The organism is Streptacidiphilus rugosus AM-16 (assembly GCF_000744655.1).
In the GTDB taxonomy this organism is placed as follows: Bacteria; Actinomycetota; Actinomycetes; order Streptomycetales; family Streptomycetaceae; genus Streptacidiphilus; species Streptacidiphilus rugosus.
On record NZ_JQMJ01000004.1, the window covers coordinates 2,366,471 to 2,827,843 of the forward strand.

Sequence of the window (461,373 nt, forward strand, 5' to 3'; positions counted from 1 at the left end):
TGGTTCCAGGTCCAGGCGGCGAACTGGCTCTGCGCCGGAGCCATGTACGAGGTGACGTCCATGAGCGCGCCGGCGGCGGCGAAGCTGGGCATGGTCTCGTAGCCGACCATGCCGAGGCACGGCGCGTTGCCGGCCTGCGCGGCGGTCAGCATCTTGGTGTAGCCGCCCTTGGAGCCCGAGGGGGTCTTGTCGAAGGTGACCTGGATGTCCGGGTGCGCCTTGTTCCACAGCGCGACGGACTGGTCGTAACCCGGCGCCCAGCCCCAGAAGTCGAGCTTGACCGGTCCGGCCGCGGCGGCCGGACTCTGCGCGGCGCCGGTGCTGCCCGAGCTGCAGCCGGTCAGCACCGCGACGAAGGCGACGGCGGCGGTCATGGCCACGGTGCGTATCTGACGACTTCTCACGTGGAATCTCCTGAGGGATTCTGAGGGGGCGGAGAGACGTTCCTTGGGGGCTTGCGTTCTGTTCGGTCGTATTAGTTAAAGTAGGATCAGAACTAACTGGCCGGAAGTCAACACCCTGACGCGAACTTCGGTGAACGACAGGGCGCCCGTGGTAGGGAGTGAGCGTGAAGGCAGACCTCCGCGGCAACGCGGCGCACGAGGTGGCGATCGCCGGCCCGTCCAAGCCGAGCGACCGGGCCTCGATCCGGCGCACCAACCTTGGCCTGGTGCTGCGGTTGCTGCGCGACTCGGGGCCGCGCTCGCGGGCCAGGATCGCCGCGGACACCGGGCTGCCGCGCCCGACGATCACCAACCTGATCGCCGAACTGGTCGAGCTGGGGCTGGTCCGCGAGGGCCGCTCCGAGCGGGACGGCTCGGTCGGCCGACCGGGGCTCTCGGTCGAGATCGACGGACGGTCGATCTGCGGCGTCGGCCTGGAGATCAACGTCGACTACCTGGCCGCCGTCGCCCTCTCGCTCCGCGGTGACGTGGCCTTCGAGCGGCGGATCCCGCTGGACGTGCGCGCCGCCGGGCCCGAGGCGGTGCTGGACGCGGTGGCGGCGCTGGTCCGCGAGGCGGAGGCGGCGGTCGCGGCGAGTGACGCGCGCCTGGTGGGCGCGGCGCTCGCGGCCCCGGGCAACGTCGACATCACCACCGGCCGCGTCGCCTACGCGCCCAACATCGGCTGGCGCGAGGTCGCCGCGGTCGACGAACTGCGGCGCAGGCTGGGCAGGAACGCCCCGCCGCTGCACCTGGAGAACGACGCGAAGCTCGGCGCGATCGCCGAGTACCTGGTCGCCTCCGCGGCCGACATCCATGACCTGATCTACGTCACCGGCGAGACCGGCGTCGGCGGCGGCATCATCACCGGCGGTCAACTCATGCGCGGTGCCCGGGGGTTCGCGGGCGAGATCGGCCACATGCCGCTGGACCCGGGCGGACGTCCGTGCAACTGCGGCCGGGTGGGCTGCTGGGAGACGATGGTCGGCCTGGGCGCGCTGCTGCGCCACGCGGCGGACCCGGACGACCCGGTCCACGACCCTTCCCTCGACGTCGAGTCCCGCCTGGCCGACCTGCGCCGCCGCGCGGACGCGGGCGACGTGCGCACGCTGGCCGCGCTGGACCGGATCGCCGACGACCTGGGCCTCGGCGTCGCGCTGCTGGTCGACATCCTCAACCCTCGCGCGGTGGTGCTGGGCGGCTGGTTCGCCGTCTTCGCGGACTACCTCCTCGACCGCGTCCGCGAGGGCGTCGCCCGACGGGTGATGGCCGCGGACTCCGGCGGCTGCGAGGTGCTCCCCTCCACTCTCGGCTTCACCGCCCCGGCCCGCGGCGGCGCCTACCTCGCCCTGGACGCCGTCTACCAGGACCCGAGCGCGACGGCGCGCTGACGCCTGCGCCGAACACGCTTCGCCAGGCGGGGACGGACTCGACGGGACCGGTGCGCAGGTCCTGCAACGGGCGCGGCGCTGCCGGGCCTTCGACCGAGGCGGCCGGGCGGCGCGGCAAAAGCGCGCGCCCCGCCGCAGCGGCGAACACGCTGCGGCGGGGCGTGGGACGGCACGAGCAAGGGCTGTCCAGGCGGCTCACCGGCCGCGCCGCGTGCGGAGCCGGGTACGGCAACGGCCGAAGGACGGATCGGCCGGCGTTCCGGAGCCCGCGCAGGCGTAGCCCTGCTGACCGCTCAGACGTCCCGCTTGCGCACGACCCAGACGGCGAGGGCCAGGGAGACCAGCGGCCAGAGGAGGTAGACCGTCCAGGAGCCGGGGACCGTGGCGCGAAGGAAGCCGGCGCGGAAGTCGCCGTCGTCCCAGGGCTGGACCAGTCGCTGGAAGGCGGGGAGCACGAACGCGTGGTTGATGTCGGCCGACCAGTGCTTGTTCTGGGAGAAGAAGGCCGGAAGCATCAGCAGGCCGAAGGCGGAGAGCCCGACGGACGCCGCGCCGTGGCGGACCAGCGTGCCGACGCCCAGGCCGATCAGCGCGCAGACCGGGGCCACCAGCGCCGCGGCCACCAGCGCGCGCAGCGCGTGTTCCTCGCCGAGGGTCACCGAGGCGTGGCGGCCGCTCAGCACCGACTGGGCGATGACGAAGCCGCCGCTCGCCGCGACGCAGCCGAGGACGGTCCAGATCACCGTCTGCACCACCGCCTTCGCCAGTACCAGCGGCCCCCTGGACGGCACCGCGATCGTCGTGGTGCGGATCAGGCCGGTGCCGTACTCGTTGGCCATCGCCAGCGCGCCGAGCGCGGCCGCCGCGATCATCACCGTCATCCAGCCGGCCTGCGGCACCGAGTCGCTGACGGCGAACGCCGGATGCGGGGCCAGGTCCTTGTAGCCGGGAATGTTGTCGTAGTCCGCCTTCGCCGCCGCGAAGGCGGAGCCCCAGGCGACCAGCAGGGTCACCCCCAGCGTCCACCAGGTGGAGCGCAGCGACCACGCCTTGATCCATTCGGAGACGACCAGGTCGGAGAAGCGCGCCCGCGGTTCCACGGCGGGCACGAACCCGGCTGTGCGCGGGACGGAGCCGAGGACGGTCATCGGGTCCGCCCTGCCAGGTACTCGACACGGTCGGCGGTCAGTTCCATGAAGGCCTCCTCCAGGGTGGCGGTGCGGGTGGCGAGTTCGTGGAGCATGATGCGGTGGTCGAAGGCCAGCGCGCCGATCCGCTCGGCCGGCAGGCCGGTGACGGTCAGCGCCTCCGCGCGGGCCGAGCCCTCCGGCCGGACCCCGGCGCCCGCGGCGGTCAGCAGGTCGGTCAGCTCGGCCGCCTGCGGGGTCCGCACCAGCACGGTCAGCCGCTTGCTGCGGGCCGCGAAGGCGCGCACCGGCTCGGCGGCGATGAGCTCGCCGCGGCCGATCACGACCAGCTGGTCGGCGGTGTTCTCCATCTCCGTCATCAGGTGGCTGGAGAGGAACACCGTGCGGCCCTCGTCCGCGAGGCGGCGGAACAGCCTGCGCACCCAGAGCACGCCCTCCGGGTCCATCCCGTTGATCGGCTCGTCGAACATCAGCACCGGCGGATCGCCCAGCAGCGCGGTCGCTATGCCCAGACGTTGTTTCATGCCGAGCGAGTAGCCGCCGACCCGGCGCCGGGCGACCTCGGTCAGGCCGACCTCCTCCAGCACCTGTCCGACCCGCCGCGGCGCGATGCCGTTGCTGCGGGCCAGCGCCCACAGATGGGCCTCGGCGGTGCGGCCGCCGTGCACGTGGGTGGCGTCCAGCAGCGCCCCGACGTGGCGCAGGCCGCGCGGGTGGTCGGCGAAACGGACGCCGCCGACGGTGGCCGAACCGCCGGTCGGCGTGTCCAGGCCGAGGACCAGTCGCAGCGTGGTGGTCTTCCCGGCGCCGTTGGGGCCGAGGAACCCGGTGACCTGTCCGGGCCTGACCTCGAAGGTCAGCCCGTTGACGGCCGTCCTGTCTCCGTACCGCTTGGTGAGTTCGTTGACTTCGATCACGTTCACCACGGTGTCGCCGGCGCTCGTGCACCCGCATCGGGCCGGCGGCGGCAAGGGTGGCGGCGGCACCCGCCCACGGGCGTAGTCCCGCAGGTCGATGACCCGTCCCCGGCCCGCGGATAGTCTCGACGTATGAACGCCACACCGCGCCCTCCGCTGCTCAGCCGGGTCCCCTCGCGCGTGTGGACGGCCTTGTGGTGGTCGGTGCTGACCGTGTTGGTGATCATCTTCTCGGTGCAGACGATCCCGTCGCCGATGGGCTTCCAGGACGGCGTCGAACGGTCCGGTCCGCTCGGGGTGACGGCGGTCGTCGTGCTCGGCTCGGCGCTGCTGCCGCGCTTCCCCCTCACGGCGCTGGCGCTGCTGCTGGCGAACGCCCTGCGCATCGCCTATGTGCTGCCCTACCACGCCCAACTGACGCTGTCCGAGACGATCCCTGCCATCCTGGCGCTGTGCTGGATCTCGGCGACCCGGGGCCGCCAGGTCACCACGCCCGCCGCGGTCATGTGCCTGGCCACGATGGCCGGTTACAGCATCGGGCGGATCCTCGCCGGCCAGGACCCCACCCGGGGCCAGGAGCAGGTGCCGGTCGCGCTGGTCTTCCTGCTGGCCTGGATGATCGGCAACTCGGTCCGCACCCGGCGCAGCTTCACCGCGGCGACGCGCGCGCAGGCGACCGAGCAGGCGATCACCGAGGAGCGGCTGCGGATCGCCCGCGAGCTGCACGACATGGTCGCGCACAGCATCGGCATCATCGCCATCCAGGCCGGGGTGGGCAGCCGGGTCATCGACTCGCAGCCGGCCGAGGCGCGGGCCGCGCTGCAGGCGATCGAGGCGACCAGCAGGGAGACCCTGTCGGGGCTGCGCCGCACCCTGGTGGCACTGCGCCAGGCCGACCCCACGCCGGGCTCCCAGCTCGCGCCGCTGGCCCCCGCCCCCGGTCTGTCCGACGTCGAGCGCCTGGCCGGGACGACGGCGCAGGCGGGCATCAGGGTCGAGCTCAGCTGGCGCGGCGAGCGCCGCCCGCTGCCCGGCGACATAGACCTGTCGGCCTACCGCATCGTGCAGGAGGCCGTCACCAACGTGGTGCGCCACGCGGGGACCGGGAGCTGCCGGGTCTCCATCGACTACGGAGCGGAGGAGCTTTTCTTGGAGGTCGTCGACGACGGACGCGGCATCGCGCCCGCGCACGGGACGCAGGGCGGGAACGGCCCGCACCCGGCGCAGGCGGGGGCCGGGTTCGGCATCACCGGCATGCGCGAGCGGGTCAGTCTGCTGCACGGCGAGTTCAGCGCCGGTCCCCGCCCCGAGGGCGGGTTCCGCGTCGCGGCCCGCCTCCCGCTGCCGCCCGCCGTGGCGGTCGGCTCCCCCGACAACGGCCGGGAGACCGCCGCGGCCGCGGAGGAGGCGGTGGCGCGATGACCGCCGAGCAGATCCGCGTCGTCCTCGCCGACGACCAGCCGCTGGTCCGCTCAGGACTGCGGGTCCTGATCAACGACAACCCCGATCTGCGGGTCGTGGGCGAGGCCGGATCCGGCGACGAGGCGATCCGCCTGGTGGACGAACTGAAGCCGGACGTCGTGGTGATGGACATCCGGATGCCCGGCATGGACGGCATCGAGGCCGCCCGCAGGATCACCGGCGGCCCCGAGACGGCCAGGATCCTGATGCTGACCACCTTCGACGACGACCACTACGTCTACGGCGCGCTGCGCGCCGGGGCCAGCGGCTTCCTGGTCAAGGACATGGCCCTGGAGGAGATCCTCTCCGCGATCCGCGTCGTCGCCGCGGGCGAGGCGCTGATCGCGCCGAGCGTGACCCGGCGTCTGATCGCCGAGTTCGCCAACCGGCCCGACCTGCCCGCCGCCGCGCCGCGCCGCAAGCTGACCGGGGTGACCGACCGGGAGATCGAGGTGCTGACCCTGGTGGGCCGCGGGCTGAGCAACAGCGAGATCGCCGAGGAGCTGTTCATCTCGGTGGCCACGGCCAAGTCCCATGTCGCGCGGATCCTGTCCAAGCTGGACGCGCGGGACCGGGTGCAGCTGGTCATCCTCGCCTACGAGGCGGGCCTGGTCTCCGCCCCGCAGTAGTCGCGTACGCAGCGGCGCGGTGGTCGACGCACAGGCTTCGGCCGCCCCCGCGAGGCCGACGCCGCGTCAGAACGTGGGCCGGTCCGGCGGGGTGATCTCGCGCAGGCCCTTCCAGACCGGCTGGCGCAGCATCCCGCCGGCGGTGAGTTCCTGGTACTCGACCTCGGCGGCCAGCGCCGGCGTCGCCCAGTGCACGGTGGAGTCGGGCCGGCCGAGGTCGGCCGGGGTGCCGAGGAAGGGTGAGCGTGCGGTTTCCAGGCTGCGCAGCAGCTCGGCCAGGTCGCGGCCCTCGTTGACGCCGATGCCCGAGCCGACCGCCCCCAGATAGCGCAGGCCGAGCGACTCGGGGACCCCGGCCAGCACGCTGCGCAGCGCGCCGCGTTCGTCCGCGAGCCAGCCGCCGATCCGCACGTCGAGGGTCTGCCGGTGCTTGTGCTTGATCCAGGCGCGCGTGCGGTGGCCCGGTTCGTAGAGGGAGTCCAGGCGCTTGGCGACGATGCCCTCGATGCCGTAGGCCTCGGTCCACTCCACCGCCGAGCGCAGGTCCCCGGTCCAGGACGGCGGCGTGCGCACGGGCCCCCGGTCGCGGTCCAGGTCGAGCTCCTGCAGCAACGTGCGGCGCGCGGTGTAGGGCAGCCGGGTGAGGTCGCGCCCGTCTCGGTGGAGCAGGTCGAAGACCATCAGCGTCACCGGCGTCGCATGCCTGGCCACCTGGATCTGCGCGGGGCGGCGCAGGCTCATCCGCTCCTGGAGCGCGCCGAAGCTGGGTGTGCCGTCCAGACCCAGGGCGACCACCTCACCGTCCAGCACCACCTCGTGGCTGCCGAGGAGGTCGCCGAGCGCGACGAGCTCCGGGTAGCGCTCGCTCGCGTCGCCGCCGGTCCGCGAGCGGATCCGGACGCTGCCGTCGCCGGGCACGTAGACCAGGACGCGCATGCCGTCCCACTTCACCTCGGCCGCCCAGTGCGACTCGTCGCGCGGCAGTGGGGCGGTGGTCGCCAGCATCGGCGAGTAGAGGGGGAGCGCGGTCGGCGTGCGGGTCCGGGACATGGCGTGCACCTCAGGACGCGCGCCGGGGCGCGGCCTTCTTCGCGGGCGCGGCGGTCTTCTTGGCCGTCTTCTTGGCGGCGGTCTTCTTCGCGGGGGCCGCCTTGCGCGGCTTCGCGACGCGCGGCTCGGCCTCCGCCTCCTCGTGGGCGGCCTCCCCGCGCTGCGCCTTCGCGGCCGCGACGCTCGACTTCAGCGCCGCCATCAGGTCGATCACCTCCGCGCCGCCCTCGGCGACCGGCACCGGGGCCGGGGCGGCGCCCTCCGCCTTGGCCTGGATCAGCGCCTCGAGCGCGACGGCGTAGTTGTCCCGCTCCTCGTCCAGGTCGAAGCCCTCGGTGAGGGTCTCCATCAGCGAGCGGGCCATCGCCAGCTCCTGCGGACGCAGTTCGGGCGCCTCGTCCGGAGCCAGCCCCTCCGAGGAGCGGATCTCGTCCGGCCAGCGCATCGTCTGGAGCACCAGCAGGTCGTCCTGGACGCGCAGCACCGCGAGCGACTCGCGCGAGCGCATGGTGATCTTGGTGACGGCGACCTGACCCGACTCCCGCAGCGCCTCGCGCAGCAGCGCGTAGGGCTTGGCGGGGGCCTTGTCGCCCAGGCCGACGTAGTAGGGGCTGTCCCAGCGCAGCGGGTCGATCCGGTCGGCGGGGAGGAAGGCCACCACGTCGATGATCTTCTTGCTCGGCACCGGCAGCGTGGCCAGGTCCTCGTCGGTGAGGACCACGACCCGGCCGTCGCCCGACTCCCAGCCCTTGGCGATCTCGCCGTACTCGACCTCGCGGTTCTCCGCCTCGCAGTACCGCTTCATCCGAATGCGTGAACCGTCCTCCCGGTGGACCTGGTGGAGGACGGGACCGGAGTGGGCGTCGGTGGCCGGGTACAGCTTGACCGGCACGGCGACCAGACCGAACGTGATGCTGCCCGTCCAGACGCTGCGAGGAGGCATGACCTGAACCTTTCGCGGGGTATTCACACGTTATGCCCGGAAAAGTACCCGTGCAGGTCGACGGGCGCGCGCTCACTCTGACCCATCTGGACAAGGTGCTCTGGCCCGCGTGGTCCAAGGCCGAGATGATCGACTACTACGCCCGCGTGGCCGACGCGATGGTGCCGCACCTGCGCGACCGACCCGCCTCCTTCCTGCGCGGCCCCGAGGGGATGAGCGGCCCGCTCTTCGTGGCCAAGAACCCGCCGCCGCGCACGCCAGGCTGGATGCGGATCGAGGAGATCGCGGCGAAGGAGGGCCCGCGCCCGCACCTGGTCCTCGACGACACCCCGAGCCTGATCGCGGCCGCGAACCTCTACTGCCTGGAGATCCACGTCCCGCAGTGGACCGTCACCGGCGGCCGCGACGGGCACGACCGCTTGGTCGTCGACCTCGACCCCGGCGAGGGCACCGGTCTGGTCGAGTGCTGCGCGGTCGCGCTGCTGGTCCGCGAGGCGCTGGCCGCCGACGGCCTGCCCTGCTGGGCGGTCACCTCCGGCAGCAAGGGCCTGCACCTGTACGCCCCGCTGCGGCCCACTCCCGAGGCGGCTGTCGTCGCCTACGCCAAGGCGCTCGCGGAGCGGCTGGCGGCCGCGCATCCGCAGGTGCTCGTGGCCCGGATGACCAGGTCGCTGCGCGCGGGCCGGGTCTTTCTCGACTGGTCGCAGAACTCCACCTCCAAGACCACCTCCGCCCCCTACACCCTGCGCGCCACCCGGACCGACGTGCCCGGCGTCTCCGCGCCGCTGACCTGGGCGGAGGTCGAGTCCTGCGGCTCCCCCGCCGACCTCGCGCTGACCCCGCCCGAGGTCGCCGCGCGCGTCGCGGCCGACGGCGACCACGCGGCCGGGCTGTGCGACCCGGCCGAGGCCAGGGAGCTGCCGGGGCGCTGACCGCGGTGACCTCTGGCGCCCGGGGCCCTGGGTGCACCAGGCTGTCCGCCATGGATCTTTACCGGCAGTTCGCACTGCCCCAGGGACTCGGCGGCCGGGCGATCGGCGCGCTGATGGCCGTGATGAACGCCGCGCAGATCAGGGAGACGGTCCGTGCGGTCGCGCCGCAGGCCGGGGAGCACGTCCTGGAGATCGGCTTCGGCCCCGGCGTCGGCCTGGTCGCCCTCGCGAACGCGGCGCCGGGGGTGCGGGTGGCCGGCGCGGACCCCTCCGCCGAGATGGTCGCGGCCGCCGGGCGCCGCACCCGGCGCCTCGGCGACCGGGTCGGGCTGCACGAGGGCACGGCGGCGGCGCTCCCCTGGGAGGACGCGACCTTCGACGCGGTCTGCGCCACCAACAGCGTGCAGCTGTGGCAGCCGCGCGGCGCCTCCCTGGCCGAGGTGCTGCGCGTGCTGAAGCCCGGCGGGCGCCTGGTGCTGAGCGTGCTCGAACGTGCCGTCCTCCCCGACGGCGGCAGCGCCGGGCCCCACTTCGACGACGAGCTCCGCCCCGATCTGGCCCAGGCGGGCTTCGGCGACGCACGGCTGGAGTGGCGGGAGTCGAAGCTCGGCCGGGCGCTGCTGGTCACGGCGACCCGTCCGGCCTGAGCACCTGACCACCTGAGTGCCCGGGCGGCTAGGGCCTGGGCCCGGCGACGCGGTCGGGTCGGGCGGCTCATGAGACCGGGATGCCGGAACCCGGAGCGTGGCAGGCGGAAGTGATGCCTGCCCATGTCCGGGGGTGTACCCCATGTCCGATGTCACCGTACCGGCTCGAACGGCCGGAGAGGCCGGATCCGGCGACCCGGTCGAGCCCGCCGTGCTCGACCGGGCGGTGCAGGTCGGGGCGTTCCGCTATCCGGTGCTCGTCCGCGTCGGGACGGCGGCGTCCGGCGCGCTGACGGAGCACGTCAGGGGCCTGGCCGCGGACAGGCGGTGCGCGCTGGTCGCGGGGCCGGGGGTGTCGGCGCGTCAGCTGGGCGAGGTGACGGCGGCTTTGGAGCCGCTCGCGCCCGGCGGACCGGCGGGCGGGGTGCTCGTCGCCGTCGGCGGCCGGGCGACCCTGCGACGGGCCCTGGCCACCGCCGGAACGGCTCCGGTGGTCCTGGTGCCGACGACGCTCGGGGCCATGTGCGGCGCGTCGGTCCTGGTGCGGGGTGACGCGGCGACCGGACGACCGCGCGCGCCCGCGCTGGTCTGGTGTCGGCCCGACCTGCTGGACGGTCCGCAGCACGGCGGGCTGTTCCCGGTGCTGCGCGACGTCCTGGCGATCTGCCCGTACTTCTACGACTCGGTGGCCGCCCGGCTGCGCCCCGACGGGCGCTACGACCCCGCCACCCTCGCCGCCTTCGTGGCGCTCTGCGTCGAGGCGCAGAGCGGGGTGCTCGGGTACGACCCGCTGGGGCGGGGACCCGGCGCGGTGCTGCGTTACGGCGCAGGCCGGGCTGCGGGCCTGCTGCTCGCCGCCCGGGTGGCGCGGCGCCTGGGACTGCTCGGCGAGGCGGACGCGGACGCCCACAGGCGTCTGGTCGCCGCGGCCGGGCTGTCCACCGCCGAGCAGGTGTGGCCGGACCGGGCCGGGACCTTGGTGCTGCTGGAGGCGCTGGGCCGGCCGCACGTCTGCGCCGGGTCCCTGCTGACCCCGGTCGGCCCGTTCGGGTCCGGCCCCGGGACCGGAACGGGACCGGCCCACGACACCGCTCCCGTGCCCCTGGGACACCAGGACGCCGACCGTGGGAGGCACGAGACCGCAGCAGCGGCCCGCTGACCCGTCGACGACAGGGAGCTCTTCGTGTCCCCCCAGCACCGGATACCTCCGCAGCCCGACACCCACCGGCCCGGCCTCTTCACCACCGGCGCACCGGTCACCTCCTGGACGGTGAGCACCGCTCTCCCGGTCCGCTACGACGTACGCTTCGTCCCCGACGTCCTCTCCCCCGACAATCCGGCGCTGGCGGAGGCGGGCGCCCGCCGCGCCGACGGCGGCCGACGCCGACGGCTGCTCGTGGTCGAGGCCACCGTGCACGACCTCTACGGACAGCGCATCCACGCCTACTGCGCCGCGCAGGGCCTCGACTACCGGCTGCACGTCCTGCCCGCTCACGAGCGGGTCAAGACGATGGACCCGGTCTTCGAGGTCGCCGGGCAGATGGACCGCTTCGGCCTCTCCCGGCGCGGCGAACCCGTCCTCGCGATCGGCGGTGGCGTGCTCACCGACGTGGTCGGCCTGGCCTGCAGCCTCTACCGCCGCAGCACCCCCTTCGTCCGGGTGCCCACCACCTTGATCGGGCTGGTGGACGCGGGCGTCGGGGCGAAGACGGGCGTCAACTTCGGCCGCCACAAGAACCGGCTCGGCACCTACCATCCGGCCGCCGAGACCCTGCTCGACCCCTCGTTCCTGGCCACCCTGGACACCCGGCACATCGGCAACGGACTGGCCGAGATCCTCAAGATCGGCCTGATCAAGGACCGCGGCCTGTTCGAACTGCTGGACCAGGTCGGCGAGCGCCTGCTCACCACCCGGTTCCAGCACCCGGCCGCCGCCGAGGTCCTGGCGCGTTCCGTGCAGGGCATGCTCGAGGAGCTCCAGCCGAACCTCTGGGAGCACACCCTGGAGCGGTCCATGGACTACGGCCACTCCTTCAGCCCGACGCTGGAGATGCGGGCCCTGCCGGAGCTGCTGCACGGCGAGGCGGTCTGCGTCGACATGGCCCTCACCACGCTGCTCGCGCGGCGTCGCGGCCTGCTCGACGCCGACCAGGCGGCGCGCGTGCTCGCGGTCATGCGACGGCTGGGGCTCCCGGTCTGGCACCGGCTCCTCGAACCGGACCTGCTGCGCGACGCGCTGACGGACACCGTCCGCCACCGCGACGGCCGCCAACGGCTGCCGCTGCCCGCGGGCATCGGCGCGGGCGTGTTCGTCGACGACCTCACGCCACGCGAGCTGGCGCAGGCCTCGCGCGAGCTGCGCGCGGCCGCAGGAGTTCTGACGCCCGCCCAGCAGGCCGCCTGAGCGGCGCGGAAGGGGACCGTCATGAACCCAGGACTCATCGTGGCGTCCACCGCGGCACCCGCCGACGTCCACGGCGTCCACGGCGCCGCAGGGCTGACGCACTGGACCTGCCTCGCCCGCCGGACCGGGCTCGACGGTGACTGGGAGGCCGTCGAGTGGGCCTGCCTGCCGCCCGGCGGCGTCAGTGGGGAGCACCTGCACACCCGAACCGAGGAGGTCTACCTCCTCCTCTCCGGCCGGGGCGAGATCAGCCTCGACGGCCGGGCCCGGCCCGTCGCCGCCGGCGACCTGGTGCTGACCGGCCTCGGGACCCGCCACGGCCTGCGCAACACCGGAACCGAACCCCTGGAATGGCTGGTGATCGAGATGACCGCCGTACCGACCCGGACCCCGCACACCGACCCGATCGGCAGCGCCGTCGTCGAAGACCTGCGCCGCAACGGTCCGCTCGACCCGCGGAAGGTCCTGACCGGGCCGCTGCGCCGCATCGAGGTGGCCCGGCTGGGGGCGGGCCACCACTCCGAGCTGGTCGCGGACGGCGTCGAGCACACGGTCTTCGTGACCGAGGGCGACGGCCTGGCCGTGGCGGAGGCGGCCCGGGTCCCGCTGGCGCCGGGGACGGCGCTGACGCTGCCGCTCGGGAGCGACGCCTGCCTGGTCGCGGGACGGGACGGGCTGGAGTACGTCCACGCCGTGCTGGCGGTGCCCGCCGTGGTGCCGTCCCAGGAGCGAGGAGCGCAACCGTGATCGTCACGACCACCGCCGGGCCCACGACCCTGGTGGGCCCCGGCCGACAGCGCATCCGCATCCGCTGCCTGGCCCGCCGGGGCATGCTGCACAGCGAGACCGAGGCCGTCGACCACGTCCGCCTCGGTCCCGGAGCCGCGTTCGACCTGTCCGGCCGCGAGGGAACCGAGGCCGCCTGGTACGTGCTGCGCGGCCCGGTCACCCTCGCACTCGGCGAACCGGCGGCAGGGCGACAGGCCCTGGACCGGGGGGACCTGGTCCTCGCGCCCCACGGGGAGCGGGTGCGGCTCCTGGCCGGCCCGCTCGGGGCCGAGCTGCTGTGCCTGTCCGTCACCCCTCGTGCGGTGAGCGAGCAACTCCCGCCGCGCCGACCCGATCTGGGAGTCCCGTCATGAACGAGCCGATCACCGCCGTCCATCATGTCGCCTACACGGTGCCCGACCTGGACCAGGCGATCGCCTTCTTCGGCGACGCCCTGGGGGCCGAACTCCGCTACCGGGTCGGCCCGCTGAGTGATCCTGGGGACTGGATGTCCCGCCGACTGGGCGTGCACCCGCGCGCGGTCGTGCGGATCGCGATGCTGCGGCTGGGACCGGCGCTGCAGTTGGAGCTCTTCGAGTACGAGGTTCCGGGGCAGCGCAGGGTCCTGCCGGTCAACAGCGACCTGGGCGGGCACCATCTCGCCTTCCGCACCGACGACATCGACGCGGCCGTGAAGCGGCTGGCCGAGCGGCCCGGCGTGCGGATCCTCGGCGAGGTCGACACCGTCGGCGAGGGCCCCATCGAGGGCACCCGCTGGGTCTACCTCACCGCCCCCTGGGGCATGCAGCTCGAGTTGGTCGAGCCGCCGCCCGACCCGGTCCGGCCGGTCGATCCGGACGGAGCGGGACGGTGAACGCCGGGATCTGGGCCCCCGGCAGCCCGCCGGTGGTCGCGGCGGATCTGGAGCGGTACGAGGCCGACATCGTCATCATCGGCTCGGGCGCGGGCGGCGCCACCACCGCCTGGGCCCTGGCCGGACGCGGCGCGCGGGTCCTGGTCCTGGAGCGCGGCGGCTTCCTGCCGCGCGAGCCGGAGAACTGGTCGCCGCGGGCGGTCTTCGGCGAACAGCGCTACCACAACGCCGAACCCTGGCGGACGGCGGACGGACGGCGCTTCACCTCGGCCGCGCACTACTACGTCGGCGGCACCACCAAGGTCTACGGGGCGAGCCTGCCCCGGATGCGGGTGGACGACTTCGAGGCGGTCGAGCATCCCGAAGGGACCTCCCCGGCCTGGCCGTTCGGCTACCGGGAGCTGGAACCCTTCTACGCCGAGGCGGAGCGCCTGTTCCGGGTGCACGGCGCGCAGGACGAGGGCGCAGGTGATCCGACGGGGCCGCCGCGCTCGGGCGCGTTCCCGCACCCGCCCGTGCCGCACGAGCCCTACGTCGCCGAACTCGAACGGCGACTGCGTGCCCAGGGCCTGCACCCCTTCCCGCTGGAGCTCGGCGTCGACCTCGGGCCGGACCGGCCCTGTCTGCGCTGCGGCACCTGCGACGCCTTTCCCTGCCGGGTCGGCGCGAAGAACGACGCCGAGACGCGCGCCCTGCGGCCGGCCCTGCGCCGCGGCGGCGTCCGGCTGCTCACGGACACCTACGTCACCCGTCTGGAGACCGACGCCGGCGGGCGTCGGGTGACCCGCGCGCACGCGCTGCGCGGCGGCCGTCAGGTCACGATCGGCGCGGGACGCTTCGTGGTGAGCGCGGGTGCGGTCAACTCCGCGGCGCTGCTGCTGCGTTCCGCCGACACTGGGCGTGGTCACCCGGCCGGTCTGGCCAACGGGTCCGGTCTGGTCGGCCGGAACCTGATGCTGCACAACAACAGCGTGGTGTTGGCCGTCGATCCGCGCCGCAGGAACCCCGTCGTCTTCCAGAAGACCCTGGCCGTCAACGACTTCTACCGCGCGGACCCGCACAGCGGACGTCCGCCGCTCGGCAACCTGCAGCTCATGGGCAAGGTCCAGGCGGAGATGCTGCCGACGGGGTACCCCTACCGGCTCCGCGCCGCCGTCGCCGCGCACAGCCTGGACTGGTGGGTGATGTCCGAGGACCTGCCGGACGCCCGCAACCGGGTGGCACTGACCCCGGACGGCGGGATCGTGCTCGCGCGCACCCCCACCAACCTGCGCGCCCATCGCGACCTGCTGCGCGCCGCCCGCCGGATGCTGCGGCGGGCCGGCTACCCGCTGGTGCTCGCCCACCGGATGGGGCCGGACGCCACCGGCCACCAGTGCGGCACCGTCGTGGCCGGGCGCGACGGGGCGAGCTCGGTGCTCGACCCGTACTGCCGCAGCCACCAGGTGCAGAACCTCCACGTCGTCGACGGCGGCTTCTTCCCCTCCTCCGCCGCCGTCAATCCGACCCTCACCATCGTCGCCCAGGCGCTGCGCGTCGCCCGCCACGGCGGGCTGCTGGACTGACGGACCGCCACGCACCCCCCTCCGGAGCAACCATGCACACCGCCACCTCCGTCACCGCCGCCGTCGCCCGCGCCCCCGGCCGGCCCTTCGTGCTCGAACGCGTCCGCGTCGACGCCCCGCGCCCGCACGAGGTGCTGCTGCGGACCGAGGCGGCCGGGATCTGCCACACCGACCTCAGCGTCCGGGCCGGGCACACGCCCTTCCCACTGCCGGGCGTGCTCGGACACGAAGGCGTCGGCACCGTCGTCGCGGTCGGATCGGCGGTGACCGCGACCGCGCCCGGCGAGCGGGTGCTGGCCACCTTCGACTCCTGCGGCGACTGTCCCGCCTGCCGCGTGGGACGTCCGGTCCGGTGTGCGCACTGGCCGGCGCTCAACCTCTTCGGCGGCTCCCGCCTGGACGGCTCACCGACGCTGTGGGACACGGCAGGGACGCCGCTGCACGGCAAGTTCTTCGGCCAGTCCTCCTTCGCCGAGCTCGCCCTGGCCTCGGACCGCAATGTCGTCCCGGTGCCCGAGGACCTGCCCGCGGCCGTGCTCGCGCCGTTCGGCTGCGGGGTGCAGACCGGGGCCGGGGCCGTGCTGAACGTGCTGCGCCCCGAGCCGGGCGACAGCCTCGCGGTCTTCGGCGCGGGCGCGGTGGGCCTGTCGGCCGTCCTCGCGGCACGGCTCACCGCCGCCACCAGGATCATCGCCGTCGACCTCCACCCCGCGCGCCTGGCGCTGGCCCGTCGCCTGGGCGCGACCGACGTCGTCGAGGCCGGGAGCAACGACGCGGCGGACGCGATCGCCGAACTGACGGGCCGGCGGGGCGTCGACCGCGCGCTGGAGACCAGCGGGGACGTCAGGGCGCTGCGCCAGGCCGTCGCCTCGCTCGCGATCGGCGGCATGCTCGGCGTCGTCGGTGCGCCGCCGCAGGGGACGGAGGTCGGGCTCGACGTCCCGCAACTGCTCGACCGGGGCACGCGGATCGTCGGGATCAACCAGGGCGCGAGCCTGCCGCAGCGCTTTCTCCCGGCGCTGGTCGATCTCTTCCGGTCGGGTCGGCTGCCGGTCGACGAGCTGGTGCGGTGCTACCCCTTCGAGCAGATCGAGCGGGCGGCCCAGGACGCCCTGACCGGGCAGGTCGTCAAGCCGGTCCTGCTGATGACCTGACCGAAGCCGTCAATCGAGTGAACGTTCAGTCACCCAATGACTACTGATAGTGTCCGAGCCGTGGAAGAGGTGGCAGCAGAGGCTGCGGAGCAGCGCGGGAACGGCGTCGTACGGGTCCTGCTCGTGGACGACCATCCGCTCTTCCGTGCGGGCCTGCGCGCGGCGCTGGAGAGCGACGCCGGGGTGACGGTGGTCGGCGAGGCCGAGCTCGCCGGCCAGGTGCCGGCCGCGGTCGAGCAGCACGACCCCGACCTCGTCGTCATGGATCTCACCCTGCCCGACGCCTCGGGCCTCGACGCCACCCGGCAGCTGGCCGCACGCCGGCCGCAGCTGCCGGTGCTGATGCTGACGATGGCCGACGACGACGGCAGCCTGCTCGCCGCGCTGCAGGCCGGCGCGCGCGGCTACCTGGTCAAGGGCGCGGGCCGGGAGGAGGTGCTGCACGCGGTGCGCACCGTCGCCGCGGGCGGCGCGGTCTTCGGCGCGGACATCGCCGCGCGCATCACCGCGCTGCTGGCCGGCAGCCGACTGCGCGACGCGGGCCGGCTCTTCCCCGCCCTGACCGCCCGCGAGGCCGAAGTCCTGGACCTGGTCGCCCGCGGCCTGGACAACCACAGGATCGCCCGTGAGCTCTTCGTGGCCGAGAAGACCGTGCGCAACCACGTGACGCACATCTTCGAGAAGTTGAACGTGGCCACGCGCGCCGAGGCCGTCGCCCGCGCCCGCGACATGGGACTGGGCGACACCGGCGGCTGAATCCCCGGGCGGGGACGGGACCGGGGCCTCATGCGGTCGGGACGGGCGCCCGCCGAGCATGGCCGCACAGGGCACAGGGCCACCCCGAGGAGGGCCGGATGCGAACAGCGCGCACAGCGACCACGACGACCGCAGCCGCCGACGACCCGGCCACGTCCGCCGACGCCGCCACGGCGCTCACCGCCCCGGGCGGCGCCGCGCCAGGCGGAGCCTACGGCGTCTGCGGGCTCACCCTGCTCTGCGGAGCGGGCTGGGTGCTGCTGGCCCTCACCCACCTCGACGACCCGGTCCGCAACCCCGACATCCCGCTCGACTGGCCCTCCCTGCTGCTGGGCTTCGGCCTGGCCCTGTCCGGGCTCTTCATCCTGGCCCACCGGGCCGGGCAGGGGCTCGGCCGGCTCCTGCTGGCCTCCGGCTTCCTGCTCACGGCGGACCTGTTCCTGCACCTCGTGCTCTCCGTCGCCGGGGCAACCGCCCCGTGGTCCGGTCTCGGCGCCGCCGTCGAGCTGGTCACCACCGCGGTCTTCGTCTTCACCATGTACGCCGTGCCGCTCTGGTTCCCGCAGGGACGCCTGCCGGGTCGGTGGGGGCGCGCCGCGGCGGCCGTTCTGGCGCTCTGGTCCGCCACGCAGGCCTACCTCGACGTGGCGGGCACCGACGGCTGGTACGGCGTGGACAACCCGCTGCGGCACGGCTGGTGGGGCCGGCTCCACGCCGCGGTCTCCGACGCCCTCGGCCCGCGCGTCGTCTGGCTCGCTCCGGCGATCGTCCTGGTCAACGTCGCGTTCGCCGCCGTCCGCTGGTGGCGGACCCCTGAGCGCCGACCGCGCCAGTGGACGGTGCCGGCCCCCTACGCGTTCTGGATGGTCCTCAGTCTGGTCGGCTACCACCTGCCCTGGCGGGGCACCGGGTACGACGTCTTCTACGCGGTCGTCTCGGCGGCCTGGCCGCTCGCGATCGGCTACGCCTTCGCCCGCGACCGCTCCTGGCAACCTGACCGGGCGAGCCGACGCGCCCTGACCGGCTTCACCCTCGTCGGCGCGCTGGTCATCGGCTACTTCGCGCTCGCCGTCACGCTGCCGAAGCTGCTGCCCGGCGCGGACAGCGGCGGCGCGCAGCTGATGTCCCTGTGCGCGCTCGCCGTCGGCATGCTGCTGCAACCGACCGCCCGCGCGGTCAGCCGGGCGGTGGAACGGTTCTACTACGGCGACCGCGCGCGCCCCTACCAGGTGGCCCGCGACCTCGCGGAGCGCCTCAGCCGCGCGCCAGGCCCGGCGGAGGCGCCGCCGCTGCTCTGCGCGACGGTCGTCCGCGCGCTCGGCCTGCCAGGGGCGCGGGTCCTGGTGACGACCCGCGGCGGGCCGCGCGAGCTGGCCGCACAGGGCGAGGTCGGGGCGGCCGCCGAGGTCTTCCCGATCAGCTCGGAGGGCGCGGTGATCGGCGAACTCCACGCCCCGCCCCGCTCCGGCCAGGCCGCGCTGGACCGGCAGGACCGCACCGTGCTGCGGTTCCTCGCCGACCAGTCCGGGCCCGCGCTCGCCCAGCTGCGGCTGAACGAGGAGCTCCAGGCGAGCCGGAAGCAGCTGGTGCTGGCCCGCGAGGAGGAACGCAAGCGGCTGCGGCACGATCTCCACGACGGCCTCGGCCCGACCCTCTCCGGGCTGCGCCTGCTGGTCGACACGGCGCGCAGCGACCTGCCCGAGGACTCCGCGTCCGCGGCATCGCTGCGGGCCGCTTCGACCGGCATCGGCACCGCGATCGACGAGCTGCGCCGGATCACCGACGGCCTCGCCCCGGCCGAGCTGGGCCGGGTCGGCCTGACCTGCGCCCTGCGCGAACTGGGCAGCCGCCTGGACGACCGCCGGCTGCGCATCACCGTCGATCTCGACCCCGACCCGCTGCCTCCGCTGCCCGCCGCGGTGGAGGTGGCCCTCTACCGGATCAGCGGCGAGGCCCTGCACAACGTGCTGCGGCACTCGGGGGCGACCAGGGCCAGGCTGTCCCTGCGGGTTGCCGCGGACCAGGTCTCCGTCGAGGCCAGCGACGACGGTGCGGGCTTCCCCTCCCACAGCTCCCCGGCCGGCGTCGGCCTCCGCTCCATGGCCGAACGCGCCGAGGAACTCGGCGGCACCTTCTCCGCCACGAACGACCCGCACGGCGCCGTCGTCCGCGCAACGCTCCCCCGAACCTGCTGACCCGCCGGTCGCCTCCAGGGGGCGCGGTCGCATCAGCCGGGGGTGCCCCCTGCGACGAACTGCAAGGCCTCACCGAACAGCGCCTCCCCACGGTGTGGTCTCTCGCGCCCGCGCGGTGCATCGGCCGGGCCTCGCGCCCCTCGGGGCGGACGGACCGCCCCGGCAGAGCGGTCCCGGCCCGATCCGGGACCACGGGCTCATGACGACGGGACGCGTCCGCGGCGATAGTCGAACCAGTCCCACGGTCCGTTCCCCGTTCCTGAAGGAGGACCTCCCATGTCGGTCCCGACCGAGCCCGTCCACCCGTCCCGTTCGCAGTCCGAGGAGCCGGAGCACGAGACTCCGCGGCCCGAGGAGCCCCGCGAGCCGCGTGAACCGCATCCCGACGAGGACACCTGGCCCAACCGGCCGCACCACTGATCCGCACGCGCCGAAGCCGGCCGCCGCAGTCGTCCCTGCGGCGGCCGGCTTCCTGGTGCGCTCACATCGGCATCGGCATTCCGCCGCCCTGGAGGTCGAGGACCGGGCCGGGCGAGACCGTGAACGGGCGCATCATGCCGTCGTCCTCGTGCTCCAACAGGTGGCAGTGGTACATGTACCGGCCGGTCGATCCGCTGAACTGACCGCCGATCCTGACCAGTTGGCCCGGCGGCACCTGGATCACGTCCTTCCAGCCCTGGTCGCTCGGCGCGACCTCCAGCGTCGAGCGGTACCCGACCGGCGCGCCGGGCGCCGTCCCCCCGACGGACTGCCGGAAGCCGGAGACGTCCCAGCTCTCCCTCGCGAGAGCCTGGAAGCGGATCAGGTGCAGGTGCACCGGATGCAGCGCGACACTCAGGTTGAGGATCGTCCACACCTCCCAGCCGTCCTGCCGGACATGCCAGTTGAGCGTCTCGTCGAACTCCTGCGACAGCCGCCGGTAGGTGCGCAGCACGCCGTCCGCGCCCAGCGTCTGCACGACTCCGTCCGTCGCGGCGGCCAGCGCGCTGTGCGGCACCTCCTCCATCTCCCAGAGCCGGAAGCTGCCCTGCCTGTTCGGCGCGAGCACCAGCATCCGGTGCATGTGCGGTTCCGGCAGGCGGTCGTGGTGCAGCCGGGCGTAGGACGCCGCCAGTCGCGGCGGCAGCGTGAACGTCGAGGCGGGCGGCTCGTCGGCCACGCGGAACTGCAGCACGTCGGGCTCCGGCAGCCGCTGGTCCGGCCGGGGAACCCCGACCGGCGCACCCGCCGCGAGCGGGACGGCCGCGTAGGGCTCGGGCGCGGAGTCGACCAGCCGCAGCGTGCGCGCGCCCAGCGCGCCGAAGTCGACCAGCAGGTCGGCCCGTTCGGCCGGGGCCAGGGCGAGTCCGCCGTCCGGGAGCGGGATCGGCGCGCCCAGCAGCCCGGCGTCGGTGCCGATCTGCCACACGGCGTCCGGCACCCGCTCGCCGGTCCCTTCGTCCACCAGGTGCAGCCGGTAGGTCCTGGCGTTCGAGGCGTTCAGCACGCGGAACCTGTACCAGCGGGCCCGGACCTCCAGATACGGCCAGATGACCCCGTTGACCAGCGTGTACGGGCCGAAGAACGGCAGCGGCCCTGCCGTCTTGTGCAGCAGTTCGCCGGTGAAGGCGCCGTCGTCGCCGAGCGCGAGATTGCGGTCGCACAGCACCAGCGGGATCTCGTACGCGCCGCCGGGCAGCCCGAGCGCGTCCTCCTCCTCGTCGCGGACCAGGTACATCCCGGCGAGGCCCGCCTGGACGTTCAGGCGGGTGATGCCCATCGCGTGGTCGTGGTACCAGAGGGCGGTGGCGGGTTGGTCGTTCGGATACTCCGAGAGCTGCGACTCCCCCGGCAGCACCGCGTTCTCGGTCCAGCCGTCGTTGCCGCCGCCGGTCCGCGCGCCGTGCAGGTGCGTGACCGTCCAGGCGGGCAGGCCGGCCGCGGCCTTGTCGACGCCGCCGGGATCGATGCCCGGCTCGTTCTCGGCGGGCGGCGCGCTCTCGGGGACGTTCCCTTCGACGACGGGGAACGGGGTGTCGATCTCGTTGGTCCAGGTGACGCGGAGCCGCCGGCCACGGCGCAGCTCCAGCGTCGGACCGGGGAACTCGCCCCCGTAGGTCCACAGCGGCGTGGGCGGCAGTTGCGCGTGCAGCCGCTGCCGGGCGGAGGTCAGCCGGACGGTCAGCTGCGGGCGGGTGTCGCCCGGGCGCGGCCGGAGCACGGTCGGGATGCGGAGCGGGTCGAGGAACTTCGTGAGCCTGGGCGGGGTGGGGCCGGTCGGTGCGGGCATGGCGAGCCTCCTGAGGATCGGGACAGCGCCGATCCTGCGGCGCCCCCTGTCCCGCCCGCATGGGCCACCGGTCCCTTCCGGTCCCGCTTCGCCTCAGCCGATCCTGCCGCGGAGCAGTGCCACACCCTCGCCGGTGAGGTCGTCCAGATGCGGCTTCCGCCCCGTCATCACCATGATCAGCGACAGCAGCGGCCCGCTCGCCTCGGGTCCGTCGCCGTGCGTCCAGGAGGCGTCGGCGGCCGTCAGCCGTACCCCGGCGATCCTGTTCTTGGCGCCGATCAGCAGGTTCGACCCCTTGAAGAAGTCGGCGACCCGCACCAGCGCCTCCTCCGGGTAGGCGCGCCGCAGGCCGAGGGGTCGCCGGATGTCCTCGGGGTGCACGACGGCCTCGCCCAGCATCGCCTCCACCGGCCCCGGCGGGGCGCTGGTCCGGTCCAGGGCCGCCCGGAACGCGGCGAGCGTCTGCGCCGGATCGTCGGCGGTGTGCGCGGCGACGCCGGCGGCGGAGAAGTCGTTGAACTTGAACCTTGCCGAGGCGAACTCGCGGAGGAACCGCGTCGGGGTCATCATCGCGGTCGACAGCATGTGCCCGAGCACCTGGTGCACGCTCCACTCGGTGCACAGCGACCGTGTCCGCCACAGCTCCGGGTCCGACCCCGCCGCCTCCAGATCACCGAGCAGAGCCCGGCGCTCCCCGTGGATCAACGGCCACGGACTGCCTCCGGCACCGGCCATCGTCGTCACCCCGTTCCTGCTTCGGTGGGTGCACAGCCTTCACCTCAGCAGTAACACCACCACGCCAGGAGCGCGACTCGATCCGCCGGTCAGCGGCCCGCGAGCCGACTCGCCCGCGGGCCCGCGTCCTCGCGCAGGACGTGACCGGGCAGCCGGACCGGATCGCCGAGCACGACCACGACCTCGCGCTCGCCCTCGTACGGGTCCCTGCTGTGCGCCGTGCGCAGGTTGTCCACCAGCAGCAGGTCCCCCGCCCGCCAGGGCTCCCGGCGGGCCGCCCGCGCATAGGTGGCGTTGATCGTCTCCACCACGTCCTCGGGAATCGGTCGAAGCGAGCGGCGGCGGGCGTCCCGCTCGGGCACACGCTCCGGCTGCCGTACTGCGGCTTCGGCGACGGCGTCTCCGGGCTCTCCCTGCTGGAGCACTACCTCCGCGACAGCGGCAGCGGCGTCGAGCTGCCCGCGGCGGTGATCGTCGAGACGGTCCAGGCGGAGGGCGGCCTGCTCGTGGCCACCACGGCCTGGCTGCAGGAGCTCGCCGAGCTCTGCGCCCGCTGGGGCATCCTGCTCATCGTCGACGACATCCAGGTGGGCTGCGGCCGCACCGGCGGCTTCTTCAGCTTCGAGGAGGCGGGCATCGTCCCCGACCTCGTCGTGCTGTCGAAGTCCATCAGCGGGTACGGCCTGCCGATGGCGCTGACCCTGCTCCGCCCCGACCTCGACGTCTGGCAGCCGGGCGAGCACAACGGCACCTTCCGCGGCAACTGCCTGGCCTTCGCGACGGCCACCGCGGCCCTGCAGAGCTACTGGCCGGACCGCGACCTGGAGAAGCAGACGGTGGCCCGCGGCGAACACGTCCGCCTGCGCCTCGGCACGCTCGGTCTCCCCGTCCGCGGCCGGGGTCTGATCAACGGTCTGGTCCTGCCCGACCCGGCCCAGGCCCGCGCGGTCTGCGACGAGTCGTTCCGGAGGGGCCTGATCGTGGAGACCTCGGGCTCCTCGGGCGAGGTGGTCAAACTGCTGCCGCCGCTGACGATCCCCGACGCCGACCTGGACGCCGGCCTGGACACCCTCTGCGTGGCCGTACGGGCGGTGCAGGCCGCCTGACGACGGCTCAGGCTCGGGGCGGGAACGTGACCGACCCCGGGCCCGTTATCACGATCGCCTGGCCCAGAAAGGCGCTGCTGCCGTCGCACGGCCTGCCCGCGCCCGCCCTGTCGACCTCGTCGAGCGTCAGTGTGAGGGTGAACGAGCCGCTGACGTTCCGGTACGCGCCGGTGCCCGAGCCGGACACGACCGGCACCCGCTCCGTGACCGCGACGCTGCCCGAGCAGGTGGTGCGGTTCGTGGGGAAGCGCTCCGCCATGGCGGCGACGAAGGCCCTGTCCATCGCGGCGATGTCCAGCCGAAAGGCCCCGTGCCCGAGCCGGAGGCTCAGCTGGCCGGAGTGGTCCGGGTCGACACTGCCGTCGGGGTGGACGCTCACCGCCTGCCCGTAGTCGCCGATCGCCCCGGTCAGGACCACCGCCTCGGTGGGCCCGTCGTTGTCGCTGTACGCCGTCAGATGGACGGCGGAACCGGCCGCGGCGGAGGCCGAGGCCTTCGTCGGCGCACCGGCGGCCGACGAGCAGCCGGCCACGGCGAGCACGCCCAGCAAGAGCGCCGCCGCCGCGACGGCCGCGGCCGGACCTCGTACACGCGGACCCATGGTGATGCCGCCCCCTCAGGTCGGACCCTGCCCTGCCCTCCCCACTCTTCTCCTGCGCAGGCGGCCGGGGAATCAGGGAAGCCCCCGGTCCGTCCCTGATCGACCCCTGATCGAGCCCTGAGCCGAGCCCTGACGAGGGGCCCTGCGCCGAGCCCCCGCCCCCGCCGCCTCCGGCCCGCGGCATCCGATCCGACTTTCTCCGCGCCGGGATGCAACCAAAACGGCGGTCGCGGCATCAAGTCTGCGAACCAGGAGGTGAGGCATGGCAGTTCGAGCCAGGGAACGACGCGACGAGGAGTTCGCGGAGTTCGTGGCCACCAGATCGACGTGGCTGCGCAAGCTGGCGTATCTGATGGCCGGTGACTGGCACCGGGCGGACGACCTGACGCAGGTGACCGTGACCAAGCTCTACATGCGCCGGCACCGGCTCGGCGGGGTGGAGAACCTGGACGGGTACGCCCGCACCACGCTGGTCAACACGTTCCTGGCCGAGCGCCGCTCACCCTGGTCCCGGGTGCTCCTCGGCCGCGCCGAGGAGGAGACGGCGAACGCCGCGCCGGTCCAGTCCTCGGATCTCGACGCGTCGCTCGACCTGCGCGCCGCGCTGGGCCTGCTGCCGGACCGGCAACGGGCCGTCGTGGTGCTGCGGTACTTCTGCGACCTGAGCGTCGAGCAGACGGCCGAGGCGCTCAACTGTGCCTCCGGCACCGTCAAGAGCCAGGCCGCCCGCGGCCTGGACTCCCTGCGCCGCGCCCTCGACGGCGAACCCGACGTCGGGCACGACACCCCGGGCCCGACCCACCCCACCGGCAACTCCGTTGCCGAACACGCAGGATGGAGGCCGTGATGCTCGGGCAGGACACCACCGACTGGGAGGCGCGGCTCGCGGACCGCCTCCACCGACTGGCCGACGCGCCGGCGCCGCCCAGCACCTTCGACGCCGAGCTCGCCCGCCGCCGGGGCCTGCGCGGGCTGCGGGTGCGCAGGGCGGTGGCGGTGTCCGGCGCGGCCGCCCTGGTGGGCGCGGCGGCGCTGGCCGGTGCGGCGGCGCTCGGCGGGCGGTCGGCCGCCCCGCGGGTTGAGATCCCGCAGCCGGCCGACCGGCCGGTGCACAAGGACGATCCGATGAAGACGCAGCTGTCGTTCGGTTGGCTGCCGTCCGGGGCGACCAGCGTCGAGCGCGAGACCGACGGGTACTCCTACACCGCCACCGCGCTCAGCCCCGGCGACCACGACCTGCACGTGACCGCCACCGTCATGGCGGCCGACGGCGCTGCGCCGAGCTTCGACATCTCGTCGTCGCCGCCCCCGGGCGGCACCCAGGTCCACCCCGTCATGACCCCGGGTCCGACCATCGGCGGACAACCGAGCACCTGGGTCAAGCTCAAGCCGACCACCGTGTACACCACTCTCAGCTGGCAACTCGCCGACGGTCGCAGCGTCTGGATCCAGGCCACGGAGACCCCGGTCGTCGACCTGAAGTCCCTCGTCACCCAGATCGCCACGCACCTCTCGCTGGGGGCCGCGCCGCAGGCCGTCCCGATGCCGTTCACCGTCGCCGGGCTGCCCGCCGGGGCGCAGCTGGTCGACATCGGCCTCACGGACCCGGACCCCGGCCCGGACGGGCGCGGCTGGCGGGTCACGGCGAGCTTCACCACGGGGAAGCCGGCCGACTCGGAGATCGAGTGGCAGATCGCCCCGCGCATCGAGGGAGCCGCTCCCCTCGCGTCCGGCGCGGGCCACCGCTGCGTGACCAAGGTCGGCCTCGACCTCTGCGTCAGCGGTCGCGGCGCCGCCCTCGCCGCCGTCGGCGGCCTGGACGGCCTCCTCGACCGGATCACCCTCCTGGGCCCGGACCGCCTGGCCTGGACCACCGACGTGCTCCGCTGACCGCCGCCGGACCGCCCCGGCCGCGCGAAGGCGCTACCGGGACGCTCCCGGCACCCCGCCCCGGCCGGGGCCGGCCTCCACGTGGGGAGGGGCCGGCCCCGGCCGCTCCCCACGGACGACAAACCGTTCGTTACCGCCGCCGCTCCCCGGCTACCGTGATCGACGCCGAACCCGAGTCGACAGGCGCGCGTCCGACTCGTAGGCCGATCCCGCCCCACCGAACCCCGATCCAGCCCCACCGATCCCCGATCCAACCCGGAAGCGAGCGCACTCGATGTCCCACGAGTTCCGGCCCGCGTCGTGAACGCGCCCGTCCTGCTCACCGCCGGGCAGCCGACCGGCACCAGCACCCTGCTCGCCGAGACCGCGGCCCGCCGTGGCCTCGGCCACGCCGTGGTGACCCCGGAGACCGCCGCGAGGCTGGCAGGGCGCACCCTGCACTGGTACGGCGGCCCCCTCGCCGCGGACCGGTTCCTCGCCTCCGCGCCCGGCTGCGACCTGGCCCTGCTCGAACCGCACGACGCCTGGCTCGCGGAGCTGCCACGGGAGTTCACCGGTCGTCGGGTCGAGCTGACCACCCTGTCCGACGCCTGGGGCTCGACCCGCCCGCAGTTCGTCAAACCCCCGAGCGACAAGCAGTTCCCCGCTGCCGTCTACGCCGACGGCAGCCGGCTGCCCACCGGCGGCGAGCGCATCGACCCCGACACGCCGGTCCTCGTCTCCGAGGTCGTCACCTTCGCCTGGGAGTACCGGCTCTTCGTACTGGACGGTGCGCTCGTCACCGCGAGCCGCTACGCCCGCTTCGGCCGCCTCGACGTCGCCGCGCTCGGCGCCGACCCTCACGAGCCGGAGGTCCGCGCCTTCGCCGCCTCCTTCCTCGCCGCCTGTGCCGGCTCGCTTCCCAGCGCCACCGTCGTGGACGTCGGCCTCGTCCAGGACCCGGACAGCGGCGTGGACCGCTGGGCCGTCGTGGAGGCGAACATGCCCTGGTTCGCCCACAGCTACGCCGCCGACCCCGACTCCGTCCTCGACGTCGTCCTGCGTGCCACCGGCCCGCTCGGATCGGTCTCCGCCCACGACCGCGGCTTCCTGCGATCCCGGTCCGGCCCCGATGGCACCGCCGCTCGACCGGTGGCAGGCTGATACACGTCAGCCACACTCCCGCAAGTCGAGGAAGGCGGCGATCGCCATGGCTGAACACCCGCACGCCGCGTTGATCCGTCGCGGTTACCAGGCATTCTCCGAGGGCGACATGGAAACCCTCGGCACACTCATGACCGCGGACGTGACGCATCACGTCCCGGGAACCCACCACCTGTCCGGCGACCACAAGGGCCTGTCGGCGGTGCTGAACTACTACGGGCAGTTGGCCGCCGAGTCGAACGGGACCGTCCACGTGGAGCTGATGCACGTGTTCGTCGACGGGCGCGGACACGCGATGTCCGTCAGCCGCCTCTCCGCCGAGCGGGCCGGGAAGAAGATCGAGCAGATGGGCGGGATCGTCTTCCGCATCATCGGCGACAAGGTCACCGACCTCGACGAGTGCCTGGAGGACGTCGAGGCCTCGAACGAGTTCTGGGGCTGAGCAGGGAAACCCCGCAGCACCCTGACTCTTACCGGCTATTTACTACAACTGGGCGATATCCGGCGGAAACTGCGACCGGACCAAGGGGCCGTCTTACACAGTTCACCGAACGCTTACCCACCGTCCCGGAGTTGTTGATCAGTGGCGGGCAGTCTCGCGCAGGCCTGATTGTCGATCGCCCCCACCAACTCCAGGGACGGACACACCGTGACCGAAGCGCGCACCCCACTGTGGCGCCGCACCTTCCGCCTGCCCCTCGCCGTCGTCGCCGGCTCCCTGCTCGCCGCCGGCGTCTTCGTCGCGAACCCGGCCCACGCGGCCGCGACCGACGACATCCGGATCAACGAGGTCGTGACCACCGGAAGCATCAACGACTCGATCGAGCTGTACAACAAGGGCACCGCCGCCGTCGACGTCTCGGGGTGGATCCTGAAGGACAACAACAACAGCTCCAAGTACAAGATCGCATCGGGCACCACGCTCGCCGCCAACGGCTACGTGGCCTTCGACGTGCACAGCTCCTTCGGCCTCGGCTCCAGCGACTCGGCGCGTCTCTACCTGGCCGACGGCACCACCCTGGTCGACAGCTTCACCTGGACCAGCCACTCCAACCCGTCCTGGTCCCGCTGCGCCGACGGCACCGGCGCCTTCGTCCAGGCCACCGCGATCACCCTCGGCGGCCCCAACGCCTGTGGCAGCGGCTCCGGTTCGGGCGGCGGCATCACCGCCGCAGCCTGGCCGGGCAGCAATACCGTCTCCACCGCGGACGCGTCCAACGTCTTCGGCCAGGACCTGAGCGGCCTCTACCAGGAGGGCTCGGTCATGTGGGGCGCACAGAACTCCGGCAAGCTGTGGCGGCTGGTCCGCGACGGCTCCGGCGGCTGGACCCCGGACACCACCAACGGCTGGACCACCGGCAAGACGCTGCACTTCCCCGGCGGCACCGGCACCCCCGACGACGAGGGCGTCACGCTGACCGGCGCGGGCTCGGCCGGCGGCGTCTACGTCTCCTCCGAGCGCAACGCCGACTCGTCCGGCACCAGCCGCCTCTCCGTGCTGCGCTACGACGTCAGCGGCACCGGCACCACGCTGAACGCCACCCAGGAGTGGAACCTCACCTCTGACCTGCCGGCGACCGGCGCCAACCTCGGCCTCGAGGGCGTCACCTGGGTCCCGGACAGCTACCTGACCGGCGCGGGTTTCAAGGACCAGTCCACCGGCGCGGCCTACGACCCGACCCGCTACGCCTCGCACTCCGCCGGCGTCTTCTTCGTCGGCGTCGAGGGCAGCGGCATGGTCTACGGCTACGTCCTCCAGGACTCCGGCGCGTTCACCAAGGTCGCCACCATCTCCAGCGGCATGGCGGGCGTCATGGAGCTGCAGTGGGAGCCGCAGGCCTCCCGGCTCTGGGTCGTCTGCGACGACACCTGCAACGGCGAGCACCGCACCGTGCAGGTCGACGCGACCGGCGCCTTCGCGCTGACCGCGATCTACAACCGCCCCAGCGGCATGCCCGACTACAACAACGAGGGCTTCTTCCCGGCCCCGGCCGACGAGTGCGTGTCCGGCTCCAAGCCGGTCTACTGGTCGGACGACTCCAACGACGGCGGCCACGCGATCCGCAAGGGCACCATCACCTGCTGATCCCGCGTCCCCGGCCCTGCTCCCGGCCTGCCCCGGTCGCCGTTCCGGCTCCGGGCCCGGCCTGAGACGAGCGGCGGGCCGCTCCCCCGGCGAGTTCCGAGGGAGCGGCCCGCCTCCGTCGTTCCGCCGCCCGGTCGTGGCACTCTCGTGTCGTGAGCAGCAGCCCTGTACACAAGCCGGAGCGCGACGAGGCCGACCCCGCACTGCTGCTCCTGGGCTTCCTCGACTTCCACCGCGCCGCGGTCGAGCGGAAGATCCGCGGGCTGGGCGAGGACGAGCTGCGCACCAGCCGCCTGCCCTCGGGCTGGTCGCCCCTGCAACTCCTCAAGCACCTCGTGTTCATGGAGCGGCGCTGGCTGGTCTGGGGCTTCCTGGCCGAGCCGCTCCCCGATCCGCACGGCGACGAGAACGCCGAGGGGAACTGGCGCGTGCTACCCGAGGACACGGCCGACACGCTGCTCGCCGCACTGCACGAGGGCGGCGCCAGGACCCGGGCCATCGCCCGCCGCAGCGCCCTCGGCGACGTCGCCCGCACCGGCGGCCGCTTCCGGCCCGGCGACCCGAAGCCGCCGCCCACCCTGGCCTGGATCCTCTGCTACGTCCTGCAGGAATACGCCCGCCACTGCGGCCATCTGGACGTCGCCCGCGAGCTCGCCGACGGCGACACCGGCGAGTAGCGGCAGCCTGCGCCCGTGGCACCGGGCGGCCATCAGGCGGCTGAACTGGACCTTCGCCTGCCCGTCGTCCGGCCGGGCGGCTCCGACGGGCTGATGCGGTGTCACGTTCCTGTCACTGCACGCATCTTCCCTCACTCCCAGTGGTGGCAACAGAATCCGCATGTCCAGTGTGTCGGGACACCGACACCACCGGTACCGCTTCGCATGTCAGGAGAAGACATGTCCGTACTGGCTCGAACAGGACCAAGGATTCTCGGCGCAGCCCTCTCAGCAGCACTGGCGTTAGCCACGCCTGCCTTCGTCGCCGACGCCCAGGCGGCCGCCCACCCGCACGCGCCGCAGGTCGCGCCCAGCATGACCAAGATCAGTACCGATCCGTACTCCGACGCCCAGGCGCAGCACGCCACCGAGGTCGAGCCGGACACCTTCAGCTACGGCAGCACCGTCGTCTCCGCCTTCCAGGTCGGCCGCGTCTCGGGCGGCGGCGCGTCCAACATCGGCTGGACGACCTCGACCGACGGCGGCCAGACCTGGACCAACGGCTTCCTGCCCGCCACCACCGCCAACACCGGCGGCCCGTACGGGCAGGTCAGCGACGCCTCGGTGGCCTACGACGTCAAGGACAACGTCTGGATGGTGTCCTGGCTCGGCATCGCCCCCAGCGGCAACGTTGACGTGGAGCTGAGCCGCTCCACCGACGGCGGCCACACCTGGGGCAACCCGGTCACGATCTCCACCGGCACGTTCGACGACAAGAACTGGACCGTCTGCGACAACCACTCGGCCAGCCCCTACTACGGCCACTGCTACACCGAATACGACGACGCCAACGCCGGCGACGCCGAGCACATGCGCACCTCGACCAACGGCGGCGCGTCCTGGGGTTCCCAGCTGAGCCCGGCCGACAGCCCCAGCGGCCTCGGCGGTCAGCCCGTCGTCCAGCCCAACGGCACCGTCGTAGTGCCGTTCTCCTCGGCCAGCTCGAACGCCGAACGCTCCTTCACCTCGACCAACGGCGGCAGCAGCTGGGGCTCCAGCGTGCTGATCGCCACCGTCTCCCACCACACCGTGGCCGGTCTCGAGGACGCCGCCAACGACATCGCCACGCTGTCACCGCGCGACACCCTGCGCGAGAGCCCGCTGCCGTCGGCCGAGATCGACTCCTCGGGCAAGGTCTACGCGGTCTGGTCCGACTGCCGCTTCCGCAGCGGCTGCCCGAGCAACGACATCATCATGTCGACCTCCACCAACGGCACCACGTGGAGCACCCCGGCCCGCGTGCCGATCGACGCCGTCACCAGCACGGCCGACCACTTCACGGCCGGCATCGGCGTCGACCCGAACAGCTCCGGCAGCACCGCCAGGATCGGGCTGACGTACTACTACTACCCGAACGCCTCCTGCACGGACACGACCTGCCAGCTCGACGCGGGCTACGTCTCCTCCACCGACGGCGGCGCCACCTGGACGCCCGCCGTCCAGCTGGCCGGCCCGATGACCCTGGCCTGGCTGCCGAACACCTCCCAGGGACGGATGTTCGGCGACTACATCTCCACCTCCGTCCTCGCGGGCGGCAACGCGGTCACGGTGATCCCGATCGCCCACGCCCCCAGCGGCAGCACCTTCGACGTGGGGATGTACGCGGCGTCCGGCGGCCTCCCGGTCGGCAGCGGCTCGACGGGCAACACCGTGACCGTCACCAACCCGGGCAACCAGACCGGCACCGTCGGCACGGCCGCCTCCCTGCAGCTGAGCGGCACCGACTCGGGCGGCCTGACCTTGACCTACTCGGCCACCGGCCTCCCGGTGGGCCTCTCCGTCTCCTCCTCCGGCCTGATCTCCGGCACGCCCACGACGGCGGGCAGCTCCACCGTCACCGTCACCGCCTCCGACAGCACCGGCGCCTCCGGCTCCACGTCCTTCACCTGGACCGTCAACCCGGTCGGTGGCGGCAACGGCGTCCTCAACGGCGGCTTCGAGACCGGCAGCTTCTCCAACTGGACCACCACCGGCAACGCCGCGGTGACGGCCGGCGCGGCGCACAGCGGCAGCTACGGCGCGATGCTGGGCCTGACCACCCCGTCCAACACCTCCACCGCGGCGCAGACCTTCACCGCCCCGGCCGGCACCACCAAGCTGTCCTTCTACTACAACGTGACCTGCCCGGACACCGTCACCTACGACTGGGCCACCGCCACGCTGAAGGACAACACCTCGGGCACCACCACCACCGTCCTGGCCAAGACCTGCGTCTCCAGCTCCGGCTGGGTACTGAAGACCGCCACCATCACGGCGGGCCACAGCTACACGCTGACCCTGACCAACAAGGACGACAACTACCCCGGCGACCCGACGTACACCTACTACGACGACATCACCACCTCCTGATCGCACCCTGATCCCCTGATCGAGCGGCGGGTCCCCTGTCATCCCGTATCCCGGGGGGACCCGCCCCTCGGACGACGACCGAGCGGCTGTCAGGACGGCCTTGATCAGAATGTCGTGGGCCCTGCCCACCATGAGCAGTTTGGGCAGCTTTCCCAGGTAGCGGACGGCGACCAGGATCAGCAGGGCCCCGATCACGATGGTGAACAGCGGACCGAGGGTGCTGCTGACGTGCGTGGTCGCGTGGATCACCTCGTGCTCCACCGGTCTGGTGGCCCGGATGAAGTTGAAGTGGGCCGGATTGGGGATCCAGCCGGTGCCGTACAGCGCATTGGCCAGCGCCCCGCTGACGTGTTTCAGCGGATGCCAGATCGGCTCGATCGGGAGGAAGATCAGCAGCGCGAGCCAGTTGTAGAGGTCATGGACCGTCGGGGCGCCCAGGCTCGTCGTCACCGTGGTTCCGACGTTCGCACCCAGAATGATGGGGATCGCGCCCTGGATGGACGCGCCCGAGCCCACGGCGGTGACGGTGATGGCCGACGTCGTGGTCGACGACGGGATCAGGACCGTGTGACCGCCGAGCCGCCGGAAGCGGTTCGGCCGTCGACGTGACGCCGGGGCGACCATCCGCGGGCTCAGCTCACCGCGGCCCGCGGCCCCCGGGCGCCTGTCCCTACGCCTTGGCCTTCTCCTTGGTCTCGCGACTCACGGGGGTCGCCTTTGCGCTCTGGAGGGCCCGTTCGGAGATCACCAGCGCCACGCTGCTGTATACGGCCAGAAGGATCAGCACTCCGCCGGTCACGATGTCCGCGACGGCCGCCTGGCCGGCTTCGGAGTAGTGGGAGTAACCCACGGCGAAAGGCGCGATCACCAGCCAGGCGCCCGCCAGACCGATGATGACGTCGCTGACTCTGGTGGGCTCACGCAGCAGGCGGCCCATTCCGTTGAGGACGGCCACGATGCCCACCATGACCTCGTTGAGGTGGGCCTCCTGAGCCTGGTACGTCGTCGGGTAGTCGAGCACCGCGATCGTCGTGAACAACCACACGCCGATCAGGATCAGCGGATAGCCCAGAGACTCCCGCTGGTCCGCCCACCACAGGTGACGCGGTGGCTTGACCCTCTCCAGACCGACGATCTCAGGTGCGCGGGTTGTAGTCACAAGCGCCATGACAGCCCCTCTGGCTCGGACGACAGGGCACCGCTCGCCGCAGCCCTTCCGGCCCGCGGCGGGCGATCCTTCGTACTTGGATTGTCACCCGCTACTGATCACCACGCCCGACGAGCGCTGCCCACCCCCGCTCCGCCGCCGCCCACGTCAGGCCGCCCGACACCATGCTCGCCGTGGGCCTTTTCGCTGGTGGGAGTGGCATTCGAACCACCACCTCGGACCGCGAGCCTGCACGCCTGCGGCGAGTCCACACCACGTAGGCTGCTCGCAGGAGGGGACGCCGGGCATCCTCGTCCCGGTCGTCCCACCGCGAGAGCGTCGTCGGCGCACCCGCTTCTGCGTTCGGCTCGCTCGCCTCCCCGAGGTCCCTCAGACGCTCCCCTTCGCACGAACCCCTCGGCGCGTCGAGAACGTACTCAGTGGGCGGCCAGGCCCGAATGCCAGGCCCCACCGAGAACCGTCAGCCGGAGAAAGCACGGCAGCAGCCATGAACGGCGGTTGGGTGTCGATCTGGGTCCCAGTTGCTTCCTGGGGGCGCCGGCTAGTCGACCGGCCGTTCGAAGGTAACGAAGATCCTCAAGTTATTGAGACCACTGCCTCCGGCCCTGGTCAGGAACTTCAACTGCCAACCCTGAGCCGCGTGTTCATTCAGGACTTTCTCCAACTTGTCGCCAGAGAGCCTGCGGCCGGCGTACTTCTCCCGTAGCTCGAGCGCCTTGTACTCATACCTCGCAGCCATGTGATCATTGTCCGGCAGGCACAGAAGGGCATCAACCGGACGAGCAGGCCAGCGCGCCGACATCTCCTTTGCAAGTCTTCCCGGGGCGGATCCCGCCTGAGCGGCGACGCCGCCACCAGCAAGGGAGCCGCATTCGTCCCCTCGATTGCCCGCGACTCCCCGTATGCGCCGCTGTCTCCTGGCACGTGGTGGCACGACCGGAGGAGTGGAGCATGGCTTGATGCGACTGGAGTGTGGAACCGCCCAGCTGCGGACCGAAGACAGGCAGCTGCTCGGGCATCACCATGAACCGCTGCTGACGCCCGACGCCAAGCGCGTGATCAGGCGACTGGGCGCGTGGCACCCCTATGCTCGCGCACGTGGAGGACTCGACGCCCTATCACCTCTGGCTGGCGGCAATCGACACACCAGTACCCGAGGCCGAGATGCGATGGCACTGGAGGATCAAGGACGACCCCACTCCCGTCCTCGACGCCGCGCTGACGAAGGCCGTCTACTTCTACCTCGGAACATGGACATTCGCCCACGACTCCGAACAGCCCCAGAGCGCGAGATGCCCCGCCCTTCGGATCGCCGACTGGCTGTTCTGGCGCGGAACCACACCCGAATACACGCTGCCGACGCTCGACCTGCGACTCTCGGCTGAGCTGACCGAGCGCTTCCAGCCCCGCGCCGATGACCTGCCGGCGGTGGCCGGAAACCCAACCGACTTCACAGCATTTCTCGCCGGTCACCATGGCCATGGCGTCCTGTCGATCGACGCGGACTCTGTACCCCAGGAATACCAGCGACGAGCCGACCTTGATTCCTGCCACCTGCGCGATCTGTCGCCCATTCCCCGCCAGTCCCCGGAGTGCCCCGCGCTTCCCCAATCGATCTGGCACGAATGTGGCACGGCGTTGCTACGGCTCGGCGCAGGCAGGCATTGTCGGCGGACTTGGTCAGAGCTCAGCCGTCCAGACCCCAACAGGGTGCTCGCCGGGCGGCAGCCATAGCTGAGGCTGCGATTCCCGATGCCCCCGCTCGACTTCTTGTTCCCAGTGAAAGCGGTCGTTCACATCCGGCCATGCCACCTGCAGGACCGGGAGGGGTGGCCGTCGGTAGAACCCTATTGCCCACCCAAAGAAGATCCGATACCAGCGAGGGTCGGCGTGCTTGAGTGCCACAAGCCGGTCGCGAACGACGCCCCGGTGCTCCTGTCCGTCAGCCAGGACCGTGCCTGACGCGACCTTCTCACCGAGCGCGTCGAGCATGCGGTACATCTCGTGGATGTCGAGCCCAAACATCGCGAGCTCAGGCGCGCCGTGCGCGTGAGCCAGGCCGATCGTGTAGGCGAACCCAGGGCCGATCTCATCCTCGGGAACCATCACGACGTGCCATCCGTGCTCCTGCACATGAGCGATGATCGTCCGATCGACCTGGTCTGCATCGTCCCGGTCACCGTAGTCATGGCACAGGATGCATCGGCACAGGAATGGATCGCTGGTCATGCGTGGAGAGTACGAGGTGGGCATTCGAGTCAGGCAGGCAGGCCCCGCATTCTGGCTCTGGCCTGAGTGGGGTGGTCCCTCCTCGATCGGGCAGCTCCGCCGAACCGGGGCCCGCGAGGAGCGGCTTTACAGACCGCTTGATTCTCCGGCTGGACTCCGTCCCTGACCAGCACCGATCGCACATTGCCCACGTCCGCTTCGGCTCCTGGCCCGCAGCTGGTCCGGATCATGGACTTCGCGCGCCTTGATCAACTTTGAACGAGAATCTCTGCCCCGCCGCACACGGAATCGGGGTCGTATGCCGCGCAGACTCCAGCAGAGCCGTCGGGTAGCTTCACCAGGTCCATCACGTCGGCCGGGGACACCACGTCAGGTAGTGGGCCGAACGTCAAGACTGCTTCTCCTGATTGGACGTTCCAGGTGCCCGCGTAGTCGCGGTAGGTCCAACCGTGTACATCCGGAACGGACGTTGGCCAATGCCGAGCCGTGAAAGTTCCGTCTGCGCCGAAAAGGATCGCGGTTCCGTCCGAGCCATGCCAGGCCCCGAGGATCTGGGCTGGGGTTGCGGTCTCACGCGCTGGCAGTGAGTCGGACGTCGCTATCAGGCGAAGCAGCAAGCCAAGGGCGCCCACGAGTGCGGCGGCAACGCCCCCCACCAATAGCAAGGTCCGTCGGGCAGGTTGACGTCGCCCTGGCGGGCGCCATGCCTCCCGCGAATCCCATCCATCGTCGGGTTCGTCGTTGCCTTTGCCCACAATCCCCCCAAGTGCCCCCGTCGCGGCCAAGCCCGCACCGCACCTGCACGACGTGCAGCTACGGCCATAATGGATCTCTGTTTGAACATGTTCAACTCCTGTGCGGATCTACGAGTCCGCGACTCCGGCATGAGCCGCAAATGCGCTGGCGGACTCGGCCCGGGTCCCGCCGTCGCAACGCCAAGGGGCGAGCTGGTCGGTTCCTCCTCGATCGGGCAGCTCTGCCGAACCGGGGTTCTCCCAGGGCCGCCGGGCTCACCGCGTGACCCTTGGGCTTGGCCTGGCGGCCCTGGGAGGTTCCCGGTACGCCTCCGGGGCTCGATCGGGGAGAAGCCACCCCGCGCCCCCACCCCACCACCTACCCGCGCTTTCGCCGCTGGCTGGCTCCTTGAGAGGGCCGGGGTTTGGGGCGGAGCCCCATGGCGCCCTCCATGCTGGTGGTGATGGTTGCCTCTGAGAAGACGGTGTCATGTTCGGGGAGCAGGGTCCTATGGTCGCTGCGTGCCTCCTGCTGAGGCTGCCCCCGGGCCCGCCGGTCACGTCCGCTGGCGTGGTGTATCGACGGCCAGTCGGTGATCTCTTTGCAGATTAGGCGGTGAGGGCGGTCGGGTTGGTGTCGTCGGTGGGTTCTCCCTCGATCGGGTGGAGGCGGCAGCGGCCGAGGATCTCGGACCCGATGTAGCGCCGTTGCTCGGCCCATTCGTCGCTCTGCTCGGCCAGGACAGCGCCGACCAGCCTGATGACGGAGGCTCGGTCGGGGAAGATCCCGACGACGTCGGTGCGGCGGCGGATCTCCTTGTTCAGCCGTTCCTGCGGGTTGTTGCTCCAGATGCTCTTCCAGACCGTGCGTGGGAAGGCGGCGAACGCCAGCAGGTCCTCGCGGGCGTTCTCCAGGTGCTCGGCCGCGGCGGGGAACTTCTCGTGCAGCGAGCCGATCACCTGACCCATCTGCTGATGGACCGCGTCGGCGTCGGGCTGCTCGAACACGGTCCGCAGCAGTGTGGCGACCCACGGCTGGGCCGATTTGGGGACCTGAGTCAGGAGGTTGCGGGCGTAGTGGGTGCGGCAGCGCTGCCAGCTCGCGCCGGGCAGGACCCCGGCGACGGCGTCGACCAGGCCTGTGTGGGCGTCGGAGACAACCAGCTTCACCCCGGCCAGGCCGCGGGCGACCAGGGACCGCAGGAATGCGGTCCAGCCGGCTCCGTCCTCGACGGTGGCGACGTCCAGGCCCAGGACTTCGCGCTGGCCCTCGTTGTTGACGCCGACGGCGACCAGGCATGCGATGTTGACCACGCGGCCGCCCTCGCGGACCTTCTGGGTCAGCGCGTCGAGCCAGACGAAGGTGTAGGGCCCCTGGTCCAGGGGGCGGTTGCGGAACTCCGCGACCCGCCCGTCCAGGTGCTTGGCCATCTCGCTGACCTGGGACTTCGACAGCTGGGTGACGCCCAGGGTCTCGGCGAGCTTCTCGACACGGCGGGTGGAGACGCCGAGCAGGTAGGCGGTGGCGACGACCGAGATCAGGGCCTGCTCGGCCCGGCGTCGGCGTTCCAGCAGCCAGGTGGGGAAGTAGGAGCCCGACCGCAGTTTGGGGATGGCCAGCTCGACGGTGCCGGCGCGGGTGTCCCACTCGCGCGGGCGGTAGCCGTTGCGGTGGTTGACGCGTTCGTCGCTGACCTGCCCGTATTCGGCGTTGCAGAGAGCGTCGGCCTCCGCGGACATGAGCGCGTCGGCGAACGTCTTGACCATCGCGCGCAGCAGATCGGGACTCGCCGAGGCCAAGTTCGCCTCAATCGTGGCGTGCAGGGGCAGACTGTCAGGTGCGGTCATCGTGCTGGTCTCCTTCGGGCTTAGACACCTCGAAGATCAGCCGATGGCCGTTCAACTATGCGGGCACCCAACCGATTCAGGAGCAAACCCCCGGATCAGGTGGAAACCCGTACACCATTTCCCAGGACGCAACCGGCCCGCCCCGGTCCGACCGGCGCCCTGCACGCACCCCGTACCCGTTCCGGCGGTGGGTGCTTGAAGCAAATCGTTGGTGAGCTCAGCCATGCAGTCCCAGACTGTTGATCCCCCTTGTCTCTTTCCTGTCCGAGGGGGAGGCCACCGCTGGCGTGCGCCCGCCCGTACTTAAGGCCTGAGGGCGGGCGGGCGTCGGCGGATGGCCGACGCCCGCGTAGCAGTGTGAATGTCCAGACCCGTCGGGTCGCCGATCAGTTATTCGCTCTGCCCGTGTGTCCGTGGTGGCTGCTGCGGGACTCGTCCCGCGTCGATCTTTGCTCTTCCATCCCCTGCGGTTGGTGGAGCGCGGACGTGCGGGAGCGACCGGGGAGAGGGTGCCGATCGGGCCGGGGCGAGACCGGGCCAGCCATCCGCGGGGAGGCCGGCACGGACGGCAGGCCGGGCCGCGCGAGCGGAGCGAGCGCCTTGATTCAGTAGAGAAAGTCATCACAGCGATCGACGAGGGGGCCATCTCCTCACCGGCGCTGTCGGCAATGCGTGGTGAGTCGTCGTGTTCGAGCTGTTCGGCACTGCGGACGACAGACCACCAGGTCCAGGTGACACGTTAAAAGGCAAACGGAGCCTCACGCCGATCCTGGCGTGGGCTCCGTTGCTGATCAAACTTGGTGGGCACAGACGGATTCGAACCGCCGACATCTGCTTTGTAAGTTCGACAACGCGTTCGATTAATGTCCAGCGGAGCCTCTCCTCATGGGACGCGACCGCCACAGGCGTCCCCGGGCATCCTCGCGCGTCCCCAGACGTTGCCGTCAAAGCGTGCCGTCAGATTGCCGTCCGGCTTTGGGCTGAAACAGCCGCGCCGCTGTTTCAGCCCTTCACGCCACAGAACTGCCGGAAAGACTGTCCCAGGCCCCGCCCCGGGCAAACGCTGAGCTAGGAGTATTGCTGGGACACAGGGACACCTGGGACAGTCCGGACAGGTCAGCCCAGGACGCGGCGCCGTCCCGGCTGGAGGTGTAGTACCTCCTGTAGGGACAGCCCATCCTCAGCCCAGAGCCGTAAGCGCTCGCGGTCGAGCCAGTACACGGCATTCAGATCGCCCCACGCCCGAGCATCCCGAGTCACCTGTCCGTTGGTCACCAGTACCCCGAATGCGGCGCCGTGCACTGGTCCGGCCGTCCCCTTGATCTGATACATGACGGATGAGCCGACACGACCACCAACCGTGGTGTGCTTGCACTGAGCGACATAGACCCGGCCCCATCGGTCCCGACCGATGGCATCCGCAGCCTGGTCGCCACGCTGTCCGACATGGCGGGTACTGATTCCGTCCCGGATCATCAGATCCCGCACCGCGAGTTCGAACTCCCGTGGGTCCATCGCATCCAGTGCTATCAATGGCAGCCTGAGCAGCGCCAGGCGCGCAGCCCTCGCGCTCTCGCTGGCGCGTCTCGCAAGCAGGCGCAGCGCGGCAGCCGCCACGCCAATCACGGCCACAATCGGGGCAAGCCACCAGAGACGCGCCCCGATGGCGAGGCTGACTCCAGCGAACCGCCACACTGCGAGAACCACAACGCAGCCCACGACGCCAGCCGCGGTCCATTCCCGACGACCACGAGGGACGCCAGGAAGGGTCGCCTTGAGCCGGTCCAGGTTCCGACTCACCGGGCAGCGCTCGCGCTTGCCTTGGCGGTCGCCTTGCTGCTCGACGGGGTTCCGGAGGATGATCCGCTGAAGCAGCTGTGCAGTGCCGCGTACGCGAGGACTGCGACGACAGCCCACATGATCCACTTGCTGCTGGCCTTAGCCTTCGGCGTCGGGTTCTTCGCCCAACCGCCGCGGCGGTAGTGGTAGCCAGGACGTCCAGCCATGCCTGCCCCCTCGAATCTGACGCCATCTCATGTGACGTGTTCCTCTCAGGTGAGCACGCGGCACCGACAGGTCGACAGGACGCCTCTACGGCTATGGCGAGATCCGGCCAGGTGGTGTGACTCGACACCGGCAGCTCGCCCGGACCTCACGCGCCTGGCTCCGGGACACTGTCGCACGTGGGCCCTGAGCTCAGTCCTCGACGAAGGGGGCCGCCGGCCCGGGCTCTCGTGCCCGAACAGCTAGGTTGGTGCCAAGTGGCCTCGCAGGGATGAGACTTGGTGCGATAGTGGACGAGTGGCGCGAAACTACGAGGATCTCTCACCGCACGACTTCGAGGTGCTTGTGCGCGACCTCTTCCAGGCCCAGTACGGGGTTCGTCTAGACACGTTTCCCGCCGGACGAGATGGCGGTGTGGACGTCCGCCTGCACCAGGGTGGCCGAGAGCTATTCGTGGTCCAGTGCAAGCACACTCCCGGGAAGAAGTTTTCCCAGATCAGAGCACAACTTCTAGGCGAAGCCAAGAAAATCGGCTCGCGATTCAGTGGGCAGCGGTATTTCCTCGCAACCTCGGCTTCTCTTACGCGTGCGAATAAGCAAGAGATCGCCGTCATGTTTTCCAGGGCAAAGCTGTCAGAGGGGGATATCCTCGGCCTGGACGACATCGAAAATCTGTTGGTCCTCCACCCACGCGTTGAGATTGCCAACTTCAAGCTCTGGATCACCTCCACCGCAGTCCTGGACCGGTTGCTCAGCTCTGACCTCTACACCCGCAATGCAGCACTTGTCGACCGGATCGTTGCTCGCCGCCGTCTCTACGTTCATAGCGAGGCATTCCCGCAAGCGCTGGACATGCTGAATGCTTCTCATGTATGCGTGATTTCTGGCGAACCCGGGATCGGCAAAACTACCCTGGCGCAAACGCTACTGCTTCAACTCCTCGCTGACGGCTGGAGTCTGCATGTCGCCTCGGAAGATGTATCCGATATTGAGCGGGCATGGAAGCCGGACGTTCGCCAGGCTTTCTTTTACGATGATTTCCTTGGACAAAACTCCGTCTTGGAAAGCCTGTCAAAGAACGAGGACAGTCGGCTCGCGCAGGTAATTGCCCAGGTTGAGAAGAGTGCCGACAAGCGTCTTATTATGACGACTCGCGAGTATATCCTTCGTCAGGCCACACAAGTATATGAACCCCTGAGTCGGATTGATGCCCTGGACGATGTCACTGACGGCGCTAGGGTGCTCCTGAACCTCGGGCACTACACCAGGGAGCAAAGGGCGCAGATTTTCTACAACCATATCCACTTCTCGGACCTGCCGGCTTCGGCGCGCAGGGCGGTCGTTCTGGGGGGCTCATATCGTGCCATCGTGGGCCATCCAAATTTCAACCCCCGGCTAATTGAGCTCATCACTTCAAATTTTGGTCGATCGAAGGCGCCCGGGGCAGATTTTCCTGACTATGCGGCAAAGTCGCTCGATAATCCCCAGGGGCTGTGGGGCAGGATTTTTGAGAACCAGCTCACCGGAACGGAGCGACTGGTTCTCCTTCTGCTTGCCACTGCCCGATCGCACATCGAGCTCAGCGACCTTCTGGCGGCCGTTCGACGGTATGAAGAAGCACTCCACGGCCGGACATCTACCGATGCAAACGCTTTGTATCGGTCTCTCAAGAAGCTTCAGGGAACGTTCGTGGCCTTGGATTCTCAGAATCGGCTGTACGATCCACGGTCGGGAATCCATCCTCAGAAGAAATCGACGCTTATCAGTCTCAAAAATCCGTCATTCGCTGACTATATCTGCGAATATCTTGCATCACGGCCGACGGAGATTGCGCAGATCGCGAGCGGCTGCGCATTCTTCGAGCAGGCTGAAACGTTGGTACATTGGGAGCTTGCGGGCGAGCCGCTCCTCGAATCCCTTGCGGCTGCTGGCCCCAGATTCCAGCGCGCCCGCCGTCTTTCCCCCGGGCAGCAACATTCCTTGATGGACGCCCTTCTGCGGTTGGAAAAGGCAGAGAGCTGTCAGTGGGAGGCTCGAAGCTCCTGGGCGTGGGTGAGGCGCCGCCCCGTTCCGGCATCCCGGCATCTTTTCATTCTGCTGCTGGACCAGAAATACGGCAGGTCCCTCGCTGGGGAGTCAACCGTCCGGCTAATCACTGAGGCTCTTAGGCAGAGGTTCAGTGAGGGCCAGCAGCTCCAGGGTTTGGATCTGGAGCTGCTTCGACTTCTGAGTGCTTATGATGGACTTCGCCCCGTGACCACGTGCATTCGAGATGATGCCCTGGAAAGTTCGATGATGAGTTTGGAGCATCCTCGGGACTTCGTGGAGGCCCTCTCCTTGATTGTCGAAATAGATATTCCGCAATCTGAGAGATCCAGGCAGGTGGAGGCTGTCTTGAGGTCAACGTACGCTGACTTCGCGAGAGCCTGGGATCGCGAGCAAGCGTCGGTTACCAACGGGATCACCGAATGTGAGGATGCACTCGAAGCTCTGCGCAGTGCGTCCAGCATGTTCGGAGTCGAGTTCAGTCATGAAACGTCCGAACTGGGCAGCCGGCTGGAGCTGCTGCGCGAGGAAGCTTTCGAGTACTACGACCCATCGGACAATGAAGAACGAGACTACGGTGACTGGGCCCAACGCCCGCGTCGGAATACCGATATCCGCCCAGAAATCCGGAGCCCCGCCGTTGACGAAGTCGACTCACTTTTCGCGACGCTGATCGAATAAATTCTTCGAATGCCGCTTCCTGGGCAGTACCAAATCCAGTTCTCTCGCTACGAGACCTGGATGAGCGCATGCGTGCCTGCGGTCCGCCACGTGGTCCCCGATGCCTCCAGCGCGGCCAGTGTGCCCGGCTCCAGCCCGACCGCGACGTCCGATTTCAGCGTGCGCAGAGCTGCAACGGCACCGGGGAAGTAGCTGGTCACCTCGCCGAACGGAACGGTCGGATCCCACCAGCGATCGCCCACAAGCCGCCGGTAGTTGAGATCGCCCTTGAGGATCGTTGCGGATGCTGACGCGAGTTGTGCCCGCAGGTTGTCCGGCATGGCGGTGAAGTCGAACGGTGCACAGAAGAACGGATCCGTACGCACGTGGAGTCGCTCGTTCGCTGCGGCTTCGCGTAGCCGCTCGCCCACACCTCGGGCTGCGCCGTCAACGGTCAGCAGCTTGCGCAGGCAGTCGCCGACATCGGCGACCATCGCGTCCGAGACGTAGTAAGGGGCTGGCTTCACATAGAGGACCACTTCGCCGACCGTGCCAGCGGTGAGCAGGTGATCGATCAGGGCTAGATCGGCGATCAGCTCGCTGCCAGCATTGTCCGCGACGATCGCCAGGGTGCCACCGCGGGCGGCTTCAAGCAGCTTCCACAGTTGGTCACTGTCGTCAGCAACCAAGCCCGAGTTCTCCGAGCTGCGACCGGCTTGGATCTGAAAGCTGAGGTCCGCGCGGTTGCCCCAGAGACTCGACAGCAGCAGTGCCTGTCCCCGATCGTCTTTGGCGAGATCCGCAACGTCGTCCAACGCCTCAACCTCAGCTGCGACAACCTCCCCGGCTAGTTCCGCCTGCTTGAACGGCGCAAAGAGGTCGAGCCCCTGCCAGACTCCTTCGCCGAAGTAGCCCACGGCATTCAGCAGCCGACGATAGAAGAAGGACTCGGCCCACAAGAATGGCGCAGCTGTCCAGGGTTTGCCGTAGTAGTCGCGCCCCCACGCCCGCCACTGATCTGCATCCGGTGCGCTGGCGGGCAGGGGTTCCATGAACCCACTCACGTTCTCCTCTGCCAGTTTCCTCAGCGCATGGTGCTGTTCCGGGCCGAGCGGCCAGGCCCCGAGGATCCGTTCGATGAGCGCGGGGTGGCGCTTGACGAACACGTCCGTGGCGAACGGCGAGTCGGTCGAAATGATCGCCGGGGCCTGGTCGGTCATGTGGTTATCCCTCTCGGAAGGGGGTCAGGTCGAGGGCGACGACGCCGGCGGCGCTGCCGACGAGGATGCGGCCCTGGACAGGATCGTAGGCGGCACAGTTGAGACTGCCGTCGACGCGGACCTCGGCAAGTTGCTGCTGCTCGGAGAGCGACCAGAGCCGCACGGTGCCGTCGGCAGCCGCAGAGACTAGTTGATCCGGGTTCCCTGTGAACGCCACCATCAGGATTCGCCCCGAGTGGCCGCTCAATTGGGCGGTGAATCGGTCGCTGGTCAGGTCACGGACAGCGATGTCGCCGGTCCCGGCGCCCACAGCGGCACGGGTGCCTCGGTCGTCCAGCGTGACGGATCGCGCCCACCCGTTCGGGCAGGTGAAGCGACTGACGAACTCGCCGCTCGCGGCCTGCCAGACGCGGACAGAGCCGTCGCCGCCGCATGCGGCGAGCACCTGGCCGTCACCGTTGAACGCGATCGAGCGGAGTCGGCCCGCGTGCACATCCTGCGACCACAGCAGCTCGCCGCTCGGCAGGTCCCAACAGCGGATGTGGCCGTCGCCCGTGCTGGCCGCCAGACGCGGCGCGGTGCGCGCCATGGCGACCGCCCACGATCGGTTCGTGTCCTCGTTGAGAGTCAGCTCCCACGCGTCGTCCGTGAGGGACCAGACCCGCACGGCACCGTCACCGCAGGCTCCGGCCACCAGGTCCGCGCCCGAGGCAAGCGACCAGACGCGCCCGTACCCAGCGGGAAGCGTCCGCAGCGTGGCAGAGTCAACGGCGTTCGCCACGTCGATCGTCCCGGCGCCGTCGCCGATCAGCCCCGCCCCTCCGGTCTGCGAGTACGCCGTCGACCACGTTGTGTTCGACCCGCTCGCGAGCGTCTCCAGTTGGCCACCGTGGGCGGGCCACAGCCGCACCGCGCCGTCCTCGCAGCCTGCAACGATGGTGCCGTCGCTGCTGCGCGCCAGAGATCGCACCCAGTCGACGCCAGGCGGAAGCGCAGTCATCCCCGCGTCACCATCGACGGTCAGCACGTGAATCGTTGGCTTCTCCGTTGCGGCGATCACCAGAGCGCCGTCCGCCGAGGCGATGACGCTGCGGACCCGGCCCGGAAGCTCCGTCGCGCGCCGAACCGGCGTGAGCGCGCCGCCCTTGGTCGTCCACACCACGACCGAGCCGTCCCCAGATCCGGAGGCCAAAAGCCCCGAGTCGGCAGCAAAGGCCACCGAGCGCACCCAGTCACGATGCTGCGCCTTCTCATCGAGCAACCGCCCAGAAGCGATATCAAACAGCCGTACGAACTCGTCCTCGCCGCTGGTCGCCACGACGGGTTCTTCGCCGCCCGAGACGGCAACCGACCAGACCGGAGTGCCCGTGGTCTGCATCCGGCGGACCAACAGCAGTCGCTCGGCATCCCACAGGCACACGGCGCCGTCTTCTGCACCCGAGACGAGCAGCCGCCCATCAGCCGCGAACGCGAGCGCGCGGATTCGGCGCGAGTGTCCCGCAAGCACGCCCACCGGTGCGCCGGAATCAGTTCGCCACAACCGAATCAGACCGTCTTCGCCGGCGGAAGCCACCAGATCCCCCGCCGGGGACAGCGCCGTCGCGTAGACCCAACCGGTGTGCGCTCGGAAGACCCGGAGCGCCCGGCGGGTCGCGATGTCCCACAGCCGGACCGTGCCGTCCTCACCGCCCGAGGCAACGACTCCTGCCGCCGTTGCCACGCTGACCACGGCACCGACGTGGCCGGCGTCCTTGGCATCCAACGCGGGATTGCGCCGCACCCAGCCTGCGCGGAAGGCCGCGCCGAGCGAGGTTACCTCGGTGAGCACCGCAGGTGGCATCGTTGCCGATGACCGGCGCAGCGCGATCGACAACGTGGCAGCTACGTCGGCCGGCTCCGAAAGTCCGGTGAGCAGGTAGCCGGACCCTGCCATGACCCGCGCGGCAGTCCAGGAATCAGCTCGGCGCCCATGTGGCAGTGCGTCGAGCACGGCCGCGTCGGCTGCCAAGGACTGGTCGCCCACCAGCACGACCTTGCGCACCACGTAGGCCGGGGAGGACAGCAGGGAGACCAACTCGTCTTCCAGTCCGGCTTCGCGCAGGTGGTGCGGAAGGTGGCGCCACAGGTAGCCGTGCTCGGGATCGAGTTCCGCCCACAGCCCCGCGATGTCCTCGCGGTAGCTGTCGAGCAACGACGTGTGCAGCTGCTTCCAGTCGTCCGCCGCCAAGTGCCGCAGGTAGGACCGGAAGACGTCGTGCAGCGTGATCGTTTCGGTGTCCGCTCGATAGCTGCTGACCAACGAGCGGTCTGCGAGGACGCGGCAGAACTGGCGGACGGCCTGCGGGGACCAGCCGAAGGCGGTCTTCCACCAGTGCACGAGCACGGGCACGGGAATCGCGGTCGCCGGAGGGAACACCGCCAGGGACAGGTAGCGGGCACGCAGGTCTGAGGCGCCGTGCAGGGTGATGCTCTCTTCCAAACCGTCGAGGCTGGAAGCGATCGCCTGGCCGATGGCGCTGCGGCGTTGATCGGCGTCTAGGACGTCGAACGCCTGCGGTCCGTACTCGCGGATGGTCTCCGACGCTTCGGCCACTACGCGGCCCGACAGGGCGCCCGCGGCCACGTCTTGTCCCACGTTGGAGCCGACAATCTGCGCGAGCAGCGGCCAGCCGCCGAGCGACTCCGCGAGTTGTTGGGCCTCGCTGCGGTCCAGCGACGCCACATTGCGCGTGAGCATCTCGCTGATCTCGCTCGCGGTCATGGGTCCAAGTCGCACCACCCGCGCGTTCGACGGGCACACCCGGACGTTGCGCGTCGTGACGAGGCGGACGCATTCCTCACCACCGAGCAGGAATGGGCTCAGGTCGGCGGCGCTCCAGACGTTGTCGACCACCAGCAGGGCGCGTCGATCCTGAAGGAGCCGTGCCAGGTGGAATCCGGCCTGCTCTGGGTCTGTGAGGGCAGGGCGCGAGCCGCTGAGGTGGACGCAGATGTCGGAGATCAGTTCCACGACCCGGGCTGGGGTGCATCCCTCGCCGGTCTCTACCCAGAGAATCTCGGGGTAGAGGTCGCGGATCCGTTCGTCGTGGACCAGCTGCGTTGCGATGGTGGTCTTGCCGAAGCCGCCTGGACCCGCGACCGCTACCGTCGCGATCCCCTCGGCATCCCGGGCTTCCTCCAGGACGGAGATCAGGCCCTCAAAGTCGTTGTCCCTGTGCACCAGACTGGCCTCCGCGTTCGGAATGGGGAGGAAGCTGCCTGGCAGCGACTCGGGCCGTCCAGGGTCCATCGGTGCTTCGCCGAGGGCTTCCCAGAACCGCTCTTGCTCTGCCGGGCTGCATCGCTCCAAGGTCGTGTCCAGTGCCTCCTGGATTGCCTTGCTGATCGCCTTCGGCTTTGAAGGCGACTCCCAGTCAGACACCGTTCGGCTTCCGACTCCCACGTGAGCGGCGAATGCCCGCACCGACAGGCGCTTGGCCTCGCGTAATGCGCGCGATTCCCTTCCCGTCCAGCGCTGCACTGTGCCCACCGAGACCCCCTCGACCGACTCTCCGACGCTAACAACGAGTGACTGTGCCACGGGTGGACGGACACGTACTCCGCAGCAAGCCCGCAGCATCACCGCCACACCCAGGCGAGGCGTGGCTTCGAGCGCGCAATAGATCTTGCCTCTTATGCCCCCGCGTCCGCAGCACCACCGCAGCATCCGACCAGCCACAGCACCAGGAAATCCGGGCACTGTTTTCGTCAACGGCAGTGCGCAGCTCAGGCACTGCCCGAACGTGAGATCTCTTCGAGCGCCGCCACCCGGGCGGCAAGCTCCTGGATCGCGGAGTGGATTTCCTTGATTTCCTCGCGCAAGCCCCGAGTTGGACCAGGCGCAGCGGAGCCCGCCGGCACGGCGTTGGTGATGAAGTACCCGCGGTTGCCTGCGGAGAAGACGAGTCCCTCGTCCACGAGGATGCGTAGCCCGTTGCGCACGGTCTGGGTCGCGATACCGAAGTCGGCCGCGAGCTGCCGCGTGCTTGGCAGCCGACCGTCCGGGTAGCCACTGGCGTTGATCTTCTGTCGGATCTGGTCGGCCACCTGCTCCGACGGCAGCTTCGGATCGTTCACAGCGAGGCTCATGCTGCGAGCGTAACTGGCGATCAACCCGCACTGCCACGCACTACCCCATGGGACTTGTGGAGTAGCGCGCGCTAGTGCAAGCTACTTCATGAGCGGTTCGACCCGACCGAGGGTGCGAACCGGAGCACTTCACCCTGTCCCGATGCCTAGATCAGGAGAGGCGATGCGCACCTTCGTCGCTGGTCACGAGCCCGTGACCGCCACCGAGTTCGCCAGTCTGGCGCTCGGTTTTGATGTGGAGCTGTTCGCTGGGGTGCCCGGCGAGTCGTCCACCGAGCGCGCGGCCCGACTGGACGCCGCGGCCGCACTGCTTGCGGAGCTGGAGCAGGAAGACCCGATTGCGGCGGCTTATGCGGCCGAGCTGCTGGGCACCTCACCCATGAACCTCCGCCGTGTCGTGATTCCCCGCTCCAGCATCCGGGCGGAGGTGGCGGCATGAGGCGTCAGGTGATCTACGTCGAGAGCGGGCGCGGACGCCGCGGCGGCTCGGGTGACCGCGAGGGCGCCAAGTGGGCGGCCGGGATTGCGGCCGGCGTGGTGTTGTGGAACTGCTGGCACTTCGGGATGTGGGGGTTCGTCGCCACGGCGGCGACCTACCTGGTGGTCCTGGTCGTGCTGAAGGCGTGGCTCGGGGGGAGGGCCGAGCCGTGAGGCGTTCCGCGAAGGCGGCGCTGGTCGCCGGTCTGCTGGCCGTGGTCCTGATGGCGTTCCGGGTGTCGTGGAACGCGCTGCGGGATGTGGCCCACACGATCGGCGCGGACCACACGGCCGCCGTGGTCTACCCGCTGGTGGTCGACGGTCTGATGGCCCTGGCGCTGGTGGCGACGCTGGTCCTGCCGGACGAGCCGGGCGAGGGCGGGAAGGCGTCGCCCCGCCGGTTCGCGCTGCGGGTCCTCGCGTCCTACACGCTCGCGTCGCTGGTGCTGAACTACGTGCACGGGCTGACCGCCCCCGACGGCGCGCGTATCCGTCTGGCCGACTGGCCTCCCGCCAACTGGGCGCTGGTCCTGCTGGGCACCTCGTTGCCGGTCGGCTCCATCTTCTTCGGCTCGGACCTGGTGGCGAAGGTGCTGCACCACCGCCCCGACTCCGGCAAATCAAGATCTTTCAGCGCAGATCAGTCGATAGCTGACCTGCCCGAACCGGCCCCCGCGTCCGTCTCGGAGCCCGTGGAACCGCCTGCGTACGTCACCCCGACGGACGTTCCTACGGCCCCGCTCCCTGCCCCGGCCGGGACTGCGCCGAAGCCCGCGCGTCGGCCCCGACCCGCCACCGGCCCCCTGCCGACGACTGCCCGCACCCCGCGCCCGACTCGCACGCCCGCCGATCTGCTCACCGAGGCGCGCGAGTTGACCGCCGACTGGCCCAATGAGCACCTGTCCGCCGAGCGCATCCGCAAGGCCGCGCACACCTCTGCCGCGAACGCGCGGATGCTCCGGGATCTGCTGCTGCGGGAGCGCCAGGGAGATCGTCCCGAGCTGCACGCCGTTCCCGACCTCGCCACCGCGTCCATGTCCAACTGACCAGCGAAGGAGACATCTGCCATGAGCACCAAGCCGTTCAGCCCCCTCTCCGAGCAGGACAACACCGTGCGAGCCCTGCTCGCGCTCGTGACTCAGTTCCCCGACCTGCCGACCGCCTCGTTCCAGGTCAACCCCTACATCCCCGAGTTGACCATCAACGTCCACAACGACCCGGCGGGCTTCGAGCAGTGGCGCGAGTCGCTGGGCCTGGACCCGCAGACGTCCACCGAGAAGGACTACCGCACCTTCTACGCGGTTGAGGTCCCGGGCGAGTTCGCCGGCGTCGGCGTCGAGTTGGTCGGCTACATGCCGATCCCGATCGAGCACGACGCCCCCGCCGCCGCGGCCTGACCACCCAACCATCCGAAGGGAACCGGAACGATGCTCGCGAGCTTCAACCTGCACCCGTCCGAGATCGGCCGCATCGACGTGGAGATGGACGACTGGGGCCCCTCGCTGGTGATGACCTGCGACGACGTGATCCTGCGGGTCATGCTGCCGGTCACCGACACCCCCGCCGAGGCGCTCCCGTTCGTCCGCGCCCTGCACGCCGCGGCCTGCGAGTTCCTCGCCGTCTCTGAGCAGTACGCCATCGCGCACCTGGACCCCGAGACGGGCCCGGACCCGCTCGCCGCCTAGCTCAGCCGCCGGGGCACGTCACCGCCTGCCAGCAAACGCCGTGCCCCGGCTCCCGTCCCGCCCCACCTGTGATCACTCACCTGAGAGAAGGACAGTTCAGTGAACCACGAGGAAGAGGAGCTGTTCCGCCGGCTTGAGGCGGACCTCACCACCGACCCGACCACCCCGACCGGGACGCCGGTCGACGCCACCCCGGCGCGCTTCACCGAGCCGCTGGATGTCGTCGCCAACCCCGACCAGGACGACGCCGAGCCGACCGGCGCGGGTCCGGCCGCGCTGCTCGCGTCGGCCGACGACGAGGACGAGGAGCCCGAGCAGTCGGTCTACGTCGACTCGGCGACCTCCGGGATCGTGCCCGCCGACCCGGACCGCGCGGTGCGCCGCCCGGTGATCCCGGCGTGGGCCCGGTCGAAGTCCTCGCTGCTGGCTGCGGCGAAGCGGGCTGGCGCGCAGGTCGGCTACAGCGTCGCGTTCCACCTGGTGCGCACCCCCTGGTACGCGACCCGGTTGTGGGCGTACGCGCCGCGGGGCCTGTACCGGCTGCTCGCCGGGCTGACCGCGTGGGCCACCGACGCGGAGGGCGCCCCGATGCGCGCCTATTCGGTGCGCCGCGAGGACGCCGAGCTGTACCTGAAGCTGACCCGCAAGCGCGACGACCGCGTGCGCCTGCGCACCCTGGTCCTCGCGCTGGGCACCATCGCCGCCCTGGTCGGCGCGCTGGTGGCGTACGTACTGCTCGGCAGCGCCGAACTGCTCACCCTCACGGGCGGGTTGCTGCTGGCACTGGGCGCGCACGGCCGCCCGGCCGGCGAGCCGCTGATCCGGCGCGCGGTCAACAAGCGCGTCATGCCGCGCCTGACCTCCGACCACGTGGAGAAGGCCCTGCTCGTGCTCGGGATCGGCGGTATGGGCAAGGGCGAGATCGGGTTCCCCGACCCGATCCACCGCGACGGCCCCGGCTGGCGCGCCGTGGTCGACCTCCCGCCCGGCATCACCGCCACCGACGTGATGGAGCGGCGCCGCCGCCTCGCCTCCGGCCTGCGTCGTCCACTGGGGACGGTGTGGCCCGAGGGCGACCCGAACGAGCACGAGGGCCGCCTGGTGCTGTGGGTCGGGGACAAGGACCTGGCCAAGACCGACAAGGTGGCGTGGCCGCTGGCCAAGACCGGCAGGCACGATCTGTTCAAGCCCGTGCCGTTCGGCGTGGACCCGCGCGGACGCGTGATCGCGCTGCCGATCATCCAGCACAACTACCTCTTCGGCTCCGCTCCGGGACAGGGAAAGACCAGCTCGGTGCGCGTGATGGTCTCCGGCGCCGCCCTGGACACCTCGTGCGAGCTGTGGCTGCACGAGAACAAGGGCACCGGCGACCTGGACGCCTTCGAGCAGATCGCGCACCGCTTCGTGTCCGGCATCGACGATGACGCGATCGCCTACGCCGCCGAGTCGCTCGCCCTGCTGCGCGAGGAGGTCCAGCGCCGCGCCGCCATCCTCAAGGGCCTGCCGCTGGACATCTGCCCCGACAAGCGCACCACCCGCCAGATCGCCGACAAGAACATCGGCCTGCACCCCCTGCTCGCCGTCTTCGACGAGGTACAGAACGTCTTCGCGCACAAGAAGTACGGCAAGAAGGCGGGCGAGGACGCCGAGTTCGTCATCAAGCTCGGCCGCGCCCTCGGAGTGGTGCTGGTGCTGGCCACCCAGCGCCCCGACAAGGAATCCCTGCCCACCGGGGTGTCCGGCAACGTCACCATCCGGTTCTGCCTCAAGGTCGCCGGACAGGTCGAGAACGACATGATCCTCGGCACCTCCGCCTACAAGAACGGCATCCGCGCCACCACCTTCCGCCCCGAGATCGACGCCGGTATCGGCTACCTGGTCGGCGCCACCGCCCTGCCCACCGTGGTCAAGACCGCCTACCTGGACGGACCCGCCGCCCAGGCCATCGCCGACCGCGCCCACGCGATGCGGCTCGCGGCCGGAAAGATCACCGGCCACGCCGCCGGCGAGCGCTCCGCCACCGAGGAGGAGCGCGGCGGAAGCGTCCTGGACGACCTGCTCGCGATCTGGCCCGCGAACGAGCCGAAGGTCTGGTCCGAGACCCTGGTCGCCGCCCTGGCGGCGCTGCGCCCGGACGCCTACACCGGCTGGGGCCCGGACCAGCTCTCCGCCGTGCTCAAGCCGCGCGGCATCCCGACCGTCCAGATCGGCCGACGCGTCGGCGAGGGCGGGAAGCTCGTCAACCGCCGCGGCGTGGAGCACGCCCGCATCCTCGCCACCGTCGCGGAGCGTGACCGAAACCGGGCCGAGTAGGCCCGCCCGGGGCTGCTGTCGACAGCACGCAGGCCGCTAGCGATAGCAGCCCCCGTTAGCCACCCATATAGCGCGTGATCAGGACGCTAGACGCTAGCGCCCCTACCTGGACTTTGCCCGAAACCGACCGGAAGAGGCCACCCATGACCCCCGTAGGGACCGCTGTCGTCCTCGCCCTGCTCATCACGCTCGGTTACAGCCTGCTGTGTGCGGTCAGCCCGTGGGCGCGCTGCCGCAAGTGCCAGGGACTCGGCTTCGCCACCCGCCAGACCCGCCGCGGCACCTGGAAGCGCGGCCGGGACTGCCGCCGCTGCAAGGCCACCGGGATGCGCATCCGGTACGGGCGCCACCTGTTCAACCGCTACGCCGACGTCCGCCGCCGCGGCACCCGCTGACCCCGCCCCCACCTCACCGACCCGACGCACCGAAGGGACCTGGACCGTGTTGTTCGCCACCGTCTCCGTCGCCGCCCTGCTCGGCATCGCCGCATTCGCGGTCCTCAAGTCCGGGCGCGTCGGCCTCGGCTTCGGCCTGCTGCTGTGGCTGTCCGGCTTCACCGCCGCCTCCACCGGCATCGCCCCCTACGTGAACCACGCCATCGCCGCCGCCGTCCGCGCCGTCGCCCACATCCACTGACCTGCCGTCAGGAGACCTGCCGTGAATCAGCAGCCCGTCCACAGCATCCCGGCGCCGGTCGTCACCGTCGCGTACGACGCGGACGGCCGCCCCTACTACCTCCCCGCCACCACCCCGGCCGCCCCGCTCATGCCCTACCAGGCCTCCGGACAGGCCGCCGTCCCGGCGACGGTCTACCAGCCCGCCCCGCTCCCGGCGCAGCCCACCAACGGTGGCTACAGCCCGCTGCGCGACCCGATCGTCATGCGGCTGCTCGCCGGCGGCATTGGGCTCGGAGCGACGGGCGTTGGCCTCAGCTTCCTGTTCACCGCCCTCGCCGCCGCCACCACCGCGATCGGCCTACTGCTCGGCGTCCTCGCCCTTGTCTTCCTGCTCGCCCACAGCGGCGGGGGCAGGGGCGCCGTCAACGTCCGCGTCGACAACCGCTTCACCAACCGCAACCGCTGAATCGGAGGAGATCGCCATGGCCCGCCCCTACGAGCAGGAGCGCAGCGTCATCACTGCCGCGCTGCGCCTGGTCGAAGCCGACAACTACGCCCGCGAGAGCGACCCGAACGCGGACGCCGAGAGCTGGTACGCCGCCGAACAGCTCGCCCTCGCCTCCCGCGCCCTGACCCGCGCCACTGAGGCCCTGCCCACCGACGACCAGCCCATCGGCTGGAACGCCTCGACCACCGTAGAGGAGACCGCCGTGTCCAGCTCCATCACGTTCGAGTCCCTGTTCGCCCGCCACGCCCAGCCGCTCGCCACCGTGCTCGCGGCCACCGTACCCGGCGACTTCGACCCCGACAGCCTCACCCCGGACACCTTCGCCGACCACCTCGACACCGCCAGCAGCCACGTGACCGACTTCAACGGCGCCGTGGGTGAGCTCTCCGACGACATCGCCGCCGCCCTGATCTACCTCACCGACGCCGACCAGACCGACGACCCCACCATCCGCGCCGCGCTGCTCCACATGGCCAGCAGGCACCTGGAGTCCCTGGACTTCGCCGCCTCCGAGCTCGCCTGCTGGTGACCCCGCACCGGTCTGCCTGACCGGCCGTGCTGCCCCGACGCCCGGCGCGCCGGGGTGGTGCGGGGGACCGGACAGAGCCGCGCCCCGCGCAACACCCCTCATGTACTGCCGAGTTGTGGAGGCACCCCATGTCCGTGGGAGAAACGCAGATCACGATCGTCGGCAACCTGACCGACGACCCCGAGGTGAGGTTCACCCAGGGCGGCGCCCAGATGGCCCGCTTCACCGTCGCCAGCACCCCGCGCACCTACGACAAGAACACCGGCCAGTGGGCCGACGGCACCGGCATGTTCCTGCGCTGCACCGCATGGCGCGACCTCGCCGACCACACCGCCGAGACCCTCTCCAAGGGCATGCGCGTCATCGTCACCGGCCGCCTGCGCCAGCACAACTGGAAGACCGACCAGGGCGAGAACCGCTCCATCCTCGCCGTGGAGGTCGACGAGATCGGCCCGAGCCTCCGCTTCGCCACCGCCAAGGTCACCAAGACCCAGCGCAACGGCACCGCCGCCCCGTCGGCCGCCGACGACCCGTGGAACACCGCCCGCCCCGCCTCCGCCGGATCCACCTCCGGCTACAGCGGGGGCGAGGAGCCCCCGTTCTAGACCGCACCAAGCAGCACGCGGCGGCCGGTGATCCTGCCAAGAAGCCCGGCCGCCGCCCCCAGCACCGATCCCAACGATTCGGGTGGAGGACTCCAGAATGCACCGCAACGCGTTAGTCGCACAGCACCTCCCGGTGCTCGCGGCGGCACTCCCGCTCGCCGGATGGGCCGTGCACTCCGGCGTACTGACGGCGCGCCTGCGCGCCGCGCGCCGCGACCCCCTGACCGGCGTCCTGACCCGCGACGGCTTCACCCGCGCCGCCACCCGCACCCTCGCCCACCCGAACGGCCTCCTGGTGTTCGTGGACCTGGACCGCTTCAAGCAGGTCAACGACACCCACGGCCACGCCGCCGGCGACGCCGTACTCACCCGCACCGCCACCGCCCTCTCCGTGTGGGCCGGTCCCCGCGGCGTGGTCGGGCGGTTCGGCGGCGACGAGTTCACCGCCGCCCTGACCGTGCGTCCTGAGCGGATCGCCGACCGGCTCAGCGCCCTCGCCGCCGCCCTCGCTGCCCCGACGTGGGACGGCGTCGCGCTGGACTGCTCGGCGTCCGTCGGCGCCTCCCGTGCCGCCGAGCTGCCCGTGCCGTCCCTGTCGGCCGCGCTCGCCGCCGCCGACGCGGCGATGTACGACGCCAAGCAGCACGGCGGCAACCTCTGGGCCCTCGCCCACGCCGACCACATGCACCCCGCCGCGCAGCGGCGCTGGGACCGCAACCGCCCCGCCACGACCGAGAGGAGCGCGGCATGAGCGCGCCCACGTCCGGGCACCTGTTCTGCGGCGCCGGCGGCGACTCCAAGGGCTTCGCGCTGGCCGGGTTCGACGTGCGGCTCGGCGCGAACCACTGGGACCGCGCCGTGGAGACCCACGCCGCGAACTTCCCCGACGCCGAGCACCTGTGCGCCAACCTCGACCACTACGACATGCGCCGCCTCCCGCGCACGGACGTGCTCGTGGCGTCGCCGATCTGCACCGAGTCCAGCCCCGCCGACGGCGTCGCTCGCCCCAAGAAGGCGCCGACGCCCGGCCAGTTGGACCTGCTGGAGCAGGGCCCCGTCGCCGACGCGGCGTGGGAGCGCACCAGGGCGACCGCCTACGACATCCTGCGCGCGGTCGAGATCCACGACTACCTCGCCGTGGTCTGCGAGAACGTGCCCCGCTTCGCCACCGCCTGGCCGCTGTTCCACTGGTGGCTGTCCGGCATGGAGGTGCTCGGCTACCGCCACCAGGTCGTCTCCGTGTCCGCCGCCCACGTTGGCGACATGGGCAACGACCCGGCCGCGCAGTGGCGCGACCGCATCATCATCGTGTTCACCAAGACCAGCCTGCCCAAGCCCGACCTGGAGCTTCGCCCCCGCGCCTGGTGCCCCACATGCGGCACCGACGTGGACGCGGTGCAGGCGTGGCGCAACGGCAACAAGATCGGCCGGTACCGGCAGCAGTACGACTACCGCTGCCCGAACAACGCCTGCCGCCACCAGGTCGTCGAGCCCTACGTCGCCCCCGCCGCGTCCATCTTGGACTGGACCGACCTAGGCATCCGGATCGGAGACCGGCCCGAGAAGCGCATGCGGCCGCTCGCGGCTTCGACGCTGCGGAAGATCCGGCTCGGGCTGGAGAAGCACCGCGTCCCCTCGATCATCACCGCCAACCACACCGACCCCGGCGACGGCCGCGCCGCACCCGCCCACCTCTCCCCGCTGGGGACGCGGACGCTGCGGATCGGCGACGGCCTCGCCGTCCCGCCGCTGCTCGTGCCGACGGGCGGGTCGTGGAACACCGACGCCTACCCCGTCGCCGTTCCCATGCGCACCCGGATGACGCGCGAGAGCGAGGGCGTTCTCATCCCCGCGCCGTTCATCACCGAACACCGCGGCGGCGGCTCCACCACCCGCGCCGTCCTCGACCCCCTCGCCACCATCACCGCCGGCGGGAACCACCACGGCTTGGTCATCCCCTACCGACGCGGCAGCGCCAAGACCACCGCCGAACCCGTCCACACCATCGCCACCCGCGAGAGCGCCGCCCTGGTCCTCGGCGCCGACACCACCGCCGCCGAGATCGCGATCGAGGACTGCTGGTTCCGCATGCTCTCCCCGCGCGAGCACCTGCGCGCCCAACGCTTCACCGACGACTACACCGTGCTCGGCAACGTCGGCGAGCAGACCGCCCAGGCCGGCAACGCCGTCCCCTGCAACGTCGCCCAGTGGATCGCCACCAAGCTGCTGGAGGTCCTGTGACCACGCCGCCGCTCGCGCCGCTCCCGCTGTGGGAGCAGGTCATCCACCGCGCCGACGGGCGCTGCCAGTGCACCGGCCAGTGCGGCAGCAAGCACGCCGCCGGACACGGCCGCTGCGAACACGAGAACGGCGGCTACCTGAGCAAGCACCACGGCCCGGTCCGACTCATCGCCGCCCCCGCCGACCCCGCCGCGCTCACACTCCCCGCCCACCAGGCCGCCCGCCTGCCCCTCTCGGCGCTCGCCGCCTGGTGCCCGCCCTGCCACGACCACGCCCACACCCGCGCCCGCCACGCCCACCGGCAGACCCTCGCCGACCAGCACACCAACGACGCCGCCCTGTTCGACCTGTGAGGAGACACCCGATGCCCACCAGCACCGTCACCATCACCGGCTTCGCGCAGCTCATCGCCCGCACCTGGCCCCACGCCTACCGCGACGACACCCTCCCGTCCATCAACGGCGTCCGCGTCGAGAGCGACGGCCGCCGCCTGTACGCCGTCGCATCCGACCGCTTCACCATCGCCATCGCCCGTCACGACCTGGACGCCGACAGCGCCACCGAGCCGTGGAACGCGTTCCTGACCGCCTCCGACCTGCGCGCCGTCAAGGCCATCACCCCGCCCCGCCACCACGCCAAGCTCACCACCCTGACCTGGAACCCGGGGCGGCACGTTCTCGCGGTGACCGTCGGCGAGCACACGCTGACCCTGCCCGACCGCACCGAGCAGGACGCCAAGTTCCCCAAGTGGCGCCCCATCGCCCGCGACGCCCTCGCCGCCACGCCCGCAATGACCGATGACCTCGCCGTCAGCGCCCACCACCTGGCCAAGTTCACCAAGGACCCGGCCGTGCGCGATCACACCCCGCTCACCGTCTGGGGAGACGACCCGCACAAGCCCATCGTCATCGCCCAGGGCACCGACTTCCTCGGCCTGCTCATGCCCATCCGCCGCAACCCCGATGGCGACTGGTTCTCCGGCCACCAGGCCATCCGCGCCGCCTGGACCGACACCCTCGCCGACGCCACGACGGCAGCGTCGCTCGCCGCCTGACACCGCCAGCCCGGCCGGACGGGCGTGACACCGCCTCCGCCCGCCCGGCCGCACCACCCGAAAGGACCGCCGTGCCCGACCTGCTCGCCTACGCCCTCGCCGCCGCCCGCCGCGGCTGGCACGTCTTCCCGCTCATCCCCGGCAACAAGCCCCCCGCGATCCGCGCGTGGGAGCAGCACGCCACCACCGACCCCGTCACCATCGCCCGTTGGTGGAGCCAGCAGCCCTACAACATCGGGATCGCCTGCGGCCCCTCTGGGCTGGTGGTCGTGGACTTGGACATCTCCAAGATGCCCAACGACGTTCCGCCCGCCCCATGGAACCTGCCCAATGTCGCCTGTGGCGCCGATGTCTTCGGCCTGCTCGCCGACCAGAACGGCCACCCCATCATTGAGGCCACGTTCACCGTCCGCACACCCTCCGGCGGAATCCACCGCTACTACGCGAACCCCGCGACCGGCCCGGAGCCACGGAACACGACCGGAGCGCTCGGCTGGAAGATCGACACCCGCGCCCACGGCGGCTACGTCGTCGCCCCTGGCAGCAGCGGCCCCGGCGGGCGCTACGAGGTCGTCAGCAAGGCCCCCATTGCCCCGCTCCCCGCATGGCTCGCCATGCTCCTCGCCCCCACCCCGCTCCCCGAGCAGCGGCCCGTCACGGCCCTGCTCACCACATCGGACCGACGCGGCCGGTACCTGCGCGCGGCCATCGACGGCCAGGTGAAGCGCGTCCTGGACTCAGCCGAGGACCGGCACAACATCGCCCTCTACCTGTCCGCCGTCGCGCTCGGACAGCTGGTCGCCGGAGGCGAGCTGACCGAGCGGGAGGTCACCGAGCCGCTGATGGCCGCCGGGCTGCGCGTTGGCCAGGGCGAGAGCGAGGCCGGGCGCACCATCCGGTCCGGCCTGCGGGCCGGCCGGTTGCGCCCGCGCACGTTGGCCGCCTGACCTCCGTCCGCCGCTCACCCATTGAGGGAGGGTCCGTGTCCGTCCCGCCGCCCCACCTGCGCGTAGTCGACCCCGACGACTTCCCGCCCGACCTTGAACCCCCGGACGAGACCGGCGAGCAGCCCAAGCCCAAAGCGCCCAGCTTCCGCAGCCTGTGGACAGCCGACGCGCTGATGTCGGCCGTCTTCCCCGAGCCGAAATGGGCCGTCCCCGGCATCCTCGCGGAAGGCGTCTCCCTGCTCGCCGGACCGCCGAAGGTCGGAAAGTCGTGGCTGTCGCTCGGACTCGGCTTGCAGGTGGCCGACGGCGGGACGGCGCTCGGCTCCATCCCCGTCACCGCCGGACCCGTCCTGTACCTCGCCCTGGAGGACACCCCGCGGCGCCTCCAGCACCGCATGGGCAAGCTGCTCGCGGGAAAGCCCGCCCCCGCCGGGCTGCACCTGGAGACCGCCTGCCCGCCCCTCCCGCAGGGCGGCGAACTCGCTATCGCCGCATGGCTCACCGAGCACCCCGACGCCCGCATGGTCGTGATCGACGTGTTCGCCAAGGTCCGCGGCAATGCCGCGCCTGGCGCATCCGCTTACGACGCCGACTACGCCGCGGTCGGCCGCGCCAAGCGGCTCGCCGACCACTTCGGCGTGGCCCTGGTCCTGGTCCACCACGTCCGCAAGGCCGGATCTGACGACTTCCTCGCAGAGGTCTCCGGCACCAACGGCCTCGCCGGCGCGGCAGACACGACCATCGTGCTCAAGCGCTCGCGCGGCAAGGCAGACGGCGTCCTGCACATCACCGGCCGCGACGTGGACGAAGCCGAGCACGCGATGTCCTTCCAGCCCGAAACCGGCGCCTGGCACCTGCTCGACGGCCCCGCCGCAGACCACACCATCGGCGACACCCGCGCCACCATCCTGCGCTACGTCCGCGACCACCCCGGCAGCCGACCCGTCGACATCTCCGACGGCACCGGCCTGGACCGCGAGAACACCCGCCGCACCTGCTCCCGCATGGCTGCCGACGGCCAACTCACCGCCAACCACGGCACCTACACCGCACCCACAGGACAGACCGACCACCCCTGAGCTGTCCCACCTGTCCGGTTGTCCCACCTGTTGCCCTGACCAGCCCGATCGCGCTGGGACCGCCCTGGGACAGCACCTGTCCGCCGCCTGCCTCGACCTGGGGGAAGCCCGCATGACCACCGCCATGGAGGCCCTGACCGTGCCCGAGGTCATGGCCGCACTCCGACTCAGCCGCAACAAGGTCTACGACCTGATCCGCTCCCGCCAGCTCGCCAGCTTCACCGAGGGACGCGCACGCCGCATCCCCGCCGACAGCCTCGCCGACTACCTGCGCCGCAAGATCGAGGAGAGCAACTGATGCCCCGCAAGAAGAACCCCAACGGCGCCGGGAGCATCTGGCGCCGCAAGGACGGACGCTACGAAGCTCGCGTCTACGTCCCGCAGCCCGACGGCACCCGCAAGCGCAAGACCGTCTACGGCGCTACCTGGGAGGAGTGCGACGAGAAGCGACAGGAGCTGGTGTCGCGGGACCGCAAGGGCCTGCCCACGCCCACCCGTTCCAACAAACTCGCCGAATGGCTGCCCTATTGGCTGGAGGAGTTCATCAGGCCCCAGCGGAAGAAGACGACATACGCCAAGTACGAGACCCACGTCCGCCGATACCTGATTCCGCACCTCGGAACGAAGCGCTTGGAATCGCTGAGCGTCCCTGACGTGCGCCGATTCGTCGTCGCAGTCACCCGGGAGGCGTCCGCCGCCACTGCGAAGGAGTCCCACCGAGTGCTCCGCACCGCCCTCGCGGCAGCCTGCCGTGAGGAGCTGATCAGCCGAAACGTGGCGACCCTGGTTCCGGCCCCGCGCGTGGAGGTGCGAGAGATGAAGACCTGGACGGCTAATCAGACCGTCGCCTTTCTGGAAGCCGCACGTCCCGACCCCCTCTACACCGCGTTTGTGCTGGCCGTCGCGCTGGGACTGCGCCGCGGCGAGATTCTGGGCCTGCGGTGGAGCGACATCGACTTTGACGCCCGGACGCTCACTGTGCGGAACCAACTCCAGCGGGTACAGAAGGAGTTGTATGCCGACAGCACGAAGAACCGCCGAACCCGAGTGATCCCCTTGCCCTTGATGTGCATCGCTCCCCTTCGGTGGCGGCGCATCCAACAGGCCGCCCAGCGGGCCGCCGCTGGCGCACGGTGGGAGGAGGCCGACTACGTATTTACCAGCCGTACCGGCCGGCCGATCGAGCCGCGCAACCTGAGTCGGTCGTTCGAGCGGGTAGCGGCAGGTGCGAGCCTCCCGCGGATCCGGCTCCACGACGCGCGCCACGGCTGCGCTACGTTCCTTTTCGCCGCCGGGGTGGCCCCACGGGTGGTCATGGAGATCCTGGGGCACTCGCAAATCGCCGTGACCATGAACGTCTACACCCACATTTCCGAGGAGACTCGCCGGGAGGCCATAAACAATATGGATCGGGTGCTCAAGCGGAGTCGTCCAGCTCGCTAACGAAACATTGCTGCTGTAATTCATTAAACACCGATGCGATGATCAAAGAAGCGGTTCCTCATCAGGGAACGCCTTCAATCTCATCCTCTCAAAGGGCTTCTTCCATAGCCCGTTCAGCCTGCTTGAGCGTTCAGGGAAGAGTCCGAGCTCGATCGAGATATAGTCGCGTACTGGCATCCTGGCGAGCCCGGCCTGAGGCTTCCCGCGGAGGACCTTCGCGAATGTTGAGATTCCCTTCTCCTCCAGGGCTTCAATCAACTCCAGTTCTGTGGTATCCATGATCTGAAGAGGGTCGATATCCTGATCCTGGAGGACCCCTTCGTTCCGTAGGGCATCTTCGATCATCGAAGTGGTAAACGGACTCACAGGGAATCCCTCGCTGGCGATAACGACTGGAATGAAGCGGCGATTTGGGATACCGTCGTGACCAGTCAGGGCGGATTCGTTGTCGCGCAGGCAATTGATCGTTGACTGGATTTGGTGTGCCTTTTTCACTGCAAGCGCGTCGAGGTCCTTCTTGACGTCCTCGGCTGAGGTAGCCGCAACCGAACCGCGCATCAATTGCCGCGTCGATATGTCGATGACGATCCAGCAGTCGCCGTAGTCAAGAGCGGCATCAGCCACCTTGAGGTTACTGCCGTACGCCGCACGTAGGTCATCTTCTGTATAGAAGCGCTTCCCCAAGGCTTGCGGCGCGATGGAGGATATAACCTCCGTGGCGTACTTCTCGCTTATTCGACCAGCATAGTCGCGGAATTGCCCCTTTTGCTTTTTGGCCAGGGTTGAGTACACGTCGAAGAAGGGCAGCCAGCCGAACACTCTCGAAATCAGGAGCTTGGGATCCGTGATCACAATGGCGTCCTCGGCCCATATGACCGGGAACCGTTCAAAGGCGCTGATTGACCAGGCAAATCCGCCTCCCAGTTCGTTGAAGTCGGCGACAATGGCCTCTCGGAGCTTGGGCAGGCTGCAGGAAATGACATTTAGGGCGGCCAGGGCCCGGCCCTTGGGTAGTCCAATTCCGCCGAAGAAGTCTTCGGAGAAGAATGACGGAGCGCCGCCTAGCATGCATGAATAGATCGCGATCGCCACAATCTCTAGCTCGTCGAATGTCACCCCGACTGCTGCGGTGAAGAGATCCTCCATGGAGCCTAGGTCCGCATGGGGTGACTCGTTGGGGATTTCTCTCCATCTCCGCGTAAACCGCCCAAGGGCCGAGGCTACGTCGATCCGCTGATTGAAGTGCTGATTGCTAATTAGTTCTTGAGTCAAGCTCGCTGGTATTCCGTTGACGTGAACTTCGCCAACTTCGTCTTGGCGATTCTCATTGCCAAGTAGCTCCCCGATTCCCAGGGGGAGGAGGGCCAAGGTCTCATCTGGAATTCTGTCCGCGTCGCCGGGGCAGAGCAGAAGAGCGAGTTTGCAGAGAACGTGTAGCATCTGAGGGGCGACGATCACTCGACCGTCTCTCATGAGGGATGAGGCAGATCGCTGCCGTGCTCCCCGGAAATTCGTTTCAATATAGGACGAGTCTACTTGACTTTGCTCTTCGAAAGTCCACTTGGCCAGCCACTTGGAAGTAAATTCGAGCACCTGTCCTAGGTTTGTGGCCTTGAGGATGGTGGCAATGTCTGGCCACGTGCAGTCCGTGCCCGTAAGTTCCTGATAGGTGATGTACGTAGCAACCAAATCGATCGGAGCCGGTCCGGAAGCTAGCGACTGTGGAACGAATAGGCCAGACGGCCTCTGGCTGTATGGGATTCCTAGGGCTTGAACTGCGGACCCTGTCAACAGGCTTTTCTCTTTTGCCGGTTGCACGAGGTAATCGCCCCCCACAGCCGAAGCTGGATCGCCGGCCAGGAGGCGCCTCAAGCCCTCCAGCTCTCGCTGCAGATCCTTACCTGAGTCCACGGCGTCCGCCCCTTTGAGACAGGCATTGAGTCCTTCAGCCTATGCCCATTTGAGGGGCGAAGCAGGAGAGTCGGAGCCGACGGGAGCATCGTTGCCGTCACTCACTGCCGTCAAAGGCCCCGCAGCGCGATCGCTGCGGGGCCTTTGGGCTGGTGGGCACAGACGGATTCGAACCGCCGACATCTGCTTTGTAAGAGCAGCGCTCTACCGCTGAGCTATGCGCCCCCGTGGTCCGCTGGAGCCCGGAGGCCCGTTAGGCGGCGTCCCCCGGAGTCCCGGCGGGACCGGAACAACGGCTAAGACTACCTGGTCCCGGGACGGGGATGCGCCCCGGTTGGTGCGGGGGTGGTGGGGTGGGTGGGAGGATGGCGGGGTCGTGGCCAGCGGGTCGCGGCGTGGGTCGGGTGGCGGGCTGGTTGGGAGCGGAGAGACGTGGCGGGCGGTTCGGCGCGGAGGTGGCGGGGAGAGGCCGGGCGGGCTGAGGCGCAGGCGGCGCGGGAAGCTGCGTCGCAGGCGTTCTACGAGGTGGACACGTTGCAGCGCGACGTGCGGATCAACGTGGAGACAGTCGCCGCGTCCGACAGCTCCCCGGGCGCACAGCGGGCGGTGGCCGACTTCGCCGCCATCGGGGGGCGGATCGACCAGGTCAGCACCGCGTACATCAACGCGCTCGACGCCGTCGACCTCGACGCCGTGGACCTCGCTCCCGGCGCCGCCGCGCAGGCGCGGCAGCAGCTGGAGCACAGCCGGCAGCAGCTCCTGCAGGCCAAGGCCGAGCTGGAGCGCTTCTCCGGGTACCTGGAGCCGCTGCTGACGGCCGCTGCCGCGCAGCTGGCGCAGGTGGCGCCCGCCGTGGAGCGGGCGAAGCAGGCGTGGCTGGCGGCCAGCAACGCGCTCGACGCGGCGAAGGCCGCTCGTCTCGGTACGGAGGCGCAGTCGCGTGCGCTCGCGGAGCTGGGGCCGCAGATGCGGGTGCTGACCGAGGGCGCGGGGAAGCACGGCGTGCAGTCCGTGCTGCGGACCGCCGCGGACGTGCAGCGCGCCGCCGAGGCGATCCGTGCCGAGGCCGAGCGGCTGCCGCAGCAGGCCGCCGAGATCGACAAGGCGCTGGCGTCGCTGCGCACCCGTACCCAGGCGCTGGAAACGCGCGCACAGCAGGTCGGGCCGGTCCTGAGCGAGCTGCGCCGTCGCTTCAGCGAGGCCTGCTGGCGCGATCTGCAGCAGGTGCCGGACCAGGCGCAGGAGTCCGCCCGGCAGGCGCTCACCCGCCTGAACGAGGCGGAGAAGGCGCGGAACGAGCAGCGTTTCGCCGACGGGCTGGCGATCATCGCCCAGACGCGCACCTTGCTGACCACGGCGGACGGCTCGGTCGCGCTCGCGAACGACCGACTGCACTCGCTGAACGAGGCGCAGCGCAACCCGCAGGCGGAGATCGAGAAGGCCCGCTTCGCCATCAGGGACGCCCAGCGGCTGGCCATGGCCGGCCGGAACTCCCCCGATCCCCGCCACGCGCAGCCGCTGGACGCGGCGCTGGAGCGGCTGGCGCGGGCGGAGGCCGGGCTGACCGGTGTGCACCCGGACTACTGGCACTTCCTGACCGAGACCGCCGCCGTGCGCGAGACCGCGGCCGCGGTGGTGCAGGCGATCCGCACGGAACAGGGGATGCCGCGCCGCTGAGGCCCGAGGACAGACCCGGCACGCCGAGTCTGTCCTGTCAGGGAGCACGGATGAGAGGATGGGCGGCATGCCTCGCTATGACTACCGCTGCCGTTCCTGCGGCGCCACGTTCGAGCTCAACCGCCCCATGTCGCAGGCCAACGCGCCCGCGGTCTGCCCGGCCGGGCACGAGGACGTGACGAAGCTGATGTCGATGGTCGCCGTGACCGGGACCGGCTCGGCCGGCGCGGCCCCGCAGGCGGGCGGCGGAGGCGGGGGTTGCTGCGGCGGCGGTTGCTGCGGCTGACCGAGCCCTGACGTGGGCCGCCGACGTCCACCGCAGGGCTGGGCCCCTGACGTACGCCGCAGGTCTGCGCCTCTGACGTGGGCCGCCGACGTGCGCCGCAGGCCTGCGCCACACGTGCGCCGCAGGACTGGGCCGCAGGCCTGACCTCCGGCCCCGGGCCTCCGACGTGCGCCGCAGGCCTGAGCGCGCCGGTCCGGGTGCCGGGTACCTCGTACCCGGCACCCGGCACCCGGCACCCGGCACCCGGCACCCGGCACCCGGACGACTGTTGCATGCCGCCTGGACGGGTCGGACGATGGGTATCCGGACTGCCGTCACCAGCCCCACACCCAGGGAGGCGGCAATGCAACTGCAGGACCATCTTCCGGTGGACCACAGGCTCGGCCAGGTCTACCGCTACAGCGCGGGCGCGATCGGGCTGTTCCTGATCGTCTTCGGCATTCTCGGCTTCACCGACAACGTCGGCTTCTTCTCGACCAACGGCGACCACGTGCTCGGCATGACCAGCAACGGGACACTGAGCCTGCTCTCGGTGCTGTTCGGCGCGCTGCTGATCTACGGGGCGGTGCGGGGCGGGAACTTCGCGTCCACGCTGAACATCTCCGTCGGCGTCCTCTTCATCCTCAGCGGATTCGTGAACCTGGGGCTGCTCGACGGGGACCACAACTTCCTGGCGTTCCACATGAGGAACGTGATCTTCAGTTTCCTGGTCGGCCTGGCGCTGATGACCTTCGGGATGTACGGCAGGGTCACCACCCACCTGCCGTACGACAACCCCTACTGGCGCAGCCGCCATCCCGAGGCGGCGAGGGTCAACCCGTTGCCGCCACGCGCCCTGCCGCACTGACGCGGCCGGACGCACCACCGGCACCATCCGCGCCCGCGTCGCCCGAGTCCCCGCCGACCGCCGCCAGCAGCCGGCGCACCAGCTCCTCCCCCGCCGCGACGCCGGTCTCGGCGAGGGCGGTGACGCCGGGGGCGGTCCAGCCGCTCTCCGCGAGCTCGCCGTGGCCCGGGCGGAAGCCCGCGTCCGCGGCGAGCAGCATCTCCGTGTCGAGCAGCGAGTCGCCCGCCGCGAGGATCGTCGCGGCGCCGGTGCGGCGTTCCACCTCCGCCAGGGCGGCGGACTTGGTCAGCGGCTGCGGGACCAGGTAGATCTTGCGTCCCTGCAGCGACACCCCCCAGCCGCGCTCGCCAGCCCAGCCGGTCAGCTCGTCCACCCAGCCCTCCGGCAGCATCTGCCGGTCGACGACCAGGTACGCGAAGAGGTCCTCGGCGACGCGGCGCTTGCGCGTCCACTCAGGGTCGGCCTCCATGGCCAGGTGCTGCACGATCTCGTCCAGCGGCGCGCAGTGCTCGGCGAGGGTCGCGAGCATGGCCTTGTGCCAGTCGCGGTCGGTGTGCCCGTCCACGAGCAGGTGACCGCCGTTGGCGCAGATCGCGTAGCGGGGGGTCCAGTCGGGGACCGGTCCCGGCAGGTGGATCCTGCGGTACTGGGCGCGGGTGCGGGTGGTCGCCGGGACGAACTCGGCGGCCACGATCAGCTCGGCGAGCAGCTGGGCGGCCTGCTCGGTCATGAAGGAGAGCGGCTCCCCCTTGTGCACCTCGACCGCGAGCAGCCTCGGGGCCTCCTCGTCGGGGACGGTGAGGCCGAGGGCACGGGGCGAGTAGACCAGCGTCCGGTCCAGGTCGCACGCGATCAGGTGCCTGGGGCGGGCGGGGGCGGGTGTCACAGAGCGGTTCCTTCCGAGCCGATGGCCGCACGGGTGAAGTGCGGATGGATCAGGCCGACACAGCTGTAGGGGAGGTCGTCGACCTCCTCGACGGGCACGGAGCGCTGCTCGGCGAGCAGCCGCACGTGGTCGAGGTCGGCCCCCACTCCGCGCCGGACCAGGACCCGCCACGGCACGCGTCGCAGCAGCACCCGGGTGGTCTCGCCGACGCCCGGCTTGACCAGGTTCACGCTGCCGATGCCGTACTCGCCGCTGATCCGCTCGACGGCCGCCCAGCCGGACCAGTCCGGCGCGCGCTCCGCGGCGACGGCCGGGTCCGCGGAGGTCATCCGGGCCGCGTCGGCGAGTGCGGCGTCGCGCACGGCGTCGAAGTGGGCGGCGACCTCGTCCAGGAAGGCGCCTGAGACGTCCGCGCCGGCGAGTTCGCGGTAGAACTTGGCGCCGTGGAACTCGTCCGGACCGATCAGGCCCTCGCGCAGCACGGTGCGTGAGATCAGGCCGGAGACGGTGGAGTTGAGGCAGGCGGAGGGGATCAGGAAGTCCTCGCGGGTTCCGAAGGTCCGCACACAGCGGCCAGGGTCGGCGAGCACGGCGAGGGACGGGTCGAAGTCGGTGCCGTCGAGCGCGGCCGCGAGCTCGTGGGTGATCGCGCCCTTGCCGGTCCAGCCGTCGACGAAGACGACGTCGGACGCGTGGTGACGCCGGGCCAGGTACCGCAGCGCGGTCGGGTCGATGCCGCGGCCGCGCACGATGGAGACGGCGTAGTGCGGCAGGTCCAGGCCGTGGACCTGGGCGGCCCAGCGCCGCATCAGCACGCCGACGGGCGTTCCGGCGCGGGCGAGCGAGGCCAGGACCGCGCCGCTGCCGCGCTCGGCGAGGACGGTCTCGGTGACGACGCCGACGGCGTGGGCGACGCGGGCGGCGGAGGCTGTCAGGGCCTGCTGGTACAACGCCTGGTAGGCGTCGCTGGGCTGGTACTCGACGGGCAGCGACTCCGCGTAGTGCGCGCCGCCCTGCTGGATCGCCTCCTCGCGCTCCTCGGTCGGCGCCTCGAGGGCGACCGAGGAGAGGTCCTTGAGCAGCCAGGAGACCTCGTCGGCGCGGTAGGAGGAGAAGGCAGGGCCGTGCAGCGGGGCCGGCAGCGGCCGGTGGCTGGGGACGACGGCGAGCAGGACGCGGTCGGTGACGGCGCGGTCGCGGAGCACGTCGAGAAGGCCGCCGGGGAGGGTGAGCCGCGGTCCGTCGGCGTCGGAGTCGACGAGCAGCACGACGGCGTCGAAGCGCCGGGCCGGGTCCGTGCCGGGGGCCACGTTGTAGGCGTACCTGAGGCCCTCGTCGTCGGCGGGGGCGGGGAACTCCAGCCGGGTGCGGATCGCATAGCCGGGGTCGTCGACGGCGAGGACGGGCGAGCGGGTGGTGCTGGAGAAGCGGACCTCGGCGGCGTCGCCGAGCGTCTGCTCCAGCGCGGCGGCGAGGCGCAGCGGCGCGTACATCAGTTCTTCGCAGCCGAGCACCAGCACGCGCGGCGGCGTGAGGGTCACGCCCGCCGTGCCGGACCTGTCAGACCTGTCGAATGTGCCGGACCGGTCGGACGGGCCGGACGGGCCGGACGGGCCGGACGTGTCGAGCACCGGGGCGAGCCCGGCGGCGAGGCGCGCGGCCATCGACGGCAGTGCCGCGTCCAGGCGCGCCCGGTCGGCGACGGTGAAGCCGTGGCGCCCGCCGTCGGGCAGTCCGAGCGGCCACCCGAGCTCGATCCGCTCCAGCGGCGCCGACCCCCGCGACGCCGACTCCCGCACCACGCCAGCCGACGCCGCGGACGGCTCCCCGACCGGCGCGGCCTCCGCCCCTGCCTCCGCCTCCGCCGCGGCGACGAGCGCCGCGCCGCGGGTGAGGACGTCCGGGGGGAGGGCGACGCGGGCCGTGGCCGCCGCGACGACGTCGATGCGGGTGCCGAGGTCTGCGGCGAGCTTCACCAGGCGGTCGCGGTCGTCCTCGTCCCTCAGGTCGACCAGGGTGACGACGACGTAGCGCTGCCGGGCGTGGACCGTGTGCAGCGCCGTGAGCGTGTTGGCGATGGTGCGGCCGGTGGAGAACTCGTCGTCGACCAGGACCAGCGGTCCGTCGCCCTCGGTCAGCAGCGAGGCGTGCTCGGGCAGCAGCAGGTGGGAAGTGGCGTGCGAGTGCTCCTCCTCGAAGCCGCCGACCGGGACCACGCCCGCGACCGGCCGCCGGGTGGAGTGCAGGTAGGGCGCGCCGCCGAGGCCGTCGGCGACGCACTGGCCCAGCGCCGTCGCCGTCTCCGCGTAGCCGAGGACGACGGCCCGCGACGCCGTCGCGTCGTCGCCGAGCAGCGCGCGCACGCGTTCGCCCAGCGCGACACCGGCGCCGTGGACCAGGGACGGCAGCTGCGGGACGTGCTTGCCGAGCACGGTGGAGACGAGCAGGTGCGCCCGGCGCGGGTTGCGCCGCAGGGCCAGGCCGACCAGCTCGCGGACCTCGCCGTCCGGCAGGCGCACGTCGAGCTCCCGCTCGACCCACTCCCCCGCCCAGACGACGCCCCGCTCGACCGACTCGGTCCGCTCGGCCGGCTCCGCGCTCGTCGACGCCTCGCTCGGCGCGCCCGACATCGTCATCTCAGTGCTCACGTTCCTTGTTTCGTTCGTGACGGAAGCCCACCACGGCCAGATGGCCGACAGGTGGACCCTACGTGGCGGCCCGGCCGCCTCAGCAGCACAGGCAGGCGCCCAGCAGCTCCGCGAAGGTGACGTCCTCCCGGGCGACGCCGAAGGCCGCGGCCCGTGCCATCACCCGCCGCGCCCAGGCGCGGTGCGGCTTCACCTCGTTCATCTTGTTCGTGTAGGCCGAGCGCAGCACGCCGCCGCCGGCCCGGTCCTCCTGGAGGACGTCGCAGGCGTCGGACCACTCCTCGTGGGTGGCCACCGACATGGCGTGCACGGCGGGCACGTGGCTCGGGTGGATGCAGGTCTTGCCCAGCAGGCCGTTGGCGCGGTCGAGTTCGATCTCGCGGATGAGGCCGTCCAGTCCGTGGTCGATCAGTCTGCGGCGGACCTGGTCGGTCGGCGGCTCGGTCTCCGCGAACGGGCTCTGCCGCAGCTGCGGCTTGAACTTCCGCTCCTGGACCGGGAAGTACTCCCAGACGGGTCCGGTCACGGTGTAGCCGGTGCCGTCGGCGCGGCCCAGCGTGTTGACCACGTCGCCGATCACCGAGGCGACGATCTGCACGTCGTACGCCGTCAGGTCCGGCGGGCGGCGCAGTCCGTACGCGGAGCACAGGTCGGTCACTCCGAGACGGACGGCGAGCACCGACTCCCGGTACTTGCCAAGGACCTGGGCGACGTCGAGGAGCATCTCGGCGCGGGTCTCCAGATACGCCAGCTCCGGCGACTCCAGCACGGGCATCACGTACAGCGGCAGGCCGCTGGAGGTACGCAGCTCGGCCAGCGCCTCCAGGAAGGGCAGCCCGCTGTCCCTGGTGAACTTGGGCACCACGAAACCGGAGAGCAGCGCCAGCGCGTCCTGGCCCAGTCGGCGGGCGAGGTCGGGGATCTGCTCGGCCCTGCGGACCCGGACGAAGAGCAGCGGCAGCGACAACGGGGTCCCGCCCTGGCGGCGCAGGTTCGCGAGTTCGCGGACCTGGGCGACGAGATTGGCCTCCGCCGCCGGGACGTCGGCGTCGTCGATGGCGTCCTCCAGGCACAGCACCATGGACACCACGCCCCGCGCGGCCTGGCGGCGCACGTCGTCGGCGAGGGTGGACCGGGTGGCCGGAGAATAAAGGGTCGCACCCAAAGCGGCGGCCAGCAGAGCGGGATCGCTGTCTCGCTGGAAGGAGGCGGGCTCGTGCAGGAAGAGACGCTGCCGGGTCTGCGCGTCGAGCTGGCCGAAGTGGCGCATGGTCCCCTCTCGGGATGGGTTGAGGCGGCTCATCGTACGTAAGAAACAGGCAAAAGCCAGCGCTGAAACCGTCTCTTCTTGTGTATGTGCGCGGGACGAAACACAACGGACATCCGGGACTCCCCTGCTCCGGACCGCGCCACGCCCCGCCGCGGTTCCCCGGCACCGTCCCGGCGCTGTCCCGACCTTGTCCCGGCCCTGTCCCGACGCCGATCGCCGGCCGCTCCCCCGACGGCCGCTCCCGACGACCGAACCCTCCGCCGCGCCGACGCGGACGACGCATCCGACGCCGGTGGGCACCGCGCTTACCACCGCGCTCGTGCGTGCGGCAGGATGAACCCATGACCAAGGTCATGCCGAAGGGCTCGAACACGACACTCCCCGCCGACGTGGCGGCGGTGCGCGCCGTGCTGCGCTGGCAGCAGCGGCCGGGAACGCCGGACGTCGACGCGTCGGCGCTGCTGCTCACCGCCCAGGGCCGGGTCCGCGAGGACACGGACTTCGTGTTCTACAACCAGCCCCGGCATCCGAGCGGTCTGGTCAGGCACCGCTCGAAGGCGCGGCGCGGTGAGGAGATCACCGACACCCTGGACATCGACCTGCACCGGCTGCCGGACTGGGTGGACCGGGTGGTGCTGGGCGCCTCGATGGCGGAGGAGCGGGGCTTCGGCGAGGTGTCCGGCCTGCAGCTGCTGCTCTTCGACATCGCCGGCGGCCCGGGTGCCCAGGCCCTGGCGCGCTTCGACATCGTGGACGCGCGCGGCGTCGCCGCCCTGCTCTGCGGTGAGCTCTACCGCCGCTCCGGCGGCTGGAAGTTCCGCGCCATCGGACAGGGCTACGCCTCGGGCCTGGTCGGCCTGGCCCTGGACTTCGGCGTGACGGTCGACGACGAACCCGCCGAGCAGGCGGTCGCCGCGGAGCCGACACCCGTCCCCGAGGCCGAGGCGGCCCCGACGCCGCCGCCCCCGGCACATCCCTTCACCCCGTCGGTGACGCCGTCGCAGGAGACGCACGTCCAGTCCCACGCACCGGCCCCCGCCCCGTCACCGGCCCCCGTCCCGGATCCGGATCCGGTTCCGGTTCCGGCTCCTGCCCCGGTCGTGGTCGAACAGCTGCTCCCGCCCCCGGCGGGCTTCTCCCTCCCGCCCCAGGGACCGCAGTTCCAGCCCGGCAGGGCGAAGTGACCCCCGGGGACGTGACCCGCAGGACGTGCCAGGCGGGACGTGCCGGGCGGGACGTACCAGGCGAGACGTACCAGGCGGGTCGTGACGGGCGGGGGCCGGCGGTGGGACCGCTCAGCCGCCGACCGGCTTGAAGCCCCGCTGCCACTGGAGCCCCCAGCCGTAGAGGCGGTCAAGCTCCGCCTGGAAGCCGTAGACGTACCGCAGCTCGCGGCTGACCAGGAACTCGCCGTTGCCCCTGTTCTCGATCAGCAGCACCGCGCACGACCGCGCCTCGGCCGCGCGCTCCTCCAGCCGCACCTCGATCCGGGGGCCGGCCGTCGGGAAGAGCGTCACCACCGCGTGGGTGCGGTCGAAGGCGGGGGTCTCGTCGTAGATGTAGACGAAGATGAGCAGGCGCTTGAACTGGTCCCGCTTGTCCATGTCGATGTACATCATCTCGCCGGTCGGCGCGCCTGACCGGTCGTCACGGCTGAGCTTGATGTACGGCGGGTGCTGCAGATCGCCCATGTACGAACCGAGTGGCTGGATGACGCCCTTCGTGCCGTCCGTCAGCTCGTACATGCAGCCCAGGTCCAGGTCGACCGCGACCGGTTCGGTGGCGCTCTGACCGAGCGTCACCGGGCGGAACGGGTTCGGGTTGAACAGGGCGCGCAGCTGTTCGCCCGCGGTACGCCGGGGGCGTTCCGGTTCGCGGGTGGTCCAGTGCAGGTTGACCTGCATGGTTCCGCTGAGCGCGCCCTGCTCGGTGAGCGAGATGCTTCGCTGCCGCTTGTCGAGGGTCACCCGCTCGATGCCGAAGTCCAGGCCGCGGTCGGCCTTGCGCAACAGGTCCCGCAGCCCGGCCATGCCGACGCCCCCTCGTGTCCCGCGGGCCCTGTGGCCCGCAGTTCCGTCTCCCCCTGGGACCCGCGCCCGCCGATCCGGCACAAATCCGCTCAACTCCGGTTTACCCACTGGCCGGGACACCATGCCGCACCTGCCCCGCACGGGGGTTGGCACGGGGTTGTCGCGACCCGGTCGATAACACAGGTTGCTCACGCGTACGATACGGAGTCTCCTGCCACACTCCCAAGCCGAGGCGCGCCCGTATGAACCTATCCTCCATACAACTGGTCTGGCTGGTCGTCGGCTGCGCGGCAGCGCTCGTCGTCGCCGTCGTCATGAGTCTGCTGCGCACGAAGAAGCCCCGGCACGCGGCCGCCGAGGACTCCTGGGAACGCAGCGAGGAGCGCCGCCGCCGCAAGGAGGCGCTGTACGGATCCGCCTCCTACGTGCTGCTCTTCGCCTGCGCGTCGGTCGCCGCCGCGCTCTCCTTCCACGGTCTGGTCGGCTTCGGCCGGGAGAACCTGGGCCTGTCCGGCGGCTGGGAGTACCTGGTCCCCTTCGGTCTCGACGGTGCGGCCATGTTCTGCTCGGTCCTCGCGGTCCGCGAGGCCAGCCACGGTGACGCCGCGACCGGTTCCCGTCTGCTGGTCTGGCTCTTCGCCGGCGCCTCCGCCTGGTTCAACTTCGTGCACGCGCCGCGCGGCGGCGACCACAACGGCGCCCCGCAGTTCTTCGCCGGCATGTCCCTCTCCGCCGCGGTCCTCTTCGACCGCGCGCTGAAGCAGACCCGCCGTGCCGCGCTGCGCGAGCAGGGCCTGGTGCCGCGCCCGCTGCCGCAGATCCGCATGGTCCGCTGGCTGCGCGCACCCGTCGAGACCTACAAGGCCTGGTCGTTGATGCTGCTGGAGAACGTGCGCAGCCTGGACGAGGCGGTCGACGAGGTCCGCGAGGAGAAGCGCCAGAAGGAGCTGAACGCGGCGCGGCAGCGCAGCGAGGAGCGGCGCGAGCGGGCCGAGCTCAAGGCGATCGCGCGTTCCGCGCCGGTCAAGGAGCTCACCACACTGGACGCCTCCGACACGGCCGGCGGCGTCGCCGCCCTCGAGCCCGCCGCCCCGCGCGGCGTTCTGCCGCGTCGCCGGAGCGCGAGCGCGCTGCCGTCCCACGCGGCGTCCTCCCCGATGGTGGACGAGGAGGAGGACAGCACGATGTCCCGCCTCGACTCGCTGGACCGCAAACTCAAGGATCTTGAACAGCAGTTCGGCTGACCTGCGGTCATGCTCTGTCCGGAGGGCCCGGCACGGGTCCGGGGCGGGCCCTAGAGTGTGACCATGCCTGCCAAGCCCGCCACCTCCGCCACGCTCAGGGAGATCAATCTCCGCACGGTCTTCGACGTGATCCGCGCGCAGTCCCCGATCTCCCGGGCGGAGGTGGCCCGGGAGACGGGCATCTCCAAACCGACGGTGTCGGCGCTGCTGCAGGATCTGCTCGACCTCGGACTGGTCGCGGAGGCCGGGCAGGCGAACCGTCAGGAGCTGGGCCCCACCTACGGCGCGCTGTTCTTCGCGCCGCGCCCGCAGGCCGCGCACGTGCTTGCGCTGGACGTCGGCGCCCGGCGGCTGCGCGGCGCGGTCGCCGACCTCGAGGGCCAGCTCCTGGCCCGGCAGGACGTCGACGTCACCGGTCAGGACGCGTCGCAGATGGTCGAGGCCGCCGCGACGCTGGCCGACCGCCTGGCCCGCGCCTCGGGCATCGCCCCGAGCGAGCTCCAGCACGCCGCCATAGGCGTCCCCGGCGTGGTGGACCTGCGCGAGGGCCGCATCTGGCAGGCGCTCAACGTGCCCGCACTGGACGGCTTTCCCGCGCAGGACGCGTTCGCGCGGGCGCTCGGCCTGCCGGTGACCCTGGAGAACGACATCCACCTGGCCGCGCTCGGTGAGCGCCGGGCCGGGCGGGGACAGGACGCCGAGAGTTTCTGCTTCCTCTCGGTCGGCACCGGCGTCGGGGCAGGCCTGGTGCTCAGGGGCGAGCTGCACCGCGGCTTCGCCGGAGCGGCGGGTGAGTTGGACAGCGTCTTCACCGAGCCCGAGCTCGACGCCAACGACCCGTGCGCGGCGGCGCTGCTGCAGTACGCGGCGACGCTCTTCCCCGAGGGCCGGGTGCCCGCGTCGACGGAGGAGCTGTTCGCCCTGGCCCGCGCCGGTGACGACGGTGCGCTGGCGGCGGTGGACGAGGAGGCCCGCAGGATCGCCGGCTACCTGACCCCGGTGGCGGCCGTCGTGGACGTCGAACTCGCGGTCCTCGGCGGTGGCATCGGCCTCAACGGCGACCTGCTGCTGGACCGCGTCGCCGCCCGGCTCGCCACCCGCATCCCCTACCCGCCCCGCCTCGAGGTCTCCGCACTCGGCGACGGCGCGGTGCTGGCCGGCGCGGTGGCGGTGGCGACGCGGGAGGCGCTGGAGCAGATCCTTGCGGCCCGCTTCACCTCCGGCCACCGCAGGCCCTGAAGAAGCAGCAGGCCCTGAGACGACGCCACCCCGGCAGCCTCCGGCTGCCGGGGTGGCGTCGTTCGCGTGCAGGACCGGCCCGGCCGGTCCGGCGGGGGCTACAGCCTGGCCACTCCCGAGGGCGCGTCCAGTTCGGCCGGGTCGTCCCCGTCGCCGCCTTCGCGGCGGTTGCGGAGGATCGAGCTGACCAGCGCGAGGCCGATGAAGGTCACGCCGATCAGGCCGGTGACGACCTCCGGGATCGAGTACTTGATCGAGACCATCAGGATGAAGGCCAGCGCGCCGATCGCGTAGTGCGCGCCGTGCTCCAGGTAGACGTAGTCGTCCAGGGTGCCCTGGCGGACCAGGTAGACGGTCAGCGAGCGGATGTACATCGCGCCGATGCCGAGGCCCAGGGTGATCTGGAAGATGTCCTGCGTGATCGCGAACGCGCCCACCACGCCGTCGAAGGAGAACGACGCGTCGAGGACCTCCAGGTACATGAAGAGGAAGAACGCGGCCTTGCCGGCGACCTGCACGGCCGACTTCGCCGGGCGGCCCGACGCCTGGCTCTCGGCCTCCTCCTCGGCCTCCTCGTCGCCCTCGGCCTCGAAGAGGCTGGAGAGTCCGCTGACGGCCAGATAGGTCGTCAGGCCGGCGACGCCGGCCAGCAGCACGGTCTCGGCGTGGTCACCGGCGAAGAAGCGGGCCGAGAGCATCAGCACGGTCAGCGCGACGACGACGGAGAGCTGGTCCAGCTTGCCGATCTTCTCGAGCGGCCGCTCCAGTGGCTCGAGCCAGCGGATCTCCTTCTCCCCGAAGATGAAGTCCAGGAAGATCATCAGCAGGAACGTTCCGCCGAAGGCCGCGATCGCCGGGTGGGCGGCTTCCAGGTGCTGGGCGTAGGTCAGCCCGTTGTACGTCTTGGACGAGTCCAGCGCCAGCGAGACGACCGTCTGCGGGCCGATGTGGGCGGTCAGCGCGACGACCAGCAGCGGGAAGATCAGCCGCATGCCGAAGACGGCGATGAGCACGCCGACGGTGAGGAAGATCCGCTGCCAGAACGGATTCATCCGCTTCAGCACGGTCGCGTTGATGACCGCGTTGTCGAAGGAGAGCGAGATCTCCAGGATCGAGAGGATGAGGACGATGCCGAACCCGTCCGCCCCCCAGAAATACGCTGCGGCGGCTAGTCCGAGCAAGGTGATCCCGAAGGACCATCCGAAGGTGCGGAGCAACACGGGATGCCTACCCTTTCGATTCGCCGAGGGGCGGACGGATGACTCACCCGAATCGGTGAAGCCCCGTCCGCCCCTCAGCTCATGACTTCTTCTTACGAAACGTTCACCCCGAAGTCTAGGGCGATACCCCGCAGCCCTGACGCGTACCCCTGGCCAACAGCCCGGAACTTCCACTCGCCGCTGTAGCGGTAGAGCTCGCCGAAGATCATCGCGGTCTCGCCCGAGGCGTCCTCGGAGAGGTCGTACCGGGCGAGCTCGACCCCGTCGGCCTGGTTGACGACGCGGATGAACGCGTCCCTGACCTGGCCGAAGTTCTGCAGCCTGGACTCGGCGTCGTAGATCGAGACCGGGAAGACGATCTTGTCGACCTGGGCGGGCACGAGCGCGAGGTTCACCTTGATGACCTCGTCGTCCTGCGCCCCGGTGCCGCCGACCAGCTCGTCGCCCATGTGCTCGACCGAGCCCTCAGGGCTCTTGAGGTTGTTGTAGAACACGAAGTACTCGTCGCCGAGCACCCGCCCGCCGGAGCAGAGCAACGCGCTGGCATCGAGGTCGAAGGCGGCACCGGTCGTCGCCCTCGCCTGCCAGCCCAACCCGATCTGCACCGCCGTCAGGTTCGGCGCGGCCTTGGACAGTGAGACATTTCCGCCCTTGGCGAGCGTGACACCCATGCTGCTTCTTCCTAATCCGTGGCTTGACCCGGTCAGACGTTGACGCCGTAGTCCTGGGCGATGCCGCGCAGGCCGGAGGCGTAGCCCTGGCCGATGGCACGGAACTTCCACTCGGCGCCGTTGCGGTAGAGCTCGCCGAAGACCATCGCGGTCTCGGTCGAGGCGTCCTCGGAGAGGTCGTAGCGGGCGATCTCGGCGCCGCCGGCCTGGTTCACGACGCGGATGTAGGCGTTGCGCACCTGGCCGAAGTTCTGCTGGCGGTTCTCGGCGTCGTAGATGGACACCGGGAAGACGATCTTCTCGACCGAGGCCGGCACGGCGGCGAGGTTGACCTTGACCACCTCGTCGTCGCCCTCGCCCTCACCGGTGAGGTTGTCACCGGTGTGCTCGACGGAGCCGTCGTCGCTCTTGAGGTTGTTGTAGAAGACGAAGTCCTTGTCGGAGGTGACCTTGCCGCTCGCCGCGAGCAGGATGGCGCTCGCGTCGAGGTCGAAGTCGGCTCCGGTGGTGGTGCGCGTGTCCCAGCCCAGACCCACGAGGACGGCGGTCAGACCCGGCGCCTCCTTGGTGAGCGAGACGTTGCCACCCTTGCTGAGGCTGACACCCACGAGTCCTCCTGGAGTTCAGAGGGCACCCACGTGCCCCCGTTGGTGCGGTTACGGTCACTGTCAAGCCAACGGCTCGATCGTAGTGGCGGGTTCCCGCGCAGCGCAGCCGCAGCGCACCAACGGTTACGCGACCGTCGAACTCCAGGGAGGAACCGTCGGGACTCAGATGCCCTGAAGGGCCTTCAGGTACTCCTGCTGGTCACGAGCGTCCGGCAGACCGTTGACGACGGTCCAGCGGACGACGCCCTGCTTGTCGATGACGAAGGTGCCGCGCACGGCGCAGCCCTTCTCCTCGTCGAACACGCCGTAGGCGCGGGAGACCTCGCCGTGCGGCCAGAAGTCCGACAGCAGCGGGTACTCCAGACCCTCCTTCTCCGCGAAGACGCGGAGGGTGAACGGCGAGTCGTTGGAGACGGCGAGGATCTGCACGTCGTCGTTCTGGAACGACGGGAGCTCGCGCTCCAGCGAGCAGAGCTCGCCGGTGCAGACGCCGGTGAAGGCGAACGGGTAGAAGACCAGGACCACGTTCTTCTCGCCGCGGAAGTCGGAGAGCTTGACCAGCTCTCCGTGCTGGTTCTTGAGCTCGAACTCAGGAGCCGGGGAACCGACCTCGATAGCCATGCGAAAAACCCCTCATCGTCGTGGGCCGTGCCGGTGACATCCTGCCATCCCCTCCGGGGGCCACCTGTCGGCGCGGGGTCGGTTGCACTCACCCCACGGGCCCGGGCGCCTCGCGACGGCGGGCCCGTTGCACTCACCCCAGGGGCGCGGGACTCTGCCGATCTGCGCCTCCGGCGCATGGGCGCGCGAGAAGCCACCGGCGTGCGGAGGGCCCTGCGCGTTCGGTGCTCTGCCTGCGTGGGTGGCTTGTCGCGCAGTTCCTCGCGCCCCCGAGGTGCAGGGCGCCTCGTCTGCGGCTCAGCGGAAGCCAGGGAGGCGGCTCAGGGCCGAGACCGCGCCGACCGCGCGGCGGAGGAGGGAGCCGCCGGGGAGGTTGGGGACCTGGTCCACCAGCGGCGCCAGAGCCAGCAGGCCGCCCACGCGGCGCAGCCGGATCTCGCCGCGGGCGAGCATGGAGGGGACCGAGCCCGTGCTCACCAGGAGGCTGGACGCCGCGCCCTCCACGCCGGGGACGTCGTCCGACGTCTCCCGCGGCCGCGTGCGCCAGCCGTCCGCGTCCGCCGCGAAGACCCAGCCGAGGCCGCCGTCCGGCTCCCACAGGCCCGCCGTCGTCGGCAGGCCCTGCCGCCAGGCCAACGCGCCGACCACGTCGACCATCGCGGCCAGACCCGCGTCGGCCAGCGCGGGCGGCACCTCGGGGCCGGCCGCCTGTGCGAGCTCGTGGCCCATGGCGTGGATCTGCGTCAGCACCGGCAGGGGGCCGAGCGGGGAGTCCACCACCCGCCGCCCCAGCTCGGGTGCGGCCAGGACCTCTTCCAGCGCCGCGGCGACCCGCTCCCTGGCCTCCGCCAGCGCCGACAGGATCTCCTCGCGGTCCGGATCGAAGGGCTTGGGCCGTCTGGGTGGCGGCTCGAGCCCGTGCGCCGCCGCCATCACGCCGCCGAGGACCGGTCGTCCCGGCCAGGAGCCCAGCGCGGCGAGCGGCCGCAGATCCGCGTCCTCCGTGCCGGGGGCCAGCGCGAGGACCGCGTCCCATCCGCCCAGAACCCGCGCGCGGAGCGAGTCCGGGGCCTCCTCGGCCACGCCGCGCGGGCCGTGCAGGACCGGATGGTGATCTTCTGCCATGCCGCCATTCTGCCGCCGGGCCCGGCGGACCGGCATTCCGGCTATTTCGCCCGAAGCGAAAGTCGCGAAAGTGAAGCCGTTGGGGGCAGCGCGTGGACGCCGAAGGGGCCCGGACGGATGATCCGTCCGGGCCCCTCCTGTTCCGGCTCAGTCGCCTCGGGCGCAGGCGCTCAGCGCTTGCCCGCCTTGGCGGTCTTCGGGGTCGCCAGTCGCACCGCCGACCACTCCTTGCTCACCGCGGCCGTGCTGGTCTGCGACAGGCCGGCGGTCTGCGCGGCGTCCGCGATGTCATGGGCCTCGACGTGGCCGTCGCGCCCGGTCTTCGGAGTCAGCAGCCAGACCAGGCCGCCCTCCACCAGGTACTCCTGGGCATCGACGAGGGAGTCGGTGAGATCTCCGTCTTCGCTGTCCTCGCGGAACCACATCAGCACGACGTCAGCGACGTCGTCGTAGTCCTCGTCGACGAGCTCGGTGCCGGTGAGTTCCTCGACGGCCTCACGCAGCTCCTGATCGACGTCGTCGTCGTAACCGAGCTCCTGGACCACCTGTCCGGGCTCAAGGCCCAACCGACGTGCCGGGTTGGTCCTGTCCTCCGCGGGGTCCGCGGTCGCGCTCACGGGAATTGCCTCCTATATCCGACCCTGTCTCCTGGTACCAGGGCTGTGGGCGTAGTCCACACGGGCGGCGCGCGGAGCGCAAGTACCCGATCGTCGATCCCACCCTGGCTTCGGTGCGTCGCAGCGCGACACGCCGTCGGGAGTGACACGGATCACTCCCATTTGCCCCAGTATCACCGGCAAACAGCGTTCCGCGCAGCGGATTGCCGTTCCACTTACCCGCTGTAGGCGTCGCTCACTCCTGGTAGACCGTCGGTCGACGTTGCGTCTCATCCCTCGGCCGTGTGACCGAACACTCCTTGACCGGGCGTAGAGTCTTCCCTTGGCCCTCCCCAGCCTGCCCACTCCACAACGTTGTGGGGAAAGGTCGGGTCACCTCGTCGTAGCCAACCGCGCACAAGGCGAGAACCGCTTCGCAGACGCCCACGCGGCGCCTGCCCCCAAGGGACTGCTCCCAAAAGGGCACGAATCGGTTACTCATGGGTAGAGATGACGATTCTCCCCCTGCGGTCCACGATGGAGGCGGCGCGACACCACCTCCAGACGTACCGACAGTGAAGGAACAGCGTGGCTTCCGGATCCGATCGCAACCCGATCATCATTGGCGGCCTGCCCAGCCAGGTCCCGGACTTCGATCCCGAGGAGACCAGCGAGTGGCTGGACTCCCTCGACGCCGCCATCGACGAGCGGGGCCGTGAGCGCGCCCGCTACCTCATGCTGCGGCTGATCGAGCGCGCCCGCGAGAAGCGCGTCGCCGTGCCGGAGATGCGCAGCACGGACTACGTCAACACGATCGCCACCAAGGACGAGCCGTTCTTCCCCGGCAACGAGGAGATCGAGCGCAAGGTCCTCAACGCCACCCGCTGGAACGCCGCGGTGATGGTCTCCCGCGCGCAGCGGCCCGGCATCGGCGTCGGCGGCCACATCGCCACCTTCGCCTCCTCCGCGTCGCTCTACGACGTCGGCTTCAACTACTTCTTCAAGGGCAAGGACGCGGACGGCGCCTCCGGCGACCAGATCTACTTCCAGGGCCACGCCTCCCCCGGCATCTACGCCCGCGCCTACCTGCTGGACCGCCTCAGCGAGCAGCAGCTCGACAGCTTCCGCCAGGAGCACTCGGGCGCGCCCTACGGTCTCTCCAGCTACCCGCACCCGCGCAACATGCCGGACTTCTGGGAGTTCCCGACCGTCTCCATGGGCCTCGGCCCCCTGGGCGCCATCTACCAGGCGCGGATGAACCGCTACCTGGAGAACCACGGCATCAAGGACACCTCGGACTCCCGCGTCTGGGCCTTCCTCGGCGACGGCGAGATGGACGAGGTCGAGTCGCTCGGCCAGCTGTCCATCGCCGCCCGCGAGGGCCTGGACAACCTGACGTTCGTGGTCAACTGCAACCTGCAGCGCCTCGACGGCCCGGTCCGCGGCAACGGCAAGATCATCCAGGAGCTGGAGTCGATCTTCCGGGGCAACGGCTGGAACGTCATCAAGCTCATCTGGGACCGCACCTGGGACCCGCTGCTCGCGCAGGACCGCGACGGCGCCCTGGTCAACAAGATGAACGTGACCCCGGACGGCCAGTTCCAGACCTACGCCACCGAGTCGGGCGCGTACATCCGCGACCACTTCTTCGGCGGAGACCTGCGCCTGCGCGCGATGGTCGAGAACATGACCGACGAGCAGATCCAGCACCTGGGCCGTGGCGGCCACGACCACAAGAAGGTCTACGCCGCGTTCAAGGCCGCGACCGAGCACAAGGGCCAGCCGACCGTCATCCTGGCCCAGACCGTCAAGGGCTGGACGCTGGGCCCGAACTTCGAGGGCCGCAACGCGACCCACCAGATGAAGAAGCTGACGGTCGACGACCTCAAGCGCTTCCGCGACCGGCTGCACCTGCCGATCACGGACAAGCAGCTCGACGAGGGCTACCCGCCCTACTACCACCCGGGCAAGGACTCGGAGGAGATCCAGTACATGCACGACCGCCGGCGCGAGCTCGGCGGTTACATGCCGACCCGCAAGGTGCGGCCGCGCCAGCTGGAGCTCCCGGGCGACGACGCCTACAAGGTCCTCAAGAAGGGCTCGGGCCAGCAGTCGATCGCCACCACGATGGCCTTCGTCCGCCTGCTCAAGGACCTGATGCGGGACAAGAACATCGGCAAGCGCTTCGTGACGATCGCGCCGGACGAGTACCGCACCTTCGGCATGGACTCGCTCTTCCCCTCGGCGAAGATCTACGACCCGATGGGCCAGACCTACGAGTCGGTCGACCGCGAGCTGCTGCTGGCGTACAAGACCTCGCCGCAGGGCCAGATGATCCAGGACGGCATCACCGAGGCCGGCTCCACCGCCTCGCTGATCGCCGCGGGTTCGTCCTACGCCACCCACGGCGAGCCGCTGATCCCCGTCTACGTCTTCTACTCGATGTTCGGGTTCCAGCGCACGGGTGACCAGTTCTGGCAGATGGCCGACCAGCTGGCGCGCGGCTTCGTGCTCGGCGCGACGGCCGGCCGCACCACGCTGACCGGCGAGGGCCTGCAGCACGCCGACGGTCACAGCCAGCTGCTGGCCTCGACCAACCCGGCCGTCGTCAGCTACGACCCGGCCTACGGCTACGAGATCGCCCACATCGTGCAGGACGGTCTGCGCCGGATGTACGGCAGCAGCGCCGAGCACCCGCACGGCGAGGACGTCTTCTACTACCTCACCGTGTACAACGAGCCGATCCAGATGCCGGCCGAGCCCGAGAACGTGGACGTCGAGGGCATCCTCAAGGGCGTCCACAAGCTCTCGGTCGGCCAGGGCGGCCAGATCCCGGCGCAGATCCTCGCCTCGGGCGTCTCCGTTCCGTGGGCGCTGGAGGCCCAGCGGATCCTCGCCGAGGAGTGGAACGTCAAGGCCGACGTCTGGTCGGTGACCTCCTGGAACGAGCTGCGTCGCGACGCGATCGAGGTCGAGGAGTTCAACCTGCTCAACCCGGACGAGGAGCAGCGCTACCCGTACGTGCAGCGCAAGCTCTCCGGCGCCGAGGGCCCGTTCGTCGCCGTGTCCGACTGGATGCGCGCGGTGCCGGACCAGATCGCGCGCTGGGTGCCGGGCCAGTACCAGTCGCTGGGCGCCGACGGCTTCGGCTTCGCGGACACCCGCGGCGCGGCCCGTCGCTACTTCCACATCGACGCGCAGTCGATCGTGCTGGGCGTGCTGACCGAGCTGGCCAAGCAGGGCAAGGTCGACCGCACCGCGCTGAAGGCGGCGATCGACCGCTACCAGCTGCTCGACGTGAAGGCCGCGCACCCGGGCAACGCCGGCGGCGACGCCTGACCGGCACGCGCCTGAACGCGTAAGCGAACAGGGTCCGATGACAGTTTGTCATCGGACCCTGTTTCATTTCTGAGTTGTTTCTGTGCGTTGAGGCAAACCACTCCCCCGAGTGGTGACAGGTGGCTACCTTTGGCGGAACGCCGACAACCGGATCGGCGCCCGCGCGATAAGGAGCACCATGTCGACGATCCGTCGCAGCACCGCTCTGTCCGCAGCCCTGCTCGCCCTCCTCGGGGCGGCCGCACCCGCCGTGGCCACCGCCGCCCCGGCCGTGGTGAACGGAACCGTGCACAACCTCCAGCTCCACCTGCGCAACAGCTCCAGTTCGAACTGGGCCGGCTACGCGGCCACCGGCGGCCCCTTCACCAGCGTCTCCGCCAGCTGGGTGCAGCCCGCCGTCAGCTGCGGCAGCGCCACCACCTACTCGAGCTTCTGGGTCGGCCTCGACGGAGACGGCAGCAACAGCGTCGAGCAGACCGGCACCGAGGCCGACTGCTCGGGCGGGCGGGCCGTCTACTCGTCCTGGTACGAGATGTACCCGAAGTACCCGGTCAACTACTCGAACGCGGTCCACCCCGGCGACCACTTCACCGCCTCGGTCACCTTCAACGGCTCAGGCTCGTTCACGATGAAGATCACCGACTCGACCGCCGGCTGGTCCAAGTCGACGACCAAGTCCTACACCCCGGCCCAGCGGTACTCCGCCGAGGTGATAGCCGAGGCGCCGTCCAGCTCCACCGGGGTGCTGCCGCTCAGCAACTTCGGCACGGTGAACTTCACCAGCTCGCTCGCCAACGGTCAGGCGATCGGCAACTACAGCCCCGACTCGATCAACATGGTCTCCGGCTCGACCACCAAGGCGACCACCTCCGGCCTGTCCGGCGGCTCGGCCTTCTCGGTGACCTTCAAGCACAGCTGATCACCGGCTGACGACAGCCGGACGACGGTGGGTGACGCGCGACGCGTCACCCACCGTCTCCTTGTGAACGGCTCGTAAGAATCCACGGGGAATCAGCGGCAAATCGGTGGCGATTGACGGCCAATGTGATGGTTGTCGCAGTTTGCGCCTCCTTCGTACAGCGTACGCAGCCGGACCGTGCCCTTACGCTTGCGCAGAACGGCTCGATGGCGAGACCTCCTCGCCCGGGCGTTCCGAGCATCCGCAAGACCTCCGGGCAGCGCCCGTACGACGGTCGCCGGCAGCCCCGAGGAGACACCCGCATGCGGTTCAAGCGCACCCTGGTGGCAGCACTGGTCTCCTTCACCTGCCTGGCGGGGACGGGCGCGGCAGCCGCCGGTGCGGCGGTCTCGGACGAGCAGATCGCGGTCACCACGCCGCCCGCAGGGAGCAAGGCCTGGACCAAGGACGCCTCCCTCGGCGTCGCCTTCCCGAACCCCGCGACCGCGACCGCGAGCCAGGTCGCCGCGTTCTTCGCCGGGCTGACCCCGGCCGAGCAGCAGAAGCTCGTGGCCGAGTACCCGCTGGTCGTCGGCAACTTCGACGGCGCCCCGCTCGCGCTGCGCTACCAGGCCAACCGCCTCGCCATGCAGCAGGAGCTGGACCGCCTCCGGCAGGACGACCCGAAGGCCGTCGGCCAGATCGCGATGCTGACCACCCTGCTGGAGCCCGGCCACCAGGTCCTCGCCTTCGACCCGCGCAGCCGCGGCCTGGTCGCGGAGGTCTTCGGCGACCTGGCCACGGCGGAGAAGATCGCCGTCCTGGTCCCCGGCTCGGACATGGACCTCTCCCACTTCGGCAAGGCCCAGACCGCGGCGCAGGCCCTGCGGTCCGAGGAGGCCTCGGTCTCCCCCGGCACCACGACGGCGACCATAGCCTGGGCCGACTACGTCACCCCGGTCGGCCTCGGCGCGGACGCGGCGACCGGCCGCCTGGCGGACGCGGCGGCCCCGCGGCTGACCAGCCTGCTGGCGGGCCTGGCCCTCACCACGAGGCCGAACGCGGCGCCGAGCCTCTTCTGCCACTCCTACGGCTCGGTGGTCTGCGGCAAAGCCGCTCCGTCGCTGACGACCGGCGTGACCGACATGGTGGTGCTGGGCAGCCCGGGCATGGACGTGGACAGCGCGGCAGGTCTCGGTGCGGGGGTCCGGCTCTGGGCGACGGTGCGCAACGGTTCCGACTGGATCGGCAACGTCCCCTACCTGGAGATCGGCGGCCTCGGCCACGGCCCCGACCCGACGGGCCCGACCTTCGGCTCCCACCTGATCTCCTCGACGGGCGCCCAGGGCCACAACGGCTACTTCGCCCCGGGCACGGCCAGCCTCCGCAACTTCGCCGACATCGCGCTCGGCGCCTACGACGACGTCACCACCTGACCATTGCGCCCAGAGCCCGTTGCCACCACATAGGGCGCGACGCTCGTGCGCGCGAGAAACCACGCAGTGCCCCAGGGGCGCGGGGAACTGCGCGACAAGCCACTCGCGTGCGGAGGGTCCTCAATGCGCAGGGCCATCCGCGCAGGGTGGTTTCTCGCGCAGTTCCCCGCGCCCCTGAGGTGGTGCAACTCGCCCTCTCCGGCAGGTGCTCAGCTGGAGATGGTGCTCATGTCGGCGTAGCGGTCGCCGGCGACCTGGGAGGCGATGGGCTCCAGCGTGGCGAGTTCGGCCGGGGTGAGCGTCAGGGCGGTGGCCGCCGTGTTCTCCTCCAGGCGGCTGCGCCGCCTCGTGCCGGGGATCGGGATGACCGGGAGGCCATGGACCTCCGACCGCTGCTGGACCCAGGCCAGGGCCACCTGCCCCACCGTCGCGCCGCGGTCCGCGGCGATCTTGTGGACCGGGGCCAGCAGCGCCGCGTTCCGCGCGGCGTTGTCGCCGGTGAAGCGCGGCTGGTGGTTGCGGAAGTCGTTCGCCGCCAGCTCGTTCGCGTTGCTGAAGGAGCCCGTCAGGAAGCCGCGTCCCAGCGGCGAGTACGGCACGAAGGCCACGCCCAGCTCCGCCGCCGCCGGCACCGCCGAGCGTTCGACGTCCCGCGAGAAGAGGGACCACTCCGACTGCAGCGCCGCGATCGGGTGCACGGCGTGCGCCTCCCGGAGCTCCGCGCCGTTCACCTCGGAGAGCCCCAGGTACCGCACCTTGCCCGCCGCGACCAGCTCGCCCATCGCGCCGACCGACTCCGCCAGCGGCACCTCGGGGTTGCGGCGGTGCATGTAGTACAGGTCGATGTGGTCCACGCCCAGGCGCCGCAGGCTCGCGTCGACGGCCTGCCGGATGTAGGCCGCGTCGTTGCGGACCGCCCGGTACGTGGGGTCGTCCTCGCGGCGCTCGATGGCGAACTTCGTCGCGATCAGCACCTGGTCCCGGTGGGCCTGGACGAACGGACCGACCAGTTCCTCGTTGCGGCCGTAGCCGTACATGTCCGCGGTGTCGAAGAGGGTGACGCCCAGTTCCAGCGCGCGCTCCAGCGTCGCACGGGACTCGGCCTCGCCGGTGTCGCCGAACTGGTCGCTGTAGAAGTCGCTCATGCCCATGCAGCCGAGGCCCTGGACGCCGACGGCGGGTCCGTTGCTGCCGAGGGTGGTGCTCGGGATGGTGGTCATCTCAGTCCTGCCTCTTCCCGTAAAGATCGATCTTGTAGTCCAGGGCCAGAAGGTTCGCCTGCAGGTCGCGAATGCGCGCAAGCACCTCCTCGCGGTGCTCGACCAGCAGTGCGCGCCGCTGCTCGCGGGTGCCGTTCCCGGCGCGGACCAGTTCCGCGTAGCGGAGCATCCCGGCGACCGGCATGCCGGTCGCGCGCAGGTTGCCGAGGAACGCCAGCCAGCCCAGGTCCGCCTCGCAGAAGCGGCGCTGGCCGTGGTGCGAGCGGGCCGGGCGGTCGAGCAGGCCGATCCGCTCGTACCAGCGCAGCGTGTGTGCGCTGAGGCCGGTGCGCTCGACGACCTCGCCGATGGTGTAGCGAGGCTGCAACTCCTCGCTCAGTGCCGCGGCTTCCGACATCCTCGGCCCCCTTCCGATCACTTCGGGAACGACGCTACTGACTTGGAGTGCACTCCAAGCAAGCGACACACCTAGACTCGCCTTCCATGGACAGCCTGCGCCTCATCGAACAGTGGCCCGTCACCACCGCCGCCGCGGTCGTCGTCCGCCGGGACGGCTCCGTGCTCGGCGGTCACGGCCCGCAGCGGCACCCGTTCCGGCTGGCCTCGGTGACCAAGCCGCTCACCGCGTACGCCGTCCTGGTGGCGGTCGAGGAGGGCGCGCTGGAGCTGGACGACCCGGCGGGACCGGACGGTTCGACGGTGCGGCATCTGCTGGCCCACACCTCGGGACTGGCCTTCGACGAGGACCGCACGATGGCCCCGCCAGGGACCCGGCGGCTCTACTCGAACGCGGGCTTCGACGTGCTGGCCGAAACGGTCACCAAGGCGACCGGCATCCCCTTCCCGCAGTACGCGGCCGAGGCGGTGTTCACCCCGCTGGGCATGGCGGACACCTGGCTCGACGCGGAGGGCCGCAGCCCGGCCGGCGCGGGCGGCGTCTCCACCGCCGCCGACCTGGCGCTGTTCGCCGCCGAGCTGCAGGCGCCGCGCATCCTGGACGCCGGCACGGTCGCCGAGGCGACCCGCGTGGCCTTCCCCGGCCTGAACGGCGTGCTGCCCGGTTACGGGCACCAGAAGCCCAACGACTGGGGCCTCGGCTTCGACGTGCGCGACCACAAGTCCCCGCACTGGACCGGCCTGACCAGCTCCCCGGCGACCTTCGGGCACTTCGGCCAGTCCGGCACCTTCCTCTGGGTCGACCCGGAGGCCGGCGCGGCCTGCGTCGCGCTGACGGACCGCGACTTCGGCCCGTGGGCGGCCGAGGCGTGGACCCCCTTCACGGACGCCGTGCTCGCCGAGCTGCGCGCTCACCCGTAGCTGACAGCCGACTCCATCGCCCAGACCAGCAGCTCCGCGCCGTCGGGACCTGCGGTGGGGTCGACGGGCGCGTCGCCCTCGGTGATCCGCAGGGCGTCCCCCGCGGCCAGCTCGCGCCCCCGCCCGCGCGGTCCTCCGCGTTCCCTGAAGCCCAGCGCACCGCGGCTGACCTGCGCGTAGACGAACGCCGCCGACGGCAGCCCCGGCAGCGGCGCGTACGGCTGGGCGCGCAGCAGCCACAGCGCCGCGTCCTCCCTGCGCAGCAGACCCGGCGGGGTGAGCCTGACCTGCGCCGCCTCCGGGTCGACGTCGGTCAGCGCATAGGCCGGCTCGGTGCCGAAGCTGCCGGGCTGGAGCCAGAACTGCAGGAACCGCACCGGGCCCGCGGCGTCCGGGACGTTGGCCTCGCCGTGGGTCGCCCCCGCGCCGGAGCTCAGGTACTGCAGTTGTCCGGGACGGACGACGACGCGGTGTCCCCGGTCGTCCTGGTGGGCGAGTGCGCCCTCCAGCACCCAGGTGAGGATCTCGGTGTCCCTGTGCTTGTGCGGGGCGAAGCCCGCGCCGGGGGCGAGGGTCTCCTCGTTGCAGGCGAGCAGCGCGCCGAAGTGCGTGTTGGCCGGGTCGTAGTGCCCCGCGAAGGAGAACGCGTGCGCGGTGGCGATCCCCGGCTCGGGCTCCGAGCGGTAACGGTGTCCGGCGCGGCGGATGCTGAGCGGCATGACGCCCACTGTAGGGCCCGCGCCCTCGCCCGCACGCTTTGATTGGTCCAGACCATTTACGGGAGCGCCCCCGCTCCACTAGCGTCGACTCGCGTCGCGGTTCTTCGGGTGAGGGGGAAACGGTGCGCTTCGGGCTGCTCGGACCGGTGCTGGTACACGACGGCGAGGCCCTGCGGCCCATCGGCGCGCGTCGCCAACGCAGCATCCTCGCCGTCCTGTTGCTGCGCCCCAACCAGGTCGTCTCCGGGGACGCGCTGGCCGACGCGGTCTGGGGCGGGGCTCCGCCCGAGGCCGCCGTCGCCACCCTGCACAGCTACGTCATGCGGCTGCGCCGCACCCTGGGCCCGCAGGCGGGCGGGCGGCTGCGCACCGCCGCCCCCGGCTACCTGATCGAGGTCGGCCCCGAGGAGCTGGACGTGGACCGCTTCCGCCGCCACGCGGGGACCGGACGCGAGGCCGCGACCCGCGGCGACCACGCCCGCGCCGCCCGCGACCTCAGCGCCGCGCTCGACGAGTGGCGCGGCGACGCACTGCTGGACGTGCAGGGTCCCCCGGCGCTGGACGCGCACGCGGGCGTGTTGACCGAGGAGTGGCTGCAGGTCCGCGAGGCGCGCATCGACGCCGAGCTGGAGCTCGGACGGCACCGCGAGGCGCTCCCCGAGATCCGGCAGCTCGCCTCGGCGCACCCGCTGCGCGAGCACCTGACCGCCCAGTTGCTGACCGCGCTGTTCCGGGCCGACCGGCAGGCCGAGGCGCTGGCCGTCTACCAGCGCGCCCGCACGCTGCTCGTGGAGCACGTGGGCGTGGAGCCGGGGCCCGAGCTGCAGCGGATCCACCGCCGGATCCTGAGCCAGGAGCTCGCCGCCCCCGGACCCGAACCCGCGTCCGCGGCCGTCGGCGCGACCGCGGTCGTGACCCCGCGCCGCCCGCGTCCCGCGCAGCTCCCGCCCGAGCTGGCCGACTTCGCCGGACGCGAGGAGCAGTTCGCCGCCTTCGACCGGCTGCTGCCGCCCGCCGCGACCGCTCCGCTGCTGGCCAAGCTGACCGGCGGTGGCGGTCTCGGCAAGACCGCGCTCGCGGTCCGGCTGGCCCGGCGGGCCGCCGACCGCTATCCCGACGGCCAGATCTTCCTGGAACTGCACGGCATGGCGCCGAGCCGGACGCTGCGCCCCGCCGACGCCCACGCGCGGCTGCTGCGCGATCTCGGCCTGGCTCCGCAGGAGGTGCCGCACGACCCCGACGAGCGGGCCTCGCTCTTCCGCACGCTCTGTGCGGAGCGGCGGCTGCTCTTCGTGCTCGACGACGCCAGGGACATGGCCCAGTTGCGCCCGCTGCTGCCCGCGGGGCCCGGCTGCGGCGCCATCGTCACCAGCAGGAACCGGCTCAGTTCGCTGCCCGGCGCCCACGACCTGCGGCTCACCGCCCTCCCCCGGGCGCAGGCGCGCAGCCTCTTCCTCCAGGTGGCCGGGATCGGACCGGAGCAGACGGAGCCCGAGGCGGTCGAGGCGATCCTGGACTGCTGCGCCGGGCTGCCGCTGGCGCTGCGGATCGCCGCCGCCCGCGCGACCGTCGGCCCGACCCGCTCGCTGCGCGCACTGGCCGACCGGCTCTCCGACCGGCGCCACGGCCTCGCCGAGCTGACCGTCGACGACCTCGCCGTGCAGACCTCGTACCAGACCACGGTCGACTGCCTCAGCACGCCGACAGCCTCCGCCCTGCCCGCGCTGGGCTGCTGGCCGGGCACCGATCTGCCGCACGCGGCCGTCGCCGCGCTGTGGGACCTGCCGGAGCGGGCCTCGGACACCGCGCTGGCCGAACTGACCGCCCTGCACCTGGTCGAACCCGAAGGACCCGACCGGCTGCGGACGCACGACCTGATCCGCCGCTGCCTGGAGGGGACCGCCGCCGAGCAGCTCACCGAGCCAGAGCGCCGGGCGGCCCGGGGCCGGGTGCTGGCCTGGTACCTCGACCGCACCGCGGACGCCGCCGCTGCGCTGGCCGACTCCGACGCCTCCCGGCACGGCCCGGCCCTCGACTGGTGCGAGCAGGAGCTGCCCAACCTCCTGGTGGCGGCGGGGATCGCCGAGGAGGCCGGCCGGCCCACCGCGGCCGCCGAGCTGGCGCGCTCGCTGTGGGCGTTCTTCGACGTCCGCAAGCACTGGCCCGCCTGGCTCGAACTGCAGCAGCTCGGCCTCGCCGCCGCCGAGCGGAGCGGCGACGAGGAGGCCCGCGCGTCCCTGCTGAACGGGCGCGCCGCGGCCCTGTGGGGCCTCGGCCGCTTCCAGGAGGCCGGCGCCGACTGGGAGCTGGCCGCCGAGCTGTACCTCGGGTCCGCGGAGCCCGAACGCGCGGCGGACATGTTCGGGAACCTGTCCGGCGCGCTGGCCCGCCAGGAGCTCTTCGAACGGGCGGTCGAGGTGGGCGAGCGCGCCGTGGCGATCCACCGCGGCCAGTCGCCGCGCCCGCAGCACGCCGGGACGCTGAACAACCTGGGCATGGTCTACTTCGCGGCCGGCCGCAGGGACGAGGCCCGGCGCTGCTACCAGGACGCCGTGGAGCTGAGCCGGACCCTGGAGCACCGCCACTTCGAGGCCGCGGCCCTGAGTAACCTGGCCGAGCTCGCGACCGCCTGCGGCGACCCGCTCGCGGGCATCGAGTACTGCACCCTGGCCCTGGCGCTCTGCGAGGAGATCGGCAGCCGCTACGGCCGCGCCCTGACGCTGAACCACCTCGGCCGGGCCAGGGAGGCGACCGGTGAGACCGACCTGGCCCGCCAGGCGTGGGCCGCGGCCCTGGAGATCCTGGAGGACCTGGGCGATCCGCACGCCGAGTCGGCCCGCGCCGCCCTGGCGCGGACCGCACCCGTATCCCGGTGTGAGGAGGTCCGGCCTAGTACGGCGTGAAGCAGGTGGCGCCGTCGGCCGCGGCGCCCGTGGCGGCGTTCAGCATCTGCACGCAGACGTAGTCCTTGTCGCCAGGACCGTCACCGGCCCACGAGCTGGTGTAGCCGACGGCCGCGCCGTTGGTCGAGTACTCGGTGGAGCCGTTCTTCACCAGCCAGACGTGGCAGGTCGCGCCGCCGCCGGTCACCTTGGTCACCACGTAGCGCTGGTGGTCGAAGCCGCTGAAGTTGGACAGGTACTCGTCCGCGCCGCAGCCGCCTGAGCTGGAGTACTCGTAGTTGTCGCCGTAGTGCGGCAGACCCGCCGCGAACGCCTGTCCCGCGCCGACCGCGACCATCGCCACCGCACCGGCGGCCACGAGCGCGTTCCTCGCCATGCGCCTCATCCATGCTCCTCGGGTTCGTCCCCGTGCCGGCCCGTCCGGCACGATTGGTCTGGACCTCTCAGAGTCTTCCGACCGTGTCTGGCGCCCCTCTGGCGTCCCCCTGGCGTCCCCGGAAAGGCCGCGGCGACCGCCCGTTGTGACCGGGACCACGCACCCGCCGGTGCCTCCGCTGCGCGGAACCGGACACGAATGGTGCACGCTTAGTCCTGTGCCTGCCCCAGTCGCCAAGAAGACCGCGAAGAAGCCCGCCGACAAGGCGACGGCGGACCCAGCCGACTCCCCCGCGAGCGAATCGCCCCGGCGCGGGTCCAAGCGCGGGACCGCGTTCGAGCGGCGTACCGTCACCGCGACCAGCGACATGCACGCGGCGACGCTGAAGAACCTGGAGCGCGCCGCGGGCAAGATGGCCACCGCCGCCATCGCCCGGATGGACGAGAACCTGTCCTGGTACCGCAACATGCCCCCGGAGCACCGCTCCTGGATCGGCCTGGTCGCGCAGGCAGGCATCGCCGCCTTCACCGAGTGGTTCCGCCACCCCGACGCCCCGCAGGCGATCAGCGCCGACGTCTTCGGCACCGCCCCGCGCGAGCTGACCAGGGCGGTCACCCTGCGCCAGACGGTCGAGATGATCCGGACCACCACCGAGGTCGTCGAGGAGGCCATCGAGGAGGTCGCCGCGCCCGGCGCCGAGGAGGCGCTGCGCGAGGCCGTGCTGGTCTACGCCCGCGAGATCGCCTTCGCCACCGCCCAGGTCTACGCCCAGGCCGCCGAGGCCCGCGGCGCCTGGGACGCCCGCCTGGAGGCGCTGGTGGTCAACTCGCTGCTCTCCGGCGACGCGGACGAGGGCGTGCTCTCCCGCGCCGCCGCGCTCGGCTGGGGCGCACCGGACCGGATCATGGTCGTGATGGGCAGCGCTCCGGCCGGCGACAGCGAGCTGGTGGTCGAGGCGATCCGCCGGGCCGCCCGGCACGCCAAGCTGCACGTGCTGACCGGGGTGCTCGGCGCCCGGCTGGTCGTGGTGGTCGGCGAGAAGAAGCCGCGCAACGGCGAACGGCTCTGGGACCCGGTCGTGGCCGCCAGGGCACTGCTCGGCCAGTTCGCCCCCGGTCCGGTCGTCATCGGCCCGACCGTCTCCGACCTGCTCTCCGCCACCCGCTCCGCGCAGGCCGCCGCGGCCGGGCTGCGCGCCTGCTCCGCCTGGCCGGACGCGCCGCGCCCGGTCCTCGCCGACGACCTGCTGCCCGAGCGCGCGCTCGCCGGGGATCCGCAGGCCAGGGCGCAGCTGGTGGAGGAGATCTATGCACCGCTCGACGAGGCCGGTTCAGCGCTGCTCGACACGCTCTCGGTCTATCTGGAGCAGGCTTCCTCTCTGGAGGGGGCGGCGCGCATGCTGTTCGTGCACCCCAACACGGTCCGGTACCGGCTGCGCCGTGTGACCGACGTCACGGGCTACGCCCCCTCGGACGTGCGATCCGCGTTCACCCTGCGTATCGCCCTGGCGCTGGGACGACTCCAGCCGTGATGACCTGGGATGATGCACGGCTGTAGGGAGTCCACAACTCGACCGGTGGTTCTTCGTCGCGGTCCTCACCCGCGCCGCACCGGCCGGACAAGAGAAGGTTGATGACGTGCTCGTACTCGTTGCTCCCGGACAAGGCGCCCAGTCGCCCGGATTCCTCGCCCCCTGGCTGGAGGTGCCCGGCGTCGCCGACCGCCTGAACTGGTGGTCCGCGGTGGCAGGCCTGGATCTGGTGCACTACGGAACCGAGGCCGACGCGGACGCCATCAAGGACACCGCCGTCGCCCAGCCGCTGCTGGTCGCCTCCGGCCTGGCCGCCTTCGGCGCGCTCGGCCTGGCACCCGAGCGGCTCGGAGCCGTGGCCGGCCACAGCGTCGGCGAGATCACCGCCGCCGCGATCGCGGGCACCCTGTCCGCGGAGTCCGCCCTGGCCTTCGTGCGCCAGCGCGGCCTGGCCATGGCCGAGGCCGCCGCGCAGACCGCCACCGGCATGGCCGCCGTCCTCGGCGGCGACCCGGACGAGGTCGCGGCCGTCATCGAGAAGCACGGGCTCACCGCGGCCAACAACAACGGCGGCGGCCAGATCGTCGCCGCGGGAACGCTCGAGCAGCTGGAGGCCTTCAAGGCCGACCCGCCCGAGAAGGCCAAGGTCATCTCGCTGGCCGTGGCCGGCGCCTTCCACACCCACCACATGGCCCCCGGCGTGACCCGGCTGCAGAAGATCGCCCCCGGTGTCCCGGTCGCCGACCCGCGCGTCGCCTACGTCTCCAACGCCGACGGCAAGACCATCGAGGGCGGCGCCGAGGTCGTGGCCCGCCTGGTCAGCCAGGTCTCCAATCCGGTCCGCTGGGACCTGTGCATGGAGGCGCTGGAGCGCCTGGGCGCCACCTGCGTCATCGAGGTCCCGCCGGCCGGCACGCTGACCAACCTGGTCAAGCGGAACCTGAAGGGCGTGGCCCACCTCGCTCTGAAGACCCCGGCCGACCTGGACAAGGCACGGGAACTCATCGCCGAGCACGCACCCCAGGGGGCCTGAGACATGACAGCAGAGCACACCGAGACCCCGCCGCCGAGTCCGCCGCCCGCCCGCAGATCAGGCCGGCCACCGGCGCCCAGCACGCGCGCATCCACGGGGTCGGCGGCTACCGTCCGACCCGGGTCATCCCCAACTCCGAGGTCCTGAACTGGATCGAGTCCTCGGACGAGTGGATCCGGACCCGCAGCGGCATCACCGAGCGCCGCTGGGCCGGCCCGGAGGAGACCGTCGCGGAGATGTCGGTCCAGGCCGCCAGCAAGGCGCTCGCCATGGCCGGGATCTCCGCCGACCAGGTCGGCGGCGTCATCGTCGCGACGGTGTCCCACCTGAAGCAGACGCCCGCCATCGCCACCGAGATCGCCGACCGGCTGGGCTGCGGCACCGCGCCCGCCTTCGACATCTCGGCCGCCTGCGCCGGCTTCGGCTACGGCCTGTCGCTGGCCGACGGCATGATCCGCGGCGGCAGCGCCGAGTACGTGATCGTGATCGGCGTCGAGCGCCTCTCCGACCTCACCGACATCCACGACCGCTCCACCGCCTTCATCTTCGGCGACGGCGCGGGCGCGGCCGTGGTGGGCCCCTCCGACTCCCCGGGCATCGGCAAGGTGATCTGGGGCTCGGACGGCTCGCAGGCGGACGTCATCAGCCAGACCGCCGCGTGGGACACCGCGTTCGCCAAGCCCGACGCCGTCAACGGCGCGGGCGAGGAGACCAAGTGGCCGGCGCTCCGGATGGAGGGCCAGACGGTCTTCCGCTGGGCCGTCTGGGACATGGCGAAGGCCGCCCAGCAGGCCCTGGACGCCGCCGGGATCACCGCCGACCAGCTCGGCGCGTTCATCCCGCACCAGGCGAACATGCGCATCATCGATGCCATGATCAAGGCGTTGAAGCTGCCCGAGTCGGTCCCGGTGGCCCGCGACATCGCGGAGACCGGGAACACCTCGGCGGCCTCCATCCCGCTGGCCATGGAGCGCATGCTCCAGTCCGGCGAGGCGAAGAGCGGGGATCTCGCGCTCATCATCGGCTTCGGGGCGGGTCTCGTCTACGCAGCCGCAGTCGTTACCCTCCCGTAGGTACAACCGTTCATCACTAGAAGGAGCCATCATGGCCACCAAGGACGAGGTCCTCTCCGGTCTCGCAGAGATCGTCAACGAGATCGCCGGGATCCCGGCCGAGGACGTCGAGCTCGACAAGTCGTTCACCGATGACCTGGACGTCGACTCGCTGTCCATGGTCGAGGTCGTCGTCGCCGCCGAGGAGCGCTTCGACGTGAAGATCCCCGACGACGAGGTCAAGAACCTCAAGACGGTCGGCGACGCGGTGGACTACATCCTCGCCAACTCCTGAGCCTGCCGGCTCACTTCGGGGGGTGCCGCCGCAGGCGGCGGCACCCTTCGGCGCCTCAAGGCGCCTCTCTCGGCGCCCAGCACTTCTGAACCACCGGACTTCCCCCTTCCAGGAGACAGAGCAGTGACCAGCGACAACCGCACCGTGGTCGTCACCGGGATCGGCGCCTTCACGCCGCTCGGCGCCGACGCCACCTCCACCTGGGAGGGCCTGATCGCGGGCCGCTCCGGCGTCTCGCAGCTCGAGGACGAGTGGGCCACGGACCTTCCGGTCCGTATCGCCGCCCGCACCGCCGTCGACCCCGGCGAGGTCCTCCCCCGTCCGCTCGCCCGCAAGCTCGACCGCTCGGCGCAGTTCGCCGTGATCGCGGCGCGCGAGGCGTGGGCCGACGCGGGCTTCACCACCCCGGCCACCGAGGAGGGTTCCGCGGTCGCCCCCGAGCGTCTGGGCGCGGTCGTCGCCTCCGGCATCGGCGGCGTGACCACCCTGCTCGACCAGTACGACGTGCTGAAGGAGAAGGGCGTCCGCCGCGTCTCCCCGCACACCGTGCCGATGCTCATGCCGAACAGCCCCGCCGCCAACGTCGGCCTGGAGGTCGGCGCGCGGGCGGGCGTGCACACCCCCGTCAGCGCGTGCGCGTCGGGCGCGGAGGCCATCGGCTACGCGATCGAGATGATCCGCACCGGCCGCGCCGACGTCGTCGTCGCCGGCGGCACGGAGGCGGCGATCCACCCGCTGCCGATCGTCGCCTTCGCGAACATGATGGCGATGTCCAAGAACAACGACCACCCGCAGGAGGCCTCGCGCCCCTACGACAAGGCGCGTGACGGCTTCGTCCTCGGCGAGGGCGCGGGCGTCGTGGTGCTGGAGTCCGCGGAGCACGCCGCCGCGCGCGGGGCGAAGGTCTACTGCGAGGCGGTCGGCCAGGGGCTCTCCTCCGACGCCCACCACATCGCCCAGCCGGAGCCGACGGGCGCGGGCGTGGCCCGCGCGATCCAGCACCTGCTGGACGCGACGGAGCTGGACCCGGCCGAGGTCGTGCACGTCAACGCGCACGCGACGTCGACCCCGCAGGGCGACACGGCCGAGGTCAAGGCGCTGCGCCGAGTCCTGGGCGACCACCTGGACCACATCGCGATCTCGGCGACCAAGTCCATGACCGGCCACCTGCTGGGCGGCGCGGGCGGCATCGAGACCGTGGCGACGGTCCTCGCCCTGCACCACCGGCTGGCGCCGCCGACGATCAACGTCGACGACCTCGACCCGGAGATCGACGCCGACATCGTCACCGGCGACGCCCGCGCCCTCCCCGAGGGCCGCATCGCCGCCCTGAACAACTCCTTCGGCTTCGGCGGCCACAACGTCGTCCTGGCCTTCCGCACCGTCTAGCAGCCCGCTTCGCGACGGCGACGTAGTTGCAACGCAGAAGGGGCGCGGGGCTCCGCCGATATGCGCCTCCGGCGCGTGGGCTCCGCCGATATGCGCCTCCGGCGCGTGGGCTCCGCCGATATGCGCCTCCGGCGCGTGGGCTCCGCCGATATGCGCCTCCGGCGCGTGGGCGCGACAAGCCAAGCTGCGCTTCCCGACGGCGAGGTAGTTGCAACTTCTAGGGGCGCGGGGCTCCGCCGATATGCGCCTCCGGCGCGTGGGCGCGACGAGCCAAGCTGCGCTTCCCGACGGCGAGGTAGTTGCAACTTCTAGGGGCGCGGGGAACTGAGCGACAAGCCACCCTGTGTGGTGAGTCGCCCAGCGAGCAGGGCCATCCGCACAGGGTGGTCGCTCGCGCAGTTCCCCGCGCCCCTTGGGCATTGCAGCTGAGCCGCCGTCAGCATATTCTCGGTTTTGAGCGAGTGCTTAAAACCAGGGGACGGCGGGGGATGGCCACAGCCGAGACGCGGGAAGCCCTGATCGAGGGTGCGATCAGCACCCTGCGGGAGAAGGGGCATGCGCATGCCAGCGCGCGGGAGATCGCGGGGCGGGCGGGGTGCAATCAGGCGCTGATCTTCTATCACTTCGGTTCCGTCGAGCGTCTGCTGCTCGCCGCCCTCGACCGCGTCGCCGAGTCCCGGCGGGAGCGGTACCAGGCGCTGGTCGACGGGAGCCGGAGTCTCAAGGAGCTCGTCACCACCGCGCGGGCCGTCTTCGAGGAGGATCTCGACCACGGGCACGTAGCCGTGCTGGTGGAGATGATCGCCGCCGCGCAGAGCGACAGCGAACTGCGGCCCGAGGTGGCCGCACGGCTGCGGCCCTGGCGCGGGTTCGCCGCGGACGCGCTGCGGGGGACGCCGGCCGCACGGCTCGGCCCGCCGGACGAGCTGGCGCACGGCGTCGTCGCGCTCTACCTCGGGCTCGAACTGCTCGCCAATCTCGACGAGGACCGCGCGCCCGCGCTCGCGCTCTTCGACCGCGCCGCATCGATCGCCAGGCTGCTCGACTTCTTCAAGCCACGGAGGACGTCATGAACGCACCGGAGAACACGCGCAGTTGGCCGTGGTTCCTGGCCTGGGCCGCCGTCGGGGCGGGCGGGGCCACCGCGCTGCTGACCGTGCTGACGATCGGGGTCTACGTCGGCCTGCTGACGCTCGCCGCCCTCGCTCTGCTGGGCCGGACCCCGCGGTCGCACCCCGGCATACCCGGCGTGTTCGCCGGGGGCGGGCTCCTGCCGCTGGTGATCGCCTGGCTGAACCGCGGCGGGCCGGGGAACGTCTGCGACGCGCACGGCTGCACGGAGGAGTGGAGCCCCTGGCCCTGGCTCGCCGTCGGCGCCGTCCTGATCGTCGCCGGAACGACGATCTGGGTCCGGTGGGGAAGGAACTCCCCCACCGGGCCCAGTCGGAACTGATCCCTACCTCGGCGCCTCAGCGCCTCGGCGCGTCAGTGCTTCTTGGCGAAACCCGCCCAGTCGCCCCACAGGAACGAGTCCAGGTAGGCGGCGGTCGGCGAGCCGACACCCGTGGCGTTGTCGAAGCCGGGGGTGGCCTGCAGCGAGGTGTCCTCGCCGAAGGCGATCAGGCGGACCCGCAGGGAGCCGCCGATCACACCGAAGTCCGCGACGTTGCTCAGCGGGGCCTGGTGGCGCATCGCCTGCTTGTTGACGACGTCGCGGAAGAGGCCGAGCTGCGAGCGCAGGTAGATCTCCGGGTTCGCGAAGCCGATCGCGGAGCCCTGGGCCTGGATCGCGTCCGCCTGGACCGCGGAGAACTCCGGCGCCGAGACGCTGGTGCCGCCCACGCCGCCCTCGCTGTACACGCCGCCGCTGGTCTGGCCGACCAGGACAGAGGTGTACAGGTCGCCGTTCATGGCGACGTCGGGGGTGACGCGCTGCGCGGTCTTGCTGTGCGCGCCGGTCATCAGCGTGTGCGACAGCGAGCCAGGGACGGTGCCCATCTGGTACCACGGCTGGGCGAAGTCCTCGCTGGTGCCGCCGCCGCCGCCGAAGTAGAAGTAGCCCGGGTTCGGGTTCCAGGACGTGCCGTCGGCCGAGAGGGCCGAGCGGAGGTTGCCCATGGAGGTCTCGAAGCCGTACCGGCCCTTCGCGTCGGCCAGGCCGAGGGCCGTGCCGCCGACGTCGGTGACGTACGGGTCGGAGGACGGGTACCCGGTCTGCGCACGCGAGGTGTCCGACTGGCAGTTGACGCCCGTCGCCGCGGCGGCCGGCGACTCGTCGCCGCAGTCGCCGGAGGAGAAGTCGAAGCCGATGCCCTCGGCCGCACCCTGCAGGAAGATCTGCTCGTAGGCCTGGATCTGCGTCTGCGTCATGTCACCGGCGTCCGTGGTGTGCATGATCTCGCTCCAGGAGTTGGAGACGACATCCGCCAGGTGCTGGTCGACGATGGTGGACAGCGAGGCCATCAGGTCCGCGTCGTTGCAGGAGTTCGCGCCGACGTAGACGACCTTGGCGTCGGGGGCGAGCCCGTGCACCATCTCGACGTCCAGCGACTCCTCGCCCGCCCAGCCGTCCGCGCCGCCGCAGGCGTCCTGCGCCGTCCACTTGGACGGGTCGACGAGCTCGCTGTACTGGCCGGGGCGGAACGCCTTGTCACCGTGGGCGGTGGCGAAGGTGTTCGCGTCCGAGAGCATGGTCGGCGAGCCGTAGGCGTCGACGATGGCGACGGTCGCGCCCTTGCCGGTGAGGCCCGAGGCGGTGATGCCGTAGGCCTTGCGCAGCTGGGAAGGGACGAAGGAGCACTGGTCGAAGGGGACCGCGCCAGGGACGTAACCGGCCGGAGCGCCGGTCGCCGTCTTCTCGCCCCAGTAGTTGGAGCAGGTCGCGACCTGCGGCAGGCCGTCGCCCGGCTTGGTGCCGGTGCCCGTCGCGGTGTTGCGGACCTTGACCGACTGCGGGCGGGCGCCCTGGCCGATCGTGGAGGTGACGCCGGTGACGCCGATGACCGAGCTCGCCACGGAGGCGGGGACGACCAGGTTGCCGGCCGGGGCGTGCACCAGCTTGCCGCCGACGCGGTACTGGTGGACGGTCGTGCCGAAGGCGTGCCCGATCGCGGCGCTGGTGCCCCGGACCGTGACGGCGTGCTGGGTGGTGCTGACGACGGTCAGACCGGCGCCGCGCAGCCACGCCTGGACACCGGCGATCTGCGCGTCCGTCGCGCCGAAGCGGGCGCGGAACTGGGCCGGGGTGAGGAACTTGCGGTACTCCGGGCTGGTCCGGTCGGAGACGGCCTTGGCGTAGGCGGCGAGTCCGGCCGGGTCCTGGCCCTGCAGGTAGACAGTGGCCGAGAGCTGCGTCGCCGCGGCGAGGCTGCCCTGGTCGGCGTTGTTCGTCGCCCAGGCCGGGTGGCTGCCTGCGACAGCCTTGGCGGCGGGGGCGGGCGCGTGGGCCTGAGAGGGCGCGGCCAGGGCCAGCGAGCCGGAGGCCAGCGCCAGCGAGGCCGCGGCGACAGTGGCTATCCGGCCGCGGCGGGCGCGGGAGGTGTGGTTCGTGATGACGACTCCAAGGTGAAGGTCCGTCAGGGCAGAGGGAGCGGCAACAGACGACAGCTGTTCGAGCGCTCTGGGTCTGATGTGTACACGGGCTGCGTTTTGTGGCGCAAGGGTCGTCAGGGGGAAGATTCGGCGGCTGACACCACCAGGAGTGGATACAGCGTCAGTTTTCAGAAGGCGCTTTCTGATTGTCCGACAAATGAACAATCTGCTACAGATACCGGACGCAAGCGGACGCACGACGACAGGACATCCGAGGCATACCCGGACAAGAGAACCCTCATGACGGGGCCGGAATCAGGCGCAGTTGAGCGGCGCAACCAAGTGCGCTCGCGCCCCCCGATCGGGGGCCCCCGACCGGTGGGAATTTCCCTTCGTGCCCGAAGCCAGGGCGGAATCGACCGTTCAGACCACCTGGTGCAGCCAGCGCACCGGCGCGCCGTCGCCGGCATGGCGGAAGGGCTCGAGCTCGTCGTCCCACGGCTTGCCGAGCAGGCGGCAGATCTCCGACTCCAGCTCGCCCTCGCCCAGGCGCGCGCGCAGCAGCGCGGCGCGGAGCCGGTCCTCGGGAATCATGATGTCGCCGTGGACGCCCGTCACGGCGTGGAAGATGCCGAGCTCCGGCGTGCTGCTGAAACGCTCGCCCTCGGCGCCGGTGATCGGCTCGGCGGTCACCTCGAAGCGCAGCAGATGCCAGCCGCGCAGTCCGGACGCGAGCCGCGAGGCGGTGTCGGGCGCGCCCTGCCAGGAGAGCTCGGCACGCCAGGTGCCGGGCGCGATGGGCTGACGGATCCAGTCCAGGCTCACGCGCTGGCCGAGCACGCCGGCCACGGCCCACTCGACGTGCGGGCAGAGTGCGCGCGGCGCGGAGTGCACATACAGAACTCCACGAGTCGTCACCGGACCTCCATTGTGGGCGAGGGACGCCTTCCCCAGCGGTCTCGTGCCACGTCCTGCAGGTACGTCTGATGACGGTATGTCCGGTATTTCTGTTATGGGCTGACGACTACCCATATCGCCTTGCGATAAACCACGGTGGGCCGCCTCGCACCGGACCGGTCGCCCACCACCGGGCGTGACCCCGGGGAGAAACGGTACCGCCGAACCCGGCCGCATGGGCCCGAGTCCGGCGGAACCACCCGGACGGCACAAGCCGGCCCGCCCGGGTGGTGATTGTCATGCTGACCGACAGTCGGACCAGCCGACCGCCCGTCCCGCTCAGCCGATGCGGACCAGCATCTTTCCGGTGTTCGCACCGCGCAGCATGCCGAGGAACGCGTCCACCGCGTGGTCGAAGCCGTCGACCACGGTCTCCTCGAAGCGGAGCCGGCCGTCCCGCAGCCAGCCGCCGACCTCGGCGACGAACTCCGGCTGCAGGTCGTAGTGGTCGGCGACCAGCATGCCGGTCAGGCTGAGCCGCTTGCCGATCGTCATCGCCAGGTTGCGCGGGGCCGCCGGCGGGGTGGTGTCGTTGTACTGGGCGATGGCGCCGCAGAGCACCGCGCGGCCGTGCAGCCGAAGCGCGCCGATCGCGGCCTCCAGGTGCTCGCCGCCGACGTTGTCGAAGTAGACGTCGATGCCCTCGGGCGCGGCCTTGGCCAGCTGCCCCGCGATGTCGCCGTTCTTGTAGTTGAAGGCGGCGTCGTAGCCGAACTCCTCGACCAGCCGACGGACCTTCTCGTCCGAGCCGGCGCTGCCGACGACCAGCGAGGCGCCGCGCAGCTTGGCCACCTGTCCGACGACGCTGCCCACCGCGCCGGCCGCGCCGGAGACGAAGACGACGTCGCCCTCCTGGAACCGGCCGACCCGCAGCAGGCCCGCATAGGCGGTCAGACCCGGCATGCCGAGGACGCCGAGGTAGGCCTGGAGCGGCGCGACCGAGCCGTCGACCTTGACCGCGTGCTGGGCCGGGACGTCGGCGTACTCGCGCCAGCCGAGCCCGTGCAGGACCGCGTCGCCGACCTCGAAGCCCTCGGCGGCGGAGGCGACGACCCGGCCGACCGCGCCGCCCTCCATGGCCCGGCCCAGCTGGAACGGCGGAGCATAGGACTTCACGTCGTTCATGCGCCCCCTCATGTAGGGGTCCACGCTCAGGTACTCGTTGCGGACCAGGATCCGGCCAGGCGCGGGGGCGCCGACGGGGGTCTCGACCAGTGCGAAGTCGGCGGCGGTGGGCCAGCCCTGCGGGCGGGCGGCCAGCTGCCACTCGCGGCCGGTGGCGGGGAGGGTCGGGGTCGGCTCAGTCATGGCGATTCTCTTTCGGCCTGAAACGTTGACTACCTCAAGCAACGGTGCGGGAAAAGGTTCAGCATGTCAAATATTCAGGTACCCTCGAAGCATGCACCCGCACACCCAGCCGTCCGAAACCGCCACCGACGCCGCCACCGTCGACCCGGTAGACCCCGCCGAGGACGGCGGAGACCCGCTCACCCAGGAGGTCGTCGAGCTGATGGCCGCCCTGGTCGGGGTCTTCCACAAGGAGTACGACGTGGCCGCCGCGGCACGTTCGCTCACCGGCGCCCAGGCCAAGGTGCTGGCCCTGCTCCGGCGCGGCCCGCTGCCCATGCGGCAGATCGCCCAGACGCTCGCCTGCGAGCCCTCCAACATCACCGGCATCGTCGACCGGCTGGAGGGACGCGGTCTGGTCGAGCGCCAGGCCGACCCCGAGGACCGCAGGGTCAAGCTCGTCGTCGCCACCGAGCCGGGCCGATCGGCCGCCGCCGAGCTGCGCGCGTCGCTGGGCTTCGCCCGTGAGCCGCTGGCCGCCCTCGACTCCGAGGAGCGGGCCCAGCTCCGCGATCTACTGCGGCGCATGCTGGTTCAGGCCCGGCATCAGGACTGATCACACTCCTGAAGGATGGAACCCCGCGCGCACGGGCAGCGTCTCACCAGCTATGCTGCGGCGAGCGGCCCAAATACAGGGCCGCTCGTGCTGATGTACGACTGGCGCGTCACAACGGGGCTGTAGCTCAGCCGGTTAGAGCAGGGGACTCATAATCCCTTGGTCGTGGGTTCGAGTCCCACCGGCCCCACTGAGTTCGACCTGGCAGTACGTTAGCGAAAAGGCTCCGCGGTGCATGCACCGCGGAGCCTTTTTCACCCAAAAGGAGCCGGCTCGCTCGAACGACGACGAGCGGCACCGAACGGTGCGTCACCTCAGCCGCGCAGCGCCGCCTCCACCCTGGCCATGGCGTCCTCCGCCGCCTCGGGGTCGGTGCGCAGGAACCCGTGGCCGCAGCCCGGATAGGCGACGAACACGTGCCGGTCACCGGCCTCGGCCAGCGCCGCGGCGATCTGCCGCTGCTCCCCGGGCCGGATGACGTGGTCCTCCTCCCCGACCAGGTAGAGCACCCGACCGGTGATCTTCGAGGTGCGCTCCAGGGTGGGCTCGGGACGGCTGAACGGCATCTCGGTGCCGGTGAGCCAGCCACCGTAGAAGACCGCCGCCACGGGCAGGTCGTAGGCGGTGGCGGCCAGGTAGGTGAAGTGGCCGCCGACGCTCAGTCCGAGCATTCCGGCCGGGCGCACGCCGAGTCCGCGCAGCCGCTCCAGAGCCGCGCCGGCGTCGGCGAGGACCCCCTCGCGGGTGAGCTGTGCCAGCAGTTCGAAGGCGTGGGTCCGCCCCTCGTCGTCGCGCGGGCACTCCGCGCCCGGCTCGATCCGGTGGTAGAAGTCCGGAGCCAGCGCGGTGAACCCGCGTGCCGCGAGGTCCTCGCAGACCTCCCGCACGTGGCCGTCGACCCCGAACAGCTCCATGGCGACGATCACGCCGGGGTGGTCGCCCGGCCCTTCGGGCCGGGCCAGGTACCCGCCCATCGGCGGGCCGTCGGGGACCGGGATCTCGATGCGCTCGGTGGTGATCATGTCTCGACGGTAGACCGCGGCCGGACCGGCGGACCAGACGGCGCCCATCCCGGTATCCCGAGCACCAGGCTGCCCGAACCGGGCACAGGCTCCGGGCGCTACCATGCAGCACGATTGTCCCACCAGACGACTGACACGAACTCAGAGCCCCTGGCGGGCAGACAGCTTGGGAACGAACGGGGGATTCCGACATGGCGGACCACACGGGGAGAGCCGACCGGCCGGCGGACCGGCAGCCGTCGCTGAACCTGCGCACCGACGTACCCCACTCGGCCCGGATGTACGACTACTACCTGGGCGGCAAGGACAACTTCCCGGCCGACCGGGCCGCCGCCGAACACGTGGTGAAGCTGCTCCCGACGGCCCCCGCCGGGGCGCGGGCCAACCGCAGGTTCCTCGGCAGGGCCGTCCGCTTCGCCGCCCGGGAGCTGGGCATCCGTCAGTTCCTCGACATCGGCACCGGCATCCCCTCGGCGAACAACACCCACGAGGTCGCCCAGTCGGTCGCGCCGGACGCCAGGGTGGTCTACGTCGACAACGACCCCATCGTGCTCACCCACGCCCGCGCCCTGCTGCGCGGCACGCAGGAGGGGCGCACCGCCTACCTCGACGCCGACTTCCGCGACCCGGAGAAGATCCTCGCCGCCGACGAGACCCGCGAACTGCTCGACTTCGGCAAGCCGGTCGCGCTTCTGACCGTCGCACTGCTGCACTTCGTCCCCGACAGCGACCAGCCGGGCCGCGTCCTGGCCCGGCTCGCCTCGGAACTCGCCCCGGGCAGCGTGCTGGTGCTCTCCCACATCACCGGCGACCTGCTCCCGCAGCAGGACCGCGCGGCGGGCGGCGACAGCGTGGTCCCGACCTACCGCAGTGCCGGGGTGCAGCTGGTGCCGCGCAGCCGCGCGCAGGTCGAGGCCTTCTTCAGCGGCTTCGATCTCTGCGAGCCCGGCATCGTGCCGGTCCACGAGTGGCGTCCGGACGGCGACCCGGAGGACGCGGCGCTCCCCCGGGCCCACGCGCACGCGTACGGAGCGGTCGGGCTCAAGCGCTGAGGGTCAGGCGCTGAGCGGTCCGCCCGGCACGCCTACATGCCGGGCGGAATCGACTTCGCCCGGCTGCGGACCTGGAGCCCTGTCACGATCTCGACCACGCCCATCACCAGCAGCCAGATCCCGGCGAAGACGGTCAGCACCGCGATCGAGGCGAACGGCGCGACCAGCACGACCACGCCGCCGATCGCGCTGACGACGCCCGCGAAGATCTGCCAGCCCCTGGCCGGCATGAACGGGTCGGAGATCGCCGCCATGGTGTGGGTGATGCCGCGGAAGAGCCAGCCGATGCCGATCCAGAGGGCCAGCAGCAGGATCGACTCCAGCTTGCCCCGGAAACAGAAAAGGCCCAGCAGGATCGAGAGCGTGCCGCTGATGAAGGCCATCACGCGCAGCGCGGTCGAGATATGCGTACCGAACGCCGCGACCAGCTGGAAAACGCCCGCGATCAGCAGGTAGACGCCGAACAGCACGCCCACGACGGTCAGCGTCACATGGGGCCAGACCAGCACGAAGACGCCCAGTGCCAGCGTGAGGACGCCCAGGACCAGCACGATCTGCCACGCACTGCGGGCGATCTGCTGAAGCGGGCCGGGCAGGGCTTCCCCGAGCGGGGGTTCCGAGGAGGGGTCCATGACCACCATCGTCGGAGAGAAGCGCCGCGGGCGCGCGGCGGAGAACGGCGGATGGCGCCGCGAGGAGAGGCTCCCCCAATTGGACTCGAACCAATAACCTGCCGATTAACAGTCGGCTGCTCTGCCAATTGAGCTATGGGGGATCGAACTTCGGTACTGCGGGGATCGTGCGTGGTACTGCGCTCCCCCAATTGGACTCGAACCAATAACCTGCCGATTAACAGTCGGCTGCTCTGCCAATTGAGCTATGGGGGATCGTTCGCCGCGGCCGCCCCGCCCCGGTGGACCGCGGCGGCGCTTGCTGCGGGTCATACATTAGCGCACGTGGGGGGGTGCTCCGCCAATCCATTGCGGTTCGGGGCCACGGGCCCGGGGTAGGCGCATGTGACGGGGCTCTCGCCGGCCCCCGGCGGCGTGCCGAGGAGGCGGCCCCCAGCGGCCCCGCCTAGGCTCCAGGTGAACAGCTGACGGGCAGCAGAGCCACGTAGGCAGAAGGGCGGAGGGTATGCGCAAGCTCACTTTCATCGCGGGCCTGGCCATCGGTTATGTGCTGGGCACGCGTGCGGGGCGGGAGCGGTACGAGCAACTGCGCAAGACGGCGCGCGACCTCTCGCAGACCTCCGCGGTGCAGTCCGCGACCCGGGGCGCGAAGCAGGCGGCGGGGAGCGCGGCCAACAAGGCCGGCCAGGCGGTGGCGGACCGGGTCGGCGACCGGCTGCCGAACTCGGTCACCGACCGCATCCCCTACCTGAGCAACCGGGGCGGGACGCTGGACGACTGGGACAGCCAGGGCTGACGTCCCGGCCGGACCCACCGGCGCGAACACACGCGTGGTGGTGGGTGGATGAGGCATGATCTCGGCATGGCCATCGCCGCGGGAATCGACTGCTCCGCCCAGTTCACGAAGATCGCCGTCTGCGACACCGACACCGGCGCGGTGCTGCGCGAGAGCCGCGCGCCGCACCCCGGCGTCCCCGCCGGTTCCGCACCGGCCGAGATCGATCCCCAGGCGTGGCTGCGCTCGCTCGGCGCGGCGGCCGAGGGCGGCGTACTGGAAGGCATCTCCGGCATCGGCGTCTCGGCCCAGCAGCAGGGCCTGATCGGCCTGGACGCCGGCGGCGTGCTGGTCAGGCCGGCGATGCTGCGCAACGACCCCCGCGCCGCGACCTCGGCGATCGCCCTGGTCGAGGAGCTGGGCGGCCCCGCTGCCTGGTCCCACGCGGTCGGCGCGGTCCCGCTGGCCTCCGCCACGGTCGCCAAGCTGCGCTGGCTCGCCGACCACGAGCCGCAGTCGGCGAAGCGGCTCGCCGAGGTGCTTCTCCCGCACGACTGGCTGGTGTGGCAACTGCTGGGCCAGTCCGCGCGCCGCACCACGGACCGCGGCGACGCCTCCGGCACCGGCTACTGGTCGACGGTCGAGGAGCGCTACCGCCCCGACCTCGCGGCCCTGGCCCTGGGCCACGAACTGCAGCAGTTCCCCACCGTCCTCGGTCCGGCCGAGGCCGCCGGGCACAGCCCGGAGGGCCTGCTGATCTCCGCGGGCACCGGCTCCACGATGGCCACGACGCTCGGCCTCGGCCTGGCGCCGGGCGACGCGATGGTCGCCCTCGGCAGCTCGGCGACGATCCACGCGGTGCACGAGGAGTCCCTGACGGACCCCTCGGTCGCCACCTACGCGGACGGCACCGGCCGCTACCTGGCCCAGATCGTCACCCTGAACGCCGCGCGGGTGCTCCGCGCGACGGCCCTGATGCTGGGCACGGACCTGCCCGGTCTGAGCGAGCTGGCCCTGAGGTCCACGCCCGGCGCGTACGGGCTGGTCCTGCTGCCGTTCCTGGAGGGCGAGCGCACGCCGCCGCTGCCGCACGCCGCGGGCACGTTGTCAGGGCTCCGGGTGGAGTCGATGAAGCCGGAGCACATGGCCCGCGCGGCCGTCGAGGGCATGCTGTGCGGCCTCGCCGACGCGCTGGACGCGCTGCGCGCGGCGGGCGTCCCGGTCCGCCGGGTCTTCCTCACCGGCCTGGCCGGCCGGCTCCCCGCTGTGCAGGCGGCTGCGCCGGGCATCTTCGGGGTCCCCGTCGTGGTCCCCGCCCAGGCCGAGTACGCGGCGATCGGCGCCGCCCGCCAGGTCGCCTGGGCGCTGGCGGGCACGCCCGAACCCCCGGCCTGGGAGCCTCCCACCCCGCACACCCTCCTCGACCCCACCGACGACGCCGCGGTCGGCGGCGCGGTCCGCGCCCAGTACCAGGCCACGCTGAAGCAGACCCACCCCGAACTCACCGCCTGACGCCAGCGCTGACGGCACATTGCAACCCCCAGGGGCGCGAGGAACTGCGCGACAAGCCACTGATGAGCAGGTGGTCCTCAACGTGCAGGGCCATCCGCGCAGGGTGGCTTGTCGCGCCCACGCGCCGGAGGCGCACATCGGCAGAGCCCCGCGCCCCCAGCGTGCCGCCACTGGGCCAATCAGTCCAGGTAGCCGCGGAGTTGGTCGGCGAAGGCGTGGTCGCGGAGTTTGTTCAGCGTCTTCGACTCGATCTGGCGGATGCGTTCCCGGGTGACGCCGAAGAGTCGGCCGATCTCCTCCAGCGTGCGCGGGCGGCCGTCCGCCAGGCCGTAGCGGAGCTGGACGACCTTGCGTTCGCGTTCGCCCAGCGTGTTGAGGACCGCCTCGAGATGCTCGCGCAATAGCAGGAAGGCCGCCGACTCCACCGGGGAGGCCGCGTCGCCGTCCTCGATGAGATCCCCCAGCGCGACGTCGTCCTCCTCCCCCACCGGCGCGTGCAGCGAGACCGGTTCCTGGGCCAGTCGCAGGACCTCCAGCACACGCTCCGGCGGCAGATCGAGAACCGCCGCCACATCGGCCGTGCTCGGCTCCGCGCCGCGTTCCTGGAGGAGCCGCCGCTGGACCCTGACCACCCGGTTGATCAGCTCGACCACGTGCACCGGCACCCTGATGGTGCGGGCCTGGTCCGCCAGCGCGCGGCTCATCGCCTGGCGGATCCACCACGTCGCGTACGTCGAGAACTTGTAGCCCCGCGCGTAGTCGAACTTCTCCACCGCGCGGATCAGCCCGAGATTGCCCTCCTGGACCAGGTCCAGCATGGTGAGGCCGCGGCCGACGTAGCGCTTGGCCACCGAGACGACCAGCCGCAGGTTGGCCTCGATCAGGCGGCGCTTGGCCATCCTGCCGCGCAGGATCAGCTGGTCGAGCTCGTCGGCGAGCTGGTCGTCGACGGTGTCGTGACGGAGCGCCAGGTACTCCTCGGCGAACAGGCCGGCCTCGACCCGGCGGGCGAGTTCGACCTCGTCCGCCGCCGTCAGCAGCGGAATGCGGCCGATCTCGCGCAGGTACTGGCGGAACAGGTCCGCCGAGGGTCCGCCGCTGTCGTCCAGCGAGGGCAGCGGCTCCTCCTCGACGGCTCGCAGGTCCTCACTGGTGGGGCCCTCGGGGGTGGGACCCTCGGCCGGAGGCGTCGGCGCCGGGTCCGCGTCGGCGGCGGGTGGGGAGGGGTCGCCCGCGGGGACCGGCTCCAGGGTGGGCGGTCGTGGAACGGGAACGGTCGAGGGGTAGAGGGCCGTGGCAACGTCCACGTCCATCCCTTCCGGCGCCGGAGGACGCCCCGGAGGAGGGGCCGACGCCTGCTGGGGAGCGGCGATCGGGACACGCGGCATCGGGACGCGGGGCGGTTCGTCGCCCTCCGTCCGGGAAGCCTGGGGCGCGGCGCCGCCGGGGTCGACGGGCCGCGACTGAGAGGAATCGGGCACCGAGAACCAGTGTGCGGCAGGGGCGGGGCCGCAGCAGAGACCCGTGCGGAGAGTTTCTGTGAAGGAGCGGTCACCCAGGGTGAAGAACGGCGGCCGTCAACCCTGCCGCGGACGCCCCGTCAGAGCGCTTCCGCGCCACGGGACCGCAGCGTCTGGCCGTACTGCTGCAGCATCCACAGCTCGCCCTGGACGGCCGCCAGCTGCTCGGGATCCGCGTTCGCACCCAGCCGCTGCAGCTGCCCGCGGCAGGCGGCCACCCGCCGCTCCACCGCCTGGAGCCGCAGCTTGACCAGGAACTCCCCGGCGTAGAGCGCGTCGGGGGCCCGCCGGGTGCGCACCGGCTCGACCGCGAGCTCGGTGATCAGGCCGCGCACGGCGTCGTCGGGCGCGACCTCGCGCAGCACGTCGACCCAGACGTCCGCGGCCAGCGCCCCCGCGGTGACGCCGCCGCCCGCCGTGATGGCGGCGCGCACGGCGGCGTAGGGCGGGGTGGGGAACTCCTCGGGCGCGAACGCGTCCAGCACCGGCGCGACCAGGGCGGGGAACTGCAGGGCCAGCTTGAGCAGTTCGCGTTCGACGAACTGGCCGGGGTTGCGCGGGTCGAGCCGGAACGCGGGCCGCTGCGGCGTGGCCGGCTGCGGCGCCTGCTCCTGCCGTCGCTGCTGCCCGGGGCCGCCCGACGCCTCGCGACGCGCCTCCCAGCGGGCGAGCTGGCCGACGCGACGCACCACGAACGGCTCGTCGAGGATGCCGAGCAGCCCGGCCAGCCGGACCGCGTACTCGTGCTGGATCGAGCGGTCCCTGATCCGGGCCACGATCGGCGCGGACTGCTCCAGCGCGGCGGCGCGCCCCTCGGCCGTGTCGAGGTTGTGGCTGCCGACGGCCGCCTTGATGGCGAACTCGAAGAGCGGGACCGGGTGTTCGATCAGGTTGCGGACCGCTTCGTCGCCCTCGGCGATGCGCAGCTCGCACGGGTCCATGCCGCCGGGGCTGACCGCGATGGAGGTCCGCGCGGCGAACTTCTGGTCGTCCTCGAAGGCCCGCAGCGCGGCCTTCTGGCCGGCCGCGTCGCCGTCGAAGGTGAAGACCACCTCGCCCTTCCAGGCCGAGGTGTCCATCAGCAGCCGGCGCAGGATCTTGATGTGGTCCTCGCCGAAGGCGGTGCCGCAGGTGGCCACCGCCGAGGTGACCCCGGCCAGATGACAGGCCATCACATCCGTGTAGCCCTCGACCACCACGGCCCGGCCGGACTTGGCGATCTCCTTCTTGGCAAGCTCGATCCCGTACAGCACGTGGGACTTCTTGTAGAGCGGGGTCTCCGGGGTGTTGAGGTACTTGGGCCCGTTGTCGTCCTCGCGCAGTCGACGCGCGCCGAAGCCGACGACCTCGCCGGTCAGATCCCTGATCGGCCAGATCAGCCGGGCGCGGAAGCGGTCCATCGGGCCGCGCCTGCCCTCCGAGCAGATGCCGGACAGCAGCAGTTCACGGTCGGTGTAGCCCTTGCCGCGCAGCAGCCGGGTGAGGTTCTCGAAGCCCGCGGGCGCGTAGCCGACGCCGAAGTGGGCGGCGGCCTCGCGCTCGAAGCCGCGCTCCTTGAGGAAGCGCCGGCCGATCTCGGCCTCGGGGCTGTTCAGCTGTTCCTGGAACCAGGCGGCGGCCAGCTTGTTGATCTCCAGCAGGCGCGTGCGCTCGCCCTGCTGGCGGCCGGGGACGTAGGAGCCGCCCTCGTACCGCAGCGTGATGCCGACCGAGGGGGCGAGCCGCTCCACCGTCTCCACGAAGGAGAGGTGTTCGATCTTCATCACGAAGCCGATGGTGTCGCCGCTCTCCTGGCAGCCGAAGCAGTTGTAGACGCCCTTGCTGGGGTTCACGTAGAAGGAGGCGGACTTCTCGTCGTGGAACGGGCACAGCCCCTTGAGCTGACCGCCGCCGCCGTTGGCGAGCTGGACGTACTCGCCGACGACAGCGTCGATCCGCAGCGCGGTCTTCACCGCCTGCACGTCCTCGTCCTTGATGCGTCCCGCCACGACCAGCAGTCTACGGTGGCACCAGGACAATCAGCGGACGCGTGAACCTGCCGCGGGGACTACTCCTCCAGCAGCCGCTCCAGCGGGACCGAGGGGTCGGCCAGCCGCTCGGGGTCGACCGGTCGGCGGGAGCGGACCAGGGCCTGGATCGGCGCCGTGACGTCCCACACGTTCACGTTCATGCCCGCAAGCACCCGGCCGTCGCTCGCCTGCCAGAAGGCCAGGAACTCGCGCTTGCCCGCGTCACCCCTGACCACCACCCGCTCGTAGCCGCCGGGCGCGGCGAAGCCCGAGTACTCCATGCCCAGGTCGTACTGGTCGGAGTAGAAGTAGGGCACGCGGTCGTAGACGACCTCCTGGCCCAGCATCGAGCGCGCCGCCGCCGGTCCGCCGTTCAGCGCGTTCGCCCAGTGCTCCACCCGCAGGCGGCGCTCGAAGAGCGGATGCCAGGCGCCTGCGACGTCGCCGGCCGCGAAGACGGCCGGGTCGGAGCTGCGCAGCGCCGCGTCGACGGCGATGCCGCCGCCCTCCTCGCGCGGCGCCAGCTCCAGACCGGCCTGCTCGGCCAGGGCCGTCTCCGGGGCCGCGCCGATGCCGATGAGCACCGCGTGCGCGGGGTGCTCCTGACCGTCGTCGGTGTGGGCCGCCAGCACCATGCCGTCCCGGCCCTCGATCTCGGTGACCGTGGCGCCGAAGTGGAACTTCACCCCCCGCTCCTGGTGCAGCTCGGCGAAGAACGTGCCCAGCTCAGGGCCGAGCGCGGCCTGCAACGGCGTCGACTGCGGCTCCACGACGGTGACCTCGGCCCCGTAGGCGCGCGCGGCGGCCGCCGCCTCCAGACCGATCCAGCCCGCGCCGACCACCACCAGGGTGCCGTTCTCCCTGCCCAGCGTCTGCAGCGTCGCCCGCAGCCGCTCGGAGTCCGCCACCCGGCGCAGGTAGTGGACGCCGCCCAGGTCCGCTCCGGGGATGTCCAGCTGCCGGGGCGCGGAGCCGGTCGCCAGCAGCAGCCGGTCGTAACCGATCACGCCGCCGTCCCCGCCGAGCCTGAGCTCGCGCGTGCCCCGGTCCAGGCCGACCACCGGCGAGCCGAGGTGCAGTTCCACGTCGTGGGCCGCGTACCAGGCGGAGTCGTGCACGAAGAGCTCGGACCGCTCGGTGCTCCCGGCCAGGTAGCCCTTGGAGAGCGGCGGACGCTCGTAGGGCTGGTCGCGCTCGGCGCCGAGCAGTATCACCCGCCCGGTGAAGCCCTCCGCACGCAAGGTCTCCGCCGCTTTTGCGCCGGCCAGTCCGGCCCCGACGATCGCCATCGTCGCGTGCGCGTCCGCCATGTCCTGTTCTCCTCTGTCGGCTCGCTCGGTGCTCGTCCCACTGACCCGCCGTACCGCTCGTCCCGCCGTACGCCGGACTCGCCCGCCCCGTGCCCGGGTACTCCGTGCACGGGTGCTCCTGCGAGCCTCCCGCATGGCCACCCCGAGGTGAAGAGGGCGTCGCTGATCATTCGTCACAACGAGTGCCGGGACCTCGTGAAGTGACGGATCTCAGGCGGGCCTGCCGAGGGCCCGGTATCGTGCGAGCGCCGAGGCGTCGGTCAAGGTGGCGATCTGGTCGATGACGGCGCGCAGCCGGCCCGCGTCGTCCGAGGCCTCCTCGTAGAGGGTGCGGAAGACCGGGTCGAGCCCCTCCGGCGCCGAGGCGACCAGGGCCTCGGCCAGCTCGCCGATCACCACGCGCTGCCGACGGCGCAGCAGCTCCTGGTCGTCGCGCTGCATGACGTAGCGGTCGGCCACCGCCTTGAGCACCGCGCACTCCAGCCGCACCTCGCGGGGCACGATCAGGTCCGCGCGGTAACGGGTCAGCGGACCAGGGCCGTACGCGGCGCGCGTGGCCGTCTCGGCGGCCGTGCAGAAGCGCCCGATCAGCTGGCTGGTCATGTCCTTGAGCCCGGCCCGGTCCCTGGCGGAGCCGTCGTAGCGGTGCGGCCACCACTCCTCGGCCCGCAGCCGGTCCAGCGCGTCGGCGAACTCGTCCGGCTCCGCCCCGCGCGCGTACCGGGCGGCGACCTCGCACAGCTCGGCCCGCTCGGCGCCGGAGGCCAGCGCGGTCGGGTCGAGATGGCCGGCGTGCAGGCCGTCCTCCACGTCGTGCACCGAGTAGGCGACGTCGTCGGACCAGTCCATCACCTGGGCCTCGAAACAGCGCCGGTGCGGCGGCGCGCCCTGCCGCAGCCAGGCGAAGACGGCGTGGTCGTCCTCGTAGACGCCGTACTTGTTGGGCAGTTCCGGGTGCTCGCCGCGTTGCCAGGGGTACTTGGTGGCGGCGTCCAGCGCCGCCCGGGTGAGGTTCAGACCGACGCTGATGGGCCGGCCGCCCTCCTCCACGTGCGGCACGAAGCGCTTGGGCTCCAGCCGGGTGAGGATGCGCAGGCTCTGCGCGTTGCCCTCGAAGCCGCCGCAGGCCTCCGCGGCCACGTCGAGCGCCTCCTCGCCGTTGTGGCCGAAGGGCGGGTGGCCGATGTCGTGCGCCAGGCAGGCCGTCTCGACGAGATCGGGATCGCAGCCGAAGGCCGCGCCCAGCTCCCGCCCGACCTGGGCGCACTCGAGCGAATGGGTGAGCCTGGTCCGCGGGAAGTCGCTCTCCAGCGGGGCGACGACCTGCGTCGTCCCGGCCAGCCTGCGCAGCGCGGCCGAGTGCAGCACCCGCGCCCGGTCGCGCTGGAACGCGGTGCGACCGGGACGCTTGTCGGGCTCCTCCACCCAACGCGCCTGCGCGGCGGGGCTGTAGCTGGTGACCTGCGCGGTTTCGTCCATTCCCGCCACGGTAACGCCAGGGACCGACACGACGGGGCAGGCTCGCAGTCAGCGGCTCATCCGCGGGTCGAACGGACCCGCAGCAGCCGCCGCCAGCGCGGCAGCTCGGTGCCGCAGCAGACCAGCGCGAGGAGGGTGAGCAGCACCGCGGCCCAGCGCGGGAAGAGCAGCCAGGCGGCGGCGACCGCGCCGCCGAGCTCGGCCAGGACCATGAGCACGGTGACCCATCCGGGCACCGCGACGACGGTCCCCGGCTTGTCCCCCGGCGTCTGCAGCACGGCGGGGACGCCGATCAGCAGCACGTCCACGCCGACGGCGAGGAGGATCGAGTGCGGCCAGAGCGCGATCGGCAGACCGACCCAGCCGACCAGCTCCAGCCCGGCCCGCAACGCGGACGCGTACCGCGGTTCCGCGTGGGACGCACCGCTCCCGACGCCACTGACACCGACGCCACTGCCCCCGACGGCGCCGCTCTCCGCGGTGCTGCTCTCCGCCATGCTGACTCCCCCTCGATCACGGCACTGCGTGGATGCTAGGGGCGGCTTCGGACGTCTGTCGACGGAGCGGGCGCCTGCCGCTCCTTCGGGCGCCGCCGTCAGGGTGAGGCGGTCGCCGAGGACGAGGCCGAGGGCGGCGCGGACGACGTCGCGGGGGCCGAGGGCGATCCCGCGCTCACCGCCCGGAGGTAGAGCGCCTGGGCCCGCGGGCCGAAGGCGGCCGCGTAGGAGACGTCGTCGGAGTCGCCGCCCTCCTGGTAGCCGCCTATCACTCCGAGCAGGGTTCCCAGGCCGCTCACCGGGTCGATGTCGCGCAGCAGCGGGCCGCCGCTGGTGCCGTCGGTGAAGCCGGTGCAGTCGAACTCCGACTGCGTCGCCGAATAGGCCGTCAGGGTGTTGAGGCAGGAGATCGGCCGGTCCGTGCCGCCCGGGTAGCCGATCACTCCCACGGTCACCGGTCGCGTCGCGTCGAAGGCGATCCGCTCCGCGCCGACGACGTCCTCGATCCGCGCCGCAGCGTCGCCGTCCTTGTGCACGACCAGGAAGGCGAAGTCGGAGTCAGGGTCGCTGTTCGCGGCCCAGTGCGGGTCGATCAGGATCGAGGAGGACCGCCAGACCCCGAAGGGCTGCTGTCCGTCGTGGTAGCCGGGCACGAAGAGGACCGGGGCGGCCGTGGGCGAGCCCTGGGCGGGGTCGCTCAGGCAGTGCGCCGCGGTGGCGATCACGTCGCCGCCGGGGGAGTCGACCACGCTCGCGGTGCAGTAGTGGTGGCCGAGGCCCGAGCCCTCGGGAACGAAGAGCGTGCCGATCGCCGGCAGGCCGAGGAACTCGGCGCTGTGGCCGAGAGGCACCGCGTGCTTTCCTGCCAGTGACGTCGGGACAGCGGCGGAAGGACCTGGGATACTCCGTCGTGCACCGGTTGACCCGCTTGCCCCGCTTTTGCCCGTTCCGTCGGGTCGGCCCTCGGCCACCGAGGGGCCCGCGCCCGACGCGCCCGTCCCTCCGTGAACCAGTACGAGCAGAAAACAGGCAAGGAAGGCCAGCGCTCCCACAGAGCGCGATGCTCGTCGCAGCTGTGCTCCGTTCACCCGACGGATCATAGGCAGAGCCCACCGGGACCTGTCGAGCGGCGCGACGCGCCCGACTCGGGGTTCTTCGACAGTTCTGTCACGAACGTCCAGGTAAGAGCCTCACCACACCAAGCGTCGCTAGCCTGCAAATAGCATGAAGCCGCCTGCGACGCCCACCGCCGGCGGACATCCCTGAACAGCGGGCTGTCCGTAATCCCGAAAGCGAAGAAACAAGAGATCCAGACGTGAGCCTCACCGGAACAGCGTTCTTCTATCTGCTCATCGCGGCGACGGTGGTCGCGGTGGCAGGCACCATGCTCCTGTGGGGGCTGGTCCGTGGGCCGCAGTGGCTTCGCTGGCTCAGCCGTCTGCTCATGATCGGGTTCTGCCAGCTGACCGCGATCGCGGTGGTCGCGGTCTGGATCAACAACGCCAACGGCCTCTACACCTCGTGGGCCGACCTGTTCGGCCAGCAGCAGCCCGACACCATCCCGGTCGCGAGCGCCGACGGCAAGCACGGTCTCACCTTCATCAACGACCGGGCCGGGTTCCGGCGCACCGGCTTCCACGGCGCGGCGTCCGGCATGTCCGGCGAGATGCTCGTCTGGACCCCGCCCCAGTACGACGACCCGCAGTACCGCGGCTACGACTTCCCGGTGATCATGCTGATTCCCGGCTACCCGGGCAGCCCCTGGTCCTGGATCGGCGGCGGCGACATGCCGGGCGCGCTGGAGAAGATGATGGCGAACGGCACGCTCAAGCCGTCCATAGTGGTCATCCCGAGCATCACCCCCGGCGGAGTGAACACGGACTGCACCGACGTCGGTAAGAACAAGAACGGCACCTGGGTGGGCGTCGACGTGCCCAACATGATCAAGAGCCAGTTCCGGGCCCTCAAGAACCCGCACGCCTGGGGCGTGGTCGGTTACTCCACCGGGGGCTACTGCGCGCCGAAGCTCGCGCTGGAGTACCCGGGCACCTTCGCCTCCGCCGTGGGCCTCAGCCCCGACGACTTCCGCGGCGACCCCGGCACCATCCGCGACCCGAAGGTGCGGGCCCTGGAGAACCCGCTGGCCCTCGCCCAGCGGGCGAAGAACGCCGACGTGCAGATCCTGCTGGCCACGTCCAAGAGCGACAAGTTCAGCACCCCGGCGAACTCGGAGTCGCTCCGCAAGGCCGTGAAGTGGCCGGTGCAGATGCCGCCGCCGATCGTGCTGAAGGACGGCGGCCACAACTGGAACACCTGGATGGGGCTCTATCCGGTGATCTTCCCCTGGCTGAACGACCAGCTCATGTCCCCGCAGACGGCGCCGGCCCCGACCGGCTCCCCCAGCCCCTCCACGCCCTCCCCGGTCGTGAAGGCGGCCACCACCGCCGTCGGCCTGGGCATCGAGACCACGGCCGAGAGGCGCGGCTGACGCGGGTGCGCGGGGCGCGGGGGCGCCGCACCGCGGCTACTCGTCGCGGTCGCCGTGCTCGGCCAGGAACTCCTCGAAGGCGCGGCCGAGCTCGTCGGCGGACGGCAGATCGACCGGCTCTGCCAGCAGGTTCTCCCGATCCGCCGCGCCGGCGACGGCGTCGTACTGCTGCTCCAGGCCCAGGATCGCGCCGCGCAGCTCCGCGTCGCCCTCGGAGATCTGCTGGTCGATGTCGGCGCGCACCTCGTCCATCCGCTCACGCAGGCCCGTGCCCGGCAGCATCAGCCCGGTGGCGGACTGCACCGCCTCCAGCGCGGCCACGGCCGCCTGCGGGTAGGGCGTCCGCGCCAGGTAGTGCGGGACGTGCGCGGCGAAACCGATGACGCCGTGCCCGGCCTCGTCCAGGCGGTACTCCAGCATCGCCCCGGCGCTGGCGGGCACCTGGACCTTCTCGAACCAGCGCGGGTGCGTGCCGAGCAGCTCCTTGCGGTTGCCGTGCGGCGTCAGGCCGACCGGGCGGGTGTGCGGGACGCCCATGGGGACGCCGTGGAAGGTCACGGACAGCCGCACGCCGAGGCGCTCCACGACGTCCCTGACGGCCGCGGCGAAGCGCTCCCACTCCACGTCGGGCTCGGGGCCGGTCAGCAGCAGGAAGGGGGCTCCCACGGCGTCGTGGACCAGGTGCAGGTCGATCGTCGGGGCCTGGTAGGACGCCCAGTGGTCGTGGTCGAAGACCATCGCCGGCCGACGCGCCCGGTAGTCCACCAGACGGTCCGCGTCGAAGCGCGCGACGAGCCTGCGCTCCGGGTCCTCCAGCAGCTCGGCGACGATCTGCTCACCGGTCTCCCCGGCGTCCATGAAGCCCTCGAAGAAGTGCAGCAGGATCGAGGCGTCCGCAGCCAGCTCCTCGGCGTCCGGCTCGAATGCGTACAGCCCCTGCGGTTCCAGCACCTGCGCTCCACTCCATGGTCTGTGGCCTGTGAGAACGGGCCCTGTCGGAAGCCGTGGGAAACAGCTTCTTCTACCCTGCTTCCAGCATCCCGGAACGTGCGTTCATTCCCCAACTCGGTGCGCGAACGGCGCCCGCGCGCCCCTCGAACACGCCGTGCACGACGGAAACGCGCGGCTGGGGTGACTTAGCCCCCCGCGCCGGGTATGGTCCTCTCGCTGCACTCCACTCTCGAGAACCCGTACGCTTCGTGGAGACGCCGCACAACCCTCGCTTCGCACCTTGCCTTCACCTGGCCGCCCGCTGTCCTTCGCGCTCTCGTTTCCTCCTCGGCCATCTTTCGGACACACACTGTCCCCTCGCTCCCATGCGCCGCACGGCGAACGCGATCCGTCGCCGTGCCCAAAAGCGCCGGGGTGCACATCTCCCGACCCCACCCGCCGAAGGACCTTAGGCCAAGTGCCCGTACCCGTCTTCCTCTGCGGCCGCACTGTGCGGCTGGAGCCGCTCGCCGAGCGGCACATCGATGCTTTGGTCGCGGCTGCGGCCGAGGACCGCAGCAGCTATGCCTTCACGCCGGTTCCCCACGGCGTCGAGGCGACGGAACGTTACGTCAACGATGCGCTGGCCGCCCAGGCGGCGGGCCGGGCGCTTCCCTTCGCCACCGTGAGAGCCGCCGACGGAGTGGTGGTCGGCTCTACCCGGTTCCTCGAGCTCGACTACTGGCAGGGCCCGGTCATCTGGCCGCCGGCCCCGCGCGGCCCGGTGGGAGATCCGCTGACGGCGATCCCGGACGCGACGGAGATCGGCGCGACCTGGCTCTCCGCGCGGGCGCAGGGCACGGGCATCAACACCGAGGCCAAGCTGCTGATGCTGCGTCACGCGTTCGAGACGTGGGGCGTGCGCCGGGTCTCCATGCGCGCCGACGCCCGCAACGTGCGCTCGCGCGCGGCGATCGAACGCCTCGGCGCGGTCCTGGAGGGCGTGCACCGGATGCACACCCGCGGCCTGGACGGCATGGTCCGCGGGACGGCGTTCTACAGCATCCTCGACGAGGAGTGGCCGACCGCTCGCGCCTCCCTCGAACGCCGCGTCCTGGCCGGCCCGACCCCCGTCCTCAACTCCCGCCCGCTCATCTCGGCATAGCCGAACCTCTCAGCAGAGGCACGGTTGCACTGTCAGCGGGTTCGCCGCCCGAGGCGGTGCAACTAGCCCTCGACGACCACGGTGACCGTCCAGGTCGCCGCGCCGGAGGCGGTCGCGCTGCTGAGGGTGGCCGTGCCGTCCGTCGCGCCGACGAACATGGCCGGGGTGACGCCCAGGGGCGCGGTCATCACACCGGTGTTCGCCGGGGCCAGCACGCCGCCCGCTCCGGAGGCGTGGACCGGTCGCCACTGGCTGCCCTTCGTCGCGGTCAGGAACACGTCCAGCCGCTGCCCCCTCGGCAGGCAGTAGGCCCCGGTCTGTTGCTCCGTCAACATCCCTGCCGAGTGCGGCAGCGAGCCCTCCGGCAGCTTCTCGCACGCCGGTGCCGGGGCAGCGGCAACCGTCGTCGAGGACGCCTGGCGGGGCGGCGCCGCGCTGTCACAACCCGCCAGGGCGGCAAGCAGAGCGGCCGCTGCCGCCGCACGCAGGGCTCCGGCCTTGGCTCGGGTCACCGTGGGGTTCCTCTCCTCGGGAATGGCCAGAGGCCGAGCCCGGCCCGGGGAGGGTGTCGGGGTCGGCCTCTGGAGCACCTGGATCTCAGTGCTGGTTGCTCGCGCTGGTGTAGGAGATCACACAGCCGCCCGCACCGCCGTTGAAGTTGTTGCTCCACAGCGACTGCACCGCGAAGTTCGCGCCGTTCAGGCTGACGATGCTCGACGCACCCTGGCCGCTGGAGATCCAGGCGCACTTGTCGCCGTTCTCCGCGCCCGAGCTGTCCACCCAGCCGCTGCTCGGCGCGGGGTCGCTCACGGTCTCCGCGTACTCGTGGCCGCCCACGATGGTGACGCCCTCGGTCGCGCCGTTCACGCCGGAGGAGCCGGTGGCGACGAAGTTCGCTCCGCAGCTCGCGCCCGCATCGCTCTGGTAGGGCAGGTTGGTGAACGGCAGGTCCGCGCCGCTGCTGGTCGTGGTGTGGTCGTGCCAGGCGCACCACTGCGTCTTGAAGCCCGAGGGCGAGACGCCGTGCGGCAGGTCGACGACGACCTGGACGTTGTCGCCGGAGATGCCGAAGTGGGCCGCGGCCTTCTTCGCCTCCGCGGCGATCGCCGAGCTGCTCGGCCTGCTCGGCGTCTTGGCCGAGCTGTCCAGCCAGGTTCCGCCCAGCATGTTCGAGGAGGCGTGGCCCACCGGCGTGCCCGCGCCGTTGCACTGGGTCGTGCCGACGGCCACTCCCTGGCAGTACTGGGTCGTGGAGGTGGACCAGGTGTCACCGCTGCCGTAGAGGTGCTGGAAGAAGCTCGACTGCAGGGGCACCTCGCCCGAGGGGTCGTTGGTGACCGAGGAGGTCCCCCACTGGTTGCCCCAGTAGACGATGTAGACGTGCGGGCTGGCGACGATGTTGCCGCCCCCGTACGCCAGGTTGTTCCCCGCGGCCGCCGCGGCCGCGGCCTTGTGGGCGTTCATGTGGTGGGGCGCGATCTCGCTCGCGCCGGCCGGCGCGGAGGCGAGGAGGCCTGCGGCGGCGAGCGCGGTGGCGCAGCCTGCGACAAGAGCGGAACGAAGCACGGTGGTGCCCTTCTCGATGGGGGAACGGGAGGGCTGTGCGACGCCGCGGGCCAGGCGGCTGAGTGGTGACACCACGTCGAAGGGTTGCTCTGGTGCTCCGAGACGTTAGTGATCTGACACCGGACGTTCAAGAGCACGTCGACCGGCTCAGAGCGAACTCTGAGCCGGTGGTAACAAAGTGTCAGCAATCCGAAACATACGACGTCACCGCACGAAGCCGGGGCGGGAACGGACGCCGTTGTCCGTTCCCGCCCCGGCGGGAGTCCGCTGCGGCTACTCTGCGCCGAGCTCCGCAGCGGACGTGTGGTGCGGGCAGCGCCCCCTCCGTCCTTGCATCAACACATCCTTGGTCGGGGACGGTGACGTTCGAAGGGGGGTTCCCTCGCGCTGGCACCCGGTGAGGGACCGGGTGAGGGTATGTCAGCGCGAGTCGCTGCCCGCCGTCTCGATGGCGGCGCGGCCTGCCTCCAGGCGCGCCACCGGGATCCGGAAGGGAGAGCAGGACACGTAGTCCAGCCCGACCTCGTGGAAGAAGTGGACCGAGTCCGGGTCCCCGCCGTGCTCGCCGCAGACGCCGAGCTTCAGTTCGGGGCGGGTCTTCCTGCCCTCCACCGCGGCGTGCCTGACCAGCGAGCCGACGCCGTCGCGGTCGATGGTCTCGAACGGGGAGACCCCGAAGATGCCCTTCTCCAGGTAGGCGGTGAAGAAGCTGGCCTCGACGTCGTCGCGGCTGAAGCCCCAGACCGTCTGGGTCAGGTCGTTGGTGCCGAAGCTGAAGAACTCGGCGGCCTCGGCGATCTGACCGGCGGTGACCGCGGCACGCGGCAGCTCGATCATCGTGCCGAGCGAGATCTTCAGGTCGACCCCGGTCGCGGCCTGGACCTCGGCGAGGACCTTCTCCGCGTCCTCACGCACTATCTCCAGCTCCTGGACCGTGCCCACGAGCGGGATCATGATCTCGGCACGGGGGTCGCCGCCGCTGAGCTTGCGCTCGGCCGCGGCCTCGGCGATCGCCCGGACCTGCATCGAGAAGAGGCCGGGGATGACCAGACCGAGGCGGACGCCGCGCAGACCCAGCATCGGGTTCTGCTCGTGCAGCCGGTGCACGGCCTGGAGCAGACGCAGGTCGTTCTCGTTCGGGTCCTTGCGGGCCTCGGCGAGCGCGACGCGCACGGAGAGCTCGGTGATGTCGGGCAGGAACTCGTGCAGCGGCGGGTCCAGCAGGCGGACCGTCACCGGCAGGCCGTCCATCGCGGTGAAGAGCTCGACGAAGTCGGTCTTCTGCAGCGGCAGCAGGACGGAGAGCGCGGCCTCGCGGTCGGCGTCGTTGTCGGCCAGGATCAGCCGCTCGACGGACTTGCGGCGCTCCTCGCCGAGGAACATGTGCTCGGTGCGGCACAGGCCGATGCCCTGGGCGCCGTAGCGGCGGGCGCGGTTCGCGTCCTCGGCGTTGTCGGCGTTGGCGCGGACCCGCAGGCGGCGGACCGAGTCGGCGTGCGACATGAGGCGGTGGACCGCGCGCACCAGGCCGCCCTCCTCGTCGGCGCCGGCGTGCAGGGTGCCCTCGAAGTACTCGACGACCGGGCTCGGTACGACGGGTACCTCGCCGAGGTAGACCTTGCCGGTGGAACCGTCGATGGAGATCAGGTCGCCCTCCTCGACGACCCGCCCGTCGGCGGTGGTGAAGCGGCGCTTCTTGGTGTCGACCTCGAGCTCCTCGGCGCCGCAGACACAGGTCTTGCCCATGCCGCGGGCGACGACGGCGGCGTGCGAGGTCTTGCCGCCGCGCGAGGTGAGGATGCCGTTGGCGGCGATCATGCCGTCCAGGTCGTCCGGGTTGGTCTCGCGGCGGACCAGGATGACCTGCTCGCCGGAGCGGGACCACTTGACCGCGGTGTACGAGTCGAAGACGGCCTTGCCGACGGCGGCGCCCGGCGAGGCGGCGATGCCCCAGCCGATCCGCTCGGTCTTCGCCTGGTCGTCGAAGCGCGGGAACATCAGCTGCGCCAACTGCGCGCCGTTGACCCGGTGCAGCGCCTCGTCCAGGTCGATCAGGCCCTGGTCGACCAGCTGGATCGCGATGCGGAACGCGGCGGCGGCGGTGCGCTTGCCGACGCGGGTCTGCAGCATCCAGAGCTTGCCGCGCTCGATGGTGAACTCGATGTCGCAGAGGTCGCGGTAGTGGTTCTCGAGCGTGGCCATGATCGCCATCAGCTCGTCGTAGGACTTCTTGTCGAGCTGCTCGAGCTCGGCCAGCGGCACCGTGTTGCGGATGCCGGCGACGACGTCCTCGCCCTGGGCGTTGGACAGGTAGTCGCCGTAGACGCCCTGGTGGCCCGAGGCGGGGTCGCGGGTGAAGGCGACGCCGGTGCCGGAGTCCTCGCCGAGGTTCCCGAAGACCATGGAGCAGATGTTGACCGCGGTGGCCAGGTCGTGCGGGATGCGCTCCTGGCGGCGGTAGAGCTTGGCCCGGTCGCTGTTCCAGGAGTCGAAGACCGCGTGGACGGCGAGGTCCATCTGCTCGCGCGGGTCCTGCGGGAAGTCGCGCCCGGTGTGGTCCTTGACGATCTTCTTGAAGGTGACGACCAGGGCCTTGAGGTCCTTGGCGTCCAGATCGAGGTCGTTCGCGGTGCCCTTGGCCCGCTTGACCTCGTCCAGGGCCTCCTCGAAGAGCTCGCCCTCGACACCGAGCACGGTCTTGCCGAACATCTGCACGAGGCGCCGGTAGGAGTCCCAGGCGAACCGCTCGTTGCCGCTCTGCTGCACCAGGCCGACCACCGAGGCGTCGGAGAGGCCGATGTTGAGCACCGTGTCCATCATGCCGGGCATGGAGAACTTGGCCCCGGACCGGACCGAGACGAGAAGCGGGTCGGCGGCGTCGCCGAGCTTCTTGCCCATGGCCTCCTCCAGCGCGACGAGGTGCGCACTCACCTCGTCACGCAGCGAGTCCGGCTCGGAGCCGGTCTCGAGGTAGACCTTGCAGGCCTCCGTGGTGATGGTGAACCCCGGAGGGACGGGGAGCCCGAGGTTGGTCATCTCGGCGAGGTTGGCGCCCTTACCGCCGAGAAGATCCTTGAGATCTTTGTTGCCCTCGGTGAAGTCGAAGACGAACTTTTCCAACTTGCCCTGAGTGGCCACGAGCCGGTCTCCTGCCGCACGGTTGCCCTGACGCCGGAGAACATACCCAGATCAAAGGCGGTTGGCTGCCCCCACTAGGCCGTCAGTGGCTGGTACCGACGGGTAACCAGCGAGATCGAAAGCTCGGATTCGGGCTTCGCCTGCGAAAGTAAAATCGTCGCCCTGACGCTAGCGCGTGTTCAGAGGTTGAACGCGGGGAAACCAGAAGATCACAGAAACCCGCCGCGCACCACACGTACTGCGACGAACGGGTTGCCTTGACTTGATGCATTGGAGGCAAGCCGGGCGCGAGACCGGCGCACTCGTTCGGGAAGCGTTTCACACCCCACGCCACCTGCAGTTTTACGTCCTTCTGACGTAAAGTGACGGCGAATGTGGCCGGAGTCACGCCCGTTTTGGACGCCCGTCTCACCCCTCGTACGTACCGGGTCTCACCATCCGTCGCCCTGCGTCCACCCCGTGTTCCCGCCGGGGCGGTTCGCCTTCGTTTCCACGGCGGCCCGATCGGGCACCCTGACGTAAACCCCCGTTCACCACACCTGTCGGCAGCGCCGCCAACAACAGGTCCTCACCTGTAGTCGCGCAAGCGAGGACGGAGTCGTGCAATGCGAGGTCTACGCGCGTCGATCACCCTGATCCTGCCGCTGGTCGGCGCGGTCCTGCTCTGTGTGGCCCTGACCTGGGTTCTGGTCAGCCTCCCCTTCGGGCTGCTCCAGCACAGTGCACAGGCCAACGCCGGCAACGCCTTCAACGGCGCGGCCGCCGTCGGCAGCACCCTGGTGCTCTTCTTCATGGTCCGCACCCTGCGACTGCAGGAGCTCGAACAACGCGCGCAGCGCGAGGAGCTGCGGCTCCAGCGCGCCGTGCTCCAGGAACAGTGCGCGAAGACCGAAGCCACCAACAGCGAACTGCGGCGCACCTCGGAGGCCCTGCTGCGGGGCCTGCACATGGGTCTGATGCGGCTCGCCATGGAGGACGAGGAGATCGCCACGCTCTGGCCCAGTTGCTCCGCCGACGCCCCGCCGGGCCGCAACAAGCAGTACCTCTACATCAACCAGGTGATCTCGCTGCAGTACCTCGCGCTGGAGAGCGGCTACCCGCCCGCGATGATCGAGGCGAACCTGGCCGCCTTCTTCACCCAGCCCGTCTGGCGGGCGTTCTGGGAGGACACCCAGCCCGAACGGGCGACCCGCACCCCGCCCGGCACCCTGGAGGCCGACTTCTTCGTCATCGTCGAGCGGGCCTACCAGGCGGGAGCCGGCTCCGTGCCGCTCCACGGCCGCCGCGGCGAGCCCTCAGCCGACGGGCAGGTCCCGTCCGGCATGGACCAGCGTCTCGCGTGACACGACGACGATCCGTTCGTCCGCACCGCAGCCCGCGTCGTCGGGCAGCAGCCCGCGCAGCTGCTCCGTCATGTCCCGGCCGATCACCGCGAAGTCACCGTCGGCGAGCTCGAAGACATCGGGGCAGGTCGCCTCGGAGAGGCAACGCTCCTTCGGGGAACTGCCCAAGCGCCGAACGATCTCCACACTGTGCCTCTCCGCAGGAACTGTCTGCGCAGACGATGGCAGATCCCAGCCGGAACAGCGGCCCCAGGAGCCCCGACTCCCCCTAATGCGTGGATTAAATCAGCCGCCTGACGTATCCAGCTCCGCGTCGGCTGACGGAACGGCGCAGTCGTACGGGTCGTCCAGCCAGCCCTCGGGGAGCACCACACGGGCCGCGCCCGAGGTGCGGCCGCGGGGGCCGTCGGCGCTGTCCGGCCAGTGCTGGGCGGCGTCGATCCTGGAGAGGTGGTCCTCCAGCTCGGCCAGCGAGGAGACGGTGGCGAGGGCGTTGCGCAGCTCCGAGCCGACCGAGAAGCCCTTGGTGTACCAGGCCACGTGCTTGCGGAAGTCGACGACGCCGCGCTTCTCGTCGCCGATCCACTCCCCCAGCAGCTCGGCGTGGCGCACCATGGTGCGGGCCACGTAGCCGAAGTCGGGGCGGGCGTAGTCGACCTCGCCCTCGAAGACGCTGACCAGCTCCTTGAACAGCCACGGCCGCCCCAGGCAGCCGCGGCCGACGACCACGCCGTCGCAGCCGGTCTCGCGGACCATGCGGGCCGCGTCGTCGGCCGACCAGATGTCGCCGTTGCCGAGCACAGGGACGTGGGCGGGGACGATCTCGCGCAGGCGGGCGATCGCCGACCAGTCGGCCTCGCCGCTGTAGTGCTGGATCGCGGTGCGGCCGTGCAGGGCGATCGCGGCGACGCCCTCCTCCGCGCCGATCCGGCCGGCGTCGAGGTAGGTGATGTGGTCGTCGTCGATGCCCATCCGCATCTTCATGGTGACCGGCAGGTCGCCCGCGTTGCGGACGGCCTCGCGGAGGATCTCGCGGAGCAGGTTCCGCTTGTAGGGCAGGGCGGAGCCGCCGCCCTTGCGGGTGACCTTGGGGACCGGGCAGCCGAAGTTGAGGTCGATGTGGTCGGCCAGGTCCTCCTCGGCGATCATCTTCGCCGCGCGGCCGACGGTCTCCGGGTCCACGCCGTACAGCTGGACCGAGCGCGGCTGCTCGCTCGGGTCGAAGTGGATCAGCTGCATGGTCTTGGCGTTCCGCTCGACCAGGGCCCTGGTCGTGATCATCTCCGAGACGAACAGCCCCTTGCCCCCGCTCTGCTCGCGGCAGAGGGTGCGGAACGGCGCGTTGGTGATCCCCGCCATCGGCGCGAGCACGACGGGCGGCCACACCTCCAGCGCGCCGAGGCGCAACGGAGCTGCGGTGACGGTGTCCGTGATGCTCATCCGGGAAGATCCTCAGCGACGGGGGCGGGCCAGGGCGGCGCCCGGCGCGGACCGGGCAGAACCTCTATTGTCCCATCGCCGCCAGACGCTCCACGCGCTCCCTGGTCTGGGGGTCCGCCGGAACATAGGTGATCATGCGGTAACCGGGCCGCGGACCCAGCCACAGGTTGGTGTACTCGAAGTTCAGCAGACCCACCTCGGCGTTCAGGAAGCGCTTGGTGCCCTCCGAGGTGCCGGTCACGTCGTGGTGCTCCCAGTGCTCGACGAACTCGGGCGAGGCCAGTTGCAGCCGCTTGAGCAGCGACTTGTACTTCGGCTCCGCCACGTGCTCGGCGAGCGCGACCCGGAACTTGGCCACCATGTGCGGCACCGCCTGCTCCCAGTCGACCAGCAGCTCCCGCCAGCTCGGCTCGGTGAAGGCCAGCCAGAGGATGTTGCGCTCCTCGGGCGCGAAGCGCTCGAGACCGCCGCAGAGCCGGGAGTAGACGTCGTTGCAGCCGATCACGTCGAAGCGCGCGTTCAGCACCATCGCGGGCATCGGCGCGAGCTGGTCGAGGATCGCGCGGACCGTCGGGGTGACCACCGGGCACTCGCGCGGCGCGCCCGCCGGGTCCGCGGCGCCGGCCAGGGCGAACAGGTGCTGCCGCTCGACCTGGTCCAGCAGCAGCCCGCGCGCGATGGCGTCGAGGACCTGCCCGGACACCTGGATGTCCCGGGCCTGCTCCAGCCACGTGTACCAGGTGACCCCTACCGCGGCGAGCTGCGCGACCTCCTCGCGGCGCAGCCCCGGCGTCCGGCGGCGGCCGCCGCTGGGCAGGCCGACCTGCTCCGGCGAGATCCGCTCGCGGCGGCTGCGCAGGAACGCGGCCAGCTCGCGGCGGCGCAGGTCGCCGCGCCGCTCGGCGGTGGGGGCCGAGTGGACGAGTTCGAGGGGCGGAGTGGACGCGGCGGCTGTGGTCATGTATCCCAGGATGCGTCATCTCGCATCCCGTTGCCAGGTACTCCCGGTACCAGGATAACCAGACACTGGTACCAGGCTACGGCGCGGCGGACAGTAGTCCTCGTGAGCATCCAGAGCACACCTCCGCAGACCGCCGGGACACCCACCCGGGCCAACGTCCTGCCCCGCGTCATCCGCGTGGGCGACACCGCCCCCTCCGCCGCCGGCGCCACCTCCTCCGCCGCCAGGACCGCTCCCGCCCAGCCCCGGCTGAGCACCCTGGGCCTGGTCACCGTCCTGCTCGGCGCCTTCCTGCCGATGCTGGACTTCTTCATCGTCAACGTCGCGCTGCCGACCATCGACCGCGACCTCTCCGCCGGTCCGGCCACCCTGGAACTCTTCGTCGCCGGCTACGGCATCGCCTACGCGGTGCTGCTGGTCCTCGGCGGCCGCCTCGGCGACCTGTACGGGCGCAAGAAGCTCTTCGTCGCCGGCGCGCTCCTCTTCGGACTCACCTCGCTGGCCTGCGGGCTCGCGCCGACCGCCCTGGCGCTCGTCGTCGCCAGGGTCGCGCAGGGCGCGTCCGCCGCGCTGATGCTGCCGCAGGCGCTGGCCACCATCCAGGCCGCCACCGACGGCGAGCGCAAGGCCAAGGCCATGGGCATCTACGGCGCCGTGGGCGGGATCTCCGTCGTGATCGGCCAGGTGCTGGGCGGCGTACTGCTCTCCGCGAACCTGTTCGGCACCGGCTGGCGGTTCATCTTCCTGGTCAACGTGCCGGTCGCGCTGGCCGCCGTGCTGCTCGCCAGCCGCGCCGTCCCCGAGACCCGCTCGGCCAACCCGGCGCGCGTCGACGTCCCCGGCACCGTGCTCCTCGGCGCGGCCCTGCTCGCGCTGCTGGTCCCGCTGATGGAGGGCCGCTCACTGGGCTGGCCCGCCTGGACCTGGGTGCTGCTGGCCGCCTCGCCCTTCCTCTTCGGGGCCTTCGTGTCGGTCGAGCGCCGCGGCGAGCGGGCCGGTCAGGTTCCGCTGGTCCCGCTGTCGCTGCTGAAGCTGCGCGGGCTGCGGGTCGGCCTGACCATGGCGGTGCCGTTCTTCGCCGGCTTCGGCGGCTTCATGATGGTGATGGCCGTGGCGCTGCAGGTCGGCCTGCACGAGGGCCCGATCGCCTCCGGTCTGGCGATGGTCCCGATGGCGACCGGCTTCTTCGCCGCCTCGCTGGCCGGTCCCCGGCTGCTGAGCCGCTTCGGCTCCCGCGTCATCGTGACCGGCGCGGTGATCCAGGCCATCGGCCTGGGCGTGCTGACCCTGACGGTGCTGACCGACTGGTCCGGCCTGAGCCCGTGGGTGCTGCTGCCCGGCATGGCGATCGCCGGCACCGGCCAGGGTCTGGTCATGCCGCCGCTCATCCGGCTGGTGCTGGGTCAGGTTCCGGTCGAGCGGGCGGGCGTGGGCGGCGGGATCCTCGCCACCACCCAGCAGTCCTCGCTGGCCCTCGGCGTCGCGACCCTGGGCACGCTGTTCCTCTCCCTCTCCCCCACCATGGGCATGCACCACGCCCTGGCGCTGGTCCTGGCCCTGCAGTTCGCGGCGACCTTCGCGGTCATCGCCCTGGCGACGCGCCTGCCGCGCTCGGTCGGGTGAGCCCTGTGGATAACCCGTCGCTCGCTGTCACACCCCCGTGCGAGCATCCCTCCCATGAACGCGCACGAGATCGACACCCACACCCACCCGGCGGCAGCCCGTAGCCGGGAGCAGCTCGCGGCCCTGACGGCAGCCGGCGCCCGCCCGAAGTGGCTGATGTTCTGGGGGCATCAGCCACAGAGGGACGGCAGCGTCGGCTCCGGCGCGCTGAGCCAGTGGTGGCCGTGCCGCTTCGAGGTCGACGGCGTCGAGTACCGCAGCGCCGAGCACTGGATGATGGCCGCCAAGGCTCGCCTCTTCGACGACGAGGCCGCCGTGGCCCCGATCCTCGCGGCCCGCACGCCGGCCGAGGCCAAGGCGCTGGGCCGGCTGGTGTCGGGCTTCGAGGAGTCCCGCTGGGCGGCGGAACGCTTCGAGCTCGTGGTGCGGGGCAATGTCGCCAAGTTCGGCCAGGACCAGGCGCTCCGCGCCTACCTCCTGGGCACCGCCCAGCGGGTCCTGGTCGAGGCCAGCCCCCGCGACCGTATCTGGGGCATAGGCCTCGGCGCGGCCAACCCCGCCGCCACCGACCCCGCCCGCTGGCGCGGCCTCAACCTCCTCGGCTTCGCCCTGATGGAGGCCCGGGAGCGCCTCGCCGCCGCCCAGTGATCCCGGGCCGGTTCCGGCGTCGGCGGTCGGGTCAGCGGTAGCTGATCGAGATCGCGCCGCTGGTGGCCGTGGCCGTGATGAGGCCCGGGGCCGAGTCGCTGGCCAGGCCGTCGTCCACGGAGGCCGCACCCGCACCCGAGCCGACGGACGCGGTCACGTGGTACCGGCTGCCACGCGGCAGGGCGAGGCTGAGTGCGCCGGAGGTCACCGACGTGGTCACCTTCGACGGCGGGTGGGCGAAGTCCAGGTCGACCGAGCCCGAGCCGGCCGTCGCCGAGACCGTGGTCGAGGTCAGCCCCGAGGCTTCGATCGCGCCGCTCGACGCCTGCGCGTCCACGTCGCCGGAAAGGTTGTTCAAGGTGATGGCCCCCGAGGAGGCCCGTGCCTGGACCGGGCCGGTCAGGGCGGTGACCGTGATCGCGCCCGAGCTGGTCCGGGCGTCGACCGAGGCGGCGGGGGGCACCTGGATGTCGACGTCCGCGCTGCACGTGCCGAATCCGGCCAGGAACTTCCCCTGGCTGTCGCAGCTCACCTTGACCGACAGGACGCCCTGGGCGTCCAGTTGCACGTCGACCAGCGGTTTCGAGGTGACCCAGGTGAGTTTCGCCGTCACCGAGGCGGACCGGTCGGGGCCGGAGACGATCCGGACCCCGGCGTCGGGCGCGAAGACCTGGACGGCCCTGACGTCCCGGTCCGTGTACCCCGTCGTCTGCTGCGCGTGCTGCTCCAGCAGCCAGGTCACCACGGTTCCCCCGGAGACCAGGGTCACGACCACGACCACCACCGCGGCGAGCGAGTACCAGAGGCCGCGGCGGCGGGCCGGCTCGGCCGTCATGACGACTCCTCCGATTCGAGGAAGCGCAGCACGGCCATGACCCGCCGGTGCTCGCCGTCGGTCGGGCTGAGGCCGAGCTTCATGAAGATGTTGTTGATGTGCTTGGCCACCGCGCTCTCGCTGACCACCAGGCCCTGCGCGATCGCCGCGTTCGAGCGCCCCTCCGCCATCAGGGCCAGGACCTCCCGCTCGCGCGGGGTCAGCAGGTCCAGCGGGCCGCTCTGGCGGCGCAGCAGCAGCTGCGAGACGACCTCGGGGTCCAACGCCGTGCCGCCCGCCGCGACCCGTTCCAGCGCGTCGAGGAAGTCGTCGACGTTGCCGACCCGCTCCTTCAGCAGGTAGCCGACGCCGCGGTTGTTGCCGGTCAGCAGGTCGGCGGCGTACCGCTCCTCGACGTACTGGGAGAGCAGCAGCACCGCGATCTCCGGATACTGACGCCGGATCAGCAGGGCGGCCCGAACGCCCTCGTCGGTCAGTCCCGGCGGCATCCGCACATCGGTGACGACCACGTCGGGCCGGTGCTCCTCGACGGCCGCCAGCAGCTGCTCCGCGTCGTTGACCGCGGCCAGGACCGTGTAGCCCACGGCCTCCAGCACCTTGACCAGGCCCGCCCGCAGCAGGACCGAGTCCTCGGCGATTACAGCACGCACGGCAGCTCCGCTCGAAGAGTCGTCGGGCCCCCGAGGGGGCTGGTGATCTGCAGGGTCCCGTCCACGGAGGCGGCACGCTGCCGCAGCCCGACGAGTCCGGTGCCCTTGACCGGGTCGGCTCCGCCGACGCCGTCGTCGAACACGGTGATGAACAGGCGGGAGCCATTCTCCCGGACGGAGATCTCCGCACGGGAGGCCCGCGCGTGCTTGGCGATGTTCGCCAGGGCCTCTGACACCACGAAGTACGCCACCGCCTCCACCGCGGGCGCGGCCCGGCGCGCCATCGTGACGTCCAGCTTGACCGGCAGCGGCGCCCGCGCGGCGACCCCGGACAGCGCGGCGTCCAGGCCGCGGTCCTCCAGCACCACCGGGTGCAGACCGCGTACCAGGTCCCGCAGTTCGGCGATGGCGGCCTGCGCCTCGGTGTGCGCCTCCTCGATGACCGTCATCGCGCGCGTCGCCTGCTCCTCGACGGGCAGGTTCTTCAGCATCCGGCGGGCCAGGCCCAGGTTCATCGCCAGCGAGACCAGCCGCTGCTGGGCGCCGTCGTGCAGGTCGCGCTCGATCCGGCGGCGCTCCGCGTCCGCGGCGTCGACGACCTCGGCCCGGCTCTCCGCCAGGTTCTCGACCCTGCGGACGAGTTCACGCGTGCGGCTCGGCCCGAGCAGGCCGGCCGCGGCGCGGGTGTCCAGCCACCGCCCGAGCCACGCCAGCCACGGGGCCGCCACCAGCAGGACCGCGCCGAGCGTGGTCATCCACATCAGGCTGTGGTGGTTGACCCGCACGTCGGCGGAGTCGGGCAGCGCGAAGTACCAGGACGGCAGGCTGGCCAGCACCACCCCGGCCGCCATCACGAAGAGCACGCCGGCGCCGTAGAGCGCCACCGCCGCGTTGACCAGCAGGTGGTAGAGGTACTGCCGCCAGGTCGCCTCCGTCGTCAGCAGCCGCCACGGCGGGCCGGGACTGGGCACGGCGGGAATATCCAGACCCAACTGCGTGAGGAAACGGCTGCGCTGGATGCGCGTCAGCAACGGCAGCAGCAGAAGCGTGAGCAGCGGCACGAGGGAGAGGCTGACCGCGCTCGGCGAGCTGACGAAGACGATCGCCGGCAGCAGGGCGGGCGGCACCGCCGTGGCGAGGAAGGCGACGTCGCGCAGACCCTGACGCCCGTACGGCGCCAGAACCCGGCGGATCGCCCTGACTATTGGCATGCGCCCAGGCTAGACGCTGATGATCACCCGCGTCGCTGAACCCTGAGCCCCCTTAAGGGTGTACCTGGCACCACCCCGAGAACGGCGTCGGAGACCACTGAAATTCACAGAGAAGTGGGGAAGTCTGTACCGGGCAGACGAACCGAACGCCGGGAGGGCATCATGAGCGACACCGAACTCAGCACGCTTGACCTGGAGTTCCGTGGCCTTCCGCTGCTGGACTCGCCCTGGTCGGTCCGCTTCGCGCAGGGAACCCGCGGCCGCCGGGCCCTGGAGATCTACAACAACGGCCTGCTGCTCGACGTGATGGTGGAGTCCACCCTCGCCCCCCATCTGCTGCGCGGTGCGCGCCGCGGCTCACGGGAGGGACGCCACTCCGTGCTCGCCTGGGGCCATGTCCCGCTGGCCGAGGCGCCACCCAGGGTCTTCCTCGGCCGGACGGGCACGGAGGTCGAGGCGATCGCCGCGGCGGGCGGCTTCTGGCTGGCGCTGGCGGAGGGCGACGCGGACCGGGTCACCGCACACGGCGCGGACGGCGCGGCCGAGCACCTGCGCGTCCGCGCCGGCTGGTCGCGCTGACAGCCGGTTGCAGCACACCAAGGGGCGCGGGGAACTGCGCGACAAGCCACCGAAGTGGTGTGTCGCCGAACGAGCGGGCCGTCCGAGGTGGACGGTCGCTCGCGCAGTTCCCCGCGCCCCTGGTCGTGCAGCGCGCTCACCTGCCCGGAGCGGAGCTCCTAGCAGCCGAGCAGCTTCGGGGCCAGGAAGTTCTGGACCTGGTCCAGCGAGACGCGGGTCTGCTGCATGGTGTCGCGCTCGCGGATCGTCACCGCGTTGTCGTCCAGGGTGTCGAAGTCGACCGTGATGCAGAACGGCGTGCCGATCTCGTCCTGGCGACGGTAGCGACGGCCGATCGCCCCGGCGTCGTCGAACTCGACGTTCCAGTTCTTGCGCAGGTCCGCGGCCAGGCCGCGGGCCTTCGGGGAGAGGTCGGCGTTGCGCGACAGCGGCAGCACCGCGACCTTGACCGGCGCGAGACGCGGGTCGAGACGCATCACGACGCGCTTCTCCATGACACCCTTGGCGTTCGGCGCCTCGTCCTCGCGGTAGGCGTCGATCATGAAGGCGAGCATGGCGCGGTTGACGCCGGCCGCCGGCTCGATGACGTAGGGGTACCAGCGCTCGTTGGACTCCTGGTCGAAGTACTTGAGGTCCACGCCGGACGCCTCGCTGTGCGAGCGCAGGTCGTAGTCGGTGCGGTTGGCGATGCCCTCCAGCTCACCGAACTCGTTGCCGCCGAAGTTGAAGCGGTACTCGATGTCCACGGTGCGCTTGGCGTAGTGGGAGAGCTTCTCCTTCGCGTGCTCGTAGAAGCGGATGTTCTCCTCGCGGATGCCGAGGTTCGTGTACCAGTCCCAGCGCTCCTGCAGCCAGTACTCGTGCCACTTCTCGTCCTCGCCCGGCTTGACGAAGAACTCCATCTCCATCTGCTCGAACTCGCGGGTGCGGAAGATGAAGTTGCCGGGCGTGATCTCGTTGCGGAAGCTCTTGCCGGTCTGGGCGATGCCGAACGGCGGCTTCTTGCGCGAGGTGGTCTGCACCGCGGCGAAGTTGATGAAGATGCCCTGGGCGGTCTCCGGGCGCAGGTAGGCCAGGCCGGAGGCGTCCTCGGTCACGCCGAGGTGGGTCTTCAGCATGCCGGAGAACTGCTTGGGCTCGGTGAACTGGCCCTTGGTGCCGCAGTTGGGGCAGTTGACGTCGGCGAGGCCGTTCGCGGGGAGCTTGTGGTGCTTGGCCTCGTACGCCTCCTCCAGGTGGTCGGCGCGGTAGCGCTTGTGGCAGGAGGTGCACTCGGTGAGCGGGTCGTTGAAGGTGGCGACGTGGCCGGAGGCCTCCCAGACCTCACGGGCCAGGATCACCGAGGAGTCGAGACCCACCACGTCCTCGCGCCCGGTGACCATCGCCCGCCACCACTGGCGCTTGATGTTCTCCTTCAGCTCCACGCCCAGCGGCCCGTAGTCCCAGGCGGCACGCTGGCCGCCGTAGATCTCACTGCACGGGTACACGAAGCCACGGCGCTTGCTCAGGCTGACGATGGTGTCGATCTTGTCGGCGGCCACAGTGCTCTCTTCAGGTACGACGAAGGCGGTCAAGGATGGATTTCCATGCACGCGGATATCACAGGCTACCGGGCAGCGCGGGGGGCGTTTCAAATCCATGGCCCGCAGCGAGATGATTTGACAATCGTTTTCATATAAAGTGAACATGATTTCCATGAACGCGCGCTCGAGGACCCCGGCGCCGAGGAGGAGCGAAGGGGTGCGATCGTGGCGCGGGCGATGGCGGTGTTCGCGGTTCTGGCCGCCGCCGGAGCGGCCGGAGGGATCCTCGGCCGCCCCGCATCCGCCCAATCGGCGTCCGGTCGGTCTCGAACTGGCACAATGGCGGCTGAAGAGTCGTCTGAGTACGCGTTCGGCGAGTTCGAACACCGCGAGGACCTCGAAGACCGAGAAGACCTCGAACCGTCAGCCCGAGAGCCGCAGGAGAGCCGGTGACCCCCGCGAACCAGTCGTCCCCCGCCAGGTCGACCCGTCAGCGCACCGCCGTCGCCTCGCTGCTCGCGGAGGTGGACGACTTCCGCAGCGCGCAGGAGCTGCACGACCTGCTCAAGCACCGGGGCGACTCGGTGGGCCTGACCACGGTCTACCGCACGCTGCAGTCGCTCGCCGACGCGGGTGAGATCGACGTGCTGCGCACCGACGACGGCGAGGCCGTCTACCGACGCTGCAGCAGCGGACACCACCACCACCTGGTCTGCCGCTCCTGCGGCCGGACCGTCGAGGTGGAAGGTCCGGCCGTGGAGCGCTGGGCCGACGGCGTGGCACGCGAGCACGGCTTCGTCGACGTCGCGCACACCCTGGAGATCTTCGGCACCTGCGCCGTCTGCGCGGCCGCCCAGGCGGCCCCGGCGGCGCAGGCCGAGTAACCCGCTCAGCTCTCCTCGGACTCGCCGAGCTGCGCGGGGACCGTCGCCTCGTTCGGCAGCGCCCCGCCGTAGCGGCGGTCGCGCATCGCGAACTCCTCGCACGCCCGCCACAGGTCGCGGCGGTCGAAGTCCGGCCAGAGCACGTCCTGGAACACCATCTCGGCGTAGGCGGACTGCCACAGCAGGAAGTTGGACGTGCGCTGCTCACCGCTCGGGCGGATGAACAGGTCCACGTCCGGCATGTCGCGGTGGTACATGTACTTCGCGAAGGTCTTCTCGTTGACCTTGCCAGGGTCGAGCCTGCCCTCGGCGACGTCCTTGGCGAGCGCCGCCGCCGCGTCGGCGATCTCGGCGCGCCCGCCGTAGTTGACGCACATGTAGAGGGTCATCGCGTCGTTGTCGCGGGTCATCTCCTCCGCGACCTGGAGCTCCTGCACGACGGACTTCCACAGCTTGGGCATGCGGCCGGCCCAGCGGATCCGGATGCCCATGTCGTTCATCTCGTCGCGGCGGCGGTGGATGACGTCACGGTTGAAGTTCATCAGGAAGCGGACCTCGTCGGGCGAGCGCTTCCAGTTCTCGGTCGAGAAGGCGTAGAGCGAGAGGTTCTTCACGCCCAGCTCGATGCAGCCCTTGAGCACGTCGAGGACGACGCCCTCGCCGACCTTGTGGCCCTCCGTGCGCGGCAGCCCCCGCTCCTTCGCCCAGCGGCCGTTGCCGTCCATGACGATGGCGACGTGCTCGGGGACCAGCTCGCCCGGGATCTTGGGCGGCTGCGCGCCGCTCGGGTGCGGGGTGGGCGGGAGGTACTCCCTGCTCCGCCTGCTGCCGAAGAGTCCGCGCCGTGCCGTAGCCATGTGCCTCTGCTTCTTCTCTCGATCAGTGTGCGACGTACTTGAGGGAACGCAGCCCCCGCTCCAGGTGCCACTGGACGTAGGCGGCGACCAGGCCGCTCCCCTCCCGGCGGTGCCGGGGCTCGCAGGCGTCCGCGGTCTCCCAGTCGCCGGACAACAGCGCGCCCAGCAGCTCCAGTGTCTCAGGGGAGGGTACGACACTCCCCGGCACCCGGCAGTCGCTGCACAGGGATCCACCGGTCTGCACCGAGAAGAACCGATTCGGCCCGGGAAGACCGCATTTGGCGCAGGCGTCGAAGGAGGGCGCGTAGCCGTTGACCGCGAGCGAGCGCAGCAGGAAGGCGTCCAGGACCAGATGCGGTTCGTGCTCCGCGCCGGCCAGCGTCCGCAGCGCGCCGATCAGCAGCAGGTACTGCTGGACGGCCGGCTCGCCCTCGTTGTCGGTGAAACGCTCGGCGGTCTCCAGCATCGCCGTGGCGGCGGTGTAGCGGTCGTAGTCGTTCGCCATCCGGCTGCCGTACGGGGCGATCGTCTCGACCTGCGTGCAGAGCGCCAGATGCCGCCCGACCAGCTCGTCGCCCCGGCAGAAGAACTGCACGTCGACGTGGCTGCACGGCTCCAGCCGCGCGCCGAACTTGGACTTCGTCTTGCGCACCCCGCGCGCCACAGCCCTGACCCGGCCGTGCTCCCGGGTGAGGATGGTGATGATCCGATCCGCCTCCCCCAGCTTCTGGGTGCGCAGCACCACGCCGTCATCGCGGATCAGACTCATGCGCCCATTGTCCCCCCTCGGCGAGCCGGGCAGGGACGGCGGGGCAAACGAGCAGCGGGGCAAACGAGCGGCCGGGCGAGCGGACGGCGGACGGCCGCGCTCAGGACCTGGGGGTGCGGGCCGCGGCCGCCAGTGTGGCGTCCGTCTCCTCACGACTCAGCCCCAGGCACTGTCCGACGACGCGCAGCACCGACCGCTCGGCCGGCCGGTAGGGCCCGTCGGCGAGGGCGATCAGCGCGCCCTGGGTCAGCAGCCGGCCGAGCCCCGGGCCCAGCAGGTGCGGCGCGAGCGGTTCGATGGCCGTGTGCAGCTCGACCACGAGCGCGGCCCCGCAGCCGCAGATGTCGGCGTGCGCGCCCTCGGGACTCCCCTGATCGTCCGGCTCGTCCTCGCCCACACCGACCGCGGCGAGCTCGGCCAGCAGCGCGGACGCGTCGAGATCGCCGTAGCCGGCCTCGCGCAGCACGCTCACCGCCGAGTCCCGCACGGCGGGCCCTGCCGACGGACCGCCGCTCGCCGCGAGAACGGCGAGCGCGATGGCGTGGTGCGCGTTGCGCAGCATGGCCAGCAGCTGGCTGGAGGTCGGATGCGCGAGCGCGTCCATCCCGTAGCGGGCCCGGCAGGAGGTGCACTGCAGGGTGGCCGCGGTGCGCCGCAGCGGCAGCAGCGGGATCGCCGCCAGGCGGAGCCAGTTGCGGCCGCGCTGTCTGCGGTAGTTGCGGTCGCCGCCGCAGGCGAGGCAGTAGAACTCCCCAAGCAGCTCGGTGTGCCACCGGGCTGAGACAGCGACCACGTGCGTCACGGCGCGCTCCCGACTGCGTCGGCCGGAGCGGCCCCGTCGCTGCTGCCGGCTGGCAACGATGCTGCCACGCAGATGACGTCGTGTCAGCACCCCCGACGGGCCGTTGCCGTGCGGGACGAGGGAAGCCGCACGGCCCAGGGGCGCGAGGAACTGCGCGACAAGCCACCGGCGTGCGGGTGGTCCTCACTGAACAGGGCCGTCCGCACCGGGTGGTCGCTCGAGCAGTTCCTCGCGCCCCTTACGGGGCTACTACCGCTGCGCGCGGTTGACGGCGGAGACGATGGCCTTGATCGAGGCGCGAACGATGCTCGTGTCGATGCCGACCCCCCAGACGACCTTGCCGTCCACCGCGCACTCCCAGTACGCCGCCGCCTGCGCGGCCGAGCCCTGGCTCAGCGTGTGCTCCGCGTAGTCCAGCACCCGTACGTCCACGTCGATCTGCGCCAGCGCCGCGACGAACGCGTCGGCCGGGCCGTTGCCGGTGCCGCGCAGGGTGACGTCCGCGCCGTCCACCGTCGCGTCGACCGTGATCGTGTCGGTGCCGTCCGCCGTGGAGGACGCCTGGTGCGAACGCAGCTGCACGCGGCCCCAGGGGGCGTCCGGCGTCGGCAGGTACTCGTCCTCGAAGACCGCCCAGATCTGCTTGGGCGTGACCTCGCCGCCCTCCGCGTCCGTCTTGGCCTGGATGGTCCGGGAGAACTCGATCTGCATCCGGCGCGGCAGGTCCAGGTTGTGGTCGTTCTTCAGGACGTAGGAGACGCCGCCCTTGCCCGACTGGCTGTTGACCCGGATGACCGCCTCGTACGAGCGGCCCACGTCCTTCGGGTCGATCGGCAGGTAGGGGACGCCCCAGGTCTGCTCGCCGACGGGGATGCCCGCCGCCTTCGCGTCGGCCTCCAGAGCGTCGAAGCCCTTCTTGATCGCGTCCTGGTGCGAGCCGGAGAACGACGTGTAGACCAGGTCGCCCACGTAGGGGTGGCGCTCCGGGATCGTCATCTGGTTGCAGTACTCCCAGGTGCGCCGGATCTCGTCGATGTTGGACAGGTCGACCTCGGGGTCGACGCCCTGCGAGAACAGGTTCAGCGCGACGTTGACCAGGTCCAGGTTGCCGGTCCGCTCGCCCTGCCCGAACAGGCAGCCCTCGACGCGGTCCGCGCCCGCCATCACGGCCAGCTCGGCCGAGGCCACGCCGGTGCCGCGGTCGTTGTGCGGGTGCGTGGACAGCGCCACGAACTCGCGGCGGGACAGGTTCCGCGACATCCACTCGATCTTGTCGGCGTAGACGTTCGGCGTGGAGCGCTCGACCGTGGTCGGCAGGTTCAGGATGATCTCGCGGCCCTCGCCCGGCTGCCAGACGTCCATGACGGCCTCGCAGACCTCCAGGGCGTAGTCCAGCTCGGTGTCGATGAAGACCTCGGGCGAGTACTGGTAGCCGAAGACGGTGTCCTCGCCCAGGATCTTCTCGGCGTACTCCATCACCAGGCGGGTGCCGTCGACCGCGATCTGCTTGATCTCGTCCTTGGAGGCGTGGAACACCACCCGGCGGAACAGCGGCGCGGTCGCGTTGTACAGGTGGACCGTCGCGCGCGGGGCGCCGCGCAGGGACTCCACGGTGCGCTCGATCAGCTCCTCGCGCGCCTGGGTCAGCACCGAGATGGTGACGTCCTCGGGGATCGCGCCCTCTTCGATGATGGAGCGCACGAAGTCGAAGTCGGTCGCGCCGGAGGAGGGGAAGCCGACCTCGATCTCCTTGTAGCCCAGCTTGACCAGCAGGTCGAACATGGCGCGCTTGCGGGCCGGCGACATCGGGTCGATCAGGGCCTGGTTGCCGTCGCGCAGGTCCGTGGACAGCCAGCGCGGGGCCTTGCTGATGACCTTGCTCGGCCAGGTGCGATCAGGCAGGTCGACGGCGCCGAAGGGTACGTAGCGCTGGAACGGCATGCCCGAAGGCTGTTGGCGCACGCTCGCCGCGGTGATCGGGGTGGGGCGCTCGATGAAGGGCTGCTGGCTCATGGTGGGTATGTCTCCTGCGAGTCGTCGCTCCGAGAGGCGGCCGACGGCTGCGGAAATCATGCGGATTCATGAAACGCACGCAGCACCCACCCCCGCGGCGAGGGAGTCGGCCTCGATTAACTCGGGCCCTCGCCGCGGCAGCTAAGAAGAAGCAGCCCGTAACGCATGATGCTGCCCAGAGTAACCCAACCGTCCGCGAGGACTAAGCGGATCCCACAGGCGTTCCGCTCTGTGAGACGGCCACCGGCTCCGCCCCGGGCGCTGAGAGCCACTTCACAGCCGGGCCTGTCGCGCGCCCAGAGTCAAGACCCTCAGGCCCTCCTCTTTCGTCGCTCCTCGGAGCACACTGATTACTATGCGCATCATGGTCACCCGTACGGGCGGGTTCACCGCGATCGAGGACCGGGCCGTGCTGGACACCGAGGGACGTCCGGACGCCCCCCACATCCATGCCATGGTGCGCGAGGCCCTGGGCGCCTGCGGGCGCAGCCCCTCGCTCGGCGTGGCCGAGGGCTTCCACTACTCGATCACCGTGGACGGACGGCCGACGGGCTACTGCGCGGATCCGCAACTGACCGCGAGCCAGCGCTCGGTGATCGCCCTCGTGCTCAGCCACGCGGGCACCGTCTGACGGCGCGCTGCCCCGGACCAGGCACGGTCCGGGGCAGAACGGGCGTCAGCGCGGGAGAGGCACCTCGAGCGCGACGCTCAACGGCAGGTCCGCAGCACTGCGGCCCGCCCGTACCTGGTGGTCGCCCTCGCGACCGGTCCAGCCCTCCGCGCCCCAACGCTGGAAGGCGCGCAGCGGCAGCCCGATCCGCGCCTCGGCCAGCTCGCCGGGCGCCGCGGTGACCGCCGCGAAGCCGGCCAGCGCACTGCCGGGCGTGGCGGCGTCGGCCCGGTCCGGGCACAGGTACACCTGGACGACCTCGCGCCCGGCCCGCGCGCCGGTGTTGCGCACCCGGACCACGGCCTCGGCCACCGGCGCGTACGGGTCGGCGCCGCCGGTCTCCGGCGTGAGCAGGCGCAGCTCCAGCCCCTCGTAGGACCAGTCGGTGTAGCCCAGCCCGTGCCCGAACCAGTAGGCGGGCGCCGCGCCGTCCCTGCGCTGCCAGGCCCGGTAGCCGACGAACAGGCCCTCGCGGTACTCCAGTCGGCCGTCCGTCGTCTCGACCTCCCAGACCGGCACGTCCGCCTCGGTGGCCGGCCAGGTGGTGGGCAGCCGCCCGCCCGGCTCGACCGCGCCGGTGAGCACGTCGGCCAGGGCCGCGCCCGCCTCCTGGCCGGGGAACCAGGCCAGGAGCACCGCGGCGACGTCGTCGCGCCACGGCATCAGCACCGGCGCGCCCGCGTTGACGACGACCACGGTGCGGGGGTTGACCGCCGCGACCCGCGCCACCAGCTCGTCCTGGCGTCCGGGCAGGGCCAGCGAGGCACGGTCGACGCCCTCGCTCTCGACCTCCTCGGTGGTGCCGACGACCACGACCGCGACGTCGGCGGCGGCCGCCACGGCCACGGCCTCGTCGAGCAGTTCGTCCGCCGTGCCGGTGGGCTCCCCGTGCCCGAGGACGAAGGACACCAGGCCGAATCCGGCGAAGCCGCTGTTCTCGGGAAGCACGTGGCGCAGCTTCAGCGCCACCGTCCGCGCCCCGTCGAGCTCCAGCTCGAAGACCTGCTCCGGCGGGTTGAGGAAGGCCGCGGCGGGATCGGTGCCCACGGGCACCACGACGTCGTCGAAGAGGACCGCGCCGTCCGCCTCCAGCACGAACCTGCCCACGCCGCGGATGCCGACGCGGTGCAGGCCCTCGCTCCGGGCGGCGAGGACGCCGGTGAGCTCGACCTCGGCCAGGTCGGCGAAGGAGATGCCGGCGGGCAGCTGCCCGATCCAGCGCGCGGTGCCGTCGGGCAGCGCGACGCGGCCCAGCTCGGAGCCGTCACGGCCGAGGAAGCGCGCCTCGGTCCTGGCGGCCAGCGGACGCAGATCGACGTTCGGGTCCGCGCCGACGGCGAAGCCGATCGCGGTCTCCTGCGGCAGTGCGGTCCGCAGGCCCTCCAGCGGGGCGATCACGCGGGTCGGGAAGACCTGCGCCGACCCGCCGCCGCCGATCCGCGCCTCGACGGCGGCCGCGCCGATCAGTGCGACCGAGCCCAGGGAGTCGGAGAGGGGCAGCACGCCGTCGTTGGAGACGAGCGTCATGCCGGCGGCCGCGACCTCGCGCGCCAACGCCTCGCCGTCGATCGCCGCCGGCAGCTCCTCGGCCGGCACGGCGGCCGGGGCGTCGGCCAGCAGGCCGACGCGGGCGGCCAGCCGCAGCACCCGGCGGGCCAGCTCGTCGACGGTCTCCTCGGGCACCAGCCCTTCGCGGACGGCCTTGACCAGGTGCTCGCCGTAGACCGTGACCGGGCCCGGCATGGCGATGTCCAGCCCGGCCAGCGCGTCGCGGACGGTGTCGCGGGCGCCGGTCCAGTCCGAGACCAGGATCCCGTCGAAGCCCCACTCCTCGCGCAGCACGCCGTTGTTGAGCTCCTGGTTCGCGCTCATGCTGACGCCGTTGACCTGGTTGTAGGAGGCCATCAGGCCCCACGGCGTGGCCTTGCGCACGATCGCCTCGAAGGGCGCCAGGTAGAGCTCACGCAGGGTCCGCTCGTCGACCCTGACGTCGACGGTGTAGCGCTCGGTCTCCGAGTCGTTGGCGACCCAGTGCTTCGGCGTGGTCGCGACACCGCCGGACTGGACGCCGGAGACGAAGGCCGCGCCGATCTCGCCGGAGAGCAGCGGGTCCTCGGAGTAGGCCTCGAAGTGGCGGCCGCCGCGCGGGCTGCGGTGCAGGTTGACGGTCGGGGCGAGCACCACGTGCGCGCCCTTGCGGCGGGCCTCCTGGGCCAGCAACTGCCCGGTGCGGTGGGCCAGCTCCCGGCTCCAGGCGGCGGCCAGCGCGGTGGGCGAGGGCACGGAGACGGACGGGTCGTCCGCCGTCCAGTGCTCGCCGCGCACTCCGGCCGGTCCGTCCGACATCACCAGCCGTCCGAGGCCGATCTCCTGGTTCGCGGGCAGCGACCACATGTCCGCTCCGGCGAGCAGGGCCACCTTCGCGGCCAGGTCGAGCTTGCCGAGCGCCGCCTCGACGGCGGTCTCCCGCTGCTGATCGGGTGTCATCTCTCCAACGTCCTTTCCACTCCCCCGCCTGATTGCCGAATGTGCGTCAGTTCCGGTGCCGGGCCGGGCGGATCAGATCCAGCCGTCGAGCGAGGCCATGAAGCCGGCGAAGTCGTCCCGATGGATCGTGTGCCCCGCGCCTTCGACGGTACGCACCTCGAAGCCCCGCCCACGGAGCGTCTCCTTGTCCTCCGCCGAGAGCAGGAAGCTCGGGTCCGCCACCTGCACCAGCGACGGCACGACGGGCTTCTGCGGCAGCACGGCCGCCTCGGTCAGCGAGGACAGCGCCAGCGCGGTGGCGCCGTCCCAGACGGCGAGGGTCTCCAGCTCGACCTGGACGTCCTCCTCGGCCCAGCGCGGGTTCGTCGCCGCGATCGACTCGCGCGTGGCGTGGGCCGCGAACTCGACGAACATGGCCGGGTCGAAGCCCTGCTCGGGCTGGACGAGGCGCCAGGCCGGGTCGGAGAAGACGGCCCGCTCCGGCTTCAGCCGGTCCACGGCCAGCGAGAGCGTCAGACCGCCCAGCGAGTGGCCGATGGCGAGGGCCGCCCCACCGGGAAGCGTCTCGACCAGGTCGTCCGCGTAGTTCTCCGGGGTGTACTCGCCGCGCCCCGAGGCGCCGTGGCCGCGCTGGTCGACGGCGATGACGCGGTAGCCGCGCTCGGCGAGCGCCGGGCCGACCAGCCGCCAGGTGCGCGAGTCGGACATGATCCCGTGGACCAGCAGGGCGACCTTGTCGCCGCTGCCCCACTCGCGGGTGTTGAGCCTCATGTGCTGTGCCTTTCAGGCTTCCCGGATTTCTACCGGACGGAACGGATCGGCCGGACGGCCAGCGCGCCGAGCACGCTGAGCAGACCGCCGAGCAGGAAGAGGAGGTCGTAGCCGGCCAGGCCGACCACGACGGAGGCGATGAAGGGCGCCACGATCTGCGGCCCGGCGTTGGCGATGTTCAGCACGCCCATGTCGCGGGCGGCGTCCTCGGCCCTGGGCAGCACCAGGGTGACCAGGGCGGTGTCGACGGCCATGAAGCAGCCGAAGGCGAGACCGTTGACCACGGAGAAGACCAGCATTCCGGCGAAGGTGGGCGCCACCACGGGAATCAGCGCGCAGGCGCCGGAGGCCGCGGCCGACAGGCCGACGAAGCGCTTGCGGGCGTCCATCCGGTCCGAGAGCGGGCCGCAGACCGCGATCGAGACGACCATGGCGAGGCTGGAGACCGGCGTCAGCACGGCGGCGGCCGCGGTGGCGCTCATCCCGTGCGGCAGCGCGATGTGGTCCTGGAGGACGTAGAGCTGGTAGCCGCTGATCGCGAAGTAGCCCAGCACCAGCAGGGCCCGGCCGATGAAGGCCCAGCGGAAGTCGTGGGTCCGCAGGCTGTCCGCGAAGACCCGCGCCTGCTCGCCGAGGGAGGCGGGCGCCTTGGCGGGCCGGCGCTGCTCCTTGCCGATCCCGGAGACCAGCAGCGCGGCGACGGCGACGAGGACGCCGAGGACCAGGTAGCCGGTGCGGAAGCCGCCGGAGAAGCCGTTGCCGACGAGGACGCCGATCACGCTGCCGATCGGCAGGCCGAGGCCGACGGCGGCGGAGGCGGTGCCGCGCTTCGCCTCGGGGACGCGGTCGGGGACGATCGAGGTGATCGCGGCCTGGTAGACGTTCATGACGGCCTGGCCCAGACACCAGGCGAGGGCGACCAGCAGGATCGAGTTCACCGCGCCCAGCAGCACCATGGCGGGCACCGCGAGCAGGCCGCCGGCCAGGATCCAGGGATTGCGGCGGCCGGACCGGTCCGACAGCGCGCCGGCGACCGGGTTGAAGACGGCGGCGAAGATCGCGCTGATCCCGGACACCAGGCCCAGCATGGCGACCTTGTCGTGCGGCGCGATGTGCTCGACCTGGAGCGGCAGCAGGATGGCCCCGACGCCGACATAGAGCGCGTACATGGCCGCGTTGCCGGTGAACAGCAGCGGCAGCAGGCCTCTGGACGCCTGCGCGGGCGCCGCAGGGGCAGCGGGCGGAGCGGGGACCGGGGCGGGGACCGGGGTGGGGACCGGGGCGGGGGTCGATTCGGAAAGGGCCACGTCGCCCTCCTGTTTCGTGAGGTGGCGCTGAAGTAGGTGGGAGCGCCCCGGCGGGTGAGGGGACCCGCAGGGGCCGGGGTCTCGCAACCCCGCGCCGCTACTCGTGCTGGTGTATGGTGACACGTGTCATGATGACTCGTGTAACCACATGTTTAGCACCCGTTCCACCGACGCACCAGCCCCCGCTTCTGGAAAGATGTGGAGGGCAATGACTCAGCCATCACCCACGGCAGCCTCCGCCGCGCCCACCAGCAGCGCAGCCACCGGCAGCGCTCCCACCAGCGCCGATGTCGCGCGCCTGGCCGGCGTCTCGCGCGCCACGGTCTCCTATGTGCTCAACGACACCGTCGGCGGGCGCGTCAGCGAGCAGACCAGGCTCCGGGTCCGCGCCGCCGCCGACGAGCTCGGCTATGTCCCGCACGCCGCCGCCCGCTCGCTGCGGGCGGGCCACTCCGGCCTGGTGCTGCTGGCGACGCCCGAGATCACCTTCGGACCGCTCTTCAACGAGTTCTTCACCGAGCTCCGGGCCGGCCTGCGCGACCACGGCTACACCGCCGTCCTCTACGGCAACCGCTCCGACCTCGGCGAACGCGACATCGCCCGGGCCTGGGCGGAGCTGCGGCCCACGGCCGTGCTGGCCGGGGCCGGCGACGAGCTGACCCCCGAAGGCGTCGAGATCCTCAAGCGCTCCGGCACCCGGGCCGTGCTGACACTCGGCGCCCGTCCGATCCCCGGCGCGCACGCGCTGGTGCTGGACCAGCGAGAGATCGGCGTGAGCGCCGGCACGCACCTGCTGGCGGGCGGCCACGAGGCGATCGGCGTGCTGATGCCCACGGACCGGACCCTGCTCCCGTTCACCGAGCCGCGCCTGGCGGGCGTCCGCGCGGCGGCGGCCGCCTCGGTGAACCCCGGGCGTGTACGCGTGGAGCCGCTGCCGCTGGACTACACCGAGGAGGCCGCCGCCGCCCTCGCGGCCCGCTGGCGGTCGCTCGGGCTCACGGCGCTCTACGGCTACAACGACGAGTACGCGGCCCTGGTCCTGGCCGCCTTCCAGGACGCGGGCATCGCCGTCCCCGCCGAGGCGGCGGTCGTCGGCTCCGACGACACCATGCTGGCCAGGGTGCTGCGCCCGCGGCTCACCTCGGTCCAGGTAGCACTGCCGACCGGGCAGGTGCTCGCAGATCTGATCGACCGTCTGATCCGCGAGCCCGACAGCCCGGTGGAGACGCACCAGCTCGGCAGCAGCCGCATCGTCCCCCGCGACAGCGGCTGAGCCCGCCTCCCGCCCGGGTCAGAACCCGAGCTTGCGCAGCTGCTTGGGGTCGCGCTGCCAGTCCTTGGCGACCTTGACGTGCAGGTCGAGGTAGACGGGCGTGCCGAGCAGGGCCTCGATCTGCTTGCGGGCGACGGTGCCGACGTGCTTGAGGCGGGAGCCCTTGGCACCGATGACGATCGCCTTCTGGCTCTGCCGCTCGATGTAGACGTTGGCGTGGATGTCGAGCAGCGGCCGGTCGGCCGGGCGGCCCTCGCGCGGCAGCATCTCCTCGACGACGACGGCCAGCGAGTGCGGCAGCTCGTCGCGGACGCCCTCCAGCGCGGCCTCGCGGATCAGCTCGGCGATCATGATCTGCTCGGGCTCGTCGGTGAGGTCGCCCTCGGGGTAGAGCTGCGGGCCCTCGGGCAGCAGCGGCACCAGCAGGTCCACCAGCAGGTCGACCTGCTTGCCCTCCTTGGCGGAGACCGGAATGATCTCGGCCCACTCGATCCCCAGCTCCGCGCCCATCTTGGCGACGTCGAGCAGTTGCTCGGCCAGGCGCTTGGAGTCGACCAGGTCGGTCTTGGTGACGATCGCGACCTTCGGGCGGCGCTTGATCCCGGCGATCTCCTTGGCGATGAACTTGTCGCCGGGGCCGATCTTCTGGTCGGCGGGCAGGCAGAAGCCGATGACGTCCACCTCGGCCCAGGTCGTGCGCACGACGTCGTTGAGCCGCTCGCCGAGGAGCGTGCGGGGCTTGTGGAGACCGGGCGTGTCGACGAGCACGAGCTGTGCCTCGGGGCGGTGCACGATGCCGCGCACGGTGTGCCGCGTGGTCTGCGGACGGTCGGAGGTGATCGCAACCTTGGTGCCGACGAGCGCGTTGGTGAGCGTGGACTTGCCGGCGTTGGGGCGCCCGACGAAACAGGCGAAACCCGAGCGGTGCTGCTGGGCGGGGCGGGAACTCATGCCGCCATTCTCCCTTACCCGGGGAGCGCGCGAGGTCAGAGCCAGCGCTGTGGGTCGCCGAGATCGATGTCGATCGGGAACGGCAGGTCGAGGGTCAGCCGACCGCGGTGGATCCCCGCGGGCTGGTAGGCGCCGGTGGCCACGTCGCGTTCGTAGACGTAGACCGCGAGCTCGCCCTTCTCGTTCTCGACCCGCCAGTAGTGCCGGACGCCCGCACCCGCGTACTTGCGCGGCTTCACCTCGCGGTCGCGCTCCACCGAGTCCGGGGAGACAACCTCCACAGCGAGGAGGACGTCCTTCGGCTGGTAGTCGGACTGCTGATCATCGATGACGGCAGCTCTGGGCACGACCATGAGATCCGGCTCCGGCCGGTCACGCTTGCCCAGCGTGACGGTCATTTCCCCGATGACAGCGAGATCCACGGGTCGTGTTGCGAGCAGGCCGCACTGCAGCAAATTGATCGCGTAGTTGTGGAAGTTTCGCTGCGGACTCCTGAAGACGAGGTTCCCGTCGAGAAGCTCCGTGTGCGGAGGCAGGTCGGGGAGCCGGTCGAGGTCGGCCGAGGTCCAGCCACCCGGTGGCGGTACAGGCCACGTCGGGGTGTTCGTCGGTGCGACGGTCCTCGTTGCTCCCATGGGCGAGATCCTCGTCGTCCTGACCAGCGTACCCAGAGGCTTTCGCTGATCACTCACCCGAACGTGGGAGCGCCCAGCCGACGCACGCGCCGCGCGGTTACTTCCCGCGCTTGAAGAGCGACCCCAGGCCACCGATGACGGTGAACAGCGCCACGATGATGGAGGCGGCCAGCCAGCCCGGGTTCTGGTCCTGCTGCCAGTGGCCCATGCCCATGAGCACGAACAGCACGCCCGCGATGAACGCGATGCCCTTCATCCCCCACCCCCGCCCCACGGCGCCTCACCGACGGGCACCGCCCCGACGATAGCGGTCACGGGGCGGTTGGCAAGACGGCCGACGGGTCAGTCCAGGACGACCGTCTGGCGGACGACCGCGTCGGTGCCGGCCAGGAAAACGGAGGTGCCGGCGCCGCCCAGGTCACGGGCCGCGTCGAGGTCCGCGTCCACCAGGTGGTTGGCGTCGCCGACCACCGCGGCCGCCTCCAGGCCCTTGGCGCCGCTGGCGACGGCCATGGCGACGGCCGTCTGCAGGGCGCTGAGGTGGAGGGACGGCAGGGACACCGTGCCGGCGACGTAGGTGCGACCGGTCTCGTCCCGCACCGCCGCGCCCTCGGCGACGCCGTTGCGCGCGCGGACCGAACGGGCCAAGGTGATGATCTTCTGGTCTTCCGCGTCAAGCTCGACGGACTGCTGCTCGCTCATGGCAAGAGAATACGGTCTCCTGAGCCCACGTGATCAGATAGCTTCGCCGCCATGACTGATCCTCGTATCGGCGTGATGTTCGACCGCTCCTGGGACCCGGCCGGGTTGCCCGCCTTCGCGCGGGAGACGGAGCGGCTCGGGGCGGACGACCTCTGGGTGGTCGAGGACCTGGGCTGGAACGGCGGGATCTCGGCCGCGGCGGTCGCCCTCGGGGCGACCGAACGGCTCCGGGTGGGTCTCGGCATCGCGCCCGCGCCGCTGCGCAGTCCGGCGCTGCTGGCGATGGAGGTCGCCACTCTGGCGCGGGTCCACCCCGGGCGCTTCGTGGCCGGGATCGGGCACGGGGTGCGGGAGTGGATGCAGCAGCTCGGCGTCGCGCCGCGTTCGCCGCTGGCGCTCCTGGAGGAGACCTTGACCGCAGTGCGGGCGCTGCTGCGCGGCGAGGAGGTGAGTCTGGACGGGCGCGAGCTGCGCCTGGACGGCGTGCGGCTGGTGCACCCGCCCGCGCCGGAGGCGGTGCCGCCGGTGATCGCGGGCGTGGTCTCGCCGAAATCGCTGGAGCTGGCCGGACGCGCGGCACAGGGCACCCTCGTCGCCGAGGGCCACGGCCCGGACGACCTGCGGAACGTCCGCGCGGCGGCGGAGCGCGGCGGCGCGGCCTCCGACCACGCGCTCACCGTCTTCGCCTTCCTCGGCGTCGGCGAGGCCGCAGCGCCCGCACTGCGCGAGGCCGTCGCCGGCCACGCCGACTGGCTCGGCCGGTGCCACAAGGACACCTTCTCCGTCTCCGGCTCCGCCGCCGAGGCCTCGGCGTCCGTCGACGCGCTGGCCGCGGCCGGGGCGGGGACCGTCGTCCTGCGTCCGTGCGGCCCCGACCCGCTCGCGCAGGTCGAGGCCGTCCTCTCGGCCAGGCGGGCCGGCTAGGCGGTGGCCTCCCGCTCCAGCCGGGCGATCGCCAGTCGGGCCAGCAGGGCCGCGCCGTCCGCGAGCACGGAGTCGTCGAAGAAGGCCTCAGGGGAGTGGTTGTAGGCGGCGGTGGTGTGGTCCCGGTCGGGCGGGCAGGCGCCGAGGAAGAAGTAGGCGGAGGGCACCTGCTCGCAGACGTAGGAGAAGTCCTCCGCACCGGTGAGCGGCTGCTCCATCGGGCGGAACCGGTCCTCGCCCAGCAGCTCGCGGACGGTCCGTGCGGCGAACTCCGCCTCCGTCGCGTCGTTGACCGTCACCGGGTAGAGCCGCTCGTAGCGGGCGTCGACCTCCAGACCGTGCGCGGCGGCGACTCCGTGGACGACCCGCAGCGTCTCCTCCTCGGCGCGCGCCCGCGCCTCGGGCGAGAAGGTGCGGACGGTCGCCTCGAAGCAGGCGTCGTCGGGGATCACGTTGTTGATGGTGCCGCCGTGCAGGTGGCCCACCGTCAGCACGACCGGGTCGAAGGCGTCGAAGCGGCGGGTCACCATCGTCTGCAGCGCCGTCACCGCCTCGCAGAGCGCGGGGATCGGATCGAGCGCGGCGTGCGGCGCGGAGCCGTGGCCGCCGCGTCCGCGCATGGTGACGTAGAGGGTGTCCGCCGCCGCCATCGCCGCGCCCGGACGGCCGGAGACCACGCCGCCGGGCAGCAGTCCGGCCACGACGTGCAGTCCGTACGCCGCGACCACCTGCGCACCCGCGGCGTCCAGCAGGCCCTCGTCCAGCATGATCTTCGCGCCGCCGCGGCCCTCCTCGCCGGGCTGGAACATGAAGACGACCGACCCGGCCAGCTCCTCCCGCCGCTCCGCCAGCAGCTTCGCCGCGCCGACCAGACCCGCCACATGCAGGTCGTGCCCACAGGCGTGCATCGCCCCGTCGATGCCCGACGCGAACGGCAACCCGCTCGTCTCCTGCACCGGCAACGCGTCCATGTCGCCACGCAACAGCACCGCAGGACCGGGCCGCCCACCCCGCAACACAGCGACGACACTGCTCAGCTTCTCCCCCAGCGCCACCTCGAGACCCAGACCGTCCAGCGCCGCCACCACCCGCGCCTGCGTCAACGGCAGATCCAGACCGATCTCCGGCTCCCGGTGCAGCTCTCGTCGCAGGGCGGCCAGCTCCGGCCGGAGCAGCGCGGCGGATTCCAGCAGCGTGGGTGTGGTCATGGACGGTCCTCCCCGACGTGTTGATCACACTGGTTGCTCCGAGGCTAGCCGCCCGGAGGCCGCCGCGGCAGAGGCCCCGCGCAGCGCCAGCGCCACCGGCACCCCGAGCGCGCAGAGCAGCGCGCAGGCCGCCCAGATCGCGACATAGGCTCCCTGGCTCGACACGCCGGGACGCAGCAGCAGCGTGTCCAGCACGGCCGCCCCGCCCGCGCCCGCCGCCGCGCCGGCCAGCGTCTTGAGGGTGTTGTAGACGCCCGTGCCGATGCCGGTCTGGTCGGCGGGCAGACGGCGCATCAACAGGCCGGGCAGCAGGCTGAGTCCGAGGCCCGCGCCGAAGCCGGCGAAGGCGCTGGGCGCGACGAAGGCGGCGGCGCTGCCGTGGTTCAGCGCGATCACCGCATAGCCGACCGCGCTCAGCGCGAAGCCGCAGGCCAGCACGGCGCGCGCGCCGAAACGGCGTCCGAGCCGGTCGGCGACCAGCGCGCCCGTCAGCGCGCCGAGCACCGCGGGGAGCGAGAGCAGTCCGAGAAGCTGCGAGTCCGCGCCGAGGCCGTAACCGGTCTTCACGGGGTCGGCCGCCTGGAAGGACAGGGTCGGCGACTGGGCGCCGTAGAGGGCGCAGCCGAGCAGGAAGCTGAGCCCGAAGACCGGCGCCGTCGCCCGCCGGGCGAGCATCCGCACGTCCACGGTCGGGGCGGGAACGCGCAGCTGCCTGCGGACGAAGAGGACCAGCAGCGCCGCCGCGCCCAGCAGCAGACCCCCCGTCAGCAGCACTCCGGTCGACTTGCCGACACTGCTGAAGCTGCCGAAGAGCAGCCCGAGCCCGACGAAGAGCAGCAGCGCGCCGAGCCAGTCCATCCGCCCGACGGCGCGGGTCGCCGACTCCGGCACCCACAGCAGCACGACGACCAGCGACACGGCGGGAAGCGCCGCCATCACCCAGAGACCCGGACGGGTGACCGCGCCGACGATCGTGCCCAGCGTGAGCGAGCCGACCAGCAGCCCGACGGCGCGGCCTCCGCGCTCCTCGCCGAGCCGGTCGCGCAGCAGCGCGAACTCCAGCGGCAGCCAGCAGCTGAGCAGGCCCGCGAGCGCCTGCCCGACCAGCAGCAGCGCCAGGCCGGTGGCGGCGGCGGAGAGCACGTAGCCGACGCAGGTCAGCGCCAGAGTCGCCAGCAGCAGCCTGCGATGGCCGAAGAGGTCGCCGAGCCGGGAGCTGAGCGGCACCGTCACCCCCGCGACCAGGAAGTTCACCCCGAGCACCAGGGCTTGGTCGCCGGCGCCGAAGCCGAGGGACCTGGCCAGGTCGGGCAGCAGGATCGGGAAGGCGCCCTGGAGCGCCCCGCTGAAGAACTCCACCAGCACGAGCAGCCCGATGAGTGGTGCGCGGGAAAGGCGAGGCATGGGCACATCCGGATGTCGGCGCGCGAAGCGGCGCGGGGCGTCGGGTGGGCGAAAGGATGGCTAATCTGGGTGGCCCGGAGCCGCCGCCGCACGAATCGGCAGCCGGCTGCCCCCGCGCGCAAGGATCAGCCATTCCGCCATGATCGACGAACTCGACCTCTCCCTCGTCGACGCGCTGCGCGTCGACCCGCGGGCGTCCTGGTCCCGGCTGGCCGGACCGCTCGGCGTCGATCCCGCCACCCTGTCCCGGCGCTGGGCCCGGCTCTCCGGCGACGGAGACGCCTGGGTGACCTGCTACCCCTCGGCCGAGCGGATGGGGATCGGGCTGACCGCCCTGGTCCTGGTCGAGTGTCGGGCCGACTCCGTCCCCTCGGTCGCGGCGACGCTGGCCGAGGACCCGCAGACCCCGACGGTCGAGGTGATCAGCGGCGAGGCGGACCTGATGCTGACGGTCGCCGCGCTGGAGCCCGAGCAGATCACCGGCTACGTGCTGGACCGGGTCGGCCGGGTGCCCGGCGTGCTGCGCACCCGCACCGCCTTCGTGGAGCGCACCCTGCGCGAGGGCAGTCGTTGGCGCGAGGGCGCGCTGGACCCGGCGCAGCGCGAGGCGATCGGCGGCGCCGGTGCCACCGTGCAGGCGGCACCGGCGGAGCAGGCCCTGCGGGCCACCCTGGCCCGGCGCGCGCTCGCCGACCGCACACTGATGCAGGCGCTGGGCGCGGACGGCCGGATGTCCTTCGCCGGACTCGCCGAACGCACCGGCCTGCCCGCCACCACCGTGCGCCGCAGGCTCGGCGAGCTGCGCGAGTCCGGACGTCTGGTGCTGCGCTGCGACGCGAGCCCGCGGCTCGGCGGGCACGTGGTCGGCACGATGCTCTGGCTGGACGTCCCGGCGCGTGAGCTGGACGCCGCGACGGGCTGGCTGGGCGAGCTGCCCGCCACCAGGATGTGCGGCCTGGTGGCGGGCTCGACGGCGAACGTGGCCGCCTATGTGATGACCCACCAGGTCGGGGACGCCCGGCGGATCGAGGCCGCAATGGCGCAGCGCTTCCCCGCCGCCCGGGTGGTGGGGCGTCAGGTCACGCTGCGCACGGTGAAACTGGTCGGCCGGCTGCTCGACCCTGACGGCCGCGCGAACGGCTACGTCCCGATCGACCCCTGGCAGACCGGCCAGGCCTGAACCGCTCAGCCCCGCGCGAGCCGCCCCAGCGCCAGCCCGGCCAGCAGCGCCGCGCCGTCGGCCACGACCGCGTCGTCGAACGCCGCCTCGGGGGCGTGGTTGTAGGGCGCGGTGAACGGATCGCGGTCCGCCGGGCAGGCGCCGAGCATCACGTACGCCGAGGGCACCAGCGCGCCGACCACGCCGAAGTCCTCCGAGCCCGCGACCGCGTGCGGCATCTCGACATAACGCCCCTCCCCCAGCACCTCCGCGACCGTGCGGGCGGCGAACGCCGCCTCGGCGTGGTCGTTGACGGTGACCGGGTACCCGCTCTCCAGCTCCGCCTCGACGGTGAGCCCGTGCGCCGCCCCGACGCCGTGCACGACGCGCAGCGTCTCCTCCGCGACGCGGGCGCGCGCCTCCTCGGAGAAGGACCGGATGGTGGCGGCGAAGCTCGCCGTCTCCGGGATGACGTTCTCCACGGTGCCCGCGTGGAAGGTGCCGACCGTCAGCACGACCGGGTCGAAGGCGTCGAAGCGGCGGGTCACCATCGTCTGCAGGGCGAGCACCGCCTCGCAGGCCGCCGGCACCGGGTCGAGGGCGATGTGCGGGCTGGAACCGTGGCCGCCGCGCCCCCGCAGGGTCACCCGCAGGGTGTCCGAGGCGGCCATGATCGGGCCGGGGCGCCCGGCGACCCAGCCCTGCGGCAGCAGCGCCGACGCGACGTGCAGGGCGTACGCGGCGACCACACGCTCACCCGCCGCGTCCAGCACCCCTTCGTCGATCATGATCTGGGCGCCGCCGGAGCCCTCCTCGCCGGGCTGGAACATGAAGACGACCGACCCGGCCAGCTCCTCCCGCCGCTCCGCCAGCAGCTTCGCCGCGCCGACCAGACCCGCCACATGCAGGTCGTGCCCACAGGCGTGCATCGCCCCGTCGATGCCCGACGCGAACGGCAACCCGCTCGTCTCCTGCACCGGCAACGCGTCCATGTCGCCACGCAACAGCACCGCAGGACCGGGCCGCCCACCCCGCAACACAGCGACGACACTGCTCAGCTTCTCCCCCAGCGCCACCTCGAGACCCAGACCGTCCAGCGCCGCCACCACCCGCGCCTGCGTCAACGGCAGATCCAGACCGATCTCCGGCTCCCGGTGCAGCTCTCGTCGCAGGGCGGCCAGCTCCGGCCGGAGCAGCGCGGCGGACTCGGCAAGGGTGGGCGACATCGGCGTCTCCTCAGGGGACCAGGGATGGTGCCCCATCGTCGGACGCCGGACGGGCGCTGTCGCGCCGACGCACGGATCGACCGCCCCACGCCGCCGCGCGCACGGATCAGCCGCGCCCGGGTGTACCCGTCCCTAGTCCGACTCGGGCCGCAGCTCCGACTCGTCGGGCTCGTCGTGGCGCGAGCTCCGCGGGACCGCGGAGGCGAGCAGCGTCCCGATGCGGTTGCGGCGGCCGGCTGTGCTCTCGGCCGTCAGGCGGATCGCCGCGATGGGGAGTTCGTCGTCCTCGGGGACCGGGACCTCGGCGTCGGATCCGGGGATCGGGACGCGGCCGAGCGCCTTGGCCAGCAGGCCGCCGACCGTCTCGACGTCTTCGTCCTCCAGTTCTATGCCGAAGAGCTCGCCCAGCTCCTCCACCGGAAGCCGCGCCGTGATCCGGTACGAGCCGTCCGCCAGCGGTTCCACCGGCGGCGTCTCGCGGTCGTACTCGTCGGTGATCTCGCCGACGATCTCCTCCAGGATGTCCTCGATGGTCACCAGGCCCGCCGTGCCGCCGTACTCGTCGATCACGACCGCGACGTGGATCCGGTCCCGCTGCATCTCCCGCAGCAGGTCGGCCACGGGCTTGCTGTCGGGGACGAAGGTCGCCGCCCGCATCACCTGGCCGACCGGCTCGCTCTCCGCGTCACGGTTCGCGTGGGTCCGACGGACCAGGTCCTTCAGGTAGGCGATGCCGACGACGTCGTCCTCGTTCTCGCCCACCACCGGGATCCGGGAGAAACCGCTCCGCAGCGCCAGGGTCAGCGTCTGCCGCACGGTCTTGCCGCGCTCGATCATCACCAGGTCGGTGCGCGGCACCATCACCTCGCGCACGATGGTGTCGCCCAGCTCGAAGACCGAGTGCACCATCCGGCGCTCCTCGTCCTCGATCAGGTCGTCCTTCTCGGCCAGGTCCACCAGCGCCCGCAGCTCCGCCTCCGAGGCGAAGGGGCCCTCACGGAAGCCCTTGCCCGGCGTCAGCGCGTTGCCGAGCAGGATCAGCAGGCGCGGGATCGGCCCCATCACCCTGGCCAGCGGCAGCAGCACGAAGGAGCCGGCCGTGGCCGAGTTCAGCGGGTGCTGCCGCCCGATCGTGCGCGGCGAGACGCCGACCGCGACGAAGGAGACCAGCACCATCGCCCCGATCGCGACCAGCACCGCCTGCCAGGTCTCGTGGAAGCTGCGCACGCAGACCACGGTGACCAGCACCGCCGCCGCCATCTCACAGGTGACCCGGATCAGGGTCGCCAGGTTCAGGTAGGTGATCGGGTCGCTCGCCATGGCGAGCAGCCGCTCGGAGCCGCGACGGCCGGCCCGGACCGCCTCCTCGGCGCGGAAGCGCGAAACGCGCGAGATGCCCGCCTCGGCGCAGGCGGCGAGCCACGCGCAGATGACGAGCAGCACCGCCCCGACGAGGAAGCTGGTACTACTGCCGCTCATCCCCGGTACCCGCCTTATCGGGTGGTCGGGGCCGGCGAGGGACCTGTCTCGCCCCGTGAGGCGCGCCAGTCGTCCAGGATGCGCTTCTGCAGCCCGAACATCTCACGCTCCTCCTCGGGATCCTCGTGGTCGTAGCCGAGGACGTGCAGCACGCCGTGGACGGTGAGCAGCTGGAGCTCGGCGTCCATGGAGTGGCCGTTGGCCGCGCCCTGCTTGGTGGCGACCTCCGGGCAGAGCACGATGTCGCCGAGCAGACCCTGCGGCAGCTCCTCGTCCTCCTTGCCCGGACGCAGCTCGTCCATCGGGAAGGACATCACGTCCGTGGCGCCCGGCTCGTCCATCCACTGCACGTGCAGGGCCGCCATGGCCTCCTCGTCGATGACGATGACGGAGAGCTCGGACAGCGGGTGGATGCGCATCCGGTCCAGCGCGAAGCGGGCGACGTCGAGGAGCGCCTCCTCGTCGACCTCCGTGCCGGATTCGTTGTTGATGTCGATCGCCATGGCGGGTGCGGGTCTCGGCTTTCTGCTGACTCGGTGGGAGGGAGGGGGTGAAGGGGTTACTCGGAGTGGCGGTGCTGGCGCGGCGCGGCGCTGTGGGCGTCGAACCGGCTGTAGGCGTCGACGATGCGCCCCACCAGCTTGTGCCGCACGACGTCCGCGCTGGTCAGACGGGTGAAGTGGATGTCCTCCACATCGCCGAGGATGTCCTGGACCACGCGCAGGCCGCTGACCGTGCCGCCGGGCAGGTCGATCTGCGTGATGTCGCCGGTGACCACGATCTTCGAGTTGAAGCCGAGACGGGTCAGGAACATCTTCATCTGCTCGGCGCTGGTGTTCTGCGCCTCGTCGAGGATGATGAACGCGTCGTTGAGGGTACGGCCGCGCATGTACGCGAGCGGCGCGACCTCGATCGTCCCCGCCGCCATCAGCCGCGGGATCGAGTCCGGGTCGATCATGTCGTGCAGCGCGTCGTAGAGCGGGCGCAGGTAGGGGTCGATCTTCTCGTAGAGCGTGCCCGGCAGGAAGCCGAGCCGCTCGCCCGCCTCGACGGCGGGCCGGGTCAGGATGATCCGGTTGACCTGCTTGGCCTGCAGCGCCTGCACCGCCTTGGCCATGGCCAGGTACGTCTTGCCGGTACCGGCCGGGCCGATGCCGAAGACGATGGTGTGGCGGTCGATCGCGTCGACGTAGCCCTGCTGGTTCAGCGTCTTGGGGCGGATGGACCGGCCCCGGTTGGACAGGATGTTGGCGGTGAAGACGGACGAGGGGCTCTCGTGCGCCTCAGGGCTGGAGGGGTCCTCGGCGGCCTTGCGCAGCATGGCGATCGAACGCTCCACGGTGTCTTCGGTCAGGGGCTGGCCGGTGCGGAGCACCAGCATCATCTCGTCGAACACGCGTTGCACCAGAGCGGTCTCGACCGGGTCGCCGGTGGCGGTGACCTCGTTGCCGCGGGCATGGATGTCGACGGTGGGGAAAGCGTTCTCGATCACGCGGAGGAGTGAGTCGCCGGTACCCAGCACCGTCACCATCGGGTGCTTCTCCGGGATGACGATGCGCGCCTGGGTCCGGGCCTGCCGCGCCTGCGCGGGCTGCGTGTCGGAGGGCGCCTGTGTGTGAGAAGTCATAGGTCGGCGCTGAGGCCTGCCTCATCCCATTTCACTGTCGGGTCCATCGTGCCGGATAGGAAAAGGGTACGACGGACGGAACGGCCGGGAACAATGATGCTGCGCTGCTCAGCGGAGATCCGCCAGTGTTTTATGCGCGTTCAGACGCGTGACGGCACCGCGACCCGCATCAGGTCCGTGGCGACGACGATCTCGCCGTCGAAGTTCCGCCCGGCCTCCGCCAGGTGCCCCTCCAGGTCCGGGTAGCGCTGGGAGAAGTGCGTCAGCACGAGCGTGCGGACGCCCGCCTCCGCCGCGACCCTGGCCGCCTGACCGGCGGTGAGGTGGCCGTGCTCCTCGGCGAGGTGGGCGTCGGCGTCCAGGAAGGTCGCCTCGATGACCAGCAGATCGGCCCCCTCGGCCAGCGCGTGGACGCCGTCGCACAGGCGGGTGTCCATGACGAACGCCGCCCGCTGCCCACGCCGCGTCTCGCTGACCTCGCCCAGGGTGACCTCCGGCCGCCCCTCGCGGACCAGCCGCCCGTCCCGCTGCAGCACCCCGACCTCGGGGCCGCCGATGCCGAGGGCGCGCAGCCGCTCCGGCAGGATCCGGCGTCCGTCGGGCTCGACCAGGCGGTAGCCGTAGGACTCGACGGGATGCGACAGCCGCGCCGCCTCCAGCGCGAACGGCGCTCCCTCCCGCCCGGGCGCCTTCAACGGGCCGCCCTCGCCCGCGACGGGCTGCGCCTGCAGCTCGACCGTCTCGTAGAAGGCGCTGGCGCTCCTCAGCCGCTCGAACCAGTGCGCGCCGGACGCCGGGAAGTAGGCGGTGACCGGATGCGGTACCCGGTCCAGGTTGATCCGCTGGATCACGCCGGGCAGGCCGAGGCAGTGGTCGCCGTGGAAGTGCGTGACGCAGATCCTGGTGATGTCGTGGGCGCTGACCCCGGCGTGCAGCATCTGCCGCTGGGTGCCCTCGCCGGGATCGAAGAGCAGGCCCTCGCCGTCCCAGCGCAGCAGGTAGCCGTTGTGGTTCCGGTGCCGCGTGGGCACCTGACTGGCCGTGCCCAGCACGACCAGCTCGCGCGCCGACACCGTGCTCAGACCAGCCGCTCGCGCAGGCCGGCGTTGCCGCCGAGCACGTGCACGTGGGCGTGGAAGACGGTCTGCCCCGCGCCGCTGCCGGTGTTGAAGATCAGCCGGTATCCGCTGTCGACGACCTTCTCCTCCTCGGCGACGCGACCGGCCTCGGCCAGCACGGCGCCGGCGAGGGTCGGGTCCGCGTCGGCGAGGGCGGCGGCGTTCGGGTAGTGCGCCTTGGGCACGACGAGCACGTGCGTCGGCATCTGCGGGTTGATGTCGCGGAACGCGAGCGTGTGCTCGGTCTCGCGCACCTTCGTGGACGGGATCTCGCCCGCCACGATCTTGCAGAACAGGCAGTCCGCCTGGGCCTCGCCGGCCATCCCGCACGCTCCCTCGGTCCTACGGTCGTTTGCGCTGCAGCTTACGCCAGCCGGGCGGCCCGTCAGGGGCGCGGGGAACTGCGCGGGAACCACCCTCGCGCCCCTGACGGTGCAAGCTCCGCCTGTGCCTACAGTTCGGGCAGCGTCGGGGGCTGGACCGCCGGCGTCTCCGCCAGCGCGGCCAGGGCCAGTTCGATCGCCCTGTCGAGCTGCGGGTCGCGGCCGGAGACCCAGTCCGACGGGGTCATGCGGACCTCGACGTCGGGGTCGACGCCGTGGTTCTCCAGGCCCCAGCCGTAGCCCTGCAGCCAGGTCGCGTAACGCGGTTGGGTGACACCCGTCCCGTCGACCAGGCGGTAGTGGCCGTCGATGCCGATCACCCCGCCCCAGCTCCGCACCCCCACGACGGGGCCCAGCCGCAGCGCCTGGAACGCTCCGCCGACGATGTCGCCGTCGGAGCCCGCGAACTCGTCCGTCACCGCGACCAGCGGGCCGCGCGGCGCGTCGAAGGGGTACGTCGAGGGAACGCTGTCGCGCGGCACGTCCCAGCCGACGACACGACGGTTCAGCTTCTCGATGACCAGCTGCGAGGTGTGGCCGCCGCGGTTCTCGCGGACGTCCACGACCAGGCCGTCGCGTACCATCTCGGTGTGCAGGTCGCGGTGGAGCTGCGCCCAGCCCTTCCCCACCATGTCCGGCACGTGCAGATAGCCCAGCCGGCCGCCGGAGGCGGCGTGGACGTGGGCCCGGCGGCCGGACACCCACGCGTGGTAGCGCAACGCCTCCTCGTCGGCCAGCGGGACCACCACCACGGCGCGCTCGGCGCCGTCCTGGCGGACCGTGAGCTCGACCGGCTTGCCCGCCGTACCGACCAGCAGCGGTCCCGGGCCCGTCACCGGGTCCACCGGACGGCCGTCGACGCTCAGCAGCACCGCGCCCGGCCGTACGCCCACCCCCGGCGCGGCCAGCGGCGAGCGGGCGAACGGGTCCGAGGACTCCGAGGGAAGCACCGTCACCACCCGCCACTCGCCCGACTCGTCGCGGGCGAGGTCCGCGCCGAGGAGGCCCTGGCGGCGGTTCTCGCCCGGGTCGCGGGGGGCCGGCATCACGTAGGCGTGCGAGGTGCGCGGCTCGCCCTGGAGCTCCCAGAGCAGGTCCACCAGGTCACCGTGGCTGCCGAGCCGCTCCACCAGCGGCCGGTAGCGCGCCTGGACCGCGTCCCAGTCCATCCCGCCGAGGTCCGCGCGCCAGAAGTTGTCGCGCATCAACCGGGCGGTCTCGTCGAACATCTGCCGCCACTCGGCGGTCGGGTCCACGGTGACCCTGACCCGCGAGAGGTCGACGGAGACGCGTTCGTCGCGGTCCTCACGCTCCACCTTGCGGTCGGAGGGCAGGACGGTCACCGACCCGTGATCGCGGACCACGAGCCTGCTGCCGTCGCCGGAGACGTCGAAGCCGTCCAGCTCCTCGACCAGCACCTCGGCGCGGCGGGTGGCGAAGTCGAAGCGCTCCAGCACGCTCCGCTCGGCGTCCGCCTCCGGCGTGGCCCGGCCGCTGCCGAGCACCCCGGCCACCGGATGGCGCAGCCACGCCACACCGCCCTTGACCGCCCGCAGCCCGCCGTACCGTCCGGCCGGCACCGGGAACGCGATGACCCGCGCGTCCAGGCCGTCCAGGTCCACGGTCGTGGCCCCGGCCTCCGGTTGGTCCGCAGCGGCCGCTCCCGCGCCGCCCGACCCCGCACCGCCCGTTCCGGCGCCTCCGCCCTTGCCGGGGGCGCGGCCGTCGAGCAGGGGGCCGAAGGGCGAGAGCGTCTCCGCGGCCAGCGTCAGCAGATAGGGCCGGGAGGCGGCCGGGAAGGACAGGTCGAAGACGTGCTCGTCGTAGACCGGGTCGAAGTCGCGCGCGGAGAGGAACGCCAGGTGCTTGCCGTCGCCGGTGAAGACCGGCGCGTAGTCGCGGAAACGCGGAGGCGTGGCCTCGACCAGTTCTCCGGTGGCGGTCCGGGCCAGCTTGATCTGACTCAGCGCCGACTCCAGCGAGATCGAGTGCGTCCAGGCCAGCCAGCCGGAGTCCGGCGAGAAGGAGAGGTCCGCCGCCATCGCGTGCGGGCTCCGGTCCAGTTCGCGCAGGGCGCCCGGCGCCTCCGGGTCGGCCACGGGCAGCAGCAGCACGCGGCCGACCCGGTCGGCGACGGCGACCAGGGTGCCGTCGGGGGAGGCCGCCAGTGCCTCCACGCGGCCCAACCGCCCTGCGAGCACCCGCCGTCCGTCGGAGAACTCCAGCGCGTCCTCGCCCTCGGCGTCGGTGACCCAGACCGACGCGCCGTCGGGCAGTGCCTGCGGCAGGCGGTTCCGCACACCCGGCGTCACCGCCAGCGCGCGGACCGGACCGTCCCTGTGGGTGACCCGGTGCACGGTGCCGCGGACCTCGACGACGCTGGAACGGCCGTCGACGTCGGGCGCGACCGCGCCCAGGTGCCGCCCGGCCTCGACCGGGAACGGCCGGCGCTCGCTGCGCGGCCCGCCGAGGCGGATCTCCAGCAGCCTGGGCCGCGTGCCGTCGGCCAGGCTCTCCACCAACCAGAGGTCGCCGCCCGCGTGGTGGACGACCCGGCTGCCGTCGGTGGCGGCGTTGCGGGCGTAGAAGCCGTGCTCGCCGTGGCCGCGCAGATCGGAGCCGTCGGGCAGGCTCGACCAGAGCCGGCCCAGCGGCGCGCCGTCGTCGAGGGAGTGGTCGGAGAGGAAGGCGACGCGCTCGCCCACCCACATCGGCGAGTCGATGTTGCCGTCGAGGTCCGCGTGCAGGCGGGTGAACTCACCGCCCTCGCTGCCGATCCAGAGCCGGCCGGCCTGGCCGCCCCGGTAGCCCTTCCAGTGGGCGGCCTCCCGGCCGGTGCTCGCCGAGGTGAGCAGCACCTGATCGCCGCCCGGCCGGAACGCGATGCTGCTGAGCCTGCCGAAGGGCAGGGTCCGCGCCGGGCCGCCGTCGAGCGGCACGGCGTGCGCCCAGGAGTGGGCCCGGGACCGCCGCCCCTGGGTGCTGCCGGCGATCACCTCGCCGTCCTCGGTCCAGCCCAGCACGGTGGTCTGCGCGCTGCCCCAGTGGGTCAGCCGTCGCGCCGGACCGCCCTCGACCGGGGCGACGTGCACCTCCGGCGCGCCGTCCCTGGTGGACGCCCAGGCCAGCAGGGTCCCGTCCGCCGAGAACCTGGGACGGGTCGCGGGCGCGTGGTCCGCGCTCACCCGCCACGCGCGCCCGCCCGTCACGGGGGCGAGCCAGACGTCGTCCTCGGCGACGAAGGCGACGAGGTCGCCGTGGATGTCGGGATACCTGAAGTAGCCATCGCTCGTATGCGTCACATCGGCACGCTAACCGAGTCCGAGTTGGATCAGCACCCCCTTTCCCCTCCTCGGCCCGGTCCAACACTCCTGCCGACGAACGGGGTTCGACGTTCCGCTTCAGTCGCCCAGCGTTCGTCACTCCGTCGCGCCGCCGCCGAGGAGCGAACGCCGGACCCTGGCGAGCCGGGCCTGCCTGGTCTCCGGCGTCAGCGCCTGCAGCAGCGGCAGGATCAGCTGGTAGCGCCCGGACCTGTCGAGCGCCTCGAAGGCCGCACGGGCCTTCGGCTCCGCGTCGAGGAGCGCGGCCAGGTCGTCCGGCACCGTCGCGGTCCGCTGCGGCTGGTAGGCCGCGGCCCACCGCCCGTCCGCCTTGGCCCGGCGGACCTCGGCCAGCCCCGGCTCGCGCATCCGCCCGGCCGCGGTCAGCGCGGCGACCCGGTCGACGTTGACCTGCGACCACAGACTGCGCCGCCGACGCGGCACGTACTTCTGCAGGTAGTGCCGCTCGTCCAGGGCGCGGCGCTGCCCGGAGACCCAACCGAAGCAGAGCCCGGCGTCGACCATCTCGTCCTCGGTGACGCTCGGGAGGCCCGAGCCCTTCCTCGCCACCCTGATCCAGACGCCCTCCTGGCGGGTGTGGTGCTCGGCCAGCCAGTCCTCGAAAGCGGCCGCGTCCACGAAGGCGACGACCTCGGCCCCGTCCCGCCCTGCTCCTTCGTGCGCCGCTCCTTCGTGCCCTGCTCCTTCGTCCGCTGTCATGAGGACGCTTCTACCCGTTCCCTGCGGGCTTTCCCTTCGCGGCGCGCGCACCAATCCCGGCGTCCTTGTCGCATCCACGGCGTCCGATTCGTCACAGTGGTGAGGACGCCCGACGAGAGAATGTGACAGGACCCGTGAACGACTACGTCAACGACGGTCTGGCCGATCGATTCGAGCAGAACCGCGCCCGGCTCCGGTCCGTGGCCTACCGCATGCTCGGTTCCACCGACGAGGCCGAGGACGCGGTGCAGGAGGCCTGGCTGCGGCTGAGCCGCTCCGACGCCGCCGAGATCGACAACCTCAGCGGCTGGCTGACCACCGTGGTCGGCCGGGTCTGCCTGGACATGCTGCGCTCGCGCGGTTCCCGGCGCGAGGAGTCGTGGGAGGTGCACGTCCCCGACACGATCGAGGGCATCGAGGCCTTCGGCGGTCCGGAGGGGCCGGGCGGTCGCGGCTCCGTCGACCGGGCCAACCCGGAGGACGAGGCGCTGCTGGCCGACTCGATCGGACTGGCGCTGCTGGTCGTGCTGGACACGCTGGACCCCGCCGAGCGCCTCGCGTTCGTGCTGCACGACATGTTCGCCGTCCCCTTCGACGAGATCGCCCCGATCGTCGGCCGCTCGACCGCCGCGGCCCGGCAGCTGGCCAGCCGGGCGCGCCGCCGGGTCCAGGGCGTCGAGCCGGACCCCGAGGCGGATCTGCGCCGGCAGAAGGAGGTCGTCGACGCCTTCCTCTCGGCCGCACGCGGCGGCGACTTCGAGGCGCTGCTGTCGGTGCTCGACCCCGACGTGGTGTTCCGCGCCGACGCCATGGCCATGCGCATGGGCTCGACGGGCGAGACCCGCGGGGCCAAGGCGGTCGCCGGCTTCTACCTCGGCAAGGCCCAGGCCGTCCGGCCCGCCCTGGTGGACGACTTCATGGCCGGTGTCTGGGCGGAGGGCGGGCGGCCGCGCATCGTCCTCGAGTTCACCATCGAGGACGACCGGATCACCGCGATCGACGTCCACGCCGAGCCCGAACTGCTCGCCTCCTACGACGTGCGGTTCCTGGACGGGAAGGACTGAACGGAACTCGACTGAGCCGGACCGAGCCGAACGGGAACGGGAACAGGTGCGGCGAACCGCTGGGGTGGTTTTTGGGACTAGCCCCAGCGGCCGCTGCGGCCGAGCAGCAGCGCACCGGCCGCGACGCCGGCGGTGGAGGTGCGGAGCACGGAGGGGCCCAGCAGGTAGGCGCCCGCCCCGGCCGTGGCGAAGGCGCCCAGCTCGTCCGGGGAGACACCGCCCTCGGGGCCGACGACCAGCACGACCGAGCCGGCCTGCGGAAGGTCGGCGGCGGCCAGCGGCGACGCGCCCTCCTCGTGCAGCACGGCCGGCAGCGTCGCCGAGGCCAGCAGTCCGGCGACCTGGCGGGTCGTCATGAGGTCCTGGACGACGGGGAAGCGCAGCCGACGCGACTGCTTGCCCGCCTCCCGGGCGGTCGCCCGCCACTTGGCCAGCGACTTGGCGCCCCGTTCGCCCTTCCACTGGGTGATGCAGCGCGAGGCGGACCACGGGACGATCTCGTCCACGCCGACCTCGGTCATCAACTCGACCGCGAGCTCGCCGCGGTCGCCCTTGGGCAGCGCCTGGACCACGGTGATCCGCAGCGGCGGCTCGGGCTCGGTCAGCACCGCGGTCACGCGGACGTCGAGCGCGTCCTTGCCCTCCAGCGCCGCGACGGTGCCCCGGACGCCCGCGCCCGCCCCGTCGGTGAGGACCAGCTCCTCACCGACGGTCAGCCGCTTGACGGCGACCGCATGCCGCCCCTCCGCACCGTCCAGGCGGATCAGCCCGCCCACGGGGGCGAGGCGGTCGGTGTCCAGCAGGAAGACAGGGGCGGTCACGTGCTGCTCGGTTCTCCGGGAGAAGGGGGCTGGGCGGCCGGGAGGGATCAGCGGCCGTTGAAGGCGTCCTTGAGACGGGAGAAGAGACCCTGCTGTCCCGGCGCGAACTGACCGGAGGGCCGCTCCTCGCCGCGCAGCTTGGCGAGCCGCCGCAGCAGCTCCTCCTGCTCCGCGTCGAGCTTGCTCGGCGTCAGGACCTCGACATGCACTATCAGGTCGCCACGCCCGCCGCCGCGCAGGTGCGTGATGCCCCGGCCGTGCAGCGGGATGGACTGCCCCGACTGGGTGCCGGGCCGGATGTCGATCTCGGCCACGCCGTCCAGGGTGTCCAGCGGGACCTTCGTGCCCAGCGAGGCCGCCGTCATCGGCAGGGTCACCGTGCAGTGCAGGTCGTCTCCGCGCCGCTGGAAGATCTCGTGCGCGTTCTCGGAGATCTCCACGTACAGGTCGCCGGCCGGACCGCCGCCGGGGCCGACCTCGCCCTCGCCGGCCAGCTGGATCCGGGTGCCGTTGTCGACGCCCGCGGGGATCTTGACGGTCAGCGTCCGCCGCGCGCGCACCCGGCCGTCGCCGGCGCACTCGGGGCAGGGGGTCGGCACGACCGTGCCGAAGCCCTGGCACTGGGGGCAGGGACGCGAGGTCATGACCTGGCCGAGGAAGGACCGGGTCACCTGGGACACCTCACCGCGGCCGCGACACATGTCGCAGGTCTGCGCCGAGGTGCCGGGGGCCGCGCCCTCGCCGTTGCAGGTGGTGCAGACGACGGCGGTGTCGACCTGGATGTCCTTTGTGGTGCCGAAGGCCGCCTCCTCCAGATCGATGTCGATCCGGATCATGGCGTCCTGGCCGCGCCGGGTCCGCGAACGCGGGCCGCGCTGGCCGCCGGCCGCGCCGAAGAAGGCGTCCATGATGTCGCTGAAGCCGAAGCCCGCGCCCGTGCCGAAGCCGCCGGCCCCGCCCGCGCCGCCGGTGGCGGAGAGCGGGTCGCCGCCGAGGTCGTAGACCTGGCGCTTGTTCGGGTCCGAGAGCACCTCGTAGGCGGCGTTGATCTCCTTGAACCGCTCCTGGGTCTTCGGGTCCGGGTTGACGTCAGGATGCAGCTCACGCGCCAGCCGGCGGAAAGCCTTCTTGATCTCGTCCTGACTCGCGTCCCGTCGGACGCCGAGTACCGCGTAGTAGTCCGTGGCCACCAAAATGCTCCGCTAGTCTCCGTGTGAGGCTCGTGCCATGTCGTGTCGTGGTCTGTCAGGACCGGGTCGGACCCGGGTGAGTCCTGGGTGGACTAGGACGCGGCCAGGATCTGACCGACATACCGTGCAACCGCTCGGACAGCACCCATGGTTCCCGGGTAGTCCATCCGCGTCGGCCCGACCACCCCGAGTTTGGCGACGGTCTCATCGCCCGAACCGTAGCCCACCGAGACGACCGAGGTGGAATTCAGTCCCTCATAGGCGTTCTCGTGACCGATCCTGACCATCACTCCCGGGTCTCCGGTCTCACCCAGCAGCCGAAGCAGCACCACCTGTTCTTCCAGCGCCTCCAGGACGGGGGCGATGGTGAGGGGGAAGTCGTGCGGGAAGCGGGTCAGGTTCGCGGTGCCGCCCAGGACGACGCGCTCCTCGGTCTGCTCGACCAGCGCCTCGTACAGAGTGGACAGCACGGTCGTGACCGCGGCCCGGTCCTGGTGCGGGAAGCTCTCAGGGAGATCCTGCAGCAGCGTCGGCACCTCGGCGAAGCGGCGACCGGCCGCCCGCGCGTTGAGCCTGCTGCGCAGGTCCCCCAGCATCGCCTCGCCGACCTGGCTCGGGCAGTCGACCAGCCGCTGCTCGACCCGTCCGGTGTCGGTGATCAGCACCAGCATCACCCGGGTCGGCGTCAGCGCGACCAGCTCGACGTGCCGGACCGTGGAACGGGTGAGCGAGGGGTACTGGACCACCGCCACCTGTCTGGTCAGCTGCGCCAGCAGCCGCACCGTGCGGGCGACGACGTCGTCGAGGTCCACCGCGTGGTCGAGGAAGCTGGTGATCGCCCGGCGCTCGGCCGTCGACAGCGGCTTGACCTCCGTCAGCCGGTCGACGAAGAGCCGGTATCCCTTGTCGGTGGGCACCCGTCCGGCACTGGTGTGCGGCTGGTGGATGTAGCCCTCCTCCTCGAGGACGGCCATGTCGTTACGGACGGTAGCCGAGGAGACACCGAGGTTGTGGCGTTCGACCAGCGCCTTGGAGCCGACCGGCTCCTCGGTGCCCACGTAGTCCTGCACGATGGCGCGCAGCACCGCGAGCTTGCGGTCGTCGAGCCGACGCTCCTCGCGCACGGGCACGCACCTCCAGTCGTCCGGTCCAGCAGTCGTCCGGCCCGGCGGTCGTCCGGTCCGGTCGGGCGGTCCAGCAGGTCCGACGCCCCGGCGGTCGGGGGCCGGGCGCCTTGATCCCGTCACTACACCTGTCCTGGCACTCTTGACATACGAGTGCCAGCATTCGTCGTGTGCCAGTGTAAGCGCGAGGGTCCGCGACCGGAACGTCTGGACCTCGTCAGACGTACCACATAGCGAGGGCGCCACGGCAGAATTGCACCCGCAGTTCACCGCCCAGGAGGGACACCATGTCCAGGACTCGTTTCGCACCGGACCGCGGGCTGACCACGCGCATGCTGATCACGATGTTCATGATCGGCCTGCTGTTCGTGGCCTTCGTCGGCGTGCTGCTGGTGGCCCTGCGCGGGATGTGGCCCCTGGTCGTCATCATCGCGGGCGGACTCTTCATCGCCCAGTTCTGGTTCAGCGACAAGATCGCCGCCTTCAGCATGGGCGCCCGCGAGGTCACCCCCCAGGACTACCCGGAGCTGCACGGCGCCATCGACCGCCTGTGCGCGCTCGCGGACATGTCCAAGCCGAAGGTCGCCGTCGCGCAGAGTGACATCCCGAACGCGTTCGCGACCGGCCGGAACGAGAAGAACGCCGTCGTCTGCGTCACCACCGGTCTGCTGCGCCGCCTCGAGCCGGAGGAGCTGGAGGGCGTGCTGGCCCACGAGCTCTCGCACGTCGCCCACCGCGACGTCGCGGTGATGACCATCGCCGGCTTCCTCGGCGTGCTGGCCGGCATCATCACCCGCGTCGGCCTCCAGTTCGGCATGTTCGGCGGCTTCGACCGTCGCGACAGCCGCGACAACGACAACACCGCGATCGCGATGCTCGCCGTCATCGCGATCAGCGCCGTCGTCTACGCCATCAGCTTCCTGCTGACCCGCCTGCTCTCCCGCTACCGCGAGCTGTCCGCCGACCGCTCGGCCGCGCTGCTGACCGGCAAGCCCTCGGCGCTCGCCTCGGCGCTCACCAAGGTCACCGGCGACATCGGCGCGATCCCGACGCAGGACCTGCGCCAGGCCCAGCCGTTCAACGCCTTCTACTTCGCCCCGGCCCTGTCCGCGCGCGCGGTCGCCAGCAACGCCTTCTCCACCCACCCGTCGCTCCAGCAGCGCCTGGAGCAGCTCGGCAGGATCTCCACCGAACTCGGCCGCGGCTGACACCGACCGCGCTGCACCGCCTGCCACCTGCACCGCCTGGCCACCTGCACCACCTATGACCTGCACCACCCATGACCTGCACCGCCCAATACCCGCACCGCCCACTACCTGCACCGCCGCCGAGAGGACAGAGACTCCGATGGGTTTCCTGGACGCCCTTCTGGGCCGGACCAAGCCGGTCAAGCCCGATCTGGACCAGCTCTTCGGCCTCCCCTCGGCCGCCATCACCCTGGAGGCCGCCGCGGGCTTCAAGCCCACCGGCGTCGGCTCGGTCTGCTTCGCCGCGGCCGAGGGCGGTGCGTTCGCCACGGTCCAGCAGGACGTCCAGGCGCTCCTGGACGCCGACACCGGACGCGGCGGCCAACCGGTCGAGCTGACCCCGCGCGACGCGTACGGCTACACCTGGCTCACCTCGCGTCAGGACCCGGAGGACATCGTCTCCCTGGTCAACGACGTCCACGCGGTCAACTCCGCCCTGGAGTCCCAGGGCTTCGGCCCGCAACTGCTCTGCTCGCTGGTCAACTTCGCCGACGCGCAGGGCCGCAGGTTCGCCCTGGTCTACCTCTACAAGCGGGGCTCCTTCTACCCCTTCGCCCCGCTGCCGGGCGAGAAGCGGGACAACCCGCTGGAGCTGCAGATCAAGGCGATGCTCGGCAACGACCTGCGACTGGAGCAGGATCTGACCCGCTGGTTCCCGGTCTGGGGCGCGCCCGGTCTGTAATGATCGGTCGGTGAGCCGATACGACCCCCGTGGACTGACCGACCTGACGCCGCCGTGGAAGCAGCCCTCCACGGTGCCCGAACTGCCCGCCGAGCGGGACCTGGTGGTCGAGGAGGCGTCGACCGGCTTCTGCGGCGCGGTGATCCGCTGCGAGAAGACCGCCGAGGGCTTCACCGTCACGCTGGAGGACCGGCACGGCAAGCTCCGGGTCTTCCCGCTCGTCCCGCGCGGCTTCCTGGTCGACGGTCGGCCGGTGACCCTGGTGCGCCCGCAGCCGGGCGGCCCGTCGAGGCCGCAGGGCCCCTCCCGGACGGCCTCCGGCTCCGTGGCGGTGGCCGGCACGAAGGCGCGCGTCGCACTGCCGAGCCGGATCTACGTCGAGGGCCGCCACGACGCCGAACTGGTCGAACGGGTCTGGGGCGACGACCTGCGGATCGAGGGCGTGGTCGTCGAGTACCTGGAGGGCATCGACGACCTCCCGGCGATCGTGGCCGAGTTCGGGCCGGAACCCGGACGTCGGCTCGGCGTGCTGGTGGACCACCTGGTGCCCGGCTCGAAGGAGTCCCGCATCGCGGCACAGGTCACCGGCGCGCACGTGCTGGTCGTCGGCCACCCGTTCATCGACATCTGGGCGGCCGTCAAACCCGCCGCCGTGGGCATCCCGGCCTGGCCGGACGTGCCGCGCGGCGAGGACTGGAAGACGGGCGTCTGCGCCCGCCTGGGATGGCCGCTGGACACCCCGGAGGCGTGGCGCCGCATCCGCGGCTCGGTCCGCTCCTACAAGGACCTCGACCCGGCCCTGCTCGGCCGGGTCGAGGAACTGATCGACTTCGTCACCGCACCGTGAGACGCACCACCCTGAGACGTACTGCCCTGGGACTCGTCGCCCTGAGACTCGTCGCCCCGGGACGCAGCGGGTGGGTCACAGCGCGGGGTAGGCCGGGAACGAGCAGCTGAACGTGTCCGGGGTGCCGTTCACCGACGTGACGCCGACACCCGTGCCCGCGGGCACGAGGTTGTCGGCGTAGCGGGTGATCGCCGCGTAGGCGGCGGTGTCGGCGGTGGCGTCCACCGAGACGTTCCAGAGCGCCAGCCCCAGCGGGTGGCTCGCGTTCAGTCCGACGAAGGTCGACTTGGCCCCGCTCTGCGACGCCGTCGCCCGGAAGCCGTCGACGATGATCCGGGTGAAGAACGGGACGCCGGAGCCGCTGCCGTTCGAGTAGTGGGTGTCGAACACCATCGGCGCGCGGACGGCGGTGACGCAGGTGTTCAGGTAGGTCACGTCGCTGACCGTGCCGCCGTTGGCCGGCGAGGACTTGATCCGGATCCCGGTGCTGCTGCCGCTGACGTTGCCGAGGCTGTCGACGCCGGTGACAGTGTTGTTCCTGACCAGGACGTTGCTGACGCCGCCGTTGGTCTCGCTTCCGATGGAGATGCCGTGGGTGCCGTAGAAGTGGCTGTTCTCGACGGTGATGTCGCGGGTCGCGGCACCGCCCTTGACGGCGATGCCGTCGTCGCCGGTCATGATGTAGCTGTCGTTGACGGTGACGTTCGTCGCGCCGCCCGGGTCGATGCCGTCGGTGTTGCGGGCGGTGTCCGGGGTCTTGATGCGCACGCCCCAGGCGGTGAAGCCGGTGCCGCCCTGGTAGACCACGTGGAAGTTCGGCGAGTTGAGCATGTCCAGGTGGTAGAGGGTGAAGTTGTCGGAGTCGACGGCCTGGATCAGCCGCGGGTTGTTCTGGTTCTCGCCCGCCTTCTGGGCCGCGGTGGCCAACCCCCACCAGGTGGTGCCGCCGCCGAGGATCGTCTGGTCGCCACGCCCGTCGATCCTGCCCTGCGCACCGGAGGCGGCGCGCACCGACTCGATGCCCGCGTCGGCCCCGGCCACGGTGATCAGGGGCTTGCAGCCGCCCTCGTGCGAGCTGAGCGTGCCGCAGGTCGGCTTGCCGCTCACCTGGTAGTTCACCGGGTTGCGGGAGGCGAAAAGGGTGACGCCCGAGTCGAGCAGCAGCACCTCGCCCCGGTGCACGGTCAACGGACCGCTGAGGAAGGCGTTGTGAGCGGCGTCCGCGGCGGAGAGCCGGACTGCCACGGTGGCCGAACCGGACTGGGTGCACGCGTCCAGGGCCCGCTGCAGGCGGGCCGTGTCCGGCGGGCTGCTCTCGGCGGCGGAGCCTGCCGTGCGCCCGGGCATGGCGAGCTGGGCCGGGACGGTCGCACAGACGGTGGCGGGCACGACAGGCTCGGAGACCTTGCGCGCGTCACCCGTTGCGCTGCCGACGGGGGCTGTCGTGGTGCCGGACGTCGTGGCACCGACCGAGGTGGGGTTCCAGCCGTCGGTGCCCGCGAGGTAGGTCCTGGCGGTGTACTTCGCCGCCCGGGCCGCGCTCAACTGGGGACTGTTAGCGCTCACACCACCGTTGGCGGCACTGAGCTTCGCGCCCGTCCCGGTGTTCGCATAGGAGTCGAAGCGCGCCGACTGCCACGGGTATCCGCCCATGGCGGTCCACGGCGTCGCACCCTTGACCGCAGCCGGGAGGACGGTGTTCCGCACCACCACCTGGGCGACCGCGGTCGAGGTCGGGTGCCAGGGACGGCCGAGGTAGTAGGTCCGGGCCTTCGCCGAGCTGGTCACGGTGCTGTCCGTGATCAGGAAGCCGTACGCCCTGCTCGCCTCGGTGTTGGCCGCGGTCAGGAAGCCGTTCAGGCCGTCCGCCGGCGCGCCGTCGTCCAGCGCGTCGATCGTCGCGTGGTCGAAGACCGCGGTGGCGTTGCCGAAGAGGAAGTCGACGTCGCCGCTCACCAAGACCGAGCGGAAGTACTGCCGGGTCTGCGCGGTCGGCGTGGGGGACCAGGCGAGCAGCGTGTCCTGGTGGCCGAGGAACCGGTCGTTCAGGTAGACCTGCCGGTCGCCCTCCGCGTTCAGAGCCACCGCCTGACCGCCCTTGACGCCCGGATGTGAGGCCTTGGAGAAGGAGTTGACAATGGTGAGGTTCTTCACCGTCATCCCGGCCGCGGCAAAGGTCGCGGTCGCGCTGCCCATGGTGCCGTAGGGGGAGCCGTCCGGCCTGCTCAGTCCGGCGGCGTTGCCGTAGGTGATCACGACGTCGGCCGGGTTGCCGGTCGCGCCCACCAGACTCAGCCCGGTCCTGGTCGCCGGAACGGAGACCGTCTCGTGGTAAGTCCCCTTCGCGACGACGATCGTGTCGCCCGCTGCGGCGGCGTCCACCGCCGCCTGCACGGTGCGGAACTGGGCGCCCCCGCCCGCCGCGACCGTCAGCGTGCGCGCGCTGCGGGCGCCGTGGGTGCCGTGGGTGCCGTGGGTGGCCGCGTCGGACGTGCTGCTGGCGGAGGCGAGCAGCGGTATCGCCGCCAGGCCGCCGCCTGCGATGGCCACGGCCGCGACGACGGCGGGGACGCGCCGCGCGAGGCGGGAACGGCGATGGGTGGGGAGTGGAGGGGTCGGTGACACGCGGTCAGTCCTCTGCTTCCGGTGGTGCTTCTCGGACGGTTTCCCCTCTGAGTGGTCCGGGAGACGGGAAAGGTTGCCCGTGCGGAGAGAACTTTTCCGGAGGTCGGCCGCCCGCGGTCGGCGTCCGCTCCCGCTGGTTCTGCTACCTCGCCGCCACGGGGTAGAAGTTCCCGTAGACGAGCGCCTGGTCGCCGTGGCCGGTCGCGGTGGCCCGGTAGTCGTCCTGTCCGGCGTCGCGGCCTCCGGCGGCGTGGTCGTACTGGCCGGCGAAGGTGTAGGTCCCCGGCGCGAGGGTGACCCCGGACCTGAGGGTCCATTCGTAGACCAGGAACCCACCCTGGCGGGTCACGGTGACGACCAGGCTCGGCGAAGACACGGTGGACCACGTCCCGGTGCTCTCCACCCCCGGTGTCAGCGCGACGCGCAGGCGGACGTCGAGCGCACCGAGGCTGAACGCGCTCTTCAGAGTCACGTCGCTCTGGGCCCAATTCGTGTTGCTGTTCGGGTCGACGGAGCCGTCCGACCAGAGGAAGCCCTGCTGGACCCTGGTTCCTGTTGGCGAGGCGCCGGCCGGCGAGGCGGCCGGCGCGGAACCCGTAGGGGACGGGGCACCCGCTCCGCCCGCCACGGTGCTCCCCGAGGCCGCGGCCGACGGACCGGCGCTGCGCCCCCGCCCGCGGTACCGCCCGGCCCGGACGGAACGGTCGACGAGGCCGTAGGGCGGGGCACGCTGGTCGCGGAGCCGATGTCGGTCGAACCGCCGGGTTCGGTCCGCGAGGCGGGACCGGGGCCGACGTACCGGCCTACGGCCGCCCACGTGCCCGCCACACTGGCCGCCAGAAGCAGCACCGAGACGACCCCGAGCCCCGCCACCCGCACCAGGCGACGCGCCGGACGTGCGGCCCGTGCGGCCCGCGCGGCCCGCGCGGGTCGTACGGCCCGCACGCGCCCGTGCTCGACGGCACGTTCGGCGTCTCGCCGGGCGGCGATCCTGACCAGCATCGCCTCCCGGTCGGGGCGGTGCCGTGCCGCCTCCTCGTGCAGGGCGTCGCGGAGTCGGCCTTCGTCGCCGAGGGTTTCGTGGTGCAGGGTCTCGTGATGCGGGGTTTCGTGGGGCGGGGTCCCGTGGTGCGGGGTTTCATCGTGCGGGGTCCCCTGGTACCGCGTCCGGTCGTCGCGCCGGGCCTCGCGTCCGTGTTCCATCAACGTCCCTCCCCCGCCTGACGCGCCGACACCAACCACGCCTCCGGACGGCGTCCGCCGAGGAGCTCCGCGAGCTGCGCCGCTCCGCGCGACGTCTGGCTCTTCACGGTGCCCACGCTGATCCCCAGGGCCTGCGCGGTCTCCCGTTCGGAAAGGTCGAAGGCAAAGCGTAGGACGACGCAGGCCCGACGGCGGTGCGGGAGCCTCCGCAGTGCGCTGCGGACGTCCACGACGGCGGGTATGTCGGTCGTGTGAGCGTTCTCACGCCACAGCGTGCTCCAGCCGCGCAGGCCATTGCGCTCCCGCCCCAGACGGCGCGCCCGGTTCCGGCAGAGGTTCGCGAGCACACCGCGCGCGTAGGCCGCCGGGGAGTCGGCGGCGCAGACCCGGTCCCAGTGACGCCAGACCTCCAGCAGCGCGTCGGCGGCGAGGTCGTCCGCCGCGTCGGGCTCACCGGTGAGCAGGTAGGCAAGGCGCGAGAGCTCGGCGTGATGCCGCTCAAAGAAGGCCTGGTACGCGCTCTCGGCCGCGCCGTCCCGCAGAACCACCCGAACCCTCCCCCGAGCCCGTCCGCCGGACGGATGCCGTCCGACCGCCATGGAAGCCGCGAGCCTACCAATGCAACCTGACCGCAACGGCGCTGGCGGCATGTCGACGTGCCGGGACGGGCGGCTGAACGTGCTCGGCGCGTCAGAGCGACTCGGGATCGGCCGCGAGGGACTCCCAGTAGTCGACGTAGGCCTGCTCATGGGCAACCGCCAACCGGAGGATGCGCGCGCGGGAGAGCCGGCGCGCCTCGTCGGTCGGATCGATGTCCGCACGGAACGACTGGTAGAGCTCCAGCCACCTGCGATGCTGCGCGGCCCGCGCCTTCGCCAACGCGACCACGTCGGCCGGGTCGCCCAGGTCGGCGAAGAACAGTTTGAGCTGCGCCGGATCGCGGGTCTCCGGCTCCGGGGCCTGCGGATCGCCCAGCCAGCGTTCGAGCGCCGCGCGCCCCGCCCCGGTGAGGTGGAAGACCCGTCGACGGCGGCCCTCGGTCTCCGTCTCCTCACGGAGCAGCCCGAGCTCCGCCAGCCGGGGCGGAATCCGGTACAGCTGCGCATGCGGGATCGGCCAGAAGTACTGAACGCTCTCCTCCACGCGCGCCTTGAGCTCGTAGGGCGTCATCGCCCCATGCCGCGCGATGAGCCCCAGGACGACGTAGCCGGACGGGCTGCACCCGCCGTCCCCCCCGCCCTCTGCCGCCTGCGCCGAGCCTGATTCCTTCGGTTCCGCCTGTTCTGCCTGCTCTGCCGCCATGCCGCGCGCGCCTCCTCGTCTTCCCGTCGCCGGCCGTGAGGCCTTGCTCTCCTTGACACCGTATCAATGAGAGCATAGTGTCCATCTCATCGAGACCGTATCAATGAGACTATTGCTGAGCGAGAGAAGGTCCCATGACGACGTCCGCAGCGATCTCCACCGACTACGTCCATCCCGAACTCGCCTCCGTGCTGGCGACCATGCCCGAGCGTCCCGCCAACCCCTACGCCGACGTCCAAGGTCTGCGGGACAGCTTCAAGGCGTTGATGGCCCCGCTCGCGGCCATCACGGCCGAGGCGGTCCAGCGCGCCGAACTCACGATCACCGAGGCCACGTTGACCGGACCTGACGGCAACCTGATCGACGTGCAGATCCTGCGCCCCACGGGGGTGGGCGCAGTCCTGCCGGGAGTCCTCTACATCCACGGCGGCGGTTTCGTGTACGGGGAGCTGGACGGACCGAGCCCGATGGCGATCAACGCCTGCCTGACCACCGGGGCCGTCATCGTCAACGTCCACTACCGGCTCGCGCCCGAGCACCGCTACCCCGCCGGGGTGGAGGACTGCTACGCCGCCCTGCAGTGGATGGCCGCGAACGCCGAAGAGCTCGGCATCGACCCAGCCCGCATCGCCGTCGCCGGGGCCTCGGCGGGCGGGGCACTGAGTGCTGCCCTGTGCCTGATGGCCCGGGACCGGGGCGGTCCGGCCGTGGCGTTCCAGTGTCTGCTGATCCCGCTCCTGGACGACCGCGCGGACTCAGCCTCGCACCGCCGGGTGACCGACCGCCGCTTCACCAACGGCCCCGGCATCAGGCACACCTGGGACACCTACCTGGGCCCGGACCGCGGGGACGCCCCGGCCTACGCCGCCCCGGCACGCGCGGACGACCTCGCCGGCCTGCCCCCGGCGTACATCCTCACCTGCGGCCTCGATCCGCTCCGCGACGAAGGGCTCGACTACGCCCGCCGCCTGGCCGAGGCGAACGTCCCGGTCGAGACGAGGGACGTTCCCGGCGCCTGGCACCTCTTCGAGGCCTTCGCCCCCGAGTCGACCCTCGCCCGCACCACGAGCGCCCACTGGCTCCGAGCGCTTCGCGACGCGCTCAACCCCTGAGGGCGGAGGCCGACGGCGGACGACGGACGACGGACGGGACCAGGGGATCGCCTCAGTCCACCAGGTCCCGGACCACCGCGTCCGCGAGCAGTCGCCCACGCAGGGTGAGGACAGCCCGGCCCTCGGCGAACGGCCCCGGTTCGAGCAGTCCCTCGCCCAGAGCGCGGTCCGCCGCCTTCCGGCCTTCCGGGCGCAGGAGGTCCAGCGGGCAGCCGGCGGAAAGCCTGAGCTCCAGCAGGATCCGCTCGACCCTGCGGTCCTCGTCCTCCAACCGCTCGCGGCCTTGGGCCGGAGTCTCCCCCGCCTCCAGTGCCTGGGCGTAGGCGGCAGGGTGCTTCCGGTTCCACCACCGCACTCCGCCCACATGGCTGTGGGCACCGGGGCCCGCGCCCCACCAGTCGGCACCCGTCCAGTACAGCTCGTTGTGGCGGCAGCGGGCGGACGCCGAGCCCGCCGTGGCCCAGTTGGAGACCTCGTACCACTCCATGCCGGCGGCGCCCAGCAGCTCCTCCGCCATTAGGTACCGGTCGGCGTGGACGTCGTCGTCCGTCATCGGGATCTCCCCGCGCCGGATACGGGACGCCAGCTTGGTCCCCTCCTCGACGATCAGCGCGTACGCGGAGATGTGGTCCGGCTCCGCCGACAGCGCTGCCTCCAGGGAGGCCCGCCAGTCCTCCGGCGACTCCCCCGGGGTGCCGTAGATCAGGTCGAGGTTGACGTGCTCGAAACCTGCGTCGCGCGCCTCCGCGACACAGGCCTGGGGCCGACCCGGCGTGTGATGGCGGTCGAGCAGCTGCAGCACGTGCGGGCGGACACTCTGCATGCCGAAGCTCAGTCGGGTGAAGCCGCCCTCACGAAGCTCGGCGAGATAGGCGGGGCCGACCGACTCCGGGTTCGCCTCCGTCGTGACCTCGGCCCCCGGCGCAAGCCCGAACTCGTCCCGGATCGCCCCCAGCATCCGGACCAGATCCCGCGCGGGCAACAGCGTCGGCGTCCCACCGCCCAGGAAGACCGTCTCGACGGGGACGTCAGCGTCGCCCAGCACCTTCCGGGCCAGCCGGATCTCGCCGATCAGGTGGTCCGCGTACGTCTCCTGCGAGGCGACCGTGCCGGACGAGCGCAGCTCTGTGGCGGTGTAGGTGTTGAAGTCGCAGTACCCGCAGCGGGTCGCGCAGTACGGCACGTGGACGTAGAAACCGAACGGTCGCGTACCGAGCCCGGCGAGGGCGGTCTCGGGGAGCGAGCCGTCGGCCGGGACGGCTTCGCCGTCGGGCAGTGCGGAGGGCATGTGGTCCATTCTCCGGCATGCGGACATGTAGGCGTGCCGATGGGCCGCCGGGTGGGCGGCTCATCGGCACGTTGTGGGGTTGTTCAGCGGGGGTAGCGGGTGTTGGGGGTGGGGGTGTGTCGGGTGGTGGCACCGCTCTGGGCCCGCCACCACTCATTTCGAGTTCCCAGCCGGTGTGGTGGAGGTCGGTGTGGTGTTCTCCGCAGAGCAGGGCGAGGTTGTTCAGGCTGGTGTGGCCGCCGTCGGCCCAGTGGGTCAGGTGGTGGGCCTCGCACCAGGTGGGCGGCCTTGTGCAGCCGGGCCAGACGCAGTGCCGGTCCCGGGCGATGACCGCGTCCCGCAGGTGCGCGGGGACGGTGCGGGTGGCGCGGCCGATGGAGACCGGCTTGCCCTGGCCCTTGGTGAGGATGACGCGGAGCCGGCAGTCGCAGGACTCCTTGCGGGCCTGCCACCGCGGCAACCGGAACCCCCGCGTGGACGTGGCGACACCGACGGGGTGCAGCAACCCCGACACATCGTCGTCGGCCGGGGACCCTTCGGGGTCGTCGTCGGTGAAGGTGGGGTGGGCGGGGCACTCCTCCCGCAGCGCGTCCAGGTCCGCGATGACCGTGAAGTGGGGGCGCTGACCACCGGTGGTGGGCAGCTTGTCGCACCCGAGCGCGAGGTCGGCGACCGCCTCGAGGGCGTCGCCCATCCGCTCCGGATGCGTCCGGGTCTCCCCCTCGACAGGGGTGCCCATCGCCGCCTCCAGCGCCACACGCAGCTTCTCCCCCGCCACCGCCGACAGCTCCGCGGTCAGCACCCAGAACGGGTCATCGCTGGTGCCGGTCTGCGACAGCCTCGCCGTGGAACGGAACAGCGCCGGGGCATCCTTCGCCTGCGGCTCCTGCTCCTCGACCAGGTGGGCGCGGACCTGCCGGGCGGCCTGCTTCAGCTGCCCCAGGTGCAGGGTCTTGGCCTGCTCGACCAGGAGATCTTCGGCCTGGGCGCGGGCCTGCGGGTCTTCCACGTCGGTGATCTCGTGGGCGATGACCTCCGCCTGGCTGGCCGAGAGTCCGCCCTCGGCGAGGGCGGTGCGGACGGTGCGCAGGGTGTCCAGGCGGCGGGCCCGGTCGACGAGCTGCTTCGCCACCCGGTCACTCAACTGCCCATGCGTCTGCAGGAACCCCTTCGCCGTCCGCGAACGCGTCGCCGCCACCGCACCCGTGCGGTCGAACACCGCCACCCGACGCGCCAGCTCCGCCCCCACCATCTCCTCGAACCGCACCAGGGCCAGGAGCTGCTCGGCCTGGAACGAGGCACCGGCCGCACACAGGGCGTCGTCGTCCTCCGCCGCCAACGCGGCCAAGAACGTCAGAGAAGAAGAGGGCAGGGTCCGCAGCGGCTCCGTGCTCGCAGCACGGACCTGGCGGGAGCTTGAGGGAGTCAGGGGATCCGCACGGAACACGTCCCCCAGCGAGGCAGAAAACACCTCACCCATGGACGCATCTCCGTCTTCACACCCGCCCCCGAACATCGAGGCGTCCATAGAACAATTATGACACCCCAAACAGAGCAGCGCCAAGCCCGAGCCGTCACCCACAAGAGTGAAAACCCGCAGCTCAGCGCCGCTCTGACTCCCCTTCAGGGGCCCTTGTCACGCCTCCCTGGCACCCGCGTACATCGCCTCGATCAGCTCCGCGTTCTCGCGCTCCACGACCGGGCGCTTGACCTTCAGGCTCGGGGTCAGCTCGCCGTGCTCCACGTCCAGGTCGCGCGGAAGGACGGTGAACTTCTTGACCGTCTGCCAGCGCTGCAGCTGTGCGTTCAGCTGGTCCACGAAGCCGCCGATCAGGCTGTGGACCTCGGGCGACGTGCAGACCTCGGCGTAGCTGCGGCCAGACTGACCGTGGCCCGCCGCCCACTGCATGATGGCCGGCTCGTCCAGCGTGATCAGCGCGGTGCAGAAGTTGCGACCGTTGCCGATGACCAGGATGTTGCTGACGAACGGACAGACGGCCTTGAAGCGGCCCTCGACCTCGCTCGGGGCGACGTACTTGCCGCCCGAGGTCTTGAACATGTCCTTCTTGCGGTCGGTGATCCGCAGGAAGCCGTCCTTGTCCAGCTCGCCGATGTCGCCGGTGTGGAACCAGCCGTCCGCCTCCAGCACCTCGGCGGTCTTCTCGGGCTGGTTGTGGTAGCCGCGCATGACGCCGGGGCCGCGCAGCAGGATCTCGCCGTCCTCCGCGATCCGGACCTCGGTGCCGGGCATCGGGCGACCGACCGTGCCCACGCGGTAGCTCTCGCCCGGGTTGACCGTCGAGCCCGCGCTGGTCTCGCTCAGGCCGTAGCCCTCGAGGATGTGGACGCCGGCGCCGGAGAAGAAGTAGTTGATGTCGGGCGCCAGGGCCGCCGAACCGGAGACGCAGGCGCGCAGCCGACCGCCGAAGGCGGCGCGGATCTTGGCGAAGACGAGCTTGTCCGCCACCGCGTGCTTGAGCTGGAGACCGAAGGGGACGGTCCGCGAACCGGTCGCGATCTCGTTCTTCTGAGCGGTCTCGGCATACTCGCGCGCCACGCCCGCCGCCCACATGAAGATCTTGTACTTGGCGCCGCCCTCGGCCCGGGCCTTGCTGGCGATGCCGTTGTAGACCTTCTCGAAGATGCGCGGCGCGGCGGCCATGTAGGTCGGCTGGACCACCGGCAGGTTGGTGATGATCTTGTCGATCCGGCCGTCCACCGCGATCACGGAGCCCTGCTGGATGTGGCCCGAGGTGAGCGTCTTGCCGAAAACATGCGAGAGCGGCAGCCACAGGTACTGGACGTCGTCCTCGCCGGTCAGGCCGAGGGAGCTCTGCGCCGCCGCCTGGTAGGCCCAGCAGTCGTGGACCAGACGGACGCCCTTGGGGCGGCCGGTCGTGCCGGAGGTGTAGATCAGGGTGGCCAGCTGCTCGCGCTTGATTTCGGCGACCGCCTTCGCGACCGAGTCCGGGCGCTCCTTGAGGTACGCGACGCCGCGCTCCTCCAGCTCGGCCAGGGACAGCACCTCGATGCCGGCCGCCTCGGCCGCGCCGACCGCGTCGCCCTCGGGCTTGCTGCCGTCGATCGTGACGATCACCTTGAGCTCGGGCGTCTGGGGAGAGGCGTCGAGCATCTTCGCGAGCTGCTTCGCGTCCTCGACGATGATCGCCCGACTGCCCGAGTCGGAGAGGATGTAGGCCGTCTCGTCGGCGTTGGTGCTCGGGTAGACGGCGGTGACGGCCGCGCCCGCGCACATGATGCCGAGGTCGGCGAGGATCCACTCGATCCGGGTGGAACAGGAGATGCCGACGCGCTGCTCGGGCTCGATCCCGAGGGCCATCAGTCCGGCCGCGATGTCCTGGACGCGCTCCGCCGCCTGACCCCAGGTCATCGGCCGCCACTGCTCGGCACCGGGTGTGCTGTCCGCCGCGTGCTCGTCGACGGGCACGGGATAGCGGTAGGCCACCCGGTCCGGGGTGGCCGCCACCCGGGCCAGGAACAGCTGGGCCACAGAATCAGGGCGGTTGTCCAGCAGCGGTGCTGCGACGAGCGGCTTCAAGCTCACGGCTACCTCCGGGACCCGCGCGACCGGTGTGGGACGGTCGGCGGGCGAATGCAGTGCGGACGGCGGGGCGTTCAAGCAAAAGGACGTTCAGGCAAGGGGGCGCGCAGGTGGTGGAGCACTTCTTAACTCGCGAGTAACTGGCGGGCAACGATCAGCGTAGGACGTTATTGCCTCGGAAGTAAGGGGGAGAATGTGACGCGGGTCACGCTACTTGCCGGTCGGCAAGTAAGCTATCTAGGATGGCGCACCTAATAAAGAGTTGACCCCCGCGCCAGCCAACCGGGTACGGTGTACGCAGATGATAGAAAAGCGCGGCCTCACCGCACACCACAGCACCGCGAACAGCACCGCACACCGCACCACCGCAGACAGCACCACCGCAGACAGCACCACCGCAGACAGCACCACCGCAGACAGCACCACCGCTCCTTCCGCACCCACCCGACGAGCCATCCTGAGAGACCCGTTGTGCTGATCCGACTTCTGCGCGCCCACCTGGGGCCCTACTCCAGGCCGATCACCCTGCTGGTCCTGCTCCAGCTGATCCAGACGATCGCGACGCTCTACCTTCCCACCCTCAACGCCGACATCATCGACAACGGCGTGGTCAAGGGCGACACCGGCTACATCCTGCAGACCGGCGGCATCATGATCGGGGTCACCGTCGCCCAGGTCGTCTGCTCGATCGGAGCCGTCTACTTCGGTGCACGGACGGCGATGGCGCTCGGCCGCGACATGCGCGCCTCCGTCTTCAATCAGGTGCAGTCCTTCTCCGCCCGGGAGGTGGGGCAGTTCGGCGCACCCTCGCTGATCACCCGCAGCACCAACGACGTCCAGCAGGTCCAGATGCTGGTGCTGATGACGTTCACCCTGATGGTCTCCGCGCCGATCATGTGCGTCGGCGGCATCATCATGGCGCTCAACCAGGACGTGCAGCTCTCCACCCTGCTGATCGCCATCGTGCCGATCCTGGGCGTCCTCATCGGCATCATCGTGACGAAGATGCGCCCGCTGTTCCGCTCCATGCAGGAGCGGATCGACACCGTCAACCGGGTGCTGCGCGAGCAGATCAGCGGCCTGCGGGTGATCCGGGCGTTCGTCAAGGACACCCACGAGCGCAAGCGCTTCGGCGTCGCCAACGACCAGCTGACCGACGTCGGCCTGCGCGTCGGCCGGCTGATGGCGCTGATGTTCCCGCTGGTGATGATGGTGGTGAACCTCTCCAGCGTCGCCGTCATGTGGTTCGGCGCGAAGCGGATCGACGCCGGCGGCATGCAGATCGGCGCGCTGACCGCGTTCCTGTCCTACCTGATGCAGATCCTGATGTCGGTCATGATGGCCACCTTCATGTTCATGATGGTGCCGCGCGCCGAGGTCTGCGCCGAGCGCATCCAGGAGGTGCTGGACACCGACACCACCGTCGTCCCGCCGTCCTCCCCCGTGCGCGCGCTCTCCCGCCGCGGGTTCCTCGAACTGCGCGGCGCCGACTTCCGCTACCCGGGCGCCGAGGCGTCCGTGCTGCGCGACGTCAGCTTCACCGCCAGGCCCGGCGAGACCACGGCCATCATCGGCTCGACGGGGTCCGGCAAGACCACCCTGCTCAGCCTGATCCCGCGGCTCTCGGACGCGACCGACGGCGCGGTCCTGGTCGACGGCGTCGACGTCCGCGAACTCGATCCGGCGCTGCTGGCCAGGACGGTCGGCCTGGTGCCGCAGAAGCCGTACCTCTTCTCCGGCACCGTGGCGTCCAACCTGCGCTACGGCAACCCCGACGCCACCGACGAGGAGCTCTGGCAGGCGCTGGAGACCGCGCAGGCCAGGGACTTCGTCAGCGAGCTGGCCGAGGGCCTGGACGCGCCGATCGCCCAGGGCGGCACCAACGTGTCCGGCGGTCAGCGGCAGCGTCTGGCGATCGCCCGCGCGCTGGTCAGGAAGCCGGAGATCTACCTCTTCGACGACTCCTTCTCCGCGCTCGACTACGCCACGGACGCGCGGCTGCGCGCGGCGCTGGCTCAGGAGACCGCGGACTCCACGGTCGTCATCGTGGCCCAGCGCGTCAGCACCATCCGCGACGCGGACCGGATCATCGTGCTGGACGAGGGCGAGGTCGTCGGCGAGGGCACGCACCGCGAACTGATGGACGAGAACCAGACCTACAGGGAGATCGTGCTCTCCCAGCTCACTGAGGAGGAGGCGGCATGAGCTCCGGCGGCGACGAAGCGAAGGCGGCAGCGAGCCGCCGTCCCGGCGCGGCGGTCGGACCGGCCCGCTGGATGGGCGCACAGCCCGCCGAGAAGTCGATGAACTTCAAGGAGTCCGGCAAGCGCCTGCTCGGCCGGCTCCGGCCCGAACGTCCGTTGATCGCGGGGGTGCTGGCACTGGCCACGGTCAGCGTCGCGCTCTCCGTCATCGGCCCGAAGGTGCTCGGCCACGCGACGGACCTGATCCTCGGCGGCGTCTTCGGCAAGAAGATCCCCGTCGGCACGGACCCGAGCAAGCTCGGGCTCAACCACAGCCAGCAGCAGATGCTGTCGTCGATCCACTTCACCCCCGGCAAGGGCATCGACTTCAACGCGGTCGGCACCGTCCTGCTCTGGGTCGCGGTGATCTACGCCTTCGCCGGGCTCTGCGGCGTGATCCAGGCGCGGCTGGCGAACATCGCGGTGCAGCGCGCGGCCAACCGGCTGCGCGGCGACGTCGAGGACAAGCTGGCCAGGCTGCCGCTGAGCTACTACGACAAGCAGCCGCGCGGCGAGGTGCTGAGCCGGGTCACCAACGACATCGACAACATCGCCCAGACGCTGCAGCAGACGATGTCGCAGATCATCACCTCGCTGCTGACCGTGGTCGGCGTGCTGACGATGATGTTCTACATCTCCTGGCTGCTGGCGCTGATCGCGCTGATCTCGATCCCCGCCTCGGCCGTGATCGCGGCCAAGGTCGGCAAGCGGGCGCAGCCGCAGTTCGTGCAGCAGTGGCGGTCCACCGGCAAGCTGAACGCCCACATCGAGGAGATGTACAGCGGACACTCGCTGGTCAAGGTGTTCGGCCGGCAGCAGGAGGCCGCGGAGCAGTTCCACGCCGAGAACGAGAAGCTCTACGCCAGCAGCTTCAAGGCGCAGTTCATCTCTGGCCTGATCCAGCCGTGCATGATGTTCATCGGGAACCTCAACTACGTGCTGGTGGCCGTGGTCGGCGGTCTGCGGGTGGCGTCCGGCGCGCTGTCCATCGGTGACGTGCAGGCGTTCATCCAGTACTCGCGGCAGTTCAGCCAGCCGCTGACCCAGGTCGCCTCGATGGCCAACCTGGTGCAGTCCGGCGTGGCCTCCGCCGAGCGGGTCTTCGAACTGCTGGACGCGCCCGAGCAGTCGGAGGAGCCGGAGCACCCGGCGCGTCCGGAGATCGTCCAGGGCCGGGTCGCCTTCGAGCACGTGGCCTTCCGCTACGACCCGGAGAAGCCGCTCATCGAGGACCTCTCGCTGACGGCGGAGCCCGGCCACACCGTCGCCATCGTCGGCCCGACGGGTGCGGGCAAGACCACCCTGGTCAACCTGCTGATGCGGTTCTACGAGCCGACGTCCGGCCGGATCACGCTGGACGGCGTGAACGTCGCGGCGATGAACCGGGAGGAGCTGCGCGCCCACATCGGCATGGTGCTCCAGGACACCTGGCTCTTCGGCGGCACCATCGCGGAGAACATCGCCTACGGTTCGGCCGGGGCCTCCCGCGAGCAGATCGTCGCGGCCGCGAAGGCGGCCCACGTCGACCGCTTCGTTCGGACGCTGCCGGACGGCTACGACACGGTGATCGACGACGAGGGCACCGGCGTCAGCGCGGGCGAGAAGCAGCTGATCACCATCGCCCGGGCGTTCCTCGCCGAGCCGTCGATCCTGGTGCTGGACGAAGCGACGAGCTCGGTCGACACCCGCACCGAGGTGCTGATCCAGCGGGCGATGGCCAAGCTGCGCTCCGGCCGCACGGCCTTCGTGATCGCCCACCGGCTCTCCACGATCCGTGACGCGGACACCATCCTGGTCATGGAGGACGGCGCGATCGTCGAGCAGGGCGACCACGCCTCGCTGCTGGACCAGGGCGGCGCCTACGCGCGGCTCTACCAGGCGCAGTTCGCCCAGGCGGTCGCCGAGGTGGACTGAGGCCCGACGGGTCGGCAGAGCCGCAGAGCAGGAGGGGTGGGCGCTTCACGGAAGCGCCCACCCCTCCCGTATGCGCCCCCGCCGTCGCTCCGAATGAACAACCCCATCGGCGTCCGCCACCGGCTACTGCAAACTGCTACCCGCTACCGCACGCTGACGACCGGGCTCGGGCTCGGCGGAGTGGGCGCAGGGTCGTGATGGGTGCCCTGGGTGACCATCCAGGCGACGGCCGCTCCCGCGATCAGCAGGCCGCCCGCTCCGGCGAGCCTGGGGTCGAGCAGCGGATTGCGTGGCTCGGCGCGGCCTCCATGGTCCGCCGCGTCGTGCCCGACACCGCGCCCCGCGCTGTGCCCGCCGCCCCCGGGCTCGCCGCCGCCCTTCGCCGCGCCGCCCTTCGCCGCGCCGCCCTTCGCCGCGCTGCCCTTCGCCGCCATCCGGCCAGGCTAGCCCTCAGTCGCCCCGGACGTAACGGGTCGGCGGAACGCCCACGACCGCCGTGAAGTCGCGGGTGAGGTGGGCCTGGTCCGCGTAGCCCAGATCCGCGGCCAGGGCGGCCCAGTCGACCGCACCGCTGTCCGCGCGCTGCGCCGCCTCCTGCAGGCGTGAACGGCGCAGCACCCACTTCGGGGAGACGCCGACGTACTCCGCGAAGAGCCGTTGCAGGGTGCGCGCAGAGAGGTCGAAGCGGGCGGCGACCTGCTCGACCCGGAGCAGCGCGTGATCCTCCGTCATGACGGCCACGATCCCGGCGATCTGTGCGGCCGTCGGGTCGGCCTCCGGCCTCCGCAGGAACGCCTCCACCCGCCGGACCATGTCGTCCGCCTCGGTGCAGGCCAGCACCTCGGGGCCGAGCGCGTCGACCTCAGGGCCGAAGAACCGCGAGGCCGGCAGGACGCGGTCGGTGAGCTCCTGGACGGGGCCGGGTGCGAAGGCGCGGAAGCCGCCGGGCAGGAACCTGACCCCGTGCACCTGTCCCGCGTCGACCAGCCTGCGCGTGAAGACGCCGCGGTTCACGCCGTAGACGAGCGGCCCCTGCTCCTCGAGGACCAGGTGGACGTTCGGGTGGGAGAGCACCTGCTGCTCGTAGGGCGGCCGACCGGTCACGTCCCAGCGGACGATCCAGTGGTAGTCGACCCAGGGTGCGAGCGCCGGGCCCGGGGGAAGCGTGGTCACCGTGAAGCGGCCCGCCCCCTGCTCGGGGCGCAGCACGCCGCGGCGCCCCTCGGCGCCTCCCGCACGTTCCATGCCCGCAGCCTAACTGTCGCGTTTCTTCAAGCCCCGGAGCGACCTCACGGCCTACCGTCGGCCCCATGAACAAGCTGCCCGAACTGCACGAACGACTGACCAACGCCGCCGCCGAGACCGTCAGGGTGGTGCGCGGCATCGACCCGTCCGCTCTGGACGCGGCGACCCCCTCGGCGGAGTGGGACCTGCGCGCGGTCGTGAACCACCTGATCCTCTGGACCGCGCACAACTTCGCGCTGCGCGCCGAGGGCGGGTCCGTGCCCGCCGAGTGGTACGAGCGCGACTTCACCGCCGAGCCGGGCTGGGCCGAGGCCTACGCGGTGCAGGTCGACAAGGCGCTGGCCGCCTGGTCCGAACCCTCCGTCTGGGAGCGGGAGATGCCGATGGGCGACTCCGCCGTCCCCGCGACGGCGATCGCGGGCATGATCCTGATGGAGTTCGCCCTGCACGGCTGGGAGGCGGCCCAGGGCTCCGGCCAGCAGTACACGCTGGACGAGGCGACGTCCGCGACGCTGCTCGCGCTGGTGGAGGAGTACGGCGAGATGTTCCGCCAGTACGACGGCTTCGCCGCGGCCCTCACCCTCCCTGCGGACGCCCCGGCCTTCGAGCGCGCGCTGGCGCTGTCCGGCCGGAAGCCCTGAGCCCGTCTCCCGACGGCCCGCACCAGCCGGATCAGGTGCGGCTGCTCCGTAGCGCCGGCCAGGTCTGCGGGCCGACGCCGCCGTCCGCGCTGAGGCCCATGTGGCGCTGGAACGCGATCACGGCCGCCTTCGTGTCCGGCCCGAACTGGCCGTCGATCCCGGACGATCCGACGCTGTAGCCGCGGTAGGTCAGCAGGCACTGGACCTCCTTGACCGCAGCCCCGGTCATGCCGGGGTCGGTCTCGGCGCTGCCCGAGTAGTACGTGCAGTTCTGGTCCCAGATCGGCTGGCTCGGGGGCGGCGGGGCCGCGGGCGTGGTGTGCGGAGCGGACGGGGTGCTCTTCGACGGGGCGGGGGTGGTCGGCTGGTTGCCGGTCGTGCCGCCGCCGGGCGCCGGGGTGGTGCCGGACGTGGCGGTGGTGCCGGACGTGGCGGGGGCGCCCGCGCCGCCACCGGGCTGGGCGCCGGCGGACGCCGTGTGCCCAGCGGACGACGGAGCGGCGGAGCCGGTGGCCGACGCGGCGGCGGACGGCGCACCCGAAGTCGTGGCCGTGATCGTCGCCGACGCGTCTCCCGAAGGGGAGACCACGACTCCGTCCACACTGCCGTCGCCCTGCTGGGAGGCGGCGGTGTGCGTGCCGGATCCGCCGCCGGTCAGGGCGACCGCGGTTCCGGTCAGCGCGGCCACCGCCAGCACCGCGGCGACGGCGAGCAGCACGCCGCGACGACCTCGCCGCGGCTCCTCGGCCGCACCGGGAGCTGCGGGGGAACCAACGGAGACGTAGGCGGGCAGCACCTGCGGCACCGCCGCCTGGTGCTGCGCACCCTGGTACGGCCCCTGGTAGGGCCCCGGGGTTCCTGGATCGCCCATGACCGGGACGGTCGGCGGTGTCTGCCGCACCGGCGTCGGGCTCGGGCCCGCGCTCGGGGCCAGGTTCAAGGCCGGGCCCTGAGCCGGAGCCGGAGCGGTGGGGGGCGTGTGCGGAGCCGGCGCCACGGGCGTTCCGGTGCCGCGCCCGAGCAGCATGGTGCCGTCGTCGGCCACGGGGGCGTCGGCCGCCGGGAGCGGAAGCAGTTGCACGGCGGCGGCGACCTCGACGCGGCTCATGATCGCCGCGCTGAGCTCCGCCGACCAGGGCGCGGCGACCTGGTGAGAGGCCGCCTGCTCCACCACGTCCTCCGCGGAGGGACGGGCGTCGGGGTTCTTGTCCAGGCAGGAACGGACCAGGGCGGCCAGGGTGGGGTCGATGGCCTCGACCTCGCCCAGCACCTCCTCCTTGGGCTCCTCGAAGGCGACCCGGTGCAGCACGTCGACGGTGGTCCCGTCGCCGAAGGGACCGTGGCCGGTGAGCGCGAAGGCGATGACCGAACCGAGCGCGAAGAGGTCGGACGAGCTGGCAACGGCCTGTCCGCGCACCTGCTCCGGGGACATGTAGGCGGGGGTGCCCACCTGCTGGCCGGTGGTGGTGATGGAGCTGGTGTCGGCGGCCTGGGAGATGCCGAAGTCGATGACCCGGCAACCGGCCGGTCCCAGAATGACGTTGGAGGGTTTGATGTCGCGGTGGACCACGCCGACCCGCTCCATCGCCGAGACCGCCTGGGCGAGTTCGAGGGCGATCCGCCAGGCCGCCGTCGGGCCGGTCGGGCCGGCGGTCGCCACCGCCTCGGAGAGGCTGGGCCCGGGTATGTACTCGGTGGCCATCCAGAGCAGGTCGCCGTCGTAGCCGCTGCCGAGCAGCACCGCGGCCTGCTCGCCGCGCACCCGCGCGAGTGCGGCGGACTCGCGTTCGAAGCGACGGCGGAAGCCCTCGTCCTCCGCGTACTCGGGGCGGATCACCTTGACCGCGGCCAGCCCTGAGCTTCCGTCAACCGGACGGCCGAGGTAGATCCTGCCCATCCCGCCGCCCCCCAGCAGCGCGATGACGGCGTAAGGGCCCACGCGGCGCGGGTCCATGGCGCGCAGCGGCTTCGCGCCGAGGCGGTCCAGGCCCACGGAGTCGAAGACTCTGGGGTCACCGAAGGAACTGGGTCCGGCGAAAGCGCCGTTCGGCTCGGACATGATGCGGGGCCCCCGATATGGCAAAGCGGTCACAACTGGTCACATTGGCAACGGGAGATTACCGCAGTCCCCATGAGCCCGAACACGCGCGAGACCCCCGCACGTCCTTCCGTGCAGGGGTCTCAGGTGGCCTGTGGTGCGGGCGGCTACTTCTTCTTCTCGCCCGCCGGGCCCTCGGCGTCGGTGGACAGCGCGGCGATGAAGGCCTCCTGCGGGACCTCCACACGACCGACCATCTTCATCCGCTTCTTGCCTTCCTTCTGCTTCTCCAGCAGCTTCCGCTTACGGGAGATGTCACCGCCGTAGCACTTGGCGAGGACGTCCTTGCGGATCGCGCGGACCGTCTCGCGGGCGATGACGCGCGAGCCGATAGCGGCCTGGATCGGCACCTCGAACTGCTGGCGCGGGATCAGCTTCTGCAGCTTCCCAGCCATCATCACGCCGTAGTTGTAGGCCTTGTCGCGGTGCACGATCGCCGAGAACGCGTCGACCTGCTCGCCCTGGAGGAGGATGTCGACGCGGACCAGGTTCGCGCTCTGCTCGCCGATGGGCTCGTAGTCGAGCGAGGCGTAGCCGCGGGTCTTTGACTTCAGCTGGTCGAAGAAGTCGAAGACGATCTCGGCGAGCGGCAGGTTGTAGCGGATCTCGACGCGGTCCTCGGAGAGGTAGTCCATGCCCTGGAGCACGCCACGGCGGGACTGGCAGAGCTCCATGATGGCGCCGACGAACTCGTTCGGGGCCAGGATCGTGCCGCGCACGATGGGCTCGTGCACCTCGGCGATCTTGCCGCTGGGGAACTCGCTCGGGTTGGTGACGATGTGCTCGGTGCCGTCCTCCATGACCACGCGGTAGACCACGTTGGGGGCGGTGGAGATCAGGTCGAGGTTGAACTCGCGCTCCAGGCGCTCCCGGATGATCTCCAGGTGCAGCAGGCCGAGGAAGCCGCAGCGGTAGCCGAAGCCGAGCGCGACGGACGTCTCGGGCTCGTAGACCAGGGCGGCGTCGTTGAGGCGCAGCTTGTCCAGGGCGTCGCGCAGCAGCGGGTAGTCCGAGCCGTCGAGCGGGTAGAGGCCCGAGAAGACCATCGGCTTCGGGTCCTTGTAGCCGCCGAGGGCCTCGGTGGCGCCCTTGTGCATCGAGGTGATGGTGTCACCGACGCGGGACTGGCGGACGTCCTTGACGCCGGTGATCAGGTAGCCGACCTCGCCGACGCCCAGGCCCTGGGACGGCTTCGGCTCGGGCGAGATGACGCCGATCTCCAGCAGCTCGTGGGTGGCGCCGGTCGACATCATCTGGATGCGCTCGCGCTTGTTGAGCTGTCCGTCGACGACCCGGACGTAGGTGACCACGCCGCGGTAGGCGTCGTAGACCGAGTCGAAGATCATCGCGCGGGCGGGCGCGTCCTTGACGCCGACCGGGGCCGGGATGCGCTCGACGACCGCGTCCAGGATGGCCTCGACGCCGAGCCCGGTCTTGGCGCTGGCGCGGAGCACCTCGCTCGGGTCGCAGCCGATGATGTGGGCGATCTCGTCGGCGTACTTCTCCGGCTGGGCGGCCGGGAGGTCGATCTTGTTGAGCACCGGGATGATCGTGAGGTCGTTCTCCAGCGCCAGGTAGAGGTTGGCGAGGGTCTGCGCCTCGATGCCCTGGGCGGCGTCGACGATCAGCAGGGTGCCCTCGCACGCGGCGAGGGAACGGGAGACCTCGTAGGTGAAGTCGACGTGACCCGGCGTGTCGATCATGTTCAGGATGTGCGTGGTGCCGGCCTCGGCGCCGCTGAGCGGGGCCCAGGGCAGGCGCACGGCCTGCGACTTGATGGTGATCCCGCGCTCGCGCTCGATGTCCATCCGGTCCAGGTACTGCGCACGCATCTGCCGGGGGTCGACCACGCCGGTAATCTGGAGCATCCGGTCGGCAAGCGTGGACTTGCCGTGGTCGATGTGGGCGATGATGCAGAAGTTGCGAATCAGCGCCGGGTCGGTGCTGCTGGGCTCCGGAACGTTGACGGGGATGGCGGACACGCAGGATCCAGTTCTTCTGATCGGCCGGGGGACTCGGTCGCGGTGAGGTCGGGGTCGGGTCGTTCACGTCAAGTATCGGGCCTGATGCCTGGGGCCTGACGTCGTCAATCCGTCCCATGGTCCCATGGCCCGGCGCTGGTGCAGAATCCTGGGGCATGATCATGGAATCCGCACTGCTCGACGTCCGACCGGGCCGGGAGGACGCCTTTCTCGCCGCCTTCGCCGAGGCCCGTCCGCTGATCGCCGCCCAGCCCGGCTTCCGTTCGGTGGCGCTGCGGCGCGGGCTGGACGAGGGGAACCGGTCGCGGTTCCTGCTGCTGGTCGAGTGGGAACGCCTGGAGGACCACACCGAGGGCTTCCGCAGGTCGGCCGAGTACGCGAGGTGGCGGGAGCTGCTCCACCACTTCTACGACCCCTTCCCGCTGGTCGAACACTTTGGCGAGTCGCTGGTCTGATATCGTGGGCCATTGTGTTTGTGCTGTGCCATGCCCTCTAACCTGGCCCGGCGCAGGCACGGTCCCAGAAGAATCAACTCAGACTGAGGCTCATTCGTGGCGAACATCAAGTCCCAGATCAAGCGCATCAAGACCAACGAGAAGGCTCGTCAGCGCAACAAGGCTGTCAAGTCCTCCCTGAAGACCGCCATCCGCAAGACCCGTGAGGCTGTGGAGGCGGGCGACTTCGAGAAGGCCGGCGTGCTGGCCCGTGAGGCGTCCAAGGAGCTGGACAAGGCTGTCAGCAAGGGCGTCATCCACAAGAACCAGGCCGCCAACAAGAAGTCCGCGCTTGCCGTCAAGGCTGCCGGCCCCAAGGCCTGATTTTCCTTGATCCCATACTCGACCGGACGCGCTCCCTCTCAAGCGCCCCGGACGAGTCGCACAACCTGGCAGCCCACGCGGCCTGCGTTCGCCACGCGGGTGGGCTGCGGTAGCTGAAGCTGACGGAAGGGCCCCGTGATCCCCCTGGGATCACGGGGCCCTTCTGGTTCTGCGCCGGTGCCGGTTCAGCGCTGGTGTCTGGTTCAGCGCTGGTTCTGCGAGCGGGCGGCCCTGGCGACGGCCACCACGCACTGCTCCAGCGCGTAGGCGGGATCGCCCGAGCCGCCCTTGACGGCGGCGTCGGCCTCGGCGATGGCGCGCAGGGCGGCGGCCACGCCGTCGCCCGTCCAGCCGCGGACCTGCTGGCGGACGCGGTCCACCTTCCACGGCGGCATGCCCAGCTCACGGGCCAGGTCGGCCGGGCGCAGCGAGCGGTCGGCGGTGGCGACCCGGCCGATGGCGCGCACACCGGAGGCCAGGGCGAAGACGATGCCGGTCGGCTTCTCCCCCACCGCGAGCGCCCAACGCAGCTGCCCCAGAGCGTCGGCGGCCCGGCCCGCCACGGCCAGGTCGGCCACCTGGAAGCCGGTCGACTCGGCCCGGCCGGTGTAGTAGCGGGCGACGACCGTCTCGTCGATCGTGCCCTCGGTGTCGGCGGCGAGCTGGCTGCACGCGGAGGCGAGCTCCCGCAGGTCGCCACCGACGGAGTCGAGCAGCGCGCGGCACGCGTCCTCACTGGCGGAGCGCCCGGAGGAGCGGAACTCGGCGCGGACGAAGGCGAGCTTGTCGGCGGGCTTGGTCAGCTTCGGGCAGGCCACCTCGCGGGCCCCCGCCTTCTTGCCCGCGTCGAGCAGCGCCTTGCCCTTGACGCCCCCGGCGTGGACCAGCACCAGCATCACGTCGGGGGCCGGGTCCTCGACGTAGGCCTTGATCTCCTTGACCACGTCCGCGCCGGTGTCCTGGGCGGCGCGGACCACGATCACCTTGCGCTCGGAGAAGAGCGAGGGGCTGGTCAGCTCGCTGAGCATGCCGGACTGGAGCATGCCGGGCTGCAGGTCGCGGACGTCCGTGTCCGCGTCGGCGGCCCGCGCGGCGGCGACGATCTGCGCCACGGAGCGGTCGAGCAGCAGCTCCTCCTGACCGACGATCAGCGTCAGCGGGGAGAGCAGGTCTTCAGAGGGTTTCCTGGCCATCGCCTCTCACCCTATCCGCGCGCACCGACAGCCCGCGCCGACTCCGCCGCCGGACGGGACCTACGCGTCCTCGAGCCAACCCTCGTAGGCGGCGGCGAGCTCGCCGAGCTCCGCGGGGGTGAGGGTGGCGGGCAGCGGCGGCTCCAGCACCACCAGCCACTGGGCGTCCTCGGCGTCGTCCTCCCCCGCGAGCGCCTCCCGGTGCAGCTCCGGTTCGGGCAGCGCGGGGTGGCTGGCGGAGAGCTGCTCGGCCAGCGCCTCGGCGGCGTCGCGGTCGGGCAGGACGAGGACGTAGTGGTCGGTCACCGGGACATTATCCGACGCCGCCGGTGCTACCGGCGCCGTGTGGCGACGGCGACGTGGCCGTCGGCGTCGGTGACGGCCAGATCGCCCTGTTGGTCGGTGCGGACCACGGTGGCGCCCAGGGCGCGCAGCAGGCGCAGCGTGACCGGGGCCGGGTGGCCGTAGCGGTTGCCCTGACCGACGGAGACCAGGGTCAGGCGGGGCCGCAGCGCCGCGAGCAACGCCTGGTCCTGGCCGGCCGAGCCGTGGTGGGCGACCTTCAGCACGTCGACGCCGCGCAGCGCCGGGTAGGCGGGGAGGTCGGCCAGCAGGCGCTGCTGGGCGGGCGGTTCCAGATCGCCGAGGAGGGCGACGCGCAGCCCGTCCGGGGTGGTGACCAGCAGCACGACCGAGGCGTTGTTGGGCCCGCGCGGCGCGCCAGGGTCGTCGGCGTCCGGCCAGAGGACCTGCCAGCTGAGCCGCCCCAGCCTGCGGCGCTCGCCGCGGGCCGCCCGCAGCAGCGGGACCCCGGCCTCGGCGGCCCAGCGGCGGACCCTGGCGTACTCGGCGGCGGGCTCGTCGACCGTGGTGGTCTCGATCGCCCCGACGCGGCGGCCCCGGAGCACTCCCGGCAGACCCTCGACGTGGTCGGCGTGGTCGTGGGTGAGGATCACCAGGGGGACCACCGTGATGCCCAGCGCGCGCAGGCAGACGTCGACCGCGTGCGGGTCGGGGCCCGCGTCGACCAGGAGCGCCGTGTCGGGGGCGCCTCCGGGTGAGAGGACCAGTGCGTCGCCCTGGCCCACGTCGCAGGCGACCACGCGCCAGCCGTCCGGCGGCCAGCCGGTGGCGAAGCGGGCCAGCGGCGCGGGGCGGAGCAGGGTCAGCACCAGGCAGAGGGCGAGCAGCGCGGCCGCCGGCGGTCGGCGCAGGAACGCCGCCGCGGCCACGAGGGCGCAGGTCACGGTGATCAGCAGCGCCGCACCCGGCCAGCCGCCCGGCCAGTCGACCTCGGCGCCGGGCAGCTCGGCCCCGAACCGGGCCAGGGCGATGAGCAGGGTGACGGGCACGGCGGCGAGGCGGGCGGCCCAGCGGGCGAGGGTGAGGGAGAGCGGCGCTGCCGCGAGGGCGGCGAACCCGAGCACGGTGGCGGGCGCGACGGTGAGCTCCGCGAGCAGGTTGCAGGGGATGGCGACCAGGCTGATCCGCGCCGCCCGCAGCACGAGGAGCGGGCCGCACCAGGCCTGGGCGGCCGCCGCGGCGGCGAGCGGCTCGGCGAGCCGGTGCGGGCAGCGGTGCGCGCGCAGCGCCTCGGCCCAGCGGGGGCCGGTGGTCACGATTCCGGCCGTGGCCAGGGCCGAGAGGGCGAACCCGTAGGAGCGGGCCAGCGCAGGATCGCCCAGGACCAGCAGCAGCGTCGCCCCGGCCAGGGCGGAGAGTGGCGAGCCCCCGCGGCCGGTCGCCAACCCGAGCAGCATGATCAGCCCGGTGGCGGCGGCGCGGAGCACGCTCGGCTCCGGTCGGCACAGCACTACGAAGCCGACCGAGAGCAGCGCGCCGCCGAGTGCCGTGGCCCTGAGCGGCAACCCGAGCCGTGCGGCCAGCCCGCCGCGTTCGGGGGTGCGGGCCCGGGAGGCCCGGCCGATCAGCAGCACCAGGATGATCGACAGATTCGCGCCGCTCACGGCGGTGAGGTGGGTGAGGTCGGTCGCGGAGAAGACCTCGTCCAACTCGGGCGTCATCGCGCTGGTGTCGCCGTCGACGAGGCCGGGCAGCAGGGCGCGCTCGTCGACGGGCAACGGTGCGACCGCCCGCAGCAGCCCGGAGCGGAGCGACCCGGCGGCCCGCTGGACCGGGTCGGGCGGCGCGAGCACCCGGGGCTGATCCGCCGTCAGCAGGACGGCCGCGATGTCGGAGCGGGCCTCGGGTCCTGGCAGCCGGGCGCGGGCGGTGAGGGCGACCCGGGTCGAGGGGAGCAGCCCGAGCCAGGCCGCCGCGGCGCGCCCCCTGACGACGAGCGCGACCGGTGTCCTGGCCGCCACCATGCCGGCCGTTCCGCCGCCCCGGCCCCCGGTGCCTGCGACACCGTCCACCCCGCCCACCCCGCCGACGCCGTCGACGACCGCCTGGAGTGTGGTGGCGCCGTCGGTGGCGCGGGTCTTCGGGTCGGTCTCCACCGTGAGCCGCACCTCGGCCGGGTGTCCGGCGCGGGCGAGCGCCGGCACCGGTCCTTCGACCAGGGCGGCCCCGGCCAGCCCGGTGCTGAACGCCGCCGCGGCGGCGCTGAGGAGCAGCGCAGCCAGGACCCGACCGCTACCGCGCCGCAGCAGTACCGCAGCCACCACCCCCAGGGCCAGTGCGGACCCGAGCACCCAGGCGGTGTGCGTGCCCCGCAGCCCGAGCAGCAGCGCGCTCACGCCCCAGACCGTCACGGCGGGGCCGACCAGCCGCAGGTCGGGCGGGGTGGGTTCGGGGCTGTTCCGGCCGTGATCGCCGGTCATGGCCGGAGCTGGGCGCGGAGATCCGCCAGACGGCGCTCGCCGAAGCCCGGCACCTGGCGGAGCTGGTCCACCGAGCGGAATCCGCCGTGCTGCTCCCGGAACTGGATGATGCGCTTGGCCAGCACCGGCCCCACGCCCGGCAGGGCGTCCAGCTGCGCCTCGGTGGCGGAGCTCAGGCTGAGCGGCCCGGCGCCGGGACCCGCACCGCCGCCGGAGCCCGAGGCGTGGGCGCCGACGATGATCTCCTCGCCGTCGTTGAGCTTGCGGGCGAGGTTGAGACCGGTGAGATCGGTGCCGGGGAGCGCGCCGCCGGCCGCGGTGACGGCGTCCTGGACCCGGGAGCCCGGCGGGAGGGTGCGCAGGCCCGGGGCGCGGACCCTCCCGGAGACGTCGACCACCAGGCCGGCGATCGACGTCGTGGCCGCGCCGGGCGACGGCGAGGACGAGGGATCCACCGCGGCCGTCCCCTCCACGGCCGGGGCGGGGACGGGGACCGACTCGGGGCGACCGGCCCAGAAGTGCTGGACGCCGTAGCCGAGGGCCAGCACGAGCAGCACGGCGAGACCGAGCAGGGCGCGCCGGTCCAGGTCCCAGCGCTCCTTCAGCGCGAGGGCGAAGGGCAGCCGGAACCGGGGCGGCGGCGGATCCGGCGAGGCGGCCGACCGAGAGGCCGCCGCGAGGGTCTCCGGGGGCAACGGGAGCGGGAGCGGCGTGGGCAGCGGCGGAGGCGGCGGGACGGGAGCGGAGGCCAGGGGGAGGAACGGGTCCTGTGGGCCGAACAGCGTGTCCATCCGATGACGGACCAGCGCGGTCGTGGCTTCACGGCGGGCACGGGAGGCGGGGGTGAGACCGAAGGCGGTTCGCATGCGACAGACGCTAGGACCCGCGACGCACAGCCGCCCCGGCCCGGCTCGCACCCTGTGGACAACCGGCCCCTGTGGAAAACCCGTTCACCCGCGCGAGCGACGAGCCGAGCTCACAGGGTCGCCTCCTCCGGCAGGAACTGGCAGGCGCAGTGGCGGCAGTAGAGCCTCCGTTCCCAGTCCGCGCGGCTCCTGCGGGCGCCGTCGACGGCTCTGGCCACCGCGAAGGCCACCACGGCGGCGGTGAGCAGCAGCATCATCCCCAGCACCTGGTTGCCGGCCGCGAGGGCGAGCAGGCCGAGGAGGGCCACACCGACCGGACCGGTCCAGCCCACCGCCCCGCTCGGTGGCGGCGCGAGCGCCGACTTGAGTTCGGCGTCCTGGGCCAGCGACCTCCAGAACGCGTCGAGCTTGAAGACCTGTCCGGACAGCCCGCAGCTGGGGCAGGCGAAGGCCATGGTTCCTCCTCCCTCCTGCGGGGAGGCTGCCCAGCCGGGCGCGGACGCATTCGCGGAAGCGGCGTCCGTGACCAGGTCGGACGATCGGAGCGGCGCGCGGCTCAGCGGACCGGGCCGGGCACACCGCAGGCGGCGCCGCCGCCGATCGCGGGCCCTGCCGGCGCGACTTCGGGCCATACGGCACGGGTGCGGGCCCGGTGCTCAGTCCGGGCGTTCAGCGGGACGGTGGGCAGGGCGGTGGGCGGGGCGCTCAGCGGGGCGAGACGACCACGGCGAGCAGGCCGGGGCCCGCGTGCGCGCCGATGACCGCGCCGACCTCGGAGACCTGCAGCTCCCCCAGGTTGGGCACCTGCTCCCGCAGCCGCTCCGCCAGCGCCTCGGCACGTTCCGCCGCCGCGAGGTGATGGACCGCCAGGTCCACCTCCGCGACGCCCGCGTGCGCGAGGGCGAGCTCCTCCAGGCGGGCGATCGCCCTGCCTGCGGTGCGGACCTTCTCCAACGGCTGGATCCGCCCGTCGGCCAGGTGCAGCAGCGGCTTGACCGCGAGCGCCGAGCCGAGCATCGCGCGCGCCGCGCCGATCCTGCCGCCGCGGCGGAGGTACTCCAGGGTGTCGACGTAGAAGAGGCCCGCCGTGCCCTTGGCGCGCGCCTGGGCCGCCGCGACGGCCTGGTCGGCGGTGCCGCCGGACCGCGCGACCTCGGCCGCCGCGAGCACGCAGTAGCCCAGGGCCATGGCCACCATGCGGGTGTCGACCACCCGCACCGGCAGCGGGGCCTCCTCGGCCGCCAGCAGGGCGGCCTCGTAGGTGCCGGAGAACTCGGCGGAGAGGTGCAGCGAGACGACCTCGGTCGCGCCCGCCTCCGCGGCGGTCCGGTAGGCGGCGGCGAAGGCGTCCGGATTGGGGCGGGAGGTGGTGACCCTGGCCTTGCGCAGCAGCGCCGCGGCGACGTCGCCCGGCGAGATCTCGGTCCCCTCGGCCAGGACCTCGTCGCCGATCACCACGCTCAGCGGGACCACCGAGATCCCGTAGCGGATCACCGCCTCCGCCGGAAGGTACGCGGTGGAGTCGGTGAGGATGGCGACTGACATGGCCTGGAGGTTACCTGCCGATGCACCGGAAGGGACAGGCGGACCCGTCCCTTCCGGATGATGAGTGCCGGCTTGCCGGACGCGCCGGGCGCGTCCGACCGTCCGACGCGTCGTCAGACGACGACGTTGACCAGCTTCGGCGCGCGGACGATCACCTTGCGCACCTCCGCGCCGCCCAGCGCCGTCACGACGGCCGGATCGGCCAGCGCCAGCGCCTCCAGCTCGGCGTCGCCGATGGCCGGCGGCACCTCCAGGCGGGCCTTGACCTTGCCCTTGATCTGGACCACGCAGGTCACCGAGTCCTCGACCAGGTAGACCGGGTCCGCCTCGGGCAGCTGCGCGTGCACCAGCGAGGTGTCGTGGCCCAGCTTCTGCCACAGCTCCTCGGCGATGTGCGGGGCCAGCGGGGCCACCAGCAGCACCGCCTGTTCGGCCACCGCGCGCGGCGTGCTGCCGCGCTTGACCAGGAAGTTGTTCAGCTCGGTGGCCTTCGCGACCGCCGTGTTGAAGCGCAGGTTGGCCATGTCCGTGCGGATGCCGTCGATCGCCTTGTTCAGCGCGCGCAGCGTCTCCTCGTCCGGCGTCTCGTCGGTGACGACGACCGCGCCGGTCTCCTCGTCGACGACGGTGCGCCACAGCCGCTGCAGGAAGCGGTAGGAGCCGACGACGGCGCGGGTGTCCCACGGGCGGGAGACGTCCAGCGGGCCCATCGCCATCTCGTACAGACGCAGCGTGTCGACGCTGTACTCGGAGGTGACCTCCTCCGGCGCGACGACGTTCTTCAGCGACTTGCCGATCTTGCCGATCTCCCGGCTGACCACCTCGTCGCCGTGGTACCAGACGCCGTCCCGCTCCTCGACCTCGGCGGCCGCGACCGGGAAGCCGCGCTCGTCGCGGTAGACGTAGGCCTGGATCATGCCCTGGTTGAACAGCTTGTGGAACGGCTCCGGCGAGGAGACGTGGCCCAGGTCGAACAGCACCTTGTGCCAGAAGCGCGCGTACAGCAGGTGCAGCACGGCGTGCTCCGCGCCGCCGACGTACAGGTCGGCGCCGCCGGACTTCTTGGCGTCGGTCGGGCCCATCCAGTAGGCCTCGTTGGCCGGGTCGACCACCTCGGCGTCGTTGTCGGGGTCGACGTAGCGCAGCTCGTACCAGCAGGAGCCGGCCCAGTTGGGCATGGTGTTGGTCTCGCGGCGGTAGGACTTGACGCCCTCACCGTTGCCCAGGTCCAGCTTGACCTCGACCCACTCCTCGGCGCGCGACAGCGGCGTCTCGGGCGAGGTGTTGGCGTCGTCCGGGTCGAAGGTGCGCGGCGAGTAGTCGTCGATCTCGGGCAGCTCGACCGGCAGCATCGACTCGGGCAGCGGGTGCGCGACGCCGTCCTCGTCGTAGACGATCGGGAAGGGCTCGCCCCAGTAGCGCTGTCGGCTGAACAGCCAGTCGCGCAGCTTGAAGTTGACGGTGCCGGCGCCGATGCCCTGCCGGGTCAGCCAGTCGGTGATGGCCTTCTTGGCGTCGACGACGCCCAGGCTGTCCAGGCTGACGAAGTCGTTCGCCGAGTTCACGATGGCCGCGTCGTAGGAGACGAAGGCGTCGTCCCAGGTCGACGGGTCGGTGCCGCGGTCGTCGCTCGGCTGGACCACGCAGCGCATGGGCAGCTGGAACGCGCGCGCGAAGGCGAAGTCGCGGACGTCGTGCGCCGGGACGGCCATGATCGCGCCGGTGCCGTAGCCCATCAGCACGTAGTCGGCGATGAAGACGGGGACCTGCTCCCCGCTGACCGGGTTGACGGCGTAGGCGCCGGTGAAGACGCCCGTCTTCACCTTGGCGTCGGCCTGGCGCTCCACGTCCGACTTGGCGGCGGCGGTGCGGCGGTAGGCGTCGACGGCCTCGCCGGGCGTGGCGTAGCCGCCGGTCCACTCGGCGGGCAGCCCGCCCTCGGCCTGCGGCCAGGCGCCGGGGACGATCGAGTCGACCAGCTCGTGCTCGGGGGCCAGCACCATGTAGGTCGCGCCGAACAGGGTGTCCGGGCGGGTGGTGAAGACGGTGATCGCCGCGTCGCCCTCGGCGCCGTGCACGGCGAAGTCGACCTTGGCGCCCTCGGAGCGGCCGATCCAGTTGCGCTGCTGCAGCTTGATCGCGTCGGGCCAGTCCAGCATGTCCAGGTCGTCGATCAGGCGGTCCGCGTAGGCGGTGATCCGCATCATCCACTGGCGCAGGTTGGCCTTGAACACCGGGAAGTTGCCGCGCTCGGAGCGGCCGTCCGCGGTGACCTCCTCGTTGGCCAGCACGGTGCCCAGCCCGGGACACCAGTTGACCGGAGCCTGCTTGATGTAGGCCAGGCGGTACTCGCCCAGCACCTCGTCACGCTCGGCGGGGGTCAGCGCGGACCAGGCGCGCCGGTCCGGGGTGGCCTTCTCGCCGGAGGCGAAGGCGGCGACCAGCTCGGCGATCGGACGGGCCTTACCGGCCTCGGGGTCGTACCAGGAGTTGAAGATCTGCAGGAAGATCCACTGGGTCCACTTGTAGTACGACGGGTCGATCGTGGCGATCGAGCGGCGCAGGTCGTGGCCCAGGCCCAGGCTGCGCAGCTGTCGGCGGAACTCGACGATGTTCGCCTCGGTGGTCACCCGCGGGTGCGTGCCGGTCTGCACGGCGTACTGCTCGGCCGGCAGGCCGAAGGCGTCGAAGCCCATGGTGTGCAGCACGTTGTGGCCGGTCATCCGCAGGTGGCGGGCGTACACGTCGGTGGCGATGTAACCCAGCGGGTGGCCCACGTGCAGGCCCGCCCCCGAGGGATACGGGAACATGTCCATGATGAACGCGTGCGGCCGCTCGGCGGTGTCGTCGCCGGGCTCGGCCAGGCTGCCGACCGGGTTGGGCGCGGCGAAGACGCCGTCCTTCTCCCAGCGGTCCTGCCAGCGGGCTTCGATCTGCGCGGCCAGCGCGGGGGTGTACCGGTACGGAGCGGCCGCAGCCGCCTCGGGGGTGCTCTCGCTCATCGTCCTCAGACTCCAGGGGTGCCGGCTCGGAAAGGGTCGACCGTTCAGCGTGATCGCGGAAATGAAAAAACCCCTCGTGCAGGAGGGGGCGCCACGCTGACTCCGGCGAACTCTTCGTTCCGGCCGGTCCTTGTCAGCGCGGCCGGCTAAGGAGCAGGCACGCGGTTCGCATGGCCACAGGGTACCGCAAGGCCCGACACCTCCGGGGGCGCGGGGAACCGCGCGAGCGGCCACCGGCCGCGGACGGCCATGCCCGTTCGGCGACGGACCACCTCGGGTGGCCTGCCGCGCCCACGCGCCGGAGGCACCAGCAGAGCCGGGCGTCAGCGCAGCGCCGGCGCGCCGCCCTGGGGGCCGAAGGAGGGGAGATAGCCGGCAGAGGGCGAGCCGACACCGGTGACGTCGTCGTAGCCGGGGACCGCCTGGAGGGAGGAGTCGCGGCCGAGGGTGCGCAGCGAGGTGACCGTGCCGCCGCTCGCGTCGACGCCGTTCACGTAGTCCAGCCGGACCACGGCCAGCTGGACCTTCGCGCCGAACGGGGTGTCCGTCACGTCGTGCAGCGCCTGCGTGCCGAAGCGCTCGTAGATGGCCGGGTTGGCGAAGCCCAGCGGCGCGCCCGCACGCTGCTGCGCCAGCGCCTGGAGGCCGGCGATGACCGGGGCCGCGAGGCTGGTGCCGCCGATGCGGTACTCGCCGTAGCGGGACGTGCCGTCGGGGAAGGCCTGGGTCTGGCCGACCAGGAAGCCGGTGCTCGAGTCCGCCACGGCGGCGATGTCGGGGACCACCCGGTGCCGCGCGCCCGCCACCAGCGCCAGCGCGGACGGAACGACCGGTTGCTGGTAGTCGGGCTCGGCCACGCGTCCACTCGTGCCGCCGCCCGCACCGGCGACGAAGCTGCCGGGCACCGCGTCCCAGGCCGTGCCCGAGGACGAGAGCAGCGCCTTGTCCGTTCCCCAGCCGGTCTCGAACTGGTAGTCGCCGTTCGCGCCGACGCCGAGCGAGGTGCCGCCGACCGCGGTGACCCAGGGCAGCGAGGCGGGCATGTCGGTCTGCTTGGCTCCGGTCGCGGCCTTCTCGTCGCCGCCGTCACCGCTGGAGAAGTAGAAGCCGATGCCCTCCAGTGCGCCGGTCATGAAGATCTTGTCGTAGACCGCGTCCATCGACGGGTCGCCGGCGTTCTCCGGCTCGCCCCAGGAGTCGCTGACGATGTCGGCGAGCCGACTGTCGGTGATCTTGTTCAGCGCGTCGACCAGGTCGGCGTCCATGCAGGAGGCGGCGCCGACGTAGGTGACGGACGCGGCCGGGGCCATGGCGTGGACGGCTTCGACGTCGAGGGTCTGCTCGCCGTACCAGCCGGAGGCGCCGCAGCCGTCGGGCGCGCTCGGGCCGAAGGGGGCGGTGTGGGTCCAGCTCGTGGCGTCCTGACGGGTGAGCTGGCCGGTCGTGTAGGCCGCGTCGCCGTGGGCGGCGGCGTACTGGGCGGTGTCGGAGACCAGCGTCGGCGAGTCGTAGGCGTCGACGACCGCGACCCGGACGCCCGCCCCGGTCAGGCCCGAGGCGGTCGCGCCGTAGGCCGCGCGCAGCTGCGTGCCGGTGTAGCCCTTGACCACGTAGGGCAGGGTCCGCCCGTACGCCTTGGGGAGGGTGTCGGCGAGCCGCTGACCGTAGTAGTCGGACATCGGCCCGGCGTTGACGAAGGCGGTGGTCGGTCCGGGGAGGTTGTCGCGGCGACCGTGGTGGGCCATGTGCGGGGAGGTGTCCAGGCCGGTGACCGCGAGGACCGCGTCGGCGACCGAGGCGGGAACGGTGGTCAGGCCGTCGGGCGCGGTGTAGACGTGGCCGTTCTTTCGGTAGGCGTGCAGGTGGGCGCCGAACGCCCGTGCCGCGCCCGCGGCGTCGCCCTGCACGGCGAGGTAGTGCGCGTTGCTCTCGGTGATCCGGAACCCCGCGCCCACCAGCCAGGCGCTGACCGTGTCGAGCTGCGCACGGCTCGGGGCGAAGCGGTCCTGCACCTGCTGCGGCGTCAGATAGTGCCGATAGGACACCGACCGGGGGTCGGAGACGGCGTGCGCGGCGGCCGCGAGAGCACCGCGCTCGCGGCCCGCCAGGTAGACGCGGGCACTGACGGCCGCGCTGTCGGGCACACTGCCCTGGTCGGCCTGGGGTGCGGTCCAGACGGGCGCCGAGCCGGGCAGCGGGATCCGCTCAGGCCGTGCTTCGGCGGCGCCGGCCGCGGTGGGGAGTGCGGTCGCGGCCGTGACGCCTGCCGAGAGCAGGGCGGCCGCCAGGGCCAGGAGCCTGGAGCGACGCATGGAAGGGACACCTCTCTTGTCGGTACGCGATCCACTGGAGGATGCGCCGACGGAGGGGCCCCGCAGCAGGCGTGCGGCTGATCGCGCCGGGGATGGCCTGATTATTCATCAGTTCGGGTTGATGTTGGCCTGATTCGAGCGCGTGTGCGCAAATGGTGCACACCACAGGGCGAAAGTGTGCAGATTTCGAACGAATCATCAGACAGTCGTTTCGCGGGGAGAGGTCTCGCTAGCATCACGGGCACATCACGACACCACGACATCACGGACATCACGGTCCGCGAGTGATCGGAGGCCCCGGAGATGACGAACAGGCTGAGGAAGAAGCAGCAGCGGAGCGGGGGGTTGCCGTTCCCGGTGTTCCTGCTCGCGGTCTGCGCCGCCGTGACGGTGGGCGCGACCTCCGTCCGGGCGCTGACGGCCGGCGGGGGCGGCGCGGGGGCGGCGGTGGCCGGCACCGCCGAGCGGCTGATGGCCTTCCTGGACTACTTCGCCGGCGTCTTCACGCTGTTGTCGCTGACGGCGGCGGTGGTCTGCGGACTGGCGGCGACGGACCGGCTGGTCCTCACCCCGCGGCTGCGCGTCGCGGCGCAGTCGGTGCACCGCGCCACCTCGGTCGCCGCGGTCGGGTTCCTGGTGACGCACATCGCCGTCAAGGTCGCCGAGAACGACGCCTCCCCGCTCGCCGCGCTGCTGCCGTTCGGCGGAGGCGCGACCTTCGCGGTGGGCCTCGGCACGCTGGCGGCCGACCTGCTCGTCCTGGCGGCGGCGACGGGCGCGGTTCGCGGGCGCTTCGCCGGCTCGCGTCGGCCCTGGCTCTGGCGGGTGCTGCACGCCTCCGCCTACGTGTGCTGGCCGCTGGCGCTCGCCCACGGGTTGACCGCGGGACGCGCCGCGGCGGTCTGGGTGCTCTGGAGCTACGGGGTCTGCGCGGCGATGGTCGCCCTGGCCCTGCTGGTGCGCGCGCTCGGCGCGACCGACCGCCGCACCGGTCGTGGCCGGCGCAACATCCTGCACGCCCACGCGCCCGCCGCCCCGTCGCGGGCCGCCCTCAACGCGCTCCGCTCGCTCTCGGTCGAGCACGAGCCGGTCCCCTACGCGGCGCGGGCCGCCGAGGAGCCCGCCGAGCAGCCGGCGCCGCAGCCTCTGGAGCAGCCGGTGCAGCCGGTGGTGGCTCAGGCCGCGGCCGCGGAGCCCTTCACTTCCTCCTTCTCCGCCCCGTGGCCCGACGCGCGCGAGCATCCCGTCCTGGCCGAGACCCCGCCGCACGGCATCCCCATGCCGGCCTGGCCCTACGCCGGGGTGCCGGCCGACTGGACGGCGGCCGCGTCCCCCGGCGCCGACGCCTTCGGCCGGCCCTTGCCGACGATGGCCGCCGCCCCCTACCAGGACCAGTCCTCCGGCTGGCCCAGCGGCGAGTTCCCCGCCTACGCGACGGCCCAGATGCCGGTGCAGGGGATGGGCCAGGGCATGGGCCAGATGATGGGCCCGGACATGGATCAGCTCCTGGGACAGCTCCCGGTCCAGGGAATGGGTCAGGGAATGGGTCAGGGCATGGCTCAGGGAATGGCTCAGGGCGTCGGTCCGGACGGGGTGCCGGACTGGCACGCGTGGGTGGGCCGGTGACCGACGCGCTGACCGTGCCCGAGGTTCGCCGCCTCGGGCCCGCCCGGCTGACGGCCGGTATGGACCGCTGGGACCGCCTGGACCTCGCCGCGCACCGGCGGACCCACGGACCGCTGCCGGGCCTCGACCGCGCCGAACTGCTCGCCCTCGCCGACCGCGTCGATCTGCGCGGGCGCGGCGGGGCGGGCTTCCCCTTCGCCCGCAAGGCCCGCGCCGCGCTCGCCGCGGCGGGGCGCAGCGGGCGCGCTCCGGTGCTCGTCGTGAACGGCACCGAGGGAGAGCCGCCGAGCGTCAAGGACGCGACACTGCTGGCCCGCGCACCGCATCTGGTGCTCGACGGGGTCGCCCTGGCCGCGGCCGCGTTCAACGCGGTGGAGGTCGTGATCGCGGTCGCGAGCGGCAGCGCGGCGGAGGTGTCGGTCCCGGCGGCGATCGACGAGCGGCTGCCCCCGCTGTCGATGCCCGCACCGACGCGCACGCTCTGCCTGCCCGAGCGCTTCGTCTCCGGCGAGTCCAGCGCGGTGATCCGCGCCGTCAACGGGGAGGCCGCGCTCCCGCTCACCCGGCCCGCCCGGGCCGCGGAGGGCGGTCCCGGCGGTGTCGCCGGCCGTCCCACCCTGCTGAGCAACGCCGAGACCTGGGCCCAACTCGCGCTCGCCGCACGGCTCGGCCCCGACGGCTACGCCGTCGTCGGCACGCCGGACGAGCCGGGCACGCTGCTGGTGACGATGAACCGCGCCCCCAGTCAGCCGCTCGTCGTGGAGGTCCCGGCCGGGGCCTCGCTCGGCGTCCTGCTCGACGCCTGCGGCGTCGACCCCGGCGCGGGCGTCCTGGTCGGCGGGTACCACGGCGCGTGGCTGGCGCCCGACACGGCCACCCGGACCCCTCTCTCCCGGGCGGGGCTCAGCGCTGCCGGAGGCGCGCTCGGGGCCGCGAGCATCGTCACCATGCCGAACCGGGCCTGCGCCCTCGCGGAGGTCACCGCCGTCGCGGCCTGGCTGGCCGCCGAGTCCGCCGGCCAGTGCGGCCCCTGCCGCCGTGGCCTGCCGGAGACGGCGGAGGCGCTGCGCGACCTGACCCGCGGCATCGGCTCCGCCGACGCGGTCCGCCGCGCGGCGGCGATCGGCCGCGGACGCGGCGCGTGCGCCCACCCGGACGGCGTGGCCCGCTTCGTGCTCACCGCGCTCACCGTCTTCGCCCAGGAGGTCGCCGCCCACGAGTCGACCGGGAGCTGCGGCCGTCCGCAGACGTCCGCGACGCTGCCGCTGCCGCACCCCGCGGGCGAGCGGCTCGCGGTCGACTGGGCCCGCTGCTCGGGTCACGGCCTCTGCGCCTCCCTCGCGCCGGACCTCATCGCCCTGGACGCGCACGGCTTCCCCGTCTTCCGCGACGAGGGGCCGCTGGCCCCCTGGCAGCGGCACCAGGCCGACCGCGCGGTCGCCCAGTGCCCGGCGCTGGCCCTGCGCCTCGGCGGGTAGCGCCGGGCGCGGGATCGCGACGGTCACGGAGCGGGCGGCGCAGCTGCGGCGGTCGGCCACCCGGGACGGACGCACCGGCTCCGCCGCGGAAGAGCTGCTCGCCCCTGCCCGCCGGGTCGGACCGGGGCGTCCCGGTGAGGCCGCGGGAGCGGTGGTCCGGAGAGCACTGCCCCGGGGCCGTGGCGCGGCGGCGAGGCGGTCCGGTGGGCCCAGGCGTGCCGGGCGCGCGCGTGGAGACCGCGATCCCCACGGACCCACGGGAATTCGCGCACCCACCGAAAACCGCAGAGGGCCGGAATCCGTTCAGGATTCCGGCCCTCTCGCCATTCTGTGGAGCTACGGGGAATTGAACCCCGGACCTCTTGCATGCCATGCAAGCGCTCTACCAACTGAGCTACAGCCCCGCACGCCTCGCGGCGATGTGCCTACTGTACACGCTGGCGGAGGCCGCCCACCAATCAGTTCGGCCGCCGAGCACAGCCGCTCCCGGTGTCGGTCACGTCCGGCACGATGGGGCCATGACGACCGACGCCACCGATCGCCGCAGCCAGCTCGCCGCCTTCCTCAGGGCGCGCCGGGCACGGGTCACTCCGGAGCAGGTCGGCATGGCCCCGGGGCTGCGCCGGCGGACGCCGGGCCTGCGGCGGGAGGAGGTCGCGCAGCTCGCCGGCGTGGGGGTGACCTGGTACACGTGGCTGGAGCAGGGCCGTCCGATCAACGCCAGCGAGCAGGTGCTGGCGTCGATCGCCAGGACGCTCGACCTCGATCTCGCCGAGCAGGCGCACCTGTTCCGTCTGGCCGGGCTCCGGCCCGCCGCGCCCGAGTCCTCCGAGTGCGCCACCCAGCCGCAGGTCCAGACGATCCTGGACGCGCTGGATCCGCTGCCGGCGGCGATCAGCACCGCCCGCTACGACATCCTGCGCTGGAACGCCGCCTACGAGTCGATCTTCCCCGGGGCGACGCTCTCGGACGCCTACCGGCGCAACTCCCTGTGGGCGGCCGCCGTCGTGCCCGACTGCTGCAGCGCCTTCGTCAACCGGGACGAGGAGCTGCCCCGGATGATCGCCGTGCTGCGCTCCAACTACGGCGACCACGTCGGCGATCCCGCCTGGGAGGGGTTCATCGCCGATCTCGTCGACGCCAGCGAGGACTTCGCCAGGATCTGGGCGCAGCAGGACGTCGCGCTGCAGTCCTCGCGGCTGAAGGTCTTCCGGCACGGCGCGGTGGGCGAGCTGCGGATGACCGCGACCAACCTGCAGGTGGTGGGTATGCCCACGGCCCGGATGGTCGTCTACACGCCCAACGACGAGGAGAGCCGGCTCCGCATCGAACACCTGCGGGCCCATCCCGGTCTGCCGGTGACCGACCACACGCATTGACGCCCCGCGGGGAGCAGGGCGAGGAACGGGAGGAAAGCGAGAACCGCCCCCGGCGCGGGCCGGGAGCGGTTCTCGATGATGTGGAGCTACGGGGAATTGAACCCCGGACCTCTTGCATGCCATGCAAGCGCTCTACCAACTGAGCTACAGCCCCATGTTGCTGCTCTTCTTTTGTTCTGCTCTTGTTCTGCGTGGAGCTACGGGGAATTGAACCCCGGACCTCTTGCATGCCATGCAAGCGCTCTACCAACTGAGCTACAGCCCCATGTTCCGCGTCCGTCCCGCGCTGCGAGCACCTGCGAACAGGGAAGACTTTAGCGGTTGGGAGGCCGAACTGCGAAATCCGGCCCCTCCCCCTCGGACCAGGGGCTCACGTGTCGTCGCCGATCACCGGCTCCGGCAGCGTCCCCGCGTTGTGCTCCTCCAGGCGCCAGCCGCGGTAGCCCTCGCCCAGGACCGACCAGCAGCAGTTGGAGAGGCCGCCGAGCGCCTCCCAGCTGTGCGGCTCCAGGCCGATAAGGCGACCGATCGCCATCCTGATGGTGCCACCGTGGCTGACCACGACGAGGGTGCCCTCGTCGGGCAGCCGGTCGACGGCGTCCTGCACCACGGGGACCGCCCGGTCGGCGACCTCCGTGTGCAGTTCCCCGCCGCCCCGGCGGACCGGCTCGCCGAGCTTCCAGAGGCGGTACTCCTCGGCGTACTGCGCCCGGATCTCGTCGTTGGTCAGGCCCTGCCAGCTGCCGGCGTAGGTCTCCCGCAGCCCGGGGTCGTGCTTGACCTCCAGACCGGTGACCTCGGCGAGCTGCTGCGCGGTCGCGGACGCCCGCTGCAGGTCGGAGGCGACGATGGCGTCCGGGTTCAGGGCCGCCAGCAGGCGCGCCGCACGGCGCGCCTGGGCGAGGCCCGTCTCCGTCAGCGGGATGTCGGTGCTGCCCTGGAACCGTCCTTCGAGGTTCCAGGACGTCTGGCCGTGGCGCCAGAAGACGACGCGCCGCCCGCCGGCCCGGCCGCTCAGCGCCGCGCCTTCGTCGCGGCTTCGGCGGCGAGGACCGCCTCCACGTGCGCGAACTCACTCGGCTGCTCGACCGGCGCCTCGTCGGACTCGGCGGCCCGCTGGCGGCTGGCCTTGGCGTCCTCCGGCAGCTCCAGCTCGGGGCAGTCCTTCCACAGCCGCTCCAGGCTGTAGTAGGCGCGCTCCTCGGAGTGCTGGACGTGGACGACGATGTCCAGGTAGTCGAGCAGGATCCAGCGGCCCTCGCGCTCGCCTTCCCGGCGAACGGGCTTGACCTGGTGCTCCTTGGCGAGCTTCTCCTCGATCTCGTCCGCGATGGCCTTGACCTGGCGGTCGTTGGGCGCCGAGGCGAGAACGAAGGCGTCGGTGATGGCGAGGACCTCACTGACGTCGAAGGCGATGATGTTGTGGGCCAGCTTGTCAGCGGCGGCCTGGGCGGCCGTGGAGACGAGTTCGAGGGCCCGGTCAGTTGCGGTCACAGCATGCTTTCCGTCAAGGGGTAGATGCCTCCAGGATCTCATGAATCGCCGACGGCCCGCGAAGCCGTTTGCTCCGCGGGCCGTCGTGAACGCGTCCCTGCTGGTCAGCCGTTCGGCTTGTAGTCCTTTCCGAGGGTGACCAGCACGTCGACCGACTGTCCTGCGGCGCCCTGCCGCACCGCCGTGGCCGGCAGCCCGAGGCTGGTGGCCACCCCGAGGGCGTCGGCCTTGCGGGTCGGGTCGGTGTAGGTGATCTCGCTGGTGCCGCGGGTCGCGGCCTTGGTGACGCCGGGGACGAGCGTGAAGCCCGCGTTGGTGACCGCCGCCTGGGCGAAGTCCGAGGCCTTGCTGTTGCCCGTGGCGTCGACGAGCTGGACCCTGGCCGCCGTCTGCTGGCCGTTCTGGCTGTTGACCTTGCCGTCCAGCAGCCCCGAGACCATGGCGGTGGCGCCGCTGCCGAGGGTGCCGTTCGACTGCACCGGCAGCGACTCCGTCGCGTACGCGCCGGCCCGGGCGTCGGTGGAGAGCTTGGCCAGCAGCGCGCCGAGCGCCGCGTCGGAGAGCGAGGGGTCGGCCACCGCGCCCATGTGGTCGATCTGGGCGGCGGCGGACGTCGGATCCGTCGGCATGGCCTTCACCAGGGCCTGCAGCATGATGCCGAAACGCTTCATCTGGACCGCGTCGCTCTCGCCCTTGGCCTTGTAGGTGGCGAAGGCCATCGCCGCGGCGCCGTTCAGGGTGGCCTGGCCCGGGGAGACCAACTGCTTGCCGTTGACCGTGATCGCCACGTCCGAGTCGATCTGGACGCCGCTCACCAGGTCGACCAGGTTCTGCAGGAACGGGGTCTGGATGTCCCAGGTGGCCGAGATGTCGGTGCCGAGCAGCGTGTTGATCCCGGTACGCGTGCCGAAGGTGCCCTGGTTGGTCACCGCGGAGGAGAGGGTGACCAGTCCGCCGGAGCCGTCCGAGGGGATGCCCAGGTCGCCGGGGAGCAGCAGGGTGACGCCCTTGGCGGGCGAGGGCTCGGAGACCAGCAGCGCGCTGTAGATGTTGTGGTTGAGGTCGTGCAGATGCACCGCGACGACCTCGCGCTTGGTGCTGGCGGCCACCGTGGTCGGGTGGGAGCCGAAGATCTTGCCGGTGGCCCAGAGGTAGCCGACCGAGCCGACCGCCACCAGCGCGAGGGCGACCAGGCCCGCGACGGCCCGGCTGCGCAGCTTGCGGCGGCGCTCGTCGCGGCGCTCGCCACGGGTCTCGGAGAACTTGACCCAGTCGATGACGTCCTCGGACTCCTCCTCGTCGTCGACGAAGGTGAAGGACTCCGTGGCGTAGGCGGGTCCCTTGCCGGGGGCGCCCGGTCCGGGCGCGGCCGCGGCGGGCTCGGCGGACGGCTGCTGCGGCGCCTGGCGCTGCGCGGGCCGCTGCGCCTGCTGCTGTGCCTGCGGGGACGGCTGCGGCTGGTAGGCGGGCGTCTGCCGGTACTGCTCCGGCTGCTGGTACGCCTCCGGCTCGTAGTAGCCCTGCTCCTGGCCGTAGCCGGGCTGCGCGTAGCCCTGCTGGTCGTACTCCTGCCCGCCGTACGGCTGCTGACCGTAGGACGGCTGGGCGTAGCCCTGCTGCTGGTACCCGCCCTGGCCGTAGCCCAGGTCCTGCTCGCCGTAGTGCGCGTGCTGCTGCGAGGGCTGCGCCTGCTGCTGCTCGTACGGGTCGTAGGCAGGCTGCTGCTGCGGGACCTGCTGCGGCTGCTCGGGGAAGACCCACTCGCCCGTGTAAGGGTCCTGGTACGCCTGCTGGTAGGAGGGCTGCGGCGGCACCTGGCCGTAGTACTCCTGGTACTCCTGGCCCCCCGGTCCCCTGCGGTCTGCGGTTCCGGTCACGCCGCCCCTATCCCAGTCGCCTCGGTCGGCCCGCTCCGGTCGGCCGGCTCGGTCTCGGCGTAGAGGCGACGCTTGTCGATGTAGCGCACCACGCCGTCCGGAACCAGGTACCAGACCGGTTCGCCCCGGGCGACCCGCTCGCGGCAGTCGGTGGAGGAGATGGCGAGCGCCGGGACCTCCATCAGCGACACGCCGCCCTCGGGCAGGCCGGGGTCCGTCAACGTGTGACCTGGCCGGGTGACCCCGATGAAGTGCGCCAGGTCGAAGAGCTCCTGCGCGTTGCGCCAGGAGAAGATCTGCTCCAGGGCGTCGGCCCCGGTGATGAAGAAGAGGTCCGCGTCCGGGTGCAGGGCCTGCAGGTCACGCAACGTGTCGATGGTGTACGTCGGGCCTTTGCGGTCCACGTCGATGCGGCTGACCGAGAACTGCGGGTTCGAGGCGGTGGCGATGACCGTCATCAGGTACCGGTCCTCGGCGGGCGAGACGGGCCGCCGGCCGCTCTTCTGCCACGGCTCGCCGGTCGGCACGAAGACCACCTCGTCGAGGTGGAACAGGCTGGCGACCTCGCTGGCCGCGACCAGGTGGCCGTGGTGGATGGGGTCGAACGTGCCACCCATCACCCCGAGCCGCTTCTTCTGGGGCTCGGCACCGGCCGGAGACTCGGCGTGCTCTCTCATAGGCGGTCACCCTACGCGATCCGGCCGGGCCACGACCGTCCGCTCGTGACCCGACTGCCGACCGTGACGGACCGGGGACTAACGGTCCTTGTTGAAGCTCACGGTGACGACCAGGAGCAGGATCAGGATCAGCAGGGCGCCACCACCGGTGAGCCACGGCTGGAGCGAGTCGTGCAGGCCGTTGCCCTCGGCGAGCTGGGCGACGGTGGCGGCAGGAGAGGTCATCAGTGGTCGGACTTTCTGACTCGGTGGCAGATGTGGCAGGTGGTGCTCATGCTACGCACTCCGGTCAGTCGCGGTAGCCGCGCAGCAGCAGCCACCCCAGGAGCACCACTCCGACGATGGCGGCGATGACGATCCAGCGCAGGAACGACCCCGGTCCACTGCCGTCGGAGATGGCCGCGAGCTGAAGCAGCGCGTCGGTGGTGTGCATGGGGAAAGCCCTTCGAACGGAGAGGTGGCGCGTATCGAGACTAGCCCCGTCCCTACGGGAACCTCACACCGGCCCGGAACGTCTCCCCCGTGAGGGGACGAGCAACAGCGTGACGGAGTGACTTTCAGTCCAGTCCACAGGACAGCGGGGGTCGGTGGCAGGCGCCGGGTCCGCTGTGTCCCGGGAGGAAGCAGCAGATGACCCAGCCCAACGACAGCAGCAGCGTGCCCAGCCGCACCCGCAAGCGTTTCCCCGGGATCTCCACCCGGGCGTGGGAGCACCCGGCCGACCGTTCGGCGCTCGTCGCGCTGCGCAAGCTCAGCGGTTTCGACGACATCCTGAAGAAGCTCGGCGGCCTGGTCTCCGAGCGCGCGGTGCGGCTGATGTTCCTGGCCTCCGCGGTCCGCGCCTCCGAGCGCCAGTTCCCGCACCTGCACGAGATGGTCAGGGACGCGGCCTACATCCTCGACCTGGAGAAGGTGCCGCCGCTCTACGTCACCCAGGACCCGATGCCGAACGCCATGTGCATCGGCATGGACAACCCGGTGATCGTGGTGACCACCTCGCTCGTCGACCTGCTCGACGAGGAGGAGATGCGGGCGGTCATCGGCCACGAGGTGGCGCACGCGATGTCCGGCCACGCGGTCTACCGCACCATGCTCATCATCCTGACCAACATCGCGCAGCGGATCTCCTTCATCCCTCTGGGCGGGCTGGCCATCATGGCGCTGATCACCGCGCTCAACGAGTGGTTCCGCAAGGCCGAGCTCTCCTGCGACCGCGCGGGTCTGCTGGTCGGCCAGGACCTGCAGGCCTCGATGCGCGGCCTGATGAAGCTGGCCGGCGGCCACCACCTGCACGAGATGAACACCGACGCCTTCCTCGAGCAGGCGGAGGAGTACGACCGGGCGGGAGACCTGCGCGACGGCGTGATCAAGCTGATGCAGGTGCTGCCGCAGTCGCACCCGTTCGCGGCGGTCCGGGTCGCGAAGATCAAGCAGTGGGCCGAGAGCGACGAGTTCAGCTCGATCATGGCGGGCGCCTACCCGCGCCGCGAGGACGACCAGAACACCTCGGTCCGCGAGCAGGCCAAGGCGGCGGCGGACTCGTACGCGCAGTCCTTCAAGGACACGAAGGACCCGCTGATGGTCCTGATCCGCGACGTCGCGGGCGGCACCGCGGACCTCGGCGGCAAGCTGCGCGACGTCTTCGCCGGACGCGGCACCGCCGGCTCCGAGCAGCAGCCCCCGGCCGACGGCGAGAACGGCGGCGGCAGCGCGTCCTGACCGTCCCTGACGGACCGGCGCGCCCGATCCGCCGAGAGGGCCCTCCAGCGGCGCTGGAGGGCCCTCTCGCATGTTCCGGCGGGCGGCGGGCCCAGGCCTTGGGCTCCGGCTCCGGCTCCGGCTCCGGCTCCGGCTCCGGCTCCGGCTACAGGCTGCGGGTGAGCTGGCCGCAGACCGTCCAGGCGCTGCGGTTGTGGTCGAAGGGGTCGATCCCGTTGGGCGTGACCGGTGCCGTGGCGCCCGGGCTCGCGCCGGGCCGGGCGGTCGCGCCGGAGGTCGCGTTCGGCTTGGCCGCCGCGTGCTGCTGCACCGGGAAGAGCGGCTGCAGATAGGCGCTGTTGTCCGCGTCGCAACTGGTCGCACCCGCCTGCACCACCGAGTCGACGAGCTGGACGTGCCGCCCCGCGATGTCGTCCGGCGTCAGCCAGTAGGTGAGCGAGCGGCGGACGGCGAAGTAGACGATCGGGACCGGAGCGGCCTGGGTCGCCGTCGGGGCGCCGGAGGCGGATCCCGCGCCGGGCGTCGCCGTGGCCGAGGCGGAGGGCTGCGCGGTGGGCGAGGCCGCCTGCTTGGGGCTGAGGGCGTAGAGGAAGGTGTAGTCGCTGGTCACCTGGAGGGTGGTGCTGTCCAGCTCCTGGTAGGAGATCTTGCCGGGCGCCACCAGCACCTGGTCGGTGGCGAGCTGCACCTTGTCGGGATCGAAGCGGACCATCCATCCGGTGGCCTCGTGCAGCTGGTCGTTGGCCGGGTGGTTCACGCTGGTGTCGAACTGCGGGTACTGGCCCGGGGAGATCCAGTCCCTGACCGGATCGGTGCTGTGCCCCACCAGGACGTCGTGGTCGAGCGAGGAGGCCCTCAGGTAGCCCTGGACGGTCTGCAGGGCGGAGAACACCTGGTCGTGGTTGAAGTGCTCGGTGTGCCGGACGTTCGGCAGGTTGAACCCGGTGTCGCCGACGGCGAGGAACTCGCCGTTGGGCAGGCCGGCGTAGGCGGGGTCGAGGCTCGGCGTGGAGGAGCCGGTCGGCGAGGCGGAGCCCGAGGGCGAGGTCGGTCCGGCGCTCGCGCCCGATCCGGCGCCCGCCGCGGGGGACCCTGAGGCCGTGCCCGCCGACGCGCCGGAGCCGGACGGCTTCGGGCTGCCGGTGGCCGCGCTGCTGCGGCCGGTGGGGATGCCCGAGGGGCCGGGCTGCAGCGGGATGATCTGGACGCTGAGGTTGGCGGCGACGCCGGAGACCGGGGTCGGGTACGGGTGGCGTACCCCCATGTAGACGGCGGTGGCGAAGGCGAATCCGATCAGCAGCATCAGCGCCAGCGCCTGGCGGGGCAGACCCCCGCGCGAGCCGCGGCGTCGGACGGAGCGATGCGCGCCGGAGAGGCGCTCGCTCGCCGAGAGCTCCTGGATCCGCGCAGCCCGAATGAACGACTCGTCGAACACGACGGGTCGGAACTCGTCCTCGCCCCCGGCGCCGCCCTCCGGCTCGCCCTCGGGGGGCTCTGCCCGGCCACCCATGTCTCAAGGGTAAATCGCGTCGGCGGCAGTGGAGAGGCCCGGCCCCGACAAGTTCTGTTTCAGAATTGACCTTGATTGTCCGTCAGCCGACAGACAAAAGGGACATACGCCACATTCGCCCCGAAATGCTGGCACACATGTGCGATGGCTTGCTGTCAGCTGTGCACGAGGGCCGAGGGTGCCGGCGCCGACGGGCCGGGCGCGTGCGTGGTGCCCGGGGCCGAACCGCCCGACGCCCGGTACACCGCCGCGGCGGCGCCCAGGACGGCGACGATCCCTATGATCACGAGCATCACCCGCGCCAGCATCCGCTGCCAGCCACCGGTACGGCTCGGCTCGTAGGGCAGCGGCTTGAGCTCCAGCGGCAGCCCGTCCGGATCGTCCTCGTCGTCCGCGACCATGGCGTAGTCGAAGCGCGGCGTCCGCGTCGGACCGCCGGCCAGGGCGCGCTCGTGCGCCGAGGGCTCGTGCACCAGTGCCGAGCGGACGAACGCCTCGTCGAACACCACGGCCGCGAACTCCTCGTTCGCCGGGTCGTGGTCGTCGTCGTCCGCGCCTTCGACCCTGTCGAAGCCGCGGTCGGGACCGTCGGACACAGCATCAGCGTAGGGCAGCGTGCCCGCTTTGTCTGCGGGTTCTGCGGGGTTCGGCGCGTCAGCGGCGGATGTGGCCGTCCCCTGTGACGATGTACTTCGTCGAGGTCAGCTCCGGCAGACCCATGGGGCCGCGGGCGTGGAGCTTCTGGGTGGAGATGCCGATCTCCGCGCCGAAGCCGAACTGCCCGCCGTCGGTGAACCGGGTGGAGGCGTTGACCGCCACCGTCGTCGCGTCGACCAGCTGGGTGAAACGGCGGGCCGTCGCCTGAGAGGTCGTCACGATCGCCTCGGTGTGGCCGGAGGACCAGAGCCGGATGTGGGCCACCGCGTCCTCCAGCGAGTCCACGACGCCCGCGGCGATGTCGTACGAGAGGTACTCGGTCTCCCAGTCCTCCGGCGTCGCCGGCACGACCACGGCCTTGCTGCCCTCGCGCTCGGCGACCTCCTGCACCCGCGGGTCCGCGTGCACGGTCACCCCGGCCTCGGCGAGCGCGGCGAGGGCCAGCGGGAGGAAGGCGTCCGCGATGTCGCGGTGGACCAGCAGCGTCTCGGCGCTGTTGCAGACGCTGACGCGCTGGGCCTTGGAGTTGATCAGGATCTCCACGGCCATGGCCAGGTCGGTCTCGGCGTCCACGTAGACGTGGCAGTTGCCGGTCCCGGTCTCGATGACGGGGACGGTGGACTGCTCGACCACGGTGCGGATCAGCGAGGCGCCGCCGCGCGGGATCAGCACGTCGACCATGCCCCTGGCCCGCATCAGCTCCTGGACCGAGTCCCGGCTCTCCCCCGGCACCAGCTGGACCGCGTCCGCGGGCAGGCCTGCGCCGCCGACCGCGTCGCGGATCACCTCGACCAGCTTGCGGTTGGACGCGATGGCGGAGGAGGAGCCGCGCAACAGGACGGCGTTGCCGGACTTGAGGCAGAGCGCGGCGGCGTCGACGGTGACGTTGGGCCGAGCCTCGTAGATGATGCCGATCACCCCGAGCGGCACCCTGACCTGCCGCACGTCGAGCCCGTTCGGGAGGGTGTAGCCGCGCACGACCTCCCCCACCGGGTCCGGCAGCCCGGCGACCCGGCGCACGTCGTCGGCGATGGCCGCGACCCGCTCCCTGGTCAGCGTCAGCCGGTCGATCACGGCCTCGTCCGTCCCGGCCTCGCGCGCCCGCGCGACGTCCTCGGCGTTGGCCTCGACGATCTCCCTGGTCCGCACCTGCAGCGCGTCCGCGATGGCGAGCAGCGCGTCGTCCTTCGGCGTCCGCGGCAGCGGCGCGAGCGTCGCGGCGGCGGCCTTGGCCCGGTAGGCGGCCTGCAGGACGGCCGACTTCGGCAGCGGCGACGGCAGGTCGGGCGAGGGGAACTCGGCGGAGTGGCTGCTCATACGCACAGCGTAAGCCCTCCCACTCGACCCCCCGGATCCGTTTCCGCCGTGTGAGACGCACGACGCGCCCCAGGGGCGCGAGGAACTGCGCGACAAGCCACTGACGAGCGGACGGCCCTCACCGAGCAGGGCCGTCCGCACAGGGTGGTTGCTCGCGCAGTTCCTCGCGCCCCTGGATGGTGCAACTTCTGCGCGTCGCCGTCATGGGCCCGTCAGTACGGGTGGACGCCGCCCAGGAAGGCAGGAGGTTCGCCGTAACCCTCGGCGATGCGCTTGTGGTAGGTCGGGCGGTCCACGACTTCCAGACCGACCACCTCCCACGGCGGCAGCGCCGCCGTGACGCGGTGTTCGCCCCAGAGCCGCAGTGCCATCGCCGCCGCGTCCTGGAGATCGTCCGCCTGTTCCCAGTAGCGGATCTCGGCGTGGTCCGCCGCATAGCGCGCGGTCAGGAAGGGCGGATGCTCGTGGGCCAGCTGTTCGAGCCCCTGCTTCAGCTGCGGCAGCGGCGTCACCCGGCCCGCCACGTTCAGCACGACGTGCCATATCCGGGCGCGCTGCCCGATCTCCGCCGCGCTCGAACTCGGCGCGACCCGTTCCGTCGGGCCCTCGTGCCCGGCCGACGCGGGTGGAGGGGGCGCCGCTGCGCCGCCCTGGATACTCGTCAGCACCACCCCGGAGCGCTCCCTGCCGCGTCCGTCGTTGTCACTGCCCACGGGCCCCGCACCTTGGCGCCTGCGTCCCACCGGCGGCCTCCTGTCGGCGATTGGTCCCCGCGGTCCGGGCAGCCGCCGCCGTCCCTCAGCCGGACAGCACGACGAGGTCGTCACGGTGCACGACCTCCCGCTCGTACGCGGGGCCCAGCTCCTTGGCCAGATCCCGCGTCGACCGGCCGAGTAGCCGGGGAAGCTCCCTTGCATCAAAGTTGACCAGTCCGCGCGCGACGATGTGGCCGTTTTCGTCAAGAAGGTCCACCGGATCGCCCGCAGCGAAATCTCCCTCAACTCCGGTCACACCGGCGGGGAGCAGCGAAGTTCGGCGTTCCACGACCGCCGCGACGGCACCCGCGTCGAGGGTGACCGCGCCCCGGGGCGAACTGGCGTGCTCCAGCCAGAGCAGCCGGTCGGCCGCCCGGCGGCCGGTGCGGTGGAAGAGGGTTCCGGTGTCCCGGCCCGTCAGCGCGTCGGCGGCGTGGCGGGCCGCGGTGAGCACGACGGGGATGCCCGCGCCGGTGGCGATCCTGGCCGCCTCGACCTTGGTGACCATGCCGCCGGTGCCGACACCGGCCTTGCCCGCGCTCCCGATCTCGATGCCCTTCAGGTCCTCCGGGCCGCGCACCTCGGCGATCCTGCTGGTCCCCGGCTTGCCGGGGTCGCCGTCGTAGAGGCCGTCGACGTCGGAGAGCAGCACCAGCAGGTCGGCGCGGACCAGATGGGCGACCAGCGCCGCCAGGCGGTCGTTGTCGCCGAACCGGATCTCCGCGGTGGCCACGGTGTCGTTCTCGTTGACGACGGGAACCGCACCCATGGCCAGCAATTGCTCAAGCGTGCGATACGCGTTGCGGTAGTGCGCGCGGCGGCTGGCGTCGTCCGCGGTCAGCAGGACCTGGCCGACGCGCAGTCCGTAGCGGGCGAAGGAGGCGGTGTAGCGGGCCACCAGCAGCCCTTGGCCGACGCTGGCGGCGGCCTGCTGCCGGGCCAGGTCCGAGGGGCGCTTCTCCAGGCCCAGCGGGGCCAGCCCGGCCGCGATCGCACCGGAGGAGACCAGCACGATCTCGACCGGCTCCGCCTCCGTGCCCCGCTCGCGGGCCTTGGCGAGCACGTCGACGAGCGCGTCCACGCGGTCGGCGTCCAGGCCGCCCGACGCGGTGGTGAGCGACGAGGAGCCCACCTTCACCACGATCCGCCGCGCCCGCAGCACGTCCTCCCGGAGGTTGGTGCCTGTCACGCCGTGCTCCTGTACCCCGTTGCCCGAAGATCCGTCCACCTTGCGATCAGCAATCTACGCGAAGCGGACCGGGCGACTCACCCGGGTTTCAGCCCTCGGGACGTCGGCCGACAGCCTGGCTGCGGCCGACGTCCCGTCAGAACCGGTGACCGGAAGGGTCAGTAGTCCTCGTCGCTCTCGATCGCGTTGCGGCGCATCGGGTCGAAGGCGTCGAATTCCTCCGAGGCCGAGTCGGCGCGCATCCGCTCCCGCTCGCGGCGGCGGCTGACCGCGTCGCGCGGAGCCTCGAAGCGGTGGTCCTCGCCGCGACGGCCGAGCATCTCCGCGCCGGCGGCCATCGAGGGCTCCCAGTCGAAGACGACGGCGTTCTCGGTGGCGCCGATGACGACGGTGTCGCCCTCGCGGGCACCCTGCTTCATCAGCGCGTCCTCGATGCCGAGGCGGTTGAGGCGGTCCGCGAGATAGCCGACGGCCTCGTCGTTGTTGAAGTCGGTCTGCTTGACCCAGCGCTCCGGCTTGGAGCCGGTGACGCGGTAGAGGTCCTCCGCCTCGTCGTAGACGACGGAGAAGCCCGCGTCGTCGACGGCCTTCGGGCGGAGCACGATACGGGTGGCCTCGTCGACCGGCTTCGCGGCGCGAGCCTCGGCGACGATCCTGGCCAGCGCGAAGCTCAGCTCGCGCAGGCCCTTGTGGGCGACCGCGGAGACCTCGAAGACCTGGTAGCCGCGCTCCTCGAGACCGGCGCGGACCAGGTCCGCCAGGTCCTGGCCGTCGGGCACGTCGATCTTGTTGAGCGCCACCACGCGCGGGCGGTCCTCGAGACCGCCGTACTGCTTGAGTTCGTCCTCGATGACGTCGAGGTCGGTGATCGGGTCGCGGTCGGACTCCAGCGTCGCGCAGTCCAGCACGTGCACCAGCACCGAGCAGCGCTCGACGTGGCGCAGGAACTCCAGGCCCAGGCCGCGGCCCTGGCTCGCGCCGGGGATCAGACCCGGCACGTCGGCCATGGTGTACGTGGTCTCGCCGGCGGTCACCACGCCCAGGTTCGGGATCAGGGTGGTGAACGGGTAGTCGGCGATCTTCGGCTTGGCCGCGGAGAGCACCGAGATCAGCGAGGACTTGCCCGCGCTCGGGTAGCCGACCAGCGCGACGTCGGCGACCGACTTCAGCTCCAGCACGATGTCCGCGTCGTCGCCGGGCTCGCCCAGCAGCGCGAAGCCGGGCGCCTTGCGGCGGGCCGAGGCCAGCGCCGCGTTGCCGAGGCCGCCGCGGCCGCCGGCGGCGGCGACGTAGGTGGTGCCGTTGCCGACCAGGTCGGCCAGCACGTTGCCCTGCTTGTCGAGCACGACCGTGCCGTCGGGGACTGACAGGATCAGGTCGGTGCCCTCGGCGCCGGTGCGGTGGCCGCCCGCGCCCGGCTTGCCGTTGGTGGCCTTGCGGTGGGGGTGGTGGTGGTAGTCGATCAGGGTGGTGACCTGGGGATCGACGACGAGGGTCACGTCACCGCCGCGTCCGCCGTTGCCGCCGTCCGGGCCGCCCAGCGGCTTGAACTTCTCGCGGTGCACGGAGGCGCAGCCGTGGCCCCCGTTACCCGCGGCGACATGCAGTTCGACGCGGTCAACGAAGGTGGTCATGATGCGGGCGCCTCTCGGTCGGCGGGAACGGCTAAAACGAACAACTCTTCTTCAAACACCAAGGGTGGACCGGAATGTTCCGATCCACCCTCAGCGAGGTACTGCTACGTCCTACGTGTCGGCCGAGAGGACTCAGGCGACCGGGACGATGTTGATGACGCGGCGACCGCGACGGGTGCCGAACTGCACCGCACCGGCCTCCAGCGCGAACAGCGTGTCGTCGCCGCCACGGCCGACGCCCGCACCCGGGTGGAAGTGGGTGCCGCGCTGGCGGACGATGATCTCGCCGGCGTTGACGACCTGGCCGCCGTAACGCTTCACGCCCAGGCGCTGAGCGTTCGAGTCACGACCGTTACGGGTAGAGCTTGCGCCCTTCTTGTGAGCCATGGTTCCCCTCGCCCCTTACTTCGCCGAGTCGATGCTGGTCACGCGAAGCGCGGTGTGGCGCTGACGGTGGCCCATACGCTTCTTGTAGCCGGTCTTGTTCTTGTACTTCTGGATGCGGATCTTCTCGCCCTTGTGGTGGTCGACCACCTCGGCGCGGACCTTCACACCCGCCAGGACCCACGGGTCGCTGGTGATGGCGTCACCGTCGACGACCAGGATCGTCGAGAGCTCAACGGTCTCGCCGACCTTGGCGTCGACCTTGTCAGCCTCAAAAACATCGCCGACGGCAACCTTGTGCTGCCGTCCGCCGCTACGCACGATCGCGTACACGTTGAACCCTTCTCGATTCGGTCGGAACCCCTGACGCCAGCCGCACCGGCACCGATCGGCCGGGGGCCTCCCCCGAGCGCCGGGCGCCTGGGAGGTGTTTGCTCAGAAGCGGGCGCGGCTCGCAGAATGCAAAGCACGCCGAGGGTCAAGACTACGGAAGCCAGGACCCAGGGTCAAACCAGCCCATCCGGGCGAACGCCGGGACGTCTGCGCAGCTCGGGGCCGGTCCGCAGATCGCGGACCGGCCCCGTTCCGGTGACTGCCGTGCCGCGTTACTCCGCGGCGGTCTCGGTCGCGGCCTCGCTGGCGGCCGTCTTCTTGGTCGCCCGCTTGGCCGTCGTCTTCTTGGCGGCGGTCTTCTTCGCGGCGACCTTCTTGGCGGCCGTCTTGCGCGGAGCCCGCTTGCGCGCCGGGGCGGGAGCCTCGGCCTCCGCCTCGGCCGCTCCGGACTCGACGGACTCAGCCTCGACGGGCTCTGCCTCGGCCACCGGGAGCGCGGTCTGCACCGGCTCGGCGACGGCCTCCGCGACCTCGACGGCGGCCTCGGCCGGGGTCTCGCTCGCGATGACGACCACGGCGGGCTCCTGGCCGACCGTCGTCGTGGCCTTGCGCACCGCGCGGCGGCGGGTGCGGCCGCGCGTGGCCGGGGCCTCGATCATCGACTCGACCATGGCCTCGGCCTCGGCCTGCGCCGCGGCGTCGACCACCGGGGCCGCCACCGACTCCGCGGTCTCGACCGGCGCCGAAGGAGCGGCCGCGGCCGCGTCGTCCGCCGCGACGGCCTCGGGCTCGCGGGAGACCAGCTCGATCTCCTCGTGCTCGTGCTCGTGCGCCTCGTGGGTCTCGTGCGTCTCCGCCTGGGCGTCACCGCCGCGACCGCGACGACGGCGCTTGCTGCCGCCCTCCTCGGCCGGCTGGCCCTGCTGCGCCTGGCCGCCGCCGACACCCGGCTTGGGGCCGGCGAAGCCCTTCGGCGCGGGCGCCGTCTGCTCCATGTGCACGATGACGCCGCGGCCGTTGCAGTGGACGCAGGTCTCGGAGAAGGACTCCAGCAGACCCTGGCCGACCCGCTTGCGGGTCATCTGCACCAGGCCCAGCGAGGTCACCTCGGCCACCTGGTGCTTGGTCCGGTCCCGGCCCAGGCACTCCAGCAGGCGGCGCAGCACCAGGTCGCGGTTGGACTCCAGGACCATGTCGATGAAGTCGATCACGATGATGCCACCGAGGTCCCGCAGCCGCAGCTGACGGACGATCTCCTCCGCCGCCTCGATGTTGTTGCGGGTGACGGTCTCCTCGAGGTTGCCGCCCTGACCGGTGAACTTGCCGGTGTTGACGTCGACGACGACCATCGCCTCGGTCTTGTCGATCACCAGCGAGCCGCCGCTGGGCAGCCAGACCTTGCGGTCCAGCGCCTTCATCAGCTGCTCGTCGACCCGGTAGGTGGCGAAGACGTCGACCTCGGAGGTCCACTTCTGCAGCCGCGGCGTCAGGTCGGGGGCGACCGAGGAGACGTACTCGTGGATCGTCGACCAGGCGTTCTCGCCGGAGACGATGACCTTGGTGAAGTCCTCGTTGAAGATGTCGCGGACGACCCTGACGGTCATGTCCGGCTCGCCGTACAGGAGGGTCGGCGCGTTGCCGCTGCTGGCCTTCTTCTGGATGTCCTCCCACTGCTGCTGCAGTCGCTGGACGTCGCGGGTCAGCTCCTCCTCGGACGCCCCCTCGGCCGCGGTGCGCACGATGACGCCCGCGTCGTCGGGGACGATCTTCTTGAGGATGTTCTTCAGGCGGGCCCGCTCGGTGTCGGGCAGCTTGCGGCTGATACCGGTCATCGAGCCCTCGGGCACGTAGACCAGGTAGCGGCCGGGCAGCGAGATCTGGCTGGTGAGGCGGGCGCCCTTGTGGCCGATCGGGTCCTTGGAGACCTGGACCAGCACCGACTGCCCGGACTTCAGCACCGACTCGATCCGGCGCGGACCGTTCTTCAGGCCGAGACCGGAGAAGTTGACCTCACCGGCGTAGAGCACCGCGTTGCGGCCCTTGCCGATGTCGACGAAGGCGGCCTCCATCGACGGCAGCACGTTCTGCACCTTGCCCAGGTACACGTTGCCGACGTAGGAGCTGGCCTGCTCCTTGTTGACGTAGTGCTCGACGAGGACGCCGTCCTCCAGCACGCCGATCTGGGTGCGCTCGCCGGTCTGACGGACCACCATGACCCGCTCGACGGCCTCGCGGCGCGCCAGGAACTCGGCCTCGGTGATGATCGGGACGCGGCGGCGACCCTGCTCACGGCCCTCGCGGCGACGCTGCTTCTTCGCCTCGAGACGGGTCGAGCCCTTGATCGACTGGACCTCGTCCGGGTCGAACGGAGCCTCGTGGGTGCGATGGCGCGGCTCGCGCACCTTGACGACCGTGCGCTCCGGGTCGCCCTCGCCGCCCTCCACCTCGCCGCCCGCGTCACCGCTGCGGCGACGACGGCGACGGCGCCGACGGCTGGACGCGGACAGCGCGTCGCCCAGGGCGTCGCTCTCCTCCTCGTCCTCGGCCTCGGACTCCTCGCCCTCCGCCTCCTCGGCGGAACCCGCGGCCTCGTGGTCCTCGCCCTCGCCACGACGGCGGCGACGACCGCCACGGCGACGACGGCGGGAGGGACGGCCCTCCTCGGCGGGCTGCTCCTCGGCCTCCGCCTCGACCGCGTCCTCGTCCTCGGCCTCCGCCTCGACGTCGACGGGCTCGGCGCCCTCGGCGATCACGAAGGCGGGCGAGGTGGCCCGACGGCGACGACGGCGGCCGTAGGCGGGCTCGGCGGCCTCGTCCTCGGCCGGCTCGTCCTCGGCCGGAAGCGGCTCGCGGCCCGAGACCTGCTCGAAGACGGCGGGCTCGGTCGGCGCCGCCGGAGCGGCGGCACGACGGCGGGTGCGGCGGCGGCCGGCCGTCTGCTCCTCGGCGGCCTCCTCCACGGCCTGCTCGGCGACGGCCTCGGGGGCGGCGGCAGCGGTGACCGGGGCCTCGGCGCGGCGACGACGGCGCCCCGCGGCCGGGGCCGCCTCGGCGGCGCTCTCGTCGGGGGCCGCGAAGGCGGCGGCAGGCGCGGGCGCGCGACGCTCGGCGGCGGGCGCGGACTCGACCGGCTGCGGGGCCTGGAACACCGGCGCCTGGAAGACGGCGGTCGCCGGGCGCACGGCGCGGCGGCGGCCGCGCGGAGCGGGCTCCTCGGACGCGGCGGGCGTCTCGGCGGGGGTCTCGACGGCGGCAGCGGCGGGCGTCTCCACGACGGGCGCGGGGGCGGGCTGCACGGCGCGCTGCTGGAGCGCGGCGAGGCGCTGCTCGAGCTGGCTGCCGGCCTCGACCGTGAGCGCGCCGCTGACGCGGGCGACCAGGTCGGCGACGAGCGCCTCCAGCTCCGTTCCGGCGACCAGCAGGCCGGACTCGACCCGCTGCTCGACCTGGTCCAGTTCGCCGAGCAGCGCGAGGCTGTCGGTGGCGGGCTCCTCCGCGGCCGTCTCGACCACGGGCTCGGCCTTCTTGCGGGTACGGCGGGCACGCTTGCGCGGCTCGACCGCCTCGGTCGGCTCGGCGGCCTCCGCGGCGGGCTCGGCGACCGGCTCCTCGGCGGCGGGGGTCTCGACGGCGGCCGGCTCCTCCGGAGCGACCTCGGCCTTCTTCCGGGTGCGCCGGACACGCTTGACCGGCTCGGCGGCAGGGGCCTCGGCGGCGGGAGCGGCTTCGGCAGCGGCAGGCGTCCCGGCGGCGGGCTCGGCCGCCTCGTTCACCGGCGGACCGGCCGGACGGCTGGCGGCGCGACGGCGACGCGGCGCGGCCTTGGGGGCCGCCGCCTGTGCTTCGCTCTGTTCGCTCTGTTCGTTGTTGTCATTGGTGATCTCGGGCATGCGGGCGGTTCTCCCGTCACGCCCCCGGGCGCCGCGCCTCTTGGGCGGGCGCCGCACGGGGGCTCGCGTATGTCTTTGGGTGGCGCCCCCGCGAGGCTCGCGAGCGCGCCGAAGCTTCAAGGCCACGCCCCTGGTGACCGGGCCCCGGGTGGCTCCCAGGACCCTGGTCGGGCGCCGACGGCGCTGCGTTGCCGACCGGTCGCCGCTACGCGTTCTGCGGCTCGGCCGCCTCGGATGGGAGGGCCGTGGCCGCGTCGCGGTCGGACGCGAACGGGTCGGTCACCGCACCGGTCTCCTCGTCGAGCGGCCCCTGCGCCAGCCTGGTCACCCCAGCGGGGACCGGCAGCGCGAGGTCGGCCGTCGCACGAAGACCGGAGAGGACGTCGTCGGGTCGGACGGCGGGTGTGGCGTGCCGAACAACCAGCCGCAGTATCGCACAGGCGCGGCCTGCGGGGATATCGGTCGTACTTTCCGGTAGGCCGAGGACACCCGCGTCCACCTGCGGATCCACGACCTCGAGAGAGATCACGGCGCCGCGCGCGTCGAACGTGCGCAGACCGTTCTTGGTCTGCCGCGAGACCTCGACCTCGTCGGCTGCGAGGAAGGCCGCGACGGCGTTGCGGGCCGCGTCGGACTCGACGCCGTCCAGACGGAGCAGCCAGACGGACGCCTGCAGCCGCTCCATGAAGTCCTTGCCGACGGCCTCGACCGCGTCGATCACGTCGAGGCCGGGCGGCAGCGACTCGTCGAGCTGTTTGCGCAGCAGCTCGGGCTCGCGCCGCTCGGCGAGGGCCAGCTCCACGTACTCGGCCTCACTCGCGGCGCCGGTGGGCGCGGCGTTCATGAAGCTGATCTTGGGGTGGGGGGTGAAGCCGGCGGAGTACGCCATCGGTACGGCGGATCGGCGCAGGGCGCGCTCAAGGGCCCGCTGGAAGTCGCGGTGGCTGGTGAAGCGGAGGCGACCACGCTTGGTGTAGCGGAGACGGATCCGCTGGACCGCGGGTGCGGGCGGCGGACCGTCGGGCGTGCGGCGTGCCAGTGCGCTCAGTCCTTCGGCAGTAGGGGTGGTTGTGCGCCTCCAAGGGTACGCGGGCGCGCCACCGGGTGAATCCGGACTCCGCGGGCCGGTCGGCGAAACAGGCGGAGTCCGTTACCGATCATATTCGGTCGGGGTGACCGCAGAAACATTTCCCCGTGCCCGATAGGCGCGCATCTTCGCGCGACTTCCGCAGACGGCCATGCTGCACCAGCGGCCGCGTCCGGCGGGCGAACGGTCGTAGTAGAGCCAGCGGCAGTCCTCCGCCGCGCAGGCCTTCAGCCGCAGCCAGTCGCCGCCCGCCGCGGCAATGGACGCCGCCACACTGGCCAGCAACAGCTCCGTGGAGTTCAGGCCCGGCGCGGGTACCAGCTCGACGCGTCCGTCGGCGTGGGCGGAGAGCACCAGCGGAGCGCACGCCAGCTGCCGGTTGAGCAGATCGAGCGACACGTCCGCGACGTCCAGACCGGCGTGCGCCATCCCCGCCTCGCGCAGCAGCTCGCGGAACCCGCGCACCCGCTCGACGTCGACACCGGCCCCCACGAAGGCCTCCAGCCCGTCCACCCCGCTCTCGACGTCGAGCGTGTTGACGAGCTCCTGCACGAGCCGCAGCGACTCCGGGGCGTCTCCCATGCTTGCGATGTTACCGATAGTGCGGCAGCATCCAGTAACGGCAGTGGTTACCCCTTGAAGCCATCCACAGGTAACGGAGAAGAACGACATGATCGGCACTCTGCAGACCTACGCCCTCGACTGTCCCGACCCCGGCGCACTCGCCGCCTTCTACGCCGAACTCGTCGGCGGCAAGGTCGAGGACGACGGCGGCGAGTGGGTCGAACTCGTCGGCGACTTCGGCACCACGCTCTCCTTCCAGCGGGTCGCCGACTACCGCGCGCCCCAGTGGCCGAGCCAGGACGGGCCGCAGCAGGGCCACATCGACATCGGCGTCACCGACCTCGACGCCGCCCAGACGCAGGTCCTCGCACTGGGCGCGACCCTGCTGGAGGACTGGGAGGGACAGAAGTCCTGGCGGGTCTTCGCCGACCCGGCCGGCCACCCGTTCTGCCTCTGCGCCTGCTGAGACGCATTTCGCTCCGGAAAGGGGCGTAAATAGGACCCGCCCCTTTCCGGACATTCCCTCAAGAAATAAACGCTGTAGTTACCTTGCGGTAGCAATCAGCCGTGTGTCAGATTCTGCGCACCGGCCGGTGAACCCCACCCCTCACCTGGAGTTCACCCATGATTGGATCCGCCACACCCGTTCGACGGAACAGACCGCTGCGGCTCGCCGTCGCCGCGCTGACCACGCTTTTCGCCGTTCTCGGATTCGGCAGCGGCACGGGCGCCGCACACGCCGCCTCAGGAGGCGCCGTCGTCTCCATGGGCGACAGCTACATCTCCGGAGAAGCCGGTCGCTGGCAGGGCAACAGCGACACCGTCTCCGGCAGTCGCAGCGGCACCGACCGCGCCTACGTCAACGGCGGCTACGACCCCACCGTCGTCTACGGCCCGACCTACTCCAGCGGGTGCGACCGCTCGGACACGGCCGAGGTCGCCAGCGCCGCCGGACTCCCCGGAGCCCGCTTCAACATCGCCTGCTCCGGCGCCACCACGACGAACGTGCTGCGCGCGGCCGACGGCGGCCAGAGCTACAAGGGCGAGGCCCCGCAGGCCGACCAGCTCGCACAGATCGCCGCGAACAACGCCGTCAGGACGGTCGTGCTGTCCATCGGCGGCAACGACCTCGGCTTCTCCAGCGTGATCACCGCCTGCGTGGAGGACTACGAGGTCTGGTACAGCTACTGCCACGGCACCCAGCAGCAGAACATCGCCGCCGCGCTCCCCGGCGCGATGGCGAACGTCGGCAGGGCGATCGACTCGATCAACGCCGCGATGACCGCCGACGGCTACACGGCCGGCAGCTACCGGATCATCCTGCAGTCCTACCCCTCCCCCATCCCCCGCAGCGCCGAGAACCGCTACCCCGAGAGCGGCTGGAGCCGCACCGACAGCGGCGGCTGCCCCTTCTGGAACGGCGACTCCGACTGGGCCCGCGACACCCTCATCCCGGAGATCTCCTCCGCGCTGCGCACCGAGGCGCAGACCAAGGGCGTCCAGTTCCTCGACCTCCAGGACGCCTTCCAGGGCCACGAAGTGTGCGCCGCCTCCGCCCAGTTGGCGACCTCCTCGCAGCCGCCCTCCCCGGTCGCCAGCGAATGGGCCCGCTTCCTCACCACCGGCGCGACCCAGGGCACCATGCAGGAGTCCTTCCACCCCAACGCCTACGGCCAGCGTGCCCTCGGCCAGTGCCTCAGCCTCATCTACGCCCAGCCCACCGGCGACTTCGCCTGCGACAACACCCCGGGGCGTGACGCGTCCGGCATGACGCTGACCGCACTCCCGTGAGCCTCCGCCGCTAGGCTGTCGGGCCGGGCGGAACCGTAGCGCAGAGGTGGTCGCGCGCGGTCTCCAAAACCGCGAGGACGCCGGTTCGACTCCGGCCGGTTCCGCCCACTCCGCCGCGACGACGAAGGGCGGCCCGGTCGATCGACCGGGCCGCCCTTCTTGTGCCGTCCTGCGCGACTACGTGCCGACCACGGTCAGCGGCAGCAGCTTCTTGCCGGTGGGGCCGATCTGGATATGGGTGTCGAGCTGAGGACAGACACCGCAGTCGAAGCACGGGGTCCAACGGCAGTCGTCGACCTCGACCTCCTCCAGGGCGTCCTGCCAGTCCTCCCAGAGCCAGTCCTTGTCCAGGCCCGAGTCCAGGTGGTCCCAGGGCAGGACCTCCTCGTACTGGCGCTCGCGGGTGGTGTACCAGGCGACGTCGACGCCGGTGCCCGCGAAGGCCGACTCGGCGCAGCGGATCCAGCGCTCGTAGGAGAAGTGCTCGCGCCAGCCGTCGAAGCGGCCGCCGTCCTCGTAGACCGCGCGGATGACCGCGCCGACGCGGCGGTCGCCGCGGGAGAGGAGGCCCTCGATCAGGCCGGGCTTGCCGTCGTGGTAGCGGTAGCCGATGTTGCGGCCGTACTTGCGGTCGCCGCGGATGGCGTCGCGGAGCTTGAGCAGGCGGGCGTCTGTCTCCTCGACGCCCAGCTGCGGGGCCCACTGGAACGGTGTGTGCGGCTTGGGCACGAAGCCGCCGATGGAGACGGTGCAGCGGATGTCGTTGGTGCCGGTGACCTCGCGGCCCTTGGCGATGACGTTCTTCGCCATCTCGGCGATCTGCATGACGTCTTCGTCGGTCTCGGTCGGCAGGCCGGCCATGAAGTAGAGCTTCACCTGGCGCCAGCCGTTGCCGTACGCGGTGGCGACCGTGCGGATGAGGTCCTCCTCGGACACCATCTTGTTGATCACCTTGCGCAGCCGCTCGCTGCCGCCCTCGGGGGCGAAGGTCAGACCGGAGCGGCGGCCGTTGCGGCTGAGCTCGTTGGCCAGGTCGATGTTGAAGGCGTCCACGCGGGTCGACGGCAGCGAAAGGCCGACCTTGTCGTCCTCGTAGCGGTCGGCCAGGCCCTTGGCGACCTCGGCGATCTCGGTGTGGTCGGCCGAGGAGAGCGAGAGCAGGCCGACCTCCTCGAAGCCGGTGGCCTTCAGGCCCCGCTCGACCATCTCGCCGATGCCGGTGATGGAGCGCTCGCGGACCGGACGGGTGATCATGCCCGCCTGGCAGAAGCGGCAGCCACGGGTGCAGCCGCGGAAGATCTCCACGGACATCCGCTCGTGGACCGTCTCCGCGAGCGGCACCAGCGGCTGCTTCGGGTAGGGCCACTCGTCGAGGTCCATCACCGTGTGCTTGGAGACGCGCCACGGCACGCCGGAGGCGTTCGGCACCACGCGGGCGATGCGGCCGTCCGGCAGGTACTCGACGTCGTAGAACTTCGGGATGTAGAAGCCGCCGGTGCGGGCCAGGCGCAGCAGCACCTCGTCGCGGCCGCCGGGCTTCCCCTCGGCCTTCCAGGTGCGGATGATCTCCGTCATGTCGAGGACGGCCTGCTCGCCGTCGCCGACGACGGCGGCGTCGAGGAAGTCCGCGATCGGCTCGGGGTTGAATGCGGCGTGGCCGCCCGCGAGCACGATCGGGTCCTCGTCGGTGCGGTCCGCGGCGAGCAGCGGGATGCCGGCCAGGTCGAGCGCGGTGAGCATGTTGGTGTAGCCGAGCTCGGTGGAGAAGCTCAGGCCGAAGACGTCGAAGGCCTTCACCGGACGGTGGGCGTCGACGGTGAACTGCGGCACCTGGTGCTCGCGCATGAGCGCTTCCAGGTCCGGCCAGACGCTGTAGGTGCGCTCGGCCAGGACGCCCTCGCGCTCGTTGAGGACCTCGTAGAGGATCATGACGCCCTGGTTGGGCAGCCCGACCTCGTAGGCGTCGGGGTACATGAGGGCCCAGCGGACATCGCAGGCGTCCCAGTCCTTGACGGTGGAGTTGAGCTCACCGCCGACGTACTGGATCGGCTTCTGGACGTGCGGGAGGAGGGCCTCCAGGCGCGGGAAGACCGACTCGACAGACATAGAGGCAGGGACTTTCGTGTGGACGCGGGGCTGACCCTCAAGGTTACCGCAGGGGCTAAGGTTGCTGGTTTGACCGATTTGCCGGCCCGCGCAGGGTCCGGACCGCTCGACGCAAGGACCTCTCGTGCCCATCCCCAAGGCGGAACTGCACCTGCACATCGAGGGGACGCTCGAGCCCGAGCTCGCCTTTGTCCTGGCCCACCGCAACGGCGTCGACCTCCCCTACGCCGACCCCGACCAGCTGCGGGCCGCGTACGCCTTCTCCGACCTGCAGTCCTTCCTGGACCTCTACTACCAGCTGATGGACGTGCTGCGGACGGAGCAGGACTTCACCGAGCTCGCCGACGCGTATCTGGCGCGGGCGGCGCGGGACGGGGTCCGGCATGCGGAGATCTTCTTCGATCCGCAGGCGCACACCTCGCGCGGGGTGGAGCTGGACGCGGTGGTGCGGGGGCTGGACCGGGCGCTGTCCAGCTCTCTGGAGCGGCACGGGGTCAGCACGAAGCTGATCATGTGCTTCCTGCGGGACCTTCCGGAGGCCTCCGCGCTGGCGACGTTCGACGCGTGCCGCCCGTACTTCGGCGATGTGATCGCGGGGATCGGCCTGGACTCGGCGGAGGTGGGCCACCGTCCGGCGAAGTTCGCGACGGTCTACCGCCGCGCGAAGGAGGCCGGCCTGCGGCGGGTCGCCCATGCGGGCGAGGAGGGCGGTCCCGACTACGTGCGCGAGGCGCTGGACCTGCTGGAGGTCGAACGGATCGACCACGGGATCCGCGCCCTGGAGGACGCGGACCTGGTGAAGCGCCTCGTGGCGGAGCGGATCCCGCTGACGGTCTGCCCCTTCTCGAACGTCCGGCTGCGCTGCGTCGACACGCTGGCGGACCACCCGCTGGCGGCGATGCTGGAGGCGGGCCTGGTGGCGACGGTGAACTCGGACGACCCCGCGTACTTCGGCGGGTACGTGGAGGAGAACTTCGTCGGGGTGCGCCGTGCTCTGGGTCTGACGGACGATCAACTGCGGCTGCTGGCACGCAACTCGTTCGAGGCGTCGTTCCTGGAGGACGACGAGGAGCGGCGGGCGGCGCTGATCGCCGAGGTCGACGCCCACCGCTTCGCGTAGCACCCGAGGCCGTCAGTCCAGCAGGTCCAGCAGCGGTGTGAGCCCGGCCGGTCGCTCGTCGACCGGCCGGTGGTCGACGGGATGGAAGGCGCAGCCGAGCGCCGTCGCGCCGGCGTCGGCGGTGAGGTCGTCGCCGACCATGAGGACGTCGGAGGGGTGGTGGCCCAGTTCGCGGCAGGCCGTCTCGAAGATGGCGGCGTCCGGCTTCTGCACGCCCTGCTCGAAGGAGAGGACGTAGGCGTCGACGAGTTCGTCGACGCCGTGGTGGCGGAAGACCGGGCGCAGGTCCCAGCCGATGTTGCTGACGACGGCCACCGGCAGGCCGCGGCGGCGGAGTTCGGCGAGGGTGGCGGCGGTGTCCGGGTAGGGGCGCCAGGCGGCGGGGGCCAGATGGCGTTCGTAGAGGGCGTCGACGAGGCGCGGGTCGGGGAGCTCCGCGGCCCGGGTGAGGCCGGTGTAGGCGGCGCGGTGGCGGACCATGTCGAGGTCGCGCTCCCGCCAGAGCCCGGCGAGCTCCTGCGGGACGACGCCGTAGGGGCTGCCGGGCAGCGCGCCGAGTGCGGACAGCCGGTCCACGCACGCGGCGGCCTCCGCCTCGGGCACGTCGAGGCCCAGCGCGTCGACGGTGGCCTGCCACCATTCCCCGACCGGTTCGATCCGGAAGAGGGTGCCGGAGAAGTCGAACATCACCGCTTTGATCATGTCCGGCACCCTATCCGGGAGGCGAGGGACGCCGTCGCGTCAGCCTGCCATGGAGCGTTGCATCTTCACCGACTGCAACAGCCCGATGCCGATCCAGATCGCGAACATCGACGATCCTCCGTAGCTGACGAAGGGCAGCGGGATGCCGGCCACCGGCATGATGCCGAGCGTCATGCCGATGTTCTCGAAGCCCTGGAAGGCGAACCAGGTCACCACGCCGGCCGCCAGCACGGTGCTGTAGAGGTCGGAGGCCTCGCGGGCGATGCGGCAGGCGCGCCAGAGGATGATGCCGAGCAGGCCGATGATGACCATGCCGCCGATGAAGCCGAGCTCCTCGCCGGCCACGGTGAAGACGAAGTCGGTCTGCTGCTCGGGGACGAACTGGCCGGTGGTCTGGGTGCCGTGGAAGAGGCCCTTGCCCGACAGGCCGCCCGAGCCGATGGCGATGCGGGCCTGGGCCGTGTTGTAGCCGACGCCGGCCGGGTCGAGCGCCGGGTTGGCGAAGGCCGCGAAGCGGGCGATCTGGTACTGCTTGAGCAGGTGCAGCTGGACGACCGCGGCCGCGCCGATCACGCCGACCAGGGTGAGTCCGCCGATCCAGCGGCCGGGGGCGCCGGAGGCGAGCAGCACGCCGAGGATGATCACGACCATGACCATGGTGGAGCCCAGGTCGGGCATCATCAGGACGATCCCTATAGGGACGCCGGCCAGCATCAGGGCCTGGAGGATCGAGCGGCCGTTGGGCTGCTGCATCTCGCCCGCGTCGACCCGTGCGGACAGTATCGTCGCGCAGATCAGGATGATGGAGATCTTGCAGAACTCCGACGGCTGCATGGAGAAGCCGCCGCCGAGCACGATCCACGAGTGCGCGCCGTTGACGGTCGATCCGAGCGGGCTCAGCACGGCGAGGACGCCGAGGATCGACAGGCCGTAGATGAACGGCACGGCCGTGCGCAGCCGGTGGTGGCCGAGCAGCACCACGCCGGTGCACAGGCCGATGCCGATGGCGAGGTTGACCAGGTGGCGGACCAGGAAGTACTGCGGGTCGCCGTGGTTGATCTCGACGCGGGAGCGGGTCGCGGACCAGACCAGCAGCGAGCCGATCCCGGAGAGCGCGAGGGCGGCCAGCACCAGCGGCCAGTCCATCCGCCGCAGCGGCGAGTCCCGCTCCAGCAGCCGCCCCATCCCGCCCTTGCGCGGGGTGTACCGAGGCGTCGAATAGCTCGTGCTCAGGCCGCTCATGCGCCCACCTCGCTTCGCTCGGCAGCCGCTTCGCGGAACGCGCACCTCTTCATGGCGACCTCGCTTCGCCCGCTCACGCGTCACCCCTCCGCTCCGGCGCCAGCGCCGCGATGTCGAGGGCGGCGAGCAACGGGGTGCCCGAGTCGGCGGGGTACGTCTGCGGGGCGGTCCAGGAGACCGGCTGGGTCACCGTGCCGTCCGGGTGGAAGCTGGGCAGCGAGGTCTGGGCCGCCGGGCGGATCGCCTTGCTCGGGTCGATCTTGCCGTCGGCCTGGATGCCGTAGAGCGCGTTGTAGATGTTGCGGACGGCCGGGCCGGAACCGCCGGAGCCGGTGCCACCCTGGGAGATCGTCATGACGATCGCGTAGTCCTTGGTGTACGTGTCGAACCAGGAGGTCGTCTGCTTGCCGACGACCTCGGCCGTACCGGTCTTGGCGTGCAGCTGCACCTTGTCCTGGGGCCAGCCCTGGAACTTCCAGGCGGCGGTACCGCTGGTGATGACGTTCGCGGTGGCCTGGTCGATGTAGTTGATCATGTGCGGCGTCGTGGGCAGGTGGCCCTGGACGACCGGCTTGATCTGCTGCACGGTCCGGCCGCCGGGGCTGACCACGGCCTTGGCGAGCTGCGGCTGGTAGAGCGTGCCGCCGTTGGCCAGCGCCGAGTAGATGCGGGCCATCTGGATCGGGGTCACCAGGGTGTCACCCTGGCCGATCGCGTAGTTGACCTCGTCACCGGCGCGCAGCGTCGCGAAGTCGACGCAGTCCTCGCTGGCGATGGCGCGCAGGTACGGGTCGGTCTCCGTCTTGGCCTGCCGGCACCAGGTGTCCTTCATCTCGTTGTAGTAGTCCTGGTGCCACTGGCGGTCGGGGACCCGGCCCTTGACCTCTCCGGGCAGGTCGATACCGGTGTCGGCGCCGAGGCCGAACTGGTGCGCGGTCTTGTACAGCCAGTCCTGCGGGTGCTTCGGCTTGGTGCCGCCGTCGCTGAGCCACTGCTGGTAGGCGATGTTGTAGAAGACCGTGTCGCAGGAGACCTCCAGCGCCTTGGAGAGGTTGATCGCGCCGAAGTTCTCGCCCTCGAAGTTCTTGAAGACCCGGCCGCCGATGGTCATCGACGAGGTGCAGGGGAAGGTCGAGTCGTAGGTGTAGCCGGCGTTGAGCGCGGCCGTCGTGCTGACGACCTTGAAGGTCGAACCCGGCGCGCTCTGTCCCTGGATCGCCCGGTTCAGCATCGGGTAGTCGGAGTTCTGGCTGTTCAGCGCCGCGTAGTCCTTGGCGGAGATGCCGCCGCTCCAGATGTTCGGGTTGTACGTCGGCGCGCTGGCCATCGCGATGATCCGGCCGGTGTGCACGTCCATGACCACGACCGCGCCGGAGTCGGCCTTGAAGTTCTCGTGGGTGACCGTGTCGTAGGTCTTCCGCAGGGTCACCATGGCGTCGTTGAGCTGCTGCTCGGCCAGGGCCTGGATCCGCGCGTCGATGCTGGTGACCACGTCCGAGCCGGGCACCGAGGCGTTGCCGCCCGCGGTGCCGATGACCCGGCCGAGGTTGTCGACCTCCAGGTTGGTGGTGCCGTTGACGCCGCGCAGCGCCTTGTCGTACTGGTACTCCAGGCCCGCCCGGCCGACCTGGTCGGAGGGGGCCAGCGAGGACTTGCCGTTGGCGTCGGTCGCCGCGGTGATCTCGTCCTGGGTGACCGGGGAGAGATAACCCAGTATCTGCGCCGCGTTGGCTCCCGACGGCGCCGGGTAGAGCCGGACCGCGCTGGGGCTGGCGGTGACGCCGGGGAAGTCCTCCTGGCGCTCCATGATCTGCATGGCCTGCTGGGTGTTGGCCGTCTGGGTGACCGGGATCGGCTGGTAGGGCGAGCCGTTCCAGCAGGGGCGCGGGGTCTTCGCGTCGCAGAGCCTGACCTTGTCGTGCATGTCCTCGTAGGTCATGCCGAGGACCTGGCCGAGCCTGGTCAGCACCGCCTTGCCGCCGTCCTTCTGCTGCAGCAGAGCGGTGCGCGAGACCGAGACGACGAGCTTGGTGGTGTTGTCGGCCAGCGGCACGCCGTTGGAGTCGAGGATCTCGCCGCGCACGGCCGGCACCACGACGGTGCGGATGTGGTTCGACGAGGCCTGCTGCGCGTAGGACGCGCCCGAGCGGATCTGCAGGTACCAGAGTCTGCCGCCCAGCGTGCCGAGCAGTGAGAGCACCAGCACCTGGAGGACCAGCAGCCGACCGGTGATCCGCCGGGTCCGGCCCGTCTCCGGGATGTTGCCCACGGGGTGCCCCTCCTCGTGCTCTCGCTTCGCTACTGCGTCAGTGCTGTGGTGTCCGCGTTCCGCGCGTCAGCGCTTGGCGGCCTTGCTGAGCCTGGCCGTCATGCCCAGCCTGCTTCCGGTCTTGCCGCCGCTCTTGCCCGCGGCGCTCCCGCCGAAGCCGGGGACGGTGCCGAGACCGGCCGCGCCGCCGGTGCGGGTGCCGCGGTCGCCGAAGAAGGCGCCGCGACGGTTGAGACCGGTGCGGCGCGGCTTGCTCGGCGTGCTGCCCTGTCCGGCGCCGCCCGCGGGGTCGGTGACGGTACGTCTGGCCAGGGCCATCACCACCGGGACCACGAAGGGCGCGAGCAGCACGTCGTAGACGACGGAGGAGATGAGCAGCCCGGTCAGGCCGACGTGCCGGGCGGCGGTGTCGCCGACCAGGGCGCCGACGCCCGCGTAGAGCGTCGTCGCGCCGAGGGCGGCGCCCGCCACCACCATCAGCGGCGTGGTCACCGAGCGCAGGTGGCCGTTCTCCGGGCGCAGCAGGCCCGCCACGTAGCCGACCAGGCAGAGCACCAGCGCGTAGCGGCCCACCGCGTGGTCGGACGGCGGCGCGAGGTCGGCGAAGAGACCGGCGAAGAAGCCGATCAGGCAGCCGGTCACGTGCCCGTAGACCAGGGCGAGGCCGATCACGACGAGCAGCAGCAGGTCGGGGACGGCGCCGGGCAGGCCGAGCCGGGCCAGGATGCTGACCTGGACGACCATCGCGAAGACGACGAGCGCCGCGGAGAGCAGGACGCGATTGATCCACATGGCGTCAGCCCTTCTTCTTCACATGGGCGGACGGAGTCGCCGGCGGGGTGGACGGCGACGGGTTGTTCGTGGGGGTCGGCGCCGGCTTCGGCGGCAGCACCGCGTAGCGCGGGTCGGTGGCCGGCGGCTGGACGACGACGCCGACCAGGTCCAGCTTGGTGAAGCTGACGAAGGGCTGGACCAGCACGGTCCTGGTCAGCTCGCCGGGGGTGTTGACGATCTGGGTGATGGTGCCGACCGGGACGCCGGGCACGAACGGCTTGTCGTTCTGCGAGCCGAAGGTGACCAGCCGGTCGCCGACCTTGACGCCGGCCTGGCCGTTGAGCAGCTCGACCCGCATCGGGGCGTCGCCCTCGCCGGTGCCGAAGCCGATCTCACCGCTGCCCTCCATCCGGGTGCCGACGGTGAAGCGCGGGTCGACCGCCAGCAGCACGGTGGAGCTGGTCGGCGCGACCGTGGTGACCCGGCCGACGAGTCCCTCGCCGTTGATCACCGTCATGTCGCGCTGGATGCCGTCGTTGCCGCCGACGTCGATGGTGATGGTCCAGGAGAAGTTCTGGCTGGCCCCTATGGCGGTCACCTGGGCGGCCTTGATGGTGTACTGGCCGGCTCCGGCCTCGCCCAGCAGCTTGGCCAGCTCGGTGTCGCGGCCCTTGACCAGGTCGGAGGAGGAGAGCTGCTGCTTGAGCAGTTCGTTCTGCTGCTCCAGCGTCCTGATCCGGTCGCCCTGGCTGCCGGAGTCGCGCAGCGAGTGCAGGCCGTCCGCGAGCGGCTTGACCATCCCTGAGACGCCGTTCTCGACCGGGCCGAAGACCGACGCGGCGGCGGTGCGCGGGCCGTTCATCGGCGAGTCGTCGCCGCCGCGGATGTCCACGGTGATCAGCGCGAACGCGACCGCCACCAGGAGGATCAGCAGGAGCCGGCTCTCTCGTGTGTCCCTCACGATTCTCGGCAGAGCCCTTCAGTCAGCGTGCGGTCAACGAGCAGTCAACGAACGTGGGAACGGCGGTCAGCGGCGCGGCTGGGCGTCCAGGACCTGCTGGAGGGCCTCGAACTCCTCCACGCACTTGCCGGAGCCGAGCGCGACCGAGTCCAGCGGGTTCTCGGCGATGTGCACCGGCATCCCGGTCTCGCGGCGCAGCCGCTCGTCCAGGCCGCGCAGCAGCGCACCGCCCCCGGTGAGAACGATGCCGCGGTCCATGATGTCACCGGCGAGTTCCGGCGGGCACTGGTCCAGGGTCGTCTTGACGGCGTCGATGATGCTGTTGACCGGCTCCTCGATGGCCTCGCGCACCTCGGCGGCGGAGATCACCACGGTCTTGGGGAGACCGCTGACCAGGTCGCGGCCGCGGATCTCGCTGTGCTCCTCCTTGTCCCCGTCGACGGGGTGGGCGGAGCCGATGGTCATCTTGATCGATTCGGCGGAGCGCTCGCCGAGCAGCAGCGAGTACTCCTTCTTGATGTGCTGGATGATCGCGTTGTCCAGCTCGTCGCCGGCCACCCGGATGGACTGGGCGGTGACGATGCCGCCGAGCGAGATCACCGCGACCTCGGTGGTGCCGCCGCCGATGTCGACGACCATGTTGCCGGTCGCCTCGTGGACCGGGAGGCCGGCGCCGATCGCGGCGGCCATCGGCTCCTCGATGATGTGCACCTGGCGCGCGCCGGCCTGGGCCGACGCCTCGATCACGGCGCGGCGCTCGACCCCGGTGATGCCGCTGGGCACGCAGACCACGACCCGCGGACGGGCCAGGTAGCGGCGGCGGTGGATCTTGAGGATGAAGTAGCGCAGCATCCGCTCGGTGATCTCGAAGTCGGCGATCACGCCGTCCTTGAGCGGGCGGATGGCCACGATGTTGCCGGGCGTGCGCCCGATCATCTTCTTGGCCTCGGAGCCGACCGCCAGGATGCCGCCGGTGTTGGTGTTCACCGCGACGACCGACGGTTCGTTGAGCACGATCCCTCGGCCCCTGACGTACACCAGCGTGTTGGCGGTGCCGAGGTCGACAGCCATGTCACGACCGATGAACGACATGTTGTTCGCCATGGGGATGCGGGGCCTTCCCGGAGCTCGCGGATGAGGGGGGCGACGGCGGCGGATGGGTAGGCGGATACGCCGACTCACTGGCCGTCAGCTACTGCGACCATGAACGATGCTGCCGCCCGGCAGTCACCATGGTAGCGACGGGACCTTCGTCGCCATTGTCCGTGCAGACGATCGGATATCCCGCCATTGGGACGCCGTGTGTCGAGGGTTGGGTTCCGTATGGCCGAGATTGATGCCGTGGGAATCCGGTGAAGAAAAGGTGCGGCTGCCCGCGACCGGCCTTGATCAGGCGCGACCGGGGAAGAAAATCTTGATCTCGCGCTCGGCGGAGGTCTCCGAGTCGGAGGCGTGGATGAGGTTCTCACGGGTGATGGTCGCGAAATCCCCGCGAATGGTGCCGGGGCCCGCCTCGAGCGGGTTGGTCTTTCCTGCGAGCAGCCGGATGCCCTCGATCACGCTCTCGCCCTCGACGATCATCGCGACGGACGGACCGGAGGACATGAAGCCCATCAGCGGCTCGTAGAACGGCTTGCCGACGTGCTCGGCGTAGTGCTGCTCCAGCGTCGCGGCGTCCAGGGTGCGCAGCTCCAGCGCGGCGATCCGCCAGTCGGCCTTCCGCTCGATCCGGGAGACGATCTCGCCGATCAGACCGCGGGCGACGGCGTCGGGCTTGAGCAGGACCAGGGTGCGCTGGGTCGAGGACATAGGGGACGGCTCCCGGGGATTTCGAGGTGGCGAGGACGCTCACCGTGATGCTACGCGATGTGATGATCGACACGAGACTACCCGAGCGCCCGCAGCGCGGACGCAGAGGGTACTGCCTGAGCCACTACCCCGATCCGGGCGGGGAATTCGCTCACAGTAACGACCGGAAGGGGCTGTTCCGCGGTGCCGCGGGGAGACCGGTCCGGCCGGATTCACTCCACCGGACGGCGTCGTCGAGGTGACTCCGCCCGGCGCGGACCCGCGTGTGCCGGAGCCGGCTCAGGCCTCGGCGAGCCTGGCGGCCTTGATCGCGTCGATCTTGCGGCCGTAGTGCACCGAGGCCCACCACAGCCCGGCGAAGATGACGCCCAGGCCGTACATCATCGACACGACCGCACCGCTCGCGATGAGGGCGAGCTGCAACCCCCACCCGATCGCGACCGCGCCCTTGCGCCCCAGCACTCCGCAGAGCAGCACGCAGAGCAGCATCGCCGCCCCCGACACCGACCAGAGCGTCGTGCCGGACACGTGCGAGAGCCGCATCGCGACGAGCGCGGCGAAGCCGATGACCATGGCTTCGCTGATCAGCGTGGAGGAGCAGAGGGTACGCACGGCGGTCAGTCTAGTCCGCCGTGCGCGGCCCTCCCCCGGCAGGGTCAGCGCTTGCCGAGCAGCAGCCTGGCCTCGCCGATCGTGATGATGGACCCGGTGATCAGCACGCCCGCGCCGCCGAGGTCGCCCTCCTCCTCGGCCAGGGTGACCGCCGCGTCGATGGCGTCGTCCAGGCGGGGCTCGACGTGCACCCGGTCCTGACCGAAGACCTCCGCGGCGACCTGCGCCAGCCGGTCGACGTCCAGGGCGCGCTGCGTCGAGTTCTGGGTGACCACGATCTCGGCGAGGACCGGCTCCAGCGCCTCCAGGACGCCGACGACGTCCTTGTCGCCACTCGGCGAGAAGACGCCGATCAGACGGGTGAAACCGAAGGACTCGCTGATCGCGTCCGCCGTCACCCGGGCGCCGCCCGGGTTGTGCGCGGCGTCCAGCACGATCGTCGGACTCCGCCGGACGACCTCGAGCCGGCCGGGCGAGCTGACGCCCGCGAAGGCCTGGCGCACCCGGTCGATGTCCAGCGGCTGGTCGTGCGCGGTGCCGACGCCGAAGAAACCCTCGACCGCGGCCAGCGCGAGCGAGGCGTTCTGCGCCTGGTGCGCGCCGTGCAGCGGGAGGAAGACCTCCGGGTACTCGTGCCCGCCGATCCCGCGCAGGGTGACCAGCTGGCCGCCGACCGCGATGTCGCGGTGCAGGACGCCGAACTCCATGCCCTCGCGGGCCACGGTCGCGTCGACCTCCACGGCGCGACGCAGGATCACCTCGGCGGCGTCCAGCGGCTGCTGCGAGACGACGGCGAGGCCGCCCTTCTTGATGATCCCGGACTTCTCCCCCGCGATCGCGGCGGTGGTGTCACCGAGCCGGTCCATGTGGTCCAGCGAGATCGGGGTGATCACGGAGACGCCGGCGTCGATGACGTTGGTCGCGTCCCAGGTACCCCCTATCCCGACCTCGACCACGGCGACGTCGACGGGGGCGTCCGCGAAGCAGGCGTACGCCATCGCGGTGACGACCTCGAAGAAGGACATCGGGAACTGCTGCTGGGCGTCGACCATGGCGACGTAGGGCTTGATGTCCTCGTAGGTCCGCACGAACAGCTCGGGGCTGATGGCTTCGCCGTCGAGGCTGATCCGCTCGGTGATCGACTCGACGTGCGGGCTGGTGTAGCGGCCGGTGCGCAGCTCGAAGGTGCGCAGCAGCTGCTCGATCATGCGAGCCGTACTGGTCTTGCCGTTGGTGCCGGTGATGTGGATGGTCGGATAGGACCGCTGCGGCTGGCCCAGGATGTCCATCAGTGCCTTGATCCGCTCCAGGGAGGGGTCAAGTTTGGTCTCCGGCCACTTGGCGGCCAGTTCCGCCGTGACGGCGGTCAGCTCGATGTCACTCACGGCGCAAGTGTACGGATGCAACGGCGCGACACCCGACGGCGAAGGGCCCGCTGCAACTCCTCAGGGGCGCGGGGTTCTGCTCAGAACCCCGCGCCCCTTTCGGCGGCTACGCCGCGGGCAGCGCACTCAGCTGGGCGGTCAGGCGCTGGATGTCGTCCTCGGCCTTGGTGAGCCGGCCACGGATCTTGTCGATCGCCGCCGGGGCCGCCTTCGCCAGGAACGCCTCGTTGCCCAGCTTCGCCGTCGCCTGCGCCAGCTCCTTCTCCGCGGCCGCGAGATCCTTCGCCAGGCGCTTGCGCTCCGCCTCGACGTCGATCGCGCCGGAGAGGTCCAGCGCCACCGTCGCGCCCGCGACCGGCAGGGTCGCCGTCGCGTGGAAGCCCTCGCCGGCCGGCTGGAGCCGTGCCAGCGACCGCAGCGCGCCCTCGTGGGCGACCAGCGGCGTGCCGTCGAGCGTCAGGCGGGCCGCGACCTTCTGGCCGGGCTTGAGCCCCTGCTCCGCACGGAAGCGGCGGACCTCGGTGATGACCTGCTGCAGCAGCTCGATCTCGCGCTCGGCGTCCGCGTCGCGGAACCCGCTGTCGGCGGGCCACTCCGCCACGACCACGGACTCCCCGCCGGTCAGCGTCGTCCACAGCGCCTCGGTCACGAACGGTGTGATCGGGTGGAGCAGACGCAGCGTCACGTCGAGCACCTCGCCGAGGACCCGCCGCGTGACGTCCGCCGCCGCGCCGCCCTCGGCCAGCGTGGACTTGGTCAGCTCGACGTACCAGTCGAAGACCTCGTCCCAGGCGAAGTGGAACAGCGTGTCCGTCAGCTTGGCGAACTGGTAGTCGTCGTAGAGGGCGTCCACCTCGGCGACGGTCGCGTTGAGCCGCGACAGGATCCAGCGGTCCGCCGCGCCCAGCTCGCTCTCGGCCGGGAGCGGGCCGGCCACCGTCGCGCCGTTCATCAGTGCGAAGCGGGTGGCGTTCCAGACCTTGTTGCAGAAGTTGCGCGAGCCCTGGACCCAGTCCTCGCCGATCGGCACGTCCGCACCCGGGTTGGCGCCCTTGGCGAGGGTGTAGCGCACCGCGTCCGCGCCGTAGGCGTCCATCCAGGTCAGCGGGTCGACCGCGTTCGGGTTGGACTTCGACATCTTCTTGCCGAACTCGTCGCGCACCAGACCGGTCAGCGCGATGGTGTGGAACGGCGCCCGCCCGTCCATCGCGTACAGGCCGAACATCATCATCCGGGCGACCCAGAAGAAGATGATGTCGTGGCCGGTCAGCAGGACGTCGGTCGGGTAGAACTTCTCCAGGTCCGGGGTCTGCTCCGGCCAGCCCAGCGTGGAGAACGGCCACAGACCGGAGGAGAACCAGGTGTCGAGGACGTCCTCGTCCTGACGCCAGCCCTCGCCGGTCGGCGGCTGCTCGTCGGGGCCGACGCAGACGACCTCGCCGTCCGGGCCGTACCAGATCGGGATGCGGTGGCCCCACCACAGCTGGCGCGAGATGCACCAGTCGTGCATGTTGTCGACCCAGTCGAAGTAGCGGCGCTCCAGCTCCTTCGGGTGGATCTGGACCCGCCCGTCGCGCACCGCGTCGCCGGCCGCCTGGGCCAGCGGGGCGACCTTGACCCACCACTGCATGGACAGCCGGGGCTCGACCACCGTGTGGCAGCGCGAGCAGTGGCCGACCGCGTGGACGTAGGGCCGCTTCTCGGCGACGATCCTGCCCTGCTCGCGCAGTGCGCCGACGACGGCCGAGCGCGCCTCGAAGCGGTCCAGGCCGAGGAAGGGGCCGTGCACGGTGATCACACCGCGCTCGTCCATGACGGTCAGGTTCGGCAGGTCGTGGCGGCGGCCGATCTCGAAGTCGTTCGGGTCGTGGGCGGGGGTCACCTTGACCGCTCCGGTGCCGAACTCCGGGTCGACGTGCTCGTCCGCGACGACCGGGATGGTCCGGTCGGTGAGCGGCAGCTTGATCCGGCGGCCGATCAGGTGGGCGTAGCGCCCGTCCTCCGGGTGGACGGCCACGGCGGTGTCGCCGAGCATCGTCTCCGCGCGGGTGGTGGCCACGATGATGCTGTCGTCGCCCTCGCCGTAGCGGATGGAGACGAGCTCGCCGTCGCGGTCCTCGTGCTCGACCTCGATGTCGGACAGCGCGGTCAGGCAGCGCGGGCACCAGTTGATGATGCGCTCGGCGCGGTAGATCAGCCCGTCCTCGAAGAGCTGCTTGAAGATGGTGAGGACGGCCGCGGAGAGCCCCTCGTCCATGGTGAAGCGCTCACGGGACCAGTCGACGCCGTCGCCCAGGCGCTTCATCTGGCCGAGGATGCGGCCGCCGTACTCCTGCTTCCACTGCCAGGTGCGCTCGACGAAGGCCTCGCGGCCGATGTCGTGGCGGGACAGGCCCTCCTCGGCGAGCTGCTGCTCGACCTTGTTCTGGGTGGCGATGCCGGCGTGGTCCATGCCGGGCAGCCACAGCGCCTCGTAGCCCTGCATGCGCTTGCGGCGGACGAGGGCGTCCATCAGCGTGTGCTGGAAGGCGTGGCCCAGGTGCAGCGAGCCGGTGACGTTGGGGGGCGGGATGACGATGGTGTACGGCGGCTTCTCGCTCTTCGCGTCCGCCGTGAAGTAACCGCGCTCTACCCAGCGGTCGTACAGCGGCCCCTCTACCTGCGCCGGCGTGTACTGCGTCGGCAACGTTTCGAGGGCGCTTTCGTCCCCGGTCTGGGCGGGGCGCTGGTTCATGTCGGTCACGACGGCAAGTTTAGAGGCCCGCGGTCCATGGTCACGAACGGCTTTCACGGACCGGAGGCCCCGTCAATCACATGGACAACGCAACCAGCGGACTGGTCTGATAATCGCCATGTCGATCAATCCGCCTCCGGGAGGCTACCCGCAGCAGGGGTATCCGCAGCCCGAGCAGTCGCAGCCGGGCCACCCGCAGCAGGGTTACCAGCAGCCGAACGTGCCCGCACAGGGGTATCCGCAGGGCTATCCGCAGCAGCCGCAGCCCGAGTACCAGCAGCCCGGCTACCAGCCGGAGTACCAGCAGCCCGGCCCGCAGCAGCCCGCGGAGGCGGCCTGGGGCTACGCCCCGCAACCTCCCCGCAAGCGCAACGGGCTGAAGATCGCGCTGATCTCGATCGGCGCCTTCGTCCTGGTCGTCGGCGGGGTCGTGGGCTACTTCGTCTACGACCAGACCTCGAAGATGGGCGTCTACAAGCTCGACGCGCCCACCACCTTCAACGGGCTGGTCAAGGACGACAGCAGCACGGTCGTCCAGTCCATGCAGAGCAAGGGCTCGTCCGGGCTCGGCGCGGCCGGCGCGACGCCGGTCATCACCGCCTACTCCACCGCGGTCGGCGACAAGCTGCCGAAGATGCTGGTCGTCGGCGCCTACGGCAACCTGCTCGCGCCGAGCATCCAGCTCGACGAGGGCTGGAAGTCGATCGCCACCGGCGGCAACACGGTCACCGAGAAGACCGACGAGAACGCCGGGGCCCTCGGCGGCTCGATGCAGTGCGCGATGGTCGACGAGAGCGGTGCGTACTTCCCGACCTGCGCCTGGGCGGACAACAGCACCATGGCGATCATCATGGACACCACGCACATGACCAGCAGCACCGGCGACCTGAACGCGCTCGCGGCCACGACGCTGCAGTTGAGGTCGCAGATGGAGGTCAAGAAGTAGCACCGGCCGGGTCCGCCCGCCGCGCCTGCCACGTGCCCCGTCGCCCCACCGGTCACACTTGTGTGCTGACAGCGGTAGGCAACGGGGCACGAGTGCATGAGGAGCAAAGGGTGAGCGAGGACCCGGGCGCGGCGCGGCGGGCGCGGATCGAGGCGCTGCGCGCCCAGGAGGCGGCCAAGGCGCGGAAACGGAAGTTGCTGGCCTGGGGCGGCGGCGTGCTGGTGCTCGCCCTGGTCGTCGGCGCGGTGCTGTGGGCGACGCTGGGCAACTCGTCGAGCGGGTCGTCGGCGTCCGGGGCGTTCTGCGGGAACGTGGCCTCCGGAAGCCCCAACAACAAGCAGTGGGCGGGCCCGCCGGCGATGACCATCGACCCCGCGGCGAAGTACTCCGCGACGCTGAAGACCTCCTGCGGTGACATCGGCATCGCGCTGGACGCCAAGAACGCGCCGAAGACGGTCAACAACTTCGTCTTCCTGGCGCAGCAGAACTACTTCGACCACACCAAGTGCCACCGGCTGACCACCTCCGGCATCTACGTGCTGCAGTGCGGCGACCCGACGGCGACCGGCAGCGGCGGCCCCGGCTACAAGTTCGACGACGAGTACCTGAACGACCCGGCGATCAAGACCGGGGTCTACCCGGCGGGCACCGTGGCGATGGCCAACTCCGGCCCGAACACCAACGGTTCACAGTTCTTCCTGGTCTACAAGGACAGCCGGCTCTCGCCGAACTACACGCCCTTCGGGAAGATCACCTCGGGCCTGGACATCCTGGAGCACATCGCCGCGGACGGCGACGACAGCTCCAACGGCACCGGCGACGGCAAGCCCAACGACAACGTCGTGATCAACTCGGTTCCGGTGACCAAGGAATGAGAAAGAGGGGGTGCGGGGCCGAGGCCCCGCACCCCCTCCGGCGTTCCTTCACCAGGGGCTCTGCGCCCTACGCGCTCTTGTCCCTGCGCTCACGCTGGCCGCGGATGTCGCGCGGGACCAGGGTCGGGTTGACGTGCTCCAGGACCACGTTCTCGTCGACGACCACGCGGGCGACGTCCTTGCGCGAGGGAACCTCGTACATCACGGACATCAGCACCTCCTCCATGATCGCGCGCAGACCGCGGGCGCCGGTGGAGCGCTTGATCGCCTGGTCGGCGATGGCGTCGAGCGCCTCGGCGGTGAACTCCAGCTCCACACCGTCCAGCTCGAACAGCCGCCGGTACTGCTTGACCAGCGCGTTCTTCGGCTCGGTGAGGATCTGCAGCAGCGCGTCCCGGTCCAGGTTGTGGACGGAGGTGATCACCGGCAGACGGCCGATGAACTCGGGGATCATGCCGAACTTGACCAGGTCCTCCGGCATGACCTCGCGGAACATGTCGCTGGAGTCGATCTCGTGCTTGGAGCGGATCTGGGCGCCGAAGCCGATGCCCTTCTTGCCCGCGCGACCCTCGATGATGCGCTCCAGGCCGGAGAAGGCACCGCCCACGATGAACAGCACGTTCGTCGTGTCGATCTGGATGAACTCCTGGTGCGGGTGCTTGCGCCCGCCCTGCGGTGGCACCGAGGCGGTGGTGCCCTCCAGGATCTTCAGCAGCGCCTGCTGCACGCCCTCGCCGGAGACGTCACGCGTGATCGACGGGTTCTCGCTCTTGCGGGCGACCTTGTCGATCTCGTCGATGTAGATGATCCCGGTCTCGGCCTTCTTGACGTCGTAGTCCGCCGCCTGGATCAGCTTGAGCAGGATGTTCTCGACGTCCTCGCCGACGTAACCGGCCTCGGTCAGCGCCGTGGCGTCCGCGATGGCGAACGGCACGTTCAGCATCCGGGCCAGGGTCTGCGCCAGCAGCGTCTTGCCGGAGCCCGTGGGGCCCAGCAGCAGGATGTTGGACTTGGCGAGCTCGATGCCCTCGTCACGGCCGTGCTTGCCGTTCTCGCCGGCCTGGACGCGCTTGTAGTGGTTGTAGACCGCCACGGACAGCGCCTTCTTGGCGGTCTCCTGGCCGACCACGTAGCCGTCGAGGAACTCGTAGATCTCGCGGGGCTTGGGCAGCTCCTCGAAGCGAACCTCCGAGGTCTCCGCCAGTTCCTCTTCGATGATCTCGTTGCACAGGTCGATGCACTCGTCGCAGATGTACACGCCGGGCCCGGCAATGAGCTTCTTCACCTGCTTCTGGCTCTTGCCGCAGAACGAGCACTTGAGCAGGTCGCCACCGTCACCGATGCGTGCCACGAGGTGCTTCCCCTTCGCCAAAGGCTCCCTTGGGGGGTGGAGCCTGGTGCTTGGTATCCGACGGTACTCCGTCAGGACTCCCGATTCGCCGTGTTCGGCGGTCTTCCCGCTTCCGCCCTGGGCGAATATGCGAATCCGAATCGGCCGGAACGATACGTCGGTACTGACGATGGTGCCAGGCGTCGCCCCCGGCTCCAAGAGCCGGGGGCGTTCTGACTGCGTGGTGCTGGTCTCAGCAGCGCGGGCGCGCCGCCCTCACGGGACGGTCCCGCCCGGACCGCTCAGTCCAGCTGCGAGGTCTTGCGGGTGGAGATGATCTGGTCGATGAAGCCGTAGTTCAGCGCCTCCTCGGCCGTGAGGATCTTGTCGCGCTCGATGTCCTCGCTGATCTCCTGCTGGCTCTTGTGGGAGTGCTTGGAGAGCAGCTCCTCCAGCAGTTCGCGCATGCGCTGGATCTCGTGCGCCTGGATCTCCAGGTCGGAGACCTGGCCGCGGCCCGTCTCGGTGTAGGGCTGGTGGATCAGCACGCGGGCGTTCGGCAGCGCCATGCGCTTGCCCGGCGTGCCGGCGGCCAGCAGCACGGCGGCGGCGGAGGCCGCCTGGCCCATGCAGACCGTCTGGATGTCGGGCTTGACGAACTGCATGGTGTCGTAGATCGCCGTGAGCGCGGTGAAGGAGCCGCCGGGCGAGTTGATGTACATGGAGATGTCCCGGTCGGGGTCCATCGACTCCAGGCAGATCAGCTGCGCCATGATGTCGTTCGCGGAGGCGTCGTCGACCTGGGTGCCCAGGAAGATGATGCGCTCCTCGAAGAGCTTCGCGTACGGGTTGTACTCACGGAAGCCCTGGGAGGTGCGCTCCACGAAGGTGGGCAGGATGTAGCGGCCCTCGGCGCGCATGTTCTCCAGGCGCCCCTGCGCGCTGGACAGGCTGGGGATGTTCATCGGGATCTTCCGTCCTCCGGAACGAACGAACGTGGGTGTGGTCGGTGCTCGCGACGTGAGCGGGCTCGTGCTGCCGCTCAGGCGCCCGTGCCGCCGCCGCCGGGGACGTCCGCGGCGCTGTGCATGATGTTGTCGATGAGGCCGTACTCCTTGGCCTCCTGCGGCGTGAACCAGCGGTCACGGTCGGAGTCCGCGGTGATCTGCTCCGTCGTCTGGCCGCTGTGCTGGCCGATGAGTTCGGCCATGCGGTGCTTGAGCCGCACCAGCTGCTGGGCCTGGATCCGGATGTCGGTGGCGGAGCCGCCGAGACCGGCCGAGGGCTGGTGCATCAGGATCTCGGCGTTCGGCAGCGCGAAGCGCTTGCCCTTCGCGCCGGCGGTGAGCAGGAACTGGCCCATCGAGGCCGCCATGCCCATCGCGATGGTGACCACGTCGTTCTTGATGTACTGCATGGTGTCGTAGATCGCCATGCCGGCGGTGACCGAGCCGCCAGGGGAGTTGATGTAGAGGAAGATGTCCTTTTCCGGGTCGGCCGCGAGCAGCAGCAGCTGCGCGGTGATCCGGTTGGCGATGTCGTCGTCGACCTGCTGGCCGAGGAAGATGATGCGCTCGTTGAGCAGACGGTTGTAGACCTGGTCTCCCAGACCGCCGCCACCGATTTCGCCGGCGGCACGGGGAGTCACAAGACCGGGCATCGAGATCTGCGGAATCGTCACGTATCCACCTGCTCGTTGTTGACACGACGGCTGGTCGTCGAAGGCCGCCGTCACAGCGTTTCCACCGACCCTAACGCGCGGGCCTGGCCAGGCCATCCCTCACACCGACCTGTTCGCTTTGAGCGTCACGTGCACGGACGGTGGGCGATCTTCGCGGGAATCACGGCGGTCACGGCGGAGCGACGCCGCAGGGCCCGGACCGCGTGAAGCGGTCCGGGCCCTGCACCGTTCAGAACTGCGCACCCGTGGGGACGCGGGAGGCTCAGGCCTCCGTGGTCTCCTCGACGGCCTCGACCGTCTCGGTGGCCTCGGCGGACTCGGTGGTCTCGTCCTCGTCCTCGTCGTCGGAGAAGTCCACGACGTTGCCCTCGGTGTCGACGACCTTGGCGGCCTCGACGACGGCCGCGAGCGCCTTTCCGCGGACGACCTCACCGACGAGCAGCGGCACCTGGCCGCCCTCGACGACCTGCTGGGCGAACTGGTCCGGCGTCATGCCGGAACCGGCGGCGCGGCGCAGCAGGTGCTCGGTGAGCTCCTCCTGGGAGACGCCCAGCTCCTCCTTGGCCGCAATGGCGTCCAGCACGAACTGGGTCTTGATGCCCTTCTTGGCCTGCTCGTCGAGCTCGGCGTCGAAGGACTCGGCGGTCTTGTCCTGCAGCTTCAGCCAGCCGTCGAGGTCCAGGCCCATCTGCGGGAGCTGGTGGTGCTCGAGGTTGTGCTTGCGGGTCTGGACCTCGTCCGCGAGCAGCTTCTCCGGGTACGGCATGTCGACCTGCTCGAGGAGCGCGTCGAGGACCTTCTCCTGGGCCTGGGTGGCCTGGTCGAACTCCTTCATGCGGGCGAGCCGCTTGCGGGAGTCGTCCTTCAGCTCGTCCAGGGTGTCGAACTCGCTCGCCATCTGGGCGAACTCGTCGTCCAGGGTCGGGAGCTCCTTCTCCTGCACCGCGGTGACCGTGACGGTGACCTCGGAGTCCTTGCCCGCGGCGCTGCCGCCCTTGAGCTCGGTGGTGAAGGTGGCGCTGCCGCCGGCCTCCAGGCCGATGACGGCGTCGTCGATGCCGTCGAGCAGACGGCCGGAGCCGATCTCGTAGGTGACGCCGGTGGCGGTGCCGTCCTCGGGGACCTCACCGTCGACCTTGGCCTCGAGGTCCACCACGACGATGTCGCCGGCGGCCGCGGCACGCTCGACGGCGTTCACCGAGGCGAAGCGCTCGCGCAGCTGCTCCAGGCTCTTCTCGACGTCCTCGTCGGTGACCTCGATCGGGTCGACGGTCACCTCGATGGCGGCGAAGTCGGGGAGGGTGATCTCCGGACGGATGTCCACCTCGGCGGTGAACTTCAGGTCGCCGCCGTCGACGAGCGTCTCGACGCCCTCGATCTCGGTGATCTCCGGCTGGCCGAGGACGTCGATCTTGCCCTCTTCCACGGCCTGGCCGTAGAAGCGCGGCAGCGCGTCGTTGACGGCCTCCTCCAGCACGGCGCCGCGGCCGAAACGCTGGTCGATGACGCGAGCCGGGATCTTGCCCTTGCGGAAACCCGGAACCGTGACCTGCTGGTTGATCTTCTTGTACGCCGCGTCGAGGCTGGGCTTGAGCTCCTCGAAGGGCACCTCGACGGTGAGTCGAACCCGGGTCGGGTTCAGAGTCTCCACGGCGCTCTTCACGGTTGGGTCTCCTTGGGGGCTTTACGGTCGGTTGTCCGCCACGAGCCCGGTCTTCGGGCACGCGGCGAGACGGGTGATGCGTCCTGAGTGACTATCGCCCGCCGGGCAGGTGGGGCCTTGGCCGCCCCCGCGATCACACTTGCGTGCGCTGCGGGAGGCACGTGCGCAGACGCCACCAGCGACCCATCCTACCGGTACCACAATCTGCCTTCGCCCCGTCGGGCGGACACGGCGTCCGTGCAGGTCAGAACGGCACTGCTCGCGCATGATCGCGCCACGGTCGCGCTTGGCTGGTCGGGGTGACCGGATTCGAACCGACGACCTTCCGCTCCCAAAGCGGACGCGCTACCAAACTGCGCCACACCCCGTTCGTCTGGCGAGACGTAGCGTACATGCTCCCCCAGGCCCGCCCGAGCGAATTCCGCCGACCGACACCACCGGACACCCGCAGCTCAAGCGGTGTGCGCACACGCCCCCGCGTCCGCTACCCTGATCCCCGAACACCCCCTGCGGGCGTAGCTCAATGGTAGAGCCCTAGTCTTCCAAACTAGCTACGCGGGTTCGATTCCCGTCGCCCGCTCGTACGCCGAAGGCCCAGGCCAGGGACATGATCCCCAGCCTGGGCCTTTCGCGTTCCAGGGGCGCTGACGCGCCCGTTGCCCGGGAGCAGGGGTCAGGGTTCGAGGCCGTCGGCGCGCCCGACGCGGGCGACCGCGGAACGCCGGACCTGGACGAGGGCCAGGTAGCCCAGGGCCATGAGGGGGAAGCCGGCCCAGACGTGCAGGGCCTGGAGCGCCGCACCCGACCAGATCGCGACGGCGGCGGCCGACTCGCGTCGCAACTGCCGCGCGGACCGCCTGCTCGCGGAGGGGCGGATCAGCTGGCGGCCGAGGAACACCTGGAGGAGATTGACCAGGGCGCCGAGGCCCGCGACGCATGCCAGAGCTGTCCACATGCGCGGGAGCATAGATCGTCCGGCGGGAGGCGGGACCGCCGGGGCCCGGGGCGGTCAGGGGAACATCGACGGCTGGGTGGTCGGGGTTCCGGGGAGGCAGGGGGTCAGGGCGAAGACGTCGGTCTCGCCGGTGCCCTTGCGGTAGGAGATCTTGATGGCGTAGTCGCCCAGGGTTCCCGTCGAGACGTAGATGTAGTCCGGGCGGGGCTGGGACTCGCTCTGCCAGGGATCGAAGGTCCAGCCCTCGGAGGCGAGGGCGGTGCGGACCGCGGGGCCGGTGTCAGGGGAGCCGAGGTGCGGCAGGCGGGACACGTTGACCTCGTGCCGGGCGGTGCCGGAGGCCGTGCAGGCCGGGTGGGAGCCGGGCGGGGGGATCACGCCGGCGACCACTACGCCCGCGGGGTCGTGCGAGGCGCCGTCGACCGCCTTGGCCATCAGGGTGTGCAGCGCGGCGTCGGCCTGGGCGAGGGTCGTGCTGGACCGGACGTCGTCAGCCCCGGGAGCGGGGCTTCCCGAGCAGGCGACCGCCAGCGCCAGCACGCCCGACACCGAAACGGCCACCGACAGGGACACCGATATGCGGCGCTTGAGCACGACACCCTCCGAGTTGGATCACAGCGGAGGGGATCATAGCCCGTTCCGTCCCGGCGTCGACCGGCGAAGCCCCAGGTCAGCGGGGTGGTGCCGCCGACGCACCGTCAGCAGGCCCGCGATTCAGCGCCGGGGGCGCAGATCGTCGACCAGGCGGAAGCGTTCCAGGACCACGGGGGTGGCGTCGTCGACGGTGAAGGCCGGGTCGTCGAGAGCGGCGCGGACGTCGGGGCCGTGCCAGTAGGACTCGTGGTCGGCGCGCCAGGCGGCCAATGTGGTGTGGCCCTCGCCCTCGTCGACGGCGTGGGCGAGGTCGACCTCGGCCAGTGGGACGACGCGGACCTCGGTGACCTCGATGACGCCGACGGGCCGGTCGTCGGAGTCGACCAGCGCCAGCCGCAGGCCGGGGACCGGGAGGGCCTCGTTCTCGTGGGCGTAGTCGGCGACGAGGCCGGTGGTGCTGGTCTTGGTGCCGTCAAGGATCGCGGCGACCAGACGGTCGCGCAGCGGTCCGGGAAAGGCGAAGGTCGCCCGGGGCAGGGCCGTGACGTCGTCGGGTGTGGTCATGGCCGGACCCTAGGGCGAAGGACGCCGTGGCGCAGCCGGAAAAGCGGGTGCGCCCGCGCGAACCCGGTGCGAAGCTGCGCCCAATGAACCGCGAAGAGATCTCCGCCATCAGCCACGCCGATCACCCGATCAAGGCGCCCCTCCACGACGACTCCGTCCGCGCGCTGCTCGCCCGCGCGCTGCCGCGCGGGGACGAGCGGCTGCTCGACCTCGGCTGCGGCAGCGCCGAGTGGTTGCTGCGGGCCCTGGAGGGACACCCGGACGCGCGGGCGGTCGGGGTGGACATCTCCACGACCGCGCTCGCCGAGGCGCGCGAGCGTGCCGCGCGGCGTGGCGTCGCGGACCGGCTCGAACTGCACCAGGTCCCGGCCGCCGACTTCGCCGCCGGGCACGGCTTCGACGTGGTGCTGAGCGTCGGCGCGGTGCACGCCTTCGGCGGGCTGCTCGCGACCGTGGAGGCCGCCGGACGGCATCTCGCGCCCGGCGGCCGGATTCTCGTCGGGGACGGCTTCTGGCAGTCACCTCCCACCGAGGAGGTCGTCGAGATGATGGGGGACTCCGCCGATCTCGCGGGGACGCTGGAACTGCTCGCCGAGGCCGGCTGGACGACGGTCCACGGGCACGTCAGCTCGCGCGCCGAGCTCGACGGCTACGAGTGGGCCTGCTGGGGCTCCCTCGCGAGCTGGGCGCTGGACCACCCGGAGGACCCGGAGGCGGCGGAGGTGCTGGCGCTCTCGTCCCAGCGCTACCGGGACTGGACGCGCCTGTACCGGGACTGCTGGGGGTTCGTGACGCTGATCCTGCGCCGCACCCCTGAGGCCCTGCGCTGAGTCGACCCTGCGTCGACCTCAGCTCGAGGCGCCGGAGACCCCGGGGGCGATGAAGCGGCGGTGCAGCGGGCTGAAGGCGACCTCGGGTTCCCCGTCGATGCCCGCCTCCTTCACGGCCGGCATCAGCTGGCTCTCGCTGAACCGGCCGAAGTGGTCGGCCGACTCCCACACGTCCGTGACGTGCAGCGCGTCGCCGTCGAACCAGGCGACATGGATCTGACCGCCGGCCGGGGCCAGCTCCTCCCAGCGGACGCGGTCGCGGACGGCGTCGTACTGGTCCTGGGTGACTCCGGGCCAACGCATCGACATGACGACGGTCATCAGGTCCTCCTCGTGGGCTTCGATTCCGGATGGCGCTCCGGCCTCCTCGAAGGAGGCTAGCGCCGCGCTCCTTCTTCGAGGTTAGGCCTCGTGGGGTGGGGTGGGCGCGCGCAGCGGGCGCACGGAAGCGCGGTACTCTCGGCGCGGCTGCACTGGTGTGTGCGGGCCACGGCGGGCCCGAGGCACGACAGAGGCGGGGCACTGGTGCAACCGGATCAGCGGCTGGACGTCATACGGCGCAGCGTGGTGCGGGAGATGGCCGCGTTGGGCCGTGAGTTCCACATCGAGGACCAGGTGGTCAGGGGCCCGGGCCGGACGGCGGTCGCCGTTCGCGAGCACCGCGACACCGGGGGCTATCCGGGCGCCGCGCCGCATCTGGACCTCGGCTACGCGCTCCGCCTGGGCGACGGCGAGGGTCCGGTGGTCTGGGACTGCGTGAGCGGGCTGGGCCGGACCGAGGAACAGCGGCTGGAGAACGGCGTCCGGATGTGGCGCACGACGACGGCCTCGGCCGTGGTCGAACTGCTGGAGCAGCGCGGACTGCACGGCGACGTCTACCCGCCCGAGGCGGTGCCCCCGAAACCTCCCGGACGGGCCGTCGGGGTGCCGGGCTGGCACACGGTGCAAGGGCCCGCCTGTGTCTTCGGTTTCCGCAACGGCCCGCTCAGCGAGTGGGTCGCGGACCACCATCTGCTGCCCGCCGTCGCCGGGCACGTGCTGCCCCGGCTGGACGGCAGGGCGCTGCACGGCGTGCGGTTCTTCTTCGGCGGGCGGGCGGACGACGAGGTGGCCGAGGTGCGGTTGAACGGCGAACCGCTGCCGGCCGCGTCGGAGGCGCTGCGGGCGACGGCCTGGCCGCGCGGCGAGCATCTGGCCTGGGCCCGCTGCTTCCTGCTGCTGACGCGCGACCCCGACGCGCTACGGGACGCCGAGACCCCGGGGGACGGTCCGCGGGGCCGCCCGGGAGGCGGGGGCGGTGGAGGGGGCGGGCGCGGCGGCGACGCGGGACGCGGTTCGTCGCCGGGTCAGCCCGTCGCACCCGGCGGGCTGTTGCGCAAACTGCTCAACCCCTGACCGGTCCGGGCCGCCACGGCGGCCGGACCCGCCGATCTGTCAGTGGGTGATCTGGTTGACCGTGTTCGCGATCTGGGTCAGGAAGGTCTGGATCGGCGCCGCCGCCGAGGTCTTGGCCAGGAAGAACCCGAACAGGACCGCCAGCACCGTGTATCCGAGCTTCATGCTCTTGTTGCGGATGAAGACGACGAGCAGGATCCCCAACAGGACAACAGCGGAGATGGAAAAGGTTGTCACGGGCCCCACTTCCTCGATCGAGCGTGACGACGGGTACGTCTACGTCTGAGGGACGCCCGGCAGCCGAGAACACGCACCGTGAACACGGCACCACCCCCAGCCCACGCTCGCCCGCATATTCAGTCTCTCCGGATCAAGCCGCTCCGTAAAGCACTTCCGGCTCACACCCACCCCGTGGGTGCACAATCAGCCGAGATTGTCCGAAGATCGTGTGACGGATGGTACAAGTGCTGCCGGTGATAAGGCTATTCGCGCCAGAGCAGCAGGAGGGCGCGATCGTCGCTCCGGTCCTTCGCGACCGTCTCGATGAGCCGCCAGGCCGATCCGGCGAAGGCCGTGCCCATCAACCGGTCCGCCGCCCCCATCAGCCGGTCCATGCCCTCGGTCAGATCACGCCCCGGGGCCTCGACCATGCCGTCGGTGCAGAGCATCAGCACGTCGCCGCGGGCCAGCACCCCGCGCACGCCCTCGAACTTCGCGCCGTCGTAGATGCCGAGCAGCGGGCCCTCGGCCTCCTTCGTCTCCCAGCGTCCCGTGCCGTTGGACCGCTGCATACCGGGCAGATGGCCGGCCGAGAGCAACTCGTACTCCCCCGTGTCCAGATCCAGCACCAGATGCACGGCACTGGCGAAGCCCTCCTCCCAACCCTGGCGCAGCAGATAGCCGTTGGCCGCGGGGAGGAAGTCGTGCGGCGGGAGCGAGCCGAGCAGGCCGCCGAACGCGCCGGAGAGCAGCAGGGCGCGCGAGCCGGCGTCCATTCCCTTGCCGGAGACGTCGGCGAGGACGGCCTCCAGCACCCGCTTGCCGCCGCCGGTGCGGGCGGCGACGACGAAGTCGCCGGAGAACGACTGGCCGCCGGCCGGGCGCAGCGCCATCTCCGCGTGCCAACCGCTGGGCAGCGCGGGGATCCTGCTCTGCACCTTGAGCCGCTCGCGCAGGTCGAAGAGCATCGAGCCGCCGCGCCGCCAGGGCACCCCGACCCGGTTGCGGAACTGCGCCAGCGCCAGCCCGACCGCGCCCACCGCGCCGACCACCAGCACGCAGCCGGGGGTCACATGGCCGGGGGCCCCCGGAGCGTAGGCGCCGAGCAGCACGGACTCGATCGCCAACGCGGCGGCCGCGGCGGCGTAGAGCAGCACCAGGCTGCTGGGCCGCAGCAGCAGTGCGCCGGAGATCACCGGCAGCACCAGCGCGGTGGGCGGACACCAGGTCGGGGCCAGCACGGTGGCGACGGTCAACAGCGGGACGACCGCGAACAGGACGGCGAAGGCGAGCCAGTCGGCGCCCTCGCCGCGGAAGTAGTCGACGGCGGCACGGCGCACCCGACGCCAGGCCCGGCGGTGCGCCCTGCGCAGCCGGGCCGTCAGGGTGTCGTCGGGGTGCCCCCCGGACTCGCGACGTGCCATTCCGGGAGACCCTATCGAGCGCGGCCGGGGCACGTCGATGCGTTTCGGATGCGGGATGCAACCGACAGGGGCCAAATCTGGTCGCGCTTCGTCCTGCTCGCTGCTAGGCAGGTCGTATGGACGCATCGAACCTGCCGTGGAACGCCTCACCCACCGCCTCCCCCGAGCTGCGGATCATCAACGCCGACGACTTCGAAGCCTGGTACGCGTCCCTGGTGGACGCCTTCGGCGGAGTGCCCGAAGCTCCCGAGGAGGCGGCACTGTGGCAAGAGCTTACCGAGCTGGATCGCTCGATCGGCGCATTCGACGCGAAGACGGTGGTCGGGTCGGCCGGGGCGTTCAGCTTCGGGCTGGCCGTGCCGGGCGGGGCGGAGACGGCCGAGCGGCCGCTGGTCCCGGCGGCCGGGGTGACCATGGTCGGGGTGCGGTCGACCCATCGGCGACGCGGGCTGCTGTCGGCGATGATGCGCAGCCAGTTGGACGACGTGCGCGGGCGCGGCGAACCGGTGGCGGTGCTCACGGCCTCCGAACCGGCCATCTACGGCCGCTTCGGCTACGGCCTGGCCTCGTTGCGGGTGAGCGTGACGATGGACCGGCACCGGGTGCGGATCGCCGACCCCGGTCTCGGGCGCGAACTGCGGCTGTCCCAGGCGGATCCGGTCGAGTCGCTGGCCGTCTGCGAGGAGCTGTACGCGCGGGTGGGGCCGACGCGCGCGGGGTGGCTGCGGCGACCGGCCGGCTGGGAGAAGGTCGCGGTGCTCGACCCGTCCTCGGACCGGGACGGCCACTCCCCGCTCTTCTGCGTGCTGGTGGAGGATCCGGTCACCGGCGGCCTGGGCGGCTACGCCCGCTACGCCGTCAAGCCGAGCTGGGACCGGTCGGGCCCGAACGGCTCCGTCCGGGTCCGCGAACTGTACGCGGCCTCCCCCGAGGCGACGGCGGCGCTGTGGCGCTACCTGCTGGACGTCGACCTCACCGACACGGTGACCTCGGCCGGCCGTCCGGTGGACGACGCGCTGCTGAGCCTGGTCGACGACCCCCGCCGCTGCGGGCCCGTGGTCGGCGACGGGATCTACCTCCGACCGGTGGAGGTGGGCGCGGCGCTCGGTGCGCGGGGCTACTACCGGCCCGTGGACCTGGTGTTGGAGGTGGAGGACGCGTTCTGCCCCTGGAACACCGGTCGTTGGCGCCTGTCCGCCGACGGGAAGGGGGCCGTGTGCGAGCGCACCACGGATCCGGCGGACCTCGCCCTGACGGTGCGTGAGCTGGGCGCCGCCTATCTGGGCGGCGTGACGCTGCGCTCGCTCGCCACCGCGGGCCGGGTCCGCGAACTGCGCGCGGGCGCCCTCGCGGCGGCGTCTGCGGCGTTCGCGACGGACCTCGCGCCGTGGCTGCCGCGCGGGTTCTGAGTCCAGCGGCCTGACCACCGGGCGGGACCCGGTCCGGCCGGCCCGGCGTCGGACGCGACGACGCCGACGGCCGGGCGGGCCTCACGCACGACGCGGCGCCCCGCTGCTCAGGCGGCCTGGCAGCGGGGGCACCAGAAGAGGTTGCGGGCCGCGTGCTCCTCGGTGCGGACGGGGGTGCCGCAGACGAGGCAGGCCTGGCCGGTGCGGCGGTAGACGTAGACCTCGCCGCCGTGGTCGTCCCGGCGGGGAGGCCGGCCCATGGCCTCGGGGGTGTGCTCGGGGCGGACGGTGTCGATCCGGCCGAGCCGGACGCCCTCGGCCATCAGCGGGCGCAGGTCCGCCCAGATCGCGTCCCACTCGGCGCGGTCCAGGCTCCGGCCCTCGCGGTGGGGATCGACGCCCTGTCGGAAGAGGACCTCGGCGCGGTAGACGTTCCCGACCCCGCTGAGGACCTTCTGGTCCATCAGCAGGGCGGCGATGGTGGTGCGGCTGCCGCTGATCCGCTTCCAGGCCGCCTCGCCGGTGTCCTCGGGACGCAGCGGGTCGGGGCCGAGCAGCCGCTCGGCGTCGGCCTTCTCGAAGGGGCTGATCAGTCGGCACTTGGTGGGCCCGCGCAGGTCGGCGTGGGCGCCGCCGCGGGCCTCCGTGGCGATCCGCAGCCGGACCTGCCCGACGGGGGCGGGGGTGGGGCCGTGGCCCCAGAAGACCTTGCCGTAGAGGCCGAGATGGATGTGCACCCAGCCGGCCTCGCCGAAGCCGAGGAACAGGTGCTTGCCCTTGGCGTCGGTGTCGGTCAGGGTGCGGCCGTCCAGCTTCGCCGCGGCGGGGGCGAAGGGCCCCTGGGGGCTGGAGACGGCAACGGCCTGGCCGCCGAACACCCGGTGGTATTCGGCGGCCAGTCGGTGGATGGTGTGACCCTCGGGCACGGTGGGGCGACCCGGTCAGCCCTGCGGGTGGTGGGCCGGGACGGGCGGCAGCTCGCCGGTGGTCTCGTAGTCCGTCAGCATGTCGATGCGGCGGATGTGACGCTCCTCGGCCGAGAACGGCGTGTTGAGGAAGGTCTCCAGGAAGGAGGTCGCCTCCTCCTCGCTGTGCATGCGGCCGCCGATGCTGATCACGTTGGCGTTGTTGTGCTCCCGGCCCAGCTGGGCGGTCTCCACACTCCAGGCCAGCGCGGCGCGGACGCCCTTGACCTTGTTGGCGGCGATGGCCTCGCCGTTGCCGCTGCCGCCGATGACGACGCCGAGCGCCTCCGGGTCCGCCGCGGTGCGCTCGGCGGCGCGCAGGCAGAACGGGGGGTAGTCGTCGACGGCGTCGTAGATGTGCGGACCGCAGTCGATCGGCTCGTGGCCGGCCTCGGTGAGCCACTTCACGAAGTGCTGCTTGAGCTCGTAGCCGGCGTGGTCGGATCCCAGGTAGACGCGCATGGGAGGGATTATGTCAGCCCGCTCAGCCCTTACGCCCGACGAGCTTCCACGCCGCCGGGAGCAGGCCCGTCGCCAGGGCGACCTTGAGTGCGTCGCCGAGCAGGAAGGGGTAGAGGCCGAGCGAGGCGGCCTCGGCCAGCGGCAGGTGGGCGGCGACCGCCAGCCACGGGACGCCGACGGCGTAGATGGCGAGGTTGCCCAGCACCATCGCACCGGCGGTGCGCAGCGGGCTGCGGTCCGCACCACGGCGGGCGAGCGCGCCGACCAGCGCGCCGGCCAGCACGAAGCCGACGACGTAGCCGATGGTCACCCCGGTGCCGGAGGCGCCGCCCGCGAACCAGGGCAGACCGGCGAGCCCGGCCAGCAGGTAGAGGCCCATCGAGGCGGCCCCGCGACGGGTGCCGAGGGCCGTGCCGACCAGCAGCGCGGCGAGCGTCTGGCCGGTCACCGGCACCGGCGAGCCGGGCACGGGGACGGAGAGCTGCGCGGCCAACCCGGTGAACGCGGCGCCGCCGAGGACGAGCGCGGCGTCGCGGACCAGCGTGCGTCCGCGGTCGGCGGCGGGCAGCAGGTCGGCGAGGACGGCGCCGGGGCGCACGATCGGGGCGGCGAGACTCACGCGGTACTCCTGGGCTTGCTGGGGACGATCGAGTCGACCGGGAGGGATCGAACAAAGATCGCAGTGAACGCTCGTGAACCTATCGGGCGGAGCGAGAGGGGCGCCTGAGGGGGTTCTTACAAAACCGCAGGTCGCCGCTTGGGCGGGACGACAGCGCGACCACGATGCGCAGCGGGACCGTCACCCATGGCGATCACGGCTTCCGGATGGTGATCAACAGGGCCTCGCCCCTGACCGCCGGGCCAGTATTGCCCGGATACTGATCAGGCCTGTCCGCTATTCGGACTCATCCACCCCACCAGGACATCGCACCATGAGCGTCGCCGCACCCCCAGGTACCGAACCGAAGTCGCCCGCGCAGGCGGAGCAGCAGGGCCTCACCCAGGGCCTCGAGCCGCGCCACCTCTCGATGATCGCCCTCGGCGGCGTCATCGGCGCCGGCCTCTTCGTCGGCTCCGGGGCGGGCATCGCCGCCGCCGGGCCCGCGATCGTGCTGGCCTTCGCCGTCTCCGGCGTGCTGGTCATGCTGATCATGCGGATGCTCGGCGAGATGTCCGCGGCACGGCCCGCGTCCGGCTCGTTCTCGGTGCACGCGGAGAAGGAGATCGGCGTCTGGGCCGGCTTCGCCTCCGGCTGGATGTTCTGGCTGCTGCTCTGCGTCGGCGTCTCGGTGGAAGCCACCGGCGCGGCCGGGATCATGACCAACTGGCTTCCGGGAACCCCGACCTGGCTCTGGGTCGCCCTCTTCATGGCCTTCTTCTGCGGCAGCAATCTCGCCGCGGTGAAGAACTTCGGCGAGTTCGAGTTCTGGTTCGCTGCGATCAAGGTGGCCGCGATCGTCGGCTTCCTGGTGCTGGCCGTGCTGGCCGTCCTCGGGGTCGTCGGCAGCGGCGCGCCCGGCTTCGCCAATCTCACCGGCCACGGCGGCTTCCTGCCGAACGGCGCGTCCGGCCTGGTCACGGGCCTGCTGGCCTCGGTCTTCGCCTACGGCGGGCTGGAGACGGTCACCATCGCCGCGGCCGAGTCCGCGGACCCGGTGCGCAGCGTCGGTCGCGCGGTGCGCACGGCGATGTGGCGGATCGCGCTCTTCTACGTCGGGTCGATGGCCGTCATCGTCACGCTGCTGCCCTGGAACGACCCGAAGGTGACCAGGAACGGTCCCTACGTTGAGGTGCTGAACCTCATCGGCGTCCCTGCGGCGGCACAGGTCATGAACGTGGTCGTGCTGATCGCGCTGCTGAGCGCCATGAACGCGAACATCTACGGTTCCTCGCGGATGGCGTACTCGCTGGTCCGGCGCGGTCTCGGCCCGAAGGCGGTCGCCCGGGTGAGCGGCGGCGTGCCGCGGGTCGCGGTGCTGGCGTCCTCGGCGTTCGGGTTCTTCGCGGTGCTGCTGAACTTCTGGTGGCCGACGACGGTGTTCCAGTGGCTGCTGAACGCGACGGGCGCGGCGGTCCTGGTGGTCTGGGCGTTCGTCTGCGTCGCGCAGCTGCGGATGCGGCGGCGGCTGGAGCGCGAGGCGCCGGAGCGGATCTCCGTCCGGATGTGGGGCTTCCCGTATCTGACCTGGGCGACGCTGGCGGGCGTCGTCGGCGTCCTGGCCCTGATGACGACGAGCCACGACAACCGCGTCCAACTGGCCTGCACGCTGGGCTTCGCCCTGGCGCTCTCGGCCGCGGGCCTCGTCCGGCAACGGCGGAGGCGCGGGAGCGCTTGAGGGGCGCGAGGCTCTGCTGATATGCGGCTCCTCCCCCGGCCTTCGGCCGGGAGGCGCCCCCTGCGTGGGCGCGAGCAACCACCCCGCGCGGATGGCCCTGCTCATTGAGGGCGCACGGGGTGGCTTGTCGCGCACGCAGTGAATCAAGCAGAGCCTCGCACCCCTGACAGAGCAACCAGCCCCACGGCGCACAGGTGCACGCCCGCGCGCCGGGGGCGCGCAGTTCCTCGCGCCCCCGGATGGTGCAACGGGCCCCGTGCTCGAAGAACTTCAGGAGGTCACTCGAAGTTCGGGCCGGCGGTCCGCGTGCGCTTGAGCTCGTAGAAGCCCGGGTGGCGGCGACCAGCAGCGTGCCGTCCCAGAGGCGGCCCGCCGCCTCGCCGCGCGGGGTCGGGGTGACGACGGGGCCGAAGAAGGCGACTCGCTCGCCCGTCGGGCCGGGGACCGCGATCACCGGGGTGCCGACGTCCTCGCCGACCAGGCCGATGCCCTCGGCGTGCGAGGCGCGCAGCGCGGTGTCGTGGTCGGCGGAGTCCATCGCGTCGGCCAGGGACAGGGGCAGGCCGACCTCCTCCAGCGCCGACTCGACCGTCGCCCGGTCGCGCGGCAGACCCTGGTTGTGGAAACGGGTCCCGAGCGCCGTGTACAGGCCGCCCAGCACCTCGTCGCCGTGGTCCTTCGCCGCGGCTATGCAGACGCGGACGGGGCCCCAGGCCTCCTCCAGGAACTTCGCGTACTGCTCGGGCAGGTCCTTCCCCTCGTTCAGCACCGCGAGGCTCATCACGTGCCACTTCACCGCGACCGGGCGCTCCTTCTCGACCTCCAGCATCCAGCGGGAGGCCATCCACGCCCACGGACACAGCGGGTCGAACCAGAAGTCCGCCGGGACGGGCGGCGCAGCGGAGACGTCGACAGACATACAGGGGCTCCTTGGGAGAGGGAACTTCTCGTCCGCCCAACGCGCGTCCGCGCCCCGCCATTCCCCCGCACGCGCCCCAGGGAGCCCCGGCGTCACCGACCGGGGGCGCGCCGCACGTGGCAAGATGCCAGCACAGACACGAGTTCCTGGGTTCAGCGGCGCGGCCACCCCACGCGCCCGAAACGCACGAGGGAGTACCGACGTGCCCGGCACGAATCTGACCCGCGACGAGGCGCACGAGCGGGCGCGCATCCTCGACGTCGACGGCTACACCGTCGAACTCGACCTTCGCAGCGCACTCGGGGAGACCGGCGTCTTCCGCTCCCGGACGACGCTGAGGTTCCGCTGCGCCGTCCCGGGCGCGGACTCCTTCGCCGATCTGCTCGCGCGCACCGTGCACAGCGTCACACTGAACGGGCGCTCCCTGGACCCGGCCGAGGTCTTCGACGGCTCGCGGATCGCGCTTCCCGGCCTGGCCGACGAGAACGAGCTCGTCGTGGACGCCGACTGCGCCTACAGCCACACCGGCGAGGGCCTGCACCGCTTCGTCGACCCGGTCGACGGCGAGGTGTACCTCTACACCCAGTACGAGCCGGCCGACGCGCGCCGGGTGTTCGCCAACTTCGAGCAGCCGGATCTGAAGGCGCCCTTCACCTTCACGGTCACCGCGCCCGGGCACTGGGAGGCGTTCTCCAACTCCCCGACCGGCGGCGACGCGGTCCGCAACGAGGACGGGTCGCTGACCTGGAGCTTCGCTCCGACGCCGCGCATCTCCACCTACATCACCGCCGTCGTCGCCGGTCCGTACCACGTGGACCGCGACAGCTACAGCCGCGCACTGCCCGACGGCCGCACCCTGGAGATCCCGCTGGGCGCGCTCTGCCGGAAGTCGCTGGCCCAGTACTTCGACTCGGACGAGATCTTCACGGTCACCAAGCAGGGCCTGGACTTCTTCCACGACGAGTTCGACTACCCGTACCCGTTCGGCAAGTACGACCAGGCCTTCGTGCCCGAGTACAACATCGGCGCGATGGAGAACCCCGGCTGCGTGACCTTCCGCGAGGAGTTCATCTACCGCTCCAAGGTGACCGAGGCCGCCTACGAGGGCCGCGCCAACGTCATCCTGCACGAGATGGCCCACATGTGGTTCGGCGACCTGGTCACCATGCAGTGGTGGGACGACCTGTGGCTGAAGGAGTCGTTCGCCGACTTCATGGGCGCGTTCTCGCAGGTCGAGGCGACGAAGTACCAGGCCGGCTGGATCACCTTCGCCAACCGCCGCAAGGCCTGGGCCTACCGTCAGGACCAGCTGCCGACCACGCACCCGATCACCGCGGACATCCGCGACCTCGAGGACGCCAAGCTCAACTTCGACGGCATCACCTACGCCAAGGGCGCCTCGGTGCTCAAGCAGTTGGTGGCCTACGTGGGGCGTGAGGCCTTCATGGAGGGCGCACGCCGCTACTTCAAGCGCCACGCCTTCGGCAACACCACCCTGGAGGACCTCCTCGCCGTGCTCGCCGAGACCAGCGGGCGCGGTTCCGAGGCGATGGCCGAATGGTCCCGCGCGTGGCTGCAGACCGCGGGCGTGAACGTGCTGACGCCGGAGCTCACCGTCGACGCCGAGGGCCGGATCACCGACTTCGCCGTGCTCCAGGGCGCCGCCGACGAGCAGCCCACGCTGCGCCCGCACCGCATCGCGGTCGGCTGCTACGACCTGGCCGAGGACGGCCGGCTGGTCCGCACCCACCGCGTCGAGATCGACGTGCGCGCGGACGCGCGGACGCCGGTCCCCGAGCTGGTCGGCCTGGCCCGTCCGGCGCTGGTCCTGGTCAACGACGACGACCTGACGTACTGCAAGATCCGCTTCGACGAGACCTCGCTGGCCACGTTGCGCACCTCCCTCGGCGACGTCCAGGACCCGCTGGCCCGCGCCCTGTGCTGGTCGGCGGTGTGGAACCTGACCCGCGACGGTCTGATGCCGGCCAGGGACTTCCTGGACCTGGTGCTGCGCTTCGCCGGCCGCGAGACCGACATCGGCGTGCTGCAGCAGCTGCACGCCCAGTCGAAGCTGACGCTGGAGCAGTACGTGGCCCCCGAGGGCCGCGAGGCGGCCGCCCGGGCCCTGGCCGAGGGTGCCCTCACGGAGCTGCGCGTGGCCGTGCCCGGTGGTGACCACCAGCTGGCCTGGGGGCGCTTCTTCGCCCAGACGGCGGGCGGCGAGAGCGAGCTGCGACTCGTCTCCGGGCTGCTGGACGGCACCGCGCGGATCGACGGGCTCGACGTGGACCAGGAGCTGCGCTGGACGCTGCTCCAGTCCCTCGTCTCCGGCGGCGCGGCGGGCGACGCCGAGCTGACGGCCGAGCTGGAGCGGGACAACACCGCCAGCGGCAGGCGACTGGAGACCGCGTGCCGGGCCTCCGCGCCGACGGCCGAGGCGAAGGCGCGGACCTGGCACCGGGTCGTGGAGACGGACGAGCTGCCGAACGCGCTGATCGAGGCGGAGATCGCCGGCTTCCAGCAGGCGTCGCAGCGGGAGCTGGTCGCGCCGTACGCGGAGCCGTACTTCGAGGTGCTGGAGAAGGTCTGGGCCGAGCGCTCGATCGAGATCGCGCTGCGCATCGTCAACGGCCTGTTCCCGCGTCTGGTCGGCACGACGGCGACGCTGGAGCGGACCGACCTGTGGCTGGCCGAGCACGAGGACGCGGCCCCTGCGCTGCGCCGCCTGGTGCGCGAGTGCCGCGACGACCTCGCCCGCGCGCTGCGCGCGCAGCGACGCGACGCGGTCTGACGGACGCCCAGGTACGCACCACGCGTCCCACCCGCCCCCGTCCGGCCCTCTACGATGGCCGGACGGGGGCGTGGCGCTATCGCCCCCGCGTTGACTGACCGTCAGTCGACGGACGTGGGGAGGCGCGCGGCATGACAGACCAGACCCCTGGATTCGGAGGGGCACCGCAGGGGCCCGACCAGGACGAGGACGACTACCACCTGGCAGGCGGCCGGCCCGCTCCGCAGGACGCCCCGCCACCTCAGCAGTCGGGACAGCCCGGCTGGTCCTACGCCCCGACCGAGGCGGCGACACCGCAGGTGCCGCACCAGGCGCAACCGCCGATGCAGCAGGCCCCGATGCAGGCACAGGTGCCGCAGCAGGCGCAGCCACCGATGCAGCAGCCGCAGTACCCGGGACAGCCGTACCCGGCGCAGGGCGGAGGCTACGGTCAGCCGCCGCAGCAGGCGCCGCAGCAGGGCTTCCCGCCCGCGCCGCCGGCCCAGGGATACGGCTACCCCGGCGTCCCCGGTGTCCAGCAACCGCCGCAGCAGCAGCCGATGGCGCCGATGGGCGACGGATACGGCTACGGCTACCCCCAGCCGCCGGCCGGTCAGCCGCCGATGCAGCAGCAGCCCGGCTACGGGTACCCCGGCGCTCCGGGCATGCCGCCGATGGGGACGCCGCCCAGGTCGGGCCTGAGCGGGGGCGCGATCGGCGGCATCATCGCGGGCGTCGTCGTCCTCGCCGGGATCGCCACGGCCGCCGTGGTCCTCACCGACAAGGGTGGCGGCGGCGGAGGCGGTCAGGGCGGCGGCGGCCCGCGCGCGCTGGCGGCCGGTTGGACCGCCGCCGGCAGCGGCAGCACCGACCACGCGCTCGGCGCGTGGCTCACGAGCCAGTACCTGATCAGGGGCACGGACGGCGGGGTGATCGCCTACCGGGTCGCCGACGGCAGCACGGCCTGGACCGCGAAGCCGCTCTCCGGCCCCGGCGTCCCCTGCGCGATGTCGCCGACCGTCTCACCGGCCGGTATCGGCATGATCGGCTTCGGCCCGGACGCGGACCACTGCTCCACGCTCGTCGGCGTGGACACCCGCACCGGACAGTCGCTCTTCTCCACCCCGCTGACGAACAAGGACCACACCGCACCGAGTTCGACCTCGACCTTCGTCTCCGGCAACGTCGGCGTGATCGTCAACGACAACGTCATAGGCGGTGTCGATCTCTCGAACGGCAAGCCCGTATGGGGCTACCAGCCACGTGGCCAGTACTGCAACGAGTACCCCTACGGCGGTGCGGGCGTGGTCCTGGTCGACGACTACTGCGCCGACGCCAGCCCCACCTACACGCTGACCGCCGTCGACGCGGCGACGGGCGCCCGGGTCTGGCGCAAGCAGGACACCGACCACGTCGACGTCGAGTCGGTCCTGGCCGGTCCCAGCCCCGTCGTCGCCAAGCTGCTGAACAGCAGCTCGTCCTCGACGTCGATCTACGACGCGACCGGCACGCCGCGCACGCTCAGCAGTGCCGACGAGATCGTGTCGGACGGCATGGTCACCCGGATGCTGAACAGCTCGACCCTGCTGCTGGAGACCCGCACCGAAGCCCCGGTCTACACGATGACCGCGTTCAACCTGACGACGGGTTCGGTCGCGTGGGCCTACGACGGCGAGACCCACAAGGGCGCGACACCGGCCACCTCGCTCCAGGACGGCAGCGGCAAGCTCTACGCGATCTCGCTGGCCGACTACGGCGCCAGCCCGCTGCTCGTCTCGCTGGATCCGACCACGGGCAAGTCGACGGTCGTCGCCAAACTGCCCCAGCAGGACAGCGAGACGATGTTCCTCAACGGCTCGGTCTTCGTCCTGCCGGACCCGAAGGTCCTCTTCGTCAGCGGCGACAGTTCGACGACGGCGATTCAGACCTTCAAGTAGCGGCGCAGATCAGCGGGGCGGCTGCTCCTGGTGGCCGCCCTGCTGCTGCGGCGGGTAGGTGTAGTTCGGCAGGCTCTGGTACGGCTGCTGCTGGTACTGCCCCGTCGGCGGCTGGTAGGGCGGCTGGTAAGGCTGCGCGGGCGCCGGCCCGCCCGGCGGCATCCCCGCGGCGCTCGGGCGGCGACGCGCACGAGCGATCAGGGCGACGACGAGGCCGAGGACGACGAGGCCACCGACGCCGCCGAGGATCAGCCCGGTCGAGCCGCCACCCCCGGAGGATCCGCCCGGCGCGGCGGCGACGGGTGCGGAACTGCTGCCGGAGTCACCGCTCGAAGCCGCGGACGCCTGCGGCAGCGGCCCGGCCGCCGGCCCGGGATCGACCTTCATGTCGAAGTACGGCCACGCGATGCCGTAGCCGAACCCGGGGTCGGGCGCGGTGTGCCCCTTCGGGAGGTCCGCGGTCTTGATGATGTAGTTGACGATCTGCCCCTGCGTCAGCTCCGGGTGCGCGGAGCGGAAGAGGGCCGCGATGGCGGAGACGTAGGCAGCGGCCAGGCTCGTTCCGTCGCCCTTGCCCATCTGCGTGTCGTTGCCGTCGTTGTCGCAGACGATGCCGACCCCCGGCGCGGCGACGGTCACACCACCGGTGTTCGACTGACTCCAGAGCTTTCCGCTCTGGTCGACGGCACCCACCTTGATGACGCCGGGATAGGAGCCTGGATACTCCTTGTCACTCGTACCGCTGTTGCCGGACGAAGTCACGACGACGACGTTGTGCTGCTCGGCGTAGGCAACCGCTGCCTCGTCCGCCGCGCTCGGGTCCGCGCTGCCCAACGAGATGTTGATGACCTGGGCGTGATGGTCCACGGCGTAGTGGATTGCCGGAGCGAGATAGTCGCTCCCCAGGCTGCCGGTAACCCCGTCCCCAACACCGATCGGCAGGATCTTGGCCTCGGGGGCGAGCCCCATGATTCCCCGTGCACCGTTGCTTCCATGACCATGCGCCGCAATCACGCTTGCGATGCAGGTGCCGTGGCCCTCTGGAGAATGGTCTGTCTGCCCGTCACCGCCGAACGCGAAGTCCTTGCCTGCCAGCACCTGGCCGCTCAGGTCGATGTGGCTCGCGCGGACACCTGAGTCGATGACAGCAACGGTGATGCCCTTGCCCTTCGAGTGGTTCCACACCGACTTGGTGGCGTCGTAGGCAGAGAGCGCCCACTGAGCGGAACGTGCTTCATCGGCGTGGGCGACTGGCGTGGTGCCCATGACCAGGGCTCCAGTGAGCACTGCTCCCCCGACAGTGTGCAGTGCTCGCCTGAAGCCCATTCCGTCACCCCGCTCGCATACGTTCCAATGTCGCCATGGACACTACTTGAACATCAGAACGTAATCACGCCTGGGTTGGCGTCACCGTCGACGTCCCAGGTCTCCTCGTCCTCGACGAGGTAGTCGGCGCGAGCCTTGCGCTTCTTCTTGTTGCCGCCGCGACCTCCGAGGCCACCGGCGCCGCCCATGCCCATGCCGGCCTCGCCGTTGGCTCCGCCGCTGACACCTTCGCCCTCGGCCGCCAGCGCAGCCTTCTCGGCTGCCGTCATCCCGCGCTCTCCCTCGGCAGCGGCCATGCCCCCACCCGCGCCAAGACCGCCGCCGAGACCGCCCATGCCGACGCCGCCGCCACCGAACATGCCGCCGTGGCCGCTGCCACCGCCGGAGCCGAGGCCACCCACGCCGCCGAGGGCCGGGCCACCGGTCAGACCGCCGCCCACGCCCGTCCCGCTGCGCGGGCCGCCGAGGCCGCCGTCCAGCGTGCCGCCGACCCCGACCGGATTCCCACCCGGCTGTCCGCCGTGGACACCGTGCAGACCGCCGCTGCCCGGGTCGGTGCCGAACCCGTTGGACTGGCCGGGAACGAACGTGTCGTGTCCGCCGCCGTTCCCACCGGTGATCGGGTTGAGGCCCACCTGGCCCGCGTGGCCTGGTCCGCCGGGAGTCGGCCCCGTTCCGCCGACGACGGGAGAGGGCGAAGAAGGAGCGGGTGGCCAGACCGTGACACCGGCCCGACTTTTCGGCGGAGCCACCATTGCCGCGGAGGACGAGTTGTACTGCGTCCCCAGGGTCTCCATCACCACGACGGCCTCCTGGTGCACCTGCTCCCAGGCGCTCAGGTCTCCGCCGTCCCGCTTCACGGCCTCGGCCAGGCCGTACTTCGCCGCGTCCTGCTTGAACTGGATGTCGCTCGAACCGCCGAGCGCGCTGCCTATCTGGTCCATCTCGCTCGGCGCGTGCGGGAAGTTCTGCTTCGCGGCGGAGAGGGCCACGCTCGCGTCGTGCATCGCGTCGTGCGTGATCGTCGCGTACTGCGAGCCGTTGGTGAGGCTGGTGTGGAGCGTGCCCGCGTTGGTGCGGAAGGCCTCGGCGCTCGCGCCGGTCCAGTGCTCCAGCATCGTGTTGACGTGGGTGACCAGTTCCGACGCCGTCTCGTCCAGCGTCTTGGCGATGTTGGCCCAGTGGCCCGCGACGGTCATCATCGCGGCCGGATCGGTGTCCTTGATCATCGACTGGAGGCCCTTGAAGCCGCCGGCGCTCTCGAAGTCGGTCGTGAAGCCGTCACGACCGCTCTGGCCGCCCTTGTTCTTGTCCAGCACCGTCTTCCACTGCTGGTCGGCCTTCTTCTGCTCCTCCGCGCGCTTGCGCGCCGCTGCGGCCTGCGCCGCCGCCATACCCGGTCCGTCCGGCATCAGACCATCCCCCGCTTCATCGTCGTGCCGGTCGTCGTCTCCTGGTTCGCGTACTGGTCGTGCGCGTGACCGGTCTTGTCCTTGAACTCCTGGATCATCGACTGCAGCGTGGCGATCATCGACGCCAGTTCGGCCTTCATGTGCTCGTGCGCCGCGAAGAGGTTCCCGGCCTCGATGAAGGTCTCGCCGCCGATCTGACTGCGGCTCAGATTCGTCTGGTACGTGGCCACCCCGATGGGGTGGTCCATCTGCTGGGCGACGCCCTGAAGTTTCAGGACCGTCGCGTTCAGGTAGCTCAGATCTACCTGATATCCGTCACCACTCATGACCCGCCTCCCCGTTCGTCCGCAATCGGCCCGGTCACATCATAGGGACGGACACGGACAAGGTCGCTAGCGGACCGCCCTCTCCACCGTCTCCACCCATGTCGCGACCGCCGCGACGAGCTCGGGCAGCACCTCGGCCTCGCTCTTGCGCACGGCGAACGCGTGATTGCCCGCGTCCAGGCCGACCAGACGGTGCGTCCGCTTCGGCAGCGGGGGGAACTCCTCGGGTGCGCCGAAGGGATCACGTGCGCCCTGGACGACCAGTGTCGGCAGCGCGGTGGCGAGCAACTCCTCCGCGCGGGAGCGTTCCGGCTTGCCCGGCGGATGCAGCGGGAAGGCGAGGGCCAGGACGCCGGCCGCGCCGGTCGCCGCGCCCGTGCGGCAGGCGACCCGCGCGCCCGCGCTGCGCCCACCGACGAGGATCGGCACGCCCTCCCCCACGGCCGCGCGCACCCGTGTCATGACCGGGGCCCATCCGGCGTCCAGCGTCCTCGGCGCGGGCGCGAGGCGCTTGCCCGCGACGCGCCAGGGCTGCTCGACGAGCGCGACCGCGAAGGAGTCGATGCCGGCCGCCAGCGCCTGCAGGTCCGGGGCCTCGATGCCGCCGCCCGCTCCGTGGCCCAGCAGCAGGACGCCGCGGGCGGCGCGGTCGCGGCCGTGCCAGGTGATCCGGGCGTCGCCGTGCTCGGTCGGAACCGCTTCCGTGTCGTGCGTGTCGTGCGAGGTGCTGGCCATGGACCGAGGCTACGGCCTGTCCCGCTCCGTCCCGCGCTTCCGCTGCCGGCGCATGTCGGCGAGGTCGGCGAACGGGTTGGTGGTGAGGTCGACCGCGGTGCGGCGCGGGTCGAAGGTCTTCCGGCTGAGGCGCTCGACGTAGGCGAGGACCAGCACCCGGGACACCCGCGGATCATGGACGGCGACCTCGTACGCGGCGGTCACTCCCGCCGGGCGCGTCACCTCGAAGCCGGCCGAGTCCGGGCCCGCGAAGGCGATGGTGACCGAGGTGAAGGCGTCGACCACACGGGGGTCCACGAAGGGGATGCCGTTCGGGATCGGCAGCAGGCGGTGCTTCCTGGACGCCCGGTCGAGCGCCGCGTCCACCCTGCGGACTCCCCCGGCCAGGCCGGTGACGGTCGGGCGCAGCTCGCCCAGGTCGTGCTGGACGACCGGGTCGGTCTCCCGGTCGGTGAACCCGACGATCCTGCCGACCTCGCCGATCAGCGTCCGGTCGGCCGTCCAGGCCTTCCTGAAGCGGACGAAGCCGGCCACGGCGTCGGGGTCGACCGCCGCGTGGACGCGGTAGGGGTCGATGTCGGAGTCGTAGGGCCTGGCCTTGTGCATCCGCGCCACCGGGACCTCCTCACCAGGGCGTCTGAGCCAGAAGGTCGTCTCCTTGCGACCGTAGTCCACGGCGACGTCGAAGCGGTCGAGCTCCTGCAGCGCCTTCTCACCCACGGTCATGCTGTCCCCCTCCGGCCACACACCGCCCCACCGCCCGAGCGGACACCCTAGCCGCGCGGTGACCTGCCCCTCCATCGCCCTCCGCGTAATGGGCCCGGCCGTCCCCTCCGGACGTGCAAAGATGCCGAGGAAGACAGAGTCGACAAAGGAGTCACGCAGCGTGCCTGGCACCAACCTGACCCGTGAGGAGGCCCGTACCCGGGCCGCACTCCTCCACGTGGACGCCTACGAGATCGAGCTCGACCTGAGCGCCGCTCCGTCGGGGGGGACCTTCCGGTCCACCACCGTGGTCCGCTTCACGGCCAACACGCCGGGAGCATCCAGCTTCATCGACCTCGTGGCACCGACCGTGCACGAGGTGACGCTGAACGGGGCCGTGCTCGACCCGGCGGAGGTGTTCGCCGACAGCAGGATCTCGCTCCCCTCGCTCGCCGCCGACAACGAACTCCGTGTCGTCGCCGACTGCGCCTACAGCAGCTCCGGTGAGGGCCTGCACCGCTTCGTCGACCCGGTCGACCAGCAGACCTACCTCTACACGCAGTTCGAGGTCCCGGACGCGCGCCGCGTCTTCGCCTCCTTCGAGCAGCCGGACCTGAAGGCCACGTTCCGGTTCGAGGTGACCGCGCCGACCGGCTGGAAGGTCATCAGCAACGAGGTCTCCCCCGAGCCCGAGAAGGGTTCCGTCGAGGGCACCGAGCTCCACCGCTTCCCGGCCACGCCGCGCATCTCCACCTACATCACGGCGCTGATCGCGGGCCCGTACCACGGCGTCTTCGACGAGTACGTCAGCGCCGACGGCGAGCAGCGCGTGCCGCTCGGGGTGTACTGCCGCCCGTCGCTGGCGGAGTTCCTGGACGCGGACCACATCTTCGACGTGACGCGGCAGGGCTTCGACTACTTCCAGGAGAAGTTCGACTTCCCCTACCCGTTCAGCAAGTACGACCAGCTCTTCGTGCCGGAGTTCAACGCCGGCGCGATGGAGAACGCGGGCGCGGTCACCATCCGTGACCAGTACGTCTTCCGCTCCAAGGTCACCGACGCGGCCTACGAGGGCCGCGCCACGACCATCCTGCACGAGCTCGCGCACATGTGGTTCGGCGATCTGGTCACCATGGAGTGGTGGAACGACCTCTGGCTGAACGAGTCCTTCGCGACCTTCGCCGAGACCGTCTGCCAGGCCGAGGCCGTCGGCACCCGCTGGCCGCACATCTGGACGACCTTCGCCAACCAGATGAAGACCTGGGCCTACCGCCAGGACCAGCTGCCGTCCACGCACCCGATCATGGCGGAGATCAACGACCTGGAGGACGTCCAGGTCAACTTCGACGGCATCACCTACGCCAAGGGCGCCTCGGTGCTCAAGCAGCTGGTCGCCTATGTCGGCCAGGACGCCTTCTTCGACGGTGTGCGCGCCTACTTCAAGCGCCACGCGTGGGGCAACACCCGCCTGTCCGACCTGCTGAGCGCGCTGGAGGAGACCTCAGGGCGTGACCTGAAGACGTGGTCCAAGGCGTGGCTGGAGACGGCCGGCATCAACATCCTGCGCCCGGAGATCGAGGTCGACGCCGACGGCGTGATCACCTCCTTCGCGGTCCGCCAGGAGGCCCCGGCCCTGCCCGCCGGCGCGCGCGGCGAGGCCGTGCTGCGTCCGCACCGCATCGCGATCGGCCTGTACGAGGTCGAGGGCGGCGCGCTGACCCGCGTCGAGCGGATCGAGCTGGACATCGCCGCGGCCGAGCTGACCGAGGTGCCGCAGCTGGCCGGCCGCGACCGTCCGGCCGTGGTGCTGCTCAACGACGACGACCTCTCCTACGCGAAGATCCGCCTGGACGAGGTCTCGCTGGCCAACGTCACCGCACACATCGCGGACTTCACCGAGTCGCTGCCGCGCGCGCTGTGCTGGGCGGCGGCCTGGGACATGACCCGCGACGGCGAGATGGCCACCCGCGACTACCTGGAGCTGGTGCTGCACGGCGTCGGCCGGGAGTCGGACATCGGCGTGGTGCAGTCGCTGCAGCGTCAGGTGAAGCTGGCCATCGAGCTGTACGGCGCGCCCGAGTGGCGGGTCACCGGCCGTGCCAGGCTCGCCGCCGCGGCCGAGGAGCTGCTGCGCGCCTCGGCGCCGGGCAGCGACCACCAGCTCGCCTGGGCGCGCGCGTTCGCCGCCTCCGCGTCGAGCGAGGAGCACCTGGCGCTGCTCTCCGGGCTGCTGGACGGCTCGGCCGAGATCGAGGGCCTGGCCGTCGACACGGAGCTGCGCTGGGCCCTGCTGGAGCGCCTGTCGGCGAGGGGCGTCGCGGACGAGACGGCCGTCGTGGACGAGCTGGGCCGTGACGCGACCGCCGCGGGCGAGGCGCACGCGGCGACCTGCCGCGCGGCCCGCCCGACGACGGAGGCCAAGGCCGCCGCCTGGGCCTCCGTGGTGGAGGCCGAGACGCTGACCAACACCGTGCAGGAGGCCGTGATCGCGGGCTTCGTCCAGACCGACCAGCAGGAGCTGCTGGCGCCCTGGACGGAGAAGTACTTCGCCGCGATCAAGGGCATCTTCGAGCAGCGCTCGCACGAGATGGGCCAGCAGATCATCGTGGGCCTGTACCCGGCGATCCAGGTCTCCCAGGAGACGCTGGACCTGACGGACGCCTGGCTCGCGGCGAACGACCCGGCCCCGGCGCTGCGCCGCATGGTCGTGGAGTCCCGTTCCGGCGTCGAGCGCGCCCTGCGCGCCCAGGCCGCGGACCGCGCGGCGGGCGCGAAGTAGCCTCCGGCTCCGAGCAGTTCCCACGTCGGCCCCCGCCGCCCCGATCACGAGGCGGCGGGGGCCGAAGCACGTCAGGGGCCGACGGCGGCTGCGTATGTGACGTCGCGTCAGCGACTGGGATGTAACAGGATCGTGCGTCAGGAGGTCATAGCGGGTGACGGGGCGCGGGCCCCGACAAGGAGTGAGAATGATCAAGTCGACTCTTCGGGCCGCCGCCGTCACCGGAGCCGCCGCCCTGCTCGCCGCGGGGACGGCCGGAACGGCCCTCGCGGCCCCGGGCACGGGCACGGCCGGGTCGCGATGGACCCAGGCCGAGCTGCCCACCGGACATGCGACGCTGCTGGGCTCCGCGGCACCGGACGCGCACACGGTGTGGGCCGTCGGCGCCACGCTGGTCGACCGGGGACCCGGCCGGACGCCGGGGTTCTCACCCGTCCTGTACGCGAAGGACACCCGCCCCGGACTTGGAAGCTGGAAGACCGTGCCGACCGCGAAGGGCGTCCCGGTGCGGATGAACGCGGTCGCGGCCGTGTCGGACCGGGACGGCTGGCTTGTCGGCGACCAGGGCGCCGACGCCGCGGGTGCGGGCGTGGGCGGCGTCTACACCGAACACTGGAACGGCCGCACCTGGTCGGTCCAGCAGCTGGCCTTGCCGTCCGCGACGCAGAGCGCGGGCCTGCTGAGCGTGTCGGCCGTCAACCGGTCGAACGCCTGGGCGGTGGGCTGGGTGCAGCTGGCGGATCCCTCGGTGCCGGGGAAGCCGCAGACCTCGCACGACGAGGGCCTCGTCGCGCACTGGACCGGGAAGGCCTGGCAGCGCGTCACACTTCCGCACGTCAACGCGGACTGGAGCCTCAGCTCGATCACCGCCCTCTCGCCCGACGACGTCTGGGCCGTGGGCGTGGGCGCCCAGGGCGACCGGAGCATCCCCCTCGCACTGCACTACGACGGGCGCTCCTGGAGCGTGCAGCGCGACGCGGCCTTCGCGGGGTTCAGCGGCAGCGGCGGCCTGGCCGGCGTCGCCGCACACGGCCGCAACGACGTCTGGGCCGTCGGCGGCTTCCGCGCTCCCGGCACCCACAGCACGTCGGCCCTGGTCGAGCACTGGGACGGCCGCCGCTGGACCAGGATCACCGCTCCCGCCGACGCGGGAAACCTGACCGGAGTCGCGGCCGCGCCCGGCGGGATCGTCGCCGTCGGCAGTTCCGACGACGACGCCGGCGACGCCTACGGGCTGCGGGTCGAGAACGGAAGGGTCGCCTCCCTGGGGTTGCCCGCCAACACCTCCGCCACCGAGTACGGCCCCTGGGCGGTCGGCTACTACCACGGGCTGGTCACCGTCATCGGCGCGCTGGACCTGGCCGGGGAGTCGCTGCCGCGGCCGATGGTGCTGACCGGCCGCGGCTGACGGGCGGTCGCTCCGTTCGGCGGAGGGTCAGTCCAGACGCAGGACGGACCCAAGTTCGGCCGTGCGTTCCGCCGCGGCGAGGCGTTCCAGGGTGGCGGGCTTGCCTTCCGCGTCCGCGATCGGGAGACGCCAGTTGGGGTACTCGTGCGAGGTGCCGGGGAGGTTCTGCGGGCGGGGGTCGCCCAGCGCGTCGGGGAGCCAGACGCCGACCAGCTGGGCCGGGGTGCGCAGCAGGTAGGCATGCAGGGCGGCGACCGCTTCGGGGAGGTGGCGGCCGTTCTGGGGTTCCAGCAGGTCGGCGGCGGGGCCTTCGCCGTAGGGGGGCACGGTCATCAGGCCCTCGCGGGCCAACTCGCCGAGCCACTCCTCGCGTTCGGCCTCGTCCTCGGCCTGCTCCTCGGCCAGCGGTCGGTCCAGCAGGCCGAGGCGGTGCCGCAGCTCGACGTGCTCGCCGCTGAGGCGGGCCGCCGTGCTCGGCAGATCATGCGTGGTCAGCGTGGCCAGGCAGTCCTCGCGCCAGCGCTCGGGCGGGAGCGGCGAGCCGCCGCCCTGCTCGGACCAGTCGCGCTCGAACCAGAGCACCGAGGTGCCGAGCACGCCGCGTGAGGCCAGCTCCTCGCGCACGCCCGGCTCGACCGTGCCGAGGTCCTCGCCGATCACCACCGCGCCCGCACGCTGCGCCTCCAGGGCGAGGACGCCCAGCATCGCCTCGTGGTCGTAGCGGACGTAGGCGCCCTCCGTCGGCGGCCGGCCCTCCGGCACCCACCAGAGCCGGAACAGGCCCATCACGTGGTCGACGCGCAGGGCGCCCGCGTGCCGCATGTTCGCCCGCAACAGGTCCGCGTAGGGCGCGTAACCGGCGTCGGCGAGGGCGTCGGGACGCCAGGGCGGGAGGGCCCAATTCTGGCCATGGGCGTTGAAGGCGTCCGGTGGCGCGCCCGCGCTCATGCCCTCGGCGAGACAGTGCTGCAGCGCCCAGGCGTCCGCGCCGTCCGGGTGGACGCCGACGGCGAGGTCGTGGACCAGTCCCAGCGGCATGCCGGCCGCGCGGGCCGCCTGCTGGGCGGCGCCGAGCTGCTCGTCGACGAGCCAGGCCAGCCAGCAGTGGAAGTCGACCCGGTCGGCCAACTCCTGACGGGCGCGCAGGACCGCCGCGCTGCCCGGGTCGCGCAGGCCGCCCGGCCAGGCGCGCCAGGCCGCGCCGTGGACCTCGGCGAGTGCGCACCAGGTCGCGTACTGGAGCAGGCCGACGCCCTCGCGCCGCAGGAAAGCCCGGTAGGCGGCCTCCCGCCCGACGCCGCGCGGAACCGCGTACAGCACCTCCAGCGCCGCGCGCTTCGCGGCCCAGACCGCGTCCCGGTCGATCAGCGCCTCGTCGATCAGCACGCCCTCGCGCAGTCTGGCCCCGCGCCCGGCGGCCTCCTGGACCCGCTCGCGGGCCTCGGGGGTGAGGTAGGGGTACTCGGGGACGGCCTCGACCCGCAGATGGACCGGATCGGCGAAGCGACGCGAGGAGGGCCGGTAGGGGGAGGGGTCCGAGGTGCCGTCCGGGCCTGGGGGCATGCCCGCGTGCAGCGGGTTGACCTGGACGAAGCCCGCGCCGAGTGTGCTGCCCGACCAGAGGGCGAGCTCGGCCAGGTCGCCGAGGTCGCCCATGCCCCAGGAGTGTTCGCCCAGCAGCGAGTAGAGCTGGACCAGGAAGCCCCAGCTGCGTCCGGCCGGTCCGGCCAGCCGGTCGGGTGCGACGAGCAGCGGCGCGGCGGTGGAGACCCGGTCGCCGAGCCGCGCGCAGAGGGTGTGCCGGCCGACCGGCAGGTCCGTGGGCAGCGGCCGGGTCTCGCCGGCCTCGCTCAGGTGCGCGCCGCGCGGGAAGGGCGTGCCGACGGTGACGCTGCCGCCGTCCTCCAGCTCCACCCACGCCTCGGCGGCCCCCGGCAGCAGCACCTCGTGGTGGCTGCCGGCGCGGAACACGAGCGCACGCGGCAGCAGTCGCTGCGCGCGCCGGGCATGCAGCTGTGCCAGCGCCTCCTCGGCCGCCGCGTCGCTCGCGGCGTCCACGCCCATCGCGGCGAGCACGGCGACGAGCGTGTCCGGCGCGACCTCGCGCCCCTCGAACTCGGTGTCCACGCCGCAGGCGTGGGCGAGCGTCTGCAACGCCCCCGCTCCGGAGGGGGACGGACGATGAGCGGCGGCGGCCACGGAATCTCCTCGCGGGCGGGGGCAGGCGGCAGGGGCTCCCCGGCCGGTCCTTCCCGAACACCCCGCCAAGGCTGGTGCGGTACGTCGCAAGGCTCCCCCGAACCGGCCTCGTACGGGACCGTGCGCAGGCGATTCGGCGATGCGGCGACGCGCCGTGCCAGTCTTCGCGGGCCGGGAGGATCGGCTGGGCGGCCCCTATCCACCTACCCATCCGGCGGGGGCTCCGACACCGGCCAACGGGGTGGTCGCGGACGCCCTCGGGTGTGGTGCGGGACACGCGCGTGCATTGACATGCCAAGGGCGGGGATGGTGGGCTTGGGGCCGTTCGGCGGGCGCAGGACCTGCACTCCGCCGGGCACGTCGGGGGCGTGGGGACCGCACGAGAGAGCACTGTTCACGGTGCTGTGTCGTGCGGTTCCCCACGCCTTCGTCGTTTGTTCGGGCGCGCGTGGATCCTGACCCGTGGGAGGTGCGCAGGCGACGCCCCGCCGCAAGACGTTCGTATCCGACCAGGCATCAGGAGTCCCCGTGGACCACCGGCCCGCACCGGCCCCCGACGGCATCGTCGCGGCGCTCGGCAGCAGTCTGCGTCGGACCGTGGCGGAGCACCGGACGCTGCGCCAACTGCTCGCCTCAGGGCCCGCACTGTCGGCGCGCCGGAACGCGGCGCGGACCGCGCGGCGGCTCGCCCCGGAGACGGCGGACCGGCTGATCGCCCAGCTCAAGGGCACCCCACCGCTGCTCGCACTGACCGCCCAGGTCCGCACCAGGAGCGCGGCCCTGCGGGCGAGCGCGGCGTTCACCGTCGCCGCCGTCGTCGGGAGCGGCCTGGCCGCGGGAGCCGCGCCGGCCGACGCGAACGCCCGTGCCCCCTTCGCCGTCTCGCGCGTGCTGGCCGACGGCGAGAGCGTGCCGGGCGGCCCCACGACGACCACCCTCCCCGAGTCCTCCGGTCCCGCGATCTACCCCCGGCCGCAGCGTGAACGGGCCCAGGGCTCGACCGTCCCGAGGCCGTCGCGGGTGGCGCTGGCCGTCGCCCCGCAGGCCGACCCCGGCGCGCTCGCCGCGCTGCAGAACGCCCTCGCCTCCGTCGGCGTGCAGCGGGTGGACACCGTCGCGCCGGACGCCGATCCGCAGCCGGATGTGCTCACCGTGTACCTGGGCGGCCTCGCCGAGGGCGCGGGAGGCGGGACCGACCGGGCGCTGCGTTCGCTGGGCACCGCCGCGTCGCCCACCCCTTCCCCCACCGGCCTGCCCGCCGGGGGCTACGTGCTGGCCACCGGGACCGTCCCCGCCGGCGGGAGCGCCAAGGCCGGGATCGCCGTGCTCGCCGGGGTGGACGCGGACGGAACGTACAACGCGGTGCAGTCCTTCCGGCAGCTGCTCGGGACCGGTGGGGCGCTGCCCGGCGTCGTCGTCCAGGACTGGCCGACGACTCCCCGGCGCGGCGTCACCGAGGGGTTCTACGGCACGCCCTGGACCGGGCAGCAGACTCTCGACATGGTCGACTTCCTCGGCCGGACCAAGCAGAACTACTTCCTCTACGCGCCGGGCGACGACCCCTACCGGGGCATCCAGTGGCGCGAGCCCTATCCCGCCGACCAGCAGGCGGAGCTGGCCGCACTCGGACGGCGCGCCGCGTCGGAGCACGTCACGCTGGGCTACTCGCTGTCCGTCGGCGACTCGCTCTGCTTCACCTCCGGCAAGGACCAGGACGCGCTCGTCGCCAAGGCGGAGCAGCTGTGGGGGCTCGGCTTCCGCTCGTTCCAGCTGGACTTCTCCGAGAGCACCTTCTCCCACTGGCACTGCTCGGGTGACGCGAACGCCTACGGCCACGGCCCGGCCGCCGCGGCCCACGCGCAGGCCGACCTCGTCGACGTCGTGCTGCGTCGGTTCCTCTCCAGGCACCCGGACGCGGACGCTTTGACGGTGCTGCCCAGCGAGTACTACCGCAGCGGCGCGACGCCCTACCGCACCGCCCTGGCCAAGGCGTTGAACCCGCAGGTGCGGATCGCCTGGACCGGCGTGGGCGTGCAGCCGGCGACCATCACGGGGGCGGACCTGACGGCGGCCCAGCAGGTCCTGGGTCACCAGCTGGTGACCCAGGACAACTACCCCGTCAACGACTCCGCGCAGGACCGGCTCTACCTCGGCGCCTACCAGGGCCGCGACGCCTCGCTGACCACCGACGCGGCCGGTCTGCTGGTCAACGCGATGCAGCAGCCCGTGGCCTCGCGCATCCCGCTGTTCACCGCGGCCGACTTCGCCTGGAACCCCACCGCCTACCAGCCGCAGGACTCCTGGCGGGCCGCCGTCGCCGACCTGGCCGGCAGCGCACCGGACGCGCAGAGTGCCACCGCAGCGCTGGCCGCCCTGGCGGGCAACAGCGCCTCCTCGCCGCTCGGCCAGCAGGAGTCCGCGTATCTGCGGCCGCTGCTCGCCGCCTTCTGGGCCGCGTTCGAACCGACGTCCCCCCGGCCGGCCGCCACCGACCAGGCAGCGACGGCCGCCCGTGCCCAGGCCGCCGCGCGGCTGCGTGCCGCGTTCACCACGATGGCACAGGCCGCCGACAGGCTCGCCGGCGTCGACGGCGGACAGCTGGTGGCCGAGGACCAGTCCTGGGTGGACCAGCTCGCCCGCTACGGCCGGGCGGGCCAGGCCGCCGTCGACATGCTCGCGGCGCAGCGCGCCGGGAACGGCGCGGCCGCCTGGGACCAGCGGGTGGCACTGCGTCAGCAGCTGGACGGCCTGGCCGACTCCGGCGTGACCATCGGGGCGGGCGTGCTCGACCCCTTCCTCCAGCGCGCGCTCAAGGCCTCCGACTCCTGGGCGGGCGTCGACGGGGACCAGCTGACGGCCACCAGCACCATGGGCACCGCCCAGGACCACGACCCTGCGCTGATGGTCGACGCCGACCCTGACAGCTACTACTGGTCCAGCGCCCCGCCCCAGGCGGGCGACAGCGTCGGCGTCGACCTCGGCAGCGCGACGCCGGTCCGGCAGGTCCACATCGTCATGGGCGGCCCGGCCGGGGACATGGCCGAGGGCGACTACCTGCACGACGCGGTCCTGGAGTACGCGACCGACGACGGCGGCTGGCAGCAGGTCGCGAGCTACCACGACCGGCGCGAGATCGACGCGACCCTCCCGGCCGGGACCGTCGCCCGCTACCTGCGGCTGCGCGCGACGAGCACCCAGGACAGCGCCGTCGCCGTCCGCTCCTTCACGGTGACCGCGCCCGACGCCAACGCGATGACCGCGACCGGCCCGGCCGCGCAGGACGGCGCGCCGGCCTCGAACGTCGTCGACGGCTCCCTGGACTCCCCCTACCGCGCCGCGGCCGCGCCGCAGCCGGGCGACGCGTTGACCGTGTCGCTGGGACAGACCCGCCCGCTCAACCGGATCGTGGTGCTGACCGACGGGCAGGTGCGCGCACCGGGCCGGGTCGAGGTGCACAGCACGGACAAGGGCTGGACCAGCGCGGGCGCGCTGGCCTCCGGCGGCTACACCGAGCTGGCGACCGACCCGAAGCTGAGGGTGGACCGGATCCGGCTGGTCTGGGCGGACGGCGCGCAACCGCCGGTGGTCTACCAGATCATCCCCTGGTTCGCGGACACCCCACCGGCGACGCTGCAGCTGGGTCGGCAGAGCATCGACCTCCAGGCCGGCGGCGATCCCGTGGCCCTGCCGGGCGAGCTCCAGGCCCAGGGCGTGGGCGGCGCCACGGGCACGGTCACCGCGCAGCTGCCGCCGGCGGCGAAGGGCGTCACGGTCTCCGGCACCGGCGCGGTCGCGGTGCCGCGCGGCGGTCAGGCGGGCGTCCCGCTCTCGTTCGCGGCGGCGGCGAACACCCCGACGGGCGTCTACTCCGCGCACGTCGTCTTCACGGTCGGCGGCCGGGTCGCGACGCAGGACGTCACGGTGCATGTCTACCCGCGCACCGGCGGCCCCGACCTGGCACTCGACGCGACGGCGAGCTCCTCGGGCGACGAGACCTCGGACTTCCCCGCCTCGAACGTCAACGACGGCGATCCGACGACGCGGTGGTCCTCCCCGGCCCAGGACGACGCATGGGTCCAGCTGAAGCTGGCGGCGCCGACGACGCTGGGCGAGGTCGTGCTGCACTGGCAGGACGCGTACGCGGCGCGCTACCGGATCGAGACCTCGATGGACGGTCAGACCTGGACCACGGCGGCGACGGTGGACGGCGGTCGCGGCGGCGACGAGACGGTCCGCTTCGGCGCGGTGGACGCGCAGTACGTCCGGATGCAGGGGGTCGCACGGGCGACCCGGTTCGGCTACTCCCTCTTCGGCCTGGAGCTGTACGGGGTCACCACCCCGCCCCCACCCCCGACGCCGCTCCCCACCCCACCCCGACCCCGCCGATCCTCCCCCGGTCACCCCGCCCTCTCCCCCGGCGACCCCGTCCCCGACGGCGACCCCCTGAGCCTCGTGGGCGCGACGCCTCACCGCGAAGGGCCCGTTGCACCACCCAGGGGCGCGAGGCTCTGCCGATCTGCGCCTCCGGCGCGTGGGCGCGACGCCTCACCGCGAAGGGCCCGTTGCACCACCCAGGGGCGCGAGGAACTGCGCGACAAGCCACCGACACGCGGATGGTCCTCATCGAACAGGGCCATCCGCACAGGGCGGTGTCTCGCGCAGTTCCCCGCGCCCCCGGGTGGTACAACCGGCCGGCCGTCGCGGAGCGCCCGTCTGCCCAAACAAAAAGCCCCGGCGAGCTTCGCGCAACTACGCGCTGAGCTCCGCCGGGGCCGTTGGCCCGGCATGAGGGAATGGCGCGAGGTGCGAGAGCTCCTCCGCCGTGCCGTACGGCTCCAGGTAAGGGCGCCACCGCGGGTCGCGGTGGCCCGTGCCGATGATGCGCCAGGCCAGCCCGGTGGGCGGGGCCGGTGTCCGCTTCATGCGCCAACCGATCTCGGACAGGTGCCGGTCCGCCTTCACGTGGTTGCAGCGGCGGCAGGCTGCCACCACGTTGTCCCACGCGTGCTGGCCGCCGCGGCTGCGCGGCACCACGTGGTCGACGCTGGTTGCGACGCCACCGCAGTACACGCATCGCCCGCCGTCGCGGGCGAAGAGCGCCCGTCGGGTGAGCGGGACGGGCCCGCGAAAGGGGACCCGAACGAATCGGGTCAGTCGGACGACGGACGGCGCCGATATGGCGCTGGTCGCGCTGTGCAGTAGAACCCCGGTCTCCTCAAGGCTCACAGCCTTCTTGTCGAGGACGAGGACCAGGGCGCGTCGTAGTGACACGACGCCCAGTGGCTCGTAGGACGCGTTCAGGACCAGAACATGCGGCACGAGGGCCTCCCTTTCCGCCTACGACGCGTGGCTCGCGCCGGGACGACCGATCACCCGGGCGGGGTGATCTCCTGACAGTGTCGCCGCCGAAGGTGCCGGGGCGCCAGCATGACCTGAGGTCCGACCGGGTGTGTGCTCCCCCACACCGGAAGCCCACACCGCCATCATGCCCACGGTCACCGCAGGTCAAGCCCGGTAACGGACGGTCAGCGGCGCCTCTCGTCCGGCCTCGCGGTTTGCGGTCGCCGCCGCCGCTCTCGGTAGTCTGGGGCGATGGCCAGCCAGACCCCCAGCACCCCCGCCCCCGCGAGCTCCGCGGGCGGCGCCCCCAGCACGACGATCCACGAGGCGAGTCAGGCCGTGGGCTACGTGAGCGCGCACTGGCAGGGTTGGGTGACCAGCGGGGTCCGCATCCTCTTCATCGCGGTGATCGCACTGGTGGTGCGCGCGGTCGTGGTGCGGCTGATCGACAAGCTGGTCGCCCGGATGTCGCACGTGCACCAGAGCATGGCGCACAACGCCCTGCTCACGGGCCTGCTGGCCAACGCGGAGCGGCGGCGGCAGCGGTCCCAGGCGATGGGTTCCGTGCTGCGCAGCGTCGCGTCCTTCGTGATCCTGGGCACCGCGGCGATCACGATCCTGCCGGTCCTCGGGATCAACCTGGCCCCGCTGCTGGCGAGCGCGGGCGTGGCCGGTGTGGCGATCGGTTTCGGCGCGCGGAACCTGGTGACGGACTTCCTCTCCGGCGTCTTCATGATCATCGAGGACCAGTACGGCGTCGGCGACCAGATCGACACCGGCGTGGCCACGGGGACGGTGCTGGAGGTCGGCCTGCGGGTGACCAAGCTGCGCGGCGCGGGCGGCGAGATCTGGTACATCCGCAACGGCGAGGTGAAGCGGATCGCCAACCTGAGCCAGGGCTGGGCGACGGCGAACGTGGAGATCCCGCTCGGCTACCACGAGAACATCGACCAGGTCGAGCAGGTGATCCTCGCGGCAGCGGAGGAGATGGCCAAGGAGGAGCGCTGGGCCGAGCAGTTGTGGGAGCCGGCCGAGCCGGTCAAGGTCCTCGGCGTGGACTCGCTGGCCGCCGAGGCGCTGATCCTGCACGTCTCGGCGAAGGTGATGCCGGGCAAGGCGCTGGGCGTCGCCCGTGAGCTGCGGCGCCGTATCAAGGTGTCGCTGGAGGAGTCGGGCGTCCACCTCGGGGTGACCCCGCAGGTCGCGGACGTCCCCTCCCCCCGCAGTGGGCCTTCGGGACCGGACATGTCCGCGCCCTCGGCCCTCGGCGACCCCAACAGCGCGCAGTCCCGCGCCACCGCGCCGATCCCCGGTCTGGACGACCCCGCGCAGCGCTGACCCCCCGGCCGCTCCGCCTCGGCGGAGCGCGTTCCTCGCCGCTTCCCCACTGCCCCGGATAACGCTTCGGTCTCCAAGGAGATCGGGGTGTTCCCGGGGCATTGACATCTCCTCGGGTGCGGCCGTACGTTCCTGCCAACCGATAGGAAAGTTTCCTAATAGTTCAGCGCAGGCCCATCGACGCAGCCCCACCCACTAAGGTGCTGGGCACCCACGCGAGGAGAGTGATTGAACGCCATGTCGACCGGCACCGGCAACCCCTCGCAGCCCGGCACTCCGAGCCTGCTGCGCGCGATCAACGACCGGGCGGCGCTGGAGCTGCTGCTGGAGCAGGGGCCGCTCTCGCGGAGCCAGCTCGGCACGCTCACCGGGCTGTCGAAGCCGACCGCATCGCAGTTGCTGGCACGCCTGGAGTCGGCGGGACTGGTCGTACCCGTCGGGACGACCGCCGGGCGGCCCGGCCCCGGCGCGCAGCTCTACGAGATCAACCCCCGCGCCGGGTACGTCGCCGGCCTGGACGTGAACCCGACCCGGATCCGGGTCGCGATCGCGGACATCACCGGCGCCGTGGTCACCGAGCACCGCCTTCCGCTGCCGGCCGGCGACCCCGGTCAGGCGCTGGCCCAGATCACCATGGCGCTCGACACGGCGACCGCCGCCGCAGGCCTCGACCGGGGCGCGCTGCGGCAGGTCGTCATCGGCACCCCGGGCGCGCTCGACCCGGCGACCGGAGAGCTGCGCTACGCCGCCCACCTGCTCGGCTGGCACACGCCCCGGCTCGTCGACGAGCTGTCGTCGGCCCTGGGCGTTCCGGTGGCCATGGAGAACGACGTCAATCTGGCGGCCGTCGCCGAGCAGCGGGTCGGGCTCGCACAGGGCGTGCAGGACTTCGTGCTGCTCTGGGTCGAGGAGGGCATCGGCGCCGCGCTGGTCCTCGGCGGCCGGATGCACCGCGGCCACACCGGAGGCGCGGGCGAGGTCGGCTACATGCCGATGCCGGGCGCGCCGCTGATCAAGAACGTGCACCTGGAGGTCGAGAACTCCGGGGGCTTCCAGGAACTGGCCGGCGCACCCGCCGTGCTGGCCCTGGCCCGCGAGCACGGCCTGACCGGGGAGAACGCGAAGCTGGTCGTCGCCGAAGCGGTCGAACGCGGCGCCGACGCCTTCCTGCGCACGCTGGCCGAACGGATGGCCACCGGCCTGGCCGCGGTCGTCGCGGTCGTCGACCCGGAGCTGGTCCTGCTCAGCGGCGCGGTGCCGCGCGGCGGCGGCGAACAGCTGCGGGCGCTGGTGCAGGAGGAGCTGACGGGGCTGGCGGTCCCCCGACCACGCCTGCTGCTGAGCGCGCTGGAGGGCTCGCCCGTCGTCATCGGCGCCCTGCAGACGGCCCTGACCACCGCCAGGGAACAGGTCTTCTCGACCCACTGACCCACACCCCCGATCCACCCGCTCCACCCCGTTCGACCCGTAGCTCGACCCACCGCTCGACCCGATCGCACCCCCACCCACCGCAACGGACCGGCAAGCACTGCGCCGCGCCCGTAGCTCAGTGCACCCCGACAGCGCCCATCGAAACCGGTCCGAACCCCACTGGAGAACCCGTGTCGACCGTTCCGTCCACGCACCGCAGAGGCCGTCGCACCGCCGCCGCCCTCGCCGTCGCCGCCTCGCTCACGCTGACCGCGGCCGCCTGCACCGGCCAGAGCAGCGGCGGCCAGGGCAGCACCGGCAGCAGCAGCGCGCCCGTCACCATCACCTTCTGGCACGGCTGGAGCCAGCCGAACGAGCTGAAGGCGATCAACGCCAACATCGCGGCGTTCGAGGCCACGCACCCGAACATCAAGGTCCACGCCGTCTCCAACGTGACCGACGACAAGATCAACCAGGCGCTGCGGGCCGGCGGCGACAACGCCCCCGACGTGGTCTCCTCGTTCACCACGAACAACGTCGGCCAGTTCTGCAACAGCCACGAGTGGGTGGACCTCGACCCGCTGCTGCAGAAGGACGGCATCGACAAGGCCACGACCTTCTCCAAGGCGATGCTCGACTACACCAACTACAAGGGCAACCAGTGCGCCCTGCCGCTGCTGGGCGACGCGTACGGGCTCTACTACAACACCGACATGTTCAAGGCGGCCGGGATCGCCAGCCCGCCGAAGACCTGGACCGAGTTCGAGCAGGACGCCGTCAAGCTCACCAAGTCCAGTGGCGGGACCTACTCCCAGCTCGGGTTCATGCCGCTGTACCACGGTTACGAGACCACCACCGAGCACTACGCGGCGCAGTTCGGCCCGACCGGCTGGTTCGGCTCGGACGGCAAGTCGTCCATCGCCACCGACCCGGCCTTCGCCGGCGCGCTGAACGAGCAGAAGAAGCTCACCGACCTGCTCGGCGGCTACAAGCAGCTCGACAAGTTCCGCACCACCTTCGGTGACGAGTTCAGCGCCAAGAACCCGTTCGAGACCGGCCAGGTGGCCATGTCGATGGACGGCGAGTGGCGCGTGGCCAGCATCAAGGGCGACGGCGTGAAGCTCGACTACGCCACCGCGCCGCTGCCGGTGCCGGACAACCAGCTCTCGACCTACGGCAAGGGCTACCAGACCGGCACCATCATCGGCATGGCGGCCAGCAGCAAGAAGCAGGCGGCCGCCTGGGAGTTCCTGAAGTTCCTCACCACGGACACCAAGGCGCTGGTCTCCTTCGCCAACGCGATCTCCAACGTGCCGAGCACGCTGGCCGCGCTCAAGGACCCGTCGCTCGACCACAGCCCGGCCTTCCAGACCTTCCTGGACGTGGCCGCGAACCCGAACAGCAACACCACCCCGGCCACGCCGAACGGCGGGGCGTACCTGGTGACCTTCCAGAACCTCGGCTACAAGTACGAGTCCGGCCAGGTGACCGACCTGAACACGGCGCTGAAGACCACCGCCGCACAGATCGACGCGGACCTCGCGCAGGCGCAGTAAGCCCCACCCGGGTCCGGCCGCCACGGCCGGACCCGGCCCGCTCCCCCCACTCCCCCTGGCGGTGACCGACATGTCTCTCGCACCCGCGCTGCGTCGCAAGCGGCGCAAGGAGCTGGCGACCGCCGCCGGCTTCCTCTCCCCCTGGCTGATCGGCTTCGGCGTCTTCTTCGCCTACCCGCTCATCGCCACCGTCTACTTCTCGCTCACGCACTACGACGGCTTCAACCCGCCGTCCTTCGTCGGCTTCAAGAACTACGACTACGTCATCACGAAGTTCCCCTTCTTCTGGCAGTCGGTGCGCAACACCGCCTGGCTGGTCGTGGTGATGGTGACACTGCGGACGATCTTCGGCATGGGCATCGGCATGCTGATCACGAAGATCAAGACCGGCGGCGGCTTCTTCCGCACCGCCTTCTACCTGCCCTACCTGGCCCCGCCGGTGGCGGCCACGATCGCCTTCGCCTTCCTCTTCAACCCGGGCACCGGGCCGGTCAACCACTACCTGGCGGACCTGGGCATCGCCCACCCCCCTGGCTGGTTCAACGACCCGAACTGGTCCAAGCCCTCGCTGGTGCTGCTCTCGCTGTGGGGCATCGGCGACCTGATGGTCATCTTCATGGCCGCCCTGCTGGACGTGCCCGCCGAGCAGTACGAGGCCGCGTCGCTGGACGGCGCCAACTCCTGGCACCGCTGGCGCTACGTCACGCTCCCCAACATCATGCCGATCATCATGTTCGCGGTGATCACGGGCGTGATCCAGACGCTGCAGTACTACACCCAGGCCATCGTGGCCGGGCAGGTGGCCTCCGGTCAGATCGGCGGCTCCGGCCAGCAGTTCGAGCCCGGCTACCCGAACGGCTCGACCTGGACCCTGCCCCAGCTCGTCTACAACATCGGCTTCCAGCGCTTCGACTACGGCGCGGCCTGCGTCGTCTCGATCCTGCTGTTCCTGATCGCCATGGCGTGCACCTCGCTGCTGATGCGCCGCCGCTCCGGCCTCATGGCTGAGGACTAGGAAGGAATCCCACCCATGAGCAACGTCGCCACAACCCCCGACAGCGCTGACAGCGGCCTCACCAGCAAGCCGGCCCGCGCCAACAAGGGCGTGCCGAACAGCTCGGCGATCGCCTTCCGCAAGGCCAAGCGGCGCAGGACGCTGGAGTGGATCGCGGTCCACTCGGTCGGCCTCGCCGTCGCGCTGGTCTTCATCCTCCCGTTCGTCTTCCTCTTCCTCACCTCGGTGATGACCGACGACCAGGCGCTCAGCAGCAACTACTGGCCCACGCACTGGGTCTGGAGCAACTACCGGGCGATCTTCGACGTCCCCGGCTTCGGCACCTGGTGGAAGAACACCGTCGAGTACGCCGTGCTGGGCACGCTGCTGACGGTCGTCTCCTCCGTCCCGGTCGCCTACGCGCTGGCCAAGTTCCGCTTCCCCGGTCGCCGGCTGGCGATGATGCTGGTCATCTCGATGATGATGCTGCCGCCGCAGGTGATCATCATTCCGATGTACCTCTTCTGGGCCAAGCAGATGAACATGGACGGCACGCTCTGGCCGCTGATCATCCCGATGGCCTTCGGCGACGCCTTCTCCATCTTCCTGCTGCGCCAGTTCCTGCTGACCATCCCCAAGGAGTACCTCGACGCGGCCAAGGTCGACGGCTGCGGAGAGCTGCGCACGCTGATCAAGGTCGTGCTGCCGATGGCCAAGCCGGCCATCTCCGCCGTCGCCCTGTTCCAGTTCTTCTACTGCTGGAACGACTACTTCGGCCCGCAGATCTACGCCTCGGACAACCCCGCCGCCTGGACCCTCTCCTACGGACTGCAGTCCTTCCACGGCGCGCACCACACCAACTGGAACCTGACCATGGCCGCCACCCTGCTGGTGATGGCGCCCGTGATCATCGTGTTCTTCTTCGCCCAGAAGGCCTTCATCGAGGGCGTCACACTGACAGGAGTCAAGGGCTGATGAGCCTCAAGCTGGTCGTCGTCGGGGGCGGCTCGACGTACACGCCGGAGCTGATCGACGGCTTCGCCAGACTCCGCGACAGCCTGCCGATCGGCGAGCTGGTCCTGGTGGACCCCGCCGCGGAGCGGCTGGAGCTGGTCGGCGGGCTGGCCCGGCGGATCTTCGCCAGGCAGGGCCATCCGGGCACGGTCACCACCTCCACCGATCTGGACGCCTCGGTCCAGGGCGCGGACGCCGTGCTGCTGCAGTTGCGGGTCGGCGGTCAGGCCGCCAGGGACCAGGACGAGACCTGGCCGCTGGAGTGCGGCTGCGTCGGCCAGGAGACCACCGGCGCGGGCGGGCTCGCCAAGGCGCTGCGGACCGTCCCTGTCGTGCTGGACATCGCCGAGCGGGTGCGCCGGGCCAACCCCGACGCCTGGATCGTCGACTTCACCAACCCGGTCGGCATCGTCACCCGCGCGCTGCTCACCGCAGGACACAAGGCCGTCGGGCTGTGCAACGTCGCGATCGGCTTCCAGCGCAAGTTCGCCGGGCTGCTCGGCGTCGCGCCGGAGCGGGTGCAGCTGGACCATGTGGGCCTGAACCACCTCACCTGGGAGCGCGGCGTCCGCCTGGACGGCAAGGACGTGCTGCCCGACCTGATCGCGGCGCACGGCACCGCCATCGCCGAGGACCTGCACCTGCCGCTGTCGCTGGTACGGCAGTTGGGCGTGGTGCCCTCGTACTACCTGCGCTACTTCTACCAGCACGACGAGGTCGTGGCGGAGCTGAAGGTGCAGGGCTCGCGGGCCTCTCAGGTGGCCGCGATCGAGCGCGAGCTGCTGGAGATGTACGCGGACCCGGAGCTGGACGAGAAGCCGGAGCTGCTCGGGCAGCGAGGCGGCGCGTTCTACTCGGAGGCTGCGGTGCAACTGGTCGCCTCGCTGCTGGGCACCCAGGGCGGCGAGCCGAGCGAGCAGGTGGTCAACGTGCTGAACCGCGGCACCCTGCCGTTCCTCCCCGACGACGCGGTGGTCGAGGTCCCCGCCCTGGTCGACGCGACGGGCGCGCGCCCGCTGCCGGTGCCGACGGTGGAGCCGCTGTACGCCGGGCTGATCGCCAACGTCACCGGCTACGAGCAGCTGGCCCTGGACGCCGCGCTGCGCGGCGGACGCGACCGCGTCTTCCAGGCGCTGCTGGCCCATCCGCTGGTCGGCCAGATCGACCTGGCGGACAGGCTGACGGACCGTCTGATCGCGCACAACCGCGAGCACCTGGCATGGGCGTGACGACCTTCATGACCGCAGGACAGTCCGATCCCGATCCCGGTCAGGACGAGGAGGTGGGCAATCCCATCGGCGCCGGCACCGTCGGAGCCGTGGGCGCCGAGCTGGTCGCCGGGGTGCTGGCGATCGACGCGGGCAACAGCAAGACGGACGTGGCCCTGGTGACCGCGACCGGGTCCGTGCTCGGCCGCGCGCGCGGCGGTGGCTTCCGGCCCTACGAGGTCAGCGTGGACGCCTCGATCGACCAGCTGGCCCAGCTGGTCGCGGCGGCCGCGGCGGAGGCCGGGCTGGACATCCGCGGCGGCCAGGGACCGTTGGTGACGCACGTCTCCGCGTGCCTGGCCAACGCGGACCTGCCGGTCGAGGAGCGCATCCTGCAACAGGCGATCGCCGCGCGCGGCTGGTCGCGCACGACCGTCGTCGCCAACGACACCTTCGCCCTGCTGCGCGCCGGAACGGACGCCCCGCGCGGCGTCGCCGTGGTCTGCGGCGCGGGGATCAACTGCGTCGGGCTGCTGCCGGACGGCCGCACCGCGCGGTTCCCCGCGCTCGGCCAGATCACCGGCGACTGGGGCGGCGGCGGGGGCATCTCACTGGAGGTCATGTGGGCCTCCACCCGTGCGGAGGACGGCCGCGGCGCGCCCACCGCGCTGGCGGTCGCGGTCGCCGAGCACTTCGGCCTGGTCAGCGCGAGCGCGGTGGCGGAGGCGGTGCACCTGGGCGAGATCGCCGACGGTCGGCTGCACGAGCTCGTGCCGGTCCTGTTCCGCTGCGCGGAGGAGGGCGACCGTCTGGCGGTGGAGCTGGTGGAACGCCAGGCGGAGGAGATCGCCACCCTCGCCACGGTGGCCCTGCGCCGGCTGGACCTGCTGGACGCCCCCGCCGACGTGGTCCTGGGCGGCGGAGTCCTGGCGGCACGTCAGCCCCTGCTGATGGACGCAGTGCTGGGCCGGCTCGCCCGCTCGGCCCCGCTGGCGACCCCCCAGGTCGTCACCACCCCACCGGTCGTGGGCGCGGCCCTGCTGGGCCTCGACCACCTGGCCGCGGCGGAACTGGGCGGCGGCCCTGCCGCCCAACAACGTCTGCGCGCGGCCTTCGGCGTGACGGCGTAGGGGCGCCGACTCGTCGACGTGGCAGCGCGGCACCGGAGCTGTGGGGCCCGGTGGCGCGCTGCCACACCCCGTGACGCGCACGGCCGAAGGCCGGCGGAGGCGGCAGCCGCGGGCGGCCCACCCGCCCCGGGGGGCCGTGACCCCGCGCTGGCATACTCCGCGCATGAATCTCGCACGTCCGGCCGCACGTGGCCGCCTGTCCCTGCTCGCCCTGGCGATACTCACCGGCCCGCTGCTGGCCGGCTGCGGCGCCACGGCCGCACGCCCGCACTCCGTCTCGCCTGTTGCCGCCGTTCGCCCGGCCCCGCCCTACGCCCGTTACGCGCAGGCGCTCGCGGTCACGGAGGTGCAGCAGGCGGTGGGCGAACGCGTCCTCGAGGACGAACGCCGCTACGGCACCGGCACGCACTCGCCGTGCTCACCCTCGTCGGGCCGGGTCTTCACGTCCGCCTGCGGCCGCGCTGCCGCGGAGACCGGACTGGTCGCCCGCGGCGCCGTCGCCGCCGTCGCGGGACGCAAGGGCTTCGGGAGCCTCAGGACCACCGCCCGCGCCCTGGTGAGTGCGGCGACCGCCTACCAGCGGCTGGGCTGCGCCACCCCACCCGCAACCGGGGCCGACCGGCTCGGCTGTCTGTCCGCCGCGGCCGACATCGCCCGCGGACTGCCGCACCTGCGCGACTCCATCCTGCTGGGGTACGGCGGCGACTGACCCGAGAGCCGGGCGCAGCTCAGTTCGCCCACGGCGGGGCGAGTCGGGAGCCGTCGGCCATCACCGCTTCGAGGCCGATCGAGGTGGTGGTCCAGATGGTCGCCGGGGCTCCGCTCTCGTTGTCGACGCGGAGGGTGCTGCCCGGGTTGGCCAGCAGGACGTCGCCGGGACGGAGTTCGGCGCGCTCGCCGTCGAGGGTGAAGAGCAGGCGGCCCTCGAGCACGTAGAGGATCTCCTCCTTGGTGATCGTGTGGGCCTGGCCCGCGGTGCCGGCCGGGATCTCGCCGCGCCAGGCGCAGATCTCCTTGCTGCCGGTGGCGGGGTTCGCATAGCCGTGGAAACGGACGCCGTGGATCTCGTGGACCTGGGCCTCGGTGCTGCGGATGAAGGGCATGGCAGATGCGGCCTTTCGAGAGATGGACAAGCATCTTGTCTATATGGACAAGCTACTTGTCTATTGGGGTAGGGTCAACCCATGCCCGATGCCGATGCCGACGCCCTCGCCTTCTCCGCCCTCGTCCTCGCCCTCGCGGGCGAGCTCGTCCAGGGCATCCACCAGCGCGTGGTGGACGCCGGCTTCGACGACCTGCGACCGACCCACGGCTTCGCCTTCGTGCGGATCTCCCACGGCGGGGCCACCACCGCCGACCTCGCCGAGCACCTGGGGGTGACCAAGCAGGCCGCCGCCCAGCTCGTCGACGAGCTGGTCCGCAAGGGCTACGTCGAGCGCACACCGCATCCCACCGACGCGCGGGCCAGGCTGCTGCGTCTCACCGAGCGCGGCTGGGCCTGCACGCGGGCGGCGGACGCCGCCGCCGTCGCCGCGGTCGAGCCGTGGCGCGCCACGCTGGGGCCGGAGCGGTTCGCCGCCCTGGTCCGCGACCTCGCCGCGCTCCGACCCAAGGGGCCGATCCGGCCCGCATGGTGAGACCGGCCCAGCGCTCGGCGCAGTCTGAAACGATCAGTTAATCGAGTGCGACAGTCCAGGCCCGGGTGGTACAAGGTCTGCGTGACTGAGCATCTCCACTTCCCCACCCTGCTGCGGATGATCGACGAGCGGTCCGCCGCGTTCCGCGCCGCCGTCGCCGCGGCCCCCAGCCTCGACGCCGACGTCCCGACCTGCCCGGGCTGGACGCTGTACGACCTGGCGAACCACCTCAGCGAGGGGGACCGCTTCTGGGCCCACATCGTGCTGAACACCGTGCCGGGCGACGAGCGTCCGAGCAAGGACGGGCAGGCGGCCCCCAGGGAGCGCGAGGCCCTCATCGCCTGGCTGGCCGACTCGACGGAGCAGCTGCTCGCCGCTCTGCGCGAGGCCGGCCCGGACCGGGGCTGCTGGGCCTGGTGGGAGCCGCTGGCCTCGCCGCACACCGTGGCCGCCGTGGCCCGCCGCCGGGTCCCGGAGTCGATGATCCACACCTACGACGCCCAGCTGGCCGCCGGTGACCCGCAGGAGCTGCCGAGGACCGAGGCGGTCGGCGCCATCGAGGAGTTCCTCGCCACCGTCTGCACCAACACGGCCCTGTGGCCGCACGAGCCCGCCACCATGGACTACCACGCGGCCGGGGCCGGCTCCTGGCGCCAGACGGTGGACGCCGCCGGCTCCCGCTACGCCCGGCTCACCGCGGCGGAGGCCGCCGGGAGCAAGCCCACCGCCGCCGTCCACGGCACCGCGAGCGAGATGGCCCTGCTCATGTACATGCGCATCCCGAACGCCTCGCTGCGGCTGGAGGGCGACGCCGACCTGCTCCAGCAGCTGCAGGACTGGGACTGAACCGACGGCACGTCAGCCGAATCGCCCCTCGACGTAGTCCGCCGTCCGGGGGTCGCGCGGCGCGTCGAACATGGCCCGGGTGGGGCCGTGCTCCACGATCCCACCGGGCACGCCCTGACTGGCCAGGAAGAAGGCGCACTGGTCCGAGACGCGCGCGGCCTGCTGCATGTTGTGGGTGACGATCACGATGGTCACCTCATGGACCAGCTCGCGGATCGTCTCCTCGATCCGGCGGGTGGAGCCCGGGTCCAGGGCCGAGCACGGCTCGTCCATGAGCAGCACCTCGGGCCTGACCGCCAGCGAGCGGGCGATGCACAGACGCTGCTGCTGCCCTCCGGAGAGCGCGCCGCCCGGCTGGCGCAGCCGGTCGCGGACCTCCGCCCACAGTCCGGCCCTGGTCAGGCACTCCTGGACCAGATGGTCCCGCTCGGCACGGCCGGCCCTGATCCCGGTGAGCTTCAGTCCGGCCACGACGTTGTCGTAGACGGACATGGCCGGGAAGGGGTTCGGCTTCTGGAAGACCATCCCGATCCGGCGCCGCGCGTCGGTGAGCCGCAGGTCGGGTCGGTAGATGTCGGCGCCGTCCAGGAGCACCTCCCCGGCCAGGGCGGCGTCGGGGACCAGCTCGTGCATGCGGTTCAGGATGCGCAGGAACGTCGACTTGCCGCAGCCCGAAGGACCGATGAGGGCGGTGACCCGGCCGGCCGGCATGGCCAGTGACACCCGGTCGAGCACCTGGTGCCGGCCGAACCAGGCCGAGACCTCACGGGCCTCCAGGCCTCCGGGGCGCGCCGCCGGGCGTGGCGCGGGCAGGATCAGGGTCTGCTCCGGTTGCGCGGGGGCAGTCATCGAGGGTGCCTTTCTTGTCGTGCGAGCGGGGAGTGCGCGGGGTGGAACGCGCGGGGCTCAGATGAGGTTGGGCAGCAGCCTGACGACCTGGTCGGCGACGATCAGCCCCAGCGCCCCGAGGACCGGTACGCCCGGCGTCCACGCCTGCCAGCGGCCCCAGCGGACCCGGGCCAGGGTCAGCGCGACGGCGGCCAGCAGCAGCGCCTCGCCCCACAGCACGAGCGGCACCCAGGCGGAGACGTCGCCGTGCATCGGCAGTTCGGACTGGTCCAGCTGGGAGGCGACCAGGGGCCTGGCGGGCGCCGGACGGACCGCGCCGACCAGGTCCGCGTCGACCTGGAGCACCCCGTCCGGCGCGAACGCGGGACCGTCGGCGGTGACCAGTACCAGGCGGGCCTTGCCCGCGGCGAGCGGCGACGGCACCGGATCGCCGGCGCGGCGCACGTCCAGCACCCGGAAGACCTGGGTGCCCTGACCGGTGATCAGGGTGAAGGTCTCGTCCGGCCGGAGCTGGTCGAGCGTCCCGAAGGGGCCGCCGAAGCCGGACTCCCGCGCCATCACCACACTCGTCCCTGCCTGTCCCGGCATGGGCGTGTCCCGGCGGTGGCCGGGCCCGTTCTCCAGCACCCCGGAGGTCGTGCCCTCGCGCACGACCTCACGCAGCCCCAGCTCCGGGACGGTGAGCAGGGCGACCGGCACGCCGAGCGGGAGCAGTCTGCCGTCCGGTCCCGTCTGCCCGACCGGCACGGTGCCCTGGGCGAGGGCCGACCGCAGGTCCGCGTAGGCGGTCTCACGGTCCCGGGCGTGGCGCACGTCCCCGACCGGGCCGATGTCGAGCAGCAGGCCGAAGATGAGCGCGGAGATGATCACCAGGACCGCGCCGTACACGCATGCGGCGTCGAGACGCCGCCGCTTCGGCGCCGGGGCGGCCGGCGCGGGCGGGGGCTTCAGCAGCGACGGCCCGGCCGGGGGAACCGAGGGGGCGGGCGGCGGCGGAGGCGGCCAGGGAGGGGTGACCACGGTCATCGCTGCACCGCCTTCGCCGGAACCGCCGTGTCCTTGCGACGGGCCGCGGCGGCCGTCGCCGCCTTGGCCCGCACCACCTGGGCGCGCCGTCGGCGCAGGGCCGCGACACCGAGGCCGGTCAGCAGCGCGGCTCCGGCGGCCATGGCCAGCCAGGACGCGACCGGGGTGCCGCCCGGCCGGGGTCGGGCCGCCGGGAGCGGCGCCTTCGCCGATGCGGCGGTCGTGGGCGGCGGCTCGCTGCTCTGCGGCATGGTGACCGGGACGGTCCGGTCCGCGGTCCAGGCGCCTGGCGTGGCGAAGGTCAGCGTGCCGACGAAGTCGCGCAGGTGCGTGGTCCCGAAGCGGGGCCGGCAGTAGACGTCGACCCGGTAGCGGCCGTGCAGGCTGACCACGCCGTTCTGACGCGCGACGGCGCGCAGGGTCTGCACCAGCGGGACCGTGTAGCCGCCGGTCGAGGCGGCCGGATAGATCGACGCGGCGGAGACGCCCAGGTCGGAGACGCCGCCCGCGGGGAGCCCCGGACCGGAGACGGAGGCCGAGAGCCACTGGCCGGGCTCGGGGCAGCGGCCGGAGGTGGCCACGTTGATCGGGTCGTCGTCGTGCCCGTTCGGGTAGCCGAAGAACAGCACACCGGCGGCCCCGCCCGCGACCGCGGTCGGCGAGGGCGAGGTCCCGTCGGCGAACGCGGCGGCCGGGCCGCCCAGCGCAGCGGTCAGCGCGGTTCCCAGCGCCAGCCCGAGGACGGCGAGTGAGCGCAGAGCCTTGCCGGGCCCGGCGCCGGGGACGGCGGGAACCGGAGCCTGGGGCGCGTTGGGAGCCGGAAGGCCGGTGGGCGCCGTGGGCTCGATCGGCGGGGCGGGTGAGGTGGGCCGGGCCGGCGCGGTGGGCGGCGCAGGGACACCGGGGGTACCGGAACCGCTCGGGCCGCCGCGGCGACGTCGGCGCAGGCGCAGCAGCGCACGGGCGATCAGCGCCAGGACCGGCAGCAGCAGGGCGATCAGCGTCCACGGCACGGTCGCGTAGTCGCGGTTGCTGACGGCGGAGGGCAGCGCAGGATCCGCGTCGCCGGGGACGGCCAGCGGATCGACGGTGATCGAGGCGGTGGACCAGAGTGTCGGAAAGACGCCCGGCACCCGCACCGTGTAGGTCTCCGTGTTGCCCGGCAGCAGTTCGGTCAGTGCCGCGGTGCCGCGCGCCGTGGCGACCAGGCCCAGGGCGTCGCGGACCCGGACGGCCTGCTGTCCGCCCAGGCGGATGTTGCCGGCGTTGCGCACGGTGTAGCTGACGGTCGTGCTGCCGGTGCCGAAGGGGTTGAGCGTGCCGCGGTAGTGCACGCTCACCGACTCGACGACCAACCGCGGGCGCAGCGCCCCGGGAACCCGGAGGTGGATCCTGGTGCCGACGCGCTGGTCGACCGCGACGGCGTTGCCCTTGGCGTCGACGGAGTGGCGCCGCAGCGCGAGCACGATGCCGCCGGAGTGGTCGCCCGGTCCGGCGGTCGCCGGGACGGCGAGGGTGAACGGGACGATCTGACGGGTGCGCGGCGGCAGCACCACGGTGCCGGTGGCGAGGTGGACCCAGGAGCCGATGTCTACCGAGGTCCTTCCTGCGGGCAGCACGTCGTAGCCGCCGGTCGAGGTGTTGAAGGCGTCGGCCGCGTAGAGGGTCAGCGTCAGCGGCTCGTCGCCGTAGTTGAAGACCGCGATGTGGTCCTTGAGCTGCGCGCCGGGGGTCGCCGCGTAGGTGAAGGCGGCCCGCTGGTCGGGCGCGCCGGCGGAGGCCGGCTGGATGCCGAAGGTCTGCTGCTGGGCGGCCGGGGCGGCGGCGGGCGCGGCAGCGGCCGTCGCACCGAGAGCGGTCAGCACGGTGGTGAGCAGGGCCGTCAGCGCGAGCAGCGCTCTCAGCGGCCTCGTCGGGGGGCGTGTCATCGCGGGCGGATCCTTCACACTGGCGGGTGACTGGGCAGGCTGTCCCGCCGCACCCCGGCGGGGCGGTGCGACGGGACGGCCATCAATGGCGGCCTTCAGTGACTTCGCTGAGAGGACGTCACATCACGGTCGGAGGGGAGCGTGGTGCGAGTGGCGGAACGTCACATCACGGTCAGCGTGAGGACCCCGGTGTAGGTGCCCGCCTTGGTGGAGGTCGGCGCGACCAGGGAGAGGTCGGCGCCGAGCTGGGCGGTGCCCAGGCCGGTCGCGGAGGCCAGCGTCCGGGAGGACTTCAGGCCGAGCGCGCCGGTGTCGCCCGCGGCGACGGCGTTGGCCGGGGCCACCGCGCCGCCGAGGGTGACGTTGAGGCCGTCGACCTTGTTCACCAGGTGCGGAGCCCAACCGAGGTTCTCGCCGTTGATCGAGTCGGTGCCGTTGGAGAAGTCCGCCACCTGGCCGCTGAGCGCCCAGCCGGGCGCGCCCGCGCGGGTGTCGGTGACCGTGACGGTCTGGATCGGGCCCGCCGTGGCGAACAGCGTGCTGGCCGAGTTGAGCGCCAGCGGCGGCAGCGCGACGTTGCTGCCCGCCACGCTCAGCACCAGCGCGCCGGGGGCGACGGTGGTGGTGATGTTCTCGGTGCCGGTGCCCGCACCGCCGCCGCCGTTGCCGCCGGGCGCGCTGACGGTGAACGGGACGGCCGCCGAGGTGGAGGCCGCGTAGGCGGTGGCGTCGGTGGGCACGAAGGCGGCCGTGATCGAGTGGTCGCCCTGCGGCAGCGTGCTGGTGGTCAGCGTGGCGGAGCCGCCGTTGAGCGGGGCGCTGCCGATCGCGGTGCCGGTGGTGGTGTCGGTGAAGGTGACGGTGCCGGCGGCGGTGGTCGGGGTGACCGTCGCGTTCAGCGTGACCGGGGAGCCGGCCGGGGCCGAGGAGCCCTGGGTGATGGCCAGCGCGGTCGTGGTGGCCTTCGCGCCGACCGGGCTCACCGTGTAGTCGGTGACGGTGGAGGTGGAGTTGCCGAACGCCGCGTCCGTGGAGGTGAACGCTGCGGTCAGCTGGTGGGCGCCGACGCTGAGCGCCGAGGTGGTGAGCGTCGCGGAGCCGGCGGCGACCGCCACCGGGCTGCCCAGCGCCGTGGTGCCGTCGTAGAACTGGACGTTGCCCGCGGCGGTCGGGGAGACCTGCGCGGTCAGGGTGACCGCCGAGCCCGCGGTGGACGGGCTGGCCGGGGTGACCGAGAGCGTCGTCGTGGTGGCGGCCTGGGTCGGGTTGGTGGAGGTGTACGTGGTGGGGCTGGTGAACCAGATCTTGCCCACGTAGCTGCCGAAGGTCGTGGCGCCGAAGGCGTTGCGGCAGCTGAGGGTGAAGTCGTACTCGCCGGACAGGGCGGTGATGCCGGCCTGCTTGGCGAAGAAGTTCATGGTGTTGTTCAGCGGCACCACGTAGCCGCCGGAGGCGGTCTGCTGGTAGATCGACAGCGGGGAGTTGCCGACGACGTTGGTGCCGGTGGCGGGGAAGCCCTGGCCGGTGACGGACATCAGCAGGTTGGTGCCGCCGGGGCAGGCGCCGTCGGTGGTGAAGCTCATGCCGTCGGTGTCGGCGCCGGAGGCCGGGGTGGCCGTCATGCCGCCGAGGACGGTGTCGGCGTGCGCGGCGCCGGCGGCGAACAGCATGCCGGTGCCGGAGGCCAGCACGGTAGCCGTGACCAGCGCGATGCGCCGGGAGATCGGAGAGGTCGACACAGGAGTACTCGCCTTCGTAGGACGTCGTTCGTCTGCGGTCGTCTGGGGAAGCGGGCGTGCGGAGACGGGGAAGCGGCGGTGCGGCGGCGTCAGTCGGATCAGCTGGTCTTCGAGGTGTCGCCGCAGCTCGGGTCGATGCCGAAGCCGTAGCTGCGGATGATCGACTGCTGCTGGCAGATCAGCGCGCTCGGACCGGCGAAGACGGTGCTCCACGGCGCGGTGCCGACGCTCTGGGTCGGGATCACGTTGTAGACCTCGCGGGTGGCCGCGGAGCCGGTGTTGAGCAGCAGCGACGGGGTGCCGTTGATGCTGCCCAGCACGGCGGAGCCGCGCAGGTCGGCGATGGTGCCCGCGCCCTGGGCGATGAACTGGGCGATGGAGAAGGGCGCGATGGAGCTGTCGTCGAGGACGCGGCCGTCGTGCTCCTCGATCGGCTTGCCGTTCTTGGTGTCGCTGACGCACGGGTACTTGCCGGCCACCACGTCCGCGTCGGCGATGCCGACCGTGGTCTCCCAGAAGGAGCGGGTGCCGGAGCCGGCCTGCGGCAGCAGCGGGTGGACGCTGTAGTTCGGCGCGGTGCCGACGTAGTTGGGGTCGCAGGTGTAGATGCCGTGCAGGTCGGTCAGGGTGAGCGTGCGCGGCAGGACGCTGCCCGGCGTGATCGCGTAGGTGACCGCGTCGACGGCGAAGGGCACGTAGGTGAGGCCGGGGCTGGACGCGGCCAGGTTCAGGCTGGAGGAACGGGAGAACTGCAGGCAGCCGTTGGCCGCGCCGAGCGAGTTGAGCAGCGCGGTGCGACCGGCGCCGGAACCGTTCGGGCGCGCCACGTTCTGGCACGCGGCGGCGGCCTGGGTGGAGATGGTGGTCGACCCGACGGCGTCGTAGGAGCCGATGACCTTGGTGCCGTTGATCGTGATCGCGTTGCCCATGGCGTCCATGACGCCCTGGGTGGTGTCGGAGCCCACGCCCGCGAGCTGACGGTAGGTGGGCGCGCCGACCGGGTCCGCGTGCGCGGTGCCCGCGCCGACGGCGAGGAGCGCGGCGCCGGTGGCGGCGGCGAGGAGCCTGAGCTTGGCACTCATGAGGAGGTTCCCTTTCGACGGTGGTGCGGAGAGGGACGGCCGGGGACTCCGGCCGTCGGCGGTGCAGGTGCGGGGTCCGGCGGTGGTGCGGGTCCGGCGGTGGTGCGGTCGGAACGTGGTCAGCGACGGCGCTCGGGCAGGTAGCGCGACAGGGCCGGTCCGGTGGCGGCGGCGAGGAGTCCCACCAGCAGCAGGACCAGGAGGAGGTACTGGAAGGCGCCGACGGAGGTGCGCGCGGTGCGTGCCGCGTTCTGGACGGCGGGCGAGCTCGGCGCGAGGGTCACCACCTTCGTGCCGGGCGACGCCCCGGAGCCGCCCGCGGAGCCGCCGGACGTCCCTCCGGAGGTGTCGCCGGACGAGCCGCCGATCCCGCCGCCCGCAGCGCCTCCGGAGATGCCGGAGCCGGCCGAGCCCGTGGCGCCCCCCGTACCGTGGGAGCCTCCGGCGCCGGCCGTGGCGCCGGTGCCGCCCGCCGCTCCCCGCCCGCCCGCGCCGGTGGCGATCGCCTGCGCCGCCGTCAGGGCCTGGGCGCGCAGGGTCTGCGGCAAGGGGACGTATCCGTCCCCGAGTTGGCCCGCCTGCACGCCGGGCGTCTGGCCCTGCCCGGCGGAGTAGCGGAGCAGGCCGGCGAAAGCGCCGCGCTCCGTGGCGCTGAGCAGCGAGGGCACGGTGGCCGCGTAGCTGACCATCGTGAGCGGATAGGCGCCGGCGGTCTTGTCGGCGGGCGGCAGCAGCCGCACCCCCGTGGCGCCGACCGGGGTCATCGCCGACTCGGCGGCCTGCATGGCCGCCGCCGTGGGTGCGACGAACTGGCCTGCCCCGTTGCGCAGATCGGCGGTGTCCAGGCCGTAGCGGGCCGCCGTGGCGGTGTCGGTGACGGAGAGGATGCCGATCTGTCCCTGCGGCTGCGGCGGGGCCTTCTTCAGCTGCGGCGGGGTGGCGGTGGCGTCCCAGATGGAGCGGGACAGGGTGTCGCCGCGCGCCGCCGAGCGGGCCGCGTCGTGCATGTCGTTGGCGTAGGGGTGCGCGTCGAGCGTGCACCACGGCGGGCGGTTGTTCGGGTCGTTGGGGAAGGTCTGGCAGTAGGGGTCGCTCTTGGGGAAGTCGTCGCGCGGCAGGTTGAGGGTGCCCGCGGTGTAGTTGGGGTTGACGGTCATCCCCCACGGGTCCTTGGCGCCGGACAGGAACGCCTTCGCGTCCGGGTCCGCGGCGACCCAGGCCCACAGGTGCCTGGCCGCGTCGGACTGGCCGAGCGGCACCAGCATGTCGGCGATCCTGGAGGTGAAGGCCAGCGGCGTGAAGTCCGGATTGAGCGCGAGGAAGTCCGGATCGGTGGTGAGGTCGAGCGCGTTGTTCTGGACGTCGGCGGCGCCGTAACCGACCGCGTACCGGTAGGACTGGGTGAGCAGCTTGGCCACCAGCCGCGGCGTCAGGTTGATCTTCGGGATGCGCTGGCCCTCGCGTTTGCGCACCTCGGGGGGTGCGCTGGCGTAGGACTGGCTCTGCACGTCGAAGGCGATGGCCACCCCGGACAGGGCGACCGGCGCGTAGACCGGCGTGCGACCGGCCGGCAGCTGGTCGGCGGGGACCGGGTCCGCGACGTAGACCAGGCCGGGGTCGGCGTCGTTGACCAGCTTGCCGCGGGCCAGATCGTCGTCGATCTTGGTGTAGCCGAAGATGGAACCGGTCTTCTGGCAGAGCACCGGCTGCCAGCGGGTGACCGCCTCCTGCACCATCTCGGTGCCGTAGGTCAGCCGCTCGGCGCTGCCGATGGGGCAGTTGAGGCCGAGCGGGGCGAAGTGCAGCGGCACCACCATGCGGTAACGCCAGTTGCTCGTCGACAGCGGGGAGGACTGCAGCTGCCCGGAGTTGGAGGTCGGCGGCTTGTCGTCCACGTCCAGCTCGCCGCGCGGAACCGCCACCAGCCAGCAGCGGCGGCCCTCCTTCGGGGGCACCTTGAGGTTGTCGGGCGTCTGACCGCAGCCGAGGCCGGGGGCCTCCATGCCGGTCTCGGTCTCGAAGTAGACCTGGCCGGTACCGTCGGCGCGCGTGGGCGCGTAGGGCACCTCGTTGGTGGAGCCCAGGTCGAAGAACTGGCTGACCGAGCCGTCCTCGGTCACGCCGTTGACGGCGTGGAAGGGGACGTAGACGTTGACGTTGGGCTTGGTCTGCTTGATCGGCTCGCGCTGGTCCACCAGGTTGGCGCCGTAGTTGAGCTGGCGGGAGGGGACCCACGCGCCGCCCCGGCTGTCGCCGCGGTCGGCGCCGTACTGGCACTGGGTGCGGTCGGGGCCGGTGGCGGCGTCCCCCCAGCACTGCATCAGCTCCAGGTAGTCCTGCGCGAAGCTGGACGGATTGGGCAGGGTCGGCTTGCCGCCGGTCCAGCTGACCTTGACCACCTGGTCGACCAGGTCCGTGGTCTGGGCGACCGTCAGCGACAGTCCGGCGAACGGGCCGGTGCCGTGCACGGTGACCGCCGAGCCGGAGGCGGCCGGGCTGACCAGGGTCGGCTTGCCCGGCAGCCGTGCGTCGCTGCTGCCCACGGTGGTGAGCGGGCCGGCGGCGTCGGCCCCACCGCCCGTTACGCCGCCGGCCGAGCCGGACGCCGCGCCGCCGGGGTCGAGCGGCACCGGCTGCCCGGTGACCGGGTCGACCCGTACCGAGGGGCCGGAAGCCGGCAGGGAGACCGAGGCGCTGCCCGCCCCGCCGGACGGTCCCGAGGTGACCACGCCGGCGGCGACGGCGGCGAGCACGGCGCCGACCAGACCGATCCGCAGCGCCCGCGCCGCGGTCCTGGCCCGCGGCCGCACCTCGGTCGGCACGGCGGTGCGGGCTGTGGTGCGGGCGGCGGTGTCGGCGCCACGTCGGATACGGATCATCGCTGGTCCTCCCTGCGGCGGTAGAGCCCACGCGCGATGAGCGGGGGAAGCACGACCACGCCGGCCAGAAGAGCCGCGGCCAGGGCCATCAGCGTGTCCTGGAAGGCGCTGCCGGAGGCGGCGCTGATGGCGACCGGATCGGCGTTGACCTGCACCCCGCCGCCGGAGCCCGAGCCCCCGCTCGACCCGCCGACGAGACCCGGATCGCCGGAGGCGGCCGCGCCGCCGTTGCCGCCGGTCCCTGCCGTCCCGCCCCCGCCGGTTCCGGCAGTGGCCCCGCTCGTGCCACCGGACCCGCTGCTGCCGCCGGCCCCGCCGGTACCCGAGCCGCCCGCAGCGCCGCCCCCGCCCGAACCCCCGGAACCCGCACCCCCGTTGCCGCCGGCCCCGCCGGTGCCGGTGGTGCACTGGCCGGTGTTCCCCTGCTTGTCGCAGGCGGGCGGATACGGTGCGGTCTTGGCCAGGGTGTTGGTGCCGTTGGAGGAGAAGGTCGGGTTGTTGCAGTCCTTGATGGTGATGTTCTGCGCCTGCACGCCCGGCACCCGGCGGATCTGGGTCAGGCCCGCCTGCACCAGGTTGATCGGCAGCGGCGAGTAGCCCAGCGCGGGCGCCTGCTGCTGCCCCTGGCACAGGAAGTAGTAGGCGAAGGCGCCCAGCGTGCGGCCCTTGTCCTGGTTGAAGCCGTTCTCCAGGGCGGTCGGCAGGATCATGTAGCTGTAGCTGGAGAGCGGGTAGGTGCGCGGGTCGGTGCTGTCGTAGACGCCGGTGAGCTTCTGCGTCAGGTCGCCGTTGATCTGCGCCGAGGTCAGCCCGACCGCGACCGCGGCCGCGGTCGGTTCGACGTAGTAGTGCGCGGCGTTGAGCATCTTGGCCACCGGGAACCCGGTGTTGAGCGCGTAGGAGTACTCGACGTAGGTGATCGAGCCCTCGTTCTGGTCCTGGGCGACGAAGCCGGAGACGCCCTGGGAGCCGCTCAGTGCGATGAAGCCCGAGCCGTTCACGACCGGGAAGAAGGAGGTGATCCCGCACGGCGCGCTGCGGCCCGCCTTGACGCAGTAGGCGTCCCACTTGCTCTGCTCGCGCTGGCTCAGCCAGGTGGAGAGCTGGGCGGTGGTGCCCGAGCCGTCGGAGCGGACCACCGGCACGATCTGACGGGCGGGCAGGTTCAGCCCCGGATTGTCGACGGCGATCGCCGGGTCGTTCCAGTGGGTGATGGTGCCCGTGAAGATCCCGGCGATGGTGTCGCCGGAGAGCCGCAGGTCGTTCACCCGATGCCCGTTGATCTTCAGGTTGTACATGAACGCGGTGCCGCCCGCGACGATGGGCATGTAGGCGAACCTGCGCGACGGCGGGGCCTCGTAGACGCCCTGGTCGGTCACCCCGTACGGGATCTCGGAGACCGCGAAGTCGACGGCTCCGTTCTTGAACTTGGAGCGGCCGTCGGAGGAGCCGGTGGCGTCGAAGTTGATCTGCATGCCGTACTGCTTGACGTTGGTGGCCCAGGCGTCCATGGCATTGCTGCTCCAGGTGGAGCCGGCGCCGGAGATCGGCACGAAGCTGCTGGCCAGGGCCTTCGGCGCGGCGACGACGAGCATCAGCAGCGCGAGCACGGTGAGCGTCGCGGCGGGGGCGGCGCCCTGGCGCAGGCGGGCGAGGAGTCGGCGTCGCACGCCGCGGTCCTTCCTGTCGGGTACGGGTGGGGGGCCCAGCCGGGCGAAGCGGGCGGCCAGGCGGGCGGAGGCGGCGATCCTGCGGCGCTGCTGACCTGCGGTCAGCACGCCGGCCGGTCGGCCGCCGACGATGCGGGCCAGGAGGAAGAGCAGGACCACGACGACCAGCAGCACCGCCGCCGCGCCGAACCCGCGGGTGATCTGCGCCTTGGAGGGAAGCCGCACCAGGGTGAAGACCAGCAGCGGCAGCGACACCTGCGGCCCCTCGAAGGGGTTCGCGTTGAAGGCCTTGTTGTATCCGGCGGTCAGCAGCACCGGCGAGGTCTCGCCGATCCCCCGGGCGGTGCCCAGGATCACCGCGGTCATCAGGCCCGAGCGGGCGGTCGGCAGCACCACCCGCAAGGTGGTGCGGATGCGGCTCGCGCCCAGCGCGTAGGAGGCCTCCTTGAGCGAGGCGGGCACCAGCCGCAGGACCACGTCCGCGGCCCGGATGATGATCGGCAGCATCATCACCGACAGCGCGCAGCCCGCTGCGAAGCCGCTGCGCCCCCAGCCGAGCACCAGCACGAAGACCGCGTAGATGAAGAGTCCGGCCAGCACCGAGGGCAGCGCCGTCATCGCCTCGACCAGGGTGCGCACGAAGCGGGCGAACGCCCCCGGCACCTCCAGCAGGAAGACGGCCGTGGCGATGCCGAGCGGGACCGTGATGACCAGCGCGATGCCGATCTGCTCCAGCGAGCCGACGACGGCGTGCAGCGCGCCTCCCGTGGTCAGCGGGGTGAGCGAGTCGGCCGAGGACATGTCCTGGGTGTAGAAGTTGGCGTGCCTCAGCGCCCCGGCGCTGCGGAAGGCGGTGTAGCCGATGATCAGCGCGAGCGCCACCAGCACCAGTGCGGCCACGCTGTGCACCACGGCGGCCGCGAGCCGGTCGCGGACCGCCAGCCCGTTCTCGTCCTGGGCCACCAGCAGCGCGTACAGGCCCAGGAAGCAGAGCCAGACGGTGACGGCGAAGCCGAGTGCGCCGTTGAACGGCAGCAGGTAGCGGAAGAGCAGCGTGGTCAGCCCGAACGCGCCCGCCAGCGCTCCGGCCACGGCGTACAGGTCGCGCGGCTTCAGGGCGCCGGGGTTGCGGCGCTGCTGGGCGACGCCGGGCGGAAGCGGGGCCCGGACGACCACGGTGGTGCCGGGTTCGGCGGTCGCCGTCGGCGCGGCGGGCCCGGGTCGGGCGAGGGCGCGCCGGGCAGCGGGGCGGGCGTGGCGGAGGTGGTCACGAGGCGGCTCCGGAGCGACTGCGGGCGACCACGGCGGACGCGGCGAAGTTGACCACCAGGGTCATCAGGAAGAGGGCCAGCCCCGCGGCCATCAGGGCGGAGATGCCGAACGGCGAGGAGTCCCCGTAGTGCAGGGCGATCAGTGCGGAGACGGTGCTCGCGCCGCTCTGCAGCACATGCGGCTGGATGGCGAAGACCATCGAGATGATCATGTAGACGGTGATGGTCTCGCCGAGCGCCCGGCCCAGGCCGAGCATCGTGCCGCCGATGATTCCGCCGCGCCCGTACGGCAGCACGACCGACCTGATCACTCCCCAGCGGGTCGCGCCGAGCGCGTAGGCGCCCTCACGCTCCCCCTGCGGCGCCTGGCCGAAGACCTCGCGCATCACCGAGCACATGATCGGCGTGATCATGAAGCCGACCACGGTGCCCGCGATGAAGGTCGAGGAGGTGTACGCCGCGACCGGGGCGAGCGGGTCGTGCGGGTCGACGCCGTCGACCTTGAAGAGCGGGATCCAGCCCAGGTAGGTGGAGATCCACCGGGCCAGACCGGTCATCCGCTGCTCCAGGAAGAAGAAGCCCCAGAGGCCGTAGACCACGCTGGGCACCGCGGCCATCAGGTCCACGGCGGTGATCAGCCACTGCCGCAGTCCCCTCGGCGCGTACTCGGAGATGTACAGCGCGGCACAGAGGGCCATCGGCAGGGCCAGCGAGACCGCCAGCACGCCGACCAGGATCGTGCCGACCAGCACGGCCGCGATGCCGAAGTGGCCGCGGCCGGCGTCCGGCTCCCAGTTCTGCGTCGTCAGGAAGGCGAAGCCGCCCACCCTGAGCGCGTGCGCGGCCTGGTACGCGAGGAAGGTGCCGATGGCCAGCATCACCGCGAGCACCAGCGCGCCCGAGGTGCGGAGGCCGCCGCGGAAGAGCCGGTCGGACAGGCCCGTCCCGGCCGGGGGTCGCACCGGTCGCTGCGGGTTCCCGGCCGGGCCGGGGCTCGTGGGTCGCATGTCGCCGCTCATCGGTTCACCGCCGGTCGGGCCAGGTCGCCCGGCGGCCGGCCACCGTGGCGCACGGACCGCCGCTGTTCCGGCAGTTCGCCGGGGCGCGCGCCGGCGGCCGGCACGCCCGCGAGGAAGTGGGCCAGGTTGTAGCGGCACTCGCGGAGGCGGTGGTACGCCCGGCCGGACCTGGCCGCCTCCGCTCCGTCGAGGTCGAGCCGCCAGCGCCAGAGCGCGTCCTGGCGGACCGCGTAGACCACGGGGACCGCGCGTTCGAGGTTGTCGCCCAGCCGGGCGACGGCCTGCTCGCAGGCCTCCCGGTGCGGGAAGAACCCGGCGCTGCGGCCGAGTTCGCGGTTGTTCGCGCCGACCAGGCGCCAGCCGAACCACGCGGACTCCCCGCCACCGTCCCGGTCCGTCCCGGTGACGATGAGGAATCTGGCTCTGCCCACCGTGCCCCTCCTCCCGCACTGGCCGCGTTCGGCCGAGGGAGACGGTCCGGCTTCCAGGCGGATTCACAGACACGGGCCAGGGAACGCCGGACATGGACACGGTGAACGCAGAGCGTCCGAGGTGTCAGGAAGTTGTGTACACGCGGATGGCATGTCAACTCCGTTGACGATCGATCGGAACCTGCTGTGACCTCAGCCTTCCGCTGTGTCACAGCTCTGCCGCGAATCCTCAAGATCGCCGCAACTATGGTGTGCCTGTCCGGGCGGGCGGCCATACTGCTTGCGACGAAAACTCGAGGGGGAAGGGGGCGCGCGGCGTGGCGACATCGCTACAGGAGCGTCCGAAGGGAGCACGGCCGGCCAGAGAGCGGGCAGTCGCCGCGTTGGCGGGCACTCCACCGCGCAGACTGCGGACCGGGGCGACGCTGCTGGCGCTGCTGGCCCTGCTGTTCGGGGCGTTGACGGCCTGGCAGGTGAGCTCGCGGTCGACGGCGGCCGACAACGTGGTCAACCACAGTCAACCGCTGAGCGACGACGCGGCCCAGATCTTCCGTTCCCTCGCCGACGCGGACACCACCGCCGCCACCGGATTCCTCCAGGCCGGCAACGAGACCGCCGCGGTCCGCGCCCAGTACGCGAACGACATCGCCACCGCCTCCCGGCTGCTGGCCCAGGCCGCCGCGCAGACCGGTCCCGGCGACCCCGGCCAGGCCTCGATCCAGCTGCTCAACAGCCAGCTCCCGGTCTACGCGGGGCTGGTGGAGACCGCCAAGGCCGACGACCGGCAGCGACTGCCGCTCGGCGGCGCCTACCTGCGGTACGCCTCCGGGCAGCTGCAGAACCAGATGCTGACCGAGGCGCAGAGCCTCTACCAGGCGGAGACCAAGCGCCTGCACGACGACTACGCCGCCGCAGGCTCGCTGCCCTGGGCCGCGCTCGGGCTCGGGCTGGTGCTGCTGGCCGCGCTGGTCCGGATGCAGCTGCGGCTGTTCAGGAGGACCAACCGGGTGTTCAACCCGGGCCTGGTCCTCGCCACCGTCTGCGCGACGGTCGCGCTGCTGTGGCTGGCGGTCGGCCAGAGCGTCGCCGCCTCCTACCTGTCGGACAGCGACACGCGCGGGGCCACCCCGCTGCAGGTGCTCAACCAGGCCGGCATCGAGGCGCTGAAGTGCCGCGCCGCGGAGAACCTCAACCTGGTCGCGCGCGGTTCGACCACCACCTACGAACAGAACTGGGACGCCGAGAGCGCGGTGCTGGCCGGCACGTCCGGCTACCTGCCCCAGGCGCAGCACATGACCTCGGACGACGCCACCGCGCAGCGCGCGATCGGCGCGGCGCTCACCTCCTGGCACGACTGGCAGTCCAGGCACGACACCGCCCGTGGCGCCAACCAGGGCGGCGACTACCAGACCGCCCTGAACGACACCATCGGCAGCGGCGGGAGCACCATCAACGCCGCCTTCACCACGCTCGAGACCAGCCTCAACGCCGCGGCCGTCCACGAGCAGGCGCAGTTCCGCAGCCTCGCCGACAGCGGTCGCGGCGCGACCTCGCTGCTGGCGCCGGGCGCGGGCCTGCTGGCCGTGCTCGCCGCGGCGGGCGCCGTGGTCGGCATCAACCGACGCGTGGCCGAGTACCGGTAAGGGGGAGAGCAGAGATGACGACAGGCAACTGGCTGCGCCGCCCGGGCGTCTGGGCCGTGACGGCCGCGCTGCTGCTGGGCGGGTTCGCGTTCGCCGGCAGTTCGGCGGCCGAGACCGGGACCGGGCGGGTGACCGCGGACGCGCCGCTGCAGATCAAGCTCGCCCCCGGCGACTCGAACTGCGACAAGCAGGCGACCGTGCCGCCCAGCACCGACGACAGCGGGGTGGACGTCCAGCGGATCAGGAGCCGCGGCAAGCTGATCGCGGGCATCGACACCAACAGCTACCAGTGGGGCTTCCGTGACCCCAACACCGGCGAGCTGCAGGGCTTCGACATCGATCTGGTGCGCGCGCTCGCACAGTCCATCCTGGGCAGCCGCGACGACGTCGAGTTCCTCGCGGTGCCGACCGACCAGCGGATCCCCGCCCTGCAGAGCGGCCTGGTCGACGTGGTGGTGCGCACCTTCACCATCACCTGCGACCGGGAGAAGTCCGTCTCGTTCTCGGCCCCGTACTACACGACGGGCCAGCAGGTGCTGGTCCCCGGCAACTCCGAGGTCACCGGCCTGAACGACACGATCAAGGGCAGGCGGATCTGCACCGCCAAGGGGTCGACCGCCGAGGAGCAGTTGCAGGGCAGCCCCTACAAGTCCCAGGAGGTCGCGGTCGCCAACCAGCTGGACTGCCTGGTGCTGATGCAGCTGGGACAGGTCGACGCCACCATCACCGACGGCGCGCTGGCCGCGGGCCAGAAGGCACAGGACGAGTCCGTCAAGCTGGTCGGTCCCGAGCTGGACAGCGAGTACTACGGCATCGCGGTCAAGCTCGGCTCGCGCGACCTGGTCGCGCGGATCAACGCCGTGCTGCAGCGCTACGAGAGCGACGGCGGCTGGCAGTCCAGCTACCAGACCTGGATCTACGGCGTCACCAAGCGGGCCGGCAGCCCGCCGTCGGCGCACTACACGGCCTGACACCGAGCACGCCGGTCGGACCCCGTCAGGGAACCGACAAGGTGTGGCCCCGCATCCCCCCGGAGCGATCGGGATCTGACAATCTGACCACGGCACGACCTTCAGGGAGACAAGCAAGCATGGCGTTGACCGGACCCGGCGGTCCCGTGATGACCCGCGAGGAGGTGGACCGCGCACTCGCCCGCCTCGGCACCGAGCGCGAGGCCGTCGAAGCCTCCCTGCTGGCGTTGCAGGACCACCCCGGCCGACGCCTGCTGGAGGGCGCGGAGCTGACCGGCCGCACCCGCGAGCGCTGGTCCGCGGCCGAGCCCGGCCTCCAGCTGCTCTGGACGCTGTTCGACACCTACGCGGAGGCGCTGGCCGCCGCCCGCGCGGTGCGTTCCCGGCGCAGCCGGCCCAGCCAGTCCGAGCTGATCGAGCTGACCGAGCTGCTGCGGGGCAGCGGGGTCACCATCTCCGGCAGCCAACTCCCCGAGGCCTCCCACTCGCTGACCGGCGGCGCCCGGCTCAGCCAGCAGTTCAGCCTGACCGAGCTGGTCGAGCGGATGAACGACTGGTACAGCCGGATCATCGAGATCGCCTCGGCCGCCGACGCGGTCTGGTCCGCGCTGCCGGCCAGGATCGACCTGCTGCTGGCCGAGCTCGGCCGGGTCCACGCGCTGGCCCGCTCGGTCGGCGTCCACCCGGGCGAGCATCCGGCGGGCGACGCGCTGCAGGAGATGGGCAAGGAACTCGCCTCGCTGCGCAGCGAGGTCGTCTCCGATCCGCTCGCCTTCTGGACCCCGCGCCCGGCCGGCGCCGCGCCCCACGGCCGCGCCCCGGTCGGCGGCACGGTCGAGACCGGCCGCTACGACCGGGCCGCCAGGACGGTCGACGACATCCGGCTGGAGCTCACCGACCTGCTGCGGCTGCGCGACGACGCCGACGAGCGGCTGGAGCGCGTCGGCGAGACGCTGGCCCGCGCGGACGCCACCCTGGCCGAGGCGCGCCGGGCGCGCGGCGAGGTGCTGGCGAAGATCGCCGCGACCGAGGTGCCGACCGTGCCGGGCCCGGCCAGCGCCATGCGCGAACGGCTGGCCCAGGCGGACCAGTTGCGGGCCCACGGCCAGTGGCACCGGCTGGCTCCGCTGCTGGACACCCTGGAGGCGGCCTCGCTGCGCGAGCTGGAGCGGGCCAGGGAGTCGCTGACCGCGGTCACCGCGCCGCTCGCGGTCCGCGCGGAACTGCGCGGGCGGCTGGACGCGTACAAGGCGATGGCGGCGCGACTCGGCGTCGCCGAGGACCCGGAACTGATCGAACGCTACGACCAGGCCCGGCGGATGCTCTGGAGCGCCCCCTGCGACCTGCGCGCCGCCGACTACGCGGTCCAGCGCTACCAGCAGGGGCTCCGCGCCGTTCAACAGCACGCGGCCCCGCCCGGGCCACGTGACGGACGGCCCTACGGTGCCTGACGGCCAACTGGGGGAAGCATCATGACAGACGGACAGCTCAGGCAGACCGGACAGAGCAGGCGAGCGAAGCAGCTCGGGCAGACGACTTTTGCGGCACCGGCCGCAGGGGGATGGCGGGGATGAACGCGGTACCGTGCACACGGCCGGACTGCACCGGCACGGGAGTGATCGACGAGGACGGCTACTGCACCGAGTGCGGGCTCGCCCCGCTCCCGGTCGCGACCGGGGTCGGCGCGCGCGGCGGGGCATCCGCTCCGGCCGTGGCGACCCCGGCGGCGGTTCCGACGGGGCCGGGCGCGCCCTGCGTCCGCCCCGACTGCACCGGGACGGGCGTCATCGACGCCGACGGCTACTGCACCGAGTGCGGGCTCGCCCCGCTCCCGGCGACCGCGGCCTCCTCCATCCCCGCGCAGTCCTCGGGAGTGACCCGCAGCAGCTCGACCTCCCGCAGCTCGCGCAGTTCCCGTTCGCTGTCCGGCCGTTCGCGGACCGGGCGGACCGGGCGCAGCACCTCCGTCTCGGTGCGCAGCACCCGCACCAGCAGCCAGGGCACCCGCGGCCAGCTCGGCGCCGGACTGGTCACCGTGCCGCCGATCCCGCGGCCCGACCCGCGCGCGGCGGTGCTGGCCAACCCCGAGGTGCCCGAGCGCAAGCGCTTCTGCAGCAAGTGCGAGTCGCCCGTCGGGCGTTCCCGCAACGGTGCGCCCGGGCGCACCGAGGGCTTCTGCAGCAAGTGCGGCACCGAGTACTCCTTCACCCCCAAGCTCTTCCCCGGCGATGTGGTCGGCGGCCAGTACGAGGTGGTCGGCTGCCTCGCCCACGGCGGTCTGGGCTGGATCTACCTGGGCATCGACCGGCGTGTCAACGACAAGTGGGTCGTGCTGAAGGGCCTGCTGGACACCGGTGACGAGGAGGCGCTTGCGGTCGCCATCGCCGAGCGCCGCTACCTGGCCGAGGTCGACCACCCCAACATCGTCCGCATCATCAACTTCGTCGAGCACCCCGACGCGCGCAAGGGCACCCGTGACGGCTACATCGTCATGGACTACGTGGGCGGCAAGTCCCTCAAGGACATCGCCGACGCCCGGCGCACACCCGACGGCCGTCGCGACCCGCTGCCGGTCGAGCAGGCCATCGCCTACGCGCTGGAGGCCCTCCCCGCCCTCGGCTACCTGCACAGCAGAGGCCTGATCTACTGCGACTTCAAGCTGGACAACGTGATCCAGTCCGAGGACCAGCTGAAGATCATCGACATGGGCGCGGTGCGCCGCCAGGACGACGACGGCGCGATCTACGGCACCATCGGCTACCAGGCCCCCGAGATCGCCACCGACGGCGTCTCCCCCGCCTCCGACCTCTACACGGTCGCACGGGCGCTCGCGGTGATGAGCTTCGACTTCCAGGGCTTCTCCACGGTCTACCGGGACACGCTGCCCGGCCCGGAGGAGGTCGAGGTCTTCGACCGCTACGAGTCCTTCTACCGGCTGCTGGTGCGGGCGACGGACGCCGACCCCGGACGCCGCTTCGCCTCCGCGCAGGAGATGGCGGAACAGCTGACCGGCGTGCTGCGGGAGGTGCTGGCCCTTCAGGACCAGCGCCCGCGCCCCGCGCTGTCGACCCTGTTCGGGCCCGAACTGCGGGTCGTGGACACCGATCTGGTCCACGCCGAGCTGGAGGAGCCGCCCGCGTCCGTGCGCGGTCGTAGGGCGCAGCCCGCCGTTCCCGTCGCCGTGCCGGTCGCGGGCCCGCCGCAGACGCTCGCGGCCGGGCTGGTCGCCGCGCCGAGGGTGCTGCCGCTGGACACCAGGGCGGCGGCGCTGGCCCTGCCGGTCCCGCGGATCGACCCGGGCGACCCGAACGCCGGCTTCCTCGCCTCGCTGATGGCGACGGCGCCCGAGGAGGTGCTGACGGCGCTGCAGACCGCGCCGGTCAACTCCGTCGAGCTGCGGCTGCGCGGCCTGCGCGCGGTGATCGAGCAGGGCGGACTGACGGCGGTGCAGGCGGCGCTGAACGAGCTGAGCGCGGACTTCCCCGACGACTGGCGGGTGGTCTGGTACCGCGGCCTGGCGGCGCTGGTCGCCTCGGCGCAGCCAGGCGGCCCCGAGGCGCGGGCGGCGCTGTCCGCCGCGGCCGAGGCCTTCGACGCGGTCTACGACGCGTTCCCCGGCGAGGCGGCCCCGAAGCTGGCCCTCGGGGTCTGCGCGGAGGCGCTGGGCGAGCGGGAGGACGCGGCCGAGTTCTACCGGCTGGTCTGGACGACGGACCGGGCCTACGTGAGCGCGGCGTTCGGGCTGGCCCGGGTGCTGCTCGCCTCAGGCGACCGGCCGGGCGCGGTGGCGGCGCTGGAGTCCGTGCCCGAGGCCTCGACGCACTACGTCGCGGCGCGGGTCGCGGCGGTCCGCGCGCGGCTGCGCGAACGCGCCGCGCAGGAGCCGCTCCGCGCGGACCTCGACGCGTCCTCACGCCAGCTGGACGGCCTCGGCCTGGACGCGCGACGCCGGGAGGAGCTCTCGGTCGAGGTCCTCGGCAAGGCCCTCGGCTGGGTCCTCGCCGGCCGCCCGGACGTCACGGCGCCGGCGGGAGCGCCGCTGACCCTGCTGGGTCACTCGGCGGAGGAGCGCGACCTGCGGTTCGCCCTTGAGGCGTCCTACCGCGTGCTCGCGCGACTGGCGGACAGTACCGAACAGCGAATCGCATGGGTCGAGCGGGCCAACCGCACGCGCCCCAAGACCTGGGTGTGATCGAGAGCATGGACCAACTGACCCTTTCCTGCCCCAACTGCGCCCAGCCGGTCGCAGAGGCGGACCGTTACTGCGAGGAATGCGGCATCGACCTCGCCGCCGCCCGCGCCGCCACCCCCGACCCCCGCGCCGGCCTCCCCCCGATCCCGGCCACCCGCCCGGCCGAACCGGAACCCACGGGCTTCGCCGAGAACGCCGGCGGCACCGGCTGGCCGGCCGCCACCGCCACCCCCGCGGGGGCAGCCCGCACGAGCGCGGCCGAGGGCGGGAGCCCGGCGGCGCCCGCGGGCGGACACCCGCTCGGCGGCGCTGCCGCGGCTGAGTGGCCCGGGGACGCGAGCCGGACCGGCGGGGTGGCCTTCGCCGAAGGCGAGGCCGGAACCGGACGGCCGGTCGTGGCCGAGGCCGGCATCCCGGCTGCGTCCTCAGGCAGGCACCCGCTCGGCGGCGCTGCCGCGGCTGAGTGGCCCGGTGGCGAAGGCGCGCACGGCGGGCAGGCGGGGGACGCGAGCCGGACCGGCGGGGTGGCCTTGGGCGCGGGCGATGCCGGCGGCCAGGCGGCGCCCACCGCCGCGCATCCGCTCGGCGGGGGTGGGTGGCCGAGTGGCGACACGGCGGGGGCTGCGGCGGGGTCCGGGATGACCGGGGACTTCGTGTTGGCGGCGCCGGTGCTCGTCAGTGAGGACGAGGGCGCGGAGGAGGGGCCGCGCTGTGTCGGGTGCGGGGCCCAGCGGATCGACACCGACGGGTACTGCGAGGTCTGCGGCCGAGCACAGCCGCGGCCGAGGGACCATCAGGAGCGGGCGCTCGCGGGCGTCTGCGGGGTGAGCGACCGCGGGCACCGGCACCACAGGAACGAGGACGCCTTCGCCGTCGCCGCGACCTCGCGGCCCGGCGGCGCGCCCGCCGTCGTCGCGGTCGTCTGCGACGGCGTCTCCTCCGCCACCCGCCCCGACGAGGCCTCCCAGGCCGCCGCCGACTCCGCCAGCGAGTCGCTGCTTGAGCAGTTGGAGTCGGGCGAGGCGCTGGAGACGGCCATGGAGAAGGCCATCCTCGCCGCCGCCGCCCGCGTCGACGCGCTCGCGGACGAGTTCGAGCGCGAGCCCAGCCGCAACTCCCCCGCCTGCACCATCGTCAGCGCCGTCGTCGCCGAGGGCCGGGTCACCGTCGGCTGGGTCGGCGACAGCCGGGCCTACTGGATGCCCGACGACCGCAGCGGCGCGACCCGGCTGACCGTCGACGACTCCTGGGCGACCAGGATGGTCGAGGCCGGACTGATGTCGGAGGCCGAGGCCTTCGCCGACCCCCGCGCCCACGCGATCACCGGCTGGCTCGGCGCCGACGCGATCGAGGTCGAGCCGCACACCGTCAGCTTCGTGCCCGAGAGCACCGGCGCCGTCCTGATCTGCACCGACGGTCTGTGGAACTACCTGGAGGCCGCCGCCGACCTCGCCGCCGTCGTGCCGGCCGACGCCCGCACCCGTCCGCTGCAGGCGGCGCAGACGCTGGTGCGCTACGCCTGCGACCGCGGCGGCCACGACAACATCACCGTCGCCCTGCTGCCCATCGACCGCGTCGAAGGCGTCGACGCCTCGGAGCCGGACCACCCGGCGACCCTGGCGGTCGGGACGCTCGATTCACCCACCATTCAGCTACGCGAGGGGGAGAGCTGACACCATGGCCAGGCTCACCAAGTCCAACTTCCCGCAGTTCTCGGTCGACATCTTCCAGAACGCGTACCTCGCCCAGGGGGCGAGCGAGGTCAACGCGATCGTGACGGTCACCTCGACCGGCGGCGGCACCGGCGCCTCGGTCTCGGCCGCCGGCAGCCCCGCCGGCTTCGGCCTCGCCGACGGCCCGGACGCCGCCGTGGTCATCGCGGTCGACTGCTCCGGCTCGATGGACTACCCGCCCACCAAGATCCGCAACGCCCGCGAGGCCACCGCCGTCGCCATCGACTCGGTGCGCGACGGCGTGGCCTTCGCCGTCGTCGCCGGCACGCACGAGGCCAAGGAGGTCTACCCCGGCGGCGGGCAGCTGGCCGTCTCCGGCCCCGGGACCCGCGAGGAGGCCAAGCAGTCGCTGCGTCGGCTCACCCCGGGCGGCGGCACCGCGATCGGCACCTGGCTGACCAAGGCCGACCAGGTCTTCTCGACCCGGCCGGACATCACCATCCGTCACGCGATCCTGCTCACCGACGGCCGCAACGAGCACGAGAAGCCGGAGCAGCTGCAGCGCACCCTCGACCACGTGCAGGGCCGCTTCACCGCGGACTGCCGCGGCGTCGGGACCGACTGGGAGGTCGCCGAGCTGCGCCGGATCTCCTCGGTCCTGCTCGGCACCGTCGACATCGTCGCCGACCCCTCCGGTCTCGCCGACGACTTCCGGGCCATGATGGAGAACGCGATGGGCAAGGAGGTCGCCGACGTCGCCCTGCGGGTCTGGACCCCGGCCAACGCCCGGGTGAAGTTCGTCAAGCAGGTCGCGCCGGCCGTCGAGGACCTCACCGCCCGCCGCAAGGACTCGGGACCGCGGGCCGGCGACTACCCGACCGGCTCCTGGGGCGAGGAGAGCCGGGACTACCACGTCTGCATCGAGGTGCCCCCGGCCGGCGTCGGCGACGAGATGCTGGCCGGCCGGATCAGCCTGGTCGTCCCGCAGCCCGACGGCAGCAGCGAGGTACTCTCGCAAGGCCTGGTCAAGGCGGTCTGGACGGACGACCTGAACGCCTCCACGAAGATCAACCCCCAGGTCGCGCACTACACCGGCCAGGCGGAACTGGCCGGCGCGATCCAGGAGGGGTTGGACGCGCACCGACGCGGGGACCTGGACAATGCCACCGCCAAGCTCGGCAAGGCGGTCCAGCTGGCCGCCGCGTCGGGCAACGAGGACACCTTCAGGCTGCTCTCGAAGGTGGTCGACGTGGTGGACGCGCGGGAAGGTACGGTTCGCTTCCGCAAGAATGTGTCCGAAGAGGACTCGATGACACTCGAGACCCGATCGACCAAGACCGTCAGGGTGAAGAAGTAGCGGCGTCTTCGCCCGACCGCGACCGCCGCCGAGCACCACCAGAGGGGGGCTCCACAATGCCGATCTGCCCGCACGGACACAACTCGCAGACGACCGACTACTGCGACTACTGCGGCACGCCGATCACCGGTCAGCCGGCCATGCCGCCGCAGCCGATGCACGGCGGGCAGCCGGCCCAGTCCATGGCGACGACGGGGCTGCCGGTCTGTCCGATCTGCGCGACGCCGCGCACCGGCCGCTACTGCGAGGAGTGCGGCTACGACTGGGAGCTCGCCCCGCAGCAGCCCCACGCGGCCGCTCCACCGCAGCCGACGCCGCAGCCGCTGTCCCAGCCCATGGCGCCGCCGATGTCGCCGATGTCACCGCCCCCGTCGGCGGGCGGCTACTCGGGCTATGTGACGGGCGACACCAACGGCGGCAACACCGAGTACATGATCGCTCCGCCCAGCCCGCTGCCCGGGTCGAACGTCGGCATGGACCCCGACCCGTTCCAGCAGCAGGGCATGGGCCACCAGGGCATGGGCGGCGGATACGCGCAGCCGGATCCGTACGGGCAGCAGCCCTTCGGCCAGCAGCCGTACGGCCAGCAGCCGCAGCCGCCCGCCCCGGCGTACCGCGGCACCTGGATCGCGGTGGTCAGCGCCGACCGCACGTACTTCCAGGACATGATGACCCGCAGCGGACCGGAGGCCGCGGGCCTCTACTTCCCGCCGTACTCCCCGGAGCGGCGGGTGCCGATGACCGGGCAGGGCCAGCTCAGAATCGGCCGCCGCAGCCACCAGCGCGGCACCGTCCCCGAGATCGACCTGTCCATCGCCCCCGAGGATCCCGGCGCCTCGCACAACCACGCGCTGCTCCAGGAGCAGCCGGACGGCAGCTGGGTGGTCATCGACCAGGACTCCACCAACGGCACGACGCTCAACGGCGCGGAGGACCCGCTGCCGAAGTTCGTCCCGGTGGAGCTGAAGGACGGCGACCGGATCCACGTCGGAGCCTGGACCACGATCACCGTCCACTGCGCCTGACCTCGGGCCGCACCGGCGGGCGTCGGACCACGGGATCTCCCGACGGCCGCGCCCGCCGGTCTGAGAGGATGGTCGCGTGGACCAGATCAGGCGAGGAACCTTGCAGACCGAGACCTTCTACGAGCAGGTCGGCGGCGAGCCGACCTTCCGACGCCTGGTCCACCGCTTCTACGCGGGCGTCGCCGAGGACCCGCTGCTGCGCCCGATGTACCCGGAGCAGGACCTCGGGCCCGCCGAGGAGCGGCTGGTCCTCTTCCTGATGCAGTACTGGGGCGGCCCGCGCACGTACAGTGACGAGCGCGGCCATCCGCGGCTGCGGATGCGGCACGCGCCGTTCGTCGTCGACCGCGCCGCGCACGACGCCTGGCTGCGGCACATGCGGACCGCCGTCACCGAGCTCGAGCTGGGCGAGGAGCACGAGCGGCAGCTCTGGGACTACCTCGTCTACGCCGCCGAGTCGATGATCAATTCGCCCGGATAGGGGCGTAGGACCGCACTTCGGGCAGCCGTCGGTAACAAGCACGGGGCCATTTCCTTCACCCTCTTCCGTCACCACTCGCGCGGATGACAGCATCGTCCGCGAACGGCATGGGCGACGGGGGTCGGGGGTCCGCGGGTGGGTGGCTTTGTTCTGCTGCGGCTGCGCGCCCACCGGCTGCTGGTGCTGGCAGCCGTCTGCACCATGGTGCTCACCACCGCCGCGCTCACCGCGCTGGCCGGCTACGGCAACGCGGTCGACGACGCGGGCATCAGACACGCGCTGCAGGTGGCGGACCGGTCGGCCACGCCGCTGCTGCTGAGCGAGTTCGCCCCGCGCACCCAGGACAACGGCAGGACCACCGCGCTGTCCGCGGCCCACCGTGCCTTTCCCGGGCTCCCGGTCAGCCTCGACACGCTCTCGCGTTCGGACTCGCTCGGCCTGCCGCTCCGGCCCGGCCAGGCGGCGGACAACGCCGACCTGGTCACGGTGGCCGACCTGGACCGCTCCCGGCTGCGGCTGATCGCCGGTCAGTGGCCGAGCGGCAGCGCGGTCGACGGGGTCCTCGACGCCGCCGTCCCCGTCACAGCCGCCGCACGCTTCGAAGCCGCGAACCAGTCCGCGGCCGCGGCCGCCGTCGGGACCCGGGTCCACGTCACCGACCGCTTCACCCACGGAGCGCTCACCCTCCACATCGTCGGCGTCTACACCCCGACGGACATCACCGACCCCTACTGGCGGCTGGACCCCCTCGGCGGGCACGGGCGGCAGGCGGGCACCGCGTACGTCAGCGCCGTCTACGGGCCGCTGCTCGTCGACGACCGGGCCTTCTCCGCGCAGTCGGTCGCCCAGAGCTCCGTCGCCTACGCCGCTCTCGCCGACTTCCGCCACATCCGGGCCGACCAGCTCGACGCCCTCGCCCGGGCGACCCGCGGCGTCGTCGGCGTCGGGCCCTCGCCGGGGCACGTGGGCCCGTTCTCGGCACAGAGCCAGCTACAGGGCCTGATCTCCACCCTGCAGCGCTCGATGCTGGTGGCCAGGTCGACGCTGCTCGTCGTCGGACTCCAGCTCGTCCTGCTGGCCGCCATGACGCTGCTGCTGGCCGCCAGGCTCCTGGCCGAGGAGCGGGACGCGGAGAACATGCTGCTGCGGGCGCGCGGCGCCACGCCCCGACGGATCATCAGGCTCGCCGCCACCGAGGGGCTGCTGCTGGCCCTGCCCGGCGCCGCGCTGGCGCCCCTGCTGTCCGGACCGCTGCTGCGGCTGCTGGGTTCCTTCGGCCCGCTGCACCGGGCCGGGCTCAGCCTCGACACCGGCCCGACGGCGACCTCCTGGGCCGCCGCCGCGGTCGCCGCCCTGGTCTGCGCCCTGCTGGTCACCGCCCCCACGCTGGCCCGCTACCGGACCTTCACCGAGGCGCGCGCCCGGCGCGGGCGCCGCGGCGCCCGCCCCGAGCTGCTGCGCGGCGGGGCGGACCTGGCCCTGCTCGCCCTGGCCGTCCTGGGCTACCTGCAGTTGCGGCACTACGCCGACAGCAGTTCGGGCTCGGGCGTGATCACCGACAACGCCTCGGGCACCCCGGGCATCGATCCCCTGCTGGTCGCCGCCCCGACGCTGGCGCTGGCGGCGGGCGCGGTGCTGACGCTGCGACTTCTGCCGCCGCTGAGCCGGATCGGCGAGCGGCTGGCGACGCGCGGCCGGGGGCTGCCCGCCGCGCTCACCGGCTGGCAGCTGGCCCGACGCCCGCAGCGCGGCGCGGGTCCGGTGCTGGCGCTCGCCCTCGCCGCCGCGATCGGCACGCTCGCGATCGGACAGAGTGCGACCTGGCTCCGATCGCAGGACGAGCAGGCCGACTACCGGACCGGAGCCGACCTGCGACTGACCGCACTGCACACCACCGCCTTCGGCCAGGGCGGCGCGCTCGCCTCCGTGCCGGGGGTGACCAGGGCCGTGCCGGTGCACCGCGAGACGCTGGTGCTGAACAACGGCATGCTCGGCGAGATGATCGCCCTCGACACGGGGGCGCTGTCCCACGAGCTCCCGCTCCGCGGCGACCTGACGGTCAGCCCGGCCAAGGCCACGCCGGAGGCCCTGCTCGCCCCCCTGGCGTCCGAGCCCGTCCCGCCCGCGCAGGCCGGCATCGCGCTGCCCGGCCGCCCCCGGATCCTCTCCTTCTCCGTGCGGACCAGGGCGGCAGTCCCGCAGGGCGGCGTCCCCGCCGCGCCGTCGGGCCAGGACGTCTCGGACGACTTCAGCGTCCAGCTGACGGACAGCCAGGGCCAGGTGTGGCCCTTCCCCGTCGGCTCGCTGCCCGAGGACGGAGCCGTGCACACGCTCACCCTGGACCTGGCGGCCGCCGCAGGGAGCGGCTCCCCGGCCTACCCGCTGACCCTCAGCGGCTTCGGCTTCGTCGTCCCCTACACCCAGGCGACCGGGACGGATCCGAACCCGGCCGGCCGTGCGGTCGACGCGTCCGTGGTCGCGGTCACCGCCGACGGCGTCGCCACGACAACGCCGGCCGGGCTCGGCTGGCACAGCGTCGCCGACTGGAGCGCCGCGACGACCGACGCCCCGGACGGCGGGCCACCCGCCTGCACCCAGGGCACCACCGCGGACGGCCGGGCCTCCGGGACCGCCCCGCTCGACGTCACCCTCACCACCGGGGTCTGCGGCGCCGGTCGGACCAACCCCTCGGGCGCCCCGCTCACCGTCCTGCTCCTGGTGACCCCGTCGACCACCCGCTCGGTCGCCGAGCCGCTGCCCGCCGTGGTGGACCAGCGTTTCCTTGACGCGACACGGAGCAGAGTCGGCTCGGTGCTGAATCCGCAGGCCTCCCTCTCGGGCCTGCGGATCCGGATCGTCGGAGTGGTCTCGGTGCTGCCCGGCGTCGGCGCCGAGGCCGAGCAGGGGCTCAACGGATCCACCCTGGACTCGGGCACCGCCTTCGGCGGGTCGAACCCGACCGACTACGGCGGCGCGATCCTGATCGACCTGCCCTCCTACGCCTGGTACTTCACCGGCAACGCGGCCGGCGACCGGACGGATCCCCCGCGACCCAACGAGTGGTGGCTCACCACCGCGCCGGGCACGGAGCGGCAGGCGGCGGCCGTCCTGCGGGCGCGACCGGACATCGGCCTGGTCTTCGGCCGCACCGAGACCGCCGACTCGCTGCGCCAGGACCCGCTGGGCAGCGGACCCCTGGCGGCCATGTTCGCGGCGGTCGCACTGGCCGTGGCACTGTCCGCCATCGGCTTCGGCACCGACGCCGCGGGCGCGATCCGGCAGCGGGCCGGGGAGTTCGCGGTGCTCTCCGCCCTCGGGCTCCGTCGCCGCCGGCTCGCCCGCTCGACCGCGGTGGAGCTGGTCATCCCGGTGGTGCTCGGGCTCGGCGTCGGGGTCGCGCTGGGCGAGGTGCTGACCCGGCTGATCGTCCCGCTGCTGGTGCTGACCTCCGAGGCGGACCGGCCCACTCCGCCGGTGCAGGTCGACATACCCGTCGGCACGCTGCTGCTCCTGCTCGCCGGGATCGCGGCGGTGCCCGTGCTGGTGGCGGCCTTCGCCGGGTTCCGGGGCGGCGACACCGCCCGCCGACTGCGGCAGCCCGAGGAGTCCTGATGCGCCTTCCCCTCCCGACGCGCCACGGCTCCCGCCCCGGCTCCCGCTCCTCCGAGGGGGTGCCGTGGGTGTCCACCCGACTGCGGCACGGCCCGGCCTTCGCCTTCGGGCTCGGGCTGCTGGTGCTGGCCTGCACCTTCCTCGCGGCGGCCCTGCCGCTGGGTCTGAACCGCTACCAGAGCTCGGCGCTGCACACGACGGTGGCCCACGCGCCGCTCGAGAACCGCTCGCTGCAGGCCGCGCCCGCGTTCGCCGGAGACCCCGACGGCAGCGCCACGGACACGTCGGCAACCCACGTGCCGCCGCTGACCGGCCTGTCGCCGCAGAGCGACGCCGCCGCGGTCACCGCCGAGATGGCGCAGGTGACCGCAGAGATCCGCTCGCAGATCGGCGCCCCGTTGACGGTCCAGGACGCGGACGTCTCCTACGGCGTGCACTCGACCGCCGAGGACGGACACTTCCACGGTCTGCCGGTGCAGAACGCCCCCGGCGCGCCGCAACTCCCCGCGCCGAACGGGATCGCTCCGCACCTGACCGTCGGCTGGCAGCCGGCGCAGCGTCTGGCGCTGCTCTCCGGCCGGCTGCCCGGCGCGCCCCGGATGAACGCCGGAGCCGACGGGCTGCCGACCGTGGCCGGGGTGCTGGAGCTGGCCGTCAGTCACAGCACGGCCGCGGCGATGCACTGGTCGGTCGGCAGCCGGATCTCGGTCTCCCTGGGCAGGAACGCGCACGCCGGTGCGGTGTCCGCCGAGGTGGTCGGGGTCTACCGCGATCCCACCGCACAGCAGGCCGGTGCCGCCTACTGGGCGGGCGAGCCCCGGCTCGGCACGCCCGAACTGGCCGTCTACTCGACGCGCACGGACCGCTTCGAGTACTGGCACGTGGAGGCCCTGGTCGCCCCGGGCGCGGTGCCCGCCCTGTCGGAGTTCGGCGGTTCGCAGGCGTACTGGTGGCTCCCGTTCGACGGGACCCGGCTCGACAACGCACAGATCCCGGCCGCCAAGGCGATGCTGGACTCGCTGGTCAACGGCGACCGGGCGCAGCAACTGAGCCAGTTCCGGCAGCTTCCCGGCGGCGTCGTCGTCCAGAGCGGCTTCGGACGGGTGCTGGACACCTTCGGCCGGCAGCGTGACGCCCTCACGCCGCTGGTCACCGTCGGGGTCGCCGGCACGGCCGGGACCGCGGTCGCGGTCCTGCTGATGGTCTTCGGCTGGGCGGGCGAGCGGCGCGCCGAGGAGTTGGCGCTGCTGCGGGCGCGAGGGGCGGGGCTCCCCTTCCTGCTGCTCCGGCTGATCGCCGAGGCGGCGGCGTGCACGGTGCCCGCCGCGCTGCTCGGCATCGCGCTGGCACTGGTCCTGCTGCCCGGTCGGACACGCTCCGCCGCGCTCGTCTGCGGAGCAGCGGTCTGGTTGGTGGCCACCCTGGCCGGCCCGGTGCTGATCCTGGCCCGACACCGCCGGCTCCAGGCGACACGCTCGGACCTGACGCTGCGCCGGACCTCGCGCCGACGGGCCGTGCTGGAACTCCTGGTGCTGGTGCTGACCGTGGCCGCCGTGGTGGCGCTGCACCGACGCGGCCTGGCTCCCACCGGCGGCACGGGTCTGGATCCGCTGACCGCGGCAGCCCCGCTGTTGCTGGCCACCGCGGGCGCGGTGGTGCTGGTCCGCGCCTTCCCGCTGCCGCTGCGGCTCGCGGCCCGCCCCGTCGCCCGCCGACGCGGCGCGGTCGGCTTCCTCGGCCTGGCCCGGTCCGGCCGCGCCCCCGCCGCGGGCACCCTGCTGCCGCTGCTGGCCCTGCTGCTGGCGCTGACGACGACGGTCTTCGGCGAGACCGTGCTCAGCGGGGTCGCCGCAGCGCGCGACCTCACCACCCTGAACGCGCTCGGCGCGGACGCGCGGGTCGCGACCGCGAACGTCGGCCTCGACCCCTCCCTCGTCGCGGCGCTGCGCACCGCGCCCGGGGTGCGGCTCGCCACCGGAGTGGTGACGGACGCCCAGGCCTCCGCGAACACCTCAGGCCTGGCCGCCGCGACGCTGGTACTGGTCGACCCGGTTTCCTACGCCCGCATGGCCCGGGCCACCGGTCTGGGCCCGTTCGACCCGAAGCTGCTCGCCGGCGGCACCGGGAGCGGGCAGCCGATCCCGCTGCTCGCCTCACCCGGCGCGGCCGTCACCCTGGGCCGGGGCACGCAGGAGCTCGACTCCTCCTTCGGCGGCCTGACCGTGCGGATCGCGGCCGTGATCCCGAGCACGCCGGCGGCGCCCCAGGGCGACTTCATGATCGCCCCGGCCGAGCCGGTCCTGGCTCTGCAGCAGGCGGCCTTCCACGTGCGATCGACCCCGAACGTGGTGCTGCTCGCCGGTCCCGTCGACGCGGCCGCCGTGCACCGGCTGACGAACGCGTCCGCACAGCAGGCGCTGCTCGCGGTGGGCCTGCGCTCGGAGCTGCGGGCCCAGCTCGACGCGGCGCCGCTGCCCGCGGGCGCGTCCACGGTGTTCCGCTCGGCCGTGGTGGCCACGACGCTCCTGGCCCTGCTGGCCGTCGTCCTCTCGCTGCTCCAGGCCGCGCCGGCCCGGGCCGCGCTGCTGGCGCGGCTGCGCACGATGGGCCTGCGTCCGCGGCAGGGCTACGCCCTGATCCTGACGGAGACGCTGCCGATGGTGCTGCTGTCGGGCGTGGCGGGCTCGGCGCTGGGCGCGGCGGCGGTCCCGCTGCTGGGCTCGGGCGTGGATCTGGGCACCCTGTCGGGCTCGCTCGACGGCCCGCTGATCAACATCGCCCACGCGGCTCCGGCCGTGCGGTGGGCGGACGTGTTCCTGCCCGCCGGGGTGCTGCTGGTCCTGGCGGTGGCGGTGGTGGCGGTCGAGGCCGCGCTGATCGGAAGGCGCCAGATCGGCGCCCAGTTGAGGGCAGGTGACAGGGCATGAGTTCGACCGCGCAGGACAGCCGGCACGAGGTCACGCTGGACGAGCTGCGGGCCCGGGTCGCGACGGACCGGGAGCGTCCGCAGTACGGCCACGACGCGCTGATCGTCTGCGAGCGGCTGGTCCGGATCTACCGGACCGAGGGCGTCGAGGTGCAGGCTCTCCAGGGCCTCGACCTCACGGTGGCCAAGGGCGAGCTGATGGCCCTGGTCGGGGCCTCCGGCAGCGGCAAGTCGACGCTGCTGCAGATCCTGGCCGGTCTGGACGTCCCGACGGCGGGCAAGGCGCGGGTCGGCGACAGCGATCTGCTGGCGATGGACGCGAAGGCGCGGCTGCGGTACCGCCGCGAGGTCGTCGGCTTCGTCTGGCAGCAGACCGCGCGCAACCTGCTGCCGTTCCTGACGGCCCGCCAGAACGTCCAGCTCCCGATGCGGCTGACCCGCGCGGCGCGGGGGGCCTCCCGCCGGGCCGGGCGGACGCGGGCGCTGGAGCTGCTGGAACTGCTGGGCGTCGGCGACTGCCGCGACCGCCGGCCCGACCAGCTGTCCGGCGGGCAGCAGCAGCGGGTCGCGATCGCGGTGGCGCTGGCGAACCGGCCCGAGGTGCTGCTCGCGGACGAGCCGACGGGCGAGCTGGACTCGGAGACGGGCGCGCAGATCTTCGAGGCCTTCCGCCGGGTGAATGCCGAGCTGAGCTCGACCGTGGTGATCGTCACCCACGACCCGCTCGTCGCCGGCGAGGTCCGCCGCACGGTCGCGGTCCGCGACGGCCGCGCCGCGATGGAGGTCCTGCGCCGGACGTCCACGGACGCGGACGGCACGGAGTCGATCATCGAACGCGAGTACGCGATGCTGGACCGCGCGGGCCGCGTCCAGCTGCCGCGCGCCTTCATGGAAGCCCTCGGCATGGAACACCGGGTCGAACTCACCCTCGACCCCGACCACGTCAAACTCTGGCCGGAACACCGCGCCGAGTCCTGAGCCGCACCACGCGACGGCGGGCGCGTGGCACTGCCCCGGGGGCGCGAGGAACTGCGCGAGGAACCACCCTGCGCGGATGGCCCTGAACATGGAGGACCACCGGCTCGTCAGTGGCTTGTCGCGCAGTTCCCCGCCCCGACAGTGCAACTACCGCACGAGGTGGGCGTTGACCGCGCGGGCCTCGGCGGCGAGGGCGGGGAGTTCGAGGACCGTCGCGCCGGAGGCCTCCAGGAGTTCGACGCCCTGGCAGTCCGCGACGAAGAGCGCGGGCTCGCGCCACGCGAGGACGACGCGGCCGACGCCCGCGGCGCGGACGAGCTCGGCGCAGGGGGACGGGCGGGAGGCGCGGACCGAGCAGGGTTCCAGCGTGGAGTAGATCGTCGCCGTGCGCAGGCGGGGATCGGTGAGGTCGAGCTTGGCCAGCGCCGCCTCCTCCGCGTGGACCTTGTCGTCGCCGCCCTCGCGGCTGTGGCCGCGAGCCAGCTCCGCGCCGTCCGCGGCGACGATCACCGCGCCGACCGAGTACGCCGTCTCCGACCGCGGGCACTCCCGCGACAGCGCGATCGCGACCCGCATCCAGTCCATGTCCGCCTCGGTCACCCGCGCCGCGTCCGAGCGCCGCGCCGCGTACCGCAGGACCGTCAGATCCCCCAGCACGTCCGCGCCCAGCAGCGTCATCCGGTGCAGCGCGTCCTGCGGGAACGGCGAGACTCCCGGCGGGGCGAACCGCGGGGCGGCGGCGTCGCCGACGAAGAAGGGGGCGACCGCGAGCTGGATCTCGTCCACCAGACCCGCCGTCAGGAAGAGCGTCTGGATCGCGCCGCCGCCCTCGATCATCAGCCGGCGTACTCCCCGCGCCGCCAGCTCGTCCAGGACCCGCGCGGGGTCCAACGACGGTCCGGTGCCCACGACCTCCGCCGCCGCGCCCAGTTCCGCGCGCAGTCCACCGACCGCCTCGTCCGGCGCGAGGACCAGCTTCGCGCCGCCGCTCTGCCACAGGCGCAGGTCCGCGGAGAGACCGCCGCTGCCGGCGAGCGCGACCTTGAGCGGGTGGGCGGGCAGGCCGCGCGCCTCGCGCGCGGCGCGGCGGGCCGGGTCACGGACCTCGAGCCGCGGGTCGTCGGCCCGCAACGTGCCCGCGCCGACCAGGACGGCGTCGCTCTCGGAGCGCAGACGGTCCACCCGGTCGAAGTCCTCGGACGAGGAGAGCAGGAGCCTTTCGGGCGATGCGTCGTCGATATGCCCGTCGATTGACATGGCCGCGCTGATCAGCACGGACGGGCGCGTGGGCAGAGGCTGCTGACTCATGTCCTGCTGCAACGATCGTGTCCTTCTCGGTATGCCCCGACTTCTTGGCAGCACACGCAAAGTAGTGCCACACTCACTTCACGTTATCTTCACGAACTGCAAAATGGGGGAACGGCCTCCGCGACGGAATGGGAACCGTCCGCACTGGGCCGAACGTGGGTAGTTGCGTGTGACACACACCACGCCCGGGGACACATGTCGGAAGTCAACCGCCTCAGCGTCTCGAATCCTCGCGCGTGCTCGGCCCAGGCCGCCCGACCGTGATGTGAGTCGACGTCAGTCGATGCCAGACGTCAGCAGGCATTGCCCGCAGGGGGATGAATGAACGGGGGACGTTCGTGCGTTGGCTGATCTCGTCGAGTCTGCGGCTGGCCGCCGCAGTCGTGGTGGCGGCGCTGGTGGTGATGGGGCTCGGCGTGAACTCCCTGCGTCACGCCGCCGTCGACACGCTGCCTGAGTTCCTGCCGCCCCAGATCCAGGTGCAGACGGAGGCGCTGGGGCTGTCCGCCAACGAGGTGGAGCAGCTGATCACCGTGCCGATGGAGGACGAGCTCAACGGGCTCCCCTTCCTCGACCATCTGCGCTCCCAGTCGCTGCCCGGCCTGTCCGCCATCGAGCTGACCTTCAAGCCGGGCACCGACATCTACCAGGCTCGTCAGCTCACGCACGAGCGCGTCGCGCAGGGCCCCGCCGTGGTCAACATCGGCACCCCGCCGGTGATGATCCAGCCGCTCTCCGCCGAGTCCAGAGCCATGATGATCGGCCTGTCCTCGTCCACGGTCAGCCCGATCGACCTGTCCACGCTGGCGCGCTGGCGGATCAGGCCTCGGCTGCTGGCCGTTCCCGGCGTCGCCAACGTCACCATCTGGGGGCAGCGTGACCAGCAGCTCCAGGTGCTGGTCGACCCGGCGAGGCTGCACGCCAAGGGCGTGACGCTGTCCCAGGTCATCAACACCGCGGGCGACGCGATGTGGACCTCGCCGCTGACCTTCGTCGAGGCGTCCTCCCCCGGCGCGGACGGCTTCATCGACACCCCCAACCAGCGTCTCTCGGTGCAGCACCTGCTGCCCATCTCCACCCCCGCGGACCTGGCCAAGGTCCCGATCGAAGCCGACGTCGGCGTGAGCAAGCTCAAGCTCGGCGACGTCTCCACGGTCGTCGAGGACCACCCCGCCCTGCGCGGCGACGCCGTGCTGACCTCGCAGTCCCCCGACGGCACCGGCTTCCTGCTGGTGGTGGAGAAGTTCCCCGGCGCCAACACCCTGGCCGTGGACAAGGGCGTCCGGCAGGCGATGGCCGAACTGCAGCCCGGCCTGTCCGGGGTGACCATCGACACGCAGGTCTTCACCCCCGCCTCCTACATCGACTCCGCCCTGGCCAACCTCGGCTGGGCCGCGCTGGCCGGGCTGGTGCTGCTGGTGGCCTGGTTCGGGCTGGCCTGGCGGTCCTGGCGGGTCGCCCTGCTCGGCCTCGTCGCGGTCGCGCTGCCGCTGATCACCGCGGGCTGGGTGCTGGAGCTGCGCGGCTCGACCTTCACCACGCTGACCCTGGCCGGGCTGGCCGTCGCCCTGGCGATCGTGGTCGACGACGCCGTCTCCGCGATGGCGGCGCTCCGGCGCGGCCTGGACGTGCCCGATCCCGACGGCGCCACGGCCGGCTCCCGCGAGTCCCGCGGCGCGGCGATCACCGAGGCGCTGCTCGGCGTGCGCCGTCCGCTGGGCTACGCGCTCGCGGTGGTGCTCCTCGCGGCCGTCCCGCTGCTGGTGATCCCCGGCAGCAACGGCCAGCTGACCCGGCCGATGCTCTTCACCTACCTGCTCACGGTCGTGGCGGCCACCGCCGTCGCCCTGACCGTCACCCCGGCGCTAGCGCTGCTGCTGCTCCGCCGCGCGCCCGAGCGGCGGGCCGCGCCGCCGGTCGCGCGCTGGATGGAGGCCGCCTACGACCGGATCGGTCCGGCCCTCGCCCGGCGGCGCGCCGGAGCGGTCGCGCTGACCGCGGTGCTGGGGCTGGCCGCGCTGGCGATCATCCCGCAGTTCGGCCACGGCGGGCTGCTGCCCGTCCCGCAGGACCGCGACCTGCTGGTGCAGTGGAGCGCCGCACCCGGCACCTCGCTGCCGGCGATGCGGCAGACCACCGAGGCGGCCGGCGCCGAGCTGCGCGGCGTCGCCGGGGTCACCAACGTCGCCAGCGACATCGGGCAGGCGCTGCTGGGCGACCAGATCGTCAGCGTCGACTCGGCGCAGACCTGGATCTCCGTCTCCAAGAGCGCGGACTACGGCCGCACCAAGGACGCGATCGCGACCGTCCTGTCGCACTACCCGGCCCTGCGCCACCAGCTCCTGACGTACGCGCAGACCGCGCTGGCCGAGGCTCCCCGGTCGGACACCGGGCCCGGCGGCACCGCGCCGCTGACCGTCCGTCTCTACGGAACGGACTGGGCGGCGCTGACGGCACAGGCGGACCGTCTGCGCTCGGTCGTCGACGGCGTCTCCGGTGTGAGCGGCGCGACGGTGCACGAGCCGACGCAGGAGCCGTCGATCACCATCGACACGGACGTGGACAAGGCCGCGAGGTACGGTCTCAAGCCCGGCGACGTGCGGCGCGCGACGGCCGTGCTGATCTCCGGCATCCCGGTCGGCAGCTACTACCAGCAGCAGCAGATCTTCGACGTCGCGGTGTGGAGCGTCCCGGCCGTCAGGTCGAGCCTCGCCGACGTCCAGAACCTGCTGCTGGACACCCCGAGCGGCGGCCAGGTCGCGCTGAAGGACGTGGCGAGCGTCAGCATCACGCCCGCCCCGACCGAGATCGACCACGACCAGGCCTCGCGCTACCTCGACATCACCGCGAACGTGCGCGGCACGGACCTGGACACCGCGGTGTCGCGGGTGAAGACGGCGGTGCTCGGGGTGAGCCTGCCGCTCGGCTATCACGCGGAGGTCACCAGCGGTCTGCAGGAGCAGCAGAGCGACGCGCTGCGGCTGATCCTGGTCGCGATCGGCTGCGCGCTGGGCGTGCTGCTGCTCTTCCAGGCGGCGTTCCGGAGCTGGTCGCGGGCGCTGGTGCTACTGCTGTCGCTGCCGCTCTCGCTGGCGGGCGGCGTACTGACGGCGCTGATCGCCGGGCGGGACCTGTCCGCCGGCGAGCTGATCGGCTTCCTCGGCGTGCTGGCCCTGGCCGTCCGCGGCGGGCTGCTCGTGCTGCGCCGGGCCCAGGACCTGGAGCGCGACGGCCGCCACGACGCGGCGCTGCGCGCGGCCAGGGAGGCGGCGTTCCCGGTGACCACCTCGGCGGTGGGCCTGGTGCTGCTGGTCCTGCCGTTCACGGTGCGCGGCGACGTCCCCGGGCTGGAGCTGGTCCGTCCGCTCTCCCTGGTCCTGATCGGCGGCGCGGTCTCCAGCACCCTGGTCACCCTGCTCCTCCTTCCCGCCTTCGCGGGCCGGGGCGGCGGGGGCGAGGGCAGCGACGAGGGCCTCTTCCGCACCCCGGACTCCGGCTTCGACGCGAGCGGCCTCACACCGGCTCTGTCGGGCGCGAGCGCGGGCGGAGCGATCGGCGGCCCGTCGGGCCCCGGCAGCTCCTCGGGATCCGGAGGCTCCTCCGGCTCCGGCGGCTCCGCGCGCTCGAACGACGCGGCGACGGCGGGTGGCTCGGAGGAGGCGGGCTCGGCCGACGCGTCGGATTCCCCGGCCGAGGCGCGCGATCCGGACGGCGGTGTCGGCCGGAACGGCAGCGGCGGTCCGAACGGCCACAACGGCCGGAACGGCGACGGCACGGCGAACGGCGGCGAGGCGTCCGCTCCCGCCGAGGCCGACAGGGAGTCGGAGTCCGCCGAGGCAGAGGAAGGCGCCAGCCGATGACACCACGTCAGCGAGGGGCGCGCACCGCGCTCGCCGGGCTGGCGTGCGTGGTGACGCTCACCCTCACCGTCACCGGCTGCGGGCCCAGGAGCGAGACGCCGCACGATCCGGCCCCGGCCACGCTGCTTCCGGTCCCGGGGAGCGGCGGAGGCGGCCCGACCGGCGCGGCCAACGGCGCACCCGCGCCGGCGGAGTCCGGGTACGGGGCGGTGCACCGGGTCGCGCTCACGCCGCTGGCCTTCCAGCGCCTGGGCATCCGCACGGTCCCCGCCCAGCGCGTCGGCGCCGGCCAGGAGCTCGTGCCGATCACCGCGGTGATCTACGACCCGAACGGAGTCCCCTGGGTCTACGTGCCCGTCGGGACCCGCACCTACCAGCGACAGGCCATCACCATCCAGCGCTACGAGGGCGACAAGGTCGTCCTCAGCCGCGGTCCCTCCGCGGGCACGCCGGTCGTCGTGGTCGCCGCCGCCGAGCTTCTCGGCACCGAGTACGGAGTCGGGGAGGAATAGTCGTGGCGCAGCTGAGGTGCAGCGAAGGTGGGGGGCCTTCGCAGCGAGGAACGAGCGGAGCAGGCACCCCGCCGCAGCGGAACCGAAGCGGAGCACGACGGAAGGGGCAGTCGTGGCGCAGCTGAGGTGCAGCGAAGGTGGGGGGCCTTCGCAGCGAGGAACGAGCGGAGCAGGCACCCCGCCGCAGCGGAACCGAAGCGGAGCACGACGGAAGGGGCAGTCGTGGCGCAGCTGAGGTGCAGCGAAGGTGGGGGGCCTTCGCAGCGAGGAACGAGCGGAGCAGGCACCCCGCCGCAGCGGAACCGAAGCGGAGCACGACGGAAGGGGCAGTCGTGGCGCAGCTGAGGTGCAGCGAAGGTGGGGGGCCTTCGCAGCGAGGAACGAGCGGAGCACGACGGGAGGGGCAGCCGTGACCGCACCACGGGGGGAGAGCAAGCGCCGCGAGGGGGCGCGGGGCGGGGTGATGCGCGCCATCGTCGCCTGGAGCCTCAATTTCCGGTTCCTGGTCGTCGCCGCCGCCGTCGCACTGATGACCGTCGGCATCGCCAGCGTGGGCAGCACGCCCGTCGACGTGTTCCCCGAGTTCGCGCCGCCGCAGGTGGAGATCCAGACCGAGAGCCTCGGCCTGTCCACCTCCGACGTCGAGAAGCTCGTCACCGTCCCGCTCGAACTGGCCATGAACGGCATGCCGGGCCTGACCCAGATGCGTTCCACGTCCGTTCCGCAGCTCTCGTCCATCGTCATGGTCTTCTCGCCGAGCACGGACCTGCTGCACGCGCGCCAGCTGGTGCAGGAGCGGCTGGCGACGGTCAGGCCCACGCTGCCGCGCTGGGCCAGCCCGCCGGTGATGCTCGCGCCCGTCTCGGCCACCGCCCGTGTCCTGCAGATCGGCATGACCGCCAGCGGCAACGGCCCCGACGGCAAGCCGATGACCCCGATGCAGCTCTCCCAGCTCGCCTACTGGACCATCAAGCCCCGGCTGCTGCACGTCGACGGCGTCGCCGACGTCTCAATCTGGAACCAGCGCCCTGAGGCGTTCCAGGTCCAGGTGGACCCGGCCAGGATGACCGCGCAGAAGGTGACCCTCGACGACGTCGAGCGGACCACCTCCGACGCGCTCGACTCCGGCGCGCTGCAGTTCTCCACCGGCTCCGTGGTCGGCGCCGGCGGCTTCCTGGACGGCACGCCGGGCCTGCCCGACCAGCGGCTGCCGATCGCGCACCAGCTCTCCATCCAGACCCCGGCCGACCTGGCCAAGGTTCCGCTGGAGGACCAGGCCGCCAACGGCAGGACGGTGACGCTCGGCCAGATCGGCACGGTCGTGCAGGGCTACCAGCCGCTGATCGGGGACGCCGTGATCAACGGCAAGCCCGGCATCCTGCTGGTGGTCGAGAAGCTGCCCTGGGGCAACACTCTCAAGATCACCTCCGGGGTCGACGACGCGCTGAAGGCCATGCAGCCGGGCCTGCAGGGGGTCGCCTTCGACAACCACATCTTCCGGCCGGCCGACTTCATCGACGACTCCGTGCACAACCTGCTGGACTCGCTGCTGCTCGGCTTCCTGCTGGTCGTGGTGATCCTGGTGCTCTTCCTCTTCGAGTGGCGGGTCGCGCTGATCAGCCTGGTCAGCATCCCGCTGTCGCTGACGGCGGCCGTGCTGGTGCTGCGGCTGGTGGGGGCGACCGTCAACACCATGGTGCTGGCGGGACTGATCATCGCGCTGGGCGCGGTGGTCGACGACGCGATCATCGACGTCGAGAACATCCTGAGACGTCTGAGAATCGCCCGCAGAACCGGCACCGACGAGGGCGGCGGACAGCGGTCCACCGCCCGGATCATCCTCGGCGCCTCGCTGGAGGTCCGCAGCCCGATCGTCTACGCCACGCTGATCATCGTGGCCGCCGCGATCCCGGTGTTCATGCTGCACGGCCTGACCGCCGCCTTCTTCCGGCCGCTCGCCTTCGCCTACACACTCGCCATCCTGGCCTCGATGGCCGTCGCGCTGACCGTCACCCCGGCCCTGACCCTGATCCTGCTGCGCCGGGCCAAGCTCAAGCGCTTCCAGTCCCCGCTGGTGCGGGTGCTGCGGCGCTGGTACTCCCGGATGCTGGACCGGATCGTGGCGCGGCCCTTCGCGGCCTACGGCGTCTTCGCGGCCATCGTGCTGTGCGGGGCCCTGATCGCGCCGCAGCTCGGGCAGTCGCTCTTCCCCAGCTTCCAGCAGCGTGACCTGCTGATCCACTGGGACGCCATCCCCGGCACCTCCGACGACGAGGTGCTGCGCACCACCACGCAGCTGAACGCGGAGCTGAAGGCGATCCCCGGGGTGGAGGACTTCGGCGCGCACATCGGCCGGGCGCCGCAGGGCGAGGAGATCGTCGGCATCAACGCGGCCGAGGTGTGGATCCACATCTCGCCGAAGGTCGACTACGACAGGACGGTCGACAAGGTGCGCGCCGTCGTCGACAGCTATCCGGGCCTCTACCGGGACGTCGAGACCTACCTGAACGAGCGCATCGAGGAGGTGCTGAGCGGCTCGAAGCAGGCCGTCACGGTCCGCGTCTACGGCCAGGACCTGGGCGCGATGCGGAACACCGCGCAGTCGGTGCTCAACCAGGTCGCCTCGGTGCAGGGCGTGGTCGACCCGCACATGGACCTCTCGGTGGACACGCCGCAGATCCAGGTGAACGTCGATCTGGCGAAGGCCGCGAAGTACGGGCTGAAGCCCGGCGACGTCCGGCGTCAGGCCGCGACCGTCGTGGCCGGGCAGGAGATGGGCAACGTCTTCGAGAACAACCAGGTCTACGGCGTCTACGTGTGGAGCGTCCCGTCCGCGAGGAACAACGCGGGCGCGATCAGCAACCTCCAGCTGGACACCCCGGCCGGCGGCCACGTGCGGCTGGGCGATCTGGCGACGGTGCAGCTCGCGCCGGACCCGTACCTGATCACCCGTGAGGACAACTCCCGCTACATCGACGTCGGCGCGAACGTGCAGGGACGCGACCTGTCGGCGGTGGTCTCGGACATCCAGAACAAGCTGAAGACCGTCCAGGTGCCGCGCGGCTCCCACTACTCGCTGCTCGGCGAGTACCAGGAGCGGCAGCAGGCGCAGAACAGCCTGCTGACCACGGCACTGCTGGCCGGGGTGGCGATCATGCTGCTGCTCCAGCTCGCCTTCGGCTCCTGGCGACTGGCCGCGCTGCTCTTCATCACGCTGCCGATGGCGCTGGTGGGCGGCCTGATCGCGATCTGGCTCGGCGGCGCGGAGGTGACGATCGGGGCGCTGGTCGGCTTCTTCACGGTCTTCGGGATCGCCGCGCGCAACGGCATCCTGATGATCAATCACTGCCAGCATCTGGAACGCGAGGAGGACATGCCCTTCGGTCCCGACCTCGTGGTCAGGGGCGCCAGCGAGCGGCTCGCGCCGATCCTGATGACCTCGCTGGCGACGGCGCTGGCGCTGGTGCCGCTGGTGATCGCCGGCGACCAGCCGGGCCGGGAGATCGAGTACCCGCTGGCCATCGTGATCCTGGGCGGACTGGCGAGCTCCACGCTGCTGACGCTCTTCGTGGTGCCCTCGCTCTACCTCCGCTTCGGGCGGCGCGACACGGGTTCGCCCGCGGGCCGCGCAGAGCTGGAGACCGCGGCCGGCCACCCCTGACGGAGGTCACCGACGGCCGGTCGCCGAGCGGGCTCAGGCCCGCTCGGCGATGCCGTCCAGCACCATGGTCAGGTACTGGCGGGCGATCTCCTCCGGGCTGTGGCGTCCGCCCGGGCGGTACCAGGAGGCGGCGACCCAGACCGTGTCGCGGACGAAGCGGTAGGTCAGCCGGATGTCCAGGTCGGCGCGGAAGACGCCGTCGGCGACGCCGCGTTCGAGGGTGCGCAGCCAGGCCTTCTCGAACTTCTGCTGCGACTCGGCCAGGAAGGCGAAGCGCGGCTGGGGTGCGAGCTGCTTGGACTCCTTCTGGTAGATCGCGACCGCCGCGCGGTGCCGGTCGATCTCCCTGAACGACTCGACGACCAGGGCCTCCAGCGTCTGCCGCGGGCCGAGATCCGCGTCGAGCACGGCGTCGTAGCCGGTCCAGAGCTCGCCGAGGAAGCGGCTCAGGATCTCCTCCAGCATCGACTCCTTGGAGTCGAAGTGGTAGTAGAGGCTGCCGGCCAGCATGCCGGCCTGGTCGGCGATCTTGCGGACCGTCGTGGCGTTGTAGCCCTGCTCGGCGAAGACCTCGGCGGCGGTGTCCAGGATCTCCTGGCGCCGCGCGGGGGCCGCGGATCCCTGCGCCGGGCTCGCGGCCTGGCTCTTGCTCTTCTGCGTACTCGGCACCCGTCCATTGTCCCTGCCGACGTCACCGCGGTTCACCCGACCGGTGCCTGTGGACGACTCGACGCTCGCCCCCGGCTCGACTAACCTACCAAACACTTGTTAGGTCCGATCACTCGAGCTCGGTCGTCATCGGGTGGGGGTCGCCGCATGGATCCGTCGTCGCTCGACGGGAAGGTCGTCGTCATCACCGGCGCGGCGCGTGGTCAGGGCGCGGTCGAGGCCCGGCTGTGCGCGGAGGCCGGGGCCCGCGTCGTGCTCACGGACGTGCTGGAGGAACAGGGCCGGGCCACGGCCCGGGCTCTGGGAGCCGCCGCCCTCTTCGTGCCGCACGACGTCACGGACGCGAAGCAGTGGTCGGCCGTGGCCGACGCGGCGGTCTCGGCCTTCGGCCGCCTCGACGGCCTGGTCAACAACGCGGCCGTGTGGCGTACCGCCACGATCGAGGCGGAGACGCGGGAGAGCTTCGAGTCGCTGCTCCAGGTCAACCTGATCGGACCGTTCCTCGGGATCCAGGCGGTGCTGCCGGAGCTCCGCCGCGCGGGCGGCGGCTCGATCGTCAACATCTCCTCGACGGCGGGCCTGGTCGGCATACCCCGTCACGCGGCCTACGGATCCACGAAGTTCGCCCTGCGCGGGCTGACCCGCTCCAGCGCGCTGGATCTCGGTCCGGACCGGATCCGGGTCAACTCGGTGCACCCCGGCGCGATCGAGACGCCGATGGTCGGGGCGGCCACGCCCGGCCGCGACTGGTCGCATCTCGCGCTGGGCCGGATCGGACAGCCGGAGGAGGTGGCCGGGCTCGTCCGCTTCCTGCTGTCCGACGCCGCGTCCTACATCACCGGCGCCGAGTTCACCGTCGACGGAGGGATGACCACCGCATGACCACGTCCGAGACTCCGCCAGAGGCTTCGGACCGGCTCTCGCCGGCCGCTCGCGCGCTGTGCGACCTGCTGGCGTCGGCCTTTCCCGATCCGGCGCGCGAGCCGCTCACCGTCGCCTCGATGCGGGCCGCGGCCAGGGCGGGCGTCCCGACGGACGGCAGGCCGAGCGGGCCGGTGCTCGCCGAGGTGCGCGACCTCGGCGCGGGCGGGTCCGTGCCGGTGCCGATGCGGCTCTACCGGCCGGACACCGCGGCCGGCCGACCGCTGCTGGTCTTCCTGCACGGCGGCGGCTTCGTGATCTGCGATCTGGACACCCACGACCGCACCGCCAGGGAGCTCGCCCACCGCACCGGCGCGGCGGTCCTCTCCGTCGACTACCGGCTCGCACCGGAGCATCCCTTCCCCGCGGCGGCGGAGGACGCCCTCGCCGCCCTGTCCTGGGCGGTCGCCCACGCGGCGGAGCTGGGCTGCGATCCGGCACGCGTCTTCGTCGGCGGCGACTCGGCCGGCGGGAACCTCGCCGTCGGCGCGGCGCTCGGGCTGCGGGACGCGGGAGGTCCGGCGCTCGCGGGGCAACTGCTGATCTACCCCTCCGTCCAGCAGGACGTGGCGGGCGGCTCGGCGGAGGAGTTCGCCCAGGGGTACTTCATGACGATCGACCACATCCGGTGGTTCTCCCGCCAGTACCTGGGCCCGTCCGGGGACCCGTACGACCCCCGGGCCTCCCCCGTGCTCGCCGCCGATCTCGCCGGGCTGCCGCCGGCCCTGCTGGTCGTCGCCGACTGCGACACCCTGCGGGACCAGGCCCTCGCCTACGCACGCCGGCTGGCGGCGGCGGGCGTCCCGGCGGAGGTGCAGCTGCACCCGGGCGTGTTCCACGGCTTCCTCGGCGTACTGGGCGCGTTGCCGGAGGCCGAGTCGGCGCTGGCGGGCGCGGCGTCCTGGCTGCGGCGGCGGGCCGGGCAGACATGAGCGGCCGCGGCCTGCGGGCCGGGTCCGCCGGGTAGGGCTGCGCACCGCGCGAGGGCGGTGCGCAGTACGAGCGCGTCGGGGGCCAGCGCGCTGAGCAGCGTCAGTCCGTCCCCGAGCGCGAAGAGCGCGGCCTCGACGCCGCAGGGGAGGTCGGGCCACGGCGGAAGCGGTCCGGTGCTGAGCAGTTGGCCGAGCGCCCGGTGATCGGCGAGCACGGCGGGGCCGTCCCAGCCCGGCGCGCCTCCGGCCGTGCCGCCGAGGTCGGTCGACTGGTCGAGGACCAGCCGGTCGCCCCGGCGGACCGTCAGTCGGGCCGCGAGCCTTCCCGGCGGTTCGCCGTGCCGGCCGAGCACCTGTTCCTCGCGCAACAGCAACCGGGCGGTCCTGTCGAGGCGGATCCGCGTCCACAGCCGCAGCTCGCTCCCCGAGGCGGCGATCACCGGTTCGGGGAGCCACTCGAGTTCGGCCTCCGCTCCGACGGTGAGATCGAGCTCGTAGTGGGCCGGGACGGGTTCGCGCCCGGGCAGGCTGACGGTGGCGGCCGCGGCGGACACACGCAGCCGCGCCCCCGGCTCCACCACGACCTCGATCCGCAGCCGGTCCCCTCCGAGCGGGGCGGCCATCGCGCCCACCACGACCACATGGGCGGCGGCCTCGCGCTCCGGATGCCGACTGCGGCGCAGCGCGAGCGGCCCGTCACCGGCCAGCACCGGCAGCGCGGTTCCGCCCCGCCCGTCCGGGGCCGCGACGATCCGGGCGAGCGCGGTGACGCGGCCGGCCCCGCTCACACCGGCTGCCACTCGGCGAGCCGCTCGCGCACCCACGCCGCGATCGGCGCGACGCCGTCCGGCCGCGCGAGCGAACAGAAGACGACGGGCAGGTCGCCGCGCTGCGCGGCGGCGTCCCTGGCCATGACGGAGAGGTCGGCGCCGACGAGCGGGGCGAGATCGGTCTTGTTGACGACGAGCAGGTCGGACGTGGTGACGCCGGGGCCGCCCTTGCGCGGGATCTTGTCCCCCCCGGAGACGTCGATGACGAAGATCTGGTGGTCGACGAGACCCCGGCTGAAGGTGGCCGTCAGGTTGTCGCCGCCGCTCTCGACCAGCACCAGGTCGAGCGGGCCGACCCCGGCCTCCAGCTCCTCGACGGCTTCCAGGTTGGCGCTGATGTCGTCGCGGATCGCGGTGTGGGGACAGCAGCCGGTCTCCACGGCGGAGATCCGCTCGGGCGGCAGGACGGCGTTCCGCAGCAGGAACTCGGCGTCCTCGGTGGTGTAGATGTCGTTGGTGACGACGGCGAGCGAGAGTTCGTCGCGCAGCGCACGGCAGAGCGCCGCGACGGTGGCGGTCTTCCCCGAGCCGACCGGGCCGCCGAGGCCGATCCGCAGCGCCCGGCGTCCGCCGATCGCCGGGAGCGGCGGGGCGGTGTGGTGGTCGTGGACGGGGAGGTCGGGGTCGAGGTGCATGGGTGGCTCCGATCGTGGGGCGGGCGTGCGACGGTCAGGACGCGAAGAGCCGGACGGGCCAGGCTGCGTGCTGTTCGGCGTGGAGGTCGAGGAGGGGCGCCCCGGCCGTCGGCAGGAGGTCGAGGTCGCCGGTTCTGGACGCCTCGGCAGCGGCTGCGACGGCGGTCCGGCCGACTTCGCCGATCGGCTCGGCGAGCGTGGCCAGGACGGCGGTCGCCCGGAAGGGATCCAGGCCGATCAGTCGCACGCAGGCGGTGACCGGCCCGGAGACCGACTCGTAGGCCACCGCCGTCGCGGCGTCCTCCGGCAGGAGTCCGGCCACCGCGGCGACCAGCCCGAGGACGACCGCCTGGTGTCCGCCGCCCGGCAGTTCGCGCGCGAGGGCGTCCAGGGAGGGGTCCGGCCAGGCCGCACGCGCCGCGCGCAGCAGTTGCCGGCCGAGCCGCCGGGACACGGCGCGCAGCGCCGGGGAGGGCGTCCGCGCCTCGGCCGCCTCGTCCAGGGCGAGCAGGTCGAGGCCCGAGGCGGCGGCCGCCGCCAGCGCGGCCGAGGTGAGCCCGACCGTGCGCAGCCGTCCGGTGCAGAACGCCTCCAGACTCACCGCGTCGTGCACCCGGCCGGCCCGGACCGCCGCCTCGACGCCGCCGGAGTGCGCGTGCCCCCCGGCGGGGAAACGCCCGTCGGCGAGGACCAGGAGGGCCGGATGCACTGCCATCGTCACGACCTCTTCACGCGGGCGGGGGCGTCTCAGGATTGCGACCGGTCAGGACGGTCGAAGCGGTCAGAACAGGAAGTACCGCTGGGCCATGGGCAGTTCCTCGGCCGGGTGCGGTTCGACCACGTCGCCGTCGATCCGCACGGTGAAGGTGTCAGGATCGACGGTGACCCCGGGCAGGGCGCTGTTCTCGCGCATCGTGCTCTTGGTCACGGCCCGGGTGTCGGTGATCGCCGTGAAGGCCTTGGCCACACCGAGCCGCTCCGCGAGCCGCTCGGGCAGGCCGTCGTCGAGCGCCCACCGGGTGGTGAAGTTCAGCGAGTTGGCCGAGGGAGCGCGCCCGATGCCGCCGAACATGGGACGGGGGAACACCGGCTGCGGGGTCGGGATGGAGGCGTTCGCGTCCCCCATCTGGGCCCAGGCGATCTGCCCTCCCTTGAGCACCAGATCGGGCTTCACCCCGAAGAAGGCCGGCGTCCACAGCACCAGGTCGGCGAGCTTCCCCGGCTCCACCGAGCCGATCTCCTCGGCCATGCCCTGGGCCAGCGCGGGATTGATCGTGTACTTGGCCACGTAGCGGCGCGCACGCCGGTTGTCCGCGCGCCCGTCGCCGGGCAGCGCGCCGCGGCGTCGCTTCATCACGTGCGCTGTCTGCCAGGTGCGCAGCACCACCTCGCCGATCCGGCCCATGGCCTGCGAGTCCGAGCTGATGATCGAGATCGCGCCCAGGTCGTGCAGCACGTCCTCCGCCGCGATCGTGGTCGGCCGGATCCTCGACTCGGCGAAGGCCAGGTCCTCCGGCACGTTCGCGCTCAGATGGTGGCAGACCATCAGCATGTCGAGGTGCTCCGCCACCGTGTTGTGGGTGTGCGGGCGGGTCGGATTGGTGGAGCTGGGCAGGATGTTCGGCTCGGAGACGACGGTGATGATGTCCGGCGCGTGCCCGCCGCCCGCGCCCTCCGCGTGGTAGGCGTGGACCCCGCGTCCGGCGATCGCGGCCAGGGTGTCCTGGACGAATCCGGCCTCGTTCAGCGTGTCCGTGTGCAGCGCCAGCTGTGCGCCGCTCTCCTCGCAGACGCGCAGGCACGCGTCGATCGCGGCGGGCGTCGCACCCCAGTCCTCGTGGATCTTGAACCCGACGGCGCCACCGCGCAGTTGCGCGTGCATCGCCTCCCTGGAGACCGTGTTGCCCTTGCCGAGCAGTCCGAGGTTGACCGGGTACTGCTCCGCCGCCGCGAACATCCGGGCCAGGTGCCAGGAACCTGGCGTGATCGTCGTCGCCTTCGAGCCCTCGGCCGGGCCGGTCCCGCCGCCGACCAGGGTGGTCACCCCGGAGGCGAGCGCCTCCTCGAAGAGCTGCGGGCAGATGAAGTGCACGTGCGCGTCCACGGCCCCCGCGGTGAGGATCCGGCCGTTTCCGGCGATCACCTCCGTCTCTGGGCCGATCACCAGGTCCGGATGGACGCCGTCCATCGTCTCGGGGTTGCCGGCCTTGCCCAGGGCGGTGATCCGGCCGTCGCGGATGCCGACGTCGGCCTTGACGACGCCCCAGTGGTCCAGCACGACAGCGCCGGTGACGACCGTGTCCGGCGCGCCCTCGGCCCGGGAGACGCGACTCTGCCCCATGGACTCGCGGATCACCTTGCCGCCGCCGAAGACGGCCTCGTCGCCGCCGCCGCAGCGGTCCTCCTCGACCTCGATCAGCAGGTCGGTGTCGGCGAGCCGGATCCGGTCCCCGACGGTCGGCCCGTAGAGGTCGGCGTAGCGCCGCCGAGTCACCGTCAGGGCCGCCGCGCGCGGTCCTTCGGCTTCCGGATTCCCGCTCATCGCGCCTCCTCCGGCCCGTCCAGGGGACCGGCCGTCCCGCCGCGCAGACCCAGCACCTCGCGGCGGCCGCCCAGCGGCACCAGCTCCACCCGGGCCGGGATGCCGGGTTCGAAGCGGACCGCGGTCCCTGCGGGGATGTTGAGTCTGAGCCCGCGCGCGGCGGCGCGGTCGAAGTCGAGGCCCGGATTGGCCTCGGCGAAGTGGTAGTGCGAGCCGACCTGCACCGGGCGGTCGGCGGTGTTGAGGACGGTGAGCACGGTCACCGCCCGCCCGACGTTGAGCGCGACATCGCCCTCGCCGAGCAGCAGTTCACCTGGGATCAGGGACATCTCCGCAGCTTCCCCTCCGGTCGGGCCGTGTCAGTGGATGGGCTCGTGCAGGGTGACGAGCTTGGTGCCGTCGGGGAAGGTCGCCTCGACCTGGACGTCGGGGATCATCTCCGGCACGCCCTCCATCACGTCCGCGCGGCCCAGCACCGAACGCCCCGACTCCATCAGTTCGGCGACGGTCCGCCCGTCGCGGGCGCCCTCCAGCACATGGACGGTCAGGATCGCGAGCGCCTCGGGATGGTTGAGCCTCAGCCCGCGCGCTCTGCGGGCGGAGGCGACGTCGGCGGCCACATGGATGAGCAGTCGTTCCTGCTCGTGCGGGGTGAGTCTCATCGGACGCTGCTCCTCGGGTGGGAGGCCGGACTCGTCGCCGCAGGGGCACCGCCCTGTGCCGCCGCGTGCCACGAGTGCGGCCACCGTAGCCGAAGCCGGGGCCGCCGGTCAGCGAACCTCGGCCAGAAACTACGCGCGTCACACAGAAGTAACCTGACGGTCCATGAGCCGCTTCCGCGGCGCCGACCCGGGCGGGCCCTCCGGTCATCGGACGCACGGCCTCTTCCGCCGCCGCCGTCGCTGCGTCACCATGGTGTCGCGAACAGTCACCAGCAGGAGCGACACCACCGAGCAAGGGGTTGTCATGAGGTTGGGCAAGATCGTCGCCACGGGCATCGCCGAGGACGTCGTGGACGCGTCCGTCGAGGAGTCCCTCCCCACCGTCACCAGTGAGACCACCGCCGCCGACCCGGCGGTCGACGCGCCCGCCCCCGCGCAGGCGGGTTCGAGCGCGGAGCGGTGACACCCTTCCGGCGCGCCCCCAGGGAGCGTCCGGACCGGCCGCCGGTCGGGTACAAGATCGCCCGCCCGATGCTCTCCGCGGACGGCGCCCGCCTGGGCTTCCGCGGGGTGTCGCTCGGCGGGGACATCGTCTACGGGCCGCTCGACGACGCCCGTTGCGGTTACGAGCGGCGGCACCGGCCGCCGTCGCGGTGGTGCGCCTGCGGCTTCTACTGCCTGCACGACGCGGCCGCGGCGATCGAGCTCGGCTGTGCGACGGAGTACCGCGACACGGTGCTGCTCGAGGTCGCGGTCCTGGGCGTCTACCTGCGCCACGAACGCGGCATGCGCTTCGAGCGGCAGCGGGTCCGCCGGATCCTGTGGCCTCGCTGTGCCTGCGGCCGCCGGTCCGAGGGCGTGCTCGACACGGGCGAGGGAATCCTCGGCTGGCGCGCGCTCACCGGCAGCTGCGCCGTCTGCGCCGGGCACCGGCCGCTGCTCCGCTTCGACGCGTACGCGGGGCTGGGCGGTCCCGGCGTCACCGCGGCCTGCGACGAACGTCTCGCTCCCCCGGCGCCGCGCGCCCCGATCGCCGCCGACCTCACCCTCTCGCTCGACCAGGCCGGCGGCGCCGACGGCCTGGTCCCCCAGCTCGCCGCCGAGGCCGCACTGCTCCAGGCCCGCCTGGACTGGTTCCAGCTGCAACTCGGCCGCCTCGGCGACCCGACGGACGGCTGACCCACCGGGACGACGCCCACACCGTCGCGGCCGGCCGGGCGTCGCCGAGCACTCCGGGTCGGCCTCGGGCCCGGCCCGGCAGGGCCTATGGTGGCTGCATGACTCAGGAGCTTCCCACCGCGCCGGTGCGGGTCGACGCCTGGATCTGGTCGGTGCGGCTCGCCAAGACCCGGTCCGCGGCCGGGGCCGCCTGCCGGGCCGGGCACGTCCGGGTGAACGGCGAGCGGGCCAAGCCCGCGCAGCCGGTGAAGCCCGGCGACGAGGTGCGGCTGCGGCAGGAGGGCCGGGAGCGCATCGTGATCGTCCAGCGGACCGTCGTCAAGCGGGTCGGCGCGCCGGTCGCCGCCGAGTGCCTGATCGACAAGAGCCCGCCGCCCCCGCCCCGCGAGCTGCTCGCCGCGCTGCCGGTCCGCGACCGCGGCGCGGGCCGGCCCACCAAGCGCGAACGGCGCGAGACGGACCGGCTCAAGGGGCTCTGAGGCGGGCCCGGGCTCAGGCCCGCTTGACCGAGACCACGCCGTAGCCGGCGACGTCCTCCGCGGTCAGGGCACGGTCGTCGTCGCTGACGTCCTCCGCGCCCGCGTGCCACTCGTTGACCGGGACCACCCCGGGAGCGACCGGCTCCCAGCCGTGGCCGGAGGCGAAGCGCAGGATCTCGTCGTGCGAGCGCGAGGCGATGTGCAGGCCCGAACCGCTGTAGACGCGGGTCACCGCCTCGGCCACCTCGGGCGAGAGGAAGTCGCCGCTGCCGTGGGAGAGGATCAGCGCGCTGCCGGCCGGAAGCATCTGCTTGTACCGGTCGAGCAGGCCGTACGGGTCGTCGCCGTCGGGCAGGAAGTGCAGCAGCGCCACCACGAGCAGGGCCACCGGCTCGTCGAAGTCCAGCAGTTCCTTCGTCGCCGGGGCGTTGAGGATCGACGCCGGGTCGTGGAAGTCCGCGTCGACGTAGGCGGTACGGCCCTCGGGCGTGCTGCTGAGCAGTGCGCGGGCGTGGGTCAGCACCATCGGGTCGTTGTCCACGTAGACCACCCGCGCGTCGGGCGCGAGCAGCTGCGCGACCTCGTGGGTGTTGTTCGCCGTCGGGATCCCGGTGCCGATGTCGAGGAACTGACGGATCCCCAGGGAGCCCGCGTAGCGCACCGCGCGGCCGAGGAAGCGCCGGTTGGCCCGCGCGCCGGCCGGTGCGGTCGGCAGCAGTTTGACGACCTGCTCGGCGGCGACCCGGTCGGCGGGGAAGTTGTCCTTGCCGCCGAGGTAGTAGTCGTACATCCGCGCCGGGTGCGGGATGTCGGTGCGCAGCTCCGTGTGGCGCGCGGCGTCCCCGCCGTCCTCACCCGTGGCCCAGTCCCAGCTCTCGTCCACCGCGGACACCTCCCCAGCTGTTCCCGCACGCGAGAACACCACACCCCGGACCGGGGTGACATTTCGCCTCCCCGTAAATCCCCACCATGCTAACTGTGGCACGAGAGACTGGCAGCATGCATCACGGATCTTTCACGCCCGGTCAACTTCGTTCCTATTGCCTTGAATTCAACGGATCTGAAGAAACTTTCCCCTTCAATCCCGAGACTTCCGTCTTCAAGGTGGGTGGAAAGATGTTCGCGCTCGTCGAGTTGGACGGTGCGCCGCCACTCACTGTGAGCCTCAAGTGCGATCCCGAACTCGCCGTCCGACTGAGGGAGGAACACCCGGCGATCACCGGCGGGTGGCACCTGAACAAGCGCCACTGGAACAGCGTGCTGCTGGACGGCTCGCTGCCGGAACGGCTGGTCCACGAGATGATCGAGGACTCCTACGACCTGGTCGTCTCCTCACTGCCGCGCAGGCAGCAACTGCTCCTGGACTGGCCCGGCACACGACGGCGTGAGCGCGACGGGGAGTGAGGGAAGGCGCGCGGGGTCGCGCCTCAGAGGTCGATCGTGATGTAGGTCTTGCGCAGCGTCTCGTGGATCTCCCAGACGCCGCTCCAGCCGGCCGGGGTCACCAGGGTGTCGCCGGGGCCGATCTCGACGGGCGCGCCGCCGTCCGGGGTGAGCGTCGCCCGGCCGGCCAGGATCTGGCAGATCTCGTGGTAGCCCTCGCGTGTGGCCGTGAAGCGGCCCGGCGTCGCCTCCCAGATCCCCGCCTCCACACCTTCCGGCGCGGTCCAGACGGTCAGCGCCGCCTCCTGCTGCCCCTGGCTGGTGCTGGTCGGCTTGGGCGCGAAGGCGCCGAGCTCGGCCTGGTCGGCGTGGCGGAGGACGATGGCCATGGTCGGATGCTCCTGGGGCGGCGTCGGCGGTGCTTCGGTCAGGGGTGCGGAGCAGGCCTCGGTGGGGCGTGCTCCGGCGTGTGTGGGGCGTGCGGACACGGGCGAGCGCCAGGCTGCCAAAGGGGCGGCCTTCCCACCACCGGCAAGGTGTAAGGCGGTCACCGGCCTCGTTCGCAATCCGACGGTTTCCCGGGTACGGGTGACGTGGGCGGCGTACCGTCAGTGCTCCAACAGATCCCGCGCGCGAGCCGGAGGGGCGTCGGATGAAGGTCGCGGGGGCGGCGTCATGGACGATCGTGGTGGACGAGTGGAGCTCGTTGCTCGAGTCCCCCCTGTGGCTGCGCGCGGCGGAGCGCATCGAGGTCGCGCCCGAGGGCCTGGTGCCCGGCGCTCTGGCGATCGACCCGCTGCCCGCCCCCTCGTTGGAAGCAGGGCTCGCCGCCGAGCCGGCCCTCGCCGAGGCCTGGCGGGCCTGGTGGCAGGCGTCGGTGGCGCAGGCCTTCGGCAAGCCGACCGGGGACTTCGCCCGTGACACCGCCATCCGGGCCCGCTTCGGCCCGCCCGGCTTCGAGAGCGTCGCGCCGGGCCCGCTGCGGGAGGCGGCGCAACGGCGCTGGGCGGAGGCGATGAAGTGGCACAACGCCCGCAAGCGCGCGGGCGTCCAGGCCATGATCGCGGACGGCGCCCGGCAGCCCGAGGGCGAGGTCGTCCGGGCGGTCGAGGCGCAGCTCGGGCGGCGCGCGGAGCCCTTCTCGGTCTCACTCACCGTCATCCCGGTCCTCGACGACCGGATCCGCAGCGTCGGCGGCCGGGCCTTCCTGATCCCCGAGCACCTGCGGGGCACGCCCCGGTACGCCGACTGGCTCCACGGCCTGGTGCGCGCGCTGGCCTGAACCCGCGTGAAAAGCTCTCGACCCTGTCCTCTTCTGTCCCTTCCGTCCCCGTACCGTCCCGGTCCGGCAACAGTCCGGGGGTGACGCTGTGCGCTGCGCGCCGCGGACGATAACGTGCGGGGGCAGCGACCAGGAAACGGGAGGACAGCCGCCATGCAGGCTGAGATCAAGGGCAGCACCATGCCGGTGCTCGAGGTGCAGTTGGCGCCGGGCGAGAGCGTGGTGACCCCGCACGGCGAACTGTCGTGGATGTCGGCCAACATGCAGATGTCGCAGACGATGTCGACGGGCAACCAGGGCCAGGGTGGTGGCGGCGGCGGGTTCATGGGCGCCATGAAGCGCGTCCTGGGCGGCGGCAGCCTCTTCCTGACCCAGTACCAGGCGCAGGGCACGGCCGGACTGGTCGCCTTCGCGTCCAAGGTCCCCGGTCACATCGTGCCGGTCGACATCACCCCGGGCCGCGCCTTCATGGTGCACCGGCACGGATGGCTGTGCGGGACCCCGGGGATCACCCCGTCGGTCGGCCTGCAGCAGTCGTTCCGCGGCGGCCTCTGGGGCGGCGACGGCTTCGTCATGCAGAAGCTGGAGGGCCAGGGGCGCGCCTGGATCGAGCTCTCCGGCGAGCTGACCACCTACACGCTCGGCCCCGGCCAGACCATGCTGGTGCACCCGGGCCACGTCGGCATGTTCGACCTCCAGGTCCAGTTCACCATCACCCGGGTCCCCGGCATCGCCAACAAGATCTTCGGTGGCGACGGCTTCCACCTCGTCGCGCTCACCGGCCCGGGCCAGATCTGGCTGCAGAGCATGCCGCTGCCCAACCTCGCCCACTCCCTCGCCCCGTACATGCCGGGCAACGGGGCCGAGAACGCGGAAGCGGCCGGCATGGGCGGCCTCCTCGGCGGCATGATGCGCTGACGCGCTCCCGCCCCGACGTAAGACTTCCGTAGCCGGGGCGAACCACCGCAACCCTGCTGAGCAGCGGTCTCATGGAGACATGAGACCGCGCACCACTCCGCCGACCCCGCCGTCCCGGCGGCGCCCGCTGGACCTGCCCCTGCCGACGCCCCCCGAGGCCCTGCGGCGCGGGCCGCTGCGCGAGGGCGCGTTCCGCTCCCGGCTGCACGAGCCGCGGACCGCGGTCGTGATCGGGCGATGGCTCGGCCTGGCCGTGCTGACCTGTTTCGTGACCGGTCTGATCAGTCACGAGCTGCAGCAGCCGCCGGGCTGGCTCAGGGACCACCTGCCGAGCCGCCCGGTGCAGGGCTACCGGATCACCCAGGGCCTTCACGTGATCAGCGGCATCGCCGCGATCCCGCTGCTGGGCGCGAAGCTGTGGACCGTCTACCCCAGGCTGTTCGCCTGGCCGCCGGCGCGCAGCGTCCGGCACGCACTGGAGCGGCTGGGCGTCGCGCTGCTGGTCGGCTCGATGGTGTTGGAACTGTTCACCGGGCTGCTCAACACGCTGCAGTGGTACCCGTGGCCGTTCCCGTTCCGGCAGACGCACTTCTGGCTCGCCTGGATCGCGGTCGGCGGCCTGTTGCTGCACATCTCCGCGAAGGGGCCGGAGATCGCCGAGCACTGGCGTCGCAGCAGGCCCGCGCTCGCCGGACGGCGGGCGATGCTGGGCACGGTGGCGGCCGCGGTCGGCGCGGTCACCCTGGTGACGGCCGGTCAGACCGTGCCGTGGCTGCGCTCCCTCGACCTGCTGGCCCCGCGCCGACCCGACCTCGGCCCGCAGGGGCTGCCGGTCAACCGGACCGCCGCCCAGGCGGGTACCGTCCGGACGCCGGCCGACTGGCGGCTGCGGGTGGACGGCCCGCGCCCCTACACCCTCACCATGGCCGAACTACTGGCCCTGCCCCAGGCGGAGGCCGAGCTGCCGATCGCCTGCGTGGAGGGGTGGAGCGCCTCCGCCCGCTGGGGCGGCGTCCGGCTGCGCGACCTGCTGGACCGGGCCGGTGCACCGCCCGGAGCGCTGATCCGGGTGACCTCGCTGGAGGCCGACGGTCCGTACGCCGTCATGGAGATGCCGCACACCTACGCCCGCGACCCGCTGACGCTGCTGGCCCTGCGCGTCAACGGCCTCCCGCTGCACCCGGACCACGGCTACCCGGCCCGGATCATCGCGCCGAACCGGCCCGGCGTGCTGCAGACCAAGTGGGTCTCCCGGCTGGAGGTGCTCTGATGGCGCGGACGGGGCGGACGGGGCGGACGGCGGGGGCGACGCAGGCACCGCGGAAGGCCCGGTCGGTCCGGGCTGCGCGGGCGGTGAGGGTGCTGACCGGTGCGGCCGGGGCCGGCGTGATCAGCTACGGGATCTACGGCCTGCTCCACGACCCCTACATCGGGGACCCCTTGTCGGTGCTGTTCTGGGGCGTCGGCGGGCTCGTCCTGCACGACGGGCTGTGGCTGCCGCTGGTCCTGCTCGCCGGCACCGCCCTGGTCCGCCGCCCGCTGCTGCGCGCCGGGCTGGTCGTCGCCGCCGCGCTGACCGCCGTGGGGCTGCCGGCCGTGCTGCGCGCCGGGGTCGACCACGGCAACGCGAGCCTGCTGCCGCTGCCCTATCTGCGGAACCTGCTGCTGTCGCTGGCGGCGGTCGCGGTGGTGGTCGGGGCGATCGCGGTCGGCCGGGCGGTCGCGCCCAGGGTTCCGCCCGCGCTGGGCCGACTGCGGCGGGCCCGGCAGGCGGTGCGCGTCCGGCGGACCTCGCGCGGGGCCCGACGCAGCCCCGCACGGCCCGGCTGAGAGAATGGGTCGCAAGCTGACCACCGGCGAGAGAGGTGCCGCAGCACATGGGCGACATATCGGTCGGCGCGACGGTGACCGCCGTCAGCCGTGACGCGACGCACAACTTCAGCAAGCCGAACGTGGCCGGCATCCGGCTGCTGGAGGGCCTGGGGGTCGACGGTGACGCTCATCTGGGCGTCACCGTGCAGCACCTCTCGCGCGTCGCGGCCGACCCGACCCAGCCCAACCTCCGCCAGGTCCACCTGATCCACGCCGAGCTGCACGACGAACTGCGCGAGGCGGGTCACGAGGTCATCCCCGGCGCCATGGGCGAGAACATCACGACGCGGGGGATCGACCTGCTCGGCCTGCCCCGCGGCGCACGCCTGCGGCTGGGCGCGGAGGCCGAGATCGAGATCACCGGCCTGCGCAATCCCTGCCCGCAGATCGAGAACTTCCAGCGCGGCCTGCTCAAGAAGGTCGTCGGCAGGAACGAGCTGGGCGAGATCGTGCGCAAGGCGGGGATCATGGCCGTGGTCCTGGCGAGCGGCGAGGTCCGCCCGGGCGACGCCATCACCGTCGAGCTGCCGGACGGCCCGCACCAGCCGCTCGAACGCGTCTGAACGAGGGCGACCGACGGGGACGTCTGAACGCCGCTTCCGAACGGACGCTTCCGAACGCGCGCTTCCGAGCGCACGCGACGCCCGCCGCGTCCTGGTGGGAGGCGGCGGGCGTCGCGTCGGCTCGTCAGACCCGGACGCTGTCCACGTCGGGGGCGCGGGACGAGGCGTTGGTGAACGCGATCGTGTTGCCGCTGCCGGCGTTGAGCTGGACGTCGATGGTGATGGTCTGCGGCTGCGGAGCGCTGAAGGTCCCGAGCGGCGGCACGCTGACGGTGTGGGCGACGCCGTCGACCGTCACCGTCGCCGTGCGGGCGCTGGTGGCCCCGTTGACGAAGCTGATGGCCAGCGGGTAGCTGCCTGCGGCGACCGCCTTGACCCCGTTGATGGTCAGGGTTCCGGTGGCCGAGGTGCTGTATCCGATGTAGCCGACACGCGAGCCGCCGGAGCAGCCCGACGCGCAGGCGACGGCCTTGGCTCCGCCGGCGAGCGTGTTCGCGGAGGCCTCCGCCTCGTAGAGCGCGGGGGTCTGGGTGGGCGACGCCGAGGGGCTGGACGAGGGGCCGGCGGCGCCTGCGGTCGGGCTCCAGTAGTCCCCGGCCATCACCAGGTAGACCAGCATCTTGATGGTCTCGCCGTAGTAGGAGTCACCGAAGGGGTTGCTCCCGAGCTGGCTCCAGATGGCGTCGGTCCAGGCCTGGTCGCCGGCGGCCATGGCGGCGGGGCCGATCGAGTCTCCCGCCTCCTCGGCCGTCGTGTCTCCGGAGACGTTTCCGTTGGCGCAGTTCAGCTTGATGTGCGGCTGGACCTTGGCCGGGTTGCCGCCCGCCAGTCCCTTGGTGCAGGCCGACCACTTCTTCGCGTCGGCGTAGGAGACCGCCGCCGTGGTGGAGCCGTTGAGCAGCGCGTCGGTGCCCAGGTGCCACGGGACGCGGATGGAGTTGTAGCCGACGATGTTGTCCGGCTGGTCCTCCTGGTAGTTGGCGGGCGCCGGGGAGGGCGAGGTGGTGTTGGCGTTGACCACGAAGTCGGACATCAGTCCGGCGCTGGAGGAGTAGGCGCCGGTGAACTCGGTGACGATCGCCTGCATCCGGTCGACGACCTTGGTCCAGTCGTGCGCGGTGTCGTAGGCGGCGAAGGCGCGCAGGTGGTCCAGCATGTTGTCGGACGGACGGGTGTCGGTGGACGGGCCGTCGTCCTCGCACTTGAGGTGGCCGTCGGAGGTCACGTCGTGGGCGTAGACGCTCGCCAGCCAGGCCTTCGCGTCGGCGGTGTAGCCACCCCACTGCCTGTCCGCGAGGATCAGGCCGTAGCCGATGTCGAGGTCGCCGTCGGTGGCGGCGTCCGGGGTGCCGGAGCTGTAGTACTTGCAGCTCTTGCCGTCCAGCTGCCACTGCATCAGGCCCCACTGGTCCTTGTGGTCCTTGACCAGCTGCCAGAGGCCGTTGAACTCGGTCTGCGCGTCGGCGTCGTAACCGGCCATCAGCGGCACGATGTTCATGCCGTAGCCCTGGGCTTCGGACACCGTGCCGTTGTTGGTGGCGTCGCCGTCGCCCTTGGTCGAGACGTAGTACTCGTTCGAGGCACAGCCGTGGACGAGATAGCTGCTCTTCCAGGAGTTGTACTGCTTCTCGACCGCGGCGTCGCGGCTCGCCTGGGAGGCGGAGGGCATCACGCCCACCTTGTAGGTCTGGTGCTGCGGGAACGGCATCGCCGGCGTCGCGGCGGCGTGGGCGCTGCCGCCCGCCACGGCGAACCCGGCGGCGATGGCGGCCGCTGCGGCCACTCCCGCCAGGACGCGTTGCGGAGTACGGACCATCGACACTCCTCGCAAGGGAAGTTGAAGCCTCAATTGGGTTAGGAAACTTTCCTAACTGAGATGCCGGTGAGTCTCCCGCCCCGTCCTGAGCGCGTCAAGATGTCCGTCAAGATCCGCGAAGATCCGTAAAGTTCCGCGCCGGTCCGCGCCGGTCCGCGCTGATCCGCCCTGATCCGCCCTGATCCGCCGACGGGATAGGCTCCGAAACAAGGCCGCGAGGCCGTACGCAACGGAGAGGGAAGCGCGTCCATGTCCGACATCGTCCTGCTCACCGGCCGCACCATGCCCCGCGAGGTCTCCGAGAACGACCTGCTGGCAGACGAGTTGCGGACCCTCGGCGTCAGGGCGGAGATCCAGCCCTGGGACGAGCCGCTGGACTGGAGCGAGCACGGTATCGCCGTCGTCCGCACCACCTGGGACTACTGGGACCGGCTCGACGAGTTCCTCGCGTGGGCCGAGCGGACCCGGAAGCAGACGACGCTGCACAACCCCGCCGAGGTCATCGTCTGGAACCACCACAAGGGCTACCTCGTCGGACTGGGCGAGTCGGGCGTCCCGGTGATACCCACGCGACTGCTCCGCGCGGGTTCGGGCGCAGCGGAGATCGCCACTGCCCTGGCCGAGTTCGACGAGCGGCACGGCGGCGTCGAGCTCGTCGCCAAGCCCGCCGTCTCGGCCGGCGCGCGCGGCGCCCTGCGCACCCGCGCCGACCACCCCGAGGCCGCCGCGCACCTGCGGGAGCTCGTCGCGAAGGGCGACGCCCTGCTGCAGCCGCTCGCCGAGTCCGTGCTGACCCGGGGCGAGACCTCGCTGGTCTTCTTCGGTCAGGAGTTCAGCCACGCCGTCCGCAAGGTGCCGGCCGGTGGTGAGTACCGCATCCACGAGCACCACGGCGGCAGCGTGCAGCCGCACGCCCCCACGGAGGCCGAACTCGCCGCCGCCCGGCTCGCGTTGGCGTCGGCTCCGGCGCGGACCGCCTACGGGCGGGTCGATCTGGTCGAGCTCTCGGAGGGACCGGCCGTGATGGAGCTGGAACTCATCGAACCAGAGCTGTTCCTCCCCTACGCGGACGGCGCGACGGCCCGCTACGCCCGGCACCTCGCGGCGCTGCTGCCGTGACCGGAGCTGTCACCGGGGCCGTCACCGGAGCCGCCACCGGCACGCCGGTCGAGGTCTGGCTGCTGGACGCGCGCCGACCGGTGCCGGGCCTGGATGCCGAGGCGATCGACACCCTGCTCGACACGCAGGAGCGGTCACGCGCGGCCGCGTTCGTCCGCGAGAGCGACCGCGTGCTCTACCGCGTCGCCCACGCGGCCCTGCGCACGGTGCTCGCGACCCGGACCGGACTGGCCGGGTCCGGTCTTCGCTTCTCGCGCGAGCCGTGTCCCTGTTGCGGTGAGCCGCACGGCCGCCCGCGCCTAGAGAGCCCGGACGGGCCGCAGTTCTCGCTCTCGCACGGCGGCGATCTGGTGATGATCGGCCTGGCCCGGAGCGCCACACCGATCGGCGTAGACGTCGAGCCGCTCCCTTCACCCGAGGTGACGCTCGAACTCACGCACCTGCTGCACCCCTGGGAGCAGGACGAGCTCGGCGCGGGGCGGGCGGACGCCGCCGACCGGACTCCCGACCCCGAGGCGTTCGCGCGCATCTGGACGCGGAAGGAGGCCTACCTGAAGGGCCTCGGGACCGGACTGGGTCGCGACCCCTCCGAGGACTACACCGGCGAGGCCGAACCAGCCTCTCTGCCTGCGGGTTGGGCTCTCGCCACGGTTCCGGCCGGACCAGCCCACGCCGCCGCCCTCGCGGTCCGCGCCGCCGCCGTGGAGATCACCCTGCACAGCTCGCTGCGCTGAGGCGGGAGCCGGCTCAGGCCAGGCGCCTGCGGACACGTTCCAGCTCCCTCGCCGGGAACGCCTCGGCGACGAGCAGACGCGGCAGCAGGTCCGGCTCAAGCGTCAACGCCCGGAAGGAGAGCGCGATCGTGACGTCGTGGTCGGGCCGCTGCAGGACCTCCACGCTGTCGCCCGCGCGGATCTCGCCCGGCTGGAGCACCCGCAGGTAGGCGCCCGGCCTGGCGGCCTCGGTGAACCGCCTGATCCAGCCCTCACGGCGCAGCCGGCCCTGGAAGGTCGCACACGGGATCCGCGGACAGGACACCTCCAGCACGACGTCCGACCCGATCCGCCAACGCTCGCCGATCAGCGCCTCGTTGACGTCCAGCCCCGCGGTGGTGAGGTTCTCCCCGAACTCGCCGTTGCGCAACGGACGGCCCAGCTCCGGCTCCCAGCCGTCGAGGTGCTCGCGGGCGTAGGCGTAGACCGCCTGGTCGTCGCCGCCGTGGTGCTTGACGTCGTACACCCGGTCACCCGCGAGCCCGACCGCGCCGGTCCCCTTCGGGCCCGGCGTGCAGACGGCGACCGGCCCCTCGACGGGCCGCTTGTCGATGCCCGTCGCCTCCAGCCCCTTCCACGGGTTGGGGCGGGGTCGGCCGACGTTGACGGAGAGCAGCTTCATGGAACGTGACGCTACGGGTCCGGTCGCGCCCCCGCGAATCGATTTCCAGATGCTCCGTGACCTGCGATGGGGCCCGCCGGTTCCCGCCGGCGGGCCCCACCCGTTCGCGCCACGCCCCACACGCAGGCGAACCCTCGGATCAGGTCTGGATCATCAACTCTGGGCGAAGCCGGAGAAGTCGGACTCGCCACGGGTGCCGTCGCTGTGCGAGCTGGTGAACACTCCGACGTCCTGCGTCGCGGCGGTGCCGGGAACGGTCACCTGACCGACCTGGGTCCAGCTGCTGTCGTCCGTCGAGTAGAAGCCGGTGAAGACGGGCCCGTTCCGGACCAGCTTGAGCCAGGACGGGTAGACCGCGCTGCCGCTGCCCTGGTCGGCCGGCGCGCTGTTCGAGTCGAGCTGTCCGTCGCCGTCGCTGTCCCACTGCAGGACGTAGCCCTTGCCGGGGGCCTCGGCCAGGATCAGGTAGCCGGGCGAACTGTCCGCCGCGGTGATGTCGTTGCGCACCATGATGCCCGCCTTGGCCCAGTCGCTCGTCGCGGCCTGGGCGGTCAGCTCGACGACCGTCGTCGAGCCGTCGTGCTCGGCGCCCGGCCGGTAGACCGCGCTGTACTGGTCGGTGCTGCCGTAGAGGTCGGCGCCCGCGCCGTCGATCGCGAGGTCGCCGCCCAACTGGCCGAAGACGGCGGTGGTGTCGGTGAAGGTCCGGAACGGCGCCTGCACCGTGGAGGGGACCTCGGCGAGGTTGGGCGAGCCGAGCTGCTCCGTCCCGCCGGGCCAGTGGGCACGGGCCGTGCCGGTCAGGGTGACCTTCGCTATCGGCGCGCTCGGGATCGCCGGCGCGGTGACCCTGAAGGCGGCGATCGCCATCCGGCCGCCGCCCACCCTGGCGAAGTGCACCGCCGTGAGCGGCTTGACGGTCCATCCGGTGGGAGCCGTGATGCCGAGCCGCAGGTCGGTGACGGCGGCGGCGCCGTCGTCGGTGTAGGTCGAGGTGACCGTGGCGGAGCTGCCGCTGGTGAACTCCGGTGCGGTCGTCTCCAGCACGGAGGCGGGTGCGAGGGCGCCGGGTCGGTCCGTGGGCGTCACCCGGTACATGACCGTTCCGTGGCCGGGCACCGAAGCGGCGATGGTTCCGGCGGCGCCCGCCGAGGTGCTGCTGTGCGCCCAGAGATCCCGCAGCACATACCCCTTGGCCGCGGGCAGGCCCACGGCCGCGGCGCTGGTCGCGATGGTCGCCCGGCCCGCGTTCTCGTTGAACAGCGTCACGGCGACGCTGCCGTCGGCCAACGGCTTGGCCAGGACGTCGTGGCCGCCCGCGAGGGTGACCGGGGTACCCTGCCGGCCGAGCCGGTCCTGGTCGACGGCGATGACCTCGCGGTTGGCGTAGATCGACAGGGTGTCCGCACCGGCGGTGCGCAGATCGGCCCCGGAGATCAACGGGGCGGCCATCTCGGCCCAGAGGGAGAACTCGCTGCGGTCCTCGGCCGCGGTCATCCCGTTACCGACCTCCAGCATGTCCGGGTCGTTCCACGCCCCCGGCCCGGCCCCGGCGGCCAGCTGCACGTTCTGGTGGAAGTTCCAGAGCATGTCGCCGAAGGAGGGGTCGATGTCCCCGGTGGTGCGCCAGAGGTTGCCGACGCCGGAACCCCAGGAGGCGACGTTCTCGTTGCCCCAGTTGCACAGGCTGTAGACGATGGGCCGGCCGGTGGCGGCCAGGGCGTCGCGCATGGCGGTGTAGCGCTGGAGCGAGGGGACGCCCTGGTTGTAGCAGTTGTCGTACTTGAGGTAGTCGACGCCCCAGGAGGCGAAGCTCGCCGCGTCCTGCTGCTCGTGGCCGAGGCTGCCCGGATAGCCGGCGCAGGTGAGCGTGCCCGCGCTCTCGTAGATGCCGAGCTTGAGGCCCTTCGCGTGGACGTAGTCCGCGACGCCCTTGATCCCGTCGGGGAACTTGACGGGGTCGGGAACCAGCGCCCCGTTCGCGTCCCGACTGTGCGTCAGCCAGCAGTCGTCGATGTTGACGTAGGTGTAGCCGGCGTCCTTGAGACCGCTTGCGACGATCTTGTCGGCGGTCTGCTCGACCAGTTTCTCGCTGACGTCGCAGCCGAAGGCGTTCCAGTCGTTCCAGCCCATGGGCGGGGTGAGCGCCAGCCCGTTGTCGAGCGCGACCGCCGGGGTGGCGGCCAGGGGAACGGCGGCGAGTGACGCCGCGGAGAGTGCGGTCGCGACCAGCGCGGCCCACGTCTTGCGCATGCCTGCTCCAGGATCCGTAGGGGTCCGTCAGGGGTGGTTCACGGCCCGCCAAGCGAAGCAAAGTCAACAGCATCCGTCAATAACAAACACAGCCGCGTTCAACCTCTGGCGCAGTGTGGCATGTGCCATTACACTCACGCCGCAGCAAAGCAGCAGCTCAAGCCCGACTCTCCTTGCGGAGTCCAGGGCGACACTGCCACGCACCCGGAACCAGCCCTTGTGTCAACGTACTTGACACAAATTTTGATCGTTCTAATATCTGCAGGCCAACGTTTGTTTGTGCATTTTTGTTTGAGACTCGGAGGGGACATGTCGGTCACACGACGCGGACTGCTGCGCGGGGCACTGCTCGGAGCGGGCGCGATCGCGCTGCCCAGCGCGCTGACGGCGTGTGGGAGCAGCAGTGGGAGCGGCGGTTCCGCCGGTGGCGCCGCCGGCAAGACGGTCAGTTTCGGCTCCAACGCCGCAGTGCCGCAGCCGAAGGGGGCCTACCAGTCGCTCTTCGCCCAGGCACAGCGGGAGACCGGGCTGACGGTCGACGTCAACTGGGTGGACCACAACACCTTCCAGCAGAACATCACCACCTACCTGCAGGGCAACCCGCAGGACGTGTTCAACTGGTTCGCCGGCGAGCGCATGGAGTTCTTCGCCGGCCAGGGGCTGCTGCACGACGTCGACGAGGTCTGGGCCGGCATCGGCGGCAACTACACCGAGGCGATGAAGGCCCAGAGCAAGGGCCCTGACGGTCACTACTACTTCGTGCCCTTCGACTACTACCCCTGGGCCGTCTACTACAGCAGGAGCCTGTGGCAGGCGAAGGGGTACACCGAGCCCACCACCTGGGACGAGTACATCGCACTGGCCAGGAGGATGAAGCGCGACGGGCTGATCCCGATCGCCTTCACCGACAAGGACGGCTGGCCCGCGATGGGCACCTTCGACTACCTCAACATGCGCATCAACGGCTTCGACTTCCACGTCGAGCTGATGCGCAAGGGCGACCGGTGGAACTCGCCCCAGGTCAAGGCGGTCTTCGACCAGTGGGCGCAGCTGATCCCCTTCTACTCCCCCGGCTTCATGGGTCTGACCTGGCAGGAGGGCGCACAGCAGATCCTGAACAAGCAGGCGGGGATGATGGTGCTCGGACTCGACCAGATCGGCACCGTCTTCACCGGCGACAAGGCCGCCGACCTCGGCTTCTTCGCCTTCCCTGAGATCAACCCGAAGTACGGCCAGGACGCGGTCGAGGCGCCGATCGACGGCTTCATGATGTCCCACTCCCCCAGGAACCACGACGGCGCGGTCAGGCTGCTGCAGTACCTCGGCACCGCCCGGGCCCAGCAGACCTGGCTCGGCTCCAACCCTGCGGACATCGCCACCGCCGACGGGGTGGACGCGAGCAAGTACACCCAGGCCCAGGCCGACTCGGTGAAGCTGATCCAGAAGGCCGCCCACATCTCGCAGTTCATGGACCGCGACACCCGCCCGGACTTCGCCGACCCGGTGATGCTGCCGGCGATCCAGCAGTTCCTGAACCATCCCAAGGACGCGGCGTCGATCATCGCGAGCATCGACAAGCAGGCCACCTCGATCTGGGCCGGCAACGGATGACACGCCGCCTCTCCGTACGGGACCGGATCACCCTGGGTCTCATGGCCGGCGTGCCGCTGCTGCTGACCACCGCCCTGGTCTGGCTGCCCGCGCTGCTCTCGGTCGTGCTCTCCTTCGCCAGCTGGCCCGGCATCGGCGGGGTGGAGAACATCCACTGGGTCGGGCTGCAGAACTACCGGAACATCCTCACCATCTATCCGCCCTTCCAGCCGGCCGTCGAGCACAACCTGATCTGGCTGGTGGTCTTCTTCTGCGTGCCGGCTCCCGTCGGGCTCTTCCTGGCGACGCAGTTGGACAAGCAGATGCGGGGCTCGCGCCTCTACCAGAGCGTGCTCTTCCTGCCCGTGGTGCTGTCACTGGCACTGATCGGCTTCATGACCGAGCTGATCTTCTCGCCCACCCAGGGCCTGCTCAACAACCTGACCGGCCACGCCAGAGGCTCGTCGGTGGTGGACTGGCTGGGTGATCCGCACCTGAACATCTGGGCGGTGCTGCTGATGGCCTGCTGGCGGCAGACCGGCTACGTCATGATCATGTATCTCGCCGGGCTCAAGTCGGTGGACCCCTCGCTGAAGGAGGCGGCCGCCCTGGACGGCGCCGGCGGGCGGCAGACCTTCCGCCACGTGGTCTGGCCCGCGCTGCGGCCGATCAACGTCGTGGTGCTCGTGATCACCGTGATCGAGTCGCTGCGCGCGTTCGACATCGTCTACGTCATCAACCGCGGCACCAACGGTCTGGAGCTGCTCTCCGTCCTGGTCACCGACAACATCGTCGGCGAGGCCAGCCGCATCGGCTTCGGCTCCGCGCTGGCGACCATCCTGCTCGTGATCTCGATGGCCTTCGTCATCCCGTATCTCTTCAGCACCTTCCGGAAGGAGGAGCGCGGATGAGCGGCACCCTCACCGCCCGAAGGATCGCCCTGCACGTGTTCCTCGGGCTGACCTGTCTGGTGTGGATCGCGCCGCTGCTCTACGCCTTCTACACGGCGCTGCGTCCGTACCAGGACACCCAGCGGCTCGGCTACGTCTCCGTCGGCGGCCACTACGGCCTGGGCAACTTCACCGACGCCTGGAGCCAGGCCCAACTGCCGCAGTACTTCCTCAACTCGGTACTGATCACCGTGCCGGCGCTGGTGCTGACGCTGCTGCTGGCCGGCATGGTCGCCTTCGTGGTGTCCCGCTACACGTTCAGGATCAACGTCGCGTTGCTGATGGTGTTCACGGCGGGCAACCTGCTGCCGCAGCAGGCCCTGATCACCCCGCTGTACAAGCTCTACCAACTGGTGCCGCTGCCGCTCTGGCTCTCCGACTCGGGCAAGCTGGACGACTCCTTCCTGGGTCTGGTGCTGGTGCACGTGGCCTTCCAGACCGGCTTCTGCGCCTTCGTGCTGTCGAACTACATGAAGACCATCCCCGGCGAGCTGGGCGAGGCAGCACTGATGGACGGGGCCTCCGCGTGGCGTCAGTACTGGCAGATCATCATGCCGCTCTGTCGACCGGTGCTCGCGGCACTGGCCACGCTCGAGTTCACCTGGATCTACAACGACTTCTTCTGGGCCACGGTGCTGATGCAGACCGGCTCCAAGCGGCCGATCACGGCCGCGCTCAACAACCTGACCGGCGAGTTCTTCGTCAACAACAACCTGATCTCGGCGGCGGCCCTGATCGTCGCCGTGCCGACGCTCGTCGTCTTCTTCGCCCTGCAGAAGCAGTTCGTCTCCGGGCTCACCCTCGGCGCGAACAAGGGCTGACGCTGCCGCAGGACCAGCACGCGCAGGACAGACACGACCCGCAGGACCGGCATAACCCGCAGAACCGGACCGGCACCAGGGACGGTGCCGACATCTCACCACCCGCTCGGCGCACCACTCACCCAACCACACCCGCGCCCACACGGAGCCGCAATCATGCGAGCACCACTCGAACGAATGACCCGCGCGCTGCTGGCCCTGGCCCTGACCGCCCCGGCGCTCGCCGTCGGCGTCGCGGCCACGGCCGTGGCCACCGCCGCCCCCGCCGCCGCGCTCGACAACGGCACCGCGCTCACCCCGCCCATGGGCTGGAACTCGTGGAACAGCCTCGGCACCGGCGTGACCGAGCAACAGGTCGAGCAGACCATCGACTTCATGTCGGCCAACGGCCTGGTCGCCGCGGGCTACGACACCGTCACCATCGACGACGGCTGGTCGCTCCGGCACCGCAGTGGCCAGACCACCGACCTGGTGAAGACCGCCGACAACGCCATGCAGCTCTACGACGCCGCCGGCAACCCGGTCAGCGGCACCGACGGCACCGGCATCGACCCGACCTCGGGGCACCTGGTCCCCGATCCGGCCGACTTCCCCGCCCGGACGGTCGACGGCCGGAGCGTCAACGGCATCCAGTACCTGGCCTGGTACGCGCACAGCAAGGGCATGAAGTTCGGCCTCTACGCCACCGACACCTACACCACCTGCCAGAGCCATCCCGGCAGCCTGGGCCACGAGACCACCGACGCCACCGACTTCGTCTCCTGGGACGTCGACTACGTCAAGTACGACGACTGCCCGTACGGCCCCCCGATCATCGGCCCCGACGGCCACGACTACTGGACCCAGGGCGAGGGCAAGGAGCTCACCGAGTCCATGTACGCGCGGGTGCAGACCTTCCAGCGCGCGCTGGACGCGGCCTCCGCCGCGCAGGGACGGCCGCGGGTCACCCTCAGCGTGTCGGCCCAGCCCGTGCACACCGGCGTGCCCTACCTGCTCGACCCGAACGACCCGGCCCGGACCGACCCGGTGATCGCGGCCGCCGGCACGCCCGCGTACCAGTCCCCGGGCTACGCGCCGACCGGCGTCTGGTGCGGGCAGGTCGCCAACCTGTGCCGGATCGGCGGGGACCGCGACAGCGAGTTGGACGGCGTGCTCTACCAGGGCCAGTTGCAGACCGCGCTGCAGTACAGCGGCAACGTGCGGCCCGGCAGCTGGAACGACATGGACATGATGTTCGCGGGCTGGCAGGACGTCTACGGCTCCTACGGTGTCGACGACACCTGCAGTTGCCACAAGCCGTTCACGGACACCGAGTCGCAGACCGAGATCTCCATCCTCTCGATGATGGCCGCCCCGCTCATCACCGGCGCGGACCTGCGCAGCGCGGCGGACTCCGTCCACGACGACGGCACCGCCACCTGGTCCAGCGGCATCCCCGCCTCGGCCCTCGCCCTCTACAAGAACCGCGACGTGATCGCCGTGGACCAGGACACGCTGGCCGAACCGGCCACCCTGGTGGGCGCGACGCCGAGCTCCGCCACCGCGCCCGTGGTGCTCCGGCGCACCCTGGAGAACGGCGACACCGCGGTGCTGCTGGTCAACCAGGATCCGAACAGCACCCGGACCGTCAGCACCAGCCTCTCCGCTGTCGGCCTGACCGGTCCCGGCTACTCCTACAAGGAGCTGTGGACCGGCGCGACCGGCGAGTTCACCGGCGCGGGCGCGATCAGCGCCTCGGTGGCCCCCCACGGCGTGGCGTTGTACCGGCTCACCCCGCTGCCGACGACCGTCCCCGCGGCGGTCGTCGGGGACGGCAGGTACCACACCCTCGCGGCGGGCGGCACCGGCGGCCTGGTGTTGGAGGTCTCCGGCACCTGCAGCGCGCCGACGGGCGTCGCGGCGGACGTCAACACCTGGTGGCCGACGCACACCTCCGAGATGTGGACCTTCACCGCCAACCCCGACGGCACGGTGCGGATCAGCGACGACTGCGACACCGCGACCCAGGTCCACACCGTGCTCGCGGCCGGTACCTCCCCCGGCAACAGCGCCTACCTGCTCGGCTACTCGCCCGGCAACCCGTGGCAGGAGTGGCGGGTCGTGCAGAACACCGGCACCGGCGCGCTGAAGATCACCAATGTGGCCACCGGACTCGTCCTGGACACGACCGGCACGAGCACCGGCAGCACGGCGGTGACCAACACCGCCGACGCGTCGGCCCCCGGCCAGTCCTGGAGCCTCGTCTCCTGACCGGCCGGGCAGCGAGAGCAGCCGCATCCGGCTGACTCCCCCAGCGCCCCCGAGGTCCGGCGTGGCCCTGCGCCCGGACCTCGGGGGTAACCCGTTCCCACGTGTCTTCGCACGTCCCGGCCTGTCGCCCGATCCCGGTGTGACGCACCGGGCGTCACCCCTCAGGTCCTGCGGGGGGAGTGCTCCGCACCTCCGGTCTCCGAGGCGTCCCGGTTCCCGCCGCTCGTCCGGGCGCGGAGAGGCGTGCCCGGTCCCGGCAGTCCGACCCCGACCGCAGCCGTGGCCGGTTCAGGTCTGGCGCAGGGGCTGGTACGCCTGGGCGGGCAGGCCGAAGGTCCAGGCGACGCCCTCGCGGGCGGTCCGCGTGGACGGAGGGACCCGGAGCCAGTAGACCCGGTGGGTGCCGTCCGGCTCGGGCGTGGCGTTGACCACCTCGACCATCACCACCGGCTCGTCCTGCTCCAGTTCGATCCGCCACAGCGCGCCCGAGTCGTCCCTGTGCACCGGCTCCGCGCCGGACTCGGCGAGGAAGCGCTCGTAGCCGTAGAACTCCAGCATCACCCGGCGCAGTTCGGCGTTGGGCTGCTCGCGTATCTGCTCCGCCGTCACCTCGCCCAGGCGTCGGAACAACTCCGCGGGCACCGGCATCCCACGCCAGGCGTGCAGCGCGAAGCCATCCCCGAAGGCCACCGCCGCACCCTCGCCGCTGTGGAGTCGCCCGGCTTCGTCCTGACGCAGCAGCACCGGACGTTCCGTCAGCAGCACCACGTCCGCGAAGGGCCACCACCAGCCGGCGCTGCATGCGACGGACGCCAGGCCGTCCAGCAGCGGATCCTCGGCCAGCGCCGCCAGCCAGGCCGCGTCGTGCTGCCCGAGCACCGCCTCGCGCAGGGCGCGACGGACGGCGGCACGGGCGTGGACCCGCTCCGCGGGCCGCTCGGCGTCCTCGGGCCCGCCCAGGGCGTCGACGACGGCCTGCTGCAGCCGCTGCGCGAGGCCGTGCAGGCGGGGCCAGAGCGCGCCCGAGGTGAGCGTCCACCGCTCGGACCAGGCCGCCTGCCCCAGTTCGGCCTGCAGCCGACCGCGTGCGGCCTCCCACGGCGCGGTCCACACCGCCTCCCGCACACCCGGGCACTCGTCCGCACCGGGCGCGCGCAGCCCCTGGGCGGCGAGCGCGGAGCGCGCCGCCTCGAAGAACTGCTCCGTCTCGCGCTCGAGCCCGTCGGCGAAGACCTGCGCCGCGCCGCCGGTCAGCAGCAGCGCCGCGGCCGCCGCGGTCACCGGTGAGGCGAACCAGACCACCGTCCCCGGCGCGGGCAGGCCCGCCTGCCAGTACGCGGCCCGGACGCCCGCCTCGGCGCGGGCCCGGTCCGCCGGACCGACGCCCAGGCCGATCCGCCCCCAGTCGTCCCGCTCCCCGTTCGTCATCCGCCGCTCCCCCTTCTGTCGTTCGACGCGCCTCGCTCGACCCGTTCCACGCGGTCGGCCCCGCTACCCTGCCGGTCCGGTCCGCTCGCTCGGACCCGGTCGGTCGGGCCGCTCAGTCCGCGACGACGCGGACGGCCCCGGGCGTGTACTCGCGCTGCCTGACCACCCGGTACCAGCCTCGGGGCAGGGCGATCGCGGCGTGCTCCTCGTGGACGACGCGCCCGCCCTCGGTCAGCTGCAGCCACGACTCGCCGAACTGGCCGCCGACCCGCAGCAGCCGGCCCGCACCCACGACGGCGTGCGCGTGCCCCGACGCCTCTCCGCGCGCCAGCACCAGGCGCCCGCGGGCGTCCCGCTCCTGCGCCGTCATCGACGCCACCGCCGCCGGAACGGCCACCTCGGCCACCGGGACGAGCAGGACGTCTCCCTGGCGATACATCGACCCACCTCCGTCACGACCTGCGCGGCGACGCGGCGTCACCCCATGGTCGCCACAGTAGGAGGGGGGTCTGACAACCCCCGGCTCAGCCGGCCGCCCGGCCCTCCGCCTCGGCGGCGACCCGCCGTCCGGCGAGCGCGGCACGCGCTGCGGTGCCGAGGCGGTCGAGGCCGACCACGACGGCGGCCAGGACGACGAACTCGACCGTCAACTCGGCGATCTGCAGCCCGACCCAGCCGTAGCCGTGCTCCGTCGGGTCGAGGAAGAAGTAGGGGTAGCGGTTCGGGAAGAAGGGGAAGAGCGCCGCCCGCAGCAGGGTCAGGCCCGCGTATCCGAGCGGGAAGGAGAGCCAGAGGGGCAGGTCGCGCCAGCGCGAGGCGTTGCGGGGGCCGAGGCAGAGCCAGTCGAGCACGACCATGATCGGCGTCGTGTAGTGCAGGAACAGCAGGGACCAGCTCTGCAGCCGGTCCGCGCCGGTGCCGTGGCTCAGGCCGGGCAGCGGGCTCGCGCCGTGGTTGAGCACCACGTGCGCGACCAGGCCGGTGATCAGGATGTAGAGCGTCGCCGCGCCGCGCAGGCGGGGGGCGGGGGCGTCGGCGGTGTCGCGCCTGACCATCCAGTACAGCGCGGCGGCGAAGTAGCCGAGGACGATCACGTTGCTCTCGACGGTGAAGTAGATCAACGAGCCCGCGCCGGTGATCAGGCCCAGGCCTGCGGAGAGGACGATGGCGAGACGCCACCACAGGGCAGGTCGGGTCCAGGCGTGCATGGGCGGATCCAGTTCTCGGGCGGCCCCGGACGGCCGGGGGCGGTTCTCGGGTGGTGCGCGTCGGTGCGGGGTGCTGTCGGGTGGCGCGGAGTGGGGTCGGGCGGTGCGGGGCCCGTTCCCGATCGTGCCGGGGCGCTCCGTCGTGGTTCCGCTTCCAGGACTGGGGCAGGGGCTCGACATGTCGGGCGGACGCCGCACTCTACTCGCGAGTAGCGGTCTCGTGAAGCTCCCCGGGCGCGCTTCGGCGGCCGCCGGGGCGCTCTTCCGGGGTCCCGCGGAGCGATGCTTTCCAGCCAACCCCGGGCCGATCGATCCGTACACGGGCGATCCCCCGCACGTCAGTGCGAGCGGGCCGACGACCCGCTCGGCGCCGGAGCCGCGGGCACCCGACGAAAGGCTCACGCCCTGCTGTCGTGGCCCCGCGCCGCGCGCGGAGGATGGACGCGCTCGGCGTGCCGCATGGGCCGCCTGGGGGTTAGGTGGAGGGATGGGAGGAGGAGTGAACCGTGGGTACTGAGTCCGGTGCGGAGCCCGGAACTGCGATATCGCAGGACCAGGCCGAAGGCCACATCCACGGCGTGTGCTTCAAGACGGGTCCGCCCGGAAGCGCAGGCGTCGAACTCGAATGGCTGGTCATGGACCGCGCGGAGCCGCGGAGACCGGTCCCAATGGAGCGGCTCGACGCCGTTCTCGAACCGCTCACCGGGCACGCCGCCCGGAACGGCGGCAGGCCCGGCAGCGGGCTCCCCTGCGGCACGGTGCTCACCCGCGAGCCCGGCGGTCAGCTGGAGCTCAGCACGCCTCCTGCCGCGGGAGCGGTCGCCTGCGTCGCGGGCGCGGCGACCGACCTCGAAGTGGTCCGCAGGACGCTGCACGAGGACGGTCTCCATCTGCTCGGCTACGGCCTGGAGCCGTTCCGCGACCCGCCCAGGGTCCTGGACCATCCCCGCTACGCGGCGATGGAGGCCTATCTCGACCGGATCGGCCCCTGGGGCCGGATGATGATGCGTGCCACGGCAGCCGTCCAGGTCAACCTGGACGCCGGGACCGACGGCGACGGCATCGACGGCTACCGGGCGCGCTGGCAGCTGGTCCACCGGCTCGGTCCGGTGCTCGTCGCGGCCTTCGCGAACTCGCCGCTCTGGCAGGGCAGACCCACCGGCTGGCGGTCCACCCGCCAGGCCGTCTGGGAACGCCTCGACCCCAGCCGCACGCGTCCGCCGCAGGGCAGGGAGGCCAACGGCGACCCGGCGGCGGCCTTCGCCAGATCCGCCCTGGGAGCGGGTCTGCTGTGCCTGCGGCGCAACCCTCCCGCCGACTGGACCGCCCCGCCCGGACACAGCTTCGCGTCCTGGCTGGACGGCGGCGTCACCGAGCGCCGGCCCACCATCGGCGACCTCGACTACCACCTCAGCACGCTCTTCCCCCCGGTGCGGCCACGCGGTTGGCTTGAAATGCGCATGATAGACGCGCAGCCCGGCGACGGATGGATGGTGCCCGCGCTGCTGGCCACCGTGCTGATGGACGATCCCCGCGCGGCCGAGGCCGCCTGGGCGGCGACGGAGCCGCTCTGCCCCAACGGCTCGCCCTACCCGCCGCAGGCGGTCTGGAGCCGCGCCGCCAGGCTCGGACCTGGCGCCCCCGAGCTCGCCAAGGCCGCACTCGACTGCTTCGCCGCCGCGGACACGGCGCTCTCCGGCCCCGACGTGCCCGCGCCGATGCGCCGCGCCGTCTCGTCCTTCGCCGAGCGCTACACCGAACGCGGGCGATGTCCCGCCGACGACCTGTTGGACGACCGCGACGGCGCCTGCCGGCCCGACCGTCTGGAAGGAACCTCCCGATGACCGACCCCGCGGCCCCCGCCGACCCGACCGCGACCCTGCCGTCGACCCCCTCGGTCCCCTCGTCGTCCGAGGCGCCCACCGACGACGGATCACGCGGCACGGGCACGACCGCCCCGGCAGATCCCGAAGCCCTGCGCGCCCGGGCCCGCGCCGCACTGGAACGGGCGCGGGTGCGCACCCGCGCGCTCACCGACTGTCTGGACGAGGACGAGCTCGGCGCCCAGCACTCCCCCCTGATGTCGCCCCTGGTCTGGGACCTGGCCCACATCGGCAACCAGGAGGAGATCTGGCTGGTGCGCGAGGGTGGTGGGGCTCCCGCCCTGCGTCCCGATCTCGATCCGCTCTACGACGCCTTCCAGCATCCCCGCGACCAGCGCCCCACACTTCCACTGCTCCCGCCCGAACCCGCCCGGCGCTACATCGCCGCCGTACGCGAGCGGGCGTTCGAGGTGCTCGACACCGCCCCGCTCGGCCCGGACGAGGACCCCCTGCTGGCGCAGGGATTCGTCTTCGGGATGATCGCCCAGCACGAGCAGCAGCACGACGAGACGATGCTCGCCACGCACCAGCTGCGGCGTGGTCCCGCCGTCCTGCACGCGCCGAAACCCGCACCGGCCCCCGCCGACGCGGCGACCCTGCCGACCGAGGTGTGGATACCCGGCGGCCCGTTCACCATGGGCACCGACGGCGGGGACGAGCCCTGGGCCCTCGACAACGAACGCCCCGCCCACCTGGTCGACGTCCCCGGCTTCTGGCTGGACACCGTTCCCGTGACCAACGCCGCCTACCAGGCCTTCATGGCCGACGGCGGCTACCATGACGCCCGCTGGTGGTCCGCGGCAGGCTGGGCGCACCGGCTCCAAGCCGGCCTGAGCGCACCGCTGTTCTGGATCCGCGCCGGTGGCGGCGGCCCGGAGGGCGTCGAGGGGGCCGACGCCGGTGGCGAGGTCCCCGGCGGCTGGCTGCGTCGGCGCTTCGGGGTCACCGAGCCGGTGCCGCTGGACGAGCCTGTCCTGCACGTGTGCTGGTACGAGGCCGACGCCTTCGCCCGCTGGGCGGGCCGGCGACTGCCGACGGAGGCGGAGTGGGAGAAGGCCGCCCGCCACGACCCGGCCGGCGGCCGGTCCCGCCGCTACCCCTGGGGCGACGCCGATCCGACCCCCGAGCTGGCCAACCTCGGCCAACGCCACCTCCAGCCCGCCCCGGCCGGCAGCTTCCCCGCCGGCGCCTCCCCGGACGGGGTACGCCAGTTGATCGGGGACGTCTGGGAGTGGACCTCCAGTGACTTCGCCCCGCACCCGGGTTTCACGGCCTTCCCCTACAAGGAGTACTCGGAGGTCTTCTTCGGCCCCGACTACAAGGTGCTGCGCGGGGGAGCCTTCGGCGTCGACCAGGTCGCCTGCCGCGGCACCTTCCGCAACTGGGACTACCCGATCCGCCGCCAGATCTTCTGCGGCTTCCGCACCGCGCGCGACGCCTCCCCCGGCGAGACGGCCGACCGCCCCGGCGGTTCCGCGGATCCGGTCGGGCGGGCACGGCCGACGCGCCCCACTCGCTCGCCGGGCGGGGGGACGATCGCCTGATGTGCCGTCATCTCGCCTATCTGGGAGCGCCGGTCACCCTGGCCGAGCTGATCACGCAGCCGCCGCACGGGCTCTACGAGCAGTCCTGGGCCCCTCGCCGGCAGCGCCAGGGCAAGGTCAACGCGGACGGCTTCGGCATCGGCTGGTACCCGGTACCGCCCGACCCCGACCCCGCCGCCTCCAGTGCCACCGCCTCCGGCACCGGCCCCGGCGTGGCCGCCGCCGACGCGCGGGAGGCGGCGGCGCCCGCGCGCTACCGGCGGGCGGTGCCGATCTGGGCCGACCCGAACTTCCCCGAGCTCGCCGGGACCGTCCGCAGCGGGGCCGTGCTGGCCGCCGTGCGCTCGGCGACCGCGGCGACCACCCAGGACGAGTCCGCCGCCGCGCCCTTCCGTGACGGGCGCTATCTGTTCAGCCACAACGGCGCCGTCCGGGACTGGGCCAGACTCCCGGCGGCGGTCGCCGTCGGAGCCGGGCCGGGCGCCGGCTCCGCCCTGGGCGCGGTCGACCTGTTGACGGCCGAGGCCCGCAGCGACTCGGCGCTGCTCTGGGCGATGCTCGTGAGCCGGCTGCGCCGAGGCGAACCCGCCGGCGGAGCGCTGGCCGCGCTGGTCCGCCAGGTGGCCTCGGTCCGGCCGGACGCGCGGCTCAACCTGCTGCTGACCGACGGCACGGCGATCGCCGCGACCCGCTTCGGCGACACGCTCTGGTACCGGCGGACGGCCGGCGGCGTCCTGGTCGCCTCCGAGCCCGACGACTGTGCGCGGACCGCCGACGCGGAGGCGGACATGGGCCGGAGCTCCGACGCGGACGGGATCTGGCGCGAGGTCCCCGACCACTCCCTCCTGCTGGCCACCCGGGGACGCGTCCGCATCCTCGCCCTTCGACCACCCGTCCCCCCTGTGCTCCCCTCGTCCCGCAGACCCCCGCTCCTGTCCGCCGACGGCGGCAACGAACCGGAGATGCACCACATGAGCACCGACAGCACCGCACCCATGGCACGTCAGGCAGGCGCGGCGAACGCCGACTTCGGCGCTCACGCCGACGGCCACCGCTTCACCCTGGACGACCGGCTCCCGGCCGACCATCTCGCCAACGCGCTGCGCAGCGACGTCGTCGAAGGGTTGACCGCGAGTCCGAAGTCCCTTCCGCCCAAGTGGTTCTACGACGCGCGGGGCAGTGAGCTCTTCGAGGAGATCACCCTCCTGCCCGAGTACTACCCGACCCGGGCCGAACAGCAGATCCTCACCCGCCGCGCCCCCGAGATCGCCGCGCTCACCCGCGCGATGACGCTCTTCGAGCTCGGTTCAGGCTCCTCCCGCAAGACCCGGCTGCTGCTCGACGCGCTCACCGCCGCGGGGACGCTGGCCTGCTACGCACCGCTCGACGTCAGCCCCAGCGCGCTGGAGCAGGCGGGCGCGGCACTGATCCGCGACTACCCCGGCCTGCGCGTCGCGGCCACCGTCACCGACTTCGAGGGCGACCTCTCGCTGCCGCCCCGGGCTCCCGGGCCGCGGCTGGTCGCCTTCCTCGGCAGCACCATCGGGAACTTCGACGCGGAGCAGCGGCACTCCTTCTTCACGGCGCTGCGGCACACCCTCAGCGCCGACGACGTGCTGCTGCTCGGCGCCGACCTGGTCAAGGACCGCGAGGTGCTGGTCCGCGCCTACGACGACAGCCAGGGCGTGACGGCGGAGTTCAACCGCAACGTGCTCAACGTGCTGAACCGGGAACTCGACGCGGACTTCGACCCCGACGCCTTCGAACACGTGGCGCTCTGGAACGAGGAGGACGAGCGCATCGAGATGCATCTGCGCTCCCGGACGGCACAGTCCGTGAAACTTCCCGCGCTCGGACTGTCGGTCGACTTCGAGGAGGGCGAACGGATGCGCACGGAGATCTCGGTCAAGTTCCGCAGGGACTCCCTGACCGAGGAGCTGGGCCGGGCCGGCTTCACCGTGCGCCACTGGTGGACGGACGAGGAGAACCGATTCGCCCTGCTGCTGGCCGTACCGAGCAGGTGACCTGAAGGATCCGGGGGTTGACCGCCGCGCGGCGCTCAGCCCCCGGAGCTCGCCCGGATCAGCAGCTCGGCCGGGAGCAGCACTCCCCCGGACGGCTCCCCGCCACGCACCTGGGCCAGCAGCCCCCGCACCAGCGCGCTCGCGATACCCCGCAGCGGCAGCCGAACGGAGCTGAGCGGCGGCTGCAGCACCCGGCCGAACGGCAGGTCGTGGAAGCCGACGACGGCGACATCCCGACCCACCGTCAACCCCTCCGCCCAGACCGCCTCGTAGGCGGCCAGGGCCAGCAGGTCGGAGGCGGCGACCAGCGCGGTGGCCCGGCGACGGCCGCTGAGCAGCGCCCTTGCCGCGTCGACCGGCGCGACGGTGGCGAGCGCCGTCGTCAGCTCCAGGCCGAGGGCGGTCGCGGCGTCGCTGAGCCCCCGGCGCCTCGCGGTCAGCCACGGCAGTTCGGCGGCACCCTCCGCCGGGGCCGTCCGGGCCGTCGCGGGGGTTCCGGCGGTGGGGCCGGTCTCTGCCGGGCCGAGATAGCCCACGCGTCGGTGCCCGCGTTCGGCGAGATGCGCGGCCACCGTTCCCATCGCCGCGGCGTTGTCGATGTCGACCCAGTTCTGCGGTTCGTCGGCGCCGGTCCGGCCGAAGGAGACGAAAGGGACCCCTGCCTGCGCCAGATGGCGCACCCTGACGTCGTCCGCCAGCACGTCCGCGATCACGAACCCGTCGACCTGCCGTGCGGCGATCAGGTCGTCGACGGCGCTCCGGGGGTCCGTCGTCCCCGGCGGCGGACGGAACAGCAGCACCCGGTAGCCCTCCGCCCCCGCGGCGTCGACCAGGGCCTCGAGAAAGCCGCCCATCAACGGGTTGGGGTCGTGCGGGTCGTCGACCGGCGCCAGGTAGGCGAAGGTGCGGCGCTCGCCGGTGCGCAGCGCCCTGGCCGACTCGTCGGGGCGGTAACCGAGTTCCTCGATCGCGGCGTGAACCCGCGCCAGCGTGTCGGGCCGGACCCGCTCGGGGAAGTTGAGCGTGTTGGAGACGGTCTGCCGGGACACTCCGGCCGCGCGCGCCACCTGCTCGATGGTCGCCCCGCCCCGCCGGCTCCGGGAGGTGCCGGCGGCGCGGCCCGGTGTCGCTTCGCTCATGCGCGGTTCCGTCGCTCCCTGGTCAGCGCTCAGCGCGCTGCGGCGTCCACCGTCGCGCTCCGGATCAGCGTAGCCAGTCCGCCCCGGGGGACCGACAGCCGCGCCCCGCCGGGAGCCGCCAGGTCCAGGTCCGCCTCGCCGACCGTCCGCCCCCGCGCGTCGCGGACGACCGCGTGCACGTCTCCCGCGCCGCCCGTCAGGTGGACCAGCGGGTCCGTGTCGGCATTGGCGATCAGCAGTTCCCGCCACGCCCCGGACGCGTCGACGGGCAGGGCCGCGTAGCGGGCGACGGCGACGGCGTCGGCCGTCGCGGACCGCACCATCGGGTAGCCGAGATCCGGACGCGAGGGCCGGAACACGCCGCGCTGCAGCAGGTCGGCGCGGGCGCGGAAGACACCGAGCCAGAAGGCCAGCGTCTCGCGGTGCTCCTCGCCGAGCGCGGCCAGATCCACGGAGATCTGCGGGACGGCGAACAGGACGTTCACGAGGTGGCAGGCCAACTGCTCGACGCTCTCGCGCGGGTGCCACATCAGCATGTCCGCATGGACGGCGAGGGGGCCAGCGACCAGGCGCGCGTCGACGGTCCTGCGTCGGTTCTCGGCCGGGCCCAGCGGGCAGTCGACCGCACGGATCATCGTCGCGTGGGGCCACAGCGCCGGTGAGACGTAGGGCTGCCGGGTCTCGATCATGGCGTGCGGCGCCACGGCGGAGATCCGCCGACGGATCTCGCCGAGCAGCCGCTCCACGCCCTCGGCGACGCTCGCACAGTCCGCGTCGGGGCCGGGCTCGGGCGGGTCGGCGACATGGAACCGGTCGATGAAGTCGAGCTTCAGGCCGTCCATCCCCCACTCCTCGACCGGCCGCGCGAGCCGGTCCGCCAGGTGGGCGCGGACCACGGGGTACCGCGGATCGACCACGATCGCGTCCAGTGCGTCGACCCGGGCCAGGGCGTAGGGCCGGAACTCCTCCCACACCGAGCTCTCCGCGCCGACGAAGGGCAACGCGAACCAGAGCAGGTAGCGCGCACCCAGCTCGTGGACACGGCGGACGTGGGCGGCGGTGCCGGGAAGGGAGACCGGGTCCCAGTCCCCGCACTGGCCGTAGCCGCGCCCCCGGTCGCCGGTCATCCAGCCGTCGTCCACGATGACCGTGTCGAGGCCCAACTCCCTTCCGAGCGCCGCCTGGAGCTCGATCGCCTCCGGGGTGACGTGCTGGTGCATCGCGTACCAGGTGGAGTAGGCGGGCCGACGGGCCTCGTCGGGGACCCGGACCTCTGCGGTCCGCTCGACGGACTCGCGCCACCAGCCGGCCACCTCGGCGAGGCAGTCGCCGAAGTGGCGGCGCGAAGTGTCGATCCGGACGGTGAGCCGCCCCAACGCCCCCTCGCCCGACGCGACCGCCTCGGTCTGCACCCAGCAGCGGAACTCCCCCGTCTCCTCGACCACACCGGCGCCGATCGAGACCTCCCGGCCCTCCGCCGGGCCGGTCTGCGCGGCGAAGGTACAGAGCCCCACGTCACCGACGCCGACCAGCGCGCCGACCGGCGCACCGTACGCCGGCGACACCTGTCGCGGCGCCGACCACGCGGCCGGCAGCCAGCTCAGGCCGTCCGTCGCGGTGGGCGTCCAGTAGGCGGTCGCCTCGACGCAGGGCACCCGCCACTCGGCCCGCAGAACACCCCCGCCGGAGGCCGGTCGGGTCAGTTCGAGCTCGACCACGCCCGGGCCGAGCTCCCGCGACCGGCACTCGCCGGTGACCAGCAGCTCCACGGCGCCCGCCCGCACCGGGCGTGGCGCATCCGCGTGCCCCGCCGTCCCGGCGTAGGGCTCCCACACGGCATGAGTGACCGTCACTTCGCTTCTCCCCCGGCTGATGTCCGTCTTCTCGGCGGCATCCCCCGCCCGGCTCTCATCGCACGGCGGCGCGCAGTCCGCGCACCGCGTCAACCAGGCGCGACCCCACGTCGGGGTCGCGGGTGAGCGTCGAGGCGTGCGGCGAGAGACGGACCCAGTCGCCGCGCAGAGTCGTGGTCAACCCCTGCCGGGCCAGCGCGGCATGGAGCTCCGAGGCGGCCGCCCCCGGCAGCCGCACGCGGGCGATCGGCCCGCCGGAGCCCTCGCCGGTTGGGGCCCAGTCGGTCTCCAGGCCGCAGGTGAGCGCCGCCTCGACCAGCTCGCCGACCGCCTGCCGGACCAGCGCGCCGATCCGGTCCACCCCGGCGTCCAGCAACAGGCGCAGCCCCGCGCCCAGCGCGGCCAGCCCCATGCAGTCGGGGTTGCTGATGAGCTGCGCCTGGGCGCCGGGCAGCGGTGCGTGCGGATGGTCGGCCCCGGCGAACGGATCCCGCACCCCGGCCCAACCCCCGAGGCCGGGCCTGAGCTGGTCCGCGACACGGTCCCTGACCAGCAGCATCGCCGTACCCCAGCCCGACCTGAGCCACTTCTGCCCGCCGCCGGCCAGCACGTCGGCCGCGTCCGTCGCCACCGGCACGGCCCCCAGCGCCTGGATCGCGTCCACGACCAGCACCCGGCGCGGCCCGATCAACTCCTTGAGCCCGGCGAGCGGCGCCAGGAACCCGGTCATGCTGTCCGCCGCGCAGACGCACACGGCCCGTACCTCGTCGTCGAGTCGGGCCCGCACGGCGTCGACCGTCATCGGCCCGTCCACGAAGCGGACCTTCAACCCGCCGTAGCCCTCGGCGCGCAGCCACGGATAGACGGCGGCCGGGAAGTCCCTGCGCCCGACCAGCACGGCGCCGGGGCCCTCGAAGGCGTAGGCCGCGGCGAACATCCCGTGCGAGGTGGACGCGTTGAACGCGATCTCGTGCTCGGCCGCACCGAGCAGCCGCGCCGCGGCTGCGGTCGTCCGGGCCGTCTCTGCCTCCAACGCGGCGAGCGCCCCGCCCCCGGCCGGCCCCTCGCACCGCATGCGCTCGGCCGCCCGGTGCAGGGCGTCGGCGACGTCGTCGGAGACCGGTCCGTACCGCCCGAAGTCGAGGTAGCCGGGCGGCTCATGAAACTGGGTGAGGTACGCGCGAATGCTCATTTGAACGTTCAAATTAGCAGCGGACCACAGACCTCACAAGACCTCACAGGCGCGCGATCGAGCCGTGCCCCCGCGCCGGCCGGCGAACCCGGCGGCTCGGTGGCCCGGCGGCCCGACCGGGTCGGGCGCGCCGAGGTGGACGCGGCCTTCTCTGGCCTCTGGCAGCTCGTCGGCCGCCCGGGGTTCGGCGGTTCGGCGTTCAGCCGCTCGGCGGTTCAGCCGTTCAGCGGCCGGGCCGATCGGCGCGATCCGCAGCTCGGAGGATCGGCTCGAGCGCGCGCCGCAGGTCCGCGGTCTCGCGGTGCAGCACCGCCGTCATCCCGAGCGTCCTCGCCGCCTCTACGTTCACCTCGGAGTCGTCCACGAACAGGCAGCGTTCGGGTGCCGCCCCGGCCCGGCGGGCGGCGAGGCGGTAGATGGCCTCGTCAGGCTTGGCGACGCCGACGACCGAGCTGTTGACGACGTGGTCGGCCAGATCGTCGAGGCCCAGGCACGCCAGATCCTCGTCCAGCCAGACGGTCGCGTTGGTGACCAGTAGCACGGGCACGCGCTCTCGCGCCCGCCGCAGCAGCGCGACAGCCTCCGCGTCGGCCCAGGACGGCGCATACGCGAAAGCGCGCGCCAACTCCCGCGCCGGTCGCCCGCTCTCCGGCCCCGTCATCCGTTCCCGGAGCACGGCCGCGATGGAGTCTGCCCACTCCTCGCGGCTGATCCGCCCCAGGAGCAAGGGCAGGTCCTGCTCCGGCGCGAACGCGATCCGGGCCGTGGCGCCCGGCTCGATCCCGGCCTCGCGCTCCAGGCGGGCGATCTCCTCATCCCGGTAGAACCGGACCACGCCGTCGAGATCACAGAGCACCGCATCGAATGCAAGGTCAGCCATGCCACCGCATCCTGCCAGGTCACCGTGCCGGGACCACGGCCATGGGGGTGCCCCGGCCGGACCAGGGGGACCTGCGTACGCTTCCGTGCCGACCGGGCAGTTCCCGACCGAGAAGCGGAGTTGGCATGCTGGGCCGAGGAGCCGGACGCAAGGCGGTCGATCCGAGACGTTCGGTACCGCTCTTGATGACGACGCTGGTCTCACTGGCCCTGGGCATCGCGGCACTCGCCCACGCGGGTCCGGCCCTGGCCTCGTCACTGCAGCTGGTCGGCACTCCGGGAAGGCTGACGGTCAGCACCTGCGCGACCTTCGGGGTGGGCAAGAGCGCGCACACGGTCTGCTACGGCAGCTTCCGGTCGGACAACGGCGCCATCGTCGACCCGCAGGCCTCGATCGACGCCAAGCTGCCGCCGAATGCCACCAGACCGGTCCAGCGCGCCTCCGACGGAACCCTGGCGGAGGTCGGCGTCGTGCCCTCCGCCGGCTGGACTGCCGTGATCTTCCTCGGCGTCCTCGCCCTGAGCGTCAGCGTCGTGGGCGCGACGGCCATCCAGGCTCGGGACTCCTCGCGGGGGCACTTCGGAGAGCCCACGAAGGGCACGAGGGAACATCGTCTGCTCAGGTGCGCCCTGACCGTGGGCGGCGTCGCACTCGGCGGCGCTCTGCTGAGCGGGCTCACCGCGTTCGTGGCCCGCCTCGCACAGTAAGGGGTCCCGACGTCGCCGGTGGCGGCCGTCAGTCCTCGAACCGCCAACGGGTCGCGCCGTAGGGCTCGCGGGTGGCGACACCGAAGACGGTGTCGATCCGCATCCGGTAGAGGTGCCACGGCGGCGGGCCGGCACTGGGGGCGTTGAAGGGCGCGGTGTAGGCGTCCCCCGCGACCTCGGCGGGCCAGCCGGCCCCCGGTAGACGGCGGCGATCCGCTCCAGGGTCTGCACCTCGGTGACGCGGGCGGCCTCGCCTTCGGCCACGATGTCGATGCCCTCCAGCCTCGCCGAGAACGTGCAGGCGGGATTCGCCGCGAGGTTGCGCGCCTTGCGCGCCTCGGGGCTGCTGGTGAAGTACAGGTCGCCGTCGAGCCACACCGCCCCGACTCCCGCCGAGCACGGCCGCCCGTCCGGACGGACCGTTCCGAGGAAGGAGGTGACGGCCGGGCTCGGCATCGAGGCGCCCAGCGCCTCGTCGGCTCTGCTCCACAACAGCGCCGGGTCTCCGTAGCGGTCGAGGTTCGTCGTCTCGACGGGTTCCCTGGCGGCCATCGTCCATCGCTCCTTCGGGAGACCACACAGCGGGTCGTCCCTCAACGTCTCACAGGAGCTCGGTGCAGCTCTCCGGCGACACAGGCCCGAGCGGGTGCCGCAGACTGCCCCTGGTGCTGGTGACAGTGGACTGGTAATGTACACGCCATAAAGCGTCAAGCCTCTGACCTGCGGAGACACCGCAGCGCACCCCGAGGAATCAGGGGTTCCAACAACGTGCCCCCAGCAGGACTCGAACCTGCGGCCAAGTGCTTAGAAGGCACCTGCTCTATCCGCTGAGCTATGGGGGCCTGACATGCGGCCTGGCAGGTCGGCCGGGTCCTGCCGTGGGACAGGATAAGCAGCGCCAGGCTTCGTGCCGGTTGCCTACGGCCGGGTCGTTCGGGCGAATCCTGCCGTGAAGCGGTCTGATAATCGCAGGTGAGGTGCCTCGCGCGCAGCGGTCGCGGAAGAATGGGGCGCGGCTGTTGTTCAGTCGTTACGGCGCTGCTGCCTCAGCCGTTATGCAGTCGCACGGCCGGACGAGGGGGCGTGCCCTCAGGCAAAGTGCACCCGTTCGGGTGGCCGGGTTTTCCACATGTCCCAGTTGTCCACAGGCTACGTGACTGGTGGGCGCAGGTGGGACCGGGGAGCGGCAGTGTGGTCCCCAGGCGGCCCGACAGGGCCGGAGCCGGAGCGATGGGGGCTGCACGATGATGAACGGCACGATGGTCACGCTCGTCGGCATCTCGGTGAGCCAGGTGCGGTATTCGACGACCGTCGGCGGTGTGCCCGTTGCGCACTTCCGGCTGGCGGCGACGGAGCGGCGGTTCGACCGGCCACGCCAGGTCTGGATCGAGGGAGACACCAGCTTCTTCACGGTGTGGGCCTGGCGGAGCCTGGCCGAGAACGCGCTGACCTCGATCGGCTGCGGCGATCCCGTCCTGGTCACCGGGCGGATGCGGATCCGCGAGTGGGAGCGGCCGGACGGCCAGCCCAAGGGCGTCTCCGCGGAGATCGAGGCGACGGCGCTCGGCCACGACCTGGCCAGGGGCACCACGGTGTTCCGCAAAACGGTGCGGGGGCGGCCCGAGCTGGTGGCCTCCATCTCCGAGCGCGCCCGGATCGGCGAGCGGCGTTCCCCGCTGCGGCGCGAGGACCCGCGCAGGGAGGGGCAGCAGACGGCTGCGCAGCGGTCGGATGCCGCCGCCCCGCAGTCGGAGGCCCCCACGGTGGCGGAGCTGCCGTGTCCCAGGGACCGACGCCCCGAGAGCGGGCGAGCTCCGAGCGGGCCGAGGCAGAGCGGGCGGCCCGCGGACGGATCGGGCGGCGAGCGTCGGGAGGACGCGTCGCCTTCGGAGGGGAAGGTCCTGGCTCTCGTGGTCGGCCACGGTGAGGCGGGCGCGAGCGGCCCGGCCGGTGAGGCGGGCGAGGTGGGCGAGCGCCGGTGCGCGCTCTGATCGACGGGCGTTCGGGTGGTCCCGTCGGGTGCGGCACAATGGAAGGCTGTAGCCACACCCCAACGACGCCGGACGGTTCACCTTGGCTGAGTTCATCTACACCATGCGCAAGACGCGAAAGGCGCACGGCGACAAGGTCATCCTTGACGACGTGACGCTCAGCTTCCTGCCTGGAGCGAAGATCGGCGTCGTGGGGCCCAACGGCGCCGGTAAGTCCACCGTGCTGAAGATCATGGCCGGCCTGGAGCAGCCGTCCAACGGCGACGCCTTCCTCTCGCCCGGTTACACGGTCGGCATGCTCCTGCAGGAGCCCCCGCTCGACGAGACCAAGACAGTCCTCGAGAACGTCCAGGACGGCGTCGCCGAGATCAAGAAGAAGCTGGACCGCTTCAACGAGATCGCCGAGCTCATGGCGACGGACTACTCCGACGCCCTCCTCGACGAGATGGGCAAGCTCCAGGAGGACCTGGACCACGCCAACGCCTGGGACCTCGACGCCCAGCTCGAGCAGGCCATGGACGCTCTGGGCTGCCCGCCCGGCGACTGGCCGGTCGGCAACCTCTCCGGTGGCGAGAAGCGCCGTGTCGCGCTCTGCAAGCTGCTGCTGGAGGCGCCCGACCTGCTGCTCCTGGACGAGCCCACCAACCACCTGGACGCCGAGTCGGTCCAGTGGCTGGAGCAGCACCTGGAGAAGTACGCGGGCACCGTCGTGGCCGTGACCCACGACCGGTACTTCCTCGACAACGTCGCCCAGTGGATCCTGGAGCTGGACCGCGGGCGCGCCTACCCCTACGAGGGCAACTACTCCACGTACCTGGAGACCAAGCAGTCCCGCCTCAAGATCGAGGGCCAGAAGGACGCGAAGCGCGCCAAGCGCCTCAAGGAGGAGTTGGAGTGGGTCCGCTCCAACGCCAAGGGCCGTCAGGCCAAGTCCAAGGCCCGTCTCGCCCGCTACGAGGAGATGGCGGCCGAGGCCGACAAGATGCGGAAGCTGGACTTCGAGGAGATCCAGATCCCGCCGGGCCCGCGCCTGGGCTCGATCGTCGTCGAGGCGGAGCACCTTGCCAAGGCCTTCGGTGACAAGGTCCTGGTCGACGACCTCAGCTTCACGCTGCCGCGCAACGGAATCGTCGGCGTGATCGGCCCGAACGGCGCCGGCAAGACGACGCTCTTCAAGATGATGCTCGGCCTGGAGTCCACCGACTCCGGCAACGTCAAGGTCGGCGAGACGGTCAAGGTCTCCTACGTGGACCAGAGCCGGGCCAACATCGACCCGAACAAGACGCTCTGGGAGGTCGTCTCCGACGGCCTGGACTGGATCCAGGTCGGCCAGGTCGAGATGCCGTCCCGCGCCTACGTCTCCGCGTTCGGGTTCAAGGGCCCGGACCAGCAGAAGCCGGCCGGCGTGCTCTCCGGCGGTGAGCGCAACCGCCTCAACCTGGCGCTGACCCTCAAGGAGGGCGGCAACCTGCTCCTCCTCGACGAGCCCACCAACGACCTGGACGTCGAGACGCTGAGCTCGCTGGAGAACGCCCTGCTGGAGTTCCCCGGCTGCGCCGTGGTCATCTCCCACGACCGCTGGTTCCTGGACCGGGTGGCGACGCACATCCTCGCCTACGAGGGCAACTCGAAGTGGTTCTGGTTCGAGGGCAACTTCGAGTCCTACGAGAAGAACAAGATCGAGCGGCTGGGCGCGGACGCCGCCCGCCCGCACCGGGCCACCTACAAGAAGCTGACCCGCGACTGATCGAGGGCGCGCCGCCCGAGCGCGCCCCGGCGAGAGATCTGCGTCACTGAAACGCCGCAGGTCATCGCCGTGCAACATCGCCGGGGCAGGATGGATGCAAGAGTCCTGCCTGCCCCGGCACCCTGCCTACCGACGGAGATTCCGTGGCCCGCCACATATACGCCTGCCCGCTGCGATGGTCCGACATGGACGCGTTCGGGCACGTCAACAATGTGAACTTCCTCCGCTACCTGGAGGAGGCCCGGATCGACTTCACCTTCACCAACGCCGGCGAGGCCGGCGAGAAGGCCTTCTCCGAGGGCTCGGTGGTGGCCCGCCACGAGGTGGACTACCTGCTGCCGCTGGTCTACCGCCCCGAGCCGATCGTCATCGAGACCTGGCTGACCAAGCTGGGCCGGGCCTCCTTCACGGTCACCTACGAGATCAAGGACGTGGGCGCCGGGGTGGACGGCAAGGACCGCGTCTACGTCCGCGCCAGCACCGTCGTCGTCCCCTACGACCTGGCCGCGGCGCGTCCGCGACGGCTCACTCCGACCGAGCGGGCCTTCCTCGCGGACTACCTGGAAGCCGAACCGGTCGCCGCATGAGCGCGCAGTCGGCGCGGAACGGAAGCGAAGCGCGGAAGGAACAGGCATGAGCACGGCCGTGGAACCGCTCCGACCGCTCCTGCTCGCGGAGCCCAGGGAGATCCCGCTCCTCGCGGACTTCCTCGGACGCCTGCTCCGTTACGACCGCGCGGCCGCGGTCCGGTTGCAGACGGCCGGTGAGACGCTGGCCGTCTTCGCCAGGATCCCCCTCGGCCAGTCGGGGCCGCTGGTGATCCGCACCGCCCTGCTGGACGGGGCCCAGCCGTTGGACGTCACGGTCTCGGCCGGTCAGTGGCTCGAGGAGCTGGGCCGCGCCCAGGACGCCGGACACGACGGGCTGGTGCTCCCTCCGGCCATCACCGGCCCGGCGTGGGCCGGTCTGCTGCCGCCGCGCGTCGGGTGGGAGCGCGTCGAGGATCTGGACACGGCTCCGCTAGCCGCAGCGGTCGCCGCCGCGGTCACCGAGTTCCGCAAGGCCGCGACGGCGCCGTCGGGCGGGGACGCGCTGGCCGAGGCCATCTGGTCCCGCCAGGTCCACCCGGCCGGGCTCACCCTGCGGGCGCTCCATGCCGCCCACCTGACCGGGCTGCTCCAGCAGACCCCGCGGGTCACTCTGCACCGCCACTCGGCCTGGCTCCGGCTGACGGCCCCGCGCGGCTCCGTGGTGATGCGTCGCGCCTCCGCCCCCGGCGCGGGCCTCGGCCTCACGCCCACCCGCTGAGGGCCAGGGGGCGAGGAGAGGCTCAGGTCCACCCGGCCTGTCAGTGCCGGGGTGCACGATGCGAGGGACAGCGCATCATGTCCCCCGCACGAGGAGCAGGACCGGTTGAAACTCCGACTCGCCCGTGAAGCCCTGGCCGAGGCCGTCGCGTGGGCGGCACACGCCCTTCCCGCACGGTCGACCGCTCCCGCCCTGTCCGGGCTGTTGCTGACGGCCGCTCAGCACGACGGCGGCACCTTGACGGTGTCCGGCTTCGACTACGAGGTGTCCGCGAGGTTCCAGGCTCGGGCGGAGGTGCTGGAGCCCGGTGCGGCCCTGGTGCCTGGTCGTCTGCTCGCCGATCTCGCCCGGGTCCTGCCCTCCGGCGGCCACGAGGTCGAACTGTCGTCGATCGGCTCGGATGTCGCGCTCGTCTGCGGCCCGGTGCAGTTCGAGCTGCCGGTGATTCCGTTGGAGGACTACCCTCGGCTGCCCTCCGTCCCGGCCCCGCGCGGCACCGTGGACGGTGCGCTCTTCGCCGAGGCGGTCGCGCAGGTCGCGGTCGTGGCCGGGCGGGACGAGTCGCTGCCCGTCCTGACCGGGATCCGGATGGAGTTCCACGCCGAGATCCTGCGCCTGGTGGCCACCGACCGCTACCGGCTCGCGGTCCGCGAGCTTCCCTGGACGCCGGCGGCCACGTCCGCGTCGGTCTCCGGCGAGGAGCCGGTCGTCGCCCTGGTGCCGGCCCGCAGCCTGCACGAGATCGCCCGCTCGCTCACCAAGGGCGAGCGGATAGCGATTTCTCCGGCTCCGGAGGAGCCCGGCAGCAACGTCCTCGGAGGGCTCATCGGCTTCGCCGCCGGTTCCCGGGAGGCGACGACGCGCCTGCTCGGCGCGGACTTCATCCGCTATCAGTCGATCTTCCCGAGCTCCTACACCGGCAGCGCCCTGATCGAGCGCGCCCCGCTGCTCGACGCGGTCAAGCGGATGGCCCTGGTGACCGAACGCCACCAGCCGCTCCGGCTCTCCTTCTCCCCCGGCCTGGTCGTCGTGAACGCAGGTGGCAGCAGCGAGGCGCGGGGGCGGCAGGCGCTGGACGCGCGCTTCGACGCGGAGCAGGAGCCGATCATGCTCGCCGCCAATGCGGGCTATCTGGTGGACGGGCTCTCCGCGATCGGCGCCCGCTTCGTCGAACTGCGTTACACCACGCCCACCAAGCCCGCCGTCCTCACCGGCCGCGAGGACACGGAGCAGCCGGACGACTCCTACCGCTATCTCTTCATGCCGCAGCGCGCCGGCTGACCCGGTCGGGGCCTCCGGCACGCAGCGGCGGTGCGTTCGAGGCCGGTTGGACGCGGTCCGAGGCGAGGTTCGGGGCGAGGCTTCGGACAGAGTTCCAGGAGTGGTGCGAGCCGGCCTACCTGGACTGCTCCCACTCGCGCCGGTAGTCGGCGAAGATCTCCTTCAGGTGGTGCCCGATCTTCAGGTAGTCGAGGTCGTCCAGATTGGCGAGCGAGATCCGCACCGACCACTCCGGCCCCTCGAAACCACGGCCGTTGAGCAGCACCACCCCGGTCTGCTCGGCCAACCGGAAGAGCGGCTCGGTGGGGACGTAGTTCTCCTGGAGATAGCCCGCGAAGGCTTGGCCGGCGACCCGCTCCGCCTCGGCGAGCAGGTCGAGTTCGATGTCGTACCCGGCCCGCGAACGGGCGAGCGAGGCCGGCCCCCCACCTGCAGATGCACCTTATGCATCATTCGCCAGGAATACCCGGTTTCATGACCGGCCGCGTGGGCCGCGCCCCAGGTGCGCCGGTCCCGCGACTGTCGGCGCCCGGTGCTACGTTCGCGAGAGGGACGAACGAGAGAACGACAACGGGGACGAGAGTGGCTGAGCTGCGCATCGCGGTCGACGCGGACCAGGACGGTCCGGGCGGACGGCTTCAGCCACTGGGTGAGGCCGGTCGGCCGATCGGCCCGGTCGAGCGGGTGCGGGATCTCGCCGCGGCGATGGCCGCCCGAGAGGCGGCGGAACGCCCGCGCTGGGTCTGGGCCGCCACGGACGAGATCTATCCGCGCCTCCTCCCCCGGCTCGCGGAGAGCCGGCTCGGCCGCTGCCATGACGTCAAGCTGGTCGAGCCGCTGCTGCTGGCCCACGAGGACCGCTACGGCGATCCGCGCTCCCTCGGGGCGGCCTGGGCACGCCTGAACGGCCTGCCGGTCCCTGACGACCTCCGGCTCGGCCTGGCCGAGGCGGAGACCGACGCCCACGCGCAGGACGCCCTCTTCGCCCCGGACCGCAGTCGGCTCGGGCCCGGCGTCGATCCGATGACCGCACTGGTCGCCGTACACGCCGAGCAACTGCGGCGTCTGGCCGCACTGCCCGAGAAGGTCGGGCCGGGCCTGCGCCTGCTCTGCGCGGCCGAGTCCGCCGGTGGTCTGGTGGCCGCCGAGATGGGCTACGACGGGCTGCCCTGGAGCACGGCGGTCCACGACGCCCTGCTCGCGGAGCTGCTCGGCGCCCGCCCGACGGCGGCCCAGGCCGCCAGCGGGGCGCGGCCGCCCAAGCTGGCGGCGCTGGCCGTCGAGCTGCAGGAGGCCCTGGGCGGGCGGCAGATCAATCCCGACTCCCCCGGTCAGGTGCTGCGGGCCTTCGCCGAGCAGGGCGTGAGTCTGCCCTCGACCAGGAACTACCTGCTGCGCCAGGTCGACCACCCGGCCGCGCCGCTGCTGCTGCGCTACAAGGAGCTGTCCCGCATCTACGCCGCGCACGCCTGGGCCTGGCGCGACGCGTGGGTGCGCTCGGGCAGGTTCCGCCCGGAGTACGTGGTCGGCGGCGTCGTGTCCGGCCGCTGGGCCAGCCGCGGTGGCGGTGCGCTGCAGATCCCGCGCATCCTGCGCGGAGCGGTCGTGGCCGATCCGGGCTGGCGGCTCGTGGTGGCCGACGCCGGCCAGCTGGAGCCGCGGGTGCTCGCGGCCCTGTCGGGCGACCCGGGCCTCATCCGCGCCGGCGCGGCGGGCGACCTGTACGCCGGGCTCGCGGCCGACGCGTTCGGCGGCGACCGGGCGCGGGCGAAGCTCGGCCTGCTCGGCGCGATGTACGGACAGACCAGCGGCGAGGTGGGTCCGCTGCTCGCGGTGCTGCGTCGGCGCTTTCCCCAGGCCATGGGGCTGGTGGAGGCCGCCGCCCGGACCGGCGAGTCGGGTGGCGTGGTCCAGTCCCGGCTGGGGCGGGTATGTCCGCCGCCGTCCGCCTCCTGGCAGGACGTCACCGCGGCGCCCGGCGAGGAGGGCGAGGACCGGGCCGGATCGGCGGCGCGGTCCCGCGGCCGGTTCACCCGCAACTTCGTCATCCAGGCCAGCGCCGCGGACTGGGCTCTCGCCCTGATCGCCGCGCTGCGCCGACGGCTCGCCGAGATCCCGGCGGCCGGGGAGGGCGGACGGCCTCGTCTGGTCTTCTTCCAGCACGACGAGATCGTGGTGCACAGTCCCGCTCCGCTTGCCGAGGCGGTCGCGGCGGCGGTGACCGCCTCGGCCGAGGAGGCGCGGCGGCTGGTCTTCGGCGACACCCCGGTGCACTTCCCGATGGACACGCACATCGTGGAGCGCTACGCCGACGCCAAGGACGGCGACCGTGCGGACGCCGACACGGAACTGGACGAGGAGTACTGAGGACGAGGAGCACGGGGGACGGGCAGGACCGGGTGCGAGCGGTCCGCCGGGCGCCGTGACCTCGCGCGGTCGCGTCGCCTACTGCCCCGGGCGGCCTACGAGCCGCCAAAGGCCGGGGAAGGCGGCGTCCACCTCGGCGCGTCTGACCCGGTTGACCCGGCGGGCCCCCTCGTCGCGCTGCTCGATGAGCCCGGCGTCGCGCAGGACGGCGAAGTGGTGGCTGAGCCCGGCCTTGCCGACCGGCACGTCGAACGTGCCGCAGCCGCGCGACCAGTCCTCGCTCTCCCAGAGCTGGCGGACGATCTCCAGCCGCACCGGGTCGGCGAGCGCGGCGAAGACCGTCTCCACCGCGACCTCCGAAGGATGGCGGTGCTGGGGTGCGGGGCGATGGCCGGCCATGGACTGCCACCTTTCGGGCCAGGGGACTTGAAGTGTTCGATGAAAGTCATACACTCATGGTGTTCGACCTTCACCGAACACTCTACCGCTGGGGGATGTCTGCCATGCGTGCTGTCGAGTTCGAAAACCTGGGCGGCCCCGAGGTGCTGCGCGTCGTCGAGGCGCCGACACCGGAGCCGGGGCCCGGGCAGGTCGCCGTGGACGTGGCCTGGTCCGGCGTCAACTTCGCCGACGCCAAGGCCCGCTCGGTCGGCTACCGGGTCGAGTCCTTCCCCTTCCGGCCGGGCCTTGAGGTCTCCGGCACCGTCCGCGCGGTGGGGACCGGAGTCACCGGGCTGACCGTGGGACAGCACGTGGCGGCGATGCTGAACGGCGGCGGCTACGCGGAGACCGTGCTGGTCCCCGCCGAGACGACCTTCGCCCTGCCCGCCGCGCTCGATCTCAGGGACGCCGCCGCCCTGACCACCGTCCTGGCCACCGGCTACGCGCTGATCCACGATGTGGCCCGGCTGCGCGAGGGGGAGAGCGTGCTGGTCCAGGGCGCCGCCGGCGGCGTGGGAACGGTGACCGGACAGCTGGCCCGCGCGGCGGGCGCCGGACAGGTCTTCGGCGTCGTCTCCAAGGCCGAGAAGGCCGCCTATGCGAAGGACTTCGGATACGACGAGGTCTTCGTCGGCGAGGACTTCGACGAGCAGGTGCTGCGGGCTACCGGCGGTCGCGGCGTCGACGTCGCGCTCGATCCGGTGGGCGGCGAGAGCTGGCGCCGGAGCGTCGCCTCACTGGCCCGGTACGGCCGGGCGGTCGCCTTCGGCAACGCCAGCGAGGCCGCGCCCTGGCAGATCGGGTTCGGCGACCTGGCCGTGCGCGGGCTCTCCGTCTCCGGCTTCAGCATCCTCGGTCTGGGCGCCACCGACCCAGCCGGGCTGCGCGCGCTGACCGAGCGGGCCTTCCAGGAGGCCGAGCGCGCCGGGATCACCGTGCCGATCACGGCGGAGTTCCCGCTGGAGGAGGCCGGGAAGGCGCACGAGCTGCTGGAGAGCCGGTCCAGCACCGGCAAGCTGCTGCTGCGGGTCGACTGAGGCTCCTCTCCGGCCCGGCGGCGGGCGGGCTGAGCGGCGGGCGGGCCCACTCGGTGGCATAGTCGGCGCGTGCTCCTCACCACACCCCGCCTGCGGCTCTGCCTCGCCGCTCCGCCGTTCGACCCCTCCGCGTTCGACTGGATCACGGACGCGCCGGGGCCCGGCGTCTGGGAGCTCGCCGGCATCGCCGCCCGCGCGGCGGAGGTGGAGTGGTACCAGCCGCCCTGGGGCCTGTACGTGATCGTCCGTACGGCGGACGAGCGGGCCCTCGGCGGCATCGGCTTCCACGGGCCCCCTGGACCGGCCGGGGAGGTCGAGCTCGGCTACGAACTCGCACCCGCCGCACGCGGGGCGGGCTACGCCACGGAGGCGGTCCGCGCCCTCGCCGCCCTCGCCCTGGACTCCCCCGACGTCCGCGCGGTGACCGCCCGCACCATCCGCGACAACACCGCCTCCCAGGCGGTCCTCCTCCGCTGCGGCTTCACCCGTGTACCGGTCCCGCCCCCGGACGGCATGACCCACTTCCGCCTGACCCGCGCCCTCGGCTGACCGCGCCGCCGACGAGAACGGCGGCCGCGTCATCCCCGCCGGTGGACCCCGCAGCCGCGCGGGCGGGTCGCCCGGTCCTCCCACCGACCCGACCGGTGTGGGCCCCGCGAGAATCCGGGCACAACGGTCCGGTCCCTGAGCGCGGAGCGCGCTGGAAAGGCGCGGGCTCGCGAGCCGCCCCCGGCGCGCCGACGGCCGCCCCGCCCGGTCGCACCGGCCGCCCCACCGCCCCGGCACCTCCCCCGCGCCGGTCCGGAGGTCCGTCCCGGGCCGCCCCGGCACCTCTCCCGGGCCTCCCAGGCGTCCGTCTCCCCTTCGCCCCGGCACCTCCCCGCGCCGGTCCGGCGGTCCGGCCCAGGCCGCCCCGGCACCGCCCCCGGGCCTCCCGGGCGCCCGTCCGCCGCCGCCCCGGCATCGCCCCCGCGCCGCCTCGGGTGTCCGTCCCGGATAACGGTTCGACAAGGCAGGTCCCCTCTTGCGTACGCTTGTCTGCGCAATGGGAACCCAGCCGCAGAACACCGCCACCTCTCGCCGTCCGCGCTCCGCGCCCCGCGCCGTCGCCTCCGGGCCCGTCGGGGCACTCGCCGCACGGCTGAGTGCGCTCTCGCTCCGTGACGAGGAGCGCCTCGGGCGCAGACTCGAAGGCCTGCGGAAGGTGCGTGAGCCGGAGAAGCGCGAACGCGCGCTCGCCGCGATCACCGCCGAGGTCGAGGCCGCCGAGCTGCGGCTGGAGGACCGGCGGGCGTCGGTGCCGACCCCGGTGTATCCCGAGGGGCTGCCGGTCAGCGCCCGCAAGGACGACATCCTCGCGGCGATCAGGGACCACCAGGTCGTGATCATCGCCGGTGAGACCGGCTCCGGCAAGACCACGCAGATTCCCAAGATGTGCCTGGAGCTCGGGCGCGGCGTCCGCGGCCTGATCGGGCACACCCAGCCCCGCAGGATCGCCGCCCGCACCGTCGCCGAACGCGTCGCGGAGGAGCTCGGCACCGAGCTCGGCGACACCGTCGGCTGGAAGGTCCGCTTCACCGACCAGGTGAGCGAGCGGACCGCCGTGAAGGTGATGACCGACGGCATCCTGCTCGCCGAGATCCAGAACGACCGGCTGCTCCGCCAGTACGACACGCTGATCATCGACGAGGCCCACGAGCGCAGCCTCAACATCGACTTCATCCTCGGCTACCTGAAGCAGCTGCTGCCCAAGCGCCCCGACCTCAAGGTCGTGATCACCTCCGCGACCATCGACCCCGAGCGCTTCGCCCATCACTTCGCCGATCCGACGTCCGGTGAGAACGCGCCGATCATCGAGGTCTCCGGCCGGACCTACCCCGTCGAGGTCCGCTACCGCCCCATCATCGAGGACGGCGACGAGGACGATCCCGGCGCGGACATCGACCGGGACCGCGACCAGGTACAGGCGATCTGCGACGCCGTGGACGAGCTCGGCCGGGAGGGGCAGGGCGACATCCTCGTCTTCCTCTCCGGGGAGCGCGAGATCCGCGACACCGCCGAGGCGCTCGAGAAGCAGAAGCTGAAGTTCACCGAGGTCGTCCCGCTCTACGCCCGGCTCTCCTCCGCCGAGCAGCACCGCGTCTTCCAGCCGCACTCCGGCCGCCGGATCGTGCTGGCCACCAACGTCGCCGAGACCTCCCTCACCGTCCCCGGCATCCGGTACGTCATCGATCCCGGCACCGCGCGCATCTCCCGCTACAGCCATCGCACGAAGGTCCAGCGCCTGCCCATCGAGGCGGTCTCGCAGGCCAGCGCCAACCAGCGCAAGGGCCGTTGCGGCCGCACCAGCGACGGCATCTGCATCCGGCTCTACTCCGAGGATGACTTCCTCGGCCGCCCGGAGTTCACCGACCCGGAGATCCTGCGCACCAATCTCGCCTCGGTCATCCTGCAGATGACGGCCGCCGGGCTCGGCGACATCACCGCCTTCCCGTTCCTTGAGCCGCCGGACCGCCGCAACATCAAGGACGGCGTCGACCTGCTCCAGGAGCTGCACGCGCTGGAGGCCGGCGCCCCCGCCCAGGGACGGCAGATGCGGCTGACGCCGATAGGCCGCAAGCTCGCCCAGTTGCCGGTCGACCCTCGGCTCGCCCGGATGGTGCTGGAGGCCGAGCAGCACGGCGTCATCCGCGAGGTCATGGTCATCGCCGCCGCGCTCTCCATCCAGGACCCGCGCGAGCGGCCGGTCGAGAAGCGCGCCCACGCGGACCAGCTGCACGCCCGCTTCACCGACCCGACCTCGGACTTCCTCACCTACCTCAACCTCTGGCGCTATCTGAAGCAGCAGCAGAAGGCGCTCAGCAGCAGCCAGTTCCGACGCACCTGCAAGGCCGAGTTCCTGAACTACCTGCGCATCCGCGAATGGCAGGACATCGACGCGCAGCTGCGGCAGGTCGCCAAGTCGCTCGACGTGAACCTGGGCGAGCCGCACATGCCCGACGAGGTCGACGGCGACGCGGTGCACCGCTCGCTGCTGGCCGGGCTGCTCTCGCACGTGGGCTCCAAGGACGCCGAGAAGCAGGAGTACTTCGGTGCGCGCGGCGCCAAGTTCGCCGTGTTCCCCGGCTCCGCGCTGTTCAAGAAGACGCCCGCCTGGGTGATGGCGGCCGAGCTGGTGGAGACCTCCAGGCTCTGGGCCAGGATCGCCGCCAAGGTCGAACCGCAGTGGATCGAGCAGCTGGCGTCCCACCTGGTCAAACGCACCTACAGCGAGCCGCACTGGGAGAAGGACCGGGGCCAGGTCGTGGCCTTCGAACGGGTCACCCTCTACGGGCTGACGCTCGTCGCCGGACGCAAGGTCGGCTACGGCTCCATCGACCCCGAGCTCTCCCGTGAGCTGTTCATCCGGCGCGCGCTGGTCGAGGGCGAGTGGCGTACGCACCACCGCTTCTTCCACGACAACCGCAAGCTCCTCGACGAGGTCGAGGAGCTGGAGAACCGCGCCCGCCGCCGGGACATCCTGGTGGACGAGGAGACCCTCTTCGACTTCTACGACCAGCGGGTAGGGCAAGAGGTCGTCTCCGGCGCACACTTCGACAGCTGGTGGAAGAAGACCCACCGGGCCAGGCCCGAGCTGCTCACCTTCACCCCGGAGCTGCTGGTCAACGACGGGGCCGAGGCGGTCACCGAGCGGGACTACCCCTCCGTCTGGCGTCAGGGCGATCTCGAACTGCCGCTGACCTACCAGTTCGAGCCGGGGACCGAGCAGGACGGCGTCACCGTCCACATTCCGCTCACCCTGCTCAACCAGGTACGCCCGGCCGGCTTCGACTGGCAGATCCCCGGGCTGCGCGAAGAGCTGGTCACCGCCCTGATCCGCTCGCTGCCCAAGGCGCTGCGCCGCAACTTCGTGCCGGCTCCCGACTACGCCAGGCGGCTGATGCACACGCTGGCCAAGCGGGATCCCGAGGCCGACGACAAGCCACTGGTCGAGATCCTGGAGTGGCAGCTGCACCACCTGCGCGGCATCCCGGTCCCCCGCGACAACTGGAACCCCGACGCGGTCCCCGACCATCTGCGAATCACCTTCAGGGTCGAGGACGAGCGCGGCCGCAAGCTGGCCGAGGCGAAGAACCTGGACCGGCTCAAGCTGGAGCTGAAGTCCCGCACCCAGCAGGCCATCGCCAAGGCGGCCGGCGGGCTGGAGAAGCGCGGCCTCACGGACTGGACCATCGGCGAGCTGCCGCACACCTTCGAGCAGAAGCGCGGCGCGCAGACCGTCAAGGGCTACCCGGCGCTGGTCGACGACGGCGACTCGGTCTCGGTGCAGTTGCTCGACACCCCGCACGAGCAGCAGCGCGCGATGGCGGCGGGCACGCGGCGACTGCTGCTGCTCGGCGTCAACTCGCCGGTCAACTCGATCCAGTCGCGGCTCGGCAACGGCGCGAAGCTGGCGCTGGCCGCCAACCCGCACGGCAGCACGGAGGCGCTCTTCGCCGACTGTCTCACGGCCGCCGCGGACAAGCTGATCGCGGACGCGGGCGGCCCGGCCTGGGACGGCGAGGACTACGCGAAGCTGCGCGACCACGTCCGCGGGGAGCTGTACGACACGACCGCGGAGGCGGTGATCCGGACCGCGAACGTGCTGGCCGTGCACCACCGGGTACAGGAGCGGCTCAAGGGCATCGGCAACAGCCTCGCCCTGCTGACCGGCCTGACCGACGTCCGAGCCCAGCTCAAGGAGCTGGTGCATCCGGGCTTCGTGACGGAGACGGGAGTGCGTCGCCTGCCCGACCTGCAGCGCTACCTCAAGGCGGTCGAGCGCCGTCTGGTCAAGCTGCAGGACGACCCGATCCGCGACCGGGACCGCACCAGCGCGATCATCCGGATGCAGGACGCCAGGGCCGAGCTCCTCGCCGAGCTACCGCCCGAGCGCAGGGACGAGGAGGGCGTGCAGCAGATCCGATGGATGATCGAGGAGCTGCGGGTCAGCCTCTGGGCGCAGCCCCTGGGCACCCCGTACTCGATCTCCGAGCAGCGGATCCTGCGGGCGATCGAGGCGCTGCTGCAGTAGGCCGGGGCTCGGCGACGGGCAGCGCGGCGCTGGGGCAATCGTCGCGGTTGCCGGGTATCGGAACCTTCGTTCGGTAAACTGGATCCCCTTGTCGACAAGGGACGAGGGCCGATGACCATCGCCACCACCGCTCAGCCCGCTCAGCCCGCACCCGGTGAGGGGCCCGCGCTGTTCACCGCGGGCACGGGCGCGCCGCCGCGCACGCTGGTGGACCTGCTGGACGCCACCGTTCGGGCGCACCCGAACGAGCCCGCGCTGGACGACGGCCGCACCCAGCTGAGCTACCGCGCGCTGGCAGCCGCCGTGGAGGCGCAGCGGCGACGACTGGCCGCAGCGGGCGTCCGACCGGGCGACCGGGTGGGGGTGCGTGTCCCCTCGGGGACGAACGAGCTCTACGTCGGCATCCTCGCCGTGCTCGCCGCCGGCGCCGCCTACGTCCCGGTCGACGCGGAGGATCCGGACGAGCGTGCCGAGTTGGTCTTCGGCGAGGCGAGCGTCCGGGCCGTCCTGGGCGCCGGTCTGGCGCTGACGCCGCGTCACCCCGTCGCGTCCGCCACCGTCTCGGCGGCGGAGGTGTCGCCGGGGAAGGTGTCGGCGGCGAAGGGGTCGGCGGCGGAGATGTCGTCGGCTGACGGTCCGTCGGCCACAGTGCGGATGGCCGCCGTGTCGACGGTCGCCGGTTCCACCCCGCCCGCGCCCGCCTTCCCCCAGTCGGCCCTGCCGACCACGCCGCCCAGGTCGCCGCTCAAGTCCCCGCCCAGGGCGGCCGGATCCGGCGCGGCCCAGACGGGCGGGGTGGGCACGCGTCCCACGCCCGAGCACGACGCCTGGATCATCTTCACCTCCGGCTCCACCGGCAAGCCCAAGGGCGTCGCGGTCACCCACCGCAGCGCCGCGGCCTTCGTGGACGCCGAGGCCGCGCTCTTCCTCCAGGAGGAACCGATCGGCCCCGGCGACCGGGTCATGGCCGGGCTCTCCGTCGCCTTCGACGCCTCCTGCGAGGAGATGTGGCTGGCCTGGCGGCACGGCGCCTGCCTGGTCCCGGTCCCGCGCTCCCAGGTGCGCAGCGGCGCGGACCTCGGCCCGTGGCTGGTGGACCAGGAGATCACGGTCGTCTCCACGGTGCCGACGCTGGCCTCGCTCTGGCCCGCCGACGCGCTGAGCGAGGTGCGCCTGCTGATCTTCGGCGGCGAGGCCTGCCCGCCCGAGCTGGCGCAGCGGCTGGTGACCGAGGGCCGCGAGGTGTGGAACACCTACGGTCCGACCGAGGCCACCGTCGTCGCCTGCGCCGCGCTGATGGACGGCTCGCAGCCGGTCAGGATCGGGCTGCCGCTGAACGGCTGGGAGCTCGCCGTCGTCGACGACGCCGAGCAGCCGGTGGCACTGGGCGGCAGCGGACAGCTGGTCATCGGCGGCCTCGGCCTGGCCCGTTACCTGGACCCGGCCAAGGACGCGGAGAAGTACGCCCCGCTGCCGTCCCTGGGCTGGGAGCGCGCCTACCGCAGCGGCGACCTGGTCCGGGCCGACGCGGAGGGGCTGGTCTTCCTCGGCCGTGCCGACGAGCAGGTCAAGCTGGGCGGCCGCCGCATCGAGCTGGGCGAGGTCGACGCCGCGCTGCAGGCACTGCCCGGCGTCGCCGGTGCGGCCGCCGCCGTGCGCACCGCGCCGGGAGGCAACCAGCTGCTGGTCGGCTATCTGGTCGTCGGACCCGACTGGGACCGGGGCGACGCCGTCGAGCGGCTCCGCAAGGAGCTGCCGGCCGCGCTGGTGCCGGTCCTCGCCGTCGTGGACGACCTGCCGACGCGCACCTCCGGCAAGGTCGACCGCAACGCGCTGCCCTGGCCGCTGCCGAACAGCGAGCCGGACGAGGCCGCCCCCCGCTTCGAGGGCACCGAGGCGTGGCTGGCCGAGCGGTGGACCGAGATCCTCGGCGTGCCGGTGACCGACTCGCAGGACGACTTCTTCGCCATCGGCGGCGGCAGTCTCGCCGCCGCCCGACTGGCGACGCTGCTGCGCGAGCGCTACCCCTCCGTCGCCGTGCTCGACGTCTACGCGTACCCGACGCTGCGCAAGCAGGCCAAGCTGCTCGACCGCTCGGCGCAGGTCGGCGGCAGGCGGCGGGAGATCGCCCCGACGCCGCGGCGCGCCCAGACGATCCAGACAACGCTGCTGGTTCCGCTGTTCACGCTGGTCGGGCTGCGGTGGACGGTCGGCCTGCTGGCGCTCGGCAACGTGCTGCGCTGGTTCGGGGCCTATCCCTGGGCGCCGACGGCGTCCTGGTGGCTGATCGGCGCGGTCGCGCTGGTGCTGTTCAGCCCGCCCGGACGCATCGCGATCGCGGCCGGTGGAGCCCGGTTGCTGCTGCGCGGCGTGGGGCCCGGCCGCTACCCGCGCGGCGGCAGCGTGCACCTGCGGCTGTGGACGGCCGAACGGCTGGCCGAGCTGAGCGGCGCGAGCTCGCTGACCGGCTCCTGGCTGGTCCGCTACGGCCGGGCGCTCGGCGCGCGGATCGCGTCCGAGGTGGACCTGCACTCGCTGCCGCCGGTCACCGGGCTGCTCAAGCTCGGGCGCGGCTGCGCCGTCGAGTCCGAGGTCGACCTCTCCGGCTGGTGGCTGGACGGGGACCGGCTGGAGATCGGCGCGATCAAGGTCGGCTCGCAGGCCGTGGTGGGCACCCGCACGGTGCTCTTCCCGGGCTCCCGGGTCGGCAAGCGGGCGGAGGTGGTCCCGGGCTCCGGCGTCGCCGGGCTGATCCCGACCGGCCAGCGCTGGGGCGGCGTCCCCGCCGTCAAGATCGGCAAAGCCGACCGCGCCTGGCCCAAGCAGCGGCCGCGGCGGCACCTGCGCTGGGCCGCCGCCTACGGCACGAGCGGCGGGTTCCTGACCCTGCTCCCGCTGCTGGCCGCCGTGCCCGCGGTGCTGGTCGCGTCACAGTTCGTGCCGCCGACCGCGGACCTGGCCACGGCACTGCGCGGCGTGCTGATCGCCGTCGTCCCCGCCTCGCTCGCCTACGGCGCGGCCTACGCGCTGCTGGTGCTGGCCTCGGTGCGGCTGCTCAGCATCGGCCTGCGCACCGGCTTCCACCCCGTGCACAGCAGGATCGGCTGGCAGGCGTGGACCGTCAGCCAGCTGATGGACGCGGCCAGGGAGACCCTCTTCCCGCTGTACGCCGGTCTGGTCACCCCGGTCTGGCTGCGACTGCTGGGCATGAAGGTGGGCCGCGGCGCGGAGGTCTCCACCGTCCTGGCCCTGCCGAGCCTGACCACCGTGGGCGAGGGCGCCTTCCTGGCCGACGACACCCTGACCGCCCCCTACGAGCTGGGCGGCGGCTGGCTCCGCATCGGCCGCGCCGAGATCGGCCGCCGCGCCTTCCTCGGCAACTCGGGCATGACCGGTCCCGGCCGTTCGGTGCCGGAGGGCGGCCTGGTCGGAGTGCTGTCGGCGACGCCGAAGAAGGCCAAGAAGGGCTCCTCCTACCTCGGTCTGCCCCCGGTGAAGCTGCCCCGCGCGGCCGAGAAGGGCGACGAGGGTCTCACCTACGACCCGCCGGCCCGCCTGCTGTGGGCGCGCGGCCTGGTTGAGCTCTGCCGACTCGTGCCGGTCTTCTGCTCCGCCGCACTCGCCGCCCTCACCGGCGCGGCGCTGTGCGCGCTCTGGGAGGCGGGCGCGGTCTGGCTGTCCGGCCTGGTGCTGCTCGGCGCCGGCACGGTCGCGGCGCTGCTGGCCGTGGCCGCCAAATGGCTGCTGGTCGGCCGCTTCCGCGCGGTGGACCACCCGCTGTGGAGCGGCTTCGTGTGGCGCAACGAGCTGGCCGACACCTTCGTCGAGGTGCTGGCCGTGCCGTGGCTGGTCGGCTCGGTCCCCGGCACGCCGGTGCAGAACCTGTGGCTGCGCGGCCTGGGCGTGCGGGTCGGCCGTGGTGTGTGGTGCGAGAGCTACTGGCTCCCCGAGTCCGACCTGGTCACCCTGGGTGACGGCGTCAGCGTGAACCGGGGCTGTGTGTTGCAGACGCACCTCTTCCACGACCGGATCATGCGCATGGATACTGTGACTCTCGACGAGGGTGCCACCCTCGGCCCGGGTGGCATCGTGCTCCCCGGCAGCCGGGTCGGCGCGCGCACGACGCTCGGACCGGCTTCGCTGGTCATGGGCGGCGAGACCGTTCCGGCGGACACCCGCTGGCTCGGCAACCCGATCGAGGCATGGCAGGACTGACGTCGACGTCCGGCCTGCGCCGAGCCCGGCCGGGCCGGACGCGGTCCGGCCCGAGGCGGCACCGCACGGCAGGCACAGAAGCACGCACGGCGCAGGGAGCGGAACACCGGTGAGTCCCCAGCAGGCCCCGCAGCGACGGACCGTCACCGGCGCCGGCGCGCTGCCCGCCCCCGACCCGTACTTCCCCACCAGTGGCGACCCGCGCCATCACGTCCACCGCTACGAGCTCGCACTCGACTACCGCCCAGGCCCGAACCGGCTGGCGGGCACGGCCAGGATCAGCGCCATAGTGACCGCAGGCGGCGCCCCGCTCACCGAGTTCACACTGGACCTGGCCGCGCCCTTCCGCATCGGACGGGTGCTGGTCGACGGCCGCGCCCCGCACTACGCCCACCGGGCCGGCAAGCTGCGCGTCCGCCCGGCGAAGGCGCTCGCGCCCGGCGCCGCGTTCACCGTCGAGGTGCACTGGACCGGCAACCCGAAGCCGGTGCGCAGCCCGTGGGGCGGCCTGGGCTGGGAAGAGCTGACCGACGGCGCGCTGGTCGCCAGCCAGCCGGTCGGGGCGCCGTCCTGGTATCCCTGCAACGACCGCCCGTCGGACAAGGCGGCCTACCAGGTCTCGCTGACCACGCCCTCCTCCTACGCGGTGGTCCTCGGGGGCCGCCTGCTCACCCGCACCGTGCGGTCGAGCAGCACGACCTGGGTCTACGAGCAGGCCGCACCGACCTCCAGCTACCTGGTCGGCCTGGCGGTGGGCCCGCTCCAGGACGTCCGGCTGGACGACCCCGCGACGGAGGGGGTGCCGCAGACCGGCTGGGCGCCGCCCCGGCTCATGCCCGCCTTCGAGGCTGCCTTCGCGAGACAGCCGGAGATCATGCGCGTGTTCCAGGAGCTCTTCGGGCCCTACCCCTTCGACGAGTACACCGCGGTCGTCGTCGACGAGGAGCTGGACGTGCCGGTCGAGGCGCAGGCGATGGCCACCTTCGGCACCAACCACCTGGTCTCGGGCTGGGACTCCGAGCGGATGATCGCCCACGAGCTGGCGCACCAGTGGTTCGGCAACAGCCTCACCGTGGCGGACTGGCGGCAGATCTGGCTGAACGAGGGCTTCGCGAAGTACGCGGAGTGGCTCTGGTCGGAGCGTTCCGGCGGGGCCACCGCCGCCGAGCGGGCGGCCAAGTCGTACCAGCTGCTCTCCGCGCTCCCGCAGGATCTGCGGCTGGCGGACCCCGGTCGTCGGCTGATGTTCGACGACCGCCTCTACCAGCGCGGCGGCGTCACGGTGCACAGCCTGCGGGTGGCGCTGGGCGACGAGACCTTCTTCCGGATGCTGCGCGACTGGACCCGGCTGAACCGCCACGGCGTGGTCAGCACCGACGCCTTCGTCGCGCACGTCAACCGCTATGCACTCGTCCCGCTGGACCGGCTGTTCCAGGCCTGGCTCCACGACACGCAACTGCCCCCGTTCCCGGCCCGCTGACCGCGCCCGGGCTCCAGCCGGTCAGGCCCGAACGCCCGCCCGGCTCAGCTCGGGAAGCAGCTTCTGCAGGATGTCGTGCAGCCGGTCCCGCTCGTCCTCGTCGAGCCGGTCCAGTGCGTCATGGACGGTCTGCATGTCCTCGCGGACCGCGGCGATCGCGGACCGACCCTGCTCGGTAGCCGTGACGATCTTGATCCGACGGTCCTGCGGCCCCGGCTCCCTGCGGACCAGCTCGCGCGCCTCCAGTCGGTCCACGATGCCGGTCACGTTGGAGGCGTCGCAGACCAGCTGCTCGGCCAGCGCCCGCATCGGCTGCGGCGCGCGGACGACGGCGCCCAGCACCTTGGCCTGGACGGGAGTCAGCCCGTGCCGGGCCGCGACGGCGGCGAAGTCCTGGTAGTACGCGCCGCCGACCGCCGCGATCACGTCCATCAACGCCGACTTGCTGGTGCTCATGACCCGAGTTTACGGCCCGCAACTTGAGCAGCTCAACTATCCTTGATCATCAAGCACCGCACGGTGGCAACGGCAGCAGACGAGGGGACGCACCACGATGAGCATGCGCACCACCACACTCGGCACCGACGGTCCCGCCGTGGGCGTCGTCGGCCTGGGCTGCATGGGGATGTCCCACGCCTACGACCCGGCCGCGCGCGACGACGACGCCTCCGTCGCGGTGATCCGGCAGGCCCTGGACCTCGGGGTCACCCTCATCGACACCGCTGACGTCTACGGCCCGTTCGTCAACGAGGAGCTGGTCGGCCGGGCCCTCGCGGGCGGCCACCGCGAGCGGGCCGTGCTGGCCACCAAGGTCGGCCTGCAACTGCCGGAGACCGGCCTCGGGGCGGGCGCCTCAGGGCTGCTGCGCAACGGTCGCCCCGAGCACGTCCGCGCCGCGATCGACGCCAGCCTGCGCCGCCTCGACACCGACCGCGTGGACCTGTACCAGTTGCACCGGGTGGACCCCGAGGTGCCGATCGAGGAGACCTGGGGCGCGCTCGCGGAGGCGGTCGCCGCCGGGAAGGCGCTCCGCATCGGCCTGTCCGAGGTGGGCGTCGACGAGATCAAGCGCGCCCAGGCGGTGCACCCGGTCGCCTCGGTCCAGTCCGAGCTCTCGCTCTGGACCCGCGACGCCCTGGCCGAGGTCCTCCCCTACTGCGAGAGCCAGGGCATCGCCTTCCTCCCCTTCTCCCCGCTCGGCCGCGGCTTCCTCGCCGGCCGCTTCGCGAACGCCGCCGACCTGCCCGCCGACGACTGGCGTTCGACGCTCCCGCGCTTCCAGGCGGACGCGCTGGCCGCGAACCAGGCGCTCGTGGACACCGTCCGGACCGTCGCCGACCGCCACGGCGCCACCCCGGCCCAGGTCGCCCTCGCCTGGGTGCTGGCCCAGGGCCGCTACGTCGTCCCGATCCCCGGCACCAAGACCCCGAAGTACCTGGCCGACAACGCGGGAGCCGCCGCCCTGACCCTCACCACCGCGGACCTCGCCGACCTCGACGCCCTCCCGGCCCCCACCGGCGACCGCTACTGACGCCTGCCGGCGGGCGGCTGCCGCCTGCGACGGAAGGAACCGACGGGGCGTCAGCCACGTCGAAGGGGTATGACCACCGACGCGTACTGGACCGACCAGGCCCCACCGCCGCCGCCCTGGCCGCCGGCGCCGCCCGTGACCGGCGGACGGCCGCCCAAGCGGGTCAACCGGACAGCCCTCGCGGTGCTGCTGTCCCTGCTGATGCTCGCCGGACTCGCGGTCGGGCTCGTGCTGTTCCTCGGCGCGTCCGCCAGTGCCGTCGGCGGCTGCGGCGGCGGCTGAGGCCTCACCGCAACAGGTACGGCAGGCGCTCGCGCAGGAAGCCGCGGGGGAACTCGTCCCGCAGCCGCCACAGTCCGGCGTCGACGACGAAGTGCGCCATCACCGCGCCGAGATAGGCCCCGTAGAGCGACCGCTCCGCGGGGCCTCCGTCGTGCAGGTGGGAGGCCAGGTTCAGCACCAGACCCAACAGCAGGGCGATGTTGAGCAGCAGCGCCAGCGAGATGAACCGCGGCATCCGCGCCCCCGCGCCGCCGCCCGCGACCATGCCCATCATCAGCAGGTACTGCAGGCCGTGAGCCATGGTCAGTCCCGCCACCGCCGCGTAGGGCGAGTCGAAGAGGAAGACCGGCAGGAAGAACCCGAGCGCCGCGCCGTACAGTGTCGCCACCTGCCAGGGGCGCTCGGCGCCCGGTCGCCGGAGCAACTGCGTGGCTCCGAAGCCGACGGCGAGCGCGAAGAGGGCAGCCGCCACGGGGAAGAGCCCGCCCAGGTGCGGGACGGGGCCGGAGAGCTGGAGCAGGGCGGGACGGCAGAGCAGCCCGGCCGTGCCCGACAGGCCCGCCGCGATGATCGCCGCCCGCTCGCCGCGCCGCAGCGAGCCCGCGCCGTACGCGGCGGAGGCGAGGGCGGCCAGGCCCAGGTTCTGCTTCTGGAAGTGGAAGAACTGCCAGGCGAAGAACGCGAGCAGCAGCAGGGTGAACGGCTTCGCCGGAACCAGGGCGCCGAGCACCGCCATCCCCACGACCAGCGCGAGCGGCGCCACGACGTAGCGTCCGCACCGGGCCGCCATGAAGCGGCGCACCTCGGGGACCGTGCAGAACCAGGCGCTGCTGGCGACGTGCACGGAGGAGCCGACGAACAGCAGCGCGCCCAGCCCGGCGCCCGCGCGCGAGCCCGCCGCCGGTGCCACGGCCACCGCCCCGACCAGCGAACCGAGCGTCAGCAGCAGCATGCCGCACAGCCACGCGTCGCGCGCTGTGCTGCGCCCCAGGGGGTGGGCGGGATACGGATCGAGGGCTGCCATCGCGTCAGCATAGGCGGGCCGGGAACATCAGCCGTCGTCGGGGCGTCACAGCCGCTCGCGCCGACCCCGGCCCGGTCACGGCGGGTATGACGTGCGTTCAGTCCTTGTGGCGCACGCCCGCCCAGAACGACGCACCGCCGCCGACGAGCACCAGAGCCCCGGCCAGCTGCAGCAGGTGGCGGATCCAGTCGATGCCGCTGGTGTGCCGGACGCCGATCCAGCCGGCCACGGCGTTGCCCAGCCAGGCGCCGCCCATGCCCAGGAGGACGGTCAACCAGAAGGGGATCGCCTGCTTGCCGGGCAGCAGCATCTTGGCCAGGACGCCGAGCACCGCACCGACGATCACGATCCAGATGATTTGGAACATCCCTGCCTCCCTGGGCCGCGCGTGCCGGGCCGTCTGACGGGCCTTGCGTCAGGCCGTGCGGCGTGGCCCCAGAATCGGCCGGTCATGGCGGCCCCGCACGTCGGCGGGGCCGAACGGGTGGTGTGGACCACCATCGTCCCGAATTGCCCTCGGTAGGCGGCTGGTAAGAGAAGTCCGTCGTCGCCGCACGTTCAACCTCCGGCCGTACGGGTGTCACCCAGGACCACTACTCATGTCGCGGGCACTGCTGCACCGACCACGCATCAGCTCGCAACGAGGAGAAAACCGTGACCCGACGCACCCTTCGCCTGGCCGCTCTGCTCGGCTCCACAGGACTGATCGGCGGGGCGTTCTTCGCCCAGGCCGCGGCTTCTCCCCTCAAGGCCTCCCCCGCGCACGACCAGCGCCACGTGCTGCTGATCTCCGTCGACGGTCTGCACCAGACCGACCTGGAGTGGTACGTCGCCCAGCACCCGAAGTCGACGCTGGCCCAGCTCGTGCACGGCGGCGCCGAGTACACCCACGCGAGCACCACCAACCCCTCGGACAGCTTCCCCGGCATGGTCGCCCAGGTCACCGGTGGCGGCCCGGGCACCACCGGCGTCTACTACGACGACACCTGGAACGACAAGCTGCTGCCGGCCGGCACCACGAACTGCAAGGGCGCCAAGCCCGGCGTGGAGATCGACTTCACCGAGGACCTGGACAAGAACCAGGCCAGCATCGACGCCGGCCAGGGCCTGAAGAACCTGCCGGGCTCGATCCTGCAGATGACCGGCGCGCCGCAGAAGCTGCTCAACCCGGCCAAGCTGCCGGTCGACCCGCAGACCTGCAAGCCGGTCTACCCGCACTCCTACCTGCAGACGAACACCATCTTCGAGGTGGCCAAGAAGGCCGGTCTGCGCACCGCCTGGTCGGACAAGCACGCCGCGTACGACATCCTCAACGGCCCGAGCGGCACCGGCATCGACGACCTGTTCACGCCGGAGATCAACTCCGACGCGCTCGGCTACGCGGCGGGCGACGACTGGACCAAGGACAACAAGGCCACCGAGCAGTACGACACCTACAAGGTGCAGGCCGTCCTCAACGAGATCGACGGCTACAACCACCAGCGCACCGACAGGGTCGGCACGCCGGCGATCTTCGGCATGAACTTCCAGGCGGTCTCCACCGCCGAGAAGCTGCCGTCCTCCGACGGCCTGCAGGGCGGCTACGTCTCCAAGAACGTGCCCGGCCCGCTGCTCGCCAAGAACCTGGACTTCGTCGACGCACAGCTCGGCCGGCTCACGGCGGAGCTGCGCGAGCGTCACCTGGACAGGTCGACCACCATCATCCTGTCCGCCAAGCACGGCCAGTCGCCCAGCGACCCGAAGGCGCTCAACCGGATCGACGACGGCCCGCTGCTGGACGGCCTCAACGCCGCCTGGGCCAAGGCCCACCCGGGCGCGGGCGCGCTGGTCGCGCACGCCGTGGACGACGACGCGGTGCTGCTCTGGCTGAACGACCACTCGCAGGCGGCGGCGGACTTCGCCAAGAACTACCTGCTCGCGCAGAGCGGCACCGGCACGGACATCGACAAGGCCGCCAAGCCGTTCACCCACTCCGGCCTGACGAAGGTCTACGCGGGCGCCGAGGCGGCCCAGTTCTTCGGCGTCAAGAAGGGTGACGCCCGCGTGCCCGACGTCTTCGGCGTCGCCCAGTACGGCGTCGTCTACACGGGCGGCACCGGCAAGGTCGCCGAGCACGGCGGCGGCCACGCGGACGACCTGAACGTCCCGCTGGTCATCAGCGGCGCCAACGTGCCGGACCAGGTCATCGACAACGCGCCGGTGCAGACCAAGCAGATCGCGCCGACCATCCTGGCCCTGCTCGGCCTCGACCCGGCCGACCTGACCGCCGTCCACAAGGAGGGCACCCAGGTCCTCCCGGTCCGCTGACCCAGCAGACCCGCAGGACCCAAGGCCGCGCCACGAGCGCACGGCGCCCGACGGCGGAGCCCGGACCGATCCCGGTCCGGGCTCCGCCCGTTCCTGCGGGGCCTGATGGCAACGTGCTGCGACGCCCCCGCTCAGGAGCGACGGTCCGTCACGGCCCGCGCGTCGGCCCGCGACGCCTCGGCCGGGGCCGCGGCTTCGAGCGGCGGGGGGCGGTCCCAGGCCAGCAGCATCATGGCCACGTCGTCGCGGAGGGTGCCGCCCGCGTGGCTCGTGAGGTCGGCGTGGAGCGCGGCGAGACCGACGTCGAGGTCACCGTCCGCCGCGCGCAGCAGCCCGGGGGCCCGCTGCGCCAAGGGGTAGAAGTCACCCTCGGGTCCGCGGGCCTCGATGACGCCGTCGGTGCAGAGCAGCAGCACGTCCCCCGCCGTGAAGCCGACCGTCCAGGACTGCGGGCCGCCGGCCGCCAAGTGGGCGAGACCCAGCGGAACCCAGGGGTCCGGCGGGTCCAGCGTCGCCGCCTCGCCGACCGACGGCACGAGCAGCGGCGGGACGTGGCCGCAGTGGACCAGCTCGATCGTCTCCTCCGCCGCGCCGAACTGCACCAGCAGCGCCGTGGTGAACTCGCCCGACGCCGCGTGCCGGGCGACGCTGCGTTCCAGTCGTGCCGCGACGCCGGTGAGCTCCGGCTCGTCGTAGGCCGCCTCGCGGTACGCGCCGAGCACCAGCGCGGCGGTCCGCACGGCCGGGAGGCCTTTGCCGCGCACGTCGCCGATGAGCGCCCTGACGCCGAACGGGGTGTCCAGCACGGCGTAGAGGTCACCGCCGATCTGGGCCAGGTCGGCGGCGGAGACGTAGCGCGCGGCCAGCCGGACCGGTCCGACCTGCGGCTCCGGGGGCGGCAGCAGCGCGAGCTGCGCGGCCTCGGCGACCGTCCGCACCGCCACCAGGTGCCGGGTGCGCAGGATCCGGAAATGGGAGATGAGGACCGCCGCCAGGGTCAGCGCCCCGTAGGCGATCAGGGTGCCCTGGAAGAGCCGGTGCGACTGCAGGTCGCCCAGCCCGTCCCAGCGGGTGAGCAGCACCATCAGCACCAGGCCGACGGAGCTGCTGATGATCACCTCCAGCGGAAAGAGCATCAGCGCCGCCAGCGGCGGGACCACCGACATCAGCGCACCCAGATAGGTGTCCCGACCCGCGACCATGTCCGCCAGGCAGACCACGATCATCGCGGCGCCGATCGGCAGCAGTCGCTGCCACAACGGGGCCCGGAGCAGCGCCGCACCGTCGTCGAGCGGCCGGCCCACCGAGGGCGCGGAAGCTCCCGGGTCCTCCGCCGGCCGGGTGCTCGTCACAGTCCCGAATCTAGCCGAACCCCAGGTAAGGGACACGTCTGGAGCTGCTCTGCAGAGGCCGGGAAAGTATGACAAAAAGGGTGGGACGCACGTCCGGCGAGAGGTCCCACCATGTCCGCAACGGCCGCCTCACCCCCGCCCGCCGGGCGGGGCGGCGGCCGGGCCCCGCTCACCCACCGATGGCGCACCTGCTTCTTCGGCGGCCTCGCGCTCTGGATCGCGGCCGTGCTGGTGACCTACTGGACGAACAACTCCAACCTGGTGCCGACGATCGTGCTGCTCGGCAGCTTCCTGGTGCCCGGCAGCTTCGTCGTCTGGGCCCACGAGCGCTACGGCCAGGATCTCGGCACCGACCGGATCGTGGCCTGCTTCGCCGTCGGCGGCATCATCGGGGTGCTGGGGGCCTCGCTGCTGGAGTACTTCCTGCTCGACTCCTCCATCTGGATCTACGTCGGCGTCGGCCTGATCGAGGAGGCGGTCAAGGCCTGGGCGCTGATCCTGCTGACCCGCAGGATCCCGCACGCGGGCGTGCGGCACGGCCTGGTCCTGGGCGCGACCGTGGGCTTCGGCTTCGCCGCGTTCGAGAGCGCGGGCTACGCGTTCAACGCGGTGCTGACGGTGCACGGGATCTCCCTGCGGGACCTGGTCTCCACCGAGATCCTGCGCGGCGTGCTGGCCCCGGTCGGGCACGGCCTGTGGACGGCGATCCTGGGCGCGGTGCTCTTCCGCGAACGGCGCGGTGACCGCTTCGTGCTCAACTGGCACGTGATCGGGACCTTCCTCGGCGTCTCCGCGCTGCACGCGCTCTGGGACAGCTCGCACGGGATCGCCGCCTGGGTCGTCGGCCGCATCACCGAGAGCAACTGGCAGAAGCGGATCTTCGACTTCGGCTACCTCCCCAGACCGACCCACAACCAGGTCGTGCTCTTCGCCGTCTTCTCGACGACGGGCCTGGTCCTGGTGGCCGCCGTAGGCCTGGGCTGGCTCTGGCTGCTGGTGCAGCAGGCCCGCAGGGACGGCCAGCTGCCGCCGCCGCGGCGGCGGCAGAAGCCGCGACCCGAACTGCACCCGCACCAGCGCTGGTACCAGCCGCCCACCTGACGGCCGTGTGACGGCCGCGGGCGTATTCCCGCAGCTGAAAGTGGTTCATCTCACCCTCGTCAAGGGTTACCTACGGTGGCGTAGGTCACTTCATGCAGTGAAGTATCTTCCGTATGCCCACACAGCGATCACCCCAGGAGTCCTCACAGATCACCTCCTACGCGGCTCTCGGGGACAGCTTCACCGAAGGCCTGAACGACCCCGGCCCCGACGGCGGCTTCGCCGGCTGGGCCGACCGGCTCGCCCGCCTGCTGGCCGAGCGCCGGCCCGTGACGGACGACGGCCGCTACGACTTCCGCTACGCGAACCTCGCCGTGCGCGGACGCCTGCTGGACCAGATCGCCGCCGAGCAGGTGCCGCAGATCGAGCAGATGCGACCGGACCTGGTCAGCCTCTGCGCCGGCGGGAACGACATCCTGCGGCCGGGCAGCGACCCCGACGACGTCGCCGAGCGCTTCGAGCGCGCCGTCGAGCGGCTGGCCCCGCACGCCGGACAGGTGCTGATCTTCACGGGCTTCGACACCAGGGACACCCCGGTGCTCAAGCACCTGCGCGGCAAGATCGCCACCTACAACGCCCATCTGCGGGCCATCGCCGACCGGCACGACCTTGCCGTCGCCGACGTCTGGGCGCTGCGGGCGGTCCGCGACCGCCGCGCCTGGAGCGAGGACCGCCTGCACCTCTCGCCCGAGGGCCACGAGCGCGTCGCCCTGCTGGCCGCCCGCGCCCTGGGCGTGGCCGCCGGTGACCCCGACGCCACCTGGCCGCCGACGCCCGCGCACACCGCGGCCGACGCACGCCGGGAGAACCTGCAGTGGGCGCGCGAGTACCTGCTCCCCTGGGTGAGCCGCCGCCTGCGCGGCGAGTCCTCCGGCGACCACGTCGAGGCCAAGCGCCCGGAGCTGGAACTGCTGTAGCGCGCCGGCCCACGGGGCCCGCCCCCACGCCCTTCGGGTGTGGGCGGCGGGCCCTTCTGCTACCCCGTGTGACTTCTGACTACTCTCGGTTCTCGTGGGAAATTTCTGCAGGCTCCACTCTGCGCAGAAATACCCCAGGGGGGTATGCTGTTGTGCAAGCTGAACAGACCGAACGCATCAGAGAAGCGCCTCAGGAGGCAGACATGACCACCGCCGTCTTCACCGTTTCCGGCATGACCTGCGGCCACTGCGAGAAGTCGGTGTCGGAGGAGGTCGGCGCACTGCCCGGCGTCACCGAGGTCTCCGCCGACGCCAAGTCCGGCCTGGTCACCGTCCAATCCGAGCAGCCGCTGGACGACGCCGCGGTCCGCGCCGCCGTCGACGAGGCGGGCTACGAGCTGACCGGCCGCAACGCCTGACCCGGCGCCCGCCCGGCGCGGGCGCGCAGCGCGCACCCCTGAGGAGGGAACCAGCATGACCACGGCCACGCCGGGCACGGACCCGGCCGTCAACAGGGTCGAGCTCGTCATCGGCGGAATGACCTGCGCCTCCTGCGCGGCCAGGATCGAGAAGAAGCTGAACCGGATGGACGGCGTCGCCGCCACCGTCAACTTCGCCACCGAGAAGGCCAGCGTCGAGTACACGTCCGGCGTGGCCGTCGACGAGCTGATCGCCGTGGTCGAGAAGACCGGCTACACCGCCGAGGTCCCCCCGCCCCCGGCCCTGCCGGAGCCGGCCGGGGGCGAGCCGGGCCGGGAAGGCGCCGCCCCGCAGGACGAGGAGACCGCACGCCTGCGGCAACGCCTGCTGGTCACCGTGGCACTCAGTATCCCGGTCGTCGTCCTCGCCATGGTCCCCGCACTGCAGTTCCGCAACTGGCAGTGGCTCTCGCTGACCCTGGCCGCACCCGTCGTGGTCTGGGGCGGCCTGCCCTTCCACCGGGCCGCCTGGACCAACCTGCGGCACGGCGCGGCCACCATGGACACCCTCGTCTCGGTCGGCACCCTCGCCGCCTTCGGCTGGTCGCTGTGGGCGCTCTTCTTCGGGAACGCCGGGATGCCCGGCATGAAGCACGGCTTCGACTTCTCGCTCTCCGCCGGTGACGCCTCCTCGACGCTCTATCTGGAGACCGCGGCCGGCGTCACCGCCTTCATCCTGCTGGGCCGCTACCTGGAGGCGCGCGCCAAGCGGCGGGCGGGCTCCGCGCTGCGGGCCCTGCTGGAGCTCGGCGCCAAGGACGTCGCCGTGCTGCGCGACGGGCGCGAGCAGCGCATCCCGGTCGCGCAGCTGGTGGTCGGCGACCGCTTCGTGGTCCGTCCCGGCGAGAAGGTCGCCACGGACGGGCAGGTCGTCGAGGGGAACTCGGCCGTCGACGCGTCGATGCTGACCGGCGAGTCCGTGCCGGTGGAGGTCGGCCCGGGGGACGCGGTCACCGGCGCGACGGTGAACGCCGGCGGCCGCCTGGTCGTCGAGGCGACCGGGGTCGGCGCCGACACCCAGCTGGCGCGGATGGCGGCGCTGGTCGAGCAGGCCCAGACCGGCAAGGCCGCGGCGCAGCGGCTCGCCGACCGGATCTCCGCGGTCTTCGTCCCCGTGGTCCTGCTCCTGGCGCTGGGCACCCTGGGCGTCTGGCTCACCGTCAGCGGCAGTGCCACGGAGGCGTTCACGGCAGCCGTGGCGGTCCTGATCATCGCCTGTCCCTGCGCGCTGGGACTGGCGACCCCGACGGCGCTCATGGTGGGCACCGGGCGCGGCGCGCAGCTGGGCATCCTGATCAAGGGCCCCGAGGTGCTGGAGAGCACCCGCCGGGTCGACACGGTCGTGCTGGACAAGACCGGCACGGTCACCACCGGCCGGATGGCCCTGGTCGCCGTCCGCGTGGCGGCCGGCGAGGACGAGGCCCGGGCGCTGCGCCTGGCCGCGTCGGTGGAACACGCCTCCGAGCACCCGATCGCCGCGGCGATCGCGGCGGCGGCCCCCGAACTGCTGCCGGTCGAGGACTTCAGGAACGTGCCCGGACTGGGCGTCCAGGGGGTCGTCGACGGCCACGCGGTCGTGGCGGGCCGCGAGCGGCTGCTGGACGACTGGGCGATGCACCTGCCGCCGGAGCTCACCGCCGCGAAGGCGGCGGCGGAGTCGGCGGGCCGCACGGCGGTCCTGGTCGGCTGGGACGGCGCGGCCCGCGCGGTGCTGGAGGTCGCGGACACCCCGAAGCCGACCAGCGCGGAGGCGATCGCCAGGCTGCGCGTCCTCGGTCTCACCCCCGTCCTGCTGACCGGCGACAACGCCGCGGTGGCCCGCTCGGTGGCCGCGGAGGTCGGCATCGAGAGGGACCAGGTGATCGCGGAGGTCCTGCCGGAGGACAAGGCCGCGGTCGTGGCCCGGCTGCAGGCGGAGGGCCGGACGGTCGCCATGGTCGGCGACGGCGTGAACGACGCCGCGGCGCTGGCCCAGGCGGACCTGGGCCTGGCCATGGGCACGGGCACGGACGCGGCGATCGAGGCGGCGGACCTCACCCTGGTCCGCGGGGACCTGCGGGCGGCGGCCGACGCGATCCGCCTCTCCCGGCGTACCCTGGCCACGATCAAGGGCAACCTCTTCTGGGCCTTCGGCTACAACGTCGCCGCACTCCCGCTGGCGGCGCTCGGCATGCTCAACCCGATGATCGCGGGCGCGGCGATGGCCTTCTCCTCGGTCTTCGTCGTCACCAACAGCCTCCGCCTCCGCCGCTTCCGCGCCGCCTGAGCGCGGCGCCTCTCGGCAGAGGTCCAGTTGCACCCCCGGGGGCGCGAGGAACTGCGCGCCTCCGGCGCGCGGACGGGGACCTGTGATCAGAGCGCCAGATGCACTGTCCAAGGGCACGGGACTCTGCTGATGAGCGGCTCCTCCCCCAGCCTTCGGCCGGGAGGCGCCCCCTGGCCGTCCACCATGGGCTACGCCCTGGGGCCCGGCTGCGTGCTCGGCGGGCATGTCGCCGCCACCGGCGCGGCCGGTGACCATCGCCTCCCGCGCCGCCTGGAGCTGGGCGGCGAGGCGTTCGTCCATCGGGGGTCCGCACAGGGTGGATTGCCCGGGCAGGGGGCGGCGGGGACCAGTTCTGGTGGGAAGGGCAGCGCGGCGTCGAGCGCGCGGCGCAGCGGTCCGTACAGGGCGTCCCAGCAGCGGACCAGCCCGCCGCCGTTCCACCGCGCCCCCTGCGCCGTTGTGGCATCGCGTCAGATCTACAGTGACCGCATGGAATATCGCACCCTCGGCACCAGCGGGCTCCTCGTCTCCGTGGTCGGACTCGGCTGCAACAACTTCGGCGGACGCCTGGACGCGACGCAGACGCGCGCCGTCGTCGACGCCGCGCTCGACGCCGGGGTGACGCTCCTCGACACCGCCGACATGTACGGCGGTGGCGGCGGCTCGGAGACCCTGCTCGGCGAGGCGCTGAAGGGCAGGCGGGACGAGGTCGTCCTGGCGACCAAGTTCGGCTTCCAGCGGGCCGACATGGGCTACGGGCCGGCCGCCGGGGCGAAGGGCGGGCGGGCCTACATCCGCCGGGCGGTGGAGGCGTCGCTGCGACGCCTGCAGACCGACCACATCGACCTGTACCAGTTGCACAGCCCCGACCCCGCCACGCCGATCGCCGAGACCCTGAGCGCGCTCAGCGAGCTCGTCCGCGAGGGCAAGGTGCGCTACGTCGGGCACTCCAACTTCGCCGGCTGGCAGATCGCCGAGGCCGCGCACGTCGCGCGGGAGATCGGGGCGGTCCCGTTCGTCTCGGCGCAGAACGAGTGGTCGCTGCTGGAGCGCGGGGCCGAGCGCGAGGTGGTGCCCGCGGCGCTGCACTACGGCCTCGGCGTGCTGCCGTTCTTCCCGCTCGCCAACGGCATGCTGACCGGCAAGGTCCGCCGCGCCACGGGCGTGCCCGCGGGCTCGCGCCTGGCGTCGCGGCCCGAGCGGGTGACCGAGGCGGGGCTCGACACGGTCGAGCGGCTGGCCGCCTGGGGCGAGGCCCACGGCCGGAGCATCCTCGAGATCGGCGTGGGCGCACTCGCCGCACGGCCCGGCTGCGGCTCGGTCATCGCCGGGGCGACCACCGCCGAACAGGTCCGCGCCAACGCCGCCGCCGGGCAGTGGGTCCCGACCGCCGAGGAACTCGCCGAGATCGACACGGTCCTCGACCCGACGCCCACCACCGCCTGAGCCGCCCGCGCGCTCCCGCCCGGGGAGCACGCGCGCCGTACCGGCTCAGGCACGCCCCGGGGTCGAACGAGCCCGCCCCGGGCCCACCCGGTCCGTACAGGCCGCTCTGCAGCCCCTTGGGCGCCCCTGCGGCTCCCGCCCGAGGAAACGTCGACGTCAAACGGGCGACGGCCGACCGGCGCGGAGCCGACCACGGTCCGCCCGGCGGTGTCCACGACCCGGCTCGCCGTCCCGCCCCGCGATGTCGCCCCCGACGTCGGGGGAAAGCGCGGGGCCCCTGTCCCGCCCCGGTATTCGCCCCCAGGACCGGCCCCACCCGGCGGAGCACGCACGCAGCGCCGTGCCGGGTCCAGCACACGCGGGGCCGATGGGAGCCGGCCACCGCGGGCCCGCCCGGCCGTACGAACCGCTGTGCCGCCCCCGGCCCGGTATTCGCCCCCTGGGACCCGGCTCGATGCTCGCGCAGCACACGCGGGCGGATGGGAGCCGGTCCCCTCGGGCCCACCCGCCCGTACGAGCCGCTGTGCCGCCCCCGGCTCCCACCGGCCCCCGGCCTTGCGGGGCACCCGCGGAGCGCTCCGCGCGTCACCGGCCGAGGAGTTCGCCGCCGTTGCAGTGGAGGATCTCGCCGGTGATGTAGCCGGCCTCCGCGCTCGCGAGGAAGAAGACCGCTGCGGCCACGTCGTCCGGCTCGCCCACCCGGCCCACCAGCGTGCGGCCGGCCCTGCGGACGAGTTCGACCTCGTTGAGGCGGTCGCCGAAGAACTCCGTGCCCGCCACCGTTCCCGGCGCCACGACGTTGGCCGTGATGCCGGACGGCCCCAACTGCGCTGCCAGGAAGTGATTCCACGCGTGCAGCGCCGCCTTCGACGCGCCGTAGGAGCCGGCGCCGCGCACCGCCGCGATCGAACTGACCGTCACCACCCTTGCCTCGCACGGCGTCAGCCGGTCCCGCACCGACTCGGTCAGCAGGACCGCGGTCAGCACGTTGCGCTCGAAGTCCCCGCGCCAGCGGGCCAGGACGGCGTGCGGTCCGGCCCCGGCCCGGGCCTCGCGGCTACCCGCGTTGTTGACCAACACGTCGATGCGCTGCGGCAGTTCACGCACCAGGCCCTCCACCGCATCGGCGTCGGCGAGGTCGCAGGCGATCGGGCGCACCCGAGGCCCGAGCTGCTTCGCCGCCTCCTCCAGCACGCCCCGACGGCGCCCCACGATGGTGACCTCGTCGCCGTTCTCGGCGAAGCGGCGCGAGACGGCGAGTCCGATTCCGGTGCCCCCGCCCGTCACGACAACGTTCCGGCCCATTGATCCCCCTCGGTCCACCGCTCCGGTCCCCCCGGACTCACGTGATTCCTACCACGCGCCCTTTCGTCCGCTTCGCACCGGGTCGCCCCGACCCGCACCGTCGCGTGAGTGGACAGCGGGCGCACACACGGCCACGAACTGCGATGAGAGGGGGGTCACATACGCCGACCGTAACTTCGCGAGCCCAACTTTGTGTTAGAACTCGTGAGCCGGGGTTCCGGCGGATCCCGGTGGAACGGCCGCCGTCGCTGGGCGGCCGACAGCGCACGGCGCGGGCGTGATCAGGGTGGTTGAGCGGCCTCCCCCACGCCCCGCCGTGCGTGCCGCCTTTCCCCCGTCCCGGAAACGCCGAAGGGCCCGTACAGCCGCCGTGGCGGCCGTACGGACCCGTTCGGAGCAATCAGGCCCTTGGTCTTCTGATCAGCGGGCGTCGATCGGGACGTAGTCCCGGATCACCGGGCCGGTGTAGATCTGGCGCGGACGGCCGATCTTGTTCGACGGATCCGTGATCATCTCCTGCCAGTGGGCGATCCAGCCGGGCAGCCGGCCCATCGCGAACAGCACGGTGAACATGCTGGTCGGGAAGCCCATGGCCCGGTAGATCAGGCCGGTGTAGAAGTCGACGTTCGGGTAGAGCTTGCGCGAGACGAAGTAGTCGTCCGTCAGCGCGTGCTGCTCCAGCTTGAGGGCGATGTCGAGCAGCTCGTCGGCCTTGCCCAGCTGGGCCAGGACGTCGTGCGCCGCGGCCTTGATGATCTGGGCGCGCGGGTCGAAGCTCTTGTAGACCCGGTGGCCGAAGCCCATCAGCCGGACGCCGTCCTCCTTGTTCTTCACCTTGCGGATGAAGGAGTCCACGTCGCCGCCGTCGTTCTTGATGCCTTCGAGCATCTCCAGCACGGCCTGGTTGGCGCCGCCGTGCAGGGGCCCCCAGAGGGCGTTGATGCCCGCCGAGATCGAGGCGAAGAGGTTCGCGTGCGAGGAGCCGACCAGGCGGACCGTGGAGGTCGAGCAGTTCTGCTCGTGGTCCGCGTGCAGGATCAGCAGCTTCTCCAGCGCGTTGACCACGACCGGGTTGAGCTCGTACTCCTCGGCCGGCACCGCGAAGGTCATCCGCAGGAAGTTCTCGACGTAGCCGAGGTCGTTCCGCGGGTAGACGAACGGGTGGCCCTGGGCCTTCTTGAAGGCGTAGGCCGCTATGGTCGGCAGCTTGGCCAGCAGGCGCACCGCGGAGATGTAGCGCTGCTCGGGGTCGAACGGGTTGTGGCTGTCCTGGTAGAACGTCGACAGCGCGCTCACCACGGAGGAGAGCATGGCCATCGGGTGGGCGTCCCGCGGGAAGCCCTGGAAGAAGCGCTTGACGTCCTCGTGCAGCAGCGTGTGCTGAGAGATGTCGTGCTGGAAGACCCGGAGCTGCTCCGCGTTCGGCAGCTCTCCGTTGATCAGCAGGTAGGCGGACTCCAGAAAGGTGCCCTGCTCGGCCAGCTGCTCGATCGGGTAGCCGCGGTAGCGGAGGATGCCCTGGTCGCCGTCGATGTAGGTGATCGCGGACTTGCAGGCGGCGGTGTTGCCGAAGCCGTTGTCCAGGGTGGTCAGGCCGGTCTGGCCCAGAAGCTTCGTAATGTCGAAGCCGGCGTTGCCCACGGTGGCGTCGATCACCGGGTACTCGTACTCGCCGCCCTGGTAGCGGAGTACTACAGAGTTGTCGCTCACGTCTTCCCTCATCACCAGCGGAATGAACCTGTTCAAGGGTTCAAGGGGTGCCCTGACTCCCTCCTACCTTCCCCCAGGCGGGTTACACCTGTGCAGGCGGGGTGGCCCAAAAGAGCCGAAGGTCACAAAGAAACAGGCCAATCGCATTCAAGTTCTGACAGCGGAACCTACCCCCGAGTCAGCCTATGGTCCAAAGCCGTGTGTCGGCGACCTGCGGAAACCGCCCGTACCGCCTGACCGAGCGCGCGCCGTGACCCCACGAGCACCACCAGCTTCCTTGCCCGGGTGACGGCCGTGTAGAGGAGGTTCCGCTGGAGCATCATCCAGGCGCTGGTGGTGAGCGGGATCACAACGCAGGGGTACTCGCTGCCCTGCGAACGATGGATCGTCACCGCGTAGGCGTGGGCGAGCTCGTCCAGCTCGTCGAAGTCGTAGCCGACGTCCTCGTCCTCGTCGGTGCGGACCGTCAGCCGCTGCTCCTCGGGATTGACCGAGGTGACTACGCCGACCGTGCCGTTGAAGACGCCGTTGCGCCCCTTGTCGTAGTTGTTGCGGATCTGGGTGACCTTGTCGCCCACCCGGAAGGTGCGGCCCCCGAAACGGCGCTCGGGGCGGTCCTGGCCGGCCGGCGTGATGGCGGCCTGGAGCAGCGTGTTGAGGTTTCCCGCCCCGGCCGGGCCCCGGTGCATCGGCGTGAGCACCTGCACGTCCCGGCCCGGGTCGAGGCCGAAGCGGGCCGGGATCCGCCGGGCCACCACGTCGACGACCAGATCGGCCGTGCGCTCGGTGTCCTCCTCGGCGAAGAGGAAGAAGTCCGCCAGGCCCTCGGTGATCGGCGGGACGCCCTCGTTGATCCGGTGCGCGTTGGTGACCACGCCCGACTGCTGGGCCTGCCGGAAGATCCGGGTGAGCCGGACGGCAGGGACCGGACTGCCGGGCGCCAGGAGATCCCGCAGCACCTCGCCGGCGCCCACCGAGGGCAGTTGGTCCACGTCGCCCACCAGCAGCAGATGGGCGCCGGGCGGGACGGCCTTGGCCAGCTTGTTGGCCAGCAGCAGGTCGAGCATGGAGGCCTCGTCGACCACGACCAGGTCGGCGTCCAGCGGACGGTCGCGGTCGTAGGCGGCGTCGCCGCCGGGCTTCAGCTCCAGCAGCCGGTGGACCGTGGCGGCCTCGCAGCCGGTCAGCTCGGCCAGCCGCTTGGCCGCCCGCCCGGTGGGCGCGGCGAGTACGACCTTGGCCTTGCGGGCCAGCGCCAGCGTCACGATCGAGCGGACCGTGAAGGACTTGCCGCAGCCGGGGCCGCCGGTGAGCACGGCGACCTTCCGGGTGAGCGCGAGCCTGACCGACTGTTCCTGCTCGGGGGCCAGCTCGGCCCCGGTCTGGGTGCGGAGCCAGGCGAGCGCGCGGGGCCAGTCCACCTCGGCGAAGCCGCCGAGGCGGTCGTCGGGGGCCCGGAGCAGGCGCATCAGCTGGGCGGCCAGGGAGACCTCCGCGCGATGGAAGGGCACCAGGTAGATCGCACTGAGCTGCTCCGCCCCGCCGTCCTCGGCGTGCGCCTCCCCGGGCACCGCCTCGCGGACCACGCCCTCCTCCGCCACCAGCTCGGCCAGGCACTCGATGACCAGGCCGGTGTCGACGGCGAGCAGCTTGACCGCGTCGGAGATCAGCTGCTCCTCGGGCAGGAAGCAGTGACCCTGGTCGGAGCTCTGCGACAGGGCGTACTGGAGGCCCGCCTTCACCCGCTGCGGGCTGTCCTGGGGGATGCCGACGGCCTGGGCGATCCGGTCGGCGGTGAGGAAGCCGATGCCCCAGACGTCGGCGGCCAGGCGGTAGGGCTCGTTCCTGACGACGGAGATCGAGGCGTCCTGGTAGCTCTTGTAGATCCGGACCGCGAGCGAGGTGGAGACGCCGACGCCCTGGAGGAAGACCATCACCTCCTTGATCGCCTTCTGCTCCTCCCAGGCGGCGGCGATCATCTTCGTCCGCTTGGGGCCGAGCTTGGGCACCTCGATGAGACGGGCCGGCTGCTGCTCGATGACGTCGAGGGTCTCGACGCCGAAGTGGCCGACGATCCGCTCGGCCAGCCGGGGGCCGATGCCCTTGATCAGCCCGGAGCCGAGGTAGCGCTGGATGCCCTGGACGGTGGCGGGCAGCACGGTGGTGTAGTTCTCGACGGTGAACTGACGGCCGAACCTGGGGTGGCTGCCCCAGCGGCCGTGCATCCGCAGGCTCTCCCCAGGCTGGGCGCCGAGCAGCGCGCCGACGACCGTGAGCAGCTCGCCTCCGCCGCGACCGGTGTCGACCCGGGCCACCGTCCAGCCCGTCTCCTCGCTCGCGAAGGTGATGCGCTCCAGCACCCCCTCGACGACCGCCAGTTGGTTCATGGGAGCACGCTAGCGGGTGCGACTGACAGCCTGCGGGCCGGTCATTTCTGTTCGAACATGCTCGAAAGCGACCGTTAAAAATTCTTTGCGACCAGGCCGTCCCGGAGACCCCGAATTGTCAGTGGGGCGCGGAAGACTGTGAAGCGGTCCACCAAGGGCGTTCGACCGCGTCGGTCGGACGCGCTCACCCCAGGGGTCCCGACCGCTCGGGAGCCCCGTACCTCAGGAGCACAGCATGCTGAGCCTTGACTACACCCCCGGCACCCCTCGTTGGATCGACCTCGGCAGCCCGGACACGGCGGCGACGGCCGCGTTCTACACCGGCCTCTTCGGCTGGACGACGGAGGACGCGGGCCCCGACACCGGCGGTTACGGCTTCTTCAACCTGGACGGCAGGATGCTCGGCGGCTTCGGCCCGCTGATGGACCCGAACGCCTCCCCCTCCTGGACGATCTACTTCGGCACCGACGACGCCGAGGCCACGGCCAAGTCCGTCGAGCAGGCGGGCGGCACGGTCCGCGCGCCCGCCATGGACGTGATGGACTTCGGCCGGATGGCCCAGCTCTCCGACGGCCAGGGCGGCGAGTTCGCCGTCTGGCAGCCCCGGTCCAACCCCGGCTTCCACGCGGTCAACGTCCCCGGTTCGCTCGCCTGGGCCGAGCTGCACACCAGCGACCCGGAGGCGGCGCGCGCCTTCTACACCTCCGTCTTCGGCTGGTCGCTCAACGACCAGAACATGGGCGACTTCACCTACACCGTCGCCTCGATGGGCACCGAGGAGACCTCCTTCGGCGGCCTGATGGGACACATGCCCGGCGAGACGGCGACGTACTGGTTGCCCTACTTCGAGGTCGCGGACTGCGACGCCACCGTCGCCAAGGTCGCCGGCCTGGGCGGCACGGTCTTCATGGGTCCCGACACCCTCGCCGGCGTCGGCCGGATGGCGGCGATCAGGGACATCCACGGTTCGGTCTTCTCCGTCATCACCAGCGAGCAGCCGAGCTGACCCGCCTCCGGAGATCACGGGGGGCAGCCAGGGAAGAAGCGGGGCGGGGGCGCGGTTGAGGCTGAGCGAAGGAGTCTCACCCCGCCCCGACGAAGGATCATCGATGAGCCTGTACGACATCCCGCTGAACACCCTCACGGGCGAGCCCACCAGCCTCGCCGCCTACGAGGGCAAGGCCGTGCTGCTGGTCAACGTCGCCTCCAAGTGCGGACTCACGCCGCAGTACGCGGGCCTGGAGCGACTGCAGCAGCAGTACGGCGAGCGCGGGTTCACCGTGCTCGGGGTGCCCTGCAACCAGTTCGCCGGCCAGGAGCCCGGTTCGGCGGAGGAGATCCAGACGTTCTGCTCCACCACCTACGGCGTCTCCTTCCCGCTGCTGGAGAAGGCGGACGTGAACGGCCCCGCCCGGCACCCGCTCTACACCGAGCTGACCGCCGTTCCGGACGCCGCGGGCGAGGCCGGGGACATCACCTGGAACTTCGAGAAGTTCCTCATCTCCCCCAAGGGCGAGGTGGCCGGCCGCTTCCGGCCGCGCACCGAGCCCGAGGCCACCGAGCTGGTCTCGGCGATCGAGTCGCTGCTCCCCGCCTGAGGCGGATCGACCGCGGGGGGCGGGTGCCGCCGGACTAGGGTGACGATCATGAGCGATCTCACCTTCCGGCGGGCCACCCGCGAGGATCTTCCCGCCATCGTCGCCATGCTCGCCGCCGACTCGATGGGCGCGGGGCGGGAGAGTCCGGACGACCTGACGCCCTATCTGGCGGCCTTCGACCGGGTCAGTGCGGACGCGAACCAGCATCTGATCGTGGCCGATCGCGGCGGCGAGGTCGTGGGCACACTGCAGTTGTCGGTCATCCCCGGGATCTCGCGGCAGGGGATCACCCGGACTGTCGTCGAGGCGGTCAGGGTCCGCGCGGACCAGCGTGGCAGCGGTCTCGGGACGGCACTGATGGAACACGCCGTGGCCGAGTCACGCCGACTGGGCGCGAGCCTGGTCCAGCTGACCAGCGACGGCTCGCGCGTCGACGCGCACCGCTTCTACGAGCGCCTCGGCTTCACCGGCTCGCACATCGGTTTCAAGCTCCCGCTGACCTGACCGGGGCGGGCCCGCTCAGGAGTGGTCGGCCGCCTCGGTGTGCTGCGCGGCGTGCTCGGCGGGCGCGTCCTCCTCGTTGCGCTGGACGGTGCCGCGGGTGCCGTCGCCGCGGTGCCACTCGACCACGAGCTCGTCCTTGGCGCCGAAGCGGACGAGATGACGGCCGACGACGTCCTCCAGCCGGTCGAGGTTCTCGGCGTCGCCCTCGACGACGAGCAGCAGGGCGCCGTCCGTGGCCGTCATCGCGCCGGTGCCGGCGCCGAAGGTCAGGGAGCCGAGACCGGTCTCGGAATCCCAGTTGGTCTCGACCTTCCGGCCGAGGTGGGCGGCGAGCTGCTTGGCATAGCGGTGCGGGCGGTCGGTGACGACACGGGCCTGGGAGCGGGCCATGGGTATCTCCAGAGGAATGGGAGCAAGAGCCGGAGGCCGGTCGGCTTCCGACTTAGGCGAGCCTAAAGCATAATGAGTCTAACTCTCTATTTATTTCCGCCATCCGTCCCGCAATCGACCGCAGCTCCGGCCAGGCCTCTGTCGATATCCTGGCCTCCCCCGACGCAGGAGCCCATCCGTGACCGCCGCCGCCCAGCCCGCATCCGCGCCCGAGCCGATCCCCACCGAGGTCGAGCTTGCCGACGCGATGATGCGCGCCAGCAAGCGGATGCGGAAGGCCACCTTCCACCGCTTGGCCCCGCACGGGCTCACCCCGTCCCAGGGGCGCGCGCTGGACATGCTGTCCTGGAGCGGCGGCCGCGGGATCCGGCTCAACCAGCTGGCCGAGCGGCTCCGGATCGCCCCCCGCTCCACGACCACGGTGGTCGACGCGCTGGAAGCCGCCGGACTGGTCACCCGCTCCCCCGATCCGGACGACCGCCGGGCGACCCTGCTTCAGCTGACAGAGGCCGGCGACGCCGCCGTGGCCAGGATCGCCACGGTCCGGCGCGAGGTGGCCGAGGAGTACTTCGGACCGGTCAGCGCCGGGGACCGGGTGACGCTGCTGCACCTGCTGCGGCTGGCGGAGGAGTCGTACGAGCAGGCCCACCCCCACCACGGCCCGCACGGATCCACCCCGCATCCGCACCCGCGGCACCTCCCTGGGCCGGCGCCTGCCGACGCCCCCTCCGCAACGGCCCCCTGAGCGAGGCCAGCGCGACCCCCGCGATCACCAGCAGCGCCGCGCAGAGCGAGAGCGGCGTCAGCGCCTCGCCCCGCAGCAGCCACGCGGACGACATCCCGAACACCGGCACCAGCAGGGAGAACGGGGCGACCACCGAGGCGTCGTGATGGCGCAGCAGATGCCCCCAGAGCCCGAAGCCGACGAGGGTCGCCCCCCAGGCCACGTAGAGCAGCGAGGCCGTGGCGGAGAGGCCGAATCCGCCGAGGGCGCGCAGGTCCGTCCGCTCCCCCTCGACCAGCAGCGAGAGCGCCGCCAGCGGCAGCGGCGGCACCACGCTCACCCAGACCATCCAGCGCAGCGCGTCCGGCGGCGCGGCCCTCCGGGTGATGATGTTCGACAGCCCGAAGGCCGCGGCGGCGCCGACGACGAGGGCGAACGCGCCGAGCGACGTCGAGCCGCCGCGCGAGGCCTGATCCAGGGCAGCCACCGCGATGCCCGCAACGGCGATCCCGAGCCCGCCCAGACGTCGCCCGGTGATCCGCTCGCGCAGCAGCACCGCGGCGAAGCCGGCCGTGAAGACCGCCTGTCCCTGCTGCACGAGTGAGCTCAGCCCCGCCGGCATGCCCGCCCGCATGCCCTCGAAGAGCAGGCCGAACTGCAGCGCCCCGAGCACCAGACCACCGGCCAGTACATACCGCCACGGCACCCCCGGACGGCCGACCAGGAACACCGCGGGCACCGCCGCCACGGCGAAGCGCAGCGCCGTGAAGAGCAGCGGCGGGCAGTGCGCCAGGCCCGCGTCGATCGCGACAAAGTTCACGCCCCAGATCGCGGCGACGAGAACGGCGAGGCAGACGTGGCGAGCACCGAGGCCCGCGGACGTCGAGCCCGTCGAGCTCATGGAACCCGTCGAGGCCGTGAAGGGCGTGGGGTGCGTGGAGGTCATGCCCCGAGAATCGCCGCCGCCGTCTGTTCAGCACTAGCAAATAGTTCTTGATGGATCACTTCAGCAGTGCTGAATCGTAGGCCCCGACGGGCCGTCACCCACTTGCCGACCGGGCTGGCATCCGCCCCTGATGTCGCAAAAGATACGGTTCATGACGCTTCGTTCGTTGACTGCGCTCGGTGCGCTGCTGGCCTGCATACTCGCCGCAACCCCCCAGAGCCGGGTCGCGGCGGCCGGAGCGCCGGAGTCGACCCCGTTCGGCGGCGCGTCCCGGATCGGCGCCATCTTCGGCGCCTCGGCAGGCCGACCGGACCACCACTTCTGCAGCGGCGCCGTCGTCGACAGCCCCAGCCACGACATCGTCGTCACCGCCGCCCACTGCGTCATCGGCCCCGGCACCGGCCGGGCCCGCGGCGGCCTGACCTTCGTCCCCGGCTACCACGACGGCCTGCGCCCCTTCGGCACCTGGTCGGTGGCGACCGTGGTCGCCGGCGCGGCGTGGACGACGCGGGGCAGCACCGACGACGACGTCGCCTTCCTGATCCTGCGGCCCGACGCCGCCGGTCACCGGATCCAGGACGCCACGGGCGCGGAGGCGCTCGCCTTCAATCCGGCCACGGGCACCCGGGCTGTCACCGTCGGCTATCCGAGCCGCACCGAACGACCGGTGTTCTGCGCGTCCACACTGCGCGCCTTCCGGGCCCACCAACTGGAGTTCGACTGCCCCGGACTGCCCGGCGGCACCAGCGGTGGCCCGATGCTGGCCGGTGTGGACGCCGCGGCTCGCGGCCGCGGCGCGGTCGTGGGCGTCATCGGCGGCTACGAGGGGGGCGGCGACACGGACGACGTCTCCTACACCTCCTACTTCGGCCCCGCCATCGCCGCCGTCTACCGCGCCGCCCTGGCCCACGGCTGAGCGCCGGGGCTCCGCGGCGAGTCCTCGTGGCAGGTCCCCGTGGTGGGGCTCCGCAGCGGGGCGGCGGAACGGGGCCTTCATCCGGACGCCCCGGCCTCCGGCCCGGGGCGTCCGGAGAGGCCTAAGCTGCCTCGCATGATGGATCTGGGACGACTCCGCGCGCTGCACGCCGTCGCCGTGCACGGCTCCGTCGGTCGGGCGGCCGCGGCGCTCGGCTACACGCCGTCCGCCGTCTCCCAGCAGATCAGCAAGCTGGAACGGGAGACCAGAACGGCGCTCCTGGAGAAGCGCGGCCGAGGCGTCGTGCTCACCGACGCCGCCCGGGAGCTGGTGGAGACCGCCCAGGCGGTGCTCACGCTGGTCGAGCAGGCGGAGGTCGGCCTGGAGGCCCGACGGGGGCAGGTGTCGGGGCGGCTCTTCCTCGCGGCCTTCGCGACCGCCGCCCGCGGGCTGCTCCCGCCCGTCCTCGCCGACCTCGCCGGCCGCTACCCGGAGCTCGAACTGCGGGTGCTGGAGAGCGATCCCTATCTGATGGCCGAGCTCGTCAGCCGCGGCGAGGTCGATCTCGCGGTCGTGCAGGACTGGTCGAACACCCGGCTTCCCACCCCCGAGGGCGTCACCCGCCGACCGCTCGGCGTGGACGCCGTCGACGCCGTGCTCCCGGCAGACCATCCCCTTGCCGGGCGCGAGCTGCTGAGCGTCGAGGACCTGCGCGGGCAGCAGTGGGTCAACACCCCGCCGGGGACCATCTGCCACGACTGGCTGATCCAGACCCTGCGCGAGGCCGGCGAGGAGCCGGACATCCGCTTCCAGGCGACCGAGTTCGACACCCAGATCGCACTGATCGGGGCCGGACTCTGCATCGGCCTGGTGCCCCGGCTCGGCCGGGCGCCGCTGTCGCCCGGCGTCGTCGCCCGGCCGATCACCCCGGAGCCGACGCGCCGCGTCTCGGTGCTCTGGCGCGAGCAGGCCTCGCGCCGGCCCGCGATCGCCGCCGCGCTGGAGGCGCTGCGGCGCCACTGGCCCGAGCGGTCCGCCGCGCCGGAGCCGACGATCGTCGCGCAGCGCGCGTAGGCCGACCGGTCGACGGGTCGACCGGCGCGGTCGTCAGCCGTTGGCCAGCCCGATGACCAGCCACATGAAGGCCGTTCCCGCGACGGTGCAGAGCAGCGTCGAGCGGGAGGGGTGCGGGCTGTGCGCCTCCGGCAGGATGTCGGAGGTCGCCAGGTACATCAGGAAACCGCCGAAGAATCCCAGGTAGAGCCCGACCACGTGCTCCGGGATGGTGAACAGCAGGGTGATCGCGGCACCGGCCACCGGGGCGATCGCGTCGAGCGCCAGCAGCGTCAGGGCCCGTCGGCGGTCGTTCCCGTACAGGCGGGTGATCGTGTAGGTGTTGTAGCCGTCGGCGAAGTCGTGCGCGAGCACCGCGACCGCGATCACCGCACCGAAGGTGTTGCCGACCTGGAAGGCCGCGCCGATCGCGAAACCGTCCATCACGCTGTGCACGCACAGACCGGACGCGGCGGCGATGCCGAGCTTCTGGCTCCGCCCGTTGGCCTGGAGCGCCGCGGCCGCCCCGTGCGAGTGGCCGGCGCCGTGCTCGTGCGCGGCGTACTCACCCTCGTGGGCCCGGTGGATCGCGACGGAGCGCTCGGCGATGTGCAGCACCAGGAAGCCGACCACGAACATCAGCAGCGCCTGCGGCACTCCCCAGAGCTTCTGACCTGCGGCGTCGACGGCCTCAGGCAGCAGGTCGAAGGCGACGACACCGAGCATCAGCCCTGCGGCCAGCCCGAGCAGGAGATGCCTGCGATCGCCGAACTTTCCGGCGGCCAGTCCGCCGAGCAGGGTCATCACGAAGGCCCCAGCGGCCACCAGTACCGGCATCAACGCACTCGCATTCTCATCGCAACCACCAGGCGGTAATGATAATGCTTGCCGATAATCGCGCCGACATGCCCTCGGTCGAGGGCGCTGAGCAGCGCCGGGACGGGTTCGTATCCGTCCCCCGCCGGAAAGGCCGAGAGCGGCGGCGCCCTGCCCAGTCGCCGCCGCTCTCGTTGCGGGCCCACCCTCGGCGCCCTGTGCTCCATCCTCCCTGACGCCTCGTCCGACCGCGCGCCGACTGCACGCCGACTGCGCCGCACGGGTGGGCACAGGGTGGGCACAGACCCGGCGCGCGCAGGAATCACGCACGCCCCCAACACACCCTTACCGCTCGCCTGCGGGCTGCGTAGGCTGTGCCGCAGCAAGCGCCGCATTGGGGGATGGGGGCTGCGATGCTCGTCCTTGGAGGGGTCCGCGCAGAGCAGGTGAGCCCAGGCCGAAGAGCTCTTGTCATGGGCGCGGCCAGCGCGGTCCTCGCGGTCTCCCTGCTGCCGGGCCTCGCCGGCTGCCATGTGGCGGTGTCCGCGGATCACGCCGGTGGCCGCGGGTCGGGCGCCGGCACCGTCACGGTGATCCCCGCCACTCCATCCGCCACGACGAGCCCGAATCCCGGCACTCCGGCGGCCACGGCCACGACCGGTGGGCCGGCATCGAGTCACGCCGCCGCTCCGAGATCCGCCCCGTCGAGAGTCCCGCTCCCGGTCGGTTCCTGCGTCGGACCGGCGGCCCAGCACTACCCCGGGGTCTCGTGCTCCGCCGCGAACGCGCTCGCACGCGTGATCGCGCGCCGGACGGCGGCCGCGACGGGCGCAGCGGCGGCCTGCCCTCCCGGCACGGACTTCAGCCTCGCCGTCAGCGTGCGCAGCGCGGGAAGCCCGACCGACCAACCCTCCGGCAAGGCCTGCCTGCGCCGCCTCCACGCCCCGCACCCCGGCGACCCCGGCGGCGGCGCGGGCGACTGGCTGCTACCGGGCGACTGCCTCGTCGAGGCCACCGGCGGCCTGCTGCACGCCACCCCGTGCACCACCGACGGCACCGCCGACCACCGCCCACGCTTCCGGATCACCGCCCTGGCCTCCTCCCCCTCCGCCTGCCCACCGACCACCCAGGCGACGATCCAACTCCACAACCCCGGCCACCCCACCCAGTTCGGCTGCCTCGTCCCGACGACCGGCACGCCCGACTGACCCCGCACACCCGGAGCCGCACCGGCGCCGCGAAGGCCGTCGCGCCCGCCCGCCACCGAGCCCGGTCGGCATCGGCGCGCGCCCGCCCCACCGGCACTGGAGCATCCCGACCCGCGTGGCCCCGTGGCAGCGCTCGCAGGCCCGAGCCTGGTCCGGTCCGACGCGGGTCGACCGTGGGTCAGCCGCGCCCCGTCGGGCGCGCGAGGGTGGCCCGCAGGCGGGGCGAGCCGCCCTGGGTGGTGGGTCCAGCGCGCAGGCGCGTCCGTCGGCGCGGACGGCTGCGGAACGGGACGGGGCTCAGCGTTCGGCGGTCTCGGAGTAGACCTGCCAGAGGGAGGGCGCGCCGTCCGTCGCCCAGGCGAGGCCGACCGCGGTCACGTCCAGTTCCCTGCCCGTGGCGAGGCGGACGTACGGGCGGCCGTCGGAGAGCAGCTCCCAGCCCGCGCCGGGGAGGGAGGAGAGGATCACCGTGCCGAGGTAGAGCCCGACGTCGTGACCGAGTTCGGTCGCCTCCTGCGGGTCCTCCTCCCGCCAGACCGGGGGGAGTTGGTCGAGCGCCGCGAGCGACTCCGGCGTGTCGTCCAGCTCCAGGCCCGCGTCGGCCGCACGGCCCCGCAGCAACGCGCACTCGCCGAGCATCTCCGCGAGGCTGCCGGGGTCGTCCACGCCCCCCGGGTAGAGCGCCGCCTTCGCCTGCGCGGCATCCTGCCGCGGCCGCCACCGATCCATGAAAGGGAACCCCATGGGTCAAGGGTGACACCCAATCGCGTGGCGGCAAGTCATGTTCTACCCTTCGGCACGACGCGTCGCAGACCCCTGCCCCGCCGCCGGGCCAGGGCCCTAGCCGCCCAGCTCCGCACCCAGGTGTTCCCGGATCAGCGCGCGCAGTTCGCCGCCGTCGATCAGCCGCAGGCCGGGGCGTTCCGCGGCGGCGATCACGGCTTCCGGGTGGAAGCTGCCGGTCGTGGCCCAGATCGCGGCGGCCGCCGTCTCCTCCGCCATCACCTCGGCGACGTTCTGCACCGCCTCCGCGCTCACCACCGCGGGGCGGCGGGCCACACAGACCACGTGCGGCTCCTCGGCGAAGAGGTCTCCGTCGCCGTGGGCGACCGCGAGCAGGCCGTCGCGCCCGAGCAGCCTCGCGTCCCAGTCCGGCAGACCCATCGCCGCGAAGAGCTCCGACGCCAGGTCGGCGAACTCACCGGGCGAGAGCTCCTCCGGCATCGGGGCCATCGCGCCGCCCACCGCGAAGGGCGTCACCGGCGCCGGGCCGTAGGGGTCCGCGGTGATCCGGCAGGGCAGCTCACGCAGCCGAGCGACGGCATCCTGATGGTCCGTCGGCAGCAGGGTGCGCGCGTACAGGTCCGCCCGGCGCGCATCGACGCTGAGCAGTGCGGACTCCCCCTCCTCGGCGGTGACGACGCGCCCGTTCAGGACCACGCCGTCGAGATGCGACTCGGTGTCCGCGGCGAGCAGCGCGTCCAGCGCGCGCAGGGCCAGGCGCGCGACGAGCAGCAGGTAGCGCGCGACGCAGTCCTCGCGCGGGCGCGGAACGGGCTCGACGCCCCCCTGCGACTCCTCCGCCGCGACACGGAAGGCCAGCGCCGGGGGGACGACGCCGACGCCTGGGAGCACCAGGTCGACGACGGCGGTGCGGGTCAGCGGCCGGTAGGCCACCCGCGCGGGCACTTCGAGGCCCGGCAGCCTTCCTGCCGCGGCCAGCGCGCGCTCCAGCACCGACTCGACGGCGACCGGCTCGCCCTCCTCGTAGGCGCGCCGGTAGTCGACCAGCCGCTCGTTGTAGGCCCGGACGGCCTGCGCCCGCTCCTGCTCCTCGCGCTCGTAGTCGAGCCTGACCTCCTCCGCCCGGTCGCGCAGCACCCGCTCCTGCTCGCGGTACTCCCGCAGCGCCCGCTGGTGGTCGAGCCTGGCCGAGGCGAGACGCTGCTGGTAGCCGGCGTCGAGGAGCGGGTTCGTGGAACGGCCGGGCAGCGCCTGCCCCGGGTCGGGCGCGTAGTCCGTCCAGCGCGGCGGCTCGGAGACCGCCGCCGGAGGCAGCGGGCGCGGCACGTACTCACGGCGCAGCGCGTCGAAGTCGACGGCCGGGGAGGGCTCCGCGGCCAAGGCCAGCAACTCGTCCAGGCGACGCTCCGCGCTCTCGGCCACCTCGGTGTACTGCTGCGCCAGAATCGCCCGCCGACGCCCCGTCACTTCGCTTTCCCCTCCGCCATGCCGCTCGCGCCACAAGGGGCCAAGCATCTCATCAGCCAGCGCGTCCATCTGCACAATCAGCCGGAACGGGTGCGCCAGGGAACGTTCACCGTGCTTCCGCGCCGCGTCCCGAGGTTCCGCCCCGCTTCCCGGAGTTCCGCCGTGCTTCCCGGAGTTCCGCCGTGCTTCCCGGAGTTCTGCGTCCGGCCTGCCGGGTTCTCCCCGGCCCCGGCGTCACTCCTCGGGGCTGTACAGCGCCACCATCACGTGCACCGGAACGCCCTCGGGGTCGGCGGGCTCGGCGTTGACCTCGTCGATGAGCTGCTTGAACCGCGCATGGAAGACCGCCGCACGCTCCGCGGGCATCCGCAGGTCGCCGACCATCACCGCCGGACGGCGCTCGGGGTCGGTGGCGGCCAAATCCACCGCGCCCGAGCGCAGGGCCACTTCGAAGCCCCGCACGAAGCCGGTCACCGCGGAACCCACCACGCCGACGACGGCGTTGCGCTGGTCGTCGCCCTGCTCGCCCCCGGGCGTGGTGGCGAGGAAGTCGCGACTCAGCTCGACGGTGCGCTGCGCGCTGACGTAGCGCTGCTCGACGATCCCGGAGACCACCCTGGTCTCGGCGACCTTGATCAGCCGAGCCTCCTCGAGGTGTTTGAGGTGGCGGTAGAGCTTGGTCTGCGGCTCGGCCAGTGCGCCGGCCAGCTCCTTGGCGGTCCACGCGCGCGGCTCGCCCACCGAGTCCATCATCACCCGCAGGATGCTCAGCCGGAGCGGGTCGGAGAGCGCCTTGAGCGTCTCCACGTCGTCGACCCTGCGCACATCGTCGATCTGCGCGCCCGCGTCCATGGCTGCGTCCTTCACCTCGTCCATGCCCCCATCTTGCCAGGCGCTCACCAGTGCGCAATCATTCACGTAGCAGTGAATGTCAATTCTTTCGAGAACGTTTACGCATTGGGGGAGCCTGCCATGACCGTGGTCGAACACGCCGCAGGGACCGAGGACAACACCACGCCGCTGCCCCCGCTCCGCCGGAACTGGCGCTTCCAGCTCCTGTGGGCCGGCTCGGCGGCGTCGCTCACCGGGATCGGCGCCGCCGACGTCGCCTACCCGTTGACGATCCTGGCGCTCACCGGCTCGCCCGCCTGGGCCGGCCTCTTCGGCCTGCTGCAGGCCACGGCGACCGTGCTCTGCGGGCTGCCCGCCGGTGTCCTGCTCGACCGCCACGACCGGCGCCGCGTGCTGCTGGTCACCGAGTCGATGCGGGTGGCGGCCACCGTCTCGGTCGCGGCCGCCTTCGTGCTCCACCGCCTGACGCTCACCCAACTGCTGCTCGTCGCCGTCGTCCTGGGCGCCGCGCAGCCTCTCGGCGGCGCCGCCCGCATGCTGCTGGTCCGTGCCGTGGTCGCGCCCGAACAGCTGACCGCGGCGCTCACCCAGGACGAGCTGCGCGTCGGGATCGCGGAACTCGCGGGCCCGCCCCTGGGCGGCCTGCTCTACGGGCTCGGCCGCGCCCTGCCCTTCCTCTTCAGCGCGCTCGGCTTCGCGGTGTCGCTCCTCTGCGCACTGATCGTGCGTCCGCAGCAGCCCGCCCCGACCGACGCCTCCGCCGGATTCGGCACCGTCTTCGACGGCATCCGGGCGCTGTGGCGCGAGCCCGCCCTGCGGACCGCGCTGCTGCTGGTCACGGTCCTGAACGCCTGCGGCGCGCCACTGACCCTGGCGGTCATCTACCGGCTGCGCGAGCAGCACACCGCGTCCTGGGCCATCGGAGCGGCGCTGACCGGCACCGCGGTCGGCGCTCTGGCCGGAGCCGGCCTGGTCGGCTTCCTGCACCGCCACTTCCGTCCGGGCACCCTGCTGATCGGCGTCGTCGCCGTCGAGGTCCCGGTCTTCGCCGCGCTGGGCTTCGTCCACGGGCCGTGGGCCGTCGGCGCGCTGCTGGCCGTCGGCATGCTGGGCGTCCCGACCCTGAGCGTGCTGCTGGACGTCCTGATCTTCCGCCAGGTCCCGGACGCGCAGCGGGGACGCGCCATCACGGCGACCATGACGGTGGTGGGCCTCGGCATCCCGCTCGGCACCGGCGCGGCCGGCCTGCTGCTGCAGTTGCTGGGCGGCACCCGCGCGGTCCTGGTCCTGGCCGCCGCGCTGGCCGCCGGCGCGGCCTGGGCCACCGCCCAGCGCGGCCTCCGCACCGCGAACTGGCCCGCCGACCGCGGCTGAGCCCCCGCTCCCCGACCGTGGGCGACCGCGATGCGGGGGTCGGCGCCGAACGAGGTCGAACGACGCCGACGGCGTGCGGGCGGATTGCCTACGAGGCGGCGTGGATGGGTAGTTGCTACCGCAGGGGACACGGCTCGGGGTGGTGGCTGGATGATCGGCGACATGTGGGCACTGGCGATGCGCCTGGAGCATCCCGCGCGGGACGGCGTCGCCGTCGACGAGCCCGCGATGCTCACACTCGTCGCCTACGACGGCGAGGCACACCAGGTGGACGGGCTGATCCCGGTGGACCCGGTCGAATGGGAGGCCTGGCGCACGGCCGCGGACCGCTACCTCGTGATGGTCCTCAGCGCGGCCGGCGTGCTCGACGTCGCGGAGCGTCGGGCCCAGCGCGCGGCGGGCCGACTGCTGACCGGCGCGAGACGCCGGGCGGCGCACGCGGCCGAGGCCGAGTACGCCGCCGCCGCAGCCGACTACGCCGACGCCGTCCGCGTCGCCACGACGGCCTACTGGCCGATCCACTGCGAGATCGAGCGCAGGCTCGAGTCACGGGCCGCGGCCCTGCGCTGGCTGGAGATCCGGAGCCGGTTCGCCGGGCAGGGCACCGAACAGGTCTGGGGCTGGTCGCTGCGCGAGCTCGAACCGGAACGACAGCCGGGCCTGGTCGAACTGACCGTCTTCCGCTGGGACGGCGAGACCACGGCGGCCCCGGCCGACTTCGTCTCCCCCGACCGCTTCGGCGCGCAGGAACTGGACCGCGAACTGCTGAGGCTCCGGGCGAAGTGGACGGTCCGCCGGATCGTCTGGGCCGAGGCGGCCCGTCTCCGGGTCGAGGCGGACAACGGCGGTGTCCCCTTCGCCCTGTGGTGGCGCGCGGTCACCGCCCGCGTGGACGCCTCGGAGAAGGTCGTCCCACCCCGCTCCCCGTCCGACGCCTTCACCGGCCCCCCACCCCCCTCCCCCGGCCGCCGCCGCATCGAGGTCCTCCAACTGCCGGAGTAGCCCCGCCGATCGCATCCCGCTCCGCGCTCGGGCGCGGGCGCGGGGCGGTCGCGTGGACCTGGGTGGGAAGGATGGGTTCGCGTCACCCCAGCTCCGCCGCGATGCCCGCGGACACCGACCCGGCAACGGGCCCGGCACACCATCCGAGCGGCGACGGCGAGCCAAGCTGCTGCGCCACGGCGACATTGGACGCCCTGGTGCGGGCGTCGTGCGGGCCGCCGCCCACGCGAAGCGGAGAGTGGTTCCTCCGCCTGCGCGGCCGAGCACCTGGCTGGTCCCCCGGCGGCAGAGCCTGACGCATTCAACTCGGCTGCGGCGTACTGCCACCTGCGGACAAGCCCGCGCGCACATCCGGCGCGGGCGGCTGCCACGGACGAGATCGGCAACGCGAGTTCCACCCCGACTCGATGGCCGACCGCCCCCGGACGCCGGCCCCGCCCCCGCTCCACGCCGGACCCGACCACAGGGCGCGCCGCGCGCAGCGGACCGCGCTACGCCGCTGCCGCGTTGGAGGCGCCAGGGACGGCCTCCTGCGCGGCGGAGTCCGCGTGAGCTTGAGTCGGCAGAGCGAGTTCAGCGGGCCATTCCGATTCCGGGGCCGACCACGCAGGGGCAGCGGATCCCGACCGCGCTCACCACCCCGCGACGGACCGGGCCGCAGGCGCGCCGCGCGCAGCGGACCGCGCTACGCCGCTGCCGCGTTGGAGGCGCCAGGAACGGCCTCCTGCGCGGCGGAGTCCGCGTGAGCTTGAGTCGGCAGAGCGAGTTCAGCGGGCCATTCCGATTCCGGGGCCGACCACGCAGGGGCACCGGATCCCGACCGCGCTCACCACCCCGCGACGGACCGGGCCGCAGGCGCGCCGCGCGCGGCGCAGCGGACCGCGCTACGCCGCTGCCGCGTTGGAGGCGCCAGGAACGGCCTCCTGCGCGGCGGAGTCCGCGTGAGCTTGAGTCGGCAGAGCGAGTTCGGGCCACTCCGGGGCCGCGGTGGAGCCCGCGCGGGCGACGAGGACGAGGGGGCCGGTGACGGCGAGGAGGACCAGGGCGAGGGTCGCGCCCATGCCGGGGTAGCCGGCGTCGGTCGCCAGCAGGGTGCCGGCGAGCGGGCCGCAGGCCACGCCGATCGAGGAGGCGGAGCCGGCCAGGACACCCCAGCGGCCCTCCCGGTCCAGGGAAGCGGCCAGGCCGAGGAGGTAGCTCAGGACGAAGGGGTAGACGGCGTTCCAGGCGATCTCGCCGACCGCGAAGGGCGCGGCGCGGTGCGCGCTGCCGGTCACCAGGACGCAGCCGGCGATCGCAAGCGTGCCGGCGCCGATCGGCAGGGCGGGCCCGAAGCGGGAGCCGACCACCCCCGCGCCGAGCGTGCCGATCAGGCCCGCCCCGAGCGCCGCCGCGAACACCGCGCCGAGGACCGCCTCGGTGAGCCCCGCCCGGTCCAGGCCGATCCGGCCGCTCACCCCCCACAGGGCGTTCTGCGTCAGTGACCAGAGCATCAGGCAGACGGCCAGGGTGATGCCCGAGCGCATGCGCGGCATCGGCAGCGGGGTTCGCCCACCCGGTGACCGTCGTCCGCTCGTGCCCGCGCCGGACGCGCGAGCGCCCGGCAGGCCGCGCATCGCGGGCAGCGCGAGCGCGCCGGTCACGGCGATGGAGCCGAAGGCGAGGCCGTGGCCGCTGCCGAGATGAGGCAGGGTCAGGAAGATCGCACTCGCCAGACCGGAGGTCACCAGCAGGCCGATCACGGAGACCCGGTGCGGGTCGCCGCGCCGGGCCAGGACCGAGGCGGCGACCGCCGTCGCCGCGCCGGAGCCTGCCCCGCCGAGCACGCAGCCGAGCAGGAGCAGCGGCAGGGCGTGGGTCAGCGCGGCCAGACCGAAGCCCGCGGCCACCATGACCAGCGCGGTCCTGGCCACCCGGGCCGGACCGAGTCGGGAGACCCTGCCGGTCAGCACGATGCCGGCGAGCGCGGAGGCGAGCAGCAGCCCGCTGCCCACCCCGCCCGCCTCGGTCGGGCTGAGCCCGAAGTCCGTGCCGAGCCGGCCGACCAGGGTCGGCAGCAGGTACGGGGCGAGGTACCCGGCACAGAACAGGGCGACAAGCGCGAGCACGGCGGCCTCGGAGGAAGCGGGGGCGGACCAGGGCGGTGGTGCGGCGCGCCCTACCCCCGTGCCGTGGTGCCGTCGAGCGGTGCGCAGGGAATGTCTATCAAAGCGGAAGGTGATCCAACAGATGGCCTTGAGCCACCTGTTTGCCCTGTTGTCCGGTTGACACTACGTCGACATATGGATGAAAGCTGCTATTCGTCGGGCCGGGGGCGGCGTCGACGACGCACCGCCCCCGGCCCGACCTGTGGCGCGCAGCGCTCAGCGCACCGCCGCCGTGGCCTCCTCCTCGCCGACGAACGCCCGCCACAGCCGCGCGTAGGCGCCGTCGGCCTGCAGCAGTTCGGCGTGGGTGCCGTCCTCCACGATCCGGCCGTGGTCCATGACGACCACCCGGTCCGCACGGGCCGCCGTGCTGAGCCGGTGCGCGATCACCACGGTGGTGCGGCGCTTGCCGCCGTGCCTGGCCAGTCGGTCGGCGGCGCGGTTGACGGCCGCCTCGGTGGCCAGGTCCAGCGCCGCGGTCGCCTCGTCCAGCAGCAGCAGGTCCGGGTCGACCAGTTCGGCGCGGGCCAGGGCGATCAGCTGGCGCTGCCCGGCCGACAGGTTCCGGCCGCGCTCGCTGACCCGGTGGAGATAGCCGCCGTCCAGCCGCGCGATCATCTCGTGCGCGCCGACCGCGCGCGCGGCGGCCTCGACCTCGGCGTCCGCGGCGTCCGGTCGGCCGTAGGCGATGGCGTCGCGAATGGTGCCCGCGAAGAGGTACGCCTCCTGCGGCACCACGCCGAGCCGGTGCCGGTAGCCGGCCAGGTCCAGCTCGCGCACGTCGCGGCCGTCGACGCGGACCGCGCCGCCCGTCACGTCGTAGAACCTGGCCAGCAGCTTGACCAGCGTGGACTTACCCGCGCCGGTCTCGCCCACCAGTGCGACGGTCTGACCGGCGGGTATGCGCAGCTCCACGCCGGTGATCGCCTCGGGCTTGCGGGCGGGTGCGGCCCGGACGGCTCCGGCGTCCGCGGCGCCCGGCCCGTCGTCGTCCGGATCCGGCGTGGCCACGAGCGCCGCGTTGTAGGCGAAGCGGACGTCGTCGAAGTGGACCTCACCGCGAAGCCTGCCGACCTCGGCCGGGCGTGCGGCCAGCGGCGTGGAGGTCGGGGTGCGCAGCAGCTCACGGATGCGGGTGAGGCCGACGGCCGCCTGCTGGTAGCCGTCGAAGACCTGCGAGAGCTGCTGCACCGGGGAGAAGAACAGGTCGATGTAGAGCAGGTAGGCCACCAGGGCGCCGGTGGTGAGCGTCCCGGCGTTGACCCGGTTCGCGCCGACGATCAGCACCAGCGCGGCGGCGATGCTGGAGAGCAGCTGCACGAAGGGGAAGTAGAGCGATATGTACAGCTGCGCCCTGACCCTGGTGCGCCGGTACGCGTCGCTGCGCTCGGCGAAGCGGTCGCGGTTGTGCTCCTCGCGCAGGAAGGCCTGCACGATGCGCATGCCCGCGACGTTCTCCTGAAGGTCGGCGTTGACCGTGCTGACCCTCTCCCGGCTCAGCCGGTAGACCTTGGAGGACTTGGCACGGAAGAGCAGCGTCGCCGCGATCAGCACCGGCAGCACCGCGAAGACGTAGAGCGCGAGGCCCGCGTCGAGCACCAGCAGCACGACGAAGATGCCGCCGAAGGTGAGCAGGCTGACCACCGCCGTGACGACGCCGGTCTGCAGGAAGGAGCTCAGCGCGTCGACGTCGGTGGTCATCCGGGTCATGATCCGGCCGCCGAGCTCGCGCTCGTAGTAGTCGAGGCCGAGCCGCTGCAGATGGGCGAAGATCTTGACGCGCAGGCTGTAGAGCACGCGCTCGCCGGTGCGGCCGCTGACCTGGGTCTCGACCGTCTGGACACCCCAGTCGGCCAGCACGATCAGCAGCGCGACCAATGAGACCGCGGCGACCGCTCCGCCCGCCGCCTTCGTCACGCCGTCGTCGATGCCGTGCCGGATCAGGATCGGCAGGGCCAGCGAGGCGCCCGCGTCCAGGGCCACCAGCAGCAGGGCCAGCAACAGCGGAGCCTTGAACGGCGCCAGCATCCGGCGCAGGTTGAAGCCGGGATCGGCCCTGCGCGCCTCCTCCAGCGGGATCGCCGGGGTCTCGTCGGCGGGCGGCAGCGCGGCCACCTTGGCCAGCAGCTCCGGTGTGGCGGCCATGCTGCCCATCGCGGAGTGCATGCCGCCCGGACCGCCGCCGTGACCGCCGGCCGCCGCGCCGGCCCGGCCGGTCGGGGCCGGAGCGTCAGGGTCCAGTTCGGGGAACCGTTCGCGGTCCCAGAGCTCGGGCGTGACTCCGTCCGGACGCGGCGCGGCGTCGGCCGCGGCCTCGGCGTCCAGCTCGGCGACGCGGCGCTCGGCGTCCTCGAGCTCCGCCGCGAGGACGGAGTCCGTCAGCAGCTGGGCAGCCGGGTCGGCCTGCCGGATGTCCCCGGCCATGGCGTCGGGGTCGGTGAGCAGGGAGCGGTAGAGCGGGCAGCGGGCTTCCAGCTCGGCGTGCGTGCCGATGTCGACGAGCCGGCCGCGCTCCAGCACGCCGATCCGGTCGGCGAGCTGGAGGGTGGAGCGGCGGTGGGCGATCAGCAGGGTGGTGCGGCCGGCCATGACCGTGCGCAGTGCCTCGTGGATCTCCGCCTCGACCTGGGCGTCGACGGCCGAGGTGGCGTCGTCGAGCAGCAGGATGTGCGGGTCGGCCAGGATCGCGCGGGCGAGGGCCACGCGCTGGCGCTGGCCGCCGGAGAGGGTGAGACCCTGCTCGCCGACGACCGTGTCGTAGCCCGCGGGCAGCTCGGAGATGAAGCCGTGGGCCTGGGCCGCGCGTGCGGCGGCCACCACCTCGTCCTCGGTGGCGTCGGGTCGGCCGTAGGAGATGTTGGTCCGCACCGACTCGGAGAAGAGGAAGCTGTCCTCCGGCACGATGCCGATGGCGGCGCGCAGCGAGCGCAGGGTGAGGTCGCGGACGTCGTGGCCGTGCACGCGGACCGTGCCGGCGGTGGCGTCGTAGAAGCGCGGGACGAGCATGCCGACCGTCGACTTGCCGGAGCCCGAGGCGCCGACCAGCGCGACCGTCTCCCCGGCGCGCAGGCTGAGGTTGAGTCCGCGCAGCACGGGCTCGGCGGAGGAGGCGTAGCCGAAGTCCACGTCCTCGAAGGAGACCGCGGGGTTCCGGGAGGCGGCGGACCCGGCTGCGTGGGACGGGTTCTCTCCCACCGTGCCGTCGGGGGCGTCCGCGTCGCGGTCCGCAGCGTCGAGCTCGGCCATCTCGTCGAGCCCGTCGAGGTCGTCCAGCCCCGCCAGCCCGTCCAGCTCGTCGATCTCCAGATCGATCGCGGAGGCGCGCTCCTCGATCACCGGGCGCTCGTCGATCAGCTGGAGCACCCGCTCGACGCTGGCGCGGGCCTGCTGGCCCACGGTGAGCAGCATGGTGAGCATCCGGACCGGGCCGGTCATCTGCGCGAGGTAGGTGGAGAAGGCGACGAAGGTGCCCAGGGAGACCTCGCCCTGGACCGCCAGCCAGCCGCCGAGCGCCAGCACGGCCACCTGGCCGAGGGCGGGGATGGCCTGCATGGCGGGGCCGTAGCGGGCGTTGAGCCTGATGCCCCGCAGCCGCCTGGCGTACAGGCGGCGGCTGGTGGACTCCAGCCGCCCGAGCTCCTGCTCCTCCTGGCCGAAGCCCTTGACGACACGGACGCCGGAGACTGCTCCGTCGACCACGCCGGCGACCCGGCCGGCCTCCTGCTGGGCGGACCAGGTGGCCGGGAAGAGCCGCTTGCGACTGAGCTGGGCGAACCACCACAGCGCGGGGGCCATCGCCAGCGCGATCAGGGTCAGCGTCGGCGACAGGAAGAACATCACCACGAGGGAGAGCAGGAACATCAGGACGTTGCCGGTCATCATCGGCAGCATCGAGAGGATCCCGACGATCATCTGCAGGTCGGAGGTGGCACGACCGACGACCTGTCCGGTGTCCAGGCTGTCCTGCTTGGCGCCGTCGAGCCGGGTCAGCGAGTCGAAGAGGTCCTGGCGCATGTCGTGCTGGACGTCCATGGCCAGCCGACCGCCCCAGTAGCGGCGCACCAGGGTCAGCAGGAAGACCACGACGGCCGCCGCGACGAGGGCGATGGCCCACGGCGCGAGCGGGCTGCTGTGGGTGGTGATGACGTCGTCGATGATGTGGCGGGGCACCAGCGGCACCAGCGCGGTGATGGCCATGCCGAGCAGCGAGGCGCCGAAGGACAGCAGCACGTTCGCGCGGTAGCGCCAGGCGTACCCGCTCAGCCGACGCAGCCATCCGGACCGGGGCCCGGCGGACGGGGTGGCGGCTTCCCCCTGAGACTTATGAGCCTGAGACATAATTAGCGAGCGTAACTTTCTATCGGTCAGCTGTCCATGGCTGGGTCGGTGCTTACATCGGGGCCCGGCGGGGGCCTGCCGCTCTCACCAGCCACCCCAGCCGTAACCGCGCTCGACGGCGATCCGGACGACCAGCCGTCGATCGGCGACCATGGCGGCGCGGTACTCGTCCCAGTCCGGGTGCTCCCCGACGATCCGGCGGTAGACCTCGACCAGTTCGTCCACCGTCGCGTCGCCGGGCGAGGCCGAGACGGGTGTCAGTTCGGCCGTCCCCTCGACCACGGCGTAGGCGCCGAAGTCGGGGCGGGTCACGTACATGCTGACCCGAGGGTCCCGGCGGAGGTTGGCGACCTTGGCCCGGTCGGCGGTCGTGGAGAAGCGGATCACCCCGCTCGCCCCGGCCTCGGGGTCGAAGTCGAAGCTCACATTGGAGAGCTGCGGGCGCCCGTCCCGCTTGAGGGTGACCACAGCTCCCTGGCGCGAGCCCGCGACCAGGTCGGCGAGGTCCTTCCGGACCCCCTCCGCCTTCTCTGCCTTCTCCGCGCTCTCCGCGCTCTCCGCCTGGTTCGCCGTGTCTGTCATCGTGCGTCCTCCCGTGCGCCGGATGCCACCTGGGTCAGCACCAGAGTGACGCGCACTGTTCCCGGACGCACCGGGCGCGGGCCCCGGAGGGGACCCGGCCTTGGTCGTAGGACGAGCGACCGAGCCCGGTCGCATGCCCGTCCGTCCGGACCCGTCGGGTCGGCACCGACCCGACGCCGTCAGCCCGAGGCCCGGCAGCGGGGGACCTGGCAGACCGGGACCCGGCGGCCCGGCAGCCGCCCGGGCGGGCGCCCTCGACCCGAGGCCGTCACTCGGCCGTGGCCGCCGCCGCCAGCGCCCCCAGGGCCAGCCGGTGCAGCAGGGACGCCATCGCGGCGCGACCGTCGGGATGGGCCTGCGGCGGCTGTCCAGCCTCGACCACACCGCCGACCCCGGCAGACGCGGAGGCGAAGGGCGTGGAGTGCGGAGTGGAGTTCAGCAGGCCGAACACCGCATGGACGGCGGGGCGGGCCTCCGCCCCGAGGCCGGGAAAGACCTGGCCGGCGACGTCCACCCAGAGCTCGACGTACTGGCGCTGCAGGCTCCGGACCCTGCGACGCTCCGGATCCGGCAGGTTCAGCAGCTCCCGGTCGTGCAGCGTGATCAGCGCGCTCTCGTCCAGGGCGAAGTCGATATGGCACTGGAGCAGCGACTCCAGCGCCTCACGCGGTCCGGCCGCGGCCTCCACCCGGCTGCGACCCTCCCCCAGCAGCCGCTCGCTGATGCCGACCAGCAGGTCGGCCAGCATCGCGTCCTTGCCGGCGAAGTGCCGGTACAGGCCGGGCCCGGAGATGCCGACGGCGCGCCCGATCTCGTCCACGCCCACGCCGAGGAAGCCACGCTCGGCGAAGAGCCGCGCGGCTTCGCGTCGGATCTGGGCGCGACGCGGGTTCTCGACTGGAGTGCTGGTCGGACTCGAGGGCTTCGCCATTGGGACATCGTAGACATGGGTGTTAGGCAGCGTTAACCTGAGGGAGATATGTTAACGCTCGTTCACTGGAGCGAATCGGAGCAAAGGAGCTCTTGGCGATGGCAGCTGCTCCCCTCCCCACCGGTTTCCCGCCGGGCCCGCAGGCCCGCGCGGCCGCACCCCGGCTGGAGAGCGCGGCGGATCCCACCTCGGCGACCTATCGGGCCAACGTCGAGGCCCACCAGGCGCTGACCGACGAGCTGCGGACCAAGCTCGCCGCGGCCGCCGAGGGCGGTGGCGCGCGCGCACGCGAGCGGCACACCTCCCGCGGCAAGCTGCTGCCGCGCGACCGGGTCGACACGCTCCTGGACGCGGGTTCGCCCTTCCTGGAACTGTCACCGCTCGCCGCCGACGGCCTCTACAACGGGGACGCCCCCGCTGCCGGAGTGATCGCCGGGATCGGGCGGGTGGCCGGACGCGAGGTCGTCGTGGTGGCGAACGACGCCACCGTCAAGGGTGGCACCTACTATCCGATGACCGTCAAGAAGCACCTGCGGGCGCAGGAGGTCGCGCTCGACAACCGGCTTCCCTGCGTCTACCTGGTGGACTCCGGCGGCGCCTTCCTGCCGATGCAGGACGAGGTCTTCCCGGACCGTGACCACTTCGGGCGGATCTTCTACAACCAGGCCCGTCTCTCCGCCGCCGGCATCCCCCAGCTGGCCGCCGTGATGGGCTCCTGCACCGCGGGCGGCGCCTACGTCCCCGCCATGAGCGACCAGGCCGTCATCGTGCGCAACCAGGGCACGATCTTCCTCGGCGGGCCGCCGCTGGTGAAGGCCGCGACCGGTGAGGTCGTCACCGCCGAGGAGCTGGGCGGCGGCGAGCTGCACTCCCGCACCTCCGGCGTGACGGACCACCTCGCCGAGAACGACACCCACGCCCTGGCGATCCTGCGCACCGCCGTGGCCGGGCTCGGCCCGCGCGCCGCCAGGCCCTGGGAGGTCGAGCCGATCGAGGAGCCGACCGTCGACCCGGCCGGCCTCTACGGCGCCGTGCCCGTAGACCCGCGCACCCCGTACGACGTGCGCGAGGTCATCGCCCGCGTCGTCGACGGCAGCCGCTTCGCCGAGTTCAAGGCCGAGTACGGCCCGACCCTGGTCACCGGCTTCGCCCGGATCCACGGCCACCCGGTGGGGATCGTCGCCAACAACGGCATCCTCTTCGCCGAGTCGGCGCTCAAGGGCGCCCACTTCATCGAACTGTGCGACCAGCGCGGCATCCCGCTGCTCTTCCTGCAGAACATCTCCGGCTTCATGGTCGGCCAGAAGTACGAGGCGGGCGGCATCGCCAAGCACGGGGCAAAGATGGTCACCGCCGTGGCCACCACCCGCGTGCCCAAGCTGACCGTCGTGGTCGGCGGCTCGTACGGCGCGGGCAACTACTCGATGTGCGGGCGGGCCTACTCCCCGCGCTTCCTGTGGATGTGGCCCGGCGCCAAGATCTCCGTCATGGGCGGCGAGCAGGCGGCCTCCGTGCTGGCCACCGTGCGTCGCGACCAGTACCAGGCGCGCGGCGAGGACTGGGCCGCCGAGGCGGAGGAGGAGTTCCGCCGCCCGGTGCGCGAGCAGTACGAGCGCCAGGGCAACGCCTACTACGCCACGGCCCGGCTCTGGGACGACGGCGTGATCGACCCGATGGACACCCGGACCGTGCTCGGCCTCGCGCTGAGCGCCTGCGCCAACGCCCCCCTGCCCGAGCCGCGCCCCTACGGCGTCTTCCGCATGTGACATGACGAGAGGTCACCTCCTGTGCCTATGTTCGAGAGTGTTCTGGTGGCCAACCGCGGCGAGATCGCGGTTCGGGTCATCCGCACGCTGCGGCGCCTGGGCGTGCGTTCCGTCGCCGTGCACAGCGCCGCCGACGCCGGGGCTCCCCACGTCCGGGCGGCCGACACCGCCGTACTGATCGACAGCTACCTCGACGGCGCCGAGTTGGTCGCCGCCGCGAAGCGCGCCGGCGCCGAGGCCGTGCACCCCGGCTACGGCTTCCTCGCCGAGAACGCGGCCTTCGCCCGCGCCTGCGCCGAGGGCGGCCTGGTCTTCATCGGCCCGCCCGCCGACGCGATCGAGTTGATGGGCGACAAGATCCACGCCAAGGAGGCCGTCCAGGCCGCAGGCGTGCCCGTCGTCCCCGGCAGCAGCGGAGACGAGCTGGACGACGCCGCGCTGCTCGCGGCCGCAGCGGAGATCGGCCTGCCGGTGCTGCTCAAGCCGTCCGCCGGTGGCGGCGGCAAGGGCATGCGCCTGGTCCACGACGCGGCACGGCTGCCCGAGGAGATCGCCGCCGCGAGGCGCGAGGCCCGCACCTCGTTCGGCGACGACACCCTGCTGCTGGAGCGGTGGATCGACCGCCCCCGACACATCGAGATCCAGATCCTCGCCGACGCGCACGGCAACGTCGTCCACCTGGGCGAGCGTGAGTGCAGCCTCCAGCGGCGCCACCAGAAGCTGATCGAGGAAGCCCCTTCCGTGCTCCTCGACGAGGCCACCCGCGCCCAGATGGGTGCTGCGGCCGTGCGTGCGGCGAAGTCCTGCGGCTACACGGGCGCAGGCACCGTCGAGTTCATCGTCCCCAGCGGCGATCCCTCCTCCCACTTCTTCATGGAGATGAACACCAGGCTCCAGGTGGAACACCCGGTGACCGAACTCGTCACCGGCCTGGACCTGGTGGAGTGGCAGCTCCGCGTTGCGGCGGGCGAAGCGCTCGCCTTCGCCCAGCACGACGTCACACTCACCGGGCACGCCATCGAGGCGCGCATCTGCGCCGAGGACCCCGGCCGTGGCTTCCTGCCCTCGGGAGGGCAGGTGCTGCTGCTGAACGAGCCCGAGGGGGAAGGGGTCCGGGTCGACTCCGGACTGGTCCCCGGCCTCGTCGTCGGCAGCAGCTACGACCCGATGCTGTCCAAGGTCATCTCCTACGGTCCCGACCGGGCCACCGCCCTGCGCAGGCTGCGCGCCGCCCTTGCGGAGACGGTCGTGCTCGGGGTCGTCACCAATGCCGGCTACCTGCGCCGACTGCTCGCTCATCCCGACGTCGTCGCGGGGCGTCTCGACACCGGTCTCGTCGAGCGCCACCCGGAGCTGACGCTATCCCCGTCCGCCGACGGAGGCCAAGCCGATCCGGTCCAGCCTGTGGACAACTTTCCGCTGCTCGCCGCCGCCCTGCTCAGGCAGCTCGCGCTGGCGCCCGCCGCGGCTGCGGCCGGAGCGGGCTGGGTCGATCCCTTCGACCGGCCGACGGGCTGGCGCATCGGCGGGACCCCCGCCTGGTCCCGGCACCACCTGCGTCTGCCCGGCGCCGATCCGGTCCTGGTCCTGGTGCGGCCGCACCGCGACGGCGGCTTCGAGGTCCGCGTCGGCGACGGTCCGCTCGTCCGGGCCCAGGCCCACGCCGAACTGGCGCACGGCGCCGGCCGGTTGTCGGTCACCCTGGACGGCGTCACCCGGGCCTTCGCCTGCGGCGTGGAGGGCTCCCGGCACGACGAGGGCACCGTCTGGCTGTCCCGCGACGGCGACAGCTGGGCCTGCCATGTCCACGACCCGCTCGCCGACCTCGCCTTCGGCGCGGCGGGCGCGCACGGGGGCACGCTCACCGCGCCGATGCCGGGGACGGTCACCCTCGTCAAGGCCTCCGTCGGCGACCAGGTGAAGCGCGGTCAGGCCGTGCTGGTGCTGGAGGCGATGAAGATGGAGCACGTCATCACCGCGCCCCACGACGGCACCGTGCAGCAGCTCAAGGTCGTGCCCGGCGTCACCGTCGCCATGGACGAGCTGCTCGCCGTGATCGCGCCGCTCGCCGAGACCACGGAATCCTGAGGAGTGGCGATGACCGATCACGAACCCACCGTCCTGGAGCTCGGCCTGCCGGCTCCGGTGCGCTCCGACGGCCTCCCGGCGCGGGTGCGGATCCACGAGGTGGGACCGCGCGACGGGCTGCAGAACGAGTCCGTGGCCCTGCCGGTCGAGGTGAAGGCCGAGTTCATCGCCCGGCTCGCCGCGGCAGGGCTGCGCACCGTCGAGGCGACGAGTTTCGTCCACCCCAAGTGGGTGCCCCAACTCGCCGACGCCGAGGAGCTCTTCCCGAGCCTGGCCGAGCTGCCCGGGCGGTACCCGGGACTGCGGCTGCCGGTGCTGGTGCCCAACGAACGCGGCCTGGACCGCGCGCTGGCCCTGGGCGCCGCCGACATCGCGGTCTTCGCCAGCGCCACCGAGACCTTCGCGCGGCGGAACCTGAACCGCTCGGTGGCCGAGTCCCTGGAGATGTTCGCACCGGTCGTGCGCCGGGCCACCGAGTCCGGCGTCAGCGTGCGCGGCTACCTCTCCATGTGCTTCGGCGACCCGTGGGAGGGCCCCGTCGCCACCGCCCAGGTGGTGGCCGTGGGCACGGCGCTGCTCGAACAGGGGTGCACCGAGCTGAGCCTCGGCGACACCATCGGAACGGGCACCCCCGGCCAGGTCGAAGCCCTGCTCGCCGCCTTCGGCGACGCGGGCGTCGGCCCCGAGCGGCTGGCCGTGCACTTCCACGACACCTACGGGCAGGCACTGGCGAACACCCTGGCCGCGCTGCGCTGCGGAGTCACCGTCGTGGACTCCTCGGCGGGCGGACTGGGCGGCTGCCCCTACGCCAAGAGCGCCACCGGCAACCTCGCCACCGAGGACCTGCTCTGGATGCTGCAGGGCCTCGGCATCGAGACCGGCGTCGACCTGGCCGCGCTCGCCGGCACCAGCCACTGGCTGGCCGGCCACATGGGCCGTCCCAGCCCGTCCCGCGCCGTCCGCGCGCTGGTCGGCTCCGGCTGATCCGGCCGGGCCGGGCCGGCCCCTGCCGCGGGCGGTCGACCCGACCGCCCGCGGCGCCCACAGACCTCCCACGCCTCCCCACCCTCAGGAGACCGTCACCATGCTGGACCACCGCCTCGACTCCGAGCACGAAGAACTGCGGCGCACCGTCCGTGAGTTCGCACAGGACGTGGTCGCCCCCAAGATCGGCGACTACTACGAGCAGAACGAGTTCCCCTACGAGATCGTCCGCGAGATGGGCCGGATGGGGCTCTTCGGGCTGCCCTTCCCCGAGGAGTACGGCGGGATGGGCGGCGACTACTTCGCCCTCTGCCTGGCGCTGGAGGAGCTCGCCCGGGTCGACTCCTCGGTGGCGATCACCCTGGAGGCCGCCGTCTCCCTCGGCGCGATGCCGATCCACCGCTTCGGCACCGAGGAGCAGAAGCGCACCTGGCTGCCGAAGCTCTGCTCCGGCGAGATGCTGGGCGCCTTCGGCCTGACCGAGCCCGAGGGCGGCTCCGACGCCGGTGCGACGCGGACCACCGCCCACTACGACAAGGCCACCGACGAGTGGGTGATCAACGGCTCGAAGTGCTTCATCACCAACGCGGGCACCGACATCACCGGGCTCGTGACCGTGGCCGCGCTCACTCCTTCGAGCGAAGACGCGGAGGGTTCCTCCCCGACCCGGTCCATCTCGACCATCATCGTGCCCACCGGGACGCCGGGCTTCAGGGTCTCCAAGAAGTACTCCAAGGTCGGCTGGAACGCCTCCGACACCCGTGAGCTGTCCTTCTCCGACTGCCGCGTGCCGGCGGCCAACCTGCTCGGCGAACCGGGCCGCGGCTACGCGCAGTTCCTGCGCATCCTCGACGAGGGGCGGATCGCGATCGCGGCCCTGGCCACCGGCCTGGCTCAGGGCTGCGTCGACGAGTCGCTGCGCTACGCCGGCGAGCGGCGCGCCTTCGGCCGCGCGATCGGCGCCAACCAGGCGATCCAGTTCAAGATCGCCGACATGGAGATGCGGGCGCACACGTCCCGGCTGGCCTGGTACAACGCGGCGAGCCGGATGCTGGCGGGCGAGTCCTTCAAGAAGGAGGCGGCGATCGCCAAGCTGTACTCCTCCGAGTCGGCGGTGACCAACGCGCGTGAGGCCACGCAGATCCACGGCGGCTACGGCTTCATGAACGAGTTCCCGGTGGCCCGCTTCTGGCGCGACAGCAAGATCCTGGAGATCGGCGAGGGCACGTCCGAGGTGCAGCGGATGCTGATCTCGCGCGAACTCGGCATGCAGTACTGACGACGGGCGCGACCGAGCCGCACGCCGCCCCGCGCACGGTTCAAGGCGGGCGGTGCGCGGCAAGGAGCACGGCCCGCCAAGGACCAGGACCCGTGGCAGTGCGGCCCGGGCCGGACGGGAGTCCGGGCCGGGCCCTGGGTCGCCGCCGCGGAGATGACACGCGGTGCGCAACGGCCTGCGCCGCCACGCCGGGCAGTTGCGTCCGGCGGAGTGGCGAGCAGTGACCTGCGGCTTGCCGCGGCTCAGGGAATGACGACGACGGGGCGGTTGGCGCGGCGGGCCAGCCGGCCGGCCACCGAGCCGAAGAGCCGCCCCAGCAGCCCGTGCGTACCGCCCACGACGATCGCGTCCGCGGCGTACTCCCGCGCGACCTCCTCGAGCTCGTGGCAGATGTCCCCGCCCCGCTCCACCAGCAGCCAGGGAACGTCGCTCAGGAACTCCGCACAGGCCAGCTCGAGCCCGAGCACCTCGGTGCGGTGGTCCGGCACGTCCACGAAGACCGGCGGCTCACAGCCGGCCCACACCGTGGCCGGAAGGCGGTTCGCGACGTGGACCAGCACCAGCCCGGATCCCGAGCGCCGCGCCATGCCCACGGCGTAGGCCAGTGCTCGCTCGCTGGAGATCGAACCGTCGAACCCCACCACGACACCGTGGAGGAACGCCGGGTCGCACGGGCGTGCCTGCTGTGACTGGACTTCAAAACTTGGCATCGGCAGTTGGGGTCCCGTCGGCTGCTTGTGTTCGCGGGGCTCTGGATGCTCGTAACCGGCCATGGCTTCTGGACGTTTCGCGAGGTGGGATCCGAGGGTGGTGCACGGGAGAACGAGGAGAACGTGCTGGGGTCTTGGGAGGTGGGCCGACAGGCGGCCGGTTTTCCTCTTCCTTCCAGGGTACGGCGACAATCAGTCTCCGCACAGATGCAGAGTGTGCACCGCGGCCGCAGTTCCCGCGAACGGAGGACGCGTGCGCCCGGGGCGTGCATGGAGCATGCCCCAGCGCCGCCGCTTGTGCAACGGTCTGAGCGGGTTCGAACCACGGCGATGACACACTGATTTTCGGACAAAAGCCGCCGGTGCGGCTGCCGCATATGCCAGAAGACTGGAACGATGCGGCCATGCCGCCTCTGCTGCTCTTCGATCTCGACAACACCCTCATCGATCGGAATCTGGCCTTCCGCGGCTGGGCACAGCGTTTCCTGCACGACTGGGCACTGCCCGACGAGGATCTCGGCTGGCTGTCGACCCTCGACTGCGGCGGCTACTTCCCCCGCGAATCGCTCATGCGGGCCACCGTGGCCCGCTACGGACTGCACGTCTCCCTGGAGGCGTTGCTGCGGGACTACGCGGACACGATGATCGAGCTGATCAGCTGCCCGGAACCGCACCAGGAGGCCCTGCGCAGGGCGCGGAGCGCGGGGTGGACGCTCGGGATCGTCAGCAACGGACAGACGGCCCAGCAGCAGGCCAAGATCGAGAGAACCGGTCTGGCCGGATTGGTCGACGGCTGGGTCATCTCCGAGGAGGTCGCCTGCGAGAAGCCGGATCCCCGGATCTTCCGTCTCGCCGCCGACCGCTGCGGTCTGCCGACCCGCGTCACCGGGGACGAAGGCGCGTGGACCAGCACCACATGGATGGTCGGCGACCACGCACCCGCGGACATCGCCGGCGCGGAGGTGGCCGGTCTGCGCAGCGTCTGGCTCGACCACGGCCGCCCGTGGCCGGAACTGGGCTACCGCCCCACCCTGACAGCGAGCGGCATCCCCGAGGCCGTCACAGGCGTCCTGGACGCTCCTCTGCACGCCTGAGCGGCGTTACCCGCCCCCCAGGAAGGGGGCAGGTGCGGCAATCGGGCACCGGCGCGGTGCACCGGGCCCCAGCGGGCCCCAGCGGGCCCGCGGCCCGCCGACGGGTGCAGATCGCCCTGCCCGTTCGGCGACCAGTGCCGGAGTGGCTTGCGGTGCCGTTCCCGCCCGGAGGACCGTGCACACCCTCGTTGTCGTCGCCGAACCGCTGACGACCGACCGCCTGCGGCTGACCGCCCGCCGCCCGCGCGGCCGGGCCTGTCCGGGGACGCCGGAGCAGAGGAACAGGCTGGATCCGGGCAGCGGGCGCGGCGCCGGAGCGAACGGGAAAGGGGCCCGGTCCGCACCGCCGACCGTCCACGACCTGCCCGTTCCACTGCGCACGGTCCTCCGGCGGGCCTGCGGCCGGGAACTCCCCCGCTCCGCTGCCCCGCGCTGCACGGCCCGCACCCCCTTGCCCACGCCCCCTTGCCCCTCACTCCGCCGCCCCGCTCCGCATGGCCACTCCCGCATGGCCGAATCGCCGAACCGCTCATGTGCGGTCGCGTACGCGGCTGATACTCCGCCTTGCGCCTGAGCGGGCCCGACACCCCGCACCGGTCCCGCACGGGTCGGACGACGGGCTCTATCGCCACCAGCGGGAGAGGCCGCGTTCGGTGAAGCCGAGGTGGCGGTAGAGAGGTTCACCCAGCAACGTCGCCGTCAGGGTCGCCACGCGGTCCGGGTGGGCGGCCAGGGCGGCCCGCATGAGCGCGCGGGCCGCACCGCGGGAGCGCTCCGCAGGGAGAGTGGCGACCCAGTAGAAGCCGACCGCGGTGCCGTCGTCCCAGGTGACGCACGCCGCCGCAGGGCGGCCGTCCACCCTCGCCAGCCAGCTCCGGCGACCGGGCAGTCTCGCGTAGGCCTCGGGGAACTGGCCGCCACGACGCCAGGGCAACTGCTGCGCGATCGGGAACCCCTCGACCACCACGCGTTCGACGTCGTCGCGGTCAGGCCGGGTCAGGGCCTCCGCTGCGAGGACGGGCCCGGCTGCGTCCGCCGCCTCGGCGCGGCCGACCGGGCCGGGGCCGGCCGGGCCGGCGGACGCCGGCGTGGGCGCCGCATCCCGAACCATGACCGGCATGGTCAGGGCGGCCTCGCGGCCCCACGCGGACAGATCGAGCGCCAGATAAGGATCCTCCAAGCACATCTGGCGTGGATCCCACTCGTGAAGCAGCGTCAGCAGGCGGACGGTCAGCGCGTCCGGGTCATCGGGCGGTGCCGTCAGCAGGACCCGCGCCCCGTCCTGCCCCCGGACTGCCGTGAACTCCGGTCGAATGACGCACTCCCAACCCCGCGCTCCGGCCATGGCCTGCCAGTGACCTGCCGCATTGGCGACCGCGAGTTCGAATCCCATCCGCTCACCCTAGGCTCCGCCCGGGAACTGCTCAGCCATTTCCGGTGCGTCGCAACCGCCCTGCCACAGGGGCCGGAGGGCGCTCTGAGGCAGGGAACGACTCTCGCGCGCGCGGTGTATGCGCCCCCGCGCACTCCCGAGCGCCTCTTTTCGGTCAACTTGGATACACATGCCCGACGTTGGCCGTACCCGCAGCCCAGGCCCACCGGCTGAGCTGCTGCGGGGCCGTCAAGTGCCTTGCAGCCGTGCGACAACTGGCCACCGGCCCGCATGCCCCCTTCCCTGAAGGGTGGATGGGTGCCAGTCTTCGTGATCGAATGCTTCACGCCAAATTGCCATGTCGATATAGCGTCTGATGGTGAACTAGTCGCACCACCATCATCCGAGCCAGTAGATTCGATCTTGATGGGAGCAAAGAGGGGCGGGGGCTCGACAGGCGCCATCGCAGGAGCGGTGCAGACGACACCGTGGGGACCACACCACCGGGACGACCATGACAGCGAGGGGGGCCGGAGCGCCTTGAGCAGGGTCAGCAGGATAACCGCCACCGGGGACGAAGCGACGGCAGCCGTCCCGGTCGGCGCCACCGGTTCCGCCAACCTCGCCGCTGTCACCCGCAAGCTCTCGGGGCGCCGCCGTCCGGAGATCGTGGCCGTACTGCTTTTCAGCGGCGGTCCGATCTTCGAGAGCTCGATCCCGCTCTCCGTTTTCGGGATCGACCGCCAGGATTCCGGGCTGCCGCACTACCGCCTGCTGGTCTGCGCCGGGGAGAGCGGTCCGCTCGCGACGACCGGCGGGCTCACCATGACGGCGCCGCACGGCCTCGAAGGGCTCGCCCGCGCCGGAACGGTCGTGGTGCCCGCCTGGCGCTCCGCCGCCCAGACGCCCCCGGCCGAGGCGCTCGCCGCGCTCCGCAAGGCCCACGCCGAAGGGGCCCGGATCATCGGCCTGTGCACCGGAGCTTTCGTGCTCGCCGCCGCCGGCCTCCTCGACGGCCGCCCCGCGACCACCCACTGGATGTACGCGCCGACCCTGGCCAAGCGGTACCCGCAGGTCCAGGTCGACCCCCGGGAACTCTTCATCGACGAGGGCGACGTGCTCACCAGCGCCGGCACCGCGGCCGGTATCGACCTCTGCCTGCACGTGGTCCGCGCCGACCACGGCGCGGAGGCCGCCGCCGCACTGGCCCGCCGCCTGGTCGTCCCGCTGCGCCGCACGGGCGGACAGGCCCCCTACGTCGACCGGTCTTTACCGGAGGAAATCGGCAACGACCCGCTGGCCGAAGTGGTCACCTGGGCCCTCGACAACCTTTCCAAGCAGTTCGACGTGGAGGTGCTGGCGGCTCGCGCCTACATGAGCCGGCGCACCTTCGACCGGCGCTTCCGCGCGCTCACCGGCAGTGCTCCACTGCAGTGGCTGATCTCGCAGCGGGTGCTGCAGGCTCAGCGACTGCTGGAGACCACCGAACTGTCGGTGGACGAGGTCGCGCGCCGCTGCGGCTTCCGCTCGCCGGTCGCACTGCGCGGGCACTTCCGTCGTCAGCTCGGCGTCTCTCCCGCGGTGTACCGCAGCACCTTCCGCGCCCGTCGACCGGAGTCCACACCGACGGGCGGCACGGCGGGCATGCAGTCCACCCCGGTCGCCGCGGCCACGGGAGCCGCCACGACGAGCGGGCCCGCCGATCAGTTCGGCCCGACCCTGCCGACGGTGCCGCCGCAGGGCGGCCCTGCCCGCGCTCCGGGACGCGTCGGTGCGCGCACCCGCCAGGGCGCCGGTCGTCAGGCGGCACCCGCCGACCACTCCTCCCCCGCGGAGGACGGTCGAGTGGGACCGGGCCAGGCGCTGAGCCACCCGGACGGCGCGACAGCCGCGCTCCGCGGCCGCAGCTCCGAGCAGCGGTAGCGTTCTCGGAGCCGGTCCTTCGGCTCCGAGAACGCGAAGGCCGCACGGAACCCCGGGCCCGATCAGGTCGGGCACGACCGGTCCTGCCCGGCCGTGTCGACTTGCGTGCGCGGAGGGCGATGATCGACCATGACGGGTCAACCGGTCGCCCACACGAGTCTGCTGCGCGGCCCCCGGTTGACACCGACAGCAGAACGCGTGCACAAGCCCTGGGACGGTGAGCCGGATGAACGATCGCATGGTGTGGATCGACTGCGAGATGACGGGACTCGACCTGGGAAGAGACGCTCTGGTGGAGGTCGCCGCCCTGGTGACCGACTCCGAGCTGAACATCCTGGGTGAAGGCGTCGACATCGTGGTGCGACCGCCCGCCGAGGCGGTCGAGCAGATGCCCGAGATCGTCCGCGAGATGCACACCTCCTCCGGCCTGCTGGAGGAACTCGAGGGCGGCACCACGCTCGCCGAGGCCGAGGCCATGGTGCTCGCCTACATCCGCGCGCACGTGCCCGAGGCCGGCAAGGCGCCCCTCTGCGGGAACTCCGTGGCCACCGACCGCGGCTTCCTCGCGCGGGACATGCCGGCCCTGGAGTCGCACCTCCACTACCGGATCGTCGACGTGTCCTCGATCAAGGAGCTGGCCCGCCGCTGGTACCCGCGGGCGTACTACAACAGCCCGAAGAAGCAGGGGAACCACCGGGCGCTCGCCGACATCCGGGAGAGCATCGCGGAGTTGAAGTACTACCGCGAAGCCGTGTTCGTGCCCGCCCCGGGACCGGACACCGACGCGGCCCGCGCGATCGCCTCCCGGTACGAACTGCCCCCGGCCTGAGCCGGCGACGGCGGCTGTCTGACCAGCCGGTAAACCTGGTCGTGAGCACCCCGCAGCATCCTGTAGAGTTATCTCCGTCAGCGCGCGAGAGTGCGCCGGACGGATGGTGGGTGTAGCTCAGCTGGTAGAGCACTGGGTTGTGATCCCAGGTGTCGCGGGTTCGAGCCCCGTCACTCACCCCATCAGCTCAGGGCCCGACCGTGTGAACGGTCGGGCCCTGAGTCGTTCCTGAGGGTCGGTGGGGTGAAACCCCGTCCGATTCAGGCCTCTTCGGGCTTCCGCCGGGCGTCCGTCTCCTCGGCCTCCTTGAGCTGGGCCTCCAGCTCGGACGCCGGCAGACCCTCGATCTCGGGAATGACCAGACCACCGGCTTCGAGCTCCGCGTCCGCCTCCTCCTCCAGCTCGGGCAGGCTGACCGCGGCCGCGGTCGGCGCCTCCGGCTTCGCCTCACCGTCGGGCTTGGGCGTCATCCCGTCGAGGAAGCGGAGCAGCTCGACCGGGAACGGCAGCACCAGGGTCGAGTTTTTCTCGGCCGCCACCTCGACGACCGTCTGCAGCAGTCGGAGCTGCAGGGCCGCCGGCGTGCCGGACATGATCGTCGCCGCCTCGGACAGCTTCCTGGATGCCTGGAACTCACCGTCCGCCGTGATGATCCTGGCGCGGCGCTCACGCTCCGCCTCCGCCTGCCGGGACATCGAGCGCTTCATCGACTCCGGCAGCGCGACGTCCTTGATCTCCACCCGGTCGATGTGGATGCCCCAGCCGATGGACGGGCTGTCGAGCATCAGCTCCAGGCCCTGGTTCAGCGGCTCGCGGTTGGTGAGCAGGTCGTCGAGTTCGCTCTTGCCGATGATCGACCGGAGGGAGGTCTGCGCCACCTGGGACATGGCGAAGGTGTAGTTCTGCACGTTCACGGTCGCGAGAACCGGGTCCTCGACGCGGAAGTAGACCACAGCGTCCACCCGCACCGTGACGTTGTCCCTGGTGATGCCCTCCTGGGCCGGCACCGGCATCGTGACGATCTGGACGTTCACCTTGCGCAACCGGTCAGCGACCGGGAGCAGCAGGGTCAGACCGGGCTGCTTGATCCCGCTGCGGACGCGCCCGAAGCGGAACACCACGCCGCGCTCGAACTGCTGGACCACCCGCACGCCGGTGGCCACCCACAGCGCTCCCGCGCCGAGCACCGCCAGGACGACATCAACAGCCAGCATCGCCATCACCCGACTCTCGCCGAAGGGCACGCGGAACCGGCCCCGTCGTACTCCACGCTACTCGTGTGCACGGCCCGGAAGGAACGCCTGTGCGGAGCTCGCGATCAGCACAGGACGGTGTCGCGACGGCAGGACCGGAGAGCACACGGGCAGGCTCGGGCCCGCCCCGCGGCCTACGCGGACTCCCGGACCACCAGTTCGGTGGAGAGAATGACCTGCCGGTGGCTGCGGGTGGGCGCGGCGATCTCCTCCAGCAGCAGCCGGGCCATGGCCCGCCCCATCTCCTCACTGGGCTGGCGGACCGTGGTCATGGGCGGCTCGGTGTGCCGGGCCACCGGAGAGTCGTCGAAACCGACGACCGCGACGTCGGCAGGGATGCGCCGCCCGGCCCGCCGCAGGGCGCGCATCGCGCCGGCCGCCATCAGGTCGGACGCGGCGAACACGGCGTCCAGCCGGGGCTCACGCTCCAGGAGCTCGGCCATGGCCCGCTCGCCGGACTCCTCGGTGAAGTCGCCGTGGGCGACCAGGCTCGCCTCCTCGCCCAGACCGGCCTCGACCAGGGCCCGCCGGTAACCGTCCAGACGGACGACGGCCGCCTCCATGTCGAGCGGGCCGGTGATCGTCGCGATCCGACGGCAGCCCAGGCCCAGCAGGTGCTTCACCGCGGACCAGGCGCCCCCGAGGTTGTCCGGATTGACGTAGCTGATCGGCTCCAGTTCGGACCGGCGTCCGCCGAGCACCGTCGGCAGGCCGGTGCTCTCCAGGAGCTCGACCACCGGGTCGTCGGCATGGACCGAGACCATGAGCACGCCGTCGACCCTGCGCCCGTCGAGGAAGCCGGCCAGCCGCCGCCGCTCCCGTTCGGTGCTCACCAGTATCAGCAGCAACTGGAGCTCGGTGTCCGAGAGTTCGCTGGCCACGCCGCGGATGATCGAGGCGAAGAAGGGCTCGGAGGCCAGCCGCGTCTCGGTCTCGGGGATGACCAGGGCGATGGCGTCCGCCCTGCTGGTGGCGAGCGAACGGGCGGCCCGGTTCGGCACGTAGCCCAGCTCGGCGATCGCCTGCTCCACGGCCGTCCGGGCCTGCTGGCTCACTCCGGCCGCGCCGTTGACCACACGGGACACCGTGCCGCGGCCGACACCGGCGCGCGCGGCGACCTCCTCGAGGGTGGGACGACCCTCGCCGCGGCCGACGGACCTGCTGCTCATGGCGCTCCCTTCGCGACCGCTTGGCGCACTGGCGTGCGGGACCACCCTAGCGCCTGGACCGCCCGAATTGGGAGCGCTCCCAGCCTATCGAGTGAAACGTTCAGAGAGACTCTTGCGCGGGCGACGAGAAGGAGCGAATATTACTGACAGCAGAGATGGGAGCGCTCCCATTCTCTCATCGGAGAGTTTTCCGATGGACAGTAACGCTCCGTATCCCCCGATCGTTGGACCAGGCGTGCACGTGTTCGCCGCTCTGTTCGTCACCGCACCTCGGCCGGCACCCGTTTCGGTACCGACTCCGGCCCCCGACACGCATGTCGGGACCATGGCCTGGCTCCTACCCATCGTGCTCGGTCTGCTGCTGACGGCTGTCGCCTGCTACAAGCACCGGGGCCTGCCGGGGGGCCATTGAGCGCCCACCCCGGCGGCAGGCGCGACCGGCCCTAGCCACGGAAGACATCGGCCGGGGGCGCCGGAGAGGCCTCCGCGTCGCTGTCGCGGAGCGGCAGAGCGCCCGCCTGGAAGTCCACGAGGTCGACGCCCTGCTCGATCCGGCCCAGAACCGGGTCGGCGGCCATGGACCGACCGAGGTCGGCCAGCGGCAACGGGGCGGAGCCGGCGAGCAGGATCAGGTTCCCGAAGCGCTTGCCGCGCAGCACGGCCGGGTCCGCGACGAGTGCGACCTCGGGGAAGACCGCCCGCAGGGTGGCGACCTGGCGACGGGCGAAGGGCAACCGTCCGCCGTCGGCGATGTTCGCCGCGTAGAGGCCGGAAGGGGCGAGTGCCCTGGCCGCCGCCTCGGCGAACTCCACGGTGGCGCAGTGGGCGGGCACGCGTGCCCCACTGAAGATGTCGGCGATCACCAGGTCCGCCCAGCCCTCGGGGGTCCGATCGAGCACCTCGCGGGCGTCGCCGCCGCGTACGCGGATCTGCCAGCTCCGGTCCAGCGGCAGTTCACGTCGCACGAGCTCGGTCAGCGCGGTGTCGATCTCGGCGACCTGCTGCCGGGAGCGCGGTCGGGTGGCCGCGACATAGCGGGGCAGGGTCAGGCCCCCACCGCCGAGATGCAGCGCGCTGATCGGCCGGCCCGGCGGAGCGGCGAGGTCGGCGATCCGGCCGAGCCGTCGCTGGTACTCGAAGGTCAACCGGCTCGGATCGGCAAGATCGACGTGCGACTGTGGCGCGCCGTCGACGAACACCGTCCAGGCCTGCGGCCGGTCCCGGTCAGGGAGCAGTTCGGCCGTACCGGTGCCGACCGGCTCGGTGATCCCGAGCCGCGCGCCGGCTCCGCTGCCGCGCCCCGCGGCCTCGCCCGGCCGCCCGTCCTGTATCGCTCGTCGCTTCCTCGCCACCGGTCCAGTATCGGTGACGGCGGGCGGCGGCCACCCCGGCGGATCGGGCGTGAGCGCAGCTCAGCGGGTCAGAAGCCGTCGCTGGCGGCGAGTGTCCTGGCGGCCTCGCCCAGCGCGGCCCGCAGTTGGGCCGGGTCGGTCAGGGCCGCACCGGCTCCCCCACGGGGCGGCAGCAGCCAGTCGTGCTCCGGCCCGGGGACCGGCACGTGACGACAGGAACTGCCGGGCAGTTGCCAGCCGTCCGCCGTGCCGAACGGGACCAGGAAGGAGAGCGTGGATTCGGCGTCCTCGTGGAGCACCGCGCCGCAGCCGCCGCGCAGCCGGAGGATGTCCACCGTCTCCAGGCCCTGACGCTCGGGCACCGTGACCACGTCGCACTGGGCGCGGCCGGCTCGTCGCGGCTCGGTCGGTCGCCCCTGTCGTCCTACCTCCACCTGCACAGCCGCCTCCTTGGCCCCGGGAGCCGCACCGCGGCGTCCTCCGCCGACCGCTCCCTCTGCTTCCGCTGTACTCCTAACAACGCTCGGCGCGGGTTGTGGCCACGGCGGTTACGCCCGGCAAGCCATGGCATTTCATGGCAGATCGCTGCAGTCATGCCCGAATTGTCAGACTTGTCGGAGAACTGAGAGTGTTCGAATTCTCGCGCAGAGTAGTGTCTCTTCTGCAATTCCGTACCAGGGGGTGCCGTATGGCTCACGTCTCTCTCCCTTCGCCCGCCTCTCCCAACCTGCGGATGCGCGAACGCCGCGGGAGCCTCTCCCCGCGCGAGTTCGCCGCGTCGGTCCGACGCGCGGCCCGCGAGATCGGGGAGCACGTCTCCTGCGACGCCCGCTATGTCGGCCGGGTCGAGTCTGGTGAGATCCGGTGTCCCAACTACGCCTACGAACGCGTCTTCCGCCACATGTTCCCCGGCACGAGCCTGGCCGATCTGGGCTTCACCGCCCGAAGGGAGTCCCGGCGTGCGGCCGTGCTCCCGGCGCCACGCGATGAGGAGAACGACGACGTGCAGCGACGCACGTTCCTAGCCGGCGGCCCACTCGCCGTGGTCACCGCCCTGAGCTGGGGTCCCCCCGCAGCAGCACAGGAGTCCGACACCCCGCTCGCGGTCGCTGCCGTCAGTGGGGCGGCCCGGACGGGCGGCCCCAGTGCGGCCCCTCCGGCGGTCGGATTCGCCCTCCCGGCCCCGATGGCGGGCGCCAAGGTCGGCGCCCGCGAGGTCAGGGAGGTCGAGTCCGCGGTCCGGCAGATCCGGATCCTGGACGACGTCCACGGCGCGGACACGCTGTTCGAGCGGGCGGGCCACACCCTGCGCTCCACCTACCAGCTGCTCAACTGCGGCACCTACACGGCCGCCGTCGAGCAGCGACTGCAGGCCTGGGCGGGCGAGTTGGCCATCTCCGTCGGCTGGCTCGCCCACGACTCCGGCCGGCTCGCCGAGGCCCGCTCCCTCTACGCCGAGGCGCTGGCCACCGCCCGCATGGCCGGGGACGCGGCACTGGAGGCGCATGCCTTCTGCAACACCGCCTTCCTCGCCCGGGACGCCGGCCGCCCGCGCGAGGCGGTCCGCGCCGCTCAGGCCGCGCGGAGCGCCGCGAAAGGCCTCGGCTCCGCGCGCCTGCTCTCGCTGCTGGCGCTGCGCGAGGCGGGCGGCTGGGCGCTGCTGCGTGATCGCAGTGCCTGTGTCCGGGCGCTCGGCGAGGCACGGACGGCCTTCGAGAGCGGCGTCTGCGAGGAGGATCCCGAGTGGATGTCCTTCTTCAACGAGGCGGAGTTGGCCGGTCTCACCGCCCAGTGCTGGGCCGCGTTGGGCGAGTTCGAGCCCGCGACGGACTGGGCGCGGCAGGCCATAGCACTCCAGCCGGCCCACTTCGTGCGCAACCGCGCGCTCTACACCGCGGAGTTGGCCCATGATCAGCTGGGCCGCGGCGCGGTGATCGAGGCCGCCGAGACCGGCTCGACCGCGGTGGGGCTGCTGGCTCAGGTCCGTTCGACGCGGATCCGCGGCATGGTGTCGGCGACGGCCGAACAGATGCGTCCGCTGAGCGCGGTGCCCGAGGTCGCCGACTTCCTGGAGAAGTACCAGTTGGCCCTGGCGAGTTGACGCTCCTCCGAACACGGGATCCATGGCGGCATGGCTTTGCGCCCGCGGTCGCAACGGCTCCCGGCTTCGGGACCGGGGCGGGCCCGGGAATCCCTGGTCGACGCCGCCGCCGTGGGCCGGGTCAGCCGAACAGGCGGGCCAGGACGAGACCGGCCGCGCCCAGGGCGACCGCATCCGGCCCCGAAGGGGCCACTGAGACCCCGACCGGCTGCCACTCGGGGTCGGGCAGCCGGTCGGCGATCGCCTCACGGACGGCACGAAGGTAGAGCTCCGGGGCCGCCACGATCTCGCGGCCGCCGAGCACGATCTCGTCCAGGTCCAGCAGCATGACCAGGTTCGCGACTCCCTCACCCAACACGCGGGCCGCGGCCTCGCGAGTCGGAGCCGCCGCCCAGATCGCCTCGACGCAGCCCCGGTTGCCGCAGCGGCAGAGGGGGCCCGCCGGGTCGAGGGTCTGGTGACCGAACTCCCCGGCGTTGGTGCGGGCGCCGCGTTGGACCGCGCCGCCGAGCACCAGGCCGGCTCCGAGGCCGTGGTCGAGATGGATGAAGGCGCGGTTGGGCGAGCCGAGTGCGCCCAGCACGCCTGCCGTGCTGTCCTTCTCGATCAGGGCGGGCAGTCCGAGGCGCGTGGCGACCTCGTCGCGCAGCCGCAGCCCGTCCCACGCAGGGGCGCCGGTCACCTGGTGCAACTGGCCCGCCCGCTGGTCGAGCGGTCCGGGTGAGGCGACGCCGATGCCGAGAACGCGTGCGCGGGGCAGGTCCGCCAGCAGCTCGGTGACCTCGTGCGCGAGCAGGTCGAGCACCCGCTGCGGCCCCCAGCCCGCAAGGTCGACCGGGGCGCGTCGGCTGCCGGCGACGCCGCCGGCCAGGTCGGCCCGGAGGACGGTCAGCGTGTCCCGGCCGAGCTGGGCGCCGACGGCCCAGCGGGCCTCGGGAACCAGGGTGAGCATGGTGCGCGGCTTGCCTCCGGTGGAGGCTCCTCTCCCGGCCTCCGCCAGCAAGCCGTCCTGGGCGAGCCGATGGACGATCTTGCTGATCGCCTGGGCGGTGAGGCCCGAAGCGCGGGCGAGCTCGACCCGGCTCACCCCCTCCGCCCCTGCGGCCCGAATCAGGGACAGCACGGCCGCCGCGTTGTGATCCCGCAGCGAGGTGAGGTTCGCGCCGACTGGGCTCACCTGGGACGCAGGGCCCTCGAGGATCGCGGGGCCTTCCGGGATTGCCCGGCCTGCGGGTGTGGAAGGAGGGGGCACAGATCGATTATGCGGGTTGCTTGCCACTTAATCCACAGTGTTGTTTAACTGGGAGCATGGCGAACAGCACACAGAGCAGCCCCGCACCGCTGCGCGTAGGCCTCATCGGCTACGGCATCGCGGGCGCGGTGTTCCACGCACCCCTGATCGCGACGACACCCGGCCTGGAGCTGACGGCCGTCGTCACGGCGAACCCCGAGCGGCGGGCCCAGGCCGCAGCCCGGCATCCGCAGGCGCGCCTGCTCTCCAGCGCCGACGAGCTGTGGCCGCTCGGCGTGGATCTGGTCGTCGTCGCCTCGCCGAACCGCACCCACATCCCGCTGGCCACCGCCGCGCTCACCGCCGGCATGCCGGTGGTCGTCGACAAGCCGCTCGCCGCCACCGCGGCCGAGGGCGCGGCGCTCGCCGACCTCGCCGAGGCACGCGGGCTCATGCTGAGCGTCTTTCAGAACCGGCGCTGGGACGGCGACTTCCTTACCGTCGCCGAGCTGGTGCGGTCGGGCGGGCTGGGCCGGGTGCACCGCTTCGAGTCCCGCTTCGAGCGCTGGCGGCCGAAGCTGAAGGGCGGCTGGCGCGAGCTTGGCGACCCTGCGGAGGCGGGCGGCCTCCTCTACGACCTCGGCAGCCACCTGGTCGACCAGGCGCTCACGCTCTTCGGCCCGGCCGCGAGCGTCTACGCCGAGCTGGACGTGCGTCGCGAGGGCGCCCAGGCCGACGACGACTCCTTCGTCGCCCTCACCCACGCCGACGGCACCCGCTCCCACCTGTGGATGAGCGCGACCGCCGCCGAACTCGGCCCACGCTTCCGGGTCCTGGGCAGCGAGGCCGGCTACGTCAGCTACGGTCTCGACGGCCAGGAGGACGCCCTCCGCGAGGGCCGGACGCCCGCGGACGCGGGCTGGGGCGAGACACCGGCCGGGCTCTTCGGCCGCCTCGGCACGGTCGACGACTCCGTCGCCCACCCGACCCTGCCCGGCGCGTACCAGGAGTACTACGCGGGCGTCGTCGAGGCGCTGCACGGACGTGCGGCGGCGCCGGTCGAG

At 72.1% G+C, this 461,373-nt stretch carries 385 protein-coding genes, 12 tRNA genes and 8 pseudogenes (2 of these 405 only partly in view); 193 read left to right on the forward strand and 212 right to left on the reverse strand.

The window, feature by feature from the left end; all coding sequences use genetic code 11:
* Positions 1–404: the 5' portion of an ABC transporter substrate-binding protein gene (locus BS83_RS19810; protein ID WP_232248428.1), read on the reverse strand. The gene continues 910 nt to the left of window position 1, outside the view; 404 of the gene's 1,314 nt are visible here — the first part of the coding sequence; its start codon is at positions 402–404; its stop codon lies off the left edge, out of view.
* A 164-nt stretch (positions 405–568) separates the two neighbouring features.
* Between BS83_RS19810 and BS83_RS19815 the strand changes: the two genes are divergently transcribed.
* The gene (locus BS83_RS19815) at positions 569–1,834 is read left to right on the forward strand and encodes an ROK family transcriptional regulator (protein ID WP_198035266.1); all 1,266 of its coding nucleotides are present in this window, start codon (positions 569–571) and stop codon (positions 1,832–1,834) included.
* 293 nt (positions 1,835–2,127) lie between these two features.
* Here the strand turns inward: BS83_RS19815 and BS83_RS19820 are convergent, their stop codons facing one another.
* Both BS83_RS19820 and BS83_RS19825 read right to left on the reverse strand, forming a co-directional pair.
* On the reverse strand, positions 2,128–2,982 hold the full coding sequence (locus tag BS83_RS19820; protein WP_051943400.1) for an ABC transporter permease: 855 nt from the start codon (positions 2,980–2,982) through the stop codon (positions 2,128–2,130).
* Positions 2,979–3,899, reverse strand: a complete 921-nt coding sequence (locus tag BS83_RS19825; protein ID WP_037609452.1) for an ABC transporter ATP-binding protein — start codon at positions 3,897–3,899, stop codon at positions 2,979–2,981. Before BS83_RS19825 ends, BS83_RS19820 begins: the two co-directional genes overlap by 4 nt.
* 132 nt (positions 3,900–4,031) lie before the next feature.
* On the opposite strand from BS83_RS19825, the gene BS83_RS19830 reads away from it, so the two are divergent.
* Both BS83_RS19830 and BS83_RS19835 read left to right on the forward strand, forming a co-directional pair.
* Positions 4,032–5,321 (forward strand): sensor histidine kinase, encoded by a 1,290-nt coding sequence (locus BS83_RS19830; protein WP_051943402.1) that lies wholly within the window; start codon positions 4,032–4,034, stop codon positions 5,319–5,321.
* On the forward strand, positions 5,318–5,989 hold the full coding sequence (locus BS83_RS19835) for a response regulator (RefSeq protein WP_037605034.1): 672 nt from the start codon (positions 5,318–5,320) through the stop codon (positions 5,987–5,989). The genes BS83_RS19830 and BS83_RS19835 overlap by 4 nt, the downstream gene beginning before the upstream one ends.
* 66 nt (positions 5,990–6,055) lie before the next feature.
* Here the strand turns inward: BS83_RS19835 and ligD (BS83_RS19840) are convergent, their stop codons facing one another.
* Entirely contained in the window at positions 6,056–7,039 is a 984-nt protein-coding gene (gene ligD / locus BS83_RS19840) for a non-homologous end-joining DNA ligase (protein WP_037605035.1), read from the reverse strand.
* A gap of 10 nt (positions 7,040–7,049) precedes the next feature.
* Positions 7,050–7,982: a non-homologous end joining protein Ku gene (gene ku, locus BS83_RS19845; RefSeq protein ID WP_037605037.1), complete on the reverse strand. Its 933-nt coding sequence runs from the start codon at positions 7,980–7,982 to the stop codon at positions 7,050–7,052.
* A 32-nt stretch (positions 7,983–8,014) separates the two neighbouring features.
* On the opposite strand from ku, the gene ligD (BS83_RS19850) reads away from it, so the two are divergent.
* The 12 genes from ligD (BS83_RS19850) (at position 8,015) to BS83_RS45550 (ending at position 19,697) form a co-directional block, all read left to right on the forward strand.
* On the forward strand, positions 8,015–8,914 hold the full coding sequence (gene ligD / locus BS83_RS19850; RefSeq protein WP_037605038.1) for a non-homologous end-joining DNA ligase: 900 nt from the start codon (positions 8,015–8,017) through the stop codon (positions 8,912–8,914).
* Between the two features lie 50 nt (positions 8,915–8,964).
* Positions 8,965–9,561 (forward strand): class I SAM-dependent methyltransferase, encoded by a 597-nt coding sequence (locus BS83_RS19855; RefSeq protein ID WP_051943403.1) that lies wholly within the window; start codon positions 8,965–8,967, stop codon positions 9,559–9,561.
* A gap of 142 nt (positions 9,562–9,703) precedes the next feature.
* Positions 9,704–10,720 (forward strand): dehydroquinate synthase/iron-containing alcohol dehydrogenase family protein, encoded by a 1,017-nt coding sequence (locus BS83_RS19860; protein ID WP_037605039.1) that lies wholly within the window; start codon positions 9,704–9,706, stop codon positions 10,718–10,720.
* A 24-nt stretch (positions 10,721–10,744) separates the two neighbouring features.
* Positions 10,745–11,965 (forward strand): sedoheptulose 7-phosphate cyclase, encoded by a 1,221-nt coding sequence (locus BS83_RS19865; RefSeq protein WP_232248430.1) that lies wholly within the window; start codon positions 10,745–10,747, stop codon positions 11,963–11,965.
* Between the two features lie 21 nt (positions 11,966–11,986).
* Positions 11,987–12,712: a cupin domain-containing protein gene (locus BS83_RS19870; RefSeq protein WP_037605040.1), complete on the forward strand. Its 726-nt coding sequence runs from the start codon at positions 11,987–11,989 to the stop codon at positions 12,710–12,712.
* On the forward strand, positions 12,709–13,107 hold the full coding sequence (locus tag BS83_RS19875; protein ID WP_051943405.1) for a pirin family protein: 399 nt from the start codon (positions 12,709–12,711) through the stop codon (positions 13,105–13,107). Before BS83_RS19870 ends, BS83_RS19875 begins: the two co-directional genes overlap by 4 nt.
* A complete protein-coding gene (locus BS83_RS19880) occupies positions 13,104–13,607 on the forward strand; it encodes a VOC family protein (RefSeq protein ID WP_051943408.1) in 504 nt (167 codons plus the stop codon). Before BS83_RS19875 ends, BS83_RS19880 begins: the two co-directional genes overlap by 4 nt.
* Entirely contained in the window at positions 13,604–15,172 is a 1,569-nt protein-coding gene (locus BS83_RS19885) for an FAD-dependent oxidoreductase (protein ID WP_198035267.1), read from the forward strand. Before BS83_RS19880 ends, BS83_RS19885 begins: the two co-directional genes overlap by 4 nt.
* Positions 15,173–15,204: 32 nt before the next feature.
* Positions 15,205–16,326 carry an NAD(P)-dependent alcohol dehydrogenase gene (locus BS83_RS19890; protein WP_037605041.1) on the forward strand — a complete coding sequence of 374 codons (1,122 nt, stop codon included), beginning with the start codon at positions 15,205–15,207 and terminating at the stop codon, positions 16,324–16,326.
* Between the two features lie 69 nt (positions 16,327–16,395).
* Positions 16,396–17,082, forward strand: coding sequence for a response regulator (locus BS83_RS19895; protein ID WP_051945468.1), 687 nt, complete (start codon positions 16,396–16,398; stop codon positions 17,080–17,082).
* 98 nt (positions 17,083–17,180) lie between these two features.
* Positions 17,181–19,277, forward strand: coding sequence for a histidine kinase (locus BS83_RS19900; protein ID WP_051943410.1), 2,097 nt, complete (start codon positions 17,181–17,183; stop codon positions 19,275–19,277).
* Positions 19,278–19,553: 276 nt separating this feature from the next.
* A complete protein-coding gene (locus tag BS83_RS45550; RefSeq protein WP_157597249.1) occupies positions 19,554–19,697 on the forward strand; it encodes a hypothetical protein in 144 nt (47 codons plus the stop codon).
* 61 nt (positions 19,698–19,758) lie between these two features.
* On the opposite strand, the gene BS83_RS19905 is transcribed toward BS83_RS45550, so the two are convergent.
* The 3 genes from BS83_RS19905 to BS83_RS47625 all read right to left on the reverse strand — a co-directional run bounded on the left by BS83_RS19905 (position 19,759) and on the right by BS83_RS47625 (position 22,706).
* Positions 19,759–21,546, reverse strand: a complete 1,788-nt coding sequence (locus tag BS83_RS19905) for a multicopper oxidase family protein (RefSeq protein ID WP_051943412.1) — start codon at positions 21,544–21,546, stop codon at positions 19,759–19,761.
* 93 nt (positions 21,547–21,639) lie between these two features.
* Positions 21,640–22,281: a maleylpyruvate isomerase family mycothiol-dependent enzyme gene (locus BS83_RS19910; protein ID WP_037605042.1), complete on the reverse strand. Its 642-nt coding sequence runs from the start codon at positions 22,279–22,281 to the stop codon at positions 21,640–21,642.
* A gap of 89 nt (positions 22,282–22,370) precedes the next feature.
* The gene (locus tag BS83_RS47625) at positions 22,371–22,706 is read right to left on the reverse strand and encodes a TauD/TfdA family dioxygenase (RefSeq protein ID WP_332262400.1); all 336 of its coding nucleotides are present in this window, start codon (positions 22,704–22,706) and stop codon (positions 22,371–22,373) included.
* On the opposite strand from BS83_RS47625, the pseudogene BS83_RS45555 reads away from it, so the two are divergent.
* Positions 22,593–23,387: pseudogene (locus BS83_RS45555) on the forward strand (aminotransferase class III-fold pyridoxal phosphate-dependent enzyme); the annotation flags it as partial. The gene BS83_RS47625 and the pseudogene BS83_RS45555 overlap by 114 nt on opposite strands.
* Before the next feature lie 7 nt (positions 23,388–23,394).
* Here BS83_RS45555 and BS83_RS19920 read toward each other — a convergent pair.
* Entirely contained in the window at positions 23,395–23,988 is a 594-nt protein-coding gene (locus tag BS83_RS19920) for a hypothetical protein (RefSeq protein ID WP_037605043.1), read from the reverse strand.
* Positions 23,989–24,250: 262 nt separating this feature from the next.
* Between BS83_RS19920 and BS83_RS19925 the strand changes: the two genes are divergently transcribed.
* From BS83_RS19925 to BS83_RS19955, 7 genes are all read left to right on the forward strand, one after another.
* Complete coding sequence (locus BS83_RS19925; protein WP_063774197.1) at positions 24,251–24,835, forward strand: SigE family RNA polymerase sigma factor; 585 nt, start codon at positions 24,251–24,253, stop codon at positions 24,833–24,835.
* Positions 24,835–25,878, forward strand: coding sequence for a hypothetical protein (locus BS83_RS19930; RefSeq protein ID WP_157597251.1), 1,044 nt, complete (start codon positions 24,835–24,837; stop codon positions 25,876–25,878). Before BS83_RS19925 ends, BS83_RS19930 begins: the two co-directional genes overlap by 1 nt.
* Positions 25,879–26,178: 300 nt before the next feature.
* Complete coding sequence (locus BS83_RS19935) at positions 26,179–27,021, forward strand: ATP-grasp domain-containing protein (protein ID WP_051943418.1); 843 nt, start codon at positions 26,179–26,181, stop codon at positions 27,019–27,021.
* A gap of 46 nt (positions 27,022–27,067) precedes the next feature.
* On the forward strand, positions 27,068–27,463 hold the full coding sequence (locus BS83_RS19940) for a nuclear transport factor 2 family protein (protein ID WP_037605045.1): 396 nt from the start codon (positions 27,068–27,070) through the stop codon (positions 27,461–27,463).
* A gap of 207 nt (positions 27,464–27,670) precedes the next feature.
* Positions 27,671–29,107 carry a lamin tail domain-containing protein gene (locus BS83_RS19945; protein WP_408641019.1) on the forward strand — a complete coding sequence of 479 codons (1,437 nt, stop codon included), beginning with the start codon at positions 27,671–27,673 and terminating at the stop codon, positions 29,105–29,107.
* A gap of 152 nt (positions 29,108–29,259) precedes the next feature.
* Complete coding sequence (locus BS83_RS19950; RefSeq protein ID WP_037605046.1) at positions 29,260–29,784, forward strand: DinB family protein; 525 nt, start codon at positions 29,260–29,262, stop codon at positions 29,782–29,784.
* 219 nt (positions 29,785–30,003) lie between these two features.
* Positions 30,004–32,172: a putative Ig domain-containing protein gene (locus tag BS83_RS19955; protein ID WP_051943420.1), complete on the forward strand. Its 2,169-nt coding sequence runs from the start codon at positions 30,004–30,006 to the stop codon at positions 32,170–32,172.
* A 444-nt stretch (positions 32,173–32,616) separates the two neighbouring features.
* Here the strand turns inward: BS83_RS19955 and BS83_RS47630 are convergent.
* The 3 genes and pseudogenes from BS83_RS47630 to BS83_RS19970 form a co-directional block, all read right to left on the reverse strand.
* Positions 32,617–32,688 (reverse strand): annotated as a pseudogene (locus BS83_RS47630) (hypothetical protein); the annotation flags it as partial.
* A gap of 154 nt (positions 32,689–32,842) precedes the next feature.
* The gene (locus tag BS83_RS19965) at positions 32,843–33,340 is read right to left on the reverse strand and encodes an SPW repeat domain-containing protein (protein WP_037605048.1); all 498 of its coding nucleotides are present in this window, start codon (positions 33,338–33,340) and stop codon (positions 32,843–32,845) included.
* A 541-nt stretch (positions 33,341–33,881) separates the two neighbouring features.
* Entirely contained in the window at positions 33,882–34,079 is a 198-nt protein-coding gene (locus BS83_RS19970) for a DUF4177 domain-containing protein (protein ID WP_037605050.1), read from the reverse strand.
* Between the two features lie 359 nt (positions 34,080–34,438).
* Here BS83_RS19970 and BS83_RS19975 point away from each other — a divergent pair, with 359 nt between their 5' ends.
* A complete protein-coding gene (locus BS83_RS19975) occupies positions 34,439–35,074 on the forward strand; it encodes a hypothetical protein (protein WP_157597252.1) in 636 nt (211 codons plus the stop codon).
* Here BS83_RS19975 and BS83_RS19980 read toward each other — a convergent pair.
* The 3 genes from BS83_RS19980 to BS83_RS48600 form a co-directional block, all read right to left on the reverse strand.
* Entirely contained in the window at positions 35,021–35,569 is a 549-nt protein-coding gene (locus tag BS83_RS19980) for a DUF4262 domain-containing protein (RefSeq protein WP_037605052.1), read from the reverse strand. The genes BS83_RS19975 and BS83_RS19980 overlap by 54 nt on opposite strands.
* Before the next feature lie 1,343 nt (positions 35,570–36,912).
* Positions 36,913–38,151, reverse strand: coding sequence for an IS256 family transposase (locus BS83_RS19985; RefSeq protein WP_037605053.1), 1,239 nt, complete (start codon positions 38,149–38,151; stop codon positions 36,913–36,915).
* A 1,116-nt stretch (positions 38,152–39,267) separates the two neighbouring features.
* Positions 39,268–39,627, reverse strand: a complete 360-nt coding sequence (locus BS83_RS48600) for a restriction endonuclease (RefSeq protein ID WP_332262401.1) — start codon at positions 39,625–39,627, stop codon at positions 39,268–39,270.
* Here BS83_RS48600 and BS83_RS48605 point away from each other — a divergent pair.
* The gene (locus tag BS83_RS48605) at positions 39,517–40,134 is read left to right on the forward strand and encodes a hypothetical protein (protein ID WP_332262421.1); all 618 of its coding nucleotides are present in this window, start codon (positions 39,517–39,519) and stop codon (positions 40,132–40,134) included. The two genes, BS83_RS48600 and BS83_RS48605, sit on opposite strands and share 111 nt — an antisense overlap.
* 318 nt (positions 40,135–40,452) lie before the next feature.
* On the forward strand, positions 40,453–42,882 hold the full coding sequence (locus BS83_RS19995; protein WP_037605054.1) for a restriction endonuclease: 2,430 nt from the start codon (positions 40,453–40,455) through the stop codon (positions 42,880–42,882).
* A gap of 47 nt (positions 42,883–42,929) precedes the next feature.
* Here BS83_RS19995 and BS83_RS20000 read toward each other — a convergent pair whose 3' ends face one another.
* The 3 genes from BS83_RS20000 to BS83_RS41965 all read right to left on the reverse strand — a co-directional run bounded on the left by BS83_RS20000 (position 42,930) and on the right by BS83_RS41965 (position 48,209).
* Positions 42,930–44,081, reverse strand: a complete 1,152-nt coding sequence (locus BS83_RS20000) for a damage-control phosphatase ARMT1 family protein (RefSeq protein WP_037605055.1) — start codon at positions 44,079–44,081, stop codon at positions 42,930–42,932.
* A gap of 4 nt (positions 44,082–44,085) precedes the next feature.
* Positions 44,086–47,610 (reverse strand): WD40 domain-containing protein, encoded by a 3,525-nt coding sequence (locus BS83_RS20005; protein WP_037609476.1) that lies wholly within the window; start codon positions 47,608–47,610, stop codon positions 44,086–44,088.
* A gap of 236 nt (positions 47,611–47,846) precedes the next feature.
* The gene (locus BS83_RS41965; protein ID WP_063774198.1) at positions 47,847–48,209 is read right to left on the reverse strand and encodes a GntR family transcriptional regulator; all 363 of its coding nucleotides are present in this window, start codon (positions 48,207–48,209) and stop codon (positions 47,847–47,849) included.
* Between the two features lie 163 nt (positions 48,210–48,372).
* On the opposite strand from BS83_RS41965, the gene BS83_RS20015 reads away from it, so the two are divergent.
* The 19 genes from BS83_RS20015 to BS83_RS20105 all read left to right on the forward strand — a co-directional run bounded on the left by BS83_RS20015 (position 48,373) and on the right by BS83_RS20105 (position 61,707).
* A complete protein-coding gene (locus BS83_RS20015; RefSeq protein WP_037605056.1) occupies positions 48,373–48,648 on the forward strand; it encodes a hypothetical protein in 276 nt (91 codons plus the stop codon).
* Positions 48,645–48,860 (forward strand): hypothetical protein, encoded by a 216-nt coding sequence (locus BS83_RS20020; RefSeq protein WP_037605057.1) that lies wholly within the window; start codon positions 48,645–48,647, stop codon positions 48,858–48,860. Before BS83_RS20015 ends, BS83_RS20020 begins: the two co-directional genes overlap by 4 nt.
* Positions 48,857–49,732: a DUF2637 domain-containing protein gene (locus BS83_RS20025; RefSeq protein ID WP_051943424.1), complete on the forward strand. Its 876-nt coding sequence runs from the start codon at positions 48,857–48,859 to the stop codon at positions 49,730–49,732. Before BS83_RS20020 ends, BS83_RS20025 begins: the two co-directional genes overlap by 4 nt.
* Before the next feature lie 21 nt (positions 49,733–49,753).
* Positions 49,754–50,083, forward strand: a complete 330-nt coding sequence (locus BS83_RS20030) for a hypothetical protein (protein WP_037605058.1) — start codon at positions 49,754–49,756, stop codon at positions 50,081–50,083.
* A gap of 30 nt (positions 50,084–50,113) precedes the next feature.
* The gene (locus BS83_RS20035; RefSeq protein WP_037605059.1) at positions 50,114–50,371 is read left to right on the forward strand and encodes a hypothetical protein; all 258 of its coding nucleotides are present in this window, start codon (positions 50,114–50,116) and stop codon (positions 50,369–50,371) included.
* A 99-nt stretch (positions 50,372–50,470) separates the two neighbouring features.
* Entirely contained in the window at positions 50,471–52,684 is a 2,214-nt protein-coding gene (locus BS83_RS20040; RefSeq protein ID WP_037605060.1) for a hypothetical protein, read from the forward strand.
* A gap of 143 nt (positions 52,685–52,827) precedes the next feature.
* Positions 52,828–53,079, forward strand: a complete 252-nt coding sequence (locus tag BS83_RS20045) for a hypothetical protein (protein ID WP_037605061.1) — start codon at positions 52,828–52,830, stop codon at positions 53,077–53,079.
* A 46-nt stretch (positions 53,080–53,125) separates the two neighbouring features.
* Positions 53,126–53,320: a hypothetical protein gene (locus BS83_RS20050; protein WP_157597253.1), complete on the forward strand. Its 195-nt coding sequence runs from the start codon at positions 53,126–53,128 to the stop codon at positions 53,318–53,320.
* A 21-nt stretch (positions 53,321–53,341) separates the two neighbouring features.
* The gene (locus BS83_RS41970; RefSeq protein WP_051943426.1) at positions 53,342–53,767 is read left to right on the forward strand and encodes a hypothetical protein; all 426 of its coding nucleotides are present in this window, start codon (positions 53,342–53,344) and stop codon (positions 53,765–53,767) included.
* A 16-nt stretch (positions 53,768–53,783) separates the two neighbouring features.
* Entirely contained in the window at positions 53,784–54,338 is a 555-nt protein-coding gene (locus BS83_RS20060) for a hypothetical protein (RefSeq protein WP_037605063.1), read from the forward strand.
* 128 nt (positions 54,339–54,466) lie between these two features.
* On the forward strand, positions 54,467–54,943 hold the full coding sequence (locus BS83_RS20065; protein ID WP_037605064.1) for a single-stranded DNA-binding protein: 477 nt from the start codon (positions 54,467–54,469) through the stop codon (positions 54,941–54,943).
* A 97-nt stretch (positions 54,944–55,040) separates the two neighbouring features.
* A complete protein-coding gene (locus BS83_RS20070) occupies positions 55,041–55,694 on the forward strand; it encodes a GGDEF domain-containing protein (RefSeq protein WP_063774199.1) in 654 nt (217 codons plus the stop codon).
* Positions 55,691–57,184, forward strand: coding sequence for a DNA cytosine methyltransferase (locus BS83_RS20075; RefSeq protein ID WP_037609481.1), 1,494 nt, complete (start codon positions 55,691–55,693; stop codon positions 57,182–57,184). The genes BS83_RS20070 and BS83_RS20075 overlap by 4 nt, the downstream gene beginning before the upstream one ends.
* Entirely contained in the window at positions 57,181–57,537 is a 357-nt protein-coding gene (locus tag BS83_RS20080) for a hypothetical protein (RefSeq protein ID WP_063774200.1), read from the forward strand. The genes BS83_RS20075 and BS83_RS20080 overlap by 4 nt, the downstream gene beginning before the upstream one ends.
* 11 nt (positions 57,538–57,548) lie before the next feature.
* Positions 57,549–58,238: a hypothetical protein gene (locus tag BS83_RS20085; RefSeq protein WP_037605065.1), complete on the forward strand. Its 690-nt coding sequence runs from the start codon at positions 57,549–57,551 to the stop codon at positions 58,236–58,238.
* A 71-nt stretch (positions 58,239–58,309) separates the two neighbouring features.
* Positions 58,310–59,185, forward strand: coding sequence for a bifunctional DNA primase/polymerase (locus BS83_RS20090; RefSeq protein ID WP_037605066.1), 876 nt, complete (start codon positions 58,310–58,312; stop codon positions 59,183–59,185).
* Between the two features lie 35 nt (positions 59,186–59,220).
* Positions 59,221–60,264, forward strand: a complete 1,044-nt coding sequence (locus BS83_RS20095; RefSeq protein WP_084713721.1) for an AAA family ATPase — start codon at positions 59,221–59,223, stop codon at positions 60,262–60,264.
* A gap of 112 nt (positions 60,265–60,376) precedes the next feature.
* Positions 60,377–60,562, forward strand: coding sequence for a helix-turn-helix domain-containing protein (locus BS83_RS20100; protein WP_037605067.1), 186 nt, complete (start codon positions 60,377–60,379; stop codon positions 60,560–60,562).
* Positions 60,562–61,707 (forward strand): tyrosine-type recombinase/integrase, encoded by a 1,146-nt coding sequence (locus tag BS83_RS20105; protein WP_037605068.1) that lies wholly within the window; start codon positions 60,562–60,564, stop codon positions 61,705–61,707. Before BS83_RS20100 ends, BS83_RS20105 begins: the two co-directional genes overlap by 1 nt.
* 42 nt (positions 61,708–61,749) lie before the next feature.
* Here the strand turns inward: BS83_RS20105 and BS83_RS45560 are convergent, their stop codons facing one another.
* Both BS83_RS45560 and BS83_RS20115 read right to left on the reverse strand, forming a co-directional pair.
* Entirely contained in the window at positions 61,750–63,618 is a 1,869-nt protein-coding gene (locus tag BS83_RS45560; protein ID WP_157597254.1) for a hypothetical protein, read from the reverse strand.
* Positions 63,619–63,768: 150 nt separating this feature from the next.
* Positions 63,769–63,843: transfer RNA gene (locus BS83_RS20115), tRNA-Val, on the reverse strand.
* A gap of 300 nt (positions 63,844–64,143) precedes the next feature.
* Here BS83_RS20115 and BS83_RS20120 point away from each other — a divergent pair.
* The 3 genes from BS83_RS20120 (at position 64,144) to BS83_RS20130 (ending at position 66,428) form a co-directional block, all read left to right on the forward strand.
* Positions 64,144–65,295: a coiled-coil domain-containing protein gene (locus tag BS83_RS20120; protein ID WP_332262342.1), complete on the forward strand. Its 1,152-nt coding sequence runs from the start codon at positions 64,144–64,146 to the stop codon at positions 65,293–65,295.
* 67 nt (positions 65,296–65,362) lie between these two features.
* Positions 65,363–65,581, forward strand: coding sequence for an FmdB family zinc ribbon protein (locus BS83_RS20125; RefSeq protein ID WP_037609484.1), 219 nt, complete (start codon positions 65,363–65,365; stop codon positions 65,579–65,581).
* Between the two features lie 343 nt (positions 65,582–65,924).
* Entirely contained in the window at positions 65,925–66,428 is a 504-nt protein-coding gene (locus BS83_RS20130; protein ID WP_063774201.1) for a DUF4383 domain-containing protein, read from the forward strand.
* On the opposite strand, the gene BS83_RS20135 is transcribed toward BS83_RS20130, so the two are convergent.
* From BS83_RS20135 to BS83_RS20145, 3 genes are all read right to left on the reverse strand, one after another.
* Positions 66,394–67,314: an HAD family hydrolase gene (locus BS83_RS20135; RefSeq protein WP_232248431.1), complete on the reverse strand. Its 921-nt coding sequence runs from the start codon at positions 67,312–67,314 to the stop codon at positions 66,394–66,396. The two genes, BS83_RS20130 and BS83_RS20135, sit on opposite strands and share 35 nt — an antisense overlap.
* Complete coding sequence (locus BS83_RS20140; RefSeq protein ID WP_037609487.1) at positions 67,311–69,944, reverse strand: phosphoribosyltransferase; 2,634 nt, start codon at positions 69,942–69,944, stop codon at positions 67,311–67,313. Before BS83_RS20140 ends, BS83_RS20135 begins: the two co-directional genes overlap by 4 nt.
* A 97-nt stretch (positions 69,945–70,041) precedes the next feature.
* On the reverse strand, positions 70,042–71,232 hold the full coding sequence (locus BS83_RS20145; RefSeq protein ID WP_037605071.1) for an HpcH/HpaI aldolase/citrate lyase family protein: 1,191 nt from the start codon (positions 71,230–71,232) through the stop codon (positions 70,042–70,044).
* A 341-nt stretch (positions 71,233–71,573) separates the two neighbouring features.
* Here BS83_RS20145 and BS83_RS20150 point away from each other — a divergent pair, with 341 nt between their 5' ends.
* Positions 71,574–72,416 carry a TerD family protein gene (locus BS83_RS20150; RefSeq protein ID WP_037605072.1) on the forward strand — a complete coding sequence of 281 codons (843 nt, stop codon included), beginning with the start codon at positions 71,574–71,576 and terminating at the stop codon, positions 72,414–72,416.
* Positions 72,417–72,527: 111 nt separating this feature from the next.
* Here the strand turns inward: BS83_RS20150 and BS83_RS20155 are convergent, their stop codons facing one another.
* Positions 72,528–73,262, reverse strand: coding sequence for a Tellurium resistance (locus BS83_RS20155; RefSeq protein ID WP_037605074.1), 735 nt, complete (start codon positions 73,260–73,262; stop codon positions 72,528–72,530).
* A gap of 242 nt (positions 73,263–73,504) precedes the next feature.
* On the opposite strand from BS83_RS20155, the gene BS83_RS20160 reads away from it, so the two are divergent.
* Together BS83_RS20160 and BS83_RS20165 are read left to right on the forward strand one after the other, a co-directional pair.
* Entirely contained in the window at positions 73,505–74,506 is a 1,002-nt protein-coding gene (locus BS83_RS20160; protein ID WP_037605075.1) for a DUF2637 domain-containing protein, read from the forward strand.
* A gap of 63 nt (positions 74,507–74,569) precedes the next feature.
* A complete protein-coding gene (locus tag BS83_RS20165) occupies positions 74,570–75,745 on the forward strand; it encodes an ROK family transcriptional regulator (protein WP_037609488.1) in 1,176 nt (391 codons plus the stop codon).
* Between the two features lie 98 nt (positions 75,746–75,843).
* Here the strand turns inward: BS83_RS20165 and BS83_RS20170 are convergent, their stop codons facing one another.
* The 6 genes from BS83_RS20170 to BS83_RS20195 form a co-directional block, all read right to left on the reverse strand.
* On the reverse strand, positions 75,844–76,965 hold the full coding sequence (locus BS83_RS20170) for a DUF475 domain-containing protein (protein WP_051943432.1): 1,122 nt from the start codon (positions 76,963–76,965) through the stop codon (positions 75,844–75,846).
* A gap of 92 nt (positions 76,966–77,057) precedes the next feature.
* Positions 77,058–77,636: a TerD family protein gene (locus tag BS83_RS20175; protein ID WP_037605076.1), complete on the reverse strand. Its 579-nt coding sequence runs from the start codon at positions 77,634–77,636 to the stop codon at positions 77,058–77,060.
* 32 nt (positions 77,637–77,668) lie between these two features.
* Positions 77,669–78,244 carry a TerD family protein gene (locus tag BS83_RS20180; protein WP_037605078.1) on the reverse strand — a complete coding sequence of 192 codons (576 nt, stop codon included), beginning with the start codon at positions 78,242–78,244 and terminating at the stop codon, positions 77,669–77,671.
* 162 nt (positions 78,245–78,406) lie between these two features.
* Positions 78,407–78,865 (reverse strand): peroxiredoxin, encoded by a 459-nt coding sequence (locus tag BS83_RS20185; protein WP_037605079.1) that lies wholly within the window; start codon positions 78,863–78,865, stop codon positions 78,407–78,409.
* A gap of 297 nt (positions 78,866–79,162) precedes the next feature.
* Positions 79,163–79,990 (reverse strand): hypothetical protein, encoded by an 828-nt coding sequence (locus BS83_RS20190; protein ID WP_037605081.1) that lies wholly within the window; start codon positions 79,988–79,990, stop codon positions 79,163–79,165.
* Positions 79,991–80,160: 170 nt separating this feature from the next.
* Positions 80,161–80,607 (reverse strand): DUF3052 domain-containing protein, encoded by a 447-nt coding sequence (locus BS83_RS20195; protein WP_037605083.1) that lies wholly within the window; start codon positions 80,605–80,607, stop codon positions 80,161–80,163.
* Positions 80,608–81,174: 567 nt separating this feature from the next.
* Here BS83_RS20195 and aceE point away from each other — a divergent pair.
* The 3 genes from aceE to BS83_RS20210 all read left to right on the forward strand — a co-directional run bounded on the left by aceE (position 81,175) and on the right by BS83_RS20210 (position 86,259).
* Positions 81,175–83,925, forward strand: a complete 2,751-nt coding sequence (gene aceE / locus BS83_RS20200) for a pyruvate dehydrogenase (acetyl-transferring), homodimeric type (RefSeq protein WP_037605084.1) — start codon at positions 81,175–81,177, stop codon at positions 83,923–83,925.
* Between the two features lie 178 nt (positions 83,926–84,103).
* Entirely contained in the window at positions 84,104–84,844 is a 741-nt protein-coding gene (locus tag BS83_RS20205) for a G1 family glutamic endopeptidase (protein ID WP_037605086.1), read from the forward strand.
* Between the two features lie 302 nt (positions 84,845–85,146).
* A complete protein-coding gene (locus BS83_RS20210; RefSeq protein ID WP_037605088.1) occupies positions 85,147–86,259 on the forward strand; it encodes an alpha/beta hydrolase in 1,113 nt (370 codons plus the stop codon).
* 209 nt (positions 86,260–86,468) lie between these two features.
* On the opposite strand, the gene BS83_RS20215 is transcribed toward BS83_RS20210, so the two are convergent.
* Together BS83_RS20215 and BS83_RS20220 are read right to left on the reverse strand one after the other, a co-directional pair.
* Complete coding sequence (locus BS83_RS20215; protein ID WP_037605090.1) at positions 86,469–87,479, reverse strand: aldo/keto reductase; 1,011 nt, start codon at positions 87,477–87,479, stop codon at positions 86,469–86,471.
* A gap of 1 nt (position 87,480) precedes the next feature.
* On the reverse strand, positions 87,481–87,876 hold the full coding sequence (locus BS83_RS20220; protein WP_051943434.1) for a MerR family transcriptional regulator: 396 nt from the start codon (positions 87,874–87,876) through the stop codon (positions 87,481–87,483).
* Between the two features lie 86 nt (positions 87,877–87,962).
* Between BS83_RS20220 and BS83_RS20225 the strand changes: the two genes are divergently transcribed.
* Positions 87,963–88,796, forward strand: a complete 834-nt coding sequence (locus BS83_RS20225) for a serine hydrolase domain-containing protein (protein WP_037605091.1) — start codon at positions 87,963–87,965, stop codon at positions 88,794–88,796.
* On the opposite strand, the gene BS83_RS20230 is transcribed toward BS83_RS20225, so the two are convergent.
* Entirely contained in the window at positions 88,787–89,515 is a 729-nt protein-coding gene (locus BS83_RS20230) for a pirin family protein (protein ID WP_037609491.1), read from the reverse strand. The genes BS83_RS20225 and BS83_RS20230 overlap by 10 nt on opposite strands.
* Before the next feature lie 122 nt (positions 89,516–89,637).
* On the opposite strand from BS83_RS20230, the gene BS83_RS20235 reads away from it, so the two are divergent.
* The gene (locus tag BS83_RS20235) at positions 89,638–92,418 is read left to right on the forward strand and encodes an AfsR/SARP family transcriptional regulator (protein WP_037605092.1); all 2,781 of its coding nucleotides are present in this window, start codon (positions 89,638–89,640) and stop codon (positions 92,416–92,418) included.
* Here the strand turns inward: BS83_RS20235 and BS83_RS20240 are convergent.
* On the reverse strand, positions 92,405–92,803 hold the full coding sequence (locus BS83_RS20240) for a hypothetical protein (RefSeq protein ID WP_157597255.1): 399 nt from the start codon (positions 92,801–92,803) through the stop codon (positions 92,405–92,407). The two genes, BS83_RS20235 and BS83_RS20240, sit on opposite strands and share 14 nt — an antisense overlap.
* Positions 92,804–93,161: 358 nt before the next feature.
* On the opposite strand from BS83_RS20240, the gene BS83_RS20245 reads away from it, so the two are divergent.
* The 7 genes from BS83_RS20245 to BS83_RS20275 all read left to right on the forward strand — a co-directional run bounded on the left by BS83_RS20245 (position 93,162) and on the right by BS83_RS20275 (position 99,547).
* Positions 93,162–94,325, forward strand: a complete 1,164-nt coding sequence (locus tag BS83_RS20245; RefSeq protein ID WP_037609492.1) for a PucR family transcriptional regulator — start codon at positions 93,162–93,164, stop codon at positions 94,323–94,325.
* A gap of 106 nt (positions 94,326–94,431) precedes the next feature.
* Entirely contained in the window at positions 94,432–95,358 is a 927-nt protein-coding gene (locus BS83_RS20250) for an ACP S-malonyltransferase (protein WP_037605094.1), read from the forward strand.
* Between the two features lie 56 nt (positions 95,359–95,414).
* The gene (locus BS83_RS20255; RefSeq protein ID WP_037609493.1) at positions 95,415–96,431 is read left to right on the forward strand and encodes a beta-ketoacyl-ACP synthase III; all 1,017 of its coding nucleotides are present in this window, start codon (positions 95,415–95,417) and stop codon (positions 96,429–96,431) included.
* Between the two features lie 31 nt (positions 96,432–96,462).
* Positions 96,463–96,705: an acyl carrier protein gene (locus tag BS83_RS20260; RefSeq protein ID WP_408641020.1), complete on the forward strand. Its 243-nt coding sequence runs from the start codon at positions 96,463–96,465 to the stop codon at positions 96,703–96,705.
* A 123-nt stretch (positions 96,706–96,828) separates the two neighbouring features.
* Positions 96,829–98,094, forward strand: a complete 1,266-nt coding sequence (gene fabF, locus BS83_RS20265) for a beta-ketoacyl-ACP synthase II (RefSeq protein ID WP_037605096.1) — start codon at positions 96,829–96,831, stop codon at positions 98,092–98,094.
* Positions 98,095–98,582: 488 nt separating this feature from the next.
* On the forward strand, positions 98,583–99,167 hold the full coding sequence (locus tag BS83_RS20270) for a TetR/AcrR family transcriptional regulator (protein ID WP_037605097.1): 585 nt from the start codon (positions 98,583–98,585) through the stop codon (positions 99,165–99,167).
* Positions 99,164–99,547: a hypothetical protein gene (locus tag BS83_RS20275; RefSeq protein WP_051943438.1), complete on the forward strand. Its 384-nt coding sequence runs from the start codon at positions 99,164–99,166 to the stop codon at positions 99,545–99,547. The genes BS83_RS20270 and BS83_RS20275 overlap by 4 nt, the downstream gene beginning before the upstream one ends.
* Positions 99,548–99,579: 32 nt before the next feature.
* Here the strand turns inward: BS83_RS20275 and BS83_RS20280 are convergent, their stop codons facing one another.
* The 3 genes from BS83_RS20280 to BS83_RS20290 form a co-directional block, all read right to left on the reverse strand.
* On the reverse strand, positions 99,580–101,850 hold the full coding sequence (locus BS83_RS20280) for a S53 family peptidase (protein ID WP_051943440.1): 2,271 nt from the start codon (positions 101,848–101,850) through the stop codon (positions 99,580–99,582).
* A 198-nt stretch (positions 101,851–102,048) separates the two neighbouring features.
* On the reverse strand, positions 102,049–102,543 hold the full coding sequence (locus tag BS83_RS20285) for a DUF3145 domain-containing protein (RefSeq protein WP_037605098.1): 495 nt from the start codon (positions 102,541–102,543) through the stop codon (positions 102,049–102,051).
* A gap of 318 nt (positions 102,544–102,861) precedes the next feature.
* Complete coding sequence (locus tag BS83_RS20290; RefSeq protein WP_037605099.1) at positions 102,862–103,890, reverse strand: NADP-dependent oxidoreductase; 1,029 nt, start codon at positions 103,888–103,890, stop codon at positions 102,862–102,864.
* A gap of 202 nt (positions 103,891–104,092) precedes the next feature.
* On the opposite strand from BS83_RS20290, the gene BS83_RS20295 reads away from it, so the two are divergent.
* Positions 104,093–104,485 (forward strand): MarR family winged helix-turn-helix transcriptional regulator, encoded by a 393-nt coding sequence (locus BS83_RS20295; protein WP_051945475.1) that lies wholly within the window; start codon positions 104,093–104,095, stop codon positions 104,483–104,485.
* Positions 104,486–104,601: 116 nt separating this feature from the next.
* A tRNA-Ile gene (locus BS83_RS20300) sits at positions 104,602–104,675 on the forward strand.
* A 124-nt stretch (positions 104,676–104,799) separates the two neighbouring features.
* Here BS83_RS20300 and BS83_RS20305 read toward each other — a convergent pair.
* Positions 104,800–105,507 carry a dienelactone hydrolase family protein gene (locus BS83_RS20305; RefSeq protein ID WP_037609497.1) on the reverse strand — a complete coding sequence of 236 codons (708 nt, stop codon included), beginning with the start codon at positions 105,505–105,507 and terminating at the stop codon, positions 104,800–104,802.
* Between the two features lie 191 nt (positions 105,508–105,698).
* Between BS83_RS20305 and BS83_RS20310 the strand changes: the two genes are divergently transcribed.
* A complete protein-coding gene (locus tag BS83_RS20310) occupies positions 105,699–106,559 on the forward strand; it encodes an SAM-dependent methyltransferase (protein ID WP_037605100.1) in 861 nt (286 codons plus the stop codon).
* A gap of 32 nt (positions 106,560–106,591) precedes the next feature.
* Here BS83_RS20310 and BS83_RS20315 read toward each other — a convergent pair whose 3' ends face one another.
* The 3 genes from BS83_RS20315 to BS83_RS20325 form a co-directional block, all read right to left on the reverse strand.
* Positions 106,592–107,191: an HdeD family acid-resistance protein gene (locus tag BS83_RS20315; protein ID WP_232248432.1), complete on the reverse strand. Its 600-nt coding sequence runs from the start codon at positions 107,189–107,191 to the stop codon at positions 106,592–106,594.
* Between the two features lie 70 nt (positions 107,192–107,261).
* A tRNA-Asn gene (locus BS83_RS20320) sits at positions 107,262–107,334 on the reverse strand.
* 39 nt (positions 107,335–107,373) lie between these two features.
* A tRNA-Asn gene (locus tag BS83_RS20325) sits at positions 107,374–107,446 on the reverse strand.
* A gap of 250 nt (positions 107,447–107,696) precedes the next feature.
* Here BS83_RS20325 and BS83_RS20330 point away from each other — a divergent pair.
* Together BS83_RS20330 and BS83_RS20335 are read left to right on the forward strand one after the other, a co-directional pair.
* Positions 107,697–107,987 carry a hypothetical protein gene (locus BS83_RS20330; protein WP_037605101.1) on the forward strand — a complete coding sequence of 97 codons (291 nt, stop codon included), beginning with the start codon at positions 107,697–107,699 and terminating at the stop codon, positions 107,985–107,987.
* A 66-nt stretch (positions 107,988–108,053) separates the two neighbouring features.
* Positions 108,054–109,478 carry an FGGY family carbohydrate kinase gene (locus tag BS83_RS20335; RefSeq protein ID WP_037605102.1) on the forward strand — a complete coding sequence of 475 codons (1,425 nt, stop codon included), beginning with the start codon at positions 108,054–108,056 and terminating at the stop codon, positions 109,476–109,478.
* Positions 109,479–109,657: 179 nt separating this feature from the next.
* On the opposite strand, the gene BS83_RS20340 is transcribed toward BS83_RS20335, so the two are convergent.
* The 6 genes from BS83_RS20340 to BS83_RS20365 form a co-directional block, all read right to left on the reverse strand.
* Complete coding sequence (locus BS83_RS20340; RefSeq protein ID WP_408641096.1) at positions 109,658–110,866, reverse strand: RNA polymerase sigma factor; 1,209 nt, start codon at positions 110,864–110,866, stop codon at positions 109,658–109,660.
* Between the two features lie 212 nt (positions 110,867–111,078).
* Positions 111,079–112,986: a DNA primase gene (dnaG, locus tag BS83_RS20345; RefSeq protein ID WP_084715013.1), complete on the reverse strand. Its 1,908-nt coding sequence runs from the start codon at positions 112,984–112,986 to the stop codon at positions 111,079–111,081.
* A gap of 59 nt (positions 112,987–113,045) precedes the next feature.
* On the reverse strand, positions 113,046–114,317 hold the full coding sequence (locus BS83_RS20350) for an NAD(P)/FAD-dependent oxidoreductase (RefSeq protein ID WP_037605103.1): 1,272 nt from the start codon (positions 114,315–114,317) through the stop codon (positions 113,046–113,048).
* 210 nt (positions 114,318–114,527) lie between these two features.
* Positions 114,528–115,796, reverse strand: a complete 1,269-nt coding sequence (locus BS83_RS20355) for a deoxyguanosinetriphosphate triphosphohydrolase (RefSeq protein ID WP_037605104.1) — start codon at positions 115,794–115,796, stop codon at positions 114,528–114,530.
* Between the two features lie 56 nt (positions 115,797–115,852).
* Positions 115,853–116,293 (reverse strand): hypothetical protein, encoded by a 441-nt coding sequence (locus BS83_RS20360; protein ID WP_232248433.1) that lies wholly within the window; start codon positions 116,291–116,293, stop codon positions 115,853–115,855.
* 98 nt (positions 116,294–116,391) lie between these two features.
* A complete protein-coding gene (locus BS83_RS20365) occupies positions 116,392–117,144 on the reverse strand; it encodes a trypsin-like serine peptidase (protein ID WP_051943444.1) in 753 nt (250 codons plus the stop codon).
* 464 nt (positions 117,145–117,608) lie between these two features.
* Between BS83_RS20365 and BS83_RS20370 the strand changes: the two genes are divergently transcribed.
* Positions 117,609–118,781, forward strand: coding sequence for an alpha/beta hydrolase (locus BS83_RS20370; protein WP_051943446.1), 1,173 nt, complete (start codon positions 117,609–117,611; stop codon positions 118,779–118,781).
* Positions 118,782–118,817: 36 nt separating this feature from the next.
* Here BS83_RS20370 and BS83_RS20375 read toward each other — a convergent pair whose 3' ends face one another.
* Positions 118,818–119,732, reverse strand: coding sequence for a PAC2 family protein (locus BS83_RS20375; protein WP_037605105.1), 915 nt, complete (start codon positions 119,730–119,732; stop codon positions 118,818–118,820).
* 457 nt (positions 119,733–120,189) lie between these two features.
* On the opposite strand from BS83_RS20375, the gene BS83_RS20380 reads away from it, so the two are divergent.
* Complete coding sequence (locus BS83_RS20380) at positions 120,190–120,876, forward strand: GNAT family N-acetyltransferase (protein WP_037605106.1); 687 nt, start codon at positions 120,190–120,192, stop codon at positions 120,874–120,876.
* A 62-nt stretch (positions 120,877–120,938) separates the two neighbouring features.
* On the opposite strand, the gene BS83_RS45565 is transcribed toward BS83_RS20380, so the two are convergent.
* From BS83_RS45565 to ppdK, 3 genes are all read right to left on the reverse strand, one after another.
* Positions 120,939–121,388, reverse strand: a complete 450-nt coding sequence (locus BS83_RS45565) for a hypothetical protein (protein WP_157597257.1) — start codon at positions 121,386–121,388, stop codon at positions 120,939–120,941.
* Positions 121,389–121,473: 85 nt separating this feature from the next.
* Positions 121,474–122,514, reverse strand: coding sequence for a hypothetical protein (locus tag BS83_RS20390; protein ID WP_198035268.1), 1,041 nt, complete (start codon positions 122,512–122,514; stop codon positions 121,474–121,476).
* A 348-nt stretch (positions 122,515–122,862) separates the two neighbouring features.
* Positions 122,863–125,580: a pyruvate, phosphate dikinase gene (gene ppdK, locus BS83_RS20395; RefSeq protein WP_037605108.1), complete on the reverse strand. Its 2,718-nt coding sequence runs from the start codon at positions 125,578–125,580 to the stop codon at positions 122,863–122,865.
* 605 nt (positions 125,581–126,185) lie between these two features.
* On the opposite strand from ppdK, the gene BS83_RS41975 reads away from it, so the two are divergent.
* A complete protein-coding gene (locus tag BS83_RS41975; protein WP_051943450.1) occupies positions 126,186–126,923 on the forward strand; it encodes a DUF6082 family protein in 738 nt (245 codons plus the stop codon).
* On the opposite strand, the gene BS83_RS20405 is transcribed toward BS83_RS41975, so the two are convergent.
* The 3 genes from BS83_RS20405 to BS83_RS20415 form a co-directional block, all read right to left on the reverse strand.
* Positions 126,876–127,091, reverse strand: a complete 216-nt coding sequence (locus BS83_RS20405; protein WP_232248434.1) for a hypothetical protein — start codon at positions 127,089–127,091, stop codon at positions 126,876–126,878. The genes BS83_RS41975 and BS83_RS20405 overlap by 48 nt on opposite strands.
* Before the next feature lie 117 nt (positions 127,092–127,208).
* Positions 127,209–128,363 carry a tRNA dihydrouridine synthase DusB gene (gene dusB, locus BS83_RS20410; protein WP_037605110.1) on the reverse strand — a complete coding sequence of 385 codons (1,155 nt, stop codon included), beginning with the start codon at positions 128,361–128,363 and terminating at the stop codon, positions 127,209–127,211.
* Positions 128,364–128,427: 64 nt separating this feature from the next.
* Complete coding sequence (locus BS83_RS20415) at positions 128,428–129,324, reverse strand: helix-turn-helix transcriptional regulator (protein ID WP_051943452.1); 897 nt, start codon at positions 129,322–129,324, stop codon at positions 128,428–128,430.
* A gap of 102 nt (positions 129,325–129,426) precedes the next feature.
* Here BS83_RS20415 and BS83_RS20420 point away from each other — a divergent pair, with 102 nt between their 5' ends.
* Both BS83_RS20420 and BS83_RS20425 read left to right on the forward strand, forming a co-directional pair.
* Positions 129,427–130,947, forward strand: a complete 1,521-nt coding sequence (locus BS83_RS20420; protein ID WP_232248435.1) for an MFS transporter — start codon at positions 129,427–129,429, stop codon at positions 130,945–130,947.
* 54 nt (positions 130,948–131,001) lie between these two features.
* Complete coding sequence (locus BS83_RS20425) at positions 131,002–131,595, forward strand: NADAR family protein (RefSeq protein ID WP_051943454.1); 594 nt, start codon at positions 131,002–131,004, stop codon at positions 131,593–131,595.
* 31 nt (positions 131,596–131,626) lie between these two features.
* Here BS83_RS20425 and BS83_RS20430 read toward each other — a convergent pair whose 3' ends face one another.
* Genes BS83_RS20430 through BS83_RS20440 form a run of 3 tightly spaced genes read right to left on the reverse strand, consistent with a single transcriptional unit; the run spans position 131,627 to position 134,291 of the window.
* Positions 131,627–132,430 (reverse strand): DUF4097 family beta strand repeat-containing protein, encoded by an 804-nt coding sequence (locus BS83_RS20430; RefSeq protein ID WP_037605111.1) that lies wholly within the window; start codon positions 132,428–132,430, stop codon positions 131,627–131,629.
* Positions 132,427–133,080, reverse strand: coding sequence for a response regulator transcription factor (locus BS83_RS20435; RefSeq protein WP_037605112.1), 654 nt, complete (start codon positions 133,078–133,080; stop codon positions 132,427–132,429). The genes BS83_RS20430 and BS83_RS20435 overlap by 4 nt, the downstream gene beginning before the upstream one ends.
* Positions 133,068–134,291, reverse strand: a complete 1,224-nt coding sequence (locus BS83_RS20440; RefSeq protein WP_037605113.1) for a sensor histidine kinase — start codon at positions 134,289–134,291, stop codon at positions 133,068–133,070. The genes BS83_RS20435 and BS83_RS20440 overlap by 13 nt, the downstream gene beginning before the upstream one ends.
* 162 nt (positions 134,292–134,453) lie before the next feature.
* Between BS83_RS20440 and BS83_RS20445 the strand changes: the two genes are divergently transcribed.
* A complete protein-coding gene (locus tag BS83_RS20445) occupies positions 134,454–134,870 on the forward strand; it encodes a hypothetical protein (RefSeq protein WP_037605114.1) in 417 nt (138 codons plus the stop codon).
* A 158-nt stretch (positions 134,871–135,028) separates the two neighbouring features.
* On the opposite strand, the gene BS83_RS20450 is transcribed toward BS83_RS20445, so the two are convergent.
* Positions 135,029–136,411, reverse strand: coding sequence for a glycine--tRNA ligase (locus tag BS83_RS20450; protein WP_037605115.1), 1,383 nt, complete (start codon positions 136,409–136,411; stop codon positions 135,029–135,031).
* Between the two features lie 431 nt (positions 136,412–136,842).
* Here BS83_RS20450 and BS83_RS20460 point away from each other — a divergent pair, with 431 nt between their 5' ends.
* On the forward strand, positions 136,843–137,277 hold the full coding sequence (locus BS83_RS20460; RefSeq protein ID WP_037605117.1) for a Fur family transcriptional regulator: 435 nt from the start codon (positions 136,843–136,845) through the stop codon (positions 137,275–137,277).
* A 5-nt stretch (positions 137,278–137,282) separates the two neighbouring features.
* On the opposite strand, the gene BS83_RS20465 is transcribed toward BS83_RS20460, so the two are convergent.
* The 4 genes from BS83_RS20465 to leuA form a co-directional block, all read right to left on the reverse strand.
* Entirely contained in the window at positions 137,283–138,134 is an 852-nt protein-coding gene (locus BS83_RS20465) for an isoprenyl transferase (protein WP_037605118.1), read from the reverse strand.
* Positions 138,135–138,156: 22 nt separating this feature from the next.
* Positions 138,157–138,903, reverse strand: a complete 747-nt coding sequence (recO, locus tag BS83_RS20470; protein ID WP_037605119.1) for a DNA repair protein RecO — start codon at positions 138,901–138,903, stop codon at positions 138,157–138,159.
* Positions 138,904–139,003: 100 nt separating this feature from the next.
* The gene (locus BS83_RS20475; RefSeq protein ID WP_037605120.1) at positions 139,004–139,705 is read right to left on the reverse strand and encodes a hypothetical protein; all 702 of its coding nucleotides are present in this window, start codon (positions 139,703–139,705) and stop codon (positions 139,004–139,006) included.
* A gap of 249 nt (positions 139,706–139,954) precedes the next feature.
* Positions 139,955–141,718 (reverse strand): 2-isopropylmalate synthase, encoded by a 1,764-nt coding sequence (gene leuA, locus BS83_RS20480; RefSeq protein WP_037605121.1) that lies wholly within the window; start codon positions 141,716–141,718, stop codon positions 139,955–139,957.
* Between the two features lie 364 nt (positions 141,719–142,082).
* On the opposite strand from leuA, the gene BS83_RS20485 reads away from it, so the two are divergent.
* The gene (locus BS83_RS20485) at positions 142,083–142,349 is read left to right on the forward strand and encodes a protealysin inhibitor emfourin (RefSeq protein ID WP_408641021.1); all 267 of its coding nucleotides are present in this window, start codon (positions 142,083–142,085) and stop codon (positions 142,347–142,349) included.
* A 45-nt stretch (positions 142,350–142,394) separates the two neighbouring features.
* Here BS83_RS20485 and BS83_RS20490 read toward each other — a convergent pair whose 3' ends face one another.
* The 3 genes from BS83_RS20490 to BS83_RS20500 form a co-directional block, all read right to left on the reverse strand.
* Positions 142,395–144,875 (reverse strand): beta-glucosidase family protein, encoded by a 2,481-nt coding sequence (locus BS83_RS20490; protein WP_037605123.1) that lies wholly within the window; start codon positions 144,873–144,875, stop codon positions 142,395–142,397.
* Between the two features lie 72 nt (positions 144,876–144,947).
* Positions 144,948–145,646, reverse strand: a complete 699-nt coding sequence (locus BS83_RS20495; protein ID WP_037605124.1) for an alpha/beta fold hydrolase — start codon at positions 145,644–145,646, stop codon at positions 144,948–144,950.
* Positions 145,647–145,675: 29 nt separating this feature from the next.
* Complete coding sequence (locus BS83_RS20500; RefSeq protein ID WP_037605125.1) at positions 145,676–146,953, reverse strand: MFS transporter; 1,278 nt, start codon at positions 146,951–146,953, stop codon at positions 145,676–145,678.
* A 208-nt stretch (positions 146,954–147,161) separates the two neighbouring features.
* On the opposite strand from BS83_RS20500, the gene BS83_RS20505 reads away from it, so the two are divergent.
* Complete coding sequence (locus BS83_RS20505; protein ID WP_037605126.1) at positions 147,162–148,226, forward strand: LacI family DNA-binding transcriptional regulator; 1,065 nt, start codon at positions 147,162–147,164, stop codon at positions 148,224–148,226.
* 18 nt (positions 148,227–148,244) lie between these two features.
* Here BS83_RS20505 and era read toward each other — a convergent pair whose 3' ends face one another.
* From era to BS83_RS20520, 4 genes are all read right to left on the reverse strand, one after another.
* Complete coding sequence (gene era / locus BS83_RS20510; RefSeq protein ID WP_037605128.1) at positions 148,245–149,177, reverse strand: GTPase Era; 933 nt, start codon at positions 149,175–149,177, stop codon at positions 148,245–148,247.
* Positions 149,178–149,212: 35 nt separating this feature from the next.
* Positions 149,213–149,812: a Uma2 family endonuclease gene (locus BS83_RS20515; RefSeq protein WP_037605129.1), complete on the reverse strand. Its 600-nt coding sequence runs from the start codon at positions 149,810–149,812 to the stop codon at positions 149,213–149,215.
* Between the two features lie 97 nt (positions 149,813–149,909).
* Positions 149,910–150,068 carry a hypothetical protein gene (locus BS83_RS45570; protein ID WP_157597258.1) on the reverse strand — a complete coding sequence of 53 codons (159 nt, stop codon included), beginning with the start codon at positions 150,066–150,068 and terminating at the stop codon, positions 149,910–149,912.
* A gap of 86 nt (positions 150,069–150,154) precedes the next feature.
* Positions 150,155–150,514: a hypothetical protein gene (locus BS83_RS20520; RefSeq protein ID WP_037605130.1), complete on the reverse strand. Its 360-nt coding sequence runs from the start codon at positions 150,512–150,514 to the stop codon at positions 150,155–150,157.
* Positions 150,515–150,565: 51 nt separating this feature from the next.
* Between BS83_RS20520 and BS83_RS20525 the strand changes: the two genes are divergently transcribed.
* On the forward strand, positions 150,566–151,438 hold the full coding sequence (locus BS83_RS20525; RefSeq protein WP_037605131.1) for an LLM class flavin-dependent oxidoreductase: 873 nt from the start codon (positions 150,566–150,568) through the stop codon (positions 151,436–151,438).
* Here the strand turns inward: BS83_RS20525 and BS83_RS20530 are convergent.
* Both BS83_RS20530 and BS83_RS20535 read right to left on the reverse strand, forming a co-directional pair.
* Positions 151,435–152,646: a M20 metallopeptidase family protein gene (locus BS83_RS20530; RefSeq protein WP_037605132.1), complete on the reverse strand. Its 1,212-nt coding sequence runs from the start codon at positions 152,644–152,646 to the stop codon at positions 151,435–151,437. The two genes, BS83_RS20525 and BS83_RS20530, sit on opposite strands and share 4 nt — an antisense overlap.
* A gap of 24 nt (positions 152,647–152,670) precedes the next feature.
* Positions 152,671–154,050 carry an MFS transporter gene (locus BS83_RS20535; protein WP_051943456.1) on the reverse strand — a complete coding sequence of 460 codons (1,380 nt, stop codon included), beginning with the start codon at positions 154,048–154,050 and terminating at the stop codon, positions 152,671–152,673.
* A gap of 139 nt (positions 154,051–154,189) precedes the next feature.
* On the opposite strand from BS83_RS20535, the gene BS83_RS20540 reads away from it, so the two are divergent.
* Positions 154,190–155,230: an Lrp/AsnC family transcriptional regulator gene (locus BS83_RS20540; protein WP_037605133.1), complete on the forward strand. Its 1,041-nt coding sequence runs from the start codon at positions 154,190–154,192 to the stop codon at positions 155,228–155,230.
* A gap of 5 nt (positions 155,231–155,235) precedes the next feature.
* Here the strand turns inward: BS83_RS20540 and BS83_RS20545 are convergent, their stop codons facing one another.
* The 8 genes from BS83_RS20545 to BS83_RS20580 all read right to left on the reverse strand — a co-directional run bounded on the left by BS83_RS20545 (position 155,236) and on the right by BS83_RS20580 (position 165,085).
* Positions 155,236–156,435 (reverse strand): M20 metallopeptidase family protein, encoded by a 1,200-nt coding sequence (locus BS83_RS20545; protein WP_051943458.1) that lies wholly within the window; start codon positions 156,433–156,435, stop codon positions 155,236–155,238.
* Positions 156,436–156,567: 132 nt separating this feature from the next.
* On the reverse strand, positions 156,568–157,914 hold the full coding sequence (locus BS83_RS20550) for a hemolysin family protein (protein WP_037605134.1): 1,347 nt from the start codon (positions 157,912–157,914) through the stop codon (positions 156,568–156,570).
* Positions 157,915–157,928: 14 nt separating this feature from the next.
* Positions 157,929–158,417: an rRNA maturation RNase YbeY gene (gene ybeY / locus BS83_RS20555; protein ID WP_037605135.1), complete on the reverse strand. Its 489-nt coding sequence runs from the start codon at positions 158,415–158,417 to the stop codon at positions 157,929–157,931.
* Between the two features lie 56 nt (positions 158,418–158,473).
* Complete coding sequence (locus BS83_RS20560) at positions 158,474–159,541, reverse strand: PhoH family protein (RefSeq protein WP_037605136.1); 1,068 nt, start codon at positions 159,539–159,541, stop codon at positions 158,474–158,476.
* 140 nt (positions 159,542–159,681) lie between these two features.
* Complete coding sequence (locus BS83_RS20565; protein ID WP_037605137.1) at positions 159,682–160,614, reverse strand: ribonuclease Z; 933 nt, start codon at positions 160,612–160,614, stop codon at positions 159,682–159,684.
* A 5-nt stretch (positions 160,615–160,619) separates the two neighbouring features.
* Positions 160,620–160,982: a histidine triad nucleotide-binding protein gene (locus BS83_RS20570; protein ID WP_037605138.1), complete on the reverse strand. Its 363-nt coding sequence runs from the start codon at positions 160,980–160,982 to the stop codon at positions 160,620–160,622.
* Between the two features lie 128 nt (positions 160,983–161,110).
* Positions 161,111–164,344 (reverse strand): S41 family peptidase, encoded by a 3,234-nt coding sequence (locus BS83_RS20575; RefSeq protein WP_037605139.1) that lies wholly within the window; start codon positions 164,342–164,344, stop codon positions 161,111–161,113.
* Positions 164,345–164,461: 117 nt separating this feature from the next.
* Entirely contained in the window at positions 164,462–165,085 is a 624-nt protein-coding gene (locus BS83_RS20580; RefSeq protein ID WP_037605140.1) for a YdeI/OmpD-associated family protein, read from the reverse strand.
* Between the two features lie 134 nt (positions 165,086–165,219).
* Here BS83_RS20580 and BS83_RS20585 point away from each other — a divergent pair, with 134 nt between their 5' ends.
* On the forward strand, positions 165,220–166,149 hold the full coding sequence (locus BS83_RS20585; protein ID WP_037605141.1) for a sigma-70 family RNA polymerase sigma factor: 930 nt from the start codon (positions 165,220–165,222) through the stop codon (positions 166,147–166,149).
* 77 nt (positions 166,150–166,226) lie between these two features.
* Here the strand turns inward: BS83_RS20585 and BS83_RS20590 are convergent, their stop codons facing one another.
* The 3 genes from BS83_RS20590 to hrcA all read right to left on the reverse strand — a co-directional run bounded on the left by BS83_RS20590 (position 166,227) and on the right by hrcA (position 169,284).
* On the reverse strand, positions 166,227–166,970 hold the full coding sequence (locus BS83_RS20590; RefSeq protein WP_037605142.1) for a 16S rRNA (uracil(1498)-N(3))-methyltransferase: 744 nt from the start codon (positions 166,968–166,970) through the stop codon (positions 166,227–166,229).
* A gap of 47 nt (positions 166,971–167,017) precedes the next feature.
* Positions 167,018–168,160, reverse strand: a complete 1,143-nt coding sequence (gene dnaJ / locus BS83_RS20595; protein WP_037605143.1) for a molecular chaperone DnaJ — start codon at positions 168,158–168,160, stop codon at positions 167,018–167,020.
* Between the two features lie 92 nt (positions 168,161–168,252).
* Entirely contained in the window at positions 168,253–169,284 is a 1,032-nt protein-coding gene (hrcA, locus tag BS83_RS20600) for a heat-inducible transcriptional repressor HrcA (protein WP_037605144.1), read from the reverse strand.
* Positions 169,285–169,571: 287 nt separating this feature from the next.
* Here hrcA and htpX point away from each other — a divergent pair, with 287 nt between their 5' ends.
* From htpX to BS83_RS20615, 3 genes are all read left to right on the forward strand, one after another.
* Positions 169,572–170,492 (forward strand): zinc metalloprotease HtpX, encoded by a 921-nt coding sequence (gene htpX, locus BS83_RS20605; protein ID WP_037605145.1) that lies wholly within the window; start codon positions 169,572–169,574, stop codon positions 170,490–170,492.
* Between the two features lie 139 nt (positions 170,493–170,631).
* The gene (pspAB, locus tag BS83_RS20610; RefSeq protein ID WP_037605146.1) at positions 170,632–171,213 is read left to right on the forward strand and encodes a PspA-associated protein PspAB; all 582 of its coding nucleotides are present in this window, start codon (positions 170,632–170,634) and stop codon (positions 171,211–171,213) included.
* A gap of 10 nt (positions 171,214–171,223) precedes the next feature.
* Positions 171,224–172,060 carry a DUF3097 domain-containing protein gene (locus BS83_RS20615; RefSeq protein WP_232248436.1) on the forward strand — a complete coding sequence of 279 codons (837 nt, stop codon included), beginning with the start codon at positions 171,224–171,226 and terminating at the stop codon, positions 172,058–172,060.
* A 75-nt stretch (positions 172,061–172,135) separates the two neighbouring features.
* Here the strand turns inward: BS83_RS20615 and BS83_RS44060 are convergent, their stop codons facing one another.
* Complete coding sequence (locus BS83_RS44060) at positions 172,136–174,685, reverse strand: pectinesterase family protein (protein ID WP_084713745.1); 2,550 nt, start codon at positions 174,683–174,685, stop codon at positions 172,136–172,138.
* 142 nt (positions 174,686–174,827) lie between these two features.
* Positions 174,828–175,157: a hypothetical protein gene (locus BS83_RS41980; RefSeq protein ID WP_051943460.1), complete on the reverse strand. Its 330-nt coding sequence runs from the start codon at positions 175,155–175,157 to the stop codon at positions 174,828–174,830.
* A gap of 479 nt (positions 175,158–175,636) precedes the next feature.
* On the opposite strand from BS83_RS41980, the gene BS83_RS20635 reads away from it, so the two are divergent.
* Positions 175,637–175,909, forward strand: a complete 273-nt coding sequence (locus BS83_RS20635; protein WP_037605147.1) for a hypothetical protein — start codon at positions 175,637–175,639, stop codon at positions 175,907–175,909.
* Here BS83_RS20635 and BS83_RS20640 read toward each other — a convergent pair.
* Both BS83_RS20640 and BS83_RS20645 read right to left on the reverse strand, forming a co-directional pair.
* Positions 175,888–176,436, reverse strand: coding sequence for a SigE family RNA polymerase sigma factor (locus BS83_RS20640; protein WP_037605148.1), 549 nt, complete (start codon positions 176,434–176,436; stop codon positions 175,888–175,890). The genes BS83_RS20635 and BS83_RS20640 overlap by 22 nt on opposite strands.
* Positions 176,437–176,578: 142 nt before the next feature.
* On the reverse strand, positions 176,579–177,190 hold the full coding sequence (locus BS83_RS20645) for a PadR family transcriptional regulator (RefSeq protein ID WP_084713751.1): 612 nt from the start codon (positions 177,188–177,190) through the stop codon (positions 176,579–176,581).
* A gap of 134 nt (positions 177,191–177,324) precedes the next feature.
* Between BS83_RS20645 and BS83_RS20650 the strand changes: the two genes are divergently transcribed.
* Positions 177,325–178,302: an alpha/beta hydrolase gene (locus BS83_RS20650; protein ID WP_037605149.1), complete on the forward strand. Its 978-nt coding sequence runs from the start codon at positions 177,325–177,327 to the stop codon at positions 178,300–178,302.
* 52 nt (positions 178,303–178,354) lie between these two features.
* Here the strand turns inward: BS83_RS20650 and hemW are convergent, their stop codons facing one another.
* The 3 genes and pseudogenes from hemW to BS83_RS20670 all read right to left on the reverse strand — a co-directional run bounded on the left by hemW (position 178,355) and on the right by BS83_RS20670 (position 183,155).
* On the reverse strand, positions 178,355–179,590 hold the full coding sequence (gene hemW, locus BS83_RS20655; protein WP_037609516.1) for a radical SAM family heme chaperone HemW: 1,236 nt from the start codon (positions 179,588–179,590) through the stop codon (positions 178,355–178,357).
* 328 nt (positions 179,591–179,918) lie between these two features.
* Positions 179,919–181,118 (reverse strand): annotated as a pseudogene (locus tag BS83_RS47640) (DUF222 domain-containing protein); the annotation flags it as partial.
* Between the two features lie 108 nt (positions 181,119–181,226).
* A complete protein-coding gene (locus tag BS83_RS20670; protein ID WP_232248437.1) occupies positions 181,227–183,155 on the reverse strand; it encodes an AMP-dependent synthetase/ligase in 1,929 nt (642 codons plus the stop codon).
* A 468-nt stretch (positions 183,156–183,623) separates the two neighbouring features.
* Between BS83_RS20670 and BS83_RS20675 the strand changes: the two genes are divergently transcribed.
* Together BS83_RS20675 and BS83_RS20680 are read left to right on the forward strand one after the other, a co-directional pair.
* Positions 183,624–185,357: an ABC transporter ATP-binding protein gene (locus BS83_RS20675; RefSeq protein WP_037605152.1), complete on the forward strand. Its 1,734-nt coding sequence runs from the start codon at positions 183,624–183,626 to the stop codon at positions 185,355–185,357.
* On the forward strand, positions 185,354–187,309 hold the full coding sequence (locus BS83_RS20680) for an ABC transporter ATP-binding protein (protein WP_051943462.1): 1,956 nt from the start codon (positions 185,354–185,356) through the stop codon (positions 187,307–187,309). The genes BS83_RS20675 and BS83_RS20680 overlap by 4 nt, the downstream gene beginning before the upstream one ends.
* A gap of 143 nt (positions 187,310–187,452) precedes the next feature.
* Here the strand turns inward: BS83_RS20680 and BS83_RS20685 are convergent, their stop codons facing one another.
* A complete protein-coding gene (locus BS83_RS20685) occupies positions 187,453–187,743 on the reverse strand; it encodes a hypothetical protein (RefSeq protein ID WP_037605153.1) in 291 nt (96 codons plus the stop codon).
* 16 nt (positions 187,744–187,759) lie between these two features.
* On the reverse strand, positions 187,760–188,554 hold the full coding sequence (locus BS83_RS20690; RefSeq protein WP_037605154.1) for a helix-turn-helix domain-containing protein: 795 nt from the start codon (positions 188,552–188,554) through the stop codon (positions 187,760–187,762).
* A gap of 65 nt (positions 188,555–188,619) precedes the next feature.
* Between BS83_RS20690 and BS83_RS20695 the strand changes: the two genes are divergently transcribed.
* A complete protein-coding gene (locus BS83_RS20695) occupies positions 188,620–189,195 on the forward strand; it encodes a TIGR03086 family metal-binding protein (RefSeq protein WP_051943464.1) in 576 nt (191 codons plus the stop codon).
* A gap of 31 nt (positions 189,196–189,226) precedes the next feature.
* On the opposite strand, the gene BS83_RS20700 is transcribed toward BS83_RS20695, so the two are convergent.
* Together BS83_RS20700 and lepA are read right to left on the reverse strand one after the other, a co-directional pair.
* Positions 189,227–191,254, reverse strand: coding sequence for a serine/threonine-protein kinase (locus tag BS83_RS20700; RefSeq protein ID WP_051943466.1), 2,028 nt, complete (start codon positions 191,252–191,254; stop codon positions 189,227–189,229).
* A gap of 146 nt (positions 191,255–191,400) precedes the next feature.
* Positions 191,401–193,275: a translation elongation factor 4 gene (gene lepA, locus BS83_RS20705; RefSeq protein ID WP_037605155.1), complete on the reverse strand. Its 1,875-nt coding sequence runs from the start codon at positions 193,273–193,275 to the stop codon at positions 191,401–191,403.
* Positions 193,276–193,430: 155 nt separating this feature from the next.
* On the opposite strand from lepA, the gene BS83_RS20710 reads away from it, so the two are divergent.
* Together BS83_RS20710 and rpsT are read left to right on the forward strand one after the other, a co-directional pair.
* On the forward strand, positions 193,431–193,730 hold the full coding sequence (locus BS83_RS20710) for an antibiotic biosynthesis monooxygenase family protein (protein WP_037605156.1): 300 nt from the start codon (positions 193,431–193,433) through the stop codon (positions 193,728–193,730).
* A gap of 96 nt (positions 193,731–193,826) precedes the next feature.
* The gene (rpsT, locus tag BS83_RS20715; protein ID WP_037605157.1) at positions 193,827–194,093 is read left to right on the forward strand and encodes a 30S ribosomal protein S20; all 267 of its coding nucleotides are present in this window, start codon (positions 193,827–193,829) and stop codon (positions 194,091–194,093) included.
* Positions 194,094–194,296: 203 nt separating this feature from the next.
* Here the strand turns inward: rpsT and holA are convergent, their stop codons facing one another.
* The 8 genes from holA to BS83_RS20755 all read right to left on the reverse strand — a co-directional run bounded on the left by holA (position 194,297) and on the right by BS83_RS20755 (position 205,794).
* Positions 194,297–195,286, reverse strand: coding sequence for a DNA polymerase III subunit delta (gene holA, locus BS83_RS20720; RefSeq protein WP_037605158.1), 990 nt, complete (start codon positions 195,284–195,286; stop codon positions 194,297–194,299).
* Positions 195,287–195,346: 60 nt separating this feature from the next.
* On the reverse strand, positions 195,347–195,592 hold the full coding sequence (locus BS83_RS20725; protein WP_037605159.1) for a hypothetical protein: 246 nt from the start codon (positions 195,590–195,592) through the stop codon (positions 195,347–195,349).
* Positions 195,593–195,618: 26 nt separating this feature from the next.
* Entirely contained in the window at positions 195,619–198,069 is a 2,451-nt protein-coding gene (locus BS83_RS20730) for a ComEC/Rec2 family competence protein (protein ID WP_051943468.1), read from the reverse strand.
* Positions 198,066–198,935, reverse strand: coding sequence for a ComEA family DNA-binding protein (locus tag BS83_RS20735; RefSeq protein ID WP_157597261.1), 870 nt, complete (start codon positions 198,933–198,935; stop codon positions 198,066–198,068). The genes BS83_RS20730 and BS83_RS20735 overlap by 4 nt, the downstream gene beginning before the upstream one ends.
* A gap of 110 nt (positions 198,936–199,045) precedes the next feature.
* Positions 199,046–199,390, reverse strand: a complete 345-nt coding sequence (locus tag BS83_RS20740; protein WP_037605160.1) for a hypothetical protein — start codon at positions 199,388–199,390, stop codon at positions 199,046–199,048.
* Positions 199,391–199,640: 250 nt separating this feature from the next.
* Positions 199,641–200,480: a DegV family protein gene (locus tag BS83_RS20745; protein WP_037605161.1), complete on the reverse strand. Its 840-nt coding sequence runs from the start codon at positions 200,478–200,480 to the stop codon at positions 199,641–199,643.
* A 113-nt stretch (positions 200,481–200,593) separates the two neighbouring features.
* Entirely contained in the window at positions 200,594–203,482 is a 2,889-nt protein-coding gene (leuS, locus tag BS83_RS20750; protein ID WP_037605162.1) for a leucine--tRNA ligase, read from the reverse strand.
* A gap of 323 nt (positions 203,483–203,805) precedes the next feature.
* A complete protein-coding gene (locus tag BS83_RS20755) occupies positions 203,806–205,794 on the reverse strand; it encodes a S53 family peptidase (RefSeq protein WP_037605163.1) in 1,989 nt (662 codons plus the stop codon).
* Between the two features lie 303 nt (positions 205,795–206,097).
* Here BS83_RS20755 and BS83_RS45575 point away from each other — a divergent pair, with 303 nt between their 5' ends.
* Together BS83_RS45575 and BS83_RS20765 are read left to right on the forward strand one after the other, a co-directional pair.
* A complete protein-coding gene (locus BS83_RS45575; RefSeq protein ID WP_157597262.1) occupies positions 206,098–207,420 on the forward strand; it encodes a hypothetical protein in 1,323 nt (440 codons plus the stop codon).
* Positions 207,417–208,898, forward strand: a complete 1,482-nt coding sequence (locus BS83_RS20765; RefSeq protein WP_198035269.1) for an NADH-quinone oxidoreductase subunit NuoF family protein — start codon at positions 207,417–207,419, stop codon at positions 208,896–208,898. Before BS83_RS45575 ends, BS83_RS20765 begins: the two co-directional genes overlap by 4 nt.
* A 331-nt stretch (positions 208,899–209,229) precedes the next feature.
* On the opposite strand, the gene BS83_RS20770 is transcribed toward BS83_RS20765, so the two are convergent.
* A tRNA-Ala gene (locus BS83_RS20770) sits at positions 209,230–209,302 on the reverse strand.
* A gap of 114 nt (positions 209,303–209,416) precedes the next feature.
* Here BS83_RS20770 and BS83_RS20775 point away from each other — a divergent pair.
* Complete coding sequence (locus tag BS83_RS20775; RefSeq protein WP_037605164.1) at positions 209,417–210,277, forward strand: helix-turn-helix transcriptional regulator; 861 nt, start codon at positions 209,417–209,419, stop codon at positions 210,275–210,277.
* 81 nt (positions 210,278–210,358) lie between these two features.
* On the opposite strand, the gene BS83_RS20780 is transcribed toward BS83_RS20775, so the two are convergent.
* The 8 genes from BS83_RS20780 to BS83_RS46555 form a co-directional block, all read right to left on the reverse strand.
* Positions 210,359–210,431, reverse strand: a tRNA-Ala gene (locus BS83_RS20780).
* Positions 210,432–210,469: 38 nt separating this feature from the next.
* Positions 210,470–210,542 (reverse strand) — tRNA-Ala (locus BS83_RS20785).
* Between the two features lie 105 nt (positions 210,543–210,647).
* Positions 210,648–211,295, reverse strand: coding sequence for a histidine phosphatase family protein (locus BS83_RS20790; protein WP_037605165.1), 648 nt, complete (start codon positions 211,293–211,295; stop codon positions 210,648–210,650).
* On the reverse strand, positions 211,292–211,771 hold the full coding sequence (gene rsfS, locus BS83_RS20795; RefSeq protein ID WP_051943471.1) for a ribosome silencing factor: 480 nt from the start codon (positions 211,769–211,771) through the stop codon (positions 211,292–211,294). The genes BS83_RS20790 and rsfS overlap by 4 nt, the downstream gene beginning before the upstream one ends.
* 104 nt (positions 211,772–211,875) lie before the next feature.
* A complete protein-coding gene (locus tag BS83_RS20800; RefSeq protein ID WP_051943473.1) occupies positions 211,876–213,648 on the reverse strand; it encodes an LCP family protein in 1,773 nt (590 codons plus the stop codon).
* Positions 213,645–214,325, reverse strand: a complete 681-nt coding sequence (gene nadD / locus BS83_RS20805; protein ID WP_051943475.1) for a nicotinate-nucleotide adenylyltransferase — start codon at positions 214,323–214,325, stop codon at positions 213,645–213,647. Before nadD ends, BS83_RS20800 begins: the two co-directional genes overlap by 4 nt.
* A gap of 78 nt (positions 214,326–214,403) precedes the next feature.
* A complete protein-coding gene (locus BS83_RS46550; protein WP_198035270.1) occupies positions 214,404–214,550 on the reverse strand; it encodes a hypothetical protein in 147 nt (48 codons plus the stop codon).
* A 64-nt stretch (positions 214,551–214,614) separates the two neighbouring features.
* Positions 214,615–214,758: a hypothetical protein gene (locus BS83_RS46555; protein WP_198035271.1), complete on the reverse strand. Its 144-nt coding sequence runs from the start codon at positions 214,756–214,758 to the stop codon at positions 214,615–214,617.
* Between the two features lie 197 nt (positions 214,759–214,955).
* On the opposite strand from BS83_RS46555, the gene BS83_RS20810 reads away from it, so the two are divergent.
* Positions 214,956–216,044: a M48 family metallopeptidase gene (locus BS83_RS20810; protein WP_037605166.1), complete on the forward strand. Its 1,089-nt coding sequence runs from the start codon at positions 214,956–214,958 to the stop codon at positions 216,042–216,044.
* Between the two features lie 145 nt (positions 216,045–216,189).
* Here BS83_RS20810 and BS83_RS46560 read toward each other — a convergent pair whose 3' ends face one another.
* From BS83_RS46560 to BS83_RS20865, 11 genes are all read right to left on the reverse strand, one after another.
* On the reverse strand, positions 216,190–217,554 hold the full coding sequence (locus tag BS83_RS46560; protein ID WP_051943478.1) for an SCO2583 family membrane protein: 1,365 nt from the start codon (positions 217,552–217,554) through the stop codon (positions 216,190–216,192).
* 155 nt (positions 217,555–217,709) lie between these two features.
* Positions 217,710–218,150: an SCO2583/SCO2584 N-terminal domain-containing protein gene (locus BS83_RS20820; RefSeq protein WP_051943480.1), complete on the reverse strand. Its 441-nt coding sequence runs from the start codon at positions 218,148–218,150 to the stop codon at positions 217,710–217,712.
* A gap of 58 nt (positions 218,151–218,208) precedes the next feature.
* On the reverse strand, positions 218,209–219,528 hold the full coding sequence (locus tag BS83_RS20825; protein WP_051943482.1) for a glutamate-5-semialdehyde dehydrogenase: 1,320 nt from the start codon (positions 219,526–219,528) through the stop codon (positions 218,209–218,211).
* A gap of 212 nt (positions 219,529–219,740) precedes the next feature.
* A complete protein-coding gene (locus BS83_RS20830; RefSeq protein WP_037605167.1) occupies positions 219,741–220,241 on the reverse strand; it encodes a hypothetical protein in 501 nt (166 codons plus the stop codon).
* Between the two features lie 85 nt (positions 220,242–220,326).
* On the reverse strand, positions 220,327–221,445 hold the full coding sequence (gene proB, locus BS83_RS20835; RefSeq protein ID WP_037609531.1) for a glutamate 5-kinase: 1,119 nt from the start codon (positions 221,443–221,445) through the stop codon (positions 220,327–220,329).
* Between the two features lie 185 nt (positions 221,446–221,630).
* Positions 221,631–223,106 (reverse strand): GTPase ObgE, encoded by a 1,476-nt coding sequence (gene obgE, locus BS83_RS20840; protein WP_051943484.1) that lies wholly within the window; start codon positions 223,104–223,106, stop codon positions 221,631–221,633.
* A 132-nt stretch (positions 223,107–223,238) separates the two neighbouring features.
* Positions 223,239–223,493, reverse strand: a complete 255-nt coding sequence (rpmA, locus tag BS83_RS20845; protein WP_037605168.1) for a 50S ribosomal protein L27 — start codon at positions 223,491–223,493, stop codon at positions 223,239–223,241.
* A 15-nt stretch (positions 223,494–223,508) separates the two neighbouring features.
* On the reverse strand, positions 223,509–223,823 hold the full coding sequence (rplU, locus tag BS83_RS20850) for a 50S ribosomal protein L21 (protein ID WP_037605169.1): 315 nt from the start codon (positions 223,821–223,823) through the stop codon (positions 223,509–223,511).
* 272 nt (positions 223,824–224,095) lie between these two features.
* Positions 224,096–227,713 (reverse strand): Rne/Rng family ribonuclease, encoded by a 3,618-nt coding sequence (locus BS83_RS20855; protein WP_037609533.1) that lies wholly within the window; start codon positions 227,711–227,713, stop codon positions 224,096–224,098.
* Between the two features lie 205 nt (positions 227,714–227,918).
* On the reverse strand, positions 227,919–228,761 hold the full coding sequence (locus tag BS83_RS20860; RefSeq protein WP_408641097.1) for a TIGR03936 family radical SAM-associated protein: 843 nt from the start codon (positions 228,759–228,761) through the stop codon (positions 227,919–227,921).
* Between the two features lie 102 nt (positions 228,762–228,863).
* Entirely contained in the window at positions 228,864–229,382 is a 519-nt protein-coding gene (locus tag BS83_RS20865; RefSeq protein WP_051943488.1) for a CGNR zinc finger domain-containing protein, read from the reverse strand.
* Positions 229,383–229,470: 88 nt separating this feature from the next.
* Here BS83_RS20865 and BS83_RS20870 point away from each other — a divergent pair, with 88 nt between their 5' ends.
* The 3 genes from BS83_RS20870 (at position 229,471) to BS83_RS20880 (ending at position 231,259) form a co-directional block, all read left to right on the forward strand.
* Positions 229,471–229,830, forward strand: coding sequence for a VOC family protein (locus BS83_RS20870; protein WP_037605171.1), 360 nt, complete (start codon positions 229,471–229,473; stop codon positions 229,828–229,830).
* A gap of 158 nt (positions 229,831–229,988) precedes the next feature.
* Entirely contained in the window at positions 229,989–231,155 is a 1,167-nt protein-coding gene (locus BS83_RS20875) for a GDSL-type esterase/lipase family protein (RefSeq protein WP_037605172.1), read from the forward strand.
* A gap of 29 nt (positions 231,156–231,184) precedes the next feature.
* A tRNA-Trp gene (locus tag BS83_RS20880) sits at positions 231,185–231,259 on the forward strand.
* Positions 231,260–231,332: 73 nt separating this feature from the next.
* On the opposite strand, the gene BS83_RS20885 is transcribed toward BS83_RS20880, so the two are convergent.
* The gene (locus BS83_RS20885; protein WP_037605173.1) at positions 231,333–233,261 is read right to left on the reverse strand and encodes a TIGR03960 family B12-binding radical SAM protein; all 1,929 of its coding nucleotides are present in this window, start codon (positions 233,259–233,261) and stop codon (positions 231,333–231,335) included.
* A 124-nt stretch (positions 233,262–233,385) separates the two neighbouring features.
* Here BS83_RS20885 and BS83_RS20890 point away from each other — a divergent pair, with 124 nt between their 5' ends.
* Positions 233,386–234,381, forward strand: a complete 996-nt coding sequence (locus BS83_RS20890) for an adenosine deaminase (protein ID WP_037605174.1) — start codon at positions 233,386–233,388, stop codon at positions 234,379–234,381.
* Positions 234,382–234,393: 12 nt separating this feature from the next.
* Here BS83_RS20890 and BS83_RS20895 read toward each other — a convergent pair whose 3' ends face one another.
* The 10 genes from BS83_RS20895 to BS83_RS20940 all read right to left on the reverse strand — a co-directional run bounded on the left by BS83_RS20895 (position 234,394) and on the right by BS83_RS20940 (position 246,869).
* Positions 234,394–235,083 (reverse strand): HAD family hydrolase, encoded by a 690-nt coding sequence (locus BS83_RS20895; RefSeq protein WP_037605175.1) that lies wholly within the window; start codon positions 235,081–235,083, stop codon positions 234,394–234,396.
* Positions 235,084–235,122: 39 nt separating this feature from the next.
* On the reverse strand, positions 235,123–236,325 hold the full coding sequence (gene rodA, locus BS83_RS20900; protein ID WP_037605176.1) for a rod shape-determining protein RodA: 1,203 nt from the start codon (positions 236,323–236,325) through the stop codon (positions 235,123–235,125).
* 73 nt (positions 236,326–236,398) lie between these two features.
* Complete coding sequence (gene mrdA / locus BS83_RS20905) at positions 236,399–238,594, reverse strand: penicillin-binding protein 2 (RefSeq protein WP_037605177.1); 2,196 nt, start codon at positions 238,592–238,594, stop codon at positions 236,399–236,401.
* 66 nt (positions 238,595–238,660) lie between these two features.
* Entirely contained in the window at positions 238,661–239,386 is a 726-nt protein-coding gene (gene mreD / locus BS83_RS20910; protein ID WP_037605178.1) for a rod shape-determining protein MreD, read from the reverse strand.
* Positions 239,387–239,390: 4 nt separating this feature from the next.
* Complete coding sequence (gene mreC, locus BS83_RS20915; RefSeq protein ID WP_037605179.1) at positions 239,391–240,329, reverse strand: rod shape-determining protein MreC; 939 nt, start codon at positions 240,327–240,329, stop codon at positions 239,391–239,393.
* A gap of 66 nt (positions 240,330–240,395) precedes the next feature.
* Entirely contained in the window at positions 240,396–241,421 is a 1,026-nt protein-coding gene (locus BS83_RS20920; protein ID WP_037609535.1) for a rod shape-determining protein, read from the reverse strand.
* Between the two features lie 297 nt (positions 241,422–241,718).
* The gene (ndk, locus tag BS83_RS20925; RefSeq protein WP_037605180.1) at positions 241,719–242,138 is read right to left on the reverse strand and encodes a nucleoside-diphosphate kinase; all 420 of its coding nucleotides are present in this window, start codon (positions 242,136–242,138) and stop codon (positions 241,719–241,721) included.
* A 279-nt stretch (positions 242,139–242,417) separates the two neighbouring features.
* Positions 242,418–242,750 (reverse strand): DUF4233 domain-containing protein, encoded by a 333-nt coding sequence (locus BS83_RS20930; RefSeq protein WP_037605181.1) that lies wholly within the window; start codon positions 242,748–242,750, stop codon positions 242,418–242,420.
* Between the two features lie 44 nt (positions 242,751–242,794).
* Entirely contained in the window at positions 242,795–244,156 is a 1,362-nt protein-coding gene (gene folC / locus BS83_RS20935; protein ID WP_037605182.1) for a bifunctional tetrahydrofolate synthase/dihydrofolate synthase, read from the reverse strand.
* 85 nt (positions 244,157–244,241) lie between these two features.
* Positions 244,242–246,869 carry a valine--tRNA ligase gene (locus BS83_RS20940; RefSeq protein WP_037609536.1) on the reverse strand — a complete coding sequence of 876 codons (2,628 nt, stop codon included), beginning with the start codon at positions 246,867–246,869 and terminating at the stop codon, positions 244,242–244,244.
* A 118-nt stretch (positions 246,870–246,987) separates the two neighbouring features.
* On the opposite strand from BS83_RS20940, the gene BS83_RS45585 reads away from it, so the two are divergent.
* Together BS83_RS45585 and BS83_RS45590 are read left to right on the forward strand one after the other, a co-directional pair.
* Complete coding sequence (locus BS83_RS45585) at positions 246,988–247,815, forward strand: hypothetical protein (RefSeq protein WP_051943490.1); 828 nt, start codon at positions 246,988–246,990, stop codon at positions 247,813–247,815.
* A 110-nt stretch (positions 247,816–247,925) separates the two neighbouring features.
* Positions 247,926–248,690 (forward strand): peptidylprolyl isomerase, encoded by a 765-nt coding sequence (locus BS83_RS45590; RefSeq protein ID WP_037605183.1) that lies wholly within the window; start codon positions 247,926–247,928, stop codon positions 248,688–248,690.
* 67 nt (positions 248,691–248,757) lie between these two features.
* Here the strand turns inward: BS83_RS45590 and clpX are convergent, their stop codons facing one another.
* The 5 genes from clpX to BS83_RS20975 all read right to left on the reverse strand — a co-directional run bounded on the left by clpX (position 248,758) and on the right by BS83_RS20975 (position 253,732).
* Entirely contained in the window at positions 248,758–250,041 is a 1,284-nt protein-coding gene (gene clpX / locus BS83_RS20955) for an ATP-dependent Clp protease ATP-binding subunit ClpX (protein WP_037609538.1), read from the reverse strand.
* 281 nt (positions 250,042–250,322) lie between these two features.
* On the reverse strand, positions 250,323–250,985 hold the full coding sequence (locus tag BS83_RS20960) for an ATP-dependent Clp protease proteolytic subunit (protein ID WP_051943493.1): 663 nt from the start codon (positions 250,983–250,985) through the stop codon (positions 250,323–250,325).
* A 77-nt stretch (positions 250,986–251,062) separates the two neighbouring features.
* Positions 251,063–251,680 (reverse strand): ATP-dependent Clp protease proteolytic subunit, encoded by a 618-nt coding sequence (locus tag BS83_RS20965; protein WP_037609540.1) that lies wholly within the window; start codon positions 251,678–251,680, stop codon positions 251,063–251,065.
* A gap of 283 nt (positions 251,681–251,963) precedes the next feature.
* Entirely contained in the window at positions 251,964–253,364 is a 1,401-nt protein-coding gene (gene tig / locus BS83_RS20970; protein WP_037605184.1) for a trigger factor, read from the reverse strand.
* Between the two features lie 291 nt (positions 253,365–253,655).
* Positions 253,656–253,732: transfer RNA gene (locus BS83_RS20975), tRNA-Pro, on the reverse strand.
* Between the two features lie 141 nt (positions 253,733–253,873).
* On the opposite strand from BS83_RS20975, the gene BS83_RS20980 reads away from it, so the two are divergent.
* Positions 253,874–253,944, forward strand: a tRNA-Gly gene (locus tag BS83_RS20980).
* Positions 253,945–254,037: 93 nt separating this feature from the next.
* Here BS83_RS20980 and BS83_RS20985 read toward each other — a convergent pair.
* The 3 genes from BS83_RS20985 to BS83_RS20995 all read right to left on the reverse strand — a co-directional run bounded on the left by BS83_RS20985 (position 254,038) and on the right by BS83_RS20995 (position 255,477).
* Positions 254,038–254,319 carry a hypothetical protein gene (locus BS83_RS20985; RefSeq protein WP_157597263.1) on the reverse strand — a complete coding sequence of 94 codons (282 nt, stop codon included), beginning with the start codon at positions 254,317–254,319 and terminating at the stop codon, positions 254,038–254,040.
* A gap of 54 nt (positions 254,320–254,373) precedes the next feature.
* A complete protein-coding gene (locus BS83_RS20990; protein ID WP_037605186.1) occupies positions 254,374–254,913 on the reverse strand; it encodes a hypothetical protein in 540 nt (179 codons plus the stop codon).
* A 120-nt stretch (positions 254,914–255,033) separates the two neighbouring features.
* Complete coding sequence (locus BS83_RS20995) at positions 255,034–255,477, reverse strand: ASCH domain-containing protein (RefSeq protein ID WP_037605187.1); 444 nt, start codon at positions 255,475–255,477, stop codon at positions 255,034–255,036.
* 83 nt (positions 255,478–255,560) lie between these two features.
* On the opposite strand from BS83_RS20995, the gene BS83_RS21000 reads away from it, so the two are divergent.
* Positions 255,561–256,307: an SAM-dependent methyltransferase gene (locus tag BS83_RS21000; protein ID WP_037605188.1), complete on the forward strand. Its 747-nt coding sequence runs from the start codon at positions 255,561–255,563 to the stop codon at positions 256,305–256,307.
* Positions 256,308–256,325: 18 nt separating this feature from the next.
* Here BS83_RS21000 and BS83_RS21005 read toward each other — a convergent pair whose 3' ends face one another.
* The gene (locus tag BS83_RS21005; RefSeq protein WP_037605189.1) at positions 256,326–256,628 is read right to left on the reverse strand and encodes a hypothetical protein; all 303 of its coding nucleotides are present in this window, start codon (positions 256,626–256,628) and stop codon (positions 256,326–256,328) included.
* A 204-nt stretch (positions 256,629–256,832) separates the two neighbouring features.
* Between BS83_RS21005 and BS83_RS21010 the strand changes: the two genes are divergently transcribed.
* Positions 256,833–257,702 carry a DUF6348 family protein gene (locus tag BS83_RS21010; RefSeq protein ID WP_037605190.1) on the forward strand — a complete coding sequence of 290 codons (870 nt, stop codon included), beginning with the start codon at positions 256,833–256,835 and terminating at the stop codon, positions 257,700–257,702.
* A gap of 39 nt (positions 257,703–257,741) precedes the next feature.
* Here the strand turns inward: BS83_RS21010 and BS83_RS21015 are convergent, their stop codons facing one another.
* Together BS83_RS21015 and BS83_RS21020 are read right to left on the reverse strand one after the other, a co-directional pair.
* Positions 257,742–257,939, reverse strand: coding sequence for a hypothetical protein (locus BS83_RS21015; protein ID WP_051943495.1), 198 nt, complete (start codon positions 257,937–257,939; stop codon positions 257,742–257,744).
* Positions 257,940–258,184: 245 nt separating this feature from the next.
* On the reverse strand, positions 258,185–259,345 hold the full coding sequence (locus BS83_RS21020; protein WP_037605191.1) for a PP2C family protein-serine/threonine phosphatase: 1,161 nt from the start codon (positions 259,343–259,345) through the stop codon (positions 258,185–258,187).
* Between the two features lie 116 nt (positions 259,346–259,461).
* On the opposite strand from BS83_RS21020, the gene BS83_RS21025 reads away from it, so the two are divergent.
* Positions 259,462–260,754, forward strand: a complete 1,293-nt coding sequence (locus tag BS83_RS21025) for a GNAT family N-acetyltransferase (protein ID WP_037605192.1) — start codon at positions 259,462–259,464, stop codon at positions 260,752–260,754.
* A 107-nt stretch (positions 260,755–260,861) separates the two neighbouring features.
* Here the strand turns inward: BS83_RS21025 and BS83_RS21030 are convergent, their stop codons facing one another.
* Genes BS83_RS21030 through BS83_RS21040 form a run of 3 tightly spaced genes read right to left on the reverse strand, consistent with a single transcriptional unit; the run spans position 260,862 to position 262,800 of the window.
* On the reverse strand, positions 260,862–261,680 hold the full coding sequence (locus BS83_RS21030) for an Fpg/Nei family DNA glycosylase (RefSeq protein WP_037605193.1): 819 nt from the start codon (positions 261,678–261,680) through the stop codon (positions 260,862–260,864).
* 15 nt (positions 261,681–261,695) lie between these two features.
* On the reverse strand, positions 261,696–262,181 hold the full coding sequence (locus BS83_RS21035; RefSeq protein WP_037605194.1) for a ribose-5-phosphate isomerase: 486 nt from the start codon (positions 262,179–262,181) through the stop codon (positions 261,696–261,698).
* Positions 262,182–262,203: 22 nt separating this feature from the next.
* Positions 262,204–262,800 (reverse strand): biotin transporter BioY, encoded by a 597-nt coding sequence (locus BS83_RS21040; protein ID WP_037605195.1) that lies wholly within the window; start codon positions 262,798–262,800, stop codon positions 262,204–262,206.
* A 313-nt stretch (positions 262,801–263,113) separates the two neighbouring features.
* Here BS83_RS21040 and BS83_RS21045 point away from each other — a divergent pair, with 313 nt between their 5' ends.
* Complete coding sequence (locus BS83_RS21045; protein ID WP_232248439.1) at positions 263,114–264,517, forward strand: amino acid permease; 1,404 nt, start codon at positions 263,114–263,116, stop codon at positions 264,515–264,517.
* 278 nt (positions 264,518–264,795) lie between these two features.
* Here the strand turns inward: BS83_RS21045 and BS83_RS44090 are convergent.
* Positions 264,796–265,436: pseudogene (locus BS83_RS44090) on the reverse strand (mycothiol-dependent nitroreductase Rv2466c family protein).
* A gap of 202 nt (positions 265,437–265,638) precedes the next feature.
* Here BS83_RS44090 and pepN (BS83_RS21050) point away from each other — a divergent pair.
* Both pepN (BS83_RS21050) and BS83_RS21055 read left to right on the forward strand, forming a co-directional pair.
* Positions 265,639–268,227: an aminopeptidase N gene (gene pepN / locus BS83_RS21050; RefSeq protein ID WP_037605197.1), complete on the forward strand. Its 2,589-nt coding sequence runs from the start codon at positions 265,639–265,641 to the stop codon at positions 268,225–268,227.
* 131 nt (positions 268,228–268,358) lie between these two features.
* Positions 268,359–270,143: an outer membrane protein assembly factor BamB family protein gene (locus tag BS83_RS21055; RefSeq protein ID WP_037605198.1), complete on the forward strand. Its 1,785-nt coding sequence runs from the start codon at positions 268,359–268,361 to the stop codon at positions 270,141–270,143.
* A gap of 9 nt (positions 270,144–270,152) precedes the next feature.
* Here BS83_RS21055 and BS83_RS21060 read toward each other — a convergent pair whose 3' ends face one another.
* The 5 genes from BS83_RS21060 to BS83_RS21080 all read right to left on the reverse strand — a co-directional run bounded on the left by BS83_RS21060 (position 270,153) and on the right by BS83_RS21080 (position 274,668).
* Positions 270,153–271,409: a S8 family serine peptidase gene (locus tag BS83_RS21060; protein WP_037605199.1), complete on the reverse strand. Its 1,257-nt coding sequence runs from the start codon at positions 271,407–271,409 to the stop codon at positions 270,153–270,155.
* A gap of 113 nt (positions 271,410–271,522) precedes the next feature.
* The gene (locus tag BS83_RS21065) at positions 271,523–272,881 is read right to left on the reverse strand and encodes a WXG100 family type VII secretion target (protein WP_157597264.1); all 1,359 of its coding nucleotides are present in this window, start codon (positions 272,879–272,881) and stop codon (positions 271,523–271,525) included.
* Positions 272,881–273,207, reverse strand: coding sequence for a hypothetical protein (locus BS83_RS21070; RefSeq protein ID WP_037605201.1), 327 nt, complete (start codon positions 273,205–273,207; stop codon positions 272,881–272,883). The genes BS83_RS21065 and BS83_RS21070 overlap by 1 nt, the downstream gene beginning before the upstream one ends.
* Before the next feature lie 66 nt (positions 273,208–273,273).
* A complete protein-coding gene (locus BS83_RS21075) occupies positions 273,274–273,942 on the reverse strand; it encodes an alpha/beta hydrolase family protein (RefSeq protein ID WP_037605202.1) in 669 nt (222 codons plus the stop codon).
* Positions 273,943–273,951: 9 nt separating this feature from the next.
* Positions 273,952–274,668: a hypothetical protein gene (locus BS83_RS21080; RefSeq protein ID WP_037605203.1), complete on the reverse strand. Its 717-nt coding sequence runs from the start codon at positions 274,666–274,668 to the stop codon at positions 273,952–273,954.
* A gap of 160 nt (positions 274,669–274,828) precedes the next feature.
* Between BS83_RS21080 and pepN (BS83_RS21085) the strand changes: the two genes are divergently transcribed.
* Positions 274,829–277,426, forward strand: coding sequence for an aminopeptidase N (gene pepN / locus BS83_RS21085; protein ID WP_037605204.1), 2,598 nt, complete (start codon positions 274,829–274,831; stop codon positions 277,424–277,426).
* Between the two features lie 187 nt (positions 277,427–277,613).
* Positions 277,614–278,834 (forward strand): hypothetical protein, encoded by a 1,221-nt coding sequence (locus tag BS83_RS21090; protein ID WP_037605205.1) that lies wholly within the window; start codon positions 277,614–277,616, stop codon positions 278,832–278,834.
* Between the two features lie 27 nt (positions 278,835–278,861).
* Here BS83_RS21090 and malQ read toward each other — a convergent pair whose 3' ends face one another.
* Complete coding sequence (gene malQ, locus BS83_RS21095) at positions 278,862–281,033, reverse strand: 4-alpha-glucanotransferase (RefSeq protein ID WP_084713771.1); 2,172 nt, start codon at positions 281,031–281,033, stop codon at positions 278,862–278,864.
* A gap of 909 nt (positions 281,034–281,942) precedes the next feature.
* Between malQ and BS83_RS41990 the strand changes: the two are divergent.
* Positions 281,943–285,329 (forward strand): annotated as a pseudogene (locus BS83_RS41990) (beta-N-acetylglucosaminidase domain-containing protein); the annotation flags it as partial.
* A 453-nt stretch (positions 285,330–285,782) separates the two neighbouring features.
* On the opposite strand, the gene BS83_RS44095 reads toward BS83_RS41990, so the two are convergent.
* Positions 285,783–286,352: an HNH endonuclease gene (locus BS83_RS44095; protein WP_084715021.1), complete on the reverse strand. Its 570-nt coding sequence runs from the start codon at positions 286,350–286,352 to the stop codon at positions 285,783–285,785.
* A gap of 273 nt (positions 286,353–286,625) precedes the next feature.
* On the opposite strand from BS83_RS44095, the gene BS83_RS21110 reads away from it, so the two are divergent.
* The 8 genes from BS83_RS21110 (at position 286,626) to BS83_RS21145 (ending at position 295,732) form a co-directional block, all read left to right on the forward strand.
* Entirely contained in the window at positions 286,626–287,711 is a 1,086-nt protein-coding gene (locus BS83_RS21110; protein ID WP_037605207.1) for a mechanosensitive ion channel family protein, read from the forward strand.
* Between the two features lie 237 nt (positions 287,712–287,948).
* A complete protein-coding gene (locus tag BS83_RS21115) occupies positions 287,949–289,139 on the forward strand; it encodes an ROK family transcriptional regulator (RefSeq protein ID WP_037605208.1) in 1,191 nt (396 codons plus the stop codon).
* A gap of 173 nt (positions 289,140–289,312) precedes the next feature.
* Entirely contained in the window at positions 289,313–290,677 is a 1,365-nt protein-coding gene (locus tag BS83_RS21120) for an extracellular solute-binding protein (RefSeq protein ID WP_037605209.1), read from the forward strand.
* A 70-nt stretch (positions 290,678–290,747) separates the two neighbouring features.
* On the forward strand, positions 290,748–291,692 hold the full coding sequence (locus BS83_RS21125) for a carbohydrate ABC transporter permease (protein WP_037609548.1): 945 nt from the start codon (positions 290,748–290,750) through the stop codon (positions 291,690–291,692).
* A gap of 15 nt (positions 291,693–291,707) precedes the next feature.
* Positions 291,708–292,646 carry a carbohydrate ABC transporter permease gene (locus tag BS83_RS21130; protein ID WP_084713774.1) on the forward strand — a complete coding sequence of 313 codons (939 nt, stop codon included), beginning with the start codon at positions 291,708–291,710 and terminating at the stop codon, positions 292,644–292,646.
* On the forward strand, positions 292,646–293,914 hold the full coding sequence (locus BS83_RS21135; protein WP_037605210.1) for a 6-phospho-beta-glucosidase: 1,269 nt from the start codon (positions 292,646–292,648) through the stop codon (positions 293,912–293,914). The genes BS83_RS21130 and BS83_RS21135 overlap by 1 nt, the downstream gene beginning before the upstream one ends.
* A complete protein-coding gene (locus tag BS83_RS21140) occupies positions 293,905–295,023 on the forward strand; it encodes an N-acetylglucosamine kinase (protein WP_232248440.1) in 1,119 nt (372 codons plus the stop codon). The genes BS83_RS21135 and BS83_RS21140 overlap by 10 nt, the downstream gene beginning before the upstream one ends.
* A 163-nt stretch (positions 295,024–295,186) precedes the next feature.
* On the forward strand, positions 295,187–295,732 hold the full coding sequence (locus tag BS83_RS21145) for a hypothetical protein (RefSeq protein ID WP_037605211.1): 546 nt from the start codon (positions 295,187–295,189) through the stop codon (positions 295,730–295,732).
* A gap of 19 nt (positions 295,733–295,751) precedes the next feature.
* Here the strand turns inward: BS83_RS21145 and BS83_RS21150 are convergent, their stop codons facing one another.
* On the reverse strand, positions 295,752–296,126 hold the full coding sequence (locus BS83_RS21150) for a cupin domain-containing protein (protein ID WP_037605212.1): 375 nt from the start codon (positions 296,124–296,126) through the stop codon (positions 295,752–295,754).
* Positions 296,127–296,207: 81 nt separating this feature from the next.
* Between BS83_RS21150 and BS83_RS21155 the strand changes: the two genes are divergently transcribed.
* Both BS83_RS21155 and BS83_RS21160 read left to right on the forward strand, forming a co-directional pair.
* On the forward strand, positions 296,208–296,660 hold the full coding sequence (locus tag BS83_RS21155; protein ID WP_037605213.1) for a MarR family winged helix-turn-helix transcriptional regulator: 453 nt from the start codon (positions 296,208–296,210) through the stop codon (positions 296,658–296,660).
* A gap of 81 nt (positions 296,661–296,741) precedes the next feature.
* A complete protein-coding gene (locus BS83_RS21160; protein ID WP_037609554.1) occupies positions 296,742–297,506 on the forward strand; it encodes a maleylpyruvate isomerase family mycothiol-dependent enzyme in 765 nt (254 codons plus the stop codon).
* 12 nt (positions 297,507–297,518) lie between these two features.
* On the opposite strand, the gene BS83_RS21165 is transcribed toward BS83_RS21160, so the two are convergent.
* From BS83_RS21165 to BS83_RS41995, 9 genes are all read right to left on the reverse strand, one after another.
* Entirely contained in the window at positions 297,519–298,355 is an 837-nt protein-coding gene (locus BS83_RS21165; RefSeq protein WP_037605214.1) for a phosphate ABC transporter ATP-binding protein, read from the reverse strand.
* Between the two features lie 57 nt (positions 298,356–298,412).
* A complete protein-coding gene (locus tag BS83_RS21170) occupies positions 298,413–299,381 on the reverse strand; it encodes a sortase (RefSeq protein WP_051943501.1) in 969 nt (322 codons plus the stop codon).
* Positions 299,378–301,309, reverse strand: a complete 1,932-nt coding sequence (locus tag BS83_RS45595; protein WP_063774204.1) for a hypothetical protein — start codon at positions 301,307–301,309, stop codon at positions 299,378–299,380. Before BS83_RS45595 ends, BS83_RS21170 begins: the two co-directional genes overlap by 4 nt.
* Before the next feature lie 161 nt (positions 301,310–301,470).
* A complete protein-coding gene (locus tag BS83_RS21180; protein ID WP_051943503.1) occupies positions 301,471–303,048 on the reverse strand; it encodes an Ig-like domain-containing protein in 1,578 nt (525 codons plus the stop codon).
* Between the two features lie 98 nt (positions 303,049–303,146).
* The gene (locus BS83_RS21185; protein ID WP_037605215.1) at positions 303,147–304,130 is read right to left on the reverse strand and encodes a type 2 periplasmic-binding domain-containing protein; all 984 of its coding nucleotides are present in this window, start codon (positions 304,128–304,130) and stop codon (positions 303,147–303,149) included.
* A gap of 119 nt (positions 304,131–304,249) precedes the next feature.
* Positions 304,250–307,009, reverse strand: coding sequence for a hypothetical protein (locus BS83_RS21190; protein WP_051943505.1), 2,760 nt, complete (start codon positions 307,007–307,009; stop codon positions 304,250–304,252).
* Positions 307,006–309,855, reverse strand: coding sequence for a phosphate ABC transporter permease PstA (gene pstA / locus BS83_RS46565; RefSeq protein WP_198035272.1), 2,850 nt, complete (start codon positions 309,853–309,855; stop codon positions 307,006–307,008). The genes BS83_RS21190 and pstA overlap by 4 nt, the downstream gene beginning before the upstream one ends.
* Before the next feature lie 91 nt (positions 309,856–309,946).
* Positions 309,947–310,957 carry a phosphate ABC transporter permease subunit PstC gene (gene pstC / locus BS83_RS21205; RefSeq protein WP_037605216.1) on the reverse strand — a complete coding sequence of 337 codons (1,011 nt, stop codon included), beginning with the start codon at positions 310,955–310,957 and terminating at the stop codon, positions 309,947–309,949.
* An 8-nt stretch (positions 310,958–310,965) separates the two neighbouring features.
* Positions 310,966–311,400, reverse strand: coding sequence for a hypothetical protein (locus tag BS83_RS41995; RefSeq protein ID WP_051943507.1), 435 nt, complete (start codon positions 311,398–311,400; stop codon positions 310,966–310,968).
* A 383-nt stretch (positions 311,401–311,783) separates the two neighbouring features.
* On the opposite strand from BS83_RS41995, the gene BS83_RS21215 reads away from it, so the two are divergent.
* The 11 genes from BS83_RS21215 to BS83_RS21265 all read left to right on the forward strand — a co-directional run bounded on the left by BS83_RS21215 (position 311,784) and on the right by BS83_RS21265 (position 330,258).
* Positions 311,784–313,043: a hypothetical protein gene (locus tag BS83_RS21215; RefSeq protein WP_037605217.1), complete on the forward strand. Its 1,260-nt coding sequence runs from the start codon at positions 311,784–311,786 to the stop codon at positions 313,041–313,043.
* A gap of 14 nt (positions 313,044–313,057) precedes the next feature.
* The gene (locus BS83_RS21220) at positions 313,058–314,014 is read left to right on the forward strand and encodes a glutamate ABC transporter substrate-binding protein (RefSeq protein WP_051943511.1); all 957 of its coding nucleotides are present in this window, start codon (positions 313,058–313,060) and stop codon (positions 314,012–314,014) included.
* Positions 314,015–314,133: 119 nt separating this feature from the next.
* Complete coding sequence (locus BS83_RS21225; protein WP_037605218.1) at positions 314,134–315,465, forward strand: hypothetical protein; 1,332 nt, start codon at positions 314,134–314,136, stop codon at positions 315,463–315,465.
* A 110-nt stretch (positions 315,466–315,575) separates the two neighbouring features.
* A complete protein-coding gene (locus BS83_RS21230; protein WP_408641022.1) occupies positions 315,576–318,206 on the forward strand; it encodes a serine/threonine-protein kinase in 2,631 nt (876 codons plus the stop codon).
* Positions 318,207–318,214: 8 nt separating this feature from the next.
* A complete protein-coding gene (locus BS83_RS21235; RefSeq protein ID WP_084715025.1) occupies positions 318,215–319,879 on the forward strand; it encodes a PP2C family serine/threonine-protein phosphatase in 1,665 nt (554 codons plus the stop codon).
* A 4-nt stretch (positions 319,880–319,883) separates the two neighbouring features.
* Positions 319,884–321,236: a vWA domain-containing protein gene (locus BS83_RS21240; protein ID WP_037605219.1), complete on the forward strand. Its 1,353-nt coding sequence runs from the start codon at positions 319,884–319,886 to the stop codon at positions 321,234–321,236.
* A gap of 56 nt (positions 321,237–321,292) precedes the next feature.
* A complete protein-coding gene (locus BS83_RS21245) occupies positions 321,293–322,261 on the forward strand; it encodes an FHA domain-containing protein (protein WP_037605220.1) in 969 nt (322 codons plus the stop codon).
* 76 nt (positions 322,262–322,337) lie between these two features.
* On the forward strand, positions 322,338–322,742 hold the full coding sequence (locus BS83_RS21250; RefSeq protein ID WP_037605221.1) for a globin: 405 nt from the start codon (positions 322,338–322,340) through the stop codon (positions 322,740–322,742).
* A gap of 135 nt (positions 322,743–322,877) precedes the next feature.
* Positions 322,878–326,354 (forward strand): FtsX-like permease family protein, encoded by a 3,477-nt coding sequence (locus BS83_RS21255; RefSeq protein ID WP_037605222.1) that lies wholly within the window; start codon positions 322,878–322,880, stop codon positions 326,352–326,354.
* The gene (locus BS83_RS21260) at positions 326,354–329,281 is read left to right on the forward strand and encodes an FtsX-like permease family protein (RefSeq protein WP_037605223.1); all 2,928 of its coding nucleotides are present in this window, start codon (positions 326,354–326,356) and stop codon (positions 329,279–329,281) included. The genes BS83_RS21255 and BS83_RS21260 overlap by 1 nt, the downstream gene beginning before the upstream one ends.
* The gene (locus BS83_RS21265) at positions 329,278–330,258 is read left to right on the forward strand and encodes an ABC transporter ATP-binding protein (RefSeq protein ID WP_037605224.1); all 981 of its coding nucleotides are present in this window, start codon (positions 329,278–329,280) and stop codon (positions 330,256–330,258) included. The genes BS83_RS21260 and BS83_RS21265 overlap by 4 nt, the downstream gene beginning before the upstream one ends.
* A 147-nt stretch (positions 330,259–330,405) precedes the next feature.
* Here BS83_RS21265 and BS83_RS21270 read toward each other — a convergent pair whose 3' ends face one another.
* Positions 330,406–331,566 (reverse strand): dihydrofolate reductase family protein, encoded by a 1,161-nt coding sequence (locus BS83_RS21270; protein WP_232248441.1) that lies wholly within the window; start codon positions 331,564–331,566, stop codon positions 330,406–330,408.
* Between the two features lie 338 nt (positions 331,567–331,904).
* On the opposite strand from BS83_RS21270, the gene BS83_RS21275 reads away from it, so the two are divergent.
* The 3 genes from BS83_RS21275 (at position 331,905) to BS83_RS21285 (ending at position 339,599) form a co-directional block, all read left to right on the forward strand.
* Positions 331,905–335,426, forward strand: coding sequence for an efflux RND transporter permease subunit (locus BS83_RS21275; RefSeq protein WP_051943515.1), 3,522 nt, complete (start codon positions 331,905–331,907; stop codon positions 335,424–335,426).
* Entirely contained in the window at positions 335,423–335,938 is a 516-nt protein-coding gene (locus tag BS83_RS42000) for a hypothetical protein (RefSeq protein ID WP_051943517.1), read from the forward strand. Before BS83_RS21275 ends, BS83_RS42000 begins: the two co-directional genes overlap by 4 nt.
* A gap of 409 nt (positions 335,939–336,347) precedes the next feature.
* Positions 336,348–339,599: an efflux RND transporter permease subunit gene (locus BS83_RS21285; RefSeq protein WP_198035273.1), complete on the forward strand. Its 3,252-nt coding sequence runs from the start codon at positions 336,348–336,350 to the stop codon at positions 339,597–339,599.
* Positions 339,600–339,632: 33 nt separating this feature from the next.
* Here the strand turns inward: BS83_RS21285 and BS83_RS21290 are convergent, their stop codons facing one another.
* Positions 339,633–340,268 carry a TetR/AcrR family transcriptional regulator gene (locus BS83_RS21290; RefSeq protein ID WP_037605225.1) on the reverse strand — a complete coding sequence of 212 codons (636 nt, stop codon included), beginning with the start codon at positions 340,266–340,268 and terminating at the stop codon, positions 339,633–339,635.
* A gap of 147 nt (positions 340,269–340,415) precedes the next feature.
* On the opposite strand from BS83_RS21290, the gene BS83_RS21295 reads away from it, so the two are divergent.
* Entirely contained in the window at positions 340,416–341,150 is a 735-nt protein-coding gene (locus tag BS83_RS21295; protein ID WP_037605226.1) for a glucose 1-dehydrogenase, read from the forward strand.
* On the forward strand, positions 341,147–342,121 hold the full coding sequence (locus BS83_RS48940) for an alpha/beta hydrolase (protein WP_051943521.1): 975 nt from the start codon (positions 341,147–341,149) through the stop codon (positions 342,119–342,121). Before BS83_RS21295 ends, BS83_RS48940 begins: the two co-directional genes overlap by 4 nt.
* Before the next feature lie 224 nt (positions 342,122–342,345).
* On the opposite strand, the pseudogene BS83_RS48945 reads toward BS83_RS48940, so the two are convergent.
* The 6 genes and pseudogenes from BS83_RS48945 to BS83_RS21330 all read right to left on the reverse strand — a co-directional run.
* Positions 342,346–342,744: pseudogene (locus BS83_RS48945) on the reverse strand (urease accessory protein UreD); the annotation flags it as partial.
* A gap of 161 nt (positions 342,745–342,905) precedes the next feature.
* Positions 342,906–343,586 carry an urease accessory protein UreG gene (gene ureG, locus BS83_RS21310; protein ID WP_037605227.1) on the reverse strand — a complete coding sequence of 227 codons (681 nt, stop codon included), beginning with the start codon at positions 343,584–343,586 and terminating at the stop codon, positions 342,906–342,908.
* Positions 343,587–343,620: 34 nt separating this feature from the next.
* Positions 343,621–344,301 (reverse strand): urease accessory protein UreF, encoded by a 681-nt coding sequence (locus BS83_RS21315; protein WP_037605228.1) that lies wholly within the window; start codon positions 344,299–344,301, stop codon positions 343,621–343,623.
* Positions 344,302–344,367: 66 nt separating this feature from the next.
* Positions 344,368–346,128: an urease subunit alpha gene (locus BS83_RS21320; RefSeq protein ID WP_051943523.1), complete on the reverse strand. Its 1,761-nt coding sequence runs from the start codon at positions 346,126–346,128 to the stop codon at positions 344,368–344,370.
* Positions 346,125–346,451, reverse strand: coding sequence for an urease subunit beta (locus BS83_RS21325; RefSeq protein ID WP_037609572.1), 327 nt, complete (start codon positions 346,449–346,451; stop codon positions 346,125–346,127). Before BS83_RS21325 ends, BS83_RS21320 begins: the two co-directional genes overlap by 4 nt.
* A 36-nt stretch (positions 346,452–346,487) precedes the next feature.
* The gene (locus BS83_RS21330; protein WP_037605229.1) at positions 346,488–346,790 is read right to left on the reverse strand and encodes an urease subunit gamma; all 303 of its coding nucleotides are present in this window, start codon (positions 346,788–346,790) and stop codon (positions 346,488–346,490) included.
* 304 nt (positions 346,791–347,094) lie between these two features.
* On the opposite strand from BS83_RS21330, the gene BS83_RS45600 reads away from it, so the two are divergent.
* The 3 genes from BS83_RS45600 (at position 347,095) to BS83_RS21340 (ending at position 348,448) form a co-directional block, all read left to right on the forward strand.
* Complete coding sequence (locus tag BS83_RS45600) at positions 347,095–347,253, forward strand: hypothetical protein (RefSeq protein ID WP_157597265.1); 159 nt, start codon at positions 347,095–347,097, stop codon at positions 347,251–347,253.
* The gene (locus tag BS83_RS21335) at positions 347,250–347,969 is read left to right on the forward strand and encodes a hypothetical protein (RefSeq protein ID WP_037605230.1); all 720 of its coding nucleotides are present in this window, start codon (positions 347,250–347,252) and stop codon (positions 347,967–347,969) included. Before BS83_RS45600 ends, BS83_RS21335 begins: the two co-directional genes overlap by 4 nt.
* Positions 347,970–348,067: 98 nt before the next feature.
* The gene (locus BS83_RS21340; RefSeq protein ID WP_037605231.1) at positions 348,068–348,448 is read left to right on the forward strand and encodes an RNA-binding S4 domain-containing protein; all 381 of its coding nucleotides are present in this window, start codon (positions 348,068–348,070) and stop codon (positions 348,446–348,448) included.
* Between the two features lie 13 nt (positions 348,449–348,461).
* Here the strand turns inward: BS83_RS21340 and BS83_RS21345 are convergent, their stop codons facing one another.
* Complete coding sequence (locus BS83_RS21345) at positions 348,462–349,331, reverse strand: SAM-dependent methyltransferase (RefSeq protein WP_051945483.1); 870 nt, start codon at positions 349,329–349,331, stop codon at positions 348,462–348,464.
* Between the two features lie 116 nt (positions 349,332–349,447).
* On the opposite strand from BS83_RS21345, the gene BS83_RS21350 reads away from it, so the two are divergent.
* Positions 349,448–349,852: an MmcQ/YjbR family DNA-binding protein gene (locus BS83_RS21350; RefSeq protein ID WP_037605232.1), complete on the forward strand. Its 405-nt coding sequence runs from the start codon at positions 349,448–349,450 to the stop codon at positions 349,850–349,852.
* Between the two features lie 23 nt (positions 349,853–349,875).
* On the opposite strand, the gene BS83_RS21355 is transcribed toward BS83_RS21350, so the two are convergent.
* Positions 349,876–350,220 carry a cupin domain-containing protein gene (locus BS83_RS21355; RefSeq protein WP_037605233.1) on the reverse strand — a complete coding sequence of 115 codons (345 nt, stop codon included), beginning with the start codon at positions 350,218–350,220 and terminating at the stop codon, positions 349,876–349,878.
* A gap of 263 nt (positions 350,221–350,483) precedes the next feature.
* On the opposite strand from BS83_RS21355, the gene BS83_RS21360 reads away from it, so the two are divergent.
* From BS83_RS21360 to BS83_RS21380, 5 genes are all read left to right on the forward strand, one after another.
* On the forward strand, positions 350,484–351,113 hold the full coding sequence (locus tag BS83_RS21360; protein ID WP_037605234.1) for a hypothetical protein: 630 nt from the start codon (positions 350,484–350,486) through the stop codon (positions 351,111–351,113).
* A 153-nt stretch (positions 351,114–351,266) separates the two neighbouring features.
* Positions 351,267–352,031, forward strand: a complete 765-nt coding sequence (locus BS83_RS21365; protein WP_037605235.1) for an AIM24 family protein — start codon at positions 351,267–351,269, stop codon at positions 352,029–352,031.
* A gap of 79 nt (positions 352,032–352,110) precedes the next feature.
* Positions 352,111–353,301 carry a molybdopterin-dependent oxidoreductase gene (locus BS83_RS21370; protein WP_084713792.1) on the forward strand — a complete coding sequence of 397 codons (1,191 nt, stop codon included), beginning with the start codon at positions 352,111–352,113 and terminating at the stop codon, positions 353,299–353,301.
* The gene (locus tag BS83_RS46570; protein WP_198035274.1) at positions 353,301–353,861 is read left to right on the forward strand and encodes a hypothetical protein; all 561 of its coding nucleotides are present in this window, start codon (positions 353,301–353,303) and stop codon (positions 353,859–353,861) included. Before BS83_RS21370 ends, BS83_RS46570 begins: the two co-directional genes overlap by 1 nt.
* A 47-nt stretch (positions 353,862–353,908) precedes the next feature.
* Positions 353,909–354,466: an MOSC domain-containing protein gene (locus BS83_RS21380; protein WP_198035275.1), complete on the forward strand. Its 558-nt coding sequence runs from the start codon at positions 353,909–353,911 to the stop codon at positions 354,464–354,466.
* A gap of 124 nt (positions 354,467–354,590) precedes the next feature.
* Here the strand turns inward: BS83_RS21380 and BS83_RS21385 are convergent, their stop codons facing one another.
* Positions 354,591–356,282 (reverse strand): glycosyl hydrolase family 8, encoded by a 1,692-nt coding sequence (locus BS83_RS21385; protein WP_063774206.1) that lies wholly within the window; start codon positions 356,280–356,282, stop codon positions 354,591–354,593.
* A gap of 249 nt (positions 356,283–356,531) precedes the next feature.
* On the opposite strand from BS83_RS21385, the gene BS83_RS21390 reads away from it, so the two are divergent.
* Positions 356,532–357,401: an ATP-grasp domain-containing protein gene (locus BS83_RS21390; RefSeq protein ID WP_037605236.1), complete on the forward strand. Its 870-nt coding sequence runs from the start codon at positions 356,532–356,534 to the stop codon at positions 357,399–357,401.
* Positions 357,398–358,135: a 4'-phosphopantetheinyl transferase family protein gene (locus BS83_RS21395; protein ID WP_232248443.1), complete on the forward strand. Its 738-nt coding sequence runs from the start codon at positions 357,398–357,400 to the stop codon at positions 358,133–358,135. Before BS83_RS21390 ends, BS83_RS21395 begins: the two co-directional genes overlap by 4 nt.
* A gap of 13 nt (positions 358,136–358,148) precedes the next feature.
* Here BS83_RS21395 and BS83_RS21400 read toward each other — a convergent pair whose 3' ends face one another.
* Positions 358,149–358,796 carry an MOSC domain-containing protein gene (locus BS83_RS21400; RefSeq protein WP_037605237.1) on the reverse strand — a complete coding sequence of 216 codons (648 nt, stop codon included), beginning with the start codon at positions 358,794–358,796 and terminating at the stop codon, positions 358,149–358,151.
* Between the two features lie 153 nt (positions 358,797–358,949).
* Positions 358,950–361,049 carry an NEW3 domain-containing protein gene (locus tag BS83_RS47650; protein ID WP_084713795.1) on the reverse strand — a complete coding sequence of 700 codons (2,100 nt, stop codon included), beginning with the start codon at positions 361,047–361,049 and terminating at the stop codon, positions 358,950–358,952.
* A 309-nt stretch (positions 361,050–361,358) separates the two neighbouring features.
* Here BS83_RS47650 and BS83_RS21410 point away from each other — a divergent pair, with 309 nt between their 5' ends.
* The 4 genes from BS83_RS21410 to BS83_RS21425 all read left to right on the forward strand — a co-directional run bounded on the left by BS83_RS21410 (position 361,359) and on the right by BS83_RS21425 (position 366,660).
* Positions 361,359–362,660 (forward strand): ABC transporter substrate-binding protein, encoded by a 1,302-nt coding sequence (locus BS83_RS21410; protein WP_157597266.1) that lies wholly within the window; start codon positions 361,359–361,361, stop codon positions 362,658–362,660.
* Between the two features lie 41 nt (positions 362,661–362,701).
* A complete protein-coding gene (locus tag BS83_RS21415; protein ID WP_037605239.1) occupies positions 362,702–363,550 on the forward strand; it encodes a carbohydrate ABC transporter permease in 849 nt (282 codons plus the stop codon).
* Complete coding sequence (locus tag BS83_RS21420; protein ID WP_037605240.1) at positions 363,547–364,410, forward strand: carbohydrate ABC transporter permease; 864 nt, start codon at positions 363,547–363,549, stop codon at positions 364,408–364,410. The genes BS83_RS21415 and BS83_RS21420 overlap by 4 nt, the downstream gene beginning before the upstream one ends.
* Before the next feature lie 156 nt (positions 364,411–364,566).
* Positions 364,567–366,660: an alpha-galactosidase gene (locus BS83_RS21425; protein WP_084713801.1), complete on the forward strand. Its 2,094-nt coding sequence runs from the start codon at positions 364,567–364,569 to the stop codon at positions 366,658–366,660.
* A gap of 288 nt (positions 366,661–366,948) precedes the next feature.
* On the opposite strand, the gene BS83_RS21430 is transcribed toward BS83_RS21425, so the two are convergent.
* The 3 genes from BS83_RS21430 to BS83_RS21440 all read right to left on the reverse strand — a co-directional run bounded on the left by BS83_RS21430 (position 366,949) and on the right by BS83_RS21440 (position 369,296).
* The gene (locus BS83_RS21430) at positions 366,949–368,088 is read right to left on the reverse strand and encodes a DUF6745 domain-containing protein (RefSeq protein ID WP_037605242.1); all 1,140 of its coding nucleotides are present in this window, start codon (positions 368,086–368,088) and stop codon (positions 366,949–366,951) included.
* A 112-nt stretch (positions 368,089–368,200) separates the two neighbouring features.
* Positions 368,201–368,527 carry a hypothetical protein gene (locus tag BS83_RS21435; protein WP_037605243.1) on the reverse strand — a complete coding sequence of 109 codons (327 nt, stop codon included), beginning with the start codon at positions 368,525–368,527 and terminating at the stop codon, positions 368,201–368,203.
* A gap of 85 nt (positions 368,528–368,612) precedes the next feature.
* On the reverse strand, positions 368,613–369,296 hold the full coding sequence (locus BS83_RS21440; protein WP_037605244.1) for a Pr6Pr family membrane protein: 684 nt from the start codon (positions 369,294–369,296) through the stop codon (positions 368,613–368,615).
* Between the two features lie 578 nt (positions 369,297–369,874).
* Between BS83_RS21440 and egtA the strand changes: the two genes are divergently transcribed.
* From egtA to egtD, 3 genes are all read left to right on the forward strand, one after another.
* Complete coding sequence (egtA, locus tag BS83_RS21445; RefSeq protein ID WP_332262403.1) at positions 369,875–371,140, forward strand: ergothioneine biosynthesis glutamate--cysteine ligase EgtA; 1,266 nt, start codon at positions 369,875–369,877, stop codon at positions 371,138–371,140.
* Positions 371,137–372,723 (forward strand): ergothioneine biosynthesis protein EgtB, encoded by a 1,587-nt coding sequence (egtB, locus tag BS83_RS21450; RefSeq protein WP_084713804.1) that lies wholly within the window; start codon positions 371,137–371,139, stop codon positions 372,721–372,723. Before egtA ends, egtB begins: the two co-directional genes overlap by 4 nt.
* 995 nt (positions 372,724–373,718) lie before the next feature.
* Positions 373,719–374,747 carry an L-histidine N(alpha)-methyltransferase gene (egtD, locus tag BS83_RS47660; protein WP_232248727.1) on the forward strand — a complete coding sequence of 343 codons (1,029 nt, stop codon included), beginning with the start codon at positions 373,719–373,721 and terminating at the stop codon, positions 374,745–374,747.
* Positions 374,748–374,782: 35 nt separating this feature from the next.
* Here egtD and BS83_RS21460 read toward each other — a convergent pair whose 3' ends face one another.
* From BS83_RS21460 to BS83_RS48950, 5 genes are all read right to left on the reverse strand, one after another.
* Positions 374,783–375,886, reverse strand: coding sequence for a LacI family DNA-binding transcriptional regulator (locus BS83_RS21460; protein ID WP_037605245.1), 1,104 nt, complete (start codon positions 375,884–375,886; stop codon positions 374,783–374,785).
* A 29-nt stretch (positions 375,887–375,915) separates the two neighbouring features.
* On the reverse strand, positions 375,916–377,739 hold the full coding sequence (locus tag BS83_RS21465; RefSeq protein WP_232248444.1) for a glycoside hydrolase family 36 protein: 1,824 nt from the start codon (positions 377,737–377,739) through the stop codon (positions 375,916–375,918).
* Between the two features lie 55 nt (positions 377,740–377,794).
* Complete coding sequence (locus BS83_RS21470; protein WP_037605246.1) at positions 377,795–378,931, reverse strand: aminotransferase class V-fold PLP-dependent enzyme; 1,137 nt, start codon at positions 378,929–378,931, stop codon at positions 377,795–377,797.
* A 223-nt stretch (positions 378,932–379,154) separates the two neighbouring features.
* On the reverse strand, positions 379,155–379,811 hold the full coding sequence (locus BS83_RS21475; RefSeq protein ID WP_037605247.1) for an HAD-IA family hydrolase: 657 nt from the start codon (positions 379,809–379,811) through the stop codon (positions 379,155–379,157).
* Positions 379,812–380,065: 254 nt separating this feature from the next.
* Positions 380,066–380,896, reverse strand: coding sequence for a hypothetical protein (locus tag BS83_RS48950; protein WP_408641098.1), 831 nt, complete (start codon positions 380,894–380,896; stop codon positions 380,066–380,068).
* Here BS83_RS48950 and BS83_RS47665 point away from each other — a divergent pair.
* Positions 380,784–381,029, forward strand: coding sequence for a hypothetical protein (locus BS83_RS47665; protein WP_232248446.1), 246 nt, complete (start codon positions 380,784–380,786; stop codon positions 381,027–381,029). The two genes, BS83_RS48950 and BS83_RS47665, sit on opposite strands and share 113 nt — an antisense overlap.
* 258 nt (positions 381,030–381,287) lie before the next feature.
* On the opposite strand, the gene BS83_RS21490 is transcribed toward BS83_RS47665, so the two are convergent.
* Positions 381,288–381,360 (reverse strand) — tRNA-Arg (locus BS83_RS21490).
* Positions 381,361–381,762: 402 nt separating this feature from the next.
* Here BS83_RS21490 and BS83_RS42880 point away from each other — a divergent pair.
* From BS83_RS42880 to dnaN, 5 genes are all read left to right on the forward strand, one after another.
* Positions 381,763–382,509: a single-stranded DNA-binding protein gene (locus BS83_RS42880; RefSeq protein WP_063774207.1), complete on the forward strand. Its 747-nt coding sequence runs from the start codon at positions 381,763–381,765 to the stop codon at positions 382,507–382,509.
* A gap of 82 nt (positions 382,510–382,591) precedes the next feature.
* Positions 382,592–384,256, forward strand: a complete 1,665-nt coding sequence (ettA, locus tag BS83_RS21500) for an energy-dependent translational throttle protein EttA (RefSeq protein ID WP_037605250.1) — start codon at positions 382,592–382,594, stop codon at positions 384,254–384,256.
* Positions 384,257–384,399: 143 nt separating this feature from the next.
* Positions 384,400–384,843 carry an acyl-CoA thioesterase gene (locus BS83_RS21505; RefSeq protein ID WP_037605251.1) on the forward strand — a complete coding sequence of 148 codons (444 nt, stop codon included), beginning with the start codon at positions 384,400–384,402 and terminating at the stop codon, positions 384,841–384,843.
* A 46-nt stretch (positions 384,844–384,889) separates the two neighbouring features.
* On the forward strand, positions 384,890–385,564 hold the full coding sequence (locus BS83_RS21510; protein WP_037605252.1) for a hypothetical protein: 675 nt from the start codon (positions 384,890–384,892) through the stop codon (positions 385,562–385,564).
* 105 nt (positions 385,565–385,669) lie between these two features.
* Positions 385,670–386,845, forward strand: a complete 1,176-nt coding sequence (dnaN, locus tag BS83_RS21515) for a DNA polymerase III subunit beta (RefSeq protein ID WP_037605253.1) — start codon at positions 385,670–385,672, stop codon at positions 386,843–386,845.
* Positions 386,846–386,960: 115 nt separating this feature from the next.
* Here the strand turns inward: dnaN and BS83_RS44135 are convergent.
* Positions 386,961–387,245, reverse strand: a pseudogene (locus BS83_RS44135) (aspartate 4-decarboxylase); the annotation flags it as partial.
* Between the two features lie 182 nt (positions 387,246–387,427).
* On the opposite strand from BS83_RS44135, the gene BS83_RS21520 reads away from it, so the two are divergent.
* Complete coding sequence (locus BS83_RS21520) at positions 387,428–389,212, forward strand: bifunctional 3'-5' exonuclease/DNA polymerase (protein WP_408641023.1); 1,785 nt, start codon at positions 387,428–387,430, stop codon at positions 389,210–389,212.
* Positions 389,213–389,290: 78 nt separating this feature from the next.
* Here the strand turns inward: BS83_RS21520 and BS83_RS21525 are convergent, their stop codons facing one another.
* Positions 389,291–389,611 carry an ArsR/SmtB family transcription factor gene (locus BS83_RS21525; protein WP_037605254.1) on the reverse strand — a complete coding sequence of 107 codons (321 nt, stop codon included), beginning with the start codon at positions 389,609–389,611 and terminating at the stop codon, positions 389,291–389,293.
* A gap of 104 nt (positions 389,612–389,715) precedes the next feature.
* On the opposite strand from BS83_RS21525, the gene BS83_RS21530 reads away from it, so the two are divergent.
* From BS83_RS21530 to BS83_RS21550, 5 genes are all read left to right on the forward strand, one after another.
* Entirely contained in the window at positions 389,716–390,690 is a 975-nt protein-coding gene (locus BS83_RS21530; RefSeq protein ID WP_037605255.1) for a quinone oxidoreductase family protein, read from the forward strand.
* A gap of 69 nt (positions 390,691–390,759) precedes the next feature.
* Entirely contained in the window at positions 390,760–391,239 is a 480-nt protein-coding gene (locus BS83_RS21535) for a GNAT family N-acetyltransferase (protein ID WP_051943531.1), read from the forward strand.
* A 496-nt stretch (positions 391,240–391,735) separates the two neighbouring features.
* Positions 391,736–395,764: an ATP-dependent RNA helicase HrpA gene (gene hrpA / locus BS83_RS21540; RefSeq protein ID WP_037605256.1), complete on the forward strand. Its 4,029-nt coding sequence runs from the start codon at positions 391,736–391,738 to the stop codon at positions 395,762–395,764.
* A 111-nt stretch (positions 395,765–395,875) separates the two neighbouring features.
* The gene (locus BS83_RS21545; RefSeq protein WP_037605257.1) at positions 395,876–399,979 is read left to right on the forward strand and encodes a Pls/PosA family non-ribosomal peptide synthetase; all 4,104 of its coding nucleotides are present in this window, start codon (positions 395,876–395,878) and stop codon (positions 399,977–399,979) included.
* A gap of 109 nt (positions 399,980–400,088) precedes the next feature.
* Complete coding sequence (locus tag BS83_RS21550; RefSeq protein ID WP_408641024.1) at positions 400,089–401,459, forward strand: M1 family metallopeptidase; 1,371 nt, start codon at positions 400,089–400,091, stop codon at positions 401,457–401,459.
* Between the two features lie 21 nt (positions 401,460–401,480).
* Here the strand turns inward: BS83_RS21550 and BS83_RS21555 are convergent, their stop codons facing one another.
* A complete protein-coding gene (locus BS83_RS21555) occupies positions 401,481–401,915 on the reverse strand; it encodes a MarR family winged helix-turn-helix transcriptional regulator (RefSeq protein WP_037605258.1) in 435 nt (144 codons plus the stop codon).
* Positions 401,916–402,018: 103 nt separating this feature from the next.
* Here BS83_RS21555 and BS83_RS21560 point away from each other — a divergent pair, with 103 nt between their 5' ends.
* Entirely contained in the window at positions 402,019–402,990 is a 972-nt protein-coding gene (locus BS83_RS21560) for an aldo/keto reductase (RefSeq protein WP_037609587.1), read from the forward strand.
* Positions 402,991–403,059: 69 nt separating this feature from the next.
* Positions 403,060–403,272 carry a hypothetical protein gene (locus BS83_RS45605; protein ID WP_037605259.1) on the forward strand — a complete coding sequence of 71 codons (213 nt, stop codon included), beginning with the start codon at positions 403,060–403,062 and terminating at the stop codon, positions 403,270–403,272.
* 4 nt (positions 403,273–403,276) lie between these two features.
* Here the strand turns inward: BS83_RS45605 and BS83_RS21570 are convergent, their stop codons facing one another.
* Positions 403,277–404,296: a hypothetical protein gene (locus BS83_RS21570; RefSeq protein WP_037605260.1), complete on the reverse strand. Its 1,020-nt coding sequence runs from the start codon at positions 404,294–404,296 to the stop codon at positions 403,277–403,279.
* A 97-nt stretch (positions 404,297–404,393) separates the two neighbouring features.
* A complete protein-coding gene (locus BS83_RS21575) occupies positions 404,394–404,663 on the reverse strand; it encodes a GlsB/YeaQ/YmgE family stress response membrane protein (RefSeq protein ID WP_037605261.1) in 270 nt (89 codons plus the stop codon).
* 287 nt (positions 404,664–404,950) lie between these two features.
* Between BS83_RS21575 and BS83_RS21580 the strand changes: the two genes are divergently transcribed.
* On the forward strand, positions 404,951–406,603 hold the full coding sequence (locus BS83_RS21580; protein WP_037605262.1) for an alkaline phosphatase family protein: 1,653 nt from the start codon (positions 404,951–404,953) through the stop codon (positions 406,601–406,603).
* 131 nt (positions 406,604–406,734) lie between these two features.
* Here the strand turns inward: BS83_RS21580 and BS83_RS21585 are convergent, their stop codons facing one another.
* Positions 406,735–407,955 (reverse strand): PP2C family protein-serine/threonine phosphatase, encoded by a 1,221-nt coding sequence (locus tag BS83_RS21585; protein ID WP_157597269.1) that lies wholly within the window; start codon positions 407,953–407,955, stop codon positions 406,735–406,737.
* Positions 407,956–408,066: 111 nt separating this feature from the next.
* Here BS83_RS21585 and BS83_RS21590 point away from each other — a divergent pair, with 111 nt between their 5' ends.
* From BS83_RS21590 to BS83_RS21610, 5 genes are all read left to right on the forward strand, one after another.
* Positions 408,067–409,056 carry a PrsW family intramembrane metalloprotease gene (locus BS83_RS21590; RefSeq protein ID WP_084713813.1) on the forward strand — a complete coding sequence of 330 codons (990 nt, stop codon included), beginning with the start codon at positions 408,067–408,069 and terminating at the stop codon, positions 409,054–409,056.
* Positions 409,057–409,169: 113 nt separating this feature from the next.
* On the forward strand, positions 409,170–409,973 hold the full coding sequence (locus BS83_RS21595) for an SGNH/GDSL hydrolase family protein (RefSeq protein WP_037605263.1): 804 nt from the start codon (positions 409,170–409,172) through the stop codon (positions 409,971–409,973).
* A 152-nt stretch (positions 409,974–410,125) separates the two neighbouring features.
* Complete coding sequence (locus tag BS83_RS21600) at positions 410,126–410,392, forward strand: heavy-metal-associated domain-containing protein (protein WP_408641025.1); 267 nt, start codon at positions 410,126–410,128, stop codon at positions 410,390–410,392.
* 55 nt (positions 410,393–410,447) lie between these two features.
* Complete coding sequence (locus BS83_RS21605) at positions 410,448–412,718, forward strand: heavy metal translocating P-type ATPase (protein WP_037605265.1); 2,271 nt, start codon at positions 410,448–410,450, stop codon at positions 412,716–412,718.
* A gap of 489 nt (positions 412,719–413,207) precedes the next feature.
* Positions 413,208–414,164: an aldo/keto reductase gene (locus BS83_RS21610; protein WP_037605266.1), complete on the forward strand. Its 957-nt coding sequence runs from the start codon at positions 413,208–413,210 to the stop codon at positions 414,162–414,164.
* A gap of 585 nt (positions 414,165–414,749) precedes the next feature.
* Here the strand turns inward: BS83_RS21610 and BS83_RS21615 are convergent.
* From BS83_RS21615 to recD2, 3 genes are all read right to left on the reverse strand, one after another.
* On the reverse strand, positions 414,750–415,469 hold the full coding sequence (locus BS83_RS21615) for an SDR family NAD(P)-dependent oxidoreductase (protein ID WP_051943536.1): 720 nt from the start codon (positions 415,467–415,469) through the stop codon (positions 414,750–414,752).
* Positions 415,470–415,889: 420 nt separating this feature from the next.
* Positions 415,890–417,179: a citrate synthase gene (locus BS83_RS21620; protein ID WP_037605268.1), complete on the reverse strand. Its 1,290-nt coding sequence runs from the start codon at positions 417,177–417,179 to the stop codon at positions 415,890–415,892.
* 167 nt (positions 417,180–417,346) lie between these two features.
* Positions 417,347–419,566, reverse strand: a complete 2,220-nt coding sequence (gene recD2 / locus BS83_RS21625; protein WP_037605269.1) for an SF1B family DNA helicase RecD2 — start codon at positions 419,564–419,566, stop codon at positions 417,347–417,349.
* Between the two features lie 235 nt (positions 419,567–419,801).
* Here recD2 and BS83_RS21630 point away from each other — a divergent pair, with 235 nt between their 5' ends.
* The 3 genes from BS83_RS21630 (at position 419,802) to BS83_RS21640 (ending at position 421,668) form a co-directional block, all read left to right on the forward strand.
* Entirely contained in the window at positions 419,802–420,572 is a 771-nt protein-coding gene (locus BS83_RS21630; RefSeq protein ID WP_037605270.1) for a VOC family protein, read from the forward strand.
* A 103-nt stretch (positions 420,573–420,675) separates the two neighbouring features.
* Entirely contained in the window at positions 420,676–421,164 is a 489-nt protein-coding gene (locus tag BS83_RS21635; RefSeq protein WP_037605271.1) for a glutathione peroxidase, read from the forward strand.
* A 48-nt stretch (positions 421,165–421,212) separates the two neighbouring features.
* Positions 421,213–421,668: a GNAT family N-acetyltransferase gene (locus BS83_RS21640; RefSeq protein ID WP_037609590.1), complete on the forward strand. Its 456-nt coding sequence runs from the start codon at positions 421,213–421,215 to the stop codon at positions 421,666–421,668.
* Between the two features lie 15 nt (positions 421,669–421,683).
* Here BS83_RS21640 and BS83_RS21645 read toward each other — a convergent pair whose 3' ends face one another.
* Positions 421,684–422,058: a DUF2218 domain-containing protein gene (locus BS83_RS21645; protein ID WP_051943539.1), complete on the reverse strand. Its 375-nt coding sequence runs from the start codon at positions 422,056–422,058 to the stop codon at positions 421,684–421,686.
* Positions 422,059–422,326: 268 nt separating this feature from the next.
* On the opposite strand from BS83_RS21645, the pseudogene BS83_RS48365 reads away from it, so the two are divergent.
* Positions 422,327–422,560 (forward strand): annotated as a pseudogene (locus tag BS83_RS48365) (MarR family winged helix-turn-helix transcriptional regulator); the annotation flags it as partial.
* Between the two features lie 76 nt (positions 422,561–422,636).
* Here BS83_RS48365 and BS83_RS21655 read toward each other — a convergent pair.
* Positions 422,637–423,683, reverse strand: coding sequence for an EamA family transporter (locus BS83_RS21655; RefSeq protein ID WP_198035452.1), 1,047 nt, complete (start codon positions 423,681–423,683; stop codon positions 422,637–422,639).
* Between the two features lie 196 nt (positions 423,684–423,879).
* Here BS83_RS21655 and BS83_RS21660 point away from each other — a divergent pair, with 196 nt between their 5' ends.
* Together BS83_RS21660 and BS83_RS21665 are read left to right on the forward strand one after the other, a co-directional pair.
* The gene (locus BS83_RS21660; RefSeq protein ID WP_198035276.1) at positions 423,880–424,644 is read left to right on the forward strand and encodes a trypsin-like serine peptidase; all 765 of its coding nucleotides are present in this window, start codon (positions 423,880–423,882) and stop codon (positions 424,642–424,644) included.
* A 135-nt stretch (positions 424,645–424,779) separates the two neighbouring features.
* Positions 424,780–425,718, forward strand: coding sequence for a LysR family transcriptional regulator (locus BS83_RS21665; RefSeq protein WP_037605273.1), 939 nt, complete (start codon positions 424,780–424,782; stop codon positions 425,716–425,718).
* A gap of 33 nt (positions 425,719–425,751) precedes the next feature.
* On the opposite strand, the gene BS83_RS21670 is transcribed toward BS83_RS21665, so the two are convergent.
* Entirely contained in the window at positions 425,752–426,534 is a 783-nt protein-coding gene (locus BS83_RS21670; RefSeq protein WP_037605274.1) for a ZIP family metal transporter, read from the reverse strand.
* 452 nt (positions 426,535–426,986) lie between these two features.
* Between BS83_RS21670 and BS83_RS42005 the strand changes: the two genes are divergently transcribed.
* The gene (locus BS83_RS42005) at positions 426,987–427,721 is read left to right on the forward strand and encodes a hypothetical protein (protein ID WP_051943544.1); all 735 of its coding nucleotides are present in this window, start codon (positions 426,987–426,989) and stop codon (positions 427,719–427,721) included.
* Between the two features lie 297 nt (positions 427,722–428,018).
* Here BS83_RS42005 and BS83_RS21680 read toward each other — a convergent pair whose 3' ends face one another.
* From BS83_RS21680 to BS83_RS45610, 3 genes are all read right to left on the reverse strand, one after another.
* Complete coding sequence (locus BS83_RS21680) at positions 428,019–428,465, reverse strand: DUF6278 family protein (protein ID WP_037605275.1); 447 nt, start codon at positions 428,463–428,465, stop codon at positions 428,019–428,021.
* A gap of 96 nt (positions 428,466–428,561) precedes the next feature.
* A complete protein-coding gene (locus BS83_RS21685) occupies positions 428,562–429,932 on the reverse strand; it encodes a restriction endonuclease (protein ID WP_037605276.1) in 1,371 nt (456 codons plus the stop codon).
* 234 nt (positions 429,933–430,166) lie between these two features.
* Positions 430,167–430,808 (reverse strand): winged helix-turn-helix domain-containing protein, encoded by a 642-nt coding sequence (locus BS83_RS45610; RefSeq protein ID WP_051943546.1) that lies wholly within the window; start codon positions 430,806–430,808, stop codon positions 430,167–430,169.
* A gap of 96 nt (positions 430,809–430,904) precedes the next feature.
* Between BS83_RS45610 and BS83_RS21695 the strand changes: the two genes are divergently transcribed.
* Positions 430,905–432,158 (forward strand): MFS transporter, encoded by a 1,254-nt coding sequence (locus BS83_RS21695; RefSeq protein WP_051943549.1) that lies wholly within the window; start codon positions 430,905–430,907, stop codon positions 432,156–432,158.
* Positions 432,159–432,308: 150 nt separating this feature from the next.
* A complete protein-coding gene (locus BS83_RS21700) occupies positions 432,309–433,160 on the forward strand; it encodes a hypothetical protein (RefSeq protein ID WP_037605277.1) in 852 nt (283 codons plus the stop codon).
* Between the two features lie 884 nt (positions 433,161–434,044).
* Here BS83_RS21700 and BS83_RS21705 read toward each other — a convergent pair.
* The 4 genes from BS83_RS21705 to BS83_RS21720 form a co-directional block, all read right to left on the reverse strand.
* A complete protein-coding gene (locus BS83_RS21705) occupies positions 434,045–435,268 on the reverse strand; it encodes an MFS transporter (protein WP_051943552.1) in 1,224 nt (407 codons plus the stop codon).
* 255 nt (positions 435,269–435,523) lie between these two features.
* A complete protein-coding gene (locus BS83_RS21710) occupies positions 435,524–439,645 on the reverse strand; it encodes an ABC transporter ATP-binding protein (RefSeq protein ID WP_037605278.1) in 4,122 nt (1,373 codons plus the stop codon).
* An 84-nt stretch (positions 439,646–439,729) separates the two neighbouring features.
* Complete coding sequence (locus BS83_RS21715) at positions 439,730–440,227, reverse strand: PPOX class F420-dependent oxidoreductase (RefSeq protein ID WP_084713815.1); 498 nt, start codon at positions 440,225–440,227, stop codon at positions 439,730–439,732.
* 268 nt (positions 440,228–440,495) lie between these two features.
* The gene (locus BS83_RS21720) at positions 440,496–441,158 is read right to left on the reverse strand and encodes a TetR/AcrR family transcriptional regulator (RefSeq protein WP_037605279.1); all 663 of its coding nucleotides are present in this window, start codon (positions 441,156–441,158) and stop codon (positions 440,496–440,498) included.
* Between the two features lie 98 nt (positions 441,159–441,256).
* Between BS83_RS21720 and BS83_RS21725 the strand changes: the two genes are divergently transcribed.
* The 4 genes from BS83_RS21725 (at position 441,257) to BS83_RS21740 (ending at position 447,275) form a co-directional block, all read left to right on the forward strand.
* On the forward strand, positions 441,257–442,924 hold the full coding sequence (locus BS83_RS21725) for a carboxyl transferase domain-containing protein (RefSeq protein ID WP_051943554.1): 1,668 nt from the start codon (positions 441,257–441,259) through the stop codon (positions 442,922–442,924).
* A 27-nt stretch (positions 442,925–442,951) separates the two neighbouring features.
* A complete protein-coding gene (locus BS83_RS21730; RefSeq protein ID WP_037605280.1) occupies positions 442,952–445,012 on the forward strand; it encodes an acetyl/propionyl/methylcrotonyl-CoA carboxylase subunit alpha in 2,061 nt (686 codons plus the stop codon).
* A 9-nt stretch (positions 445,013–445,021) separates the two neighbouring features.
* A complete protein-coding gene (locus tag BS83_RS21735; protein WP_037605281.1) occupies positions 445,022–445,996 on the forward strand; it encodes a hydroxymethylglutaryl-CoA lyase in 975 nt (324 codons plus the stop codon).
* Positions 445,997–446,099: 103 nt separating this feature from the next.
* Positions 446,100–447,275 (forward strand): acyl-CoA dehydrogenase family protein, encoded by a 1,176-nt coding sequence (locus BS83_RS21740; protein WP_037609602.1) that lies wholly within the window; start codon positions 446,100–446,102, stop codon positions 447,273–447,275.
* Between the two features lie 242 nt (positions 447,276–447,517).
* Here the strand turns inward: BS83_RS21740 and BS83_RS21745 are convergent, their stop codons facing one another.
* Positions 447,518–448,048, reverse strand: a complete 531-nt coding sequence (locus BS83_RS21745) for a universal stress protein (protein WP_037605282.1) — start codon at positions 448,046–448,048, stop codon at positions 447,518–447,520.
* Positions 448,049–448,389: 341 nt separating this feature from the next.
* Between BS83_RS21745 and BS83_RS21750 the strand changes: the two genes are divergently transcribed.
* On the forward strand, positions 448,390–449,079 hold the full coding sequence (locus BS83_RS21750; protein WP_037605283.1) for an HAD family hydrolase: 690 nt from the start codon (positions 448,390–448,392) through the stop codon (positions 449,077–449,079).
* Positions 449,080–449,701: 622 nt separating this feature from the next.
* Here BS83_RS21750 and BS83_RS21755 read toward each other — a convergent pair.
* Positions 449,702–450,472: a GNAT family N-acetyltransferase gene (locus BS83_RS21755; RefSeq protein ID WP_037605284.1), complete on the reverse strand. Its 771-nt coding sequence runs from the start codon at positions 450,470–450,472 to the stop codon at positions 449,702–449,704.
* Between the two features lie 537 nt (positions 450,473–451,009).
* Here BS83_RS21755 and BS83_RS21760 point away from each other — a divergent pair.
* The 3 genes from BS83_RS21760 to BS83_RS21770 all read left to right on the forward strand — a co-directional run bounded on the left by BS83_RS21760 (position 451,010) and on the right by BS83_RS21770 (position 453,385).
* Entirely contained in the window at positions 451,010–452,374 is a 1,365-nt protein-coding gene (locus BS83_RS21760) for a helix-turn-helix domain-containing protein (protein WP_084715033.1), read from the forward strand.
* Between the two features lie 226 nt (positions 452,375–452,600).
* Positions 452,601–453,203, forward strand: coding sequence for an oligoribonuclease (gene orn, locus BS83_RS21765; RefSeq protein ID WP_037605285.1), 603 nt, complete (start codon positions 452,601–452,603; stop codon positions 453,201–453,203).
* Between the two features lie 106 nt (positions 453,204–453,309).
* A tRNA-His gene (locus BS83_RS21770) sits at positions 453,310–453,385 on the forward strand.
* 78 nt (positions 453,386–453,463) lie between these two features.
* Here BS83_RS21770 and BS83_RS21775 read toward each other — a convergent pair.
* The 4 genes from BS83_RS21775 to BS83_RS21790 form a co-directional block, all read right to left on the reverse strand.
* Positions 453,464–454,423, reverse strand: a complete 960-nt coding sequence (locus BS83_RS21775) for a slipin family protein (protein ID WP_198035278.1) — start codon at positions 454,421–454,423, stop codon at positions 453,464–453,466.
* Between the two features lie 167 nt (positions 454,424–454,590).
* Entirely contained in the window at positions 454,591–455,625 is a 1,035-nt protein-coding gene (locus BS83_RS21780) for a LacI family DNA-binding transcriptional regulator (protein ID WP_037605286.1), read from the reverse strand.
* Positions 455,626–456,068: 443 nt separating this feature from the next.
* Positions 456,069–456,977, reverse strand: a complete 909-nt coding sequence (locus tag BS83_RS21785) for a spermidine synthase (protein WP_037605287.1) — start codon at positions 456,975–456,977, stop codon at positions 456,069–456,071.
* Positions 456,978–457,045: 68 nt separating this feature from the next.
* Positions 457,046–457,417 (reverse strand): hypothetical protein, encoded by a 372-nt coding sequence (locus BS83_RS21790; RefSeq protein WP_408641027.1) that lies wholly within the window; start codon positions 457,415–457,417, stop codon positions 457,046–457,048.
* A gap of 248 nt (positions 457,418–457,665) precedes the next feature.
* On the opposite strand from BS83_RS21790, the gene BS83_RS21795 reads away from it, so the two are divergent.
* Entirely contained in the window at positions 457,666–459,078 is a 1,413-nt protein-coding gene (locus BS83_RS21795) for a hypothetical protein (protein ID WP_037605289.1), read from the forward strand.
* A gap of 121 nt (positions 459,079–459,199) precedes the next feature.
* On the opposite strand, the gene BS83_RS21800 is transcribed toward BS83_RS21795, so the two are convergent.
* Positions 459,200–460,255 (reverse strand): ROK family transcriptional regulator, encoded by a 1,056-nt coding sequence (locus tag BS83_RS21800; protein ID WP_037605290.1) that lies wholly within the window; start codon positions 460,253–460,255, stop codon positions 459,200–459,202.
* A 131-nt stretch (positions 460,256–460,386) separates the two neighbouring features.
* On the opposite strand from BS83_RS21800, the gene BS83_RS21805 reads away from it, so the two are divergent.
* Positions 460,387–461,373, forward strand: partial view of a Gfo/Idh/MocA family oxidoreductase gene (locus BS83_RS21805; RefSeq protein WP_037605291.1) — the 5' portion only. Its footprint extends 81 nt past the window's final position; the window shows 987 of its 1,068 coding nt (coding positions 1–987); it begins with the start codon at positions 460,387–460,389; its stop codon lies off the right edge, out of view.

Bases quoted from the DNA above. Each gene is read 5' to 3' on its own strand.
- BS83_RS20290 (WP_037605099.1), bottom strand. From the start codon at position 103,890: ATGACTGAGCCGACCCCGACCCTCCCCGCCACCGGCCGCGAGTGGCAG.
- BS83_RS20165 (WP_037609488.1), top strand. From the start codon at position 74,570: ATGCCTGCCAAGCCCGCCACCTCCGCCACGCTCAGGGAGATCAATCTC.
- BS83_RS21530 (WP_037605255.1), top strand. From the start codon at position 389,716: ATGCGTGCTGTCGAGTTCGAAAACCTGGGCGGCCCCGAGGTGCTGCGC.
- rodA (WP_037605176.1), bottom strand. From the start codon at position 236,325: ATGAGCGGCCTGAGCACGAGCTATTCGACGCCTCGGTACACCCCGCGC.
- BS83_RS45600 (WP_157597265.1), top strand. From the start codon at position 347,095: ATGAGGTTGGGCAAGATCGTCGCCACGGGCATCGCCGAGGACGTCGTG.
- BS83_RS20415 (WP_051943452.1), bottom strand. From the start codon at position 129,324: ATGACCACAGCCGCCGCGTCCACTCCGCCCCTCGAACTCGTCCACTCG.
- BS83_RS20035 (WP_037605059.1), top strand. From the start codon at position 50,114: ATGCTCGCGAGCTTCAACCTGCACCCGTCCGAGATCGGCCGCATCGAC.
- BS83_RS21000 (WP_037605188.1), top strand. From the start codon at position 255,561: ATGAACCGCGAAGAGATCTCCGCCATCAGCCACGCCGATCACCCGATC.
- BS83_RS20220 (WP_051943434.1), bottom strand. From the start codon at position 87,876: ATGTCGGAAGCCGCGGCACTGAGCGAGGAGTTGCAGCCTCGCTACACC.
- BS83_RS20275 (WP_051943438.1), top strand. From the start codon at position 99,164: ATGAACGCACCGGAGAACACGCGCAGTTGGCCGTGGTTCCTGGCCTGG.
- BS83_RS20740 (WP_037605160.1), bottom strand. From the start codon at position 199,390: ATGGCCTTCGCCTGCCCCAGCTGCGGGCTGTCCGGACAGGTCTTCAAG.
- BS83_RS21070 (WP_037605201.1), bottom strand. From the start codon at position 273,207: ATGAGTGGTGACGGATATCAGGTAGATCTGAGCTACCTGAACGCGACG.
- BS83_RS45570 (WP_157597258.1), bottom strand. From the start codon at position 150,068: ATGAAGGGCATCGCGTTCATCGCGGGCGTGCTGTTCGTGCTCATGGGC.
- BS83_RS21560 (WP_037609587.1), top strand. From the start codon at position 402,019: ATGCGCACCACCACACTCGGCACCGACGGTCCCGCCGTGGGCGTCGTC.
- BS83_RS20060 (WP_037605063.1), top strand. From the start codon at position 53,784: ATGGCCCGCCCCTACGAGCAGGAGCGCAGCGTCATCACTGCCGCGCTG.
- BS83_RS21410 (WP_157597266.1), top strand. From the start codon at position 361,359: ATGTCGGTCACACGACGCGGACTGCTGCGCGGGGCACTGCTCGGAGCG.
- BS83_RS45595 (WP_063774204.1), bottom strand. From the start codon at position 301,309: ATGACACGCCCCCCGACGAGGCCGCTGAGAGCGCTGCTCGCGCTGACG.
- BS83_RS21745 (WP_037605282.1), bottom strand. From the start codon at position 448,048: ATGGCCGGTTACGAGCATCCAGAGCCCCGCGAACACAAGCAGCCGACG.
- BS83_RS20775 (WP_037605164.1), top strand. From the start codon at position 209,417: ATGACGACCGACGCCACCGATCGCCGCAGCCAGCTCGCCGCCTTCCTC.
- ligD (WP_037605035.1), bottom strand. From the start codon at position 7,039: ATGTCCCGGACCCGCACGCCGACCGCGCTCCCCCTCTACTCGCCGATG.
- BS83_RS20085 (WP_037605065.1), top strand. From the start codon at position 57,549: ATGCCCACCAGCACCGTCACCATCACCGGCTTCGCGCAGCTCATCGCC.
- BS83_RS21035 (WP_037605194.1), bottom strand. From the start codon at position 262,181: ATGCGCGTCTACCTGGGATCCGACCACGCCGGCTACGAGCTCAAGCAG.
- BS83_RS20155 (WP_037605074.1), bottom strand. From the start codon at position 73,262: ATGGCCGGGCTGCGGGACCTGTTGCGCAAGGCCGACCGCGGCCTGGAC.
- BS83_RS20330 (WP_037605101.1), top strand. From the start codon at position 107,697: ATGCGCAAGCTCACTTTCATCGCGGGCCTGGCCATCGGTTATGTGCTG.
- BS83_RS21605 (WP_037605265.1), top strand. From the start codon at position 410,448: ATGACCACGGCCACGCCGGGCACGGACCCGGCCGTCAACAGGGTCGAG.
- BS83_RS21225 (WP_037605218.1), top strand. From the start codon at position 314,134: ATGGCGTTGACCGGACCCGGCGGTCCCGTGATGACCCGCGAGGAGGTG.
- BS83_RS21670 (WP_037605274.1), bottom strand. From the start codon at position 426,534: ATGCCGGTACTGGTGGCCGCTGGGGCCTTCGTGATGACCCTGCTCGGC.
- BS83_RS19855 (WP_051943403.1), top strand. From the start codon at position 8,965: ATGGATCTTTACCGGCAGTTCGCACTGCCCCAGGGACTCGGCGGCCGG.
- BS83_RS21415 (WP_037605239.1), top strand. From the start codon at position 362,702: ATGGCCGGCGTGCCGCTGCTGCTGACCACCGCCCTGGTCTGGCTGCCC.
- era (WP_037605128.1), bottom strand. From the start codon at position 149,177: ATGAGTTCCCGCCCCGCCCAGCAGCACCGCTCGGGTTTCGCCTGTTTC.
- BS83_RS21365 (WP_037605235.1), top strand. From the start codon at position 351,267: ATGCAGGCTGAGATCAAGGGCAGCACCATGCCGGTGCTCGAGGTGCAG.
- dusB (WP_037605110.1), bottom strand. From the start codon at position 128,363: ATGAGCATCACGGACACCGTCACCGCAGCTCCGTTGCGCCTCGGCGCG.
- BS83_RS21735 (WP_037605281.1), top strand. From the start codon at position 445,022: ATGACCGATCACGAACCCACCGTCCTGGAGCTCGGCCTGCCGGCTCCG.
- BS83_RS19860 (WP_037605039.1), top strand. From the start codon at position 9,704: ATGTCCGATGTCACCGTACCGGCTCGAACGGCCGGAGAGGCCGGATCC.
- BS83_RS20030 (WP_037605058.1), top strand. From the start codon at position 49,754: ATGAGCACCAAGCCGTTCAGCCCCCTCTCCGAGCAGGACAACACCGTG.
- BS83_RS21140 (WP_232248440.1), top strand. From the start codon at position 293,905: ATGGGCGTGACGACCTTCATGACCGCAGGACAGTCCGATCCCGATCCC.
- BS83_RS21755 (WP_037605284.1), bottom strand. From the start codon at position 450,472: ATGGGATTCGAACTCGCGGTCGCCAATGCGGCAGGTCACTGGCAGGCC.
- BS83_RS20995 (WP_037605187.1), bottom strand. From the start codon at position 255,477: ATGACCACACCCGACGACGTCACGGCCCTGCCCCGGGCGACCTTCGCC.
- nadD (WP_051943475.1), bottom strand. From the start codon at position 214,325: ATGAGAGAGCACGCCGAGTCTCCGGCCGGTGCCGAGCCCCAGAAGAAG.
- BS83_RS20045 (WP_037605061.1), top strand. From the start codon at position 52,828: ATGACCCCCGTAGGGACCGCTGTCGTCCTCGCCCTGCTCATCACGCTC.
- BS83_RS20965 (WP_037609540.1), bottom strand. From the start codon at position 251,680: ATGCCCGGTCTTGTGACTCCCCGTGCCGCCGGCGAAATCGGTGGCGGC.
- BS83_RS20985 (WP_157597263.1), bottom strand. From the start codon at position 254,319: ATGTGGACAGCTCTGGCATGCGTCGCGGGCCTCGGCGCCCTGGTCAAT.
- BS83_RS21595 (WP_037605263.1), top strand. From the start codon at position 409,170: ATGCCCACACAGCGATCACCCCAGGAGTCCTCACAGATCACCTCCTAC.
- orn (WP_037605285.1), top strand. From the start codon at position 452,601: ATGAACGATCGCATGGTGTGGATCGACTGCGAGATGACGGGACTCGAC.
- BS83_RS21435 (WP_037605243.1), bottom strand. From the start codon at position 368,527: ATGTATCGCCAGGGAGACGTCCTGCTCGTCCCGGTGGCCGAGGTGGCC.
- BS83_RS20270 (WP_037605097.1), top strand. From the start codon at position 98,583: ATGGCCACAGCCGAGACGCGGGAAGCCCTGATCGAGGGTGCGATCAGC.
- BS83_RS48600 (WP_332262401.1), bottom strand. From the start codon at position 39,627: ATGATCCGGGACGGAATCAGTACCCGCCATGTCGGACAGCGTGGCGAC.
- BS83_RS21575 (WP_037605261.1), bottom strand. From the start codon at position 404,663: ATGTTCCAAATCATCTGGATCGTGATCGTCGGTGCGGTGCTCGGCGTC.
- ku (WP_037605037.1), bottom strand. From the start codon at position 7,982: ATGCCTCCTCGCAGCGTCTGGACGGGCAGCATCACGTTCGGTCTGGTC.
- BS83_RS42000 (WP_051943517.1), top strand. From the start codon at position 335,423: ATGACACCACGTCAGCGAGGGGCGCGCACCGCGCTCGCCGGGCTGGCG.
- BS83_RS21265 (WP_037605224.1), top strand. From the start codon at position 329,278: ATGAGTTCGACCGCGCAGGACAGCCGGCACGAGGTCACGCTGGACGAG.
- BS83_RS20920 (WP_037609535.1), bottom strand. From the start codon at position 241,421: ATGTCGTTCATCGGTCGTGACATGGCTGTCGACCTCGGCACCGCCAAC.
- BS83_RS21340 (WP_037605231.1), top strand. From the start codon at position 348,068: ATGACTCAGGAGCTTCCCACCGCGCCGGTGCGGGTCGACGCCTGGATC.
- BS83_RS20810 (WP_037605166.1), top strand. From the start codon at position 214,956: ATGACCCAGCCCAACGACAGCAGCAGCGTGCCCAGCCGCACCCGCAAG.
- BS83_RS20515 (WP_037605129.1), bottom strand. From the start codon at position 149,812: ATGGGAGCAACGAGGACCGTCGCACCGACGAACACCCCGACGTGGCCT.
- BS83_RS20520 (WP_037605130.1), bottom strand. From the start codon at position 150,514: ATGAGCGAGCAGCAGTCCGTCGAGCTTGACGCGGAAGACCAGAAGATC.
- BS83_RS19920 (WP_037605043.1), bottom strand. From the start codon at position 23,988: ATGGGTCCGCGTGTACGAGGTCCGGCCGCGGCCGTCGCGGCGGCGGCG.
- BS83_RS21590 (WP_084713813.1), top strand. From the start codon at position 408,067: ATGTCCGCAACGGCCGCCTCACCCCCGCCCGCCGGGCGGGGCGGCGGC.
- BS83_RS20140 (WP_037609487.1), bottom strand. From the start codon at position 69,944: ATGTCGGGCGCGCCGAGCGAGGCGTCGACGAGCGCGGAGCCGGCCGAG.
- BS83_RS21115 (WP_037605208.1), top strand. From the start codon at position 287,949: ATGTCGACCGGCACCGGCAACCCCTCGCAGCCCGGCACTCCGAGCCTG.
- BS83_RS21245 (WP_037605220.1), top strand. From the start codon at position 321,293: ATGCCGATCTGCCCGCACGGACACAACTCGCAGACGACCGACTACTGC.
- BS83_RS21260 (WP_037605223.1), top strand. From the start codon at position 326,354: ATGCGCCTTCCCCTCCCGACGCGCCACGGCTCCCGCCCCGGCTCCCGC.
- BS83_RS21295 (WP_037605226.1), top strand. From the start codon at position 340,416: ATGGATCCGTCGTCGCTCGACGGGAAGGTCGTCGTCATCACCGGCGCG.
- BS83_RS21440 (WP_037605244.1), bottom strand. From the start codon at position 369,296: ATGCACGCCTGGACCCGACCTGCCCTGTGGTGGCGTCTCGCCATCGTC.
- BS83_RS47650 (WP_084713795.1), bottom strand. From the start codon at position 361,049: ATGCGCAAGACGTGGGCCGCGCTGGTCGCGACCGCACTCTCCGCGGCG.
- BS83_RS21780 (WP_037605286.1), bottom strand. From the start codon at position 455,625: ATGAGCAGCAGGTCCGTCGGCCGCGGCGAGGGTCGTCCCACCCTCGAG.
- BS83_RS20240 (WP_157597255.1), bottom strand. From the start codon at position 92,803: ATGAGGCGCATGGCGAGGAACGCGCTCGTGGCCGCCGGTGCGGTGGCG.
- BS83_RS20145 (WP_037605071.1), bottom strand. From the start codon at position 71,232: ATGCGCCACTTCGGCCAGCTCGACGCGCAGACCCGGCAGCGTCTCTTC.
- BS83_RS20540 (WP_037605133.1), top strand. From the start codon at position 154,190: ATGATCGACGAACTCGACCTCTCCCTCGTCGACGCGCTGCGCGTCGAC.
- BS83_RS21315 (WP_037605228.1), bottom strand. From the start codon at position 344,301: ATGGCAGTGCATCCGGCCCTCCTGGTCCTCGCCGACGGGCGTTTCCCC.
- BS83_RS21545 (WP_037605257.1), top strand. From the start codon at position 395,876: ATGACCATCGCCACCACCGCTCAGCCCGCTCAGCCCGCACCCGGTGAG.
- BS83_RS21420 (WP_037605240.1), top strand. From the start codon at position 363,547: ATGAGCGGCACCCTCACCGCCCGAAGGATCGCCCTGCACGTGTTCCTC.
- leuS (WP_037605162.1), bottom strand. From the start codon at position 203,482: ATGAGCGAGAGCACCCCCGAGGCGGCTGCGGCCGCTCCGTACCGGTAC.
- BS83_RS20690 (WP_037605154.1), bottom strand. From the start codon at position 188,554: ATGGAACGTGCGGGAGGCGCCGAGGGGCGCCGCGGCGTGCTGCGCCCC.
- BS83_RS21145 (WP_037605211.1), top strand. From the start codon at position 295,187: ATGAATCTCGCACGTCCGGCCGCACGTGGCCGCCTGTCCCTGCTCGCC.
- obgE (WP_051943484.1), bottom strand. From the start codon at position 223,106: ATGACCACCTTCGTTGACCGCGTCGAACTGCATGTCGCCGCGGGTAAC.
- BS83_RS21020 (WP_037605191.1), bottom strand. From the start codon at position 259,345: ATGGCACGTCGCGAGTCCGGGGGGCACCCCGACGACACCCTGACGGCC.
- BS83_RS21390 (WP_037605236.1), top strand. From the start codon at position 356,532: ATGTCCGACATCGTCCTGCTCACCGGCCGCACCATGCCCCGCGAGGTC.
- BS83_RS20065 (WP_037605064.1), top strand. From the start codon at position 54,467: ATGTCCGTGGGAGAAACGCAGATCACGATCGTCGGCAACCTGACCGAC.
- BS83_RS19955 (WP_051943420.1), top strand. From the start codon at position 30,004: ATGTCCGTACTGGCTCGAACAGGACCAAGGATTCTCGGCGCAGCCCTC.
- BS83_RS20700 (WP_051943466.1), bottom strand. From the start codon at position 191,254: ATGTCCGAGCCGAACGGCGCTTTCGCCGGACCCAGTTCCTTCGGTGAC.
- BS83_RS20695 (WP_051943464.1), top strand. From the start codon at position 188,620: ATGAACAAGCTGCCCGAACTGCACGAACGACTGACCAACGCCGCCGCC.
- BS83_RS20870 (WP_037605171.1), top strand. From the start codon at position 229,471: ATGATCGGCACTCTGCAGACCTACGCCCTCGACTGTCCCGACCCCGGC.
- BS83_RS41965 (WP_063774198.1), bottom strand. From the start codon at position 48,209: ATGAGCCTCGCTGTGAACGATCCGAAGCTGCCGTCGGAGCAGGTGGCC.
- ybeY (WP_037605135.1), bottom strand. From the start codon at position 158,417: ATGGCGATCGACATCAACAACGAATCCGGCACGGAGGTCGACGAGGAG.
- BS83_RS19985 (WP_037605053.1), bottom strand. From the start codon at position 38,151: ATGACCGCACCTGACAGTCTGCCCCTGCACGCCACGATTGAGGCGAAC.
- BS83_RS20210 (WP_037605088.1), top strand. From the start codon at position 85,147: ATGCGGTTCAAGCGCACCCTGGTGGCAGCACTGGTCTCCTTCACCTGC.
- BS83_RS19835 (WP_037605034.1), top strand. From the start codon at position 5,318: ATGACCGCCGAGCAGATCCGCGTCGTCCTCGCCGACGACCAGCCGCTG.
- BS83_RS20570 (WP_037605138.1), bottom strand. From the start codon at position 160,982: ATGGCCGGCGAGGCCCAGGCGGACTGCCTGTTCTGCAAGATCGTGGCG.
- BS83_RS21475 (WP_037605247.1), bottom strand. From the start codon at position 379,811: ATGGCTGACCTTGCATTCGATGCGGTGCTCTGTGATCTCGACGGCGTG.
- BS83_RS45605 (WP_037605259.1), top strand. From the start codon at position 403,060: ATGACCACCGACGCGTACTGGACCGACCAGGCCCCACCGCCGCCGCCC.
- BS83_RS20070 (WP_063774199.1), top strand. From the start codon at position 55,041: ATGCACCGCAACGCGTTAGTCGCACAGCACCTCCCGGTGCTCGCGGCG.
- BS83_RS21355 (WP_037605233.1), bottom strand. From the start codon at position 350,220: ATGGCCATCGTCCTCCGCCACGCCGACCAGGCCGAGCTCGGCGCCTTC.
- BS83_RS21630 (WP_037605270.1), top strand. From the start codon at position 419,802: ATGCTGAGCCTTGACTACACCCCCGGCACCCCTCGTTGGATCGACCTC.
- BS83_RS20645 (WP_084713751.1), bottom strand. From the start codon at position 177,190: ATGGCGGCAGAGCAGGCAGAACAGGCGGAACCGAAGGAATCAGGCTCG.
- BS83_RS20535 (WP_051943456.1), bottom strand. From the start codon at position 154,050: ATGCCTCGCCTTTCCCGCGCACCACTCATCGGGCTGCTCGTGCTGGTG.
- BS83_RS20000 (WP_037605055.1), bottom strand. From the start codon at position 44,081: ATGACCGACCAGGCCCCGGCGATCATTTCGACCGACTCGCCGTTCGCC.
- BS83_RS21555 (WP_037605258.1), bottom strand. From the start codon at position 401,915: ATGAGCACCAGCAAGTCGGCGTTGATGGACGTGATCGCGGCGGTCGGC.
- BS83_RS20335 (WP_037605102.1), top strand. From the start codon at position 108,054: ATGGCCATCGCCGCGGGAATCGACTGCTCCGCCCAGTTCACGAAGATC.
- BS83_RS19905 (WP_051943412.1), bottom strand. From the start codon at position 21,546: ATGCCCGCACCGACCGGCCCCACCCCGCCCAGGCTCACGAAGTTCCTC.
- BS83_RS20190 (WP_037605081.1), bottom strand. From the start codon at position 79,990: ATGGCAGAAGATCACCATCCGGTCCTGCACGGCCCGCGCGGCGTGGCC.
- BS83_RS21660 (WP_198035276.1), top strand. From the start codon at position 423,880: ATGACGCTTCGTTCGTTGACTGCGCTCGGTGCGCTGCTGGCCTGCATA.
- BS83_RS21430 (WP_037605242.1), bottom strand. From the start codon at position 368,088: ATGACGAACGGGGAGCGGGACGACTGGGGGCGGATCGGCCTGGGCGTC.
- BS83_RS19890 (WP_037605041.1), top strand. From the start codon at position 15,205: ATGCACACCGCCACCTCCGTCACCGCCGCCGTCGCCCGCGCCCCCGGC.
- BS83_RS20105 (WP_037605068.1), top strand. From the start codon at position 60,562: ATGCCCCGCAAGAAGAACCCCAACGGCGCCGGGAGCATCTGGCGCCGC.
- BS83_RS46555 (WP_198035271.1), bottom strand. From the start codon at position 214,758: ATGCACACCACCGACGCGCTGCTTCAGCTCGCGGCCATCTCCGACGGC.
- BS83_RS21270 (WP_232248441.1), bottom strand. From the start codon at position 331,566: ATGAGTCAGCAGCCTCTGCCCACGCGCCCGTCCGTGCTGATCAGCGCG.
- pspAB (WP_037605146.1), top strand. From the start codon at position 170,632: ATGGGTTTCCTGGACGCCCTTCTGGGCCGGACCAAGCCGGTCAAGCCC.
- BS83_RS20940 (WP_037609536.1), bottom strand. From the start codon at position 246,869: ATGAACCAGCGCCCCGCCCAGACCGGGGACGAAAGCGCCCTCGAAACG.
- BS83_RS21090 (WP_037605205.1), top strand. From the start codon at position 277,614: ATGATCAAGTCGACTCTTCGGGCCGCCGCCGTCACCGGAGCCGCCGCC.
- BS83_RS21320 (WP_051943523.1), bottom strand. From the start codon at position 346,128: ATGAGCGGGAATCCGGAAGCCGAAGGACCGCGCGCGGCGGCCCTGACG.
- BS83_RS42005 (WP_051943544.1), top strand. From the start codon at position 426,987: ATGGGCGCGGCCAGCGCGGTCCTCGCGGTCTCCCTGCTGCCGGGCCTC.
- BS83_RS20650 (WP_037605149.1), top strand. From the start codon at position 177,325: ATGACGACGTCCGCAGCGATCTCCACCGACTACGTCCATCCCGAACTC.
- BS83_RS21725 (WP_051943554.1), top strand. From the start codon at position 441,257: ATGGCAGCTGCTCCCCTCCCCACCGGTTTCCCGCCGGGCCCGCAGGCC.
- BS83_RS20305 (WP_037609497.1), bottom strand. From the start codon at position 105,507: ATGATCACCACCGAGCGCATCGAGATCCCGGTCCCCGACGGCCCGCCG.
- pstC (WP_037605216.1), bottom strand. From the start codon at position 310,957: ATGCGACCCACGAGCCCCGGCCCGGCCGGGAACCCGCAGCGACCGGTG.
- BS83_RS20295 (WP_051945475.1), top strand. From the start codon at position 104,093: ATGGCCGCCCTGGTCGGGGTCTTCCACAAGGAGTACGACGTGGCCGCC.
- BS83_RS21060 (WP_037605199.1), bottom strand. From the start codon at position 271,409: ATGGGCACCACGCCAGTCGCCCACGCCGATGAAGCACGTTCCGCTCAG.
- BS83_RS21360 (WP_037605234.1), top strand. From the start codon at position 350,484: ATGAAGGTCGCGGGGGCGGCGTCATGGACGATCGTGGTGGACGAGTGG.
- BS83_RS21055 (WP_037605198.1), top strand. From the start codon at position 268,359: ATGACAGACCAGACCCCTGGATTCGGAGGGGCACCGCAGGGGCCCGAC.
- BS83_RS21655 (WP_198035452.1), bottom strand. From the start codon at position 423,683: ATGAGCTCGACGGGCTCGACGTCCGCGGGCCTCGGTGCTCGCCACGTC.
- BS83_RS21045 (WP_232248439.1), top strand. From the start codon at position 263,114: ATGAGCGTCGCCGCACCCCCAGGTACCGAACCGAAGTCGCCCGCGCAG.
- BS83_RS20260 (WP_408641020.1), top strand. From the start codon at position 96,463: ATGGCCACCAAGGACGAGGTCCTCTCCGGTCTCGCAGAGATCGTCAAC.
- BS83_RS21080 (WP_037605203.1), bottom strand. From the start codon at position 274,668: ATGACCGTGGGTGAGAAGGCGCTGCAGGAGCTCGACCGCTTCGACGTC.
- egtB (WP_084713804.1), top strand. From the start codon at position 371,137: ATGACCGACCCCGCGGCCCCCGCCGACCCGACCGCGACCCTGCCGTCG.
- BS83_RS20340 (WP_408641096.1), bottom strand. From the start codon at position 110,866: ATGCCGCGTGTCCCGATCGCCGCTCCCCAGCAGGCGTCGGCCCCTCCT.
- BS83_RS21190 (WP_051943505.1), bottom strand. From the start codon at position 307,009: ATGATCCGTATCCGACGTGGCGCCGACACCGCCGCCCGCACCACAGCC.
- mreD (WP_037605178.1), bottom strand. From the start codon at position 239,386: ATGTGGATCAATCGCGTCCTGCTCTCCGCGGCGCTCGTCGTCTTCGCG.
- BS83_RS21775 (WP_198035278.1), bottom strand. From the start codon at position 454,423: ATGGCGATGCTGGCTGTTGATGTCGTCCTGGCGGTGCTCGGCGCGGGA.
- BS83_RS21150 (WP_037605212.1), bottom strand. From the start codon at position 296,126: ATGCCCTTCATCCGCAGCACCGAGGCCCAGGTCCACGAGATCCACGGC.
- BS83_RS47665 (WP_232248446.1), top strand. From the start codon at position 380,784: ATGTCGATGCCCTCCAGCCTCGCCGAGAACGTGCAGGCGGGATTCGCC.
- BS83_RS20960 (WP_051943493.1), bottom strand. From the start codon at position 250,985: ATGAACATCCCCAGCCTGTCCAGCGCGCAGGGGCGCCTGGAGAACATG.
- recD2 (WP_037605269.1), bottom strand. From the start codon at position 419,566: ATGAACCAACTGGCGGTCGTCGAGGGGGTGCTGGAGCGCATCACCTTC.
- BS83_RS21400 (WP_037605237.1), bottom strand. From the start codon at position 358,796: ATGAAGCTGCTCTCCGTCAACGTCGGCCGACCCCGCCCCAACCCGTGG.
- BS83_RS21240 (WP_037605219.1), top strand. From the start codon at position 319,884: ATGGCCAGGCTCACCAAGTCCAACTTCCCGCAGTTCTCGGTCGACATC.
- BS83_RS20125 (WP_037609484.1), top strand. From the start codon at position 65,363: ATGCCTCGCTATGACTACCGCTGCCGTTCCTGCGGCGCCACGTTCGAG.
- BS83_RS21730 (WP_037605280.1), top strand. From the start codon at position 442,952: ATGTTCGAGAGTGTTCTGGTGGCCAACCGCGGCGAGATCGCGGTTCGG.
- BS83_RS21610 (WP_037605266.1), top strand. From the start codon at position 413,208: ATGGAATATCGCACCCTCGGCACCAGCGGGCTCCTCGTCTCCGTGGTC.
- BS83_RS20360 (WP_232248433.1), bottom strand. From the start codon at position 116,293: ATGGCGGAGAGCAGCACCGCGGAGAGCGGCGCCGTCGGGGGCAGTGGC.
- BS83_RS21065 (WP_157597264.1), bottom strand. From the start codon at position 272,881: ATGCCGGACGGACCGGGTATGGCGGCGGCGCAGGCCGCAGCGGCGCGC.
- BS83_RS20430 (WP_037605111.1), bottom strand. From the start codon at position 132,430: ATGACGGCCGAGCCGGCCCGCCGCCGCGGCCTCTGGTACTCGCTCGCC.
- BS83_RS20130 (WP_063774201.1), top strand. From the start codon at position 65,925: ATGCAACTGCAGGACCATCTTCCGGTGGACCACAGGCTCGGCCAGGTC.
- BS83_RS21570 (WP_037605260.1), bottom strand. From the start codon at position 404,296: ATGGCAGCCCTCGATCCGTATCCCGCCCACCCCCTGGGGCGCAGCACA.
- BS83_RS20015 (WP_037605056.1), top strand. From the start codon at position 48,373: ATGCGCACCTTCGTCGCTGGTCACGAGCCCGTGACCGCCACCGAGTTC.
- BS83_RS21370 (WP_084713792.1), top strand. From the start codon at position 352,111: ATGAGACCGCGCACCACTCCGCCGACCCCGCCGTCCCGGCGGCGCCCG.
- BS83_RS21005 (WP_037605189.1), bottom strand. From the start codon at position 256,628: ATGACCGTCGTCATGTCGATGCGTTGGCCCGGAGTCACCCAGGACCAG.
- BS83_RS46570 (WP_198035274.1), top strand. From the start codon at position 353,301: ATGGCGCGGACGGGGCGGACGGGGCGGACGGCGGGGGCGACGCAGGCA.
- BS83_RS20465 (WP_037605118.1), bottom strand. From the start codon at position 138,134: ATGGCTACGGCACGGCGCGGACTCTTCGGCAGCAGGCGGAGCAGGGAG.
- BS83_RS20855 (WP_037609533.1), bottom strand. From the start codon at position 227,713: ATGCCCGAGATCACCAATGACAACAACGAACAGAGCGAACAGAGCGAA.
- ligD (WP_037605038.1), top strand. From the start codon at position 8,015: ATGCCCGGAAAAGTACCCGTGCAGGTCGACGGGCGCGCGCTCACTCTG.
- BS83_RS20495 (WP_037605124.1), bottom strand. From the start codon at position 145,646: ATGAGGCTCAACACCCGCGAGTGGGGCAGCGGCGACAAGGTCGCCCTG.
- BS83_RS21425 (WP_084713801.1), top strand. From the start codon at position 364,567: ATGCGAGCACCACTCGAACGAATGACCCGCGCGCTGCTGGCCCTGGCC.
- BS83_RS21075 (WP_037605202.1), bottom strand. From the start codon at position 273,942: ATGGCCAGCACCTCGCACGACACGCACGACACGGAAGCGGTTCCGACC.
- BS83_RS21525 (WP_037605254.1), bottom strand. From the start codon at position 389,611: ATGGCCGGCCATCGCCCCGCACCCCAGCACCGCCATCCTTCGGAGGTC.
- BS83_RS19830 (WP_051943402.1), top strand. From the start codon at position 4,032: ATGAACGCCACACCGCGCCCTCCGCTGCTCAGCCGGGTCCCCTCGCGC.
- BS83_RS21185 (WP_037605215.1), bottom strand. From the start codon at position 304,130: ATGAGTGCCAAGCTCAGGCTCCTCGCCGCCGCCACCGGCGCCGCGCTC.
- egtD (WP_232248727.1), top strand. From the start codon at position 373,719: ATGGCACGTCAGGCAGGCGCGGCGAACGCCGACTTCGGCGCTCACGCC.
- BS83_RS20225 (WP_037605091.1), top strand. From the start codon at position 87,963: ATGGACAGCCTGCGCCTCATCGAACAGTGGCCCGTCACCACCGCCGCC.
- BS83_RS19880 (WP_051943408.1), top strand. From the start codon at position 13,104: ATGAACGAGCCGATCACCGCCGTCCATCATGTCGCCTACACGGTGCCC.
- BS83_RS20425 (WP_051943454.1), top strand. From the start codon at position 131,002: ATGAACGCGCACGAGATCGACACCCACACCCACCCGGCGGCAGCCCGT.
- BS83_RS21710 (WP_037605278.1), bottom strand. From the start codon at position 439,645: ATGTCTCAGGCTCATAAGTCTCAGGGGGAAGCCGCCACCCCGTCCGCC.
- BS83_RS20875 (WP_037605172.1), top strand. From the start codon at position 229,989: ATGATTGGATCCGCCACACCCGTTCGACGGAACAGACCGCTGCGGCTC.
- BS83_RS21155 (WP_037605213.1), top strand. From the start codon at position 296,208: ATGCCCGATGCCGATGCCGACGCCCTCGCCTTCTCCGCCCTCGTCCTC.
- BS83_RS20020 (WP_037605057.1), top strand. From the start codon at position 48,645: ATGAGGCGTCAGGTGATCTACGTCGAGAGCGGGCGCGGACGCCGCGGC.
- BS83_RS21795 (WP_037605289.1), top strand. From the start codon at position 457,666: ATGGCTCACGTCTCTCTCCCTTCGCCCGCCTCTCCCAACCTGCGGATG.
- BS83_RS45550 (WP_157597249.1), top strand. From the start codon at position 19,554: ATGTCGGTCCCGACCGAGCCCGTCCACCCGTCCCGTTCGCAGTCCGAG.
- BS83_RS20350 (WP_037605103.1), bottom strand. From the start codon at position 114,317: ATGGCGGACGCGCACGCGACGATGGCGATCGTCGGGGCCGGACTGGCC.
- BS83_RS46560 (WP_051943478.1), bottom strand. From the start codon at position 217,554: ATGGGTGGCCGGGCAGAGCCCCCCGAGGGCGAGCCGGAGGGCGGCGCC.
- BS83_RS20505 (WP_037605126.1), top strand. From the start codon at position 147,162: ATGACTCAGCCATCACCCACGGCAGCCTCCGCCGCGCCCACCAGCAGC.
- BS83_RS21125 (WP_037609548.1), top strand. From the start codon at position 290,748: ATGTCTCTCGCACCCGCGCTGCGTCGCAAGCGGCGCAAGGAGCTGGCG.
- BS83_RS20185 (WP_037605079.1), bottom strand. From the start codon at position 78,865: ATGGCTATCGAGGTCGGTTCCCCGGCTCCTGAGTTCGAGCTCAAGAAC.
- BS83_RS19820 (WP_051943400.1), bottom strand. From the start codon at position 2,982: ATGACCGTCCTCGGCTCCGTCCCGCGCACAGCCGGGTTCGTGCCCGCC.
- BS83_RS21235 (WP_084715025.1), top strand. From the start codon at position 318,215: ATGGACCAACTGACCCTTTCCTGCCCCAACTGCGCCCAGCCGGTCGCA.
- BS83_RS21720 (WP_037605279.1), bottom strand. From the start codon at position 441,158: ATGGCGAAGCCCTCGAGTCCGACCAGCACTCCAGTCGAGAACCCGCGT.
- BS83_RS19965 (WP_037605048.1), bottom strand. From the start codon at position 33,340: ATGGCGCTTGTGACTACAACCCGCGCACCTGAGATCGTCGGTCTGGAG.
- BS83_RS21025 (WP_037605192.1), top strand. From the start codon at position 259,462: ATGGACGCATCGAACCTGCCGTGGAACGCCTCACCCACCGCCTCCCCC.
- BS83_RS21110 (WP_037605207.1), top strand. From the start codon at position 286,626: ATGGCCAGCCAGACCCCCAGCACCCCCGCCCCCGCGAGCTCCGCGGGC.
- hemW (WP_037609516.1), bottom strand. From the start codon at position 179,590: ATGCCCTCCGCACTGCCCGACGGCGAAGCCGTCCCGGCCGACGGCTCG.
- BS83_RS20215 (WP_037605090.1), bottom strand. From the start codon at position 87,479: ATGACCACCATCCCGAGCACCACCCTCGGCAGCAACGGACCCGCCGTC.
- BS83_RS20355 (WP_037605104.1), bottom strand. From the start codon at position 115,796: ATGGACGAAACCGCGCAGGTCACCAGCTACAGCCCCGCCGCGCAGGCG.
- BS83_RS20735 (WP_157597261.1), bottom strand. From the start codon at position 198,935: ATGCGAACCGCCTTCGGTCTCACCCCCGCCTCCCGTGCCCGCCGTGAA.
- BS83_RS21385 (WP_063774206.1), bottom strand. From the start codon at position 356,282: ATGGTCCGTACTCCGCAACGCGTCCTGGCGGGAGTGGCCGCAGCGGCC.
- BS83_RS21680 (WP_037605275.1), bottom strand. From the start codon at position 428,465: ATGGGGTTCCCTTTCATGGATCGGTGGCGGCCGCGGCAGGATGCCGCG.
- BS83_RS20150 (WP_037605072.1), top strand. From the start codon at position 71,574: ATGACCAAGGTCATGCCGAAGGGCTCGAACACGACACTCCCCGCCGAC.
- BS83_RS20100 (WP_037605067.1), top strand. From the start codon at position 60,377: ATGACCACCGCCATGGAGGCCCTGACCGTGCCCGAGGTCATGGCCGCA.
- BS83_RS21510 (WP_037605252.1), top strand. From the start codon at position 384,890: ATGAGCACGGCCGTGGAACCGCTCCGACCGCTCCTGCTCGCGGAGCCC.
- BS83_RS48940 (WP_051943521.1), top strand. From the start codon at position 341,147: ATGACCACGTCCGAGACTCCGCCAGAGGCTTCGGACCGGCTCTCGCCG.
- BS83_RS20825 (WP_051943482.1), bottom strand. From the start codon at position 219,528: ATGAGCAGCCACTCCGCCGAGTTCCCCTCGCCCGACCTGCCGTCGCCG.
- BS83_RS21230 (WP_408641022.1), top strand. From the start codon at position 315,576: ATGGCGGGGATGAACGCGGTACCGTGCACACGGCCGGACTGCACCGGC.
- BS83_RS21460 (WP_037605245.1), bottom strand. From the start codon at position 375,886: ATGAGCGAAGCGACACCGGGCCGCGCCGCCGGCACCTCCCGGAGCCGG.
- BS83_RS20710 (WP_037605156.1), top strand. From the start codon at position 193,431: ATGATCATGGAATCCGCACTGCTCGACGTCCGACCGGGCCGGGAGGAC.
- ureG (WP_037605227.1), bottom strand. From the start codon at position 343,586: ATGCACCTCGACCCCGACCTCCCCGTCCACGACCACCACACCGCCCCG.
- BS83_RS20445 (WP_037605114.1), top strand. From the start codon at position 134,454: ATGAGCGACACCGAACTCAGCACGCTTGACCTGGAGTTCCGTGGCCTT.
- BS83_RS19870 (WP_037605040.1), top strand. From the start codon at position 11,987: ATGAACCCAGGACTCATCGTGGCGTCCACCGCGGCACCCGCCGACGTC.
- BS83_RS45585 (WP_051943490.1), top strand. From the start codon at position 246,988: ATGTCGATCAATCCGCCTCCGGGAGGCTACCCGCAGCAGGGGTATCCG.
- ndk (WP_037605180.1), bottom strand. From the start codon at position 242,138: ATGTCCTCGACCCAGCGCACCCTGGTCCTGCTCAAGCCCGACGCCGTC.
- BS83_RS20895 (WP_037605175.1), bottom strand. From the start codon at position 235,083: ATGATCAAAGCGGTGATGTTCGACTTCTCCGGCACCCTCTTCCGGATC.
- holA (WP_037605158.1), bottom strand. From the start codon at position 195,286: ATGGCCAGGAAACCCTCTGAAGACCTGCTCTCCCCGCTGACGCTGATC.
- BS83_RS21130 (WP_084713774.1), top strand. From the start codon at position 291,708: ATGAGCAACGTCGCCACAACCCCCGACAGCGCTGACAGCGGCCTCACC.
- BS83_RS20580 (WP_037605140.1), bottom strand. From the start codon at position 165,085: ATGACAGCGGACGAAGGAGCAGGGCACGAAGGAGCGGCGCACGAAGGA.
- BS83_RS21330 (WP_037605229.1), bottom strand. From the start codon at position 346,790: ATGAGACTCACCCCGCACGAGCAGGAACGACTGCTCATCCATGTGGCC.
- BS83_RS20680 (WP_051943462.1), top strand. From the start codon at position 185,354: ATGAGCTCCGGCGGCGACGAAGCGAAGGCGGCAGCGAGCCGCCGTCCC.
- BS83_RS20730 (WP_051943468.1), bottom strand. From the start codon at position 198,069: ATGACCGGCGATCACGGCCGGAACAGCCCCGAACCCACCCCGCCCGAC.
- BS83_RS21700 (WP_037605277.1), top strand. From the start codon at position 432,309: ATGATCGGCGACATGTGGGCACTGGCGATGCGCCTGGAGCATCCCGCG.
- BS83_RS20530 (WP_037605132.1), bottom strand. From the start codon at position 152,646: ATGACCACACCCACGCTGCTGGAATCCGCCGCGCTGCTCCGGCCGGAG.
- BS83_RS46550 (WP_198035270.1), bottom strand. From the start codon at position 214,550: ATGACCTCTCCTGCCGCCACCGTCGCCCAGCTCGCCGAGGGCAACGGC.
- BS83_RS21695 (WP_051943549.1), top strand. From the start codon at position 430,905: ATGACCGTGGTCGAACACGCCGCAGGGACCGAGGACAACACCACGCCG.
- BS83_RS20485 (WP_408641021.1), top strand. From the start codon at position 142,083: ATGGTCACCCGTACGGGCGGGTTCACCGCGATCGAGGACCGGGCCGTG.
- BS83_RS19900 (WP_051943410.1), top strand. From the start codon at position 17,181: ATGCGAACAGCGCGCACAGCGACCACGACGACCGCAGCCGCCGACGAC.
- hrpA (WP_037605256.1), top strand. From the start codon at position 391,736: ATGGGAACCCAGCCGCAGAACACCGCCACCTCTCGCCGTCCGCGCTCC.
- BS83_RS21665 (WP_037605273.1), top strand. From the start codon at position 424,780: ATGATGGATCTGGGACGACTCCGCGCGCTGCACGCCGTCGCCGTGCAC.
- BS83_RS21350 (WP_037605232.1), top strand. From the start codon at position 349,448: ATGCATCACGGATCTTTCACGCCCGGTCAACTTCGTTCCTATTGCCTT.
- BS83_RS20545 (WP_051943458.1), bottom strand. From the start codon at position 156,435: ATGTCGCCCACCCTTGCCGAGTCCGCCGCGCTGCTCCGGCCGGAGCTG.
- BS83_RS19910 (WP_037605042.1), bottom strand. From the start codon at position 22,281: ATGGCCGGTGCCGGAGGCAGTCCGTGGCCGTTGATCCACGGGGAGCGC.
- BS83_RS20865 (WP_051943488.1), bottom strand. From the start codon at position 229,382: ATGGGAGACGCCCCGGAGTCGCTGCGGCTCGTGCAGGAGCTCGTCAAC.
- htpX (WP_037605145.1), top strand. From the start codon at position 169,572: ATGTCCAGGACTCGTTTCGCACCGGACCGCGGGCTGACCACGCGCATG.
- BS83_RS42880 (WP_063774207.1), top strand. From the start codon at position 381,763: ATGATGAACGGCACGATGGTCACGCTCGTCGGCATCTCGGTGAGCCAG.
- BS83_RS20245 (WP_037609492.1), top strand. From the start codon at position 93,162: ATGCACGCGGCGACGCTGAAGAACCTGGAGCGCGCCGCGGGCAAGATG.
- BS83_RS21220 (WP_051943511.1), top strand. From the start codon at position 313,058: ATGACGACAGGCAACTGGCTGCGCCGCCCGGGCGTCTGGGCCGTGACG.
- BS83_RS21645 (WP_051943539.1), bottom strand. From the start codon at position 422,058: ATGGCCCGCTCCCAGGCCCGTGTCGTCACCGACCGCCCGCACCGCTAT.
- BS83_RS20745 (WP_037605161.1), bottom strand. From the start codon at position 200,480: ATGTCAGTCGCCATCCTCACCGACTCCACCGCGTACCTTCCGGCGGAG.
- BS83_RS21165 (WP_037605214.1), bottom strand. From the start codon at position 298,355: ATGACTGCCCCCGCGCAACCGGAGCAGACCCTGATCCTGCCCGCGCCA.
- BS83_RS19930 (WP_157597251.1), top strand. From the start codon at position 24,835: ATGCTCGGGCAGGACACCACCGACTGGGAGGCGCGGCTCGCGGACCGC.
- BS83_RS41975 (WP_051943450.1), top strand. From the start codon at position 126,186: ATGCGAGGTCTACGCGCGTCGATCACCCTGATCCTGCCGCTGGTCGGC.
- BS83_RS21715 (WP_084713815.1), bottom strand. From the start codon at position 440,227: ATGACAGACACGGCGAACCAGGCGGAGAGCGCGGAGAGCGCGGAGAAG.
- recO (WP_037605119.1), bottom strand. From the start codon at position 138,903: ATGAGTCTGATCCGCGATGACGGCGTGGTGCTGCGCACCCAGAAGCTG.
- BS83_RS20160 (WP_037605075.1), top strand. From the start codon at position 73,505: ATGAACCTATCCTCCATACAACTGGTCTGGCTGGTCGTCGGCTGCGCG.
- BS83_RS20685 (WP_037605153.1), bottom strand. From the start codon at position 187,743: ATGGCGGCGAAGGGCAGCGCGGCGAAGGGCGGCGCGGCGAAGGGCGGC.
- BS83_RS21135 (WP_037605210.1), top strand. From the start codon at position 292,646: ATGAGCCTCAAGCTGGTCGTCGTCGGGGGCGGCTCGACGTACACGCCG.
- BS83_RS20075 (WP_037609481.1), top strand. From the start codon at position 55,691: ATGAGCGCGCCCACGTCCGGGCACCTGTTCTGCGGCGCCGGCGGCGAC.
- BS83_RS45610 (WP_051943546.1), bottom strand. From the start codon at position 430,808: ATGGACGAGGTGAAGGACGCAGCCATGGACGCGGGCGCGCAGATCGAC.
- BS83_RS19940 (WP_037605045.1), top strand. From the start codon at position 27,068: ATGGCTGAACACCCGCACGCCGCGTTGATCCGTCGCGGTTACCAGGCA.
- BS83_RS21380 (WP_198035275.1), top strand. From the start codon at position 353,909: ATGGGCGACATATCGGTCGGCGCGACGGTGACCGCCGTCAGCCGTGAC.
- BS83_RS21470 (WP_037605246.1), bottom strand. From the start codon at position 378,931: ATGAGCATTCGCGCGTACCTCACCCAGTTTCATGAGCCGCCCGGCTAC.
- BS83_RS20205 (WP_037605086.1), top strand. From the start codon at position 84,104: ATGTCGACGATCCGTCGCAGCACCGCTCTGTCCGCAGCCCTGCTCGCC.
- BS83_RS21640 (WP_037609590.1), top strand. From the start codon at position 421,213: ATGAGCGATCTCACCTTCCGGCGGGCCACCCGCGAGGATCTTCCCGCC.
- BS83_RS20525 (WP_037605131.1), top strand. From the start codon at position 150,566: ATGACTGATCCTCGTATCGGCGTGATGTTCGACCGCTCCTGGGACCCG.
- BS83_RS19970 (WP_037605050.1), bottom strand. From the start codon at position 34,079: ATGGCTGCGAGGTATGAGTACAAGGCGCTCGAGCTACGGGAGAAGTAC.
- BS83_RS20315 (WP_232248432.1), bottom strand. From the start codon at position 107,191: ATGGACCCCTCCTCGGAACCCCCGCTCGGGGAAGCCCTGCCCGGCCCG.
- BS83_RS20440 (WP_037605113.1), bottom strand. From the start codon at position 134,291: ATGCCAATAGTCAGGGCGATCCGCCGGGTTCTGGCGCCGTACGGGCGT.
- BS83_RS20310 (WP_037605100.1), top strand. From the start codon at position 105,699: ATGGCGGACCACACGGGGAGAGCCGACCGGCCGGCGGACCGGCAGCCG.
- BS83_RS20230 (WP_037609491.1), bottom strand. From the start codon at position 89,515: ATGCCGCTCAGCATCCGCCGCGCCGGACACCGTTACCGCTCGGAGCCC.
- BS83_RS19980 (WP_037605052.1), bottom strand. From the start codon at position 35,569: ATGACCAGCGATCCATTCCTGTGCCGATGCATCCTGTGCCATGACTAC.
- BS83_RS21615 (WP_051943536.1), bottom strand. From the start codon at position 415,469: ATGGGCCGGAACGTTGTCGTGACGGGCGGGGGCACCGGAATCGGACTC.
- rpmA (WP_037605168.1), bottom strand. From the start codon at position 223,493: ATGGCTCACAAGAAGGGCGCAAGCTCTACCCGTAACGGTCGTGACTCG.
- BS83_RS20490 (WP_037605123.1), bottom strand. From the start codon at position 144,875: ATGACACCCGATCAGCAGCGGGAGACCGCCGTCGAGGCGGCGCTCGGC.
- BS83_RS45575 (WP_157597262.1), top strand. From the start codon at position 206,098: ATGACGAACAGGCTGAGGAAGAAGCAGCAGCGGAGCGGGGGGTTGCCG.
- BS83_RS20175 (WP_037605076.1), bottom strand. From the start codon at position 77,636: ATGGGTGTCACGCTCGCCAAGGGCGGAAATGTCTCACTGTCCAAGGCC.
- BS83_RS20885 (WP_037605173.1), bottom strand. From the start codon at position 233,261: ATGTCTGTCGAGTCGGTCTTCCCGCGCCTGGAGGCCCTCCTCCCGCAC.
- BS83_RS20755 (WP_037605163.1), bottom strand. From the start codon at position 205,794: ATGCGTCGCTCCAGGCTCCTGGCCCTGGCGGCCGCCCTGCTCTCGGCA.
- BS83_RS20560 (WP_037605136.1), bottom strand. From the start codon at position 159,541: ATGACTTCTCACACACAGGCGCCCTCCGACACGCAGCCCGCGCAGGCG.
- leuA (WP_037605121.1), bottom strand. From the start codon at position 141,718: ATGAGCCAGCAGCCCTTCATCGAGCGCCCCACCCCGATCACCGCGGCG.
- BS83_RS19925 (WP_063774197.1), top strand. From the start codon at position 24,251: ATGGCAGTTCGAGCCAGGGAACGACGCGACGAGGAGTTCGCGGAGTTC.
- BS83_RS21635 (WP_037605271.1), top strand. From the start codon at position 420,676: ATGAGCCTGTACGACATCCCGCTGAACACCCTCACGGGCGAGCCCACC.
- BS83_RS21750 (WP_037605283.1), top strand. From the start codon at position 448,390: ATGCCGCCTCTGCTGCTCTTCGATCTCGACAACACCCTCATCGATCGG.
- BS83_RS20550 (WP_037605134.1), bottom strand. From the start codon at position 157,914: ATGAGCGGCAGTAGTACCAGCTTCCTCGTCGGGGCGGTGCTGCTCGTC.
- BS83_RS21170 (WP_051943501.1), bottom strand. From the start codon at position 299,381: ATGACCGTGGTCACCCCTCCCTGGCCGCCTCCGCCGCCGCCCGCCCCC.